At 43.4% G+C, this 408,086-nt stretch carries 362 protein-coding genes, 1 tRNA gene, 7 pseudogenes, 1 riboswitch and 1 other annotated feature (1 of these 372 running past the window's edge); of the genes and pseudogenes, 155 read left to right on the plus strand and 215 right to left on the minus strand.

Going from position 1 to position 408,086, the window contains the following annotated elements; translation table 11 throughout:
• The 10 genes and pseudogenes from L3V33_RS12630 to L3V33_RS12675 form a co-directional block, all read right to left on the minus strand.
• Nucleotides 1-1,075, minus strand: partial view of an STY4851/ECs_5259 family protein gene (locus L3V33_RS12630; protein ID WP_237290521.1) — the 5' end (the start) only. 2,234 nt of this gene lie to the left of the window's left edge; only the first 1,075 of its 3,309 coding nucleotides appear in the window; it begins with the start codon at nt 1,073-1,075; its stop codon lies off the left edge, out of view.
• Between the two features lie 373 nt (nt 1,076-1,448).
• On the minus strand, nt 1,449-2,630 hold the full coding sequence (locus L3V33_RS12635; protein WP_237290522.1) for a restriction endonuclease subunit S: 1,182 nt from the start codon (nt 2,628-2,630) through the stop codon (nt 1,449-1,451).
• The gene (locus tag L3V33_RS12640) at nt 2,627-4,222 is read right to left on the minus strand and encodes a class I SAM-dependent DNA methyltransferase (RefSeq protein WP_237290523.1); all 1,596 of its coding nucleotides are present in this window, start codon (nt 4,220-4,222) and stop codon (nt 2,627-2,629) included. Before L3V33_RS12640 ends, L3V33_RS12635 begins: the two co-directional genes overlap by 4 nt.
• A gap of 170 nt (nt 4,223-4,392) precedes the next feature.
• Nucleotides 4,393-7,830 carry a DEAD/DEAH box helicase family protein gene (locus tag L3V33_RS12645; protein WP_237290524.1) on the minus strand — a complete coding sequence of 1,146 codons (3,438 nt, stop codon included), beginning with the start codon at nt 7,828-7,830 and terminating at the stop codon, nt 4,393-4,395.
• 76 nt (nt 7,831-7,906) lie between these two features.
• The gene (locus tag L3V33_RS12650) at nt 7,907-9,391 is read right to left on the minus strand and encodes a sigma-54 dependent transcriptional regulator (RefSeq protein ID WP_237290525.1); all 1,485 of its coding nucleotides are present in this window, start codon (nt 9,389-9,391) and stop codon (nt 7,907-7,909) included.
• A gap of 55 nt (nt 9,392-9,446) precedes the next feature.
• A complete protein-coding gene (locus L3V33_RS12655; protein ID WP_237290526.1) occupies nt 9,447-12,338 on the minus strand; it encodes a UvrD-helicase domain-containing protein in 2,892 nt (963 codons plus the stop codon).
• A gap of 153 nt (nt 12,339-12,491) precedes the next feature.
• Nucleotides 12,492-12,647 (minus strand): annotated as a pseudogene (locus tag L3V33_RS12660) (HNH endonuclease); the annotation flags it as partial.
• A 250-nt stretch (nt 12,648-12,897) separates the two neighbouring features.
• The gene (locus L3V33_RS23250; protein WP_346730225.1) at nt 12,898-13,041 is read right to left on the minus strand and encodes an AlpA family phage regulatory protein; all 144 of its coding nucleotides are present in this window, start codon (nt 13,039-13,041) and stop codon (nt 12,898-12,900) included.
• Nucleotides 12,983-13,189, minus strand: coding sequence for a hypothetical protein (locus L3V33_RS12670; RefSeq protein WP_237290528.1), 207 nt, complete (start codon nt 13,187-13,189; stop codon nt 12,983-12,985). The genes L3V33_RS23250 and L3V33_RS12670 overlap by 59 nt, the downstream gene beginning before the upstream one ends.
• A 218-nt stretch (nt 13,190-13,407) precedes the next feature.
• Nucleotides 13,408-13,596 (minus strand): AlpA family transcriptional regulator, encoded by a 189-nt coding sequence (locus tag L3V33_RS12675; RefSeq protein WP_237290529.1) that lies wholly within the window; start codon nt 13,594-13,596, stop codon nt 13,408-13,410.
• 1,325 nt (nt 13,597-14,921) lie between these two features.
• Here L3V33_RS12675 and L3V33_RS12680 point away from each other — a divergent pair.
• Nucleotides 14,922-15,086 (plus strand): hypothetical protein, encoded by a 165-nt coding sequence (locus tag L3V33_RS12680; protein WP_237290530.1) that lies wholly within the window; start codon nt 14,922-14,924, stop codon nt 15,084-15,086.
• 379 nt (nt 15,087-15,465) lie between these two features.
• Here L3V33_RS12680 and L3V33_RS12685 read toward each other — a convergent pair whose 3' ends face one another.
• From L3V33_RS12685 to L3V33_RS12705, 5 genes are all read right to left on the minus strand, one after another.
• Nucleotides 15,466-17,100, minus strand: a complete 1,635-nt coding sequence (locus tag L3V33_RS12685; RefSeq protein WP_017065553.1) for an FGGY-family carbohydrate kinase — start codon at nt 17,098-17,100, stop codon at nt 15,466-15,468.
• A gap of 11 nt (nt 17,101-17,111) precedes the next feature.
• On the minus strand, nt 17,112-18,071 hold the full coding sequence (locus tag L3V33_RS12690; RefSeq protein WP_102436239.1) for an ABC transporter permease: 960 nt from the start codon (nt 18,069-18,071) through the stop codon (nt 17,112-17,114).
• A complete protein-coding gene (locus L3V33_RS12695) occupies nt 18,071-19,069 on the minus strand; it encodes an ABC transporter permease (RefSeq protein ID WP_237290531.1) in 999 nt (332 codons plus the stop codon). The genes L3V33_RS12690 and L3V33_RS12695 overlap by 1 nt, the downstream gene beginning before the upstream one ends.
• Complete coding sequence (locus L3V33_RS12700; protein ID WP_016800862.1) at nt 19,062-20,555, minus strand: sugar ABC transporter ATP-binding protein; 1,494 nt, start codon at nt 20,553-20,555, stop codon at nt 19,062-19,064. Before L3V33_RS12700 ends, L3V33_RS12695 begins: the two co-directional genes overlap by 8 nt.
• A 93-nt stretch (nt 20,556-20,648) precedes the next feature.
• The gene (locus L3V33_RS12705) at nt 20,649-21,623 is read right to left on the minus strand and encodes an autoinducer 2 ABC transporter substrate-binding protein (RefSeq protein WP_016790618.1); all 975 of its coding nucleotides are present in this window, start codon (nt 21,621-21,623) and stop codon (nt 20,649-20,651) included.
• 581 nt (nt 21,624-22,204) lie between these two features.
• Between L3V33_RS12705 and L3V33_RS12710 the strand changes: the two are divergent.
• The 4 genes and pseudogenes from L3V33_RS12710 to L3V33_RS12725 all read left to right on the plus strand — a co-directional run bounded on the left by L3V33_RS12710 (nt 22,205) and on the right by L3V33_RS12725 (nt 24,353).
• Nucleotides 22,205-23,212 (plus strand): annotated as a pseudogene (locus L3V33_RS12710) (transposase).
• Between the two features lie 176 nt (nt 23,213-23,388).
• Nucleotides 23,389-23,652, plus strand: a complete 264-nt coding sequence (locus L3V33_RS12715; RefSeq protein WP_016790616.1) for a hypothetical protein — start codon at nt 23,389-23,391, stop codon at nt 23,650-23,652.
• A 12-nt stretch (nt 23,653-23,664) separates the two neighbouring features.
• Nucleotides 23,665-23,883 (plus strand): hypothetical protein, encoded by a 219-nt coding sequence (locus tag L3V33_RS12720; protein WP_237290532.1) that lies wholly within the window; start codon nt 23,665-23,667, stop codon nt 23,881-23,883.
• 29 nt (nt 23,884-23,912) lie between these two features.
• Complete coding sequence (locus L3V33_RS12725; RefSeq protein WP_237290533.1) at nt 23,913-24,353, plus strand: hypothetical protein; 441 nt, start codon at nt 23,913-23,915, stop codon at nt 24,351-24,353.
• Between the two features lie 735 nt (nt 24,354-25,088).
• Here the strand turns inward: L3V33_RS12725 and L3V33_RS12730 are convergent.
• The 3 genes from L3V33_RS12730 to L3V33_RS12740 form a co-directional block, all read right to left on the minus strand.
• On the minus strand, nt 25,089-26,330 hold the full coding sequence (locus L3V33_RS12730) for an integrase domain-containing protein (protein ID WP_123322082.1): 1,242 nt from the start codon (nt 26,328-26,330) through the stop codon (nt 25,089-25,091).
• A gap of 173 nt (nt 26,331-26,503) precedes the next feature.
• Nucleotides 26,504-26,580, minus strand: a tRNA-Val gene (locus L3V33_RS12735).
• Nucleotides 26,581-26,844: 264 nt separating this feature from the next.
• Nucleotides 26,845-27,513, minus strand: coding sequence for a DUF2726 domain-containing protein (locus L3V33_RS12740; protein ID WP_004734944.1), 669 nt, complete (start codon nt 27,511-27,513; stop codon nt 26,845-26,847).
• 272 nt (nt 27,514-27,785) lie between these two features.
• On the opposite strand from L3V33_RS12740, the gene L3V33_RS12745 reads away from it, so the two are divergent.
• Nucleotides 27,786-27,971 (plus strand): hypothetical protein, encoded by a 186-nt coding sequence (locus L3V33_RS12745; protein WP_004734943.1) that lies wholly within the window; start codon nt 27,786-27,788, stop codon nt 27,969-27,971.
• 153 nt (nt 27,972-28,124) lie between these two features.
• On the opposite strand, the gene L3V33_RS12750 is transcribed toward L3V33_RS12745, so the two are convergent.
• Nucleotides 28,125-30,089: a GGDEF domain-containing protein gene (locus tag L3V33_RS12750; RefSeq protein WP_237290534.1), complete on the minus strand. Its 1,965-nt coding sequence runs from the start codon at nt 30,087-30,089 to the stop codon at nt 28,125-28,127.
• Between the two features lie 259 nt (nt 30,090-30,348).
• Here L3V33_RS12750 and L3V33_RS12755 point away from each other — a divergent pair, with 259 nt between their 5' ends.
• Nucleotides 30,349-31,455 carry a M20/M25/M40 family metallo-hydrolase gene (locus L3V33_RS12755; RefSeq protein WP_237290535.1) on the plus strand — a complete coding sequence of 369 codons (1,107 nt, stop codon included), beginning with the start codon at nt 30,349-30,351 and terminating at the stop codon, nt 31,453-31,455.
• 130 nt (nt 31,456-31,585) lie between these two features.
• Here the strand turns inward: L3V33_RS12755 and L3V33_RS12760 are convergent, their stop codons facing one another.
• Nucleotides 31,586-32,008 carry a DUF3859 domain-containing protein gene (locus tag L3V33_RS12760; protein ID WP_237290536.1) on the minus strand — a complete coding sequence of 141 codons (423 nt, stop codon included), beginning with the start codon at nt 32,006-32,008 and terminating at the stop codon, nt 31,586-31,588.
• Nucleotides 32,009-32,082: 74 nt separating this feature from the next.
• A complete protein-coding gene (locus tag L3V33_RS12765; RefSeq protein ID WP_237290537.1) occupies nt 32,083-32,451 on the minus strand; it encodes an ATP-binding protein in 369 nt (122 codons plus the stop codon).
• A gap of 273 nt (nt 32,452-32,724) precedes the next feature.
• On the opposite strand from L3V33_RS12765, the gene metA reads away from it, so the two are divergent.
• Nucleotides 32,725-33,666 (plus strand): homoserine O-succinyltransferase, encoded by a 942-nt coding sequence (gene metA / locus L3V33_RS12770; RefSeq protein ID WP_004734938.1) that lies wholly within the window; start codon nt 32,725-32,727, stop codon nt 33,664-33,666.
• Nucleotides 33,667-33,835: 169 nt separating this feature from the next.
• Entirely contained in the window at nt 33,836-34,603 is a 768-nt protein-coding gene (gene pilW / locus L3V33_RS12775) for a type IV pilus biogenesis/stability protein PilW (protein WP_017089281.1), read from the plus strand.
• Nucleotides 34,604-34,710: 107 nt separating this feature from the next.
• On the opposite strand, the gene rlmF is transcribed toward pilW, so the two are convergent.
• Nucleotides 34,711-36,051 carry a 23S rRNA (adenine(1618)-N(6))-methyltransferase RlmF gene (rlmF, locus tag L3V33_RS12780; RefSeq protein ID WP_237290538.1) on the minus strand — a complete coding sequence of 447 codons (1,341 nt, stop codon included), beginning with the start codon at nt 36,049-36,051 and terminating at the stop codon, nt 34,711-34,713.
• A 4-nt stretch (nt 36,052-36,055) separates the two neighbouring features.
• Nucleotides 36,056-36,553 carry a M48 family metallopeptidase gene (locus L3V33_RS12785; protein ID WP_004734935.1) on the minus strand — a complete coding sequence of 166 codons (498 nt, stop codon included), beginning with the start codon at nt 36,551-36,553 and terminating at the stop codon, nt 36,056-36,058.
• 153 nt (nt 36,554-36,706) lie between these two features.
• Here L3V33_RS12785 and L3V33_RS12790 point away from each other — a divergent pair, with 153 nt between their 5' ends.
• Entirely contained in the window at nt 36,707-36,943 is a 237-nt protein-coding gene (locus L3V33_RS12790) for a glutaredoxin family protein (RefSeq protein ID WP_004734934.1), read from the plus strand.
• Between the two features lie 89 nt (nt 36,944-37,032).
• Here L3V33_RS12790 and L3V33_RS12795 read toward each other — a convergent pair whose 3' ends face one another.
• Nucleotides 37,033-37,905, minus strand: a complete 873-nt coding sequence (locus L3V33_RS12795) for a LysR family transcriptional regulator (RefSeq protein ID WP_054546429.1) — start codon at nt 37,903-37,905, stop codon at nt 37,033-37,035.
• A gap of 110 nt (nt 37,906-38,015) precedes the next feature.
• Between L3V33_RS12795 and L3V33_RS12800 the strand changes: the two genes are divergently transcribed.
• Complete coding sequence (locus L3V33_RS12800) at nt 38,016-39,215, plus strand: MFS transporter (protein WP_237290539.1); 1,200 nt, start codon at nt 38,016-38,018, stop codon at nt 39,213-39,215.
• Between the two features lie 85 nt (nt 39,216-39,300).
• Entirely contained in the window at nt 39,301-39,867 is a 567-nt protein-coding gene (locus tag L3V33_RS12805; RefSeq protein ID WP_102350833.1) for a DUF1415 domain-containing protein, read from the plus strand.
• Between the two features lie 28 nt (nt 39,868-39,895).
• Here the strand turns inward: L3V33_RS12805 and L3V33_RS12810 are convergent, their stop codons facing one another.
• On the minus strand, nt 39,896-40,966 hold the full coding sequence (locus L3V33_RS12810) for a diguanylate cyclase (protein WP_054546432.1): 1,071 nt from the start codon (nt 40,964-40,966) through the stop codon (nt 39,896-39,898).
• Nucleotides 40,967-41,179: 213 nt separating this feature from the next.
• Here L3V33_RS12810 and L3V33_RS12815 point away from each other — a divergent pair, with 213 nt between their 5' ends.
• Entirely contained in the window at nt 41,180-41,755 is a 576-nt protein-coding gene (locus L3V33_RS12815; protein WP_065605306.1) for a nucleoside triphosphate pyrophosphohydrolase family protein, read from the plus strand.
• 115 nt (nt 41,756-41,870) lie between these two features.
• On the opposite strand, the gene L3V33_RS12820 is transcribed toward L3V33_RS12815, so the two are convergent.
• From L3V33_RS12820 to L3V33_RS12860, 9 genes are all read right to left on the minus strand, one after another.
• A complete protein-coding gene (locus tag L3V33_RS12820; RefSeq protein ID WP_017068284.1) occupies nt 41,871-42,359 on the minus strand; it encodes a GNAT family N-acetyltransferase in 489 nt (162 codons plus the stop codon).
• 310 nt (nt 42,360-42,669) lie between these two features.
• Complete coding sequence (locus tag L3V33_RS12825) at nt 42,670-42,849, minus strand: hypothetical protein (RefSeq protein WP_054546434.1); 180 nt, start codon at nt 42,847-42,849, stop codon at nt 42,670-42,672.
• Nucleotides 42,850-43,073: 224 nt separating this feature from the next.
• Entirely contained in the window at nt 43,074-43,175 is a 102-nt protein-coding gene (gene cydX, locus L3V33_RS12830; protein ID WP_017109819.1) for a cytochrome bd-I oxidase subunit CydX, read from the minus strand.
• Between the two features lie 10 nt (nt 43,176-43,185).
• Nucleotides 43,186-44,322 carry a cytochrome d ubiquinol oxidase subunit II gene (gene cydB / locus L3V33_RS12835; protein WP_237290540.1) on the minus strand — a complete coding sequence of 379 codons (1,137 nt, stop codon included), beginning with the start codon at nt 44,320-44,322 and terminating at the stop codon, nt 43,186-43,188.
• A gap of 12 nt (nt 44,323-44,334) precedes the next feature.
• Nucleotides 44,335-45,921, minus strand: coding sequence for a cytochrome ubiquinol oxidase subunit I (locus L3V33_RS12840; protein WP_237290541.1), 1,587 nt, complete (start codon nt 45,919-45,921; stop codon nt 44,335-44,337).
• 142 nt (nt 45,922-46,063) lie between these two features.
• Complete coding sequence (locus L3V33_RS12845; RefSeq protein ID WP_237290542.1) at nt 46,064-47,494, minus strand: PLP-dependent aminotransferase family protein; 1,431 nt, start codon at nt 47,492-47,494, stop codon at nt 46,064-46,066.
• Nucleotides 47,495-47,712: 218 nt separating this feature from the next.
• Entirely contained in the window at nt 47,713-49,167 is a 1,455-nt protein-coding gene (locus L3V33_RS12850) for a lytic polysaccharide monooxygenase (protein ID WP_237290689.1), read from the minus strand.
• Nucleotides 49,168-49,542: 375 nt separating this feature from the next.
• Nucleotides 49,543-49,902, minus strand: coding sequence for a DUF6559 family protein (locus L3V33_RS12855; protein WP_017092613.1), 360 nt, complete (start codon nt 49,900-49,902; stop codon nt 49,543-49,545).
• A gap of 168 nt (nt 49,903-50,070) precedes the next feature.
• A complete protein-coding gene (locus L3V33_RS12860) occupies nt 50,071-50,994 on the minus strand; it encodes a LysR family transcriptional regulator (protein WP_237290543.1) in 924 nt (307 codons plus the stop codon).
• 184 nt (nt 50,995-51,178) lie between these two features.
• Between L3V33_RS12860 and L3V33_RS12865 the strand changes: the two genes are divergently transcribed.
• Together L3V33_RS12865 and L3V33_RS12870 are read left to right on the plus strand one after the other, a co-directional pair.
• Nucleotides 51,179-52,114, plus strand: coding sequence for an NADP-dependent oxidoreductase (locus L3V33_RS12865; RefSeq protein WP_237290544.1), 936 nt, complete (start codon nt 51,179-51,181; stop codon nt 52,112-52,114).
• Between the two features lie 26 nt (nt 52,115-52,140).
• Nucleotides 52,141-52,554 (plus strand): RidA family protein, encoded by a 414-nt coding sequence (locus L3V33_RS12870; protein ID WP_237290545.1) that lies wholly within the window; start codon nt 52,141-52,143, stop codon nt 52,552-52,554.
• Nucleotides 52,555-52,607: 53 nt separating this feature from the next.
• Here the strand turns inward: L3V33_RS12870 and btuD are convergent, their stop codons facing one another.
• The 9 genes from btuD to L3V33_RS12915 all read right to left on the minus strand — a co-directional run bounded on the left by btuD (nt 52,608) and on the right by L3V33_RS12915 (nt 61,482).
• Complete coding sequence (btuD, locus tag L3V33_RS12875) at nt 52,608-53,366, minus strand: vitamin B12 ABC transporter ATP-binding protein BtuD (protein WP_237290546.1); 759 nt, start codon at nt 53,364-53,366, stop codon at nt 52,608-52,610.
• Nucleotides 53,353-54,348, minus strand: a complete 996-nt coding sequence (gene btuC, locus L3V33_RS12880) for a vitamin B12 ABC transporter permease BtuC (protein WP_102427811.1) — start codon at nt 54,346-54,348, stop codon at nt 53,353-53,355. The genes btuD and btuC overlap by 14 nt, the downstream gene beginning before the upstream one ends.
• Nucleotides 54,349-54,481: 133 nt before the next feature.
• Nucleotides 54,482-55,510, minus strand: a complete 1,029-nt coding sequence (locus L3V33_RS12885; RefSeq protein WP_237290547.1) for a succinylglutamate desuccinylase — start codon at nt 55,508-55,510, stop codon at nt 54,482-54,484.
• 278 nt (nt 55,511-55,788) lie between these two features.
• On the minus strand, nt 55,789-57,585 hold the full coding sequence (locus tag L3V33_RS12890) for a M3 family oligoendopeptidase (RefSeq protein WP_237290548.1): 1,797 nt from the start codon (nt 57,583-57,585) through the stop codon (nt 55,789-55,791).
• A gap of 140 nt (nt 57,586-57,725) precedes the next feature.
• Entirely contained in the window at nt 57,726-58,343 is a 618-nt protein-coding gene (gene cobC, locus L3V33_RS12895; RefSeq protein WP_237290549.1) for an alpha-ribazole phosphatase family protein, read from the minus strand.
• 9 nt (nt 58,344-58,352) lie between these two features.
• Complete coding sequence (gene cobU / locus L3V33_RS12900; RefSeq protein ID WP_237290550.1) at nt 58,353-58,955, minus strand: bifunctional adenosylcobinamide kinase/adenosylcobinamide-phosphate guanylyltransferase; 603 nt, start codon at nt 58,953-58,955, stop codon at nt 58,353-58,355.
• Between the two features lie 9 nt (nt 58,956-58,964).
• Nucleotides 58,965-59,771 carry an adenosylcobinamide-GDP ribazoletransferase gene (locus L3V33_RS12905; RefSeq protein ID WP_237290551.1) on the minus strand — a complete coding sequence of 269 codons (807 nt, stop codon included), beginning with the start codon at nt 59,769-59,771 and terminating at the stop codon, nt 58,965-58,967.
• Complete coding sequence (cobT, locus tag L3V33_RS12910) at nt 59,771-60,826, minus strand: nicotinate-nucleotide--dimethylbenzimidazole phosphoribosyltransferase (protein ID WP_237290552.1); 1,056 nt, start codon at nt 60,824-60,826, stop codon at nt 59,771-59,773. The genes L3V33_RS12905 and cobT overlap by 1 nt, the downstream gene beginning before the upstream one ends.
• A gap of 44 nt (nt 60,827-60,870) precedes the next feature.
• Entirely contained in the window at nt 60,871-61,482 is a 612-nt protein-coding gene (locus L3V33_RS12915) for a flavin reductase family protein (RefSeq protein WP_237290553.1), read from the minus strand.
• A 736-nt stretch (nt 61,483-62,218) separates the two neighbouring features.
• Here L3V33_RS12915 and L3V33_RS12920 point away from each other — a divergent pair.
• Nucleotides 62,219-62,914 (plus strand): NAD-dependent epimerase/dehydratase family protein, encoded by a 696-nt coding sequence (locus L3V33_RS12920; RefSeq protein WP_065205370.1) that lies wholly within the window; start codon nt 62,219-62,221, stop codon nt 62,912-62,914.
• A 184-nt stretch (nt 62,915-63,098) separates the two neighbouring features.
• A complete protein-coding gene (locus tag L3V33_RS12925) occupies nt 63,099-64,472 on the plus strand; it encodes an L-cystine transporter (RefSeq protein ID WP_017077997.1) in 1,374 nt (457 codons plus the stop codon).
• 114 nt (nt 64,473-64,586) lie between these two features.
• Here the strand turns inward: L3V33_RS12925 and L3V33_RS12930 are convergent, their stop codons facing one another.
• Together L3V33_RS12930 and L3V33_RS12935 are read right to left on the minus strand one after the other, a co-directional pair.
• Nucleotides 64,587-64,979, minus strand: coding sequence for a heme-binding protein (locus L3V33_RS12930; protein WP_237290554.1), 393 nt, complete (start codon nt 64,977-64,979; stop codon nt 64,587-64,589).
• A gap of 9 nt (nt 64,980-64,988) precedes the next feature.
• Nucleotides 64,989-65,999, minus strand: coding sequence for an aldo/keto reductase (locus L3V33_RS12935; RefSeq protein WP_065205372.1), 1,011 nt, complete (start codon nt 65,997-65,999; stop codon nt 64,989-64,991).
• Between the two features lie 132 nt (nt 66,000-66,131).
• Between L3V33_RS12935 and L3V33_RS12940 the strand changes: the two genes are divergently transcribed.
• From L3V33_RS12940 to L3V33_RS12965, 6 genes are all read left to right on the plus strand, one after another.
• Nucleotides 66,132-67,016: a LysR family transcriptional regulator gene (locus tag L3V33_RS12940; protein WP_237290555.1), complete on the plus strand. Its 885-nt coding sequence runs from the start codon at nt 66,132-66,134 to the stop codon at nt 67,014-67,016.
• Nucleotides 67,017-67,376: 360 nt separating this feature from the next.
• Complete coding sequence (locus L3V33_RS12945; RefSeq protein WP_237290556.1) at nt 67,377-68,138, plus strand: YdcF family protein; 762 nt, start codon at nt 67,377-67,379, stop codon at nt 68,136-68,138.
• Between the two features lie 464 nt (nt 68,139-68,602).
• Nucleotides 68,603-70,072, plus strand: a complete 1,470-nt coding sequence (locus L3V33_RS12950) for an aerolysin family beta-barrel pore-forming toxin (RefSeq protein ID WP_171312867.1) — start codon at nt 68,603-68,605, stop codon at nt 70,070-70,072.
• Nucleotides 70,073-70,248: 176 nt separating this feature from the next.
• A complete protein-coding gene (locus tag L3V33_RS12955) occupies nt 70,249-72,528 on the plus strand; it encodes a hypothetical protein (protein ID WP_237290557.1) in 2,280 nt (759 codons plus the stop codon).
• A 4-nt stretch (nt 72,529-72,532) separates the two neighbouring features.
• Entirely contained in the window at nt 72,533-74,152 is a 1,620-nt protein-coding gene (locus L3V33_RS12960) for a M91 family zinc metallopeptidase (RefSeq protein ID WP_237290558.1), read from the plus strand.
• Between the two features lie 179 nt (nt 74,153-74,331).
• Nucleotides 74,332-74,514 carry a hypothetical protein gene (locus L3V33_RS12965; RefSeq protein ID WP_017077989.1) on the plus strand — a complete coding sequence of 61 codons (183 nt, stop codon included), beginning with the start codon at nt 74,332-74,334 and terminating at the stop codon, nt 74,512-74,514.
• Between the two features lie 265 nt (nt 74,515-74,779).
• Here the strand turns inward: L3V33_RS12965 and L3V33_RS12970 are convergent, their stop codons facing one another.
• Nucleotides 74,780-75,301 carry a DUF2058 domain-containing protein gene (locus L3V33_RS12970; RefSeq protein ID WP_004734880.1) on the minus strand — a complete coding sequence of 174 codons (522 nt, stop codon included), beginning with the start codon at nt 75,299-75,301 and terminating at the stop codon, nt 74,780-74,782.
• Between the two features lie 402 nt (nt 75,302-75,703).
• Between L3V33_RS12970 and L3V33_RS12975 the strand changes: the two genes are divergently transcribed.
• Together L3V33_RS12975 and L3V33_RS12980 are read left to right on the plus strand one after the other, a co-directional pair.
• The gene (locus L3V33_RS12975; protein WP_237290559.1) at nt 75,704-77,038 is read left to right on the plus strand and encodes a sphingomyelin phosphodiesterase; all 1,335 of its coding nucleotides are present in this window, start codon (nt 75,704-75,706) and stop codon (nt 77,036-77,038) included.
• Nucleotides 77,039-77,077: 39 nt separating this feature from the next.
• Nucleotides 77,078-78,028, plus strand: a complete 951-nt coding sequence (locus L3V33_RS12980; protein ID WP_237290690.1) for a chromosome partitioning protein ParA — start codon at nt 77,078-77,080, stop codon at nt 78,026-78,028.
• A gap of 4 nt (nt 78,029-78,032) precedes the next feature.
• On the opposite strand, the gene L3V33_RS12985 is transcribed toward L3V33_RS12980, so the two are convergent.
• Nucleotides 78,033-79,067 (minus strand): AraC family transcriptional regulator, encoded by a 1,035-nt coding sequence (locus L3V33_RS12985; RefSeq protein WP_237290560.1) that lies wholly within the window; start codon nt 79,065-79,067, stop codon nt 78,033-78,035.
• Between the two features lie 169 nt (nt 79,068-79,236).
• On the opposite strand from L3V33_RS12985, the gene L3V33_RS12990 reads away from it, so the two are divergent.
• The gene (locus tag L3V33_RS12990; protein ID WP_237290561.1) at nt 79,237-80,250 is read left to right on the plus strand and encodes a DUF2804 domain-containing protein; all 1,014 of its coding nucleotides are present in this window, start codon (nt 79,237-79,239) and stop codon (nt 80,248-80,250) included.
• An 87-nt stretch (nt 80,251-80,337) separates the two neighbouring features.
• The gene (locus tag L3V33_RS12995; protein WP_237290562.1) at nt 80,338-81,186 is read left to right on the plus strand and encodes a sterol desaturase family protein; all 849 of its coding nucleotides are present in this window, start codon (nt 80,338-80,340) and stop codon (nt 81,184-81,186) included.
• 15 nt (nt 81,187-81,201) lie between these two features.
• Here the strand turns inward: L3V33_RS12995 and L3V33_RS13000 are convergent, their stop codons facing one another.
• The 4 genes from L3V33_RS13000 to L3V33_RS13015 are packed head-to-tail and all read right to left on the minus strand — an operon-like array spanning nt 81,202 to nt 85,319.
• A complete protein-coding gene (locus tag L3V33_RS13000; protein ID WP_237290563.1) occupies nt 81,202-83,640 on the minus strand; it encodes a carboxypeptidase-like regulatory domain-containing protein in 2,439 nt (812 codons plus the stop codon).
• Between the two features lie 47 nt (nt 83,641-83,687).
• On the minus strand, nt 83,688-84,398 hold the full coding sequence (locus tag L3V33_RS13005; protein WP_237290564.1) for a DUF4832 domain-containing protein: 711 nt from the start codon (nt 84,396-84,398) through the stop codon (nt 83,688-83,690).
• Nucleotides 84,395-84,832 carry a DUF4402 domain-containing protein gene (locus tag L3V33_RS13010; RefSeq protein WP_004734872.1) on the minus strand — a complete coding sequence of 146 codons (438 nt, stop codon included), beginning with the start codon at nt 84,830-84,832 and terminating at the stop codon, nt 84,395-84,397. Before L3V33_RS13010 ends, L3V33_RS13005 begins: the two co-directional genes overlap by 4 nt.
• Nucleotides 84,833-84,884: 52 nt before the next feature.
• On the minus strand, nt 84,885-85,319 hold the full coding sequence (locus L3V33_RS13015) for a DUF4402 domain-containing protein (RefSeq protein ID WP_004734871.1): 435 nt from the start codon (nt 85,317-85,319) through the stop codon (nt 84,885-84,887).
• Between the two features lie 1,037 nt (nt 85,320-86,356).
• Between L3V33_RS13015 and sbcB the strand changes: the two genes are divergently transcribed.
• From sbcB to purT, 5 genes are all read left to right on the plus strand, one after another.
• On the plus strand, nt 86,357-87,781 hold the full coding sequence (gene sbcB / locus L3V33_RS13020; RefSeq protein WP_237290565.1) for an exodeoxyribonuclease I: 1,425 nt from the start codon (nt 86,357-86,359) through the stop codon (nt 87,779-87,781).
• A 25-nt stretch (nt 87,782-87,806) separates the two neighbouring features.
• Nucleotides 87,807-88,178 (plus strand): CidA/LrgA family protein, encoded by a 372-nt coding sequence (locus L3V33_RS13025; RefSeq protein ID WP_004734867.1) that lies wholly within the window; start codon nt 87,807-87,809, stop codon nt 88,176-88,178.
• Between the two features lie 2 nt (nt 88,179-88,180).
• Nucleotides 88,181-88,858: an LrgB family protein gene (locus L3V33_RS13030; RefSeq protein WP_004734865.1), complete on the plus strand. Its 678-nt coding sequence runs from the start codon at nt 88,181-88,183 to the stop codon at nt 88,856-88,858.
• Nucleotides 88,859-89,215: 357 nt separating this feature from the next.
• Nucleotides 89,216-90,103 (plus strand): cytidine deaminase, encoded by an 888-nt coding sequence (gene cdd / locus L3V33_RS13035; protein ID WP_017086319.1) that lies wholly within the window; start codon nt 89,216-89,218, stop codon nt 90,101-90,103.
• Nucleotides 90,104-90,270: 167 nt separating this feature from the next.
• The gene (purT, locus tag L3V33_RS13040; protein WP_237290566.1) at nt 90,271-91,446 is read left to right on the plus strand and encodes a formate-dependent phosphoribosylglycinamide formyltransferase; all 1,176 of its coding nucleotides are present in this window, start codon (nt 90,271-90,273) and stop codon (nt 91,444-91,446) included.
• 194 nt (nt 91,447-91,640) lie between these two features.
• On the opposite strand, the gene L3V33_RS13045 is transcribed toward purT, so the two are convergent.
• A complete protein-coding gene (locus tag L3V33_RS13045) occupies nt 91,641-92,294 on the minus strand; it encodes a thiopurine S-methyltransferase (protein ID WP_114633382.1) in 654 nt (217 codons plus the stop codon).
• A 323-nt stretch (nt 92,295-92,617) separates the two neighbouring features.
• Between L3V33_RS13045 and L3V33_RS13050 the strand changes: the two genes are divergently transcribed.
• The gene (locus tag L3V33_RS13050; protein WP_017077978.1) at nt 92,618-93,394 is read left to right on the plus strand and encodes a RelA/SpoT domain-containing protein; all 777 of its coding nucleotides are present in this window, start codon (nt 92,618-92,620) and stop codon (nt 93,392-93,394) included.
• Between the two features lie 152 nt (nt 93,395-93,546).
• On the opposite strand, the gene L3V33_RS13055 is transcribed toward L3V33_RS13050, so the two are convergent.
• The 9 genes and pseudogenes from L3V33_RS13055 to L3V33_RS13095 form a co-directional block, all read right to left on the minus strand.
• Nucleotides 93,547-94,131, minus strand: coding sequence for a c-type cytochrome (locus tag L3V33_RS13055; RefSeq protein WP_237290567.1), 585 nt, complete (start codon nt 94,129-94,131; stop codon nt 93,547-93,549).
• Nucleotides 94,128-94,631 (minus strand): cytochrome C, encoded by a 504-nt coding sequence (locus L3V33_RS13060; RefSeq protein WP_237290568.1) that lies wholly within the window; start codon nt 94,629-94,631, stop codon nt 94,128-94,130. The genes L3V33_RS13055 and L3V33_RS13060 overlap by 4 nt, the downstream gene beginning before the upstream one ends.
• Complete coding sequence (locus tag L3V33_RS13065; protein WP_237290569.1) at nt 94,631-95,857, minus strand: molybdopterin-dependent oxidoreductase; 1,227 nt, start codon at nt 95,855-95,857, stop codon at nt 94,631-94,633. The genes L3V33_RS13060 and L3V33_RS13065 overlap by 1 nt, the downstream gene beginning before the upstream one ends.
• Nucleotides 95,854-96,159: a c-type cytochrome gene (locus L3V33_RS13070; RefSeq protein WP_004734857.1), complete on the minus strand. Its 306-nt coding sequence runs from the start codon at nt 96,157-96,159 to the stop codon at nt 95,854-95,856. The genes L3V33_RS13065 and L3V33_RS13070 overlap by 4 nt, the downstream gene beginning before the upstream one ends.
• Nucleotides 96,160-96,591: 432 nt before the next feature.
• Nucleotides 96,592-97,458: a DUF302 domain-containing protein gene (locus L3V33_RS13075; RefSeq protein ID WP_054546472.1), complete on the minus strand. Its 867-nt coding sequence runs from the start codon at nt 97,456-97,458 to the stop codon at nt 96,592-96,594.
• Between the two features lie 157 nt (nt 97,459-97,615).
• Nucleotides 97,616-98,281, minus strand: a complete 666-nt coding sequence (locus tag L3V33_RS13080; RefSeq protein ID WP_076646570.1) for an NAD(P)H-binding protein — start codon at nt 98,279-98,281, stop codon at nt 97,616-97,618.
• A 39-nt stretch (nt 98,282-98,320) separates the two neighbouring features.
• Nucleotides 98,321-98,812: a hypothetical protein gene (locus L3V33_RS13085; RefSeq protein ID WP_146454699.1), complete on the minus strand. Its 492-nt coding sequence runs from the start codon at nt 98,810-98,812 to the stop codon at nt 98,321-98,323.
• A 422-nt stretch (nt 98,813-99,234) separates the two neighbouring features.
• Nucleotides 99,235-99,531: an integration host factor subunit alpha gene (gene ihfA, locus L3V33_RS13090; protein WP_004734853.1), complete on the minus strand. Its 297-nt coding sequence runs from the start codon at nt 99,529-99,531 to the stop codon at nt 99,235-99,237.
• A 523-nt stretch (nt 99,532-100,054) separates the two neighbouring features.
• A pseudogene (locus L3V33_RS13095) lies at nt 100,055-100,786 on the minus strand (SDR family oxidoreductase).
• A gap of 128 nt (nt 100,787-100,914) precedes the next feature.
• Here L3V33_RS13095 and L3V33_RS13100 point away from each other — a divergent pair.
• The 4 genes from L3V33_RS13100 to L3V33_RS13115 all read left to right on the plus strand — a co-directional run bounded on the left by L3V33_RS13100 (nt 100,915) and on the right by L3V33_RS13115 (nt 103,943).
• Entirely contained in the window at nt 100,915-101,673 is a 759-nt protein-coding gene (locus L3V33_RS13100; RefSeq protein ID WP_054546475.1) for a helix-turn-helix transcriptional regulator, read from the plus strand.
• Between the two features lie 194 nt (nt 101,674-101,867).
• Nucleotides 101,868-102,323 carry a transcriptional repressor gene (locus tag L3V33_RS13105; RefSeq protein ID WP_237290571.1) on the plus strand — a complete coding sequence of 152 codons (456 nt, stop codon included), beginning with the start codon at nt 101,868-101,870 and terminating at the stop codon, nt 102,321-102,323.
• Nucleotides 102,324-102,385: 62 nt separating this feature from the next.
• Complete coding sequence (locus L3V33_RS13110; protein ID WP_065205393.1) at nt 102,386-102,946, plus strand: carbonate dehydratase; 561 nt, start codon at nt 102,386-102,388, stop codon at nt 102,944-102,946.
• Nucleotides 102,936-103,943, plus strand: coding sequence for a CobW family GTP-binding protein (locus L3V33_RS13115; protein ID WP_237290572.1), 1,008 nt, complete (start codon nt 102,936-102,938; stop codon nt 103,941-103,943). Before L3V33_RS13110 ends, L3V33_RS13115 begins: the two co-directional genes overlap by 11 nt.
• Nucleotides 103,944-104,038: 95 nt before the next feature.
• Here the strand turns inward: L3V33_RS13115 and L3V33_RS13120 are convergent, their stop codons facing one another.
• Together L3V33_RS13120 and L3V33_RS13125 are read right to left on the minus strand one after the other, a co-directional pair.
• Nucleotides 104,039-104,911 (minus strand): aspartoacylase, encoded by an 873-nt coding sequence (locus tag L3V33_RS13120; protein ID WP_237290573.1) that lies wholly within the window; start codon nt 104,909-104,911, stop codon nt 104,039-104,041.
• A gap of 244 nt (nt 104,912-105,155) precedes the next feature.
• Nucleotides 105,156-106,070: an EamA family transporter gene (locus L3V33_RS13125; RefSeq protein WP_065205396.1), complete on the minus strand. Its 915-nt coding sequence runs from the start codon at nt 106,068-106,070 to the stop codon at nt 105,156-105,158.
• 103 nt (nt 106,071-106,173) lie between these two features.
• Here L3V33_RS13125 and L3V33_RS13130 point away from each other — a divergent pair, with 103 nt between their 5' ends.
• Nucleotides 106,174-107,556, plus strand: coding sequence for a PLP-dependent aminotransferase family protein (locus L3V33_RS13130; RefSeq protein ID WP_237290574.1), 1,383 nt, complete (start codon nt 106,174-106,176; stop codon nt 107,554-107,556).
• Between the two features lie 295 nt (nt 107,557-107,851).
• On the plus strand, nt 107,852-109,033 hold the full coding sequence (gene cqsA, locus L3V33_RS13135; protein ID WP_237290575.1) for an alpha-hydroxyketone-type quorum-sensing autoinducer synthase: 1,182 nt from the start codon (nt 107,852-107,854) through the stop codon (nt 109,031-109,033).
• Nucleotides 109,034-109,220: 187 nt separating this feature from the next.
• Here cqsA and L3V33_RS13140 read toward each other — a convergent pair whose 3' ends face one another.
• The 3 genes from L3V33_RS13140 to L3V33_RS13150 form a co-directional block, all read right to left on the minus strand.
• Nucleotides 109,221-111,269 carry a hybrid sensor histidine kinase/response regulator gene (locus tag L3V33_RS13140; RefSeq protein WP_237290576.1) on the minus strand — a complete coding sequence of 683 codons (2,049 nt, stop codon included), beginning with the start codon at nt 111,267-111,269 and terminating at the stop codon, nt 109,221-109,223.
• Between the two features lie 255 nt (nt 111,270-111,524).
• Nucleotides 111,525-112,340 (minus strand): TauD/TfdA family dioxygenase, encoded by an 816-nt coding sequence (locus tag L3V33_RS13145; RefSeq protein WP_237290577.1) that lies wholly within the window; start codon nt 112,338-112,340, stop codon nt 111,525-111,527.
• Between the two features lie 280 nt (nt 112,341-112,620).
• Entirely contained in the window at nt 112,621-113,523 is a 903-nt protein-coding gene (locus tag L3V33_RS13150; protein ID WP_114633366.1) for a Vmh family MBL fold metallo-hydrolase, read from the minus strand.
• A 176-nt stretch (nt 113,524-113,699) separates the two neighbouring features.
• On the opposite strand from L3V33_RS13150, the gene L3V33_RS13155 reads away from it, so the two are divergent.
• Both L3V33_RS13155 and L3V33_RS13160 read left to right on the plus strand, forming a co-directional pair.
• The gene (locus L3V33_RS13155; RefSeq protein WP_237290578.1) at nt 113,700-114,593 is read left to right on the plus strand and encodes a LysR family transcriptional regulator; all 894 of its coding nucleotides are present in this window, start codon (nt 113,700-113,702) and stop codon (nt 114,591-114,593) included.
• A 128-nt stretch (nt 114,594-114,721) separates the two neighbouring features.
• Entirely contained in the window at nt 114,722-115,123 is a 402-nt protein-coding gene (locus L3V33_RS13160) for an ACT domain-containing protein (RefSeq protein WP_171312593.1), read from the plus strand.
• A gap of 106 nt (nt 115,124-115,229) precedes the next feature.
• On the opposite strand, the gene L3V33_RS13165 is transcribed toward L3V33_RS13160, so the two are convergent.
• The 4 genes from L3V33_RS13165 to L3V33_RS13180 all read right to left on the minus strand — a co-directional run bounded on the left by L3V33_RS13165 (nt 115,230) and on the right by L3V33_RS13180 (nt 119,435).
• Nucleotides 115,230-117,116 (minus strand): methyl-accepting chemotaxis protein, encoded by a 1,887-nt coding sequence (locus tag L3V33_RS13165; protein ID WP_237290579.1) that lies wholly within the window; start codon nt 117,114-117,116, stop codon nt 115,230-115,232.
• A gap of 438 nt (nt 117,117-117,554) precedes the next feature.
• Nucleotides 117,555-118,037, minus strand: a complete 483-nt coding sequence (locus L3V33_RS13170; protein ID WP_054546489.1) for a hypothetical protein — start codon at nt 118,035-118,037, stop codon at nt 117,555-117,557.
• A 127-nt stretch (nt 118,038-118,164) separates the two neighbouring features.
• Nucleotides 118,165-118,836, minus strand: a complete 672-nt coding sequence (locus L3V33_RS13175) for a hypothetical protein (RefSeq protein ID WP_054546490.1) — start codon at nt 118,834-118,836, stop codon at nt 118,165-118,167.
• A 92-nt stretch (nt 118,837-118,928) separates the two neighbouring features.
• Complete coding sequence (locus tag L3V33_RS13180) at nt 118,929-119,435, minus strand: cytochrome c (protein ID WP_081008966.1); 507 nt, start codon at nt 119,433-119,435, stop codon at nt 118,929-118,931.
• 193 nt (nt 119,436-119,628) lie between these two features.
• On the opposite strand from L3V33_RS13180, the gene L3V33_RS13185 reads away from it, so the two are divergent.
• The 4 genes from L3V33_RS13185 to L3V33_RS13200 all read left to right on the plus strand — a co-directional run bounded on the left by L3V33_RS13185 (nt 119,629) and on the right by L3V33_RS13200 (nt 122,016).
• Nucleotides 119,629-120,252 (plus strand): cytochrome b/b6 domain-containing protein, encoded by a 624-nt coding sequence (locus tag L3V33_RS13185; RefSeq protein ID WP_054546491.1) that lies wholly within the window; start codon nt 119,629-119,631, stop codon nt 120,250-120,252.
• Between the two features lie 37 nt (nt 120,253-120,289).
• Nucleotides 120,290-120,718, plus strand: coding sequence for a MarR family transcriptional regulator (locus L3V33_RS13190; protein ID WP_054546492.1), 429 nt, complete (start codon nt 120,290-120,292; stop codon nt 120,716-120,718).
• Nucleotides 120,719-120,839: 121 nt separating this feature from the next.
• Nucleotides 120,840-121,541 carry a YafY family protein gene (locus tag L3V33_RS13195; RefSeq protein ID WP_171312597.1) on the plus strand — a complete coding sequence of 234 codons (702 nt, stop codon included), beginning with the start codon at nt 120,840-120,842 and terminating at the stop codon, nt 121,539-121,541.
• Between the two features lie 115 nt (nt 121,542-121,656).
• Complete coding sequence (locus L3V33_RS13200; protein WP_171312599.1) at nt 121,657-122,016, plus strand: VOC family protein; 360 nt, start codon at nt 121,657-121,659, stop codon at nt 122,014-122,016.
• 53 nt (nt 122,017-122,069) lie between these two features.
• Here L3V33_RS13200 and L3V33_RS13205 read toward each other — a convergent pair whose 3' ends face one another.
• Entirely contained in the window at nt 122,070-122,786 is a 717-nt protein-coding gene (locus tag L3V33_RS13205; protein WP_146454815.1) for a DUF1826 domain-containing protein, read from the minus strand.
• Nucleotides 122,787-123,077: 291 nt separating this feature from the next.
• Between L3V33_RS13205 and L3V33_RS13210 the strand changes: the two genes are divergently transcribed.
• The 6 genes from L3V33_RS13210 (at nt 123,078) to L3V33_RS13235 (ending at nt 127,655) form a co-directional block, all read left to right on the plus strand.
• Nucleotides 123,078-123,650: a YceI family protein gene (locus L3V33_RS13210; RefSeq protein ID WP_146454729.1), complete on the plus strand. Its 573-nt coding sequence runs from the start codon at nt 123,078-123,080 to the stop codon at nt 123,648-123,650.
• A gap of 405 nt (nt 123,651-124,055) precedes the next feature.
• The gene (locus tag L3V33_RS13215; RefSeq protein WP_146454731.1) at nt 124,056-125,234 is read left to right on the plus strand and encodes a YbfB/YjiJ family MFS transporter; all 1,179 of its coding nucleotides are present in this window, start codon (nt 124,056-124,058) and stop codon (nt 125,232-125,234) included.
• A 62-nt stretch (nt 125,235-125,296) separates the two neighbouring features.
• The gene (locus L3V33_RS13220; protein ID WP_146454733.1) at nt 125,297-125,953 is read left to right on the plus strand and encodes a glutathione S-transferase family protein; all 657 of its coding nucleotides are present in this window, start codon (nt 125,297-125,299) and stop codon (nt 125,951-125,953) included.
• Between the two features lie 171 nt (nt 125,954-126,124).
• Nucleotides 126,125-126,820 (plus strand): VC0807 family protein, encoded by a 696-nt coding sequence (locus tag L3V33_RS13225; protein WP_017075154.1) that lies wholly within the window; start codon nt 126,125-126,127, stop codon nt 126,818-126,820.
• Nucleotides 126,821-127,192: 372 nt separating this feature from the next.
• Nucleotides 127,193-127,468 (plus strand): HU family DNA-binding protein, encoded by a 276-nt coding sequence (locus L3V33_RS13230; RefSeq protein WP_004734824.1) that lies wholly within the window; start codon nt 127,193-127,195, stop codon nt 127,466-127,468.
• Nucleotides 127,469-127,508: 40 nt separating this feature from the next.
• A complete protein-coding gene (locus L3V33_RS13235; RefSeq protein WP_004734823.1) occupies nt 127,509-127,655 on the plus strand; it encodes a hypothetical protein in 147 nt (48 codons plus the stop codon).
• Nucleotides 127,656-127,829: 174 nt separating this feature from the next.
• On the opposite strand, the gene L3V33_RS13240 is transcribed toward L3V33_RS13235, so the two are convergent.
• The 3 genes from L3V33_RS13240 to pnuC form a co-directional block, all read right to left on the minus strand.
• Nucleotides 127,830-128,510, minus strand: a complete 681-nt coding sequence (locus L3V33_RS13240) for a Crp/Fnr family transcriptional regulator (protein WP_146454735.1) — start codon at nt 128,508-128,510, stop codon at nt 127,830-127,832.
• Nucleotides 128,511-128,635: 125 nt separating this feature from the next.
• Nucleotides 128,636-129,364 carry a nucleoside phosphorylase gene (locus L3V33_RS13245; protein ID WP_146454737.1) on the minus strand — a complete coding sequence of 243 codons (729 nt, stop codon included), beginning with the start codon at nt 129,362-129,364 and terminating at the stop codon, nt 128,636-128,638.
• A gap of 8 nt (nt 129,365-129,372) precedes the next feature.
• A complete protein-coding gene (pnuC, locus tag L3V33_RS13250) occupies nt 129,373-130,107 on the minus strand; it encodes a nicotinamide riboside transporter PnuC (protein WP_054546503.1) in 735 nt (244 codons plus the stop codon).
• Between the two features lie 371 nt (nt 130,108-130,478).
• On the opposite strand from pnuC, the gene L3V33_RS13255 reads away from it, so the two are divergent.
• The gene (locus L3V33_RS13255; protein WP_237290580.1) at nt 130,479-130,679 is read left to right on the plus strand and encodes a hypothetical protein; all 201 of its coding nucleotides are present in this window, start codon (nt 130,479-130,481) and stop codon (nt 130,677-130,679) included.
• Nucleotides 130,680-130,722: 43 nt separating this feature from the next.
• Here the strand turns inward: L3V33_RS13255 and L3V33_RS13260 are convergent, their stop codons facing one another.
• Nucleotides 130,723-131,811 (minus strand): transporter substrate-binding domain-containing protein, encoded by a 1,089-nt coding sequence (locus L3V33_RS13260; RefSeq protein ID WP_237290581.1) that lies wholly within the window; start codon nt 131,809-131,811, stop codon nt 130,723-130,725.
• A 212-nt stretch (nt 131,812-132,023) separates the two neighbouring features.
• A complete protein-coding gene (locus tag L3V33_RS13265; RefSeq protein ID WP_237290582.1) occupies nt 132,024-132,443 on the minus strand; it encodes a PaaI family thioesterase in 420 nt (139 codons plus the stop codon).
• 35 nt (nt 132,444-132,478) lie between these two features.
• On the opposite strand from L3V33_RS13265, the gene L3V33_RS13270 reads away from it, so the two are divergent.
• Nucleotides 132,479-132,757, plus strand: coding sequence for a DUF134 domain-containing protein (locus tag L3V33_RS13270; protein ID WP_237290583.1), 279 nt, complete (start codon nt 132,479-132,481; stop codon nt 132,755-132,757).
• 41 nt (nt 132,758-132,798) lie between these two features.
• On the opposite strand, the gene nqrM is transcribed toward L3V33_RS13270, so the two are convergent.
• Both nqrM and L3V33_RS13280 read right to left on the minus strand, forming a co-directional pair.
• Complete coding sequence (gene nqrM / locus L3V33_RS13275) at nt 132,799-132,996, minus strand: (Na+)-NQR maturation NqrM (RefSeq protein ID WP_237290584.1); 198 nt, start codon at nt 132,994-132,996, stop codon at nt 132,799-132,801.
• Nucleotides 132,993-133,454 carry a NifB/NifX family molybdenum-iron cluster-binding protein gene (locus L3V33_RS13280; RefSeq protein WP_237290585.1) on the minus strand — a complete coding sequence of 154 codons (462 nt, stop codon included), beginning with the start codon at nt 133,452-133,454 and terminating at the stop codon, nt 132,993-132,995. Before L3V33_RS13280 ends, nqrM begins: the two co-directional genes overlap by 4 nt.
• Before the next feature lie 338 nt (nt 133,455-133,792).
• On the opposite strand from L3V33_RS13280, the gene L3V33_RS13285 reads away from it, so the two are divergent.
• Nucleotides 133,793-134,701 carry a LysR family transcriptional regulator gene (locus L3V33_RS13285; RefSeq protein ID WP_237290586.1) on the plus strand — a complete coding sequence of 303 codons (909 nt, stop codon included), beginning with the start codon at nt 133,793-133,795 and terminating at the stop codon, nt 134,699-134,701.
• A gap of 58 nt (nt 134,702-134,759) precedes the next feature.
• On the opposite strand, the gene L3V33_RS13290 is transcribed toward L3V33_RS13285, so the two are convergent.
• Both L3V33_RS13290 and L3V33_RS13295 read right to left on the minus strand, forming a co-directional pair.
• Nucleotides 134,760-135,266, minus strand: a complete 507-nt coding sequence (locus tag L3V33_RS13290) for a hypothetical protein (protein WP_237290587.1) — start codon at nt 135,264-135,266, stop codon at nt 134,760-134,762.
• Nucleotides 135,267-135,420: 154 nt separating this feature from the next.
• Nucleotides 135,421-137,094, minus strand: coding sequence for an amidohydrolase (locus L3V33_RS13295; RefSeq protein ID WP_237290588.1), 1,674 nt, complete (start codon nt 137,092-137,094; stop codon nt 135,421-135,423).
• A gap of 302 nt (nt 137,095-137,396) precedes the next feature.
• Here L3V33_RS13295 and L3V33_RS13300 point away from each other — a divergent pair, with 302 nt between their 5' ends.
• From L3V33_RS13300 to L3V33_RS13320, 5 genes are all read left to right on the plus strand, one after another.
• Nucleotides 137,397-138,119 (plus strand): DUF1007 family protein, encoded by a 723-nt coding sequence (locus L3V33_RS13300; protein WP_237290589.1) that lies wholly within the window; start codon nt 137,397-137,399, stop codon nt 138,117-138,119.
• Between the two features lie 94 nt (nt 138,120-138,213).
• Entirely contained in the window at nt 138,214-139,329 is a 1,116-nt protein-coding gene (locus tag L3V33_RS13305) for a nickel/cobalt transporter (RefSeq protein WP_237290590.1), read from the plus strand.
• A 298-nt stretch (nt 139,330-139,627) separates the two neighbouring features.
• The gene (locus tag L3V33_RS13310) at nt 139,628-140,149 is read left to right on the plus strand and encodes a YcxB family protein (RefSeq protein WP_237290591.1); all 522 of its coding nucleotides are present in this window, start codon (nt 139,628-139,630) and stop codon (nt 140,147-140,149) included.
• A 79-nt stretch (nt 140,150-140,228) separates the two neighbouring features.
• A complete protein-coding gene (locus L3V33_RS13315; RefSeq protein ID WP_237290592.1) occupies nt 140,229-140,954 on the plus strand; it encodes a metallophosphoesterase in 726 nt (241 codons plus the stop codon).
• Between the two features lie 185 nt (nt 140,955-141,139).
• On the plus strand, nt 141,140-143,182 hold the full coding sequence (locus L3V33_RS13320) for an FUSC family protein (protein ID WP_237290593.1): 2,043 nt from the start codon (nt 141,140-141,142) through the stop codon (nt 143,180-143,182).
• Nucleotides 143,183-143,287: 105 nt separating this feature from the next.
• Here L3V33_RS13320 and L3V33_RS13325 read toward each other — a convergent pair whose 3' ends face one another.
• Complete coding sequence (locus L3V33_RS13325) at nt 143,288-143,554, minus strand: hypothetical protein (protein WP_237290594.1); 267 nt, start codon at nt 143,552-143,554, stop codon at nt 143,288-143,290.
• Nucleotides 143,555-143,825: 271 nt separating this feature from the next.
• On the opposite strand from L3V33_RS13325, the gene L3V33_RS13330 reads away from it, so the two are divergent.
• Nucleotides 143,826-144,794 (plus strand): nucleoside hydrolase, encoded by a 969-nt coding sequence (locus L3V33_RS13330; protein ID WP_237290595.1) that lies wholly within the window; start codon nt 143,826-143,828, stop codon nt 144,792-144,794.
• 297 nt (nt 144,795-145,091) lie between these two features.
• Here L3V33_RS13330 and L3V33_RS13335 read toward each other — a convergent pair whose 3' ends face one another.
• Both L3V33_RS13335 and L3V33_RS13340 read right to left on the minus strand, forming a co-directional pair.
• Nucleotides 145,092-145,826, minus strand: a complete 735-nt coding sequence (locus tag L3V33_RS13335; RefSeq protein WP_171327394.1) for a helix-turn-helix domain-containing protein — start codon at nt 145,824-145,826, stop codon at nt 145,092-145,094.
• A 113-nt stretch (nt 145,827-145,939) separates the two neighbouring features.
• A complete protein-coding gene (locus tag L3V33_RS13340; protein ID WP_237290596.1) occupies nt 145,940-146,401 on the minus strand; it encodes a carboxymuconolactone decarboxylase family protein in 462 nt (153 codons plus the stop codon).
• Nucleotides 146,402-146,468: 67 nt separating this feature from the next.
• Between L3V33_RS13340 and L3V33_RS13345 the strand changes: the two are divergent.
• The 5 genes and pseudogenes from L3V33_RS13345 to L3V33_RS13365 all read left to right on the plus strand — a co-directional run.
• A pseudogene (locus L3V33_RS13345) lies at nt 146,469-146,696 on the plus strand (acetyl-CoA carboxylase carboxyl transferase subunit beta); the annotation flags it as partial.
• 332 nt (nt 146,697-147,028) lie between these two features.
• Nucleotides 147,029-148,837 carry a hypothetical protein gene (locus L3V33_RS13350; RefSeq protein WP_237290597.1) on the plus strand — a complete coding sequence of 603 codons (1,809 nt, stop codon included), beginning with the start codon at nt 147,029-147,031 and terminating at the stop codon, nt 148,835-148,837.
• Nucleotides 148,838-149,541: 704 nt separating this feature from the next.
• Nucleotides 149,542-151,197 (plus strand): DUF1800 domain-containing protein, encoded by a 1,656-nt coding sequence (locus L3V33_RS13355; RefSeq protein ID WP_145564733.1) that lies wholly within the window; start codon nt 149,542-149,544, stop codon nt 151,195-151,197.
• The gene (locus L3V33_RS13360) at nt 151,194-152,507 is read left to right on the plus strand and encodes a DUF1501 domain-containing protein (RefSeq protein WP_146454763.1); all 1,314 of its coding nucleotides are present in this window, start codon (nt 151,194-151,196) and stop codon (nt 152,505-152,507) included. Before L3V33_RS13355 ends, L3V33_RS13360 begins: the two co-directional genes overlap by 4 nt.
• A 493-nt stretch (nt 152,508-153,000) precedes the next feature.
• The gene (locus L3V33_RS13365; RefSeq protein WP_065205428.1) at nt 153,001-153,243 is read left to right on the plus strand and encodes a hypothetical protein; all 243 of its coding nucleotides are present in this window, start codon (nt 153,001-153,003) and stop codon (nt 153,241-153,243) included.
• A 428-nt stretch (nt 153,244-153,671) separates the two neighbouring features.
• On the opposite strand, the gene L3V33_RS13370 is transcribed toward L3V33_RS13365, so the two are convergent.
• Entirely contained in the window at nt 153,672-154,034 is a 363-nt protein-coding gene (locus tag L3V33_RS13370) for a NirD/YgiW/YdeI family stress tolerance protein (protein WP_017075181.1), read from the minus strand.
• 444 nt (nt 154,035-154,478) lie between these two features.
• A complete protein-coding gene (locus tag L3V33_RS13375; RefSeq protein ID WP_237290598.1) occupies nt 154,479-156,290 on the minus strand; it encodes a PLP-dependent transferase in 1,812 nt (603 codons plus the stop codon).
• A gap of 132 nt (nt 156,291-156,422) precedes the next feature.
• Between L3V33_RS13375 and L3V33_RS13380 the strand changes: the two genes are divergently transcribed.
• The 7 genes from L3V33_RS13380 (at nt 156,423) to folM (ending at nt 163,611) form a co-directional block, all read left to right on the plus strand.
• Complete coding sequence (locus tag L3V33_RS13380; protein ID WP_237290599.1) at nt 156,423-156,878, plus strand: Lrp/AsnC family transcriptional regulator; 456 nt, start codon at nt 156,423-156,425, stop codon at nt 156,876-156,878.
• A 445-nt stretch (nt 156,879-157,323) separates the two neighbouring features.
• On the plus strand, nt 157,324-158,376 hold the full coding sequence (locus L3V33_RS13385) for a spermidine/putrescine ABC transporter substrate-binding protein (RefSeq protein ID WP_237290600.1): 1,053 nt from the start codon (nt 157,324-157,326) through the stop codon (nt 158,374-158,376).
• Complete coding sequence (locus tag L3V33_RS13390; protein ID WP_237290601.1) at nt 158,373-160,763, plus strand: GGDEF domain-containing phosphodiesterase; 2,391 nt, start codon at nt 158,373-158,375, stop codon at nt 160,761-160,763. Before L3V33_RS13385 ends, L3V33_RS13390 begins: the two co-directional genes overlap by 4 nt.
• A gap of 453 nt (nt 160,764-161,216) precedes the next feature.
• Nucleotides 161,217-161,714 (plus strand): 2-amino-4-hydroxy-6-hydroxymethyldihydropteridine diphosphokinase, encoded by a 498-nt coding sequence (folK, locus tag L3V33_RS13395; RefSeq protein ID WP_237290602.1) that lies wholly within the window; start codon nt 161,217-161,219, stop codon nt 161,712-161,714.
• 157 nt (nt 161,715-161,871) lie between these two features.
• On the plus strand, nt 161,872-162,249 hold the full coding sequence (folX, locus tag L3V33_RS13400; protein WP_054546529.1) for a dihydroneopterin triphosphate 2'-epimerase: 378 nt from the start codon (nt 161,872-161,874) through the stop codon (nt 162,247-162,249).
• 10 nt (nt 162,250-162,259) lie between these two features.
• Nucleotides 162,260-162,898, plus strand: a complete 639-nt coding sequence (folE, locus tag L3V33_RS13405; RefSeq protein ID WP_017080608.1) for a GTP cyclohydrolase I FolE — start codon at nt 162,260-162,262, stop codon at nt 162,896-162,898.
• Nucleotides 162,895-163,611, plus strand: coding sequence for a dihydromonapterin reductase (folM, locus tag L3V33_RS13410; protein WP_237290603.1), 717 nt, complete (start codon nt 162,895-162,897; stop codon nt 163,609-163,611). The genes folE and folM overlap by 4 nt, the downstream gene beginning before the upstream one ends.
• Nucleotides 163,612-163,720: 109 nt before the next feature.
• Here the strand turns inward: folM and L3V33_RS13415 are convergent, their stop codons facing one another.
• From L3V33_RS13415 to L3V33_RS13425, 3 genes are all read right to left on the minus strand, one after another.
• The gene (locus L3V33_RS13415) at nt 163,721-164,089 is read right to left on the minus strand and encodes a hypothetical protein (RefSeq protein ID WP_237290604.1); all 369 of its coding nucleotides are present in this window, start codon (nt 164,087-164,089) and stop codon (nt 163,721-163,723) included.
• Between the two features lie 15 nt (nt 164,090-164,104).
• Nucleotides 164,105-164,977, minus strand: coding sequence for a patatin-like phospholipase family protein (locus L3V33_RS13420; protein ID WP_102491360.1), 873 nt, complete (start codon nt 164,975-164,977; stop codon nt 164,105-164,107).
• An 83-nt stretch (nt 164,978-165,060) separates the two neighbouring features.
• Complete coding sequence (locus L3V33_RS13425) at nt 165,061-165,399, minus strand: cytosolic protein (RefSeq protein WP_237290605.1); 339 nt, start codon at nt 165,397-165,399, stop codon at nt 165,061-165,063.
• A 507-nt stretch (nt 165,400-165,906) separates the two neighbouring features.
• Here L3V33_RS13425 and L3V33_RS13430 point away from each other — a divergent pair.
• Both L3V33_RS13430 and L3V33_RS13435 read left to right on the plus strand, forming a co-directional pair.
• Entirely contained in the window at nt 165,907-167,415 is a 1,509-nt protein-coding gene (locus tag L3V33_RS13430) for a DUF3360 domain-containing protein (protein ID WP_237290606.1), read from the plus strand.
• Nucleotides 167,416-168,114: 699 nt separating this feature from the next.
• Nucleotides 168,115-169,197: an MBL fold metallo-hydrolase gene (locus L3V33_RS13435; protein ID WP_237290607.1), complete on the plus strand. Its 1,083-nt coding sequence runs from the start codon at nt 168,115-168,117 to the stop codon at nt 169,195-169,197.
• Between the two features lie 227 nt (nt 169,198-169,424).
• Here the strand turns inward: L3V33_RS13435 and L3V33_RS13440 are convergent.
• From L3V33_RS13440 to L3V33_RS13510, 15 genes and pseudogenes are all read right to left on the minus strand, one after another.
• Nucleotides 169,425-169,532, minus strand: a pseudogene (locus L3V33_RS13440) (alpha/beta hydrolase); the annotation flags it as partial.
• Nucleotides 169,533-169,542: 10 nt separating this feature from the next.
• Nucleotides 169,543-170,685, minus strand: coding sequence for an MFS transporter (locus L3V33_RS13445; RefSeq protein ID WP_237290608.1), 1,143 nt, complete (start codon nt 170,683-170,685; stop codon nt 169,543-169,545).
• Between the two features lie 45 nt (nt 170,686-170,730).
• Complete coding sequence (locus L3V33_RS13450; protein ID WP_102551805.1) at nt 170,731-171,462, minus strand: GTPase; 732 nt, start codon at nt 171,460-171,462, stop codon at nt 170,731-170,733.
• A gap of 75 nt (nt 171,463-171,537) precedes the next feature.
• On the minus strand, nt 171,538-171,681 hold the full coding sequence (locus L3V33_RS13455) for a hypothetical protein (protein WP_157938716.1): 144 nt from the start codon (nt 171,679-171,681) through the stop codon (nt 171,538-171,540).
• A 519-nt stretch (nt 171,682-172,200) separates the two neighbouring features.
• A complete protein-coding gene (locus L3V33_RS13460; RefSeq protein ID WP_237290609.1) occupies nt 172,201-173,073 on the minus strand; it encodes an alpha/beta hydrolase in 873 nt (290 codons plus the stop codon).
• Between the two features lie 530 nt (nt 173,074-173,603).
• The gene (locus tag L3V33_RS13465) at nt 173,604-174,368 is read right to left on the minus strand and encodes a hypothetical protein (protein WP_237290610.1); all 765 of its coding nucleotides are present in this window, start codon (nt 174,366-174,368) and stop codon (nt 173,604-173,606) included.
• 2 nt (nt 174,369-174,370) lie between these two features.
• On the minus strand, nt 174,371-175,420 hold the full coding sequence (locus tag L3V33_RS13470; protein WP_157939779.1) for an AAA family ATPase: 1,050 nt from the start codon (nt 175,418-175,420) through the stop codon (nt 174,371-174,373).
• Nucleotides 175,413-176,537 (minus strand): DUF262 domain-containing protein, encoded by a 1,125-nt coding sequence (locus L3V33_RS13475; protein WP_237290611.1) that lies wholly within the window; start codon nt 176,535-176,537, stop codon nt 175,413-175,415. The genes L3V33_RS13470 and L3V33_RS13475 overlap by 8 nt, the downstream gene beginning before the upstream one ends.
• A gap of 409 nt (nt 176,538-176,946) precedes the next feature.
• Nucleotides 176,947-179,370: a phenylalanine--tRNA ligase subunit beta gene (pheT, locus tag L3V33_RS13480; RefSeq protein ID WP_237290612.1), complete on the minus strand. Its 2,424-nt coding sequence runs from the start codon at nt 179,368-179,370 to the stop codon at nt 176,947-176,949.
• Between the two features lie 18 nt (nt 179,371-179,388).
• On the minus strand, nt 179,389-180,372 hold the full coding sequence (pheS, locus tag L3V33_RS13485) for a phenylalanine--tRNA ligase subunit alpha (RefSeq protein WP_004734764.1): 984 nt from the start codon (nt 180,370-180,372) through the stop codon (nt 179,389-179,391).
• A 419-nt stretch (nt 180,373-180,791) separates the two neighbouring features.
• Nucleotides 180,792-181,964 (minus strand): GGDEF domain-containing protein, encoded by a 1,173-nt coding sequence (locus L3V33_RS13490; RefSeq protein WP_237290613.1) that lies wholly within the window; start codon nt 181,962-181,964, stop codon nt 180,792-180,794.
• A 271-nt stretch (nt 181,965-182,235) separates the two neighbouring features.
• Nucleotides 182,236-183,468, minus strand: a complete 1,233-nt coding sequence (locus L3V33_RS13495; protein ID WP_237290614.1) for a hypothetical protein — start codon at nt 183,466-183,468, stop codon at nt 182,236-182,238.
• 9 nt (nt 183,469-183,477) lie between these two features.
• Nucleotides 183,478-184,233 carry an outer membrane lipoprotein-sorting protein gene (locus L3V33_RS13500; protein WP_237290691.1) on the minus strand — a complete coding sequence of 252 codons (756 nt, stop codon included), beginning with the start codon at nt 184,231-184,233 and terminating at the stop codon, nt 183,478-183,480.
• A 95-nt stretch (nt 184,234-184,328) separates the two neighbouring features.
• A complete protein-coding gene (locus L3V33_RS13505) occupies nt 184,329-186,836 on the minus strand; it encodes an MMPL family transporter (RefSeq protein WP_237290615.1) in 2,508 nt (835 codons plus the stop codon).
• 120 nt (nt 186,837-186,956) lie between these two features.
• On the minus strand, nt 186,957-187,742 hold the full coding sequence (locus tag L3V33_RS13510) for a TetR/AcrR family transcriptional regulator (RefSeq protein WP_017074568.1): 786 nt from the start codon (nt 187,740-187,742) through the stop codon (nt 186,957-186,959).
• A gap of 554 nt (nt 187,743-188,296) precedes the next feature.
• On the opposite strand from L3V33_RS13510, the gene L3V33_RS13515 reads away from it, so the two are divergent.
• Both L3V33_RS13515 and L3V33_RS13520 read left to right on the plus strand, forming a co-directional pair.
• Nucleotides 188,297-189,094: a hypothetical protein gene (locus L3V33_RS13515; protein ID WP_054543217.1), complete on the plus strand. Its 798-nt coding sequence runs from the start codon at nt 188,297-188,299 to the stop codon at nt 189,092-189,094.
• Nucleotides 189,015-189,788 carry a hypothetical protein gene (locus L3V33_RS13520; RefSeq protein ID WP_237290692.1) on the plus strand — a complete coding sequence of 258 codons (774 nt, stop codon included), beginning with the start codon at nt 189,015-189,017 and terminating at the stop codon, nt 189,786-189,788. The genes L3V33_RS13515 and L3V33_RS13520 overlap by 80 nt, the downstream gene beginning before the upstream one ends.
• A 150-nt stretch (nt 189,789-189,938) precedes the next feature.
• On the opposite strand, the gene L3V33_RS13525 is transcribed toward L3V33_RS13520, so the two are convergent.
• The 3 genes from L3V33_RS13525 to L3V33_RS13535 form a co-directional block, all read right to left on the minus strand.
• Nucleotides 189,939-190,433, minus strand: coding sequence for an outer membrane beta-barrel protein (locus L3V33_RS13525; RefSeq protein ID WP_114633312.1), 495 nt, complete (start codon nt 190,431-190,433; stop codon nt 189,939-189,941).
• A gap of 142 nt (nt 190,434-190,575) precedes the next feature.
• The gene (gene hrpA / locus L3V33_RS13530) at nt 190,576-194,676 is read right to left on the minus strand and encodes an ATP-dependent RNA helicase HrpA (RefSeq protein WP_237290616.1); all 4,101 of its coding nucleotides are present in this window, start codon (nt 194,674-194,676) and stop codon (nt 190,576-190,578) included.
• A gap of 251 nt (nt 194,677-194,927) precedes the next feature.
• Nucleotides 194,928-196,241, minus strand: a complete 1,314-nt coding sequence (locus L3V33_RS13535) for a MipA/OmpV family protein (RefSeq protein WP_237290617.1) — start codon at nt 196,239-196,241, stop codon at nt 194,928-194,930.
• 135 nt (nt 196,242-196,376) lie between these two features.
• Between L3V33_RS13535 and L3V33_RS13540 the strand changes: the two genes are divergently transcribed.
• The 3 genes from L3V33_RS13540 to L3V33_RS13550 all read left to right on the plus strand — a co-directional run bounded on the left by L3V33_RS13540 (nt 196,377) and on the right by L3V33_RS13550 (nt 199,561).
• Nucleotides 196,377-196,892: a hypothetical protein gene (locus L3V33_RS13540; RefSeq protein WP_237290618.1), complete on the plus strand. Its 516-nt coding sequence runs from the start codon at nt 196,377-196,379 to the stop codon at nt 196,890-196,892.
• A gap of 26 nt (nt 196,893-196,918) precedes the next feature.
• A complete protein-coding gene (locus L3V33_RS13545; RefSeq protein WP_237290619.1) occupies nt 196,919-198,964 on the plus strand; it encodes an alkaline phosphatase family protein in 2,046 nt (681 codons plus the stop codon).
• A 147-nt stretch (nt 198,965-199,111) separates the two neighbouring features.
• Nucleotides 199,112-199,561, plus strand: coding sequence for a TerB family tellurite resistance protein (locus L3V33_RS13550; protein ID WP_146458138.1), 450 nt, complete (start codon nt 199,112-199,114; stop codon nt 199,559-199,561).
• A 117-nt stretch (nt 199,562-199,678) separates the two neighbouring features.
• On the opposite strand, the gene L3V33_RS13555 is transcribed toward L3V33_RS13550, so the two are convergent.
• The 6 genes from L3V33_RS13555 to L3V33_RS13580 all read right to left on the minus strand — a co-directional run bounded on the left by L3V33_RS13555 (nt 199,679) and on the right by L3V33_RS13580 (nt 204,799).
• Nucleotides 199,679-200,116 carry a hypothetical protein gene (locus L3V33_RS13555; RefSeq protein WP_171307716.1) on the minus strand — a complete coding sequence of 146 codons (438 nt, stop codon included), beginning with the start codon at nt 200,114-200,116 and terminating at the stop codon, nt 199,679-199,681.
• Between the two features lie 2 nt (nt 200,117-200,118).
• Nucleotides 200,119-201,054 (minus strand): helix-turn-helix domain-containing protein, encoded by a 936-nt coding sequence (locus L3V33_RS13560; protein ID WP_114633306.1) that lies wholly within the window; start codon nt 201,052-201,054, stop codon nt 200,119-200,121.
• 209 nt (nt 201,055-201,263) lie between these two features.
• Nucleotides 201,264-201,959, minus strand: coding sequence for a hypothetical protein (locus L3V33_RS13565; protein ID WP_004734745.1), 696 nt, complete (start codon nt 201,957-201,959; stop codon nt 201,264-201,266).
• Between the two features lie 16 nt (nt 201,960-201,975).
• Nucleotides 201,976-202,332 carry an antibiotic biosynthesis monooxygenase family protein gene (locus tag L3V33_RS13570; RefSeq protein WP_237290620.1) on the minus strand — a complete coding sequence of 119 codons (357 nt, stop codon included), beginning with the start codon at nt 202,330-202,332 and terminating at the stop codon, nt 201,976-201,978.
• A 310-nt stretch (nt 202,333-202,642) separates the two neighbouring features.
• A complete protein-coding gene (locus L3V33_RS13575; RefSeq protein WP_004734743.1) occupies nt 202,643-203,173 on the minus strand; it encodes a 3'-5' exonuclease in 531 nt (176 codons plus the stop codon).
• A gap of 87 nt (nt 203,174-203,260) precedes the next feature.
• Nucleotides 203,261-204,799 carry a sensor domain-containing diguanylate cyclase gene (locus L3V33_RS13580; protein WP_114633305.1) on the minus strand — a complete coding sequence of 513 codons (1,539 nt, stop codon included), beginning with the start codon at nt 204,797-204,799 and terminating at the stop codon, nt 203,261-203,263.
• Between the two features lie 350 nt (nt 204,800-205,149).
• On the opposite strand from L3V33_RS13580, the gene L3V33_RS13585 reads away from it, so the two are divergent.
• From L3V33_RS13585 to L3V33_RS13595, 3 genes are all read left to right on the plus strand, one after another.
• Nucleotides 205,150-205,782, plus strand: a complete 633-nt coding sequence (locus L3V33_RS13585) for a DUF2760 domain-containing protein (protein ID WP_017091262.1) — start codon at nt 205,150-205,152, stop codon at nt 205,780-205,782.
• Nucleotides 205,782-207,776: an Hsp70 family protein gene (locus L3V33_RS13590; RefSeq protein ID WP_237290621.1), complete on the plus strand. Its 1,995-nt coding sequence runs from the start codon at nt 205,782-205,784 to the stop codon at nt 207,774-207,776. The genes L3V33_RS13585 and L3V33_RS13590 overlap by 1 nt, the downstream gene beginning before the upstream one ends.
• A 138-nt stretch (nt 207,777-207,914) precedes the next feature.
• Nucleotides 207,915-210,755, plus strand: coding sequence for an Hsp70 family protein (locus tag L3V33_RS13595; RefSeq protein WP_237290622.1), 2,841 nt, complete (start codon nt 207,915-207,917; stop codon nt 210,753-210,755).
• Nucleotides 210,756-210,910: 155 nt separating this feature from the next.
• Here L3V33_RS13595 and L3V33_RS13600 read toward each other — a convergent pair whose 3' ends face one another.
• From L3V33_RS13600 to L3V33_RS13635, 8 genes are all read right to left on the minus strand, one after another.
• Complete coding sequence (locus L3V33_RS13600; RefSeq protein WP_054546551.1) at nt 210,911-211,126, minus strand: hypothetical protein; 216 nt, start codon at nt 211,124-211,126, stop codon at nt 210,911-210,913.
• A gap of 256 nt (nt 211,127-211,382) precedes the next feature.
• Nucleotides 211,383-211,856 carry a DUF2947 domain-containing protein gene (locus L3V33_RS13605; protein ID WP_004734736.1) on the minus strand — a complete coding sequence of 158 codons (474 nt, stop codon included), beginning with the start codon at nt 211,854-211,856 and terminating at the stop codon, nt 211,383-211,385.
• Nucleotides 211,857-211,995: 139 nt separating this feature from the next.
• Nucleotides 211,996-212,583 (minus strand): ribosomal protein S5-alanine N-acetyltransferase, encoded by a 588-nt coding sequence (gene rimJ, locus L3V33_RS13610; RefSeq protein ID WP_146458127.1) that lies wholly within the window; start codon nt 212,581-212,583, stop codon nt 211,996-211,998.
• An 18-nt stretch (nt 212,584-212,601) separates the two neighbouring features.
• Nucleotides 212,602-214,146 (minus strand): transcriptional regulator TyrR, encoded by a 1,545-nt coding sequence (gene tyrR, locus L3V33_RS13615; RefSeq protein WP_017077872.1) that lies wholly within the window; start codon nt 214,144-214,146, stop codon nt 212,602-212,604.
• Between the two features lie 184 nt (nt 214,147-214,330).
• A complete protein-coding gene (locus L3V33_RS13620) occupies nt 214,331-215,383 on the minus strand; it encodes a TIGR01620 family protein (RefSeq protein ID WP_146458125.1) in 1,053 nt (350 codons plus the stop codon).
• A gap of 14 nt (nt 215,384-215,397) precedes the next feature.
• Nucleotides 215,398-216,771, minus strand: a complete 1,374-nt coding sequence (locus L3V33_RS13625) for a YcjX family protein (RefSeq protein ID WP_237290623.1) — start codon at nt 216,769-216,771, stop codon at nt 215,398-215,400.
• 204 nt (nt 216,772-216,975) lie between these two features.
• Entirely contained in the window at nt 216,976-217,161 is a 186-nt protein-coding gene (locus L3V33_RS13630; protein WP_004734731.1) for a hypothetical protein, read from the minus strand.
• 163 nt (nt 217,162-217,324) lie between these two features.
• Nucleotides 217,325-218,842 (minus strand): fumarate hydratase, encoded by a 1,518-nt coding sequence (locus tag L3V33_RS13635; RefSeq protein WP_004734730.1) that lies wholly within the window; start codon nt 218,840-218,842, stop codon nt 217,325-217,327.
• A 254-nt stretch (nt 218,843-219,096) separates the two neighbouring features.
• Between L3V33_RS13635 and pabB the strand changes: the two genes are divergently transcribed.
• Entirely contained in the window at nt 219,097-220,476 is a 1,380-nt protein-coding gene (gene pabB / locus L3V33_RS13640; RefSeq protein WP_171312037.1) for an aminodeoxychorismate synthase component I, read from the plus strand.
• Between the two features lie 222 nt (nt 220,477-220,698).
• On the opposite strand, the gene L3V33_RS13645 is transcribed toward pabB, so the two are convergent.
• Entirely contained in the window at nt 220,699-222,417 is a 1,719-nt protein-coding gene (locus L3V33_RS13645; protein WP_237290624.1) for an ATP-binding protein, read from the minus strand.
• A gap of 1 nt (nt 222,418) precedes the next feature.
• Complete coding sequence (locus L3V33_RS13650; protein WP_017080579.1) at nt 222,419-222,961, minus strand: heme NO-binding domain-containing protein; 543 nt, start codon at nt 222,959-222,961, stop codon at nt 222,419-222,421.
• A 305-nt stretch (nt 222,962-223,266) separates the two neighbouring features.
• On the opposite strand from L3V33_RS13650, the gene L3V33_RS13655 reads away from it, so the two are divergent.
• The 3 genes from L3V33_RS13655 (at nt 223,267) to L3V33_RS13665 (ending at nt 226,911) form a co-directional block, all read left to right on the plus strand.
• Nucleotides 223,267-223,866: a CoA pyrophosphatase gene (locus tag L3V33_RS13655; RefSeq protein WP_017080578.1), complete on the plus strand. Its 600-nt coding sequence runs from the start codon at nt 223,267-223,269 to the stop codon at nt 223,864-223,866.
• Nucleotides 223,867-224,175: 309 nt separating this feature from the next.
• Nucleotides 224,176-225,429, plus strand: coding sequence for an aromatic amino acid transport family protein (locus L3V33_RS13660; RefSeq protein WP_004734718.1), 1,254 nt, complete (start codon nt 224,176-224,178; stop codon nt 225,427-225,429).
• Between the two features lie 120 nt (nt 225,430-225,549).
• Complete coding sequence (locus tag L3V33_RS13665; protein WP_054546558.1) at nt 225,550-226,911, plus strand: L-serine ammonia-lyase; 1,362 nt, start codon at nt 225,550-225,552, stop codon at nt 226,909-226,911.
• Nucleotides 226,912-227,044: 133 nt separating this feature from the next.
• Here the strand turns inward: L3V33_RS13665 and L3V33_RS13670 are convergent, their stop codons facing one another.
• From L3V33_RS13670 to L3V33_RS13685, 4 genes are all read right to left on the minus strand, one after another.
• The gene (locus L3V33_RS13670) at nt 227,045-228,187 is read right to left on the minus strand and encodes an aromatic amino acid transport family protein (protein WP_237290693.1); all 1,143 of its coding nucleotides are present in this window, start codon (nt 228,185-228,187) and stop codon (nt 227,045-227,047) included.
• Nucleotides 228,188-228,268: 81 nt separating this feature from the next.
• Complete coding sequence (locus L3V33_RS13675) at nt 228,269-228,466, minus strand: hypothetical protein (protein ID WP_146162642.1); 198 nt, start codon at nt 228,464-228,466, stop codon at nt 228,269-228,271.
• Between the two features lie 265 nt (nt 228,467-228,731).
• A complete protein-coding gene (fdhD, locus tag L3V33_RS13680) occupies nt 228,732-229,562 on the minus strand; it encodes a formate dehydrogenase accessory sulfurtransferase FdhD (protein ID WP_102446893.1) in 831 nt (276 codons plus the stop codon).
• A 107-nt stretch (nt 229,563-229,669) separates the two neighbouring features.
• Nucleotides 229,670-230,554, minus strand: a complete 885-nt coding sequence (locus L3V33_RS13685; protein WP_237290625.1) for a LysR family transcriptional regulator — start codon at nt 230,552-230,554, stop codon at nt 229,670-229,672.
• A 600-nt stretch (nt 230,555-231,154) separates the two neighbouring features.
• On the opposite strand from L3V33_RS13685, the gene L3V33_RS13690 reads away from it, so the two are divergent.
• Both L3V33_RS13690 and L3V33_RS13695 read left to right on the plus strand, forming a co-directional pair.
• Entirely contained in the window at nt 231,155-233,479 is a 2,325-nt protein-coding gene (locus L3V33_RS13690) for an FdhF/YdeP family oxidoreductase (protein WP_237290626.1), read from the plus strand.
• A gap of 328 nt (nt 233,480-233,807) precedes the next feature.
• Complete coding sequence (locus L3V33_RS13695) at nt 233,808-235,442, plus strand: methyl-accepting chemotaxis protein (RefSeq protein WP_114634298.1); 1,635 nt, start codon at nt 233,808-233,810, stop codon at nt 235,440-235,442.
• Nucleotides 235,443-235,549: 107 nt separating this feature from the next.
• Here the strand turns inward: L3V33_RS13695 and L3V33_RS13700 are convergent, their stop codons facing one another.
• Nucleotides 235,550-237,040 carry a SulP family inorganic anion transporter gene (locus L3V33_RS13700; RefSeq protein ID WP_237290627.1) on the minus strand — a complete coding sequence of 497 codons (1,491 nt, stop codon included), beginning with the start codon at nt 237,038-237,040 and terminating at the stop codon, nt 235,550-235,552.
• A gap of 737 nt (nt 237,041-237,777) precedes the next feature.
• On the opposite strand from L3V33_RS13700, the gene asnS reads away from it, so the two are divergent.
• Complete coding sequence (asnS, locus tag L3V33_RS13705; RefSeq protein ID WP_017074603.1) at nt 237,778-239,178, plus strand: asparagine--tRNA ligase; 1,401 nt, start codon at nt 237,778-237,780, stop codon at nt 239,176-239,178.
• A gap of 158 nt (nt 239,179-239,336) precedes the next feature.
• Here the strand turns inward: asnS and L3V33_RS13710 are convergent, their stop codons facing one another.
• The 4 genes from L3V33_RS13710 to L3V33_RS13725 all read right to left on the minus strand — a co-directional run bounded on the left by L3V33_RS13710 (nt 239,337) and on the right by L3V33_RS13725 (nt 243,321).
• The gene (locus tag L3V33_RS13710) at nt 239,337-240,497 is read right to left on the minus strand and encodes a trypsin-like serine protease (RefSeq protein WP_146458110.1); all 1,161 of its coding nucleotides are present in this window, start codon (nt 240,495-240,497) and stop codon (nt 239,337-239,339) included.
• 1 nt (nt 240,498) lies between these two features.
• Nucleotides 240,499-241,176 (minus strand): hypothetical protein, encoded by a 678-nt coding sequence (locus L3V33_RS13715; RefSeq protein ID WP_237290694.1) that lies wholly within the window; start codon nt 241,174-241,176, stop codon nt 240,499-240,501.
• Between the two features lie 407 nt (nt 241,177-241,583).
• Nucleotides 241,584-241,790: a hypothetical protein gene (locus tag L3V33_RS13720; protein WP_004734707.1), complete on the minus strand. Its 207-nt coding sequence runs from the start codon at nt 241,788-241,790 to the stop codon at nt 241,584-241,586.
• Nucleotides 241,791-241,917: 127 nt separating this feature from the next.
• The gene (locus L3V33_RS13725) at nt 241,918-243,321 is read right to left on the minus strand and encodes a PLP-dependent aminotransferase family protein (protein WP_237290628.1); all 1,404 of its coding nucleotides are present in this window, start codon (nt 243,319-243,321) and stop codon (nt 241,918-241,920) included.
• 220 nt (nt 243,322-243,541) lie between these two features.
• Between L3V33_RS13725 and L3V33_RS13730 the strand changes: the two genes are divergently transcribed.
• The 3 genes from L3V33_RS13730 (at nt 243,542) to L3V33_RS13740 (ending at nt 247,071) form a co-directional block, all read left to right on the plus strand.
• On the plus strand, nt 243,542-243,841 hold the full coding sequence (locus L3V33_RS13730; protein ID WP_004734705.1) for a hypothetical protein: 300 nt from the start codon (nt 243,542-243,544) through the stop codon (nt 243,839-243,841).
• 334 nt (nt 243,842-244,175) lie between these two features.
• Nucleotides 244,176-245,678, plus strand: coding sequence for an HD domain-containing phosphohydrolase (locus tag L3V33_RS13735; protein WP_237290629.1), 1,503 nt, complete (start codon nt 244,176-244,178; stop codon nt 245,676-245,678).
• Between the two features lie 202 nt (nt 245,679-245,880).
• A complete protein-coding gene (locus tag L3V33_RS13740; protein WP_237290630.1) occupies nt 245,881-247,071 on the plus strand; it encodes an amino acid aminotransferase in 1,191 nt (396 codons plus the stop codon).
• A 137-nt stretch (nt 247,072-247,208) separates the two neighbouring features.
• On the opposite strand, the gene L3V33_RS13745 is transcribed toward L3V33_RS13740, so the two are convergent.
• Nucleotides 247,209-247,850 (minus strand): outer membrane beta-barrel protein, encoded by a 642-nt coding sequence (locus tag L3V33_RS13745; RefSeq protein ID WP_171312056.1) that lies wholly within the window; start codon nt 247,848-247,850, stop codon nt 247,209-247,211.
• A 150-nt stretch (nt 247,851-248,000) separates the two neighbouring features.
• Here L3V33_RS13745 and L3V33_RS13750 point away from each other — a divergent pair, with 150 nt between their 5' ends.
• Entirely contained in the window at nt 248,001-249,890 is a 1,890-nt protein-coding gene (locus L3V33_RS13750) for a DUF294 nucleotidyltransferase-like domain-containing protein (RefSeq protein WP_004734701.1), read from the plus strand.
• 5 nt (nt 249,891-249,895) lie between these two features.
• A complete protein-coding gene (locus L3V33_RS13755; RefSeq protein WP_237290631.1) occupies nt 249,896-250,612 on the plus strand; it encodes a 3'-5' exonuclease in 717 nt (238 codons plus the stop codon).
• 125 nt (nt 250,613-250,737) lie between these two features.
• Here the strand turns inward: L3V33_RS13755 and L3V33_RS13760 are convergent, their stop codons facing one another.
• Entirely contained in the window at nt 250,738-251,430 is a 693-nt protein-coding gene (locus L3V33_RS13760; protein WP_237290632.1) for an MOSC domain-containing protein, read from the minus strand.
• 134 nt (nt 251,431-251,564) lie between these two features.
• Between L3V33_RS13760 and L3V33_RS13765 the strand changes: the two genes are divergently transcribed.
• Entirely contained in the window at nt 251,565-252,377 is an 813-nt protein-coding gene (locus tag L3V33_RS13765) for a helix-turn-helix transcriptional regulator (RefSeq protein ID WP_237290633.1), read from the plus strand.
• An 86-nt stretch (nt 252,378-252,463) separates the two neighbouring features.
• Here the strand turns inward: L3V33_RS13765 and serC are convergent, their stop codons facing one another.
• The gene (serC, locus tag L3V33_RS13770; protein WP_171307729.1) at nt 252,464-253,558 is read right to left on the minus strand and encodes a 3-phosphoserine/phosphohydroxythreonine transaminase; all 1,095 of its coding nucleotides are present in this window, start codon (nt 253,556-253,558) and stop codon (nt 252,464-252,466) included.
• A gap of 162 nt (nt 253,559-253,720) precedes the next feature.
• Nucleotides 253,721-254,983 (minus strand): DUF945 family protein, encoded by a 1,263-nt coding sequence (locus tag L3V33_RS13775; protein ID WP_237290634.1) that lies wholly within the window; start codon nt 254,981-254,983, stop codon nt 253,721-253,723.
• A gap of 183 nt (nt 254,984-255,166) precedes the next feature.
• On the opposite strand from L3V33_RS13775, the gene L3V33_RS13780 reads away from it, so the two are divergent.
• The 3 genes from L3V33_RS13780 (at nt 255,167) to L3V33_RS13790 (ending at nt 258,392) form a co-directional block, all read left to right on the plus strand.
• Nucleotides 255,167-257,110 carry an ATP-binding protein gene (locus L3V33_RS13780; protein WP_237290635.1) on the plus strand — a complete coding sequence of 648 codons (1,944 nt, stop codon included), beginning with the start codon at nt 255,167-255,169 and terminating at the stop codon, nt 257,108-257,110.
• Nucleotides 257,103-257,600, plus strand: coding sequence for a response regulator (locus L3V33_RS13785; RefSeq protein WP_237290636.1), 498 nt, complete (start codon nt 257,103-257,105; stop codon nt 257,598-257,600). Before L3V33_RS13780 ends, L3V33_RS13785 begins: the two co-directional genes overlap by 8 nt.
• 249 nt (nt 257,601-257,849) lie before the next feature.
• Entirely contained in the window at nt 257,850-258,392 is a 543-nt protein-coding gene (locus L3V33_RS13790) for a hypothetical protein (protein WP_004734692.1), read from the plus strand.
• Nucleotides 258,393-258,552: 160 nt separating this feature from the next.
• Here the strand turns inward: L3V33_RS13790 and L3V33_RS13795 are convergent, their stop codons facing one another.
• Nucleotides 258,553-259,134, minus strand: coding sequence for a TfoX/Sxy family DNA transformation protein (locus L3V33_RS13795; protein WP_004734691.1), 582 nt, complete (start codon nt 259,132-259,134; stop codon nt 258,553-258,555).
• Between the two features lie 358 nt (nt 259,135-259,492).
• On the opposite strand from L3V33_RS13795, the gene L3V33_RS13800 reads away from it, so the two are divergent.
• From L3V33_RS13800 to L3V33_RS13820, 5 genes are all read left to right on the plus strand, one after another.
• On the plus strand, nt 259,493-260,413 hold the full coding sequence (locus L3V33_RS13800; protein ID WP_004734690.1) for an HDOD domain-containing protein: 921 nt from the start codon (nt 259,493-259,495) through the stop codon (nt 260,411-260,413).
• A gap of 54 nt (nt 260,414-260,467) precedes the next feature.
• Nucleotides 260,468-261,373, plus strand: coding sequence for a lysine exporter LysO family protein (locus tag L3V33_RS13805; protein WP_054546575.1), 906 nt, complete (start codon nt 260,468-260,470; stop codon nt 261,371-261,373).
• 174 nt (nt 261,374-261,547) lie between these two features.
• On the plus strand, nt 261,548-262,075 hold the full coding sequence (locus tag L3V33_RS13810) for a hypothetical protein (RefSeq protein ID WP_004734688.1): 528 nt from the start codon (nt 261,548-261,550) through the stop codon (nt 262,073-262,075).
• Between the two features lie 119 nt (nt 262,076-262,194).
• Complete coding sequence (gene panP / locus L3V33_RS13815) at nt 262,195-263,838, plus strand: pyridoxal-dependent aspartate 1-decarboxylase PanP (protein WP_054546576.1); 1,644 nt, start codon at nt 262,195-262,197, stop codon at nt 263,836-263,838.
• A gap of 359 nt (nt 263,839-264,197) precedes the next feature.
• On the plus strand, nt 264,198-265,052 hold the full coding sequence (locus L3V33_RS13820; protein WP_004734686.1) for a MurR/RpiR family transcriptional regulator: 855 nt from the start codon (nt 264,198-264,200) through the stop codon (nt 265,050-265,052).
• Nucleotides 265,053-265,160: 108 nt separating this feature from the next.
• Here L3V33_RS13820 and L3V33_RS13825 read toward each other — a convergent pair whose 3' ends face one another.
• Complete coding sequence (locus L3V33_RS13825; protein WP_237290637.1) at nt 265,161-266,453, minus strand: iron-containing alcohol dehydrogenase; 1,293 nt, start codon at nt 266,451-266,453, stop codon at nt 265,161-265,163.
• Nucleotides 266,454-266,981: 528 nt separating this feature from the next.
• Here L3V33_RS13825 and L3V33_RS13830 point away from each other — a divergent pair.
• The gene (locus L3V33_RS13830) at nt 266,982-267,245 is read left to right on the plus strand and encodes a GrxA family glutaredoxin (RefSeq protein ID WP_009847069.1); all 264 of its coding nucleotides are present in this window, start codon (nt 266,982-266,984) and stop codon (nt 267,243-267,245) included.
• A 250-nt stretch (nt 267,246-267,495) separates the two neighbouring features.
• On the plus strand, nt 267,496-269,178 hold the full coding sequence (locus L3V33_RS13835) for an aspartate:alanine antiporter (protein ID WP_017077841.1): 1,683 nt from the start codon (nt 267,496-267,498) through the stop codon (nt 269,176-269,178).
• Between the two features lie 292 nt (nt 269,179-269,470).
• On the opposite strand, the gene fabV is transcribed toward L3V33_RS13835, so the two are convergent.
• The 4 genes from fabV to L3V33_RS13855 all read right to left on the minus strand — a co-directional run bounded on the left by fabV (nt 269,471) and on the right by L3V33_RS13855 (nt 278,102).
• The gene (fabV, locus tag L3V33_RS13840) at nt 269,471-270,673 is read right to left on the minus strand and encodes an enoyl-ACP reductase FabV (protein WP_029222146.1); all 1,203 of its coding nucleotides are present in this window, start codon (nt 270,671-270,673) and stop codon (nt 269,471-269,473) included.
• A 209-nt stretch (nt 270,674-270,882) separates the two neighbouring features.
• On the minus strand, nt 270,883-273,165 hold the full coding sequence (locus L3V33_RS13845) for an acyl-CoA dehydrogenase (protein WP_004734682.1): 2,283 nt from the start codon (nt 273,163-273,165) through the stop codon (nt 270,883-270,885).
• Between the two features lie 55 nt (nt 273,166-273,220).
• On the minus strand, nt 273,221-273,850 hold the full coding sequence (locus L3V33_RS13850; protein WP_054546579.1) for a TetR/AcrR family transcriptional regulator: 630 nt from the start codon (nt 273,848-273,850) through the stop codon (nt 273,221-273,223).
• A 442-nt stretch (nt 273,851-274,292) separates the two neighbouring features.
• Nucleotides 274,293-278,102 carry a VCBS domain-containing protein gene (locus L3V33_RS13855; protein ID WP_237290638.1) on the minus strand — a complete coding sequence of 1,270 codons (3,810 nt, stop codon included), beginning with the start codon at nt 278,100-278,102 and terminating at the stop codon, nt 274,293-274,295.
• Nucleotides 278,103-278,403: 301 nt separating this feature from the next.
• Here L3V33_RS13855 and L3V33_RS13860 point away from each other — a divergent pair, with 301 nt between their 5' ends.
• Together L3V33_RS13860 and L3V33_RS13865 are read left to right on the plus strand one after the other, a co-directional pair.
• Nucleotides 278,404-279,711, plus strand: coding sequence for a TolC family outer membrane protein (locus L3V33_RS13860; RefSeq protein ID WP_237290639.1), 1,308 nt, complete (start codon nt 278,404-278,406; stop codon nt 279,709-279,711).
• A complete protein-coding gene (locus tag L3V33_RS13865; RefSeq protein ID WP_114633276.1) occupies nt 279,711-280,322 on the plus strand; it encodes an OmpA family protein in 612 nt (203 codons plus the stop codon). The genes L3V33_RS13860 and L3V33_RS13865 overlap by 1 nt, the downstream gene beginning before the upstream one ends.
• A gap of 230 nt (nt 280,323-280,552) precedes the next feature.
• On the opposite strand, the gene nhaA is transcribed toward L3V33_RS13865, so the two are convergent.
• The 5 genes from nhaA to L3V33_RS13890 all read right to left on the minus strand — a co-directional run bounded on the left by nhaA (nt 280,553) and on the right by L3V33_RS13890 (nt 287,729).
• A complete protein-coding gene (gene nhaA / locus L3V33_RS13870) occupies nt 280,553-281,716 on the minus strand; it encodes a Na+/H+ antiporter NhaA (protein WP_054546583.1) in 1,164 nt (387 codons plus the stop codon).
• 273 nt (nt 281,717-281,989) lie between these two features.
• A complete protein-coding gene (locus L3V33_RS13875; protein WP_017079058.1) occupies nt 281,990-283,138 on the minus strand; it encodes a lipocalin-like domain-containing protein in 1,149 nt (382 codons plus the stop codon).
• A complete protein-coding gene (locus tag L3V33_RS13880) occupies nt 283,128-285,581 on the minus strand; it encodes an ABC transporter permease (protein WP_065205488.1) in 2,454 nt (817 codons plus the stop codon). Before L3V33_RS13880 ends, L3V33_RS13875 begins: the two co-directional genes overlap by 11 nt.
• Nucleotides 285,562-286,233: an ABC transporter ATP-binding protein gene (locus L3V33_RS13885; protein ID WP_004734674.1), complete on the minus strand. Its 672-nt coding sequence runs from the start codon at nt 286,231-286,233 to the stop codon at nt 285,562-285,564. The genes L3V33_RS13880 and L3V33_RS13885 overlap by 20 nt, the downstream gene beginning before the upstream one ends.
• Before the next feature lie 122 nt (nt 286,234-286,355).
• Nucleotides 286,356-287,729 carry an MATE family efflux transporter gene (locus L3V33_RS13890; protein WP_146458087.1) on the minus strand — a complete coding sequence of 458 codons (1,374 nt, stop codon included), beginning with the start codon at nt 287,727-287,729 and terminating at the stop codon, nt 286,356-286,358.
• A gap of 96 nt (nt 287,730-287,825) precedes the next feature.
• Here L3V33_RS13890 and L3V33_RS13895 point away from each other — a divergent pair, with 96 nt between their 5' ends.
• Complete coding sequence (locus tag L3V33_RS13895) at nt 287,826-289,256, plus strand: DUF2867 domain-containing protein (protein WP_237290640.1); 1,431 nt, start codon at nt 287,826-287,828, stop codon at nt 289,254-289,256.
• 288 nt (nt 289,257-289,544) lie between these two features.
• Here the strand turns inward: L3V33_RS13895 and L3V33_RS13900 are convergent, their stop codons facing one another.
• From L3V33_RS13900 to rsuA, 3 genes are all read right to left on the minus strand, one after another.
• Nucleotides 289,545-290,204, minus strand: coding sequence for a DUF2913 family protein (locus L3V33_RS13900; protein ID WP_004734671.1), 660 nt, complete (start codon nt 290,202-290,204; stop codon nt 289,545-289,547).
• Entirely contained in the window at nt 290,204-291,421 is a 1,218-nt protein-coding gene (locus tag L3V33_RS13905) for a Bcr/CflA family multidrug efflux MFS transporter (protein WP_017079054.1), read from the minus strand. The genes L3V33_RS13900 and L3V33_RS13905 overlap by 1 nt, the downstream gene beginning before the upstream one ends.
• 213 nt (nt 291,422-291,634) lie before the next feature.
• Nucleotides 291,635-292,330 carry a 16S rRNA pseudouridine(516) synthase RsuA gene (rsuA, locus tag L3V33_RS13910; protein ID WP_004734669.1) on the minus strand — a complete coding sequence of 232 codons (696 nt, stop codon included), beginning with the start codon at nt 292,328-292,330 and terminating at the stop codon, nt 291,635-291,637.
• Between the two features lie 97 nt (nt 292,331-292,427).
• On the opposite strand from rsuA, the gene L3V33_RS13915 reads away from it, so the two are divergent.
• The 4 genes from L3V33_RS13915 to L3V33_RS13930 all read left to right on the plus strand — a co-directional run bounded on the left by L3V33_RS13915 (nt 292,428) and on the right by L3V33_RS13930 (nt 296,891).
• Complete coding sequence (locus L3V33_RS13915; protein WP_004734668.1) at nt 292,428-294,170, plus strand: DEAD/DEAH box helicase; 1,743 nt, start codon at nt 292,428-292,430, stop codon at nt 294,168-294,170.
• Nucleotides 294,171-294,274: 104 nt separating this feature from the next.
• Nucleotides 294,275-294,673: a membrane protein gene (locus L3V33_RS13920; RefSeq protein ID WP_004734667.1), complete on the plus strand. Its 399-nt coding sequence runs from the start codon at nt 294,275-294,277 to the stop codon at nt 294,671-294,673.
• A gap of 88 nt (nt 294,674-294,761) precedes the next feature.
• A complete protein-coding gene (locus tag L3V33_RS13925; protein WP_004734666.1) occupies nt 294,762-295,421 on the plus strand; it encodes a response regulator transcription factor in 660 nt (219 codons plus the stop codon).
• 123 nt (nt 295,422-295,544) lie between these two features.
• Entirely contained in the window at nt 295,545-296,891 is a 1,347-nt protein-coding gene (locus L3V33_RS13930; RefSeq protein ID WP_237290641.1) for an ATP-binding protein, read from the plus strand.
• A gap of 85 nt (nt 296,892-296,976) precedes the next feature.
• Here L3V33_RS13930 and L3V33_RS13935 read toward each other — a convergent pair whose 3' ends face one another.
• The 4 genes from L3V33_RS13935 to L3V33_RS13950 form a co-directional block, all read right to left on the minus strand.
• Entirely contained in the window at nt 296,977-297,453 is a 477-nt protein-coding gene (locus L3V33_RS13935; protein WP_171313499.1) for a hypothetical protein, read from the minus strand.
• 114 nt (nt 297,454-297,567) lie between these two features.
• Nucleotides 297,568-300,384, minus strand: a complete 2,817-nt coding sequence (locus L3V33_RS13940) for an insulinase family protein (protein WP_237290642.1) — start codon at nt 300,382-300,384, stop codon at nt 297,568-297,570.
• Entirely contained in the window at nt 300,381-302,084 is a 1,704-nt protein-coding gene (locus tag L3V33_RS13945; protein WP_237290643.1) for an ABC transporter ATP-binding protein/permease, read from the minus strand. The genes L3V33_RS13940 and L3V33_RS13945 overlap by 4 nt, the downstream gene beginning before the upstream one ends.
• 78 nt (nt 302,085-302,162) lie before the next feature.
• Nucleotides 302,163-304,514, minus strand: a complete 2,352-nt coding sequence (locus L3V33_RS13950) for a TonB-dependent receptor plug domain-containing protein (RefSeq protein WP_237290644.1) — start codon at nt 304,512-304,514, stop codon at nt 302,163-302,165.
• Nucleotides 304,515-305,030: 516 nt separating this feature from the next.
• Between L3V33_RS13950 and L3V33_RS13955 the strand changes: the two genes are divergently transcribed.
• The 6 genes from L3V33_RS13955 (at nt 305,031) to L3V33_RS13980 (ending at nt 309,856) form a co-directional block, all read left to right on the plus strand.
• On the plus strand, nt 305,031-305,774 hold the full coding sequence (locus L3V33_RS13955) for a DUF3450 domain-containing protein (protein WP_146458217.1): 744 nt from the start codon (nt 305,031-305,033) through the stop codon (nt 305,772-305,774).
• Nucleotides 305,775-305,848: 74 nt separating this feature from the next.
• Nucleotides 305,849-307,138, plus strand: a complete 1,290-nt coding sequence (locus tag L3V33_RS13960) for a MotA/TolQ/ExbB proton channel family protein (RefSeq protein ID WP_237290695.1) — start codon at nt 305,849-305,851, stop codon at nt 307,136-307,138.
• Nucleotides 307,132-307,644, plus strand: a complete 513-nt coding sequence (locus L3V33_RS13965; protein WP_171327487.1) for a MotA/TolQ/ExbB proton channel family protein — start codon at nt 307,132-307,134, stop codon at nt 307,642-307,644. The genes L3V33_RS13960 and L3V33_RS13965 overlap by 7 nt, the downstream gene beginning before the upstream one ends.
• Nucleotides 307,634-308,041 (plus strand): biopolymer transporter ExbD, encoded by a 408-nt coding sequence (locus L3V33_RS13970; RefSeq protein ID WP_146458223.1) that lies wholly within the window; start codon nt 307,634-307,636, stop codon nt 308,039-308,041. Before L3V33_RS13965 ends, L3V33_RS13970 begins: the two co-directional genes overlap by 11 nt.
• The gene (locus L3V33_RS13975; RefSeq protein ID WP_146458225.1) at nt 308,013-308,672 is read left to right on the plus strand and encodes an energy transducer TonB; all 660 of its coding nucleotides are present in this window, start codon (nt 308,013-308,015) and stop codon (nt 308,670-308,672) included. Before L3V33_RS13970 ends, L3V33_RS13975 begins: the two co-directional genes overlap by 29 nt.
• 5 nt (nt 308,673-308,677) lie before the next feature.
• Nucleotides 308,678-309,856 (plus strand): hypothetical protein, encoded by a 1,179-nt coding sequence (locus L3V33_RS13980; RefSeq protein ID WP_237290645.1) that lies wholly within the window; start codon nt 308,678-308,680, stop codon nt 309,854-309,856.
• A gap of 34 nt (nt 309,857-309,890) precedes the next feature.
• Here the strand turns inward: L3V33_RS13980 and L3V33_RS13985 are convergent, their stop codons facing one another.
• On the minus strand, nt 309,891-311,153 hold the full coding sequence (locus L3V33_RS13985) for an LssY C-terminal domain-containing protein (protein WP_237290646.1): 1,263 nt from the start codon (nt 311,151-311,153) through the stop codon (nt 309,891-309,893).
• A 14-nt stretch (nt 311,154-311,167) separates the two neighbouring features.
• Nucleotides 311,168-311,896: a glycosyltransferase gene (locus L3V33_RS13990; RefSeq protein ID WP_065205493.1), complete on the minus strand. Its 729-nt coding sequence runs from the start codon at nt 311,894-311,896 to the stop codon at nt 311,168-311,170.
• Between the two features lie 369 nt (nt 311,897-312,265).
• Here L3V33_RS13990 and rplY point away from each other — a divergent pair, with 369 nt between their 5' ends.
• A complete protein-coding gene (gene rplY / locus L3V33_RS13995; protein ID WP_017079048.1) occupies nt 312,266-312,544 on the plus strand; it encodes a 50S ribosomal protein L25 in 279 nt (92 codons plus the stop codon).
• 1,080 nt (nt 312,545-313,624) lie between these two features.
• Here the strand turns inward: rplY and L3V33_RS14000 are convergent.
• The 9 genes from L3V33_RS14000 to L3V33_RS14045 all read right to left on the minus strand — a co-directional run bounded on the left by L3V33_RS14000 (nt 313,625) and on the right by L3V33_RS14045 (nt 321,047).
• Entirely contained in the window at nt 313,625-313,951 is a 327-nt protein-coding gene (locus L3V33_RS14000; protein WP_237290647.1) for a hypothetical protein, read from the minus strand.
• A gap of 143 nt (nt 313,952-314,094) precedes the next feature.
• Nucleotides 314,095-314,325, minus strand: a complete 231-nt coding sequence (locus L3V33_RS14005) for a GNAT family N-acetyltransferase (protein WP_237290648.1) — start codon at nt 314,323-314,325, stop codon at nt 314,095-314,097.
• Entirely contained in the window at nt 314,309-314,497 is a 189-nt protein-coding gene (locus L3V33_RS14010; protein WP_237290649.1) for a hypothetical protein, read from the minus strand. The genes L3V33_RS14005 and L3V33_RS14010 overlap by 17 nt, the downstream gene beginning before the upstream one ends.
• Before the next feature lie 82 nt (nt 314,498-314,579).
• Nucleotides 314,580-315,760, minus strand: a protein-coding gene (locus L3V33_RS14015; protein WP_237290650.1) for an IS3 family transposase whose coding sequence is annotated in 2 segments (ribosomal slippage) — nt 314,580-315,475 and nt 315,475-315,760 — 1,182 coding nt in all. Because the reading frame shifts where the segments join, the coding sequence is not laid out codon by codon here.
• A 638-nt stretch (nt 315,761-316,398) separates the two neighbouring features.
• Nucleotides 316,399-316,602, minus strand: a complete 204-nt coding sequence (locus L3V33_RS14020) for a hypothetical protein (RefSeq protein ID WP_237290651.1) — start codon at nt 316,600-316,602, stop codon at nt 316,399-316,401.
• A 303-nt stretch (nt 316,603-316,905) separates the two neighbouring features.
• A complete protein-coding gene (locus L3V33_RS14030; RefSeq protein ID WP_237290652.1) occupies nt 316,906-317,340 on the minus strand; it encodes a hypothetical protein in 435 nt (144 codons plus the stop codon).
• A gap of 738 nt (nt 317,341-318,078) precedes the next feature.
• A complete protein-coding gene (locus L3V33_RS14035; protein ID WP_237290653.1) occupies nt 318,079-318,648 on the minus strand; it encodes a hypothetical protein in 570 nt (189 codons plus the stop codon).
• A gap of 114 nt (nt 318,649-318,762) precedes the next feature.
• Nucleotides 318,763-319,395, minus strand: coding sequence for an AbiV family abortive infection protein (locus L3V33_RS14040; protein WP_237290654.1), 633 nt, complete (start codon nt 319,393-319,395; stop codon nt 318,763-318,765).
• 536 nt (nt 319,396-319,931) lie between these two features.
• Nucleotides 319,932-321,047, minus strand: coding sequence for a hypothetical protein (locus tag L3V33_RS14045; RefSeq protein WP_237290655.1), 1,116 nt, complete (start codon nt 321,045-321,047; stop codon nt 319,932-319,934).
• Nucleotides 321,048-321,302: 255 nt separating this feature from the next.
• On the opposite strand from L3V33_RS14045, the gene L3V33_RS14050 reads away from it, so the two are divergent.
• On the plus strand, nt 321,303-322,277 hold the full coding sequence (locus L3V33_RS14050; RefSeq protein WP_237290656.1) for an integron integrase: 975 nt from the start codon (nt 321,303-321,305) through the stop codon (nt 322,275-322,277).
• 427 nt (nt 322,278-322,704) lie between these two features.
• Nucleotides 322,705-323,664, plus strand: a pseudogene (locus L3V33_RS14055) (nuclease-related domain-containing protein).
• A gap of 96 nt (nt 323,665-323,760) precedes the next feature.
• On the opposite strand, the pseudogene L3V33_RS14060 reads toward L3V33_RS14055, so the two are convergent.
• The 8 genes and pseudogenes from L3V33_RS14060 to L3V33_RS14095 form a co-directional block, all read right to left on the minus strand.
• Nucleotides 323,761-325,023: pseudogene (locus L3V33_RS14060) on the minus strand (integrase).
• Nucleotides 325,024-325,233 (minus strand): hypothetical protein, encoded by a 210-nt coding sequence (locus tag L3V33_RS14065; RefSeq protein WP_010434910.1) that lies wholly within the window; start codon nt 325,231-325,233, stop codon nt 325,024-325,026.
• Between the two features lie 670 nt (nt 325,234-325,903).
• Nucleotides 325,904-326,437, minus strand: coding sequence for a GNAT family N-acetyltransferase (locus L3V33_RS14070; protein WP_237290697.1), 534 nt, complete (start codon nt 326,435-326,437; stop codon nt 325,904-325,906).
• Nucleotides 326,427-326,975, minus strand: coding sequence for a GNAT family protein (locus tag L3V33_RS14075; protein ID WP_237290657.1), 549 nt, complete (start codon nt 326,973-326,975; stop codon nt 326,427-326,429). Before L3V33_RS14075 ends, L3V33_RS14070 begins: the two co-directional genes overlap by 11 nt.
• Before the next feature lie 50 nt (nt 326,976-327,025).
• Nucleotides 327,026-327,421, minus strand: coding sequence for a DUF3465 domain-containing protein (locus L3V33_RS14080; protein ID WP_054546616.1), 396 nt, complete (start codon nt 327,419-327,421; stop codon nt 327,026-327,028).
• Nucleotides 327,422-327,478: 57 nt separating this feature from the next.
• A complete protein-coding gene (locus L3V33_RS14085) occupies nt 327,479-327,727 on the minus strand; it encodes a TIGR03643 family protein (RefSeq protein ID WP_114633264.1) in 249 nt (82 codons plus the stop codon).
• Nucleotides 327,728-327,853: 126 nt separating this feature from the next.
• A complete protein-coding gene (locus L3V33_RS14090) occupies nt 327,854-328,666 on the minus strand; it encodes a hypothetical protein (protein ID WP_237290658.1) in 813 nt (270 codons plus the stop codon).
• A gap of 236 nt (nt 328,667-328,902) precedes the next feature.
• Nucleotides 328,903-329,328: a hypothetical protein gene (locus L3V33_RS14095; protein WP_237290659.1), complete on the minus strand. Its 426-nt coding sequence runs from the start codon at nt 329,326-329,328 to the stop codon at nt 328,903-328,905.
• A gap of 527 nt (nt 329,329-329,855) precedes the next feature.
• Here L3V33_RS14095 and L3V33_RS14100 point away from each other — a divergent pair.
• From L3V33_RS14100 to L3V33_RS14110, 3 genes are all read left to right on the plus strand, one after another.
• On the plus strand, nt 329,856-330,047 hold the full coding sequence (locus L3V33_RS14100; RefSeq protein WP_237290660.1) for a hypothetical protein: 192 nt from the start codon (nt 329,856-329,858) through the stop codon (nt 330,045-330,047).
• A gap of 268 nt (nt 330,048-330,315) precedes the next feature.
• The gene (locus tag L3V33_RS14105) at nt 330,316-331,056 is read left to right on the plus strand and encodes a lipoprotein (protein WP_237290661.1); all 741 of its coding nucleotides are present in this window, start codon (nt 330,316-330,318) and stop codon (nt 331,054-331,056) included.
• A 266-nt stretch (nt 331,057-331,322) separates the two neighbouring features.
• Nucleotides 331,323-331,742: a BLUF domain-containing protein gene (locus L3V33_RS14110; RefSeq protein ID WP_065205509.1), complete on the plus strand. Its 420-nt coding sequence runs from the start codon at nt 331,323-331,325 to the stop codon at nt 331,740-331,742.
• A gap of 121 nt (nt 331,743-331,863) precedes the next feature.
• Here L3V33_RS14110 and L3V33_RS14115 read toward each other — a convergent pair whose 3' ends face one another.
• The 4 genes from L3V33_RS14115 to L3V33_RS14130 form a co-directional block, all read right to left on the minus strand.
• The gene (locus L3V33_RS14115; protein WP_065205510.1) at nt 331,864-332,367 is read right to left on the minus strand and encodes an ABC-type transport auxiliary lipoprotein family protein; all 504 of its coding nucleotides are present in this window, start codon (nt 332,365-332,367) and stop codon (nt 331,864-331,866) included.
• Complete coding sequence (pqiB, locus tag L3V33_RS14120; RefSeq protein ID WP_237290662.1) at nt 332,367-333,992, minus strand: intermembrane transport protein PqiB; 1,626 nt, start codon at nt 333,990-333,992, stop codon at nt 332,367-332,369. Before pqiB ends, L3V33_RS14115 begins: the two co-directional genes overlap by 1 nt.
• A 24-nt stretch (nt 333,993-334,016) precedes the next feature.
• A complete protein-coding gene (locus tag L3V33_RS14125; RefSeq protein WP_171327499.1) occupies nt 334,017-335,273 on the minus strand; it encodes a paraquat-inducible protein A in 1,257 nt (418 codons plus the stop codon).
• Nucleotides 335,274-335,451: 178 nt separating this feature from the next.
• Nucleotides 335,452-336,318: a LysR family transcriptional regulator gene (locus L3V33_RS14130; RefSeq protein WP_171313328.1), complete on the minus strand. Its 867-nt coding sequence runs from the start codon at nt 336,316-336,318 to the stop codon at nt 335,452-335,454.
• Nucleotides 336,319-336,460: 142 nt separating this feature from the next.
• Between L3V33_RS14130 and L3V33_RS14135 the strand changes: the two genes are divergently transcribed.
• Nucleotides 336,461-336,835: a nuclear transport factor 2 family protein gene (locus L3V33_RS14135; protein ID WP_237290663.1), complete on the plus strand. Its 375-nt coding sequence runs from the start codon at nt 336,461-336,463 to the stop codon at nt 336,833-336,835.
• A gap of 211 nt (nt 336,836-337,046) precedes the next feature.
• On the opposite strand, the gene proX is transcribed toward L3V33_RS14135, so the two are convergent.
• Genes proX through proV form a run of 3 tightly spaced genes read right to left on the minus strand, consistent with a single transcriptional unit; the run spans nt 337,047 to nt 340,332 of the window.
• Nucleotides 337,047-338,054, minus strand: coding sequence for a glycine betaine/L-proline ABC transporter substrate-binding protein ProX (proX, locus tag L3V33_RS14140; RefSeq protein ID WP_004734648.1), 1,008 nt, complete (start codon nt 338,052-338,054; stop codon nt 337,047-337,049).
• Nucleotides 338,047-339,141, minus strand: a complete 1,095-nt coding sequence (proW, locus tag L3V33_RS14145) for a glycine betaine/L-proline ABC transporter permease ProW (protein ID WP_065205516.1) — start codon at nt 339,139-339,141, stop codon at nt 338,047-338,049. The genes proX and proW overlap by 8 nt, the downstream gene beginning before the upstream one ends.
• Nucleotides 339,142-339,144: 3 nt before the next feature.
• Nucleotides 339,145-340,332, minus strand: a complete 1,188-nt coding sequence (proV, locus tag L3V33_RS14150; protein ID WP_017079026.1) for a glycine betaine/L-proline ABC transporter ATP-binding protein ProV — start codon at nt 340,330-340,332, stop codon at nt 339,145-339,147.
• Between the two features lie 745 nt (nt 340,333-341,077).
• On the opposite strand from proV, the gene L3V33_RS14155 reads away from it, so the two are divergent.
• Nucleotides 341,078-341,815, plus strand: a complete 738-nt coding sequence (locus L3V33_RS14155; RefSeq protein ID WP_237290664.1) for an HAD-IIB family hydrolase — start codon at nt 341,078-341,080, stop codon at nt 341,813-341,815.
• Nucleotides 341,816-341,854: 39 nt separating this feature from the next.
• Here the strand turns inward: L3V33_RS14155 and L3V33_RS14160 are convergent, their stop codons facing one another.
• Nucleotides 341,855-342,067 carry a TIGR02450 family Trp-rich protein gene (locus tag L3V33_RS14160; protein ID WP_237290665.1) on the minus strand — a complete coding sequence of 71 codons (213 nt, stop codon included), beginning with the start codon at nt 342,065-342,067 and terminating at the stop codon, nt 341,855-341,857.
• A gap of 173 nt (nt 342,068-342,240) precedes the next feature.
• Between L3V33_RS14160 and L3V33_RS14165 the strand changes: the two genes are divergently transcribed.
• The gene (locus L3V33_RS14165; protein ID WP_136979680.1) at nt 342,241-342,516 is read left to right on the plus strand and encodes a nitrogenase-stabilizing/protective protein NifW; all 276 of its coding nucleotides are present in this window, start codon (nt 342,241-342,243) and stop codon (nt 342,514-342,516) included.
• A gap of 137 nt (nt 342,517-342,653) precedes the next feature.
• On the plus strand, nt 342,654-343,778 hold the full coding sequence (locus L3V33_RS14170) for a M14-type cytosolic carboxypeptidase (RefSeq protein ID WP_065681224.1): 1,125 nt from the start codon (nt 342,654-342,656) through the stop codon (nt 343,776-343,778).
• 155 nt (nt 343,779-343,933) lie between these two features.
• Here the strand turns inward: L3V33_RS14170 and L3V33_RS14175 are convergent, their stop codons facing one another.
• Entirely contained in the window at nt 343,934-344,290 is a 357-nt protein-coding gene (locus L3V33_RS14175; protein ID WP_004734656.1) for a hypothetical protein, read from the minus strand.
• A 218-nt stretch (nt 344,291-344,508) separates the two neighbouring features.
• On the minus strand, nt 344,509-345,135 hold the full coding sequence (locus L3V33_RS14180) for a LysE family translocator (RefSeq protein ID WP_237290666.1): 627 nt from the start codon (nt 345,133-345,135) through the stop codon (nt 344,509-344,511).
• Nucleotides 345,136-345,393: 258 nt separating this feature from the next.
• Here L3V33_RS14180 and L3V33_RS14185 point away from each other — a divergent pair, with 258 nt between their 5' ends.
• The 3 genes from L3V33_RS14185 (at nt 345,394) to L3V33_RS14195 (ending at nt 347,549) form a co-directional block, all read left to right on the plus strand.
• The gene (locus tag L3V33_RS14185; protein WP_237290667.1) at nt 345,394-346,632 is read left to right on the plus strand and encodes a DEAD/DEAH box helicase; all 1,239 of its coding nucleotides are present in this window, start codon (nt 345,394-345,396) and stop codon (nt 346,630-346,632) included.
• 250 nt (nt 346,633-346,882) lie between these two features.
• Nucleotides 346,883-347,104 carry a hypothetical protein gene (locus L3V33_RS14190; protein ID WP_004734659.1) on the plus strand — a complete coding sequence of 74 codons (222 nt, stop codon included), beginning with the start codon at nt 346,883-346,885 and terminating at the stop codon, nt 347,102-347,104.
• A 142-nt stretch (nt 347,105-347,246) separates the two neighbouring features.
• A complete protein-coding gene (locus tag L3V33_RS14195) occupies nt 347,247-347,549 on the plus strand; it encodes a thiamine-binding protein (RefSeq protein WP_171313347.1) in 303 nt (100 codons plus the stop codon).
• Between the two features lie 74 nt (nt 347,550-347,623).
• Here the strand turns inward: L3V33_RS14195 and L3V33_RS14200 are convergent, their stop codons facing one another.
• Nucleotides 347,624-347,791, minus strand: coding sequence for a hypothetical protein (locus L3V33_RS14200; protein ID WP_017079018.1), 168 nt, complete (start codon nt 347,789-347,791; stop codon nt 347,624-347,626).
• 109 nt (nt 347,792-347,900) lie between these two features.
• On the minus strand, nt 347,901-348,164 hold the full coding sequence (locus tag L3V33_RS14205) for a DUF1289 domain-containing protein (protein WP_017079017.1): 264 nt from the start codon (nt 348,162-348,164) through the stop codon (nt 347,901-347,903).
• Nucleotides 348,165-348,351: 187 nt separating this feature from the next.
• Between L3V33_RS14205 and L3V33_RS14210 the strand changes: the two genes are divergently transcribed.
• The 5 genes from L3V33_RS14210 to L3V33_RS14230 all read left to right on the plus strand — a co-directional run bounded on the left by L3V33_RS14210 (nt 348,352) and on the right by L3V33_RS14230 (nt 353,289).
• On the plus strand, nt 348,352-348,798 hold the full coding sequence (locus L3V33_RS14210; RefSeq protein WP_029224504.1) for an META domain-containing protein: 447 nt from the start codon (nt 348,352-348,354) through the stop codon (nt 348,796-348,798).
• A gap of 395 nt (nt 348,799-349,193) precedes the next feature.
• Nucleotides 349,194-350,360 carry an ABC transporter substrate-binding protein gene (locus L3V33_RS14215; RefSeq protein ID WP_237290668.1) on the plus strand — a complete coding sequence of 389 codons (1,167 nt, stop codon included), beginning with the start codon at nt 349,194-349,196 and terminating at the stop codon, nt 350,358-350,360.
• 5 nt (nt 350,361-350,365) lie between these two features.
• Nucleotides 350,366-352,066 carry a thiamine ABC transporter permease gene (locus L3V33_RS14220; protein ID WP_237290669.1) on the plus strand — a complete coding sequence of 567 codons (1,701 nt, stop codon included), beginning with the start codon at nt 350,366-350,368 and terminating at the stop codon, nt 352,064-352,066.
• Complete coding sequence (locus L3V33_RS14225; protein ID WP_054541029.1) at nt 352,032-352,682, plus strand: ATP-binding cassette domain-containing protein; 651 nt, start codon at nt 352,032-352,034, stop codon at nt 352,680-352,682. Before L3V33_RS14220 ends, L3V33_RS14225 begins: the two co-directional genes overlap by 35 nt.
• Nucleotides 352,672-353,289: a CDP-alcohol phosphatidyltransferase family protein gene (locus L3V33_RS14230; RefSeq protein ID WP_237290670.1), complete on the plus strand. Its 618-nt coding sequence runs from the start codon at nt 352,672-352,674 to the stop codon at nt 353,287-353,289. The genes L3V33_RS14225 and L3V33_RS14230 overlap by 11 nt, the downstream gene beginning before the upstream one ends.
• 76 nt (nt 353,290-353,365) lie before the next feature.
• Here the strand turns inward: L3V33_RS14230 and L3V33_RS14235 are convergent, their stop codons facing one another.
• From L3V33_RS14235 to L3V33_RS14250, 4 genes are all read right to left on the minus strand, one after another.
• Complete coding sequence (locus L3V33_RS14235; RefSeq protein WP_237290671.1) at nt 353,366-354,319, minus strand: class I SAM-dependent methyltransferase; 954 nt, start codon at nt 354,317-354,319, stop codon at nt 353,366-353,368.
• A gap of 8 nt (nt 354,320-354,327) precedes the next feature.
• Complete coding sequence (locus L3V33_RS14240; protein ID WP_004734618.1) at nt 354,328-355,026, minus strand: TIGR01621 family pseudouridine synthase; 699 nt, start codon at nt 355,024-355,026, stop codon at nt 354,328-354,330.
• 179 nt (nt 355,027-355,205) lie between these two features.
• A complete protein-coding gene (locus L3V33_RS14245; RefSeq protein ID WP_054546635.1) occupies nt 355,206-356,822 on the minus strand; it encodes a methyl-accepting chemotaxis protein in 1,617 nt (538 codons plus the stop codon).
• Nucleotides 356,823-357,035: 213 nt separating this feature from the next.
• A complete protein-coding gene (locus L3V33_RS14250) occupies nt 357,036-358,469 on the minus strand; it encodes a sodium-dependent transporter (protein WP_012604350.1) in 1,434 nt (477 codons plus the stop codon).
• Between the two features lie 367 nt (nt 358,470-358,836).
• Here L3V33_RS14250 and cls point away from each other — a divergent pair, with 367 nt between their 5' ends.
• Nucleotides 358,837-360,291: a cardiolipin synthase gene (cls, locus tag L3V33_RS14255; RefSeq protein WP_004734615.1), complete on the plus strand. Its 1,455-nt coding sequence runs from the start codon at nt 358,837-358,839 to the stop codon at nt 360,289-360,291.
• 183 nt (nt 360,292-360,474) lie between these two features.
• Nucleotides 360,475-361,659 carry a cystathionine beta-lyase gene (locus L3V33_RS14260; protein WP_171314779.1) on the plus strand — a complete coding sequence of 395 codons (1,185 nt, stop codon included), beginning with the start codon at nt 360,475-360,477 and terminating at the stop codon, nt 361,657-361,659.
• Between the two features lie 86 nt (nt 361,660-361,745).
• Here the strand turns inward: L3V33_RS14260 and L3V33_RS14265 are convergent, their stop codons facing one another.
• The 9 genes from L3V33_RS14265 to pspA form a co-directional block, all read right to left on the minus strand.
• On the minus strand, nt 361,746-362,216 hold the full coding sequence (locus L3V33_RS14265; protein ID WP_171314777.1) for a hypothetical protein: 471 nt from the start codon (nt 362,214-362,216) through the stop codon (nt 361,746-361,748).
• A complete protein-coding gene (locus tag L3V33_RS14270) occupies nt 362,207-363,199 on the minus strand; it encodes a winged helix-turn-helix domain-containing protein (protein WP_237290672.1) in 993 nt (330 codons plus the stop codon). The genes L3V33_RS14265 and L3V33_RS14270 overlap by 10 nt, the downstream gene beginning before the upstream one ends.
• 109 nt (nt 363,200-363,308) lie before the next feature.
• Nucleotides 363,309-363,875: a DNA-3-methyladenine glycosylase I gene (locus L3V33_RS14275; RefSeq protein ID WP_017093177.1), complete on the minus strand. Its 567-nt coding sequence runs from the start codon at nt 363,873-363,875 to the stop codon at nt 363,309-363,311.
• Nucleotides 363,876-363,951: 76 nt separating this feature from the next.
• Nucleotides 363,952-367,062, minus strand: a complete 3,111-nt coding sequence (locus L3V33_RS14280) for an efflux RND transporter permease subunit (RefSeq protein WP_237290673.1) — start codon at nt 367,060-367,062, stop codon at nt 363,952-363,954.
• The gene (locus L3V33_RS14285) at nt 367,055-368,140 is read right to left on the minus strand and encodes an efflux RND transporter periplasmic adaptor subunit (protein WP_114633243.1); all 1,086 of its coding nucleotides are present in this window, start codon (nt 368,138-368,140) and stop codon (nt 367,055-367,057) included. The genes L3V33_RS14280 and L3V33_RS14285 overlap by 8 nt, the downstream gene beginning before the upstream one ends.
• A 1-nt stretch (nt 368,141) precedes the next feature.
• Complete coding sequence (locus tag L3V33_RS14290) at nt 368,142-369,176, minus strand: efflux RND transporter periplasmic adaptor subunit (RefSeq protein WP_017086192.1); 1,035 nt, start codon at nt 369,174-369,176, stop codon at nt 368,142-368,144.
• 157 nt (nt 369,177-369,333) lie between these two features.
• Nucleotides 369,334-369,720, minus strand: coding sequence for an envelope stress response membrane protein PspC (pspC, locus tag L3V33_RS14295; RefSeq protein ID WP_029405178.1), 387 nt, complete (start codon nt 369,718-369,720; stop codon nt 369,334-369,336).
• Nucleotides 369,713-369,946: an envelope stress response membrane protein PspB gene (gene pspB, locus L3V33_RS14300; RefSeq protein WP_004734605.1), complete on the minus strand. Its 234-nt coding sequence runs from the start codon at nt 369,944-369,946 to the stop codon at nt 369,713-369,715. The genes pspC and pspB overlap by 8 nt, the downstream gene beginning before the upstream one ends.
• 14 nt (nt 369,947-369,960) lie before the next feature.
• Nucleotides 369,961-370,632, minus strand: a complete 672-nt coding sequence (gene pspA, locus L3V33_RS14305; protein ID WP_076676587.1) for a phage shock protein PspA — start codon at nt 370,630-370,632, stop codon at nt 369,961-369,963.
• Nucleotides 370,633-370,948: 316 nt separating this feature from the next.
• Here pspA and pspF point away from each other — a divergent pair, with 316 nt between their 5' ends.
• The 7 genes from pspF to L3V33_RS14340 all read left to right on the plus strand — a co-directional run bounded on the left by pspF (nt 370,949) and on the right by L3V33_RS14340 (nt 378,128).
• Nucleotides 370,949-371,971, plus strand: a complete 1,023-nt coding sequence (gene pspF / locus L3V33_RS14310; RefSeq protein ID WP_237290674.1) for a phage shock protein operon transcriptional activator — start codon at nt 370,949-370,951, stop codon at nt 371,969-371,971.
• A gap of 102 nt (nt 371,972-372,073) precedes the next feature.
• Entirely contained in the window at nt 372,074-373,696 is a 1,623-nt protein-coding gene (sapA, locus tag L3V33_RS14315) for an ABC transporter substrate-binding protein SapA (RefSeq protein WP_237290675.1), read from the plus strand.
• Nucleotides 373,696-374,658: an ABC transporter permease subunit gene (locus L3V33_RS14320; RefSeq protein ID WP_171307773.1), complete on the plus strand. Its 963-nt coding sequence runs from the start codon at nt 373,696-373,698 to the stop codon at nt 374,656-374,658. Before sapA ends, L3V33_RS14320 begins: the two co-directional genes overlap by 1 nt.
• Nucleotides 374,645-375,532, plus strand: coding sequence for a putrescine export ABC transporter permease SapC (gene sapC, locus L3V33_RS14325; protein ID WP_237290676.1), 888 nt, complete (start codon nt 374,645-374,647; stop codon nt 375,530-375,532). The genes L3V33_RS14320 and sapC overlap by 14 nt, the downstream gene beginning before the upstream one ends.
• Complete coding sequence (locus L3V33_RS14330) at nt 375,532-376,533, plus strand: oligopeptide/dipeptide ABC transporter ATP-binding protein (RefSeq protein WP_017078997.1); 1,002 nt, start codon at nt 375,532-375,534, stop codon at nt 376,531-376,533. The genes sapC and L3V33_RS14330 overlap by 1 nt, the downstream gene beginning before the upstream one ends.
• Nucleotides 376,530-377,312 (plus strand): ATP-binding cassette domain-containing protein, encoded by a 783-nt coding sequence (locus L3V33_RS14335; protein WP_004734598.1) that lies wholly within the window; start codon nt 376,530-376,532, stop codon nt 377,310-377,312. The genes L3V33_RS14330 and L3V33_RS14335 overlap by 4 nt, the downstream gene beginning before the upstream one ends.
• 36 nt (nt 377,313-377,348) lie before the next feature.
• Nucleotides 377,349-378,128, plus strand: a complete 780-nt coding sequence (locus L3V33_RS14340; RefSeq protein ID WP_237290677.1) for a DUF2927 domain-containing protein — start codon at nt 377,349-377,351, stop codon at nt 378,126-378,128.
• Nucleotides 378,129-378,222: 94 nt separating this feature from the next.
• On the opposite strand, the gene L3V33_RS14345 is transcribed toward L3V33_RS14340, so the two are convergent.
• On the minus strand, nt 378,223-378,612 hold the full coding sequence (locus L3V33_RS14345) for a DUF2750 domain-containing protein (RefSeq protein ID WP_004734596.1): 390 nt from the start codon (nt 378,610-378,612) through the stop codon (nt 378,223-378,225).
• A 149-nt stretch (nt 378,613-378,761) separates the two neighbouring features.
• Complete coding sequence (locus tag L3V33_RS14350; RefSeq protein WP_114633238.1) at nt 378,762-379,667, minus strand: manganese-dependent inorganic pyrophosphatase; 906 nt, start codon at nt 379,665-379,667, stop codon at nt 378,762-378,764.
• 201 nt (nt 379,668-379,868) lie between these two features.
• On the opposite strand from L3V33_RS14350, the gene L3V33_RS14355 reads away from it, so the two are divergent.
• Nucleotides 379,869-381,083 (plus strand): putative manganese transporter, encoded by a 1,215-nt coding sequence (locus L3V33_RS14355; RefSeq protein WP_237290678.1) that lies wholly within the window; start codon nt 379,869-379,871, stop codon nt 381,081-381,083.
• A gap of 380 nt (nt 381,084-381,463) precedes the next feature.
• Here the strand turns inward: L3V33_RS14355 and torA are convergent, their stop codons facing one another.
• From torA to torE, 3 genes are read right to left on the minus strand one after another with little or no spacing between them, the layout of a single operon-like run.
• Entirely contained in the window at nt 381,464-383,926 is a 2,463-nt protein-coding gene (torA, locus tag L3V33_RS14360; RefSeq protein ID WP_237290679.1) for a trimethylamine-N-oxide reductase TorA, read from the minus strand.
• A 24-nt stretch (nt 383,927-383,950) separates the two neighbouring features.
• Nucleotides 383,951-385,132: a pentaheme c-type cytochrome TorC gene (gene torC / locus L3V33_RS14365; RefSeq protein WP_004734592.1), complete on the minus strand. Its 1,182-nt coding sequence runs from the start codon at nt 385,130-385,132 to the stop codon at nt 383,951-383,953.
• 52 nt (nt 385,133-385,184) lie between these two features.
• Nucleotides 385,185-385,367, minus strand: a complete 183-nt coding sequence (torE, locus tag L3V33_RS14370; RefSeq protein WP_004734591.1) for a trimethylamine N-oxide reductase system protein TorE — start codon at nt 385,365-385,367, stop codon at nt 385,185-385,187.
• A gap of 438 nt (nt 385,368-385,805) precedes the next feature.
• Here torE and L3V33_RS14375 point away from each other — a divergent pair, with 438 nt between their 5' ends.
• Nucleotides 385,806-386,600, plus strand: a complete 795-nt coding sequence (locus tag L3V33_RS14375; RefSeq protein ID WP_054546649.1) for an ABC transporter permease — start codon at nt 385,806-385,808, stop codon at nt 386,598-386,600.
• A 352-nt stretch (nt 386,601-386,952) separates the two neighbouring features.
• On the opposite strand, the gene focA is transcribed toward L3V33_RS14375, so the two are convergent.
• Together focA and L3V33_RS14385 are read right to left on the minus strand one after the other, a co-directional pair.
• Nucleotides 386,953-387,795 carry a formate transporter FocA gene (gene focA, locus L3V33_RS14380; RefSeq protein ID WP_171307776.1) on the minus strand — a complete coding sequence of 281 codons (843 nt, stop codon included), beginning with the start codon at nt 387,793-387,795 and terminating at the stop codon, nt 386,953-386,955.
• Between the two features lie 363 nt (nt 387,796-388,158).
• Nucleotides 388,159-389,466, minus strand: a complete 1,308-nt coding sequence (locus L3V33_RS14385; RefSeq protein WP_114633233.1) for an ATPase — start codon at nt 389,464-389,466, stop codon at nt 388,159-388,161.
• A gap of 257 nt (nt 389,467-389,723) precedes the next feature.
• Between L3V33_RS14385 and L3V33_RS14390 the strand changes: the two genes are divergently transcribed.
• The 3 genes from L3V33_RS14390 (at nt 389,724) to L3V33_RS14400 (ending at nt 391,608) form a co-directional block, all read left to right on the plus strand.
• On the plus strand, nt 389,724-389,954 hold the full coding sequence (locus L3V33_RS14390; RefSeq protein ID WP_004734587.1) for a TIGR02647 family protein: 231 nt from the start codon (nt 389,724-389,726) through the stop codon (nt 389,952-389,954).
• A gap of 114 nt (nt 389,955-390,068) precedes the next feature.
• On the plus strand, nt 390,069-390,923 hold the full coding sequence (locus L3V33_RS14395) for an NAD(P)H-binding protein (protein WP_054546651.1): 855 nt from the start codon (nt 390,069-390,071) through the stop codon (nt 390,921-390,923).
• Nucleotides 390,916-391,608: a YdcF family protein gene (locus L3V33_RS14400; protein ID WP_237290680.1), complete on the plus strand. Its 693-nt coding sequence runs from the start codon at nt 390,916-390,918 to the stop codon at nt 391,606-391,608. Before L3V33_RS14395 ends, L3V33_RS14400 begins: the two co-directional genes overlap by 8 nt.
• 135 nt (nt 391,609-391,743) lie before the next feature.
• Here the strand turns inward: L3V33_RS14400 and L3V33_RS14405 are convergent, their stop codons facing one another.
• Complete coding sequence (locus L3V33_RS14405) at nt 391,744-392,322, minus strand: thymidine kinase (RefSeq protein ID WP_004734584.1); 579 nt, start codon at nt 392,320-392,322, stop codon at nt 391,744-391,746.
• 97 nt (nt 392,323-392,419) lie between these two features.
• Complete coding sequence (gene cysS / locus L3V33_RS14410) at nt 392,420-393,805, minus strand: cysteine--tRNA ligase (protein ID WP_004734583.1); 1,386 nt, start codon at nt 393,803-393,805, stop codon at nt 392,420-392,422.
• 191 nt (nt 393,806-393,996) lie between these two features.
• Between cysS and L3V33_RS14415 the strand changes: the two genes are divergently transcribed.
• The 4 genes from L3V33_RS14415 to L3V33_RS14430 all read left to right on the plus strand — a co-directional run bounded on the left by L3V33_RS14415 (nt 393,997) and on the right by L3V33_RS14430 (nt 397,294).
• Complete coding sequence (locus L3V33_RS14415) at nt 393,997-394,491, plus strand: peptidylprolyl isomerase (protein ID WP_004734582.1); 495 nt, start codon at nt 393,997-393,999, stop codon at nt 394,489-394,491.
• An 84-nt stretch (nt 394,492-394,575) separates the two neighbouring features.
• Nucleotides 394,576-395,310, plus strand: coding sequence for a UDP-2,3-diacylglucosamine diphosphatase (gene lpxH / locus L3V33_RS14420; protein ID WP_017078987.1), 735 nt, complete (start codon nt 394,576-394,578; stop codon nt 395,308-395,310).
• Between the two features lie 123 nt (nt 395,311-395,433).
• Entirely contained in the window at nt 395,434-396,651 is a 1,218-nt protein-coding gene (locus tag L3V33_RS14425; RefSeq protein ID WP_017093549.1) for an EAL domain-containing protein, read from the plus strand.
• Nucleotides 396,652-396,769: 118 nt separating this feature from the next.
• Entirely contained in the window at nt 396,770-397,294 is a 525-nt protein-coding gene (locus tag L3V33_RS14430; protein WP_237290681.1) for a YchJ family protein, read from the plus strand.
• Between the two features lie 184 nt (nt 397,295-397,478).
• Here L3V33_RS14430 and hisIE read toward each other — a convergent pair whose 3' ends face one another.
• The 9 genes from hisIE to L3V33_RS14475 all read right to left on the minus strand — a co-directional run bounded on the left by hisIE (nt 397,479) and on the right by L3V33_RS14475 (nt 406,757).
• The gene (hisIE, locus tag L3V33_RS14435) at nt 397,479-398,129 is read right to left on the minus strand and encodes a bifunctional phosphoribosyl-AMP cyclohydrolase/phosphoribosyl-ATP diphosphatase HisIE (protein WP_004734578.1); all 651 of its coding nucleotides are present in this window, start codon (nt 398,127-398,129) and stop codon (nt 397,479-397,481) included.
• Entirely contained in the window at nt 398,126-398,899 is a 774-nt protein-coding gene (hisF, locus tag L3V33_RS14440; protein WP_004734577.1) for an imidazole glycerol phosphate synthase subunit HisF, read from the minus strand. The genes hisIE and hisF overlap by 4 nt, the downstream gene beginning before the upstream one ends.
• Nucleotides 398,881-399,618 (minus strand): 1-(5-phosphoribosyl)-5-[(5-phosphoribosylamino)methylideneamino]imidazole-4-carboxamide isomerase, encoded by a 738-nt coding sequence (gene hisA, locus L3V33_RS14445; protein ID WP_012604374.1) that lies wholly within the window; start codon nt 399,616-399,618, stop codon nt 398,881-398,883. The genes hisF and hisA overlap by 19 nt, the downstream gene beginning before the upstream one ends.
• Before the next feature lie 43 nt (nt 399,619-399,661).
• A complete protein-coding gene (hisH, locus tag L3V33_RS14450; protein WP_171314753.1) occupies nt 399,662-400,276 on the minus strand; it encodes an imidazole glycerol phosphate synthase subunit HisH in 615 nt (204 codons plus the stop codon).
• A gap of 24 nt (nt 400,277-400,300) precedes the next feature.
• Nucleotides 400,301-401,389: a bifunctional histidinol-phosphatase/imidazoleglycerol-phosphate dehydratase HisB gene (hisB, locus tag L3V33_RS14455; protein WP_065205545.1), complete on the minus strand. Its 1,089-nt coding sequence runs from the start codon at nt 401,387-401,389 to the stop codon at nt 400,301-400,303.
• Nucleotides 401,390-401,520: 131 nt separating this feature from the next.
• Complete coding sequence (gene hisC, locus L3V33_RS14460; protein ID WP_171314751.1) at nt 401,521-402,561, minus strand: histidinol-phosphate transaminase; 1,041 nt, start codon at nt 402,559-402,561, stop codon at nt 401,521-401,523.
• A gap of 9 nt (nt 402,562-402,570) precedes the next feature.
• The gene (gene hisD / locus L3V33_RS14465) at nt 402,571-403,890 is read right to left on the minus strand and encodes a histidinol dehydrogenase (RefSeq protein WP_017094422.1); all 1,320 of its coding nucleotides are present in this window, start codon (nt 403,888-403,890) and stop codon (nt 402,571-402,573) included.
• Entirely contained in the window at nt 403,890-404,786 is an 897-nt protein-coding gene (hisG, locus tag L3V33_RS14470) for an ATP phosphoribosyltransferase (RefSeq protein WP_029224816.1), read from the minus strand. The genes hisD and hisG overlap by 1 nt, the downstream gene beginning before the upstream one ends.
• A gap of 53 nt (nt 404,787-404,839) precedes the next feature.
• Nucleotides 404,840-404,975 (minus strand) — a sequence feature (His leader region).
• Nucleotides 404,976-405,164: 189 nt separating this feature from the next.
• A complete protein-coding gene (locus tag L3V33_RS14475) occupies nt 405,165-406,757 on the minus strand; it encodes a Na+/H+ antiporter NhaC family protein (protein ID WP_102557357.1) in 1,593 nt (530 codons plus the stop codon).
• Nucleotides 406,758-406,869: 112 nt separating this feature from the next.
• Nucleotides 406,870-407,047: riboswitch (Lysine riboswitch) on the minus strand.
• Nucleotides 407,048-407,411: 364 nt separating this feature from the next.
• Here L3V33_RS14475 and L3V33_RS14480 point away from each other — a divergent pair.
• Nucleotides 407,412-407,822 carry an H-NS family nucleoid-associated regulatory protein gene (locus tag L3V33_RS14480; RefSeq protein ID WP_004734569.1) on the plus strand — a complete coding sequence of 137 codons (411 nt, stop codon included), beginning with the start codon at nt 407,412-407,414 and terminating at the stop codon, nt 407,820-407,822.
• Nucleotides 407,823-408,086 lie beyond the last annotated feature (264 nt).

Below are 408,086 nucleotides of genomic sequence, written 5' to 3' on the forward strand. Positions count from 1 at the left end.
GATCTTGCTCTGTGGCTTGGCGACGAAATTCACAAGCAGGGGTTCGTAAAATAACCTTCGTCGTTTCTCCTTCAAAGGTTGTATGACCAATGCCTAGCTCTGCAATTACTCTATTGCCTTCTTGTATAAATAACTCAACTCGACTGTTAATCAATGCTTCGCGTTTAAAAGGCATAGGTATCGCCTTCATCAATTTAATTTGAGCAACAAAGCCCAAATCATCATTGTTCGAAAGCCTTTGTCTGCAAATAATTCGTTTTGTTTGTTGTGATTTGTCTTTTCGCTGAACGGAGGCTGAAGTCAATAAACCGGTGAGAAATTCACTTCCGGTGTCTACATCAAGTGGAATTGGAAATAGATCTCTCCAATTGGGTAATTGGGTGTCTAGATGATTGGCTGGTCGCTCTTGTTGTTGCAGGTTGTATTCATCGGTTAAACGCAGCAATAGCTCCGCCATATTAGTGATAAGATCAACCGTCGTTTCTTGTCTAAATGCCTCAGGTAAATGTTCAAGGCCCTCCGACACTAACTGAAAAGGCGATTGACCAAATTCCTGAGCGTCGTCAAAAACCCTAAGAATACGTTTAAAGATTGTTTGGAAACGGCCGCCTTCACTCGCTAGCAGCCCATAGGGTAAACCGCCTTCTCGAAACACTGAACCAAGAAAACTATGCCTTTCATCGTTATATTGGCTAACCGTACGCTGCCAATATTTAAAACCTGTTTTTATTACCTTACTACGTTGGTTAGCATCTAACTCAAACTCTAAGCTGCTTGATATACCACTCCAGCTCCATCCACCTTGATATTGACGTCGATACCATTCAGCACTAAAAAGGCAAAAAGCGGCACACCAGCTACTATCTCCGTGCAACCTTGTTGGCAATTTTTGTTTTTTTAAACTGGTTCGTAAGTGATGATATTCGGATTCTGATAGCTGATAGGTAAAGAGCGGCTGACCTGTTGGCTGAGATAGTTCTCGCTTCGTCAAAATGGCTCGTAGGCAACCATTAACCGAAGTAGAGCCGAGTATCGCACTTGTAGGTTCAAGTGCGCTGGGGGACGTAGTATCCATTAATAACCTAACCTTATTTACTTAACCTTAACTGTAAGCTGGCCAAATACTTCGCACTTAGCCATTTTTATACAAGCCAATGCATTGCAACAAACATTCCGATTAGTAACAAGTTGATTTATCAAGGAATAAGTCGGTAATCACACTTTAACTTTGGAAGTTAAATTACCAAGGTGTAATTATTTTTACGGTTAAGTTTAGGGAGAAGAAGTTATTTCAATAGGCATGAATGTGATGGTTGCTAACGGAGTCTAGGCTTTATTTTTAATTCCTCTAAAACCACCAACGATAAGTGATGTTATTTCCCGTTGTTTAAAATAGAAAGGACCTAACCTTTGATCAAAAAAGAGGTATCCGAAGATACCTCTTAAGTTTATAGTTGGCCTGAGAAAGCTTTTTGGGAAAGAGAGTTAAACAAAGTAGAATTCAATTCTTCACTCCCTGCCATTGAGTTCAAGGAAATCTGGCACTTATCATAGATCGCCGCAAATCTATTCTGCAAATCAACTGGCGGAAATCCAACTAATATATTCTGTAGCTTAGCGGGTGATGTGTGTTTCACTTTAGTTCCTGTTGAACTTAGCTGAATCTCAGCTCTAACTGAGTTATTATTAAAAAGGCACATCAAAAACGTTTTGTTAACGTACGAGTCGTTGAATTCCAACAGCCCAAGTCGCTGATTATGCAAGTATCTACCACCCTCACGAACTTCTAGGCAACTGCCCAATAGACCGGGAGCTTGCTCTGTCATAGCGACTAAAAGTGCCCCTTTTGAAAGAACGTACTCTTCGGGTATAGGGCCATCATAGTATTTTTGCTTATCTCCACGCTCACGAAAACCACCTTTTTCATGAAAATTACCTGGAGTCATAAGCACGTGTTCAGCACTTTCAACAAAAAACTGACTCTTGAACGCAAATCCGTGCTTTATTGCAGTGAAATCACCTATATTGTTCTGTTTCCATTCTTTATTATTTATGATCGGATCACCAAACATGTCCAAAAACACGCTGCGCAAAAACTCATCGGCAAGTTCAATGGCTTGCTTTCGTTTCTGGCGAATCGCATCGGCTTTATCCAAAATTTCAGCTATGCGTTTTTGTTCGTCTAGTGGGGGGAGTGGGATCTGAAGCTCTCGAAGCTGATCAGTTGTAAGATTCTTAAATATTGCCCCAACAGCACTCGAGCTCAACTTTTGCTTTGTATAAAGCATAAACTGGTATAAGTAATCTTTATCTATTTTACTTAAATCCAAATCACGAAGCCCAGCGAATCCATCGTGTATACATGCATCAACAGCTAATATACATGGCTGTCCAGGTTGTCCGCTCACCGCGACAATAAAGTCACCACTCTTCATTGGACGACTCTTCGTAGCCCCTTCTTCGGTCAGAGAATCAATTCTAGGGGTAACTATTTTTCCATCACGAGTTACATCTCCCACCATCAATCTAGGTACTGTTCCACCATAGTATCTAGGATCTCCTTTGGGACGAGGGCTACTTCCCCTAACAATTTTACAAAGTGAACCTAACTTCACCATTGGCCAACTCATAGCATCGACTCCAATTCATTTAAGTCGGCCAAAATCTCGTTTTCTAGAGTTTTGAGTTTGCTCAGAATCACTTTCGGTTCTTCATAGCTTTCTTGCTCGTACACTACGTCTTTGTAGCGGTTGATGGATAGATCATATTTGTTCGACTTAATATCATCTTTCGCTACCAAGAAAGCTTTTTGTTTTTTGTCTGACCATTGCTCTGTTGACTCTCCCGCCATCACTGCTGCCTGATACGCTTTGTACTGCTTAACGAGGTCTGGTAAATCGTTATCTTTGATTGGGGTACGCTTATCATCTAACGAACGACCGTCGGCTTCCACATCATAGAACCAAACGTTATCGGTACTGCCACCTTTGGTAAAAATCAGGATTGCGGTAGACACACCTGCGTATGGCTTAAACACGCCACTTGGTAGTGAAATAACCGCTTCTAACTGGTTATCTTCAATTAGGTGTGCACGAAGCGCTTGGTGCGCTTTAGAACTACCGAATAGCACGCCGTCAGGGACAACTGTTGCGCTACGTCCACCAACCTTCAGCATGCGTTGGATCAGTGCAACAAACAGCAACTCGGTCTTTTTAGTTTTCACGACTTTTAAAATGGCAGGATCGACGTCCTCTTCATCTAGGCTACCCTTAAACGGCGGGTTGGCTAGGATGATATCGAAGCCATTTTTCGCCTCATCGGGGAAGCGTTCAATAAAGCTTTGGCTTAATGTGTCTTGGTAGTGAATATCCGGCTGTTTTACACCGTGCATCACAAGGTTCATTGCAGCAACGCGCAGCATGGTTGAGTCAAAGTCAAAACCGTGGAACATGTCGTAATCGATATGGGCGCGATTTTCAAGCTTGTCACCTGCGTACAAACAATTAAATACCGGATTACCGTCAATATCTAATACTGGCTTGCCTTCTTCGTCAAACGCTTGCTCTTTCTCGGTGCCTTCTGGTGAAGAATATTTCTCTAACAGGTATTCGTACGTCGATGAAAGAAAGCCGCCAGTACCACAAGCAGGGTCACAAATGCGGTGTGTTTCTTCAACATCGAGCATTTCGATCATGGCTCGGATGATATGGCGCGGTGTACGGAACTGACCGTTAATACCAGCGGTGGTCAATTTTGAGAGCAGGTACTCGTATAAGTCACCTTTTACGTCTTTGTTTTCTAAAGGAAGGTCACTGACCAATTCAACGGCTTTAACTAGCAAGGATTGCTTTTGAATCATTAACTGAGCATCTTTCATAAACTCAGCAAACAAGGTGTCATCGCTGGTCAGCTCTTTAAAGAATGGAAATAGCTCGTCTTTAACCAATGGGTAAAGCTTTTCCGCACCTAAGTGACGGAAGTTTTCCCAGCGGATATGTTGCTTGTCCACCTCTTTATCTTCGCTCATAGGGAAACGACGTGCGAATGGCTTACCTGTTCGAGCGCTACGTTTTTCATCGTTACGCTCATTCATGTCTAGCATACGGGCGTACATCAAGTAAGTGATTTGCTCAACGACGGTTAAAGGGTTGGTGATACCACCGGTCCAAAACTCTTCCCATAGCTTATCGATTTGGCTTTTTAGTGCACCTGATGTAATCATTATTCATTCTCTTAGTTTTTCGCTTGACTGCTTGTTTAATTCTTCGGCAAAGCTAGTTCGGGAGCAACCAACGGCGTATTCAGAGCCTTAATTCAAGGCCTTCATTCAAGGTAGTAGCCGCTGGTTTTTAGTGGTTGTAGTGTAATCAGCTTGCTGGCTTAACCAAAGGGCTAATTCACGGCTTTCTCGACGCTTGATTGTTTATTACCCAAATGCACGCTAAAGCGACGCACAAATTGCTCAACTACATCTGCTTGAGCTGGGTTCGGGAACACACCGTCTAATCCCGCATCGTCAATTTGATTAAATGGTGCGTCATAAAGAGCTTCAATATCAACGCTGCCATAACGACATAAGTGATTCTTGAGCATGCCGATAAAACGCTGCTGTCTTGCGTTCAAGTGAGTATGAACTTGTTGAACGAATGCGGTAAATTCATGCTCAATTTGTTGTTCATCCATCCCTACAATCGTTCGTAAAATTTGGTCCAACTCTGCTGTTGATTCAGGGAAGAACTCTTTGAGTGTATGTAAATCCACATTTGGGTTTTGTGTATGCACCAGTGCATTCAGTGTTGATAAATCAGCTTCTGTCACCGCTTGCCCGCCACGTATTTTCCGTAGCACAGTGTTAGATTCAAACAGTGGCGTAAGTGTCTTTTCAACTTCTTGACGATAGATCTCGTAATCTACAGTGATGATGTCGGTTTTAATTTCTTGCGTTTCATACAGCCCTGAATCTTCTTGCAAGTCAATAATGGGCGTTTTCGGTGCAGGAGGCGCTACGCCTTTATCGCGCAAATGAATAACCGTGCGTAAGTTATGACGACATGCTTCTACCGCAAAATAATCGGCATCACTCAAATAGTTGGGTTGTTGAATCTGCTTGATCGTTGCCGCTTTACTACGCACTTCATTTAGATGCATCGACAGACTGATGACCTTGTCTAAGATCGGCGGCGCCTCTAACTCAACTTTACTTGGCTGCTGCAGTTTGGCGAGTTGCAATTGTAAGAATTGCAGGTCTAAACGCAGCGCTTCACTTTCACCAGTAGTCTTCTTCCACTGCATCAGAGACGCCATTTCATCAAAGAGTAACGCTTTAGTATCTGGCGCCATCTGCATTAACCGTTTTTCTTCACTCAGCTGTGCTTTTAGTTTCCATTTCTCGCGTACCGCGATGGTTTTATCGTTTAGAGAGTCAATGTCTGCCTTAATCTGCGGTATAACGTCGGCAAAGATTTCCATCTCCGCTTTCTTAAGCGCTTCGACGGCAAGCACTAATTTGGCTTCAAATACTTTTTGCGCCAAAGATTTACTTTGCGTTCCTTCATCCTCATCTGGGTTCATTTTGAAATGCTCAAAGTTGCCCCAGTGGTCGAAGATGAGAAAGTGCTTTTTATCTAACCCTGGCCCGTACAAGTTTTCACATAAACGCGTACCACGCCCTACCATTTGCCAAAATTTCACTTTTGATTTGATAGGCTTAGCAAAGACCAAGTTAACACATTCAGGTACATCTATACCGGTGTCTAACATATCAACCGAGACGGCAATGGTAACTTCATCATCGTTACCTTCAGTACTTTTGAAGTTGTCGATAAGTTCTTCTGCTCTCTCATATTTTGAGTGGATAACTCGGCAGAAATTTCCACCCATATCTGGGTACATTTCACTAAACAACTCAGCTAGCAGTTCGGCGTGAGCTATGTTTCTTGCAAAGATAATCGATTTACCAGGAAGTTGGTCATCCACATCTTTTAAACCCTTTTCCATTAGGTTGCGGATGATTGCTCGGTTGGTATCTTTATTGAATATGGCTTTATCAACCTGCTTCGCATCGAAATCCAGAGTGTTTGGATCAATACCTTGGTCTTCTAGTTCTGCAATCTGCTCATCCGTCAGTTCGCTTGCCTTAATGCCATCACGTAAGAATTGAGTTGTGTGAGTGACGACTTTAAATGGAACTAAGTTTTTCTCTTCAATCGCTTGCTCAAGTGGGTAGTTCGCCGTGGGCATTTTGTAGTCACAGCCGAACAACTGACTGGTTGAGCGCGAAATCATCTCAACAGGTGTCGCGGTTAAACCTACTTGTAATGCATCGAAATATTTGAATAGCTCGCCGTACTTGTTGTAAATCGAACGATGCGATTCATCAGCAACAATTAGGTCAAAGTGACCAACATCATACTCTTCATAATTTTGGATCATGCCCGGATAGGTCGCGATAACAATACGCGCCTTTGAAGCTAGTTCTTTCTTGCTTTTACCTTTGATGAAAAGCGGCTCTTTAGTGTGCTCATTAAACGCATTACCTGCCTGTTTACGTAGCTCTTTTCGGTCACATAAGAACAGAATACGTTTCGCCCAACCTGCATCTAACAAGCGCTTGGCTAAAGCAATAGAGACTCGCGTTTTACCCGTCCCGGTTGCCTGTACAATAAGTGCCTTTCGATGCTTGTCTGAAAACCGCTCGCAAATGCGGCTGATGCTTTCCATTTGATATAAACGACCCGCAACTTTTGTATCAATGGGTGTGCTGTTTAGATCTTTCTTTAACTCTCGTTGAAGAATTAGATATTGAAGGCTGTCTTTTGAGTAATAGCCAAAAATCAGTCTAGGTGCGTAACCCTGAGCATCATCCCAAATATAGATTTCGTAGCCGTTAGTGTAGAAAATGACTGGGCGCTGGCCGGTACTTGCTTCTAGAGCGTCTGCATATAATTTTGCTTGCTCACGACCTGCATTAGCATCTTTTCGAGTTCGTTTAGCTTCAATGACAGCCAGTGGCTTTCCATTGTCATCCCACAGAACATAGTCGCAAAAACCTTTACCTGTTGTAGTAGGCTGCCCATCGACTTCATACTCTTTTGACACCTGTTCCGTGCTTTCATTATCAAGAGCGACATCCCAACCTTCACTGCGTAATTCAGCATCAATGAGACGCTTACGAGTTTCGGCTTCATTAAAGTCAAAACTGCTTTTTAGTGACAGGGTATTAGTGCGAATTTTATCGGCTTTAACGTGGTCAGTTTGCTGCTTCAGCTGAGCGGCTTGTTTCTGAGCTTCTAACTGCGCTTGCTTTACTTCTTCTAATTCTTTTAGCGCTTTCTTAAGAAGATCGTCATTTTGGTTAAGCTTCTGCTGTAACAGTTTGTTCTTTCTCTTGAACTCAGCTTTAGACTCTTCACCCGTTGGTGCATTGTCTGGAACAGTAAATTTAGGGCAACCTTCTATATCACCGTCGCCATAGGCCATATAGAGCCAACAACCAATAAAGTAAGACTCTTTCAACAACCAAATCGAATCATGTTGTGAGACTTTCCCTTCATGGGCAGCCTTGTTACCCCCCTTGCGAACAGCGTGAAACTTATCAGCAATGGTTTTGTCAACAACCGAAGTAAAAGCGCCACTGACAAGTTTGTCGTGCATTGAAGCATTGGGAGCAACAGGTAGGTGAAGTTCTTGGTATAGGTAACCAACAATTTTTTCAACATAACAACGTAGCTTAACGAGAGCACTTTGCGGATCAACAACGGCGTACGTTTCAGCAAAAGCACCAAGCTCAGCTAACTCGGGCCACTGTTCTCTTAAATGTTCAAAATTCATAGACTTCTTCACCTTTCTGTCTCCTAAGATGAGTGATACTTTGCAACGTTTACGCCAATTTCAAACTTGGTTGTTTTTATGATTCTAAATTGAGCGTTTTCAGCCAGTTATTCAGCGTTTGATGATTATTTAGACCTAACGATTTTGCAGCTTTAGATTTGTTTCCAGCAGCATAATCCATCGCAGAATCAATTGCACTTTTCTTTATATTATCAATATGTTGCTGAAGGTCACCAGGAACCCTAAATTCACCATTGTTCGCCGAAGTCAGGTCACGACTTATTATCGCGACCTCCAAATCTTGTTTAGTGATCTCTTTACCTTCCGACCATAATACGGCTCGGTTTAATGTGTTCCATAGCTCACGAATATTACCCGGCCAGCTGTATGCTTCTGCAAATTCTATTGCAGACTTGGAAATATTCTTACTCTCAAATAAAGGATGAGTCTTCATCTGCTGGTTTATCTCGATCATCAACTCTTCGATCAGGAAAGGGATCTCTTCTGAACGCGCCCTTAACGAAGGCAACTCAATCACTCCAACGGCTAGCCGATAGAAAAGATCTTCACGAAAAGACTCGTCAGAAACCATTTTAAAAAGGTCACGGTGTGTCGCAGCGATAATCCTCACATCAACACTTTTCGTGGCAACGTCTCCCACCTTTGTAATTTCCTGCTGCTGCAATGCCCTAAGTAATTTAACTTGAACGGCTAAAGGGAGTTCACCAACTTCATCAAGAAATAATGTTCCACCATTTGCTTGCTCAAATAGACCTGCATGATCTTGGTGTGCCCCTGTAAACGCACCTTTTACATGACCAAACAAAATGGAATCAACCAAATTTTCAGGTAAAGCACCACAGTTAACAGCTTTAAATGGCTTATCAGCACGAGGACTGGCTTTATGAATACCTTTTGCCATCACTTCTTTACCGGTACCACTTTCTCCGAGTAGCAAAGCTGGTAGATCAGCATAAGCCAATCGTTGCGCTTTCTTGATGACGTTCTGCATGACAGTAGATTTGGCCGTAATCGAATCAAAAGCACTATTGAGAGACGGTGTTTTTGAAGCAAGTTGAGCAATAGCTGTTGACGAAGATTTTTGATACTCAGCAGAAAAGTCTACAGGTACATCAACTTCGATTAACTGACCTTGTGGGGTAGTTTGAACTAACTGACATTTCGCAATACTCTTTCCAAGTAGAACAGAAACGACTGTCATTGCAGGCGTACCAGAGGTCAGGTTTAGAAAAATACCATCAGCCTGATCAGAGACATAAGCCAGTTGCTTGTGCATGACTTTGGTAATTGCAGTGTAATCAATTGGAGATGACAACCTGATACGTTGAATCTTTACTGAAGTATTGGAACGCCCGGCACAAGCAAGTTTTTTTTCAAGCCACTCTTTGTAATCATGCCATTCATCTTCCCATGTACTAGCCAGAATCACGACATCATCAATTGCTGGCGCTTTTAACGCAATAGTCGCAATTGAAGCTGTTTTATCTAGCTTCATCTGATCAAGGTCTGTTCTTCCAAGCCAACTAAGCAAGGTTGCCATTCTATCTTCCGTAATTATCTTTACTTATTGATAAATACTTTACAGCAATAGTCTCTTAGTTGATATTCAACTGCTCTAGTTTCCGCGTATAACCACAATTTTTATCTGCATTTTTTCTATATGTCGAACAACTCCAGAACTGACCGTACTTGCCATTTCTTAGCTTCATCTCACTTCCACAACGCTTGCAGAGAGGGCGAATGTCGCCACACTCTTCGTTGATGCACTTCTGAAAGCCAGGCTTAGTTGTACTGCTCATCGGGCTGCCACAGTGGCTACAAGGAGTTTCTTTGTGTTTGCAGCGAGGATAAAACGAACAAGACAAGAACTTACCGTAACGACTAACACGCTCTTTCAAAACGCCGGTCTTGCAACTGTTACAGGAAATTTTTTCAAACAGTTTCTGTACAAACGATGCATCAAATTCATCGGTATCTACGAAATATTTGTTCTTTATGAGTTCGACAACAAAATCACTGACATCAGTCATATCAGCTAATAGGTACGCTCTATGTTTTGCTCTGGTTAAAGCAACATAAAAAAGACGTCTCTCTTCAGCAAATTCGTAATCATCACCTTTAGGTAATAACGCGTCCACCAGCGGAGGGGTTACTTTTTGAGACGGAAAGCCGTGCTTACCCGTTGTTAATCCCGTAATGATTACATAGTCAGCTTCTTTACCCTTAGAGGCATGGAATGACTGACAGGTAATTTGTAGTGATGGGTATTGTCTATTAATTTCTTGAAGCTGAGTATAATCAGGCATTTGATGCCAAAACCTGGCTAGGAGATACACCTTATTCTGCGCTGGTTTACCTGAGGTATGAACGCAAGCCAAAACAGCATTAAGCGCTTTTTCTAGGGGAGATACACCTTGTTCATTTCTGCCTTGTCTGAGGATCGATACAGCAGGCTTGTTAACCTTAATAAGGGACTGAATGTCTTTTTTAATTTGTACTGGGTTTCTGGTGACAAATTGCGTTGCCACATCTCCAATCGCACTATTAAAACGAAACGTTAAGTCCAATTTTGTTTCCGAAGTCGCACCGAAATACTCAACAAAATTAGTAGTCAGCTTAACGTCTGCGCCACTAAAGCGATAGATAGCCTGCCAATCATCCCCAACGCAAAATAGTGACGTACCAGGCAGTGAATCACGCAACGCTTTGACTAGCCTAGCTCTGGGCTCTGAGATGTCTTGAAACTCATCTACTAAAATGTATTTCCAGGACGAAACAAACTGTCCGGTTTGGACATACATCAATGCTTTACTGATCATGTCATTGAAATCTATCCACTGCTTTTTACGAAGAAACAGCTCATACCGATTGTGTAATGGATACAACAGCTCTAATGCTTTCTCTGTTTGCTTAGGATCGATTGAATTTCTAATGACGTTCTCTATCGCAACATCATCAAGACAAGCTGCTTTGTACATATCCACCAAAGCACTAAACAATTTAGCCAATTCTGTTACTTGGCCTAACTGGCGTAGATTATTAAGTAAATCCTGGGGCGGGATGGGGTTGAATTCGACTTCACGCTCCAACAATTTATGTTCAAGCACCTGAAGAAGCTTTCCAACTTTATGTTGGTGGTAGAACACCTCAACATAACCAGTCTGGTATTGCTTGTGCGTTTGGCGTTTCCATTCAATCGACTCTTGATAGCGATCTTTATCAATCCACGGGGCTGTATTACCGTGCTCATCAGTACCGTAGTATTCAATGTAAATATCGTGGTCTGGTAAATAAAAGTCTGGGTGATATTGACGATATTGATCTGTACTTACGTTAAATCGATAGCTCGCCTCATACTCATAATTAATTCCGTTTCTAAATAACCAGTTAGCAATGACAACCTCACCGTAACTCTTTACCTGATCCCCTTTCAACGAACGGATGTCATTATCAGTTAAGTACTGTAAATACTCACCTTCACTTTGAAACTCAAAAGGATTCTTATCAACAAAATAATACGAGCTGAAGTACTCAAGTAAAGACTCACGGTAGCCATCATCAAGCATGAGTTGCTCTAGGTTATCGTTCATCCATTTTGATTTAGCTTTAATGTCGTCTTCAAATGGGGATAGGTTTGGTTTTGAACCTTCGACTTCGGCGATAATTTTCATACCTAAGCTATGGAAGGTGCTGGCTCTCACGTCATCAAAACCCAGTTTGTCTTTGATGCGCTCGTCCATTTCCTTAGCTGCAATACGCCCGTAAGCCAGTAGCAAGATATCATTTGCAGTCGCTTGATCACTATTAATCAGATACCCAGTTCTACCAACCATAACACTCGTTTTACCGGTACCCGCCCCGGCTAAAAGCAGATTGTTGTCGTTATCCGTAATACAAGCGATTCGCTGCTTCTCTGTTAACGGATTAGATTCGACGTTGTCGAAAAACATTCCGTATTCTGTTAGCTGATTTTTAACGTAGGCATCGCGTATATTCTCAATATCTGACGGCTTCCAGGCACAAATTACATCGAGTGTGTGAGCGACCTGTTGGGCTAGTTCGCTTAACCCTAAAGCTGACCGCCATCCCTTCCACCTTTTCGCTTCTTTATTTGCGATGGTTTGAAAGCTTCGAGTTTCAGACGTTCTAATAAAACTTGCGGCAGAGGCATTTTCCACTTGGTCCAAAAATGGAATCAGTTTCTGAGCGTTACTGTTGGCCCAAAAAGGAAAGAAAGTGTGTTTGTGTCGATGTGTAAATAGGTAGCTCAACATCGGAACGGACAAACCGGCGTTATTTGTTTCAAACGACAAAACGCCACCTGAAAAGCCTAATTTGGCTACTGGAGGAGCAACTATCGTATCCCACTTGTACAACGTTTTTATATTGTCTTTGAAGATGGTAATACCGTCTTCGTTAACGTTTACCTGTTGTCGCTTGCCAAGAAGGTGTGCCAAAAAGTTGGTTTTGAGGAGAAGTTTCGTCATTAAAAATACAATCGCAAAGTTGGAATGATAACGTTATATGCAACTGTAGTTTACATGACAAAGTATGAACTATAGTGATCTACATCGGTATTGAAGGGAATAGAGCTCTGACTTTTATCCAGAGCCCTCTGAAGGTATTGAGCAAGTATTCAATTAGCGTCCTTTAAATAACTCGCCTCGATGATAACGAAGGTATGGTCTGTGATCCGGCATGATTCTAAATGCCATATCTTCCTTCAAACCGATCACATCCGGGGACTCCAAGTAGCTTGAAATGAGTACCTTTCCGTGATCATCAAAGGAGATAAAACGCTTTATCTACAACAGCGTTTCGTTGTAATAGGAGGTATTTTCAGACGTAAACTGACCCATATATCAATCTCATTCGTTGATACATGAGTCGGTTGGATATGATGATTTGACTGGGGTTGCTGCGCGTCATTACGTGAGCAAACTAGGGTTCTGCCTTTGAACGTAACACCGCATTAATCTAATCAAACCTATGGGGTCAAGCAAACGCCAAATGAGACAGTATCTAGTTCCTGACCTCAATTCGGCTTTAAACCCTATCAGATATGTCAGAGCTTAACCATCCAACACTTATCTGTCTTAACGAAACACTTGCAGGGAAATGTCCGTCTCGTTTACTCATCTTTATTAATATCCAACTTTTTATCACACCAAGCCATGATTTTCTCTGCATAGATAATAACAACACCAACACCTAGCATAAGAAAAATATAGAGCCATCCAAGCCAGTAAAAAGGCTTTGGCACATTCGGAGCTATAATTGCAGCTATGCTACCGAACGACAGTAGCGAAAAAACAACTTTCCAGAATAATTCCTGCATAGTGAACCTTTAACTCAGTTAATAGAACACCCAAGCTAGCATGTCTTATTTATTTCCAAAATCAGCATGTAGCACCACTTAACCCCACTCAAACGCTCAAAGTCATTGCATACGAAGGTATGCGTAAAGGAGAAATGACTTTTCATAACTGTAAATGTTATCTGCTCTAGAATTAGCTCCTTCGCACGTCGGTCACAAGTGCGAAGAAGCTCAACATTTTAGTCGTTACAACCAACACGATGCTGAATCCAAGCAGATATATCAGAGCTTAACCACCCTACACTTCTTGGTCCTAGTGAAACACTTTCAGGGAAATGCCCGTCTTTCATCCAACTGTAAATTGTACTTCTGCTAACTCCGACAATTTGCTTAACTTCTTCTAAGCGCAATACTCTTAAATCTTCCATATCAATCACCTGTACACCGTAGTGCTTTCCAATAATTAAGTACTGTTTACAGTATTTAACTGCCGGTATTCTTCGCACAACTGACTTAAGGAACAAACTAACTGGCGTTTAATCTGTACATTTAGCATCGTGATGGTTTCCTTTTAACTTCCAAATAAAACCAGCATAAAACTATGTGCAAAATTTCCTAAATGCGTGATACAAATATCAGGAATACTAAAATCACGATATAACCAATTGTTTTAAAAGAAATTTAAAATTGATCACGGGAAAATTAGATGAAGCTATGGCATTTAGCAATGCAATAATTAGTCACATATGAGATGTGCATCACAAAATAAATCAAAAATTTAAACCGAGGAGAACGTTATTAAATGAAGCGTAGGTTCGACGAACCACGAACCGAAGTGTTAAATGAATTTTTATGTTTGCTTGTTCCAAGCCCTAATTAAACATTATATTTCCCAACAAATAAACGAACAAAGTATTTTACTAAGCAACGAAATTAATTGTTGCTAGTAAGTCGACCTAGTATTATTCCTGGTAAAAAATCACCCATAAAACCAACACAAGTACTTATAATCAATCAGTTAAAAATACAGAATTGACTTCAACTATTTCATTACATGTTCAATTAAAACAATGTCGGTATATAGAACTAAACACACATCGTATATCAAAGAGATAGATATATCGCTCTCGACTGATTTAAATGATAATTTTGGTGATTACCTTATTGCGGTGCGCGCTGACAGCAAACAATACATTACTTGAGTAACTATCTAATTTAATGTCGTCAACTCAACCACCTCAGTATAGGTGACTTACTTTCTCACTTAAATGCAGTCAGAAATTTGGGCAACATCACTCACATCATAGGTGCGACCTTTGTGCTGTGCTACCCAAAGCCGTTAGAAAAGCATTGTCATTTTTGCCTACAAAAAAGCAGTAAAGTTAATTTCATTAAATCTACTACTTAACGAATGTAGTAACAAAAAAGCATGCTTTTTTGTACTATATAGATACTAGTACAAAAAGACTTGCTATTTAGTTCTATAGACTCATTCTTTATCTACTGAAAACTTTATTAGCGACATTTAGATTTAAGTTGATGAACTAGTCGTGCCTCACTGCTGTTGTGAAAATTGCCAATAGCAAGATATCTATGGTAGGTCACTCCATAGTATCAAAGCGTGTAAACCATTTTTCTATAGAGCCCCAACGCCCCTAGTGCTGAAACAAGACCTAACAAGAAGTCGCAATGGATTTTGGAACTACAGTTTTAATGCTATTTTAATTATTGTTAGGTTAATTAAGGAAAGGACATGCTTGACGGTTTGAAAGAACTTACTTTATTCATATTAGCTATCATACTTTTGTTTTTAGGATGGGCTTTTTCTGGTGGTTTCACACCACTTGACATATTAGTACCATTGGCAATCGTGGTTCATTACATCTGGGATTTTAAATTTAAAAATAACAATCAATGAGACTTAACACACTAATTAAGGGGATATTATGTGGTTTTCAGTAATTATAATTTACTCTGTATTTCTCTATTCTAAATATAGGAAAGGCTATTTCTACTTATCGAAACCCAAAAGGAGTTTACCCAATGACGACTCCATATCAGAAGATGATCGTAGACATTCACTCAATCACACATTATCACTAGGTAATATTTACTATAAAAAGGACTAATAGTTTTAAAGTTCTCTGGGATGACCTACTTGTGACTGAAGCACGCAAAACCAATATTAAAAATTGTAGCTATTACCCACAGATGAAACCCATGCGTTAACGGTCTAGTTATTGAACTAGACCGTTAACAGAGCCATGAATTACATTTTGAAATATATGAGGGCTTGTCTAAAACTCCCCCATTAAGCGTTTGTACTCCACGTCATCTTCATACATCTTGTGGAATACTTTATATTTTGCGTCATAGAATCGCTTAATCTTTTCAGTTTGTGGCATTACGCTCTTACTGATGCGGCTCATGGCATTCATAGCGTCTGGGATATCACTGTAGAAGTCAGCGGCTACAGAGCCGAGCATTGCAGAGCCCAGCAATACGGCTTCGCTTTCTTCAGGCAACAAAATCATACAGCCAGTGGCGTTAGCATGTTCCTGTAAGAAGACACTATTCTTAGTACCACCGCCGCAAGCCATAATGGTATCAATCTCGTATCCAGCTTCGTTCATCACTTCAATGATATGACGTGTACCTAAAGCAATACCTTGTAACGTTGCAAGATATTGCATCGCCATATCATCAATAGTTTTCGACATTTTAAGGCCAGTAATAGTGCCAGTTAAATGAGGATTAGCACGTGGCGAACGGTTGCCATGAAAGTAAGGCAACACATGAATATCTTTCGTCAAAAAAGCTATATCTTCTTTGCTACCAGCAAGTTCTAACAAACGGTTATTAAGCAATTGATAGATGGTTTGACCCAATTTATCAGCCTGCTCTTTAGCTCTGTCATAGATTGGATGTGAAGTAATAATGTGGTCAATCAAAGCACCCGTTGCTGATTGCCCACCCTCATTAAGCCAGTAACCAGGTATCATTGCACCGTAGTATGCCCCCCAAACCCCATCGATAAAACGTGCCGTTTTTGATGCCGCCATATGGCAAGAAGAGGTTCCACCAATCAAAGCCAAACGTTTATTGAAATCCGCTTTTTCACCCGTCATCCCCGCAGCACCTAATACTCCTATACCACCAGCATGTGCATCGATGATTGAGGTACCAACAGCTGTTCCGGCTACCAGGCCCAGATCATCCGCCGCATGAACCGTTAGGCCATCCCCGACAGGCTGACCCATTGGTAAAATACGATCGCCAATTGATTGGGCGTTATCTTCAAGTAAGTCTTCTAAACCTATCAGTTCAAAGAAACTCTTATCCCACTTACTTTCGTGACCAAGGTAAGTCCATTTACATACAGTTGAACAAAGCGATCGACTAGCATCAAAGGTAGCTTTCCAAGTCAGGAAATCTGGTAAGTCAAAGAAATAGCCTGCTTTAGACCATGTATTGGGCATATTTTGTTTTAGCCATAATAGCTTTGGTGTTTGCATTTCTGGCGAAATACGGTTGCCAACATATGCCAACACTGGGTGTTCAGTAGTGTTGATGCGGTCTGCTTGCGTGATAGCACGGTGATCCATCCACATCACAATATTTTGTTCACTACGACCTGTTGGGCTAACTGTTAAAGGTTCGCCTTTGTTGTCCAATACAACAAGCGAGCATGTAGCATCAAAACCAATGCCTTTTACTTGAATAGGATCGATATTCGCTTGTGAAACGGCGTCTTTTACTGCCAAACATACACACTGCCAAATGTTTTCTGAAGATTGCTCAACGAAGTCTGCTTGTGGCTTAAACATTTGGGTATCACGCTTCGCTTCACCGACTTTACGCCCATGAGCATCGAATACGCCAGCTCGTGCACTACCACTGCCTACGTCAACACCGATAAAATAAATACTCATATCCTTCCCCGTTAAGCCTTATTTTTTTGTAAGAAGATAAATAGGATCAAGATGCCGCCCCACAGCGCCATAGTGAGATAACTGCTCACTCCCAGTAAATTAAGACCGCTTTCTAACGTTTGCAGTACAATCAGTGCTAAGCCAATACCAATAATGCGTCCAAAACCACCATCTGGATTGATGCCACCGAGCACTGAGGCCAAAATCGCAATTAATAGATAAGACTCTCCATAACCAGCTTTCGCTGAGTTGAATTTTGCCATCATTACAATTGCGGCCGCCCAACATAGAATTGAAGAGAGCGCATATACATACAGTGTGGCTTTTTGAGTATTGATGCCTGAGAATCGTGTGGCTTTCTCGTTAGAGCCCATCAAATAAATCGTACGACCAAGACTTGTATGCTCAAGTAAAGCCCACAATCCCATCGCAAAACCGACAAACAAGATAAGTGGCATAGGGATGCCCATTAACGAGCCATTACCTAGAACCAATAGTGCTTCAGGGAATCCTGAAATTACGCTGCCACCCGAGATAAGGACATTAAGGCCATTGATCAACGTCATCATGCCCAAAGTAGCAAGAATTGGAGAGACTCCAACGTAAGCGATTAATGCTCCGTTAAGAAGGCCAATTACTACTGCTGTAATCAGACCACCCGCCAGTGCTAATACCAACATCGCAGAGCTATCTGGTGCTTGGGTTATGATGCTCGCCATAACCAAGCCACATGCATTTGTAGTAGCGATGATCGATAGGTTAATACCACCAGTCAACATACATACGGCCATTGCCAGTGCCAGCAAACCCAATAGCGGCATTTGCGATGACATCGATTGTAAGTTGCCAATTGAGAAAAATGCTTGACCGCTGGTAAAGCCCATCACCACCAAAATACCAACTAAAATAACCAACAAGTAACGAATGTTCTTATCCGTTGGCAGCTTTAAACTATTTAGAACCTGTTCCATTATGCCCCCTGCGCTGCTTGTTTTTTCTCATTAATCGAGGTCATGCTAATACTGCAAACAATAATCAAACCCGTCACAACGGTGTGCCAGTAAGAAGGCACGCTCAATAGTGTTAAGCCGTTTTTCACTACCGCTAACAAAATCACACCTAAAATCACACCGAATAAGGTTCCTTTGCCTCCCGTCATACTCGTTCCACCAAGTACTACAGCCGCAAGCACAGTAAGCTCAAAACCCATTAAAGAGTTTGGCGCCACCGATTGAGTAATTTGTGTTTGAACTACTGACGCAATACCCGCTAGCGCTCCCATGTAACCATACACAAACAAATTGATGCCAAAGAGGTTTATACCGATACGGCTCGCGGCATCAGCATTTCCACCCACAGCGTATATTTGACGGCCTAAACGCGTTTTCGACATTAAAAACGACGTCAGCGCAATCATGGCAATTAAAGTCAGAATTGGCAGTGACAAGCCATAGTCATAACCATCGCTTCCAGTGAAGCTAAATAACTCAACACCATCCATAAACCAATCAGGGAAACCATATAGCCACTCGCCATTGCTAAAATAAATCAGTAGGCCGAAGAACAGGTTCAACGTGGAAATGGTTATGATGATCGCCGGTACTTTAAGCTTATAAACCAATGTTGCGTTAATCATACCCAATAGCACACCAACCAATGCGGCAATACCAAAGGCAATCATAAAGTTACCACCAATACTTAGAATGTATGTGGCCGCAACATATTGAGCAATTGCTGCCGTGGCGGGAAATGAAATATCAATCCCACCAGCAATAAGTACTACAAATAGACCGCAAGCCATGATGCCAAGTAACGCCGAGCTTACTGACATATCGAAGATATTACCTAACGTAAGAAAGTCTTCTGATGTCGCGGTCAGTACCGCTACAATCAGTACGATCATTACGGAGAGATAGAATTCGTGACGCTTACTAAACGAAGCCAATTGGCGCTTAAATTGATTATGCATTGACAGCCTCCATGATTTGTTGCTCTGAGCAATTAGTCGGTTGGAAGTCATGGGTAAAACGTCCTTCTTTCATCACAATCACTCGGTGACTGTTGTAAAACACTTCAGGGATTTCATCACTCACCATAATGATCGCCATACCACTTGCAGCAAGGTCTTTGGCAATGTTGTAGATGGCTTCTTTGTTAGCGACATCAACACCGACTGTCGGTGAGTCAAGAATCAGAACTTCGGGCTCTGCCGCGATCCACTTGGCAATCGATATGCGCTGCGCGTTACCACCAGAAAGGCTAGTGACAGGTAATTTTGGATCTGCAACTTTGATTGATAGTGATGAGATAAGCTTTGCCACTAGCTTATTGGCTTTAAGATGGTCCAGTACACCAGAAGGCTTTTGTAAACGCTTTAATACCGAAGCAGTAATGTTGTCTTGAATCGACTGGTCCATGACTAATCCAGTTGACATGCGGTCTTCTGATACATAACCAATCCCTTGTGCGATCGCATCACGATTGGAGCTAAACGACGTCGGTTGACCATTAATTAGGATCTCGCCGCTGTCAGGCTTATTCATTCCAAATAATGCCATGCAAAGCTCGGTACGGCCCGCACCAAGTAATCCAGTAATGGAGACGATTTCACCAGCACGAACCGACAGCGATACATCATGATATTGACCTTGTTTAGTCAGGTTTTTTACTTCTAGCTTCACATCACCTTGTTGTTGGTATGGCGCTAAAGGCGAAAATTCAAAACGTTGACCTGTCATTAAAAATGCCAACTCGTCGCTATCCACTTCATCGGCTTGATAGGTACCAATGGTACGGCCATCACGGATAACGGTAATGCGATCAGAGATCTCCATCACTTCGTCGAGCTTGTGGCTAACAAAAACAACGGTAACTCCTTTCGATTTTAGATCCGCCACAACTTCGATCAGGTGATTGACCTCAGTACGAGTTAACGATGCGGTCGGCTCATCCATGATCATTAGCTTGGCGTCAGACGCCATCGCTCGACAAATTGCTACCAATTGACACTCTGCAATCGAAAGTTGCTCTACACGCTTATCCAATGGTAGCTTCACGCCTACTTTCGCCATTGCTTTAATCGCAATCTCTTCGATACGCTTTTGCTGAACTAATCCCTTTGTCCACTCAACATGATCTTGAATAGCTATGTTTTCTGCGACGGTAAGGTTAGGGAAAAGCGATAAGTCTTGATAAATAACTTGAATGCCATGTTCAATTGATTGTTGCGGATTTAAGCGTGGGTATTTTTTACCTTCAAGTAGAATTTCGGCACCTTTTTCCGGCGCATGGACACCTGAAATAACTTTGAACAATGTGCTTTTACCACAGCCATTCTTTCCAGCTAAACAGTGTACTTCGCCTTGGTTGAAGGTTAGGTTAATACCATCCAAGGCTTTAACAGAGCCAAAATGTTTTGACACCTTCTTGAGGGTAATGAAAGGAGTAACAGACATATGAATTTCCATAAATCATGGGGTAGAATTGCACTACCCCGAAGTTATTACTTGTTATAAGTAAAACATTAACGAACTTGTCAAAGTTAACGCTTAGAAACCAAGTTGACGTGCGTTTGTTTTATCGACTTCAAGGATCTTATTAAATTTCACTACACGTTTTTCAGTATCGATTTCAGCATCACCCAAACCTTTAACGTTTACGCCATCTGTTACTGCTTTGCCATCCAGCATTTGTTTTGCAACAGCAACCATCGCATAGCCAGCATCGGCAGGGTTCCACAAGTATCCTTTATCAATCTCGCCGCGCATCAAGTAAGGTGCAGCTTGGCTTGGCATTAAGATACCTACAACACTGATCTTATCTTTAGCTCGTTTCTTCTTAATCGCTTCCCCAGCACCAATGCCACCTAGAGAACCATAAGAAACAATACCTGCCATATCAGGGTGAGCCTTCATCAAGTCGTTGGTCGCTGCGTATGATTGATCGATACTTTCAGCAACAGGCATGCGGCTGGTCACTTCATACATTTCTGGGTAAGTTTGCTTTTGGTAATCTATTGCTAAATTTGCCCAGTTATTATGTAACGGCACAGTAAGTGAACCTACGTAAACAGCATATCCACCTTTCTCACCCATATTTTTTGCAAGCTCATCCATCGTCACTTTCGCATAGGATTGGTTATCAATAGTTTCGATATCCCAATCAGCTCCGTGCCCGTCCGGAGATTCGTGAGTTAAAACGATAATGCCCTTCTCACGTGCCTTCTTGAATACCGGCTCAAGAACCGTTACATCATTTGGCACAACCGTAATTGCATCGACACCTTTAGCAATCAAGTCTTCAATAATTTTTACTTGTTGTGCTGGATCTGGTGTAGAAGGACCAAGTTGGCGTGCGTTAACACCAAAGTCATTTGCTGCTTGTTCAATACCTTTGTTCATTTGGTTAAACCAAGGAATACCAGATACTTTAACGACGTTTACAATTTCATAGTCTTTAGCGTGTACACCTGCAGCAGCAAGAGCAAGAGTTAGTGCAGCAGCTTTTAGTAATACCTTTTTCATGTCCATCAATCCTTTTTATTATGTGTAGGGTTCAATAAAATTGACGAATACATGCTATCTCATAGTTCAATACAAAAATTACCGCTCACAACCAAACCGTGACACAGACACAGTAATGTTAATTTCGGCGATCGATAATGTTAAATGGTGGTTAAAATCACACGTCGAGGTATTTAAAAAACGGAAAAATACGATAATCACAACAACTGCGCAACGTTACGGTAACCTTGCATTTTCATATTTTGCCGTGGAGAATGTTAGGTGGAGAGTCAGATTTCAGTGGCTAATATTAATGAGTGTTTTATTGGTAAAAACCAGACAATGGTCACTATGTATGAGGCGGAAATTCAATATTTCTTGTATAGGGACGTAACGATTGCGGGAACAATGTTATTGAGAATTGATAAATACATTTAGGGGGTGTAATTAAATAACGAATAGTAGTTAAGTTCGCATGGCACTCAACATGATTAGAACCTGCGTAACCATTTCTAACTACGTTGAGCGTATTACAGGTTCAAAATTCGGTAAACTTCTATTGGAATATAGTTGTCGTTAAAGTGGATTAGTCAGGACGCAATCTGTCACTTTTCAATCAAGGTTTAATCAGATCTCACAGATTACTCTATCTCATTTATACCCCTTTCCCTACAACCCGGCATGGGAATAAGGAATTGCTAACGTGGATGTCTTCATTTGGCAAAATATCACGAGTAGGCATTAAGTGCTCAGGAACGTATGGTCTAGGCTTGCTTCGCTACATGCAAAGCAGCGGCATCGAAATATTGGAAGTGACAGAACCATATAAGGTTGACCGAAGAAAGCGAGGCAAGGATGACACGATAGACGCAGAAGATGCTGCATATAGTCAATTGCGTACAGTGACACCAAAAGCACGAGACGGAATGGTTTGAATCATTAAGAATAATTAAAGTTGCCGTAAACAGCTGTAGCGGCTCGCACTGTTGCCCTTCAAATGATTAGGACGAGTATTATCTCTGTCCCTGATGAACTACGAGATGCATTAAGACATATGACTCGTATGACCTTAATTCGTACCCTCGCATCAACAAGGCCTGATTTAACTGCCTACAGAAACATCTCTAGCGCATACCGAATCGTATTTAAATCATTAGCTCGAAGATACCTTTAGCTGCATGACGAGATTGAGGACTTAGATACGATGATTTCTTCTATCATTGACACGCTTGCACCTGAATTAATTGAACAAAAAGCGGTTGGATATGAATCTGGGACACAATTACTAATAACGTTAGGTGACAATCCTGAACGTTTAAAGTCGGAATCTAGTTTTTCCGCTTTGTGTGGTGTTAGCCCTATCCCTGCATCCTCAAGAAAAACCAATCGACACAGGCTTAACCGAGGTGGAGATAGAGCAGCTAATAACGCGCTTCATATTATTGCGATAGGAAGGCTTAGGATCGAACTGCATCCGAAAAATCATGTAAAAAAAGCGAACTGCTGACGGGTTGTCAAAAATGGAAGCGAATCGGTGCTTGAAGAGGTACATCGCACGTGAGCTTTATTATCTCTTAAAGAATAGAAACGCCTTGATCAACGGTACGTAAATAACCACTTAACTATTAGAACTGCATCCGTAATAACTGATATTCCTATATAGCCAAATAAAGTTGGGTATAGTGAGGATAATTTTTTTGGAAATTTTCACCTGGCGCAAAATGGTAAATTTGGTACCAGCCTGTATGCTAGATTCCAGTAAACACGGTGGAATATTGGAGGTTTTATGGGCTCGGTTGGTAGACGTGATCCAAGTGAATACATAGATGTGGTTTGTGAGGTGTTCTATGACTATTCAAGACGTAAAAACGGCGTTAGACCTATAGTTGGTGAGGTTTTCCCTCAATCGATGAAAGTAGAGTGTGCAAAAGAGATTCGCAAACTTGCTTTGGGTACTCATGTACGACTTTCATGTGTAGAAACCAAAAAAGAAGGTAGTCGACCATTTTTATATAGTAGCTACAAGTGGAGTTACGAAGTAGTCAGTTAAGCGAGGTTAAATATGGCAAAGAAAAAGCGCTCATCCCCTAAGAATTCTCGAAAAAAGTTCGCTGGCAAAAACGAGAACAGTATTAATAAAGGCTCTGCTTACGGCGAATTAAAGGCGGGCAAACTATTGCTTCACACCTCCGGTGATTATAACCGTAACCCAATTGAGGTTAGAAAGGCTCGAAATGCAGCAAAGAAGCGAGCCGAAGACTTTGGCAGCTTGTTTGATTAACTTTCTTACTAATAAAGGAAAATGTATTAATGTCTTATTCAGAATTTTTAGAACGTTGCTATGAAAACGAGAATAATCGTTCAGAGGATCTATTGTTTCAATTTGCAGCGGTAAGATTTATTGAAGAAGTCAAAGGAACTGAGCACCGTTATTGTTACTACAAAAATGCCACTGAATTTTTAATGCTTTGTGCTACGACAGCCCATGAAATCAATGATTTAATAGAAGATGAATGTGAAAGGCAGGGGCTAATTAAACTCATCGAACAGTCATTTAAAGAGACAAGCGACCTAACGAAATCAGCAATAGAGTTGATTGAAAAGGAATTTAGTAGCTGTTTTCTAGCAGAGTTTGAATACGCTGATGATATTCTAAAAGAAGAGTTAATCGAATATTTTGAAAAGATTGCAAGAGCGCACAGACAGCAGGAAGTCATTAGGAGTGTAGAGCCAGTATCAGCTGCTGGATAGTTTAGGCTTCAATAAACGTTAATGATAATAGAGTGAATTCGATGAGAAGACATGGTGCAAGTAAGAAAGTACTTAAGGCTATTTCACAAGCGGAAAAACTGGGTCGTTCAAAACGTCTTAATCCCAATTCAATGTCTGCACGTAAAATTCAATTGCATGTCCGTAAAGGGGTCACAGTAAAGGGGGACGTCAGCTGCACCGTATGTAGTCAGTCATATGGGATCATGACGAGGTATAGAGAATCTAACATTGGGCCTGTAATCCTATGTACAACATGTAAAGTAAAAGTCTTTGAGGCTAATTTTGGTCATGCTGATGCGATGCCCCTAAAAATCGACCATGCACACGCATGGAGGGATTAATCGTTTTAGCAGAGTTTGTGATTAGCTGAGGCCAGAACAGATGTTCCTTTAATGCCAAACTAGCTGACCACTATTTTCAACAATAATCTGCGCTCTATTATTAAAGACAGTAATGATCTGCTCCAGTGAGACTGGACACTAGGCTAAGCGACTTTTTCCATACTTTTGGTTATTGATGATTCACTAATTTAGTAATTTAGTAATTTAGTAATTTAGTAAAGTCACTGAAACAGAATTGTTCAGTTTTGAGTCACAATGTCAACAGAACGTGTGTACGATTTCATCGTGACTTGTCAGCAAAGTTGTAAGAACAAGTATGAGCTAGTGCAGTTAAAGTATGTGACTTATACGTTGCATTTGCACTCCCATGCAACTAACCCACAACCTTAAGGCTCTTTTTACCACTCATCGACAAGCTTCCTGTTGCAGCTTCTTCAATATGATCACTCCACCACGCCATTAGAACTTTACGACGTTCAAGGTAGTCAGTGCGGTTGTATGCGCTTCTCACCTTATCTCTATCAACATGAGAGAGCGCAGCTTCAATAATATCTGGATCGAAGTTTTGCTCATTTAGAGTGGTACTGGCTAATGCGCGTAAACCGTGAGAAGTTTGCCTGCCCTTCATACCCATTCGTACTAATGCTTTATTTGCTGTCTCTTTATTGATGTGGTTGTGGTTGCTTTTATCTGCTGGGAAAATGTATTCACTTTCACCCGTTATGAGATCAATTGTTTCTAATAGGTCTAAAGTTTGTTTTGTTAAAGGAACAGTGTGTACTCTTCCCTTTTTCATTCGTTCAGCAGGAATGATCCAAAGCATCTTTTCTCTATCAATTTCATCCCAACGTGCCCCGGCCGTTTCAGCCGGTCTTGTCATGGTGTGAAGTTGCCACTCTAGCAAGCAGCGAGTGATAGGTTTAATTGACGCGTAGTTGATTGTTTTGAGAAGTTCAGGAAGTTCATCAGGAGTTAACGAAGCTTGATTGGTCACCTTAGCTGTTTCAAAGGCTTTACCAATACCTGCGAGCTTGTTGTGCTCAATAACACCTGTGTTTACTGCAAAGGTCATTATCTCATTGAGATTGCGACACAAGCGCCCTACTGTTTCTAATTTACCTTGATTCGCAATAGGTTTAATTGTTTTAATCGCTTGAGGGGCTGTAATATCGCTAAGTGGACACTTACCTAGATCCGGCAAGAGGTACTTTTCTATTCGTTGTTTTAACTTTTTAGCCGTTTGCTCTTTGACGCTTGTTCTCTTCACTTCAATCCAATCATCAAATACCGACTGTAACGTATTCGACAATTCTAACTGTTTTTCTCTAAGAGTAGTGTCACGGTGCTCTTTAGGGTCAATACCATCAGCAAGTAGTTCTCTCGCTTCAATAGCTTTGGTTCGAGCTTTAGCAAGCGATACAGATGGGTATTTACCAATACTGAGGTTTGCTCGCTTACGAGTAATTGGACGGTAATAGTTAAAGAGCCATAATTTGGAACCATTGGGCTTTATTCTCAATGCAAGACCATCACCATCGAGCAGGCTATATTCCTTTTCTTTTGGTTTTGCTTGTAAGATCTGAGTCGCTGTTAATGGGGTTGTTTTCCTAGCCATAGTAACATCACCAATCCGTATTTCCTGTAGTGTTACTAACAGTGTTACTTTAAACGGTGGATTTTACAACACATCATCGGTTCTCTTAGGATTATGAAATAGCTAAGAGACTGATAAAAAAAGGAATTACAGGCACAAAAAAGCCCACGCTAGGTGGGCTCTTTCGTATAATGTGGTGCCCGCTACTGGACTCGAACCAGTGACACCTTGCATGTCATGCAAGTACTCTAACCAACTGAGCTAAGCGGGCAATGCTTTGAAACTTAACTAACCGCTTTACTAAGTGGCTAACGCTTCAGAACGAGATGGATAATAACGAGTGAATGGGTAGCGTGCAAGGATAAATTTGCACAAAACGGTTCGTTTGCTTTTAAAAACAACAATCAGAATAAATTTTAAACACAAAGCAGATCAATGGCTTGAAGTAGATCACATTTCGCCTCTAGTTCAATAGCTATATACATCTGCCTGTTTCGTGTCTTACCCCTCTAATAAAGCATTTTAACTCAAGATATTAGTTAGAATCTTCATCCACATCGAATACAACGTTGTAGTTCTCTGTATACGTACAGTTTGGTTGACGGCTACAAGTGAAGAATCGTCGGCCTTTGTAATCGCCTTGGCTGGCCAGTTTGATGATCATCGGGCTGCCGCACTTCTTACAGAATCGAACTTCTTTTGATGGCTCGATTAAATCGATGTGTGCTGCCAGTAACCTCTTCAAACGGCTCACTTGGTAGCTGTGTTTAATAGATGCACCAATCAGTGGCAATCCTGCCGATTTACACACGTGGATCAGTAGCTTTTCTCGATCGGCCTTTCCCTTGTTGAGCTCTTTGCCGTTATCAAGTTCGATGATCACGCGGGGCTCTAACGTTCGCGGGTCGCACACGACAAAATCAAAATAGCTACGTGAGATTTTGTTGTTAGCGATAAACCAATTCTTCTTGTTGTTCGCCTTAGCAGGAACAAGAACGTTCGACATGCTGACCTTGGCAAACACTTCGCCATGGTTACCCACTGCAGATTTAAGTGCGTTATAAAATGTCGCCTGTTGCGCCGACATCAACGACCCTTTTTTCTGATAAGCATGATCTTTGGTGTCGTCATGCTTCACTAGATACTTTTGGATAAAGTAAAAGAACACAACCAGAACAATTACAACGATAAAGATATTAGTCATTTTCCAACACAATCACGTCTGTATAGGGATTAAGAGAGTAGCTAGCGTATGTAGAAAAGCCTCACGTGGCAAGCAAAAGAGCGAGAGTTGCCAACCAGAATCACGACCTTTGAATGCTGTAATCAACAAGAGGCCGCTCATACGCTAGACACGCCTCTCCTATTTGATAATCAAATCATCAATTACACTCTAGATTGATTTAGATCAATTTACCTAAATTTGTGATCAACTAGTCTGAAAAACGTTAGGCAAATGTTAATAAGGAAATTGATATGGAACTCAAACAAGACCCAAGATGTTATACGGACGTATGTGTAGACGGTAAATGGTTCCACTATGACCACTGCGGAACTCGAGCTTATATGTTAAAAGGCGGTGCTTCCGCGGTGATTGAACTGGCAAGAGAACCGGCTACAGAGGGCGAACTGGTTGAAATGCTGCAAGGTGCCGCTAAATAACTCATTTAGAAAATGTTGATATAAATAAACTCGACATATCGCTAAGTAAACCCCACTTCTCACTCAAATTTTGATATTAGCGATCTCAGACTGTTCCAGAAGCCATTCTTATCTCACGAAGATCAGAATGGCTTTTTGTTTCCTGATTAGCGATTAACTTTCAGCGATGATGACTTGATTCCTACCCGACTCCTTCGCTTGATATAATGCATCATCCGCGGCTTTGAGGTACTTCTTGTAAGTATCTTGATTGAGTTCCTCATGAGCAATACCAATCGACGCCCCTATCGATGTGGTGAGGTCTAAAGAACCGGAGTGCGTATCAATTGGCATTTCAGCAATGCCTAAACGGATAACGTTCAATTGTTGTTCAGGATCGACGGATCCAGATAGCAACAGGACAAATTCTTCACCACCCCAGCGAGCCACTACGTCATTAGGAAGCAAATGTTGTTTAACTCGCCTTGCGACTTCCACTAATACCTCATCACCAACATCATGTCCAAAGGTGTCATTAACGCGCTTAAAGTGGTCAAGATCTAAAATAACTAAACTGATTCCAAACCGTGAAGTATTAAATGTCATTGGCTGAGTTAACAACTGCTCTAGATAGCGTCGGTTGTATAAACCCGTTAGCGCACACGTTGTAGATTGGGTAACCAACGCTTTATTTTTACTTTGAATGCTGCGAAGCCTTATCAACAACAATGCGACACTGATCATCACCATTATTCCCAACGCGACAACAATTCGATTTCGTAACTGCTGCTTATCTAACGTCAGCTCACCAAGCTCTTTTTCTGCGTTAAGCAGTTCATTTTCTTGGGCTAATGATGCCGTGGTGAAATCTTGCTCTAGTAAAAAGATATCGCTCTGACGCTTATCAAACAACAGCGCTTTGTTACCTTTGTAGTAGAGTTTAAAGTAACGAAGTGCGTTTTCGCTGTCGCCTCTCGAATCGTAATATTCAGCAAGTGTTCTTAAACCGAGGACTTTCCAACTGCGAGTACCCACAACGTCGAACATTGCAGACGATCGCTTAAGATCAGCGAAGACAAAATTATCTTGGTTCAAACCGATATTTGCTAAGGCTCTGTTTAAGTAACACTGACCCAGTTGAAGTGTGTATTTGTCCACTCCCGGATATCTGAGACACAAATTTGCGACCTGCCGTGCTAACTCAAAGTTCTTTTCCGCCAACAACACATCACTCTCTGCTTTCAACAAGATGATTTTGTATCGCTCACTCACATTATCGCCATTGAGCTTAGCCGCACTTTGATACGCCTCTCGGCCTTTAACCAAATCACCACTGCGCAGATAAGCAAAAGACTCATTTACATGCAGCACACCGATGGTAGAAGCTTCGAGTAGTCCACTCTTGTAATAGAGTCTTTTAGCTCTTTTAATCAACTTGAGCGCTTTAGGCCAGTCTTCTAAATAGATATAAAGCAGTGCCATATTTGACACTAACTTACTATTATAGATGTGTTGAGGGTACTTCTTGCCAAGCTCTAAGCCTTTATGGAAAAAATATTGAGCTTCAGGAAAGTCATTGCGGATATTATTGATGACACCAGCCGTGTTATAGGCCTTAATCAACAACTCTTCATAGTGGAGTGATTCCGCGATATCTATCGCTGCTCTGATTTGGATTTCAGATTCCGCTAGCTCGCCCTTACTGATGTATTCGATCGCCAGTTCAACAAGAGATTGGGCCTTTAGCCAACCCATATGTTCGTGTTGTGCGAGTGTTTTAATCTGTCTGACGTATTCTGAAACCGCTTTGGTATCCAGCTTGTGTTGGGCGAGGTTCGACAAAATCATCAATTCATAGGCACGATAGATGGCTTTATCTTGATGGGGGAACTTAGCTCGCAGAGCCTCTAGTTGTTGGGCAGCTAGATTAGGATCACCACGAGACACATCGAGAATATCAATCAATGTAGCTCCGTATTGAGAGAGTAATAACTCTTTCTCTGGACTATAAACACTCGGATTTTCAGGGCGAATGTGCTTTAAATCATCGTCATAAGTTGGATAGAGCAAATACAGCCCCAGCACAACACTCATTAGCACCACTAAAAGGAATGAACCTAACACATTGTTTCTATTCATTTATCAGTGCCATTATTGATTACATTCCAATTTCATCGACGTTTTTTCAAAGCGGTTAAACATTATACCCGACAGATATACAGATTAAAATCCTGCGCATTGGAGAATCTGAGTTGGCTTTTTCTCATCAATTAGAATAATCAGGCAACTTTCTTGATTTAACTCAGATAATCATCTACCTCATTGGCGTTATAGTAATTTTCCTGTTCCTAACTCCGCGGCTTCTTTAGAACAAGCGGAAGCATAATGAGAATTAACAATGACCCAAATTAATGAACAACGTCTTGTAGAACATTTCTGCAATCTAGTGAAAATTGATAGTGAATCTCGTAATGAAAAAGCGATTGCTGAAGCTTTGGCTGAACAACTTGGTGAACTAGGCTTTGAAGTTCACAAACTGGCTGTCCCTACAGAAGTGTCTAACGGTTTCAACATCTACGCTCGTCTAGATGGCACTCTTCCAGGAAGCACAGTGTTCAGTTGCCACATGGACACAGTAACGCCAGGCATCGGTATTGAGCCAATCATCGAAGACGGCATCATCCGTTCAAAAGGCAACACGATTCTAGGTGGCGACGACAAGTCTGGTATCGCAGCTATCATGGAAGCGGTTCGTTGCATCAAAGCTGAAGGCAAAGAGCACAAAACTATCGAGATTGCGTTTACTGTCTTCGAAGAAGGTGGTCTGTTCGGCTCTTTGAACTTCGATATGTCTTACATTCAATCTGAGCACGCTATCGTACTTGATACAGGTGGCCCAATTGGCACCATCGTAAACGCAGCTCCAGGTCAGCAAAAGATTGTTGCTAAAATCAAAGGCCGCCCAGCTCACGCTGGTTTAGCGCCAGAAGAAGGCATCAGCGCAATTCAAGTTGCTGCAGACGCTATCACTAAGATGAACCTACTTCGTATCGATGAAGAAACGACGGCAAACGTGGGTATTGTTGAAGGCGGTCAAGCGACCAACATCGTAATGCCAGAGCTTAAAGTCGTAGCAGAAGCGCGTTCACTGAACGGTGAGAAGCTAACAGCGCAAGTTGAACACATGATCTCGACATTCGAAGCAAGCGCGAAGCAATTCGGTGCTGAAGTAGAAATCGAATCTACTCGTGCTTACGATGCATTCGTGATTGCAGACGATCACCCGCATATTCTTTCTATCAAATCAGCATTCGAAAAGCTTGGCGTAACGGCGAATACCAAACGCACTGGCGGCGGTAGTGATGCAAACAACTTCAACGCGAAAGGCCTAACAACGGTTAACCTATCGACTGGTATGGCGAAAGTTCACACCACTGAAGAGTACATTGCAGTGAAAGATATGGTCGCTATCACTGAGTTTGTTGTAGCTTACGTAACACAATAATCTAATCCATTAGTTAGGTAGTCACTTCTATCTAGCACTATGAAAAAAAGCCGAGCCCACATACGACGTGTGACTCGGCTTTTTTGTTGTCTGCGTTTAGCCTAAAGCTTACGTCTACCAGAAATTTCGTCTAAAAACCCCTACGCTTCCAGAACTGTCTTTCGTCTTTTGCTACGAGGTCGAATGTCTTATCGGCAATGATGTTGCCTTTTAACTCCACGGTCATGCGCCACTTGCCTAGCTTGTTCGAGACTGGCGCCCAGATGGTGTCACCTAAGTAGAAATCCCAGTCGTTGTTACCGACATGCTCTTCACCATCGAACGGTTCGAGCACTTCGCCCTTATCTGTGGTGATATCCGGGTGATAGATGCAGTAGCGGATCTTTTCACCTTTGGCTTTCTTGATATTCAAGATATAGCCAAATTCCACATCGATTTCGGCATCAACGGTAGTGGTGAACTCTTGGATTTTTGGAAGGTCTTTAGATTTTGAATCCCACGTTGTGTAGATCCCGTAAGATGTCATGTCGACCACAACTGAGCGCTTTGCCATTTCAATCTTTACCTTGGAGTTATTCTATTAATTTAATTCTATTTGCCATTCAGCCAAGATGGATAAGCACGAGACTATTCTTGCCAATCTTTTGCCATGCGCTTAATCACAGACGGTTCGATGTCGTGAATACTGCCATATTGCTCTCGGCATACCACGATGATCAATTCTGCTTTGTATTTTCTTGCAAGTTGGCGGTAAGCCTTCATTTCCCAATGCTTAATAAAGGTATTCGAAACAACAACATCTAACCCTTGCTTCAAGCCGTTTTCCGCCGTGTTTTGACACCACTCATGAGCTTGCTGTAACTGCCTAGGATCAAAATGGTAGTCACCTTGCTCATTCACGTAATACATATCCGCTTCGACATGTAATGCATCGTAGGTTTTCGCTTTTGTTGACTTGCCAGAACCGGGCAACCCTCGAATGAGTATTAACTTCATCTGTCACTTTACAGGCTAATTCGAAAACATGAGTTTATCGTAAATGCTAGCCGCTTGCTCTGATAACTGCCTAGTTCTACATAACAGAACCAAGCACTTATGCCTTACTCGGGTAGTCGTAAAACATTATAAGACTCCCCCGACGTCGGAAGATGGCTTCTGATAGAAAACACAAATAATTTACATCTATCCATTTTGTATATCGACAAGCGTACCAAACTACTATAGATTTAGATGTATAGACGTCTACATATCTAGCTTAGGGAGAAAGCTTTGCCTATTCGCATTCCAGACCAATTGCCAGCATCTGATGTTCTTCGTGAAGAAAACATCTTCGTGATGCCGTTATCAAGAGCATCGACGCAGGAAATTCGTCCACTTCGAGTCTTGATCCTCAACCTAATGCCGAAGAAGATTGAAACTGAAACTCAATTCTTACGCCTACTATCGAACAGCCCATTGCAAGTCGATGTAGAGCTGCTGCGCATTGATGACCGACCAAGCAAAAACACACCGACCGAACACCTTGATAACTTCTACCGACAATTTGAAATGGTCAAAGGGAGAAACTTTGATGGATTGATCATCACTGGTGCACCGCTTGGCTTGGTTCAATTTGAAGATGTGATCTACTGGGATCACCTAAAAACCATCATGGAATGGGCAAACAAGCACGTGACCTCAACCTTGTATGTGTGTTGGGCGGCTCAGGCGGGTTTGAAATTACTGTATGATTTGCCAAAGCGCACTCGTAAAGAGAAGCTTTCTGGTGTTTATAATCACGAGATTCATCACCCTTACCACCCGCTTCTGCGTGGCTTTGACGATACCTTCTTAGCACCGCACTCTCGCTATGCAGATTTCTCTCAGGAATACTTAGCCGAGCATACCGACCTTGATGTTCTTGCGACTTCTGATGTGGCTGGCGTATACCTAGCGGCAACCAAAGATAAGCGAAACGTGTTTGTAACGGGTCATCCTGAATACGATGCGCATACATTGCACGGTGAGTACGTTCGTGATTTAGGCGAAGGTATGGAACCCGTGATTCCAATCAACTACTACCCGAACAACAATCCAGATAATAAGCCTGTCGCAAGTTGGCGTAGTCATGGGCACTTGCTATTCTCGAACTGGTTGAACTACTGCGTTTACCAACAAACGCCTTACGATTTGGATCACTTCAGCGAAGACAACTTTACCAAAGACGATTAAGTTCTTTCTTCCGATTCACAATCACATAAAGCCGTGTTCAGTAGGTTGTTGATAAAACACCAAATTGGACACGGTTTTTTTATGGTGTTTGAGTCGCATTCCATAATAGATTTACCACTTCAATAGGTTTGATTTCATATGATAGGTTGGTGTTCATAAGGAGCTTCACATGCCCGCCAAGCCGTTATTATCTAAACCTATTTCGTTATCCCGCCCCCTTTCGTTATCGAGCCTGATACTACTCGCCTCTCTTTCGTTGGTCGGTTGCGTTTCTGTCACTGAAGGACCGCCAAAGATCGAAAGCGACCCTATTGCGATGTCTGAATCTCGTATTGAATTAGGTTTGGGTTATATGGGACAAGGGAATATGGTGAGAGCACGTGAGAACCTAGAACTCGCCATCAAACACGCACCTAGCTACTATCGAGCTCGCCTTTCCATTGCGCACTATTACGAACAAGTTGGGGAAGTTGACGAAGCAAGAGACGCCTATAAGAAAGCGCTGAGGTTAGACGCAAGAAACGGCAATGTATTGAACAACTACGGTACATTCTTGTGTAAACAAGGCGAATACGAGCAAGCCGATAAATACTTTAACCGTGCCATCGACCAACCCTATTATTATCTCGTCTCTGCAAGTTATGAAAATGCGGCATTCTGCGCGTTTAAGGCCGGAGAGGTCGAGCAAGCAAAATACTACTTCTCTCGTGCGATTGACCACGACCCAAATCGAGCTAGATCCGTACTACAGCTTTCTAAAATTGAAGTCAGTGAGGCCGAATACAATGACGCTAGGCTCCGCTTATTCAAATTCCACCAACGTTATGGCTATCAAATTCCATCGCTTCAAATCTTGGTCGAACTCGAAAAGAAAGCGGGTAACCGTGCACTTCAACAGAAATACCAAAGTAAATTAGACGAACTGCTCTCCGTTTAAGACTAACTAAGCTTAGAGTCGTTGCGATAGATATAAAAACGGGCTTGTTGCGTTAACAACAAGCCCGTTCGTAATTTCAGCTTAATATCTTAACTAAGTACAGTCTGTTATTTAAGCGCAATCCACTCTTGTCTTTGTTCGTCGTCCATAAAGGTCCATGCGATAAAGCGACTCACCTTCTGGCCTTGTGACATCTCTACTACTTTTACTTGTTTAGCTCTCAGCTTGCCAAGCTCTGAACGAACCATATCAACGTTGTCTTTCTTAGAGATCAATGTCGTAAACCACAATACTTGAGTAGAAAAAAGCTGGCTCTCTCTCGCCATCTTCATGATGAAAGCTGCTTCACCACCCGGACACCAAAGTTCAGACTTTTGGCCACCAAAGTTTAAGGTTGGTTTCTCTTGCTTAGTTGATTTGTCTAACTTAACTGGCTTCTTGTTCGTTTCTGGCTTGAACGACTGACCGGCTTTCTTAGCACGGTTTGCCGCTAGGTTATCCAGTTTACGTTGTGATCCCTTTTCCGCCTCTTCTAGAGAGCTATGGAATGGAGGGTTACAAATTGTGACATCGTAACGTTCATTATCCTTAATCACGCCCTTAAAGATAGATTCTGAGTCGGCTTGCAGGCGAGCTCGAATCTTACCTTTTAGATTAGGGTTACTTTCCGCAATGAAGTTCGCTGTTTTGATGGATACTGAATCGACATCAGTACCTGTCCAGCGCCACTTATACTCTGTCGCACCAATGATTGGGTAAATACAGTTTGCACCAACACCAATATCTAGTGCTTTCACAGAAGCATGATTATAAGGTTCACCTTGGCCATCGCTATTAAGAATATCTGCCACTCTGTGAATGTAGTCTGCACGGCCAGGAATTGGCGGGCACAAGTAGCCAGCAGGAATATCCCAATGCTTAACGCCATAGTGATGCGCCAGTAAAGCCTTGTTAAGTAGCTTAACGGCTAATGGATCAGAGAAATTAATGGTGTCTTCACCCACCGGGTTCTTGATCAGGTGTTCTTTTAGCTCAGGCAATGCTGCAACCAATAACTCGAAGTCATAACGACCTGTATGTTGGTTTCTTGGGTGTAATCCACCTTGGGGCTTTTCAGTCGAGCGTCTTTTCTGGGCTGCGTTTTTGTTAAAAGCAGTTTTATTGAAAGAACCCTTATTCGATGATCCTTTATTCGCACCCGGTTTACCTTTGCTATCTTTTGCAAAAGGTCGCTTTGCTTTGTTGTTGTCAGCACCTTTGGGAGCACTGTTTTTGCGGTCTGATGTGTTCTTTGTAGAAATACGCTTGTCGCTGCTTGGCTTGCCGGCATTTGGCTTAATATCACCGTGCTTACGGTTACCTTGATCAGCTTGGTTGTCTTTTGTTTTTGTTGATGAGGTACTGTTTTTCGACAGGCTTAGCGTAGTTCTATTTTGTGATTGGCTCATTGGGCTACTTCTTTAAGTCTAAATACATCATGAATAAACGGGCATCTAACTCAAGTTGATGATATTCCGGCTCCATGTGACAGCATAGTTGGTAAAAGGCTTTGTCGTGTTCTTTCTCTTTGATGTGCGCCAGTTCATGCACCACCAGCATTCTCAGCAAAGGTTCTGGTGCATTTTTAAAAACACTGGCGATACGAATCTCGTTCTTCGATTTGATCTTTCCACCGTGATTCTTCGCGACGTAAGAGTGCAGACCTAATGCATTATTAATTAGGTGTATCTTGCCGTCGTAAATCACTTTACTGATCGGTGGCGTTTTTTTCATGTAGCGATTTTTAATCTCAATCGCATAGTCAAACAGGGCTTTCTCGCTTTTGATTTCATGATTCTTTGGGTAGCGAGCTTCAAACCACGGCACCAATTTACCTGATTCAACAAGTTGAGTTACCGGGTCGAGAATGTGCTTCGGGTAGCCTTGAATATAGCGTAAAGAAGGATGCATGCTGAAAGACCGTACAAGTTACACCACGACAATATGTTGTGGTCTTGAAAATTGAGCCGCATAGTGTAACTGATCACACTTTTCTAATCACCTAGGATTCGTTACACTTTAGCGAGATTCACCAAGAGCTACACTCAAAAAGAGATTGTAAAAATGAAACGTGTTGTATTGTACGTCGCAGACAAATGCCCGCACTGTAAAGATGCACAACGCTATTTGGATTCGAAGAAAATTGAATATCGCCTAACGAATGCAAAAATGCAGCGTGGCCGTAAAGAATTACAGGCGATGGGTGCTCGCTCTATCCCTGTGCTGAAAATCGGTGACCAAGTGATGGTCGGCTGGAATCAGAAAAACTTCGATAAGATGTATAACTCAAAGAACACCTAACGTGTTTTGAGCCAGTCATACTTCTATACAACAAAGCCCGCAGATCCAACCAAGGATGTGCGGGCTTTGTTTATTTAAATCTTACTCAATCACACATACCGCTTAACGAAATCAATAAAGGTTCTGTCGGCTTTCGACAAATACCCTTCCTTTCTCCAGGCCAACGATAGATTCAGTTTTACAGGGTCTTCAAATGGCACGCCTATCACGTCTTTTTCATATTCTGTCACTAAGCTCAACAGCGCGGTGATCGCAAACTCTTGTTTAACGATAGAAAGAATCATCGGGAGCAAGTTGGTTTCAAACGCAATGGTCATATCGAGGTTGTATTTTTTACAAGTCGCATCGATAAAATCACGGTGAAAATAGCCCGATTTGAACATGATCAACTCTTGAGCAAAGAATTCTTCAAAGGTGATTGATGGTTGCGAAGCCAATGGGTGATCTTTACCTACAACGGCGACCATCTCAGAACTTAACAGATGATCCGTTTCCAAATCATCAGGGACGTTCTCATGATTAATTACACCAATATCGAGTTCGCCGTTTAACAGCATTTCACGAATCGATGCGGTGCCAGCATCAATCAAGGTCAACTTTAGGTTTGGGTATTGGCTTTTAAATGCCATCACGACTTGGGGGAAAAAGTAACTGCCCATCATACTTGGAGCGCCTAATCGAACCTCGCCTTTTTCTAGTCCCTTTAGTTCATTCATCGCGAGCTGAGCATCATCAAACTGCTGGGCGATTCGCTTCGCATGCTCAAACAGTACTTTGCCCTCCTCCGTTAAAGTGACGGATTTATCGCCTCGACGGAATAGAATCAACTCAAGCGTCTGTTCTAGTTTTTTAATGGAGATACTCAATGCAGGCTGTGCAATATACAACGCTTTGGCAGCCTGAGTGAAGTTACCAAACTGAGCAACAGCCAGAAAATGTCGAAGTGGTTTTGATTCAAGCATGGCGATATATTTTATATATGGAGGTGATATCTTTAATATATTTCTTTAATCACACCTGTACTGATAACTTGTTCACAAATAGCTTACTAACTTGCGCAGGCACAACGTCAATGTTTGATAAAGGCAGTCCTCAATACAAACGTATCACCCAATCATTGGCGATTGGTTCATTTATCATTTTCTGTAACCTTTACCTCTTTCAGCCTATCTTGCCGCACATGGCGGAGCACTTCCAAGTATCTGAAACTCAAATCAACTGGCTGTTTGCCGCGACAACACTTGGCCTTTCGATTAGCTTGGTGCCTTGGGCAATCGCTTCTGAAACCTTTGGTCGAAAACCCATTATTCTGTTCAGTCTGTTCGCTATTCCTTTGATTGGAGTGAGCATGGTGTTCACAACCACTCTACTACAACTTGTTATTGCCAGAGCATTCATGGGAATCGCAGTCGCTGCTTTTGCGGGCGTGGCGGTTGCCTATATGGTCGAAGAGTTATCACCCAAAGCATTCGCAGTCGCGATCGGCGGTTATATTGCAGCCAACTCATTGGGTGGAATTTTCGGACGTGTCCTTGGAGGTTTAATCACGGATTACTTTGACTGGCACGCTACGGTATTGTTTTTCGTGGTCGGCTCCTTAATCGGCGCTCTCTATATTGCGTATAGTCTGCCTGACCAACAAAACTTCAAACCTCAAAAAGGGTTGTTCTTTCATCATAACCGCTCGGTTGTGATGCACTTAAGAAACCGTACCTTGTGGCTCGCGATGTTGATTGGTGGTGCTAACTTCGCCCTATTCGTTAACCTGTATTCAGTAATGGGCTTTAGGCTTGTATCTGCGCCTCACTCAGTGCCTGTTGGCTTAGCTTCACTGATATTCCTATGTTACTTAGCCGGTACGGTAAGCTCTAAGCTCTCCAACAAATGGACACTTCGTTTTGACCCGTTAAGCGGAATATTGATGGGCGTGTGTATTAGCTTAATCGGAATGCTAATTTCTGCCGTCGACAAAGTCCCGTTCATGTTAGCAGGCTTGTTATTGATTAGTGGCGGCGCGTTCTTCGCCCATACCCTTGCCTATTCTTGGGTAAGTCAAAAAGCACCAAGCGCTAAGGCGACGGCAACAGCACTTTACTTAGTTCACTACTACATTGGCGGGAGCTTAGGTGGTTTCTTACTCTTGTATTGCTGGCAACTGTTCGGTTGGAATGGCGTGATTGCGGGCGGTTCAATCTTCTATGTCGCGATATTTGCATGGGTCTATCAGTTAAAACAACTTCAAGTATCGGCCTCTAAACTCGCACAAGCATAAGTACGACTGAGGTTGTAACTCAATTATTGCTTTTGATTGACGTCCGTTCTGATATCCTACGCAAAATTTCATTTCGGAACCTGTTATGTCGAACACTCAAAGCACAGATCTTCAAACCATCCACGACCAAGTAAAACAGTGGTTAGACGATGTCGTTATTGGCCTAAACCTGTGTCCATTCGCAGCCAAGCCACAACGTAATAAACAGATTAAGATCTTTGTGAGTGAAGCGAATACGGAAGAAGCGTTGTTGGAAGACATCATGACGCATTTCGTAGAGTTAGATAACACGCCAGTCGCAGAATTAGAGACGACGTTGGTGGTTGTACCTAACATGCTGCAAGATTTCTTCGACTACAACATGTTCATTGATTGGATTGAAGCGTTGATCAAGCAAGAAGATTGGGAAGGCGTTTACCAAGTGGCCACCTTCCACCCAGACTATTGCTTTGGTGGTGCGGATCCAGAAGACGATGAAAATCTGACTAACCGCTCTCCGTATCCGGTTTACCATTTGATTCGTGAAGCGAGTATGGAAAAAGTGTTGAAGCACTACCCTAACCCTGAAGCGATTCCTGATACCAACATAGCAAGAGTTGAATCCTTAACACCAGCGGAACGTCGTCAACTGTTCCCCTACCTGTTCAGTTAATCGTCCAGTTAATCGCTAACAAGATGGCTCATATTCCTGAGCGTTCTTGATGATATGGACGAGAAATGAACTGATCTCGTCCATTTTGTTTCGCTATGTACAGGCATTCATCGGCCACTTTGATTAGCTTATCTAACGCCGACATCCTTTCCCCTTTGGTATCCCCTGTACTCAACTCAAAATGACACGCACCGATTGATATAGTGACTGGCTTTCTATCAAGCGTGATTTTCTTCATCTCTTTTAAAAGAGTCATGAACTTATCTTCAACACAACTTGGTGTTTTATTGGGGTACCAAAGAATGAACTCCTCGCCACCAAAGCGCGCCACAAACTCACCCTCTTGAGTGTTATTGCTCAGCACGTTCGCCACTTTCTTTAATACAACATCACCCATTTGATGACCATAAGTGTCATTAACCTGTTTAAAGAAATCGATGTCGACAACCGCTAAGGTTCCCTTTCCTAAAGATCCTTTTAACTGCTCCACTTCTGCGTTCAACGTTTTGAACAAGCAACGTCTATTCGGCAAGTGTGTCAAAGGATCGTACATAGCTTGGTACTCTAACTTCTCATTCAGCTCTTTGAGTTTTCGCTCTTGCTGTCTTCTAACCAGTTCCACTTCGATCCATGAGGCCATTAACCTCATAACGTCGATATCGAACTCCTTGAATTCACGATGATAAGGAGCCGGGCTTGAAAAATTTAAGGTGCCATAAAGCTCGTCATTAACGAAAATCGGGATGCCAATATAAGACTCTAAACCAAAAGACTGGTAAGCGGGATGCGTCGCATACTTATCGTGTTTGCCACAATGCTCAATGCAAATAGGACCAATCGATTTACAGGTAATCTCGCAATAGGTCGAACGATAATCGAAGGTGTCGCCAGTGTTGAGTTCAACCCCTTCTGGCGTAACACAGTGCTCGACTAAATAAGAATTACCATCGACTTTAGATAAAATACCAATATCCAAATTAAAGCGTTCGAGCCCCATGATAAGCAGCTGAGCGATCTGACTCTCGAAGCCCTTTCGATAATCATTGGTGATTTGATACAAGCGGCGTATAACAATTTCGCTTTCACTAGCTTGGTTCATAACAGGGATTCCACTACTGCAGAAGTTAATGGCAACATCAACATTTGGTATATTAAAAAGAGTAAAGGGTAAAAAAACATAATAATCAATTGGTTTGTATGCAAAATACCTCATTGGTCCAATGAATAAAAGTCGACTTCTTCGACTTTGCGTTAGCACCCTATTCCTAGCTTTGGTAAAATAATCCATTAACGAAACAGAATGGATAGGAAAATGAACCTTTCTCAACTAAGCCAAGAAATCTACGACCACCTTTACCGCGATATTGAAGAGTTCCGCAGTACTTTTGATCTGCCTGTTGCTGCTCCTGAAACAATGGACGAAAAAGGCGATACGCTACATACCTCTCTAGCGATCGAAGAACTAACAGAACTTGCAGAAGCTGACTCAAAAATCGAACAAGCGGACGCTATTGTAGACAGCGTTTATGTTTTGATGGGGCGTCTGGTTCACCTTGGCCAAGCTAAGGTTGAAGACAACCTAGCAATCAGCTACCTGATCGACCTGCTATTGAATGTTTCTAAAAACCGCTCAATTGACTTCTTACCTTGCTGGGACGAAGTACACTCAAGCAACATGAGCAAAGTATGTCGCAACGAAAAAGAATACGCTGAAACAGAAGCTTTCTATGCTGAGCAGAACATCAAGCTTATGGCTGTTCAAAAAGGCGAATACATCATCGCTAAGTGTGCGGAAGATTTCGTATCTGAAGGCAAGACAGTTCGCCAAGGTAAAGTACTAAAATCTGTACACTACCGTCCTGCGAACCTTGAGCCACTAACGGCTTAAGTAAGGTTACGACTGAAGCTGCTTAAAGCATCGGCGAACTAAAATAGCAAACGCCACGTTTAAATAACGTGGCGTTTTATTATCTGTCAGTCAATTCTAACTGTGTAGCCAAGTGTTATACCAGTCGAGCCATATGATAAGCCGCCACATATTCGCCATTTCTGAAAGCAAACCCTGCGGACTCTCCTTCAATCACGAAACCAAACTTCTTATACAAACTGATCGCTCTTTCGTTATCGGTGTACACCGTTAACTCCATTCGCTTGATGTTAATCCAGTTATCACACAGATCGATTGCTGTTGCGAGCAATTGACTACCCACACCTTTGCCTAACACATCGTCTTTAACACCCATACCAAATGAAGCCACATGTCGTCTTCTTGGATTCACACACACTTCCATTCCCAAGTTGCCAACAATCTCATCGTCTATCATCGCGACATACGAGTACACGTTGTCAGGCATATTAGAGATTCGTTTTTGCCAGCTTTCCAGAGATGGATTTGGGAGTTGCAGCGTACCGGTATAAGCATTAGTGCATTCGTAAACTTCTTTGATTCCCTTTGCATCTGACGGTTCAGACCGTCTCACTATAATACTCATCGCAACTCCTACTATTTTCATCGCTCAATATGAAACACATCCTTAATGTGCACCTAGACACACTATCAAATAGTAAATATTTAACAATAGGTTAGATGAAATTGTTTTTATTGGACTGATGTGGGGAATGTATGTGGATGATCTGAAGAAGTACATTTGAGGAATCAAGGTTAGTTAAACTGGAGGTAATTCGATATGGGCACCTCGGGTGTGCCCACGCCTCCAAATCTATGGAGTTAGTTAGCTTTGGTTCATCATGATCTAACTAGTTCTGTTCTGGTTAATCATGAACTAGTTCATCTTGATCTAGTTAATCACGCTGACATTGAACTTGCATGACTTTAAGATCTGTTGCATTTAGCTTCTCAGCTAGCGCTGCGCCTTCTTCATTACATTGCTCAAGAGTCGTAAATTGGGTGTTAACTTCCATTTCTGCTGTGCTATCAGCTCCACCCATCATAAGGCTTAGAATCAGTGTGAGTTCGTACATAAAATAATCCTCTTTCGAGCTTTCAAAGCATCCATTCGAATAAGATAAAGTGACTAGAATCCGCCCTAATTCACTTGTTTCGTTTGAGATAATTCTAGTCATTCACTCGATTCGAGTCTTACCATTTTGTGCCACTAACTAATAAAGCAGCATAACCATGATTTAAAGGTATAAAAAAGACCAGAGCATCATGCTTCTGGTCTTTTTATGAATTAAAGCGTCAATCATAACTCCGTTTCTGAGTCACTTTTCTCTAAGCTGATGACATTCAAAACCGCAAAAGCAGAGGCTAGAAATAAGCCCAATATCCAAACAAAATACCACATGAAAAACTCCTTAATACAGTGAATGGCCATTACGTTCGACATACTCGCTATCAAGTCGCCCAAACATGGTTCGATAACTGAACGCGGTATAACACAGAATGATTGGCACCATCACGAATGCTACGCCTGTCATGATGTTCAAGGTCAGTTCGCTAGAGGTTGAATCCCACAGCGTTAGGCTATTACTCGGGTTAACGCTAGACGGGATAATGAACGGGAACATTGAGAAACCAGCCGTTAAGATGATGCAAGCGTTAGTCAGACTTGAGCTGATGAAAGCCAGCGCATCGCACTTTAATCTCGCACTCACTAGCGCCAACAGCGGAATGAGAACACTGCCGAACGGCGCCAACCACATCCAAGAATAAGTATCGAAGTTGGTTAACCAAGCACCTGTTTCTGCTATCGCTTGTTTGTTTAACGGGTTTGAAACAGCGCTATGGTTCAACTCACTGACAATCAAATAACCATCAATTTGGCTTATCGCTAAACCGCCAATGACCATCAAGCTAGCTACAAGTATCGCGCTCACCTGCGCAACCAATCTTGCCTTGTTGTATAGCGCATCTGTGGTTTTCATCATCAGCCACGCACTGCCTTGTAACAACGCCATCAACAACCCAACCAGACCACACAAAAGCGCGAATGGGTTAATCAAATCGATAAACGACCCATGGTAATCGACCATAAGCAAACTATTGAGCGAGAAAGAAAGCCCCTGCATCAAGTTGCCAAATGCGACACCAAATAAAATGGGAGGAAAGAAGCCTGAGAACGAGATGGCTAAATCACACACTTTGCGCCATTGGTCGCTATCTATTTTAGCTCTGTATTCCAAAGCTAAAGGACGTAACCACAAAGAAATAAGAACCAAATACATCGCCACATAAAGACTTGAAAAAGATGTCGCATAAACCAGAGGCCAAGCCGCAAACAAAGCACCACCTGCGGTAATGAGCCAAACTTGGTTGCCATCCCAATGGGGTGCGATGGAGTTAATCATTACTCGTCTTTCAGCGTTCGTTTTACCAATAAACGGTAACAACGCCCCCACCCCCATATCAAAACCATCGGTGATCATAAAACCAATCAGCAGTACACCAATCAGAACCCACCAAATTAAACGCAATGTGTCATATTCGCACATGAGTCAGTCACCTTATTGTTGAACTTGTTGTGCCAATTTGGCTTCAAGTGAAGTTGTATTTTGTTCATAGTGATAGCGACCCGTTTTTAAACTGCTTGGGCCTTTTTTAGCAACGGTAATCATCAAGTAACTTTCAACAATGATAAATACGGAATATAGGCTGATAATGAGAGCAAGAGACGTAAGTAGGTTTTCAACGGTTTGAGAAGAAGCCGCCACCGTCACAGGAAGAATTTCACCCACAGCCCAAGGCTGACGACCGTATTCCGCAACAAACCAGCCAGCTTCAATCGCAATCCAAGGTAATGGAATTGACCATAGCGCCGCTTTCAGTAACCAAGGTTTTTGAGTGATGTTTTTCCGGTAGGTTTGTAAGAAAGCCGCGCCAAAGACAAACAACATAATGAAGCCACAACCCACCATGATTCTGAATGACCAGAACAGAGGCCAGACAGTTGGAATTGAATCATCTGCCGCTTGTTGGATTTGCTGTTCAGTCGCATCGGTTACGGTATCGGTGTAACGCTTAAGTAATAAGCCATAGCCGAGATCGTGCTTGGTTTGATCGAATGCTTGTTCTGTCTCATAAGAGGTATCACCAGATCGCAAACGCTCTAGCAATTCATAAGCGATGATTCCGTTGCGAATACGGACGAGGTGCTGGTCGCGTAGGTCATGAAGACCCGTTACTTGCTCATCCAAAGATCGCGTTGCAATAATTCCCATCACATAAGGGATTTTTACCGCGAAGTCGGTTTTGCCTTCTTCTTGGTTTGGTAATCCAAACAAGGTAAACGCCGCAGGTGCAGGTTCTGTGTGCCATTCCGCTTCAATCGCCGCTAACTTCACTTTTTGAACATCACCCAGTTCATAGCCCGACTCATCACCTAATACGATCACCGAGATAATAGAAGCAATACCAAACGAAGCTGCGACAGCAAACGAACGTTTTGCAAAAGCAACGTCTCGCCCTTTAAGCAAATAGTAAGAGCTCACGCCAAGGATAAACATTGAGCCACAGGTATACGCTGAGGCCACGGTATGCAGGAATTTAACTTGAGCGACAGGGTTGAGCACCACTTCTGCAAAGCTGGTCATTTCCATACGCATAGTTTGGTAATTGAACTCTGATCCAATTGGGTTTTGCATCCAACCATTGGCAACCAAAATCCATAGTGCAGAAAAGCTCGAACCCAGAGCCACCAGCCAAGTCACCACAAGGTGTTGGCGTTTCGATAATCTTTCCCAGCCGAAGAAGAACAACCCAACAAAGGTGGATTCTAAGAAGAACGCGACAAGCGCTTCGATGGCTAAAGGTGCGCCGAAAATATCGCCGACATAGTGAGAATAATAAGACCAGTTGGTGCCGAACTGGAACTCCATGGTTAAACCGGTCGTGACACCCAAGGCAAAGTTGATACCGAACAGTTTGCCCCAGAAGCGAGTCATGTCTTGATAAATTTGTTTACCGGTGAGTACATAGATCGACTCCATGATCGCCAGTAAGCACGACATACCGATAGTCAGAGGGACGAAAAGAAAGTGGAACATAGCGGTTAGCGCAAACTGTAAACGCGACAATTCAACTACATCAAACATTTAAGCTCCAAACATCATAATGATGGCTTTCATATTAAGAATTGGAGCGTATTTCAGCACAGTTCTCACGAACCAAACTAGAACAGATTGATTATTAAAAAACAGAACAGATTTGCTTATTAGACGAACAACTGGTAAGAGCTTAACTGCAACTATTGGCTTGCAGTTCCATTGTCTGAATCAAGCCGCCTAGCGTTCGAATGGCTTCTGCTATTTTGTCGTCACAAGCGTACGAACAGTTGATACGAATGTGATGAGAGAACTTTTTATCACTGCTGAATATGATTCCCGGAGCGACAGAGATGTTTTGTTCAAGGGCTAGTTCATACAACTTCTCAACACAAACAGAGTGAGGCAGTTCTATCCAAATGAAGTAGCCACCTTGGCTTTTATGCACCATCGCACTTGAAGGTAAGCTAGATTCTAACAATGCAATATGCGCCTTCTTCCTTTCATTCAGTAATTTACGAAGCTTTTTAAGATGATTGTCATAGCTGTAAAACGTTAGGTAGTGAGACAAACCAAGCTGAATAGGAATGCTGCTGGAGAGCGTCGAAAGGTGCTGCAATCTCTGAATCTTTAACGCTTGTTTCCTTGCAACTACCCAACCGATTCGAAAGCCGGGCGACAATGATTTGGAAAACGAACCACACAACATGATTTGCTCGCCAGTGTCATAGGCTTTAGCAGGCAATGAGCTTTGATTACCGACGTGCAGTTCTCGATACACATCGTCTTCAATCATCGGGATCTTATGTTGATTCACCAACTTTGCCAGTCGTTGCTTGTTGCTGTCACTCATCGAATAGCCAACTGGGTTTTGCGATTCCGTCATAAACCAGCACGCTTTGATGTCCATTGAAGCGAACACCGACTCCAACACATCTAAATCAATCCCTGTTGTCGGGTCTGTTGGAATCTCTACGGCGGTGAGGTTTAGTCTTTCAATAGTCTGTAACACACCGTAAAACGCTGGGTACTCAATCGCGACTAAGTCACCCGGTTCGGTACAGGATTGCAGGCATAAATTAAGTGCCTCCATCGCCCCAGACGTGATCACAATATCGTCAGGCAGTACGTTCAAGCCTTGAACTTGATAGCGTTGGGCGATTTGCCTGCGTAACGTTTCACTGCCTGGCGGTAAATTAGTGAGCATACTGTTGTCGGGCATTTGACGACTAGCATTAGCTAAACTGCGCGACAATGCTTGATGCGGAAACAAGGCAGGATCAGGGAATGCCGAGCTAAGTGGAATGATGCTAGGGTCTTTGGCTCGTTGAAGTACATCGTAAAGCAGATCGCTGATTTTAACGGGATACGGCTTAATGACTTTTTGTTGCGCGTGTTCTGAGGTGAATACATTTCTACGCGGTAACACGAAATAGCCGGACTTGGGCTTTGAGCGCACATAGCCTTGGTCTTCGAGCTGTTGATACGCCTGCAGCACCGTCTCGATACTGAGTTTATAGCGCTTACATGCGTCTCTAATTGATGGGATCTTCTCACCACTCAGCCAGATGTTTTGTTCTATCTGATTCTTGATTGTATTGGCGAGTATCTGAGATTTTTTCATCAAAAAGTCTTTTCTATCTAATGTGTAAAAGATTACTAAACCGTGGATATTCGAAGTGCTCGGACATTCAGGTATAACAAAGCCCTACCCTAAACCCAATTACCTTTAGCGTCGACTTGTTTATTTCCCCCATAAGAAAAGGCACCACACTCATCAATCGAGTGTGGTGCCTTAGTTACATAGATACTTAGCTACTTTAGTTTAGTTTAACTAGCTGACTAGTTAGCTGGACGCCACACGCCCCACTGATCATTTTCGTAGGTAGCTTTAGGGTTTGTACCACCTTGGATCCACCACTGTGCTTTCCACGACTGATTTGAGTAAGTCACGACTTCACCGCCTAGGTAAGTCGCTGAAGAGTCCCAAGTGCCATTGTCTGGGTCAGGAGTCGGATCTGGATCCGGCGTTGGATCTGGGTCTGGTGTTACACCACCGTCATCAGCAATTACTTCAAAAGTGAAGGTTTCAACACTGTCGCTTTCAATCGAGCTAGCCATAAACGATAGAGTTTCGTTTGCAGTGATGCCAGTGGTATCAACTACGATAGAAGCCGTGCCGTTATTTTGAATGCTTACTGAAGAGCCTTGTGTCTGAGTTAGATTTGCCGCTTCGCTTGTTGCAATCACAACTTTGTCGCCAGCATTCACTACGTTGTCACTCTTCACTAGCTCGTAGATGTCGCCTTTCAATGGTTCAACACCGCCGTCGCCACCATCAATCAGCGTTAACTGACCAGAAGCACGGCTATCTTTTGAGTTAAAAAAGTTACGTGAAGGATCGTTTTGGAAGTACATGTAGTGCTGCATTTCAGCGTGCCAGTCACCAATGAAGATCGCGCCATCTTTGAACTCTTCATGCCAGCCGTTAATTTCTGAAGCCAACAAACGAGCCCAATCGTTAACGTTTGAAGCGTCGATAACGATATCGAAGCTACGCGCTACTTCACCGTACTTGTTGATGATGTCGTATTTAACCGTATCACCAATTTCTGGCGTACCAAACTGGTCAGAAACAAACAGGTCGCCACGGACTAGATCAGGCTCAGGACCCGGCTCTGGTGGAGGAGTTGTTCCCCCCGCGATTGTGATGTCTGAACAGTTGTAGAAGCCTTCTCCTGCTGCATCGTCACGTTGCCAACGAACGTATAAGATTGCGTCGCCAGATCGGTCTGAAGGAATCGTCACGTTGATACGGTATTTGCCACCGCTTACAGGAACATTCCCCACTTCTTGGATAAGATCTAAGTCCCCCCACGCTAGGCCTTTGCTCAGGTCTGCGTTTGGTTTTGTTAGATAGAACTCCCAAAATGACGGGTTGTGTGGTGCAGTCGCGTTGAATACATATTCAAATGTACCAGTATTTAGCTCGGTTCGAGTCCAACCAGTATGAGGTGCACCCATGCCGCGTTTTTGCGAATCATTGGCGTAACATAACGTGCCGTCAGGAATCGCCGCTTTTACAGCGTTGATGTTGTTGAAATCTTGGATATTTTTCGCATACTCGTTACGTTGAACGAACGGGTATGATCCAGAAATATCTTTCGCTTGAGCACATGCAGCATTTGGTGGTGTACCCGACCAAACCCCGCCTTGCTCGTAACACGTGTTCTGACGTGCACTTGGAAATTCAGACCAGCCATGAGCATTTGCCACTGACGGCACACTCGATAGCATAGCCATACCCACTGCTATTTTTAGAATATTATTATTTATTGTTGTCACTTTCCCACTCTCTATTATTTTACCCTAAACACAAAACCAATTGGTTACTAACCAACCAGCACTGTCATTCGAAGGTTTATAGTTTCTGACTTAAAGAACAACGAAAAATATATACGTCAATTTTATCAATAACAGCGGGTTTTATATTGATAGGAATCAGCATCACACAACTCAAACAAATGCGTTGTAGATAGATGATGTTGCTTCGAATTATGACATTTCAGTATTCTGTGTTGATTGAGGGAACATTATTCAGAATGAATAAAAAAGCGGCTTAATGATTAAGCCGCTTTGGGGATATAAAGGCGTTAGGTAATAAGAAGATATTTAATAACGGCTATGCATACCCATACGATGTGACATGTCATCGTCCATACGACCGCCTTTCCAACCGCCGCCACCCAAAAGATTGAGCACATCACGCGCGGTGTAATTCTCGCCGCCGAAGAAATCATTAGACACATCATTACGTAACAGCTGGATAGTGGGAACCAATTCAACATCTAAATCTTGTGGATCAGCAAACAAAGCCAATGCGATTTGTTGTTGGCGCTTACTCAATTCACGAGAACTCGTTTCTACCTGACCAATCGAGAAAAAGTCACGGCTTCCATAGCTCTTTACCAACCTTGCAGACAGTAGCTTAATAACCTTTTTGATCCTTCGTCGCTGAATATATCTAAACACTCTAATTCCCCTTCCAATTTACAAATATCACATCAAGTGTTGTTCAGATTTGAGCAACACTTAGAATGTCACTCTTTATGACGATGCTCAATATATAACGTCAGTAATATACTGATTAACAATGCGAAAAAGCAATTTCGAGACGAATACTCTTTGCACCGCTTCTCATTAAAACGGACCAAAAAGTAAATTCTTAGGTAAACCATGGTTCAGAACACTAAGCACTTTCTCACGCAACCATAACGTACCTTGGTCACGTTGATGGCGCACATGCCAAGACATCGAGATGGGCCCCGGCGGCATTGTGAATGGCGTTTTCTTAATCACCAGATCTCCTTTGCTCACGCTCTCCAATATTATCGGTAATGGAATCGTCGTGATCATGTCAGTATTGATTAACAACCTAGGTATGGAGTAACAGTGGTTCACCGTCATGGCGATGCGCCGTTTCATTCCCTTCTGTCCTAGTAGCATGTCTACCCCGCCTGTCGCCTCACCTGATAACGAGAGCAACAAATGATCAGCACTAGCAAAAGCACTTAGCGATAGCTCTTCACTAGCCAACGGGTGATCGGCACGCATTGCGCACACAAAGTGATTATCAAATAGATGCTGAGTTTGTACTTGAGCTGAGTTGCCTTCGAAGTAATCCAAGACCATATCGACATCGGCACTGAGCAATAACTTTTCTCCATTGACGTTGTAAGGTACGGCGTGAATATTAACGTCAGGCGCTTCACGCTCTATTCGTTGCTTTAACGGCAGCCAAAACAGATCTGCCATCCAATCTGTGGTTGCGATTCTAAACGTGCGCTTTAACGTCGCAGGATTAAACTCATCACGCTCAGTTGCAATCCGTATTGCCTCTAACGGCTCACCAATCGTTTTCCACAACTCGACGGCGTAAGGGGTTGGGCGAATCCCTCTTCCTTGTTTCACGAATAAAGGATCTTTCCAAGCATGGCGCATTCGAGAGACTGCGTTCGATACCGACGGTTGCGTCATCGACAATCGTTCTGCGGCCACGGTAATCGAGCTTTCCTGCATGATTGCATCAAAAATAACCATTAAATTCAGATCGACATTCGCCATCTTACTTGCCTAATTACACAGGGAGTTAGTGAATGAGTATCGACAAACTCATCATATTAATCAATGAATATTATACCAATCATCAATTAGACGATAAGTAACAAGTTGGGCAAAGTAAGTTCCACAAGCAGATTAACCCGCTGTTAGAAAAACAAATCAGATGACTCACTTATAAGGAAATACGATGAAAGCCGTGTATTTAGAAGAGTATGGAAGTGCGCAGAACTTAACGTTCGGCGATATAGCTAAACCCACCATCACCCCAAATCAAGTGCTGATCAAAGTACAAGGCGCGGGGGTAAACCCTGTCGACTGGATGGTAAGAGAGGGATTCTTAGAGTCTACTGGTCAACATGAAATGCCACTCATTGTTGGCTGGGACGCAGCAGGACAAGTTGTCGAAAAAGGCAACAATGTAAGCAACCTCAAACTTGGGGAGCAGGTCTATGTATATGCGCCCATTTCTGAACAAGGCGCCTACGCCGAATATCTTGCTGTCGATAGTGATTTAGTAGCAAGAGCGCCCAAGTCTCTCGACATCGTGACCGCTGCAGCAGTGCCATTGGCCGCAACAACAGCATGGCAAGCAATTGTTGAAGGCTGCCAACTCAAAGCTGGTCAACGTGTCCTTATTCACAATGCATCCGGAGGTGTAGGCAGCTTTGCGGTTCAAATAGCGAAAGCGCTCGGTGCTTATGTTATCGGAACAGCATCAGCCAGCAACAAAGCCTACTTAACGGCTTTAGGGGTCGATCAATTCATTGATTACCAAACTCAACGCTTTGAAGACGAGGTTGATGAGTTAGATGCTGTACTCGTCGCTGTTGGGGGTGATGGCATCGCGGAGCGTTCACTCGAAGTCGTACGAAAAGGTGGCAACGTAGTTTCACTATTAGATGACATTGAAAGCGCATTACCACTGCAACTAGGCGTAAATTTTCAACGTTGGTGGGTTTCACCCAATGCCAGAGATCTACAACGTATTGCCGCTTTAATTGATGATGGCGTAATTAAAGTGAACATCGATAAGGTGTTCCCACTATCTAAAGCCGCTCAAGCACACGAGTTAAGTCAATCGAAACGTGCTCGTGGCAAAATCGTATTGGAAGTTTCGCTGTAAACACTATCAAGTAGAGAGGATATAAAATGGCCATTAAACAAGCTTTTCGTAATAAGAACCTACCCGATATGAGCAATGCGTTTAGTTGGGGACTGAAACTAAGTGAATTCAGCGAAGTATTCTTTGTGACAGGACATGCTGACTGTAACCCGGACTTTGTCACTCAACACCCTAATGATCCTGTTGCTCAAACACGATTGATTTTAGACCAAATGAAGGAATTCTTAGAAGAAGCTGGCTTTAGTGTTAACGACATTGTCAGGACGGATTGGACATTTACCAACGAAGTAAACTCTGCACAATTCGAAGGCATTGCTCATGTCTGGGAAGAGTTTTTAGGTGATGTTGAAGTAAAACCAGCGACAGGCACGTTGCGCTATGTTCAACGTTTAGGGATGCCAGATATGATGGTTGAATATGAGATGATGTTAGCCCGATAACTGCCGAGCTTTCCAATCCTAAGATTCAACCGTCTTACCCAAACGATAAAGGCTTAACCAAACAACAGATATGTTTGATTATCGACTGAAATACTTTTGACTTCAGTGTTGAACACGGACTCTAGCTGTTCAGGCGTAAGAACTTGTTCTGCACGACCTGATGCTTGAAGTACACCTTTGTCGAGCAACAACACTTGGTCTGCATGTCTTAAGGTCCGGTTCAGGTCGTGGTTAGCCATAATCACGGCGATGCCCTTCTCTGCAACTCGTTCAATGAGCTTATATAACAGGGCTTCTTGAGCAATATCCAGCGGAGCTGCGGGTTCATCGAGGATCAACAGCTTTGCGTAAGGATTAAGCGTCGGCCAAATTTGCAGGCACATTCCCGCCAAACGAACGCGTTGCCATTCACCACCAGACAGTGTTTGGATTGAACGATGAAGTTTGTCTGTGATGTCCAACATCTGGCTGATTTCGTCCAAAGCTGCGTTGATTTCAGTATCGAGGCCGTGTGAGGAGCTTGGCAGTGACAATGCAAGGTATTGGAACACTTCTAAGTTGAAGGCTGGCCTTGCACTTTGACAAAGATAAGCACGATGCAATGACAAGTCTTGCAGTGATAATACTGACAAGTCTTGTCCGTCGAGGTTTATATCACCTTTGTAGCCATCACCAACGCCAGATATCGCTTCGAGTAAGGTACTTTTGCCACTGCCATTTGGACCGATGACATGAGTCACCTGCCCTTGCTTGAGATCAAATGATAGTGGTAATAGACGAGCGCCGACGCTCAAGCTCTTAATTTGAATCATGATTTTTAATTAACATCCAAATGAAGATAGGCGCACCGATACTGGTGGTCATCACACCCAAGGGTAGTTCTGCTGAATCTAGTAAAGTTCTTGCACAAATATCAGCAAATACAAGCAATGCTGCACCGGCAACGGCAGACAAAGGAAGAAGGTATCGGTTGTCAGTACCAATCGCTAAGCGCAACAAGTGTGGCACAACCAAGCCAACAAAGCTGATCACGCCGCCTAAGGCAACCGCGCAGCCGACTAAAATAGACACAGCGAAGATCAAGCGCCAGCGTAATCTCGGAACGTTCACGCCTAACTGTGCAGCATGAGTCTCGCCAATCATTAACTTATCTAGCTTACTACCTTGCAGGCACAACCAAATAATCACGGGGATCATCACTAAAGTGAGCGAGTGTTGATACCAAGTAACGCCACCTAAGCTGCCCATCAGCCAATACATCAGTAAACGAAGACTAAGGTCATCACTAAAGTAGAAAGCCCATGTCACCATCGCGCCAGAAAGAATACCTAGCGCCACGCCCACCAGCAATAATTTGGCCGTAGTCAGTCGCATCGTTTTGACCATGCTCACCAGAATAACGGTAAAACAGAGTGAGCCTAAAACGGCGGCAATCATGAACAGTTCTGGAGTAGGAGCAAACGGCAAGAAGAACAGTACAATAACCATCGCCAAACTTGCGCCACCAGAAATGCCGAGCACACCTGGCTCTGCTAATACATTACCCAATAAGACTTGTAGGCTTGCGCCAGATACGGCTAACCCTGCCCCGATAGCAATCGCTGCTAATAATCGAGGTAAGCGTAAATCAATCAGTAGTTTTTGTTCTAACGTGGACAATGTGTCCAGAGGGGAAATGAAGAGATCGCCAACCATTAGGTAAATCGCACTCAGCGCGACAAGCAGTGCTGCCATCAGATAAATGGCTCGGGTCCATTTGCGCTGTTTTTGGTGAAGAAGTTGTTGGAAATCCATATCAAGCTACTTTGAAATTGTTCGCGTAACCTTACCTGTATCCCTAAATAAACTCAAGGCTCACACCGTAATGTGAACCTTGATATTTCAACCAGTTGAGCGGTTGTTTTCGTCTCTTTAACTCGACTAGGTATTAATCGTACACAAGCTGACCATGGTCGAATCGCGTTTCAACTTCGCACACCATTAAGGCAGCTCGTTGACCGATAGCCACGTTGCGATTTGGGAATACCACGGCTTCGTTTTCATTCTTCGCCATCAATGGCTTATCACCATCATGACCAAACACTTCACCGTGCTTGAATGCCGTAAAGTTTTCTACGTCATCAGAGAACATGAAATCAAAGTCATCGTGCAAACGAACAATAGTGCGGCTCACACGATACATGATAGTTCGCTTAGGCAGATGTTCAGGCTCAGCTTCAGCAATCAAGTTACGCATTGCCAAATCAAAAGCAGTGAGCTTATCAAGTTGGTTCTCACCAATTTTTGCGACCTGACCCAATTCCATTGTCAGTGCTTGCGCTTCAAAGTTTTCAGCGCTGTACCAACTGAAGGTGCTCGTTGGTGCATTCGACAGCAACACAGCTTCAACGTGGGCACTGTTGATGAAATCGAAAAGCTCTTTATTACGTACTTCGTGGCGAACCTTAGGGCTCACCGCGAACGAGTAATGCTTAGATAAACGGATTGCGCAGTGCAGATCTAAGTGCCAACGAGTGGCAGGTACCGTTTCCTTGTAAAACTCAGTAACCAAGTACTTAAGGTTCTTCGCGATATCCACTTCTCGATTACTCTCGTGCTGTTTTTCATCAAACAGACGGTTCATATTCACATCAAGAAAACGAGTATGCGCATTGGTTGCTTCTGGGTGAGCAATGATGAACAAACATCTTGCTGTCACTACTTGGAAGCCTGTTTCAATATCCTCAATGAGCTTATCAATCAGCTCCATTGGTGAAGTTTCGTCGCCATGAACACCAGTTGAAAAGATGATGTTCTTGGTTTCAGAATTATATTCCGCGGGAATCACTTCCAATACACCGCGTTGATGAAGCTTAATTTGAACACCGTTACTCAGTACGGTCTGTCCTGCAACCACTTCTTGCTCAAGATCTAGGCTGTCAAAAAGAAATGATTGGCGAAAGAGGGTCTTCGTCATGCGTTACTCCTTAATTGCACGGCCGTATGTTAATAAATTGTACATAGAAATTGTGTTGCTAGGATCGCACTTATCAATAGAAACTCCGTTATCACTCACAAATACTACCCATATATTTTTATATTACCTGCTGACTTTACTAACCGACATCTGTTCCAAATAACTTTCTCTATTTAAAGCTACTTTTGGCTGTCTCAGCTTTTCTCAAGTCATGTCAGCAAGATAAGAGCTACGTAAGCTAACACAGCTCTTACCTGCCATGAACAGATTGAGATCAATTAATCTTCCTGATCGAGCAATCTTTCAAATTCATCGATTTGAACTTTGACCATGTCGATACTTTGTTGCCAAAAATCAGCTTGAGTCAGGTCCATTCCTAAGTGCTTCTGAACGACTTCTTCCGCCATCATGCTGCCCGTATCACGAAGCAACGACACGTAATCGCCGTAGAATTGCTCACCTTTCGCATCACGCTGAGCGTAAACACCTTTACTGAACAGATAACCGAACAGGTATGGATAGTTATAAAAGCTCACTTGAGAGATGCTGAAGTGCAACTTGCTCGCCCAGAAGTAAGGGTCAGCTTCTGTCATTGCCTCGCCGTACCACTCTTTCCAAGTGGTTTCCATCAAGTCACACAGTTGCTGAGCCGTGAGCTCGCCTTTTTCGCGCTGCTCGTAGAAGGCTTTCTCAAACTCAAAACGAACGGGAATGTTCACCATTAATGCCAAAGAAGAAGAAAGCTCTTCCCACAGCATTTCAAGTTTCTCATTACGTGTTTGTGCTTGCTTCAATAGATGGTCACGAACGATGTTTTCAGCAAAGATCGAAGCGGTTTCTGCTAGCGTCATTGGGTAGCGTGTTTGACACAACGGCATGTCTTTCATTACCCAGTTATGGAATGCGTGGCCCAACTCGTGTGCCAGTGTCATTAAGTCAGAGCGACTGCCACTCCATGTCATGAACACAAGTGGCGTGCGTGTCGCGGCAAACTTAGTGCAGTACGCGCCTAAACGTTTGTTGGCTGCTGGTGCGGCATCAATCCAACCGTTCTCAACCATTAAGGCGACAAAATCAGCCATCTCTGGATTGACTTCAGCGAAAGCGGTTTTAATCACTTCGATCGCTTCATCAAATGGATAAACCTTAGATTCGCTGTCACCCAGCGGTGGCATCGCTGCTAAATGGTTCCAAGGCTTCATTTCATCGAGCCCGTGAACTCTTGCCATTAACAGGCCTGCTTTCTGGCCTACTGCTCGATTTGCCTTTGCTACCGACATCATGGTGTCTAGCGTTTCTGGCACAATGCGGCTGCCGTGTAGGCTTGGATCTAGGAAATGTACGTCGCTTATCTTCGAGCGCTTCTTGTTTTCAGTCAGTCGCCAACCCGCCAATGCATTTAGGATCGAAGCAAAAGACTCTTGATGCGTCTTCATTGCGCCTTGAACGGCACGCCAAGCCGGTTCTTGTTTGTCGAATTCGCTGCCATACAACAAGCTCGCCGCTTGAGAAAAGCCTAGAGCTTCGTCTTCGCCGTCTAGCTTTAGCGACAGCTTCAAAGAACCGGTTAGGTTATCGTATAAACGACCCCATCCATCACGGCCATCAACCTTCATCGCAGCTAATAACTGCTCTTCAGCAACACTAAGGCGGCTGCTCGATAGTTTGCGTGAGCTTTCAATAGCAAAACGTTGCCCTGCAACATCGGCACTATCATGCTCTAATACTGCATCAATAAATTCTGGTTCTGCGTGAATTAGCGTGTCTTCGTAAGGGCTGAACGCTTGAGACATTTCAGAGTTCAGCTTAGCTACACGACCAAGTAGTGCTTTGGCTTCTGTGTGCGTCGCGTCTACCGATGCGTGGCAATTAGCGAAGGTGTTGATCGTGCTCAGTAACGTGCCTGCCGCTTCAGAAGTTTGAATGGCGTTTTGCATCGCTAGGATAATATGACGCTTTTCAACATGCAGGTACAACAGTTCAATACACTGTTGAATCAGTTCGATGTCTTGTTCGATTTTTGCATCATCAAGATCGCGATAAGCAATGCTTAAATCCCAACTTGGAGTTGTCATGACTAAATTCCTTTCACGTAGGTAGTAATACCAATCTGGTATAGAGACTGTAAACGCCGCTTTATACTTCTATTTATATTTCTATTTCTATCTACAGTTCTAATAGATTGTTAATTCTTAAAACTGTGTATTTTTAACACTCAGAGAACAGGCAACCCTATCGACTTTACACTGATAAAACTCTGTGCGAACTGAGTGACTTGAATATGAGTTATCGACGCGTTTTCTATCGATAGCTTCGAATAGAGACTCGGATTTTTCCAATCAATATCAAGGCAATGCGCCAATAACATTCGAATTACGCCACCATGAGTAACCAGCAGTAGATTGTCACTTGGATCATTCAAAAGTTGCGACCAAGCTTGAGTTACCCTGTCATGGAAGCTCTGTAAACTTTCCGCACCAGTCAGTTGATGATTTGCGGGATCTTGCCAGAAAGTGTCTAGCATCGCCCACTTGTCTTCAAGTTCATCAAATGCGACCCCGTCAACTTCACCAAAGTTCATTTCTTGGAAATCTGGTGCAACAGACAGAGGCACCGACATGCGTTGTGCATATAGGTTTGCCAAGTCACTGCATCGTCTTAATGGTGAGGTAATAACACCATCGAAAGCGACATCGTTCTGAGCCAACGCATCATAAATCCGCTGTTGAATATTTGGATTAACCAACACGTCAGATAAACCATTCAGTGCTGCTTTCCCTTCAACCTTGCCGTGTCTCAGCAAATAGATGTTTTTGGTTGTTCCATTGACCATGTGTGCGACCTAGCCTTGAGTATCAAGCAAGTGATTAGATGTTTTTAAGCTCAGTGGTAACCCTGCAGCGACCAGTGTGACGCGTTCAACTGCGCGAGCCAATGCTTGGTTCATTCGCCCCGCATTGTCGACAAACAAGCGCGACACTTTACCCAGAGGTACCACACCTAAACCGACTTCGTTAGAGACCATGATAATTTGCGCTGGGCTTTGCTCTACGCTTTTGACCAAGGCTTCAACCACTGCTTCCACTTGTTCATTAGTCGCGTCATCACCCAGTTCAAAGATGATGTTGTTCAACCACAATGTTAGGCAGTCGATCAGCACCACATCATCTTGATCAAAAGACTGCAGTTTCGAGGCTAACTCGACGGGTACTTCATGCTCAATCCACTGCTCGCCACGACGTTGTTGATGGTGCGTGATTCGTTCTCGCATTTCATCATCAAGATATGTCGCTGTCGCAATATAGTTGAGGCGTCCATTTGAACATGCTTCAAACGCACATAATGCTTGTTGCTCTGCAAAACTCGACTTGCCAGAACGAGCTCCGCCCAATACCAGATGGCTGTTTCGCTGGCTTGATTGAATAGTTTGATTTGTGTTTGTCATAGGAAACCGTTATAGAAAGCCATTGTAAAATACAGTAATGAATACAAGGTAAATCAGTAACTCCATCAACTGTTGAGCGGCCCCCAAGCAGTCGCCGGTAAAGCCGCCAATTCGAGCCGTTAACCACTTTTTGAAACCAGTTCTGAACAGATAAGCGACGACAGATAAAACCAAAGCGAATTCAACACCAAACCACAGGCTTGGCAGAACGCCAACAAGCAATAGAAAGACAAGTTCGCCCCTAGTTTGCTTATTGGCCAATGGCTTACTTTTACTGGTATCTAAATCGCTGACATAGGGCATGTCATAGATAAGTGACGCAGCAATTGCACGGCTAAAGGTATAACTGGTAACGATAACCATAAACAGAGCTGTCATGTTGACCAACTCGTTCAACAGCACCCACTTGCCAAGCAGAGCCATAACCAGAGCAGACGCGCCATAGGTACCAATTCGGCTGTCTTTCATAATGGTCAAACGGCGTTCTAAGGTCATGCCGCCGCCAATACCATCCGCCATATCGGTTAAGCCGTCTTCATGAAAAGCACCAGTGAGCATCAAGCTAAAACTCATCATTAAAAAGATCGCCACCGCACTCGGCAATATGGTATCAAGTAGCAAGAACACACCGCCACACAGAACACCAAGTAACAAACCAACCGTTGAAAAGTAGCGCCCAGAACTGTTCATTCGCTCTGATGAATAGGGCGTATTCTTCGGCATTGGCAAGCGAGAAAAGAAGCCCATCGCCAGTGCAAACAGCTCCCATTGATAAGTGACTCGATCTTTCAACGATCTTTCTGGCGTATCACTCATTAAACCGTGACTCCAGCGCTTTCGAAGCTCGCCATGTTGTTATAGAACTCGGCTGCCGCACGAATAATGGGAATAGCTAGAGCAGCACCCGTTCCCTCACCTAATCTCAATCCAAGATCGAGCAGAGGCTCAGCGTCTAGCAGTTCTAATAGAATTTTGTGCCCCGACTCTTCAGACCGATGAGCGAAGATCATGTAATCGCGGCAATTCGGTTCAATTAAGGTCGCGACATACGCCGCAACCGACACGATAAAGCCATCGACTAATATTGGTGTTCTGTTCTGGTAAGAGCCAAGAAAACCACCTACCATCTGAACGATCTCATAGCCACCGACTTGTGCCAGTACCTCTTTAATATCTTTAAGCTTTTTCACTTCTTTAAGCTCTAAACCTTTGCAACGTGCGACACCTTGCTCAACCACAGCCACTTTACGTGCAAGCTGTTCATTGTTGATGCCAGTGCCTAGGCCGACACACTCCGCTGCAGCACGATTCGATAATGCACTTAAGATCGCTGATGCGCTGCTGGTATTACCGATGCCCATTTCACCAAACATGATGATATTGGTGCCATTCGAAATGGTTCTAGATACAAGCTCTGTACCCAGTTCAATGCCACGTTCAACCGTTTCTAAACTCATTGCCGCTTCATTGGCAAAGTTATTGGTTCGCGTACCCAAGCGCTGAGAGATCAACATGTCACTGTCAGATTCCACAGGCAACAATATCCCCGTGTCGACTACCGTGATATCGATATTATTCACCGCACAGAAGCAATTGATCGCCGCGCCACCGGTTAAGAAGTTCAGCACCATCTGCTGTGTCACGGCACTTGGAGCAATACTCACACCTTCATCTGCTATGCCATGGTCGCCAGCAAAAATGATGATACTTGGCTTATTCAATTCGATGCGTTCAACCGCAGCTTCTTTGCCTTGGCTCTGAATCAATGCCAATTGATGAGCGACTTTTTCTAGTAAGCCAAGCGCACCGAGCGGCTTAGTTTTTTGGTCAATTCGGTGTTGGATGTACTGCGAGTATTGGGTATCTAACATAGTTTTTAAAAACGCTTATTCTGGGTACGTTAATTTAGGATTGGCTATTTTGGGCGAGCAACAGAGAACACATTAGAAAGCGTCGCGTATTCACCGCCACCAAGTCGAGACAGTGGGTTCAATGCCAACGCATCAACCTTAAGACGTTCACTCTCTTTATCGATCACATCTTCGGAAATATACACGGTTTCGACTTGAGCAAAGATAAGGCTTTGTGGCACCTCTCCAACCTCTTTTACTTCGTACAAGGTGCAGCCAAAAGCGACCGCGCACTCTTTTACTCTCGGTAAAGAAAAGCCCTCAAATTCAACCAGCTCAATATCATTCGCGGTGACTTCAGAATCACCATGATCGAGAGTGGCTGCTGTTGCTGTCATTGTTTCGGCAGAACTTGAAGAAGCAATGTGAATCACTAGCTTACCCGTTTCTAGGGCATTACGGGTGGTATCTTTGATTTCGCCCGATGGCTTCTTTCCGACCGACAACATCAGTAGCGGCGGATTGCTAGAAACAGGCGTGAAATAAGAGAAAGGCGCTAGGTTGTACTCTTGTTCAGAAGATTCCGTCAATGCCCATGCAATAGGCCTAGGCACAACAGTTTGTGTCATCAGGTGATAAATCTGAGTAGGAGCAAGAGTATCAAGCTTGAGGTTCATAGCACGTCCTTGGTCTATGTGAATTACGACTCAGTTTACGTGTTAAGCAAAGCCGTATCTATGCCTAATCAATAGAAACCGTAGAGAGTGTTCTTAATTTAAACAGATCTCGCTGAGTTTTTCTCAAATTGACAATCAAATTGACGAACCCTAGAACACAAACAACACTGATAATAGATTTATCAATAACTTACATTTTGGCATCGTTTATGCTTTATCTAAAGTACTTATTAATCTCTCCATTGATAAGTACCCATACAGTGAATGCCCACAACACTGACGCTACACAAAGAAAGACAATCGATTGAAAGACAAAACAGAACAACGATTTAGGAGGTGTAATGATTCCAAACTCTAGTAAAAGAAAACCAAATAAATCAAGTAAGAAAACCAGCAAAAAGGTAAGGAAAATCCCACTATCCTTCACCTAGAAAGCAGTACAGTAAGTAACAAAGCCCGTCGCCCAGCGGGCTTTGTTATGTTTAACGCGTTAGTTATTTTTAACACCGTACTTATGTTTCAGACCGCATTTATATTCCACACCACAATTATGTTTCAGACCGTACTTATGCTTCAGACCATACTCATGCGTCAAGCCAAACTAAATCATCGCTTTTTCCATAAACAGGTGACTCCCCACACACTACTGACCACTCGTTTAACAAACTTTTATTCGCTTAAAATTCAAACACTGTTTATATTAAACAAGCACTTGTGGAGTGAATAAGGGATTAGAATGAGCATTGCTGGAGACAAAACATCGGTTGTTGTGGCTGGTGCAACAGGGCTAATTGGTCATCATGTGATGAGGCAGCTCATTGATGAGCCCGCGGTCGACAATATCTATGCGTTATCCCGAAGATCACTCCATGCACAATTTGACTCCAATAAACTCCACACACTCATTCATAATGACCTGCAAGTCACGAGTTGGGATGATACGAATGCGACGCCTAAACTTGGCGTTATCTGCTTAGGTACGACTAAGAAAAAGGCAGGATCAAAAGAAGCACTTCGCAAAGTCGATGTTGAATTGGTTAGCCAAGTTGCACAGTCGATGAAGTTTCTTGGAGTACAACGCGTTGCCGTTGTTTCGAGCTATGGCGCTTCACCAGATTCTTATTCACACTACCTTCGTTGCAAAGGGCAAATGGAGCAAAACTTAAAACGTATTGGCTTCAAGCAGCTTTTCATCGCACGTCCGGGGCCGCTGGTTGGTGAACGTGATGAACCAAGAGCCGATGAAAAACTCCTGCAAAGCATCTTTCCTTTAGTCTCTCCCTTTATGCTTGGTCAGTTCAAAAACCTACGCCCTATTCAAGCGGAAGACGTCGCGAAGGCAATGTTGTTCCGATTATTCGAAAATAATTTTAAAAATACCGAAATTTACTCGTCAAGTGACATGCTCAATTTATTGGCAAAATATCGCTAAAAAGCTCACCTATTCATCACAATGTTGAATATCCACCCATCCCATTGAGTGGATATTACTAATCGTTCTAATAAATTACTTTTCCTTATTTTACGTTTTGTAACAGAACGTTATTTTAGCAGAAGTACTGACACCTATACATCTAGGTGCTTAATTGATTTAGAGTTATTCATAAGGAAAACAAATGTCATTTTCAGCTATCGCTGCCTTAGCGGTATTCACTGGTATCCTCTTTTTTCTCTACGGACAGCAGAAAAAAGAAAACACACTTTCTCGCCTCGTTTTACTTGGTTTAGTTTTTGGTAGTGCATTTGGTCTTGGTCTACAGCTGCTATTTGGTGAAGGCAATCCCATCATCAAAGAGACGCTAGACTGGGTAAACATCGTTGGTCGTGGTTACGTTGGATTGCTTAAAATGGTAATCATGCCATTAGTCTTGGTTTCAATGATTGCGGCTGTAGTGAAGCTTGAAAAAGGCGGTTCACTGGGCAAGATTTCTGGTATCACTATTTCAGTATTACTCGCCACAACAGCGATCTCTGCGATTGTTGGTATTGCAGTGGCGCAAGCATTCGGCCTTTCTGCTGAAGGCTTAACAGAGGGCGCTCGTGAAACAGCTCGTATTGCAACACTAGAAAGCCGCATGGGAAGTGTTTCAGACCTAACCATTCCACAAATGCTGGTTAGTTTCATTCCGACCAACCCGTTTGCAGATCTAACGGGCGCTCGCTCTACGTCTATCATTGCGGTTGTTATCTTCGGCGTTCTAACAGGTATTGCTGCTCGTAAAGTAATGGCTGAGAAAGAAGAGCTAGAATCACCGATCCGTACTTTCGTTGACGCTGCGCAATCTATCGTTATGCGCTTAGTTAAGATGATTATGGCACTCACGCCATACGGCATCGCTGCTTTAATGGCGAAAGTTGTAGCAACATCAAGTGCTTCTGACATCCTAAGCTTACTGGGTTTCATCGTTGCTTCTTACGTCGCAATCATCCTGATGTTTGTTGTCCACGGTGTGTTGGTCTCTTTTGTTGGTGTAAACCCGAAAGAGTACTTCCAAAAAATCTGGCCGGTCCTAACGTTCGCTTTCACTTCACGTAGTTCTGCTGCAACGATTCCACTGAACGTTGAAGCTCAAATCACTAAGCTAAATGTGCCACCAGCGATTGCTAACCTGTCTGCTACTTTCGGTGCGACGATTGGTCAGAATGGTTGTGCGGGTATCTACCCTGCAATGCTAGCAGTCATGGTTGCGCCTACGGTTGGTATCGACCCAATGGACATCAACTTCATTCTGTCTCTAATTGCTATCATTACAGTGAGCTCATTCGGTATCGCGGGTGTGGGTGGCGGTGCAACATTCGCGGCACTTATCGTGCTACCCGCTATGGGGCTTCCAGTAACGATTGCAGCACTGCTTATCTCTATCGAACCACTTATCGATATGGCACGTACAGCGCTTAACGTATCTGGTGCAATGACAGCCGGTACGATCACAAGTCGCCTATTGGGTAAGAAAGACAAGCAACAGGATCTAGAACAAGCGAACGCTTAATGGATTCAATTGATTCATTAACTTGAGTCTCTTTAAACAAAAAAACCGATGCACATGCATCGGTTTTTTATTATTTGTCGTTTCTAGCTTCAGTTACTTCACAAGCAACAGCGCTTAGAGCACTCGTTGGATCACTTTTTCGGCGAGCGATTCATCGTCATCTTCACTCAATCCGCTGATGCCAATTGCGCCAATCACCTGCCCCTTTATCTCAATGGGAACACCGCCTTTAAAGCCAGTGATCTTTGAGTCGGTCCAGTAACTTAAGTCTTGACCAGTTTCTCTCGCCCAAACACCTAAGTTACCACTTGGCTGCCTGTCTCTTGCAGACGTATAAGCTTTGTTCTGTGCTAACAACCCGGCTTGTACGCTCACATTATCCATGCGAATAAACGCCAATAACTCTCCGTGCGTATCACACACGCTCACCGCAATTGCTTGTTGATGATGCTCAGCAATATCGAGAGCGTTAGACACCAACTGTTGTGCGATCTTTTGATTCAACATGTTCATTCCTTATGGCAGTGCTTGACCACGTGAGTACACGTATAAGTTGTACCACTCTTCACGAGACAGACTTATCTGAGTCGCTACTGATGAAGCTTTGATTCGCTCTAGGTTTGTGGTGCCAATAACAGGTTGGATACGAGCAGGGTGACGAAGCAAAAATGCCAACACAATCGCTTCACTTTCTACCCCATATTGGTTCGCTAACTGAGCCACGTAGTGCGCCGTCTTTTTCACGTTTTCATGTTCTGAATACAAACCTTGCTCAGCAAATCGACCTTGTGCCAAACAGCCCCAAGCTTGCAGTTGGATGTTATTCATTTGGCAATGTTCTAGTGTGCCTGCGGCGAAATCTGATTGATGATGCCCTTGCGAGTTAATCATCACCCCATCATTCAACCAATCCAGCTTGGTTAAGCTCATCTCAATTTGATTCGCGACAATGGGCTGCCCGAGCGCAGATTGTAGGTACTGAATTTGGTGGCTGTTCATGTTCGACACACCAAAGAAATCGACCTTACCTTGCGCTTTTAAGTGCTCTAACACTCTTGCCAGCTCATCAAGTTCCATCAGAGGATCAGGACGATGTAATAGCAGCACATCGAGTTTTTCAGTATTCAATCGGTTGAGAATACCGTCTACCGATTGGCTTACCCAATCAGCCGAGAAATCATAACGACCAACATTGCCCTCACCTTCAAAACGAATCCCACACTTAGATTGAATGAACATCTGCTCTCTCAGTTCAGGCGCTTGTTGTAATGCTTGACCAAAGGCTTGCTCGGCTTTGCTGAAGGTATAGATGTCCGCATGGTCGAATAAATTAATACCCGATTCTAATGCTGTGTCGATTACGCTTCGTGTTTGAGCAACATCCGCACTTGTCACTAGATTATCATTCCAGCCACCACCTAACCCCATGCAGCCATAGGCAACTTGGCCGACATTCGGCAAATAATTTGATAACGGGATACTCTTTTTCTCATTCGTTTTGTTTGTAGATTCAATGCTGTTCGTCATATCGATTCTCGCTTAGAAGATTTGCTGACCAGAAATATGCCTCTATCATATTGTTCTTTTTAAAAAACAGAATATGCTAGTTACGAAATAATTGTTTGATATGACGAACAATAGATAGGTAGGAACGCGCAAATGAACGAACACAAAAGAATAGAACGACTGATCCTGTTTGTAGAACTTGCTCAGCAACTCAACTTTACCAAGGCAGCCGAAAAGCTCGGTATCTCTAAGAGCTACCTTTCTGAGCAGATCAAACGTTTAGAGAACGACTTACAGTGCCCGCTTTTGGTCAGAACCACGCGCAGTGTTCGTTTAACCCAAGAAGGCGACCGCGCGTTACAACAAGGCTTAACGATTCGCTCGCAAGTCTTACAGCTTGAACGCAGCGTTTCAGAGCAACATGATATCGTAAAAGGTCTATTACGCCTCACTGCTCCAAAGATGTTTACTGAGGTATATCTATTCGATATCTGCCAACGGTTTAGGCAGCAATACCCTGAGATCCGTTTCGAGATAAACAGTAGCTACACCAACTTTAATCTCAACCAAGATGATATCGATATCGCGTTTCGCGCCACCAATACGCCACCTGACAACATGGTGGCGAAACACTTAATTAGCTATCAGCATGATTTAGTCGCGACTTCCGGCTATCTTGATAAATTTGGCCGCCCCAACAATGCCAACGACTTAAATGACCATCAATGCTTAGCAACGCTGCACCAAACCGAGTGGCCTTTAAAATCGGCAAATATTGATGTGTCCGGCTGGCTTTCAAGTAATGACAACCACTTACTTAAGCAACAAGCTATGGCGGGCAGTGGCATCATCCGTATCGCAAGTTATTACGTCGCAAAAGAGGTCGAGCTTGGAGAATTAGAGCGAGTGCTGCCTGATGAATGCCTGCAACAAGGCAACAGTATTTATCTTTTCTATCCGCAAGTTATTTATCCTGCAAAGAAACACCAAGTGTTCGTTAAATTTGTTCAGCATTACTTTGAGAGCTTGATAATTTAAGAGCTTGAAAACTGGAGAGCTAGATCATTTAAGATCTTGAAGATTTGGTAGTTTAAGAATATGAAAGCTGAGTTAACGAGTTGAAAAAACGGAAACCGATGAACAGATAGATCAAATAACACGAAATAAGGTTTAAATAACTTTCTTGATTTATATACCTATATTTAGAATGGGATTATCGAACAATAATAAAGCGATTTTTTTCGAATGCTCTCATCGATGATTGTTCTTGATAGAAAGAAATCGTGCATTTGTTCAATAATACAATGAGTTATCTATGAATGATTAACATAACTGATATATGATGCACCGCTTCAGTATGTCACATCATCTTGGCACCAGTTCGATAACAGGATCCTCATGAGCTTTATTATATTATTACTTCTTCTGCTATTCGTAGGCTTTACACGTTTACTTCAGTGGCGAAAAACCTCTCTGTTTTTATCTCTTGTTCTTATATCGTCATTTGTGTTGATTGGTTCAGGCTTAATTCCTCGTTACTTACTGAACGACCTACAAGCCGATTACGAAAGTAAGCCTGATATCCAATGGTCTGACAATAACGCTATTGTTCTTCTGGGTGCGGGAACGCAGTTAATTAAAAGCACGCAAGAGTTCGAGCCAGCCTTTTTCTCTTTCGGCAGAATCAACGAAGCGGCAAGCCAATATAAAGATTGCGCCAAAACCCAAACCACATGCGCAGTTATCATCAGTGGTGGCGATGCACAAAATAATGGTGTAACTGAAGCAGAAGTTTATCAACAACAATTGCTGAGACTTGGCGTTCCAATACGTGACATCATTCAAGAGCCAAATAGCGTAAACACTTGGAAGAATGCACAGCTCACTAGTGACCTAATGAAGCATCATAAATTCGATAACATTGTGTTAGTTTCGTCTGGCCTGCATATTCGTCGCAGCGAGCTCTACTTCAACCACTTCGGCTTAAATGTTATTCCAGTAAGAGCCGATTATATGGCAGCTCAAGTTTCGTGGTTGCCACTATGGTACAACTTTGCGGTCACAGATTTTGCTTTGCATGAACAGATAGGCTTTGCTCGTTACAACATCTACAACTTTATGGGTTGGAACAGTAAACGCGAACAGCCAGGTGATGCTTAAACACGTTCAATTGAGTTAACTAGAGCCATATAAAACAAAGATGCAGCAACAACCGAAAGGTTATTGGCTGCATTTTTTGATCCTGCCTATCACAACACCATTTCTTATTCTCATTTACGTCTGTTCTTGCCGTTCGGCAACCATTCCTGCTAGCTAATCACTCAGCCAATTTTCCAAATAGCAGGCTACGAAAATATAAACGTTCAACAATCAACCACCTAATATTTTGATAGTTGAAACTAATTGAAAACAATCGCAATAACCCTTTATAAAACAACAATCCAATCAACATAACTAGCTGATAATTATAAGTATTTATTTTCAATTCATTTCAGTATTTTTGGCATTGTTTTATATGACAGAGTACACCCCGCTAGTAACCCTCGGCTTTAAATAATATCAATAAAATCTAATAACTCGATTCTAATAAAAATAGCCAAATAATGGCATTTAGGAACTTATTAATGATTAACGTCAGTAGAACCATTCTATTTAGCACTGCCCTATCGGTAATCTCTTTTACTGCTCATGCGAAGATATACTCAGACCAAATCGTCTTAGATAAACTTGGAGAAGATATCTGTCGTTTCGACTATCGCGCTCTCAACAATTCAGAAGCTCAAGAACATAAAACAGCACTGATATCCCGTATGAATGTTTGGGACGTTGTTGGCCTTCAGCATGATTGGGTGATCATGGGCTCCGGCTATCATGGCCTCATTAAACCAGGTCAACCAAGCGACAAAACCTGGTGCTACCCCAATACACCAGAAGCGGGCTTGCCATACTACGAAGCACAAGCTATTCAAGAGAACAGTAACCTTGAAGTTCAACGAGCTTTAGTCAATGACGACACGAACTTTATCAGGCCGCTAAGTTACTTAGCTCACAGTCTTGGGTACGCTTGGGTTAGCGGTAATAACGGGCGTTACGTCGGTCAAGATATGGCAATAAAACCGCTTAACAATGGTTGGGAGATTAAAGGGAATAACAATGGAAGCTGTACCGGTGAGCGTTGTAATGAGAAGACAACCATCACTGTCGATAACTTCTCTTACGTACTCGATAACACTGCGTTTTGGCACGGCTCGGTAGAAGAAACTAACCAAGAGCTGGTCAACACCCTTACAGCTTATGCTATTAACAAGACTGATCAGCCGAAACAAATCGTCGTTGACCTTCATTTTAAGCAATCAACACAATGGAGTAAAACACAGCGCTTCGACCTTGCTGATTCAGTCGTCATTGATGAGACCTTTCATTGGCCGCAAGTTCGAAAAACAGAGGTAAGAGTCGTGCTAGAAGAAGGCCAGCGCTTCTCTGATACCAACAGTGGCTCTCGCTTTGAGCCGACTGACCTACAAGCCATCATCACTGTACCAGCGAACTCAGTACTTCCCTTTCAGGTTGAGTTCTTGCGCTCTACCATTTCATACCCATACCGTATCAAAACGAGCATGAGTTACGACGTGAACTTCACAGGTTTCCTCCGTTATAGCGGCAATGCGCTAAGCTCCCACCCAACAAACCGCCCTACTGTCTCGCACACCTTTACGATGGGCACCAACAGCGAAAAGCAAGCCAATATTCGCTACCAATGGGACCATCGCTATATACCTGGTGAAATGAAATGGTGGGACTGGAGTTGGGCAATCAACACAAATGGGCTGAGTAGCATGCAATATGCCGCAGGTGCCAGTGTGCGTCCGTTCTACTCTCACGTGTCTGGTCAATTCAGTGCTGAATCTCAATATTCAGGGATGATAGATATCGGCGCTGAGCATTCTGTTGATTCATTCGATACAACGACGTTCAACAATCACGAAACCTACTACGCGGGTGATATTAAAATAGTGACTGATTTCAACCCTGACACTTTCGCTCAACTTGGGTATCTAGATGCTCAACTTGTGATTAACCCTGTGCAGCAGTAAGCAAACTCATATTCCCAAATCTAGGTTCACCACACTGGTGGTGAGCTTTTTGCAACCCCTCAATCAAAAAAGCCAAAACACTCCTGCGTATCGGCACCCAAACGAGGCTCTTGTTTATGGGTGAACCTTTATCTCGATAAATACGGCCAGCTATTCACTCCAAGAAAAAGTTAACTATGAAAAACAAAAACACGTTATGGCGGTTTGTCGCCATACTATACAGCCCCATGTCAGCCGCGCTTTGCTTAAGCAATGGAGTTCAGGATACCCAATCACTAGACACAATAAACAATGATCGTGCCTCTTTATGGTCTCGAAATGAGCTTTATTTGGAACCACAGTTTGGTACTACGTTAGGCGAACTTGAACACGATGCGCACACGCAATCTTTCACATCAGCATGGCCACAAACAGAAAAAGCGTTGGCTAACGTCCCACAAACATTCGAAAGCTCGTTGAGCCAAGAAAGCCTAATCAATCGGTTGGGTCAGGCCGGTTCTTCTACTTTGGAAGTCTTAGGGCCAATCGGAGATGCTGTTGCGGTGGGCTTTTGGGTCGACAACATGGTCCAAACATTCTCTCAAGAATCTTCGACTCAACTCGACAAAACGGCTTCTATTTTTTCTCTCATTCCTCTAGTTGGTGATGAGCTAAACCTATTATCGAATGACATTAAGTACTTCTCAGCCAAAGAAAAAATCACCGAATTTGAAAACCAATCGCATTACGTGTTTACCAACCACTCATCAGAATTTTCTCGTTTCCATCATTCAAAACAAGATGCCATCGAACTCATCAATAAATACGACGATCATGTCAAGCTCACTGCCTCTATGTATATAGATAACCTACTTCTTGAAGCAGACACTGAGTATCGCCGGTTAGCTTCAGCGTATGACAGGCAGTTATCTAAACAAATGGCACGAATTGATTTAGAACTGTTGAAGTCAATCGGGCATGTTTCCCCTAATTCAAATCTACACCAGCCGCTATGCCAAAATGCTCAAGACTCTTTAACAAAGCTCGAACGCTGCATTCGCATTGAAGGACCAGCACGCATCGAGGATCTGATTAATAAACTGAACGCAGATGACTATAACGAGCTCGCTTTGAATATACATAGCAAGAAAAGAGAACTTGTTGAAATTGCTTTGCGCCGACTATCCACACATAGAGAGAACACAATTAAACGGCTCATAGAAAGGTCAAAGCCTCACGTGGTATCGATCCTTACACACAGCAAAATCAACCGAAGTATATTGGAATTTCAAGTAAGGCAAAGTGGATTGAGAGAGTATGCGAAAGAAATGTGGGATATCGATTACCTGAGCGAGGAACAACTCAGTACAGCAACTGTAGAAGTCCGCCCCGCAAGAACTTGCTGGGGTGTTCCTTCCATTGCCCCAGGCGGTATTCAAGCTTCTCTAGATGCATGTAAAGACTCTGGTCCATTGTACGATACTTACCACCCTAAAAAGGATCCTGAGTTATCCGAATTGTTGCTAAAAAAGGTAGAATTTAATGTCGAACAGCATATTGCATCGAGGGTTGTTAATGGTTCGCCAGCAGGCTTATTTAGAACTCAGCTAATCAACACCGCTAGCGCTTATATATCTGGCCAGTCATCAAACAAACTATTTGAAGAGCTAGTGTCCGAGTTAGCGAACATCCAGATTCTTAGCTACCAAACGCCTTTCAGCGAATACTTAGATAGCAAAGGAATTGACAGCTCTGATCCAAATGTTCGTAAAAGTTGGTATGAGATTAGCCGTTGGTATGAACTGCTGCTAACAGAGCGACCGAGCGGCGGAGTGTTAGATCAAATCAAACAATATGAAATTTTTAAACATTTTATTCAACCTCAATTCAAGCTCGCTATTTCAATGTCTTACATCCGCTCTCTCAATTACTCGTTACCGTATCCAAGTGTATACTCTGCAGCAAATCTTAGGTTTTATGCCCCTAAAATGGCAGACATACTCGATGACGTGATGTCGCAGCCAAGTACTAACTTTGATCAAAACTTTCAAAGCGCTATTGAAAGCATCATTGAAAAGGCAATGATGACGACGAATGCCAACCAACTTCAATATTTATTAGGCGATCTTTCGCTCTATCTACAAATCGCGCAACATCAGCTGTCAGAATTCAATGTATCTCCTAACAGTCAACATCAACTGTTCAACAGCACGCTTTCTCCTCTGCACCTGAGCTACCTTTCCGATGAGCATCAAGATGAACTGGAACAACAAGTAGGCTATGTATCTTCACATGCCCTCTGGGCCCAACTCGCGAATATCAAAATAGCGTTGAGCCAAGGAGATCTCGAGTCTGCAACTAGGCAGCTTGGGTTAATCATTAAACAAGAAGAATTCACCATGCTCCCACATCTCAACCATCTGCTCCTCAAAGAACTCGAAGATTGGATTGAATTACAAATCGCATTAGAGGAATAAGCCATTGAAAACTAAGATTTTCTTAACGCTTTCAGTACTTTTAATACTTGTTGACCCAATGAATGTATATGCTGGAAAAGGCTCAGAATTCGGCCTCTTTTATGACGCTCCGGATGGCGTAAAAGTGATTGCTGGGTACAACTCAAACACCCACGGTAAACTTTATCGCATGTCTAGAAACCTCTACGTACAAACAAAGAGTGACGCATACCTTGCAGATATAAGCGTGTTAATACGCAAGCTACAGTTGTCACAAACTGGACGAGAAATTTTACGACAAATCGCTACCTACGTTCCGGTCAATGCGCCTCACGACGATGTTGAACCATTAATTGAACATACAATGGGGATCGACCACTCTAATGCTGCGGTTGTCACTGTGATAAGAGAACCAGAAGGACCAGGAAGACTCTTTGAGACGATACCCTCTAAATTTGAAGATCAACAAAAGGCCTCGCTAGCTTGGCAGCGACAGTTTAATGGTAAGGGGGTCTCGAATACGGTTTACTTCTCCACCACGGAGATGGTCAATATTCCAGGAACAGAGACAGCGTTTGATCAAACCGTCGCATTAGGCCATGAACTCATACACGCGAGAGACTTCTCTTCCGGTGCCGTACCTCAAGGTAATGCGCCTCTGTCTCACCGACACCCAGACACCAATAAAGCGACAGAGTATGTGATTCCAAATTATGAATATCAGACCACAGGAATTACTCACTACAACAATGCTGAACACGGTCGAGATCCCGTTACGGAAATCAGTAGTGCCAGGCAGTCAATCATCAACCTTCGTGAAGAGATGTACTTCCAATGGAAAGCGCTAGGACAAGAAAAACCTAAGGCGTATTTAAAAAATGAAAAGATCGTGAGTGAATTTCATTTGGCTGACGATTTGGGAAAAGCAAAAAGAAATACTTATTGGCCGAAAGAGCACTACGACTACAAGCCATATACGCTTGAAACAAGACCATCCGCAACACCTCAGCATGCACCGAACTGGGATACTGTAGAAGGGAAAATGGCACATATCGAAGTTAGACAAGTACTAAAGAAATCGATAAGTGAAGGTAACAAACCTGCGATTGTTATCGTTGATGCTACCGAACAACGCTTATCTCAAAGCTTGCAAAATTCACCAGCGCTGACACGCCGAGGACTCGGAAACCAAAGTTCAATTCTGAAATACGCTGCTCAAAACGATATTAAAGTGGTCAATATTTATAGCAAGCAGAATGAGACCCCACTTACCTCCTTAATGAAACGTAAAAAGAGCCTTCTTTATCGTTCAATTTCAGGCAAACAGACAGACGCAGACCAAGGTTACAATGATGTTCAATACAGCAAAGACAATGAAAGCACGTTAGTCTCAGCGCTTGAGGAAAATGATGAAGTTTTGGTCATGGCCTACTCCGATGGGAAAGTAACAACTAATGTAATCGATAGCCTATCTGAAAGCATGGATAAACAAGTGGTTGTATCCAGATACGCTAACTTAGATTATCAACCTTCAAATCTCAGTGCGGAAGAAAGTACCGCCTGGAAGGCACTTAGCAACAAAGAGAATGTGAAAATGCTAGGTGGCGGTAGTCGCTCTCGCTTCAATATATGTAGCATCCAATAAACAGCATTGTCGAACACGAAGCACCTTATATCGCTGCTCCTTTCTGTGGCCAAGCACAGCAACAAGTAGCGAGGTTATGACAAATAAACCCGCTACTTGACTTAAAAATGAAATCACAACGAAACAAAAGTTTGAGTTAATGGAGTCGGTTATACACTGGGATTCCATCAGGAGGATCTATGAAACATTGCCCATCTTGTTCAACTGAACTGGTCGCAAGAGACGATGTACAAATTTGCCCACGCAATGAAATCGGCGACTGCTATTTTGATGGCTATGAGCAATATCAGCTCGAATATCATCAACTTAAAAACAACCAACAAGACTCAACTTTCGACATCGCAGACATTGTTGCCGATTAGCTGGCCAAAGCCTTAGTAGGTAACCTACCTACTTACCTACTTGGCTACTTGGCTACTTGGCTACTTACCAGTAAAGCGGTCGTAAGTGAGACACCGGCAATGAATTATTTCTCAAATATAGAGACATGACCGGTTCAGATGAGCCCGTAAATAATTCTATGCAGTTGCCAACATTGAAAAAGCCCCGATGTAAGACACATCGGGGCTTTTAATACTTCTTCACGCCACAAGTAATTGACGAATTAGATAGTGGTTTAGTCGAGGACTACCACATTAGATCATCTGGGATCACGAAGTCTTTGTACGGATCATCTTCGTCTACTTCATCAGAGCTTGAAGCTTGAGTATCAACGATAGATTCTTCGTCACGCATCGCGATCTTGTTCGCTACCGCAGTAGGAATAACAACATAGCTTTCGCCTTGACGCGCGATACTTAGAATACCTTTACTTAGTTGCTTTTGAGTCAAGTCTTCTACGTAAAGGTATTTAACTAGCGTACCATCGGTGAAGTTGTATTTGATCTCACCGTTCTTCTGTTCGATCTTGTTCATCTCAATCAGTTGCTTCACTTGAGCTTTAATTTCTTTGCTCAACTGCTGTTCTTTCAACTGTTGGTTTAACTCTTTGTCTTTCGCTTGCTGCGCCAGTTTAGTTTCTTCTGCTGCCGCTTTTGCTTCACGAGACTGAACGCGAGACTTTTTAGAGCCTTTTTTCGCCTTCTTTAATTTTTTCTCATTTACCAAGCCAGCTTTAAGCATTTGCTCTTGGAGTGTTAACTTTGCCATGACTTTCCCAGTTCAGGATTAAAAACGACACTATCATACCTGTTTTTGAGGAATCTGTTTACTGAACAATGGCAAAATTTTTGCTGATAGAGCAAGGCGGTTAGCGTTATTCCTTATCGTGATTCACAGCATCCATTTCTGGTTATTTCCCGACCTATGATTTCCACGAAAACACACCGCTAGTGACTTACCCTCAAATCCAAATCGTTCCTCTATTTGTTAGCGTGCGCGCGTATCACTTATCATTCCGACAAAGCAATATGTTAATTATCAATGAGTAATCGAATTTATAAAACCATGGCATATATCTAATATTTGGATAATTCTGATAGAGTTATAACTCCAATGTCATAACTCTTTACTACGTTATTCTTTAAACCAATCAGTAAGGATAACGTGAAAATGAAAACTCAATGGACTTGCCTGAGTGCATTACTTGCATCAGCTTCATTCATTTCAACCTCGGCTATTGCAGATACCGATGTGTACCTGACCAATAACACTAGCCAAGTAATGACGATTCAAACCAATCACACAGGTACTGACCAGCTTCAATTCGGTGATGAGTGGCAACAGCATGTTGAACAGATTGGCCCTTGGGAGACGAAGAAGCTGATCAGTTTCAATCGCTGGACTGGTGTGAAATCTGGGAAGACCTACGAGTTTGACACTGTAGTATCGAACGCTGTGGGAGAGAGTGTCACGCTCAATCAAACCATGAAAGGTCATTGGTACAACTCGACACTGCAACATGGTTTAAGTGCCGCAGACGTCAACCTAACGCTGCATGACGATCGTAATATTCATCGCAGCACAACCGATGCATTCGGGGTCAATGCAGAGCTTGCACTTAAAGCCGATTCTACGGCGCGCTACGATGATATTTATTACACCATCACCCCACCCAAAGTGGATGAGCAACCAGACCCGGATGCCAATACACTCAAAGTCATGACCTACAACATCTGGGCGCTGCCTGCCATCGCTTCGCATATTGGTGACCGCTACGATCTTCTCCCTCAATATGTAAAAGGCTACGACGTGTTGGCGCTACAAGAGGTGTTTGCTAACGGCAGAGATGAATTCTTGCGTGAACTTGCAAAAGAGTACCCGTACCAAACCAAAATGCTCGATAAAGATGGGATTAACATCTATGACGGTGGCGTGGTCATTGTGAGCCGCTACCCTATTGTCAACGAAGCGCAATACGTGTTCCCTGATTGTACAGGCACAGATTGTTTCGCTGATAAGGGCGTGAATTACGCTGAGGTCATCAAAAATGGTCAGGCTTACCATGTGTTTGGCACTCACACCGCGTCGTTCGATACGGACACCGCTCGTGACTACCGACAACGTCAATTTAAACAGATGCGTCAGCTTGCTCAATCACTGGAAATACCAACTTCAGAGACGGTTATTTACAGCGGTGACTTCAACGTGAACAAGCTGAAGTTCCCAGGCGACTACCAACAGATGTTCGCTAACCTGCAAGCCGCTGAGCCTGAGTATTCAGGTTATACCGCTTCCACCTTTGATCCTCGCATCAACAACTTTGCAGGCGAACCTATGTCGGGTGGTGAGAATGTTGAGTATCTCGATTATGTGGTAGTAAGCTCGGAATATGCAGCCAAAACGCATAACGACAATCGCGTGGATGTTCCAAGATCAACAAACAGTGAGTTATGGAAGCACTACAACCTTTCAGACCACTTCCCTGTCAGTGCTGTCATCAAGTAGCGCGGTGAACCCATAATGCATCGAGTTATATTAATCCTAATGCTCGTCGCGGTGACGAGCATTGTTGGCTACTCATGGTCATCAAAATCGATTGAAACAGCGCTATCTTCTGCTCAACACACAGAAGCTAAGCCGCGTGTTTCTACGACAACTGATGACGATAATTTCACACCAACTGCAACCGCCAGTTCGGAAGATGCAGCATCGCAGAACAAACAAGCCGAAGCAGAATCATCGGGCGGAGAAACGCATGTTGAAAACTTAAGCGAACTTGAAGGTAAAGCTCTATTCGATGAACTCGATGGGTTCTGGGCGCTTTGCAAACAACGCGATGACTGCACTGAGCAACTCGCACGATTGAAATCAGAGTTGCCGAGTATATGGTTTGAGTTACTGAGCGACTATCCGCAGCTATCAGTCGACTGGCAATTAACCCAAAGCACTATCCCACTAGAATCCATAGAAACTCTTGAAGAGCGTGTTGCCCTATTCAAACAATCTGCACAGCAAGTATGGGGAGAGTTGGCCCACCAGCTATTCGCAGACCAGTTTGCGCATCTAGATTTTACGCTCGACGCAAACACCCTTAAAGAAAACGAAGCGAGCCAGTTTTTGGCCAACTATCAAGGTTTGCTTAGTGAATGGCAAAACAATACGGACACGTTAAACGCCGAAACACAGCTTCAAAAATATGAATTGGCAGTCTCTTTGATACCCAGCAGCTATAGCCCTGCTGAGATAGTATCAGTCAAAGCGGACCTTCAAGAGACCTACTTAGATGAAACTGAAGCCAAAAACATTGCCGCACGAGAACAACAAGTCACGCAACAGCAACAAACAGTGATGACTTACCACAAACAACTGGATCAGCTCAAAGCGACCTTAGGCTCTCAGCGTTCCTCAAGTTATGCCACTTGGACTCAACAAGATTGGGACAGTTACTATCAGCAGCAAGTATCCGATTTCAGGGAGCAGTTTTTTAGCAAGTAACGCTTTAACTTAAACCGTTACGGAACTGCGCAGGCGTTTTATTGAGCCACCCTTTAAACGCCCTTCTGAAATTTGCTGGGTCGCTATAACCGAGCCTTTCACCGATGTCATCAATGCTCATGTTTGTGCCGAGTAACAGCTCTTTGGCCAGTTCCACTCGAACTTCGGTAAGCAATATTTGATAACTGGAATCATGGATCACTAGCTGTCGCCTGAGTGTACGAGAGCTACAACCAAACTCATCCGCGAGCTGTTCGATATTCGGAAAGTTGCCTGCGGTTTGGTAAAAGATCGTTTTGATCTGATTAGTCAACAGATGCTCAGAGTCCAACGTCTCCACTATCGACTGACAAGAAGTTAGATAGCGCTTCAGTGTCGCGGCATCATGAGTCAATAAGGTTTGTGACAAAACAGAAGCATCAAAACGCAGTTCACAATGGTTTTGTTCAAAAATCACCGGGCACTGGAAGCGGTTGTCATAAAGCTTGGCGCAATTGGGACGAGCATAAGGAAAAGCCAGAGTGTTAATAGCTAAATCATAACCAGTCAGTTCTTTGAACAAAGAGACAATTGAACTCAAGAAATACTCACTGCAGAAAGGAAGCAGTTCTCCCACTTCCAAGGTGTTCTCAATCTGAATCACCGCTTGCTCGGAATCTAGAAACAATTTAACCGAGAAGATAGGACCATTAAGGCGCAGATATTTAAAGCCCGACTTGATGGCCTCCCCGACATTTTGACTGGTAGATAGCGCATAACCCAACACACCAAAATGGCTCAAGCTAGCGTGTTCACCCAACCAAAGCCCTAAGCCATCGTGAGGAAAACTCTGATTAGCCGCGCTAAACAACGCAAGTTTATCAGCGTAAGTCAGCTTTCCATTCGGGTCTCGCCAATCCATAGTTTCTAAACCCACGTCCATGAGTAGCCTTTCAATATCGAGACCTCGTTGCTCTAAGGTATTCAACAGCAGCGCGATATCTAATGTCCCCAACTGATGCCGATGTCCGGTTGGCTTATACTCCGCGATAATCTCCAAGCGTCTCTCCTTATATCTAACCCATTCCCATAAACATGACTACTCAGCTTTAACAACACTGCTGACAAAATCGTGATTGGTAACGCGCTCTTGTCCGAATATGACCTCCCAATTCTACGCTACTCATCGCACAATGGCTTTAATTGTTAAAATAATGTGAACCATCGCAATGATAAAAACAAATCCAGCCCCACACAGTTTGATTGATTCTAATGGTCAGCCGTTCATTGGGCATTTCGATGGCATCCCAAAGCACCTGAACATCGAGAACTTTGACTACCGAAACTCGATGGATTCAAAAGCAAACCCTTGGCAGAAACACTTCCACTACAAGCAATTCCAGTTTGTCAGCATCGTCACCGACACGCACATTATCGGCGTGGCCATCGCGGATATTCGCTACTTAGGATCGGCATTTTGTTATCTGTACGACGTAGAAAACAACCATCTAGAAGAGTCATCTTGGTTGAGGCCATTAGGCTTTGATAAGCATGTAACGCCTTCACCATTCGAAGGAAAGACAAGCATTGCAGATCAAAGCATCACCTTTGATATTGAAGACGGACAATGGCGAGTTCGCTTGAATACCAAACTCATAACGGCCGATATCGCTTTAGAGCCTGAAACCGACAGCTTGCCCTTGGCGATGTGCAGCCCAACGGGCTATTCAGGTTGGACTTACACCCAAAAGCACAATGCTTTGCGCATCAGCGGCGACATCCAAATCAAAGGAGAATCACTCGATCTCACTCAAGCTCGTGCCGGTTATGACTTTTCAGCGGGTTACATGAGGCGTGAGACCAGTTGGCGCTGGGCAAGTATCAACACGCAATCCAATGGCACAGATATTGGCCTAAACCTCGCGGCGGGCGTGAATGAAACCGGAGGCTGCGAAAACGTGTTATGGGTCAATGGAACCAGACACTTGCTTAACCCGGTACAGTTTACGTTCAGTCGCCAAGACACGAACTTGCCTTGGCAGATAACATCACAAGATGGACGTATAAACCTGACCTTTACGCCCTTGAATAACCGCAGCGAAAAGCTCAATTTATGGCTGTTAAAGAGTAATTTTCGTCAGTTCATTGGTCACTTTTCTGGCTCGATTGAAGACAACAATGGAGTGACACATCGACTCGATGGCGCTCTTGGTCTAACAGAAGATCACTTTGCACGCTGGTAGCGAAATTCTGCTGACTGAATCACAAACGATCAAGTCTAAGCAAATTTGAGACTAAGAACGCGTATGGCGACTCAACAAGGATAAAACATGAATATCGACGCATTAATCAATCACCCAGAATGGCTACTGCTGGTATTAGCGCCCTTGTTCGTGGTGTGCATGTTGGCTGAGTTTTTTATCGGCCAGAAGCAAGGTCGACTACCAGATAATTCCAGCTATAAACTTTCAGAAGTGATGTGTAACTTCACGCTTGCGGGAATGCATCAACTCTCCGATTTACTCACCGGGTTATTGGTCGTGCAGCTGTATCTTTGGATGTTCGGTTGGCACTTAATGGACATCGACATGGGCGTGCTGAGTTTTGTCGTATTGATGGTGTTACAAGACTTTTGCTATTACTGGTTCCATAGAGCAAGCCATCGTATTCGCTGGATGTGGGCCGCGCACGTCGCGCACCACAGTTCAGAACAGATGAACTTCAGTACGGCTTTCCGTCAGAGTTTGATGTACCCATTCGCAGGCATGTGGTTATTTTGGGTACCGCTAGTCATCATAGGCTTCGACCCTAAATGGGTCATCTTTGTGGTGCTTCTCAACCTTGGTTTGCAATTCTTTGTCCATACACAATGGATACGAAGCTTGGGACCACTTGAATACATCTTTAACACCCCATCACACCACCGTGTGCATCACGGCAAAAACCCGCAATACATCGATAAGAACTACGCCGGTGTTTTGATCATTTGGGATAAGTTGTTTGGTACGTTCGAACCGGAAGTTGAAACCGTACGTTACGGCGTCACCAAGCCAGTAAACAGTTTTAACCCGATAGTGGTCACCTTTCAAGAATGGAAGGCCATATTCAAAGATTTGAAGAACCGAGAGCTAACCATGAAACAAAAAGTGCGATTGATACTGTCGCCTCCTTCAGACTAATCAAAACGATCGGATTTAGTACACCTTATGAAAATCAATGAGGTTGAATGTGAGGTCGCTTACCCAGAAATCGCCGTTCAAGTCGGCACCCTGCACGTATCGCTTGTCGCCCATTTCTAAAGTCACAATGTATTTACCCGCGATGAGCCCTTCAACCATATAGAAGCCATCTCTTTCGATTTCACTCGAATACTCGGTGCCTTTTTGTATGTGCTTAAAGTGCAAATAGGCATTGTCTTCTAATGTGCCTTCAAGCGTACCATCGACACCAAATGACACCACCATTTCGATGTGAGCATGAGTTAACCCGACTTGCTTAGTGTTTACAAACACAGGGTTTTGAATCGGCGTGAGGTTAAGGTCGAGTGCCCCTTCATCAATATAGATAGGTAGATTATCTCGAGCCGGAACACTTGAGAATTCAAATCGGCCTTTTGCATCACTGACCGCTCGTTGGTCCAAGATTTGTAGGCTTACGCCTGGTATGGGTTGTTTGTGGTGATCGTAGACAACGCCCGTCAACTTAGAATGGTTGTATCGATTCCACTCAACAAACTCACCAATGCTTTCATCAAAGTAAGTTTTAGCACCGAATTCGGTCGTCATCTCGACACCGTATCGGTCTTCAGTTCCTTCTATCTTAAAGAGTAAATAAGGGTTCACTCGAGCTTCTAAAGAGGCGGAAAACGAAACTTCCTGTTTCTGATAGCGAGCCGATACGTTCGTCGTGAGCTCTTGAAAAACCTCTAGAGGATCTAGCAGGCACTCTTTACAGGCATTCCTTAGGGATAATTCTGTTCGTTCATGATGACCAGAGCCATCAACAGTTCCAGAAATATTCCACGACGTATCCGAAAAACCGCTTTTAGCCAAGCCAATCGTATGGAGGTAATCGTCTTGATGAGAAGCTTTGATGTATCGATAGTCACCAGCGTATGAGACAAACAGATTACGAGCCACTTTCGAGTTCAACTTAGGTTCAACGCTCAACTCATCTTCATCATCCCTTACCGTCAAAAAGGCCGTTAGATTGGCAAGCGACAGGTTGTATTTGAACACATCGTACTCCATCGACTCTAAGTCCAATTCATCGGTTTTATTAAGCTCTATCGATGCCGACTGATCACCATTGATCAAAATATCAAATTCCATTGGAAAGCGATTGAACTCAGGTAACCAACCGATATGACCCGCGAACCAATGCGCCGGTAAGTATCGTCCTTGAACACCAATCAAGTCTTTACCATTTTGCCTCATAAAGGCACTACCCACGGTGAAGTAATCGGCAAGCCCATATTCGAGCGACACAGCGCCAGCTCGGTCTGAACCTTCATTGCCCACCACTTGCACACCCCACTCGTTGCTTGGCAGAAATGCATCTTCTAAACCGGCGACGGTGATCTCTTCTTCCTGCCAGACACCTTTCGATAAGTAGTAGCGAAACTTGATGGTGTCACCTGGGGAAATGTTATCTTCTTCAACCACGAAGCGTCCAAACTCATCAGAGCGATAAGTGGTTTGATAAATGCCATTGACTAAAACATCGATGCTGATATTAGGTTGAGTAGTTCGTTCGAGTTGAAGGTTGCCGAACTCTGTCTGTCGCTTTCGGTTGGTGTAATAGAGCCCATCTTCGAGGGTTTGATTCACGGTAAATACGCTGCCATCTAATAACACATGGCCGACTTCCAAAAAGCCTTCACCGTCATGAGCTTCTACCGCAATGTTGTAATAAACGATGGGGTTATCTTCTCGTGAATCAATCGACAAGCGAGACAAAGAGTGTTCAGTGCTTAATATGGTGTCTGAGATTGCGTAAACATCACCGCCAGTTTCACTGTCGTGATAAACCGAAGTCGCTAAGCGAGTCGCCAAACCCACAGCGGCAACAGGTTCGAAAGCTGGCGTGCTTTCAGCTCGCTTGAGATCCTCGGCCTTCTTACGTGATTCATTTTTCATCTTAGAAATAGCGGCTTCCAGTTCAGTCAATGAACTGAATTCTGGAGTAACGGTGAGCCGATAATCATCAATATCCCAACGCACTTTTGCCGGGATACAAACTTGTAAGCTGTACCAGTGAATGTAAGTTTCTGAGTCGATGACTTGATATTTGATCGACTGGATATTGTTGTCATCGCGATAACAAATGGCTTGTTCGGTATCTAAAATGTACGGAGGAGATTCTCTTCCCACATCTTGAGGCAAATACAGTTCGCAATATCCGCTTTCATCACACTGACCATTCATTTCGAGCAGATAAAAAGCGGCATTGGATATCGAAATGAAGGGTTCTTCGTAGTCATCCATCATGACACGATAAAAGCTATCCCCCACTTTCCCGACTCGAACTTCAACATGGGCTGGATAGAGTTCACTCGCCTCACTTTCTGCTTTAGATTGCGAATACGCACCAAAAGGAAACAGTGAAGCGAACAACAAAAGTCGCCAAACCATGCAATTGAACACTGGCTTTTACAGAGTCAGCGACAATGAAACGAGCACTACAGAACACATTCGTACAGAGGCTGTTCGTTCTGAACCAGTGAGATCTTTGAGCCTTTTGGGAAAGGCTTGGTTAATTCAGCATTACGAAGTAGCACCACTTTTTCGTTATGTTCATCAACATTCAATTTCGCAGTAAATTGAAAGTTACCATCGTTGCGAATCTTGATGCTTTGGTTGTCACACGCAAACTTAACATCTTGCACCTGCTCACCTTTCTGAACATAAACGGGTACATAACTGTTGATGTGAAAGTTCAGTTGAAAGGCTGAACCATCACTGTTGGTTTTACTTGAAGATAACGCAATGTCTGATAGCTCTGCAGCTTTTGCTATTGGAGAAAACCACAAGTAAGCACGATATTCACCATCAGCCATGTCAGCAGGTAAAGCATTCATACGTAAGCGAACCGTGCGTCTTTGATTGGGTTTAAGTTCACGAATTATTGGTGGTGACACTTTAATCCAACTCGCGATATCTTCTGATTGCGCGATATTAGCGTCAGTTCGAACTAAGCCACTCGCCTTTACCGGGCGATAAATCGGTTTTATCTCCAAGCGAATCGGTTGATCTGAATTGTTTTCGACGACGATTTTTTCAGTCACCGAAGTGTCGGCATCCAGCACAAAACGAGTCGGTGCGATGAGTAACTGAGCATAGGCTTGTGTTGTGAAGATTAAGCCGAGAACACATGAGATAAACAACTTCATTTATAATTAACCTCAAAAGGGATTGTACTGGTGTAAAGGCCTGCTGGGTGGTTAGCGCCGATTTTCACTTTGGCACCAATACACAATAATTTGCTTCTTCCATTCCCTTTGATTTTGGCTCTACCACGCTTTGATAAGCCACAACCAAAATAGAACTTTCTAATACGCAGGCGTTTGGATTTACGAGAATGGTTTAGATATTGCTTGGAAGGGAGAGAAACCACGATTTTTTTACCAGGCTCACCTTCAACATAAAAACGAACCACATAAACCTGACTATTGGATGGGTTTGAATCCGCATTCTGGCCCGACCCAGAGATATACATACCCGGAAATTTCACTTCCATATTCTCAGGAATGATTTCAAGTGCATGAAAAGGGCTGGAGTAAATCATCAGACCAATATAAATCGCGTATTTGAATAGAACACTCATAGTAAAAGCGGCTGCTTTATAGCAGCCACAATATTACACTGGTTTCATTTAATTACTGGTAAGTAACATCTACCGCAACGTTAGCAGTATATGTACCAGCAACTAATGTCGCACTTGAAGTACGTGCAGTACCACCAATATTAAGAGCCGCAGTACCACCGGTAAGAGTAATAGCGTTATTAAAGTCAAATTCAGCTGCAATCGTATTTACGCCGTTAACCAAGTTAGTATCAGAAATACTTACTGTTACTGCATCACCAGATTCTCCAGAAAGAGTAAATGCCGCAGCTCCAGCATCACCTTGAGCGATAACAACGTCCGTTGTGTTGTCTGAAGTGATGATACCAAAGTCAAGATCACTTGTTTTTGTCATTGTAATTGCTTGTTTTACTTCTAGTGTTGCATCAAAAGTGTCACTCACAGCGAAAACGTTCGCTGAAGAGATAGAAAGTGCAGATACAGCAACAACCTTAAAGACTTTGTTCATTTTTTTAATCCTTTATATAAAATCGGCTTTATTATTAGGGTTACCTAACAGTCAATCAAAGTTAACAATTAAGTAACAACAATCCTATTTAGAAAATATATACATTGACACTTATTTATAAAGAAATGAGGCGCAGTGAGAATAAGATCACGCAAATTGATATAAATAACACTAACAATAATGATGGTATTGGTTCATTTTCACCAATTATATATAAAACTGGTTTTACACTTAACTCCTTTATTTTTGTACGTAATTATTTCTATAAAAAGACCTTAATTAAAGTAACCCCCTATAAAGAACAATAATAAAGGACAAGGATAAACCCTTATTATATTCAGGTTAACTACTATATAGCTCACCGTGTTGCAATGCAGTCTCAAAAATGAAACATACTGACAATTAAAATAAACTGTAATGAAAATGAAATATTAGAGCTTTCTTTTTATCCAATTCAAACACGGATTATAGAAAGTATTAAAAATGAGACAAACATAACACTCCAGTAAAATTAACTCCGACAATCATAAATACCGAAAAATTAATTAAATCTAAGAGGATTGTATTGCGAAAAACACCTTGATTGGACAGAGCCAAGACAGGCAAGTGAAGCAGTTTAAACATCTGTGCTACGGATTAGACATCTGCGCTGCGGTTTAGACACAAGCACAGCGGATTAGCTACAGGTACAGCCGATTAGCCACCAGTCAAAAAACAACGAGATGTTTCTAATCACACAGCTTTAGAGTAAAAGACAAACAAACTCATTCGCGGTAAACCTCAAACCCGACTCTTCGCCTTACAACAGCTAAGGTGAAAAGATAGGGAAAACAGAGGTACACAGGCAGAATTGTGACCATAGAAAAGCCACAATTGGATTCAAAACCTTCCCCACCGACTCGATTGAATAGTAAAGCACCGTTTTCCGGCAATTTATTTGTGATCTGGGTTGCACGCGTACCGCATACTATCAGATACTGAACAAAACTAACCTTCAGCCACAGTAAACGTTCCGCGCTTGCTGTTCAGGAAATTCAATGAGTTCAGATAATCAGCCGACCTACTTCTTTTTCGATTACGAAACGTGGGGCGTTAGCCCAGCAAAAGACCGTCCGAGTCAGTTTGCGGGTGTTCGTACCGATCAAGATTTCAATGTTATTGGAGAGCCTCTGGTTATCTATTGCCAACCTCCCGCTGATTATCTCCCTGCGCCTGAAGCTGCACTGATCACCCGTATCACACCACAAAAAGCGGCTTCACAAGGTCTTCCTGAACCAGAGTTTATCGCTAAGATCCATGCTGAGTTGGCGAAACCAAATACCACAAGCCTTGGCTACAACAGTATTCGATTCGATGACGAGGTAACGCGTTACACCTGCTACCGAAACTTCATCGACCCATATGCGTGGAGCTGGCAGAACGGCAACTCACGTTGGGATCTATTAGATGTAATGCGCGCTGTTCACGCACTGCGTCCTGAAGGCATTGTTTGGCCAGAGAACGAAGAAGGTTATCCAAGCTTCAAACTAGAACACCTATCTGTGGCAAACGGCATTGAACATGAGAACGCGCACGATGCGATGGCCGATGTTATTGCGACCATCGAGTTAGCGAAGAAGCTGAAAGCTGCACAACCTAAGATGTTCGATTACCTTTACAACATGCGTCATAAGCGTAAGCTGAATGACCTGGTTGATATTGTAAACATGACACCATTGATGCACGTTTCGGGCATGTTTGGCCGTGACTGCAACTACACAAGTTGGATTGTGCCTATGGCTTGGCACCCAACCAATCAAAATGCCGTTATCGTGGTTGATTTAGCCAAAGATCCAAGCCCACTGTTAGAACTGGACGCTGATGAACTCAGAGACAGACTCTACACCAAACGCAGTGAACTGGGTGAAGACGAGCTACCCGTACCAATTAAATTGGTTCAACTGAACAAGTGCCCTATTCTTGCTCCAGCCAAAACACTGACGGCTGAAAATGCCGAAACCATCGGTATCGATCGTCAACAATGCTTGAAGAACTTGGCACTGCTGCGCGAACACCCAGAGATCCGCGAAAAACTGATCGGCCTGTACTCACAAGAACGAGAGTACGAAAAGAGTGATGATGTTGATACACACCTTTACGACGGTTTCTTTTCACCTGCTGATAAAACAGCGATGAACATCATTCGCGAAACTGACCCAAATAACTTGGCAGCTTTAGACATCACCTTCGGTGATGAACGTATTAAATCGTTACTGTTCCGTTACCGTGCTCGTCATTTCCCATGGACGCTCGACGAAGCTGAGCAATTGAAATGGGCGAACCATTGTCGTGAGTTTTATGAGAGCCGTTTAGAAGAGTACATGCTCAACCTTGAAAACCTCGCGCATGAACATGAAAGCGACGAGAAGAAAATGGCTATCTTGAAGTCGGTTTATCAATACGTAGAAAAGTTAGCTAGCTAATTCCATTATCAAGAGACGTAACACTTTGAAAGAAAGATTGATCCAGCTGGTTTACTGCTTAATCTCCTTCACCTTAATCATAGGTGCACTTACAGCAGGTAACGCGTTACAGCACTTTTTGGATACCTCAATCCCAGGCAGTATTTTTGGCATGTTGATTCTGTTTGCCGCCATGGTGATTGGTATTGTTCCTTCGCACTGGGTACAACCCGGTGCAAGCTTGATTATCCGCCTAATGATCTTACTGTTTGTTCCGATCAGTGTTGGGTTGATGGATCACTTCGACATGCTCATCGCGAACGCATTGCCAATTATGGCGAGCGCCGTTGGTGGCACGTTGCTGGTGTTGGTGTCCTTATCATGGTTTTTAGACCGCTTGCTTTCGAGAGGTAACTGATCATGTGGATTCTACTCACCATCGTGGTATTCCTGTTTGCTCGCTGGGTAAGTCAAAAAGTAAACTCACCGCTGTGTAATCCCCTGCTGATCAGCATTGGTATCATCATTCCGATACTCACGTTCTTCAAAGTACCGTTTGAGACTTACTATGCAGACAACACCTGGATTACCTACATGCTGCAGCCTGCGGTTGTTGCCCTTGCTTATCCGCTTTACGAACAGCTACCTCAAATCAGAGCCAACTGGCGCATCATCACCTTTGCTTGCACGCTAGGTAGTGTGATGTCGATGACAACGACAGCATTAATCGCAGTGGCTTTTAAAGCGGACTTAACTTTGATTGCGAGTTTATTAGGTAAGTCAGTCACCACGCCAATTGCTATGGAAGTGTCGAGCCATTTAGGTGGTGAAGCAGCAATTGCGGCAATACTGGTATTGATTGTTGGTCTGTTTGGGGCAATTTTTGCTTACCCAATCTACAATCTCATTGGCATTAAGAGCCCTATCGCGCGTGGTTTAACCATGGGTACCGTGTCTCACGCTTTAGGTACTGCGACCTGTGCTGAAAAGAATCAGGAAGATGCTGCATTCAGTTCGTTGGCATTGGTTCTTTGTGGGGTTATCACCTCAATCATTGCACCGAGTATATTTTCGCTCGTGGTTTGGTTCTATTCTTAACCACTTTGATTACAGTTTATACGCGCTCTAATCGATGAGTTGGTAAATAGCTAAACTCACTGGTTCGCGACTTTTAAGCGTTACAGATATCAATAAGCCCAAGCATAACCTGATTATTTCAGTGATAGCTTGGGCTTTTTTCTCTCATTTATTCATCAATACGTGACAAACCGAACTCAATTTCAAGCAATAAGTGCGATATCAATGGTAGTTTTTACTCTTGCAATCGATTTCATCTGTGACCTCACTCTAATTATGCAAACCAATGTAACAACAACAACGCAGTAGTGATCAAAGTCACAGAAAATTCCTGAGCATTGCATAGAATTAAAGCCTAAGGTCAATTAAGGATTCAACATGAACAGTCGTATTACCCTGGCGCTGGAAAGTGCTCCAACAGCAATCAAAGCACTTTTGAGTGACATCGTATTAGCAGACAACTTTGACGCGACATTGTCTCCAGAACAATTTGCTAGCCTACTGCAAGCGAGTGGTTTAGCGGATGACGAGCTACGTATTGCGCTACTTCCTTTTGCCGCAGCCTATTCTTACGCTCCGCTATCTGACTTTTATGTTGGTGCAATCGTGCGTGGTTTGTCTGGCACTCTGTATTTTGGTGCAAACCTTGAAATTGCTGGTGCTCAACTTGGCCAAACAGTACACGCTGAGCAATCTGCAATCAGCCACGCTTGGATGAAAGGCGAGCAAGGTATCTCTGATATCACAATCAATTTCAGCCCTTGTGGTCACTGTCGTCAATTCATGAACGAACTGACCACAGCGAAAGAGCTTAAGGTTCAGCTTCCACAACGTGATGAAATGTCTCTGCAAGAATACCTGCCAGACTCATTCGGCCCTGCTGACTTAGGTGTGACGACTGGCCTAATGACCAAGCTTGATCATAAGCACACGACTGAAGAAACAACGCCTATTGTTGTAGAAGCGCTAGCAGCACTAAACCGCAGCCATGCTCCTTACACCAAAAACCTAAGTGGTGTTTCACTGCAATTGACGTCGGGTGAGGTTTTCACCGGTGCTTACGCTGAAAATGCAGCGTTCAACCCGAGCTTACCTCCTCTACAAGTGGCGTTGATTCAACTTAAACTGGCTGGCTTCGATTTTGAACAGATTGAAAGTGCAGCGTTGGTTGAAATTGCCGAAGGTAGCATCAGTCACCTAGCGGATACGCAATCTACATTAGAAGCGATTAATCCCGACATTCCAGTGACTTACTTAGCAATCTAAGTACATCTAATTAACAAAATTTTAAATAAGCAGCCCTATTTAACGAGGCTGCTTTTTTTATACCTGTAATTAACGCAACAACTTGCGCAAACGTTTGCTTTTATCATTGAAATAAGTATGATCACCCCGTTTTCAATCAATCGCTCAAAAGATCGGAAGGAATTTCTATGTTTGGTACTGCTACTCGTGAAAATGCTACTCGTGTACTTCTATTAGGTTCAGGTGAACTCGGCAAAGAAGTTGCTATCGAGTGCCAACGTTTAGGCTTGGAAGTTATTGCATGTGACCGTTACGCAGACGCACCCGCAATGCAAGTTGCACATCGTAGTCATGTATTAGACATGTTAGACGGCAATGCACTGCAAGCAGTCATTGAACTTGAAAAACCAGATTATGTGGTTCCTGAAATTGAAGCTATTGCCACTAGCAAGTTGGTAGAGCTGGAAGCGCAAGGCTTAAATGTCGTTCCCACTGCAAATGCGACGAAGCTAACGATGAACCGCGAAGGTATCCGTCGCCTAGCTGCAGAAGAGCTAAAGCTGAGCACTTCTCCTTACCGCTTTGCAGACACCTTTGAAGACTTCGCTGCCGCTGTTGAATTCGTGGGCATGCCTTGTGTTGTTAAGCCAGTAATGAGCTCTTCAGGTAAAGGCCAAAGCGTTATCAAAACAGAAGAAGACATTCAAAAGTCTTGGGACTACGCACAAGAAGGCGGTCGTACTGGCGCGGGTCGCGTAATCGTTGAAGGCTTCATCGACTTTGATTACGAAATTACGCTTCTAACCGTTCGCGCTGTTGATGGCGTTCATTTCTGTGCGCCTATCGGTCACCGCCAAGAAGATGGTGATTACCGTGAGTCATGGCAGCCACAAGTCATGTCAGACAATGCACTTAAAACCGCGCAATACACCGCTGAACAAGTGGTTAATGCACTAGGTGGTCACGGTATCTTCGGCGTCGAGCTGTTTGTTAAAGGCGACCACGTGATCTTCAACGAAGTGTCCCCTCGCCCACACGATACTGGCTTAGTGACTCTGATGTCTCAAGACTCATCGGAATTCGCACTGCACGTACGCGCCTTTACTGGTATGCCGATCAAATCAATCACGCAATACGGTCCATGTGCATCAGCGGTTATCCTTGGTCAAGGCACTTCAACCAATATTCGTTTTGAAGGTCTTACAGAAGCTCTAGACGCACCACAAACGCAAGTTCGCTTGTTTGGTAAGCCTGATATCGATGGTCGCCGTCGTCTAGGTGTGGCGCTTACTCGTCGTAACAGCACTGAGACAGCGATTGAAGATGCAATTGAGAGCGCGTCTAAAGTAAAAGTGATTTACTAGCTGTTAATTACCATTTTCTAGCTAATGACTACTAATTAGTAACGACTAACTCAGATCTGAACCATTACGTTCTCGCATCTGAACAATCACGACTTCAAATCTGAACAATAAAAAAGACGGGCTATCGAGCCCGTCTTTTTGTTGGTGTTATCTTTTTTATTGAAGCGGTTTTTTCGCTAGAGAGTTCACTGCGCTTAAGCGTCTGACTCAATCAAGTACACTTCTTCACTAAATCGAGACAAGCCTTTTTTGGCAATCTTCGGATGTTCATCGTCTGCAATATCTTGATTCAACAATGTGATTTTGTATCCCGCGAACAACTGATCAATCTCTAGTTTAGGTACGCTAAACGGAGGCCCTGCCATCTCGTTTTGGTCGTAATCCAGAGTTACTAGAAGGATCTTACCACCCGGTTTCAGTCGTTGTTTCAAACGCTCTACATACTGCACTCGCATCTCTTCAGGCAATGCGACTAAAGACGCGCGATCATAAATGGTATCGACAGGCTGGATTGGCGCTGAGAAGTAATCACCCGTGTAGATGTTCAGTTCATCAAATTGATACAGCTCGTGCTGACCACTGATTTGAGTCACAGTCGGGGTGTAAAGGTGCTCTGCAAAAAATGCGCGAACCGCTATCTGGCTTAACTCGACACCTTGAACATCTTCATGCTTTGAAGCTAGCCAAATCAGATCTTCACTTTTGCCACAAAGTGGAACAAACACACTCTTCTCGTAGCTAGGCTCAGTCTTTTCCCAAAATTTAATCAGAAGTGGGTTTACATCTTCGAGGTGGAAACCAATTTGGTTGGCTGCCCATTTATTGTGCCAAAATTCAGGATTATTCATCTTTCGTTCATGTTAAACAGTCATAATACAAGGGTACAGTATAGAGAGGTAAGAGCAACCTTAGCTTGGTTTAAAGTACCACATTGGTTTCGATAAAATCAGAAACTGGCTAAGTTCAAAGTTCTGATAATTGCGGAACTAACGGTTGGATTATTTGTCTATATCTTCACATTTTAAAGCAATATTAAACGTTAGAGTTGGTTTCTGTCTTAGCTAGCCCCATTTAATATGTAGTGAGTTTAGTTAAGCTGTTTTTACTCTTATGCGTTACTGGTTACCCCTTTTGACTACCCGTTTTTGTAACCTTGTATTTTGGAGTTTGAATGAGTGTATTTCTCCGTACGACGGCCCTAATGCTATTGGTATTGAGCCGAGCGCCTGCATTCGCAGCAGCACCTGTTTCAACAAGTTCGACTGATCAAACGCGCACCCCTGCGCAAAACCAAGTTTCATCAAACGTATTCCGTCATAGTTTGAGCGGCCTTTACGGCATCAAAGCCTTCGACTCACGCCCGACTCAGCCTTACACCGACTTCGATATTCTGTACAGCAAAGCGCATCAAGGCCAAGCTGAACTAGAAACTATCTGTAAAAGTACTGCCCTACTCACCAATTCTGAAGCGTTATTTGCTGGCGTTAAATCTCAAGCTCGTGCAGAAGAAAAAATCGCCCTTGAGCTTGATGGTGATGTGACAAAAATTACGGACTTAGCCCGTGCAACTATCATCGCGAACGATGTAGAGAGCTTGGTTGAAGTTTACGAAGCGCTAAGCCGTGAAGCAGACGTTGTTAAGCTGAAAAACAAGTTTAAATCACCAGCCGACTCTGGTTACCGTGACCTTAACTTGTTGGTTCGTTTGCCAAAGACCAACATCATTGCAGAGGTTCAACTTCACTTAAAAGCGATTGCTGATGTGAAAAGTGGCCCTGAGCACGAGCTTTACGAAATCATCCAAGGCATTGAGCGTCACGCAATTGCAGAACAACGCCCTATCAATGACATTGAAGCGGCACAAATTAATAGCTTAAGACGCCAATCTTTAGAGCTTTATCAACAAGCATGGCAACCATACATTACCACGCACATCAAAGCGGCTTAACCACTGGCATAAACGCTTATCACAAACAACAACGACAAAGGGCCGCATAATCGCAGCCCTTTGTTTTATTTACTTTTTCACCTATCGCTATCTACTGTTTTACCTATCGAATCTCATAAAACCTACTTAACCAACTTCCCAGAAAGCCTCACCTATTGGTGATAATACTCTTTAGTGCGATTGTATAAATCCAATGGCTTCAACGTGCTATAAAACGCCGCCGCATCTTGTAAGTCTTCATCCGAAAGGTGTTTCACCACCGACTGCATGTACAAATCTTGGCGCTCATCGCTTTTAAAATTGCGCAGCTGCTTAAGAATATACCCTGCTTTCTGACCTTTGATGTTTGGATAAGATTGTACGAAGGGAATGATCTTGTCACCATGACACTGACTACATAGATTCTGAACCAACTTTTCACCTGCAACTAAGCTCGGAATGTAATCCTCAGTGATTACCTTGCTATCGACAAGAGTTTCAACCTCAGTTTTAGCTTCCGCTTTAAGCTTCGGCGCTGGTTCTGACTCCATGCCCAATGATTCGACTCGCGAGGCAACTTTATCTTCAGTGCTCGGCTGTTCGTCAGTACACGCCGACAACGACAAAACTACTGCTGCAGCAGCTATCGCAATAGCTCTATTAACAACAGCTCTATTAACTACAGCTCTAATAACAACAGCTCCATTCGCAACAATTCCATTTACAAGAGAGGTCCGCTTTAATCGATTGAAGATCATTGGCTGTCTCCCGGCATAGGTGGCATCAAGGCGCTATCAATAGGCTTACGACGATACTTGTTCATATCGATGCCTTTGTCTTGATAGTAAGTACTGAGGTAATCCAATACCGGATCCCAAGTATCAGATAGATCCCACAGCCCTTGAGTGTCCACCATCCACTGAATGGTTTCACGCCATTGCTCTCGGTTACCGCTATTCTGAGCAACGATTAAGCTGGTATGGCAGGCGTTACATTGCCCTTTCACTGTCTCCCAACCGGGTGCCATAATTAGACCCGACGTTTTGTCTACGCCGTAATACTCTTTCGGATTCTCCGGAATGTCTTCAGCATGAACAAGCATCGACGTTAACAAGCTGCACACCAATGCCGCTCTCATTATGCCTTTACGGTAACCGAGCTTGCTGACAGGAGTTGAGTCTGCATGAAATGAGAGGCCATCAATCAAATTGACTTGTTTCGAACGGCCATAATTAGGCTTATTGGAAATAGACGGCATCACGACACTCTTACAGCAATACGGTGACAACCATTGAACAGATAACCTTTAGGGTTCCATTGCGGTTGTACGACTGGCTGGCTATCGCCTTCACTGTCGGTTGCCTTTGCCCAAATCTCGTAATAACCGGTCGTAGGAAGGTCTAAATCGGCTTCCCACTGTTGCCACGCGCCCTTATTTACTGGCTTGTTCAGCTTCGCATCATGCCAAGTAGTACCGTAATCGAAACTCACTTGCAGCTTCTCAACGGTTCTCAAGCCAGCCCAAGCATGACCACTGACTTTGACCTTCTTACCTAACGTAAACTCAGTGCCACTCTTTGGCGAAGTAATTAACGATTTAACGATCATCTCTTCAATGATTCGGAAATCTTTGTTATCCACTTTCTCACCCGGAGCGATTGGGTTCTTAGGCACTTGATAAGCAGGAGCCGCCATCTTGTGCCCATCATGGATCTTATTTCGAATACTGATGCCAGTCGTGCATTTCTGAGAAACAGAAGCCGGTCGGCCGCCAAATACCGTTCGTAGCGGGTAACCATGAAGATAAGGGATCGGCTCGCCATTCATTTCCCATGCGATTAACGCGTTATCGTTCATCGCAGCTGCAATGGGAACGCCACGTGAAATCGCCTCACCTTTACCACTCAAGTGTTTATCAAAGCCATGGTTACCGACGTAAACCGCATCATCTTTAATTCCACAGTCTTTAAGCACATCACTCAGCAACACACCTGTCCACTGTGAACAATAAACGCCAGCATTGCTCCATTGATTGCCTTTAGTGCTTGGATAGAAGTTATTACGGCTGTTACCACCACACTCCAACACAAGGCTTTGTGTGTGATGTTTAAACTTAGATTTCAACTCTGCGATCGTATAGGTTTTGCTTTGCTTTACCGATTCACCTTTCACCTCGAAGGTCCAAGTATCTGGGTCCATCTCCGTAAAATCTGGCATCAAGCCATTCCAACGAACAAAAGGAACATCTGCAGGAGTCACAGCAGGCGCAAGCATACTTTCTGGCGGATACGCATTCAAAGGGTTGGTATTTAAAACGGTGTAGTAATCCGGTAGATCTTCTGCTTTTGCCCACGTTAATGCATTGATGTCCAGTGCAGCTAAACCTTCAGGTCGATTCGCGGCAAATACCCACGACACCGGCAATGCAGATACTGCGGTTGCTGAAAGCGCGGCTTTAAGGAACTGTCTTCTATCTAAACTCATTGCGGTGACCCTGTGTTATTTAGTTGGTAAAAGTAATTGGCTAGCTTCTTGATGTCTTCTTCTGACAATAGCTGTGCGACTTTGGACATCGTTTTGTCCTCACGCTTACCACTTTTAAAGTCAGTCAGTTGCTCAGTAAGGTAGACTTGGTTTTGCCACTTAAGGTTAGGGATAGAGGGAAACGAGGTGTCGTTGTTACTGCCATGACAAGCAATGCACATATTGGCGAGTTGCTGGTACTCCGCTGCCGAAGCGACAGTCGATAAAAAGAGTAACATCAAAGCTAAAGCGGACTTACGCAAAGCTTCTCCTTAGATTTAGATCAACAAAATAGATTAACTGGCTGTTTATTGAGCGCATTACAGCAAATCATTCGGGTGATTTAAATTCAATTAGATTTAACCTCTGTTCAATTTCACTGAACGGATTTGAAAAACAAATAAGGTGCGTTGAATACATACTGCCTAGCTGTCCATTTTAAATGTACGGGTAATAAATGAAGACGGGCGTCGATGTATGGAGACAAGATAAGGTGCTGGGAACAAAGTTGTATGACTAAGCTGAAATGGCAGGTATTGATCGACTGTGGAGAATAACTAGACATAAGAGCTCTGCTTGACGGGCGTAAACAGAGCTCATGCGATGGTAATTGGTAAACTATAGATATAGATATAGATATACAGACTTACTGAAACCGCTTAGCAAACAAATAGCGCTTCTAGTAAAAACACCCCCTACTTCGATACTGCTCCGCCAAGGGTTTTGCTTAATCGAAAGTTAATGATCTTGTGAGATATTGCGTTATCGCCGTAATGCAGTTCCGACATATCGACAATGTCGTTATAGAGCACAATAACCTTGCCTTCTTGCTCGATAACAAGAACCTTTTGACCAAAAGCATCTAAACCAATGCTAGGAAAATCAGTCATCGCGGTCGCGCCAGGAGCTGGCCCTCCAAACACCAACAAAGTTGCTTTAGGAATCGATTGTCCAATCGATTCGGCCCGAGCCTTGTAGTCCCAATTCATAAACCAAACCGTGTCATCTTGTTCAAGAACATCTCGCTTAATGTTCTTTAACGTCGTCTCAAAGTCATAATCAGATTCAAGCGCTTCAATGCCATACCCTTGCTCTAAGGTGGCACTATTAACTGCAGAAGCATTATCTAGCCCAAGAACAAGCTGTTCAACCTGTAGTTGGTATTGTGTAAGCGTGGCGTCATCTGTGATCCCATGTCTTTTTCGAATAAACTCCGCGTCTGTGTAGACCGTTTTTTGAATCCCGCCTTCCATGTAGTTTAAAACTCGAAAAGGCAGATCGAGTCCTACTTCCGGGTTGCGTTTTAATAATGCGGTATTAAGAGCGTCATTGGTGTAGAAATCCACACGACTTGGAGCCAAATACTCTCCTGCTTGTTCCGCTAAACGAGAATGGTCGATAGTCAGCACATGATCCAAATTTTGCCCTTGGGCATTAGCTTCGACGGTCAAAGCATTCTGATCGACGGCTTGTAGCTCAGAGACATAAGCAATGGGATCAACTGTTGACTCACATCCCATCAAAGGTAACGCCAGCAACATCATTAAAGAACGATTTTTCATTGATAACCTCTTAATTTTTAATCACATGCCCAACAAAGCTATGCCTATACCTATACCTATACCTATACCTATACCTATACCTATACAGTATCAGTATCAGTATCAGTATCAGTATCAGTATCAGTATCAGTATCAGTAGAGTGAACGCTGATTCACGCTAAGAAATGAGCTGATTCATCGCAACCGAGTTCAATCTTTCAACCTGATTGGAATGGGGCATCATCGATATTGTCAAAATGCTTTGAGCAATAACAGACGACTCAATCGGGACATATTTACTTAGATTGCCGATCATTAGCGGCTTAACAATTTTCAATAAACCTTGCAGAAATTTTTCATCCGTTCTTTTCTCATCACGGTCGCCCGCTAAAGGCCCGGGATGTAAAAAAGTCGTTTGTTCAAAACCCAGAGATTCGACCTTTGCTTCCATTTCACCTTTGCAACGAAGGTAATGGGAACGAGCGTTAATATCCGCTCCAAGGCATGACACAACAATGATGTGACCTACGCCAAGCTGCTGCATTTTCTCAGCGGTAGCTGTGACTAAATTGACATCAATTTCGCGCAGTTTTTCTTTCGTGCCAGCTTTCTTAATCGTGCTACCCAAAGCAATGATGCCAATCTCTGGCGGTTGATCCATTGTGATGTCTGGAGAGACTGACAGCGCTTCGTCAATCACTTGAGTCAACTTAGAACCTTCAACAGCCAATCGATGTCGAGACAATGCATAAACGCGATTTACCTCATCACTTTTAAGCAGTGCAGCAAGCGTTTCTTTACCGACTAGGCCACTCGCACCAGCAATAATTATTGATTTGTTCATATTAGTTTCACCATTTAGTCGATTAACACTTACTGTGTACTATTTAATTTCTTCAAGCATTGCGTTAGGTATGATGCTTTCGATGGCAATGTACTGCTCAACATCGAGTAACAAGAAACAGCCATAAGCCAAACCACTCCAACTTAAGATCGACAACGTCAGCATGGCGAACGTCTTTCTCCCACCTTGATTAAGCCGCTTCGAAACAAAGGTGTAGCTTGGAATTCCCACCAGAACAGGGGCTAAAACAGCCATCGTAAGTTGACCATATTTATTCCATTGCTTCATAAAGCGTCTCAGCTTGGGCTTAAAAGCAACGGTTTTGTGGCGATTAAAAATGCTCGAATAAACTGGCGCGACCTTCCACCCAACATAAGCTGCCAGCAATGCGGGAAGTAGATTAAATAATAGCATTTCAGGGTATGAATATGACATGAGCGCTGCCAGAGCAGGCCCTGAATACGTTTTCCAAAGACTCAATAGCGCCATTGAAAACCCAATGAATAGATAACTTTCCAATGCTAGTGTCATAGATGCGATTCTCTCTTTGAACTGCCTGTTTGAAAGGCTCTGTGCAGAAATTTTCTGACTTTCAGCCACCCTTTCACTCTGTATTGATGACACAATAAACAAAGCAAACCGATCGGTCTAGTGTTTTTTGTATCTGTTTACACTGAGTTCCTAGTACAAACATAAGAAGTAAACTAGACAATTGGGTGAACTTTAAAAGTATATGGTGCAGATAAAGTTATGACAGGCTCGGAAATACATCAGTCTTAAGCTGTGGGGTTGAGAACCAACCGTGAAATCAACGAATCTAAAGAGATGGGCATAATGATGGTGAATGGTGAATCTAGGATTGGGTTTGGAATTTAAAGCCGTTAGAGATTGAATGGGTGTTTTTCCTTGGGATAGATACAAAAAGACCACGCTAGGCGTGGTCTATTGCTTGGCTACTTCTCGATTTTAATATTCTCGACTCGGGCCTTTAATTTTTGTCCCGGTCTAAAAGTAACAACACGTCGAGCAGAAATTGGAATGTCTTCACCAGTTTTCGGGTTACGACCAGGTCGCTCGTTTTTCTCACGAAGATCAAAGTTACCAAAACCAGACAGTTTTACCTGTTCGCCATTTTCAAGTGCCTTACGAACTTCTTCGAAAAACACTTCAACCGTTTCCTTGGCATCCCGCTTGCTGTATCCGAGTGTTTCAAACAGGTTCTCAGCCAAATCGGCTTTAGTGAGTGCCATAAAACTTTCCTCAAAGCTATGTTATACATTGCTACCATCGCCAGTAGCGCCAAAGCATTTACCCTATTCAATCAATGAGATAAGGTCGTTTACAAGGAAAGTGTATGCCAAGCTTCTGATTTTCGCCAACTTTTTTATCTCAACTATTTAATTATTCTTTCAAATCAGAAAGATAAGTCGCTTGTAAATTCACATATATGGCTAAAAAACATCTACTTAACCACCATCAAATAGAACAACACACCCATTAATTAACTAAAAACAGAATTTAATACTTTAGAGACCTAAATGATAATTTTTGAGACTTTTATCCTATACCCAATAAAATCAGCGACTTGATTTGATATCGAACTCAACAGAGGTTATTAAATAAGCGTTATTAAATATGAGATTTGTATCATTTCAGCATTTAATTCGAATTAGCCTGAATAAAACCTTACTGAGTTACGCTTCCCACGGAGTTACTTGTTTAGAAGTTAACATAATAAAGCTCACCTTTGCATAAACAACCTAGCCGATACAGCTAGTATTGAACATGGCTGGTCGATGCTCCATCTACGTACCAATTTGCCCCAGAAACAAAACTCGCAGCAGGACTAGAAATAAAGGTCACCACGTTGGCTACTTCTTCAGGGGTAGCTAAGCGACCCATTGGATTTCTATCGATAACTTTCTAGAAAGTGTCCGGCTCTTCACGCTTACACCGCCCCCATAAACCATCAGCAATATATGTGTCTCCAGGCGAAACAGTATTGACTCTCACCTTACGAACGTAGGTCAAAGACAAGGATTTCATATAATGGGCAAGCGCGGCCTTCCCTGCTCCATAAGCATTGGCGTTACAAACTGTATATCCACTCGCTTTCGACCCAATATAGGTGATTGCTGCGCAACGCGAATCAAGCAATTTAGGTAAAACTAACGCAATGCCCTGTTGCGTGGCTGCAATGTCTTTTTGCAGAACATCTTCCCATTCATCAGAGAGTGCACTTACATTGGGTACAAAAATATCGATATTCGGAATTGACTCGATCCAAGCTTTCATTTGTGCCAAATCATGGACATCGACCACTTTTCCGACAACTTGCTTTGACGCTTTTCCAAGTTGTTTAAGCAGCTTATCTATCCGATGTTGAGAACGGCCACAGAACCAAACATTCGCTCCTTCGTTAGCAAAGCCTTCAACTATTTTCGCCCCAATTCCGCTAGAACCTCCAGTGACAACAACATTGATATTCCCTAACCTTAAATTCATCGTAACCTCTCAAATAGTATTGACTACCGAAAGGAAGTATCAAAAAAGATCGCTTATATTTCAAAGAGAATAATAAAAGTGACACTTTATGCTACCTTAGGTGTATGAAATAGCGATGGTATAGAGTAATGGACGCACTTGACGACGAAATTTGCACAACAATCAAACGCCATTTAAAAAAGGCGGGTATCTCTTATAAAGAAGTTTCAGAGTTCACAGAAGTTTCCGAAATAAGCATTAAACGATTGCTGAACGGCCATCAATCGCTCTCTATTTTGAAGTTACAAAAGATATGTCAACTAATTCAGCTTCCTCTATCAGCCATTATCACAGAAGCAGAAGAAGCATTAGCCTCGGTATCACTATTTACGGATGAGCAAGATGCAGCCTTCTGCAAAGAGCCGCCGTTATTTACTATTTTCCAAGATATTGTAAATGAAGGAGCAAACGCTCAACAGTTAATGGCCAGTTATGATTTAAACGAACCATCACTGCATATCTACCTCAGGAAACTTGAACAGTTAAAACTAATAACGATGTTATCTGGCTTAAAATTCCACGTCATTGTGCCCACAAATACAGCTTTCTCTGAACAAGCGCAATTTAGCGTCACGTTTAAAAATCAAGTCATAGATGCATTAAAACAGGCCGTGCAATATATCGATGCACGTAACAAACAGGCTTACTTTATTACTGCCAGGCTTAGGTTGACCGAAGACGAATTTAAAGAATATAACGCTAAGCTTGAGGAGTTAATGTTAAAAACACTAAAGATTAGTCAGTCGCACAACCGAATGACTGAAGGAGTCAACGACTATGCCATTGTCGACATGGGCGCCAAGGGTATTTTCCACCCAACACTCAAAGCGCCAGTAAATTTGGTTTAAAAATTTCAGCATGCTCATTATTCCGTAAACCCTCGCCATGATTGCTTGGCGAGTCTTTTCATTACCTACCTCAGCCAAAACTAATATTCATCACCCTGAGTATTTATCCTCGACACCACAAAGAAAAAGTACGTTTCACACCCCAACTTGATATGTTATAACATATCAATACTATCATTAATTATGTAGATTGAATGAGAGACATTGAAGCGATCATTGAGCACGTAAAACAAGGCTGCAAAGCCAATGGCCAACAATTTACGGCAACAAGACGATTGATATTGCGGGCATTGGTTCACACCGACAAAGCGTTGTCTGCGTATGAACTCGTTGATTATTGTAAAGAGCATTTTGACCAAAATGTTCAAGCGATGTCGGTTTATCGAGTGTTGGATTTTCTTGAACAGCAACACTTAGCGCACAAGCTGCAAGTGTCCAACAAGTACATACTTTGCGACCATATTCTTTGCGAACATGAGCACGGGATCCCTCAATTTTTAATTTGCTCAAAGTGCGACAAAATCAGCGAGCAAACCATCGACCCTGCCATGATTCACGGGCTTCAATCCCATGCAAAACAGGAAGGTTTTACCGTGGTCACGCCTCAACTAGAGATCAGTTGCGTGTGCGATGAATGCGTCGATACATAAATGCCCAGCGCCATCAATGGTGGTATGCCCAGTGGCATTACGAAAAAATAAAAGAGCTCAATATGTTAAGAAGAAACCCAAACGGCCATATGCCAGAAGTATCGGAGACCGCTTTCATTGACCCAACGGCCATCATATGTGGCAAGGTCATCATTGAAGATAACGTGTTCATTGGCCCTTACGCCGTGATTCGTGCTGACGAAGTCAATGAACAAGGCGATATGGAAGCCATCGTGATTAAGCGTGATACCAATATTCAAGACGGTGTGGTTATTCACTCAAAAGCCGGTGCTGCCGTCACTATTGGTGAACGCTCATCCATCGCCCATCGCTCGATTATTCATGGCCCTTGCGAGGTCTGTGACGACGTATTTATTGGCTTCAACTCAGTAGTCTTTAATGCGGTAATTGGCAAAGGCTGCGTAATTCGCCACAACTGTGTGGTAGACGGGCACGACTTACCTGAAAGCTTCCACGTACCACCAATGACCAACATCGGCTCAGGGTTTGATTTGAACAATATCTCCAAAGTCCCACCTGAGTATTCTGCGTTTTCAGAGTCAGTTGTTTCGGCAAACCATACCCTTGTGCAAGGTTATCGGAGAATTGCCAATGAGCTCTGATAAAACACCTATCTTAGGTATTCCAACCAACATTATTACTGGCTTTCTCGGCGTGGGTAAGACCACTGCGATTCTCAACCTAATGAAGAACAAGCCCGCAGATGAAAACTGGGCTATTTTGGTGAACGAATTTGGAGAAATTGGCGTTGATGGCAGTTTGATCCAAGGGAACGACAGCAAACAACAAGTGTTTATTCGTGAAGTACCTGGCGGCTGTATGTGCTGCGCGGCAGGTTTACCGATGCAGATCGCGCTGAATCAACTGTTGTCTGAAGCAAAACCTGATCGCTTATTGATCGAGCCAACCGGGCTTGGTCACCCTAAAGAAGTACTAGAAGTCTTGTCTTCAGAGCACTATCGTAAAGTGTTGTCACTGCAGAAAAACTTTACTTTGGTTGATGCCCGCAAGCTTTCTGACACACGCTATTCTGAACACGATACCTTCAATCAACAAATCACCATTGCCGACACCATCGTGGGTAATAAAGTCGATCTCTACAAAAGTGGCGATGCAGAAAAACTGGCTGAGTACGTCGCACAGGTTTGTCACCCAGACACCAAGCTAATATTTGCTCATCACGGTAAGATCCCTTCAGACGAGTTTGATGGAAACACCAGCTTTTACCATCATCAAGCTCATGGGCACCATCACCACCATGATCATAAACAAGATAAGCCACTCGCTTCTGAATTACCGATGCCAGAAAGCGGCATGATAAAGGCGAGCAACCAAGGTGAAGGATTTGAAAGTATTGGTTGGCGATTCGCAGCTGACAAACTGTTCGACCGTCAGCAATTGCTTAATGTATTAGTTGGACTCAAAGCCGAACGAATGAAAGCGGTGTTCATCACTCAAAGCGGCATCTTTGGTTACAACCTAACGGAAGATGGTCTAACAGAGTGTGAACTTGATGAATGCAATGAAACCAGAATTGAGGTTATAGGCCAAAGCCTAGATAGTGACCTAGAGAACCAATTGTTGGCGTGTCAGATTTAGCCAGAACTGGTTAACCCTTATCCCGCCCTAAAATCAAAGCCCTATGGATTGATACATTCATAGGGCTTTTTAACCAATCAGCTATGTGTAAATCACTAACTCACCGAAACCAAACGCTTTTCTGCCAGTGCCATTGCAATGTTGGCTTTAGCGTAAGCACTTTCATTAATGAAATGGGGATAGATATCTTGTTCGCGCTCCCAATAGATATCATAACCAAAGAAAGTCGCGAGCAAAGGCTCCCCTTGCTTCACTACCTCGAAATCTCGACCACAGATCGCTGGGTGTACTGTGGCTACTCGCATACCATCGGGACCAAGTGGAACATTGACCTCTTCAACATAGAAGAAGGCGCTGTAGTCTTCTAACGCTTGTACTTGGTTAAGGTTATGCTTCTCAACGTAATCAAGAACCATGGTCAGCATCTGCTTCATCAGTTTGAGAGTATCGAACTTGAGTGAGCCATGTGCCTGAGCGCCAACTTCAATCATCACTCCACAATTACCTGTTGTGCAAAGGTAAGGCTGCTCATCCCAAGGCTTTCTATCTTCAAACAGAATATTGGCTTCTGGCATTCGCTGTTTCACGTAAGCGCCCATTTTTTGGTAGAAAGCATCATTGGAAAGCAAGATTAATGTCGCTCCCATATTGCTGGTCGTGTTGTGCAAATCCACGATCAATTGCTGCTCTTTGCTTGCGTGTCTATCTATAAACTGTCGTGCGACTGTGTACTCAGCTAAACCTGAAGTATCGTCGTTGTTAGCATTAGAAAACTGACGATTTAGGTCGGTATCAACATATCGAATGTTCTGCTCTACCGCTTTAGGATTTGCGATAACAGAAGTAGTCGAAAACGTTGAGCGATCGGCGGCATACAAACGCTCTTTGATGAGTTTGTTTAAATAGATTCCTGAGAGCTCGTTACCGTGTGTTCCAGCAACCAGTAAGACTTGATTAATGTTGTCCATGTCATTGATTTCCAAATATCGAAAGTGCAAGTCACCCTTGCTTTATTGTTATAATATAACATAACAACAATGAGTTCATTTCTCCAGAACACTTCATAATCAGGCACCAAATAATTCTCAGTAGAAACGGGAATTCATTGTGAAACATACACACAAAGGCCCCACAATTGCGAGGCCTTCGTTTTTATTCAACACTGTAGTTTCGATGATTAATCTACATCATACTTCTTTGCAGCGAATCAAATCACGACTGCTTAACAAGCTTTCCATTATCGTCTGCGCTATCTGATGTTTTAACGCTCGGTGTCTTCGCAGGTTTCACGATTAAGCCTATCCCGACTAAGAACAGCACCGATGCGACAACTTGGGCGACTGACAGTACTTCGTCATACATAAAGTAGCCACTGATCAATGCGAAGATAGGCACTAACAAGGTTAGCGGCGCGGTCGTACTTAACGGGTATTGGATTAACAACTTATTCCACACCCAGTAACCAAATAGCGTGGTTGGGTAAGCCTGAAACAGCACCGCAATCGTCGTGTTCCAATCCCACTGTTCAATACCCTGCCAGATAATTTGGTCACCGTGTAACATCACGGCAAATAACACCAGTGGCAGCGGAGCAAACAGCATCCCCCACACATTAAATGCAAAAGCCTGAGTGGTTTTAGATGCCTTAACAATCACGCCCATCAAGGTCCAGCTGCATGCCGCTATCATAATCAAGATGACACCATTGAGTGTCACGTTGCCCGTTGCTGCCGAAACCAACACTGCTAACGCACACATGGCTAGCATCGCACCCATTAGTTTGCGAACGGAAGCACTCTCCTTGAACACCCACACGCCAACCGCCATGCCGATTAATACGTTGGTTGAAAGCAATACCGATGAAAGCCCGGAAGACAAACCCGCAGTAATCGACCATGAAGCCATACCCCAAATTCCCACACCGAACACAAAGCCATAACTGACTAAGTAACGCCAAGCAACATTAGGTCTCGCCACGAAAAATATCACCGGAATCACCGCTAGCGAAAAACGCGCAGCAGTGGCCAATAATGGATGAACGTTGGTCACACCCATTTTGATCATCGAGAAATTGAACCCCCAAATTGCCATAACGAATACCGCTAACAACAAATCATTTCTTTTCATACTCACCCCTCCTTTGTTTTGAATGAGTATCCCTTGAACAATAAAACCAGTACAGATACAATTTTTATAATAAAAACCAGTACAGTTAATAACGGTCGTGACAATGAGCATCTACAGAAAGCTAGCCAATCAGTTTATCGATGAGATAGAAACCGGCAAAAGACCGGAAGGCGGACGCATGCCTTCGCTGCGTCAATTGGCCAAGCAACAGGCCATCAGCATGTCGACCGTGGTGAGCTGTTACCAAGAACTGGAATCACAAGGCTGGATACATTCTCGACCTCAAGCTGGGTATTTTGTTTCGCCACATAAACCTTCTCATTCAACCCCTGAGTGGGCACAGTTTGAAAGCAAAATATCCATCGTTAAACCAACCTCTTCGACACATAACACCACCAATGGTCCTTTGGGTGTATCCAGTACCACCAACGATGAGCAAACAACCATTGAGTTGGAACGCAGCTTTCGTCGCTCAATCAAACGGATGGGCGGCAGGCTCAACCATTACCCTGATACACAGGGCGATCCGATGCTAAGACAGGCTTTATCTACCCACTTCGCCAAGCTCGATGTGCACTTTTCACCAGAAGAAATGGTGATCACTGCTGGCTGCATGTCGGCGATTAAAGCTGCTCTTGAATCGTGTACCAAAGAAGGTGATACCATCGCTATTAGCTCGCCATGTTTCAACGGTATTCTGGAATTGCTCGGACAAATGTCGCGAAAAATCATCGAGATCCCGTCTCTAGATGATGGTGTCGACTTGCAACAACTGGAAGCGCATTTGAAGAATAAACGAGTGGATGCCGCGATCTTTTGTACCTCTCATATGAACCCTCAAGGGATCAATATGTCAGCCACTCAAAAGCAGATACTGGCTGAATTAGCGAATCACTATCGAGTGCCGATCATTGAAGATGATGTGTATCTGGAGCTTTCTTATTCCTCACACACGCCACTGCCAGCAAAATACTATGACAAAGGCGGCTATGTATTATGGTGTGGATCAGTATCGAAAAGCCTGTCACCGAGCTACCGATTAGGATGGTGCTTGCCAGGAAGGTACATAGACGAGTACAAGGCTCAGTTTTCTGCTGCGAGTTATGGCGTTGCCCTGCCCACTCAGCTTGCGGTTGCTGACTTTATCGAATCAGGCCAATACGCTAAACACATTCGAAGAAGGTGTGCTCAAATCCTTTCATTACGCCAGCAATATCTAAGCTATTTGGCTCAGCATCTTCCTCAAGATGTGAAGATAAGTAACCCACAAGGTGGCATGGTGCTTTGGTTACAAATACACAACTTGAACCAATCAACCTTTGCTCAGGCAGTTGCCGACCAGAACATTGATATCAGACTTGGACACCTGTTCAGCACTCTCGACCTTTACAGCAATTGCTTACGCATCAATATTGGTTACTCGTTAGAGGGGAAAGCCAAGCAGCAATTAGACGACTTAATAGAACTGATTCACATTCATAGGTAATACGTGCTAGTTAATAAACAAAGCTAGCACACCGTAGCTTTTCATAATCGACCTTTTCATAGCCATTCGAGCACCGAATTTTAATAGCCTTTCATCATAAAAAAGAAGGCTATTATTCCCATCTAAACTAGGTTAAAGCCCCGAACCGTAAGGAAATTCACTCGCCTCAAAACCCTTAAATACTGAGTTTGCAAGCACGCACAAAATTATGCAACTTGGCTAATGACACCTCACTTTTAATCGTCAATATACAACCGTCAGCGCTGGCGTTATCCTGTATTTGAAGAGAACTATTATGAGTGATAAAACCAAAAAAAAACCATTACCTTCCTTTATTGAAGAACGCTTGAACTTCTATATTCAAGACCTGATTACCCAGAACCAAAGTCAGAAACACTTGGTGTTGGGTAAACGTCCACCGTGCAACGCCGTTGTCATGCAGAGCAATGATTACCTAGCCCTGTCGCACAACAAGCAGATCCAACAAGCTCACCAAGCGGCGATCAGTGAAAACGATGACAACGTGGTGATGTCGGCCATTTTCCTACAAGATGAAGAGTCTAAACCTGCGTTTGAAACCGAACTCGCAAGCTATGTGGGTATGGAAAGTTGTTTGCTTTCTCAATCTGGCTGGGCGGCCAACATTGGGTTACTTCAAACTATCTGTCCGCCAGCTACGCCTGTGTATATCGACTTTTTTGCACACATGTCGCTGTGGGAAGGTATTCGCGCGGCTGGTGCAAAAGCCCATCCATTTATGCATAACAATATGAATCACCTGCGCAAACAGCTAGAGCGCCACGGCTCAGGCGTTATTGTGGTCGATTCGATTTACAGCACAATCGGCACCATCGCCCCACTACGCGACATCTACGAAATGGCGCAAGAGTTTGATTGTGCCGTTGTCGTTGATGAATCGCATTCACTGGGTACGCATGGAGAAAATGGTGCTGGCTTAGTTCACGCATTGGGCCTCACTAACCAAGTCGACTTTATTACCGTTAGCTTGGCTAAAACCTTTGCCTATCGTGCAGGTGCTATCCTTGGGCCAAAGCAGCTTTCAGAAACCTTACCTTTTGTCGCGTATCCAGCTATTTTCAGCTCGACCGTGTTACCACAAGAGGTGGTTCGTTTAGAGAAAACATTAGAGGTAATAAAAGGTTCAGAAGACAAACGAGAAGCCTTATTCAAAAGCGCTAAATCGCTTACTACTGGCCTCAAACGGATTGGCTTTAACATCCGCAGCGAGTCTCAAATCGTAGCACTAGAGTGTGGTAGTGAAACAAACACCGAGCGTGTTCGTGATTTCCTCGAAGAACGTGATGTATTCGGTGCGGTTTTCTGCCGCCCCGCGACGGGCAAGAACAAAAACATCATCCGCTTTTCGGTCAATGCCGACATGACACCAAGAGATATTGACCATGTGCTCACGGTTTGTCATGAAGCGTACAATCATCCGGAATTAGAGTTCGTGTGATTGTAAGGGCAATTCACACAACAGGATTCTTTGAAAGATAAGACCCCTTCCGATAATCAATATAAACGGCAGGACTGAATGGACGCTATCATGTCGCTATACAAAAAGAGCCCAGCGAATAGCTGAGCTCTATCTTGTGTCTTTGTTCGCTGACAAAATGGTCGTGTGCTTCAACCTATGGCATTCACTAAATCCAGTGAGCAATCTTATCGAACAGGCGGTTTTTATCTGCCGGTTTGACGATAAAATCTGACATGCCTGATGATTCCATTTTTTCCAATGTCACAGGAGAACTGTCACCCGTGTGAGCAATAATTGGCACTGAAGAGTATGCTTTGTTAGCGCTTCGAATTCGACGAGAAGCTTCAACACCGTCCATGATTGGCATCTCGATATCCATCAGAATTAAATCAATATCATCGCTGTCCAACGCGTCTAAGGCTTGTTGCCCATCTTCTTTCTGCACGACATCAAAACCCTGCTTTTCCAATAACATTGCGGTAAATCGGCGCAGAGATTCGTTATCATCGACCACCATAATCGTGCGCTTATTGGTAACCTCTAACGGTTTTACAGAAACTGATGGCATCACATAGTTGGAGTCGAAAAGTAAGCGTTCGATGGTCGCCTTGGTATTCAGTAACCAAACTTGTGTTTCCACCCAAATAGGTTCAAAAGCAACGTTTCGGACACGTTTAATTGGGTGACGTTCATACAAATAGATGATTCGAGCTTCAGTGAATGAAAGTAAAGATTCAATTCTATCGAGGCAACTTGCTCTTAAATCCAAGCTCTCCATGTCAACGAATATCAAATCGAATTCGAACTGGTATTCCTTCTTTTTAAGCGCTGATGCTACATCCAACACCGTGAGCTCAAACCCCATAAAACGGGCTACCTCAGTCATTTTATTGGTGAGAACTTTCTGGTCACTCACCATTAGCACAGTCTTAAGTTTAGTCAGTTCATTCTTGATTTCTTTCACCGAATGGGAAGACAAAGATGGAAAAGTCATCGTGAACTGTGTCCATTGACCCACTTCAGACTGACATTTAATTTCACCACCAAACGAGCGCATTACCTTCTGACAAAATGGCAAACCTAAGCCGTAATTACCCGATTGGCCAGTAGTATAAAAGTCCTGGAAAATGCGTCGAATCACATCATTTGAGATGCCTGACCCGTTATCGGTAACCATTATTTGATTGGCCACTTCATCACTACACATGGTGACATGAATATGAAAATCTTCAGGGCTGCGATGGTGGAATGCGTTCTTGAACAAGTTATACATCACGTACTTCAACAGAGTGTCGCTACCCAAGAAATCAAAGTTACTCTGTACGTCTAAAGAGATTGCTGATTTATCGGCTGAACGCTTGTAGTTAAAGCTGTCTATCGCACCCTCAATCACCGCTTGAGCTGAATGCTTCTTGAAGGTAGATCGAGATACTCGGTTTTCATCAATTGAAGTCAGTAACAGGTCAATCGTCTCGTTACCTGAGTGAATGATCTCCATCGCTTCATCGCCCACTTCACGTAACTGTATGACTTCTTCGTTGCTTAAAGCATATTGCCCTTTGTGCTCACCACTTTTAGGGTTCGGTAATATGGACTGCATAACATCAATAGAGGTCAACAAACCGCTCAGGGGGTTTCGCATCTCGTGCGCGATACCGGCTCCAAAAGATTTCGCCAACGACACCTTATTCTCGTGTTCCATCTGATTGCGGAAGTAGAACAAGTTACCAAATAAGTAGATAAACAAAAAGATTGGCACATGCGTCCAATCCATTGTGAGTTCTAGGTAGAAGCCTTGTGCAATCCAAGCGCACAAGGTCGCCATCCCAATACCGGCAAAAGTTTGTGCAAACATCACTCTCGTCACGTGCACTAATAAAATATGGAGGAAAATGGCAGACATGAATGACATAACCCAAACATTGGACCAATTATTCATTAGTAACATGTAGAAGAAGAAAAACGGCAAGCAGAGGGTTACGGCGACTTGATAATAAACCGGAAGGTATTTTCGCCATTCAAATGGGACACGATTGCGATAGATAATGCCGAAAAACAACACTGAGCAAAACAAGCGCAGCATTAAGTTTTCATAAGGTTGAGGGAACAAGAACTCCCACACTATGTAGTAAATTGGGAAGCCGACAAAGCCCATCCAACCCACGAGAGTAAGGTTTGGTTCTGCGTACTGATAAACTTTACGAATAGCGTTCATACGAAATTCTTTATTCTCTAAGCCCTAACGTTTACTAATTCTATGGTTTGATTTTTATTCTTATATTTTGGCGTCGATTATATTACAAATCACCTCCGATCAGTGAGGTTTCAATCAAATATGTATCAACGCTTTTGTTTTAATTATTGACTTAGATGAATGAAGTCTCAGTTTTATACTTTAATTCAGACACTAAACCTGAGTTCCTAAGGTTTGTCCGCTAGCGCTTACACCAATTACCCCTCTTACTTACCATTATGTCACTGTAACGCGATGCATCTTTCTTGGGGTATCGCCGTAATCAATCACCGCGTAATGCTGCGTTACCCTGTTATCCCAAATAGCCATTGTTCCCTTGTCCCATTTGAAACGAACGTGAAACTCAGGGCGTCTCGCAATTTCGAACAGTTGGTTAAGTAAAACATCACTCTCTTGTCGGTCGAGCTCATTGATATAACGAGTAAACTGTTCATTGATATAGAGCGTCTCTTTACCCGTTTCAGGGTGAACTTGAACAACCGAGTGAATCACTGGTGGATTTTCTTGAGCCGTTTTGATTAACGACTTGTGCCAATCAAGCTCAATCTGATCCGACTCTATACCTTCAAAAGCCACCAGCGAATGAGTCGCAGATAAGCTCCTCAGCTTTGCTTTCATGTCTTCATCTAATGAATCAAATACAGCAGTCATCGAACACCAAATCGTGTCTCCTCCCACATTTGGGACATGCTGAGCATGCAACAGAGAAGCTTTCGACGGCAATTCGCGCCATGTTAGATCCGTATGCCAATAACTTTCCATCGGAGCATTGCCACGCGTTGTTTCTATCACGCTCACCTGAGGTACATGCTCGACGCGAGGAAAAAACGGGTGCGCCGGTTCAAGCTTTCCAAATCGCTCTGCAATCATCAAATGCTGTTCTGACGAAAGGGTTTGATAATCCAGAAAAATCACTTGATGGGTTAGAAGCGCCTGATAAACCTCATCAAGTTCAGTCGCACTGCATGTCGCGAGATTGACTCCATGAATACGAGCACCGATGTGAGGGGTAATGGGGTCTATTTTCAACATAAATTCGCTTATTGATGATGTGACATTTCAGAGTCAATTTAGATACTGACTATTAAACCGGACAATGGTGAATTTTCTTTCCACATACTTCTAATACATCAAAAAAAAGAGCCCCTAAGCTGGAGCTCTTTTCGTTTTTTGATACTTCCTGTATCCATAGACAAGTCCAATCTGTAGTACTTTCACCGAAAGCCAGATCATCGATATCTCCAGTTGTGTATCAACTTAAATCTAGCACACAATCTTCAAGCTTTTCTGAGACACAACCGAGAGAATGAACTTAGTGCCACTCCATCTCACCACTTAGCACTTTGGCACCCAGTTCTAGGTCGCCTTCTGTTGCCTTAAATTGTGGGTATGCTTTCTTCATGTAATCACTGATATCAACAGACGTTGGATTGCTTATACTTACCAGTGCCTTTTCAATATCTGCCACGTAATCCATCGTAAATTGAACGCCGTTAGCACCTGTTGGCATTTCACCTAAATAGTGACCCGGAATTACAACCTCTGGCTCAAGTGCTTTCATGCGATCCAATGATTGTGACCACTGGCTACGAATCTCTTTCGATGCAGTATCTGCCATCCATACATGTACACCGCTATACACCGACACGCCACCAAACACCGTTTTCTCAGACGGCACCCACAGGTACGCTTGATGCGTGTTAATTTCTCTCACCTCGATGGTTTCACCTTCGAGGTTCAACGTGGTGTCATTAAGAACGGTTGGGACAATTACTTTAGATGGTGCGTTATCTTCTAAGATTGGCCCCCAGTACTCTAGCTTTGCATCTTTTGTACGCTTGATGTGAGTAACGATCGCTTCACTGGCAACGACCTCAACGTTTGGAAATGCCGCAACAATCGGTTCTAAGCCAAAGTAGAAATCTGGGTCGCCGCTGCTGATGTAAACCATCGACAACTCTTTGCCAGTCGCTTTGATTTGATCCACCAGCTTTTGCCCATCTGCGACGCTAAATTGCGCATCAAACAAAATCACTTCTTTCTCTCCCGAAACCAGCACAGAGCTTGCGGGGAATATCGCGTTTTCACCCGGATTGTAATGAGTGATGTTTAGTTCAGCAGCAGAGACAACACTCGATGCTGCCAACATTGCTCCTAGGCTCATCGTTCCTAAAAGCGCGGTTCTCGATAGAAGGATTTTAGATAACTTTTTCATAGCTTGATTCCGTTATTTCGAGCTGAACGCATGTCAACTCATTGAGTGTGCAAACATCTTATTTAATTGGATTTAGATGAAATAGACATCAAATTAACTTTCACTGTTGCGATTTTCGGACATATACTAATTTTCCGGTAACTATTAGATTCGAAAATCGTTGGGTAATTAGAACAATGGATAAACTCGAGGCAATGAACGTCTTTGTCACCATCGTTGAACGTGGCAGTTTGAGTGCAGCAGCAGAGCACCTTGAGCTATCTCGAACCAAAGTCACTCGCTATTTGGGGGAACTCGAAAGCTGGATGGACACACGCTTGCTTCATAGAACCACTCGAAGCTTGAGCTTAACCAACGCAGGAAAAGAGACACTTGAAGTGGCGCGAGAACTGCTTGCGCTTGAAGAGTCCTTGAGCGGTATCAGAAATCAAAACCGCCAGCAGTTAAAGGGGCAACTGCGTATTACCGCAAGCTACTCTATTGTCGATAGCTTCTTGATTGATGCAATCAGTCACTTCATCGCTCAATGGCCAGAGGTGTCTATCGATATCATCACCACAGATGAAACCGTCAACCTGGTCGAATCTCGAATTGACCTCGCCCTGAGAATTACCAATGAACTGACTTCAAATATCGTCGCCAGACAACTCGGCGAATGTCGCTCGGTGATTTGCGCATCTCCTCAATATCTAAAAGAGAAAGGTACGCCATCAAACGCACAAGATTTAGCGCACCACAACTGTTTGTCATTCAGTTACTTTGGTAAAACCGCGTGGACGTTTAAAGGCCCGAATGGACTGGAATCAGTGCCAATCAAAGGGAATTTCAGCGCCAACACCTCCGAGGTATTGTTGTCTGCCACACTCAAAGGCAACGGTATCTGCTTACTGCCCTTTCCTTCAGTCGAAGGCTTAATTGAAAACGGGCTATTGGTTCCTCTACTCTCTGAATGGAAACCTAAAACGTTGGGTGTACACGCGGTTTATGGGACGCGTAAACAAATCACACCGCTGTTAAGAGCCTTTATCGATCACCTGTCTAACGAGATGGAACAGTCGACAAGCTGGTAGATAAACTCTCTCATTAACGATACTGATGTGGAATAAGTATTATTAATTTTACTTATGCAAAGCTAAATTCTATCTTGGCTGCATTATCCAACACCATAAACAAACGCGATTACGCAGGGAAAAAGACGATGACCGCCATTACCGATTTAAACATTCTGCTAAAGTCCATGTCACCAGAGCTCATTGAAGGTGATTACGTTTTTTGTACTGTAGACGGGGGATTGGCAGATTATGTTCAACTCGACCCAGTAGCGACCTTTCGTGAAAAAGAAGGCTTAACACTGGTTCTGAAAGAAGAAGTTGCGACCAAAGCTCAGCTAGACTTCGACGGTGTGTTTAGCCTGATTACATTGTCGGTACATTCGAGCCTCGAAGCAGTTGGATTAACGGCTGCTTTTGCGACAAAGCTTGGTTCTTACGGCATTAGTGCTAACGTCATTGCAGGCTATTATCACGACCATATCTTCGTTCAGAAAGACAAAGCTGAAGCCGCAATAAGTGCGCTAAGAGAATTTTCAGAAGTAGATTAGTAAAGAATTCTATTGTTCACAGACACAAAAAAAGCGACGTAATCTACGTCGCTTTGGCTTATTGCTTACTGTTCATTCACTGATCAGGCATCAGCTAATGAAACAGTTAAGCAAGCTTAAAAGTCGCCACTTTATCACTTAAACCAGCGGCTTGGCTCTTAAGTTCGTTCGACTCAGTTAAGCTGTCCTGTGCGCCCACAACTAGGTGGTCGGTAACATCTTTAATTGTCGTCACGTTCTGGGTAATTTCACCCGTCACATGTGTTTGCTCTTCAGCAGCCGTCGCGATTTGAGTCGCCATATCGCTGATCAAAGCAACCGCCGTGTTGATCTCTTCAAGCGCATGCGAAGCTCTGTCTGCATCTTCTACTGAGTGTATCGCCAGTTTAGAACTGCTCTCCATCAGCTCAACGGCTTGGCCTGTTGTTTTCTGTAGAATATCAATCGTCGATTTGATCTCTTCCGTTGAAGAGTGGGTACGCTGTGAAAGCACACGTACTTCATCCGCTACCACAGCAAAGCCACGACCTTGTTCACCAGCACGAGCCGCTTCAATTGCAGCATTCAAAGCAAGCAAGTTTGTTTGTTCTGCAATGCCTTGAATCGTTGCGAGTACAGTCGAGATCTCTTGAGCATGCTTGTTTAGCTCGCTGATCACATTACCTGCTTCGTTCACTTCATTGGCTAGGTTATTGATAGAACCTTTAGTGTCGACGACCAGAGCGTGACCACTGTTAGTGCTTGTCGCTGAGTCTTGTGCTGCTTTTGCTGTTTGCTCGGCATGCGATGCAATCTCTTGAGTTGCACAGGCCATTTCCGTTACAGCCGTTGCCACCATTGTGATTTCTTGCTGTTGATGGTTAAGCTCATCCACAGAACGGTTCGCACGTTGAGTACTTTGCTCTGACTGGCTATTTAACTGTTCTGACTGCCCACGGATATGGCCAATTAACTGCTGTAAGCTTCCAACAAAGGTATTGAAGTTATGAGCCAACTCGCCCACTTCATCTTGGTTTTCTACATGAATGCGTTGAGTCAAATCACCGCTACCATTCGCGATTTGCGCCAATGCTTGAGATACGTGGTTCAACGGACGGAATAGAATAGTACACAAAAGGTTAAACAGTATGGTACATACAATGACGACCAGCAGTGTCACTAAAACTTGACCAATCACTGCATCAAATAACGGTGCAACCAGAGAGTCATGATTAACAACACTCACTGTAATCAGGCTCGTTCCGTCAATAGCACGTGCGTACAGAACATAGTCGCTGCCATTCAGATCGATAGAAGTGTCTTTACCGCTAGTCAGAGCCTTTTGTACATCGGAGAAATTTAACCCAAGTGAACTGATATTCTTGTTCAGTAACTTAGTGTCAGGGTGCGTGTAAACCGTGCCTTTGTTGGTCGCGATGAACATGTAACCTTCACCAGGAAGAATCACCTGCTCTAGACTGTTTAAGATGTCTGTAATTTCTACATCAGCACCCAACACAACCTGTTGCCCATGCAGTTGCATTGCTGTTCCTAATGAAACAACGTTCGCCCCAGTTGCTGCAGCAACCGTTGGGTTATCCATGAACACCTTACTTGGGTTCGCTACCGCATTGGTGTACCAACCCCATAAACGGGGATCATCATTACCCGGCGGCAGTACTACTCCGTTCGCGTTCTTTTGCGAACCATCAGGAAATGCCAAGAAGACATTATCAAAAGAGGCTGAGTCACGAACCTGTTTTAGATGAGTCACCAAGCTGTCTTGCTTGGACTCTTTCGAAAGAGAAGTAAGCGCACGCTCTTTGGATAAGATCCAATCCGATACATATTGATTGTACGAAGCCGATGCGCCCTCTAAGCGCTGTTCAACTTCAATATCCAACCTTTGCAGTGAAGCACGAAAAGAAAGGGCCTCAACCAAAATCCCCCCCAGGATGATGGCCATACTAGCTGATATCGCTAGCTTATTTTTAAGCGAGAGTTTCTTGAACATAGGAAACCTATAATTTGGAAGTAAAAAACCGTGGCGACAAATTTGTTACCAAGACGGTTGCAAGCTGAATATATTTTACGCTTTAAAATAAATAATAGAACCAATCAGAGGATTGAATTATTGATATGTGTGAACGAGGGCACGTACAGTGGCATATTCATGGAGTAAATAGCCCGCCACTCCTCAATAAATCATTTCTGACAATCTCTCGTGGGGATGACTTATCGAATGCGTTCTATTTTCTCAGTACGCTTGATACATCAAATAAAAAAGGACCCAACGTATGACGTTCAGTCCTCTTTATTCCTACTGACATTGACTAAATATAATTTCTTGTCTAGTCAATATTAATATCCGAACACTTAGATTACTTATTGAAAACTAATAACCTCTACAAATTGAGACTTTAAATAGGTGAGGTGTTGAAAAATTCACTTTCTAGCTTTTGATTTTTCTTTCACCAAATAGCTTCGGTTTGAATGAACCTAGTACTAACTCTGCAAGCAGCGGAAGCGCATTAGACATACCGATCAGCTCTTCAATTTTAGCTTTGTCTAGGTACGCTTGGCTTACCTTTCCTTGAGGTATTGATGCTTTAGCAAGCTCTACCATTTCAGGCATCATCGGCACCAAGAACACGAATGCATTGACGCTCAAAAACGCTAACATCACAAGTTTCATTTTTAACCAGTTAGGCTTCTGTTTTGTAGAAAAGTAACAATATAAATCAGCAAACAACTTTAATGCTAACCCTGGTAAAATCAGAATATATGCACTCAACTCTTTATAAGTACCAACATGGTAAGCCGTTTCGGCAGTTTCGTGGCCTAGCGTAGCGCCGATTACAATGTGAGAAAAAATACCGCCCACATACATGATGGTGCCGATTTCGTTTAGAAAATTGATCAATCGATTATTCATACTGTCCGCTTTTATATTTGTTTGCTTGTCTGTCTATTTATCTGAGTATCTGAGTATCTGAGTAAGTTTGGTGCTGTTATCAATAATTAGGGTTATTCGTTAATAATCAGCACTCAATCAGCAACTATTATTTGTTATTCGTCAAAGAAAGCTTGTAACCCAAATATTGAACATTCACATCAGCATACCCCAACGTAACAGCTTCAAATTGGTGACTTAGCTCTTTTGCATGCTGCGCATCCTTAGCAATAAAAGAAACCGAATACACAGGTCGAACAACATTGTTCTCAAGTTTTTGCGTATCAAGATATGAGGATGTCACAAGCCCAGCTTGGTTGAGACTGATCACTCTTTGTAAATCAATGCTAAGCACACGATCTATTTCAAGGGCTTCAATTCCCTGCTTCCATGTAATTGTGACGCCGTAGTTATTGTAGTCTGGCGTATTGTCTAACCACTTTGAGCCTAGCGGAATAATTTTGGCAATTTTAACCAAATCTTTCTTATAAAGAGGTAGGTGAGCCAATTTGGCTTGGACCTGTTGTGAGTCATTCGCTTCAATAACAAAACGCAGTAACTGCACCGAACGGCTATCAATCTCACTATGCGATACATACATATCTTTTATCTCGCCTTGGTCAATCAGCTTACTGAATTCAGCTTTTTGTTCCGGCATATTGTCGAAGACTTGTTCTAAGTTGTTTGTATTCCACTCCAGTTCAACGGCATAGTCTGCTGCGCTGGTAAAGGTAGAAAATAAGATTGAAGCTGCAAATGCGGTAAATGTAATAGTTTTCATGTTTTGTTCCTTTTTGGCTGATTAGGTTTGGCTGATAAAGATGTAATTAATTAAATTTAACTGGTCGAGTTGGTTGAATTGTTAAAACAACGCTACCAACGAGAGCGGTATGAGCGATGGCAACTTTTGCAAGTATCTTGCGCTGCTTCTAATCCTGATTCCGCTAGTGATGCATCACCTTGTTGACTACCTTGGTAAAGTTCCTGAAAACCCTGATCCATTTGCGTTAGGAGACGATTGAATTTTTCAGGGTCACTCCAAACACTCTCTTTTGCTTTACTCCCCTCTTGGCTGCCCAACGGAAATGACGTCAATAACGCCTGACTGTGAGTTGTCAGCTCAAAGCTCGTGTCTTCGAGCGTCTGCCAATGAGTATCATCGCCATCCAAAGTGTCATTGGCCTTCTCGACTAAGGTTTCAACTTGTGTAAATGTGTGTTGGCGCTGCTCAATTTGGTTTGAATGATCTTGTGAAGAATTACTTTCACTTGCATGGCCTTGACTAGCATCGCCTTGTGAGGCCAAAGCGTGGGTACTCAGTAAAACGGTTGTAGTACACAGTAGGCTCACCAATCTCTTGTGCAGCATTCTCTTGTTCATATTGCTCTCTCTTCGCTTCGTATAGCTTTTCTATTTGGTTTCGATACAGAAATCGATGATTCGTTTCGATGTTCCGTTTTGCTCTGACGGGATTAATTTACACAACAATAGTTGCAGTTGCAACTATTGTTGTGTAAATTAATGCAAATGGAATATATATTAAATAAGCAAACACAGTAGAGAGAATGAAGTTATGAAAATTTGGGATCTATCAACTCGCCTATATCACTGGGCTCAAGCCGCGCTTTTTATAGGTTTAATGGCATCGGGTATTTCTGGTAATGGACCCCATATTCAACTGGGGTTGGCACTCATGACATTGATCATTTGGCGATTGATTTGGGGTTGGGTTGGCAGTGAAACAAGCCGATTCAGACAATTTCTACGTTCACCAAGATCGGTTATTCACTATCTACAAGGCAAAGAAAAAACAAAGCCGGGTCATAACCCTGCAGGTGGTTGGATGGTTGTAACACTGCTACTGGCTTTAGTTCTTCAGTGTGTCTCAGGTTTAGCCTTAGCTGGATTTCTTGACCACTTGCCCTATGCAAATATTTGGTTGAATGACTCCGTGTTTTCGGTATTAGAAAACGTTCACCTTGCCATGATAAAAGTTCTTCCTACTCTGGTTGGTGTACACGTCTTTGCCGTTCTTTTCTATAAATTACGTTCAAAACCATTAACTTGGGCGATGATCACAGGCTTTCAAACACAAATCCAATTTAATGGAAGCGTAGCGTTTGTATCGCAATGGCGTGCGTTGTTTGTACTTGCTTTAGCTGCAATGTTTACCGTTATTCTGGTTGCATTGGCATAAATTAAACCGATTTAATTTGGAGCATAGGAACGAATCAATGAATGAAGTGTTTAATAGACAGCAAACTGCTAGTTGGTTGATCCATGTAATTGCACACGATGCAGCGAAGACATTCGACTCGGAACTTAGAAAACACGGATTAACGAACGCTCTCTGGCCTACCTTAATGTGTTTGTGGGAAAAAGAAGGAATAACTCAACGAGCAATCGCTAGGAAATCTAAAGTAGAAAATTCGACCACGACTCGAACCTTGGATAAGCTCGAACGTCTTGGTTTGATTGAACGACGACTCGACCCAAATAGTCGTCGTTCGTTCAATATTTATTTAACAGAGAACGGGCGCGCTATCCAAAGAGAGCTTTTGCCAATTCCCGTTCATATCAATCAAGAATATTTAGGTATATTGGAGCCAGATGAACGAAAAGAGATGAGCCGCCTACTTAAAAAAATAGTTTCGCAAATATAATGCGACGAAACATTGGCTCAAATTCCAGATGAAAACACCCGTTAAATTATAATGGATTATGGATAGAGTTATATTTTTCGATGTATTAATCTAAATTGTCTTTATGCAATCCGAGTTTTCCATGTCCCGAAGCCAACGTCTCTTTGACCTACTCCAATTACTGCGTTGTCATAAATACCCAGTTTCAGCTGGTCACCTGGCTTCCAAGCTGAACGTAAGTACTCGCACCATTTATCGCGATATCGTGACGCTGCAAGCACAAGGTGCTGAAATTGATGGTGAAGCAGGAGTTGGCTATCAGTTGAAACCGACCTTCACTCTCCCTCCGATGATGTTTTCAACGGAAGAATTGGAAGCATTAAGGCTTGGCGCTGAATGGGTAGCCAAGCAAGCCCATGGGGAATTCAGTGAATCGGCTAGAAATGCCATTGCCAAAATTTCTGCGGTGTTACCTGCTGACCATCAGATCAAACGCAGTGAAGACATTGTGCGTGTTGCTTCAATCATTGACGTTGCAAAGTTAACCATCGAACTGTCAGATATCAAGCTAGCAATTAAGCAGCAGAGTAAAGCTGAGATTCATTACACAGACGCAAAAGCTAATGTGAGTTCAAGAATCGTTTGGCCAATGTTGATTGGCTTATTCGAACAGCACTACGTTTTGGTCGCTTGGTGTGAAACGCGAAGTGCATATCGTAATTTCAGGCTCGATAGAATGGCTGAATGGAAAATCCTAGAAGAAAAGTATCAGCGCCCACGTCATGACTTGCTCAAAGATTGGCAGGACATAGAAGGCATTACAGATAAAGTGATTCACTACTGACAAAAACTGTCACAGGGGTTCGATACATTGCCGTGGTCCCAAATCGGGCTCAAGACAAAAGCTGAGTTAACTGAAACCAACACGGCAAATCCAATTGAACATTTCAGGAGCTATTATGTTTACCATCGATTCATTTGTTCTTTATGTCACTGACATTCACCGCAGCATGGGCTTTTATGCAAAAGCATTTGATTGCGAACCAAAGCTTCTATCACCGACCTTTGCTGTTCTAGACTTTGCAAACAACGTTAAAATAACACTCAAGCAGGCTGACGTTCTAACACCAGCAAGTAACATCAAGGGTGGCGGTACTGAGCTTTCTATGCCTCTTGCTGACAAAGAGACACTGGAAAACCTCTATAAAGCATGGAAAGAAAAAGGTATCCAGTTTGAGCAAGCGCCAGAAGAGTCCGTTTACGGCATTAACTTCCTCGCAGTTGACCCAGACAACCACCGCATCCGCGTATTCGCTTAAATGAATAAGAGCAAGCCGTATTTAAGCCGCTTGCTCATCTCATAAAAAGCTTACTAACCGAAATCTAGAGTCAGCAACAGTCGTGTCTCATTTGATGACGTAACTGGTGAACGGTGAACAAGGCCTCTATTTTCATTGCCACTCCAACGCTCCCCTTTTAATAACGCAACATCACCACTGGCCATTTTCTGTATGTCAGACTCATCACTGTACAGGCCAGAAACAGAATCAGGCTGTCCGTTACTTCCACGGCCAAGCTTAGAACGGTCGACCGATTCGTTTGGCAGCCATTGAGTCGCAACGCCGTGATAGGTTGTCACTAAGCGGCAAGGAACTTGGTCAAAATGAAAACGAGGACACATCGCTTTATTCAGAACCGCCAAACGGAGCCCTACTTCTTCAAGCTCGAACAAACAACAGAACATATCCACCAGCTCTGTCATGTTTTCTAATAACGCTTTAGAAGCGGTTCCGTCGGTAGCAAATTCCAATTTATCGTAAGCGTTGTCTGGTGACAGGCTAATAGACTTACTGAAGCTAGGATTCGAGGCGATGAATTCACTAATTGCCATAGTTAAACCTTCATCAAACTGTCGCTGCCATACCGCTATATTAATATCGCTTTGGTAGATATCCGCTAATACCGTTGGCTGCTCAGAAGCGCTAAGTCCTGGATTATGATTCGCCTGATCCTTGATACTCACAACGGAACTAATGTTAAGTGGCTGATTACTATTCGTTATCAAAGGCTTGGTTAACACGGCATTCATTACGTCATCTCCTTGATGCATGCTTATCGTTTCTCTTTTAATACTGCAAACGTCGTTCACAGCAGTAGCGATTTTTAGTTATGTTATAACATAACTAAATTTGCACAAGTAACTTTGCCGATCATGGTTCCAATAATATGGCGATGCTCTACCTTCGTCAGGTAATTTGATGAATGCTGAACTAAGCTTCTATCTATCTTTTTCTAATTTATCTTTAGTTCAAATAAAGACTCCAAACGTGCACGACTCGAGAACGTTAAACTTGTGAATTCATCAATGTGGTGACAACTTATGAAAAAACTAATCTCTACACTCGGCCTCCTATGCATCGTTATCTCAGCTCAATCTTTAGCGGAAACGGGCTACACGTTAGACCCCAATTTATCGAATATTACGTTCGCAACTATCAAGAAGCAGTTTGTTGTTGAGCCCGCATCCATCAAGCCTTTATCTGGTGGTCTTACCGAAGAGGGTCAATTTGCCATATTGTTGGACGTGAAAAGTGTGAGTACTGGCGTCGCTATTCGCGATCAGAGGCTCAATGAGCTCTACTTTGAATCGATGACTTTCCCTGAAGCAAAAATCTCTGGAAAAGTTGAACCGTCAATGTTGTCTGGTGACCCCAAAAGAACAACCATTGCAGCGGAGGTTACCTTGCACGGCGTAACAAAAACGATTGATTTTCCCGTTTTAATCGTTCCTTCAGAAGCGTTAGTGATGGTCAGTTCAGCCTCGACAATCATCGTCAATGGCGCTGATTTTGGAATATCGACAGACAACTTGAACAAGCTATCAGCTACCGTTGGTGGGTTAGCGATTTCCGACAAAATCCCTTTAAGCTTCAATCTGCTCTTCGATAAATAATGGGTTCACACCTACCCAGTTAGATCTTTCTTAATTCACATTCATCTATCGTTTAAGGTGGGTGAATGTGAGTTAGAGCCGGCAAGTCAGTACACAGATCTAGATAAACAAATCACTCATGTTCAATTAAGTCGGTCGGTCGTCCAACTTTAGTCTAACAATTGATCACTCAAATCTGCGGTGATTAAAACAATCGCTTATTGCCTTATCCTCGGCAGAACAACACATCCACCTAAGTGTTTAAACACACTCGCTATTTACCTATCTCAAACCGGTTTTAGATGAGCAAATTATATGACTAACCGCCTAGTGATATTGATGGCGAATGATGTCAGTATGCAAAACTAAACAAAGATCTTGTCCTAGTGCTAAAACATCTAGCTGAACCTAAAAAGAGCCCTTTTCATGCTGAATAAACACATCGTTAATCGAGACAGCTTGGCTGGAATGGGGGCGACTCTAATAGGCAACGGGATCGGTAGGTTTGCCTATATAGCATTAATGCCGGCTCTCATTCAAAGTGGTTGGTTTAGCGAAAGTGATGCATCTTACCTTGGTGTCGCAACCCTTCTTGGATACATATTGGGTGCACCTGCTGCCAACATACTGCTGCGTTACTTTAGTGCTGGGCAGTTAATTCGATTCGCTATGTTGATAAGCAGTTTTAGTTACTTAGGCTGTGCGCTACAAGAAGCGCCCTTAACATGGTTCTATGTTTGGCGAACTTTGGCTGGAATTGCGGGTGCCTTATTAATGGTTGTCGCCCCACCAGTGATTGTCCGAAAGTTTAATCCCGATGTGAAGGCGCGTGTCAGCGGTATCATATTTTCAGGCATTGGACTTGGATTAATGTTATCAGGCACATTAATCCCAGTACTGATCTATTTTAGTGTGGCGTCGGCTTGGGTTGGCATGGGAGTCATCGCATTAGTCACAACGATACTGACTTGGAATGCATGGCAAACCCAACCTAACACGTCTAAAGCGCCTTATATAAAATCCTCATTCTCTCAGCTCTCAAAGCCAAAACTAATCAGCGTTGCGCTTATTCTGGCAGCGTATACCTTCGACGCTATTGGCTACTTACCCCATACCTTGTTTTGGGTAGATTACATCGTGCGCGAACTGGGTATGCCGTTCAGCAGCGGTGGTTTGTTCTGGGCAACCTTTGGTATTGGCGCCGCTATTGGACCATTGATTACCGGTGTCTTGGGAGACAAGTTAGGGCTTAAAAAATCCCTCTGTATTGCATTTAGCCTCAAGGCTTTAGGCGTCGCATTCCCGCTTGTTAGTACACACCCTATCGCGCTGTTAATTTCTTCATTACTGGTTGGTATTTTCACGCCGGGAACGGTAACTCTAGTGTCGACTTACACGTTGGAGATTGTAGGCTATGAACTGCATACCAAAGCGTGGGCAGGAATGACACTCTCTTTTGCTGTATCACAAGGTGTGGTTGGGCTTTTGATGGCGTACTACTTAAATCATATGGCTTCATACGACGTGTTGTTCACCGTTAGTACTGCTGCTTTGATGCTGTCTGCGGTGTGTACCTTAATGACTGTCACTCACTCTAAAGCCTGAACATTGACCTAGACCTAAGCTAACTTCCTCAGTTCATCTGACGAATACAATAAAGGATTATCATGCAACTCTACTTAAATGAAACCTCCCCGTTTTCACGCGTGGTCGCAGCAACTGCGCTTCTATCACGCTGCTCTCCTTTGTCTTTTGTTTGGGTTGATCCATGGAGCTCCCCGGCCAACCTAAAAAGCGTCAATCCGTTTTGTTTAATTCCAGCACTCAAACTTGAAGACGAAACAGCACTGACGGAAAGCTTGTGCATTTGCCAATACCTAATTGAAACGTACCAACCTCAAACGCTACGTCAGGTAACGTTAAGTCGTGCCAATGAAATGCAAACGTTAGGAACAGCAAAGACGTTAATGGAGATCGCGTTTAGAACCGCGGCATTGATGCGCTATGCAGACAGTGACAATGCGCTTATCCATAGAGGGCAAGAAGGTATCGTTGCCGCCCTAGAGCAACTTGACCAAGAGATAAAAGAACAAGGACTAGAATCCCTTTTAAGCGACAACTTGGCCACCTTGTATCTCCATGTCGCTTTAGATTACGTCCAGTTTCGACATACTGAATTGTTTGATGAAGTGGACAGCCGCAACATCATCGATTTTTTACGCCTTTCTCCGTTCGCAGACGTACTGACACTTATAAGCATTGAGAGTTTGGCAAACAAGCCTGATTATGAAACGTTGCTTGATTCGTTAAGTCGAGATACCTAAGAGCATCCAAAACTAGAATGCGTAAAGTCTTGAATTCAACGTGAGACAGGCTCAGAGATGTCGTTGATGTCACATGTCGTTACACAGCATGACGTGTTAAGGCTTTACATCTTGGGCGAGGTAAACAACAATCCCTGAGAATAAATCCATAACATAATGTATTTAGAAATTATGAGTAACACAGAAAACAAAAAATCGAACCCTCTTTTCGAAATCGTTTTTAACGTATTTCTTCCGTCATTCATCTTAATGAAGTTCAGTGGAGAGGAGCACCTAGGAACCGGTCTAGCACTGCTTGTCGCCCTTGCTTTCCCTATCGCTTACGGTGGTATGGAGCTAATCCGCAACAAGAAGTTTAACTTCATCGCTGCGCTTGGCTTCGTCAGCGTGCTATTAACGGGTGGCATTGGTTTCTTCGAACTAGATACTCGTTGGTTAGCACTAAAAGAAGCATTAATACCTGGCCTAATTGGTTTAGCGGTCCTTGGCTCGACCTTCACTCGCTACCCGTTTATCCAAAAAGTTATCTTTACGCCAGCTCTGTTAAACATCTCTCTTATTGAAGAGCGTTTAAGACAGTTCGGTAACCAAGCAAAGTTTGATCGTTGTCTAATGACATCGAACTACATGTTCGCAAGTACCTTTGCTTTCTCTTCTGCGATGAACTATTTCCTAGCGACTTGGATTGTGACAAGCCCTGCCGGCACTGCAGCCTTTAATGAAGAGTTGGGTAAGCTCACGCTATACAGCTACCCAGCCATAGCTATCCCTAGCATGCTGATGATGTTAGGTATTTTCTATTACATTTGGCGCCAAGTTCGCGCTATGACGTCACTAGAAACCGAGAAAATCTTTATTACTAAGTAGATCTTACCGAACTAACTTAGTGTCTCGTCTTAAAATAGAAACACACACAAAAAGCTCAGCACATTCGCTGGGCTTTTTTGTTTCTGTTCTCTCATTTATCCGACAAGTGATATGCTGAATTATGATCAGCTTTCTCAAAAAATGAGAGCTTACTTTCACCTTTCTCATACTAGCTTGATAGCTAGCATTTAAATTACCAATAGCTAAAGAACTGCATTCGGTTATACTGAAAGATGATTTAACGCTCAATCTTGTTGATTACTTTACAAAACCCTGCCTAGGTGTTAACACTATTTCAGCCCTTATTGCTAAGATAGAACAAGCTTGGCCTTAAAGTTAAGCGCCAGTCGTACTCAATAAGGAATATAGAATATGAACAAATCTCAGTTGGTTGAACACATCGCAACTTCAGCAGACATCTCAAAAGATCAAGCAGGTTCAGCGTTAAACGCACTTGTTGAAGGTATCTCTAATACATTGGCTAAGGGTGATGATGTTGCCATCCTTGGTTTCGGTAGTTTCAAAGTTAATTCTCGTGCTGCTCGCACTGGTCGTAACCCACGAACCGGAGAAGAGATTCAAATCTCAGCATCAAAAACGCCTGCGTTTAAAGCAGGTAAAGCACTAAAAGAGTCATGTAACGCTTAGAGTAAATACGATCTCAAAGCAGAATCCAAGGAAGATTACTATGTCTATAACCAAAGAAAAAGTTAAAGCTAGCCGCAGTAAAAAAGCAGGCAAGTCAACCAAAGCACAAGCCGAAACGCCCAAAACTCGTCAACGCATTGAAGAGCTTATGGAAGAGCGTGAATTGGCAAAACTGTTAGAGTTATAGTTTGTTATTCTTCTAATGCCACTGCAGCCTTGTAGTGGCATTTTTGATTTAAGAAACAGCGCTTCACTAATACAAGTGCTTATACCGATTAACCCTTTCAAGCGACCTCTTTCTGCAATTCAGTCACTCCATTAATACGTTGATGCAATTTGGTATCGATAGTCATTCTTTTTATTACTCATACGAATCAATAAAGGCTCGGAGCGCTTGCTGGTCGACAATTTCCAACCCTTGGTCTCCTTTTCTAATGAAACCTTTGTCTAATAGGTCTTTAACCGCTCTTCGATACACTCTGCTCGATGTACCAAACCGTTCCGCTTCTTGATTCACTTTATCGAAACCGCCTAACACAGTATTTGTCTGGCTTTGAACCAATAAGTCGTAGGCAATGTTGTAGGTAATTGAGTGTAGAAGACGGTTAGTGTAAATGCCCATAGAGTCTTGATAATCTTCTGCTAGTGCTGAGGCGAAAAAGAACATCATCTCCGGATTTTCATGCAGAGCTTCTGATAGTTTTTGGATACAAATGACATCAACCTGCATGTGTTCGTCAGCCACTACGTTCCATTGGCAGGGTGTCTGAGTGAAGAACTCCATCTCACCGAAGATATGATAATCACAATTCACCTCACCCAATTGAAAGCGTCGCCCATTAGCCGCAGAAATACTCATAGAGACTCTCCCAGCGGGCACTACATAAAGATACTGAAGTTGCTCACCTTGACGCAGAATTTCATCATTTTGATTAAAGTAACGAGAGTTAACTTGGTGTTGGTAGATGAGATCTCTAAATTCAGAGCTTTTTTGTTCTAAGTAGCTTTTAAAGCGTCCGCTTGAGTATGGTGCAATCTTCATACTTACTCTCTCATTGCATTACTGCTGTTTATATTCAAACGATTGTAACCACTTAAACCACAGGAGAGAACCCAATAAAAAAGCGACGGTCTCCCATCGCTTTCGTCTTGCATTTATTCAGGCTCTTATTGAGTAATTAATGCTTCCAGTGCCGCTAATGATGCTAGCCGCTCTCCTTGCATCATTGCCTCTGCCTCATCGACATATTGCCCAACGCCCTCCTTTACATCTTGTTCGTACAAGACAACATTGTTCAAGATAGAAGCTACATTAAGCCCTCTCAAGCGTCCCACGGTAAACAGCGCGGATGTTTCCATGTCTGCACCTAAAATGCCCTTACCATTCCAGTACTGACAAAGCGCCTGTTCGTCATCGGTATAAAAACTGTCGTGTGAGCGTACCGTGCCCAAATAGTAAGGTGTTGTTTGCTGCTGCAAGAACTTGTCTAGCTCTTTAAGCAGAGAGAAGCTTGCATAAGCGGGATACGACGGCTTAACGTAAGCGGTAGAACCACCCTCATCGCGAACCGCACCCTCTGCAATAATTAGCTCACCAAGCCCAATCTGTGACTGCATCGCACCTGCAGACCCTACTCGAACGATATGAGTGACACCACAAAACTTAAGTTCTTCTACGGCAATGATCATTGAAGGTGCGCCAATACCAGTGCTGCAAACTGATATCGCTTTCCCTTGATAAGTTCCAGTGAAGATTCGATACTCTCGATTCTCAGAAACCATCTCTGCATCTTCTAGCAAGCTCGCGATTCGATTCGCTCTATCAGGCTCACCACAAACAATGACTAACGGAGCAATTTGCGTTTCATCAACGCCAATATGAGGTTGCTTTGCCATCTTCACTCCTAAGAAGCCGTTGCTTGAGTTAACGATTTATCACTGTTTCGTTTAGCTGTGCGTGCCCACTCGCGAGTACCGTTTGCCGCAATGAACATTAAGATTGCATATTGAACAGACATTGCGTACACGCCCTGTGTCGCATAAATACCAACACTGATAATGTTAATCACAATCCAAAGTATCCAGTTTTCAACATACTTACGTGTCATAAGAACTTGAGCAACAATAGATAGAATGGTCATCGTTGCATCCCAGAATGGGAACGCATCAGGTTCAAGTACTGGTTCCGTTAAATCAGCACCAAATAGATTCAGGCTATCAACCGCGATGTTCGCCAACGCAAAGAAGAATGGGTCGATATACATTGTGAGCAGTGCAATCGAAACCGCACACGCTGCAGCTGTTGCCACCAGCTTATTTTGACTCAACCAGCGAACTTCTAACGTTTCACCTTGCTCATTAGGGCGTGTCCATGCGTACCAACCGTAAATATTGGCGCAGAAGAAAAAGAGTTGAAGAAGTAACAATCCGTATAACTGAATTTGGAAAAAGATAACCGCAAATAAGGTGACATTCAGTAATCCGAACAGGTAGTTAATGGTTTTTTCTTGGCTTGCAAACCAAATACACAACAGGCCAAATACAGTGCCAAAAGCTTCAATCCAGCTCATGGCATAGCCATCCCCTATTGGGATGTTGACTAAGGTATTATTGATATCAAGTAGGGCGAATAGGTCCATAAAAGTGTCCTTTATTATTTGTTTTTTAGTAGCACTTATCTTATTGCGCCTTCAGAAACAAATAGGAGGACATTTGTCCCCCCTAGATTGCATGCGATCATAAATCAGAATAATAATTGGCGAAATTGAAATTCATCGTAATAAGTTCAACTGTTCCTCACACATTCAATCCTTTACGTATATCTCCATTAATGAAAAGAACTACTTCCAAAAACGAAACTTTAGCTTACTGGTTTTAGGCGGATATCGCGTTGACGGGCGCGTTTGAGAAGCGCATTCTTTAATTTCGAACAGAACAAACTTTAACCTCACGAGAGTGTGATTAACCTATCCCTTGTTCTGGTAACGCATCTAATTGAATGGCAGGTCACATGAATAAGATTGTTATGTTAGTAATGGGGCTGTTTTTCACCAGTCGATTGTTTGCCAGTATTGTTCCGCATGCTAGTCAACTGGAGCACGATGCGCCTATCCTAATTCGCTCAGCATTGATTGTTGGTGTTGTGGCTTATGCCGTCTGGACAGCAGTTAAATACTTCAAAAAGAACAAAGCCTCTAGTTCCGAAATGTAGCAGTAAGAACCCAGAAAGCTTTGTAGTATTCCGCTGTTGTTGATTATTGATCCGCAAAATAATCAACCAAGATTTTACGCCACTTTCGCGACTCACGAATCTTCAATAACGCACGGTTTATCTCTTCTTCGTACGCGTTGTTTTCCGTAATGATAAAGCCATAATTTTGCTTTTCTAGTTGGTAAGGCAACACTTCCAGATCTTCAAATTGCCCGCTTATTCTGCCATTACCGATCATATATTTGAGAACCACATCATCAGCGACAATCGCTTCCACTTCGCCTTCTTCTAAAGCCGCCAACAGTCTTGGCATATCAATATAACTCTTGTGTCGAATACCAAAACTGGTGAGCATCAAAGAAGACGTCGTGGCGACTTTTGCCCCAACTTCCACGTTCGCAAGATCATTGATGCCTTTAATCTGCGAAGACCCTTGGCTAAGCGTGAGCTTGCTGGCTAACACGGCGGTAATGCTGGCGATGAACAACATACTCAACACGCCAATGAACACCGTGGCAATTCGCCCAGTTAAGCTCTTAAACTCAAAATAATTGAATGGACCTCGGGTGATGAACAGCAATCCCAGTATGAAGCTTTCTAACCAACGACCCGTTCTGCTTTTCATTGAGTAGAGTTTTTCATTTTCTCCGTGTTCCAATAGGTAAAAAAACGCACCTATTAAGCCGGAGATAAAGATGATGACACCAATGATTATCCATAAGGCGGGGTTTAAGAATATGGAATGTAGGGAGTGAAGATAACCTTGCTTCTTAACGGCGATCGCGAGATGAGTTTCGTAAAAGGAGTGGGAAAAGTCAGCGAACAACTCACGTTCTGGAGTGATTGAAATGCAGGATACACCGATGTCGATTTGCTCTGTTTCAATGGAATTGAGTAAGTCATCCAAGCGATGAGTCTCTATCGTAAACTCAACCTCCATTTCCTTCGCTATCTGCTCCCAAAGCTCGATACTCAGGCCATTCCATTCACCTTCCATAGAACTAATTACAAAAGGCGGACAAGGGTATACACCGACTTTAAGGGGAGAAGAAGCAAAAGCACTGAAGAATAGAAAAAGAGAAACGATTGAAGTGACACTGTATCGGAGTGTCACTTTGAAGAATTTGTGCATCAGCAGCCCTCCGGAAGAAGACAGCAATGAATTGAATACGAAGGCTCGACTAATGAACACACATCAGCACGTTCAGAAGTGAAGAAAGTTTATGATAAATTCAATACTGCCCTAGCTTTAATAGTTATTACCTTAACTATAGAAAACCTCTATTTATTGTGCAAAAGAATGGGCATAACAAACTAACGGCATAGGAAACCTCGGTTCGATAACTACTGGGATGCCATAAACTGGCTTTGTGCCGATGAACACAATTTTCCGCACTGCGTAATTTGGCTTTCTAAGAAATAGATATTTCGTCTGCTTTTGACCCATCGTGCGCGAACTTCCAGTTCTTGACCAATCGAAATTGGATGATGGAAACGAGACGTTAAGCTGACCGTCATGGCAGTGATGTTATTTTGGAACAAGCAATGCAGCATCGCGCTGTCATGTAACGCGGTGACAATACCCCCCTGCATGATGCCATCGTAGCCCTCAGCTTTATCTGTTGGTACAATCTTGGCCCTGGTTTTATATTTAGCTAAAGTCTCGTGCTCGCTATCGGCTTCAAAGCAAATCGGGCTGTCTGAAAAGAAGTCTTGGCTGCATACTTGGCAGCGCCGATGATTGTGTGGAATGAAAGCCTTCATACTTACCTTTTAACCTTTAATACTTAGAGATTGATATGGCTCGACCAAAAAAACATCGCCAGTTATGCACCCGAGCGGCTTACTCTTGTTTTAAGCCTAATGGCGTTCCTATGGACGAGCTTCATAAAGAAGAACTGCTATTGGAAGAATTGGAAGCACTGCGATTGGCTGATCAAGAAGGACTGAGCCAACTTGAAGCCGCTGAACAAATGCAGGTGTCTCGCCAAACGTTCGGCAACATCATTAAACGTGCACGAACCAAAGTCGCCAAGTGCGTCGTCAACGGCCACGCGTTAATGATTCAAGGCTCATAGTTCGAAGCTTTAACGTTACTTGTCGACAGACTCCTATAGCCTTAACTTGATGGTTCAGAGATCTGATATAGCTTTCGACTCTGCCCTTCACATACGTCTTTGCAATTACATTCACGCTCAATATTTATCTGCGCCAACCCTCCACAACTGCCTTTAATTGGTTGGCGTGAGAAAATCACACCGATCGCCATCAGCGCAACGATTCCAATGAAGCCTAATAGTGTTAGTAGGAATGTCATTTACGACACCCTCGTATAACGCCTAGTTGATTCGGTTGTGACGTAAAAATCGCGCTATCTTTCTTGTGTTCTTTGTTGCCACACCTTTTCTTACTTTGCCCTTTTTTATTGTGACAAACGTTGCGAGGCTCTCGACCGTAATCTAAATCGGTCACTTCTTGCAGATTATCAAAATCCAAAGCACCGATTTCCACCTTCCCTGTTGTTGCCAACACTCTAATATCGTTATTGAACAAGTGCGCCAGCATCCTCTTTCCTATGTGACGGACAACGACAGCCTGCACGTCGTAAGAACGGAGGACTGAAATCCATTGCTTCTTTTTATTGCAAGACGAGTCGGGCTCAACCAAAGGAACCATCTGCTTTATTTGTCGTTGGTCATCCACAATCGCTATCTGTGGTGAACGAGCAAAATGGTTGCCGACATGAAGATTAAGACAAGGTACTGCGTATAACATGGTAACTTCCTGTTATTGATGATCAGAAGTTCAGCATACGCCTCATTATTGGCATATGCCAATAACTATCATGTGAAAAATTAGATTTACAGATTAGAGTGGTAGCGGGAAGCCAAAACTAAAAGCCAATCTCCCCTTCACCAAAATGATGTTTCCCAATACGTAGGCACTTCACAATCACGTGAATTTTTTGATCATAGGAACGATAAATTTGGTCGCTAAGTAGGCTTGGAAATGTCGGTCTTACGTGATCAACTCAAGATAAGTACGTATAGTGGCGTAACTACTGGAATCAAAATTAGACCCTAATTTTGTACGTGTTGGAATAATGTAAGCCTATGAACTCACTACACTTGAAAGCACTGTTGTTGGCCGCTGAAACAGGTTCAATATCTGCTGCTGCCCGTAAGTTAGGAAAAAAACAACCCCAAGTTAGCCAATGGATCTCTGATCTAGAAATTGACCTTGGCGTTAACTTTTTTGACCGAACTGGCAATAAAATGTCATTAAGCAAAGATGGAGAACGTTTGCTGCCTTATCTCACACATACCATGAGCCAACTTACCAAGTTAGTTCAAAGTGCTGAGATAATTTCGCAAGGTGAATCTACCGTGCTTAGAATTGGGATTGAAAACTATATTCCCGATCTCGCCTTCACTCAGCCTTTAGCGCTAACGTTAGAGCTGTCCCATTTATGTATCGAAGTGTATCGCGAAGAACAGCACCAACTCATGCGAGATCTAAGCGAAGGCAACGTAGACATCATCATTACTCATGAGTCCGATACTCTTCATCATCAACATTTTGAGTACTGCCGGTTAGGTCATTACAAAGAAGTGTTGGCGTGCAGCCCTGATCATCCCCTCACTAAATTACCCATTGTGACAAGTAATGACTTAAGCCAATACCGAGAGTTAATTTGGGGAGAAACGACGAACAACAATGAACAATATAGAGATAATAACAGTGATGGATTTAGCCCTAGCTATGGTGTTTTCTCTGATATTCAACTACTCATCGCTATGTTAAAACACAACAAAGGCTTTGCGTTTTTGCCCGCAGAGTTCGTAAACACACACATTGAAAGTGGCCAATTGGTCACCCTATACTGCGATTTTGAACCTGCCGGTATCGACCGAAGAATTGAGTTGTGTTGGCGCAATGGATTAACCCTGTCTCCATATGGCAACCAAATTGTAGAAGCGTTCAAAACCCATCATCAACTCTCAGACAAACCTATATCTTGAGTTCATTTTTGGGCTTGATTCTAGTTTTCAGGCTTAGCTCGAATTAACAAGCTCAGCTTTAATTAGCAGACTTAGAGTTATTTTTAACCTCAAGATCACCTTGGGGTTGGGTTTCAGGTTCAGGTTCAGATTTAGATTTAGGTTTAGGTTTAGGTTTAGATATGTTTTCTGAATCAACTTGAGATCCATCTTCTGACTTGAGCTCTCGAGCAGAAAGAGAAGTTGTTGCAGTTGTTGATTTAGAAGTAAAAGTAGAAGACGAAACTGAAGCGGCGATGAGAGCATCCCACCAGTCGTACACGTACAAAGATGCGTAAATTGGGAAGATTGCCCAAAGTAAAGGGTCGTCCCACACCGTCGACGTAATTCCAACAGCCGCGATGGCCAAAATGATGAGTTCAGAAATACCAATAAACAGTAGTAGTTTTGTTAGATGGGCAAGCGTGCGCTGAAGCCGGCTAGTCAGTTGTGTTTTCTGATAGGTCGCCTCAAAAATGCCAATAATACCCGCTGCCATCAACAGACCGATTACCGTGAGTATGGCTGCTTGGTTACTCTGATCCATCTGGCGCATGCTAGCAAAAGTACAGCGAAACAATATCGGTACAATCAATATAATTAAAACCAACTGCCTTACTGCCACCTCAATATAAAAACGCTTTATTTGCACATGGATCTCCATTAAAAATGGTGCAGAGCAAGCCCTACACCTAGTTTTGTTATTCTTCTGCGTCGAAAACGATATCACCTTGTAATATGGTCATTAGGATTTCTGTGTTTGCTATATCGTCAAGTGGCAAGCGGGTGATATCTCGCTCTAAGATAGCAAAATCAGCTGATTTACCCACATCAATAGAACCTGTAACGTTTTCTATTCCAAGGCTTGTCGCTGCATTAATGGTGTACGCATCGATTGCTGCCTCAATATTCGGCAGCCCCGTATTCCCCATTCTTATACTGTTAGCGATACCAACAAGCGGATTTAACTCATGAACGTTCCAGTCACTGCTCAATGTCAAGTTCGCACCTGTATCAAAGATAGCTTTGAGATTCATCAATGCGTGAGTTCTCTTCGCCCCTAGAAAGAGTTTAGCCCATGAATGGTCGTGCTCAACCACATACTCAGAGCCGACTTGAAAATCTGCTGTGACATCCAGTTGAGCAAAACGAGTGACATCCTCTGGGTCGACAAGCTCAACATGGGTCAGTGTATAAGGTTTTACCGAACCATTTTGGCGAGCATGTTCAATTGCATTAAGTGACTCACGAACTGCCCCATCACCAATTGCATGTATGTGTGCGCTGTAACCAACTTTGTCCAATGCATCCAACCACGTTTTCATTTGGTTAGGTGGGATATAATTAATGCCGAACGGCTCATCTGGAATGTAAGTGTTTAGATAGGGTGCTAGCGTTTTCGCTGTACCGTTGATCGTAATTCCATCGCTGTACATTTTCACCTGATCAACCAATAGCAAGTTCGAAGCATCACTTGATTGAATTGTCTTTAGAAAAGCCAACTGTGGTTCCATTGAATCAGTTGGATAAATCCATGGGCGAAGCGATACTCGAGCGGTTAAATTGCCGTCTTTTTCTGCTTGCTTCCACACTTCATACCAACCACGTTTCCAATACAATCGACCATCACCAATCGTTGTAATGCCATTGGCCGCTGATTCTTCAAGGCCAGCCATTAATCCGTCATAGCTTTGATTAAACTGACCTTCTAGGCTGTTCCAAGCCATCTCCATCACAAGATCGCCAGCATTATCAAATAAAATACCGTTAAGCTCACCGCTCTCTGGATCTTTAAGAATCTTGCCACCTTGAGGTTCAGGTGTATCTTTCGTGATGCTCGCAAGTTTAAGCGCTGCAGAATTGACCCACATAGAGTGCGAGGTCTGCTCCATGATCACAACAGGACGAACAGGGAAAATTCGGTCTATTACTTCAAGCGGTGTCTGGCGATTGTCTTCATTAAGAATGGCATCTAATGAAAAACCATAGCCCATTAACCAACCTTTAGATTTGTCATTTCTACTGCAAGCCTCTAAATAGGGAATTTGGCCTTCAAGCGAAGCATCCATACTCAATTCGCAGTTGCCACCCGCTTCAGAAGCTGCCTCAAACACATGGTTATGGTTATCAATAAAACCGGGCATTACATAGGCCTGTTCTAGATCGATAATTTCGGTATTTTTAGCTCGATATTTACGAGCATCATCTTCTTTACCAACAAACATAATATTTCCATCACTAATGACGATCGTATCGGCATTGTCGTGACCATAAATCGTCGCGTTGGTTAACATCATGTCGGCTCTTTCGCTAGCCAGCGTAGTTGAACTCATAATTAGGCTCGCGATTAGTGTCAAAGGGGAAAGTCGTTTCATTATTCATTCCTTTCATGCCCCACAATCTTTAAGAACATGTGGGGAGTTTTGTTGCGTTGAGTAAAGACTACGGCAACACGAAAATAAAAGAAAAATAGTGAGTATAAGAATACTGGGATAGCTGTGAACGCTTTGCACCTGCCATCCCCAACCAATCTCCTTTCTCTTCTCTTCTCTTCTAATTGCAAATAATGAATTGTGGTCACCAATGTTGTTTTTAATGTGCTTCTTATTCTCTTTCGAAGTGAATAAATACACAAATTGTTATATTATAACATTACACTAAATAACCATTCGTTCTCATGAAACAGCTATTTGTTCTAACCAACGCACTCAATCAGCTCTCTTCGCGCTATGCAAGCCGCGTCTCGACAGGCTTGCGTTCTATTAAGCGTCTGCCTCTTTGGTTGGCATTATTGTCTTTTGCTCCGACCCTGCAAGCCCATCCTCACTCTTGGATAGAGATGAAAACTCATATTGAGGGAGATAATGGCATGATCACTGGCCTTTCAATGGAGTGGTCTTTTGATGCAATGACCTCGATGTACATGTTGGATGGAGAAGACGTCTCTGCCGATACAGAAGCTGAAACATTCAAAAAGCTCGCTGCGTCTGTTATTGAAAACATGAAGTATGAGCACTACTTCACGTACTTTTATGATGGTGAAGAGCCCATCAAATATCAAGTTGCTGAACACGCCAAGTTTGAGCGTGACAAAGCCAAAATGGTTCTAACATTTGACCTACCACTTTCTAAGCCTAAACCCGTGACACGAGACTCGCTCCGCGTACTCATTTTTGACCCTAGTTACTTCGTCGACATGTCGTGGCTATCGAATAGCGACGTGACCTTGTCACCTGAACTAGCGAGACAATGTCAGTTGGAATTAATCGAGCCCAACCCAACGCCAGAACAGATGAGTTATGCGATGTCTTTACCAGCCGATGCTGACCCAGATAACACGTTAGGCCAACTGTTTACTCAATCGGTTGAGCTTCATTGTGCTGCGGTTCCAGCGTCTTAATCATTGCGGCTCGTTTCAGTCAGTAAACGTCTTAACTCAAACTCATTAAACCTCTCACTCAATGAGAAAGGTCTCTGATACAGGTTCTTGTTAAATGCAGAAAAATCATTTCAAAACAAACTATTACCTCATTGGTCTCGGCGCTTTATTTCTGGTTGCTGTCGGCGCATATCAATTATGGTCTATGTGGCCTTCATTGGTTATCTCTAGCATCCAATGGCAAAGAGAAGTTAACTCAGAGCTAGCCGACCTACTCTATGAAGCCAAATCCAATCCTTGGGGCGCAGGCAGCTACCTCATCGGATTCAGCTTCGTCTACGGTATGCTTCACTCTTTAGGCCCAGGACACGGCAAGGTTATCGTGTCTACTTATTTAGCGACTCACCCGACTAAGGCGAAAGCCAGTTTAGTGCTGACGGTTGTGTCTGCGTTTTTACAAGCACTGGTCGCAATCTTATTAGTAAGCGTGTTGCTATGGGGATTTAGTGCTTCAATGCGAGTGGTGAATGACAAAGCGAATATGTTTGTTTCATTAAGCTTTGCATTGGTGGCCGTGGTAGGTACTTTGATCTGCTGGAAGGCTTTAAAAAACATATACACCACAATGTGTAAGCCAAAGTTGAAAGTGAAAGCCATCACCACATTAGCAGCCGATGCACCTTCAACAATGGCCGCTCGTCCACCAGGCACAGTCCAATCGCCAATAGCGCTTCGCTCATCTGTATCTGTTGGTTCAGCTATGTTGAACCCGACTAACGCATTACAAGCCGTTGACCACACTCATGCAGATCATTCTCATACCGACTGTGGATGCGGCCACCAACACGTCGCTGATCCAGAAGCCATCAATAAAGCTTCAACATTTCGAGAGTACGCGGGAATCATCGTGACGATTGGCATCAGACCCTGCACCGGAGCAATCATGGTTCTGCTTTTCGCAAACATGGTTGGCCTATATTGGATGGGTGTTCTGAGTGCCTTTGCTATGGCAATAGGTACCGCATTAACGACCTCATTAATCGCTATGATGACGCTAACGGGCAAACATCTAGTGAAACGCTATTTGGCTGCAGGTAACAAGAACAATAACGCTTCATTGAAAGTCGCAGGTCATTACTTACAACTCTTTGGTGGCATTCTACTTGTATTGATTGGCCTACTACTAATAAACGGACAAGAGAGTGGTATGTCACCTGTTTTCACCATGTAGAGCTTTAATACGTAGCCATAAATCGGAGGTTCTTTTCACCCGTATCTCACACATCAAGGCCTCGCAAATGCGAGGCCTTAGTTTTAGTCATCATTTAATATCAATTTTTAATATAAATTCAGGTAAACAAGTGAGCAACGCCGAGAGCAAACCCCGTCGGTATTATTGATTTACAAAAGAGCATCAAAACCGTTAAAGAAAAGTACCGACAAGCGATACAATGCTGGAATTGCGAGATTGCAGCGCAGCAGCCCCTTTATAGAAATCTCATTCACAGAAAACATTAAAGTAGCCAGACATGTCTAAAGATCCCGGTTTCACCACAGAGTACATCCTCGACAAGACGTTTTTCACAGAGTGTTATGATCAAACTAGCCTTCCGACTCAATTTCCAAAAGCCTATTTAAAAGGAATACTGTTTCTTATTTTTGGTGTGGTTTTATTAGAGTTTGAACTACTACCTAACGGTTACGTTGGCTGGTTCTTTATCGTTTTGAGTGTGATTGAAGCGTTCAGTGTGTACTGCAAGAGAACCTGGTGGATATGGCGACAAAAAATTAGCTCCGGTGCTGGCAGCAAAGTGATCTTTCAAGGTGACGTTAACGGTGTGAGTTATAAAAACGCTAAAAACACCAATACTATCGCTTGGACTGATATCTCCCAGCTGCAACAAACCGATTTAGGTTTTATCCTTCATATTGGAAAACAGCGCCAATATGTCAGTAAATCTTGTTTAAGCGATGAAGCCATTGCATTCATGGTTGAACAACACGAAGCTTCCAAAGCACCTAAAGCACCTAAAGCACCTAAAGCAAATTAGCATCAATAAATGCCTGCCAATTTGGCGGGCATTTTTCTATCACCTTTGATAATGCGTATGGCACAACCGGACAACAACAATGAATACCATTTACCAAATCAGTGATTGTCATCTTTCAGATGAATCCAGCTATGAAAACCTGCGTAGAGCATTGGAATACGTCAGCAAAGACACAGCATGCAAGACCATTTTTCTGACTGGTGATATTTGTTGTAATCCAAAATCGGGAGACTACGTTCGATTAGAAGCGTTCATTAGAGAACACATTAACGAACAATCTATTTACGCGATTGCTGGCAACCATGACGACTCTTGCTTAATGCGCAAAGAGCTAAAAGGATCGACGATTTTCGTCACCAATAAAGCCACTGTCTGTAAACGAGAGTTTGTATTTCTGGACTCTAGCTTCAAGCCGTTGGATACGCGTCACCCACTTGGTTCAGGTCGTATTGATAACCGCGGCATGGCTCAGCTAAAACAACAGTTAAGAAAAGCCAATGACCCTATCGTGGTTGTTCACCACCCTGTCATTCCAGTCGGTTCAGATTGGATGAAAGCGATCCGTCTAGAGAACGATGCTGATGTGATGAGCGTGCTTCGAAAATATCGCGTTCGTGACGTGATCTGCGGTCATGGCCATGATGGAATAACGGCGACACAACAAGGCATAACTCAATATATGGCCCCGTCGACAGCCTATGGTTTTGACCACTCGATCAATGAATACAATCGCAGCGAGAATGTAGGATTGAGTCGAATCTCGTTCTCTCCTGATTCAATCGACTACCAAACTGTCTATTTTTGAACCCTCTATCTTGAATCTTGCTGTCTTAAACCTTGTGGATTCGCTTTCGAATAAATCAAACTATATAGCGTTCTATGCCAATAGAAGAGGCTTGCAGCGATTCAATTTATCAATCTGTGATTGAAGACAGCACGCGAAGAGGTTTGGCGTTACACTCATTAAGATCAAAAAAATAACGAGGGTCTATGACGTTTTCTCCTGCCATTTTGCGTAAAGTCTGGTACTCCCCTTCTATTAACCTTGGGCTTCGCGCCACCAGTGCCATTGTGCTATTTCTCGGTTTAGGGGTGCTGTCGAATCAAACCACTATCGCCATGACCGCGCTGATGACCATGCCAGCCGCTCTGATTAGTGGCCTCGACGCAGCAGGGCCAAGGAGGTGGACACGTTTTGCGATTACCGCAACCGCTTGGGGCATGACTCTAATCGTCAGTTACGCTCTGCTGAAAAGCGGACTGCCTTTATGGGTGACTTATGGTGCAATGGGTGCTTTGCTTGCCAGTGCGGCAGTCAATGGTCCATTCTGGGCGAGGCTCGGCATGTCCAGCCTATTGATAGCCGTCGTCACTCTCTCACTCCACAATTCCAACACCGCGCTAAGCTTGTACCCTTTGTTGGTACTCGGGCCTCTTACTTTTGCACTGTTTAGCTGGCTTTGGTTTGCATTATGGAAGCACTATGCACTGCGCGTGTGTCTGTCCGCGATTTACGAAACCTTGGCAGACTACATCCAATATCGACAAGCCTTCTTGTTAGGTAGCGAAAGTGATGCACCGAAAAGACGCATCAAATACCAACTCATCGAGTTGTTCCAACAGGCACTTCAATCCGAATCCTTTCGCTCTAAGCACGAAGATGCTGACTCGCTCCGACAAGCCTTATTTCTCGCACTCGATACGTTTGAAGTGATAATCAGCAGTCACACAACAAATCCAGACCTATTAAGCCAATTTCAGTCAAGTAAGCCAAAGAGAGACTTGTTATTGGTTTGGAGCCAACATTGTCAGCAAAGGCTAAGACACAAAGCCAAACAGCTTCTACACAACACAAACGAAGAGATGAAGCACTTAAGCTCATTAGAGCAAGAAGCTAATGACTTGATTGAAGCGGTCAAACTCGAAGACCAACCCCGCTTTCGTTATTGGGCATACGCAGTGAAGCACATTTCCCGTCGTATTGAGCTTAATGAACCCGCTTATGAACGTTCTTTTGAAGTGCAGCCGTTCGAGTTATCTTTTCGTTTGCCAAACCGAGGCAATCCGATTTGGCGTCATGTTACTCGTGTCGGTTTGATGTTCGCACTTGGTGCTGGAATAGCGGAATACTTTGAATTGATTCGCCCTGATTGGGTGTTGATTTCAATGTTAATGGTGATTCAACCAAGCTTCTTGGCGACACGCAGTAAAACGTGGCAACGCTGTTTGGGTACGGCGCTTGGCGTGCTCTTTGCGACTTCCTTGATTCATATTGGCGTACCAACGACCGCGATGTATACGCTAATGGTCATCCTCTTGCCCGTCGCAATGCTTAATATCATGCGCAATTACTCGCTAGCCATTGGTTGTATTACCGCGCTATTGATTTTGATTTATCAGACCATGGCACATCAAGGGCTCGATTTTGCCGCGCCACGTTTGATCGACAACATCGTCGGGGGCGCGATTGTCCTGCTCGGATACAGCTTGTTATGGCCGCAATGGCGAGGCAAAGAGATCCACACTCAAGCGTTAAAAGCGCTTAATAGTTCAAAAAGCTTATTTGTGTATTGCTACGAACAGCTGCAAATTGGCACCGAACAACATGACCATACTGTGCTAACCAAGCAACGTGCCGCTATGCTAACCGCCGAAAGCGACCTTGAGCTGATTTACAACGAGATGCAGCAAGAGCCAAAACATACTCGCGCCGATCCTCACTATTATGAAGATATGCTGAGTCACTATCGATTATTAAGCCATTACCTCTGCTTGCTGATTCCGTTAGTCAGAAAAGGCACGCAATACCAAGGCTCTCAACAAGTCGAACGCTTAATTCATGATGCGATGGATGCGTTAATCAATACCATTCGTGATAACCGCGTCCATGAACTGCCCGCGCTCACCAATCAAACTGAAGCCCAACACCCAACTTCCACAACGGGTCAACGTTCGGTAGAAGAAATCATCTGGTTAGCACTGATGACAGTAAAACAAATGCACGATTTAGTTAGGCGTAATCTAGAAGGCTAAATCAGGGCTTAACTATCAAAGGACTTAAACACCAATAGCCACTCAGATTTTGACCTGTATTTTTAGAGCGAAGCGTTTGGCGCACCTTTAGGAAAAAGAGAGTATCTAAAACTTGTTATTTGACTCATTCCAATACTTACGTTCTTTTTCAGTTATTGAATATATATGGTCATAACGACCTAATTGCCTTAAGTGACCATGCAAAACCAATTCATTTAGAGAATTTATAACGTTTACAACATCATTATTTGTAGATGGTATCCATTCCAAATTAAGACCTACTTCGCTGTTGATCTTGGAATCTTTAAAATGAAAAACTCCATCATAAGCAACTAATTTACAAGTCATTATTAAACTCACCACATACATCATGAGAACTTTCTTTAGTATCGAATATTCTATTCTACTGGTGGTCCATCACTGTCGAAAAACTTGTAGTGGCATGGTGAATTTTCCAATATTTCTAAGGTACTAATACCTTAGAAAAGGCAGAAACAAAATGACCGGAGTACAATATTCATACGAGCAATTCAAACCTTGAGAGTTTAAGTTAAATTGCTCTCATCATGAGATTCAAGTCACGTTCATCAGTGTTTTTTCTAGGTATCGTCTACTCCTCTCAACTGTTTAATTAGAAGCTGATATGACAAAGAAAATCATCCTAGATACAGATCCGGGCATCGATGATGCAATGGCAATCCTATTTGCAGAAGCACATCCAGATATTGAGCTGATGGGGATCACGACCGTTTATGGAAATGCGACGATAGACAATGGCACTCAAAATGCTCTCTATCTGAAGCAAAAATTCGCTATGAAGGCACTCGTTGCTAAAGGTTCGGATAAGCCCTTATTAAGAGATCCTGTTGGAGCAACGGTTGTTGTGCATGGTGAAACGGGGTTGGGTGATGTGACGGCACCAAGTTCGCTAGATTATGAAGCGATTAAAAAGCCAGCTTATCAGTTCATTATCGACAGTGTTCGAGCTGAACCAAGAGAGATCACTCTTGTGGCTGTCGGTCCTCTGACTAATCTTGCACTTGCACTGGAAGCTGCTCCTGACATCGTCGACTTGGTAAAAGAAGTGGTCGTTATGGGTGGTGCATTCGGTGAAAACGGCCACAGAGGGAATGTAACACCATTTGCCGAAGCGAATATTCATGATGACCCTCATGCTGCCGATAAGGTGTTTACGGCATCATGGCCAGTAGTCATTATCGGGCTCGATGTTACAGAGGAGAGTTTTTTTACCAGTCAATACCTTGATGAGTTGCGAGATGACGCTGGAGAAGTTGGGCAGTTCATCTGGGACATTAGCCGTTACTACTTAAAGTTTTATTCTGACAAAGTAGGAATGGATGGTTGTCATGTTCATGACCCATCAGCCATTGCTTATGTTATCCAACCGTCTCTTTTTACAAGTCGTAATGGCCCGGTCAGGGTTGTCACAGATGGGCCAGCAGAAGGGATGACCATTCAGAAAGCTGATCAACGTAACTATATGAATGATGAATGGGGTTTATTTCCTGCACAACAAGTTGGCGTTCAAGTAGATAGCGATACTTTACTCTCACTCTACAGAGAGACATTGATAAACTATTCACAGCAGTAAAGTGGGCCTGTCGTAAATATTGAGAAATGCGCGACAGGCTAATGCTCTAGATACAATAATGCTACAATTGCGTAGAAACGCTCAAAGGCACTGTCAGCTTCATCTGGTTCAGATGAAACTGATCTTCAATATCAATACACGATCTAAGTGTCTATCCATATTAAAAAGTAATTTTCATTGACTAAGTTCGAGAATTGACTAGCTCACTTATGCCCCATTGTCAGTTAGAGTAAATGCTTGTCCAACTGTTGTAGGTCAGTTCATAGCTGGCGATTTTATATTCAAAGCTAATTCCTTCTAAAGGTTTCTCTTCCGCACAAACTGTTTCGGCGTCATGCACGCAATCTGCTTACATTCACGCGTCATGTGTGCCTGATCGGCAAAGCCCTGCTCCAGCGCAAGATCCGCCAAAGATATATCTGGTTGCGCTCGAAGCTGCTCTAAAGTTTGTTTCACCCGTGCGATACGCTGGTAATGTTTAGGCGTAATCCCCAGCCATTTCTGAAATTTGCGCTCTCTCTGGCGTTGACTGATCGTCCCTATCTGCTGGTGAATAATGTGACCGACATCCTGAGGTTCACATTCTGCAATCAGAGCTTGGGTCCAGCGGTATAACGTAGAAATTCTCGCCGTCGGCGAACGTGCTGCTTGCAGAGATGCAAATATCGGCAACGCCGAAGAGGCCAGAGGATGATCGCCCTCAATCCGCAACGACCGCTCTAAGCGTTTACCAAACAACTGATAACCGACTGCCGGATGAAAACGCACACCGGCCATTACTGAGCCAGGCGGTAGGCTGACCTGATGCGCCAGCGTGCTGACTGGCAGTAGGATAACCCCCGGTACCTGCCACTCGCCGTCCATGTGCACATCATTTTTCAAAATAAACGTCACTCCTGTACCGGCGTCGCTGAGTAATTGCCTACGCACGGTTTGCGCTGTATCAGCAGGTTCTACGGAAACCGACCAGATTGCCTGAATATGGCCGCCTAACATCCCCTGTGGTTTGAAAATATCAAAGTCTAAATTCAAACGTATTATCCTATTTAAACTCAACTTAGATAAAAAAGTCGTATAAATTTACTTTTCATAGTCTAAGTAGAAGTGTAAGTCGTGAAGTACGGCTTAAGTTAGCCCGAGTTGAGCTATTTGGGCTGGTACACTCCCACCGGTGGCTTAAATGCTTTCACTATTCGGTTCCAACTGTTGATGGCATTGATCGCAATCGTCAGATTGACCATAGCTTTATCTCCAAAGGTATTCAAGGTGAGCTGATAGGTCTCATCATCTACCGGCAGACCAGCCGTCAGTAATTCAGCCCAACCCAGCGCAACGTGTTCTGCATCACTGTAGAACTGCATGTCTTTCCACGCACTAAGCCCCCAGATACGTTCAGGCCTTTCACCCAGTTTAAGTGCATCTTTACTGTGCATGTCGATACAAAAAGCACACTGGTTGATTTGCGAAACACGCAACTTTACCAGTTCCCACATGGTAATATTCATCGTGTCTGACTGGCGAAATTGCTCATGGAAGTAAGCTTCCTGAGTATACAGAATGTTTATTGCCTTTGGCGCTATGTCAATGTAGCTGAGTCGTTTTTGCATGGTCTTTCTCCTGTTTTTTTCACATGATAAAAAACGCACTTAGCAATAGATTGAAGATTTTCGACACATGCTTGGTGACATCAACATTGGCGAGCCCAAAGCGCGAATTGGCTTTGCTGGACGCAGAGTGATTGAACAAACGGTACGAGAAAAGTTACCTGAAGACTTTCAGCAGAGTGAGTTCCTATTAGAACATGGCGCATTAGACATGATTGCTGATAGACGTGACATGCGTAAACGAGTGGTTAAACTAATCGCGATGATGACCAATACTCAGATTCAAGTTGAGCATTAGACCACTACACCTCGCACTATAGCTCCCCCCTAAAATGAAGTTCAACGATCTCTTTAGATTAACGACCGAGGGGGAGAACGTTCTTTGTCACTAAACTGAAGCCGCACTTGTCTTGTACTTATCACGATCGGTATTCAGTTCCTTTTCTTCAAGTCCTACGCACAAAATCAAACTCTATTCTAGAGTGAACTAAGAACGCAAAAATGGTCGCGCAGATCTTAAGAGTTATGCTTGAAATGCGACGAATACCACTAGCAAACATATTGCATACGATTATGTTGGTATGATTAAATATATCAATGATTTAGGCATTATGGATTGAATTAAATTATATGACATGGAATAAGTTTTATCAGGTATCATCCGCTTTATCTGTATTGGCTCTAACTGGCTGTGGTGGTAGTGATAGTAGTCCATCATCTAGTGCCGTCAATGTTGCACAAACCAGCTATCAAATGGAGTCTGGCGCGTTTGAACAAACCTATGTAAATATCCCTTTCAGTGTAAACTATAACGCAGGAGACAATCTCTATTATGGCATCATGAATGACAGCGGAAATTTGATATCTCGTGTTGAATACAACATTAATAACAATGGCACGGGTCACGTAAGCGTATACTTGAAACCTGGTTATGAAGTTGGCAATGGGACAAAATCCACAACGGCTCAGTTCGCCGTTTGTTACGATGAGTATTGTAGCCAACACTATTCTGGCTCGCCAGTCGCCATCAGTTTAACCAACAAAGTGACACTTGATCATAAAGTAGAGCTAGCCGTTCCGAACATTGAAACAGTAGCAGAACTCACTGATGTGAACGTATACCAGAACGTATCTGATGCCATCAATCTTTCTGGTTCTGATCTGCACAACCTTCGCGTAGAAGCTCGAGCCAATAGCTCATTTGTTACATCCGTTACGCCTTTTATTAGTCCCTCTAACATCGGGCTAAATATGAGTTTAGAAACGCCATCCGTCGTTGGTTTTGGATCATTTAGCTCAACTCTCAATGTGGACGTCTGTTACGACTATAACTGTAGTTATCCGATCGAAGGCAGTCCACTAACCGTTCCCGTCAGCTACAAGATCAATAACACTTCACCAAACCCTGATCCAAGCCCAGATCCAGATGGAGGATCTCCAACAACACCAAGTATTTCTGTTATCGATTTTGATAGCGCACCGACCCACAACACTGTCGATGCGATTTATTCCGATGCATTAAATGTAATTGCTGTTGTATCTGATAGCCCAAAGAACGCGATCTACTTTTATAGCCTGAACGATGCTACAGCTTATGAGATAGACCTTTATAGATCGCCATCAGCTGTCACTGTCGATAACATTAGTGGTACTAATCGCTTTGTGGTCGGCCACGATGCAATGATAACGACACTTGAATACAACGCCTCTTCTCCAATAGATACCCAAGTATCGAATATCTACCATTCCCATGATATTTTTGATTTAACCACCAATGGTAACTACGCTTGGACTTTACCTAAAACGGATCAATGGGTTGACCTACAAGTCATTAATCTTGAAAGCGGTTCTGTAGAGTCTAAAAGTGACTGGGGGTACTACGAAAAAACGGTACTCAAAATCAGCCCTAGCAGCCAAGCTTTCTACAGTTTAGATACAAATATTAGCCCTGAAGATGTCGCTAAGACGGACATTTCGGATCCGGAAAACCCAGCAAGACCTGTCGATTCCCCTTACCATGGCGACTACAGTTTCTGCGATAATTTCTGGTTCAACCATAATGGCACATTCATCTACACGCAGTGTGGAGTGAGATTGAATACGTCAAGTGACGCTGGGCTTGACATGACTTACGCAGGAAGAATCACTTTACCTGAACTCAATTCGTGGCCTTACTCTTCTACAATTCAAACACTGGATGAGTCTCACGATACCACCAAAATCGCTTACTCTCTCGAAGGGCAAAGCAACAAGGTAATGGTGTTGACTTCAAACCATTTGAACCTGTCAGAAACGATTATTCTCCCTAATACCACAATAGGAAATAGCACTTACACCACTGTGCCTAAATTTGTATTTTATGGCGCTGACGGTAAGCTAAATATCGTAGCTAATGCTACGGTAAACGGCATAACACGCACATCGATATTGCAACACTAAATATATAACCAGTAATAATAAAAGGCCTCGCAAACTCGAGGCCTCATTTTTATCTCTCCATTGATTGCTACTGAACAACTACACACTTCATCCCTACTTCACGGTCTTAAATTCTTACATCAGGGGGGCGTTGAAATGTTCTGATACTCTAGCATTGGGATATACCCTAGGTCTCATTGTAGTAAATTCATAGACTCCGTTAAAACTCCTTTATTTTCAAAGTTATATTGTTATATTCATGTGAAAATCTACTAATATGAAAATTGGCTTAAATGATAAAAAAAGTTGTGCTTTATTAACGTCAATATCGCTGCTGTTGTCAGTTAGTGCTTTTACGTTAGACCTTTAACTCAATCGAATTTTGTTAATATGTATCTGTGCTGCTATAAGTTATCTGCACCCTGTAAATATCAAATTTATGTGTCACAAAGTAATATAAATTCGTAGTCTGCCTTATGACCTATAGATTAATAATTGACTGAGAAAGACTGCCTTTAGAAGAGATAGATCGCACGACCTTTTTCTTTTTTAAGGCTAGATAGATATGCGTATATCGTATTCAACGATATGGTTTGAGTTATTTTGCGGCCTCATTGTCAAATATGAACCCGTCGCACAGTTTATATTGGGTTAGATTGCTGTAAATGATGATCTTCGTTAGTGTGCGGAAAATCACCTGCAGTAATAAGATCTCTGAGTTTTTTATGTTAAAGCGTTTTGGCTTCAAATTATGTATATGCTTCGTTAGCCTCTCGTTGCTTTCGGCATGTGGCGGAGAAGATAGCAGTTCGGGAAATGGTGGTACTCCTGAACCTACTTCCCTGACTCAAGATCAGCGTTACGACCTTCTCTATCGTTCGACATTTGGCCCACAGCCAAACTCCTATCAAGAATTAGAAAACTTAGGCTATATCAATTGGCTAGATAAGCAGTTTTCTGCGGCCCCAAGTTTGCACTCAACACGCCTGAAATCTTACCCACTGGAAGCTGATAAAGACACTTACAACCAAGCAGATCGCGTGGCAGTTTGGTGGGATATCAGCATTAATGCAGCAGACCAATTACGACAGCGAGTCGCATTTGCATTGAGTGAAATTTTTGTGATTTCACGGTATGGCGCTAGCTTGGGTGGTCGCACGCTAGAGATGACCGACTACTACGACATGCTCATCAAGCATGCTTTTGGCAATTATCGTGATCTGATTGAATCAGTGACGCTTCATGCAGCGATGGGCGATTATTTGTCAATGATGGCTAATCAAAAAGCTGATCCAGAGAGTAATCGCTTCCCTGATGAAAACTATGCACGTGAAGTTATGCAATTGTTTAGCATCGGGCTTTATGAATTAAATTTCGATGGTACAGAGAAACTTGATAGTCAGGGGCAATTGATTCCAACTTACTCGCAGGATGACATAGAAAACCTTGCACGGGTATTTACTGGTTGGCACATAGCGGAGAAAGCTAGACCATCGTGGGGTTCTAAAGACGGGAATTGGTTCCTGCCAATGGTCGCTTATCCTGAGCGCCATGATGATGAAGAAAAGGTGGTGATAGGCGAGGTATTTGTACAAGGACAAACCGCTGAGCAAGATATGGCACAGGCGATGGATATGTTGCTTAATCACCCCAATACGGCTCCGTTAATCAGTAAACACCTTATCCAAAGACTGGTGACCTCGAACCCTTCCCCTGCTTATATTGCTCGAATTAGTGCACTATTCGCCGACAATGGTGAGGGGGTTAGAGGTGATCTTAAAGCGGTAATTCGCGGGATTCTAACTGATCGTGAAGCGCTTAGCGGCAGTGTTCGATCGCCCGCCAAGATGAAAGAGCCTTTAATCGCGATGACCAATTTTTTCCGCGCATTTGAAGCAAAATCAGCCGATCCTTCGGGGCGATTCCATAACTCTATCGACATGTTCGGGTCATATGGGCAGTCCCCACTAGGTTCGCCCAGTGTGTTCAATTTCTTTTCTCCTGACTACGCCCCAAATGGTGAGATCGCTGCCGCAAATGATGTTGCACCAGAGTTCGAGATACTGAGCTGGAATAATTTCATTCTCACCAATAATCAGTTTTGGAATGCAACGGGCAGAACAAATTACGAGGGTGAAGATAATCCTAAACGCATTGTCATAAATACAGCACCTTTAGAAGCGGTCGCTAATGACCACATAGCATTGATCGAAGAAGTTGAGAGGCGTTTACTGTCTCAGAGAATGAGTGAGCCACTCAGAGCCGTGGTATTGGAGTCTTTAGAAAGCCTTCGCGATACGCAGCAAAGTTTAAAGGTCCGCAATGCACTGTATATTGTTGTGACTAGCCAAGAGTTTCATATTGAGGAATTAGCCCAATGATTTCACGTCGTCAACTATTAGCGGCTATGGCCTCGACACCAGTTGTCTCAATGATGGGAACTGGCTCTGCACATGCGCTGCCAAATAATGATTATCAAGCGCTAGTTTGTGTGTTTTTGTTCGGCGGAAATGATGGCTTTAACATGTTGGTGCCCAACGATAATGCACACTATGATGAATACGCAGCAGCTCGTCCAGATATTGCCATCTCACAAGCATCATTATTGCCTTTATCATTGAATACAGGCTCAGGTCTGACATTAAGTTTACACCCATCAATGATTGATGCTCAAGGTCTGTTCAATAGCGGAAAAATGGTCGCCATTTCAAACAGCGGAGTGTTGATTGAGCCTTCAACAAAAACGGGTTTAAAGGACGGAACGCATGCGATGCCACCGTTTTTATTCTCTCATAATTCGCAGCAAACTGAATGGCAACGCGGTTGGTCTGGAAGTACAACAACGTTAGGCTGGGCAGGTAGAATGATGGACGTACTCAGTAGCGATACAGATACAATTAGCCCAACATTTAGCCTTAATGGATACGCTCAGCTATTAAATGGCAGCGACTATAGTGCCAATCTTATTAATGCCTCGTCGTTGCCTAAAGTGAATGCTATAAACAACGCTCAGCGCCGTAAAAGCTTTGATCAGGTGATGAACCTATCTCCTCTGACGGCGTTTGGAAGAGAGTTTGATCGTGTGAAGAGTGATTCAATTTCAATACGAGATACACTAGCTTCAGCGATTGATTCAATACCTGAAGAAGGGCATTTCCCTGACATTTCTTTAAGTCATCAGTTACATACGGTCGCGCGATTGATTAAGTCGAGCGATCAACTAGGGCATCAGAAGCAAGTTTATTTTGTCGGCTTAGGTGGCTTTGATACACATGCCAACCAGTTGAATGACCATGCGGAATTGATGAGTGCTTTGAGTCAGTCGCTTGCAGCGTTCAATCAGTCAATGGAAGCCGCGGGGCTGAGCGATAAAGTAACAACAATGACAATGTCTGACTTTGGTCGACGCTTAGCGAGCAACGGCACCGGGACAGACCATGGCTGGGCAAGCAATCATCTTGTGATGGGCGGAGCATTAAATAGTGGGCAGCTATACGGACAGTGGCCATCATTAATCTTGGATGGGGAGAATGATTTCAATAAAGGGAGAATGATTCCGACGACTTCTGTGGAGCAAATTGGTGCGACAATCGCAAAATGGATGGGAGTGACAAGTGATAGTGCAATGGATTATATCTTTCCAAACTTAGCCAATTTCACGGTACAAGATTTAGGGTTCTTAAGAGTATAAAAATTGAATGTTTATTAGAACCACCAGTACCCTTTGGCCAACATGTTATTGAATTTCAGGCATAGTTAAATAATACATATGTTTTAGGAAACTTTGCTGATTGACTTATCATTAAAACGACGACTAGTGATAACGATTTTAAAGTCCATTGTCAGAATCTTACCAAGACAAAAGATGTACTACTCCATTAGGACAGGCTCGATATTTTCCCCTCAAATGAAGTTCAACGATCTCTTTAGATTAACGACTGAGGGGGAGAACATTCTTGATCGCTGAATATACAGCAACACTTGTAACGTTCGCATTCAGTTACTCCCCTTTCCGACTATCAATAAGAGGTTGAAGAAGTAAACCGTACCCAGCTACATTCCTTTGGATTACTGTATTTACACTAGCTTCTTATGGTTAAAATGCCGTATTGTACAAACAATCAAATTATAAATACTCGCGGCCTTGCCACAGAGACTCTCCATTCTAAACGAAAAGACTTACTATGAATTTTGATATCAATGCACTAAAACACCACCAACTGGTCGAAGACGGTCAACTCGAGGGGTGTTACATTCATCAGCCAGTACAGGGCAGTCAGCCAGATGATAAAGCTGTTTTAGCAGAGCGCCAAGCGCTGGAAAATCTGGGGTATAAGGTGGTACAGGTTAAAGCTAAAGGCGGGACAACAACGTTTGCCGAGGCTATGCAAGAACTTGCGAAGAAGACTGGCCACCAGCCTAAATAGTAAACGAGTGAGCAGAGAGAGTTACAACGTTCTCTAACGACCGTTTTTTGAGTCTCTCTGCCGAGTAATCTCAACATGAGACATTTCATGCTGACAACCAATGGAGCAGACACTTTTCGCGTCAGTGAGTTAGCTCCTGTTCTCACGTTTTCCCCAGAATGAGCCACCGCTATATTTGGTCCCAAACACAAAAATGGGTTGGTACAGCCGAAATTCAGTCTATTACCTAAGAATCTAGCTTTATTAGAGACGTAGACTGTTTACTGAATTAATGTTGGACGGGTATGGCACTTAGCTATGAGTTATGAGCAATAACACAAAGTAAATACATGTTCTCTATTTGTCATAGTTCTAAAACTTTAAAGGAGCCACAATGAGCTCCTTTGAGGTTTAAGTTATCGCTTCAGTTACTACTGCATTCACTCGATTTAGCTACCAATCGCAATTCTATCAACTTCAATTGTTGCCTCTTCCCAGCTATCTTTTTCAACGTTGCCAACAATCGTTATCTTGTCATTTGGAGCAATCGTCAAACCAGCCCAAGCTTCATCCTCTACTTCGATCACAATTGTGTTTTTACCATCAGTAAACTTGTACTCGTCATCTCCCAAAGAGTGCACAATGTTACCCGTCACCTGAACTTGGGTATCGTCTCTTGCTTCTAGGACTTGAGCAACCGTAACAGGAGCGCTAGCCGTCGGGCCATTAAATCCGCCCGTTGCTGGTAAAGTGTTTGCTGTTGCTAAGCCTGAAGCCAGAACCAGTGTAGTAGCAATAAGTACGTTTTTCATAAGAACCTCTAAGGAGTCATAGTTTGTTTTGATGGGTGTACTATGCAGGAGGTGGTATTAATCGCGGATGAAAGTAGCGTTCATAATTCATTCATGTTGAAAATACGTAGAATGACAATACCCAAAAAACCATAACCATATGATCTTAATGGTGATCTTAATCGAATAGTTTTACTTTTTACGAAAATCATTCCTTTCTTAGAGCTCTTGCTCTTTGCTATTCAGTATTAGCCCAGTAATAAGTCATCAACAGAGTCGCTTTCCAAGAACCAATTGAATAGCACTCGATGAAGCTACACAGTGAGAGCTTTCTAAACTAAGGCCTCGCGCGCGGCCTTAGTTTTGCTATTTAGCGATTATGACTGTCCTTTAACGGTTACAGTTACCCTACTTCACTGACTTCTCTTGTTAACCTTTATTGCCAGCTTAGCTTACTGACCCAACTTACTGACTAAGCTGACTGAACTTCGGCAAGCTCTTCACAAACCTCTGGTGCACATCCATATAGGTTTGCATATAGATTTCATCGATACTGTCACCACTCGGGAAACTCGATGAGAAGTCTGCGTGTTTGCGGTCAATCGACAATTTAGCGGCCTCGACAATATGAGCGATGAACATTCGAGGATCTTCCAAGCCGATAGAGATACGCATTGTGGTCGGTTTGATGCCAGCCTCACTGAGCGCCTCATCGCTGAGTTCAGAGTGCGTAGTCAGTGCCGGACACAGCGCCACCGTGTTGGTTTGCCCTAAGCTCACTTGCATGCCGATTGCTGGCTCAAGCATGTCGAAGAACTGTTTAAAGCCATCACGATTGATTGGTGCACGGTCGCCGTTGCCTTCCATATCGATAGTAAAAAGAGCTGCTGGTAGCCCCAAGTACATGTTGTTCTGGCAGTGTTCATAGTTATCGCTGTCTGGCAAAGCTGGACACGAAACATTGATGTCTGGATGAGCATCAAAGATCTTCGCGAGCGTCAGTGTGTTAATGGTTTTCTGTACCACACGCATCTCATACGTTTTCATGCCGTTAAGCACTTCAAACGCTTTGTCTGCATCTAAGAATGCGCCCTTAATGTAATACACATTCCAAAACAGCGTTTCGTTCCATGGAATGGTGACCTCATCGCCGTTAGGTTTGTTACAGGTGACCTCTTCTCCTTTTGGAACAAACATGGTCTCGTTACGCCCTATCACGACCCCAGCAGTGGTGGTGCCTGAACCCGCCAGTTCTTTGGTATAGGAATGAACGACATAATCTGGCCTTTCCATCACATCATCACGTTTTAGTACTGGGTGCAGCAGTGGCGTACCTACGGTTGAGTCAACAATCACATCCCAACCACGAGAGTGACCAGCTTTGCTGATGCTAGCAACATCCAACACGTAGCCATGTGGGTTACACGGTGATTCTAGATAAACGTAGATTTTCTTACCCGCGGCGAGACGATCGGCGTATTTATCGGCAACCTCATCTAGGCGCGATGCAAACTCATCACCAGAGTAACCATCCACCCACTCAACTGCGACATTCAGGTTCGAAGGCTTGCCAAACCAATCTTCCAACAGCTGATAAGAACCGCCGTAAATGTTACGTGAGGCCAAGACTATATCTTCATGGCCGAGTAAATGACTTAACAACCCATCAATAGCCGCCATCCCCGAGTTAAAGTTCCATGCGAGATACTCGTTGGCTCTAGAACCTGCCTCAATATCAACCATGTGATTAGCCAGTGAAATCGATGTAGGATTGAGAAGACGAGAGTAAATATCGTGCAGCGGCTCTTTACCGTTGAATGCATCTTCAATCCACTCGGTACAGGCAAACAAGTAGGTCGCAGTGCGTGTAATCACAGGGCTGGCAGAGAATATAGCAGCGACATTATCGAAGATAGGATACGCGCCTTTAGACGCAAAATTACCATTATTGGTGGCAATAGATTGGTAAGTCGCGCGCATTGGGTTTTGCAGATTGTCGAGGATCTTAGCGATCTGGAATGACAGAAAGCGTTTAGCGTTAAACCAAGCGATTCGGTCACTCTTATCGAGTTCTGAGAGGCCGTCAACCGTCAATGCCCAAAGGTCGTGAGTCTTGGTATTGGCTTTGTACAGTGTCGTCGCCAGTTCAATCAACGTGACGCCGTAATCACTGTTTGGGTCGATACCAAAATGCTTTGCTTGCTCAATGGCAAGGGCTTCTGCTTGTTCGTGTTTGGTGGTTTTACGCAGTGGGCTAAGTTGAGTTGACGTGTTCATAGTTCAGTCCTTTGTTATACCTCCTTTAATTTTAGTTTTTCGCGGGTGCTAAAAATTGCTATTTGAGAAGCAAGGCATACACTTTGAGCAATAATATTGCCGAATAAACTCTAATATTGATGGGATATGCCAATGGACGAGATCGATAAGAAAATACTGGCTGAACTGCAAAGCAACGCTCGACTGACTAATCAAGAGTTGGCCGATCGAGTGGCACTTTCACCCTCCCCTTGTTTACGCCGAGTTCGAGCACTGGAGAAACAAGGGATTATTCGCGGCTATCACGCCAGCGTTGACCAAGAAGCGTGTGGCCTGCCTGTGAATGTGTTTGTGTTGGTGAAACTCGAAAAGCCGACAGAAGAGAACATGCGCGACTTTGAGCAACACATTGAAGTGATTGATGAAGTGTTAGAGTGCTTTCTGATGACAGGTAATCACGACTACCTTTTGCATGTAGTGAGCGAATCGCTCAAAAGCTACGAGCAGTTTATCCGCAAGCAACTAACTCGCCTACCCAATATAGCTTCTATCGAATCCAGATTCGCCTTCGGTCAGGTAAAAACAAAGACCAAATTGCCAGTGAGATAGATGAAGTTCGCTTTTGCTCGGGGTTTATGGGGCGCTAGAGGCTGCTCTTCAAAATTCCTGAACTGCACCAACAAATATTTTGCCCCATTCCGCATTAATGTAATGACTCCGTGGAAGATCGAGCTACTGGAATTTCAGTACTTTTTCTCATGGCAAACTGTCGACGTGGAGTTGCAAGTTGGTGATGTTGGAGTTTGAGTTTGAGTTTGTAGTAAAGAACATGCTCTGATTTGATCCAATATGAAAAATAACGTTTAACGATGTTTTACACTTTCAATTCTCTATGTCTACTCTAGTCCCACAAATCAACTATTTGCACGATATCTAATATACATCTCACTAATATATTGGATGATGAGGCACAATTACGCCTATGTTTGATAAATAAGGCCAAAACCAACGTCATGGTTAAACACCATCGAAAACAATTAGTAATAGGTATCTGATGCGTTTTTTAACTTGTTTTACTCTAACGTGTACTATTTTTTTATCCGCTAGGTGTTTTGCCGAAGAGCTAAAAATTTTCACTTGGGAAGACTATATCTCTGACATTCTGATAGAAGAGTTTGAAGAACAGTACGGTCATACTGTTTCTCAAGTTTATTTTGAAAATGAAATGTTGCGTGATGCTGTGGTGTATTCAGGTAAAGCCCTAGCCTATGATTTGTTTATCATTGATGGGCAAACCATTGGCGAACTGGGCAAAGCAGGCACCTTAGGGGATTTGTCTAATACTTTGAAGGAAGGTAATTCAAACTTTACAGAGGTGTCTCGCAGAGCTTGCGGGGTGCATGGCATTCCGTACGCTAATGGTACCATGGGGGTCGCATTTCGGTCTTCAAGAGCTACCGAAGGTATAACCTCTTGGATGGACGTTTTCGACTACGCATTAGAGCACCCTCAAACTGTTGTGATTCCTGATGACGATGTAGATACCATTGCAATCGCATTATTGGCGTTAGGGTTCGATCCTATGACCGAAAATGAAGTCGAATTGGCACAAGCGTACAAACTGTTAATGAAGGTCCGTGAACAGCTATTAGTAATAAGAGCGGCTATTGGCTACGCTCTAGATAAAAAATCTGGCTCTAAAATGGAAGTTGCCGTTATCTATTCAGGAGAAAAAGAACAAATAGCGTCGTATACAGAGCAAGATGATTGGATCTATACCATTCCTCAAGAAGGTACTTTGATGTGGCATGAATGCTTTAGTGTCCATAAAGACAGGCCTATTAGTAAAGCGTCGATAGAGTTCCTTAACTTTATTAACACACCTGAAAGATCGGCATTAAATGCAGAAGAGATGTGGTTCGCAAGCTCGAACAGACACGTCTTGGGCTTAGCATCTGATGATTATCTGTTAGATGAAGAGTTGTTCCCAACGGGATTAGACAGCGGTTCATCGTTTACCTATAAGACACTAAGCAAAGAAGCTTCAGACCTGAGAAGCCAAATACTCTTTGTTATTCATAACCAAAGATATAAAACAAAAAAATGAAACTGTCGCTAAAGATCAATTATATTCTGCTCCCTGTTATGGTGGTAATTTTCTCCATCGCCGGAGTGTTTTCGTATACCAGTCAAAAAATGCAACTGAACTCGTCGCTATCGGAACAATTACAAAGTGAACTTACTCATATCTCTCATGAGCTTAATGAAGCGCTTAGAGAGCTCGATTCTGCGATTAGAATGAGTCTAGAGAACTACTACATTCAAAAGTATCTTATTGAAATATATGATGACACTGCTCAATATTACACGGAGAAAGAGCTAACGGCTTATATCAATCAATTAAAGCTCAATCACAGTACGATCGAGAGCTTTGCTCTAGTGGATATTAATGGCAAAGAGCTTATCTACTTTAATACGTCGGATCCATTTGCAAAATACTCTGCTGATACGGTTGTGACGGATCACCTTGCTACGATTCAACAAGCATTAGATTTGAAAGGTGTGGCTCACGTTAACGCTTCTACCTACAAACTGAACGATGGTGTTGAAGGCCCTGAATTTTTAGTTGTAAAAACATTTACACCTGAGCAGAGTTTTACTGTCCCAACCTTTTCTTATGGGCAGACATTACTTACTGCAGTGGTTCGCTCAAAAATCAGGCACTACGATGAATTTCAAGCATCTGTGAAAAGTAGGCTCGGTCCTGACGCTCAACTGATACTTAGACCTAATGCCACCTCGTATTCGCTGGGTAACGAAGAACAGATAAAAGATATTACCCTGCCAGACTATGAATTAGGTTTTCAGTTAATACATGACTTATGGTCTATCAAAATTTGCCTATCTCAAATACACCTCAATAAGTTGTATAAACCCTTTCAACTTCTTTACGCTGTTATTGTTTTGTTAGTAACGGCTGTCACTTTCTTACTACTAAAGTGGCTTATCGTAAAACAAATCATTAAGCCAGTGGAGAGACTGACTAAGAAAGTGGAGTCCGTAAATCATGATGGCTTAGTCTACATAGAGCGTTCCAAAAGTAACGACGAAGTCTCCATCCTTACCAATAAGTACATTAATTTGATTACTGATCTCGATGATCTGGCAAAAAGAGACTCTCTGACGGGCTTACCAAATAGGAAAAAATTCAATTTAGATATCACGCGTATAATGAATAACTGCACCGAAACAGATACAAAGTGCGCCGTTATCTACTTTGATATTGATAACTTTAAACACGTAAATGACAAGTACGGACATCATGTTGGTGACCACTTATTCGTAGTGTTTTCAGAACGCCTTGTCGACAGCTTTGTTGATTTTGAGTGGGGAAATCTAACTATCTCTGAGCTTGAGTTCGCCAGGCTATCTGGGGATGAGTTTGCCATCATAGTTGGTGGATTGGACGACTTAGATATACTTACCGAATTTGCCCATCGAATTCTCTCTCTCTTTGAGGACGGCTTCGAGGTGGATGGTACTCAATTTGATATTGGGGTCAGTGTCGGTATTTCCGTTTACCCTGATGATGCTAACTCTGTCACCGAACTGGTTAACAATGCTGATTCAGCGATGTATGCCTGCAAAAATGTCGCGGGAAGAAACCATTATCAATTCTACTCAAAAGAGATGGATAGAGAAATAAAGCGTCATACTCAAATTAATGAAGACTTGAAAGATGCGATTAAATCTAACGAGTTCTATCTAACCTATATGCCAGTTTATGATATCGAAAAAGGTAAGATAAAAGGTGCAGAAGTTCTAATCCGTACAAGCCACGAGGCTCTACTCTCCTACGGGCCAGCGGATTTTATACCTGTAGCAGAATCGTCAGGCTTAATTAAACATATTGATTATTGGGTTTTTGAAAATGCTCTGCAGACGCTGTCCGTCTGGATAGAAGAGCTGAATTTTGATGGTACATTAGCGATTAACTTCTCATCTTGGCAGCTCTCTAATTCCGACTTTGTCAATGTACTTTCTGGGTTACTGACGCGCTATAAGATTCCAGCCCACATGATTGAAATGGAAATCACTGAAACCTGCTTTATACCCGGAGACAAACAGAATATTGAGAGACTTAAGGCGTTGAAACAACTCGGAGTGAAGGTTTCTCTTGACGATTTTGGTACCGGCTATACGGCCTTTAGCCAACTGATAAATTATCCTATCGATACGCTTAAGATCGACCGTATGTTTGTCAACGCAATTGACTCTGAATCAACAGACAAACAGCTTATTGAAGTGATCATTGAAATGGCCAAAATTTATGATCTCAATATCATTGCAGAAGGCGTAGAAACAGTGAGTCAATTAGATTACGTTCGAAACAAAGGATGCCAGGAAGTACAGGGGTTCTTACTATCTAAGCCTTTAAAAGAAGATGATTTTATCGCGGCATGGAAGAGAGGGAGTTTGCCGGAATACAGTTAAAATATGTGACACCATAGAATATGGTCTAGTTCTGCGCCTTGGAATGACACATCGCTTTGCCCGTTCGATTGATGGCTGTATGTTGTGGCCTGATTAATCTAACCTCCTGATTAGAATTGTTGTCATGAGCTTTGACATGGGTAACGATAAAAAGCCAGATGCACCTCTATTTGAGGCGAGCCAACTTCAGTAAAGCGGTGTTTTCGATGCTATAACTAATCCGTATTCTATTAACTTAGCAAAACCACTGACAAAATAGTTATCCAATACCTTCATAGGCTGAGCTTTGACTCGTGGCACTTTCTAGCTCACAGGTGCCCTTTTTCGGGGCTCAAAACGGAAAAAACTTGTAATAGAATCGTATTTTTCTTTCGCCGTCCTGCCATTAAAAGGACGCATAGCTGATCTTCATAGCAAGTCGGACGTATAGGCTCCTTAAAAGGAAGGAAAACTATGGCCAACGTCTACGTCAGCATCGGAAGCAACATCAACCGCGAACATCACGTCACAGAATCTCTCAAAGCATTGAATGACCACTTTGCACCGCTGCACATTTCTAATTTCTACGATTGCGAGCCTGTCGGCTTCGAAGGGGACAACTTCCTAAACCTTGTCGTTGGGTTTGAATGTGACCTCCCTGTCGCCGAACTGGTTCAGGTTCTGCATCAAATCGAATCAGAGAACGATCGCAAGCGCCAGACCAAAGCCTATGCTTCACGGACGATGGATATCGACATCCTTCTTTATGGTAATCAAGTGGGCGTTATCGATGGCGTAGAGCTGCCTAGAGGCGAAATCACCGAGTACGCTTTTGTGCTCAGGCCATTAGTCGATATTGCTGCGCAAGAACGCCACCCCACTCTAGACATCTCATATCAGCAGCTCTGGGAAAACTTCGATAAGTTAAATCAGAAAACCGAACCCATCCCTTTCGATATCAGTTTCACCTAGCGTTTACATGACTGAAAAAAGAACGGCTGCAACAGGAACAATTGCGAAAAGAACAACTGCCAACGGAACAACTGAACTCTTAATCGCGTGAGCTTTACTGATCTTTTCTTAAAACAAGCACGTACCTGACTTCACTCTCTAAGGATTGGACACTGTTATGAATCACAACGCCATTATCACCATTACAAACCTGAGACTAAGAACCTTCATCGGCTTCAACGAGGAAGAAAAGTCTAAGCAACAAGACATCGTTATCAATGCAGAAATCCACTACCCCGCCAATAACCTTTGCCTCTCTGATGATGTGGAGAACGCGCTCAACTACAAAAACATATGCAAGAAGGTCATTCAACACGTCGAATCCGGAAGGTTTCTGCTTTTAGAAAAATTGACCAGCGACGTACTCGGCATTTGTATCGATCATCCATGGGTGAAATATGCTCAAGTGAGAATCGACAAGCCTCATGCGCTACGCTTTGCCGACTCTGTTTCGCTCACCCTGAGTTATGAAGCAGACAACGACAATAATTCATAAGGAGAGAGTCATGCTGAATACAGAAGCCGAAAAAGTAAGAGAAGCTTTGCTCGCAAAAGGACTTGAAACCCCAATGACTCCGAGCGAAATGAACCCTAGTCAGAAGTACAACCGCATCAAAGGGCTTTTAACGGAAGTGGTAAGTACGCTTGGACTGGATTTAACCGACGACAGCCTCGCTGAAACCCCTCATCGCATTGCGAAGATGTACGTCCATGAGATTTTTTCAGGGCTCGATTACGATAACTTTCCAAAAATCAGTGTTATAGAAAATAAAATGTCCGTTGATGAAATGGTTAAGGTATCGAACATAGATTTAACGTCGACGTGTGAACATCACTTCATCACCATTGATGGTTTAGCAGAAGTGGCCTACATCCCTGAAAACAAGATTCTTGGGCTGTCTAAAATAAACCGTATTGTTCGATTCTTTGCTCAGCGCCCTCAGGTACAAGAACGCCTTACTCAGCAAATCTTGGTCGCGATACAGACTCTAGTCGAAACAGAAAACGTGGCCGTGACTATTAAAGCAACCCACTATTGCGTTAAATCCAGAGGTGTCATGGATGCCAACTCTGAAACTTCAACAACCGCTCTCGGTGGTATTTTCAAAACTAACCCTCAAACTAGAGCTGAGTTTTTGCGATGAGTGAAACGATACTAATAACTGGTGTGGGAAAGCGACTAGGCTTCGCACTGGCGCAGCAACTTTTAGCGGATGGATACAAAGTGGTTGGCACTTACCGAAGCGACTACCCTCAACTGCAATTACTGCGCGACAGTGGAGCCGACTTACAGCAGGTAGATTTTTATCAACAAAGCAGCTTAGAGGGCTTTCTTCATTACGTGGGTCAAGAATATAAGACACTTCGAGCCGTCATACATAATGCTTCTGACTGGAAGCCGGAGAACAAGACAAACCCCAGTGAAAATGCATCACAAATCATGCATCAGATGATGACGATTCACGCTACCGTGCCTTATCTGTTCAATTTAACACTCAAAGACCAACTGATGTCTGGCGATAAAACGTCAGACATCATCCACATCAGTGATTACGTTGCGGAAAAAGGCAGTAAAAAGCACATCGCTTACGCGGCCAGTAAAGCTGCGCTCAACAACCTGACTCTGTCGTTCTCAGCAATGCTGGCTCCCAAGGTCAAAGTAAATACCCTCTCTCCAGCCATGATTAAGTTCAATGAACATGACGATGAGGCATACAAAACCAAAGCGCTGCAGAAAGCTCTGATCCCTACAGAAGCGGGCTTTGAGGAAATAATAGATGGCATCAAGTATGTTTTGGCCAGTCACTACATGACAGGAAGAACCTTACACTTAGATGGCGGTAGGCATTTGAAGTGAAGTCCATATCTTGTGGGCTTACGTCAACATAGAAACGCTAAAGACTAGCGACTACTGTTACCAAGAAACCGCTAGAAGCTAGAAGCTAGAAGCTAGAAGCTACTATGACCTAGAAACTGCTAAAAGAGTGAGGAAGACGTTTTTCTTCGTCCCAGCCGGATAACTCAATATTGATCAACGATTTGCGCTTCTCGTTACACAGTGAAGCGATATTGATGATCGGCAGTTGGCTACGAAACTGCGCGGTAAGTATCACCTTTTTACTTTCACTAAGGCTTTTTCGACATTGCGCCAAAATCGCTTCAGTATCGAGTTGACGTGCGTTCTCGATAATGTCGATATCAGTATTATCTTGATAGCAATCTATCAGCCAAGATACTGCAGGCTCTTCTAAACTGGTGAGCAAGATGACATCTTTTGTTGCCATAAGTTCGTGGAGTTCAAGCTCTTTTAGTTCAGTTTCCATAATTACTCTCATTCAGCAGCAAATACATTAAAGTCGATTGCCCAGTTTAGCCTGTGCCAAATGATAGCCTCTGTCTATCATCTCTTGTGAGCGATCAAACTCTAAAGTGCCACAGGCATTACGTGGGATCTCAAGCGTAATATCGGCGGGGTAAGCGGCCAGTTTTTGGCGAGCAATGGTCGATTGCATCGCATCAAACGCTTGGTTGGCAATGTCGTAGGCAGCAAAATTGAAGCTCATTTTACTTTTTACACTGCTACCTAGATTATCGATAAAGTGAACAACCTTCTCATGCAGATTGCTCTCTTTTGTAGGTAGGGAAACCGGTATCACTTCCTGTTGAAGCATCTCAGGTTCACCACCTAAGTTCACAGCCAGCGTAAAGTCAGTCTTATCACTAAAGGTAGGCGCAATCGGTACGGGATTGAGTACTCCGCCATCAATCAGCACTTCGCCATTAATGACATGAGGTGTAAAGAACAGTGGCAAAGAGATGGAGGCGCGAATGGCATCAAACAGAGAACCTGATTGCAGCCACACCTCTTTTTCATCGGCGACGTTGGCAGCAACTGCGGTATAAGGGATAGGCAGATCTTCAATTGAAATCTCGCCGATCAATCCACGCAGTGTGTCGATGATCTTGTCCCCTTTGAAGATACCACTCGATTGCCATGAAAAGTCCAACATCATAGCCATATCCGATTGGTCGATACTGGTGACCCACTCTTCAAATTCATCCAACTTACCCGCCGCGTAGACACCACCGATAAGTGCGCCAATTGAACAGCCAGAGATGGATTTTATCTGATAGCCATGCTCAATTAACCAACGGATGATTCCAACGTGAACCAAGCCTCTTGCGCCACCACTGCCAAGTACCAATGAGATCGTTTTTGCCATCGTATTAATCCTTTAGTTTCTAATTCTAGGGGAGCTAACTCGCTGATTTACCAATTCGCAGATCTCAACTCACCGAACCACTCTCAGTCCATACGGGTAATGAAGGTTTGATCGTCATCCACAAAAGCCACATAGTCGCCGTGATAGATAAACACCCGACCACGCCCTTCCACTATACACGCTAGCTGTGGGTTCAAATCTTCTTCAAGATTTTCACTTTGATACGTGCCGGTATCGGTGATCACACCGCGGAGTTTAGGCAAAAATCCATAGCTGCGCTTGGCTTGATCAATCAGGCTTAGTTCACTGGTGGTAGAGAAGTAAGCTGGGATGGGACCAGCATCTTCGATAAACATCGGTTTCAGTTCTTCAAAAGCTGTAATCACCAGCCAGTCGATGCCGTTTACGTGATGGATAAACATTGTTTATAAATACCTAGTTTCTCGATAGTTCTGATGCGGAGATTCTAACACTATCAGGGGCCAAACGTAGGAGAAATTGAGTTACTAGAGACAATCCCTACCCCTGTTTATCGCCCCATTATATCAAGTATAAAACCGGACCAGATGTCACTATCAAATCACACCAGAACGCAACCAAGCATGCAACCAAACGTAAGTTGTTAGACTTTTTTCTGGGTCTTTAGAGTCGAACTATTTGTTGTTGAAAGTGACTTTGTTATTCCTGAAATTAAGGGCCTACAAATAACCAGACACACACTATCTACAGAGTCTAATACTAGTCGACCTACTCTACGACTAATGTCTAACTAACTGAGTCTATTTGTTTTTTTTGGTTTGGTATAAGGTAATAACAACTAAATGTTAATGAGTCTTTAATTATAAGTTGACATGTTGTTTGCGCTTCTGCGTGAGTAAATTACGTTTGTTGGAACAACACACCTCAGAGTGTGAAAGAAAGGAATCAAAATGAGCAGCACTTTAGAGTCGGTACATATACGAACAGATAAGCCTCAAGCCAACGAGGACGAACTCTCCTATGAACAACAACACAAACCAAGCTCAGAGTTTGACTCCCGAGAACAGTATTTAGAACACGAATTACAAATCATGTCGCCTAAGCGCTGGCGTCCAAACTTACCGTTTAAAGATTACCGATTTGAAATAGAAGACACCATCCCAGCGATGGCCGCGACTATTGGTAAAGTGGTAATGGTGGGCGCTATCGCAGCAACCTTTGCTGGAGCGCTCGGGTTAAATGAAGACTTCATTCTAGAAAACGTTCGTTACGAACTCCTTATCGCCTCAGTTTTCATCATCCTTTTCTCTGGCTTTTTATTGCCGACCGCGAACCTTGCTGGTACGCATGGCCCACTCATTCCTTTAATCCCTATTGTTGTTGCAGCTGGCGGACACCCAATGGCATTTGGCTTGCTGATAGGCGCTTTTGGCTTACTCTTGGCCATCAGTAAAGGTGGCAGCATGTTGGCCAACCTCACCAGTAAAGGCGTATGTGGTGGCTTATTGCTCTACCTCGGCTTTGTAGGAACCGCTTCCCAAGTTAAAAAGCTATTTGCTTGGGCTGAGGGAATTGGCATGAGTCATATTGCTTTTGTCGTGATCTTTTGTACCATCATTTTGTACGCGTTATTGGAACATTTCCGTAAACGTTGGTTAGCCGTGCCTCTTAGCTGCTTGCTGGGTGGTACGATTGCATTTGCCATGGGTGCGCCATTTGCTTTCCACACTGAGCCAGGCTTGCCTAACATGAACCCTATGTATTGGTGGGGAGAAGATACAGGTTGGATGCTAGGCCTACCAACGATTGAACACTTCATGGTGGTATTGCCGTTTGCAATTTTGGCTGTCGCTATGTGGTCTCCAGATTTCTTAGGACATCAAGTATTCCAAAAGATCAGCTATCCAGAACGTACCGAAAAAGTACACATGAACATCGACGACACCATGACCACGGCTTCAATTCGTCAAACGTTCGGTTCTCTGCTCGGCGGTACTAACTTTACGTCTTCATGGGGGACTTATATCGTACCGGCGGCGATTGCTAAACGCCCTATTCCTGCCGGCGCTTTGCTCACAGCTCTGTTCTGTATCATCGCCGCTGTTTGGGGTTACCCGATGGATCTAGCTATCTGGCAACCTGTACTGTGTGTGGCGCTAATTGTTGGGGTATTTGTGCCATTGCTAGAAGCTGGAATGGAAATGACTCGTGAAGGAAAAACCACACAATCAGCAGCGATTGTTGTATTTTCTTCAGCGCTCGTTAACCCAGCATTTGGTTGGGCTCTCACCATGCTGTTGGATAACTTAGGCTTAGTCGGTTGTAAAGAACGTAGTAGTGAACTGAGTAAAATGAGCCGTTGGGTGTTACCTGGCACTATGTTTATTGTGCTAAGTGGTGTAATGGCGTTGGTTGGTCTTCTACCGGGTATTCCGGCGATTATCCCGAGTTTTCGCTAGGCTCTAGATTAGAATGATTGAGTGGTTGCTTCTTTCTGTTGTTAACTTTCAAACTGGATTCGTTATCTGCACTAAAAATTTAAGCTATCGTTGATAATCTTTTTTGACAAAAAAAAGCCACTTAATGTAAAAAGTGGCTTTTCTATTTTTCTACAATGTACATATCTTTTCTTTCTTTTACAGTGTTACGGTTTACGTTGAAACTTGTTCATTTTCCACTGACGATGTTCCATCAGTTATTAAAGCGTAGTCTAATTGCTAGCCTTGTCAATAAACACGTCGACTCAGATTAACCAATCTTTTCTAATATCATTTTCTCCAGCCAGATTGGATTCTGGGCAGTCCAACTCCGTTAAGTCAGTGCCCAAAACTATTGATGCGGATCACTCACGAGCACTATGAACTTGGCTATGACAAATGAGATAACGTGCAAAACCATCGAGGCATGGTAATTCATTGAAATATTGATACTTAATAAAAGGCTGTAGAGACCTTACGTAAAGGCATTCACTTTTGGTTTTTGCGGGCTTGAAGTTGATAGAATCGGTTTTGAGCTATACGCTCGTTGTTAACGATACGTTCGCTGTTAACAATACGCTCGCTGTTAACAAACAGTTGGTTAACTTAGTGTGGTTATAGCTAAGTTTATTTTAAACTGGCACATTATCGAATCACCATATAAAGAGTTTTAGAGAGTCAATGATGAACGATACGAAAATTTTCATTAGTGCCATTTTAGTCTTAGTTACTTTATCTGCATGTTCTTCACTCTCGCCTGAATCCTCCCAAAAACCTTCATTGGTGGATGAGCCAAACCATCATACAAGTAACGGTTATCAGAACCACCCATTTGTAGAAACTGCCGCACCTAAAGGGGGCTTATTCTATATGCAAAGAGCATGGGACTCGGTGTTTGTCCCTGATATCCCCGATGGACATCAGCTAACAGAGAAGAAGTCTCTTCAACTTTTAAACTCTATTGAAAGCGATAGTGTTACTTGGTTAGGGCATGCAAGTTTTTTGATTACGACCTCTGGAGTGACGATCCTGACTGACCCTTTTTTGTCAAAATTCGCCAGCCCCGTCTCATGGGCCGGCCCAAAAAGGTTTGTTGATTTACCCATACCTATAAATAAATTGCCTCCTATTGATATGGTGATTGTTTTACATAATCATTATGACCACCTGGATGATCAAACAGTTAGGAAGTTAGAAAACAAAAACAATATTCATGTCGTTGTTCCTTTAGGACTTAAGTCTTTTTTTACCGAACGAGGGTATAACAAGGTTACTGAGTTAGATTGGGGAAAGTCAGTGTCAGTTTCAGGAATAGAGATAACAGCGGAGCCTTCTGTTCATGATTCAGCAAGAAGTACATCTGATCATAATGAAACGCTATGGGCCTCTTGGGTTATTGAAAGTTTACAAAATCGTCTCCTTTTTGTTGGCGATACAGGTTACTCAGAAACAATATTCAATAATGTCGGTGAGAAATATGGCTCCTTTGATTTTGCTATTTTGCCTATTGGAGCATATAAACCTAGGGAATTATTGTGGATGTCGCATGCCACACCTGAAGAGGCTGTTTCTATCGGCATAGATGTTCGCGCAAAAACATTGATTGCTTCTCACTGGGGAACCATTAGCGGTTTATCGGATGAGCCAGCATTTGAACCTCCGATACGTTTTAAGAAGGCGGGAAGAGATAATGGATTTTCTGACAAAAATCTATGGACAATGAAAATTGGTGAAACAAGAGGGATCGCGCCAACAACTAACTAACTAACTAACTAACTAACTAACTAACTAACTAACTAACTAACTAACTAACTACATTGCCCTACCAAAGATAATCCGTCATTTACTAAGTTAGAAAATTCACTGACTCACTTTGTTCAATTCCTCCCCTTTCTCGTTACCAACAAGAGATTAGAGATGTCAATCAAGGGGAGCTCCGTAGGGGATTGTTAGTCGAACCATTACAACTATCGTTTAACAACTACAACGCCCTACTTCACTGACTTAAACGCTTTCATCAACGTTGTGTTGAACTGTTCTGGTTGCTTGAGCATTGGGAAGTTGCCTGAGTCTTCAACGTAGTAAATACTGTAGTTTCGATGAGTGTCGCTATTGTTTCTGTAGCTTATCGAATCCATTAATTCGCTGATGAAGCTGCGTTCCCATAGTCAACGAAACCAACAGGCTAATCAAAGCAATCACTGCCCCAGATACAAACACCCATTGATAACCAGACATCCAGATGATTCCCAACAAAAAGGGGAGGAACACCGCTGCAATATGGTTGATAGTGAATGACAAACTCGCCGTTGAAGCCACTTCATCTTCCCTAATTGTCTTTTTAAAGTAGGTGTTTAAAGCTATGGCAAAACTAAAAATGATACTGTCGATAACATACAACCCCGCAGCCGCATAATGATCATCCACAAATGCGTAAGATAGGAACACCAACACTAACGCGGCATACTCAATGATCAAAGCCAGCCTCTCTCCTACTCGATCGATAAGTCTCCCAACATAAGGTAGAGCAAGAGTCGCTGCTAAGCTGGATACCATAAATAAAGCGGCCATCATCGCAATCGTATATTGAAATTTGGTCACCATCAGTAAGCCAGCAAAGGCCACAAAGATCTGTCTTCTTGCCCCACTCAAAAAGGTAAGAATGTAATAGGTCGTGTATTCACGTCGGACAATGAGTTTAGTGTGTTGTTTAACCTCTGTTTGAGTATTTTTAAATGTGACTAAGTAAACCGCTAGCCAGAAACATATTGCTCCACAAGTAAAGAAAATGACCTTATCTGAAACGTCAAAAAGATAACTCGCGACCATAATGCACAGAAAAGTCACCATCGAGAAAAACGAGGCAGCAGAGCGAATCTTTCCCATTGATTCACTAAAGTTCTCGGTCGCTAACAATTGTGTTGAGAGTGATTTGTTCACCGCTTCTAAATAATGAAAGCCAATAGACATGATCGTTGTGCTGAAATAGAAGCCATAAATCGAAGGCAAATACCCAGTCACGGCAACACCTAGCCCTAATATTGCAACCGACAATACCGCGACTCTTTGTTCTGAAGCGATGAACAACAGAAACAAAACAGTAAATGAAAGCAAGCCTGGGATTTCCCTAACACTCTGCAATACACCCACATCAGCCCCGGTCATAGCAACAGTGTCGACAGCGAAGTTATTCATCACGACTCGCCATCCAGTATTCGCTATCACTGACGAGATAGCGATGATAACCAACATCGCGAATGAGCTCCGCGATGTTAAAACCCTAAGCCAGAGAGTCATTTAAGCCGCCGATTCTAAAAGAAAGTCTTGAATATGATCGCGCATGAATAAAGCCATCGAAGAAAGGTCTTCCCATGTTTCTTTATTCGTGTGAGTAATGCACTCAACAAAAACTTTGCTTAAATGTGGTTCAGCATGTAACCAACGACTGACATATTGTCCGGTGTAACACACGTGCTGCATTTCATCTTCTAAGATTTTTTGAATCGTTGGACGCATTTGTTTCATGTAATCATCGTCAGACTCATCAATGATCGCCAAATGCAGTAACAGTAAACGCCACGAACGTATTTCAATAGAATGAACCCTAAAGAGGAATGTCTTGAGCTCATCGTCAAAGTTCATGACTTTATCTAACTCATATTGAACTTCATGTTCATGCGTTTCTGTCTCGTACCCAGTAAAAGGGATAAGGCTGGCAAACAACGTAGAATGATTCATTTCATCGTTATAGTGACGCAACATAAGCGGCCTTAATTCATCATCTGCATACCGCTCTGCGATCATTCGTAACCTTGCCGCACCTTTAGCTTCATCGATTGCATTGTGCAAAAGGTAGTAAGCCATCATCTTTTTATTTTGAAAAATAGTTCGAGCCAAACCATTCATCATCTCAGAAGTGAAAGACAAATCAGATACTAAATATTTCTCGATGCAATCCTTGTACTCTTTTGAAAGACTCACACCTTGAGTATCGAATAAACCATAGAGACTGTTTTGTATATTATTCATAAACCATTCCTTTCCTCAGCATACATCTTCAATAAAGCACTCTCTCGAGTGCCTTATCGAGAGGGAGCAAGCTAGTTAGCGAGACTCTTTCTTGTGGTGTTCTGACGGGGCTGGATTCGGTTCAAAGGCAGCATTTGATCGCACCAGTCTTGGAGGTTGGTTAGAGATATCTTGCTTCTTAAGTTTTAACGATAAAGCCGTTCTTAGTTTTCCGTTCATATTCAGATCCTCAAAATAATGGAATGTTCTGGGCTTGGTAACGATATGCAACAAAGACAAAGAACACTGAGACAATACAGCTCGTTAACAAATTGTTACACGATCATTTTTAGAATGTTATTTTTTGGGATTAATAAGTATTCAGAGAGCTTTTACTTCTTTGAGAAATTCATTGGAGATTATTATTTGTCGCTGACGATGATGTACAAATCAGGTCTGTACCAGTTGGATTGAATAACAAGTAAAACGAAGCCGCGGACTTATCGCTGTTAATGAAATCCCGTGGAACGATTCTAGTAAACCAAATCCTCCCCCCTCTAGCTCCCCCTCAAATGCAGTTCACCGATCTCATTAGATTAACGTTCGAGGGGGAGAACATTCTTTGGCGCTGAACATATAACTGTACTTGTCACGATCGCTATTCAGTTCCTCCCCTTTCCCATTACCAACAAGAGATTGGAGATGTAAACCAAGGGGAGGTTAGGAGGGGATTATCAGTCTATTCTCATGCACAACCACCTACTTCACTGCCTTCACCGCTTCCATCAACGTTGTGTTGAACTGCTGTGGTTGCTCAAGCATTGGGAAGTGGCCTGAGTCTTCAATGTAGTAAATGCTGTAATCCTTGATGTGTTTCTTGTTCGCTTCTGAATCGGTTGGCCATAGGCGAGCGTTGACCAATATTACTGGCACGTTCACGTTCTCATACACACGGTGTGCTTCGCCTGTTACATATTGGTCTAGATAATAGCGGAACTGGTTTATCGCGATTGCTGGCGGTGCTGAGGCCATGTCTTGCGTTACCCAATAAAGTAAATCTGCGTCTACGTCTTTTGGTAGCGAGTCTTTCACGAACATAGTAATGCCAGATTGGAAGTCTGCTTCAAACGGTTTGGTCATTGCATCTAGGTCGCTTTGTGAAACCGCTAGTGCGACGTTTTGCGATGTATCGACACCAATAATGCCCTTCACTCTTTTCGGCATCAGTTTAGCGGCTTCTGCAATAACACCACCCGCCATGGAATGGCCGACTAAGATGACGGATTCGAGTTGTTCTTTCTTGATTACGGCTTTGATATCTTCAGCGAATGCGACCATGGTGTACTCTTCGCGATTAAACGATGAGTTACCGTGCCCTGCTAAGTCCATGGTGATCACTTGGTACTGCTTTGAAAACTCGCTCACTTGGTTTTGCCAAAGCCTGCTGTCTAAGCTCCAACCGTGAATGAAGATCAGTGCCGTGTCTCCACTCCCACTTTTGCCATACGCAATTTGCTCACCATCGTGAGATATCGTAATACCATACTTAACTGTTGAATCGTGAGCTATGGCATTCATGCTACCAAGCGCCATGAATACCAAGAATGTGATGTTTAGAATTAAACGTTTCATAGTGTCTCTCTACTTACTTTGGAGGGAACACAGAAAACGCCCCTCTCAATCAATATAGCCACTATAAAGAGTGAAGTTGTAGACAGGTCAATAGTGATTTATGTAGAAATTTTCTATGTGGTAAGTAGCTAGTTTCCGCCCGAAATTAGTTGTACTGGATAAGTGATAATTACAGAGGTCTGATTTTGAAATGCAGAAGCTGATAATAGGTAAATAGTATGAACTTCGCTTTATCATGATTGCAGCTAGCGAGTCGAAAGTATGCAAAACAAAGGGAGAAAATAAAGTTAGCACTAAAGAATTAGTGGTAGAACAAAGAGTAAACTAGTTTTAGAGGTTTTGTATAAACTGCCAAACACAATTAAAATTGATTGCATATGGTATCGATAGACGTAGTGAACTGTGTTTTCAAGATTTTAAGTGACGTGATATTTTTAACAATACCTCCCCGCATGATACATTTTTAGCCCATACGGAGAGGCTCAATTTAGAAATAGATAACATGAGCCCTAATGAAAGAACTAATCTACTTAAAGCTCTCGAAATACACAGTTTATCTCTTTATCTAACTTCCACAGGTATAAGAATCCGCTAGATAACATGACCTCTATGCTATGGTTAGGCTTTTCTATTACTAAATACCGATCATGGTTATTTTCTGTTGAATACCTTCCCCCAGTATATCTTTTCACAGTCCATTCGGCATGTTTCGCTTCTATAGCACTTTTCCTAGCTCTTGTTTTTCTTCCATAAGAGACAAACTCAATATCTAGACGTTTCTTGGGTAAGATAGTATCGAACAAAAGTTCAGTTGTTATAGCACCACTTATATTCCAATCACTAAAGAAGTAGTTATCACAAATAACAACTTTGCTAGCATCATTACACAATGACTTTATATGATCGAGAAGATCGTTTCTTAGAACACTAGATGTACAACTTTTTGAATAATTCAACTCTACATTAGGTGTGTTCACGTTCAAGTAAGGAAAGCTATGTTTGCTAGTATCTGATGTAAGTATGATTCGATACTTTGATAACTTCGATAATTCCTCTAAGGATTTCGTTGGGTAGCCACCAGATAAAAACCTTGTTAGTAATGCAGGAGAAAATATTGACTCTGCTCCTTCGGCTATCATCGACTGATGGCACCTATGCATCTGACAAGGAGATTCGACAAAAGGCATTTTCAGATGTGAAAACAGATTATGAACCAAACCATGATCCTCGCTTTTGCCATTTTTAAATTTGAAATACTCAATGAATAAGTCATCATCAAGGGTAACCTTAGGCATAGTTATCCCCCCATTTCAATTAGTTCATTAAGTGTTCCATCAAAGAAGCCTGAAGGAAATGAAACCAAGCTATTATTTTTATCTATGTAATGACCATTTCCGTTCAAAAATAGCTGTTGAAACTCTGTTGCAATATGTGCTTTGTAATGAATAACCACTTGATTTTTATCCAAAACCTTCTCAAAAACTTGGTGACGAATTTTGTTAATCAAATGCTCACAGTGCGTTTCGACTACCAACTGAATTCCACTACTCGCGATAAATGAGAAAAATACACCCAACTCTGCTTGAGCTTTCGGGTGAAGATGAATTTCAGGGTTTTCAATTATTACCAAGTCACCTTTTTTCGCAACTAAACACAAAATAATTACTTTGGCGACATAGCTCATCCCTGCACCTAAGTTAAACGGTGATACATGCCCTAGTGTTGCATCTTCAAAATAAACTTGGACTTGCGACGAAGACAAACTTTCTGTTTTTAGTTCTGTTTTAGTATCAGTGACCAGGCTCAACCATCGACTAACTTGATACGCCAGTGTTTTTGATTCTTTAAAACGACAAAGATCTTCAGAAAGAGCTTTATCTTTTACACTATCAAAATATCCAAAAATATATTGACCTGAAGCACCAACTTTACTTGAACTTGTCGCTGAAATCTCTTCAGGTCCTTGTCTATTAGCAGTTAAATAGAATAATTCAGGCGACATATCCTCACTTGACAAGTCAATACCAAAACTTAATTCGCCATCAACTTTAATCCCTTCATTTGTTATGCCAAGCTCATAATTTCCGTCACTACTAATCAAATCTATTCTGATTTCTTTTGCATTGTTATTTTTGTTTCTGATCTGCTTAAAATCATCCAAATACCTAACTAGAGGCTCCATTTTATATTTATTTTCTAATCGAGCATGTCTAATAGATAAGAGTATTGCTTGTATTACAGTAGACTTACCGGATGAGTTCATTCCAGTAATTATTGTAAGTGGTTCAAAATTTAACCGTTCTTTCGTTAAACTCTTAAAATCTTTCAACCCAATATTATTAAGCAAACTTAATATCCTCTATAATTTTATTAGCCAACTGAATTCTACTTGCTAATGCTGACACTGTTTTATAATCAGAATACAACCCTTTATCTTCTCTAATTACATTTTTGTAACCGCTAATTATATCGATAGCAATATTAGATTTTTCATTCGCCAACTTTAAGCGAACATCGTTGTTACTAAAAACCAACATAAGAACCTCGAATAAAGAAATAACGGTCCTATTGTTTGATTCTATGTATTTAAATGCATTCTCACCTAAAGTTCTTAGTACATGATAAAGAGCCCAAACAGTATTATTATGTAGGAAGTCTATAAAATTACTATCACATCTATTTAAAAATTTCATAGAAATAGAATGGAGCTCATTTATATCATTAGTATAAACTGGGTTAGGTATATAGCCATAAGCATATAGATAGAAAGTTAGGTATCTAAGCACCATGTACTCTTTTTGCATTCTACTTGAGTCTGATTTGGCTATTCCAAAAAATAGAAATCGATCATCATTAGAAATTGAGTACAATAAACGAGTTGAAGCTCCCTGGTGTAAGGCATGTCGCATTTCTTGTTGATTTAGTTGAGTTCCGCCACGATTTATCCTATCGAATATATAGAACTTGACCACGTCAGGAGTTGGTGGTTGTACGATATAAGTCTGCAATTGACAATCTTCAAACTTAGCTTGAAGAATTGGGGGTAATTGTTGAAAGCTGAGCCCATTGTAGTGCGGCAACATTTTCAATTTAGACAACAAAAAATTTCCGTCAATGAAATCACAGATAGCTGTCAGCCGTTGTTTACCATCAATAACTTGTTTTAATCCCTCTTCATTTTCAAACAAGTACAACATAGGGATTGGAATCCCCATCAGAACAGACTCAACCAATTCTGATCGTTGTAAATCACTCCAAACGCTGTAGCGTTGAAAGTCCGGAGTGATATCAATTCTGTTCTGTTTTATGTGCCGAACAATTTCGAATATACTAGACTGTTCCTTAGCTATACGAATTGACGTATCGGGTGCCATTTCATATGACGTATCACAACTCTCTATAGCGTCGGCAATCTCGATATCATCGTACACTTCTTGAGGAGGCATCAATTCGATTCTAGACATGCTGAGTCCGTGTAGTTGAAAATAATTTTAATAATAAAGAATTATCGCATATCGCGTATTCTCAGTCAGCTTTTGTTTTTATTGACGTTTTCACATTATCATTAAGAGTGATTAAAAAAAACACTAGCCCACAGTTTCCTAACTCTTTTTAAGCGGTCGTAGTAATCTTGAATGAATCACATTGTTCAATCAAATTTTTGTCAAAGCGAACGTAAGTATAGCCTATTAACTTGCCTAAAATTTTTAGTATAGTAACGAATCAGGTTCCACAATTTGTTTGAGTACATTTGTTCTATTTAACATGAACCGTGCTTTACCAAATTACATTTCTCCCACGATCAATTAATAACCTATTACAAAAAAGGCCTCGCAATGCGAGGCCTTTGGTTTTTCTATCTATCAGAAGAGATTAGTCGCGAAGTGCTGCGCCGAATTTCTCTGAGATTGAAGCTACGATAGCATCTACTGAACCAGCGATGTCTGCATCTTCTAGTGTGCGCTCTACAGACTGTAGGCTAAGTGCGATTGCTAGGCTCTTCTTACCTTCTTCAACGCCTTGACCAACGTATACGTCGAACAGTTTAGCGCCTGTTAGGAATTCACCACCAGCAGCGATACACGCTTCTACGATGTCGCCAGAAGCAACTGCTTCGTCAACAACTACTGCGATATCACGACGGTTTGCAGGGAACTTAGATACAGCTACTGCTTCTGGAAGCACGCGAGTATTGATAGCTGCCCATTCGATTTCGAATACGATAGTACGGCCGTTAAGACCAAACTTACGCTCTAGTTCTGGGTGAACAGTACCAATGATACCCACTTCTTTGCCGTTAGCCATAATCGTAGCCGATTGACCTGGGTGAAGTGCTGGGTTGCGCTCTTTTGCTTCTGAAGAAAGAGATTTGAAGCTATATGCGATTTCGTTTGCAGAAAGCTCAAGAACGGCTTCTAGGTCACCTTTAAGATCGAAGAAATCTACAGTGTTAGTTGCAATGTCCCAGTGCTCTTCGCCACGAGTACCAGAGATAACGCCCGCAAGCATCATTTCTTGGCGCATGCCGTTTTCAGCAGTAGCTTCAGGGATGAAACGTAGGCCTGATTCGAATAGACGAACGCGAGACTGTTGACGCTTCTGGTTGTGAACAACTGTGTTTAGAAGACCTTGGATTAGGCCAAGACGCATTGCTGACATGTCCGCAGAGATTGGGAATGGCAGGATTAGCGGCTCAACACCAGGTACAACAAGCTTTTGCTGTTCTGGTTCTACGAAGCTGTATGTGATTGCTTCGTGGTAGCCACGGTCTACAAGAAGGTCACGAACGCGCTTAAGCGGTTGGTTAGCTTCTTTGTGGTCATTCATTTTAAGTGCCGCTTTAGGCGCTTGGTTTGGAATGTTATCGTAACCGTAGATACGACCTACTTCTTCAATTAGGTCTTGCTCGATTGCGATATCAAAACGCCAAGATGGAGACGTTGCCGTCCAACCAGCATCAGTGCTTTCAACTTCACAACCTAGGCGAGTTAGAATTTCCACTACGTCTGTAGATGGGATTTCGTGACCTAGTAGGCTGTCTAGTTTAGCGCGACGTAGAGCAACTACGTTTGCTTTAGGAAGATCAGCTTCAGATTCGCTGCCGTTTACTGGCGCAACTTCACCACCACAGATTTCAACTAGAAGCTGTGTTGCACGCTCCATTGCTGCTGCTTGTAGCGTTGAATCAACACCACGTTCGAAACGTAGAGAAGAATCTGTGTGAAGGCCGTAAGCACGTGCGCGACCACGGATGTGATCCGGTGCGAAGAATGCTGCTTCAAGAAGTACGTCTGTTGTTTCAGTAGTAACACCAGAATCTTGACCGCCAAAGATACCAGCGATTGCTAGTGCTTTGTTTTGGTCTGCGATAACAAGTGTGTTGCTGTTTAGTTCAGCTTCGTTGCCATCTAGAAGTGTTAGCTTTTCGCCCTGCTCTGCTAGACGAACCACGATACCGCCTTCGATCTTAGCTAGATCAAATGCGTGCATTGGTTGGCCTTGCTCTAGCATCACGTAGTTTGTGATGTCTACAACTGGGTCGATTGAACGGATACCACAACGGCGCAGTTTTTCTTGCATCCAGATTGGAGATTCCGCTTTCACGTTTACGTTCTTAACCACACGGCCAAGGTAACGTGGACAAGCATCAGTTGCTTTGATTTCAACAGATACTGTGTCTTCAATGCTTGTTGCAACAGCGTCAACTGTTGGCTCTGTAACGTCTGCGCGGTTTAGTACGCCAACTTCACGAGCAAGGCCACGGATGCTGAAGCAGTCTGCGCGGTTTGCTGTTAGGTCTACGTCGATAGTTACGTCGTTAAGCTCAAGAAGCTCACGTACGTCCATACCTAGCGTTGTGCCTTCTGGCAGCTCAAGGATGCCGTCAGACTCTACGTCGATACCTAGCTCAGAGAAAGAACAAAGCATGCCGTGCGATGGAACGCCACGTAGTTTTGCTTTCTTGATTTTGAAGTCACCAGGAAGTACTGCGCCAACTGTTGCTACTGCTACAGTTAGACCAAGACGACAGTTAGATGCACCACATACGATGTCTAACAGCTCTTTATTACCTTCTGCATCAACAGCGCCGATATCAATTTTTGTAACTTGTAGTTTGTCTGCGTCTGGGTGCTGACCGCACTCAACAACTTTACCTACTTTAACGCCGGTGAAAACACCCGCAACAGGTTCTACATCGTCAACTTCCAAACCAGCCATAGTGATTTGGTGAGCTAGCTCTTCGCTGTTAATTGCAGGTTTAACCCACTCGCGTAGCCAAGATTCACTGAATTTCATAGTTTTGACTGCCCCGGATTACTTGAATTGTTTAAGGAAACGAAGGTCGTTCTCGAAGAACGCACGAAGGTCATTTACGCCGTAACGAAGCATCGTTAGACGCTCTACACCCATACCGAATGCAAAACCAGAGTATTTCTCAGGGTCGATGCCAACAGAGCGAAGTACGTTAGGGTGAACCATGCCACAACCTAGAACTTCTAGCCATTTGCCATCTTTACGTTTCACGTCAACTTCAGCTGAAGGCTCTGTGAACGGGAAGAATGAAGGACGGAAACGCACTTCAACTTCTTCTTCAAAGAAGTTACAAAGGAAATCGTTAAGAATGCCTTTAAGTTGTGCGAAGTTTACGTTCTCATCAACTAACATACCTTCCACTTGGTGGAACATTGGCGTGTGAGTTTGATCGTAGTCGTTACGGTAAACACGACCCGGAGCAATGAAGCGGAATGGCGGTTTGCCGTTTTCCATCGTACGGATTTGAACACCAGAAGTGTGCGTACGTAGCATTAGATCAGGGTTGAAGAAGAAAGTATCGTGATCAGTACGAGCTGGGTGATCGTCTGCGATGTTTAGTGCATCAAAGTTGTGGAATGCATCTTCGATCTCAGGGCCAGACTCAGTGCTAAAGCCAAGCTCACCAAAGAACTGTTCGATACGCTCAACTGTGCGTGTAACTGGGTGAAGACCACCGTTCTCAATGCGACGACCTGGTAGGCTCACATCGATAGTTTCTTCAGCTAGTTTCGCTTCAAGCTCTGCACGTTGAAGTGCGTCTTTGCGAGCTGCGATCGCTTGTTGAACAGCACCTTTCGCTTTGTTGATCTCTTGACCAGCAGTGCGACGCTCTTCAGGTGGAAGTTTACCTAGGCTTTGTAGTTGAAGAGTTAATTCACCCTTCTTACCTAAATACTGAACTCGCACTTCATCAAGTGCGACTAACGAATCTGCTGTATCAATAGCAGTCGTTGCATTAGCAATGATCTCTTCTAGATGTTGCATCATTTCCTCATCTACCAGTTGGTAGTGTCCGTATCGGATGATTAGTTTTTTTAGATAGCTACACATACTAATCAAACACGCTAACAATGCCAAATTGAATCGTTAAAAGAGCAAGTTATTGACTAAAAACACGGCAAATTTAACAGGATATTAATGAGGAGTAAGAAGAAGTGGAACAATTACTGGTTCCACTTCTTTATTTGGAGGCGAGCTAGGTTTTAGATTTAACGCGGCTAGACTCTAGATTTAAAGTCGCTAGGTTCTAGATTTGAAGCGAGCGGAGCTCTAAAACTAAAGTGAATTGTGTTCTAAATCTGACGTGAGTTATGTTCTAAATTAAAAGCGAGGTACGTTCTGGATCTGAGGTGAACTAAACTCTAACTCTAACTCTAAGTCTAAGTCTAAGTCTAAGTCTAAGTCTAAAGTGAACCGTGCTCTAAATCTGAATGGAACTGCGCTCTAGATTTTAAATGAACTGAGTTCGATATCTGAATCGAGCAAACACTGTTTTTACCTGCGTTTTTCGCTAAATAAACGGACTCATCGGCAGCTTTAACCAACTCATGCATGGACCCAAATTCTTGGGTTATTTCAGCTACACCGACACTAATACTGCCAATCCAAACTTGATTACTGGTTTCAACCTCTAATTCAGACACTTTCTGTCGCGTCGTTTCCGCGATGTGCATGCCGCCTTTAAGATCAGTATCTGGGCAAATCACCAAGAACTCATCACCCCCTAATCGACACACAATATCGTCATTGCGAAACGCATTTTTCAGTTCACGCGCGAGGGTTTGTAACACCAAGTCACCTGCATCGTGGCCACTGGTGTCGTTAATGCGCTTGAAGTGGTCGGCATCAATCATAATGCACACTAAAGGCATGCCAAGTTCTTTGGAGTCTTGCCAATGTACCGCTAACTGTTTAAAAGCACTGCGACGGTTAGGTAATTTAGTGAGTGAATCTGTTAACGACAGTTCTTCAAGTTTCTTGTTCGCTTGTTTTAACTCTGCCGTACGTTCCTCGACTTTTTCTTCGAGTAACTGGTTGAAACGTAACAACTGCTTGTTGCGCTCAGAGACTTGTTCAAATAAGCCGTTAAGAGCAGCGAGTAAAGGGATGGTTGACGAGTCTTTCTGCTTTTCTTCTGCTTCAAACGCTTGTTGAGGTGTTGCCCCCTTTTCTATCGCGGCCACTTGTCGAGCCATGTTTTGGTCGATACCGAGGATGTGGTATGCCAGCCAATGGATTAGGAAATCAAGTAACTGCCGTGCTGACGACTGATCTTCTTCCAAGATGAATGCTTGCATGCTGTAGATATCTCGCATAAACATGCGATGAACTTTGATGTGTTCTTCAATGTGTAAATCGTATACACCGCAATCTCTCATTAAAGATTCTTCTTCTGTAAAATGAAATTCGGCATAGCGTGTGAGATCGAGTAAAGCGACACTCATGTCGTCTATAGAGATAGTATTCTCTGACAACAGGTTTCCGTAGTGGTTGATAAAACCAACAAGGTATTGATGTTGTTCGTCTACGACACCAATGCCTGTTTCAAAGTTATTATCCCAATTGAATGAATTCATATATCCCTTAGGGCCGATACCACCAGCACATTTCACATGCATATTCGGAGGTTATAGATGCTCGAAAAATATAACCATTTTACCTGTGGGACTATTCGATTGTTTGATCCATTTTATAAAAATACGACTTTGAACATTCTAAATATGGCTCATCTTAAATTTGAGACGTTCCCTTTAACAAGAACGCCTCACGAAACCAATGCTAGCTTTTCGGGAAATGCTAACTTGTTGGAAATGCTAAATGGTTGGAAATACTAACTTTTTGTAAAGACTAAAAATAATATTCCAACGCCAGTTCAACAAAATCATCCTTCCGCGCGAAGAACAACAAGTCTTCTGGGGTTTCGTTCTCAAACAACCACGCGTTTAATCGCCACTTGAGGTTGTTGTTAATACGGCTAGATGCTTCGAGCTTTGCACTGTAGACATCGCTGTTATCTAAGTCTTGAGTGATGCCCGTTAACACCTCAGTTCCGTCTTCATCGTTCAAGGCGAAGCGCGCTCCAAGAAACACATCGTTTTGACCGACACTTTGGGCATTGTTGCCTCGGCTGTCGTACAGGTATTCAGCAATAAAGCCAATATCCCAATACGACTCTAGCGCACCAACCCATGTGTATTCAAAGCCTGTCGCAACACCTGTGTGGTTGTCGTAACTGTCGCGATAAATGCTTTCAAGCTTCCATAACCAGTCGCCTATAATGCCTTGCACATCGAGCCCGAAATGCTGCATTTGCGCGTAATACGGCTTGAGTTCATTGCCTTCTACACGATAATAAGGGTCACGATTTGTGCCGCCTAAGTAACTTAAACCGACATCCCAATCGCCGTACATTTGGCTATAGCGCAGTGCTACATCGACGTGCTTTTCTTCTTTCGATGATTCGTAAAGCGCATCGTCTGAAACGGGTACGGGCGTTCTTAACCGACCGTCTTCCCCTGCAAAGGTACGTTCACGAAAATACGGCAGTAACATAGCATCGATGGTTCCCCAGTCTTTGATTGACGTGAAGTGCACCATAGGCTGACCCAATTTTGATTCACCATCGACCGATTCAATGGCATCGGTTTGGTTTACTACGTCCACTAAGTGCGCTGATTCGGTTACACCCCAAAACACCTTACCGACACCGGCTCGCAGTTCGTAATCGTCCCAATAATTGAGATACAGAGCTTCACGAACATCGCCATGGGTTCGTTCATCATCTTCGCTGTCTAGGCGGTAAAAGGGCGTGAAGGTAAAGCTGCCGTTGCCCTCTTGTTGCTCCCAGTAAAACTCCGGTTGCAACACCAATGAGCTTTGCCCTTTATCCTGCCCTTGTAAGCCGTCGCTAAAGAACTGCCTGTGTTCAAGGTTTACCTGCCCTGCAAGTTCTGGGGTGACCTGTTCTACGAACTCAGAACTAAAGCCTGCTGCCACACATGGCAACGACACCTGCATAAGCCCAACGGTCGCCGCCAAGGTTAAAGATAACTGCGTTCCTGTTAACACAATCCTTTTCATATTCTTGCCTTACTTTGCACGTTTAAGTGTGTTTTTTTGGAAATCCTTGTCCTTAAGACCGGTCTGGAACGCTAAATCTGTCGTGGTTAATACCGTACTTTTACCTGTTTGGTGGTTTTGCATCGACATGGTGTGTGCGCGCCAGTATTGGTTTAGGTATTGTTTGTAATCTTGGAACGACAGGGTTTTCAGCAATGCGCCTTTACGGTCGTAAAACTCCACTTGAACTGGGCGGTAATATTGTTGGTCTAACCATACTTTTTGCATGGTGTAGCCAGAGTTTTTATCGGTCGGTACTTGCTCTAAGACAAAGGTATCCACGCCTTCGATTTCGGCGTCTTCAATGTAGTTGAAGGTGTATTTTCCTAGCTCGAACGAGCTCAAGTCTTCGTAAGCAAATTCACTTCCCATAAACGGGCCCGATTTGTTACGTGAAGAGATGCGTTTTACTCGTTTCAATGCTGGTAGATACAGCCATTGATCATCTGATTTCGCTATGTGTGAGTGATTCAAAAAAGCCGTGCCTTTTACGTCACGAGGCTCATCAAAAATGGTCAACCCTTTATCGCCGTCGTCATCAACCTCTAACGACTTCAATCGCATTAGGCGCGAGCTGCTTTCGCCTTGTTTGTTGCGAAGTAGCATTTCCATGGTCGCAACAGAATCGCCCCACCCTATATCGACGGCTTTACGCTGTTCGGCGATCTCTAAGCCTTTCGCAGGATCGGCTAACGCAGGGAAAGCCACGAACGCGCCAATAGTCATCAATGACGTTATTAGTGTTTTCTTTGTAATAGAGTGTTTAAAGCTTTTCATAATGATCTCCTTGAGTCAGCCCACCGCAGCAGGCTGACGATTCCTTACTTGGTTGAAGTAGTCAGTTCGCCAGTTGGGTTAGACGGGCTGGGTTGAGCTTTAGCGGATGACTTTGGTTCGTAATGAGTCTGCTTGTCGAAGATCATCAGTAAGCTAGGTAGCAAGATGAAATCGACCACCAGCGCAATGAAAATCACAATCGCACTGAGTAAACCCATGTCTGAGTTGAGTCTGAAGCTCGACATCGCTAGCACAGAGAAACCCGCCACTAACACAACCGTGGTGATCCACAATGCACGACCAACAGTGTGGAAAGCGTAACGCACCGCTTCTTCCGCTGATTTCCCTTCCATTCTGGCGCGTTGGTATTTACTCAAAAAGTGCACCGCATCATCGACCACGATACCTAGAGTGAGCGTGACTACGACCGATAAACCTAGGTTGATTTCACCGGAGATAAGCGCCCACAAACCAAAGCCGATAATCGCCGGGGCAATGTTTGGCACTAGGCTGATTAGACCTAAGCGAACCGAGCGCAGTGCAAATATCATCAGGCCAGAGATAAGCACTAAGGTGATTGGCAGAGTCGATAGCATGCTCGCCATATTGGTTTCACCGATGTGAGCAAACATCAATGACGGGCTAGATGCGACCACTTCATATTGCGGCGCATTAGCGGCAAACCATGAGTAGATGCGCTCTTCGAGTTCCACCAATTCCACACTGCCTAGGTTGTCGACCGTGAGTACCATTTTGATCGATGATTTATCGACATTGATTTGGTTATTCAAGTCCAAGCCGTAAGGCAGAGACATCTCGTAAAGCAGTAAGTATTGCGCGGCGAGTTCACGGTTAAGTGGCAGTTGGTAGTAGCTGTCGTCATCGCCATGCATGTTCTTGTTCAAACGCATGTAGACATCGGAAAGCGTGGCCACATGATCGGTTTCTGGTTGAACACGCAGCCAATCGGTAAAGTCACCAATCGCTTGCAAGAACACAGGATCGGCAATTGCTTGAGATTCGTTAGTTTTGACCGCGATGCTGATGGTGGTCATGCCGCTTACAGTCTGTTCCATGAAGTCGGCCGCTTGTCTGAACTCGCTTGAGGTATCGAAATACTTCACCGATTCATCATTCACTTTGTTCAATGGAATTAACGCGGCAGCGCCAACAATCACTAAGGTAGAAATCGGCAGCAGTGCTTTGCGGTTGGTCACCACAAAGTCGCCCAACTTATCCATGAAGGTGACTTTGTTTTGTGCAGCTTCATTCGCTGGCAAGGTCTTCACTGGCAAGAGCTTTAGCAGCGCAGGAAGCATAGTCACGGATAGGAAACACGCGATGATAACGCCCAATGCCGATAAGTTACCGAAGTCTCGCAATACTGGAGAATCCGACATGTTCATCATCAAGAAGCCAATCGCGGTGGTGACAGAAGTAATCAAAATCGGCATCGCATTAAGCTTGATACTGTATTGAATGGCTTGGGCTTTCTCCATCCCGCGTTGCATGGCTTGTCTCATGGTCACAATCACGTGAACACAATCGGCAACAGCAAGGGTTAAAACCAAGGTTGGCACGTTAACCGTTGCGGTGCTGAGGAACATCCCTGCCCAGCCAGATAAACCCATGGTCGCGACAATCGAAGAGATAATCACAACTAAGGTAGCAAGCACGCTAAAGAACGAGCGCAGCATAAAGGTTAGGAACACCAACACCACTAACAGCATTAACGGCACCAGTGTGGAGCTGTCTTCTTGAGCCGAGGTCATAAAGGCGTTATTCATGGCAATGATGCCCGCCTTGTGGAATTCGACATTAGGATATTGTGCCTCGTAGCGGTCAATCATGGCGTTGATGGCCGCAATGACTTCTTGCACTTCCGCCGTTTTGTCCACTTCGGGCAATTGCACCGTCACGTTGACAATGGTCACGTCACCAGAAGCCGATACCAATGCATTCTTAAGCAGTGGTTCGTTGAGGGCGATCTGTTTTACTTTAGCGATCCGCTCTGGTGTGTGCTCGTATTCTTCGTACAGCAAATCTTCCACTAACAAGTCGTCTTCAACGGCTTCGGTATGCTGATAATTGGCCAGCGAATCGACACGGCTTGAGTACGGGATCTGCCACGCATCGACCGTGAGGTTTTGAATTAAGGTGAGGGTTTCTGGAGTGAAGACATTGCCGCCTTCAGGTGCGACAACAATCGCAAGGTTGTCGGTTTTCGCAAAGGTAGTTTGAATTTCATCGAACGCCATCAACTGTTTGTTGGTGCCTTCGAAGAATATGTTGTAATCCCCTCTAAAGTAGAGGTTCTTCGCCCCTAATGCAGAGAGCATGATGATTGAAAAAACCACCAGCAGAACGATAAACGAACGCTTGGTCGGTATTGAGTGCCAACTGTTATTTAGATCCCCGTTTACGCTATCGACATTACGGTTATCTCGATTTTGGTGATCGAGAGCGGGCTTCTGGCTGTCATGTTCCATCACAGTCTCCATTTGTGACGATTCGTCATAGTTGTGTCTTAAAAAGCCAGCCGAAGCTGACAAAAGACACAATTCTTAGTCATACACTCAAGAAAACCAAAACAACACTAGGCAAACTTAAGTTTATGACGAATCGTCACTAATGGTTATTAATAAACCCACATAGGTGGGTTTAGTTGAAGCTTATCGACCTACTGACTCTAAGTAAGCGACTTCTTCACTGAACAGTTCTTGTTCTACACGGCGCCAGGTTTTACGGTAATCCCAATCACTCGAAAGGGGCTGCCAGTTGAGGCCGTCTAAAATCATGTTCGCGTTATGTAATACTGAATACGGATCTTGTAACCGCTTGATACAATGACTGTTTGAAGCATTCTGAGACAAAGCATTTGAACCAAATGCGATTGACCAGTTGGCGAATACGATGGCATCTGAACCCACGCCAGAAGAAAACTTTAGGTCACCGGCTTCTACTGCTTGATTGACGAGCAGATCCGCTTGTTCGATAACGATTTCTTCTAATTGATTCATCTCGGCCACGCGTGCACTGGAGGCTTTCTCTAGTACCCATGGGCTTTTCGCCATAATCGCGCAAGTTGATAATACCGGTTCCATACGAGCATAAACTCGGTACGCAACGTGCAATGCGACAATCTTTTCGCGTGAGTTGCCTTCAAACTCTCCAGAACGAGCAAACAACAGTGCCTCAGACTTAAGAGAATGAATACATAACGCTAAAACCACGTCTTCTTTGCTGCAAAAGTGATTGTATATCGTACCTTTAGAATAAGAGCTTGCCGCCGTTAGCCTATCCATCGTGAGGTTTCCGAACCCTTGTTCTCGAACCAGATCTTTTGCTAACAACATCAATTCTACTTCTCGGTCTGCGATGGATTGCTGCTTCTTAGACAGCACCGCTTTGCAACCAAAGATACTTTGTTTATCGCCTTTACAACCAAAGCCAAACATAATTTTTCAGTCCGTATTTGAGCTTAGCTATTACCTAAGCTTAATCAGCATTTAAAACGCTCCTGTCCAATATATTAACACGAATAGTAAATTCATGTGGTTAACCATTTTATGACGCTTCGTCATTTCTGACTTATCGTCATAATAGCGCAAATATTGATCATATCAAGGTGTTTTATAAATTAAATACAACTTATGAATGTATGGATAAATAGGTCAATAAGTAGATAAAGAAATCATCAACAGTCACTAGAGAGAGAAGATAGGCGCTTTCATGAAGACAACACGAAAGTTTAGAAGCTCATTCTTAACGTTAATAGACCACGTTATTTTAAGCCTTGGTGCAGAATCGGCCCCGAAAAAGACGCCCGTAAACCCCATCTTTAGCCACCTTCTGACCTAGAATGAATGAGTGTAGGCTTACTTTTTGGGGCAGACCTCTCCTTATGGTCAATATTTGGCTTACTAATGTCGTTTTCTGTTAAGTTGCTATAAATTCGGTAAGGGGTGACTTACAATAGTGACAACGACTTACCTTTTTTGAGAACACGATATTGAGCGCCAAATATTCTTATTTAGCTTGGCAAGTGAATACTTCTAGCCCAGCGGAAAAGCTGGTTTTATTGATGCTTGCAGATGGTGCTGATGAATTCGGTTACACCAATGTGTGCCTGCAAACGGCAGGTCAGCTTTGTGCTCTCTCTACGTTTGGTTTAGCCGACTGCCTTAAGTGTTTAGTCGACCAAGGTTTCCTCGATAAGGTGAAAGTAGACTATCGAGATAAGAAAGAGATTCACGTTTTCAAAATGCTCATTGAGCAAGAGCAAGCTACGGCGCACGTTGAGGTTCAACCGACCAATAGTATTCCGGTCTACTCTACTGCACCTGCACCTGCACCTGCACCTGCACCTGCACCTGCACCTGCACCCAAGTTTCAGCCTGCTCCGGCACCAATGCAACACATGCAGCAGGCCCCTCGCCCACAAGGTCGAGGCTCAATGAACAGCAACACCGTCTCTACTCATGATCTCAACGAAGAAGAGATACCATCATGGGCAGAACGTGCGTTTAAATTCTCCGGTTTGACCGGTGACCATAGTTTAGTATGGAAGAAATTTGTCCTCTGGTATAAAGCCAAAGCCAATGAATTAATGCCATTATCTCGGATTGAATCCAAGCTGCAGTACTGGCTAGTTAACGAGAAGCAAAATGAAAGACAACAACAGCAGAAGACCTCTCAATATTCAGGAAATGCAGGACAAGCTCAAGGAAATGGGTATAGACAAAAGCTTAGCCCATCTGAACGCTTCAGGCAGCAGCTCATTCAAAAAGGCAAAAAGCCAACCTTCTGAGCCAGCTTCACCTGTTGTACCTGATGCTACCGTACCTGAAGTGATTGAAGCACAAAGTACAGAAGTAAAAGTAGCGACACCAAACGCTGCGGGCTCTGGTGCGTCTCAACAAGTGCCTGTTGTTGATCAAGATCCAGCAGAGCTTGAGCTAACCGATTGGTGTATCCATGTGTTCGGTTCTTTCTTGAGCGTGTACGAAACTCAGTGGGAATACCAATACGGAAGTGAACCGAGCGGTAAGTTTCTTGAGTTTGCCCACTCTGTTGACTCAGACGGCCTTAACCGCGTACTAATGCACTGCCATGAGCGTATTCAACTTGGAAACAGTTGGCCGCCGCAAATGGGTGAGCTTTGGATCCTTAAAGATTCTTTGACTGAAGAAGAGCTGCTTGATAGCCGTATTCGTGTATTGTCGCGCACTGCTGTGAACAAGATTGAGAAGTGGTTAATCCAAAACAAACTGTACGACTTAAAGCGTACGGCTGAAAACAAGCTCGATGGCCTGTTTAAGAAATACTACTTGGAAGCAAAGCGTTTAGATGAGAAAGGCATGCTGGAAACAGAATTGCCGCAGTTCCTGCTTGCCGCTAACTCAGTGAAGAACTTGAACGACTTGAAACGCGAAGAGTATGAAAGCCAACACGGCAAAGCGATGAACCCAAGAATTCAGAAGATTCTAAACAGTAAGAAATAGCGCTCCTCGCTTAACTTATACCACTTAAGTCAGCGACATTACTATTCTACAGATACAAAAATGCCAGCTATCAAGCTGGCATTTTTTATGAATTCTTACGAACTCTTTAACGACTATCCGACCGTTATTTACGATCGCCTTACTGATTAATTACAGTAGGTGGATAGTTGCGTTTAGCGTAAATACGCCAGAGTCGTCATCTTTCATTTTGAAGTTTTGGTAGCTAGCGCCGACAGATAGTGGACCAAAGATGAAGTATTCTGCGCCTACACCGTACATGATATCAACGTCGTCTTGTTTGAAGCTATCGCCTTTCACTTCGTAAGAGTGAAGACCACCCTTCGCATATACGTGAAGAGGACCGAAGTCGATACTTGGTTTGATTGCTAGGTAAGCAGTACTTACGTCAACACCTTGTTTAGCACGGTTACCGTAGCTAACGTTGTCGAAAGAACCAAGATCCCAGTAACCCGCTTCAACACCGATTAGTGGAAGGATACCTGTACCTACGTGGATGCCCATCGCCGTTTCATCTTCACCAGCAAATGAGTTTTGACCACCCATAACACCACCGTATAACCATGAATCAGCCATTGCTGTTGAAGATGCACCTAGCAATACTAGTGCTAATAACGTTTTTTTCATATTCGACCTTTTTCGTCCTAGTGGCAGGCCTTGAGTGGTAATAAATTGCCACCAAGTCGCCCTGTATGTAATAACTATTCAATTAGTAATGCAATAAGCAAGATTTATACCTAAACCTTGCTATTGCGTCTAGCTTTATTCCTTAGCAAGCATCAATCGCGTTTTTAACACGCTTATCTGATACTGGGTAAGGCGTTCCGAGCTGCTGTGCGAAGAAGCTTACACGAAGCTCTTCTACCATCCAACGCACCTCTTTTACATTTTCTGGAACCTCGATCCCTTTTGGGATTTTATTCAGCAACTCTTTGTAATCATTCATTACTGACTCAACTTTGATCATATGCAAGCGATCTTTGTTCGGGTCAATCGGCAGTTTTTCCATGCGGCGTTCAATCGCTCTCATATAGCGTAGAATATCCGGCAGGCGTTTCCACCCACATTCTGTGGCAAACCCCTTAAAAATCAAACCTTCTACCTGAGCTTTTATGTCAGAAAGTGCGAATGCCATTGAAAGATCGACACGTCCTTTGAGCTTCTTACTGATGCTGAATGCGGTCGTTAGGATGGTTTCAACCTGTTGAGCAATCTCAACAACGCTATCGCCCAGCTCTGCACGTACGTGTTCTTTCAGTGCTTCAAACTGCTCTGGTTCCCAAACCAAACCGCCCTTCTCTTCAATCAGCTTATCAATACCACAAGCGATACAGTCATCGATAAGATCGAGCACCTGTCCGTATGGGTTGAAATACAAGCCAAGCTTAGATTTGTTCGGCAAGTTAGAGTGCAAGTATTTGATCGGCGATGGCACGTTCAACAGGATTAAACGACGCTGACCCGATTTCATTGCAGAGATCTGTTCTTGCTCGGTTTCGAACAATTTGATCTCTACGCTGTCTTTAGAATCCACCAGCGCTGGGAAGGCTTTAACATCGTAGCCGCCGCGTTTCTGCTGGTAGACTTTTGGTAACTCACCAAAGCTCCACGTATGCAGGTTTTGCTGTTCGATGTCATCGTCTGCCACTTTAGAAAGCGTTTCTTGAACCTTGTCTTTCAGGCTTTCTTTTAGCTCATGCAAGTCTTTCTGTTCTTTCAGCTTACGCTTGCGATGATCTACGGCGCGGAATGTTACCTTTAAGTGCTCTGGGATCTGGTCTAACTTCCAGTCGTCACGCACCACTTCTACACCTGTCATGCGGCGCAGCTCTTTTTCAAGAGAATCCAACAACGGTGCTTCAAGTGGTGTAACACGAGCCAAGAACGCATCGGCGTAGTTTGGCGCAGGCACAAAGTTACGGCGTAGCGTTTTAGGTAGCGACTTGATTAGGCTAATTACCAGTTCCTGACGTAGGCCTGGGATCTGCCAATCAAAACCGTTTTGGTCAATCTGGTTCAAGATAGGCAGTGGAATGTGTACCGTTACACCATCGTTGTCGTCGCCCGGCTCAAATTGGTAGCTCAGCTTCAGCTTGATACCATTTTGGTGCCAGAAGTTCGGATAATCCAAGTCAGTAACGTGGCTTGCATCACCGCGGAACAGCATCGACTTTTCGAAGTTAAGCAGCTCTGGTGTTTTCTGGCTGGTTTGCTTCCACCATGTATCGAAGTGACGGCCTGAAACAGCCTCTTCGCCAACACGTTGGTCATAAAAGTCGAACAGTTCATCATCATCGATCAAGATGTCACGACGACGCGATTTATGTTCTAGCTCTTCTACTTCTTGCAGTAGCTTACGGTTCTGCTTGAAGAAGGCATGTTTGGTTTCCCACTCACCTTCAACCAAAGCGCTGCGCACGAACAATTCACGGCTGACAGTGGCATCAATCGCACCGTAGTTCACTAAACGTTTCGGGATGATTGGGATTCCGTAAAGCATCACTTTTTCGTGTGCCATTACTGCCGCTTGCTTCTTCGACCAATGTGGTTCGCTGTAGCTGCGCTTAATCAGGTGTTTTGCTAGTGGTTCAATCCATTCAGGCTGAATCTTGGCGATAACACGACCCCAAAGTTTTGAGGTTTCCACCAGCTCAGCAGACATAATCCACTTAGGCTGTTTCTTAAATAAGCCAGACGCAGGGAAGATATGGAAGCGCGCATTACGAGAACCTTGATATTCATTCTTCTCTTGGTCTTTCATACCGATGTGCGAAAGCAAGCCAGATAACAAAGACATGTGAATGCCGTCGTAACTGCCCGGTTCTGTATTCAGCTTGGTATCCAATTCACGCATCGCTTGGTGAATTTGGAAATACACATCTTGCCATTCACGGATACGTAAATAGTTCAGGTAATCTTGCTTACACTGTTTGCGGAACTGGTTACTCGACAGCTCTTTTTGTTGCTGCTTAACGTAATCCCAAAGGTTCACAAACGTGATGAAATCTGACTCTTTATCGAAGAAGCGTTTGTGCTTATCGTCAGACGATTGTTGTTTGTCTGATGGGCGCTCACGCGGATCCTGAATAGACAACGCAGAAGCAATTACCATCACTTCGTGCAGGCATCTATTACTTGGCGCTTCAATCACCATACGAGCTAAACGTGGATCAATCGGCAGCTTAGCGAGCTTGCGACCAATCGCGGTTAGCTTCTTCTTGTCGTCGCCATGATTCTTGTTTTTGTTCGCAGACGGTTCGACTGTCGCGATCGCACCCAACTCTTCAAGCAGCCTTACACCATCTTGAATATTACGTTTATCTGGCGCTTCAACAAATGGGAATGCTTGAATGTCGCCCAAGCCTAGCGCAGTCATCTGAAGGATAACCGATGCTAGGTTAGTACGAAGGATCTCTGGGTCAGTAAACTCTGGGCGTGATTCGAAATCTTCCTCAGAATACAGACGAATACAGATACCTTCCGCGACACGACCACAACGACCTTTACGCTGGTTCGCACTCGCTTGAGATACTGGTTCAATCGGTAGGCGTTGTACCTTGGTACGATAGCTGTATCGGCTGATACGCGCCGTACCCGGGTCGATGACATACTTGATGCCCGGAACGGTTAACGAGGTTTCTGCCACGTTGGTCGCCAGAACGATGCGTCGACCAGTATGAGACTGGAAGATACGGTTCTGTTCACCCGCCGATAGACGTGCGTACAGCGGAACAATTTCGGTATCACGCAAGTTACGTTTACTTAAAGAGTCGGCAGTATCACGAATCTCACGCTCACCGTTCATGAAGATCAAGATATCGCCTTGCCCTTCATCACACAGCTCATCTACCGCTTCAAAGATACCTTCGATTTGGTCACGGTCTGAATCACTTTCATCACCACCTAATGGGCGGTAACGCGTATCAACTGGGTAAGTACGACCTGATACTTCAATGATCGGCGCATTGTTAAAGTGCTTCGAGAAACGCTCAGGATCGATGGTCGCTGATGTAATGATAACTTTAAGATCAGGACGCTTTGGCAGAAGCTCTCTTAGGTAACCCATGATGAAGTCAATGTTCAGGCTACGTTCGTGGGCTTCATCGATAATGATGGTGTCGTATTGGCTTAAGAAACGGTCGTGCTGAATTTCCGCCAGTAAGATACCGTCGGTCATCAATTTGATTTGCGTGTTATCAGATATTTGGTCGTTAAAACGAACCTTATAACCAACAAAATCACCCAACTGTGTTTCCATCTCTTCCGCAATGCGGTTGGCAACTGAACGTGCCGCAAGACGACGAGGCTGAGTGTGGCCAATTAAGCCCATGCGGCCACGGCCAAGCTCAGAACAAATCTTTGGTAACTGAGTGGTTTTACCCGAACCCGTTTCACCCGCCACGATAACCACTTGGTTTTCAGAAATGGCTTTCGCAATATCATCGCGTTTTTGGCTAACAGGGAGAATCTCTGGGTATTCGATGGTTGGTTTGTGCGAGGCACGCTGATTTGCCGTCATCATTGACTTGGCAATGTCTAACGCTATCTCATCGAAGACAACGTTCTTGGATTGTTCGTTTTTAATTCTACTCGCACCAGCAATTCGCTTACTCAGACGGAAGCGATCGCGCATCATACATTCGTTGAGCGCTTTACGAAGAGAAGCTGGGCTATTTTGAGATGCTTTTGTATTGGCTGCTGCTGAATGATCGGCAGGTTTAGCTTTTGGTTGATTAGTTTTTGGTTGTTTAGCTTTTAAATGCTTAGCAGGTCGGTTCGATGCAGGCTTATTCGATTTCGCTTCGTTCTGTGGAGAACTTGGCTGTGCTGCATTCTTGTTGTTGTCTGCTTTTTCCGGAGACGAAGTCAAAGCGTGTCCTATTCTTGTACTTATTAAACTCGCGCGATTGTACCACAAGTCTCAAACAAAAAAGCCTGACAACAAAGGGAAAACCTTTTGCTATCAGGCTGATTCTTTAAGCTAACACTAGCGAAGGCTATGAAAGCAAGGTCAAATGTAAGTCGTACTTAGTAAACTCTGGCTTAAAGCTAACGTTAAAACTGTCTCTACGAAAATGACAGTCAAAAACCACGATTAAAAAGAACAGCTAAAAACTACGCTTAGAACTCGTATTGGAAATAAACCGTGTTGTAGTTACTGCCGCCTTTGATTCGTCCGAACTGGGATGCGTTTTCAAAGATTGCAGAACGGTGATGCAATGAGTAACCGAACCACAAGTTGTTCAAGTCATTCTTACCAATCAAGTCGCCGACGTTTACATCGAATGAGAAGTCTAAGTAATTCAACAGATGGCTTGCTGTGTAACCTTTACGGTCCATCTCAGAGCCTTCGATATAGGTAATCGAATCGATGTAAGACATACCTTCTGCCACACCTACACGCCACTGGGTTGGCCAATCAAAGGTGTAATACGCTTTGATCGCAATAATATACTCGGTGCTACTCGATTGAACCTCTGAACTCCAGTGGTGCGCGATACCTGGCGTTAGGTAGATGTCCAATGGGAAGCCGAAGATCTCATCGGTTAACGGGTGGCCATAGAAGAACGAGGTCAACTGGTTGTTGTATTCGTCTTTCTCTCTATTGAACTTCATGATGTCGCCAATATTGGATGGCGTAGCCCAGCCGTGTGCGACACGTAAATACGGCGCATTGCTCAGCTTAGGTTTCGGCGCTTTCTCTTTGTCGTTAAAGAAACCAAAGCCAAGGTACAATTCACCTTGATAACGGTCTTCAACTATCGACGAATCATAGGCATTATCATCTAATCGAGTCACACCGGTTGAACCCAATAAGTACAAGTTTGAAGCCACATGGTAACGCGCTTCAACGCCGACATTCAGATCTACACCCGCACCAATCGACTCGCCTGCCGCAGAATAGTACTCGCTATTGAAGTCAGCACTTTTGTAACGAAGTGTCGCACTTGGGTAAAACTCCCAATCTCCAGTTTCATACTTGGCTTTCGCACGTAAGTTACCATGGAGGTTGAATTCACTGTCGCTCATTAATTCCGTCTCGACAGACCAAGAACCATCAAGTTGGTAGGTCAGTTGAGCACCGAAGTCCGCAGTATCGCCTTCAATTGCGTTCTGCTCAGAAGCTGGGATATCAATAAAACGCATGCGAGAAATAGCATTAAAAGACCATTTCTCGTCATCTGTTTGATAAAGATAAGCACCCATCTCGGTACCATCAATGAACACATAGTCGTTCTTGAAAAACAGCATCGGTACGAATGAGTTAACCGATTGGTCACCACCAGACGTGTCATAAGGGATGCTTGCAGTACGGAACATTGCAGCGATGCCCCACTCTTGTTCTTCAGCAGCCCACGCATTAGCACTTAGGAAAGCGCTACTTAGTAAAGCCACTCCAGTTGAAGTGAGAGTCGGTAAATATTTGAGCTTCATTCTTATGTAATTACTCTTTGTAATAAATATTGTGTAACTGAATAGACATTTATTAACCATGATGGCTAACTATTTTTAGGTTTGATCGGCATTGACCGTTACAATGTAGAATATTCTCGGTTAAATGAAAGTATTGTGAAAGTCTCCGAATTACAAAACATTATAGATCAGTTACCCAAAGATTCCGATCCAGATATTGTTGTGGGTGAGGCATGGCTGCCCGAGCGTTTGGTGGATACCAACCTAGACGGCGACATGCTATTTCTTGAATTCGATAATGCCCCTGAAGACAATCAAGGGGATGAAGAAGGCCGTGGCTTTGTTGAGCACGAGATTGCTATGATTCGAGAAAAGCTCGAACTGTTGTTAGACGAGCCTTCCGATACCAAGACCAAAGCCGATGCCCTATTGGCAATATTTCTAATGGGCCATGAACTTTCTAGCTCGGAAGTTATCGAAGTTCTTGAATCAACAGAATCTGAATCAACAGAGCTTGAATCAACAGAATCTGAAATGACGGAGCTTGAGGCTACTGAGTCTGAAATGAGAGAACTCAAGATCATAAAGCCAGAAGCAACCGAGCCTGGAATGACAGAACTCAAGATCACAAAGCCAGAAGCAACCGAATCTGAATTGCAGAACACGAAATAAAAGAACTCCACGACGACTAGCCACCAATGATTTTAGGTACCGTATTGAAACCCTCTACGACTTCATCTCTTCCCCTATTACTCGCCGGACCCATTTTAAGAAAAACCACCGCTACTGAAGTGGTACTTTGGTTAGCCACCAGCTCGCCCCTTGTTGGCCGGGCTGATCTTTATATTCGAGAAACAGGCTTTTCGAACGAAAAAGAGCATTCTGAACCAAAACAAGACCAACCGTTTTATACCTCATCGCTTGAAGAGCATGATTCGATTCAAATCGGTACACATGCGTGGATAACGCTAATTCGCTTACAAGGTGAGTTTCCGACTAATACGCTTCTTGAATATGACATTCACACAGAGTCAGGTTCACTAAAAGAGTTCGCCCCTCACCTTGTTTACAACGGTAAATCTCGCGTTGAGTTTAAAATATCTACATCGGCTGATTACATTCTTCATGGCTCTTGCCGTAACCCTCATCATCCCAGCAAAGACAGCCTAGTCGCGGCCGATAACAAGATAGCCGAGCAAACCGTCGCTGAAAGACCCGACATGCTGATGATGAGCGGCGATCAGATCTACGCCGACCATGTGGCGGGGCCAACACTTGATGCTATTCAACAAGTGATTCAATTACTTGGTCTTGTTGGCGAGAGCTTACCGACTGACTCGCAAATTAAGCAAATCAACAGCAGTGACGCGCTGTATAACAGTGAGTATCACTTATATCAGCGTCATCAGTACTTGCCGCACCACACCGCTTCAGAATCCATGCTCGATAAGTTCTTCCCGAATCGTGGCGTGCCGATTTTTAGCTCTACCGATTGTGAAAACCACTTGGTCACGCTGTCTGAGTTTATCGCGATGTACTTGTTGGTTTGGTCTCCAACATTGTGGCAATGTGTCAATCGAGAGCGTTTGATTGAGAATAACTTCACGCAAGGTGGACGCCAATTAACACCGACTGAGCAGCAACAGTGGCGTGATGAAAGCGTCATCATGGATGATTTCATTGCTGGCTTGCCGCAAGTGCAACGTCTGTTCGCGCATATTCCAACGTACATGATCTTCGACGATCACGATGTGACTGATGATTGGAATCTCACTGTAGGTTGGGAGCATGCTGTCGACCAAAACCAGTTCGCCACTCAAGTGATAGGTAACGGCCTCGCTGCCTACTGGATGTGTCAGGGTTGGGGTAATAAACCGGAGAGCTTCGACGAAACGTTTATCGAGCAAGCAAAACAGCTTTTTGTCGATCAACCGCGCATTACTAAACAAACGCATGATGAAGCCGGTGATAGCAATACTACTCACTCTATTGGCAATATCGAGCCAGACAAGCATCAAGCCTTCATTGAAATGCTGAGTCGCTTTGAAGAGTGGCATTACACGATAGATACCTCACCAAAAGTCATTGTATTGGATACTCGAACGCGTCGCTGGCGCTCAGAGTCTCGTATGAATAAGCCTTCTGGTTTGATGGATTGGGAAGCTTTGATTGAGTTTCAGCATCAATTGCTGCATCAAGAAAAAGTAGTGATCGTTTCTGCTGCACCGATGTTTGGCGTGAAGTTTATTGAAACACTGCAAAAGATGGCGACCACAGTAGGTAAGCCGTTAGTCATTGATGCTGAAAACTGGATGGCGCATCCGGGCAGCGCCAATACCTTGATTAGTATCTTTACTCACACCAAAACACCAACGAACTTTGTGGTGCTTTCTGGTGACGTTCACTACTCTTTTGCTTACGACATTAAGCTTAGGTATCGCAGAAACAGCCCGAACATCTATCAAATCACATGTAGTGGCATTAAAAATCAGTTCCCTGCTTCGCTGCTTAAATTCTGTGACGTGTGGGATCGCCTGTTGTACAGCCCACGCTCAATACTCAACTATTTCACTAAGCGTAAACGTTTAAAAATAGAGAAGCGTAGCCCTGATAACCAAACTTTCTATCGCCTTTCAAACCGCAGTGCAATTGGTGAGCTCAGGTTAGATAACGACGGGAAACCGCAATCGATCACGACACTCAGTGGTGATGGTAAAATTACCCGTTTCCCAGAGCCAGATTGATAAAGTGCTCCTTATCGCTCGCCTATCCGTAATGTCAGTTTTTAGTAAAGACGCTTGCGATCACACTCTGTAGACCCAATAGTTGTAGTTATAGTTGATAGCTATCAGCGTTACGGAACCCGATACAAATTTTAACTGGAGCTCGTTATGTTCAATTCTCTCACATCAATGTTTAAACAATTGATTGAAGGCCAGGACCTAAGCAAAAACCAAGGCGCATCACCTAATGTCGCCATTGCGAGTTTATTGTGTGAAGTCGCGGGAGCCGACCATCAGATCAATGAATCAGAAAGAGTCGCTAAGCTACAGCTTCTGCAACGTTTGCTGGATTTAGATGAAGAACAAGCAAAGGTTCTGCTAGCGCAAGCAGAACCGAAAGTAGAGCAATCAGTATCGCTGTATGACTTTACATCACAACTCAGAGACCTATCTCAGCCAGTGCGAATCGACTTAATCAAAGCGATGTGGGAAGTGGCGCATGCCGACGGAGAAATTGACCCTATCGAAGATTCTGTGATCCGTAAAACAGCGGAACTGCTCTACGTTGACCACAGTGACTTTATCAAGACTAAGCTGAACGTCCTCGGTAAAAGCTAACCAAAGGCTCTTTAATCGTGTTAATGGTCGCTAATCGCGCCACTAGCGTTAATGGCCGTCAATAGAGCAAACGAGCTCTACTAGGCAGTTAACTAGCGATTAAACTGACGGTATCTATCAGCGTAATCGATCGCCATGCATGATGCCTTTGAGCTCTAACGGCGTGCCCTTCTTAGTGACATAAAGGCCGCGCTGATTTGATACCAACACACTGCGTTTGCCTTCCGTTTGTTGAATGTATAAGTGCTTGATATTGAATGTCTGCTTATCTTGGGCCTGATCCTGGTCCAATTGATAAAGGTAGTAATGATTCCCCCAGCGCAAGAACACACCAAACATCTGCTTAGTTTGAGCGACATTCCCATCCATGTCATAGCCAATGTACTGCATTTTGACTCGACCATTTTCCAATCGGAGCGAGATTCTCTCCCACCCGACCATCGGGTATTCCGCAGAAAATCGATAGGTACTTTTGGTTGCGAGCCCAGAGATTAAGCCTACATTTAGAATCACAAAAAGCGTCAATAAGATAGGCATCCAAAACTTACGATTCATACTTATTGCCCTCGCTCATTGTTATTGTCGCCTTCGCAAGAGACAGTTTTAAACTGATGGCTTATCTCTTTCCAATGTCCATTTATCAAGGCGACGGCTTGGATATTTTGACACCCAACGCCAATGCGATGCAGATAGAGCGAATCAACACCGAGCTCTGACACGGTATCCAACTCTTTTATGACGGCTTCATCAAAATTCAAACTGTCGTGATAAACATCCATACCTCGGTAGGCACTCTTATCTATAAAAAATGCAAACTGATAAAACAGCATGAGAAGAAGCGCGCTGACTACAATTCCGGCAATACGAGATTGGTGACGAGCGATAAAGTGCTTCGCCTTAAACTGACGTGATAGTGAACCCTGTTGCTTTGATTGCCCAGCTTGTTGGTTCATGCCAGAAGGCTTAAACGGTGTCGCTGATGTTAACTCATCGACGATGGTGGTTTTCTCTGAAACGATGGCGGCTTTCTCTGAAAACGCAGCTTCAACATGCGCTTCAGCGGTAGATGTTGGCATCGATAAATAACTACCTACCTGTTTCAAACCATTGAAGCTGTACCCTTCCTTTTGAACCGTTAAGATTTTGCAATCACACTCAAACGAATTTAATGCAGTGCGAATGTTCTTAACCGCGACATTAAGTGAACTGCCCGTCACAACCCTGCCCGGCCAGCAATGCTCAAGTAAAAAGTCTCGACCAACGGCTTTTGGGCTGTTCTTCACTAGATGCTCAAGGATCAGACCTTCTGAGGGGGATAAGGTGACCCGCTTACCAGATTCCGAATCAATGAGTGTGTTATTAATCAACTCGATGCCCGAAGCGTCTAAGGTGATTTTTTCATGGCTATTGGCGTTCATTTCGGCGAGGTGTTCATAAATAAAAAGGTCATCAAAAAAGTGTTTGTTTGGTCGAACTAATAGCAAACCATACATAGAAAAGAGTAGTGACAAGTTTAGCCAATAATTAAGCTAAATATAAGCTCAGCGAGTAACAATATAAAATAACAACAAGGTGAGTCAGTCACGTAAACTAACTCACCTTTGAACATAGCCAAGGTTTAACTCTAAACTGGTCATGCCCTATATTAAAGCCTCGTCGTTACGCAATCTAAAAACGAGGTCACAATTCTGTTCTAGCGAAATTAGAGTTCCAGTTTGAATCCAAGTTCACTTACCATAACTTCAGCGAAGCCTAACTTTACTGCATTCAACTGATTGGCAACTTCGCGCGCTTGCTCTTCGTTTTTAGCCAATATTGCCATTGAATAGACTGGCCTGATCATCGCTTTTTGGTTTGGCTTCTCTTCTGCTATTTCTTGATGTTTTAAATAAGCAGACGTAATCACACCTTGAGCACTCCAATCGACAACCATTTGTAAATCTTTGCTAATAACCTCATCGACAATGAATTGATTCTCAGGCTCTTTCCAAGCGAGTTCTACTGCGTAGTTTGTGAAAGCGACGTCCGTGTTTAACCACTTATTACCGATGTCTCTGATTTCAGTCACCTCTACAAGCTCTTTAAATTGGAATGGCAAGTTACCAATCAAGTCTCTAACGTGCTGCTCACTGTCCGCTTCAATCACAAACTTAATCATCGGAAACTTTTTATCCCCAATAAAGCTTTGTGATACGAACATATCATGGACCAAGCCCGCATCAATCAGGTTGGCAAATGCTTTTTTCTGATGAGGCATTGCTTCAAATACGGCTTGGGCGTCATCGGTTTTCCAAGCCACTGACACGCCGTATGCCGCTGCATGGGCATGGGTTGAAAAAAGAATAGCTGAAAATAGAAAGCTAAAAATAGCTAAAAAGGTTCCTAGAGTTGTTTTCATTGTGGTGGCTTCCTAATTAGTCGCGAATAATTTCATACAAGTTAGGGTCAGCAGAAACCCCTTCAATTGTTAAAGGTGGTAATTCTTTTCTCATCGCCTGTATCGCATCATGGAAATGCTTTTTGCTTTCCCACTCTGCAACATTAATAAAACGGTATGTCGCATCCGAGCTTAAAGAGCGGTGCAATTTGGTAGAGATATATCCTGGTTGCTTCACCAATACGTCTCGCGCATCTTCCCAATACGTTAACGTAGCGGCTTCATGGGCTGGCTCGACTGAAAAAGTGTTTATCAATACAACGGTTTGTGCCGAAACCAACGCACTTACGCTTAGCGCCCCCAGTGCCAATCCATACTTAATAATGTTCTTCATCCTATTCTCCTTGTTTTGGGTGAGCTAACGCTACCACCTAGCCCTACCCAATCAAGGTCGAAACCTACGATTTAATATTAATTAAAAAGCTAAATTTCAAACGAATATTATTCACTCGTAAAATAAGCGATGTAGCCATTCACTATTGATAAACCACTTGTTGAAATTAGGTTTTTGAGGATCGTCATTACCCTCAAATAACAGGCACAAAAAAACCACCTAATAAGTAGGTGGCTCTTCATTTTAATAACTCACAAGATTCAGGCTAACTTTAAGTGTTTAACCAAGCGCCTCTCTGAAATACAAACGATCACAACATCGTCAGCGCAAGCTTTGCCAAGTTATAAGCGTCAACATAACCAGAGTGCTGACGACCTTCCCACTCAATGTTTTTCGCTTCTTGAGCAGCACGGTGACCAATACGTTTCTCTTTCAATCGATTCTGAACTCGATAAAGTGTGGCGATGTTCAAGAACTCGCTAAATGGCGGTTCGATGCCTTTCTCAATACACTCTTTGTGTAAGATAAGGTCGTCACGTCCCCACGCTGCATAGATTTTCTTTGGGCCACCGAAGTTCTTAATCATCGACTTGATAACAGACTCTAATGGGCGACCCTGTTTTTCGATTTTACGAGGTGTAATACCCGTTAACTCGGCGCAGAATAGAGAGACTTCGTCTTTTTCGGGCTTAACGTAATATTGCGCGCGCTTCACGATGGTTCCAGATACAAGATCGATCTCAGCAAGACCAATTTCAATGATCTCCCCTGTTGTTCCTACACCGTCTTCGCTCCAACAGCACATTTCCAAATCGAAACACACCACTCGATTGTGATTCATACGTCGCCTAATTCTCTCGTCAAAAATTTCGTGAAATTGTACATGAGCCTAATAAAGAACTCGACCCCAGTTGCATCAAGTGCTCATTTAGCCTGCAATTGTGACTCGATTTCGGCCATTTGACTTACTTAGGTATAACATGCTGTCAGTTTTTTGAAGGAGCGCTTCAATGTCTTCATTAGTGCGGATGGTAGCCCCGATGCTTAGAGTACAACTCAATAGCTGGCCAGAATGCTCGCAATGAGACTCACTCACCGTCTCCAAAATACATTCTAAATAGCGAGACAATGAGTCATGTTCAGTGATGCTCGAAATGATACCGAACTCATCCCCTCCCATCCGGAATAGGTTATCTCCAGACTTCAAGCTCACTGAGATAACCTTAATCACATGGATAAGTAACGCATCACCGGCTGGGTGCCCAAACTTATCATTGATCTCTTTAAACTTATCAACATCAAACACTATTAAGCTAAACGGCTTATCGCTTTGTATCGATTGACCAAGCATCTTATTAAAAGCTCGGCGATTATAAATTTCCGTTAAACTGTCATGATTGGCAAGAAAGCGAAGTTCTTCTGTTCTTTCATCAATCATTCGATACAAGCGCTCTTTCTCTCGAATTTGCAGGTTCACAATATAAGCAAGCAGTAACGAGATAGTAGTACCAACTATGCCGATTCCCGCCAACACTAAGTAACCATTAAATGAAATACATGCATCTATCTTGAAGTCGATGATCCATTCACGATTAGTTAATGTAATCGTCTTTGTAATGTGCTGCCCAGTTACCGCTTCATAACCATTGGTTTCGAACATTATCGGGGCATCTTCAGCTTCAAAACCGCTATCGGTAACACGCACATAAACGTCCATATCGCCGACAGTAGATGCCAGAAGTTTCTCAAAATAGTATGTGGTACGAACAACACCAATCACAACCCCTAACAAATTGTCAGTTTGACCATCAAACACAGGGTGGTAAACCAACATTCCGCTCTTAGGTGTATTGCTGTCTAAACCATCTTGCAATAGACGAACTTTGTCTGAAATATTCGCTTCACGTGTTTTTTTAATGTTATCAATGATCAGATTAAACCGCTCACGAGAAGAATAAAAACCCAAAACACCGTTGTTCACTGGATCATTCGGATATATATCTGTCGCGATAAATACGGGCTCACCATCCAAGATATAACCATAAGTTTTTGGCCCATGTTTAGGGATAGTAAACATTCTATAGGATGGGTATTGAGCTTTCATTTTGGCGGTGTGCTCGGCAAGATCTTCTACCGCTACTTTTTGCATCCACTGCAATCCGATCAGGCTTTTCGAACCGTTAATCGTTTGCTGAGCAAAACGATCAAATCGATCCCGACTATCGACATCATTAGAATAGAAAAAATTTGCACCGGAACCGATATAAGCGACATCGTTATCAATAAACGCTTTTAAACTGAGCGTTTGATGCTGTGCAAAGCTATCCAGATTCTCATTCAAAGACCTATTTTGATTCAACGCAACTAAAACAAAACACAACACCGTCATCAAAAATGTGGCAAAAAAGACAACTAACGGCAAAGTTCGTTTCTTCAACCCTGTTATAGGGTCGGTAGTGTGGGGCATACAGCTTCCCATATGATGTTATTTTGAGTCGAAAGTATACACTGCCGGAATGCTAGGCTCTATTTATCTTTGACTCTCACAATGGGATAAAACTAACACTATTTACAACCCATGGACATTTACGGCTAATAAACCAACAAATCTCGATTAACTTTCAAGCTAAGTCACCAAAAAGCCAGTTTATTGAAAACATTAAATAAAGCCCTTAAGCCTTGAATATGCTAGTATCCACCCATATTTATAGCTTGAAAGTGACCATTTCTGCCTTATGCCACTGAGTTTCTTTCCAACCTGTATATTCCTTTAAACCGACGAATATACCGTTAAATCAATTTTAAAGAGAAATCACTATGATCGTTGATTTGAACCTAATCCCACAAACGTTTGATATGCTTCACGCAGGCCTAACGGCATCAAGCGTTTTACTACTGCTAATTGCCGTTTCTCGTAAAACCAAAGTGGTTGAGAAAGTCGTAGAAAAACCAGTAGAAAAGATCGTTGAAGTTGAAAAGCCAGTTGAGAAAATTGTCGAAGTAGAGAAAGTTGTTGAAGTTGAACGTGTGATCGAAAAAGTAGTAGAAGTTGAATCTAAGCTGGCAACAGCACCAACAGATTCTGCAATGCAGCTACTGTCTATCATGCAGCAAGAAGCTCGTTTAATTGACTTCCTAAAAGAAGACCTAACATCATTCTCTGATGAAGAAGTTGGCGCGGCGGCTCGTGTTATTCACACTGGCGGTCAAAAAGTATTAGCTGATTACGTAACGCTTTCTCACATCCGCACTGAAGATGAAGAAACACGTATCACTATTGCTGAAGGTTTCAACCCTCAAGAAATTCGCCTAACAGGCAACGTAACGGGTAACGCACCGTTCAATGGCACATTGGTTCACAAAGGTTGGAAAGCAACTGACATGAACCTGCCTAAGCTTGCTGAGAACTACGATGCATCTGTGATTGCACCGGCAGAGGTGGAGCTATAATGGAACACCAAACTCAGCCATCATCGCACGAGTCGTCTGCACAGACGCATTCACAAGAGCTATCTTCTCAAGAGCAACATCAAGCGCCTAAGTTCAGTGTTGGTATCGATTTAGGTACCACACACTGCGTTTTGTCTTACATCGACACAACCAATGAAGATGCTCGTGTAGAGGTGATGCAAATCCCTCAGCTAACGGCACCTGGTACAGTAGAAACTCGCAGCCAACTTGGCTCGTTCCTATACCAGCCACACGAACATGAAATGAATGCGGGTTCTCGCGTTCTACCTTGGTCTTCTGAGCCTAAAGCACTGGTTGGTGCTATTGCTCGTAACCTTGGTTCGAAGACCCCTATTCGCTTAGTCGCTAGCGCGAAATCTTGGTTATGCCACAGTGGTGTAAATCGTCGCGACGCATTTCTTCCAGCAGGTAGCCCTGAAGAAATTGAAAAAGTATCTCCGCTTAAAACAACTGAGTTGTACCTTGAGCACCTTAAAGATGCTTGGAATCACGCGAATCCAGAACACAAACTGGCAGACCAAGATGTAACGATCACGGTTCCAGCTTCGTTTGATCCTGCGGCTCGTGACCTTACAGCAGAAGCTGCGCGTAATGTGGGCTTCACTCACCTAACGCTTCTAGAAGAACCACAAGCGGCTCTTTACAGCTGGATTGATAACAGCAACGACACATGGCGTGATGAAGTGAACGTTGGTGACATCGTTCTTGTTGTCGATATCGGTGGTGGTACGACTGACCTTTCGTTGGTTGAAGTAACACAAGATGAAGGCAACCTAAGCCTGAACCGTATCGCTGTAGGTGAACATATCCTACTGGGCGGCGACAACATGGACTTGGCTCTCGCTTACCGTCTGAAAATGAAACTTGCTCAAGAAGGTAAAGAACTGGCTCCTTGGCAGGTTCAAGCGATGACTCACGCGTGTCGCGATGCAAAAGAAGCACTGCTCAACGATACCGAACTGCAATCAGTGCCAATCGTTGTACCTAGCCGCGGTTCTAAACTACTGGGCGCAACACTGAAAACAGATCTGACTCAGCAAGAAGTACAACAAACATTGGTTGATGGCTTCTTCCCGAAAGTAGCGGTGACTGATCACCCAGTACAAAAGACGCGTGGCGCACTGACTCAAATGGGTCTGCCTTACGCTCAAGACGCAGGTATTACTCGTCACATTGCTGCATTCCTTTCTAAGCAAGCGAACGCGCTTTCTGGAAATAGTGAAACCGCTCAACAAGATTTTAACCCGTTTGCAAACATGCCCGGTATGCCCGGTACAGAAGCGCAAGGGTCAGAAGCGCCAGCGGCAGACTTCATCAAACCAACAGCGGTACTGTTCAATGGTGGTGTTCTAAAATCTAATCTACTTGCTGATCGTCTTTCAGACACGATCAATGAATGGCTAATTAATGCAGACGCTGAATTTGCTAAACAACTTTCAGGTTTAGACTTAGACCTAGCGGTTGCGAGTGGCGCTTCTTACTACGGCGCAGTTCGTCGTGGCCAAGGCGTTCGTATCCGTGGTGGTATCGCATCTTCTTACTACGTTGGAATTGAAAGCGCGATGCCAGCCATCCCAGGTATGGCGCCTCCAATGGAAGCACTGTGTGTTGCGCCATTTGGTATGGAAGAAGGCTCAAGCGTTCAAGTGCCTAGCCAAGAGTTCGGTCTAGTGATTGGTCAGCCAGTACACTTCCAATTCTTCGGTTCAACAACACGTCGTGAAGATGAAGCTGGTACGCACCTTGACCACTGGGCTCCAGAAGATCTTGATGAGCTTCCTGAAATCCAAGTGACACTGCCTGTTTCTGAAGGTCGTCGCGAAGGTGAAGTGGTTCCCGTGACTTTGGCTTCTCGCGTTACTGAACTAGGCACGTTATATCTAGAAGCCATTGCGACTGACAATGGTCAGAAGTGGCACGTTGAGTTCGATGTTCGTGAAGACTCGAATAACGACTCAAACGAACAAGCATAATGAATCAACGGCACCTTAACGGGTGCCGTTATTTTATCAATGCGATTCCCTATCCCTGTATTAAAAGCATTCCAAAGACAATAATAAGACCAAGACTATCCATTAACTGGTCATCACTTTGGCAGAATAAGGTTTTGTATGGCATCTCCTCGTTTTTTAGTCGGCATTGACTTAGGCACAACCAATACCGTTGTTGCTTACTGTGAAATCAACGACGACCTACAACATGCTCCCGTTTCTCTTTTCGATATTGACCAACTCATCGGCCCCGGTGAAGTGGTTCGCAAACCGCTACTTCCATCCTTTCGTTACCATCCTGCACAAGGTCAGATCTCCCCTTCCGATCTCACTATGCCTTGGGAACCGAGCTTGGTTGAAGGCGATATTCAAAACGTCATCGTAGGTGAATGGGCACGCGAACTGGGCACAAAAGTTGAAGGCCGCCAAGTATCCAGTGCTAAGAGCTGGTTATCTCACCAAGCGGTTGATCGTAACTCCGACATTCTGCCTTGGGCAGGCGCAACTGACGTCGATAAGGTGTCTCCTGTTGTCGCAAGCGCAAGCTACTTAAACCACATCCGCCAAGCATGGAACTACCGTAACCCAAGCAACAAGCTTGAAGACCAAGATGTTGTAGTCACCGTTCCCGCTTCATTCGATGAGACAGCACGCAAGCTGACACTCGAAGCGGCAGAACTGGCGGGCTTAGGTAAGATTCTGTTACTCGAAGAGCCGCAAGCCGTTTGTTATGACTGGTATGCACGTCATCAACAAACCGCTGCCGATGAACTTCAGCAAATCCCGCTGATTCTAGTGTGTGATGTCGGCGGTGGTACCACCGATTTAAGTTTGATCGAAGCAAGCTTCAACTCAAACAATGGCGATGACCAAGAACTCGCACTCGACCGTATCGGCGTTGGTGAACACTTAATGCTCGGTGGTGATAACCTAGATTTAGCCCTTGCCCACCTTGCAGAGCAACGCTTCAATCAAAACAAAAAGCTGAATGCCTCAAGCTTAACCAAACTGATTCAACAGACTCGCGCCGCAAAAGAGAGCCTGCTTTCTGCTAACGCGCCAGACGATGTGAAGATCACCATGCTGGGCAGCGGTTCAAAACTACTTGGCGGTACCAAAAGTATTGGTTTAACGAAACAAGAAGTTCATCAGATTGCACTGGAAGGTTTCTTCCCACTTTCTGAGTTTACGGAAGTACCCGACAAACGACGTAGCGCGGTGGTTGAGTTCGGCCTACCCTACGCTGCAGATCCTGCGGTAAGTAAGCACGTTGCCGAATTCCTAGCGACACATCAGCAAGTATCTAAAGCCGCATTGGAAAAGTCAGACTCTGTCCAGTTTGATGATACCAAACCTGCAATTCCTGTTGGTGTGCTACTCAATGGTGGTGTGTTCAACAGTGAGCTGGTAACAGAGCGAATTACTCAGCTACTGGGCAACTGGAACGGTTCTCCAATCACATTGCTTGATAACCCTCATCCAGATTGGTCTGTTGCACTTGGGGCAGTAGCCTTTGGTAAAGCACGCCGTGGTGCACAACTAAAAATCGGTGGCGGTGCTGCTCGTTCTTACTTCTTGCATCTACAAGAGAAGAACAAGATGGGCAAAGCGCTTTGTCTGCTTGCCAAAGGGACTGAAGAAGGCCAAGAGATACGCTTAAACAGCCGTCGTTTCTCGCTAACTTTAGGCGAACCGGTACGATTTAATCTTCTGACTTCAACACACGATCAAATTGCTCATGACACTGCCATTCAAAATGGCGTGATGGTCAATGTCGACGCTGACTTGTTCTCCCCTCTTCCACCGTATATTTCTACGCTAGAAGGTTCAGGTACTGCAGAGCTCCAAGCCAACCAAAAAGAACGCGTCGAAGTATTGCTCGCGTGTCAATTAACAGAAGTCGGCACACTGAAAATGGAGTGTGTGAGCACGGAAGATGACACTAAGCGTTGGTTGCTTGAGTTTGAAGTAAGAAACAAGCAAGGCGATGAGTCTGATACCGCTAAACTTCACCCAAGACTGGATGAATGTAAGGAATTGATTTCTCGTCTGTACAGCGGCAACAAGAAGAGTGCTGAATCGAAAGAGATCAAAACACTGGCCAAAGATCTTGAGAAGCGACTTGGTAAGCGTGATGAATGGGACTTCACGACCCTTCGCCATCTGTTTGATACCTTTTCATTAGGTCGTAAACGCCGCCGTCGCTCTGAAGCACACGAGAAGAACTGGCTGCGTTTGGCGGGTTACTCGCTGCGTCCCGGCTTTGGCGATCCGACTGACTCATGGCGTATCGAACAAATTTGGGGGCTTTACCAACAAAACATTCAGTTCCAGAACCACCAAGGTTGGACAGATTGGTGGGTATTCTGGCGTCGTGTTGCGGGTGGCCTGAATCAAGAGCAGCAAGAGACCATCTTGGCTGATATCGCGAAGTACCTTCACCCAGGTGCAATGAAGAACCCTAAAACGGCTAAAGATGCGCAAGACAATGGCTATGAAGCCATGGTTCGTTTAGCGGCGTCACTTGAGCAACTTGAAGTGGAAGACAAAGTGCTGCTGGCAAGCTGGTTCTTGAGCAAAGCGATTAACCATAACCAATTTGAACAAGCTCACTGGTGGGCGCTAGGTCGATTAGCATCAAGAACGCCTTTGTATGGCAGCCAACACAGCGTAATTCCTAGAGAGCAAGCTGAACAGTGGTTACCAAAACTGCTTGAACAGAACTGGCAGAAAGAGCAGATGATCGCCTTCGCTGCTGTGATGATTTGCCGTAAAACCGGTGACCGTCAATTTGATATCTCTGACGACTATCGTAATCAAGTGATTGAGAAGCTAAAGCAAAGCAAGGTACCTGAATCATGGCTAACGCTAGTGAGTGAAGTGACTGAACTTTCTGAGAGTGAGTCTAAGCGCGTATTTGGTGATGCATTACCAAGCGGCTTAAGCCTGATTAATAACTAGTTTTAGGGCTCATTATTTTGAGTGCTCACTAGTAAAGAAAAAGCCACTTTCGATTCGTTGAAAGTGGCTTTTTTATTGGTGGCTTAAGGCTGGTATGTTTAGTCGACTTATCGCATCTTGGTTAAGAGCCTTAGCCGTATTGCAGTTCATCATTGTTAATGTTTCGTTCCTGTTGGGTTGATAGGAAAATCCGTATTTTCATAAATATCAGATAACTTTTTCGGTTTCTTCTCTTTAGCTCCTTTGTTGGATTGATTATGAGTTTCGCTTAAAAGCCATTGCTCATGCATTTTTGCTGAATCCAAAAACTCTGGATCTTCCATTGCTTCCTTGCGAAGTTTATTTACACGTTCGAGAGTATCCCAAATCATAATACTTCACCTCCACTAAGGCAGTACTATAAAGATAACCCAAACCCACAAAACTTCAACCAAGCCAATGAGATAGCGATCTCAATTTCGAAAATTACTAGATCTAAGCTAATGGAAACCCTCATCAGAAATCGGCTTCAAATGGCGTGTATTTAACGATGATCCTCGACGATCTTTAGCCACAAAAAAAGCGAGCTCAGAGCTCGCTTTTTATCAATCTTTTGTTCAACATTCGCTTGATTAAGTAGTGTCTTACTTAAGCTCGGTTGCCAATTTTAACGGTACCATTTGTTGCAAACCAAAGTGCTTCTGAACGGCGACGACCTAGTAAAATTGGGCCATCATCGTAGAACAAAAAGTTCTTCCAATGTTTCTTAAATACTGACCATTTAGTTTCAAGGACGTTGTATTTTTCGTAACAAAAATAAACAGTTACGTCATCTTGCCAATCAATGAAGTTTAGGATTTCTTCTGGCATTTCTGGTTCGTCGGCTTCCCAATTCGCCATCCAGCTGATCTCTTCATTCCAGTTCGATGCTTTGCTTGGCCAGTCTTGCGAACTTAGTCTTTCCGCATCAGGGCTTTGAGGGCTCACGTTCTCTTTCCAAAACTGAGATGCTCTCGCCTGTGTCATTGGTTTAATCTTTTCCAAATCCTCTGCCGGCAGCGGCATTGACTGGTGAGTGAAAATCCATTTTCTTTGGTATTCGTCCAAAGTTGTGTATGACATCAAATTTCCTCAAATATCTTCTCAGGCTGATGGATTTACCATGCCTATATGTTCTTTCGATACAGCGGCGACTAGAGGTCGCTTGATATTCGCTGCCTTTAAATTCATTACCTGTTCTTACGCCTAGATACTATTTAGTCTAGACATTGCGTTTGTCTTCCCAGTTAGGGTTAACTAACGCGGTCAGTATATGGTCTTCCCATTTACCGTTAATCTGTAAGTATTCTTTGGCGAAGCCTTCTCGAACAAAGCCAAGATGTTTCAATACACCCGCACTGCGTTCATTGTGAGGCATGTAGCCCGCCATTAAGCGGTGCATGTTCTGCACATCAAACATGTAGTCTTTTGCCATGCTCAAGCCTCTGCGCATGTAACCGTGGCCCTGTGCACTTTGACTCAATGAGTAACCCACATTACAGGCGTAGAACGGGAAACGAGACAAATTACTGAACGATATTGTGCCTAACATTTCATTAGAGTCAGCATTAATCAGTAAACAGTAATAGCCTAGTCCCATTTTATGAAGCTCGTTTAACTTGATCAGTCGCTGCGCCCAACTCGCTCTATCAAAGAACGCGTCTTCTCGAATCGGTTCCCAAGGTTTCAGGTACTCTCTGTTAACCTGAAAGTACTCACTGATCATCGCTGCGTCGTCGATTTCAGCCGTTCTCAGAATCAGGTTACCGTCCCGCTTATAAATGCGCTCCGGTGTACTCAAATCTTCCATAATCTTGTTCTTATTCGATCAGTTCTTTCTAATACCGTAATCACGAAGCTTATTCGCAATTGAGGTGTGAGATACATTCAAACGTTTTGCAAGCTTACGGCTTGATGGGAAAGACTGGTAGAGCTTCTCTAGAATCTGAGATTCATAGTCTTTCATGATCTCGTCAAGCGAGCCGTCTAAGCTCAAGTTCGCCATTCCAGCCGTCATGGTTTCAAGCTGTGGCAGGTGGAATTGCTCAACCGTTAACGTATCTGAATCCAACTCTGTTAGTGCACGTAAAACCATATTGTCTAACTGACGGATGTTGCCCGGCCATTGGTAATTACCTAATTGGTCGATTAGTTCTTGAGTCAGCTTTGGTTTCAACATGCCTAATTGCTGTGCGTACTTTGCAACGAATAGCTCGAGTAATGGGGCAACATCGTTTGAACGTTCACGCAAAGCAGGAATCGATAAAGTCAGCACGTTCAAGCGGTAGAACAGATCTTCACGGAACGAACCTGAGTCGGCTAATTCAGAAAGACGATGGCGCGTTGATGCGATAATACGAACATCCGCGTGCATCTCTTCTTCTTCACCAACACGACGGAATGAACCATCTTGTAGGAAACGCAGCAGTTTGATTTGTAGATGTGGGCTCATCTCGCCAATTTCATCTAAAAATACAGTACCGCCATTCGCTTGTTCGAAAATGCCTTTATGACCTTGTTCATGATTGAATGAACCCGGAGCATGACCAAACAATTCCGTTTCCGCTACGTCATCAGGCATCGATGCACAGCTTAGAATCAAGAATGGGAATGACGCTCGGTTCGAACGGTTATGACACGCTTTAGCCAGCATCTCTTTGCCCGTACCAGTGTCCCCTTCAATAAGCAGAGGTTGATCCAGCATAGCCAGTTTCTTAGCTTGGCTGATCAAGGCTTTATGGCGATTAGAGACACCAACAAAGTGTTCAAAACCTAGGTTATTCTGTTCAGGGATTGCGTCTGGCGTGTTCATCTCTTGGTTGCAAGAACGAATTGTCATTACCGCGCTAGCCAGTACCGCTTCGTTCACATCACCACCGAGGTAAATCGGCAGGATCTCAATAGAGAAATCTAAACCATCTAACACCACAACTTCACGATGACGTGTTACATCGCCTTCAATCCAACGAGCGAAGTTAAAGCTAGGAACGAACGTCGCTAGCGGCTCACCGATCACTTCGTCTTCTTGCTTATTAAAGAGGTTCAATGCAGCGTGGTTTGCCATATCGATTGAGCCTTTAAGGTCAATCGCTATCACAGGGTCAGGTAGGTTTGCCAGCAGAGCAATCAACTCTGTGTTATGCCTTTCGCTTGGCATAAATTGGATTTTACGTACATCCTTCACACCTGAAATTCGGCGAATTTCAGCCATAAGTTCACTAAAAGCATCAAAATTGATATCAGGACAGTTTAAGTAAATAATGCCTTTAACATCAATTTCGATTCCTCTTAAATCAATGCTTTTTGAGGCCAAGATATCGAGCAACTCACGCGTTAAGCCGAGTCTGTCTTCACACAATACTTCAAGACGCACAAATAGTCCTATTATAGGTGTCAGGATAAGTTGACAGTAGTGTGGATTAAGCTCTGAGTTCAGTCAAGAAGAAGAGTAAACATATGTTTACTCTTCACTCGCAAACGACTCAATGTCATACACTTTGTTGGTCAGTAGCTCGCTTTATTACTAAGTAGCTAGCTTTATTGATAAGCAACTCACTCTATTTAAGCGTAATGCGCTTTATTTCAGAAAGGACGGCTTTACGAAGATCTGATATTTTTACTTTTCGCTCATTATGCCAAGGCATAGGACGCAGCAATGTCATGGCTTTTAAACCCAGTCTCGCGGTGAGAATACCGACACCGAGCCCCTGTCCTGCTCGAGCTGAAACCTTGCCTGCAAGATCCATCGAGACGAGGTCCATACTCGCGTCTATCGCGAGTTCACTGGCACCCGCAGCTGCCATGTTGATCAACACCAACTTGAACAACTTAATACGCGACCAGTAGCCAAGCTCAATGCCATACACATCAGCAAGCTTGTCTATCATGGTGAAATTGCGCCACGCCACCAGCAACATATCGGCAGCCGCCAATGGGCTCACAGCCACCAAAGCGGCCGATTCGGTCGAGAACTTAGTGACAATTTGAGTCGCCACTTTATCTTGTTGGGCAACAACGAGTGCATCATACATATCCAAGACTTCAGCATCGCTGTGCGCAGGGTTAATGCTGTTTCGCCATTTATCATAAGCGGGTGATTCAGCGACAATACCGCCCTGCTTCGCAATGTGTTCACAGAACGCTTTACCCTTGCCGACACTTTGGCTCTGAAGTAGCTCTTCACTCTGCTCTTGAACGCTGAAATGATCTTTCAATGAGCGTAACTTCCACAGCTCTTTGCCTATTGCACCCAAGCCTAATGAAGCAATGGCAGCAATAAAGCCGGCCCAACCTAACGCGAGCCAGTCTGCTGTTTGAATCGCGGTAATGACAGAGTCAATTGCTTGCCAACCGACTAAACCGGAGAAAGCGACTAACAAGCCAGTTCCAAACCACTTCTTCTTTTTGCTCGGTCGAATCACTTGTTCCAATTGTTGCTCCGCGTCACCATCAAGATCGGTTTCTACTTGTGGTGTAACGGGCACAAACTTTTCTTGTTCGGTAAACAGTTTTTGAGCACCCAAGTCTGGGTTAACTTCATTCTTATCCGGCTCATCGAATGAGGTCTTCAAAGGTTCATCAAAGACCTGTTTTGTTTTTAATTCACTCATTTTGATTGCCTCAATTACTTCAACTTGTCGCCAATGAGATACTCTAAAACCTTGTCGACTCTCAGATGCTGACAAGGCTCGTCAGAGTGCTGTTCAATCGGCCTAAAGCTTGTGAAATCAAACTGGTTGGTTTCCCAATACTGTTTGTTTGGCAGTTTACGCGGTACCTCTCCCGGATACATGGTCTGAGGTACGTTATCTAAAGTCACACCTTGCAATGCGGGGACATTGTCTGAACCTGACGAGATATAACCCGCACTCGTCGCTTGAATAGACGCGATACTCATGCAGCTCATGTCGATGTGTTCAAACGCCGCCTGTTGCCAAGCAGGATGCACCATCTGTTGTAACAGCGACACCAAGTTCGGATGTTGATCCGGTGTCACGTGGTCAGCCTTGGTGGCTGCGAACAAGATCTTGTCGATCTTCGGCGCGAATAAGCGTCTTAAGATATTGCTTCGCCCGTACTTAAAGCTCTTTAATAGCTGCTCTAATGCGCCACGCATATCCATGAAAGAGTCATAGCCCGCATTGAGCGGCTGTAAGCAATCCACCAGCACGATTTGTCTGTCGAACGTCGCGAAGTGATTCTTGTAAAACGCTTTTACGACCTTTTGTTGATACTCTTCATAACGCGCTTTTAAAACCGCATAGTTACTGGTTTTTGAAAACTTATCTTCTGGTGCTATGCACGGGAAGAATTGCAGTACAGGCGCACCTTCAAGTTCTCCAGGTAACACGAACCTACCGGGTTGTACCCAATGCAGTCCGTTATTCTTACAAGTATGAAGGTACTGAGTGTAGCTATCGGCAATCGCGACCAGTTTCTTTTCGTCAGCATCTGCTAATAAATCGATGTCACCGCGGATTGCGTTCCAGTCTTGTGAATAGGTTTCCCTGTCGCCTTTCAACGCTGCGAATTGAGACTGACTCCACGTATCGAAGTCCATATCCAACAAGGGTAAATCAAGTAGCCACTCTCCCGGATAATCAACAATATCGAGATAAAGGGTGCTGTTTTTGCTCAGCAGCTTCTTTGCGCCTTTGGCTGGCTTATATTTGATTGCTAGACGAATCTCACTGACATCGCGCGTCGGCACTGGCCATTCTGGTGGCTGCGCATTCAAAGATTCCATCGCTTCATCATAAGAGAAGCGTGGGATCATCATGTTGTGTTGAGGAATGCGCTTAGCGCCAATAATTCTTCCGTCTCTCGCTGATGCAAGTAGAGGCAGATTTTTGTGGGTAGACGTATGAAGAAGCTGATTAACCAGCGAAGTAATGAATGCTGTCTTACCCGCACGAGAAAGCCCCGTGACCGCGACTCGAATGTGAGAATCCGTTCCTCTGCTTATAAAGTCACTCATTTCTTGAGTTAGGTGTTTCATTTGAACGACTCCGTGATAGTTAGGCTAGCTGATTATGATAATAGAGAGGCAGCCTATGTTCTTTCCCTGTTGGGATAGTATGTATGCTTTTTCTTTTTCTAATAGTAGTGAGTATGCAATACACATTCTTAATGCTAGATGAATAAAAGCCCCTGACTACATTCATAATCAGGGGCTTTAGAATTTTTCTGCGGTATCCGACGTTTAATCGTCTTCAATCAACTTGTAGATAACAAACAGTGCAATCTCTGCAATTAGCCAAAGCGCACAAGTAATTGTCACGTATTTATTATCAAAGATACTGATCCCTTTCAAGATCAGGTCATATCCAACAAAAGCACCAATCACCACTGCCAAGATAATCTGTAGGATCTGAATAAAACGAGGCATTCCTCTCTCCTATATTCTTATATCAAACGATGTGTTTATCACTATATCATTGATAATAAGACAAAAGTGCAAATAATGCTGCACTTTTGTCTTCAACTTTCTGTCAAGAATTGCAATTCAAACGCTGAAGCTAGCGCCTGTTACGACTTTTGACTTCGGTAAATTATGCTTTTTCAGCTTCAGCAATTTTCACTTTCCACGTATCAGGGCCGATCTGGTGCGCGTTCACGCCGTTAGAGTCAACCGCGACCGTTACCGGCATGTCTTCAACTTCAAACTCGTAAATCGCTTCCATACCGAGATCTTCAAACGCAACCACGCGTGCTTTTTTAATTGCTTTCGCGACTAAATAAGCTGCACCGCCAACCGCCATCAGGTAAACCGATTTATGTTGTTTGATTGACTCTACCGTTGCAGGGCCACGTTCTGCTTTACCAATCATGCCCATAATGCCTGTTTCTTCTAGCATCATGTCAGTGAACTTATCCATACGAGTAGAGGTTGTTGGGCCAGCAGGACCAACCGCTTCATCGCGTACCGCATCAACAGGGCCTACGTAATAAATGAACTTACCTTTCAGGTCAACGCCTTCTGGTAAACCTTCACCACTTTCAAGCATGCCTTGAATACGCTTATGAGCAGCATCACGACCGGTTAATATCTTGCCTGATAGAAGAACCGTTTCGCCAGTCTTCCACTCTTGAACGTCTTCTTTGGTAATTTCATCAAGGTTAACACGGCGTGTATTCGCGCCAGCTTCCCAAGTAATGTCTGGCCACTCTTCTAACTTAGGTGGTGTTAGCTCTGCAGGGCCGCTGCCGTCTAGCGTGAAGTGAACGTGACGCGTTGCTGCACAGTTCGGGATCAAGCAAACAGGCTTTGAAGCTGCATGCGTTGGTGCTGTTTTGATTTTTACGTCCACGACAGTGGTTAGACCGCCAAGACCTTGTGCACCAATACCAAGCTTGTTTACACGGTTGAAGATGTCTAAACGAAGCTCTTCTTCTGCGTTCTCTGGACCTTTGTCGATAAGGTCTTGAATATCGATGTGTTCCATCAGAGATTCTTTAGCGAGTACCGCGGCTTTCTCAGCCGTACCGCCAATACCTATACCTAGCATGCCCGGTGGACACCAACCAGCACCCATCGTCGGCAGCGTTTTCTCTACCCACTCTGCAATGTCATCAGAAGGGTTTAGCATGACCATCTTGGTTTTGTTCTCAGAACCACCGCCTTTAGCCGCGATTTGAATTTCAACTTTATTACCTGGAACCATATTAATGTGAACAACCGCTGGTGTGTTGTCTTTTGTATTAATACGCTTACCTGCAGGGTCCATTAGGACAGATGCACGCAATGGGTTATCCGGATTGTTGTAAGCTTGACGAACGCCTTCATCAACCATCTGCTGTACTGTTTGATCCGTTTCCCACCTAACATCCATACCGATGTTCACGAAACAAGTAACAATACCTGTATCCTGACAAATTGGACGATGACCTTCCGCAGACATGCGTGAGTTAATCAGAATCTGAGCGATAGCATCTTTTGCTGCTTGGCTCTCTTCTTTCTCATACGCTTTTTCTAGGGCTTGGACAAAATCTAAAGGGTGATAATAAGAAATGTACTGAAGTGCGTCAGCGACACTGCTGATCACATCTTGCTTACGAATAACCGTCATTGCATGCCTCTTTATTGTTCTGGTTCCATGTGGGGTCTTGGTTTGACTGTTTTTGTCTAACCGGGTTAGTTGGCTTAGCTTTTTATTATGTTGAGCTGTATTTAGTTGCTTTAGCAATCGCTTGCATAGCTTTAAACTAAACCATTTGGTTTGCACCGTTCTAATCAAGAACCCATTTTATTTTCAATTTATGATACTCTTGCTTCCTCTCACACGCCATGCAGTGATCGAACTCTTTGTCACAAATTAAACAAATGAATAACAACGAATTTCGCTCTATCCAAATCAAGCCGCTTGAATATCAATCAACTTTAGCTAAACAGCTGTTTTCTCATATTGAAAGTATGCCGTGGGCAATGCTATTACGCTCTGCTTCAGAAAGCCACGTTGATAGTCGATACGACATTTTAGTTGCTCAACCCATCGCCACCTTTGAGACAGTCGGTGCAAAAACGACCGTTAATGTTAATGAGACGTGCGAGGTTTCAGACTCCGATCCTTTCGAACTACTCGACCAATATCAGCAAAAGTTATTGCCTGTAACGAAAGAGCACGTTGAGTTGCCATTCGTTGGCGGTGCATTGGGCTACTTTAGTTATGATTTGGGGCGCAGAGTTGAAACACTTCCTTCACTCGCAAAGCGAGACATTGAAGCGCCAGACATGGCGGTTGGTTTGTATGAGTGGGCCATTGTCGTTGATCACAAACTGAAGACGGCATGTATTGTCGGCCAAAATATTGATTCACATCTCGATTGGTTAACCTCGCAGTCAAAGCACAATGCAGTAATCCAACCTGCCTTTGGATTAACGACACCATGGCAATCCAACATGAGTCAAGATAGCTATGCGAACAAGTTCGATAGTGTTCAAGAGTACCTGTTATCCGGCGATTGCTATCAGATTAACTTGGCTCAGCGTTTCAATGCCCAATATCAAGGCAGTGAATGGCTAGCCTATGACAAATTAGAGCAGTACAACTCGGCACCCTTTTCTGGCTTCATCCGTTTGGCCGACTGCGCAATCATCAGTGTATCGCCTGAACGATTCTTAGAACTCAATAGTGGCACCATTGAAACAAAACCGATCAAAGGCACACGCCCTCGTTCTGAAAACCCTATGATTGATGATGCCAACGCACAAGACCTGGTCAACGCCGATAAAGATCAGGCAGAAAACTTGATGATCGTCGACCTGCTTCGTAATGATATTGGCCGAGTCGCAAAGCCGGGATCAGTTCATGTACCAAAGCTCTTCGATATTGAAAGCTTCCCTGCCGTGCACCACTTAGTGAGCACGATACGAGCAGACCTTGATAACCAATATTCTGCAACTGACCTTCTGAGAGCCTGTTTCCCTGGAGGGTCGATTACCGGAGCACCAAAAGTGCGAGCAATGCAGATCATTGAAGAGTTAGAACCCCATCGACGCTCCGCCTATTGTGGCAGTATCGGCTACATCAGTCGAAATGGCAGAATGGATACCAGCATTACCATTCGTACGTTAGTTGCTGAAAACAACACGCTCTATGCGTGGGCTGGCGGCGGTGTGGTGTTCGATAGTGACTGTGCCTCTGAATACCAAGAGACGCTCGATAAGCTGAGTCGCATTCTGCCTGTGCTTGAAGAATGCTAAGCATAACGTCATTAACTGACAGTTTCGCTGCTTAACGGCCAGTAAAAGCTCTATATAAGAAGAAACCGAAATAAAAAGAAACCGAAGGATCGTAAGATCACTTCGGTTTTTTTAGTCTCTGAGCCAGAGCGTGTGAATGACCACTTCTGACTAGCGATGCTTAATTAACAACCTTTAGGTTACCTTAGTTAAAAAGCTCTAAGCTACTTTAGTTAACAAGCGCTAAGTTACTTTCGCAGGCGTAACACCCCACTTCTTGAGCATCTCTTTAAGGTCGTTGGCCGTATAAGGCTTACTAAGAATGTCATCCATTCCACATTGAATACAGTGTTCCCGCTCTTCAAGCGTCGTTCCGGCAGTCAGTGCAACTATAGACTTCGAATACCCTTTCTTTCTTAGCTTCTCTGTCGCTTCAAAGCCGTCCATAACTGGCATTCTGCAATCCATGAACACAATGTCGTAGTCATTATTTGAGGCTAGCTCGAGTCCTTCTACACCGTTACTTGCAATAACAGGTTCAATCTCATGTTTACGTAACATTTGTTGGATGATGATCTGGTTCATCTTAATATCATCAACTACGAGCACTTCAAGCAGTGACAATTCGACTTCAGATTCAAAGCCTTTGGCGACACTATCGCTCTCTGCTGGTACGTCGACAACCTGAAGAGGAATCGAAATGGTAAACGTAGTACCTGAGCCAACAATACTGGTCACCCCAATATCGCCATTCATTAAAGCCACCAGCTTACGACAAATCGCTAACCCAAGCCCGGTACCCTCGTAGTTTCGGCTACTTGAGTTATCCGCCTGAGTAAAAGGTTCAAACAGCGTCTTATGTGCAGATTCGGCAATGCCTACCCCAGTATCTTCCACTGAGAAAACAAACTGGTTTTTGTCCCACTCAATATCGACATTGACGTGCCCCTCTTCTGTAAATTTGATCGCATTACCGATTAAGTTAACAAACAGTTGCGTGATACGTTCTAAATCGCCTTGGAAATGAGAAGGTACGTTAGATGCGACACTGATATTAAATTCGATCTGCTTCTCAATCGCGCGATTGACGAAGATACTTTCAATCGTATTTCTCAAATCATGCAACGCAAATTTCTTGGGAATAAGATCCAACATCCCTGCATTGATTTTGCTGAAATCAAGCAAATCATTAATGATGGTTCTGAGAAACTCTCCAGATTGGCTCAGGTTATTCACTATTTCACGCTGAGAACTGCTGAGTTCGGTATCGCTGATCAATTCTGCACTACCTAGCAAACCATTAAGCGGAGTTCTTAATTCATGGTTAATCATGGCCACAAAGTCGCGCGTTGCCCTCTCGGACTCTTCCGCTCGTTTACGTGACTCAACATTTCGATTGATAGCAAGCTGATGAGTTAATGCACTGCAGATAAGGTCAGTCACTAACAACAGTTGGCTTTGAATGAATTCGTAGTCTTGGTCTAACAACCTGACCTTCACGATTAACGCACCGACTATGACCTTTTCGACCTCTAATGGCACCGTTAGCAAGTTGCCTTGCCAATGAGGTTCTTGAATGTATTGCTCTATCACCTCGACGGCTTCGTCACCATAGTCATAGGTATGTAACTGAGGAATCAGCTTGGGAGGCAAAATCAAACGACTGGCTTCGATCAAGTAACTGTTGGTCACATTCATCGTCAATTGTGACAACATGACGTCATCGAGATCATTTCTAAGGAACGCGCGCCCGAAATCAATCAACAAGTTGTCGATTTGTTCTTGGAATTCAATACGACGTATATTCGCATTGGAGCGCTTTTCTAACTGACGCAGAGCAAGTTCAAGCTGTTGGTTAGCCTCAAACAGTTCGAGGCTCTTTTGTTCCAACAACACTTCAGCCGCTTTCCTGGCCGCGATTTGACGCTTAAGTTTCTTCTCTATGGCAGATGCCGGATCCATATCACTTTTCTACTTTGAGATTAAACCTAACCACGCTTTGGTCATCATTTTGCGGCGTCATTTCAACCGCGATAGATTCACCGTGGTATTCAGCACACCCTTCAATAAGCCCTAAGCAAACGTGAGACATGCACCTTGCGCTTTTATAGTCAAAAACAAGCTGTGCTTCAGTCGTGGTAATAAAGCTGAATTCAGGCGGCTCCGCATCCGGATAGAGCTTCTTCACTTCAACGTGAATATAGCGCTCTACGTGCTGGATAAATTGAAAGGTGGTCGTGCTATGAGCAAGGCTCGCTTTATTAGGCAATGAAGCCAATAAGTTCTTAAAGACTGACTGCCCAAAAACACGCTGTAAACTGGCTGCATCAATATCGGTTTTCTTACTCAAGTTGATAATCAACCTGACAAGGTCTTTGTGGTCATAGCTTCCGACCGACGTGTAGATCCCTTCGTCTTCTGACATCTCTAAAACTTCTTCCAAAAGCTCCAGCCCAAACTTGTCTTCAACAAGCTCTAAAAATTCGGTGAATATGATTCCTTTCATCTCATACCTTTTCTTCTATTTCTTTTTAGAATGGTCTACTAAGTTATTGTTATCAAATTCTTAAACAAAAAAACTACGTTTCATCACCTAATTTTATGACATGGGTAACGCTTACTTGGAAATGTACAAATATTGAATATAGCAAAACCCCTCGTTTTGAGGCGATGGGTGACAGCCACTCCCCTTTATTATGCTTAGTTAATGACTGAACTAAGGGTAAGTAAATGAAGACACACTCAAAATTGGTAATCAGCCCACGGTTATGCCTATACTTAAAATCATAATAATCAATATATTGGCTTGATATGAATAAAGAAAACTTCCTTCAACAATTCCAGCTTAACCCTACGGTTGGCTATCATCCTGAATCTGTAGAGCGTGTTTCGCATATCAGTGGCGATCAATTGCGCAAAGCGGCAGTGGTGGTCGGTTTAGTAGAACGAGAAGATGGTTTACATGTCATTTTTACTAAAAGAGCCGCTCATTTAAAGCATCATCCAGGCCAAGTCAGCTTTCCTGGGGGTAAACACGAACTTTCCGACCCTTCTATGCAATTTACTGCACTTAGAGAACTCCACGAAGAGGTGGGAATTCGATCGGATCAAGTTAAAATTGTTGGCCAATTACCTGCATTGAGTACTATTAGTAAATTTTCTGTGACACCGATTGTTGCAATGGTCGATCCTGACTATGAAGCCATCATCGATGAGAACGAAGTGGCCTCGATTTTTGAGGTGCCTGCCACCTATGTTTTAGACCAAGCTAAGTTACACAGCCACACTGTTAACGTTAAACAAATCAAGCATCGTGTTTTTGCGATGCCCTTCGAAGAGCACCTAATTTGGGGCGTTACAGCTCAAATCATCCAATCTCTGCAGCGACATGTAGTGCAACAAATTACATAGCAACTACGTTTTGTTTAATCTCTGTTAACAAAATCCAGCCTTTCTATAGAACAGATTTATTAATGCAATTTTACGCAAACGTTTTCTTGGTATAAATCTGAACAACCCCACCTTTCGCATAATAAAAATTAATACCTAGCATGAGCATAAATCACCTGTAGCACGCCAATTTCGTGATCAAAAATCCGTTTTTCGCATATCATGTGACACGCCGTTTCATTACATGATTTAGATCTATTTTTTGCAGAAGAAAATTCTGCAGAATTAGCCCCAACTTATTTCCTGTTCCCAAAAAATGAGTAATTTAACATGAACACAACAACTTCTTCGGCAAATGCCGTTAAAGATTCAAGCAAGTTTAACTATAAAGATTTTACCTGGTGTTTATCACTATTCGGTACAGCAGTTGGTGCTGGCGTACTATTCCTTCCAATCAAAGCTGGTGCGGGTGGTTTTTGGCCATTAGTTATCCTAGCTCTAATCGCGGCACCAATGACTTGGTTCGCACACAAATCTCTAGCTCGTTTCGTACTGTCTGCTAAAAACCCTGAAGCTGATATTACAGACACAGTTGAAGAGCACTTCGGTAAGACTGGCGCAAACATTATTACTTTTGCTTACTTTTTCGCTATCTACCCAATCGTTCTTATCTACGGTGTTGGTATCACAAACACGGTTGATTCTTTCCTAGTAAACCAAATGGGTATGGAATCTATTCCACGTCCTCTTCTTTCTGGTGCACTGATCCTTGCTATGACAGCAGGTGTTGTATTCGGTAAAGAACTGATGCTTAAAGCAACTTCAGCAATGGTTTACCCACTAGTATTCGTCCTACTAGCGCTGTCTTTCTACCTAGTTCCTGAATGGAACACTTCAATGATGGAAACAAGCCCAGAATGGTCTTCAATGCCTTCTATTATCTGGCTTGCGATTCCAATCATCGTGTTCTCTTTCAACCACAGCCCAATCATTTCACAGTTCTCTAAAGAGCAACGTCGTGTATACGGTGAAGACGCAGTTAAGAAAACTGACGCGATCACTGGCGGCGCAGCAATGATGCTGATGGGTTTTGTAATGTTCTTCGTATTCTCTGTAGTGCTTTCTCTATCTCCAGAGCAACTAGCTACAGCACAAGCGCAAAACATCTCTGTACTTTCTTACCTAGCTAACGTTCACGAGTCTCCACTTATCTCTTACATGGGTCCTCTAGTAGCGTTCGCAGCGATTACTTCTAGCTACTTCGGTCACTTCCTAGGTGCTCATGAAGGTCTTGTTGGTCTAATCAAGTCTCGCTCTGGTTCTTCAATCAGCACGATTGAGAAAGCATCTCTAGCGTTCATCGTTGTTACAACTTGGATTGTTGCGGTAGTTAACCCAAGCATCCTAGGTATGATTGAAACAATGGGTGCTCCAATGATTGCAGCTATCCTGTTCCTGATGCCTGTATTCGCGATGCAGAAAGTACCAGCAATGGCTAAGTACAAAACTTCAGCACCTGTGCAAATCTTTACAGCTTTATGTGGTCTAGCGGCTATTAGTTCTGTAATCTACGGCGCTCTTTAATCTCAAGCCTTTTTTATAAGATGGCATCCATCTTATATCGCGAGATTAGACAAAAAATATAATGATAATAAATGAGCCTCCCTACTCCCCTTGGGAGGCTCTCTTTTTGAGGTAATCGCTATGATTAGTGTATTTGATATCTATAAAATCGGTGTTGGTCCATCGAGCTCACACACAGTTGGACCAATGAAAGCGGGTAAAGAGTTTATTGATGACCTACGTTCAATGGGAAAATTGCGCGACATCACTAAAATCACCGTGGACGTATATGGATCACTATCACTGACAGGGAAAGGTCACCACACAGATATCGCAATCATCATGGGTCTTGCTGGCAATACTCCTGAGAAAGTGGATATCGACTCTATCGCAGGTTTCATTGCTCGCGTAGAAGAAACTGAACGTCTACCTGTTGGTATGCACTGTCATACTGTTTCGTTCCCGAAAGATGGCGGAATGAATTTCCATACTTCGAACCTTTCTCTACACGAGAATGGCATGAGCATTCATGCTTGGGTTGATGACGAAGTAGCTTACTCAAAAACGTACTACTCAATTGGTGGCGGTTTCATCGTTGACGAAGAGAGCTTCGGCAAAGAAGAAGAAAACCCAATTAAAGCACCATACGAATTCACAACAGCTGAAGAGCTGGTTAATCAGTGTAAAGAAAGCGGTCTTTCTATTAGTACACTGGTTATGAAAAACCAAGCAGCTTTCCACTCAGACGAAGAGTCTCGCACTTACTTCGCTAACATCTGGAGAACGATGCGTGAGTGTATGGATCGCGGTATGAATACTGAAGGTATCTTGCCTGGTCCACTGCGTGTTCCTCGTCGTGCAGCTTCACTTCGCCAACTTCTGATTACTTCAGAAAAAACAACCAACGATCCAATGACGGTTGTTGATTGGGTGAACATGTTTGCATTCGCAGTAAACGAAGAAAACGCAGCGGGCGGTCGTGTAGTAACAGCACCGACAAACGGCGCGTGTGGCATTATCCCTGCGGTATTGGCTTACTACGATAAGTTCATTCAAACAGTAACTGAGAAAGACTACATCCGTTACTTCGCAGCTTCTGGTGCGATCGGTGGTCTTTACAAGCGTAACGCTTCTATCTCTGGCGCTGAAGTTGGCTGTCAGGGTGAAGTTGGCGTAGCATGTTCTATGGCTGCAGCTGGTCTTGCTGAGCTTATGGGTGGTAGCCCTGAGCAAGTATGTATGGCTGCAGAAATCGGCATGGAGCACAACCTAGGTCTAACGTGTGACCCAGTTGCTGGCCAAGTACAAGTACCATGTATCGAGCGTAACGGTATTGCTGCAGTGAAAGCAATCAACTCAACTCGTATGGCACTTCGTCGCTCTTCTGCTCCGACTGTTTCTCTCGATAAAGTTATCGAAACAATGCTAGAAACCGGCAAAGACATGAACGCTAAATACCGTGAGACATCTCAAGGTGGTTTGGCAGTTAAAGTGGTTTGTTAATTAGCATTAGTTTGTTAATAGCTTTTGAATCAATCTGCTTTTCTTGAGCAGATAATAAAAAGGAACGCCGAGGCGTTCCTTTTTTGTATCTGAAATTTGGCGAGCTATTTACTCAACTCACCAAATAGCCAGATTAAATCACTTGCGAGATAAGCAGAAAGCAACCAAACAACAATGAGAAAAGCAACATTGGTCGGCCACCTTCAGCGCTGTATCTGTCTTCCGCTACTTTCATAAAGCGTTGCTTATGAACCATAACCAGAGGAACAAAGACCGCCAAGAACACTAAGATGATGCCTGCATAGTTCAACACTTGTAGGAACTTGTCCGCAGCAAACAGTGAGCCCGCCAGCGGCAAGATGAAACTAATGCAGTACGTTACCGCGGTGTTTTGATTGAACATGTCTTTGTTCTGGTTGAACAACGCCATTGCTACACCAAAGAAAGAGGTCAACAACGCCAAGCCAGTGAAGGTAGACAGAACGTTACCCACCCAAGGAGACTGAGCCTCAAACGCCGCCATCAAATCTGATACGTTCTTGAAGCTTCTGAATTGCTCTTCGCTCAAGTTACCGACTACCGCAAACAACCAACACAAGTAGCACACTAATGGGATCAGAGAACCGACGATCACCATGTTACGCAGCTGTTTGTCTGTCGCTTCGTGGTTGTAAGAAACCAAGGTTGGAATCACAACCATAAAGCCAAAGCTCGTAAACAGGATGGCACTGGTTTTGATTAGATCAACGTTGTCATGGCTGGTTACCTGCATCAAGTTTTCTTGAGTCATGCTCGGCGCTAAGAACACCATGGTTGCAAACAAGCTAGCAAGCATCACGAAGAACAGTGCACGGTTGAGTTTATCAATCACACTGGTGCCACTTGCGACAACGGCACCTGCAAGCAAGGTAAACACGATTTGGCTCGTGGTCGCGGTGATCTCAACGCCAAAGTTAGACAGTAACTTGCTCAGCAAATCACCCGCACCCAGAATGTAGGCCATTAATAGGCAAATCAATAACGCGTAAAGCAGGCCGTTGGTAATCAACTGCCCTTGTTTGCCCAGAGTTTTTCGAGCAATAGAGTTCAACCCTAGACCGCCACCGGCTTTGATGGTCGCTTCTAGAAGTAATAGTGCTGCGTAAGTAGTACCGAAACAGATCAGAACCATCAACAGTGTGCCGTTAAGCAATCCAAATTGAGCTAATACCATTGGGATCGCAAGCATACCAGCACCGAGAGCGGTACCAGCGATAATTAGGGAGCTACCCATCATTTTAATATTCATTGTTTTTAACTTATTTGTTTAGTTTTTATAGATGTGAGTCTTCGTACATCAAGCCGATGACAAAGGAATTCAGATAGAAATAGAGTTATAAAACGAATAACAATAGGAGCGATAAGCGGTAAAGAAGCGTGCAGAGACGTGGTCGAACAAGGTGTTCAAAGGGGAGCTTGTCTTAAAAGAGGTAAAACGAGAAACGTGAGTTTGCGTTAACTGATGTGGTGAGCCTTCCGTAGGTTCAATAATCGGTGATGTAATCTTGAATTTCATGTATGTGTCCAATAATTAAGTCACATTCCATAGTAATTGAAGCAGCGTATCCATTGCTGCCCTACCTCTGTCATTAGAGGTGTTTTCATCTTATCGAATGAGCTTTGAAACACAACGCTATAACCACATTTTTTGCTATTAAATTGAACAAAACAGCCATTTGGATATAAATTAACCACCAAACCGCGTAAAACAATAATCATTTATCATAAAAACCAAAGAGAGGCACAATGGTCTCTCTTTTTATCCAAACAAAAACATGACATTAAGGCGCAGGGCTATATAAACGAGGTGGACTGCTGTTGGGTAAGTGAATCAGATTTAAGCGATTACGTCTTGCCCATTCGACCGTCAATGAGGTAGGAGCCGACAAACAAACCAAGGTTGCGATTTCAGCACGCACGGCTTTATGGATAAGCTCTAAACTGCAACGACTCGTCATAATGGCGAAACCCGACTTAGGGTTGATCTCGTTCACGGCCATCGCCCCTATTAGTTTATCCAGTGCGTTGTGGCGACCGATGTCTTCACGACAAAGTGAAATTTCACCTTTCGAATTCGCAAACAAAGCGGCATGTAAAGCACCGGATATTTTGGCTGCTTTTTGATGTTCAGCAATTCGCCCTCTCAACCCCTGAAAAACCAGTGGACTGGGTGGTAATGACGATGGCAATGGAACCAGATCCGGAAGTGCTTGTTCAAGCGCCTCAACACCACACAAACCACAGCCTGTCGTTCCAGCCAAGTTACGCCGCTGAGTTTTCATGTCCCAAAAAGCACGGTTGCTGATTTCTACTTGCGCGAAATGAGATTCACCATTGCCACCAATCTCAATATCACGAATCTCACTGAATTTTTTTACAATACCGGTGCTTAAACTAAAACCGCGCACAAAGTCTTCCATGTGACCGGGTGTCACCATCATAACCGCCTGACTGATCCCGTTATAACTGATCGCCAATGCAGATTCGTTTGCCAGAGGTGCATCCACCACCATGCTATAGCCCGTAAGTTCTCGATAGCTCATGGCATTGGGCTGTGGAGGCGCTTGATTAAAATCAGGCAGTTCAATATAGGATTGAGTTATACATCTCATAAAATCACCCGGAAAGACAGTCAGCTTGACGATATCGACTCAGACTGAAAACGTTACTTATTAAACCAGTATTACTGATTAAATAGACATCACTGGTTAAACAAACATCACTGATTAAACAAGTGTTTTGCTTCAGCAAAGCACTGATCAGTGAGTGCCGAATAAGGTTCTTGTTTACGCTTAAGTAGACCGAGAGGCGAATGCACCACGGCTTTTTCTATCGGTACGATACGCAATTGTTCATTGAGCTCTTCCAATCCAGAGTTAAGCGGCATAACAGCACAGCACAGGCCACTGGTAACGGCTTGGATCAGGTGAAACGTAGAGTTACTTTCAATCAAAGTCTGCGGAACTAGGCCTTTACTACCAAAGCTCAAATCAATCGAATGACGATAATGCATGCCTTTAGACAAAAGCCCCAAAGGAATGCTATTGAGTGATTCCCATAAGACTTCCGACTCAGCAAAATCAAAGAATCGGCTGTCATACAGAATGCCTAAATCCGTCGAGTTCATTTCTATAACGTCAAAATAAGCCGTATTGATCTGGTCGGTGTAACACATGCCTAAATCAAGTTGGTTACGATTGAGCTGGTCTATGATCTGCTCAGATGTCATCGACAAAATTTGAAAGCGAAGTTCAGGGAATTTTTCTGCTAAAGGCTTAATCAACTGCATCGGGTTTTGACTGGCTAAAGGCACCATGCCAACTCTTAGCGAGCCGACCAGTTGGCCACGGCAGTTAGCCGCTTCGGCTTGTAAACCGTCATGAGCCGCTAAGACGGTCTTTGCCCAAGCCAATATACGTTCACCCGCTTCGGTAAACCCTTCAAAACGTTGACTTCTTGAAATCAACTCGAGGCCTAACTCTTCTTCTAAACGCCTTATCCTCATCGACAACGTAGGCTGAGTAATATGACAAAGTGTCGCAGCCTGACCAAAGTGTTTCGTTTGATCTAAAGCGATTAAATACTTAAGTTGTTTTATATCCATGAATGATTAGTAAAACCTTGAAATGAAGCGTCTTCTTCGCGTTCGTCGTACATTAACGGTTCTCTGTGATTGAAAATACCTATCACGGGAAATGGCTCAATCTGTAAAGCAACAGCTAAAATAACAACGGTATTTTTGATTTAAATCAAAGTATGCCCAATTTAAATATAGGTCAAATCTAAATTATCTATAGCGTGATAGACAGCAACTATCATGGGAGACTCAGCTATATCAAGGCTGATTAACAAATCTCTCGTAAAATAGAGCTCACATCGCACTGGCTAATAAATTTTATTTATCACTATGAAAAATCTATTTATCACTGTGACAAAAGCGACACTTTCCATATTTACTCGCCATGATAGATTCTATTTATCACTTAGTCGGCAATATCAATTGGACGCACCGCCCCTTAACGGCATAACCTTTGATTTAGATCATGGCAAACAATTAGCCAGTCTATTTCTAAATATTCAAAGCAGTAAACAGGTATCGATACCAAATAATCAAAACCGTTTTACTCCCGCCTTATTTTTATAACGCGCCTGTTTTTACCGGTTCCCTTGTTTACTGCCGTTCCCGTGTGTGAGGAGTGCAGTTGTGAGCCAAAAAGAACAGATAAAAAAATATAAAGGTCCTGCTGGTGGTTGGGGTGCGTTAAAAGCCGTCACTAAGAGTTGGTGGGGCAGCGAAAACGCAATCAAAAACATTCGAACAATGCTTAAAACGAATCAAAACGGTGGTTTTGATTGTCCGGGATGCGCATGGGGGGAATCCCCACACAGCAGTAAAGTGAACTTCTGTGAGAACGGTGCAAAAGCCGTGAACTGGGAAGCCACAAATCGATTTGTGGATCCTGAGTTTTTCGCTGAACACAGCGTAACATCCTTGTCATCACAAACAGACTACTGGCTGGAATACCAAGGCCGAATAACCCATCCGATGAAGTACGACGCAGCATCCGACCACTATATTCCTATCGAGTGGGACGAAGCCTTTTCGCTCGTAGCCAAGCATTTGAAGCAACTCGACTCGCCACATCAAGCCGAATTTTACACTTCGGGTCGAGCCAGTAATGAAGCGGCGTTTTTGTACCAACTCTTCGTCCGTGCGTTTGGAACAAATAACTTCCCTGACTGTTCAAACATGTGCCACGAAGCCAGTGCAATTGGCATGAAAGATACGGTCGGTGTGGGCAAAGGAACCGTGATTTTTGACGACTTTGAACAAGCAGACGCGATCTTTGTGCTCGGGCAAAACCCAGGTACTAATCACCCCCGCATGCTTGAACCATTGCGTGAAGCGGTAAAACGCGGCGCTCAGGTGATCTGTTTCAATCCATTGAAAGAACGTGGACTTGAACGTTTCCAAAATCCTCAAGTTCCAGTTGAAATGTTAAGCAATGGTTCAAAACCAACCAATACCGCTTATTTAAGACCAGCATTAGGTGGCGATATGGCGGTCTTTCGTGGGATGGCTAAATATTTGCTGCAATGGGAACGTGATGCGCTCGCAACCGAAGGAAAAGCCATATTTGATCGTCAATTCATCAGCGAACACACCATAGGTATTGATGAATACTTAGCAGAAGTTGATGCGACAACATGGGAGCATATCGCTGAACAATCAGGGTTAGCTTTAAGCGAAATAGAAATGGTCGCAGACATGTACCGCCGTTCAGAAAAGGTGATCATGTGTTGGGCTATGGGGCTAACACAACATCGTCATTCAGTACAAACCATCAAAGAAGTAGCCAATGTGCAATTGTTGCGCGGCAACGTCGGTAAGCCAGGTGCTGGGCTATCACCAGTTAGGGGGCATAGTAATGTCCAAGGCGATCGTACAATGGGCATCGATGAAAAACCGTCAAACCAATTTCTTGATAGCATAGAACGCCGCTTTAACTTCAATGCCCCGCGAGATGTAGGCCACAACACCATACAAGCGATTAAAGCGATGGAGGAAAAACGCTCGAAAGTCTTTATTGGTTTAGGTGGTAATTTTGCGCAAGCCACACCCGATACTCCTCGCACGCATCTGGCGATGAAAAATTGTGACCTAACCGTTCATATCTCAACCAAACTCAATCGCTCTCACCTTGTTACCGGTCAAGATGCCCTGATTCTGCCATGTTTGGGACGTACGGAAATCGATACACAAGCTAATGGGCCACAAGGCATCACCGTCGAAGATACCTTCAGCATGGTTCACATCTCTTACGGACAGCTCGAACCTCGATCAGAGCATTTACGTTCTGAACCAGCCATTGTCGCGGGTATTGCCAATGCCACACTGGGCAGCCATCCAATCGATTGGAATTGGGTCATTCAAGATTATGGACATATTCGAGACCTCATTGCAGATACGATTCCGGGCTTTACTGACTTCAATCAGAAACTGGAAAATCCGGGTGGATTTCATTTAGTCAATCCTGCCGCAAATCGTCAATGGAACACCCTCAGCGGCAAAGCGCAATTTGGCTCCAATGAACTACCAAAACAACTGATTAATGAAGCGGTGTTGCAAGGTGGTAATAAACCCGATCTGATCTTGCAAACCATGCGTTCCCATGACCAATACAACACCACGTTATATGGCTTGAATGATCGTTACCGCGGTGTCTTTGGTATGCGCGAAGTTTTGTTTATCAATGAAGCCGATATATTGAAGCTCGGTTTTAAACCGGGTGACAAGGTCGATATGGTGTCGCTTTGGGAAGATGGTGTAACGAGAAAAGTGAAAGGGTTTACCCTGGTAGCTTATGACGTTCCACAGGGTCAGGCGGCGGCTTACTATCCTGAAACCAACCCTTTGGTTCCTCTAGACAGCTATGGTGAACGAACCTTTACCCCTACCTCGAAATTTATCGCCATCAGATTAGAAAAATCAATCTCTGACGCCATTCCTCTTTCAACCGTCAGTTAACTGGCAGTCGGCAATTGAAAGTAAAAGTAAAAGTAAAAATCCACCTGTTTTAACAGGTGGATTTTAATAGTGACGCTTGGCCAGTATCAATACAGTCCGCTGAACATGTTTATTTAAGTCATGTACGTTTATTGGGCTTTTCATACCCTTAAAATTTAACGATAAACTCCCTTTCATTCGCCCAAAGAACATCATCACAAACTCGCTACATCACAGAAACATAACCACAACCGGAGTGTGGTCACACAATCGGTTATACCTCATAGGTGGTAGAGTCTCTTACACGTAAAGTATGCGCGTCATTATAATTAATAAAAACAAACACCTTATGCGCTCAACAATCACCTTTAAAATCCTAGTGGCCCTCGCCATTGTGTTCACTTTTCTATTAGCAATATCGACCTACTTTCAATATTCGCAGCAAAAGCAACTTGTAAACTCAGTGTTAAGTGAGCAGCTTCACGATAAAGCGAGCAACTATTTCGATAGCCTCAATATGATGATGCTCACTGGCACTATGGCACAAAAAGAGACCCTTCGTCAGAAAGCGTTAGCTCAAGAAGGCATTGAAAATGTTCGTGTATTGCGTGCTGATGCGGTGAGTAAGTTATACGGGCCTGGCAATGACAACCAAACACCTGTGGATGATATTGATAAACGAGCGCTAGCGGGTGAAACCGTTATCGAACCCTTTTCTGCCGATTGGGGAAAAGGCTTGGTTATTGCTCTGCCAATGAAGTCGAGCGAGAACTATCGCGGCACCAATTGTGTGGCATGTCATATGGCGCCAGAAGGGGAAGTATTAGGTGCAATTCGACTTGAATATAACCTTAGCCATGTCAACTCGCTGATCAATACTCAAACGATGACAGCGATCGGTATCATGGCGGTGATCTCCTTTGCCGGATTCGTTCTTACTATGGGATTGATTCGTAAGATAATCGTTCGCCCGCTTCAACAAACCTCTCGCTTTATGACCCAAGTCAGCAGCGATAAAAACTTATCCACTCGGCTGCCAGAGCAAAGCAAAGATGAAATTGGTACGCTTGCTAACTCCATCAACTCGTTCATGGGCACTGTTTCCAACAGCTTAGAGAGGGTACAAGACACCTCACACAAACTGAATGCTTCAGCCAACCAACTGACCAGTGTTGCACAAATTACCGAGCAAGCCGCCAGCGATCAACAAAACGAAACCGCTGAAGTACAAAACAATATAGAAGGGATACAGGCGCAGCAAGTCAATGTAGAACAAGCCACTTTAACCGCCTCAGAACTCATCAATCATACCGCTGATGTGGCCTGTAAAAGTGCTAACCAAGCACATGATGCAAGCAGTGAGATAAAGAACCTAGTCAGCAGCATAGAAGAAGTGAAACACAAGATACTGACACTCAATGAGCAAACCGGAGAGGTCTCTTCAATATTGAGCGTTATTCGAGGCATTGCCGATCAAACTAACCTGCTCGCCTTGAATGCAGCGATTGAAGCTGCTCGCGCGGGAGAACAAGGTCGGGGCTTTGCGGTAGTGGCAGATGAAGTTCGTAATCTTGCATCACGAACGGCTGAAGCGACAGGCAGTATTGAATCGATTATCCATCAGTTCCAACAAGGTAGCGAAGAGTCGTTAACTTCGGCCGACCGTGTTTGCGAACAAGCACATCAAAGCTCAACAGATATCGACGCTCTGTCCGTTGAAATGAATGGTGTCGTTGAAGAAATGAAACAAGTGCTGGCTCATGCGAAAAATATTCAACAACAGACGCAATCCACTACACACGCAACTGAAGATGTTCAACAAAAAGTTGAAACCATCACTTCTCACGCCGACAACACATCGCAGTCTGCGGCTGAGACTCGTGGAATCAGTAATGATTTAGAAGAGCTGTCTGATCACCTTGAATCTCTTATCAACCAATTCACCTTATCGAACTCAAACACCAACGATAAAGGTCAGTCATAGGTCGTTAGAACTCCCCGACCGACATCAACAAAAAAAGCGCTCAAAGATGAGCGCTTTATCTTCATAACAATGCCTATTTCAGGCTTTCAAAGTACCTTAAACCACGATTAGTGCGTAATGGAAACCGCAGTTAAATCTTTATGCTTGTGGTACATCGCGTGTTTGAATATCAGATTCGCACTCACGGTATCCATTCCTGCGACTTCTACATAAGCGCCCTTTTTACGGAACTTAAATACGACCTTATCAAGCGCCTCAACCGACGTGTTATCTAGGAAAGACGCATCCGAAATATCGATGGTCACTAAAGACGTGGCATTGTCATAATCAAATAGATCGACAAACGCATCTGAAGAAGCAAAGAAGACATGACCTTTTACTCGGTGGGTAGTGTGCATTTCGTTAGTCACCACTTCATCGGATATAAATACCATCGACTTGCTAGCATGTGCATAAAATAGAGCCGATAGCACCACGCCAACCGCAACACCTATTGCGAGATTGTGAGTAAACACCACCACCGCCACGGTTGCTAGCATGGTTACGTTAGTTGGGAGTGTGTGGTCTTTAAGCTCAACAACAGAACGCCATGAAAACGTGCCGATTGAAACCATGATCATCACAGACACTAAAGCGGCCATCGGTATCAGCTTCAACCAATCAGAAACAAACACCACCATCAACAACAAGACAACACCTGCAATTAAGCTTGATAACCTCGTCAAACCGCCAGATTTGATATTGATTATCGACTGGCCGATCATCGCACATCCCGCCATGCCACCAAATAAAGAGGCCACGATGTTCGCTACGCCCTGCCCTTTGCATTCATTGTTTTTATTACTTTCTGTATCAGTCAGATCATCGACGATCGTCGCTGTCATTAAGGACTCTAATAAGCCTACGAGGGACAGAGCAATAGAATAAGGAAGTATGGTCGCCAACGTATCAAACGTGAATGGAATATTAGGAATCAAAAATACCGGGAGTGAATCGGGAAGCTTACCCATATCGCCAATTGTTCTGACATCCAAACCAAAGAGCAGACTGACGATGGTAAGTACTACAATGGCAATCAATGGAGACGGTATCGCACTGCCTAATTTAGGGAAATAAGGAAGCAGATAAATGATCGCTAAACCAAGAGCGACTAACAGGTAAACGCTTGATGGCACATTGATGAGTTCGGGGAGTTGCGCCATGAAGATAAGAATCGCGAGTGCATTAACAAAACCCGTTATGACTGATTTTGAAACAAAGTTCATTAAGTTACCCAGCTTGAGATAACCCGCGGCAATTTGAATCACGCCTGCAAGAAATGAAGCGGCGAGCAGATACTCTAACCCGTGCTCTCTCACTAAGGTGACCATCAACAGCGCCATTGCGCCCGTTGCCCCAGAGATCATCCCCGGACGACTGCCAACCAAAGCGGTTACAACACAGATACAGAAAGAAGCATAAAGCCCTACTTTAGGGTCGACGCCTGCGATAATTGAAAATGCGATAGCTTCAGGGATTAATGCGAGTGCAACCACAATCCCAGATAATGAATCTCCTTTAACGTTTGATAACCAGTGTTTTTTTAAATAATTAAGCATGTAATTCTCTTTTACTTGTACAGCCAGTCCTGCCTTGTTCAGACATAATTTGATCGACTGTTTTTCTTGAATGAGCGAGCGCTCGAAAAGTGCGGGTGTAGAGAGAATGCAGGGGCTAAGGCGGCGTAATTAACACGTGAATATTAAACTCCTCTGGTTTGTGATTGATTTGCTATTGAATAAGTAAGCTCAAGCCGATTGATAATAGGTACTAAGGTAAACAGTACAAATTAAGCTAGCGAGTAAGCATTAGACTAGATCGTAAGTATTAAATTGGATCGTAAGCATTGAGCTAGCTTGAGCCGCGCCAATATAAAGTGAGTCTTGATGCAATCACACATTCATTATTGCAAACAAAGATTCCAAACCTATACCACCTCGTCAACGGTTACTGCTATTCATTAAAACCGTTACTGCTATTCACTAAAACCGTTACTAACCTAGTTTAATAACCTAACTTCGGCATGACGTTTATAAACGTCTAACGGCAATTAAACCGCATGAAATCGAACAAAAAAACAACCCTTAGTGGTTTTTCTTGTCTGTAGACACAATATTTCTTTCGTCGAGCAAGAATAAAGGTTGAAGCTGTCTGTATGACAGGTAATATGTTCAATCGATTTAAAAAGTTTATACAACTCAATGTTTCGGCTAATTATTATGCAAATGTCTATTTGTTTGTATTAATGCCAGTACCTTTGAGTTGAATTTGTCCCTCAATGGAGAATGAAATCAACATGACTTACGCGCCTGTAACAGACGTACTTGGCGGCAAGCTAGCGGTAGACAGTGAAGTAACTGTTCGCGGCTGGATCCGTTCACGTCGTGATTCCAAAGCTGGAATCTCTTTCCTTGCCATTTATGACGGCTCTTGTTTCGACCCGATTCAGGCCGTGGTTCCTAATAATCTTAATAATTACGAAGACGAAGTATTAAAGCTAACAACTGGCTGCTCTGTTGAAGTAACGGGTAAGATTGTTGAGTCTCCTGCGAAAGGTCAAGACTTCGAACTAGCAGCAACTGACGTTAAAGTTGTAGGCTGGGTTGAAGACGCTGACACTTATCCAATGGCTAAGACACGTCACTCTATCGAATACCTTCGTGAAGTTGCTCACCTACGCCCACGTACAAACGTGATCGGCGCAGTAGCACGTGTACGTAACTGTTTATCGCAAGCGATTCACCGTTTCTACCACGAGCAAGGTTTTTTCTGGACTTCAGCTCCGCTTATCACTGCATCTGATGCAGAAGGTGCTGGTGAAATGTTCCGCGTATCTACGCTAGACATGGAAAACCTACCTCGCACTGACGAAGGCAAAGTTGATTTCAACGAAGATTTCTTCGGTAAAGAGACTTTCCTAACTGTATCTGGCCAACTTAATGCTGAAGCTTACGCTTGTGCACTAAGCAAGGTTTACACGTTCGGTCCTACGTTCCGTGCTGAAAACTCAAACACAAGCCGCCACCTAGCTGAGTTCTGGATGGTTGAGCCTGAAGTTGCGTTTGCAGACCTTGACGATGTAGCGAAACTGGCTGAAGACATGCTTAAGTACGTTTTTGCTGCTGTTCTTGAAGAGCGCCGCGACGACCTTGAGTTCTTCGCTTCTCGCATCGACAAAGAAGCAATCACTCGTCTAGAGCAATTTGTAGACGCTGATTTCGCACAAGTCGACTACACTGACGCAATCCAAATCCTACTAGATTCTGGTAAGAAGTTTGAATTTGACGTTGAGTGGGGCATCGACATGTCTTCTGAGCATGAGCGTTACCTAGCTGAAGAACACTTCAAAGCGCCGGTTATCGTTAAGAACTACCCGAAAGACATCAAAGCTTTCTACATGCGCTTAAACGACGACGGCAAAACAGTTGCAGCAATGGACGTACTTGCACCAGGCATCGGTGAAATCATCGGTGGTGCACAACGTGAAGAGCGTCTAGACGTTCTTGACGAGCGTATGATTGGCATGGGTATCGACCCAGAACACATGAGCTGGTACCGCGACCTACGTAAATACGGCACCGTGCCACACGCAGGCTTCGGTCTTGGCTTCGAGCGTCTAGTATCTTACGTAACAGGTATGGGCAACGTTCGTGACGTGATTCCATTCCCACGTACGCCACGCTCTGCTAACTTCTAATCTCAGCTTTCTTCTTTCAGAAAAGTCAGTATAGATAGATAATTAAATAGATAAAAACCTCCGTATATACGGAGGTTTTTTTATACGCGCTCATTTATAAGGGCATGTTCATAAGCGCCATTGATAAGCGCCTACTGATAAAAGCTTCACAGCTCAATCTACTCGACAGTACGAACCAAAAAGTGATCTAAAAGTATCTTCTCGCCCGTCTGTTCTAGCGGCTTAAATTCAATCACCATCTGATCACCCTTTTGCTCAAAAGCATTCACTTTAAAGAATAAACTATCCTTATCCGCCCTAATGTTATGAGCAACCTGACGACCATTTACAAACACATCAAAAGCGGGCGCTTTTGGGTTTGCAGGAATGACAGTTTCAAAAGTGTACGTTTCACCTTCTTGCGCATAAGCGGTGTTGTAAATACCGCCATCCTTCGTCCAATAAGTACCATTAAAGTCCATACTTCCAGCTTTCCAGTAGCTGTAAAAGGCATGAAGATCTTCGATACTGTTCTGGGTCGTTGGCGTCCATCTTACGTCACCAAGATTTACTGGCTTCGAGTAACTAAACCCATGCGTTCTCATATCCTTGTTTAAGGAATCTAATCTCCCCAAAACATCATCAAAGGTATCTTGCCAACCAAGCTCGCCATAATATTGAAGGCCAATTTCTCCAATAATGTAAAACTCGTCGTCTCGTTCAATCGTAATGCCTGAACCTGAGTCGCCATGGATGATCAGCCACTGCAAATCACTTTGAGGCATGATCACCGGGTTATATTTATATTCAGCTAACCATTTCTTATCTGTGTCATTGTACTTAACAAATTTCTTTCCGCCATTACGGCCGTTGTAGTTGCCAAAGCCAACGCTATTTACTTCATAAACCTCTGAATGATCGAACATCCCTTTCTCTGGTAACTTCGCAGGTTTAATACCGGTTATTGGCGTGTCTAAGCGCACCAGAGCGAAATCATAAATGCCATCGGTAAATTCATACTCCCCCCACTCACCATCAGGGTCAGTAGTCGCACGTGATGTATGAATAACGTTGTACTTACCGTTCTCATCTTTTTCATAAGAAGAACAAGTTACTGCATTTTCATACCCTTCACTTTTAGAGCCTGATACGTGATTTGCCGTTATCACCCAGTAAGGGTCAATCAACGTTGCCGAGCCTGCATTCATATGACATGCAAAATCGAACTGAGTTTGTAGAGCGAACGTTTTGTGTTGAGTGACCGAACGATCCATTTTCCCGAGACCAGAGTGAGCAGAAAAAGTCGCTACAATTGCTGATGCTAGAATGATTCTTTTCATGTTACTCAACCTCTCTCAACTGGATAGCCTCAATAGCGTGATAGCCTTGTCTCGATTCAAAATCAAACTGCCTATATTGGCGTGAATATGAGATTTCTACGATGTCATCTGGCGATTGAGATTCGAAAACAATCGTATTTTTGACACTGGTCATGTGAAATGAAATGTCATTTTTAATTGTGATGCATTGCTTGTTAATACATGCCGTCACATCAGCAGAAGACAGCCAATTATGTGTATAAAGCTCTACAGAAAATCGCCCTTCTTTACTCGGCTGAACGTCAAAAGAAAAACCACTAGAACCAACAAGCAAACCTGAAAAAGCCAGCTCTTGGTTATAATCCGTAGAGTCGCCGTCTTGCCAGTAGTAACGATTGCCAACTGCATTTTTAGTCTCTGAATTAGCGACTTGTTTTAAATCACCAATAACCTTCACATCACCAATTAAGGCGCTATTGGGTTTATCTTTTCTTTGATGCTCTCCATAAAGAAAAACCCAATCTAAGCCGTTTAAGTCAACATCTCTTGCGTAACGATACTTTCCCTCATCAAGCTCATAGCCGATAAATTCACTGGTAATAGACAATCTATTAGTACCAACTTCCGAAAAATTGGTTAGTCGATTCAAATCAACATGGAGTTCGCTTGCTGAAGCATTGGTGGCTAACAAAGCCAACATGCACAGGTTTGTTTTTGTATATTTCAATCTGATAATCCCGCATCTCAATTAGTCATAACCAATTGTAATAAATGGGAAATTTAAACCTGTAAGGTACTGTAAGCCTTTACTCTGGTCACTTTTATCGCATAGCGACCAATAATTGACGTGAATATATAACGACGAAAGGTAGGCTCTGGTTATTTCCTAGCACAACCAATAAGCCAAGTTTTTGACTAAAGGTGATGCATATTCCAAATAATCACCATTTCTCGCTTACACAGACTTACAAAGCCTGTGGCATTAAAGTATGAGATAGCCTTCAGAGCTCAGGTTTAATGCAATTATTCAAAAGTTCAGGTCATTTAAAACGAAAAAGCCCTGCCAAATTCTGGCAGGGCTTAAAATAATTCGACTGAATAATCGGCTTAATCGACATCTTGGTCGATAGCGTATTTTATCGCGAGACCGCAGATTGCCATCATAACGAACGGGATAGCCGCTGTTGTATATTCAGCCCAAGCCATATCAGCGAAGGCTTTTGCCAGCAATACGTGGCCGAGAATAAGCAGAAGTGCACACACAATCGCGACAATAATCAGCTTAACTTCATTTCCCATAGTCATTTTCAACATAACGGTATCTCCAATATTTGGTCTAACTGTATTGAATCACAACTCTTTGTTGTACAAGGCGTACAGTTGTGCCAGAAACAATCCGTACAGTTGAAATCATGGTCTGTTTTATGAGTGACTTAAGGTTTTACGAATGCGTAAGTTGATGTGCCAGTTTGCCAAGCAAGATTAGTGCTTGTTCTTTCTCTTCTGTGAGTTCATAAGAGAAGTTCAATCTGATCGCGTTATCTACTCTGCCCTGCTCACTAAACAGATCGCCTGAAGCGACACTGATCCCCTGAGCAATCGCTAGTTGGTAAAATTGTTGACTGTCGAATTTGGTGGAAAGACGAATCCATATGAAGTATCCACCAGCCGGTTCTTCAATCTCGACGGAATGCGGGAAGTACTGCTTGATGACCTCAATGAATCGCTCTTTTCTCACTAGAAGATTTTTACGTAATTTACGAAGGTGATTGTCGTAGCTTTCATGTGTTAAGAAGTGTGCGACGCCAAGTTGAACAGGCGCACTACTCGACAGTGTAGAAAGAAGTTGCAGCTTTTGAATGGCATCATTGAAACGCGTGTTCACAACCCAGCCGACCCGATAACCCGGACACAGACTTTTTGAGTACGAACCACAAAGCAGAACAGAATCGGTCTTATCGAAGGCTTTTAGTGGCTTGGGTTTATGCCCTTCGAAGTAGAGGTCACCATATACGTCATCTTCAATAATGTAGGTTTCGTGTTGTTCTGCAATCTCAACCACACGGCGCTTCGCTTCTTCAGACAAACTTGTCCCTGTCGGGTTTTGAAACGTCGTCATCAACCAACACGCTTTTACATCTTGGTTTTGTAGTGCGCTTTCAAACTGCTCAATATTCAATCCATTGATTGGACAAACATCCACTTCGATAGGATTGAGTCCTAACCTCTCTACGGCCTGTAAAGCACCATAGAAAGCAGGAGATTCAATCACAACATTATCACCCGACTTAGTAACCGTTTGCAGGCTTAAGTTAAGCGCTTCCATTGCGCCAGAGGTAATCACGATATCTTGATGGTTAACCGTAATGCCTTGTTGCAGGTAACGCTGCGCGATTTGTCTTCTTAAGGACTCACTGCCCGGTGGCAGATTATTAATGACACTCGCGCCAGTCATTTTTCTGCCAGCACTCGCGAGATTTCGGGTCAAGGTAGGTAAAGGAAACAGATCAGGGTCTGGGAATGCTGAGCCAAAAGGAATCACACCTTCTGCGGAACTCGACTTCAAAAAGTCGAATAAGCGATCATTAATGGCTTTCTTTTGGTGTACTAACGGCAGTTCATAATCAACGCCGTCCACACGTGGTGCAACAAAGTAGCCCGACTGAGGCTTAGCGATGATCCACCCTTCGCTTTCTAACAATTGGTAGGCTTGTAAGACAGTACTATTACTGACGTTGTAATTTCGACAACTCATGCGTACCGAAGGGATCTTCTCTCCGGATCGCCAAGTGTTATTAGCGATCTGAGTTCGAATATCCTTTGCAAGCTCTTCATAACGCGCCATCTAATTGTACTACCTAGATAAATTCTAATAAGCCGGAGATTTTATCACTAACGTTAACAACTATTGCTGCTATCCATATGATTGGACCTAATTTCTATAATAGTGTGAATTGGTTCACAGATAACTTTGTATGCTTTGCTAAGTTTGTAACCAAGGCGGGAGCCAAGTTCGCTCTACGCCTCTATAATTTGATGTAACCCAAAAAACATGCGAGATAACAATGAAAAAAATAGAAGCAGACCAGTTAAGTTATAAAGGAGAGTCAAACGGTGTTCATAGTTGGACAACACCGAGTGGCCAGCCATATTACTGGCACCCAGATTGGCTACATATCGCTGAAGATGCAACAGGCTCACATCCAAAGCAGAAGATCGACGTCGATCAAGACCAAGCACCAACTGAGAAACACGCGGTGTCTGCTATTCTGAAACACCTAAACCAATGGGCATCAGACAAACTAGCATCTCACCCTGAGATTGAAACAGGTTCTATCGAAGCTGAAATCAACCTGAAAAAGTAATTGTTTTAAAGTAGATAGCGAACTCAATCACTCGTGATTCCACTCAAGTATACCGACTGAATAGCCTCTAATCTCAACGAGGCTATTCAAGTATCTTCATAATAATGCTGCAATAACCCCCACCTAGCTAACAAATCACTAACACAAACCAGTTTCTTGTATCATTCAGCGAAAGCTATCGATAGAATTTCTGGTCCTATTTACGCAAGTCATTCAAGTTATGTATATTTCAAAGCAAGCAATGCGTCTTGCAAAGTAAAATATGCGTACTTAAAACTCGTGAATCTAGTAAGAATTATACAGACCAGAAACGAAACTGAACAAAGGCTTATCGATGGATACATCAAACTATAATCAATCGCTAACAACCCAGCTATATGCCATCGCTGGTGTGCTTTTTGGCACCTATGGCAGTCGGGTATGCCCTATGCTCGACACCTTAACGACGTTAGAAATTTTCACTCAAGTGAGTGTCGTTTTTGCCTTAGTCTGGTTTGTGCGCCATTATCTATTAGCCCGCCATGCTTTAGTTAAACAAGGTCGGTTTGCGCAGCTCGACACCTTGTTGTTTTTTGCTGCTAGTGTCCCTTTTGCGCTTTATTACAACTTAAGTTATGACTTCACCATCGATAGCAATTTAAAAGTGCTCTTTGGAATGACGTTATTTGGCTTCTTTACTGGAAGCATTCTTCAGTTGAAAGCGAAACTTACGCAAATGGACAAAATGGAACATTCTGGGCAGTTTGACTTCCAACTGATTGGCGAACGAAGTTCATTAGTTAAACAAATGGTCGGTTTAGTCATCGTACTTCTGATCACGCTGACCACCATGCTGACGATGGTTGCCGTTAAAGATATCTTTTGGTTAGAACATAACCCAGGTCGCTTACTGGACGGCACAGGTAAAGTCAGCGTGATTAAAGAGTTCATCTACCTTGCGTTGGTGCTTGGTGGATACGCAATAACCATCATGACATTGTGGAGCAAGTTGATTAAACGCATTCTCTTGAGCCAAGAACACGCGTTGAACAAGGTAACTAAAGGCGAGCACGGCGTTCGTTTGCCTATTTTTGGCTATAACGAACTGGGTTCTATGGCGTCAATGACCAACACCATGCTTGATAGCCTCGAAACCGCACAAAACGAAGTCAAAACTACCCGTGATGTTGCAATTGTAAGCCTGTCTGCACTCGCAGAATCTCGAGACAATGAAACTGGCGCCCATATTCTAAGAACCCAAGAATACGTTAAGGTACTCGCACAAGAACTCAGCAAATCTGAAACGCACTCTACTTTGTTAACACCAAATTATATCGAGTTGCTTTATAAGTCGGCTCCCCTGCATGACGTCGGCAAGGTGGGTATCCCTGACAATGTTTTACTAAAGCCGGGGAAATTAACCGACGAAGAATTTGAAATAATGAAGGGCCACCCTGCAATTGGCGCTGAAGCCTTGTCTATCGCAGAAAAGCAGTTGGGAAGCTGCTCTTTCTTAAAAGTCGCAAAAGAAATATCACTGACTCACCATGAAAAATGGAATGGCAGCGGTTATCCAAATCAGCTGTCTGGTGAGGACATTCCATTATCCGGTCGCTTAATGGCATTAGCCGATGTTTATGACGCGTTAATATCAAAACGAGTCTACAAGCCAGCCTTTACTCATGAACAAGCTAAGCAGATTATCTTAGAGGGCAATGGGACGCATTTTGATCCGCAAGTTGTCCAAGCTTTTCTGGCTGTCGAACAAGAGTTTGTTTCGATTGCCGCGACCTACAAAGATGGCAAAAATGTACCAAGTGAACTCGAGCGTGAAAGCTTTATTGCTCAACCAGCCTAATCTATATTAAAACCACTAACTTCTTGCACCCTATAGGTTAATCCGTAGGGTGTTTTGTTATCAAATACCCTCTTTAGTCAATAAATCTGATTGAAATGGATTTTTTTTGGCCTTTCTGTTCACTTCGTATTGTCTTAAAAATTCCATACAGGTATAACTACCCATAGATACTATCCCCTCTCAATTGACATGGATGAAGATTATGTTTGAAAAAGTGTTAGCTGCTCCCGCCGATCCTATCCTCGGCCTTACTGAAGAGTTTAAAAAAGACTCTCGTGCAGAGAAAATTAACCTTGGTGTTGGCATCTACAAAAATGAAGCTGGCCAAACGCCTGTACTTAAAACAGTAAAGAAAGCAGAAGCGGCACTTCTTGCAAGCGAAAAAACCAAATCTTATCTGACAATTGAAGGTACAGCTGAATACGGCCTAGCTGTTCAGAAGCTTCTTTTCGGTTCAGACGCAGAGATCGTAACGTCTCAACGCGCGAAAACTGCACAAGCTCCTGGTGGTACTGGTGCACTTCGCGTTGCTGGCGAATTCATCAAGCGCCAACTAGGCGATGCTAAAATCTGGATCAGTAACCCAACTTGGGCAAACCACAACGGCGTTTTCGCTGCCGCGGGTATCGAGACAGCTCAATACAGCTACTACAATGCTGAAACAAAAGACAAAGACTTCGCAGGCATGGTTGCTGACCTAGAGAAAGCTTCTGAAGGTGATATCGTTCTTCTTCACGGCTGCTGTCACAACCCAACAGGTATCGACCCAACAACTGACGAGTGGGAAGTGCTGGCTAAACTGGTTGCTGAAAAGAAACTGCTTCCTTTATTCGATTTTGCTTACCAAGGTTTTGCAAAAGGCGTTGAAGAAGATGCAGCTGGTCTACGTATTTTTGCTCAATACAACAAAGAGATCCTTGTTGCTAGCTCATTCTCTAAGAACTTCGGCTTGTACAACGAGCGTGTGGGCGCATTCACTCTAGTTGCAGAATCTGCAGACGTAGCTACGACAGCGTTCTCTCAAGTTAAGAGCATCATCCGCTCTATCTACTCTAACCCACCAGCGCACGGTAGTGCTGTAGTAACTCACATCCTTGGTGATGCTGATCTACGTGCTGAATGGGAAGCGGAAGTGGCAGAAATGCGTGACCGTATCCAAGAGATGCGTGAGCTATTCGTAACAACATTGAAATCTGAAGGTGTTGATGCAGACTTTACATTCATCGAGCGCCAAAACGGCATGTTCTCGTTCTCTGGCCTAAGCAAAGAGCAAGTAACTCGCCTGAAAGACGAATTCGCTATCTACATTGTTGGTTCTGGCCGTATCAGTGTTGCTGGCATGACTAAGTCAAACATGGGTCCTCTATGTAAAGGTCTTGCTGCGGTTCTTTAATCGAAAAGCGAAACCTGTATCTGTCGACCTATAGATATGCAAAAGCCAGCGATTAAGCTGGCTTTTTTGTGTCTGTCTCTTTGTATATAAGAGCTATATATAAAAGCTATTAAGGCACTTAGTCTCTGCGTTACTGGTTAGTACTCTAAGAAGAACTCTACACCTAGCTCGTTAGTACGCTCACTACGAATCTTACCTTCGCCATCTCGGTGTTGATAAGAGCCACCAATCGCAAACTTGTTGGTCACCAGATAGCGTAAACCTAGGTGATAGATCTCTTCATCAAACAGGTCACTGCGATTTACTTGCACACTACCGTTCGCAATCCAGCGTTTGGCGAAGCCATAGTTAAGTTCGGCTTTAATCCCTTGGATAAACTCGGTATCTGAAGACTCAGTTCGGTTGGTATCGTTATCTTCCACCTCCCCCTTAGTGATACCAAGCAGGTAGTAAGCCACTATATCTAAATCTTTCTTAATGCTGTAACGGTAACCAACACCTGGCATAAGCGTATCAATTCGAGTTGTCGTGTCATCCGGGTGAATAAAGCGCGCACTGTAGTCGCCCAACAACAACCAATCATCCGTCATCACGTAACTGACGCCTAATCCATACGATGAGGCATTATTATTGCCACCTGCATCTTCATTTAAACTGCCCGAATGCGCGGTGGCATAAACATGGTCATAATCAAGAATATCCACCGCGTTAGTGTCCGCCCACGAACTTGGAGAAAAAATAAAAACTGCAGATACCAAACTAAGCTTCCACTTCGACATTCCTATCATCCTTCAACTGTCACTCCATTAACTGAAAGATTAGTCTATCCATAAGACTTTAAAAAGGTTTTAGCTCACAGATTGATTTGTGCCGGAAAATTATTATCAAATGTTGTACCATGAAATCATACAAACCAATGGATGATCATTATGGATGCTGAGTTATTAGAGATTCAAAACTTTCTGGCACAATACCCCCCTTTCTCTGAACTTCCTGAAGAGATATTGGTGAAAGTGACCAGTAGTGTGGAAATTTCTTATTACCGCCAAGATACCCCTATCATTCACTTTGGTGATCAAATTCATGACCTCTATATCGTTCGAAGTGGTGAAGTTGAAGTCTATCGTCGTAAGGGCGAACTCTATAATCGCCTTGATGAAGGGCATGTGTTTGGACAAATGGGACTGCTGACCAACAACAAAGTTCGCTTCCCAGTTAAAGCGACCGAAGATACCCTTCTCTATTGCATCCCTGAGCCGATTTTCCAAGAGCTCTACGACAACTATGATTCATTCGCCGACTTTGTCGAGGTGGAAGATAACGCGCGACTTCGCCAAGCAAACTCAGACAGCAACGACGCCAACGATTTATCGACATCTAAGGTCAAAACGCTATTGACCAGCGAAGCACCGATGATCGAGAAAACGCGCACCATCCAACAAGCTGCAACCATGATGGCAGAAGACAATGTCTCTTCTCTACTGATCATCGACCCTGATATTGTTGAAGATGATGAAGACGATTCAACACCAGTTATCGGCATCATTACCGATCGAGACTTATGTACTCGCGTTCTAGCCGAAGGCCTTGACCCGTCGGATGAAGTATCCAGTGTGATGACACCAGAGGTTATCTCACTCGACCACAATGCCTATGTATATGAAGCAATGATGACTATGCTTCGCTACAACGTGCACCACTTGCCAGTGCTTAAAGATAAGAAACCTATCGGTATTATCGAAGCGACCGATATTGTTCGCTACGAGTCTCAAAACTCGCTGTTATTGGTAAGCAGCATCTTCCAGCAACAAAGCATTGAAGATCTTAAAGTACTTTCTGAACAAGTAAAAGACAGCTTCGTTCGCCTAGTAAACGAAGATGCCAACGCCCACATGGTTGGCACAGCTATGTCGGTAATTGGCCGTAGCTTTAAACAGCGTATTATCGAGCTTGGTGAAGAAAAATTGGGTAAAGCACCCATTCCCTATTGTTTCCTTGCGCTCGGTTCAATGGGGCGCGATGAGCAATTGCTCGTAACAGACCAAGATAATGCCATCATTCTCGACGATACCTACGACGAAAAAAAGCACGGTAAGTACTTTGAAGAGTTATCAACCTTCATTTGTGATGGTTTGGACCAGTGTGGCTACGTTTACTGTACTGGCGACATCATGGCCACCAACCCAACGTGGCGTATGACTCGTCGCCAATGGGAAGAGTGCTTTGCCGATTGGATTGATGATCCAAACCCGAAAGCGCTATTGAACGCTTCTATCTTCTTTGATTTAGACGGTGTCTACGGCCGCTTGAAATGGGCGGAACAACTGAACAGTTTTATTGTTCGCCGAGCACGTAAGAACAACCGTTTCTTAGCATGTCTTGCTCGTAATGCGCTTAACCGCACACCGCCACTCGGGTTCTTCAAAGATTTCGTTATGGAAAAAGATGGTCGTCATAACAACTCGATCAACCTTAAACGTCGTGGTACCGCACCACTTGCCGATCTAATTCGAGTTCACTCTTTGGCGGTAGCCTCTCGTTCGAAGAACTCATTCGAACGTTTGGATGACATTATCGACGCAGGTATTCTGCCAAAAGGCCGAGCTCAAGATTTGAAAGATGCGATGGAGTTTATCTCCTTAGTTCGTATTCGCCACCAGGCACACGATGTCGACAACAACATAGAACCGGATAACAACATTGAGCCAGAGAACCTATCTGACTTCGAGCGACGCAACCTAAAGGACGCATTCCAAATATTAAGTAATGCGCAGAACTTCCTTAAGTTCCGTTATCAAGCCAGCAATAAGTTTAAGTAGGGCCTATGAACAAACTATTCAGATCACCTGCGGTCGACTGGCCATTTAAGTTTGCTCAAAAGCTGGAACGAGCGAGAGACGAGCGTTTAAAGCAATTTTATAGCCAACCTCTTCCTGTACCTGATACGCCATTATCAGAAGTAACCTTCTTAGCTGTCGACTTTGAGACTACGGGTTTAAACCCAAACAAAGATGGCATCATTACCATTGGCCTTGTCCCGTTTACGCTAAATCGTATTTACTTACGACAAGCCAAACACTGGACACTGAGACCAAAGCAGAAATTAGAAGAAGACTCTGTGGTTATTCATGGCATCACTCACAACGACATCATTGACGCGCCAGACCTTAGCGAGGTGTTAGATGAGATATTAGAATCACTGGCGGGTCACATCCCAGTGGTTCATTACCGTCGTATCGAACGTGATTTCTTGGATAACGCACTGAAAGTGAGATTAGGTGAAGGGATCGAATTTCCAGTCCTCGACACACTCGAGATTGAATCTCAAATCCAGAACAAACTGGCTGGCGGCTTATGGAATAAGCTCAAAGGAAAGAAACCAGCATCAGTAAGGCTTGGTCAGAGTCGCCGTCGATACCACTTGCCGGACTACACGCCGCATCATGCATTAACGGATGCAATTGCAACCGCAGAGTTACTACAAGCGCAGATTGCGCATCATTTTAGCCCTGACATGCCGGTTAAAGATTTCTGGTTATAGCTAGATTTAAATACTGTTTAAATCGTACGTGAAGCGACTAGCCATTAGCCGTTTTACACCTTAATACTCATAACGCTCACATTATCTAAATAGTGAGCGTTTTGTTTTTGCGTATTAGGAAAAGCTTACTTCGCTGTCGGACCAACTAATCGCATTTCCCAATCTTCGACTTTGCCAGTTTCAAGGCGACGATCTATAAGTGCTCCCCAAGATTCGACTAAAGGTAGCTCCGCCAATTCTTTGAGCTCTTGTTTATCCAAACAACCTGTAAACACCGCCCCCATGATGCGAGTTAACGGCCATTCTGGATAAGGTCTTTCACATAGAATGATCTCATCTCCAGCGCCGATATCACCCTCTTCCAATACACGGAAATACCAGCCAGTTCTTAGCGTATCTTGCAGCCTTCTTGCCATATCATTTTGATCGAATCTCACGTTCAGCTTCCAGCACGGCATACGCCCTTGCGAGACTTCCAACAATGTTGAACCAATACGAATCTTATCTTTCAAGCAAATGGAATGCTCCGTGACGCCGCTTGAGCTTAGGTTCTCGCCAAATGCGCCTGCAGATTGAAAGATGATTTTGTCACCTAACTCTTCCTGCCAAACTGGGTAGTGCTCGCTTGGGTAGATATGAAGGGCTTTTTGAATACCACCGTGAAAGCGAGGGTCGCCTTGTTCATCATTGGTAAAACCAAGTTCTGTGGCATGCTGACGCTCAGGTGAAACCTGCTTGTTGATGGCACTATTTGCACCGTGTGCAAAGGCAACGGTTTTGCCTACCAATACGCTATTAACTAAGCCTAACTTCTTCATATCTTTTCCTTTTACCTAAACTTATTTTCTGAACTGCGTGAGACAAACGACACGATAACTCGATTTCATTCACTACGCCAAGCATGATAATCTAACAAACCAATGTCACAATAGGGACATAAAGACACTTAACCATGCTAACCCGCCAAATAGATTCTCACTCCGGAATCATCAACTCAAATGAGATGATGGTCGCTAATCCTAATTCACCAGCGTTAGTGAAGACCATCGATATGCCCAAGGGCTACGTCGATGTAATGCACCAACATACGTGGCATCAAGTGATCTTCCCGCTCAAAGGCCTATTGCAAACGAAAACCGATCACTACCAGCATCTTGTGCCCCATACTTCTGCTTTGTTTGTGCCTGCAGGGATTCAACATGAATCTATCGCATTGAGCCATACGACGTTTGTCGGTATTTACCTTAATCCTGCCTTTGGGATCAAGTATGAGCCTCAAGTACGAACCATTACCCTGACGCCGTTTTTAAATGAGCTCTTGCAGGAAATTTGCAGACAGTGCGAAGGATTAGTGAGTAATGAAGAGGTATCTCGATTGCTTTCGGTATTGCACGATCAGATCATGAAAGACAACGTTCAGACCTATCAATTGTTGCTACCCGAAGACAGGCGTTTGAAGCTTATATTTGAAGCGCTGACAGAGACGCCAACGTTGGATTTGTCGCTAAAGAGATGGGGAGAGAAAGTCGGTGCATCAGAGCGAACCTTATCGCGCTTATTCTCAAAAGAGTTCAATACGTCATTTCAGTTATGGCGACAACAAATCCGCCTGATTTATTCGCTGCCTTTGTTGGACGAAGAACTCTCAATCCAAAGCATTGCCGACCAAGTCGGTTATCAAAACGACTCGTCCTACATCAAAGCATTCAAGGCTTCCTTCAATGTCACCCCGCAGCAGTTTCGCTTTAGTGGTCGAAGAAGGTAATTAGGCCTCTATATTTTCACCTTCTATAGGAAACAAAAAGAGGAGACTAAGCTCCTCTTTTCACTGGTAAACATCTAGGTCGCTTATTAAGCGTATTTCTCTTCGAAGTCTTTCATAAAGCTAACTAGTGCCTGAACGCCTTCCAGAGACATCGCATTGTAAAGTGACGCTCTCATTCCACCCACCGCTCGGTGACCTTTTAACGATTTCAGACCTGCAGTATCAGCCAGCTCTAAGAACTTGCTGTCTAGCTCGGGTTTCGCCAACTGGAAAGGTACGTTCATTCTTGAACGGTTTGCGGTGTGAACATCGTTTTTGTAGAAAGCAGAGCTATCAATCGCATTATAAAGCAACGCCGCTTTCTCTTTGTTCACCAACTCCATCGCTTCAACGCCACCTTGAGCTTTAAGCCACTTGAATACAAGGCCTGATAGGTACCAAGCGTACGTTGGCGGTGTGTTGAACATTGAGTCTTTTTCAGCAAGTACTTTGTAGTTCAGAATACTCGGCAATACTTCGTTTGCTAGTTCTAGTAGATCATCACGTACGATAGCAATGCAGATACCCGCTGGGCCGATATTCTTTTGAGCACCCGCGTAGATAACACCGTACTGAGACACATCGATCTTACGAGACAGAATGTTAGATGACATATCCGCGACGATTGGCTTATCCGTTTGAGGAAGCTCACTGATTTCAATGCCATCGATGGTTTCGTTTGGACAGAAATGTACGTACGCCGCTTCTGGGTCGATTTTCCAATCTTTAGCCGGAACAACCGCCGCTTTGCCATCAAGAGATGTCTTCGCGTTAAATACATCGATTTCGCAATATTTGCTCGCTTCAGTCACTGCGCTTTCTGCCCAGTAACCCGCATCAATGTAAGTTGCTTTCGTCGCGTCACCTAGAAGGTTTAGAGGAACAGCAGCGAATTGAGCACGAGCTCCCCCCTGACAGAAAAGAACTTTATAGTTGTCTGGGATGTTCAGAAGATCACGTAGGTCTTGCTCAGACTCATCGGCAACTTGAATAAACTCTTTGCTGCGATGGCTGATTTCCATAACGGAAGTGCCTAAACCATTCCAATCAATGAAGTCTGCTTGCGCTTGTTTCATTACCGGTTTAGGCAGTGCCGCTGGGCCAGCACTAAAGTTGAATACGTTATCTAATGTAAGTTCCATGGGGATAATTGCTCCTGCTAAATAATAACTATGAAAGTAATACCATGTTTTACCCAACATAAAAACAACAAAAGAGGTCTTAAGACCTCTTTTGTTTCGTACCGTACAAAATGTTTAACTTAACCCGTTAGATCGCCCTATCAGTATTAAGCCCGACTCTTTTTATTGAACAAAAGCCGGCATAAGCAGTGCAATTAATGGAATTTCTTGTCCATTTTCAAACACTAGATTTCCATTCTCTAGGTCAGCCGTGATTTCATAACCACTTTCTGTTTGCTTGATCATTTCCATCACGATCAATTCGTCGATACCTTCACGGATAAAAGGGTATTCTTCAACAAGCTCATTTGAGAAGCTAGATTGAACATTACCTGTTAATGCAGGAACAATCATTGAAGGGTTACTGCTGATGTTTTCTGTGCCTTCCGGTACGCTCACCAACCATTTAGATTCAAACTGACCTTTACCTAATTCTAACGACATATTGTTCATTGAAAGGTCGAAGCCTTTAGCAAACAGTACGTCGATGAACGGAATGATCTCAGCCACATCTTCTTGTGTCAGAACAGGGTTCGCCTGGTAAATTTCAAAGATTTTCTCAAACGACTGGCTGTCCAGTTTCGACATTTCAAAATCGACGTTTAGATTGTTCAACTGGCCTTCGTTGGTCTCAATATTGGCGACATCCAACTTAAGACTGCTGCTCAAGCGCTTAGTCGCTTCATCTAGATGCGATTCAAAATCGTACTTAGAGTTTTCGATGGTCATGAATGGCTGCCTTGCAGAATCTGAAATCAAGAAGCTATCAATAGTAAAATTCTGCGTGCCTAACCAGTAACCTTTTGCTTGCTGGCCTGAACCAATACCTTTTAGGTTTGAGAGTGTCACCTCTTCACCCGTTTCAAAATCAATTTGAACAGATGGGATAGAAAGCTGGTAATCAACCTGCCCTAATACAGTGGCATGGCCAGACAGATTCGACTTCGTGATAGATACCGAGGTACCATTTTCTTCTGAGCCTTGGTGATTGAACTGGCTTAACTCGAAGTTGAAATCCGTGTTGCCGTTTAGTTCAGTGCTGGTAGTCAGAGTAAGAGGCAGAATGTCAGTATTCTCAAACGTCGATAGCGCGTTTAAGCTCACTAAGCCATGGTTCACCGCACTATTAATGACAAACTCACTTGGTAAGCCATCGAGCGCAAGCTGCTCTTTCAAGCTCTCATCCGTCACAGTTACGCGAGTGGTTACAGTAGAAGAAAGGTAACCTCTATCGTATTCCACGATCTCAGCTTGAATGCTTGAATTGTTAAGCTTTGCAACGCCATCAGTAATCGCATTTTGTCCAATTTGCCCAACCGCTAATGGCCAACAAAGTGCCAATGAGATTGCTCCGCCAATTGCACCAATTTTTCTTAACTGTTCCATGAGTTCTCTTTCTACACTAGTCTGTTTTTTTTAGTCTAACCCATCAGTAGCAAACAAGAAACATTGAGTTAAATCAGTCTATTGCTCGATACTTCGATTGCCTCAATAAATTAACGGCTAGCTCTCATCCTTATTCAGTGGTTCTTGCTAGGCTAGAGACGTCGCTACTATTAAGGTTGAGCTGTGAATCAATACGCTGTTATCTGTTTGGACAATAATCCGGTTAGCATTGAAAGAATACGTTCGGAGCTGGCTCCGTTAGCTTCTGTATTCGATATTTATACTGCCGAGAACATAGAAGACGCGCATCACGCATTAGAAGATATCAATGATCACCACCAAACCGTTGCTTTAGTGATCACTCATCATCATTCTGGATTTAATGGTGTGCAATTTCTTATTGAACTGGAACAGCTGGCCCATAGTAATACCGCAAGAACGATATTAGTCAGCGCTTCGTCAGACATTCAATCCATTCTGACCGCGGTGAATGAAGGCCGGCTCAATCACTGCCTAACCAAACCCGTTCAAGATCAAGTTCTATTCAAATCGGCGCAAAAAGAGCTGACCTCTTTTGTTATCCAATACGACTCAGAAAACCTGTTATCTTACAGTGATGCGTTGGATCAACAGCGCTTATTCAGAGCGCACATCGAGCAAAAGATTCATTCTTTTCAATCGGGTTTCATTCACGACTACCACCAGCTTTCTGACAATGCCCTTGCAGAGCGTGTCGTCAGTGCATTACAAGATGTGTTTTCAAAAGATGACAAAACCAAGGCCATTCGAGACTACTCACCCGAACATCTCCTCACTGTAGAAGGTGAAGACAATCGCTTTTTATGGCTGATCATTGAAGGTGAAGCCGCTCTCTATAAAAAAGATGAGTTGGGGCAACAACGGGAAGTGGTACGACACTCTAAGGGCAACATTGTCGGCGGGATGTCATTTGTGACGGGTGAACCTTCATTCTCAACCGCGATAACCCTAACGCAAACACGAGTCATCAAACTGGATAAAGATAGCTTTGCTCAAGTGATGCACTCAAACAACACCCTGCTGCCGTTATTCACCAACCTATTGCTCCGTCACTTTAACCGCCGCTTGCAAAGAAGTATCACCAACAAAATCAAGCTGCAACAAACGTTGGAGTCACTAGAGTCTGCACATCAACAATTGATCGAGAAAGAGAAGATGGCGATGCTCGGGCAACTTGTCGCGGGGGTTGCTCATGAGTTGAACAACCCTATTGCTGCGATTTTACGAAGTATTGAAACCTTGTCTGAACATCTCGACCAGATACTCGTAAACTCGTCACTCCCAGAATCGAATAAAGGGACTGACGTGCTGGCGCATTCAAAATTAGCCAAGCCACTATCAACGGCTCAAGAGAGACAACTCGTAAAGCACCTCACCTCTACTATCGATGATCGTGCGCTAGCCAAAAAAGCCGTGAGACTAAACCTAAGCCAAGACTCTGCGGTTATAGACACCTTGAAAGACTCCCCTGTCGCAGGCAAAGAGCTGCTCAATGACTTAGAGCATTACCACTATGTGGGAAACTCTATCCGCTCAATTCAGGTATGCAGCAAGCGTATTGCCGATATGGTTAAAAGCCTAAAAAGCTATGCCCGAGAAGATGAAGAGGTTCGCCACTACGCAGACATTCACGAAGGGCTTGAAGATACCTTAGTGATCTTTGAAAACAGACTCAAACATCACCAACTCGAAAAACATTACGACACCGAATTACCGCCTTTATTGTGCCAGTCGCTCTCGCTACAACAAGTATGGACAAACCTGATCTCTAACGCACTCGATGCCCTTTCTGAACGAGGAAAAGTGTCAATCACTACCTCTCAACAGACGCAAGGTGACGACACATTTCTTGTAGTGGAAATCACCGACACCGGCCATGGCATTGCGAAAGAAGACATCAGCACCATTTTCAACCCAAATTTCACGACCAAAAAAGAAGGGAACTTTGGTTTAGGAATTGGTTTATCTATTTCTCAACAAATCGTTTCGGCTCATCAAGGGTTTATTTTGGTGGAGTCTGAGGTAGGTAGCCATACACATATGCAAGTGTGGCTTCCATTCAAACAAGAAGGAGCACCTCATGAATAAGTACCTAATTTTATGTGTCGATGATGAGCCTGAAGTCCTCAACAGTGTCCTTCAAGACTTAGCACCATTTGAAGAAAACTTTATTGTTGAAGGGGCCGAATCGGTCGATGAAGCCAAGCAGGTAATCAAAGAAATGGGACAAGATGGCATTAAACTCGCCTTAATCTTGTGCGACCACATCATGCCTGACAAAACCGGTATCGACTTTCTCATAGAACTCAATCAGAACGATTACACTAAGCCGACACGCAAACTACTGCTCACAGGGCAAGCTGGCCTGGAAGATACGGTTACCGCGATTAATAACGCAGCGCTCGATTTCTATATTTCTAAGCCTTGGCAAGGTGATCAGCTCAGAGAGACGATTACTCAACAACTGACCGACTATGTCATTGTAAACGACAAGCAATTGCTAAACTGGACTTCCATTTTAGATACCGAGCGCATCCTCACGTCAATGGCAAACAAGCGAACAAGCTTTGGTGAATAAGCTAATGCATTGTGAATCGACCTTAAGTTTTGGTGAATCGACCTTAAATTTTGGTGAGTAGTCCCATAAACATGAGATCTCAGTTGCAGAGCAGCGCCTAAATTGTATATTTTTTAGCTAAATGGCAAAGGATTGGCATTTTTATGGATTACTTTTCCACGAGTTAGATTAAACTGTCTCAATGTTTATGGTTTGCCTGATTTTTCTCAAGCCAAAGGAATTAACACTAAATAAAGGTTTACGGTCGTTATGCGCAAAATTCTACTTACTACCGCTATGCTATTGGCTTCTAGCCAAGCACTAGCTGTTGATGAACAACCACAAGTAATGAGCAACTTTAACTACGATTACTTTGAAGCACGTATCGGTGCTAGCCCAGTAACATTTGGTGGCGCGTTCAGTAAGTCAATTCACCCGAATGCTCACGCTATAGCACGTATCGATTCAGAATTTGAAGGCGATTACGACTCAGCTGTAGGTCTTGGTTTCCACGCTCCATTAAACAACTGGGCAGACCTAACAGGTGAAATGCTAGCTCGTATCGTTCAGCCTGAAAACTCAAGCTCTACTGATATCGGTATGGAAATCAACGTTGGTGTTCGCCAATGGCTTGGTCCACAACTAGAAGTTGGTGGTAAAGGTGGTTACGTTTCTATCGATGACAACGATGATTGGACGGGTTCTGTTTACGCGCGTTTCCACTCTACAGAGCTTTTCTCTTTAGGTGCTGAAGCTCGTATTAACGACTTCTACGGTGACCAGCTAATGTTCACGGCTCGTTTCAAGTACTAATACTTAACGCTCAAGCCCTAGCAAATAAGCTCTCCATGAGCACTTAGCCTTTTGATACTTAGTCTTTTAAGAAATCCGGCTAGACAGAAACAAAAAAACCGAGGACATTCCTCGGTTTTTATTTATTAGTAATAATCTTAAGCATATAAGGCAAACTTCTTTAGTGGCAGCCCTTTAATAATTGCTGCTTGCGTGGCTCTTGTAATAGTTTCCAGTGAATACCATCAATTGCACCCGCAAATTTCCAAAGTAGTTTTAGGTCAACATCGTTTCCGTACGCTTTGCGAACCTTATTAAACACTTCAGGCGCGCCCAACTGCATAAACATTGAAACATCGTCCACACCCGCCTTTTTAACCATGCGCTCTAACGTAAGTTGCATGTTTGGTAGATCTCTCAATCGACGGCTAGCGGATGATTTCTTAAAGCTACGTTGCTGAATTGAATTATCGATTGAAGTACGAATAATACTATCCAATTCAGGATGTTCGCATGTAAACAGATCAGTAATATCGTAATAATTTACGGTAGCTGTTGTCTGTTTTTTTACATGACGATACTTTTCACAGTCAAGATCCGTCAGTTTTTTATCTAATGACTTTCCACCTCTGATGAATAAACAACCTTCACTCAATAAAGCGAACATAGCGTCATTTTGAAAGAGGCCGATACCTCCAAACATAGAACGTTTTTGATGCTCACCAAATTGATTCACGTAATTAATAAATGCTGTCTCGGTCATATCCGTTGATCCTTAATCAAATTACCCCGATTAGGTTCATTACCAGACAAGCAGCTTTTTATGCGAAAAATTTTTAATCTATTTTTTTATTCTTTAGGTGAATATTATGATTTCGTTTTCCACCTTTAAATAAATGATACTTCGAAAAGAAAAATAAGTCTGGGCTTAGTTCACATCAATCAATTGAGTATTATGATTTTTCATGATTGACATCACAGTAAACTATCAAACCATGCTTAAATTTCGACACCCAGTGATACACCCGTTCAAATTATTCAAGGTTATGTCGTCGGATGAGTATTGCTTCACAGCATCGCGGCTTGTAAAATGGCAGAACATACATGTTGTTACTTTTTTTATGAATCATTTATCGTTTTTCTGGCTACCACAAAATAAGGCTCTTCTCTTAAAGGGTCTAGAATCAGAGTTTGCCCAACTTGTTGGCCATTCTATTTCAGCGGGAAAAATAACACTTCCTCCGATCCCTAACGTTGTACTGAAAATTCAAAAGCTTTGCACTCTCGAATCAACCGGGATTGCCGAAGTTGCCGAATGCTTACTTGAAGACCCAGGCCTCACTGCTGTCGTCATTCGAGTGGCTAACTCTGTCGTATTCAACAGACGCAACATTACTTGCGTCGATATGATGACGGCTGTGTCACGCCTTGGCATATTAAGAGTGCGTGACATCGTTACGGCTCAGGCTATTGAACAACTCAAGCATTCAGTCAACCTGAGCAAAGAGTGTAATGAGTTACTGGTTCAGAGCGCTTCTGTCTCCAAAGAACTCGGCGCCACTATGGTACTGGTGACCAACGGCTTCAAAGAACTCTCCCCTATTGAATACCGCTACCTTGAACATGAGAAATCACTGCTTGTCGGATTACTGGCTGACATTGGTTTGTTCTGTTTGGTTAGCGAATACCACCTCTACCTCGAAAATGGCAATTACCTAGACCACGATATCGCCCTACAAATATTCCAAGGCCAATGTTCTGCAACCAGTAAACTGGTGCTTAATCGTTGGGGCTTCGACAGCGACTTTATTGATGTGTGCAGTAATACCATTAATAGCCACGAAGAACGCGAAGTGTCTTACTTGGATATTGCACGAATCGCTAATCACCTGCTGATGTTCAGAAATAAGGATGAGAACATCGATGATCACGAAGTTGAACTTAACGTGACAGGTGCAGAGGTGCTTTATAAATTAAGCAACTTGAGCAAACATGATTTTAATGCAAAGCTAAGCGACGTGATCAATACTAGTGGCTTCTAAGTCACTGTTAAGTGACAAGTAAATGTAATATGAAGTAAATGCAGTGGGGAAAGCATGTTTACAGGGATGATCTTTATATTTGCACCACTCGTCGTGGGGTATCTTTTTTCTATTTCGAACGATCAGACGCTAGAATTTATCAACCGCTCGACATCGCGGTTGATCTACGTGATTCTCGCGTTAATGGGGCTAAGCTTAGCCGCCCTCGATAACCTAGGCAGTAATCTGCAGACAATCCTTCTTTACACCGTCACTTTCTTTGTCTGCTTAAGTGTTTGTAACCTAATGGCACTGCCCGCTATTGATAAGTTATTGCCACTCAAAACCGATAGTAGCAAGAAGAAGCTTCCCCTCTCTTCGATGGCAATGGAGTCTGCTAAACTGATCCTAGTTGTGGGTTCAGGCCTTATCGCTGGCTTAGTGCTCCCTATTGGCCTTGATTGGGTTGATACCGCCAGTGAATGGATTTTGTTTGTACTTCTCTTCTTTATTGGCATTCAACTGCGTAATAGCGGTTTAACACTTCGACAAATCTTGCTGAACAAACACGGCATGGTCATCGCAATCACGATTATCGTCACCTCAATGCTAGGTGGCGTTATCGCGGCTTACATTCTGGATATCCCTCTGTTCAAAGCCTTGGCTATGTCTTCTGGATTTGGTTGGTATTCTCTGGCTGGTATCTTGATGGGTGACGCCTTTGGTCCTGTTTATGGCGGCGCTTCTTTCATGCTTGAGCTGTTAAGAGAGTTGGTTGCCTTAGTACTGATTCCAGTGCTGATTCGCAGCTATCCGTGTACCTCTATAGGCTATGCAGGTGCTACGGCGATGGACTTTACTCTACCTGTCATTCAAACAACAGGCGGTGTGCGATGTGTGCCTATCGCTATCGTCAGTGGCTTTATCCTAAGCTTGCTTGTCCCGATTTTGATGTTGTTCTTTGTATCTCTTGCTAACTAGATCGCAGGAATAGCGTTTGTTTTAGATTAGAATGCAACTCGAATACCCATGCCCAAGACACCGATACAGTTACCGAAATAAAAAGACACTAAGTGTCATTGCTCAACAAATAACGATCACGGTAACCTGTAACGACAAAGTTATAAAAAGAATAAACTTACAAAAGGAACCACTATGAAACGCCTTTGCGTCGCATTACTGCTAGCTTCAACTTCTACTTTCTCTTTTGCAGCAGATTCAATGTCTGAAACAAACCAGTGCCAAGCAAAAAAATATGATGCGTACATCGACGCCTCTTTGAATTGGTATGCCGACCTTGCTGCATTGACCTCTGAGCAATACCCAGAGCTAACAGAAGTCAGTGAGTGGTTCCTAGAAGGTCGTAAGCACCACTTTGAGCTTAATCGTGCTGCAGTAAACTACTACCTTGTGAACGACTCTAGCAAAGTGGCTACAGAACAACCTGTCGAAGGTTGGCTACAACTAGAGCAACACGACATTAAAACGCTATCAACACGTGATGATGAGCTAGGTAAAATCGCGAAAACAACGTTCGACGACCGCCAGTCAACGCCTCATGCTCAAAACTACGAGCTACGCTCAGCCTTTGCAGAATTGCTTAGCCACCCTAAGCAAATCGATACGGCACTGCAACGCTACAATCAGTCAATTACTAAACTTGAAGCGATTAAGTGTAAATAACCCCTCATTTAATATGCTTTTTTGAGAAGTTGGATTTCATAATTAAGACGGGACATTGTTCCCGTTTTCGTTTAGATTGTCCCGCTCGCGTCAATATAAAAAAAAATAAATCGCTTGCTATGGTTACGGAACAAAAAACAGCAGATGTTAGCTTCGACAGTCTTTTACGTATCTTCACGGTACCTGAAGGCCCAGATTCAACACTCACTCAAATTGAAGACAAACTTTCACGAAACCTGAATCAATTCTTACGTGAACACATTGTGGCTGAAGAAAAGCCGCTGCGTGAAATTGAGAAAGATTTTTCAAATGCTCATATCCCTGAGCAGCCTGAGTTTGTTTCTGAACATACTGAGCATCTCCTCGATTCTCTCGTGTCTCACTCGGTTCATACGTCTTCGCCAAGTTTTATTGGCCACATGACGTCTGCTCTGCCGTACTTTCTGATGCCGCTGTCTAAGATCATGATTGCGTTGAATCAGAATCTAGTAAAAATTGAGACCTCCAAAGCTTTCACGCCCCTAGAGCGTCAAGTTCTGGGTATGCTACATCGCTTGATCTACCAAGATGACGATCAGTTTTATTCACGCTGGATGCACAGTGCGAACCACTCTTTGGGTGCGTTTTGTTCTGGTGGTACCATCGCGAACATTACTGCGCTTTGGGTTGCACGCAACAATGCGCTGAAGGCACAAGGCTCATTCAAAGGTGTAGAAAAAGAAGGCTTGTTTAAAGCCATGAAACACTACGACTACGAAGGCCTAGCCATCTTAGTTTCTGAACGCGGTCACTACTCTCTGAAAAAAGCCGCAGATGTCCTTGGTATTGGTCAAGAAGGTCTAGTGTCTGTTAAGACGGATAACGACAACCGCATTTGCACTGACGATCTAAGACTCAAGATCGAGCAACTCAAGCAGAACAAGATCAAACCTTTCGCCGTCATTGGTGTGGCTGGTACAACCGAAACTGGTAATATCGACCCGCTAAGAGACATTGCTGAGGTGTGTGCCGAAACAGATTGTCACTTCCACGTAGATGCAGCTTGGGGCGGTGCGACTCTGATGTCGAACAATCATCGTCACCTGCTTGATGGCATCGAGCTAGCAGATTCAGTCACGATTGACGCTCATAAACAACTTTATATCCCTATGGGTGCGGGTATGGTGCTGTTTAAGAAACCAGATGCGATGACAGCGATCGAACATCATGCTCAATACATATTGCGTAAGGGTTCGAAAGACCTAGGTAGCCATACGTTAGAAGGCTCTCGTTCCGGTATGGCAATGCTTGTTTATGCGTCGATGCACATCATCAGCCGACCTGGCTACGAACTGCTAATCGACCAAAGCATCAACAAAGCGCGCTACTTTGCCGACCTGATTAAAAATCAAAGCGATTTCGAACTGGTTTCAGAGCCTGAGCTGTGCCTACTGACTTATCGCTACGTGCCTGAACCAGTTAAAGCGGCGCTGCTTAAAGCTGACGCAACAAAACGCGTTGAACTGAATGAGCTACTGAATGAACTGACCAAGTTTATTCAAAAGAAGCAGCGTGAAACAGGCAAGTCTTTCGTATCGCGAACGCGCTTAAATCCCGAAGCATGGGCGCATCAACCAATCATCGTTTTCCGGGTGGTGTTAGCAAATCCACTGACAGGTAATGATATTCTTTCTTCAGTGCTTGAAGAACAGCGTGAAATCTCTAAACTAGCACCTAACTTGATGAGTAAAATCACTAAACTGGTTACGCAAATCAACGCATAGTCATTCAATTTTAGTTGCATCAAATTGAAAATTTCTTTCTTTTTGATGTAACTAAGCTGTCAGTTCATACTCAATTTGCATTCTTTTTGCTCAAACTCTCTTCCAATTCTGTAGTTTTCTAAAATTTTGTTGAGGTTTGTCATATTCTTAAGCATTCATGCCGTGTTTTTGTATTAGTAAATAGTATGTTGGGTTTATACTGACTCTATGGTGCTAGTTAGCTTGATATCTATTTGATGCAGCAGTATTTACAAGACCGAATATAACTTTGGCTTTGTGTTTACTGATATTTGCTTCAGCCATACCCCCTGGTAAAAGATATTAACTAGCAAGTTGTTCTCTATACCCTTGTGAACACTATGAATACATTAGAAAAAATACAAAAAAACCTGGAAAATTTCAGCAAGTCTGAGCGTAAGGTAGCCGAAGTAATCATGGCTTCCCCTCAAACTGCAATTCATTCTAGCATTGCTACCTTAGCTAAAATGGCTGACGTGAGTGAGCCTACAGTTAACCGCTTCTGTCGTCGTTTAGACACAAAGGGCTTTCCTGACTTCAAACTTCACCTAGCTCAAAGCTTGGCGAACGGTACACCTTACGTGAACCGTAATGTTGAAGAAGATGATGGTCCAGATGCTTACACGCATAAGATTTTCGAATCAACTATGGCTTGTCTAGACGTAGCTAAAAACAGTCTAGACGCGATGCAAGTTAACCGTGCGGTTGACCTGCTGACTCAAGCAAAACGCATTTCATTCTTCGGACTGGGTGCCTCTTCTGCTGTAGCCAAAGATGCTCAAAACAAGTTCATTCGTTTCAATATCCCAATCACTTGCTTTGAAGACATCGTGATGCAACGCATGAGCTGCATTAACTGCAGTGACAACGACGTTATTGTTCTGATCTCTCACACTGGCCGCACAAAAAGCCAAGTTGAGATTGCGAACTTAGCTCGCGAGAACGGCGCAACAGTTATCGCTATCACAGCGAAAGACTCTCCATTAGATAAAGCGAGCTCGCTGTCTATCTCATTGGATGTACCGGAAGACACTGACGTTTACATGCCAATGGCAAGTCGCGTTGTTCAGATGACGGTTATTGATGTGCTAGCGACAGGCTTTACGCTTCGTCGTGGTTCTGGTTTCAGAGAGAACCTAAAGCGAGTGAAAGAGTCACTTCGTGATTCACGTTACGAGAAGTATTCTCAGTTTTAATCTGTTAAGGCATAAACTGAGAACAAGTTGAATTAAAAAACGGAGCCTAGTGCTCCGTTTTTATTTATCTGTTTATAATGGTTTATGCCGTGAACTGTTCGAAGACCGTTAGATCGTCCAGCTATTGCCTTTCTCTACAACATTATTCTCAGACGCATAAGAGTTAATAATGGTAAAACTCGACTCGGCAGCCTGTTCTTGCACAACTTGATTCATTGAAGCTCCCTCATGATCCCCCTCTCCACAACTGCACTCCTCGCAAACCTGCTTCAGAATATGTACAAGCCTCTCTTGATTCAACGGTAAAGGGTTTCCTTTAATCGCCACTGATTTGAGCGCATCGGCAGACACCTCATCAAACTGAGCTTCGCAGACACCAAATTCAAGTAAGCTTGGTAGCTTGAGTGTATCCAACACTTCAGATAACCAAGCAATCGCCTCTTCTTCTTTTGCTTCTACGTTACCCGTCACTATCTGAGCGATTCGCTGATAACGCGCTAATATGTCGTTTCTTTGCTGCTCTTTCACTACTGCTATGTTTTCTAACATCACAAATGGCGCCAAGCGCGCTGTAATCACACTGTGCGGCGCAGAAATTTTACCTCCTAACGCAGAAGCTAACCCGTGCGCAGCGCCGAGCTTAGCATTGGTTATCGCCATTCCTCCTAGCATAGAAGCGAAGGCAAGATCAGAACGCGCTTGAGGTTCATCATAGATACACGCCTGAATGACAGAGTGACTCAGCTTACGCAACCCTTCCTCGCAGATCATATCGGTGAGCGAATTAGGCTCACCACACACATAGGCTTCCATGAGATGCGTAAAGGCATCCATCGCTCCACGTCCTGACAAATACAAATTGGTGCCGTACGTTAAGGTCGGGTCGACAATCGCCACGTCGGCTAACATATCGGGGCTTCGAAGGCTGATTTTGACTTGATCTTGTCCAGACTTAAGCACCGCATTTTTAGTGACTTCGGCACCTGTACTGGCCGTTGTAGGAATCGCAATGAACGGTAGTGGTTTAGTTTTAAGAGGAACATTACGCCCAACCACTTCAACATAGTCGTATAAATTACCTTGATTAGGTAAAACCGCAGCTAACGCTTTCCCCATATCAATCGCACTGCCTCCACCCATTGCCACCACCATATCAGGTTTAAATCGCCGAGCAGACGTGGCAGCCTCTTCAACCATTTTGATATTGGGTTCACCGGAAACGGCAATGTGCTGGTAACGCATACTCTGCGCATCTAGATAGTCAGTAACAAGTGAGGTGCGTTCTAATGTATTACCAGTAACCAATAACACGCTGTAGCCGTATTGATTAAATAGAGACAATGAAGCGGGAAGTGCCCCATCACCAAAGATGATCTTTGTAGATGTCATAAATTGAAACATGGAGCCTCCTGCGCCTATGACTAAACAAAACTACGAACTCTTGGTTTTTTTGAAATTCTTGGTTTTTAGCATTTAATCTTCGGAATACAACCTTCGAAATGTAACCTTTGCACTTGTAACACAATGCCTACACGTAAAATACGAGCATACTAAAATGGGGTTACATCAGGTAGCTTACCGAATATGGTTCTATACCCAATGATAAGATGCCTCGTTCTGTGTTTGATTTTTTTGACGAGGTGCAACTTGTCACACTAAAGATGGATTAAAGTCGCAATCTTAGGGGTAATTCACACTCTGATATTAAGGGTACTTAACAATGGTAGAGGCCTGCGAACGCGACCCTCCGTTTTTATGATTAATATTTGCGCTGATAGGCAAAACCTATCGTATTAAGAGGCAATTCCATCTTTATTTCCCCATGGCATTGAGGCATAGTTGGTTTTAAGAAATTTTGAGTGGCATTCATTAAAGAATAGTTAACATAATTGAGTTAACGAGCCTCATCCCGTATTTAGGAGAAATTAAATGTTTGTAGTTATTTTTGGTCGCCCTGCTTGCCCATTCTGTGTTCGTGCAAAAGAGCATGCTGAAACTCTTAAAGCTAAACGCGATGACTTCAACTACCGTTACGTTGACATCCACGCTGAAGGCATCAGCAAAGCTGACCTAGAGAAGACTGTTGGTAAGCCTGTAGACACAGTGCCACAAATCTTCATCGACCAAGACCACATCGGCGGCTGCACAGAATTTGAAGCATACGCAAAAGAAAACCTAGGTCTTTTCGACTAAGCTAGGATTTCTCATACGAGAATCGAGGCTATGGCCTTAAACAGCTGACTAATTTACGCGTTAGACTGTACGATTTATATCAAGCCCGCTCACTGTAGCGGGCTTTTTTTATGACCAGTTTTCGTACGGAATAATAATAAAGTCAAAATCAAGTAAAATAGCAAAATATCGCTTATATTTTATTTATATTTAGATACAATTCACCTCTCAAACTTACCCTGTGTTTCACGCCAATTATTGAGCGACCACTGTGAATATCGACGTTGTTTTTCTGTTAGAACAAAACCCCATTCTCCTCATCTTTGTTGTTTTATCGATTGGATTAGCCATTGGTAAAATTCGTTTCGGTAGCCTCCAACTTGGCAATTCAATCGGTGTTCTGATTACTTCCCTTATCATGGGACATCTTGGTTTTTCATTTAACGCTGATGCGCTCACGATTGGCTTCATGCTTTTCATCTACTGTGTGGGTATTGAAGCTGGACCAAACTTCTTCGGTATCTTCTTCAGAGACGGTAAGCATTATCTCATTCTGAGCCTTGTGGTTCTCTCTACTGCAATTGCTTTAACGTATTTCAGTAGCCACTACCTTGGGTTAGGCTTTGGTTTATCCGCAGGCATGATGGCGGGGGCCTTAACAGCAACGCCTATATTAGTAGGTGCTCAAGATGCTCTGAATTCTGGGCTTGCAGAATTACCAAGAAACATGGATATAGGCCTGATCATCGAGAACCTATCAGTTGGTTATGCGATGGCTTACTTAGTTGGCTTAATCAGTATGATTATGTTTGCTCGCCTTATTCCAAAGCTTCAGAAAGTTAACCTACACGATTCAGCTGAGCAAATCGCCCAAGAGCGTGGCTTAGGTGCTTCAGGGCAACGTAAGGTTTACCTTCCAATCATACGAGCTTACCGCGTAGGACAAGAGCTTATATCTTGGACAGACGGTAAGAACCTTCGTGAACTGGGTATTTATCGCCAAACGGGCTGTTACATCGAACGTATTCGCCGTAATGGTATTCTTGCCCACCCAGATGGCGACGCGATCCTGCAAGAAGGTGATGAGATCGCATTGGTAGGCTTCCCTGATAGCCACGCGCGTCTCGACCCGAGCTTCCGTAATGGTAAAGAGGTTTTCGACCGTAACCTTCTCGACCTTCGTATCGTTGAAGAAGAGATCGTCGTTAAGAGTGACAGCATCGCAGGTAAGCGCCTGTCAGACTTAAACCTGTCTGAATACGGCTGTTTCCTTAACCGCGTAGTACGTGCTCAGATTGAAATGCCGATGGACTTAAACATCGTGCTTTCTAAAGGTGATGTACTGCAGGTGAGTGGTGAAAAGAGTCGTGTTCACGGCCTAGCTGAGAAAATTGGTTTCATCTCAATCCACAGCCAAATGGCGGATTTGATGGCCTTCTGTAGCTTCTTCATTCTGGGTATTTTGTTTGGTTTGATTACCATGACATTCGGTCAGGTGTCGTTTGGGTTAGGTAATGCGGTTGGCCTGCTTTTATCCGGCATCATGCTTGGCTTCTTAAGAGCAAACCACCCTACTTTCGGTTATGTGCCTCAGGGAGCATTGAACATGGTCAAAGACCTAGGTTTGATGTTTTTTATGGTCGGTATCGGCTTGAGCGCTGGTGGTAAGATGTTTGAACACTTAACGCAAGTAGGCCCTCAGGTCATCGGTATTGCTCTAGTAGTGAGTGTGCTACCGGTATTCTTCGCTTACTTGGTGGGTGCTTACGTATTGAAGATGAACCGAGCTCTACTATTTGGAGCCATCATTGGCGCGCGAACCTGTGCTCCGGCGATGGACATCGTAAATGACCACGCTCGCTCAACTATCCCTGCTCTGGGTTACGCGGGTACGTACGCTATAGCCAATATATTGATGACCTTAGCAGGTACTTTCATCATTATTATTAGCTAACCTCTTAGGCGTTAAGAGCGCCTTAGCTTAGGAATTTTTAATGCACTAATTCATCTTGGGGTTAGTGCATTTTTATTACTTCTTCTCAGCTTTTAACGTATCCCAAGTCTGCTGTTAGAGCTTTTGCATCCTGCTATTCGTATCTGCTCTTGAAATCTCTTCGCATCTCGCAACTCGTATCCCGCATCTGCTTTTATTTTTCCATGTCTGCTTTTAATCTCTTTCCTCAAACGACAGACAAAAAAATAGGCGCTCAATGAGCGCCTATTTCGTTTTAATTCGATTGTTTGAATTAGATGTCAGCTACATCAAATTCAACAGCAGTATCAACGTCAGCTTCGTAATCAACGCCTTCAACACCAAAACCGAACAGCTTCAAGAACTCTTCTTTGTACTCAACGTAGTCAGTCAGTTCTTTTAGGTTTTCAGTTGTGATTTGAGGCCATAGGTTACGACAATGCTCTTGAATGTCGTCACGAAGTTCTAAGTCATCTAGACGTAGACGGTTCACTTCATCAACTTCTGCTGCGCTGCCATCTGCTTTGTATAGACGCTGGCTGAACATACGGAAGATCTGTTCCATACAACCTTCGTGAATACCTTCTTCACGCATCTTCTTGAACACCATAGCAATGTAAAGAGGCATAACAGGAATCGCAGAGCTTGCTTGAGTCACAACAGACTTAAGAACAGCAACGTTTGCAGTACCACCAGTTTGGCCTAGTTTTTCGTTCAGCGCTGATGCTGCACGATCTAGATCCATCTTAGCTTTACCTAGCGCGCCATCCCAGTAGATTGGCCACGTTAGTTCAGTACCGATGTAGCTGTAAGCAACAGTCTTACAACCGTCAGCGAGAACACCCGCTTCAGAAAGTGCGTTGATCCAAAGTTCCCAATCTTCACCGCCCATTACAGTAACAGTGTCTTTGATCTCTTCTTCAGTAGCAGGCTCAACGCTTGCTTCGATGATCGCATCTTTGTTTGTATCTACCGCTGTAGATGTGTACGTTTCGCCGATAGGCTTAAGAGCTGAACGAATCACTTCGCCAGTCTCTGGCATTTTACGCACTGGAGATGCCAGTGAGTAAACAACCATATCTATTTGGCCTAGATCTTCTTTGATCAGGTCAATTGTTTTCTGTTTCGCTTCGTTAGAGAAAGCATCGCCATTAAGGCTTTTTGAATACAGGCCTTCTTCTTTAGCTAGCTTGTCGAACGCTGCTGAGTTGTAGAAACCAGCTGTGCCAGTTTTTTTCTCAGTACCGGCTTTCTCGAAGAAAACACCGATAGTAGAAGCGCCGCCACCAAATGCTGCCGCAATACGTGAAGACAAGCCGTAGCCACTTGAAGAGCCAACAACGAGTACACGTTTAGGTGCGTTTGCGATTGGGCCTTGAGCTTTTGTGTAAGCAATTTGTTCTTTTACATTAGCTTCACAACCGACTGGATGTGTTGTAGTACAGATGAATCCGCGAATTCGAGGTTTGATGATCATATTCAACTTCCTTAAAAAATCAGGTTAAGGATAAGAGTTTCGTGCGCAAATGGCATCTAATTTCTGTAAAAATGTGGTGAAAATGCAAGTGGTTGGAGCACTCAACTGATATTTGCTGACTAAGTCGCCATTTGTTAACGCTTCTATTGAGACTTCTACGACAAAAACAAAAAAGGCACCTTAATAGGTGCCTTTTATCATTTCGTTATCTAAGCAACGCTATTTAGCTTAGGTTTTAACTCTTTTCGCGTCAAAGTTTCACTAAAGTCATGACTGAAGTGGTCAACTTGAATCGCTGTGTAACGTAGTTTATCAGCAGCAACAATTTGGTCGACTTCTTCTTGCGTTAGAACATCGGCAGCAAGTGCCTGAGCCAATTTGTCTGCCAGCAAGCCTTTACGAGCCACTTTGCCTTCTTTCACTGCTTTGAAGATCTTACGCTCCAGAGGCTTGATGCTGTACATCGCATTGAAAGCGTTCTCCATAAGACCAACACTATCATCCTCTTCCTTGCCGATGTAGCAAAGGTGAGTCAGACGTTCACGGTGTGCGCCCGGAGTCATCAAGCTTTCTGCTAGTTGAACTGTTAGGTTATCACTTGGTTTTTCGAAGTGGTTACCTACAGGGAAAACTAGACCTTTAAGTACTTTCCCAACCATCTTGTTCGGGAAGTTACGGTACGCTTCTTGTAGCGATTTAGCCGCGTTGTGGAAACAGTGTTGAACCGCGTAATGTACGTAGTCTAAGTCAGCTTGTTGACGACCTTCGTCTTCATACTTCTTAAGTGCAGCAGAAGCCATGTATAGGTAACTTAGACCATCACCCAAACGTGCAGAGATAAGCTCTTTACGTTTCAGTTCGCCACCTAATGTCAACATTGCGAAATCCGCACTGACTGCAAGCGCACGGCTTAAACGAGTCAAATCTTGGTAGTAAGGTTTCGTTGGGCCGCTCATGTCGGCTTTAATGAACTTAGAGCCCGTTAGTGCCGCACCAAAAGCACCGAAGGTGTTTTTAGTGGCGTGTGAGATGTGCTTGAACAACAAGCTATCAAAATCTTTTGCACCTTGCTTCTCGTCTGGGTTCGCTGCCGCTTCCATTTCGCTCAATACGTATGGGTGACAACGTGTCGCACCTTGACCGAAGATCATAAGGTTACGAGTTAGGATGTTCGCACCTTCTACTGTGATAGCAACTGGAATACCTAGGTAAGGCGCAGCCAAGTAGTTCATTGGGCCATCTTGAATTGCACGACCTGAGTGGATATCCATTGAGTCATTCAGGATAGTACGAGCCATTTCTGTCATGTGATACTTCGCGATTGCCGTTACGATACCCGGCTTCTCTTTCATATCCAGTGAAGTGGTTGTCAGTGTACGAGTCGCTTCTAATAGATACGTTAAACCACCAATACGGCCTAAGCTCTCTGCAACACCTTCAAATTTACCAATCGACATACCGAACTGCTTACGAACATAAGCGTATGCGCCAGTCGTTTTCGCAGTTAGGTGACCCATCGCCGTGCCCAGTGCTGGTAATGAGATACCACGACCTGCAGACAGACATTCCACCAGCATACGCCAGCCTTTACCTGCGTAATCTGCGCCACCGATTAGCCACTCCATAGGAATAAATACATCGTGACCGCGAGTTGGACCATTCATGAACGCAAGACCAAGAGGGTCATGACGCTCACCAATCACAACGCCTTCGTGGTCAGCTGGGATAAGCGCACAAGTGATACCAATGTCTTCTTTGTCACCCAGTAGCTTTTCTGGATCGTGCAGTTTGAAAGCCAGACCAAGTACCGTTGCCACTGGTGCTAGCGTAATGTAACGCTTGTTCCAGTTAAGTTTGATACCTAGTGTCTCTTTACCTTCGTGCATGCCCATACACACAGTGCCGACATCAGGGATACCACCCGCATCAGAACCCGCTTCAGGGCCTGTTAGTGCGAAACAAGGGATATCTGTACCGTCAGCAAGACGTGGTAGCCAGTAGTCTTTTTGATCTTGAGTACCGTAGTGAGAAAGTAGCTCACCAGGGCCAAGAGAGTTTGGAACCATTACCGAAACCGCAGTACTGATACTACGAGTTGCAATCTTGGTTACGATTGTAGAGTTGGCGTGCGCCGAAAACTCACGACCGCCGTACCCTTTCGCGATAATTAGCGAGAAGAAACGCTCTTTGCGTAAGAAGTTCCAAACTTCCTCTGGAAGGTCTCGGTCTTCTTTCACAATTTTGTGGTCGTCAAGCATAGCGAGCAAAGTTTCAAGTTCATTATCCATGAACGATTGCTCTTCTGCTGTCAGCTGAGGTTTTGGGTACTGGTGAAGCTTAGTGAAATCTGGTTTACCAGAAAACAGCTCTCCGTCCCACCACACGCTACCCGCTTCCATCGCTTCTTTCTCGGTGCTAGATAGTGGTGGTAGTACTTTTTTAAAGAGTTTAAAAGCTGGGTCACTTACCCATTTTTGTCTTAGAGAGCTCATAGTTCAGATCCTTTTGTTCACTATATTGTTTGTGAATATTTTGCTTTTTATTGTTTTATTCTTTTGCTGACATGCCAGCGGCTAAATATGGAATGAGAATATCGACCACTGCCTTAGCATCTATCTTTCTGTCATAGTCATTCTCTGCAATTTCTATCAGAGCCTGGCTAGATGCCATGGTGAATACACAAGTCCCTAGGGTGAAGTGCAATCGCCAAAATAACTGTTCTTGAGTGAGGTTCGGGTTGGCTTTCATCACTGAGCTGGTAAACAGAGTCAGTACTTCGCTGTAGCGAGTGGTAATGAACCAACGCAAGTGACCTTGCACATCCGTATAACCTCGACCGATGAGTAACATAAATCGACTCGTACCATTTGGCCTTACATCATTCAGTGCTCTTAGCGGCTGCCTTAAAGACTCAAACACATCACTCATAGAATACGTTTCGTTCAAGTTTAAGTTCACTAAAGCGTCTTGCAGTGCAGGCATAAATGCTTCTAAGTATCGATTTAATACGGCACGAACCAGAGTCTTCTTATCGCCAAAGTGGTAGTTCACTGAAGCAAGATTGACATTGGCTTTACCCGTAATGGTGCGTAAAGAGGTGTCATTAAAACCGTGCTCAGCAAATAAGCCTTCAGCCACATCTAAGATTTTGTCTTTGGTTGTACTTCTTGGTGCCATTTCAATCACTCGTATTAAACAACTGTTTGAAATATACGCTTAGTACATTTATTTAACAAGCAAGCAACATCACATTTTCACAAATTGGTCGTACCAGTTAATCGCTTTATTCACTAAGCGATTGAATCGATGCATGTTTACAAAAAAAGGAAAAATTAATGAATTTTCTTGGAACTGAAATAGAAATGGAGGGTCATAAATTAAGTAGAAAACAGAGTATTTAGAAGTTTAACAGGCCGTCAAACTTGTCTCTCCCCTGCTTTCTTAATTACTGCATTTTCCTTATTAACTCCTATACTTGTATCCGCCCAAACCGTGTTGGTTTGGGCTTTTTTTTGCTTATGATTCAGGCAATTTTTCTTCGGCTAATGCTGGGTACAAAAAAGCCCCCGAAACCGAGGGCTTTCATTACGTTAAGCCATAGAACACTTCACGATACCGACTAAGCTGCATCGTTTTTGATAAGTTCTCCCAATATTGCGAGATCACTACCAAGATCAACCGAAGCGCCCATTTCCGTAGCAATCCCTTCTACCACGATTGTTTGAACGTCGACTCCACCATTGATTGGAATAGACAAAGCGATGTCTTCGCCATCGACCGACACTTCGATCATATCAAGAAGCTCGGCCATTTGCGTTTCGTCTTGTGGATCTTCAATTAGATCATTGAGGTCAATTAAATCACCAGAGCCGTTAGTATGAAGCTCAAAGTCTTTAATGATGTCTGTACCGTTGTCGAGCGCTGAGTCTAACCAAGTAAAGATATTGTCCTCACTATCACCAATCAATAAATCATTGCCAGCAGCAGCAAACAGCGGTTCGTTACTCGCAGCACTGGTCACGTTGTATAGCTGTGGTTCTTCAGTATCAACTGTCACCGTTTCGACTGTACTTTCAGCGCCACTTGAATCTACTGCGACATAGTCAAACTGAGGATCATCGGTTACTGCCTCGTTGCCTTGGACATAACGCAGCTCCCAATTACCACCAGAAGATGAAAGCTCCATACCAACAATCGGATTACTTGGTGACGAGTAGCTGAACTCGTACAGAATCTGCTGGTTGCCTGTATCGCCTTCGTCTTTTTGGTATTGCTCGCTAGCTGTAGTCCCGTCAGCAAAGGTGTAAGTAACTTCAATATGTACACTGCTATTGGTATTGAACTCTCCTCCCATACCATCTAATCCAAAATGAACAACTTCAAGTGGGTTGTTGGTAAAGTCAATGATCAAGGTCTCCTGCATGTTCATACCTTTACCATCAGTATCACCAATCCCATAACCAACATGAGGCTGCTCACCTTGATACTGTTGTAGGGGTTTGTCATTATTGTCATCAATCGATATCGTAATGGTATTGCCGTTAGCTAAGGTGATCAGCCTTTCCGTTGGAGATACCGCCACTCCCCAGTTATAGAAGCCATCAACAAGGTCAGGCATGTCCTCAGGATCGCCACTGAAGCCCATTTCAAACAGATCTCCAGGCCCAGCAACAAAGCTAATATTGTTTGGAACAAACAGCACACCACTATCCACATCGGACTGCACTATTTCCCTGGTGTCTCCATTTTCATCGGTATAAAGAAGGGTGCCACTGGTTGGCAAGGTGTTAATGCGAACATTTAGAGGTATCTCATTGTGATCATCTTCTATATCTGAGATGTAATCAGGCATGCCACCATCTTCAGAGTCGAACAGAATTGGGATCACGGCATCGTCATCATTAACCACCACAAAGCTTGTTGCTTCAGGGGCATCGTTGACACCATTGATCGTTATTTCGATGACATGTTCAACACCATCAATTGCAGTGACCACATAGTTCTCAATAACGGTATCGTCGTCACCGAGATATTGAACGGCATCATTATCAACGACATAACTCCATGCCCCCTCGGGAGTAATCGTTAACATCCCCAAAGCAAGTGCATAAGTAGACCCAATAGGGCTAAACACACCATTAGGTTTAAAGGCCGGCATATCACTGGTATCGACATCAGTAATCGTTAAAGTACCAGAAACCGAGAGTTCGTTGGTATCAGGATTGACATTAACATCTTCCGTCACCTCACCTATGTCTGAGTCACCTTCCCCGACAGTAATTTCGGATGGATCATCGGCACCGTTGATAGTAATAGTCACTTCACTGGTGGTTCCGTCAATCGCAGTAACAGTGTAAACCTCGGTGACGAATTCATCGTCATCAAGATATTGCACATCGTCGTTGTCTACGACGTAAGTCCATTCGCCATCGTCGGTAATCGTCAACATACCCAACGCGGTATCATTGGTCGAACCTTCAGGATTAAACGTTCCGTTAGGTTGAAAAGCCGCGACATCGTTAGCATCAACATCGGTAATCGTCAGTGTTCCCGTCGCCATCAAGTCGTTGCTTTCTGGATCGACATCGACATCTTCCGTCACCTCACCCATGTCAGAGTCACCTTCACCAACGGTGATCTCGGATGGATCATCGGCACCGTTGATAGTAATAGTCACTTCACTGGTGGTTCCGTCAATCGCAGTAACAGTGTAAACCTCGGTGACGAATTCATCGTCATCAAGATATTGCACATCGTCGTTGTCTACAACATAAGTCCATTCACCATCGTCGGTAATCGTCAACATACCCAACCCGGTATCATTGGTCGAACCTTCAGGGTTAAACGCTCCGTTAGGTTGAAAAGCCGCGACATCGTTAGCATCAACATCGGTAATCATCAGTGTTCCCGTCGCCATCAAGTCGTTGCTTTCTGGATCGACATCGACATCTTCCGTCACCTCACCCATGTCAGAGTCACCTTCACCAACGGTGATCTCGGATGGATCATCGGCACCGTTGATGGTGATGGTTACTTCACTGGTGGTCCCATCAATCGCAGTAACAGTGTAAACCTCGGTGACGAATTCATCGTCATCAAGATATTGCACATCGTCGTTGTCTACGACGTAAGTCCATTCGCCATCGTCGGTAATCGTCAACATACCCAACGCGGTATCATTGGTCGAACCTTCTGGATTAAACGTACCATTTGGTTCAAAAGCAGCAACGTCGTTGTCGTCTACATCGGTGATGGTGAGCGTTCCGGAGGTTGTTAAGTTGTTGCTCTCTTGGTCAACATCCACATCCTCAGTCACTTCACCTATGTCTGAATCACCTTCGCCAACGGTTATATCAGATGGGTCATCGGCACCGTTGATAATGATGGTTACTTCGCTCGTGGTACCGTCACTGGCTGTAACGGTATAAACCTCTGTCACGAATTCATCGTCGTCTAGGTACTGCACGTCATCGTTATTGACTACGTAAGTCCAAGCGCCATCAGGTTCGATGCTCAATACGCCAAGTTGTGAGTCGTTTGTTGAACCTACGAGGTTAAACTCACCATCAGCTGAAAAGGTAGGAGTGTCGCTATCTACGTCTGTAATCACGATCTGACCAGACGTCACTAATTGGTTGGTGATGTCATCGACATCAATGTCCTCAGTCACACTGCCTGAATCATCAGTGGCTACAGCCGCATCATCAGTACCAATAATTGTGACTGTAATGACTTGCTCACCTCCATCAGAAGTTTGTACTGTGGTTGTATCTTGAATTTGCTCTCCGTCAGCAAGTTCATCATAAGGACTGTTGGCTACGAAGGTCCAAGTACCATCCTCATTGACGACAAAGGTACCGAGGTCATTGTCTCCAGCGACCTCTTTGCCAATAAAGGTAACGTCCGGGTCGTCGCTGGTTAAAGCGCCACCGGTTTCAATTGGTTCATCCTGCTCAAACTCAATAACGTTAGTTTCACCTGAAATAAGCGCAAAAGCGATGATATCAAAAAGAGCAATACTTTGAGTTTCTGACAATCCTTGAGACTCAAACCCGTCAGTTTCAAAATTCGTGGCAGCTTGAGTTTCAGCCCCAGTACGTTCAATCCTACCGCTGTTGGTCAAACTCGAGCCTTCCTCACCAGCTGCAGTGTCAAACTCATCTCCTAGTTCCGTTGGATCAAATCCTTCTTCAATAGCACGCTGAACTTGAGCGATCGCATCATCAGTATCTAGTGCATTTTGTTGGCCCTGGTTATCTACAAAACGTGCAGAAACACTTGGCACATTTTCTTCACTAGTATCAAAACTGATAATTACGTCGCTAGCCGCTGGTTGTTCGCCCGGAGACAAACGTCTAACTTGGCCTTGAGCGTCGAGCACAACACTCCCGCTAGCAAGACCTAGTATATTTAGGTTGATGTTTCCCATATCCATATTCCCACTTCTGCCCAGAACATGCCAAACGCGGATTCAATCCCACTCTGCGCTGTGGCTATTTCCTACACTAAATTTAGTAGTGCCACTATTGATAATCAACTCATTAGAAGCGTGTAAATCTGGCGATTTTCAAATTAGTCAATAGCAATAGCGACTTACATTCAAAAAAAAACCAACAAACTTCGCATTTTTTTGCAAATGTCCTAAGCTTCGTTTAATACCCTTCTCTCAATCTAACGGGAAACGTAGGTTGGGAAACGGATGAGACATTGAAAGTAGAAGGAGAGCTACTTTGAAATTGTTTAAATTATCCATCATGTGTTGCTTAGTTGCTGCACCACCACTCACCGCTCAAACTCTAGAACAGTCTGTCGCTATTACCTTGGCAACGAATCCAGAGATAAAAAGCATCTTCAACGAATATGCGAGCGTGAAAAAACGTAAAGATGCATCTGGAGGAGCGTACAAGCCGAGTATCGACCTTGATGCTGGTATTGGTTACGAAGGCATAAATCCTGCACCAAATAACGGCCCCGATACCGATCTAACAAGAAAGGAAGCGACGATTTCCCTCACGCAGTTGCTGTGGGATGGTTCCGCGACTCTATACGACATTGATCGTACCGCCGCAGAAGCCGAGTCGGTTCGTCTACAATTGATCGCAGATGCCGAAGACAAAGCGCTGGAGGTGACACAAATCTATCTAGACGCGGTGAAAGCCACTGAGGTGTTGGCACTGTCAGAAAGCAACCTTTCAATACACAAAAAAATCTATAAAGATATTAAGAAACGAGCTAATTCTGGTATAGGTTCAACAGCGGATGTGTCGCAAGTAGAAGCTAGGATTGCAAAAGCTCATGGTAACTTATTGGCTGCACAGAATAATTTGATCGATACACATACCCAATTTAGACGTGTGGTAGGTCAAGAACCCCTAGGTTTAATTTACCCAAGAGCTGATATTTCTAGAATTCCTTTGTCGTTAACGGACGCCATTGTTGATGCCTTAGACAAACACCCCGTGATCAAAATCGCGGCAGCTGATGTTGACGCTGCGCACTTCCAATACAAACAATCGAAAGGCGTGAACTACCCTACCTTCTCCATTGAAGCATCACAGTCATGGCGTGACGATGCAGGTGGCGATGAAGGCTCAAGTCAAGAAACGCTCGCGATGCTGAGAATGCGATATAACTTGTACAACGGTGGAACTGACAGTGCTAATTCTGAAGCTGCTGCTTACCAATTAAACAAGGCAAAAGATCTGAGAGATCGTGCTTATCGCCAAGTGGAAGAAGGCCTTCGCCTTTCATGGAGCGCCTTAGATCTCACGCTACAACAAAAGAACTTCCTATCTGATCATGTTGATTCAGCTTCGGAAACCGTTATCGCATATGAAAAACAATACCGAATAGGCAAACGAACTCTGCTTGACTTGCTCAACACTGAGAACGAACTATTTGAAGCCCGCAAAGATTATCTAGATGCCCATTACTCTGAACAGTACGCTAAATACCGTGTAATGAACGCAACAGGTTCTTTATTGAATGCTCTACTGGTTGATATCCCAGAAGAGTGGACAACGGCTATGGAGTATTAATGATGAAAGTAACTTACTTATTACTTCCCGTATTAACGATGACTTTATTTGCCTGTTCTAGCCAACAGGAAGAGGCTTACATCGAGACACCTGAAGCAGAACAGATTGCAGACCTGCAAGACGACGACAATGATGGTGTGGTAAACGCTCGAGACACCTGCCCAGGAACGCCTGAAGCGTCACAAGTCGACAATGACGGCTGTGGTGAAACGATTCGAGCAGAAGAAGTCAGACAGTTAAAAATACTCTTTGCTCATGACTCATTTGAAGTGAACCCAATATTTTCTGATCAAATCAGCACGATGGCTGAATTCCTTGAGACTTACAAAAGTGCGTCGATTGAAATACAAGGTTACGCGAGTAAAGTGGGTTCCAACGAATACAACTTAGATTTATCAAAAAAACGAGCGAACAATGTTCAAGATGAGTTACTGTCGAATGGTGTAGAGCCAGATCGAGTGAGAATTGTCGGTTATGGTGAAGAACGCCTAGAAAACGAGGGGGATGATGCTACTTCTCATGCACTAAACCGTAAGGTAACGGCAACCGTGGTTGGGTTAAGTGAACAAATCGTTGAAGAGTGGACCATTTTTACCACGCTAGAAAAATAACGTGACATCGTCACTAAAGCTATAAGACGGGTTATCTTACAAAGACAGCTTAACAGCAAGATCAAGAAAGCCGTGATGGGGTTGCCCATCACGGCTTTTTTGTTCTTTGTTGTCACATGAGTCAAGGGATGACTCTGTGACTCTTCTTGCTACTCAGGAGTTGACTTGTTACTCAGTGAGTAGGCTCGCTATCAAGTGAACCTACTACCGAATATAGTTTTACTTACCAATTATAGCTTTACTTCTTGTTGCTTAGTCTTCGGTAGAGAAATACTTAGCAGGCAGTAACCTAAGATAGCTGCAGTCGTTGATCCCATCAGGATACCTAATCGAGCGAGCGTATCAAAGTCTGCGTTCGTTGGACCAAATGCTAGTGATGAAATAAAGATAGACATCGTAAAGCCAATACCACACAACACAGATACCGCGAAGATGTTCATGAAATTCACACCTTCAGGAAGTTTAGCTACACCCGTTTTCACTGCGCCCCAGCTGAATAGGAAGATACCCAGCGGCTTACCAACCAATAGACCCATAGCGATACCAAGCGGTAACATGCCTGTAAGGTTTGAAATTGAGATGCCTTCAAGTGAGATACCTGCGTTTGCAAATGCGAAGATTGGCAAAATTGCAAAAGCGACGTATGGGTGCAGAGCATGTTCTAGATGTTTCAGTGGAGAACGCTCCCCTTTATTGCCTTTCAGTGGGATAGCAAAACCTATAACTACACCAGCCAATGTTGCATGAACACCAGACTTCAATACTGCGAACCACAGAATTGCACCGACAATGAGGTAAATACTTAGCTTAGTCACATGCTTGTTGTTTAGCATGAACAACACACCCGTTGCGATGAAGCCAACCGTTAGTGCAAGCGTAGATAGATCGCCTGAGTAGAACAATGCAATGATAACAACAACACCTAAGTCATCGATAATTGCTAATGCTAGTAAGAATACCTTCAAGCTTACCGGCACTCGGTTACCAAGAAGAGCCATGATACCCAATGCGAATGCGATATCTGTTGCTGCTGGAATAGCCCAGCCCTGAAGCGCTTCAGGGTTACTTGAATTGAATAGCACGTAAATAAGTGCAGGAGCTAGCATACCACCCACAGCTGCAATAGCTGGGAAGATTGCTGTCTCTTTAGACTTTAATGCGCCTTCTAAAAGTTCACGCTTAACTTCTAAGCCGATTAGAAGGAAGAAGACAGCCATTAAGCCATCGTTAATCCAGTGAGACACAGACATACCAAGAACGTAACTATGCAATACGCCTTGGTACATTTCGTTCAGTGGTGAGTTTGCTACAAACATTGCGATCGCCGCAGCGATGACTAGTATGATGCCGCCAGCAGATTCCATTTTAAAGAAGTCACGGATGACGTCGGTCATGATTTCGCCCTTATATTTATTATTTAAATAAACGAATAACAAAGAATAACCATGAGTTTATATCCAAGCGTAATCGATAGATAATCACTTCTTCGGATGTTTAACTTCGGTTTTTCCTACAAATACTAAACAATACGTCGTATATTCCATAATGTTGTTATGCACCATAAAATAAGTATAGATGAGATCACAAAGGCTGTATGCACAATTAATCAGGGGCTCACAAGAATCATGAGCACAAAAAAGGCTATCAAATGATAGCCTTAGGTGTTTTTAGTAACCAGTTAACTGCATAAAGCCTGTCGCTTCATGACTTCCGCTCGCCATAATTGGCCCTTCCCAATATGGTATGACAAATGGCAACCACATATCTCGGCGTTTAATGCGTGTCGTGAGGTTAATATTGTGCTGTGGCACGTTAATAATCCATTGGAGCGGCATTCTTCTACCATTCTGTAGCGTCGTATTCTGTAAAGGCTTGATAGAAATATCGGAGTCCGTTAACTGATACACCTTGCCCGAACGAGTGGCCAATGTTCCAAAAACATAAGGCAGTTGTTGATTATGGCGGTAACGGTTAATGCTCAACGCTGTACCATCATCGAGATTAAACACGAACCAATCCCAGCCTTGTTGACCCACTCCGAGCAAGCCACTGCCCCACTCTTTATGCACCCAAGCAGTGCCTTCTACTTCCTTGGTAACGCCGTCCAGATTCAATACACCGCTTAGGGATAAAAATGGAGCGCTGAAGTTATAAGACGCGACAGGTAATAAATCGTGCTTTTTCTGGTAACCATTATCACCGTTGAGCACATAGGGCCCTTTCGCAATGGTGTCGAGTTCAAGACCAAACGTATCCGTTTTCACTTGAAGGCGACCAGGAAATGGTGTGTTGCCAAGGGCGCGCCAGTTCCAGTTATCAATCCAAATTCTAAATGGACGACTGGTCATTCCCGCTTGGCCAATACCGCCACGCGCTAAGCGTTGCTCTTTCCAAACCTTAGAATCAGAAGAGATCACGACATTTGAGATATAGACCTGTGGGCTTTGCCACCCCGGCGTCTCGCGTTCATCAGTCGCTATTCGGAAGAAGCTCCATTGAACCGAGTACTTTTTGCCATCATCCCCTTTTAGAGAAGCAAAGTAATGCCACCACTCGTGTTGAAATTCTGGGTGGAATTGGAAGTCTCGAGGTAACGAAACGCTGCGGTCAGGTAACACAGGCTCGAATACATTAAAGTGCTCGCTTACAAGCACTGAGTTGACCTCGTTCACGCCTTTCTCGCCAACATCAACAAAGTAAGAGTAGTATGCCCAGACACCTAAAATGGTGCCAAAGAAACCTATCAATAATAGAGAGGAGACAAATCGGTGTCTGAATTTCGTTGAGCCATTTCGTTGAAGCATATTAAAGCGCATCCCTCAGTGATTTCATCGGGGTGTTCCGAATCATTCTCATCACTGGCAGAGCACCAGCTAACATCAATGCTGCCATAGCCCACGCAAATGTCTGTAAATAGTCCCAGGGAATCACTTGCAACTCGAGTGACCACCCAAAAGACTGCTTGATCACGATATCGACGATCAAACTAGCCAACGCTAAGCCGAGCGGAATCGCAATTAAGGAGGAAATAAGCCCGAACACAAACAGTTGTAAGCTACCGGTCAGAATCAGTTCTTTCGCTGAGACACCTAAACAGCGCTGTAACGAAATATGCCTTTGTCGAGACACTTCACCAGCAACCGTTGCAAAGAAGATGCCGAAGACTGCAATGACTAATGTGATGTTGCCCAATGTATCTGCAATCGCGAACGTTCTATCGAACACACGCATCGCTTGGCTGTGAATATTGTTGTTATCGAAAATACGCTCCGAGCCAAGCCTGAATACGCTTTCTAAGCGGCTTCGAAGCCCTACTGAATTCACATCATCTTTGAGTATTACGCCAAGGCCCACATTGCCCCGCCCTGCAAATCCATACAGCCAGTTTCGATGCGACATCATGACTTGATGGTAAGGGTTACCGTAATCGTAATACACACCGACAACCTGCCAACCAGAGCCAAGATTGTCATAGAGATCAATGTAGTCACCAGGGCGAATACCCAACTTGAGAGACATCGATTCGCTGATCAACACACCTTTAGAATGATGTAAGTGGTACCAGTAATTAGGAATACCTAATTTGATCGTCAGCGCTTCTAGCTCACCTTCAGAAGGCCCAGTACTGACTACTTGAATACTGCCAACTGGAGATGCAACATCTTTCTCCCAACGCCACCAAACAGAATCCACTTCAGGCTGTTCTGACAGCCAGTTACTCATACGAGCAGCACCATTGTTGGTTGGGTAGATGTAAAGGTCTGCCGCCAAGCGCTGTGTTAACCATTTATCTGTGGTATCTCTAAAGCTACCGACCATGGTTTCTACACCAATATTCGCGGTTAGCGCCAACATAAACGCCATTGTCGCCACACCACGGTAACTCATGCTTGAAGCGGCATCCGCGAAGAACCAACGAGCACGAACCCAGCGTAATGAATAAGACAGGCTGTTAAATAACTTCCACATCAAGAACGGCGTAAAAAGAGCCACACTAACAAGCATCAGCGCGATAATCGCAAAACCCGTTTCTTGAGTCTGAGGCGCTTGATACACAGCGACAGCTGCAACCAAGAAACCACAACCAATCAAAGCCTGCCAAGTGAATTCAGTACCAGCAAAGCGCATCAAAGATAAACGAGAGGTCAAACGAATCGGTTGTGAACGAAGCAGACGAACCAATGGCCAAGCACACGCTAGGAATGCACCAAGCAATGCCATTAATAAGCTGTAACCGCTCCATCGCCAATTCCAGTCGATAGTTAATCCAACGTTGGCGTCATATAAGTCACCTAAACTTGAAGATACCGCTGGTAACAGTTGGTTTGCCAACATGACACCGAATACATTGCCGCAGATCCAGCTCAATACCACCAATAACAGTAATTCTAAACAAAGCGCTTTAGCCAGTTGCCAACCCGACACACCCGTCTGCCTTAAGATTCCAACTAACGGTTGTCGCTGAATAAACGACAGCGACATCGCTTGATAGAAAATGAATAAGCCAACCACAAACGACAGCATACCCATCGCTTTTAGATTTAAGTGAAACGCGCTGGTCAGCGACTCAAGCTCAGCTTTAGAGCTACGAGAGATCGTCAAACCATTAGGCAGCATGTTTTTAAGACGCTCAAACTTCTCAGGCGACATATCTGAACACGCAATCACAGACAACCCAGCACTGCGTTTGAGCATTCTGAGCAAAGAGATATCTGCAATCAGCCTTGTACCATCAATCAGGTTTTTTTGATCAACAGCGATAGGACCAAGCTCAGAGCCATCCATGAGAGGAATGTAGTCCCCGTTATTCCATTCCATGTGTTCTGCGAGATCATCACTCACAAGGATTGGGTATGGCGGCTTCATGAGGTTTAAGGTAGTGAGATCTTTTAACGCAACACCCGGCTGAAGCTGAAGCATAGACACAGGGTCGATGCCAATAAGCATAAAGTTCGCGCCATTTTCATCAGTGATACGATGGTGGTCAAAAGGAGAACACTGTTGAAAGCCTTCACGGCGAAGCTGGATATAAAAACCTTGCGGGATTTTATTGGCGTTGTGTTTTGGTCGAATACGATAAGGAAGAGGATTCGAAAAGAGTTTTTCGCCATGCGCATAGCTTTGCTTGGCGTGTTGGTTGATAGCAGTAACACCAACCAAAAGTGATACGCCAAGGGTTAAACCAAGCCATACCAAAATAATCTGAAGTGGGTAGCGTCGATAGTGACCGAGTAGTGCCTTAACTACGGGCCATAACATGCAGTTGCCCTCCTTGTAGGCGGATTCTGCCGTCCATGTGCTGTGCTACTTTTTCACTGTGTGTCACCAACAACAAAGTGCATTCTAATTGGCGAGCCAAAGAGGTCAGCAAACGCATTACCGCTTCTGCATTACGCTCATCTAAACTTCCCGTCGGTTCATCGGCTAACAGAATTTTAGGTTCCATGTACAGAGCACGAGCAATCGCTGCGCGTTGTTGTTGACCACCAGACGCTTCTTCAGGGTAACGTCCAAGTAAAGGCATAAGGTCTAAAGCAGAAAGAATCTGTCTCCAGAGGCCTTTGTCTTCAGGCAAGCCTTTTAACTGGCGACAAAAACGAATATTGTCAGCAATATTAAGCGTTGGAAGTAGGTTGAATTGCTGGAAGATGTGACCAATATTATTTCGGCGATATGCGGTGCGATTACGTTCTGTCGAATCGTGCATATTGAAGTTTGGGAAAGCAATTTCGCCAGAGTCTACTAGGTCTAAACCCGCGATAAGATTCAGTAATGTACTTTTACCTGAGCCACTTTCGCCCATTAGTGCAAGCTGGTCACCTTGGTTTAATGTTAGTTCAGCACCTTGCAAAACAGGGTGAAATTCCCCCCCGTCGACATAGCCTTTACATAGGTCTGACAGCTTTAACATTAAACAGCTCACATTAGTTAGAATTTGGAAGGAGAATCTACACTAATTCCCTGTTAGGAGGAAGTATTTTGAAAGATAGATCACACACCAACGATAAAGTGATGTGATCGATGCGCCCTACTTCAACTTCCTATCAAGTTTTTGATCCATTTTCTTGTTTTCATGCGATAGAGCGACCCACCCCACTTAATCACTTCTTCGGTGAGGAAAAGCAGATACACCCACTCAGGTGGAAACTTTAAATAGATAGCCGCAATCGCAGCCAGTGGAATACCAATCACCCACTGAGCAATCAAATCTTGATAGAGACAGAACTTCACATCACCACCCGCTCTCAACACACCAACGATCACAGTCAACGGTACCGAGCGAATAATAATACCCACGCTGAGAATTAGAATGAATTTCTCTGAGAGGGCTCTGGTCTCTTCAGTCAACGCACTGAACGCATTCAATATTGGCATTTGGACGAAATAGAGAAAAATCGCCACAACAATACTGGTTAAGAAACACAGAATCGTTAAGCCTAATGCTTGATAATAAACCGCTTCATTGTTCTTCGCGCCAAGTTGGTTACCCACCAAAACAGCTGCTGCATTAGATAGACCAATCAATAAACTCAATGAGATAGATTCAACCGGCGTCATGACTGAAAGCGCTGCCAAACCTTGAACACCCGATTGTCCCATGATCGCGTGGTAAGCAAACAAGCCACCCGCCCACGCTAAGAAATTAAACGTGGTTGGCAAAGACAACTTCAAGAAGCGAACGACTTTCTCAACGGTTGCAGCCGCTTTGATATCACAAAGTTTAAAAGCTAATAAGTGTTTAGAGAAATAGAGGTAGCCATATAAGGTCGCCACTTCAATGGCACCGCTCGATACCGTGGCAATCGCTGCGCCTTTAATTCCAAGCGATGGAAAGCCTAAGTTACCGAAGATCAGCACCCAGTTTAAGAACACATTAGACAGAATGCCGATACCGCTGAAGAAAGTGCTTAACCCAGGTTTGTGCATCGCTCTTAAACCTACCGCCATACTGCTGACGCACGACACCGCCAGCATACTGAATGAGGTGATGACGATGTATTCAACGCCGAGGCTGATGACTTCTTGAGAGTCGGTCGTCACACCCATGATTTGCGCAGGGAAAGAAACAAAGAAAACAATGGTCAGCAACGCAAACAGGGTCGAAACCAGCCACGTCAGTGCGGTACTTTCTCTGACACCTTGTTTGTTACCCGCGCCCCAATATTGAGCCGTTAGCAAAGCGCCACCCGTAGTGACACCCACCAGCATAATGGTCGTCACAAACATTGCACGGCTCGCAACCCCCACCGCCGCAATGTCTGCTTCCCCAAGCTGACCCAACATCAACACATCGACTAAGCCTCGGCTTGAAAACATAATGCTCTGCAAAGCAATAGGCAAAGCAATCGCAATAAGCCTACGAACAAAATCACCTCGAGTGTGATGAATAATTGAAGAGAGCAACATAGAGATACCTAAACGGAACGTATTGATGGATAAAGATAAATATCGCGCTATTATATCAATGTTCGGTTTTTAACCACAGATATAAATGGAGTAACAATGAAGAAAGTACTGGTTTTAGGCGCTTCTGGATATGTTGGTTCGCAGCTCCTCCCTCTCCTGCTTGAGCAAGGCTATCAAGTCACTGCTGCAGCAAGGCATATCGACTATTTAAAGGCACGAACCGAACCTCATGACCACTTGTCACTAGAGTATCTTGATCTTGCAGATCAAGCCGCAACACAAGCATTAGTCCCCGACTTTGATCTTGTCTTCTTTCTCGTACATGGGATGGCAGAAGGCCACGACTTTATTGATTATGAACTGAATTTGGCACGTAACTTTGTTTCAGCTCTTGGGCCAAAGAATCAACACGTCATCTACCTGAGTTCGCTTCAACCGCAAACGGGTGATTCAGAACACCTTCAAGCGAGAAAGAAAACCGGAGAACTGCTTCGTAAAGGACCAGTCCCCATCACTGAACTGCAAGCAGGCGTGATCATTGGTCCAGGCTCTGCAGCGTTCGAGATCATGCGAGACTTCGTGTACAACTTGCCTATCATGATTGCGCCCAAATGGGTCGACTCTAAAGCCAACCCTATTGCCTTGCAGAACCTGAATCACTATCTGCTAAAACTCGCACAGGACACGCCTAGCGAAAGCCAAACCTTCGAAGTTGGCGGGCCAGACATTGTCTCTTATCGAAATCAATTTGCTCACATTGCCAAAACAGCCGATCGCCCACTCAGGCTTTGGGCGACGTCACTCCTCACGCCCTCAATTGCGTCATATTGGCTAGGTGTTGTGACTTCTGTTCCGTCCAACATAGGCAGAGCGCTTCTTGCGGGCTTAAAGCATGACTTTATTGCCAGTTCGACCATCATTAGAGAAAAGTACCCTCAGAAGCTTATCTCGTTCGAAAATATGGTTGAGCAAGCGATTCACGCTGAAGGCAACTTCGTGAAAAGTAATGTTTGGGGCTTTGATAAGACCGCCTTCAAACGCTGGCAAGCTGGGTACGGCTATTATCCTAAGAAAACTGGCGCAAGTATTACCTCAAGCGCATCTTTAGAATCCCTTTGGCAGGTCGCTCAGCAAATAGGAAGCCCGAAGCAAGGTTACTTCTTTGCTAATGCTCTATGGCGCACACGCGAATGGTTAGATCTTCTCTTTGGCGGTGGTGTACCGGTTCGACAAATGCCTGAAGGACCGACCCTAAAAGTCGGTGACAAGATAGACTCTTGGAAGGTTATTCGCTGTGAAGAGAATCAGTTTTTATCCCTGCTTTTCGGTATGAAAGGCCCGGGGTTGGGGCGACTCGAGATTACCGTCTCTGACCACGGTGATTCACGTGAACTGAACATATCAGCTTGGTGGCATCCAAAAGGCTTTCTAGGGTTACTGTATTGGTTTGCGATGATGCCAGCCCACCTGTTTATCTTTAAAGGCATGGTTAAAGCGATTGAGAAGCAGGCTAAAGAACAGATGTAGATTCGAGTGTCGAGATGCGAAAAGATTAAAAGCAGATACGGGATTCGAGTAGCGGGATGCCAAAAGACTAAAAGCTGATACGGGATTCGAGTGGCGGGATGCGGAAAGACTAAAAGCAGATACGGGATTCGAGTGGCGGGATGCGAAAAGACTAAAAGCAGATACGGGATTCGAGTGGCGGGATGCGAAAAGACTTAACAGCAAATTTGCGACACGCGCTATGAGAGGCAAAAAAAGAGCGGATAATTCCGCTCTTCGTATCTCTCATCTCGTATCCAGAATCCGCTACTAGCCAATAACGCTAATTGGGATCTCTGCAAGTTGGTTGCCTTGGTTAGCAGGGTAAACAATGTATTCACCGTGATACTTCACCGCAGACTTGTAGTCCGTTACTTTGTGAAGCATGAAACCCGCTTCCATCGCCGCTTGAATGAACTCGGCGTGGTTACCACGAACAAACCAGTTCATTGGCTTAACCATCAACTCACCGTCGAAAGAGTCGTCGCACTGTTTGCCACACAAAGCAAAAGAGTGCTCACCATCGGTGAAGAATTGAATCTTACCGCCAGTCGTTAGCTCATCTTCACTCGATACGCTCCAACCCATCTCGTACATTTTGTCCATGAACGCTTCAACATCGCTGTCTTTAAGCGCTTTAGGATCTTCGCCTTCAGGGAAAAAACGCCCGTAAAACGCAGAAATACGTTTAAAGGTAAAAGTTAAATCAGAGTTATTGCCTTTTGAGCGACCCTGTTTCTGCCAACGAACCAAGTCAGGCACAATCACGCGATCATAGGCTTGAGATTTAATCGCCTTTGTTACCCATCGAACAAGGTAAAGGTTGTTCGCGATAGGTGCATCAATGGCCTTGCCAGACTTATGTAGAGCGTATAGCTCGCCTAGCGCATCATTCACTAACTTCTGAATTTCAATATAGTATTTTGACATTATGCCTTCTTTCCTAATGTCCAATATAGTAATGCTGACATTACTGCACATGCAGCCATTACCATAGCCATAGACCCAGCACTGTCACTTGGCAGCATCGCAACGATAGCCCCAACGACAGAACCAGTACCAAATCTTAATGTTCCCGCAAGCGATGAAGCCGTGCCTGCCATGTTTGGATAACCACTGAGCAATAGACCCATAGAGTTACTGCCAATAGTAGAGATGGTGCCAATAAATAGCATCACAAACGGCACAATTCCCCAAAGCCCGAGATCCAACGCCCAACCGACAAGTAAACCCACGCCAGCCAGTAATTGGATGACCAGCGCTGCCCTCAACATTGTATGAGAACCGACCTTCTTAACGATTCGACCATTGATTGTCGTCATCAGAATCATCGCAACAATGTTCAGACCAAATAGGTAACCAAACAGGTCAGGACGTACGCCATAGACATCAATGTAGACAAAAGAGCCTGCAGTTAAGAATGCAAACATCCCAGAGAACGAGAACGCACCCGAGAAAATCAGGCCCATAGCGGTTGGGTTTTTACATAAACGAGCGTAATTACGAATCGTGGTTTTAAAGCGCAATGGTTGACGATTATCGACAGGCAATGTCTCAGGAATTTTGATTATCACCGCGAGAATGACAATCACCGCAAAAATAGCCAATACCCAAAAGATTGAACGCCAACCGAACCACAATGCTAAGTAACCACCAATCATCGGCGCGATAAGTGGTGCAACCGTCATCACTAAGGTAACGAACGACATGGTCCGTGCGAAATCTTCACGGTCGAACATATCACGCACAACCGCTTGGATAATAACCGCTGCCGCAGCACCTGCAAAACCTTGAGCCGTACGAACTAACGTTAACGCTTCAATGCCATGAGTCGTCGCACTCACAACAGACGCGACCGCAAAAAAGAATACACCAATCAGTAGAACAGGCTTGCGACCATAACTGTCGGCTAACGGACCATGTAACAACTGACCTAATGCAAAACCTGCGGTGTACGCTGTGAGTGTGATTTGAACTTCACCCGCTGTAACGCCTAGATCTTTGGCGATCGTTGGCATAGCAGGCAGATACATATCGATGGCGAGTGGTGTCAGTGCACCAATCGCACCCAGAACCAAAAATAGCATCCAACCTAACTGAGGAGTTTGTGGTTGTGAGCTTGGGGTCTGTTGGGTAGACGTTTGCATAACTCTCCGACTAAGTACTAAGTTCTATGTGAGCACGAGCATGCACGCACAATATACGAATATACACATAGCAATATACGAATACGCACAGTGATACACGAATATGCGCACACATACATGAACATATAGTAATAATGGCTGAAACTGTCCTAGTACCAGTCAAAATAATCAGCCGACGCTATCCTTGGTCGGCCACATCTAAGGCAGAAAAGATTACTTCCAGATAGAGTCGACTTCTTCTTGTGTGAGGTAACGGTATTCACCCAACTCCAAAGATTCATCCATCTCGATTTCACCGATACGTTCACGGTGTAACCCTTCAACTTTATTACCAAGTGCCGCAAACATACGTTTTACTTGGTGGTATTTGCCTTCGTGAATCGTTAATAATACTTCACGCTCAGCACGAACTTCTAGGTGTGCTGGAAGTGTTAGGCCATCTTCGCTCTTAAGCTGGATGCCCTCTTTGAATTTTTCAACGTAATCGTCTTCAACAGGTTCAACCAACCACACACGGTACGTCTTCTCGCACTTGTGCTTTGGTGATGTGATGCGGTGAGACCACTTACCATCATCGGTAATCAACACAAGACCCGTCGTATCAATATCTAGACGACCAGCAAAGTGCAGCTTGTCCATTTTGATTTCATCGAGTAATTCAAAGGCGATACGATTTGCGCCATCTTCATGCGAACAAACAAAGCCTTCTGGCTTATAAAGCATGATGTAACGTGGGCCGTGAACATTCAGTTCATTGCCTTGCCATTCCACAACGCACTCTTCAGTTACCTTGAGTGAACCGCTTTTTTGAATGACATCATTTACTGTCACTGCCTTGGATTTTAATAAGTGTGTTGCTTCTCTTCGAGTGACGCCTAATGCATCGCACAGAAATTTATCTAAACGCATGAATACCTCAACTAATCTAAGTCGGGTATTATAGTCACCTTTGCTCAATTAGTTGAGCTATTTCACACTATTTGTTTTCTACCCTACAAGACGCGATATGTATACACTCCGCCCGTACCAAGCTGATTCCGTAAAATCAGTGATTCATTACTTCAGAAAACACCAAACACCGGCTGTTCTTGTGTTGCCTACAGGCGCAGGGAAAAGCCTCGTGATTGCTGAACTAGCAAGGCTTGCGAAAGGTCGAGTGCTGGTGCTTGCTCACGTTAAAGAATTGGTCGAACAAAACCATGAAAAGTATGAAGGTTATGGGCTGAAAGGCTCAATTTTCTCTGCGGGTTTAGGGCGAAAAGAGACAGACCAACAAGTGGTGTTCGCTTCGGTTCAATCTGTGGTTCGCAACCTCGATTCATTCTCTAACCAATTTTCACTGTTGGTTATCGACGAATGCCACCGTGTTCCCGATGAAAAGACCAGTAGCTATCAAAAAGTGATCACTCACTTACGCGAGAATAATTCGGGGATCAAGGTGCTTGGGCTAACCGCGACCCCCTATCGTCTTGGTATGGGTTGGCTTTATCAGTATCACACGCGTGGACAAGTACGATCTGAAGAGCCTAGGTTTTTCAGAGATTGTATTTTCGAGTTGCCGATTCGCTACTTGTTGGACGAAGGCTTTCTAACACCAGCACGCATGATCGATGCGCCAGTATTGAGCTATGACTTCTCACAGCTAAAACCTGCAAGTACAGGCCGCTACAAAGAAGCCGAACTCGATATGGTGATTGAGCAATCTAAACGTGCGACCCCACAAATTGTCGACCAGATCATTGAACTGGCCAAAGACAAGTTAGGGATCATGGTATTTGCTGCCACTGTTAGACACGCACAAGAGATCCTTGGCTTACTGCCTGAAGGTGAATCGTCAATCGTAATCGGCGACACACCAACTCTCGAACGTGACCAAATCATCAGTGACTTCAAAGAACGTAAAATCAAGTTCTTGGTTAACGTATCGGTATTAACCACAGGTTTTGATGCCCCTCATGTCGATTTAATCGCGATTTTACGCCCGACAGAGTCCATCAGTTTGTATCAACAAATCGTTGGCCGTGGCTTACGCTTATCGCCGGGTAAAAAAGAGTGTTTGGTGCTCGACTATGCTGGCAACAGTTACGATCTTTACCAACCTGAAGTGGGCGACCCTAAACCCGACTCAGACAGTGAAATCATCACCATCCCCTGCCCTGCATGCGGCTTCAACAATAACTTCTGGGGCAAGCTAGACAGCAATGGCTTCTTGCTAGAGCACTTTGGCCGTAAATGCCAAGGCTACTTTACCGATGAAGACACGGGAGAACGCGAACACTGTAATTATCGCTTCCGAGCCAAATACTGCGGTGAATGCGGCGCTGACAACGACATTGCCGCGCGCATTTGCCATGAGTGCGATGCCACCTTGGTCGACCCAGATAAAAAGCTTAAGGAAGCGTTAAACCTAAAAGATGCGTTGGTGTTTGAGTGTTTAGAGATGGATCTTAACGTTCTCAAGGACGACAAAGGTAAGTCGCAACTTAAAGTCACTTACCGTGGCGAAAACCAAGCACAAGTGCATGAATTTTGGTCATTAACCACCAAGAAACAGAAGCAGAACTTTAAAGACCAGTTTGTTCGCCCTCATCTTGCTGACAGACACCGCCCTTTTGAGGAAGCTTCACCAACGAAAGTGGTTGCTCACCAACATAGATTCCGCCCACCTCAATTCGTGATTGCACGTAAAGTCGGGCGTTTTTGGAAAATGAGAGACAAGATATTCGAAGACGAGCTTCAGCAACGTTAACATCTCATTTTTTGAGAACCTAAATCTCATTATTCATCAGGTTCACTTTCTGTTCAGAATTACTTTTTTATACTGAACGCTATCAACCTTCTCTAGGATTCGCTATGTTTAGTAAAGTTATGATTTCTATGTTTTCTTTAAGCTTAGGCTTATGTGTCGCCGCTAGTGCGTGGGCTGACTCAGATCATAACGGTCATGATCTTGTACAAGATGTCCATAAAGCGGGAACCCGTATCGAATTTGAAGAAGATCAAGACGAAGTCTACGAAGCCGTACGCGAAGGCTATATTCGCCCGTTCTCAGAAATGTATGCGGCCGTTGAGAACGATCTTCATGGTCGAATCATTAAAGTAGAACTAGAAGAAGACGATGATATTTGGGTGTATGAACTAAAAATCAATTACCAAAACAACATCATCAAAGTCGAATACAACGCTGAGACGTTAGAAATGCTCATGATTAAAGGCCGAAACTTTAAAGACGCAATTAAACACGGTGAATAAGTAAGATCCGCAACTTTAAAAACACCATTAATCACGACGAGCAATTAAGCACAACGAACAGTCATTACAAGAATTAAGAAGAACAATTATGAAAATTTTAGTCGTTGAAGACGAACCTCGCTTGGGCCAACAAATTCTAGAAACACTTGAGGGAGCTGACTGGGTACCTGAGCTTTCTCAAGATGGTATTGACGCACTCTACCGTGCAACATCAGAAGAGTGGGATGCCATCGTTCTCGATTTAGGTCTACCTAAGCTGGATGGCCTAACCGTATTAAAAGGCATTCGAGACGAAAACATTAACACGCCAGTGATTATCTTAAGTGCGCGTGACACGCTTACTCAGCGTGTAGAAGGCTTGAATGCAGGCGCTGATGACTACCTAACTAAACCATTCGAAATGGTCGAGCTGATAGCCCGCATTCGAGCTCAACTGCGCCGAGCGTCAGGCAGTGCTGCTCCTATACTTCAAATTGGTGATCTAAGCCTAGACACACGCAGTTCTAAAGTGTTGTGGCAAGGTCAGGCAGTTAGCCTCACGGCGCTAGAATATAAAGTTGTTGCGTACTTCATGCATAACCAAAACAAAGTTATCTCGCGCACTGAGTTGGTTGAGCATATCTACAAGCAAGACTTCGACCGCGACTCGAACACGGTTGAAGTTTTCATCGGTCGTATTCGTAAGAAAATCGCACCTAAGATTATCAAAACCGTTCGTGGCCTTGGCTACCAACTGAATGCTGAATAATGCTGTATTTAATTAAGCTAAGAGCAGTCGTCAATTTAAGCACAAGAGAATCAATTAAGTGGACAGCCTGTGATTATCGTTGTTGTTCTCATAGCAAGATGAGCAAAGACAGGCTGGTAACGTATGAATCTAAAAAAACGAACACTTAAAAACGTCAGTCTAAAAAGCCGCTTGCTCCTCGCCGCGGCTTTTTGGCTAGGTGCGATGATATTAGCGGCAGGCGTTGGAATACCTAAGTTGGTTAACGATTATTTGGTCGATGACGTCAAGCAACAGCTCAGCCTAACCATGGACGAGTTAACCGCCAACATAGAAACCAACGACAGTGGTAACCTCATCATGGCAGAGCGTCTGTCTGACCCTAGGTTTAACCAACCCTACAGTGGTATTTATTGGCGAGCTGCTACCCAAGACCAGATTATTCGATCTCGATCTCTATGGGACAAAGACCTCACCATCAAGCGTTCTCCTATCCACACATCGGTCAAAGGGCCACAAGATGAGAAGCTGATTTACATTGAGCAAGACATCTACTTACCTGAACTAAATGAGCCCGTTACCATCACCATAGGTATTGATGAAGACCCACTAGAATCCACATTGACCGAGCTTACTAGTCAAGTCTGGTTGATTCTGATGCTGTTGTTTGTGGGCGTGCTGATGTTGATTGGTATTCAAGTCAGTTGGTCGCTATTGCCACTCAGTAAGATGCAACGTGAATTGGTGATGTTAAGAAACGGCGAGCAACAAGGGTTAAGCGACAACTACCCGAAAGAGGTTTCTCCATTAGTTTCTGACCTCAATGCCCTACTCTTCCACTATCAAGAGTTATTGGAGCGAGCTCGTAACCACGCGGGTAACTTATCTCACGCGTTGAAAACACCGCTTTCAGTTCTGAAAAATGAGATAGAGCGACTTCCAGACGATGACAAAACATTGTTACAACAACCCATTCATCAGATTCAGAACCAAATAGATTATCATCTTGGCCGTGCTCGTATGGCTGGCGCAATGAACATCCTTTCGGTGAAGTCATCGCCTTGTGAACGTGTCGAAGCTATCGCGATGGCTTTTGATAAAGTCTACGCCGCTAACGACGTCACCATGATCAATGAGCTGGACTCTGAGCTTGAAGTTGCCGTAGAAAAAACCGACCTTGATGAAATGGTCGGCAACCTACTCGAGAACAGTTACAAATGGGCGAGCAGCATTATCCGAGTCCATTCGAATCAGCTAAATGAGGGACGAATCGAGCTTATAGTAGAAGATGATGGTCCGGGTATCCCTCAAAAGAAACTCAGCCAAGCAGTTAAGCGGGGAGTCCGTTTAGATGAAACGACTCCGGGTACGGGGTTGGGGTTGAACATAGTTAACGAAATGGCACATAGCTACCGAGGAGAGCTCAACTTAGAAAAAAGCTCAATGGGCGGATTAAAAGCCACGCTTATTTTACAGCTGGCCCAAAGCTAGCCTTCATCGAACTTGAGTTGATAACATTGAATTTTGAATAGGCATGCCAAGCGTATTGATATGCCTATTTATCTGAAATGATTGGCTATTTGCAACTTTGAACCAATGTCATATACATGGTTTTAAATCCTTTCAGTGATACATTGATCTTTTCTACCTCTTGCTCATCCCCTTGTAGTTCAACACTTAAAGAGTCAGCACTGTAAAAAGATTCAAGTTGGCCTATCGGTACCGTCGCCCAGTGTGTTGTACCTTTAATCCAGACATCCATATCGAATACTGAACCATTGTTTAGTGAAGCTTTTGCTGAATAGCCAGGTTCTTGCCTTGAAACTCCATTAAAAAACAATAGATTCACGCCTTCTGTGGTACATCGCAACGCGACCGTTTCTGCATTACCATCACTTTTAACACTCGATACTCCAAGAATCACAGCCTCTCCAGAATCAAAACTCTTAGACTCGTAATGTTCCCAATCTTGATAGGTCTTCGCTAACTCCAAACCAGCTGCTACGTTAAAAGTGCAAATGGATAGCAATCCGAATAATACGTATTTTTTCATATTTCTGATCCAATTAAGAAGCCGCGCTTTATCACTTATCATTATCAATTCCCACTAAGTTCAAGTGAGTGACAAGTGTGCGCAGCTTAAATGATTGTTGAATGATTAGTTAATCTAATTGGTCACAGACTCTGGCAGCAACACAGCTTCAAAGCGGTCTGCACGAGCTAAAAACTGACGCATAATTCCATCAACTTTCGACTTGTTTGCTTCACTATTCGCTCGGCGCTGTGCTTGAATCAAGCGTGGGCTATCAGTCAGTACATAGGATTGTTCCATCGCATTTAACATGCCTAAATCTGAGTGCAGATAACGATCAATTTGGTCGTCGCGTTGAACTAATTTATTCTCAAGCACTTGTTCATCGGCTCCTTGCATTGCGACTGAACTCAACACCGAATGTGTCAGTGATATCAATTCATCCACTCGCTCAGGAGCACAAGTAAACAGGATTCTTCCTTCTGCTTGCGGGCTGTAATTGTCTTGCCAAAACCAACTTGCCACACCATAAACTCCCGAGGCCTGCTCTCGAAGCTTCAAGCGTAATTGCTCTTGAACCAACTCGCCGCTCAGTTCCAAGTAATAAGCATTATCTGGTCGCCACTGAGAGTCTTGAACTAAGTAAATTTCGACCTCTGCTCTCGGCTCTTTGGAATCAGCTTTGCTGTAACGTACTTCTGGCGACGACGCTCTAAGCTCGTAGTAATTTCTCGCAGACTCTTTCACCTCGACCGAGGACAAATAGCGCGCGGCAAGTTGCTCAAGTTGATGAGCAGATATATCACCCACAACAAAATAGGTGTAATCTGTTTTACCCGCGATGTATTCTTGATAAATATCGCTAAGCCCTTGTGCTGTATAGAGTGTCGCTTGTTCACCATTATCACTATACACTGTTGGGACGTCTGGGAAGCGTAACTCAGAGACCTTTCTAACAAAGCGGTCTGCACCGTCAAATTGGTTGCCACTTAAACGCTGCTCCATCTCAACTTGATATTCTTTTAGTGACTTTTCCGATACTGGACTTACCGCCAATTTTAAATGAAATAGCTTTAACATCCTTTCAAAACTGTCGGTCTTAGCCCAACCAGAGAAGCCTTGTTGGTAATCTCCTACCAATGTCGACATCACAACAGGGTTGCCACGGAAGATAGTTTGAATATCAGCCTGTGGGACTACACCTACACCCGTATCATCCACCAGACTGACCGCCGTTTTTAGGGCTTGATAATCTTGTTGAGGAACTGAGCGTAAACCGCCTTCAGTTAACGCCTTAAAGTGGACTTGGCCAGGGTTGCTGTCGCTATAGCGATATACAAGTTTACTTCCATTGCTCAAGCGATATTCAGTAATTCGATGTTCCGCCCACTTTTTCTCTTGTTTGAGTGTCCCCAATTTTGGTTCAACAACTGGCAACACAGCTTGGCTATCATCGATAGCCCATCGTGGCTGTTTGCTAAGCATATTCGAATGCCATTCACTCTCAATCCACTCAGTCTCCAGTTTAGGTTGTCGCTTATTGGTTGGCTGCGTTAACAAAACTAAACGCGATTTAGGTTCTATAACTCGTCGGAAAGCCTCATTCACTTGATCAACGTTGATGCGGTCTAAAAAGTATTTATTAAGTTGATAAGCTTGCTCTTTATCTATCAATATTTGTTTGCTGGCTGCTGATACCATAAGATCCCCAGCAAGGTCGATGCTGTAATTTTTTTTGTCTTGGTTTCGGTCAATAACGCCTTTTAGACGACGGATTTCTCCATGTACTTCCTGTTTAGAAAAGCCGTGCTGGGTAAGCTGTGCAACAAACTGAAACAATGCTTGTGTTGCTTGCTCATATTGCCCTTCAACAAGTTGTAGAGAGAAGACCGCCTGTGATGTTTCTCTACCTACATTTGACGAGTAAAAGTTAGCTGCGTTGACCACGTTACCTTCATCTTGCTCCCAACGTTGAAGACGAACATTGAGCAGACGCGTCGCTATTTGATGGGCAAGATCCTTTTGATAGCGAGCGTAGCTAAGATCTGGTTGGAAAGTTGAGAAAAAGCTGACCTCCACAGATGGTGATGAGTACCCCTCCTCTGATACCACTTCACTACGCCAGCCTTCCACTAGTGGGATGCTGTAATCAACTGTCTCTAACGGTGAATCAGGCGCTTTGGCATCACCTAATTTACGAGTAATTAGCTGTTTGATTTGTTCAGTTTGAACATCTCCAACGACCACAACCGACATATTGTCTGGGCGATACCATTTTGTATAAAAGTCCGCAACTCGATACTTTGATACATTTTTAATGGTGTGAGGGTCACCAATTGGGTCACGCATAACATAGCGTGATCCAGCCATTTCAATCGCACTTTTCTTATCACCCAACCTTAACATTGGACCTAATCGAGCACGCCACTCCTCCAAAACAATGCCACGTTCTGCATCTAAATCCCCTTTAAGCATCGTCACATTGCTTGCCCAATCAGAAAGTACATCCATCACCAATTCAAGAGTTTCAGGATCGTTACTCGGTAAGTTAAGGGTGTAAACCGTATTTTCAAAGTCGGTAAACGCATTGATGTCGACACCAAATTTCATTCCCGCTTCTTCCAGCACTTTAATGACTTCATTCCCGGGATAATGTTTTGTGCCATTAAATGCCATATGTTCAACGATATGAGCGACACCTCTTTGATCATCGTCTTCGCTCATTGAACCTGCATTAACGACCAAGCGGACATAAACTCGCGATTCAGGATTGGTGTTTTCAGCAATGTAATAGCTCAAGCCATTTTCAAGCTCGCCGACTTCTACATTACTGTCAAAATTCAACGTCTGTGATAGGTCCAAAGGCGCATCTACATTTTTGGTCGGTGTAATCACCTGACAAGCACCCAAAAGTGCCGCGCTTGCCAGTATCAGTATTTTGTTAATCTTCATAAATATTTAAACGATTGTGTTTGTGTGCATAAAATAAGTTGGTTTTGCTCTTCTTCGTGACTCTCGCGATGTGATACTTCGACGATATAGCAACCCGGGAGTTGCACCTTCAATACTTCTCGAATTGAACGATAACTTTCAGGATCGAGTGCCGACATAGCTTCATCCAAGAAAAGCCATTGAGGTTTTTGAACCAAACTGCGTGCCAGCATGATTTTCTGAAGCTCACCGCCTGACACACTCTGTTGCCAGTTGCTATTGAAATCGAGCTTATCGCCAAACTTGCATACTCCAGCAAGCGTTAATGCATCCACTAGATCTGAATCAGACGTCGATTCGCTGTTTGGATACAACAAGATGTCGCGCAAACTAGCATTCGGCAGATAAGGCTTCTGAGGAATGAACATGCATTCTCTGTCATCTGGCATACTGACTTCACCATTTTGATAAGGCCATAACCCTGCCAAAGAACGAATGAAAGTACTCTTACCCCCACCAGATAAGCCTTTAATGGTAATACTCTGCGAAATATTTCCGCTTTGCTCTGTAAGTAGTGGCTGCTGTTCCGGTGAATACAAATTGAGATCGCGCCACTCAGGTTGGTGCGAATGCGGCATAACATTCGCTGCCGGCAGTGCTTCTAATTGAGTGTGAAACGTGATTAAACGGTCAGTCACTGCGCGCCAATCGGCAAGTGATTCATAAGAGTCGACGAACCAACTGAAGGCTTCTTGAACGCGATAAAAACCGGTCGCAGTTTGCATCATATCGCCAAGTTGTAACGCACCACTCATCAATCTCGGTGAGGCAACCAAGTAAGGGAAAATTCGCGCAACCTCGTTATAACCACTGGTAAAAGCGCCATATTTTAGCTTCATGCCAGTAAGTTGCTGCCAGTTATCCCATACCTTACCAAACAGATTTTGGGTGCGGTGGTTTTCAGCGGATTCGCCACGCTGCAGCGCAATAGATTCGGCATGCTCTCGTACTCGCATTAAATGGAAACGAAAGTCGGCTTCACTTTTTTCTTGTTCAAAGTTCAGTGGTACCAAACGTTTGGCAATTTTGTGTGTCAACCAAGTGCCAATGATGGAATAAACAATCGCAACCCATACCATGTACCCAGGAATAACCCATTCACTGCCTGCAAACTCGAGAGTTAGGCTGCCTGAGAGGTTCCAAAGAATGACCACAAATGAAAATAAACTGGTGACAGTGCGAAGTAAACCTAGCCCCATGGATAGTGTCTTGTCACAGAAGTCTTTCACATCCTGAGAGATACGCTGATCTGGGTTGTCACTATCGGGATAGCTAAGTTGGTGGCGGTATAAACGTTTACCACCCAACCACTCTTGCAAAAACGTATGGGTAAGCCAACGGCGCCAGCGGATACGCAGTGCTCTTCTCAAGTATTCCTCAGCCAAGTCAACCACTGTGTAAACCATCATGATCAACACAAACTGACCGAGCATATTCCAGAAGTTATTCCACTCTTCATTTTGCATTAGGTTAAAAAAATCACGGTTCCAGTTGCTGTATAGAACCGCGACTTCAACAATCAAATAGTTCAGGCCAACAACAAGGCTGAGCAGCAACCAAGCAATACGTTTCTCGTCGCTGCGCCAGTATGGATGTGCTAGCGACCATACTTGAGAAAGGAAGGATTTGCCTTTTAGAGACAAGGGTGATGGGTTAGACATATTTCACCAAAAATGACAAGGCAACCAGTAGCTGAAAACCACTGGTCACTTATTATCAAAAAAATTAAAAAGAAGTGATTAGAATTCGTAACCTAACTCAAGCCAGAACTCACGACCTGGGGAGTACATGCCGTAATCGCCCTGTCGATTCGCTTTTATTTCATCTTTACGAACTTGGTTAAGTACATTTAGTACGTCCACTTGCACGTACGCAGAGTGTGTACCAAATAGGCTTGGTTGGTAGCGTAGTCGGGTATCCCATTGAGTATGAGTGCCATATTCATAGTGACGATACGCATCAATATTGTTGCTATCAGTAGACATATACTCATATTTATCAACAGGTGCTTTTATGTAGACTTTGTTCGCCCAAGTCACATCATAGCTAGGGATCCTCATATCAAGACCAAAACGGGCAACCCACTCTTCTGTGTTGCTATTTACCTCTTTTTCCATTTGAGCTTTGGTCGTTAACTTGCCATCAAAGATAACCGTTTGGTTAGGATCCTCGATGTCAGATCTATCTGTAACCAAATAATCAATGCCCACGGTTGTGGACCATTGGGTAGGACCAAGTACCCATGGAAGGATATTGGTGGCTTGAAGTGTATACGTATCGGTTGCGAAGCTTGAGCCGTTGTAATAAGAATAAATTCTCTTATTACCGTCCCTAGTTTCATTATGTTCTATCGTGTTTCTAAAGTTTCGATACACATAGCCTGCTGACACAAGGAAATTCCCGGCCACCTGATCAACACTAAAGCTGATTTCATCTGAATACTGAGTATCTAGATTTTTAATCGACTCGTAATCTCGCGTTTCATCGCCATTCAACTTTAAGATTTCGCCAGCAAGTTTCATCATTGCAAACGAGCGGCCATAGTAACGGTTAGCTCCCAAATTCACCGTTGTATCCTTTGTTGCAGTCCAAGAGCTGCTGAAGCGATAGGCAATATTGGTATTTTCAAGGTAGTCATCTTGATCTACACGAATACCAGGTCGGAATGTAAAGTCATTCCATTTAATAATATCTTGAGCATAAAATGCGTAATCTTGATAGTCGGTAGAGACAGTACCTTTACTCGCAGTACTCGTGCGATCGTCGATTACCATACCGTAGAAGTAAGTCACAATTCTCTGAGTTGCATCCTCATCACGGTTAAAATCAAAGTCCGTTTTTCGATAGCTAGCACCAATAGAAGGCAAGTGAGAAGTACCAGCTAACTCCATACGATCGAAATCGTAATCCAGTTTCAACTCGACATTCTGTTGAGTCAGTTGACTATCTCCATAGCCACCTTCCTCGTAGTCCATTTCATTATCTAAGTCACTTGTTACAACAGCATAAGTAGAATTTGATTCGCGCTCATCTTGAAACTTATCGTAGATAACCGTCGCTGATATTGCCCCAGAATCAAGACGTTGATTCCACTTGATAGTTGAACCATAAGCCAAATGCGTATCTTTTACGTTTCCGTCCAAGTTAGTTGCATAGTATTTCCCTTCTTCATAATCAGATAGACGAAATCCAACTTCAAGGCTGCGGTCAACACTTGGTATCCAATTAAAATTAGCGAGGAAGTTATCTGACTGACGAGTATGATCCCTAAAATCAGTTTCTCCGGCTTTGTTAATTAAACGCTTCTGATTAATGTCTGACTCACGACGACTAAAACCAACAACCATGCCGATATCGTCTGTTAGAGACTGTTCAGCCATAACGCTGAAGAAGTCTTTCTTGTAATCAGGTTGATAATCTGCGCCATATCCATTTGGAGCCGCATTTTCTAAATCAGATTTAATATTGCTATCAACTTGCATTTCAGCCCAATCTGATTGAGTAGTGCGATAGCTCAACCTTACACGATCTTCACCGCTATACTTGCGCGTTTGAGCATCAATAGCACCACCCGTAAAGCCTCCTAAATGTGCTGGAACATTAGATGTGTAAACCTCTACGCCACCTAATAAATTCGCATCAAAGTAATACGCCTGCCCAGAACTAACGCTAGGAATAGTGCCAGCCGTTCCATCAAACAAACCAGATAAAATACCGCTTGGATCAAGATCATTATTGACGTTTACGCCATCAACAAGATAAGCCGTTTGTGATGGATCTGCGCCATGAATAGACACAGAAGCAGGTTTAATTTCTCCACCTTGGAAACCATCCAAATCACCGCCAGCAAATCGTACATTTGGATTGTCTTTAAGATAATCGGCCAAGTTCCCGTTTGATGACGGTGTATCTTTAATATCATCAGCATCAAGCGTCTGTTTAGTTGAAAGATCATCATCTCTTGTATCAGTGACATTAACGGTAAGATCAGCTTGAGTATTCGATGTTTGTTCTGTTTCCGCATAAACGCTGGACACAGAACAGAGTGACGCAATGGTCGCGGCAAGTATGGTTTTATTAAAAGGGTGCATTTCAAAAGTTCTAAGTGATAATAATTATCATTAATACTAACAATAAGTTATTCAGTAAGTAAATCCCACTACACATACCTATAAGCAAAGAAGAATTCACTGCTACACGTTTTTTGTTAGCAAAACATTAACATTCACCAAGCTTATAAAACCTGCCGAACCTTTCTGAAACCTTTATATGACCAAACGAAGATGATAATTAATACCATTTAGAATAAAACTCTACTAAATCTCTAATGGCATACAATTTTTTAACATAATTATTTTTATAGAAATCTAATTTTGTTAAGGCAATCGATAAAATAGAAAAGATTAAAACTTAGTACCTCTTCTATCAGACATTCCGATTTATCTAATAAAATAAAATTTATTTTCATTTAAAATCAAATATTTAAATTAAAAAACCAAGGGAACAAGGAAAAATAACCCTTCCCTTATAAATAAAAACAATTATCATTCCCCTCGTTTAAACATCGTTATTTTAAATAACAGCAACCAAAGACAATAAGAATACTGATGATTCAAATCCGATTTACGCCATTAGCAATCTGCTTAATATTTCTACAAAACACATCTTTTGCAGCATCAATCACTAATCAAAACCTTCAAAAGCAAATTGATTATATTGAATCATCTTCCACTACTCAGAAGCATATTGAAGCCATCGACGATCAAACTCAGCTTCAGCGCGAAATAACGAGAAACTTAGATCACGAGATACGATTACAAATACGATATGAGCAGCAACTGCGCAAACAGTTGCTGCAGCTAAAGGATGTTGTCGATGAGTTAGACCAAGAAATGGATAATATTCGTCAAACAAAGGTCAACCTATACCCCCTATTGGAGCGAATGACCAACACACTCCAAGCGCTTGTAAAGGCGGACCTTCCTTTCGATAAACAACGAAGACTTGAGCGAATTACACAAATCAACTCTGATTTAGATAACCCGCAATTGAGCGACGCCGAAAAACTTGAGCGTATTCTGATCGCGTATCAAACAGAGATCCAATACGGCACTCAAGTAAAATCATGGTTTGGCCGATTATCCCCTATTCAAGAGGTTCAATACCTAAGAGTAGGACGTTTGGGGTACTACTATCTGTCTCTCGATGCTTCAAAAGCAGGCGTATGGCACTCGAAAGAGCACCGATGGGTAATTTTAACAAACAACGAAACTGAGCAACTTCGCCAAGCAATCACTGCCCTTAATGGTGGTAGTGCATATCCACTCCTAACACTTCCAAAGGCGCTATAGTCATGAAAAATGAACGAATCATGAAACAAAGCAGCTGGAAAACTCATTGTTATGTGATGTTAATAGTCAGCTTAATGACAGTGTTGGGTATTGAACCAGCGGCGGGAGCGACTACATCAGATAAGCCAGCTCAGTATGATACACTCCAAGCTATCTTTGAACGTGTCGAACGCGATAACAAAAATGATGTGCAACGCTATCAACAGCTAAAGTCACGTAAACAAAGCAAGTTGTCTGAAGTTAGTGACCAAGTCAACGCGCAGCGGTATCAGCTTAAAATGCTCAATCAGAGCAATGGACAACTTGAAGAAGAACTTCTTAAACTTCAACAAAAACTACGCGACAAACAAAAACAAGTTGAAGCAGCACGAGCAGGTATTGTTGAAGTCATCGACCTCACCGCAGCTCAACAAAGGAACTTTGTTGCAAACAACACCCCCCTAGCGACTTGGTTTGATGTTAAGGAACCAAAGCCGATACAAGAAAGTCAATTCAATATCACGAACATCAAAACGCTTTGGCTCATCATGGTTCAACAATTCTCAGAGGCCAGTCAACCTAGAGAATATGTTGGCGAACTATTAATGCCTAGCGGTAAAGTAGAACGTGTAAACATTCAGCAAACAGGAGCGTTTAGTCAATATTCTGTGGAGTATGGTTGGCTGACCTTTGATGGCGCCCGTAAGCAATGGCGACAAATTACTCCCCCGCCCCAAATTGACTTAACCCCGAATCAGTGGATCATCGACCCAAACTTTGGTTTAGGCTTTGAGGCTATCGCAAAACAACCTAGGTGGTATGAGTCCTATATGGCTGCTGGGATTATTGGCTTACTCATCGCTTTGCTTGCTTTGGTTGGTTTTACAATCGGTTTCACTCGTTTAGTCACACTGACCAAAGAAAAAAGAGCCGTTACTCACCAAACCGCCAAGCTAAATAATCTTTCTGATCAGAATATTTTAGGTCGTGTCCTCATTCAACTTAAAGAATGCGCTACCGACCAAGAAATGGAAGATGTGGTAGATGCAAACATTAGTCGCGAGATGCCTTGGCTACATAAAGGGGTGGGAACAATCGCCGTATTAGCTGCAATTGCGCCTCTCATGGGTTTACTAGGTACCGTTGGCGGCATGATTGAAACATTTTCAGTGATCACAGCTCAAGGTGTAACAAATGGTGACTTACTCTCTGGTGGAATTGCAGAGGCGCTACTCACAACCAAGCTTGGGCTCCTTGTTGCTATTCCTTTATTGATAATTCATTGCTTAGTTAAAAATCAAGCAATGCAACTTGCCGAGATTTTAGAGCATCAAGTCATCAGTTTAGTTGTCGATATACGCTATGGAAAACGCAAAGCATGTTAGAACAATTATTGAGTGCTCGCCTACCAATAGACCATCCTATTATGTGGTCTATCGGTTTGATATCGCTGATCATGTGGGGGCTAATCATTCAATGCTACTCACGCTTCCATGTACTTAGACGTATGGACTTAGCCTCAAAAATTGAACTAATGTTGGCTCATTACACCAACATTAGTTCGACGCAGCGCCGCTACTTGAAGCAAGGATGGACAAGTCAAATTAGACTCCACCTAAATACAGGGCTAAGTCAAATCCATCTATTTGTCCGTATTCTTCCTATGCTTGGGCTGCTTGGTACCGTCGACGGCATGATGGACTGTTTCAAACAACTTAATAGTGACGACGTATTAAGCGCAGTATCTAATGGTATTAGCCAGGCGATGTTAACAACGTTGGCAGGCTTACTCGCGGCGCTCTCAGGTATGTACCTAGCTTACAATCTAAAAAGACAACAACAAAAACTCATTGACCACTACACACATCAATGGAAATTTTATGAAAATTAAACCCTTCACAGACAGAGAAGAATCACCTCAAGTAGACTTGACTCCGTTGATTGACGTGGTGTTTATTCTTCTTATCTTTTTCATTTTGTCCGCCAATTTTCAAAAAGAGTCTACCATAGAAGTGGATAGACCCAGCGCATCCAGCTCTACACTAAAATCCGAGTCAAAAATTCTGACCGTAAGTGTCGATCGTGACCAAAATATTTGGTTTAACGGACAAAACATCAGCCTAAGTCAATTGCAGTTCCAGGTGAAAGCACAAGTAACGAATAGCCAAACAATCAATGCAATAGTTAATGCCGACCGAAGTTTAGATACCGGTACACTTATCTCTATTATTGACACACTGCGCTTATCAGGAATCACCAATGTTGCTATCGCTACCCAAGACCAGTAAACCTAAGTGGGTTGGTATCTTGCTGGCGGCTATGATCATCAATCTTTTGCTGGTTGCACTTTTACACTTGCTGATCTCAACACATGATGTGAGTCCAGCTCGGATCAAACACCCAACGTATATTCAAACGATTTCCGCTCATAAAAAACAAGAGGACCTAGAGGTGAGCAAGCCAATTGTTGCCGCCTCAGCACCCACATCAGCTCCTAGCCGCCCAGCTTTGGTGGACTTCTCTATACCCGATATGGAGAGCTTAGTGACGCTACCAGAAGTAACGTTTAAGCCGAGTGATGAGCTAGATGTCCACTTGACGTTTGATTTTTCGTACTCCGGACAAGGTGTGCAACAAGGAAGCGACTTTCAAACAAAAGTGGTCGTAGCTAAGCCAACTTACCAAATCTCACCGACATACCCAGCCAAAGCAAAACGCAACGGCATAGAAGGCCACATCATCTTCTCCTTATTAATAAATCAACAAGGCGAACCAACCCAGTATGAGATTGTTGAAGAAACCCCGAAAGGCGTCTTCCTGCGTTCATCACTACGCTCTGTCATGCGTTGGAAGTTTGTGCCTCCAAAGTCTGGAGAGCAATGGCAGCAAGTCACTGTAAATTACAGCCTAGAGGATTAAACATCATGAAAAAAGTCGCTCTGCTCTGCTTGGCTTTATTTAGCTGCATGACACACGCTCAAGTAAGCGTAGAAACTTTTGAACGCTATCAAAAACTCAGCCGTTTTCTGGAGCGCAATGACATCAGCATTGATAGTTTTGCTCGATTTCACGACAATCATCAAGCTGCCAATTCAGAAACTAAAGTGCTCACCAAGAGTCTTTATTTACAAGCTTGTTTGAAGCTTGAAATGGTCAAGTGTGCGCTTGATAGAACTAATGAGCTATTGATGCTCACAGAAAACCTTGCTAACAAAGAACAACTTTTACGCCTCGCGGTACAGCTCAACTATCAAAACCAGCGTCACCTTAGTGCGTTAAATAAATTCAATGAATGGCGAGACTTACATTTATCTGAGAACTTTATAAAAAAAAGCAAACTCACAGCCTCACAAACCTCTGAGGTTTACACCATTGCCGGACACAGTGCTTATCAAATTGAGCAATGGCAACAAACTGCATCGATTATAAAAGAGGCGATAGCATTGGATGGAACAGAGCAACGTTATCAGCTTCTACTTGCTAGTTATCAACGCTTGGAAGATTTTGACAAAGAACACGCATTATTGCTTAAAGTTACCGAATTTTTTCCCAGCAGAGATATCTATTGGTCCCGCTTGGCTCAAGCAAGTGTGCAGCACGGAGAAAAGCAACAGGCGATCACTGCACTTTCTGTCGTAAAAAGGTTAGGAAAACTTACGGAGCAACAGCGTATTCTTTTAGCACAATTGCAGATCGGTTCAGAGACGCCAGCACTCGCATACCAAACACTCAATAACTTCATACCCTCACCTGAATACCGAGATAAGGTTGATCAATTAAGGCTTCATGCTTTACTGCAATCACGACAGCGAAATAAAGCAATGCTGCTTCTGAAATCACTTTCTAACACAAATGTATTGGCGACAAGAGCTCAGTTAGCCTATTCAGAGCAGAAATGGGAACGTGCGATTTCACTGATAGCAGAACTGATCACTCAGCAACCGGAAAATCAACGATGGCAACTATTAAAAGCCATCGCTCACTTTGAACTACACGAATATAACGAAGCCAAACCGTTGCTGACGTCTTTAGTCGGTGGGGAGTTTGATAGTTCAGCAAAACAATGGCTCGGACAAATCGCATACTTAAACGATGCTAGTTAATATATTGTTTTAAACTTGCACGCATTATTAAAACCTAACTCTGCCAACCAATCGCAAGAATATTGCCGTCTGTATAGTAATCATGATCTTCATCGATCACTTCCACCGTTGCTAATGGGTGTTTAACTAACTCGATGTCTGGCAGTGACGTTCGTATCTGATTAGCGAGCCTATCTCGTTCTTCATCAACATTAGGGTCGATGTTATGAAGTATGGTAACAATACCCGAGTAAGGGGTGACTTTAAGGCCATCATCATAGCTAATTGCGCCTAACCACTGAGGCTGGTTGGTTTTAATATCAACACCAGCACGCCACCAGCGAATATGGCTGCGCTTCATCAAGTTACCCGGCAATTGAAACGCCATATCTTGTGGCTTGTCTCGCCAATACAAATCAGACACTGGTGGCGTTTTGTCTCTAAGCAATGCGAGGTAACCTGCCCATTCAATCTCGTTTCGAGAGAACGTTTGATTCTCTATCCAGCCTAATTGCTTCATTAAATCTCTGGGAGTGACTCCAACATAAATTACGTTGATCGCTTGTGCCGAGTAGAATGAAGATTTGCCTGGGAATGCTTTATAGGTCACCGAATTCCAGTCGACTTTTTCAATTTGAACCGTCTCTTGCTGATTCTGAAAATCATCGGCCTTCCAGAAAAAGTGAGCGTAGTTTGCAAACAATATCCACGCCAACAACAGCGCACTGGATTTAAGCACCAAGCGTCGCCACTTCATTCGATAACCAATAATGGTGAAGACCAATACCGTGAACACACCGGCGATCAAGCTATTATGCTCAGAGATAAATATATTAAGACGATTAAGCCACGGAAAGTTTTCAACGCCGTGCGCCAGTAACATGCCCCAAGCAATGAACTGTCCACCACCAAGAGCCAAGCCGAACAACGCCAACACACTAAAATTACGCCACGGTACACGATGCGAGCCAGCTATAAATGGCACAACCCAAGCGATAGGCCCTAATAAGCGAGCAAAAAGAATGATGTATGTGCCTTTGCGAGCAACCAGATAGCGGCAGCGCGCAATTAATCTTTTGGTTTTAGGACGAAACTTAATGAGCCTTCGTTGCGCCTTAGCACCGCATTTATAACCAATTAAATAACTGAGTTGGTCACCAAGAAAACCACCTAGCATCACCAAAACCAATGCCATCCATGCACCTGAATACAGTTGAAAGCCCGCAGCGATAAAGAAGGGTTCTCCCGGTACAAATAGGTTTGGACCAATGAGAGCATCACCCAATGCCCCCAGAAACAGCCCTAGTCCATCAAACATAACAACCTCAATACTTACTGTTCTTTGTAGTGACCAAACTTGTAGTTCATCTCGTTGTTACGCATTTCGCCTTTAAAGAAACGTCTTATATTCGCCTTAAGGTAAGTTGAGCCTGTCTTCACAACGCCATCTTGATCTAATCGGCGTGGGTCAAAGCCAAAGGTCATATTCAGAAATCTAAATCGCCATGTCTTGCTCGCACGTTTTACGTAGTCACAGTCTTCACACAGGACGATATCTTCATCGAAACCGCCGATTTCATCATGCGCGCGTTTAGTCGAGAAAATACAGGCACCAATCGCCGTCGGGAAAAAGAACTGTGTAGTGAACAAGCCTGCGTTAAATAAGCCGTAACCAAACTTGTGTACAAGCGGCAGACCTTTCGAACTCATGTACACACCCGCAACTTCAAGCTTCTTCTCTTCTAGTTCATAAAGTGCTTTCGCAAGGAAGTTTCGAGGCAAGCTCACGTCAGCATCTAAGAAAAGGATTCTGTTGTATTGCGCCAATGAAGCACCCGTGTTTCGGCCAAGGCTCACACCACGGTTTTCCATATGATGAACAGTTAATTTTGGTAACGCGTTTTCATAAGCTTGTGCCACTTCCCTTGTGTTGTCTTCACTGTTGGAGTCGACGACAATCACTTCAAACTCTTGGTGGGTTTGCACACTCAACTCTTCCATTAAGCGGCTAATGCGTTTCTCTTCGTTTAGCGTAATTACGACAATGCTTACCGGTTCCATATTTTTACCTATTCATTCTGCTGTTTAATTAACACTAAGATTAACCAACCAAGCCTTAACCAAGTCTTAGGCAAACATTCATTTTCCGTTCATTAACTTGATGATTTAGCAGCGCTATAAATAGATGACATTGGCAATGTAAAAGACGATAAAATGGAGTAAATAAGAGTTAGTGAACGTTTTATCTTCAAACGAATCATTTATCGAAGGAAATTCACTTTGAGTGGGGCTTCTGACTTGCTCAGATTTGAATGTGATGTTAGTATCCGCGCTCGCTTAAGCATGAACTCGTTTATGCATAAGCTTTACCACATACTCAAGGTCGCATTGAGGTGTGAAGTTAATTTTTACTAATTTGAGAGTAAAACTATGAAATTTGAAGCAGTAGTACGTACTGAACTAGGTAAAGGTGCGAGCCGCCGCCTACGTCACGCTGGTAAATTCCCAGCAGTAATCTACGGTGGCGAAGCAGCAGCTGTAGCTATCGAACTTGTTCACGCTGAAGTGATCAACCAAATGGATAAGCCTGAATTCTACGAAGCAATCACTCTACTGATTGACGGCGCAGAAGTTAAGGTTAAGCCGCAAGACGTTCAACGTCACGCGTTCAAGCCTAAAGTTGAGCACATGGACTTCATCCGTATCTAATTCCCTACCAAGGAATAAGATTGGATAATTCCAAGCCTTCTGCATAGAAAAGATAATCGATCTTACCAGTCGAGAAATCTAGAAATTCGAAACCCCGATGCTACCAACATCGGGGTTTCACCGTTTTTGAGCCCTCAAAAACGTCGTAAATCTCGCGCAATATACTGAAAATAATTAACTTTCCTCTTCCCCACTTTATCCCAGTCTTGCTTGGGTGGATTAAGGGTGGACGAAAGGTGGACTTATACAGTAGTTTTTCTAACAGTAAGACTAGACCGCTTTTTCGCTAGGTTCAACACACTACTCAAACAAAAAGACAAACCCGACTAGCATCTAGAATGTTACTTGTATGGTCTTGTACGCACTTCTAAACGAATAGAGTAATCAAGAATAAGAACTACTCCTTTGGCATAACTCGCTAGCGCTGAGAGCCGCCTACTTACATTCATGTATATTGGATTGGGCGCTACCACTACGTAATACACTCCAGGCTAATCTAACTACAGTGAAAGGCGATCAAGAAAACACCTCTGGCCTTTCGTTCATTCTGAACACCATCTTCCATCCTAATCCTTCAGCTCTCATTTAATGACATAACACTCGGCTTCCCTGACCAAAAATCATGGATTCGGAATCCGAATAATTAATAGAACGTCTATGCAAACCAAAAATATTCAAGTATTTGGGTCCAAGAATTTGTGATGGTGGGGCTCTGGTCGCATCACAAGCATAAACTCCCGCAACCCCCACCCTCGCGCACTCTAGGTGACCCTTTCAGTTCACCTAGAGCGCACGGATTTAAAGGGCTAGCGAGAGATTTTATTGACCAAGTAATGTTGACACTTTTTTGGAAGAAATCTCAATCCAGATTCTAGTGCTAATTCTTAAAAAACAACGGCGTTTTGAAGGAGAAAAAAACGAGTAACTCTCAAGTTTTCAATACAACTCGTATAATAAAACTCGTAAAAGTGAGGTTGCCGAAGCAGAACTGTAGCGGACATCCGAATTCGCGAATAAAAAGGAGTAATATTGAGATGGTTGCAGCTATAAAAAAGAAGCGGCCTGATTAGCCAACTGTCCTTAGACTCTTCTTTCTAGAATACTCGTAATGTCTTTTTTGAGTTCCTCTGAAAGGCGTTCAAATTGTTCTGGTGCAACCAAGCCTTCCGCACACATCTGCATGAGTTGGATAAATGTATTGCTTCGAGAATGGCCATCAAAAATCAACTTCATTTGCTTTTGAGATTCTTTGGAGTGCTGGCACATAAAGTTAAACCTTTCCCCTACAGGTACTGATTCATCAGTAATCGTTTTGATTGCTTCATCTAGCTGTCGAGTACAAAACCGTTGCGCAGCTTCACTCTTTATCTCGCAAAAGATTTTCCAATCAGACTCTTTGATATTCATACCGACCTCCATAAAGTGTTACTTTTTAGGGTAGAACATTACTGCACATATAGGACTAGAGCGACACTACTAACCAAAGTAAACCAAATCGCTGTAGGGAGGAAATCCAATTTTGAACTGAAAATGCCAAACATCGGACTGCTTTAAGCACCTGTAGGGATATTTCCAAGGTCTAGTTTTATATTAATTCCACTAATTTCGAAACCAAATGATCGATAAAACCTTTCTAACCTAACTTTATCGCCGTGCATCCAACCTTTCATTTGAGTACAACCGTTAGCTTTTGAGTGTTCAATAGCGGTAACTAGTAGCCGGCTTCCAATACCCTTGTTCTGGTAATTTCGATTTCGCTTGATGCTAAGAAATACAGGCATAAAATTTGGCCAGATACATATAAGAATCTTTCACGCATAAGTCGCAAAGATCTGCGATCGTTCCTTTGAGAGAGATATTGATATAGCCGACAGAGTGACCGTTTGGGAGGACAGCATCTACACGAAAGGCGTTAAAGTCTGGTAATTCTGTCACTTTGATTTCAGTATCCATATATACTCCGGTTGCATAACGCCAAATTAAGGTGTGAACAACGCTATGATCTTCACCCGATAAAATGGACACCCTATCTTCTTTAACCCGTCATGACTTCATATTCATGCGGGCTTCGATATCCAAGACTTGAGTGCAGTCTATAACGGTTATAAAAATGCTGGATATAACCGACAAGTTTATCTCTAAGCTGCTTCTCACTTTTAAAGCTATTTTTCCTAATTATGTCGCCTTTGAGCGTATGGAAGAACGACTCCACCTCTGCATTATCAGTACAATGACCTGGGCGATTCATGCTTGGGACAATTCCATTTTTTGATAGTAAAGCTTGAACTTCATGGGCTCGATATTCAGAGCCTCTGTCAGTATGAAATAACAGGCGCTCTTGTGGCTTTCGATTTCTAATGGCCATTCTCAGCGAACTCATCGTTAGTTGTGTACTCTTCTTACTACCAAGCGACCAACCGACGACTTTACGCGAGTAAAGATCAAGAACGACCGCTAGATACATCCAACGTTTGCCTTGCCTGATATACGTCAGATCTCCAGACCACTGTTGATTAACTGCCGTTGGTTTTGGTGTGTCTTTCTTAATATTCTTAATCGATTGATAGAACCGATGTAGCTTGGCCATTTTCATGTAAATACGATAACTTCGCGCTCTTAGCCCTTGCTCTCTCATGATCCGAGCCACACGCTTGCGGCTAACCAAAACTCCTTGGCGCCTCAATTCTGCATGAACTCGTGGGCTGCCGTAAGTCTCTCGACTCTGGGTAAACACTTTAATTATCCGCTTCTTCAAAGCCTGCTCTTCTTGATCGTAGCGGCTTGGTTCTCTATCAAGCCATGCGTAGTAACCCGACTTAGAAACAGATAGAAAACGGCACATCAATACAATGGAATAACGCGTTTTGTAATGGGCTATGAATCGGAATTTTGTCGATTTTCTTGGGCAACGAATCGTTGCCACTTTTTTAGCAAGTCATTCTCGAGCTTAAGTTGTTCGTTCTGACGTTCGAGCTCTGCAATCCGACTAGACTCAGTTTTCTGGCTCGGGATCTGAGTCCTTTTCTTACGTTTATCTTCCATAATAACCCCTTCTCTATAGTCCTTTCGCCATTTAGAAAGCATATAAGGGTGGATATCTAATGATAGCGCCACGCTTTTAACTGTAGCTCCTTCTCGAAGCGAAAGTCGGACGGCAGTTACCTTAAATTCCGTAAGATATTGTTGAGTTTTTTTACCTGATTTATAAGCTGGCATAATCACCTCCAATTACAATTGAAGGCGTCCATTAGATCGGGTCAACTACAGAATCCGTCTTGAATGCTTTGTTAGTTTACCTGTTTTATGCAGCAAAAATGGTGTGACAAGGTGCTGAATTGACATCAAAACTACTGGCTTCGAACTCAAAAGTAAAACGGAAAACTGCGATTTCAAATCCAACCAACAAAATAAACTTGGCTAAGAAGCGACATGCGCTAAACAACCACAGTTTTAATCACTATAACTAGCAAAGGATTCTATTGATGAACCTAGCAATAAAGTGCGCTTAAAACCCGTTTATCGAAAGAATCACCACAACAAAGAAGAAGCGCAAAAATACGTTAAGAAGAGAAACTTACTAACGCCGAAGAATTGAATAACGCGGAATTCACTTAACCGCAAAACTGACTACGCGAGACACCAGTATTGATGATAAATATCGGAAAACTCACAGGTGAATAGCAACGAATCCGAACAAAGCTCTCGACCAAAAACGTCTTTCTTACCTTAGGAAACTAACGCCGCATTAAGTGGTGAACAACGCGACCACCCAAGCTTAAACCTTGCCACATTTAGCACTAAAGCCGACCTAAGCTGAAATTGCCAAGCGTTGAGAATCCGCCTTAAATGCTTTGTTAACTGTTTGTTTCCCGCTTTCTTCTAGCAAACACCTTAAAGCCAAAATCAGCCAATACCCAGAGCACAACGAATACACCAATATCAACAACAAGGCTCATTAAATCAAAAGGGTCTGAAATGAAGTTGTAGTTAAAGTTGAAAAAGCCAAAAATCAACTTTGAACCGATATAGGCAAATAAGAATTGAACGATGTATTTCATGTTTAACCTCATGAAGCACTTTAGATACTTCCCGCTACTTTCTGCGAGATTTGACTGTCGATAGAATAGATTACTTTCCTGACAAATTCGGTATTTTTAAAGTTTGCTCTCCAAGTTTTCGATGCGCTACGCAAACTTCAAACAATACCCAAGTAGCCCCACATGAAATAGTTAGCGAAGAACAGTTAACGCCCAATTAAGGTGTGAGCCACGCTACCACGACACTCAACTGGAACACCGTAATCACTAAATTTAACCCAAACCAAAAATGCCAAGCGTGGGGAATCACTCTTAAATTGTTTGTTATGTTTGTTTTTCTGAAGAGTCAACTTTTGAGCAAACAGCCCTAAGCATAGAAAGAGACTTTTCATAGTCTTGTATTTGAACAGTTATATCGTCTCTTACTCGCTTAGCGGCATCTCGATATCCATTACTATAGACATAGTTATTCTTGTCTGCCGCATCCAATTCTAGTTGCATCAATTGCGTCTGTAATAGACTAAGTCTATTATGATGATTCTTCTCCAAAGTTTCGAAGCCAACAACTTCACAACCAATATATTCACGAACTTTTTCGACTTTCACGATAGGCTCTAGCTTTTCCTGCTCACTTATCGGATGTAATTCTGGGTAAACCTTATAGCCAGCGCTAAAGCCAACAATAAGTAAAAAGCCTCCAAATATAACTGGATGATTTTCAAATTTTTCTTTAATAGATGTCATTTTCAATATGGCCATTAAAACACTTTAAACTCAGTATGTTACCACAACTATAACTATATATTCCGTCTAACTGCGCACAAACATAACGCCGCATTAAGTAGTGAGCAACACTACCACCTTACTAAACCATTGCACCGTAAACACAAAACTCAACTTGAATTGAAAACGCCGAGTGTTGCGAATCTGTCTTAAATGCCTTGTTAGGTTACCTACATGATGCAGCCAAAGTTTAGCAACAAGGTGCTGAATTGGTTACAAAACTACTGGCTTTGAACACCAATGTAAAACTGAAAACTGCGAAACTCAAACCCAACTAACAAAACGAACTTGGCTATGAAGCGACATACGCTAAACAACCAAAATTGAAGCCCTCAAACTGACAAAGGATTCGTTCGACTAACCTGACAACCAAGTGCGACAAACCATTTTATGAGCACTATAGCCACCAAGAAAAAGAAGCCGCGCCAAAGAACTATCACGAAAAAGTTAGATCCAGTAAGTAACAACCCAACCGCGAACGCTTCCCTTATAGTGCCACCGGAAAGTTCGTGAGATTAGCAAACCAACAGGTGCAAATCACAATCACCGGACAAGCTCTCGGAATAAAAACCCTTTTTCAACTCTTGTAAACTAACGCCGCATTAAGTAGTGAGCAACACTACCACCTTACTAAACCATTACACCGTAATCACGAAACTCAACTTGAATTGAAAACGCCGAGTGTTGCGAATCTGTCTTAAATGCCTTGTTAGGCTACTTGTCGAAGTTAAAATCTCCACTAAAGAAGCCCCTATTCCAGTCACAACTACAATTTTCATTAACTTCATTATTTAGAGCTTCAGATATTGTAAATTTCATACCATCGTTAGTTTTACACCACAAGCAATCTTTATCACCATTACTTGAGTTGTATGTTGCAGTACTAATACCAATATCAAGCATTTTATTAAAGCCTTCGATTCGACTAGCCTCAAATGAAGCACGATAATAAACTTGGTTAAGGGCATTTTTCGGGTCTGGAAGTTTAAGTCCACTAGAAGACAACACAGATACCAGTTCTGAAGTAATTGATAAGCGTGCATTTAGCCCTAGCTCTTTTTTCTCTGAGGCTGTAAGTTTTTTTCCGGACTTATTTAGATCGATCTCATGTTTAAAATGCTTTACCACTTTATCGTATGAATCACTCTTAAAGTATTTTGACTCTGTAAAGTGCTTGAAGAACAGAGCATCAATACTTGGCAGTTTAATCAAGCGAATTGGCGCTTCACTACATTTACCATCCGCAACTCTTTTACCGAGTACTTTTTTTAAAAATTTAAGCATATTAAAACCTTACTTCTGTAGCCTAACGCCCGCTTAAGCGGACAAAAATTGTTGGCTATAATGTGTAGCGGAGCGAAACGTAGCCAACTGTTTTTGTTCCGTTTAAAGCGCTTGTTAAGTTGCTAGCTTCAGGTTTCTTATGAATTTTTCTCTTTCTTCTTCAACGTTATCCAAAGGAAAGATACCTTTAATTTCGTCAGCTGAGAGCTTATCTAACGATTCTAGAGACAGAATAATATCAGTTACAAATACAGCTTTATAAAACGCTATTTCCAAATTTCTTTTGGAAAGGCTTTCTGAAATTTTGTCGTCTGGAGAAACAAACTTCCCATCCTCCCAATCTACATACAAACTCTGATTCTTTCTCTTATTACTAAACTCAATACTTCCGCTGTTAAATAAAGCACTAAAATTCAACTTAATACTATTGTCTTTGATTGTTTTGGCAATTAAAAGAGTAAGTCCATTATCATTGATTATTTTTGCTTTATGACATCGAAACTTTCTATCAAAGTCTTTCCAGTTAACTTTCTTCTTTCCTTTTACTTTTATAATTACATCATAAATTATCATGCTTTTTGCTATTTCTTCTCTTGCTAGATGAGATAAAGCATAAGAACGCGCAAACATCTTATTGTTATGTAACAGTTCAGCTTCTTCACAAAGAAGCTGTCCATTTCTCAATGTTCTACAGGCACCATTAATTAATTCAGCCGATTTGACGTTGTTAATTCTAGATTTTGGCAATTTGGGCTCCAGGAAAGCTCATAAGTAAAAACTGCAACTTAACGCCTCATTAAGCGGACAAAAATGGTTGGCTATTATCGCGAAGCGATGGCCAACTGTTTTTGTTCCGTTTAAATGACTTGTTAGGTTTAAACCCACAATAGCGGGCGTAAACCTTTAATTTATTGTTAATTTAAGTAACCCGCTGACTGACGAATTTGCTATAAAAACTGAACAAATCAGTTAATGAGTTACTAGCTAATACTATGAATTTTAAAGTTAAACGATGAACTAAGCCACAACATAAAATTGATTTAGACGTAACTTGTGATTCAATGCAGAAATTAAAATATCAATCTCAGTTATCCATTTTTCCAATCAAAGCTTCAGTTTAAAGCGATGGAGAAATCCCTCATCAGTTAAACGGCTAAAACAACCATCAAAATTGCGGATTCTCAAGTAAACCTAACGCCTTGCTAAGCGGATAAAAATGGTTGGTTAAAATCGCGTAGCGATAACCAACTGTTTTTATTCCGTTTAAGCAACTTGTTAGGCATTTAACTTTCTTTGATAACGACAAAATCTATAAATTTACTTAGAGCAAGTTCTGCACTTACATCTAAAATTATTTCATCTTCATCAGACTTTGTTAATGCACCAATCTGTTTGATTAACTTTTCTGATTGAAACATTGAATATGGAGAGCTTCTTTCAGCTTTCTCAATAACATTCATTTCGGCTGAATTAAATGAGTTTTCATCATTTTCCATTGAACGAGATGAGCCTCGTTTGAAGGTTTTTTGCCAACTATCTTTATCGGTTAACATTTCTTTGGCTTCTGCTAAAGGTGATAAACCGTCACTGATATAAGTGTCAAAAATAATATCTTGAAATTTAATAGGTTCGCTCTCGCTATAATCTTTGTATTGCATGACAACTTTTTTCCTTTTTCTTTTTGTTATTGTGTCGGATGCAAAAGCAATCGGAAAAATGACAACGAATAAGCTTAATATAAAACCGAAAAAATATATTGGTAAACGAGCTAGTTGAATAGACCAATCACCATAAAAAACAGAATTCCAAAATGACAATTTTGTTTTTTCAGCGTTTAAAGGCGCTAACTGTATTTTTTTAATACCAGCAATTTTACCTATAACATCAATTTCAATATTAGAACTTGCACTATGTAGAGCTAATATTTTTATTGTGTAGCTTTCTTCTGGCTCTAAAATAACCTCTGGCAAAGAAATACTTTTATCTTTTTTTATTTCAGATAGAGCCGCTGATTTAAGATAGTCATTTGTTGCGTTAAGTAGCTCGACTTTGAGGAACTTTCCTTCGGACAAGGTTATATTAAATGGATAATTATTATCATAATAACCGTTAAGGATAGGTGCTCCACCATTATTTCTAACTCTTAGAAATAATACTGATAAAGTTTGGTTTAGACTTTTTATATCAACGTCACCATAAAAAACTTTTAGCTCATTAATATCTTCTTTTACATCTAAAACGTTAGCATCGCTTATTACTTCTACAACGATAGAAGGTGTATCGACACGAAAGAATTCAGTGTAGATCGTAATGCTCCCAAAAACAGCGGCCAACATAAATCCAAGGAAAGACCAAGCAAACCTTTTATCTAAACTATTGAAAGATGAAATAACACTCATTTATTTAACATTCCCCGTGTATCAATGACATATAGATGCCTAACAGCTATATTAGACAGAATAATTCTGCACTTAAATACAGAATTATTCTGTCTAGTATCTCAATGACGTAAACGATACCCCGTTTTTATGAAAACTAACAGTAACTTAAGCACTACAGCTCCCTTCCTACATCCCAAAATACAGAATTTTTCTACATAGCATGAATTGATGTGCCAAACTGAAACTCATGTATGCATAACCAGTTAAAGTTTAATGAAAAAATCACCATTTCTATCGTATATACAAGAATATATGCTTGGACGGCACTATGCCCTTCGTACAACGGAGGCGTACATTTATTGGATTCACCAATACATTCTTTATCATGATAAAAAGCACCCAAAGGGCTTAACTTCCAGGCATGTAGAGGATTTCCTAACGCACCTAGTTGTTAACAAAAAGTCAGCGAGGAAAACGCAAAGTCTAGCTCTCAATGCATTAGTCTTTTTATACAAAGAAATTATTCAAGAACCCATAGAACTTGATATGCAGTTTCGGCGCTCAGATAAATCAAGAAAATTGCCAACAGTCATGACTCCAGAAGAGATTGGAAGGCTATTCAATCACTGTTCACCTAACTACAAATTACCTTATCAATTAATGTATGGATCAGGGTTGCGTTTAATGGAGTGTCTACGTTTACGCATACAAGATATCGATTATGCATATAAATCTGTACGAGTATGGCAAGGGAAAGGAGGTAAAAACCGCATAGTGACAATAGCTCCAGAGCTTTTCCCCGCTATCAAACAACAGCAACAGAAATCCGCGAGTTACTATCATCAAGACATGAATGACACAGTTTTTTCTGGTGTATACATACCTGAAGCTCTCGCTAGAAAATACCCAAGCGCAGAAAGGAGCCTAAATTGGCAATTCCTCTTTCCTTCCGGTCGTTTGTCGCCAGATTTACAAACAGGCGAGCTACGTAGACACCATATTCACCCAACAGCGCTTCAAAAACACATTAAGGTAGCAGGCCAAAAAGCCAACATTGAGAAAAACATCTCGTGTCATACTTTAAGGCACTCATTCGCTACGCACCTTCTTCAAAGCGGAGCTGATATCAGAACCGTTCAAGAACAACTTGGGCACACCGATTTGAAGACAACGCAAATCTATACTCACATCATTGATAGAGGCGCCAATGGCGTTGTTAGCCCACTATCAAGAATATTCGCGAAATAACGATAAATGAAATTCGGATTCCGAATTCTGAAATGACTTCATAATCACGAAACAGGGCACTATCACCTGCTCTTAGGGCTGAGGCCTCTAGTCACTCCAAAAGCTCAATAACAATTTATGTGTGTGTTTTTCTCTGCAGCAATGGCTGCGTATCACCTCTTATTGTTGCGCCACCATTACCTATTTACAACTTTCATGGCGCTCACAACGCCTTACCACACTCAATAACTTGATACCTAACAAACACATTATTAAACAGTGGGTTGCAGGTTTCCTACTCTCGACTTTGAGCTTTCGAAAAGAGATATTTCACAATTTTCATCAATAACAGTGTTCGAAAAAGAACATATGTCTCAAAAACATACACACCATCAATATGAACAAGACTGCATTGTAAACTGCTTTTATAAAAAAGCAGGAATAAAGAATGATTACTAAGGATAGAGATTCAAAAATCAACAACAGTCTTCAACAGAAAGCTGGCGCAAAAGTAGAGCAAGATGTCGCGTTTTACTTACGCAGAGAGTTTGGAGATGCAAATGACGTTTTCATTATCAATGACCTACGCATACAGTTTAAAAATGAAACTGCTCAGATCGATCACTTAGTCCTTTATAACAAAGGATTTATCATTATTGAGTCAAAATAGATTCGTGGTGAGGTTAAGGTCAACAATCAACTCGAATGGAGTCGAACCGTAAGAGGGAAATGGACAGGAATGCCTTCGCCTATCGAACAAGCTAAGTTGCAAACCAAACTATTGAAAGCACTTTTAAATGACAACGCTAAGTCGTTGCTAGACCGAATTGCGTTTGTACAGGCGTACTTTGGTGGTCGCTGTTGGGATCAACTCTGTGCCGCGTCCAATGACGCTCTAATCGATCGAACTTCTATCCCTAAAGATATATCGAAGAAGCTCATTAAAGCCGAGTCTATTGGTAGCTGCGTTAAGAGTCTCATCAAAAAGCACCGCGTAGGTTCAATACTAAATCCGAATCCTACGTTTAATCGTGATGAACTGTACCGCCTAGTTCACTTTTTAAACGAACAACATGTGCCTACGTCTTCTCCGGTTCACAAAGTACATATCGCAGAATTGAGCGAAACTGAAAAGGTAGACTTGGTTCCAGCTCAAGAAACAATTGAAGAGGCCAAAGTTCCACAAATAAGGCATGGTTTTAATTGTAAGAAGTGTCAAAGCCCGCAGACCGAGCCGAGGTATGGAAAGTATGGGTATTACGTCTACTGCCCACAATGTAAGGTGAATACTGCAATGCGTATTAGTTGCCATTCTTGCCAATCTAATTCAGCTAAAGTCAGTAAGAAAAAGAACACATACTCCATTGCATGCTCTTGTGGTGAAGGGACTCAAGTCGTATTTCCTTAATCTAATAATTCGGAATCCGAATTACAACGCAATTTAAAGCGATGCGGATTCAAATTCGGATTCCGAATTCCTCCAAAACTAAACAACTAACACAAATCACTTCAGGCCACTTTTCGGCATAACCTCAACAGGTGGTACTTGGTGCCAAACAATGTCACTTGTGCCTGTATAGATTTTTGTCGTTTTAGCGTTCGCGTGCGCCATTCGTTCGGTAGCACTCTGCCCTTGCTGTTCAATCATTCGGGCAGCTAGTCCTCGAATTTCATGATAGGTCGGCCTGAACGATTTCTTTAGGTGACTATAAAGCCCTAAAGAGTCTCGAACCTTACTGAACTCTTTACTTATATTGTGGTGATGCACTTGGTAAAGATGGTCCGTCTCTTTTGAAATGCCACGTTGCTGCTGTTTGGGTTTACGGTGAACGATATAAGGACAAATCAATCTCGATGTTTTAGAAAGGTCGACAATGTCTTTAATCGTCTGGGTGACAGGAATGGCCACCGTGGAAGCATCGGACTTTTTCACCTTCTCTCGGTGAACATAAAGCATTCCATACACAGCATGCCCATCAACATACTCCACCTCTTTATCAGGGTTCCAAAGAATCCCACACACGCCTTCCCGTGGTTTGTATATCCGATAACGAAGCCTATATATCTCCCTCACAGCATGAGTCGTCTCAAGAGTTAGGCTCATTGCGACCTTAAGAAACAGTGGCGCTGCATCGTAGACCTTTTGGTAGTTTTCGATATCTAGGTCGTGGCGAGCTTTGGTGTAATCCTCTCTGGTTAATCGACGCTATTTTTTATTGAGAACAAAATTACTCTCAATAGCGCTTTCATCGGCAAGGTAGGAAAATACCGTTTTAAGGTTACTGATCTTATTGTTGAGCTGACGATTACTTAACTCTGAATAGTATTTCGAAAGGAACTCATTGATGTGCTGTAACTTGATCGATTTGGTTGGCAACCGCCCCATAAACTCATCAAGGCGGTAACAGTCCCTCTCCAAATTTCGATAAACGTCTTTGGAAAGCCGTTCTTCTTTCTTCACACGAGACAACACTAATGGAAGCCACTCTTTTAAAGGCCTATTAAATTTGTCCTTACGGCCTTTGGAGACAGCTTTGCGAAATGGGGTCATCTCAGAAAGGGAAAACGCGCTTCCTAACTCAGGACGATATTGCAAGTTGTAAACATGCGCAGCTTGTATCGCTTCTTGCTCTACAGTCCCGATAGGAAATAGCTTCTTCACACCATCCACGGTCGTAAACCGAAATCGAGATTGCCCCCTATGGCTCATTTTCACCAAGAATGGAGGGTAATGAGCCGTTTCTTTGCTTCTAGCTCTACCAACCATTTATGACTCCAAGAATCTTAGAAGTTCACTCACCCTGTCTGCAGGGTTCCCTATCTCGTCGTCAACACAGACTAAATATCGGCCCGTTGGCGTTCTAGTGCCCTCGAGCTTGCCATGTTTAATCCAGTTTATGATGGTGGTATTGCATATCCCTGAATCAGGGTAAAACTCATCAATAAATTGTCTAGGTCTGATTTTACGCGTCGCCATGTCGTTCTCCTTACCTTTCTCACTACATGAAAATTAAGATTTTTCATCTACTGGTAGAAAAACTATGCCCGATTTTTTCAGTGACATTCTATTTGCGCAGCAATTAACGAAAAGGATTCCCGAAGCGTAAAACGATTCAACGAATCGATTTCAAGCCCACTTTAGGGTGGACTAATACAGTAGTACCAAGTTGCTAATCTATTGATTTTATTTGACTATTTCATTGGCCTTTTTAACCGTTTTTTAGGCCAATTAGAGCTTAACCACCAATTCTAAATACATGAAATGCATATAAATCAATACCATACAGCTAAGATTACTACCAACATCGGGGTTTCACCGTTTTTGAGCCCTCAAAAACGTCGTAAATATGTGTTCGAATACGAACTAAACATACCTACCCGCTCTACTCCTTGATCCACCAAGTGTTTCTAGCTTTAACTCGCCTACAGATACAGACTACATCGCTGAATACATTCAAACCGATCAATGTATCTATCATTATCGAGTCGTACCGGGAGTTTCCATTAACTACAACTCAATGAATGGTGACGTCACTGTAGACGATGAGCCAGATAACTAAGCGCTAAATGTTGGTCTTTCAGAGTACTTGGGAATTTACGGTTTCTCTCAATAAAAGTGTCACACATTAAGAATCAACAGCACACATTTAAGACTGGCTTATTTTGGCGTAAACGAGAGTGCTGTCCGGATCTCCTGATGGCAAACGTCGATCATTAGCGAAACACGCCTCTTGTTGGTAGCTACATCGCTTCGCCACGGCCTTACTTTTTAGATTAGATCCTGCCATTCTTATTTCGACTCGTTTCGCACCTTTTTGAATGAATGCATACTCTTCAATAATTCGGACGGCTTCACTCACGTAGCCTAAACCCGTTTTTGATGTTTGCAACCAGTAGCCGATTTCAAAGTAAGGGACAGTATCGTCTCTGATCATAAAGCCAATAGCCCCGATAAATGCCCCTGTTTGCTTTTCAATAATATTGAACCAGAACTCGCCAGTAAAGTTGGCGAAATTATTGGTAGCATCTTGAATGTTAAGTTCTAGCTGCTCTTTAGTTAGAGAATCAGAAACCCAAGGCAAGAATGGGGAAAACTCGGCCTTACACTCATTTATCACCTCAAACATCTCTTCGCTGTATTTTAATGATGGAGGGGTTAATTTGAGCCTTTCACTTTCCATCACCAAGCCTTTCCCAATCAGAACGTAGAACCGCCAACACAACTGTATCCCACCATTGACCTTTGAAGAATCGATGATCTTTAAAACACGCTTCTTGTTTCATTCCTAGTGACTTACATAATTTAATCGCAGCCAAGTTCTTGCTGATGGTTTCGGCGTAGATACGGTGTATGCCTAACTCTGAGAAACCAAAATCAGCGAGGGCTTCAGATGCTTCTATAGAAAGTCCTTTCCCCTGAATTTCCCTTGAGAAAGCACAGCCCATCGAAGCTTGTCGCTCGCCCTCAAGGCGCAAACAAACGGTTCCAATAAACTTCCCCGAGTCTTTGCTTTCAACCACTAATTGAAAAGACCGGCGCGGAACTTCCAAAGCCTGCGCAACAAACAACTGAGTTAGCTCTCGATATTTGTTAGGTTCACAATCACTTTCGTCATAGAAACGCTGATACTTCACGTCTTGAGACATCGCAACAAACGCACACTCGTCTTCGAGACTCATATCTCGAAGAATCAACCTGTCAGTTTCCAGCTTAAACATCAAAGTTCCTTTTTATCTTATAGCCTTGAAGGGAAAAGTCTCGAAGGTGTTTACTCGTATACTTTCCCGTTATGCTTTAACCAACCATGAGTATGATGATTACGAGGGTCTTTGTGTGTCCAGTGCATTACGCCACCTTTCTTGTTCCACTCATATTCACCATAAAATTCAATTCGATCGCCCTTTGCCAGTCCCTGAACACGAGGCGCTAAGTCAATATTATGTGCGACTAACAAGGTTTGTCCGCTATCGAGTCGCAAAATGAATTTCTGATGTCGAGATCCTTTATTATCATCAGGAAGTACTCGATACACCGTACCCGAGCCGCGCACCTGAACGTCGCTTTGGTGATTTTCGTAAGCTTGCTTAAGTCGCGTATCATTCGCTTGAACATGACTGATACCGAAGCTAAGCAGCACCAAAAGTAGAGCGCAAAATTGTTTCATTCCTTTCATTTCCCATATCTGTATGTTGATTTGGGATACTGACTGGGCATCCCCTCTTTAACGATGCTTGTACTGAGTTGGACAATAACCTCTCGAAACGCCCGAACTGCGCAACTTTACGTGTTTGGTTGAGCGCCCAGAAACACGTGAACGCCACAGCTTAAAACTGCCAAGCTTGAGATGGCTACGCATAAAACGAATCACTTGTGATTCATTTAAACCAAATTGGTGCTCTATTGCTTCAAACGGTGTTCGGTCTTCCCACGCCATTTCAATAATTCTTGATTCGTTCTCTTTAGATAACATCGTGCATACTCTTCCTTAATAAACTGGGAGAAATACGCTCGTTCTAAATTTAAAGATCACAGGACAAACACTTTGAATTGAACGCGTTATAACGTTCGATAAAACAGCAGGCTAGCAGCGAGGCAATCATGGGGTTAAATAAGCTTGTGCGAACCCCCTAAGCACTCTCGCATTATTGTGATGTGCGTTATCTCCGCATTGCTGTCCGTTCACTCTAATTTCAGGGCTAGAGTAGACAGGAATAATATCACGCTCATAAGACATTACCGTGCCTCTCTCTGAACAAGTAGCACCGAATGAATATGCAGGAGCTTTCGGATACCTGCCAGCGATAAAATGATCGATACTCTCGTGATCTTTTAACACCTTTTTATAGTCGTGGTTAGCGCCACTCAAGTGACCAATTTCATGTTCCATTGTCGAGTCTGGGCAATTTATCGCCAAAGAGAAAAAACGAGATACCTGAGATGCGACACCACAATATCGAGACTCGAACGCAGAATGATAATTAGAAAACACAACCCCTGAAAAAACAGGACGGCCGTCTTCTGTGATTTCTTTAATTGGCTCTTCCATCGATAATTTGAGTAGCCTCTCTGCTGCGCCCAAATCTTGAAACCAAAGGCTGTCGATTTCTGGCGTATAAGTCACCTTGGTAACTTTTCTCGTCATAGGGATGCAGGAGTTCTTCAATACCAGATTCGAATAGCTTTCCCATGTCGCTATTTTAGAGGCAACAAATGCTTTGGAATATTCGGCTAATACAGATTCATCAACATAAAGATGGATCTCTGTATTCAAAACCTCACTCTTCGCACAAGTAGGAAACTCGATGCTTTGAGCATTGGAGAGTCGACTATTGCTCAACACTATAATCAAAACACAACCAACTAACTGGATGAGCCTTTTAAAAGAACTCTCACTGACTCGTGTATTCATTTCCACCCTCTCCCTATATTCAAAACCACAAAGAGCATCACAAATGCCGTGACTTAAGATTCATATCAGTCACCATTACACATATAAGCATTGGCCTCTCAAAGTAACCTGCACTATCTGTGTTTTTCAGAAAACAAAAAGCTCGCCATGCAATGACGAGCTTTATTGATTATGGGAGTTCAACGGTTATAAGACCCTGGCACTAACAAGGCCCAAATACGAAGAAATCTAAAGTATTAAGACACCTGATCGCGCAAAGCCAATTCAACGTTTTTCAACACTTTGAACTCTTCGCGAGTACAACCGCGTGCCACGGAAACCCAATGGTCGCCAGTTTCATCGGCTCCTTTAAACTCTGCACGCAATTCATATCTTCGCCATGTAACAAACGCCAAGATAAAGGTCAGTGCAAGCATCGATAAACCGAACTGAGGAACAAATGCCCAAGTCGCAGCCGAGAGAACTAAAGCCAACGAAACAATATTGATTGCGTTTTCTTTAAGACCCAATTGACGAATTTCTAACTGTTTGATTTTACGTAAGCTATACACATCTTTCTTCACTCGGAGTTCGTTAGAGCTCACCAGAAAATCTGATGCTTTGTATGACCTACGAAGTCGCACTAAATTCGCTAACCTGTTGCGTGTTTGATTCTTTTTCATCTCCTTTCTCCATGTTATTAAAGGTTAGTAAAAACTAATATAATCATGAAGTTAATGAACGAGTGCTTATTTTATAAATCAAACTAATATTAAAATCAAGCTTATGCAATTAATAACACTTATAACAACACCATCTTACATTTTAAATTTCAATATAAAGAAGGCTCATTAAGGAATCTACTCATCATAAATCGGTGTACTTTAGTTAAGTTAGATATAGGCCGATAGTGATTCCGATAATCGACCGAACATACTAAACGGCGGGCATGGTTCACCCTGCTTTGTAACTACTTATTTCAAAGAGATTTTTGCAATGAATCTCACGCTCTAGGAATGCTGAACCACGGTCACATAACGCTCCATCTTCCATAATCAGAACAACCACCCTCCCTCTTGATCATTGATTTTTTGAATACCAAAATCATTCAATTGAACATATCAACATAGCTTATCGATTAAGCAATTGATCTCATAGCAAAGAGACTGTACGCTTACGTTATGCACACGGTTACCTAATGAAGATCACGATGAATGAACTACTGACATGCGCTATGGAACAGAAACAACGAACAACAGTGACGAGTTTATTCGCAAGAAATGGATTCAAGATCGCGGCTACTGACTTTGATGATGTGACTTTCGAACGAGAGAGTGTGTTGGTCAATGTTCGTTTTGATGCGTCTTCAAACGTTGAGTCAATCTCGGTAGTAAAAAACTAGATATTAGATTCAATTACTTAAATGGTGAGCTATAACAATATGACTCACCGTTTACTTATTAAATCGAGCAGTAAATACTCCGCGATTAACCTCCTCCTCTAATGATAAGCAATACTTATTATTGATATTCGAACCACTAGTTAGTCAGTTACCCACATCACAAATACTATGCCTCTATAAACGGAAAGTTATCGATAAGCCATCATTGAAAAATAAAGCTTGTCACATAGTTAGGATACTTTTTTCTAAAGTAGAGAGTAAATTCAGAATGAAAAAATCAGCCTTATTTGTCGCCTTAATCGCAGTATTGCTTACCGGATGCAACAGTTCAGATAGTTCAGATTCGACCGGTGGTACAGCGCCTCATAATCCGGGCACCCCAATATTGCCACCTGGGGACGGTGATGGTTCAACAGGTGATCAAACAGACCCTGATGAGGATACTGACTTCAATCCTTCAAAAGATCCTTTAATCATTGAAGCAGCCCAACGTTGGGGCACAACTTATGACGAAATGTATAATGCATGTCAACTTTGGACCTGCAACCTTGCAGAGGTACAAGAAAGAATCACATTTACTATAGAGCGTGAAACGCAATTATTAGAAGGCTCAGCTAAAGTGACCTTCACTCTTTCTCATAACAACGCTGACTTATGGCCTACTTACGTATTTTACAGTGATTTAATTGGAAATACCGAAATCGAAATTGAACACTCTTCATCAAGTTTTCATTATATAGATGACGATAAAATCGTAAGTGAAGGCTCTACACTATTAGGTTGGAAGACTGGATTTGGCAGTTGGGCCACTCAAAACCCACGAAATTGTATCGACGCTTATTGTGCTGAATTCAAGATCTCTTGGTTAGAAACAGGCACCTACTCAAGCGCAATGGCTGTATACCGAGAAAATGGAGAAGTCATCAAGACTCAACGTGGCTACCTTAGCCAAGATGAGCTAAGAGCGCTCCACCCTGTTTTTAGTCCGACATTCCCTGACCACTATTAACGTTAGTCTATCCATCGCAATAAATCCCCCTTCGCAATAAGTGTATCTATTACAATAAATACAGTCTAAATATCGTGAAAAGTGAACAAGGAGTATTGTTATAATGCTCCTTGCTCATAAAATTCCGCAGTAACATGCCAATTAGATTTTCATAATTACTGACTAATCAATCATCAGAACGCTCAATATTTTGGGTTAGATTAGCAATTCCATCAACTTGGCTTATATTTGTAAGTAACCTTTAAACAAAAAGTGAAGTGGTGTTTATGTTCCTAACTCGGTTGATTTATGTCAGCACGCTTTGTGAAAGTTGCGATTCTAAAGCTTTGGACGATATTTTGGATATTTCCCGTGACCACAATAAGCAAAGCCATCTAACGGGGCTCCTGAGCCATAATCAAAAGTACTTTCTTCAGTGTATTGAAGGTTCAAGAGATGCGGTCAATAATACCTATAATCACATTCTCAATGACCCACGCCACAGCAACGTGACGATTCTTTATTACAAAGAGATTGATAGCCGACAGTTTGGTGATTGGTCAATGGGTGACATTCCACAATCTAGTTTGACAGCATTGTTAAATTTACAGTTTTCAACCTCTGATCAATTTAATCCATATGAAATGTCTGGGGAAAGTGCGTATCAAATGTTGTTAGAACTGAAACAGAATCTGCCTTCTGAGTGATCCTTCTTAATATGGGCTTACTAATAATCAAGCCCATATTTTACGGGACCCGCTATAAATCAATGCGGAGTAGCTGGTAAGGTTCATGTTCTTCTTACGCACCTCAAACAAACATGGTCCATTAAGGAAGCTTAGACTGAATCTCAGACAAAACCTCATCTAACCCCTCACCTAGGGCTTCAACAAGTGCTTCATAACCTGCTTCTTTCAAGGGTACTTTGGATTCGAAGTCGGCACGCGCAAGTACTGTATCTTGGTCGCTCAATACCCACGTTCCTTTCACTTCTGCGTTTCCGGTATAAGAACCATTAAACTGTTCAAAAGTGAGTGTTAATTCTTTATCTTCCGCGCCAGCAGCATTAGAACTGTTTACCCGCTCTTCAAGCAACCCTTCAAGGTTCTCAGCCCAAACGTGTTTACGCGCAGATACCAATTCATTTTCAGACTTGCGATAAGCTATTCCTATCGTGTCGAGGTAATCCGGCAAATCAACACTAGTTTTGACCTTAAAGATGGGCTTATCCAATGCACTTTCAGGCAAGAGGTACGCGTTAGTACCATCAGTAGGCGCAGCGCACCCCAAAAGCCCGAATGACACAACCAGTGATATAAATAGCTTTCTCATTATTCCACTCCCTTAACTGGAATCGGGTCTTCTTCTACTTCGCTACCGAACACTAACGCATTCGGTTTGTCATTCAGCACTTTAATCAGTGGGCGAAGCTCTTTTAACACATGTTCTAACTCTTCAGATGCACTGATCAATTGCTTGTAAGCGTCGGAGTCATCATCGTAACTGTCTAATGTCGCCTCAAGTTGCTTCATGGTGTCACTCAGATCTTGTGGTAACGCTTTTGCGCCCTCACTACCCATCAGTTGATCGACACTCTTCAGGGTAGTGTCTAATGATACAAGCGACCCGTTTAAATTGGCGATAGTCGCGTCTAACGGTAGCTCGTTAATCTTGGTTAGGAAATCGGTGATTTGATTTTGAATCTCGGTTAGACCACCCGCGACAACCGGGAACACAGGGTAACCATCAAATTCTCTGGGTTCATAAGTCTCCTCATCTTCATAAAAATTAATGTCGACAAACAGTGCTCCTGTAAGCAAGTTACCCGTTTTCAAGGTCGCTCTTAACCCTTCGCCCATTTGCAGCTTGACGCGTTCAGCAAAGGCTTCGGCATTCACGGCTCTAAAGACTTCAGAAACTCGTTCTATTTCCAGTTTGATTAAGATAGGAATACGGTTCGAGACCTTACCATCTTTATCCATGCGAATTTGTAACGGCACCGTACCCACAGTGCCAATCCTGACACCACGATACTCCACTGGAGCCCCTTTCCTTAAACCTCGAACCGATTCTTCAAATAGCAACACATACTCGATCGATGTCGTGTACTTACCTTGTAAAACCGCGTCGTAATTGTCGTACAGTGTATACTCTTGAAGGTTCTCTTTTATCTGCAATCCAGGCTTAATACTCTCGGCTACATCAAAGCTAACACCACCAGTCAGGATGCTTTCTATTGATGCAAAGTTAACGTCTAAACCATTCGCACCAAACTTCACATCGATTCCAGAAGATAGCCAAAACTGCGTTTTTTCGAAAATCAGTCCATCATAAGGCGCAAAGATAAACAGTTGGTATTTGCCCTCTTTCTTTTGATAATCGAAACTCGTTTTTTCAACACGACCTACAACAAAACCATGGTGCAACACAGGCTCACCAACATTGAGTTGATTAGCCTTGTTGTGTGAAACAACCACCCGAATTCCTTTGGTATCTGGTCCCGCGACAGGTGGTGTGTCTAATACATCGAACTTCAATTGAGACTCACTCGATTTACCCGGCTTCAACTCAATGTACGACCCCGACAAAATGGTCTCAAGCCCACTAATGCCATCGGTGCCGACATGGGGCTCAACCACCCAAAATTGAGTTTCTTTATTGATCATGCGTGAGGCTTTCTTGTCTATCTGAGCTTTCGCTATGATGTATTCATAGTTTTCACTTAGCGCCACATCGGTGATGGTTCCGACATGGACATTTTTAGACTTAATCGCTGTTTTTCCCGCTTCAATACCCGAGGCATCAGGTAAGATCAGGGTTATCTCCGGGCCACGATTATTGAAGTACTGAAACAACATCCAGCACCCAACCAAAACTGCGATAATCGGCACTATCCAAACAGGTGAAATCTCACTCTTTTTCAATACTTCTGCATCTGAAGCGTTTTGTTTATCCATATGTCCCACACCTCTTAGGGCAGATTACTTCCATATAATTCGAGAATCGAAAATCATCGCTGACAACATAGTGAAGATGACGACCGACGCGAAAGACAACGCGGCTGGACCAGGGTAAATGGCCATGATCCCGTCGAGTTGAACCAAGGCAACCAAAATAGCGACAACGAAAATATCTATCATCGACCACCGACCAATAAACTCAGTAACACGGTATATTTTGAGAAATCGAGTCGCTTCATCAACAGGTAAACCCTGAACCCTTTTTGCATTCCAATACAAGTATGCGAGCGCAATCATTTTTGCCATCGGTATAAACACACTGGCAAGCAAGATGATAAAAGCGACTGGGTATGACCCCATATTCCACAGGATGATGACACCTTCGATGATGGTTGAACCTTCACTCGTCCCGAATGCAGACGTATACATCATTGGGTATAGGTTTGCCGGGATGTAAAAAATAATGGATGTAAGTAATAGAGCCCACGCTATCTGAAGGTTTTTGGTTGGATTAAATCGGTGTAGGTGAACATGACAACGAGAGCACTGACTAAGTTGGTCATCATACAAGTGGACCTGCCCACAAACATGACAAACCAAATGCTCATGCTTTTGGAAAAGGCTACCCGTTACCGATTCATGCAACGGCTTGGGAGGGATCAATCGGTCCCAGATCCAATCAAAATCAACCAACGAAATGGTTTTGACCACCAGCATAGCGTAGATACCAAATGCCCAAAACGATATACCCATAGAGACATCGGCTAGTGCTGCTATTTTAATCAAACTAACCAACACACCAATCAAAAATACATCCACCATGAGCCACGGTTTAACCCAGCTCAAAGTCTTTAAAATGAAGATCGCTAAACGACTTAGGTTCGGCGAGTGGGTGCGCCTTTTTTCAGTCAACGAATAGAACCACATCGCGCTAATCAGAAAATAAGCAGGCAAGAAAATAACGGCAAGAAATAAGAGTGCGGCAATCAGAGAATTATCTAACCTATTCATCATATCCACGGCTTGATAAAGGGTTATTTGTTGACTGATACCTTGGACGCTAAATGACATGTAGGGAAAAGCAAGACTCATCACGAGTGTGATCAAACTGGCCACTGCGTAGGCCATCACTCCTTGCCCCTTACTCGCGCCGATGCTGCACAAAGTATGATGACAACGAGGGCACGACGCCTCACAGCCCGAAGGTAATTCCCGAAACTGGCTGACTAACCCACATTCGATGCATGACTTGGTACAAAGATCAGACAATAACGGCACCTCTTAGCGGTTGATAAGCAACTAGACACTAAGACTAACTATAAGTAAGGGTTGGATTTTTTGCCAATATGCACACAATTAAACAAATACAGTATGGTAGAAATGAGAGGTAGAAAGATAAAAGAAGAGATGACCAATTGGCCACCTCCTCGCAACCCTAGAGCAGTGTCTAGAAAGCTTATACTAAATTCTTCTTAAGCTTCTCTTCCAACGCTTGGATACACAGCTTGATAGCGATAGGCGTATTTGAAGCGAATGGGTTTAGCGCATAAACCGTGTTGGTCGGTAGTTGGAATGCTGGCATCATGTCGACCACCTCACCGGATAGCTGATGAAGGTAAAAGTCTGGAATAGCCCCGATACCAACGCCAGATTTGATCAAGGCGAGACAACTGTGAAAGGAGTTCGTAATGCAACTGGCTGGCTGTTGATAAATAAAGTCTTGTTCATTTTGCGAACTAAAGTGATGAGTGACCTGTTTTCCCTGCCAAGAATTTGCGATGTAAGGAATAGATTCAAGCTCACGACTTCGCATGCTTTCAACACCACATAACACGTCTTTAAACTCACCTAAACGCTTTTGCTTTAGGTTGCTATCACGAGAACTGCCCACTCGTACCGCGAGATCAATATCGTGTTCCATGAAGTCTAGGTGCTGATCGTCGCTTATCAGTTCTGGTTTTAGCTTCGGATATTGCTTCATCAGATCTGCAATGACGGGTACGACGAGCAAGTCCATCAGAGCATTTGACGCCGTAATACGAATCCGACCTTGTGGCTCTTCTAGCTCAGCTTTTGCCATATCCCAAGCCGATTCAGCGATCACGTTGATGTCTTTGCAACTCAAATAAAAACGCTCACCCATACTGGTCAGCGATTGCCTGCGTGTTGTGCGCTTAAGAAGAGAAGCGCCTAGCTCTTGTTCTAAGATTTTGAGGTGCTGACTGACGACAGATTTAGACAACTCAAGCTTTTCAGCCGCAGCTGATACTGAACCCTGCTCTACGATATGAGCGAAAATCGACATCTGCTTTAACTTACTCATCTTATTGTTCTCTTTTTACAAACAGTATTTTCTATTATCTCTGTTTTTAGAATCAATTTCCAAGACTAAACTCTATTCAACTTATCGAGATACCCAAATCAAAGACACAGTGTTTGAAAGAATACTGCTATGGAGAAAAACAATGTTAAACAACCAAGTATTAGAAGCATGTAAGCAGGGCATTAACGCGTGGCAAAGAGCTTTCAACAGCCAAGATGCGAAAGGCTGTGCCGATCAGTATACTGAAAGCTGTGTAATGGAAGCGCGTCCGTTTGGTACTTTTGAAGGTCGTGAAGCGATTCAAGCGTTTTGGCAAAATATCATCGACCAAGGCTTCAAAGACGTTGATTACACCGATGTTAAGTGGGAAGAGCACCCAGAAGGCGGCTACATTCTTACCGCTAGCTGGACAATGAACAAAGCGTTTGGTGTTGTACATCGTGAGCACTGGGCACTTGAAGCCGATGGCTGCGCTCGCTTAGTCAGCGATGATTTTGAGGTTCAAGGCGAACGCTAGAGCTGCAATTAAAAGCTAGAAGCTCACAGCTCAAAAATAGAAACAGAAAACAAAAAGCCAGCAATCCAAATGGACTGCTGGCTTTTTAATGTTCACTTTTGTCGCCTTATCACTTGATTTGAAGGTGATTCAGTGACTCTACACAATCACTCAACACGCTCATCATTTCAAATCAAAATGTCTGGCAAGACAGAGCAAATACAAGTCAAAGTTACAGTGCTGCTTTCTTCGCTTCTGTAATCCAACCATCGAACGTGCTTTGGTTCGCTTTGATCCAACCGTTTACGTGCGCTTCGATATCCGCAGAGCTGTTCTTGCCTTTACTCATCATCATGTTCTGAGCACTTACATCATTGATGTTAAGTTTGATGATCTCGAAAAGCTTCGCTGCTGATGGGTTGTTCTTAGCAAACTCTTTGTTCGCAATAATGCGCATTGAGTTCATTTCGAAGCCGTAGTTTTTGCCGTTAGATAACGTCGTGTCCACATTCGAACGCTCGCCAGGAAGTGCTGAGAAAGGTACTTCTAACCAAACTACATCTTCGTTAGGAACCAATACGCCACTTACCCAGTAAGGTGTCCACGTGTAATAAAGGATTGATTCACCCTTTTGGTAACGAGAAATTGTATCTGCGATGATCGCCGCATAGTTACCTTGGTTGTGAGTTACCGTATCGTCCAGTTTGAACGCTGAAAGTTGATGTTCAATCACCATCTCACAACCCCAACCTGGGTTACAGCCTGTAAGGTCTGCTTTGCCATCACCGTCAGCATCAAACAGCTTCGCGATTTTCGGATCCGTCAGTTGACCAATGTTAGTGATGTTGTATTTTTCAGCCGTTTTCTTATCAATTAGGTAACCTTGAGCGGCACCGCTTACATATTGGCCTTCACGGTAGAATTTGTCATCGCCGCCCGCCATTTTGTATTTATCAGCATGAAGCGGGAACCAACCTACGGTTAGGAACGTCGCGTCACCTTTTGCGATAGAGGTGTAACCTACGTTGTAGTCCACTTCTTGCGTAGATTTCACGTCGTAGCCAAGCTCTTCAAGGGCGCGGTTAACAATCAACGTTTGGAATGTTTCTTCCGCTACAGACGATTGAACTGGCTGAACTGATACACCTTCACCCGGTAAGCTTGCTGCCCACACGTTCGTTGATACTGCTAATGTAGAAACGATGCTAACTGCAAGTTTGCTCTTCCATGAATTATTCATTGGTGTTTTTCCTTAATTGTAGTTCTGATTTGTTACCGCGATTTATCGCATTGAGCACAAGAGAAACAGGGCCCATGTGGTACCAGCGTAATTTTGTATTACCTGCATTTACCCCGAGAACTTGGGTAATGCGGTCAAGCAGAATTGCTAGAATAACGATGCCGAGACCACCAACAGCAGCCAGTCCCATATCTAGACGGCCGATACCTCTCAGTACCATTTGACCTAAACCACCTACCGCGATCATTGATGCGATAACCACCATAGATAGCGACAACATCAGTGTTTGGTTCACGCCCGCCATAATGGTTGGTAATGCAAGTGGCAGTTGAATTCGGTAAAGCATCTGCTTTTTGCTTGCACCGAATGAATGACCCGCTTCGATTAAATCTTCCGGTACTTGCTGAATACCTAGGATGGTTAAACGTACCACCGGTGGCAGTGCGAATATAATGGTCACCACCACACCCGGAACGTTACCGATACCAAACAACATTACGATGGGTACTAAGTAAACAAAGGCTGGCGTTGTTTGCATAGCGTCCAGAATTGGGCGAACGAATTTAGCCGCCGTGTTACTTCGGGCGAGCCATATCCCCATGGGTAAACCGATCAACAGGCAGAAGAATACAGATGTCATCACCAGTGAAAGCGTGGTCATCGCTTCAGACCAAGCGCCGATCAAACCAATCATAGTAAGAGATACTGCCGTAGCAACACCCAGTTTCAGGTTTGAAAACTGCCATGCCACCAAGAACAAAATGATGAGCATAAATGGGGCTGGCGTAGACACCAATGCCGTTTCAAATGAACTTAGAATGAAATCGATAGGTACACGAATTGCTTGAAACAATGGTCGTCCGTGTTCAACTAGCCAATTCAATCCAGACTCAACCCAAGTATCAACAGGTAGCACGGCTTCTGCAAAAGGATTAAGAGGATCAAAAGGAATGGTTTCTACGGTTTCACTGCTTAGCCAATCTGCCGATGGTGAAGAGTCAGCGGCTTGACCCCAAGGATCACTTGATGGCTGAGCGGCAGGAGCAGACTGTGACCATGGGTCATTATTTGTTTGTTCAGACGACATGATCTACCCCTTATCCAATGTTTGTAGCAAACGTGACTTAGTTACCACGCCAAAGTAATTGCCTTGCTCATCCACAACAGGAACTGAGTAAGGCACACCACCAACAAGGCCAAGCACGTCATTGATTGGTAAATCAGGGTTCAGCGTTAATCCATCATCGAGCTGCGCGCTCACTAATGATTTGTTCTCTTTGTGAGCTTTGCGAAGGGAGTCAATGGAAACAATGCCGGAGTAAAGACTGCTCTTCTCAACAACGATGCCGTATTCACGGTCGTTATCCATTAGGATTTGCAGAGCAGAAGCTGGGCCGTCGTGTTCTGACTTTTTAAATACCGCAGCCGGTTTCTTACGCGCAATATCTTTCACAGTAAGTACGCTTGCGACATTTACACCACGGAAAAAGGCTTCGACATAGTCGTTCGCTGGGTTGTTAAGGATTTCGTCTGGTGTGCCCACTTGAACCACTTCACCGTTTTGCATAATGGCAATACGGTCACCGATTCTCATCGCTTCATCCAAATCATGGGAGATGAATACAATCGTTCGTTTATCGTCATTTTGAAGACGAATCAGTTCATCTTGCATTTCAGTACGAATCAAAGGATCGAGTGCCGAGAACGCTTCGTCCATTAACAGGATATCTGGGTCACATGCCAAGGCTCGCGCTAGACCAACACGTTGTTTCATACCGCCAGACAATTCATCTGGGTACGATTCTGAGTATGCGCCAAGGCCTACGCGCTCTAACGCTTCAAATGCTGACTGTTTTCGTTTATCTACTTCAACACCTGCCAGCTCAAGGCCAAATGCAGCATTTTCGATAACTGTCATATGCGGCATCAGTGCGAAATTTTGGAAAACCATGGAGATGTTGTTGCGGCGGACTTCACGCAGTTCATCTTCTGAGATGTGGGCAATGTCTTTGCCTCGAAGAAGCACATTACCTTTGGTAGGTTCGATTAAGCGGTTAAGAAGGCGTACTAGGGTTGATTTGCCAGATCCTGACAATCCCATAATCACGAAAATCTCGCCTTCTTGAATACTAAGAGAAACATCGTTAACACCGATCGTTAACCCTGTTTCTTCGAAAATTTTGTCTTTATCCGCGCCTTCATTAATCATCGAAAAAGCACGGTCGGTATCTTCACCAAACACCTTGTACAGTCCCTTAACTTCCAGTATGGGATCCATATAATCTAATCCTTTCTTAGCTATTTTAACTTAAAAATGGTTATTTAAGCTCGAAAAACGATTAGCACTCTAAGCAATGTAGAGCTGTAAATCAAGGGGTTGCGTTCGGTAACTCTTATCAAAAACAATCATTTCGCCAACCAAAATCAAGTTTCAATATCCAGATAAAAACCACCAAAACACTGATAACAAAGGATATTAAAACAATATAAATGCGTTCGAGATTATCTATTACTTACTGATAGATTATTGAATATTTATTTCACATTAAAACAATTAATGGGTGAAACAGACTAGGATTCAACGTAAATACTTCGTGTACAAATAATTCGAATACAAACTATTTATTGTGGTTTTAACGATATCTAAAAACTGGAAATTTGCGCTTTACGGAGAGCTAAACCTCCCCCCGTCTTCTTTATCGATGTAACAAGAAGATCGGTATAGCTTCGGCAAGAACGCAGAGGTATTCACAACCGCTCATTAAAACCAATAGAGGGCCAGAAGGTCACTATATGAAAATAGAAATAGCCGATGGAATAAACCAAGTTTGGCACTGGTCAAATTGATAGAATTATCTTCAGTATCCAAAACATAACGCCAAGTGTGATGCTTACTGCAAACTAATGAGTGTCGATTATCTAAGCCGAAAGACAACTTGTAGAGTCCTCATTGCTGAGCCATTATTTATAGAAGAAATCGACATACTTTCCGCGATGATTAAAGAAAAGGACAAGGCGCTCGAATGATAAAAATGCTGGTGTGTGACTTTGACGGTACGCTTGATGGGGGTTCATCTCATGGGGTTAATCAGTTATTTGACTACTTAGCGGAGCAACCTGATATCCGCTTTATCATCGCGACGGGTAGAACTCTGCCCTCAATTCGGGTGGGCTTGGCATCAGATAACTACCCGAAACCACACAGTATTATCAGCGATGTGGGCACCAGAATTCATCACGTTCACTCCCAAAAGCCTGATCATATTTGGCACAACCAATTAGAAGCTTCTTGGAACAAATCAAAGGTAGAGTCAGCACTGGCGCCACTCGATTTCATGGGCGAACGCTTAGAGAGCCATCAGGGTGATTACAAAATCACTTTTGAAGGAAAGCTCTCACAGCCTCAGCATGAACTTATCGAATCGAGCTTAGAATTGCACGGATTAGATGTACACCTCACCTACTCTCACGATTGGTACCTAGATATCACGCCTAAAGGTGTCAATAAGGCCACAGCGATTCATCATCTACTTAAACAACATGAGTTGAGCGTTGAAGAAGTGTGCGTTGCCGGTGACTCTGCCAACGACACCTCTATGCTGACAATAAAGGGCGTAAACTCAATATTGGTGGCTAACCATTATCCAGAGGTCGCTCACTTGTCTGATCGAGACAATGTGTATACTAGCAGAGCAACACACGCTGAAGGTGTGTTAGAAGGACTCAAATACTGGCAATTGCAAACGGTAGCGGGCAGTTAAAACTGGCGTAGTTGAGATACTCTTCGTTACTTCACGTCCTTACTTCCAACCTGGAAGCCAATACTCCTTATCAGTTAGATCCCGCCAATTAATAGCTTCCTCTCGTTTGGTCATCACTGCTTCTATCAAGCAACGAATCACCTCCCCTTCTTCAAACTCAACCTCAGTGACCATAAAATGCTTTTCTTTCTTTACTGGACTAACAGCAGTCCATTTACTGCGGAGCAGTTTCTTTGGGTTGATTCGATTCATGATTCTTTCCTGAACAGTTCATTGATGTTTTATCTATAAGCTTCAAAGAGTTAAAAAGATCATTTTAAGTTGAGAAAGCCCACGACTAAAATCCAGATAAGTCATAACTAAAGTCAATAAAACAAGTCGTAGACTCGGTACAATAGCTGCCACCAGTTCAGATACTAATCCCCATGAACCAAACAGAATTCCAGCAAAAAATAGCGAGTTTCACCGCCATAGAACAAGCGCTTGATTACTTTGAGATTGGCTTTGATAGCAAGTTTATCGACCAAAATAGAATAGAGCTTGTGAAGCGCTTTAATGGTTATCTGATCCTGTCGAAACCCGATGATTGGTTTTCTGGAAGAAGAGCACTGAAAAACGCGTACTGTAAGGTTCAACGCAGTAAACTGGATCGCCACACACGCTCAGCCTGTCGTGGCTGTACTACTTGCCAACGCCGCTAGTTCAAAATCAGAAAGCTTAAACGTAGATAACAAAAAATAGAGAATTGAAATAACATCTCATTACGATTTAGTTAGTGGTTTGCTCGAAAAAAAGTGTGCTAGTCTTACGGCAACTCAACTACGAGATAAAAACTACAATGAAAATTTTCAGCAATTTCGAAAGCGGCAACATTCACGTCGTTTCAGCAGATTCACCACAAAACATTCAACTGACGATCCCAGCAGACAACCAGACTGAAATCTCTCAGTGGTTTCATTTCCGTTTAGAAAGTGAAGCTCAACAAGCTCACCACTTTGAAATCGGCCAATTGGCAACATCTGCTTACCCTGATGGGTGGAAAGATTATGATGTTGTAGCATCTTATGACCGTGAAGAGTGGTTCCGTATTCCATCTCAGTTCGATGGCGATACATTAAGCTTTGATATCATCCCTGAACACGATTCAATGTACTTCGCCTACTTTGCGCCGTACTCATACGATCGTCACCAAGATCTTCTGCACAGTGCTCAAACGCACCCGGCTTGTAAGCTTGAAACTCTAGGTCACACGCTAGACAACAACGACATCACCTTGCTAACCATTGGTGAGCCAAGTGAAGAGAAGAAAAACATCTGGGTTATTGGTCGCCAACACCCAGGCGAGACTATGGCTGAATGGCTAATCGAAGGTCTGCTGCAACGCCTGCTTGATGAGACAGACACAGTCGGTCGCTCTCTTCTAGACAGCGTTGTGTTCCGCGTTGTACCGAACATGAACCCAGATGGCAGCATCCGTGGTCACCTGCGCACTAATGCGATTGGTGTAAACCTTAACCGCGAATGGCAATCACCTTCTCTAGAACGCAGCCCTGAAGTTTTCCTTGTGCGCGAGCGCATGCTAGAAACTGGCGCTGATCTGTGCCTAGACATTCATGGCGACGAAGCGATTCCATATAACTTTGTTGCAGGTAGCGAAGGCACACCTTCATACAACGAGCGCATTGCAAAATTGGAGAATCACTTCAAGCAAGCGCTTCTGACTATCACGCCAGAATTCCAAGATGAATTTGGTTACGATAAAGACGAACCGGGCAAAGCAAATATGACCGTCGGCACAAACTGGATCGGCGAGCAGTTCAAATGTCTGGCTTACACTGTCGAGATGCCGTTTAAAGATCACATCAGCCACGCTGACGAACTTTACGGCTGGTCTCCAGAGCGCAGTGTTGCATTTGGTCACGACATGCTAGCCGCGGTTTGGGCAACAGTAGACGAGCTATAAAACGAACCATAGACAGGCTAAGCGCCTTAGTTTGTCCGTATAGTTAGTTTGCTTGCATATATAGCAAAGCCCAGCACTTGTGAAAGTGCTGGGCTTTTTAATATCGGATCTGAATGAATGATTTGGGCTTTAAGGCATCTAACTTTAAAAGCTTTTTATGCCACTCTGAGGCTAGCAAAAAATACTGGGTATCTTTGTCTAATGTGTCTTTGTTCTGACACCATATCTTTGAAGCTTGGTCCTTCTAACAACTGAACGATCACTTCATCGCCTTCTTGTCGCAGCACTGCACCACTAATATCAATGGTGTTGTTATCGTGCAGTCTTAAACTGCCCGCCATTGAGAAGCCTCGATAAACAGGAATGATGTTACGCATCATCAAGCGCACACCCTTTTCAGACACTTCGCTGACATGAAAAAGCTCATCCTTAATTCGCATCACTGGACGTGCCTTTTTTGGGTACTTCAAGCGGTAATATTTGCGTTTCTGGGTGAATAACTCTTCACTCATCTGTGACTCCCTGTCTCTGTTTATTCAGTAAAGCAATAGCCTTTAGCTTCAATTGGATTTCGAACGAACACATTCACCGAATTGATAGCTGACCATTATATCGACTTTACGAGCTAATGCTTTAGAGATTTATGCACAGAAACAAGGATTGCTGAGCATTCAGTAAAAAGTGAGATATGAGTCGTATATGCTAGGGGTGCGATTGTTAGCTATGAACCCTAAAGCTGAAACAGCGCCAACTGAATACTGAAGCCAACAAACAACAACCCGCACACAATGTTCATCCATTGAGACGTGCGCTTTTTCGTCAATAATCTCTTAAACGTATCAGCCATCAAAATGACAACCAAAAACCATGTAGCAACCACTGTCGCCTGTATCGCGCCCAGCATTAAACTGTCGGACACAATGTGATCCTTAGAAACAAACTGAGGGAATATCGAAAGGTAGAACAGAACGATTTTAGGGTTCAGTAGATTAGTGAGGAGTCCTTTGAAAAACTGATTATAGAGCTTACTGCCCGATGCGCTCACTATAGCAAGCACACCCTCTTGAGCTCGCAGTGCCGCTCGAAAGTGATTATAACCAAGCCAGACTAAGTACAAGACACCCGCCCACTTCAGTCCCTCAAAGGCCATTGGAGTCTGAGATAACAGTAAGCTCATGCCATTCGCAGAAACAAACGCATGGAAAAAGAACCCGAACGACACACCCAACACGTTAATAAACGCAAACAACTTTCTTTGAGTTAAAGCCGTGCTCAATACCAACAAAGCATTTGGGCCTGGAATGATGGCAATAAAAAACACGATGATAATAAACAGCCAGATACTTTCCCAACTCATTTCGCTCTCATTTCCTTAAAGCTTCCTAATCATACTTGATCGTTTTAGGGCGGGTATTGTACGTCCATTCAATACCATTACAATATGCCCAACGTTTAATTAGCTTGGCTTAGCTCGCTTGCCTTAGTTCAGTTGTATGGATAACGCTTAAATTTAACGTGTATAATTCACCCGTTTATCCTGTAACGCAGCAAAACTCATTTTCTAACATTTATAGCCCTGTTAGACTCCACCTCCATTTTGATACTTGGTTCATTTATGTCATTTGATAACCTCACCCTTAACGCAAAAACCGTCACAGCGATCCCTTCTCAATTCGACAAACCGACTGAGATACAACAAGCGGTAATTCCATCAATTATTGCGGGTAAAGACGTACTTGCGTTGGCTCAAACGGGTAGCGGAAAAACATTGGCGTTCGGCTTACCCTTGCTGAACAACATCAACCATGATGTGAATGGACTGCAAGCGCTTATCATCGTCCCGACACGTGAACTCGCGTCTCAAGTGACTGAATCTTTAGAGCCGATCGCGACAGCGCTCGATATCAAATTGGTAACCTTAACCGGTGGCGTGAATACTGATGATCAGCAGCAACAATTACTAACCCAACCGCAATTAGCAATCGCTACTCCGGGGCGTCTACTTGCTTTAATCAAAAGTAGCGAACTGGATGTAACTCAGTGCGTATCATTGGTTCTTGATGAAGCCGACCGCCTGATCGACATGGGCTTTTGGCCAGATATTCAAGCGATTACTGCAGCACTACCGAGCAAACGTCAGTCACTGTTGTTCTCTGCGACACTTCCGCCAGAGTTGGTTAGTCAGGCTGAGCTGCTTCTTTCAAACCCAGTTAAAGTCACGACACACCAAGAAAACAGCGTGGTCGCGACTATTGAAGAAACTCTGTACTTAGTGAACAAAGGCAGTAAAGCACAGGCGCTCATTGCCCTACTCAATCAACACACATGGCCGCAAGTATTGGTATTTATTGGCGCAAAAGATAATGCAGATGCATTAACCAAGCGACTGAATAAAGCCAAAATCAGTGTGAGTGCGTTACATGGAAATAAGAGCCAAGAAGAACGAGAGCAAGCATTAGAAAGTTTCAAAAATGGCGAGACTCGTGTGCTTATCGCCACCGACGTGATGTCTCGCGGCATCCATATTGATCAGCTGCCTGTCGTGATTAATTTTGATTTGCCGACACACTCCGCAACTTACGTACACCGAGTTGGTCGCACAGCAAGAGCAGGAAGCACTGGTTGCGCTATCTCTCTGGTTAGTCACAGCGAAACTGATTACCTGAATGCGATTCGTACTCTGACCAATAAGCCTCTTGTGCTACAAGCATTAGAAGGTTTCCCTGTTACAGACAAACCTGCATCGGAAGCGACAGCTCGCAAACGTCCACCTAAAGACAAAATGGCTAACCGAAGAACCGCAAAGAAGAAAAGTGCTAAGCAATTTAAGAGCAAGCCAAGTCCTTCGAAATAGCCAGTTCATCAGAATAGCCATAGAAAATCGATTAGCCCAGTTTGTACTGGGCTTTTTATATGCAATCAGATGTAAAATCACAACCTGTCGACTCAGACAAAATGCAACTTTAAATGACACTTTTGTGAATTATGGTGCCAAGGTATTGATTCTTGGTTGCTCAAAAAAAATACTTTCTGATCACGTTGACGCCCCTATATCTGGCAACTAGATTTTTCTATTAGTGTCTAAAAACCGGGAGGTCATTGAAATGAAACGTGCAAGCTCTACATATCGATTACAACTGATTAAGGAAGTGGCTACTCGCCGAGATCGTCAGAGTTCCAATGACCCAATGGCAAACTACATACAAAACCTAATCGACAACAAAGACGACTGTGATACCTCGGTGGAACGCAATCAGAGGTTCAGTGGTAGTCATTTTGATGAGCATATTGGTGGTTGGGTTAGCGACCACTGGGGTAGTAAGTAGTCCGATATCTCCAGTCACTCGTGTCATAAATAAAGCAGCGTAACCGCTGTAGAATTTATCTCCGCATTAACCTATCATCTGCAACAAATCCCTATCATTGAGTAAGCAGAAAGTGTCTGAGTTAAAAAGAGAAAAAGAAGTGATGGTTGCCTTCCAAGTGATCCCTCGCGTTAAAGAAGGCAACAACTTCGAAGTAGTTGATAAAGCCATTGAAGTTGTGAAAGCAGCCGATGTCCCTTTCCAAGTTGGTGCGATGGAAACCACAATGAAAGGTGAGCTCAATCAATTACTCGATATCGTTAAAAAGGCAGAGCAAGCTTGTTACAATGCAGGGGCTGTAGAAGTGATAACCAACATAAAGATTCATAGTAAAACCACCGAGGCCGATGATACATTTTGTACATACCATCGTGGTGTAACGAAAGCGAATCACATGTTTGTTTAGTAATATGTTTATTTCAGAAAGCTGTTTATTTAAGAAAACAGAGGTTGAAGAAAGACTCTGAAGAACCAGTGATGTTATTGAAAAGGCATGTCTGAAAGGTGAGAAAGGATTTCCATTCGTTCTTCTTCTGACATCGAATGCCAATCACGCGGGCTCTCTTCAGGGTCATTTTTCGCCCCAATGTTTTTTCGATCCAGTGCTTTAACCGGTTCTTTTTTGAGTTTTACGTTCTTTTTATTCATACCGACATCACTCCTTCTGGTACAAAGGTACCTACCTTAATATTACACCCCAACCATTATGTAAAGTAATAGTTACTTCGGAGTTAAATAAAATCTTGATACTTCCTCTTTAACCGAAAAGATCTCTTTGGGGACTTGTATTCCCCTCTTCGTCGACCGACTTACCAACCAAGTTTTTTTGCTTCATTATCTTCCTTCGATAGCGCTGACGACACAGCTTAATCACGTGCAATTGTTCTGACGGAGTCATCGACATCCAATTAAAGCGCTCTTCTCTTTTGCGCATACAACCATTGCAATAGCCTTTATCATCGCTTGAGCAAACCCCAACGCAAGGGCTTGGAACCTGGAAAAACTCTAACTGCTCCACCATGCCTCCTTACACATCAAAATCGAGCTTACTAATTAAAAAATAAGCGATTAATTTGTCGCCCAGCTCGTGAAATTCATACTAAACTATGACCTTATACTGACACATATAGTGTTTTGTAAACTATACTTTGAACCCATCAAGTTACACTTATTCGGTAACTTCGTTCTTTCCTTTGGAGCCTTATAATATGAAGTTTAGTTCAAAAAAATTACTAGCAGTAGCCGCTTTACCTATGATGCTAGCAGCATGCACAACAACAGGTGACAACGCGATGCAAGTAACACCAACCGATCTACAGCACCATAATTGGGAACTTGCGCAAATTGATGGCAAGGACATTGCGAAAAGCGAAGACCAAGCAGCTCCTCGTCTAGAGATCGGCGAAAAGATGACTGCAAACGGCATGGCTGGTTGTAACAACTTCTTCGGTCAAGGCGAGCTGAAAGACGGTCAATTCCGTATCAAGCAAATGGGCATGACAATGAAAATGTGTCACGGTTCAGCAATGGAAATCGAACAATCGGTTTCAGCTACTCTAAGCGAGTGGAGCGACGTAACCCTAACAAACGATACGTTAGTACTGAAAAACGATGTACACACGCTAACGTACACAATTCGTGATTGGGTAAACTAATCCGTTCTCGAAATAGATATTGATTAAAGGAGCCTTCATGGCTCCTTTTTTATTGCCTGCTTACCCTCACAACACCTTCAAAATTAACACTCATCGCCTACTTTTCGTACCAACCTCCAATAAACCTCAAATATCTCTCATTTAGATGCAATAAATTCACTGGTTTATCGGTCTATTGCTAGGATGGTAAGAGCCTAGAATCTGTCGAGCTTTCGAGACGATCGTATATAGAACAAAGTTCAACCAAAAAAGACCAGCACGCCCTCCCTGCTTGTTCTCAAGTAATTGATTGAATTTACTGTTGAATTAGAATTTATTTCAGAAACAGATAGAATAACTGTAGGGAGTTCTAAATAACAATGCTCTTACCCGTTCACTACCAAATGGAAAAGTTTATGAACAAGATAGTAAGTACGTTAGGAATCATGGCAACCGTTGCATACAGCGCAACCATTTATGCTGATGAAGCAACATCAACCAATAACTGGAACCAAATCGAACAGCAGGCAGAAGGACAAACTGTCTACTTTCACGCTTGGGGCGGTAGCCAAGAAATCAATCGTTACCTACAGTGGGCGGGCAAGAAATTACAAAGCGAGTACGGTGTTACCTTAAAACATGTGAAAGTAACCGATATTGCAGAAACTACCACTCGCTTACTCGCAGAAAAGGCGGCAGGAAAGAACACTGAAGGCAGTGTCGATATCGTCTGGATTAACGGCGAGAATTTCCGTTCAATGAAAGAAAATGCCTTGTTGTTTGGACCATTCACTCAAACACTTCCAAACTGGCAGTACGTGGATAAGTCTTTGCCGATCGATGTCGATTTCTCGGAGCCAACAGAAGGCTTGGAGGCACCTTGGGGCGTTGGGCAACTTGTCTTCATCCACGACCAAGAAACACTGCACAATCCGCCACAATCGTTTTCAGAGATGTTGAGCTACGCTCAGGTTTTCCCGAATCGCTTAAGCTACCCGCGCCCACCAGAGTTTCACGGTACGAGCTTCATTAAGTCTCTACTGATTGAGCTGACAAACAACAGTCCTGCGCTTGCTAAACCCGTTTCAGAAGATACCTTCCAAGAAGTTACGGAACCACTGTGGGCTTACTTAGATAAATTCCATAAAGTGGCATGGAGAGGCGGAAAGCAATTTCCTGCAGGTACATCTGAAAGCATTCAACTTCTGGATGACGGACAGCTCGACCTCGCGATTACGTTCAATCCAAACTCTGTATATTCAGCACAATCAAGTGGCCGCCTAGCGGAAACTACCAAGGCTTATGCGTTAGAAAGCGGCGCTCTGTCTAACATTCACTTCCTTGCGATTCCTTGGAATGCCAATGCAACCGCGGGTGCTCAAGTGACCATCAACTTCTTGTTGAGCCCAGAAGCACAATCTCGCAAAGGTGACCTCAATGTTTGGGGTGACCCTTCTGTATTGAGCAGTAAGTACTTAACCGGCAGCGCTAAAAATACTCAGCAATTTAAATCGATTGATGAACCGCATCCTAGTTGGCAAAACGCGCTCGAAAAAGAGTGGCTTAAGCGATACGGTAACTAGTCTTCATGCTACGCGCTCTATATTTTGTTGTTATAGCGGTATGCATTATCCCAACCATTCCTGGGGTAGCGGGAGTCGTGGCTTCGTCACTGAGTTTCATCCCGCCTCTAGGTTTAGAGGAGCCGACACTCAACGGTTTTAGCCAAGTCTTTCAATGGGAAGGGGCTTGGCACTCTATTGGCTTAAGCCTAGGTTCAGCGGTCGCCAGCAGCTACATTGCCTGCTTCCTGACCTTTTGTATTCTTCAGGCTTCTTGGGGAAACAAGTTTTGGAGAAAGATTGAGCTAACGCTATCGCCAATGCTTGCCATTCCGCATGTGGCTTTCGCTATCGGCTTTGCTTTTCTGTTTAGCCCAACAGGGCTTGGCGCAAGAGCCGTGCATCACTTACTTGGTGAATCGGCTACAAGCTCTGAATTGGCTTTGCTGATCAAAGATCCTTACGCGTTTGGCCTAATCATTATGCTCGCACTCAAAGAAGTTCCTTTCTTGTTGCTGATGAGCATATCGATACTTCAACAAATCGATGTAGAACGTATCACTAAGGTGAGTGCATCACTCGGTTACAGCCGCACTCAGATCTGGTGGAAGTGTATTTTCCCGCAATGGTTTACTAAGCTTCGCTTCCCAATACTGGCTGTGCTCGCCTATAGCGTATCGGTTGTCGACATCGCTCTGATCATTGGCCCAACCAACCCACCGACTTTTGCCGTTTTGGTATGGCAATGGTTCAACGACCCAGATCTTAATCTACTACCACGAGCTGCTGCTGGTGCGATCGTTTTGTTTGGCTTGGCTTCGTTGATCATCGCCTTGGCGCGTTTAGTTGAATGGGCAATTCTTAAGTACTTTCGAACTTGGCAATATTCAGGCAGAACAGGGGTTAACTTGCCGGGGAAAACCGTATTCACAGCTCTTGCAGCTTTGTCACTGATGATCATTCCATTGATGATTATCTGGAGTTTTGCGCAGCGCTGGCGCTTCCCTGATTTACTGCCTAGTCGCTACAGCATGCGCTTCTGGGAGTTCGAGTGGGATGGCATCATGAGCACCGTTGGTCAAAGCTTATGGATTGGTCTTATTGCTGCTTCAATCGCTTTGTTGCTTGCGCTGGTTGCTCACGAATACAGAATCAAATACAAGTGGCAAGTCCCAGGCTTTATTATCGCTATTCCAATGTTGATACCTCAACTGTCGGTGTTATTCGGTATGCAAATCACCACCCTATACATTGGCAGCAGTGCCTATGAGCTTTGGGTTATTTGGGCGCATGTTTTCTTCGCCTTTCCATTTGTGTACTTGTCTTTGGACGGCCCATGGAAAAGCTTCAACGATGGGCTGATAAAAGCTTCACTGAGCTTGGGTAAATCGCCATTTCAAAGCTGGTATTCGATCAAGCTGCCTATATTACTGCCCGCCATCGCCTTCGCTTGGGCGGTTGGGATCAGTGTGAGTTTGGCTCAGTACTTGCCGACATTGATGCTCGGTGCTGGTCGTATTAGCACCATCACCACAGAAGCCGTTGCCCTAACCAGTGGTTTCGACCGCAGGGTAACCGCAATTTATGCCATTTGGCAGGCCTTGTTGCCTCTGTTCTTTTTCTCTTTAGCGATATTAGTCAGCCGACTTCAACTTAGATATCGCCGTCTTACTTTTAAAGGTTTTCTTACTAATGAGTCTGCACCTCAACGACCTCGCCATCCATAAAAACGGTGGCGAATCGCTGTTTTCAGCGCTAAACGTAACATTAGAATCAGGCCAAATATTGGCGTTGATGGGGCCAAGCGGCTGCGGAAAATCGACTTTGTTAGATGCCATCGCGGGTCACCTAAATGACGAGTTCTCATACTCTGGCACCGTTATTTTGAACGATATTCAACTAGACGACCTCCCATCACATCAGCGTGAAGTTGGTATTCTGTTTCAAGACGACTTGTTGTTTCCACACCTAAAAGTATGGGAGAACTTGGCCTTTTCGTTACCAAACTCGGTTAAGGGTTCAGATCGCCAGCAACAAGCAATGGAAGCATTAAAAGACATTGAACTGACCCGCTTGGCTGAGTCGTTTCCCGACCAAATATCTGGCGGCCAGCGAGCGAGAATTAGCTTAACTCGTATGCTATTGGCGAAACCGAAATTGGCGTTGCTTGATGAGCCGTTTAGTAAGCTCGACCAAGAACTCAGAGCCCAGTTTCGCGACTGGGTATTTGAGCAACTCACTAAAGCGAATATTCCGACATTAATGGTGACGCACGACCAAACCGATGTGCCTCAAGGGGCAAAAGTTCTGTCTTGGCCATGGAGAAGTAACCATGCTGGATAAGTACTCTATTAAGGTCATTAAGTGGCCATTAAATCAGTCGGCTAAGTTACTGAACCAATTTGATATCACGGCCAATCAAACCACGTTATTCGGATTTGTGGTGGGATGTTTAGCGTTTCCAGCATTGGCATTTCAACAATACGAATGGGCGTTGGGGTTTATTGTATTTAACAGGGTTTGTGACGGGCTTGATGGAGCCTTAGCTCGAATCCAAGGCATTAGTGATGCGGGCGGTTTCCTAGACATCAGCCTCGATTTTCTTTTCTACTCGTTAATCCCTTTTGGCTTTGTTATCGCCAACCCAGAACACAACGCCATTGCCGGTGCATTTTTGATTTTCTCTTTTATCGGCACAGGCAGCAGCTTTCTAGCGTTTGCGGTTATGGCTGGTAAGCGAGGCATTGAAAACCCAGTCTATAAACATAAGTCTCTCTATTACATGTCTGGACTAACCGAAGGCACAGAAACCATCGCTTGTTTCATTGCTTTCTGTATTTGGCCTCAACACTTTGCGGTTATCGCTTATACCTTTGGTGCTGCGTGTTGGCTAACTACGTTCATGCGTATTTATTTTGGGTTTCAGACACTCAAGAATCAAACCAACTAATGTGAATTTCTGCATTCCTCATAAACAAAAACGCAGCTCATATGAGCTGCGTTTTTTAGCTGATTCTGAAATTCAATTAAGCGTCAGTAGAGGCTTTAATTTGAAATCTCAATACCTTTAGGCTTGAATCAAGGTCGACATCGACAAACTCAGGTGGGTTGTCTAGACGTTCGATAAACTCAACACTAGGTGCTTCTTCTGCCATCGTCTCAATTAGGAAGTTTGGCGATACTGCTGGTGAGTTAACACAAGCAATCACTTCTCCGCCTTCTGTTAGAAGATCAGGCAAGCGACGTAAGATCTTTTTATAATCTTTAGTTAAAGCAAAGCTGCCTTTTTGGAACGAAGGCGGGTCGATGATAACCAACTCGTAAAGGCCACCCTTTTTGATTTTTCCCCAAGACTTAAAGATATCGTAACCAAGGAAGTTCACCGAACGCATATCGTGATCATTCAAGCGGTGGTTATCACGGCCTTTGTTTAGCGAGCCACGTGACATGTCCACGTTCATGCATTGGCGAGCACCACCAGCGATAGCCGCTACTGAGAAACCACAAGTGTATGCGAACAGGTTAAGGACATTCTTATCCTTAGCATTGTCTTGTACCCACTGGCGACCATTACGCATGTCGAGGAACAAACCAAAGTTCTGGTTACGGCCAATGTCTAGTTGGTACTTAAGACCGTGCTCAACCACGATGGGTGAGTCATTAAGTTCACCCCATAAAACCTCTGACGGCGCACCATCGGCATAACGATGTTGCAGAACAATACTGGTGCCCTGCTTTACTTGCCAGATATCTTTATTAGTGAGATCGACCAGTCCTGCTTTAAGAGATGATAAGAACTCGTCATCTACTTCTTTGAATACGTTAACCAATAACTGCCCATCAACCCAATCACATGTTAGTTGATCTAGGCCTGGCCAAAACTTACCGCGACCGTGAAAAATACGGCGTAGTTCATTCGGCACTTCATTAAGTTTCTGTTCAATATGACTAAAAAACAGAGGTAAAGCTGATGCTTCCATTATTTCACTCACTTAGTGTTTAGCTTTGGCCAAGTTAATGACCAAGGTTCAAGCCAGTTGTCTAAACCATTAGACACGATCTCTTGATGCCACTTCTCACCCAAGGAGTTTAGGCTTCTTGGATCGCAGACATATTCGTAGGCTTGTGATTGATAGGTAAATCGAATCGCGAAGGCATGCAGATAACCTCTGTCCGCCTCACTCGATGGATTATAAATAGGGTCACCAACAATGGCTGAGCCGATCGACTTCATCGCAACACGGATCTGGTGAGTTCGCCCCGTATAGGGTTTACATAAAAATAGACGCTCACCGGGTTCAGCCGTTGCAGATAAAAACTGGGTAATCGCTGGATTTTCTTTGCTTGTCAGTAACTTCCAGCTTGAGCGTCGTGAACGCTCCATATCTCCTGAAATCAGCCCCTGCTTTTTCTTTGGTTTCTTCGAACCAATCGCAAGGTAGTACTTCTCGACTTCACGCTTTGCGAACAGCTGTGAAAGCTCACTCGCTGCCGAGGCATTCTTTGCTAACAGCAGAATACCTGAGGTCATTTTATCGAGGCGGTGAACGAGATATAACTTCGGCTCGTTGATTGCCTTAGCAACTTCTTGCAACAACATGGTATCGCCATCGTCTTTATGGACGCTGACGCCAGGATGTTTGTTTATGAGTAAAAAATCAGAGTGGTTCAGAAGAATGTCGAACATTTAAAGGCTAGCTCCATTGTAGAACGTGGAGTATACCGTGTCTGAATCCAGATTCCAGCTACGAAAAAGCCCAACTCACTCAATAAATATTGAATCATTGGGCTTCTTTTCAGCAAGTAGCGATCAGTGCTTGGTCTTTACTCGATTAGCATTCGGTAAATAGAACAAAGCCACACACACTAAGCAAGTTTGAACTTACCCACTAATGCTTCTAGCTCGGCAACCTTAGCGTTCAAGCCTGAGGTATTTTCAGAGCTGCGAGTCGCCAATTGCAAAGACTGCTCAGAAATATCACTGATCGCCGTAATATCCGCTGCAATTTCTTTGGTCACCGCTGTCTGTTCTTCTGCCGCAGTAGCGATAGAGTTGACCATGCTTTGTACATTGCCAGCACCACTTACAATCGCTTCTAGCGCCGAAACTGCGCCAGAGCTTTGCTCTACACCAATCTCAACTAAACGACAGTTATCTTGAGTGTAAGTCACCGCTTCTTGCGTACCAGATTGAATCGACTGAATGATACCAGACACTTCTTGAGTCGCTTTGGTCGTTCTCTCTGCCAGTGCTCGTACTTCATCAGCAACCACCGCAAAGCCACGTCCAAACTCACCAGCACGTGCCGCTTCAATCGCAGCATTCAGCGCCAGTAGGTTGGTTTGTCCAGCAATGTCTTCGATTACCTTAATAACACTGCCAATCTGTTCGCCATGTGAACCTAGCGTATTCATTTGTACCGACATGTCGCTCATTTGAGTCGACACTTGTTGGATACTTGCCACCATTTCAACAATCACGTTACGGCCATCTTCTGCTGACGTTTCTGAGCGACGCGCCTCTTCATAAGTAGAAGTACCTTGTTGCGCGACTTCAGAAATGGTCAAGCTTAGCTCTTCTGCGGCAGTCGCAATCAGGTTAGCTTTATCAGCTTGTGCAGAGGCACCAGAAACGATGTCTTGACTGATTGATGATAGCTCACCTGTCACCGATTGAACTTGGTTCGTCACAGAAGAGATTGAACCCAATAGGTTGACCAAAGATTTCTGCATCTGGTTAATCGACGTAGCAAGATCGGCCAGTTCATCGCCAGAATTATCAACAATATCTCCAGCGGTAAGGTCGCCATTTGCCACGCGTCGCGCAACTTGTTCAACACGAGTTAGACGGTTAGTAATAGAGCTAGACAATACATACGCAATCACACAACCAAACACAATCGCAATGGCAGACAACACCATGATAGTGCGTTCGATGGTGGTAAACGAATCGGTTAATACAAGCAGCGATTGTTCTGTATCGGCACGCTCACTTGCAGACGCTTGATCCAGTAAGTTTTCAACCGGGATTAGATTGCTCTCATATAAGGAGCGAAGCTGCTGGATATTCGATAACAGCGCAGACTCGTCGTTGATCATAGGTACAAGCTTAGATTCAAACTCTTGAGTAAAGCGCCCCATCAGGTCTTCAATTCGCTCAATACGGCGGTGGTCTTCTGAGCCTCGACTCTCTAAACGTTTTGCTTCTTTAATAGCCTGAGCAAATTCATTCTTGTTGGTTCGATAATCATTAAGCGCATTGTCGGCCTGAGTAATCGCACCAAGTGCATCGCGATAAACATCCCCCGCTTCATCTATCAATACAAGGTAGGTCACCGTTCCCGGTACATCATCCATTCTAATTTCATCAGCGCTCTTGTGAGCTCCAATGACTTCTATCCATACAATACCGACTAACGTGACAAGCACCGCCAATATAGAGCCAAACCCAGCGTACAACTTCTTCCTAACTGACAATTTCACACAACACCTACTTAAATAAAATACAGCTCAATCAGCTATTACTTTTCATTATATCGGCTACCAGACCAATAACTTTAAGTATTTATTTTTCTTTGATAATTAAGTTAGTAGCATAAAAAAACGGGAGCCAATGGCTCCCGTTTCTTAACTTACTTTAACTCACGATTGTAGCTTCTTAGAGCTATGGTTTCTTAGAGCTATAGCTTCTTAGAACTATAACTTCTTAGAGATAAGCGCAGAGCCAGCAATGATACCAATACCTAGTAGCATGATTGCACCTTTACCGCTGTCGAAGCCAGAAGAGATACCCATGAACGCTACGATAGCGATAGCTACTGGGATGATGTACTTAACAAGTGTGTACCATAGGCCGAATAGTGGGAAAGATACTTCACCGTCGTTAGTGATTTCTTTCTCTAGGTCAGCACGGTTTAGTCTCCAACCAGCGAAGATACATACCAACATACCGCCAACTGCTAGGAAGATTTTATCCGTTAGTAAGTCGAAGATATCGAATGCACCAGTACCAAACAATGTTGGACCGAAGCCGCCAAGTGATAGAGAAGCGAAGATACATAGAATCGCCATCACTACACTTGCAGACAGTACTGCAGTCACACGCTTCATGCCTTTCTCATCGATTAGGTACGAAACCACAACTTCAAGTAGAGATACTGAAGAAGTTAGTGCCGCAACACTTAGACCAACGAAGAACATTAGAGCAAATAGAAGACCAACTACGCCGCCCATTTCAGCGAATAGCTGAGGAACAACAACGAATACTAGACCAGGACCCGCTGCAGGTTCCATACCGAATGCGAACATTGCAGGGAACATAGCTACACCAGCTAGGATAGCAACGCCTGTATCCATCGCCGTAACCATAGCTGTAGTTTGAACTAGGTTCTCTTTCTTCTTAAGGTAAGAACCGTAAGTCAACATACAACCCATACCAAGAGATAGTGAGAAGAATGCTTGACCTAGTGCAGCTAGGATTACACCGCTGTCTACTTTAGAGAAGTCAGGGCTGAATAGGAATTCAAGACCAGCCATCGCGCCCGGAAGCATTAGGCCTTTGATTGATACCACGATAAGGATGATGAAAAGAAGTGGCATCAGAATCTTACCCGCTTTCTCAATACCGCCAGAAATACCTTTCATAACGATGACAACGTTAAGTAGTAGGTATAGGCCCATCCACATAAGTGGTTGAACTGGGTTTGAGATAAAGCCACCGAAGCTGTCACCAATTGCTTCAGGTGCGTCTAGTAGACCACCAGCAATCTTACCGATGTATGCGATAGACCAGCCACCTACTACAGGGTAGAAACCCATGATTAGTAGACCACTGACTACGCCGATAACACCAGCGAACGTCCAACGACGGTCAGTTGATTTAAATGCACCTACTGCTGATTTTTGCGTATGACGGCCAATCGCAAATTCAGTCAGCATGACACTGAAACCGATGAAGATTACAAAAAACAGGTAAATTGCAACGAATGCACCGCCGCCACTTTCGCCTGCTGTGTAAGGGAATTTCCAGATGTTACCTAGACCAACAGCAGAACCTGCTGCAGCCATTACGAATCCTAACTTCGAACCCCAGGTATCGCGGGGTGTTGTGGTTGTATTACTAGTAGCCACGTGTACTCCAAACTTTTGTGTTGTGTGATGTTGTGTTTTGCTTTGGGTGGCGTCTTTAAAAGATAAGGTGTATAAAAAAATTTACACACTTAAAAGATTTGATTGACGCTCGTTGTATGGCAAGTAAACCAGTTTAAGAATAAAATTGGAAGTCCGAACCGTACATATTTCGTTACCAATGTAAATTTTTATGGTTAAATGCCGTCTTTTTATACAAAACAATCGTTTTCGTCTTAAGTTAACCAAAACTTAACAACTATAACCTGTTTACAGCTTTTGCTCTATTTTGTAAATAGTTGATTCCTTAAATTCCCATATCCTCAAAATAGCATTACTATCTAAGTGTCTCTTTTTTCGAGTATTCAATGTGGAAAAGCTCTACCATTTTTTAACTTTAGCTTCCGTTGCTTTGTACTGGGTTCTCGTCGCCGGTGTGACCTTTCGTGTCGTACTAAAACGACGCTCTGTCAGCGTTTCTCTCGCGTGGTTGATGGTTATCTACATTATCCCGATTGTTGGCGTGGCCTGTTACTTCCTTTTCGGCGAGCTAAACCTAGGTAGAAAGCGGGCTGAGCGCGCACATCGCATGTTTACTCCGTTCGGTGATTGGTTCCGCCAATTAAATGATTGTCAGGTTCACCTTCCAGGTAAAGTTGGATCCCCAATCCACAAGATTGATGAGCTTTGTAATAATCGAATGGGTATACCTGCACTTAGTGGAAACACACTTTCACTGCAAGCTTCACCCAATGAGATCCTACACGCAATTATCGAAGATATAGAAAACGCACAAACCAGTATCAAAATGGTTTTCTACATTTGGCATCCTGGTGGTCTAACCGACTCCGTAGCCTCTGCACTGATTCGAGCGGCCAAACGTGGCGTCGATGTTAAGGTTTTACTCGATTCAGCAGGTAGTCCACGCTTTTTCAAAAGCCATTGGCGTTCAATGATGAAAGACGCTGGTGTGCAAGTTGTGCAAGCATTAGAAGTAAGCCCATGGCGTATTTTCTTACGTCGCCTTGATTTAAGACAGCACCGTAAGATCATCGTCATTGATGAATCCATCGCCTATACCGGTTCAATGAACATGGTGGATCCGGCGCATTTCAAACAGAGTTCAGGCGTTGGTCAATGGATCGACGTAATGGTCCGAGTCACTGGGCCAACCGTTAACGTACTTTCGGCTATTCATGGTTGGGATTGGGAAGTAGAAACAGGCGAACGCATTCTTCCTGATTTACCTGAATGCCCGATTGAAGAAATAATGACGCACCATCCGGTTCAGGTCGTTCCGTCAGGTCCTGGTATGCCGGAATATTTGATCCTACAAGTTCTGACTATTGCCATTAATCAAGCCAATCGTTCTGTGCGCATCACTACACCTTATTTTGTACCGAGTGCCGACTTGTTAGAAACGCTAAAAATGACAGCACAAAGGGGCGTAAACGTCGAACTGATCATTCCACACAACAACGATTCATTGATGGTTAAATGGGCTTCTCGTGCTTTCTATACAGAGTTACTTGAAGCTGGCGTTAAGATTTACGAATTTTACGGTGGCCTTCTTCACACCAAATCGGTAGTGATTGATGAAGAGTTTTGCTTAATCGGAACGGTCAATATCGACATGCGCAGCCTTTGGCTAAACTTCGAAGTGACACTAGCCGTTGATGACGTGCACTTCACCAAGCAACTGTTTGATTTGCAGCAATCCTATATTGAATCATCTCATCCAGTGGAATTGGAGCAATGGGAGCAGAGAAATTTACGTAACCGCTTCTTCGAACGATTGTTCTATTTGTTCAATCCACTGCTGTAATCCAATCAATGGACCCACTGCGACTCATATCTCTCTGCTTATCAGATTTTTGACCTTTCACGATAAACGACGTGAAAGGTTAAAAAGCGAAAGAAAAGCATAAAAACTCCCCCTCTGCTCTTGCTTTGAATGCTATTGGCATGTTTTAAATAGGACATAACCGATTGATAAGGAATTCACAGCATGTCCGAGAACAAAACCACTAAACTGATCACTGCAGGTCGTGATAAGAAGTGGACCAATGGTGTCGTTAACCCACCAGTACAGCGCGCTTCTACTGTCGTGTTCAACTCAGTAGAAGAAAAGCGTAAAGCTACGATTAATCGCGCTAATAAAACGCTTTTTTACGGACGCCGTGGAACCAACACTCACTTCGCTTTCCAAGATGCCATGGTTGAAGTCGAGGGCGGCGCAGGCTGTGCACTTTACCCTTGTGGTACTGCGGCCATTTCAAATGCCATTCTTTCTTTTGTAGAAACAGGCGATCATATTCTGATGGTCGACACCTGCTACGAACCGACGCGTGATTTCTGTGACACCATCATGAAGAAGATGGGTGTAGAGACGACCTACTACGAGCCAACGATCGGTGAAGGCATCCAAGACCTTATTAAGCCAAACACTAAGGTGCTGTTTACCGAATCTCCTGGGTCAGTCACCATGGAAGTGCAAGACATTCCAACGCTAGCGCGTATTGCTCATGAACACGACATCATCGTGATGCTCGATAACACATGGGCTGCTGGTGTGAACTTCTCACCGTTTGATTTTGGCGTTGATATCTCGATTCAAGCTGCGACCAAATACATTGTTGGTCACTCTGATGTGATGTTAGGTACGGCTGTTGCCAACGAGAAGTGTTGGGATCAACTAAGAGAACAGAGCTATTTGATGGGGCAATGTGTATCACCAGATGACGCTTACCTTGCCCTTCGTGGTATTCGTACTCTTGACGTTCGACTACGCCAACATGCAGAGAGCAGCTTGAAAGTCGCAAAATGGCTGGAGACTCGACCTGAGGTTGATCATGTTCGTCACCCTGCCATAGAGTCTTGCCCAGGCCATGAATTCTTCAAACGAGACTTCACTGGTGGTAATGGCTTGTTCTCTTTCGTGCTGAAGAACTCAAATACAAAAGCGACCACAGCGCTGCTTGATGGTATGACGCACTTTAGTATGGGTTACTCATGGGGTGGTTTTGAAAGCTTGATTTTAGCGAACGAACCGAACAGCTTTGATAGCCTAAGAACAGTAGCGAACCCTAACTTCGCTGGAACCTTGGTACGTGTTCATATCGGCTTAGAAGACGTTGACGATCTGATTGCGGACCTAGAGGCAGGATTGGAGCGTTACAACGCGCTCGTTTAATTTAAAGCGTTAGCAGACTCAGACCAAAAAGGCAGGATATTCCTGCCTTTTTTAGATTAGCGCATTAGACACATCGCTTTAAAAAGCTACTGAACGTCAAAGCACGCCCAATTGAAAATTTCAGAGCGGTGTTCATTGAACAAGTACAAAGACTGCTCCTTAACTGCAATAGCGTAATCAATCGTCACCCCTTTATACTCACTATATTCATTGTTAATAATTGGATCATGGAAAGGGGTCGCCGTTCTCACATCTATAATGCTCATCGACAAATTATTCCCATCAAGCTCATAGTGCCCGAAATACAGATTTTCCATAGTACTCTCCTTACCGTCTTGCTCTGTAATCGTCACAAACTCTCTCATGCTAAAGGTATGGTCAGATTGAAAAGTAAGGCTTATACGCTCATAAAGCGATTGATATGGTTGGAATGCCTGAGATAAAAAATCAGTTTTAATCGTTTTGCAATGCCATCGAGTGCCCGCTAATACGTTCTGTTCTGGCAAAAAACTTGCAGCAGTAATTACCACCAAAATGAGTAAACCAATTAGTCGCAAAAGTAACTCCTCTTCTTCATATACTGAGCAAAGGAATCAAAAGACGACTCTATATTGAAAACCGAAGCACTATAATTCAGAGCCTCACCATCTTTCCTTTGAATCAACATGTATAACGCGTCATCTTCGGGTTGGTCGACTGATGGGTAAATACGGACAAAAACATCAACGTTACAGTGGCTCGGTATCACAGCTGTAAGCTTTTGAGTGACCGCAGGCAACGAATAGGAGTCATTATGAGCAATATGGAAGAAGTAGTGGTTGGTATTGTCGGTGTAACTGTCACGGTATTCCGCTTTATCAATAAAATAAGGCAGAGGCGTGTAGTAGGTTTGGAAAAGGTTGAACGCCGTTACTGCGACACAAACCAAAGCGAGCAAATAACCGGCTTTAGCGAGGTGTCTATTAGACACAACATTTTCCTGTTCTTGCTTAACTGCACTCTGATCTAGATGTGAGTCACTAGGTAGCTCGGAAGAAACAACTTTCGCAGAATCTGCATCAATCAATACTTCATTTATTGTTAACGGGTCTTGGGTTATTTCTTGGGACATTTCTTGGGACAAAGGTACGTTTTGCTTCAACGTAGAATCGGCAAGCGAGACATCTAGTTCGTAGACTTCTTTACTCGCTTGAGAAGGCACCTCTTCAGTTACTGTGGACCGGCTCAACTCGTCGATTTCAAGAGAATAACCGGTCTTACTAACGGTACGAATCGTCGCGCAACCACAAGTTACCCTAGACAGTGTTTTTCGAATCTTTGAGATAACGTTAGTCAGCGCTTGCTCTGAAACAATTACATTACCCCAACACCTATCAAATATCAGACCTCGCTCGATGCACTCACCAGCATTTTCAAGCAAGAATAGAAACACCTTACCTTCTAACGGCGCAATTGTTTCTACGTGGCCATCTTCACGCACAAACTGCCTAAGCAAGGGATCATAACTAGCATCACATATTTGGTAGATTTGTTGTTTCACTATCGTCTTCTAGGTTTGAATTCGGTCGCATATGATATTGAATAGTTTACAAATGACCAGTAAATTTTCCAATTCTCACGCAATTATTTCGCGACGAGAAATAACACTTTTATTTGTGTGGACAACCTTCTAGATGATCATTAACCATACCTGTCGCTTGCATAAACGCGTAACAGATTGTTTCCCCTACAAACTTAAAGCCTCTCTTCTTCAAAAACTTACTCATCGCTTTAGATTGCTCGGTAGAAGCGGGAACTTGAGACATCTCAGTCCAGTTGTTCTCTATCACCTTGTTATCGACAAATTGCCATAAAGCATTTGATAAAGAGCCAAACTCTTTCTGGAGTTCAAGCGTTGCTCGAGCATTACCGTATACAGAGGCGATCTTGCCCTTATGCTTAACCACATCGAAGTTTTCAATGATATGAGGCACGTTGTCTTCGTTCATCGCTGCAAGCTTATTGAGATCATAGTTATCAAACGCAGCACGATAGCCTTCGCGCTTTTTAAGGATAGTAATCCAGCTAAGACCAGCCTGAGCGCCTTCTAAAGTAATGAACTCAAAAAGAACTTGGTCATCATAAACAGGCACGCCCCACTCTGCATCGTGGTACTCCCTTTCAAGCTCATGTTTAAGCGCCCATGCACACGTTCTATCCACTGTATTCGCTTCCATTTCGATAGTCTCTTTTAGTAATCGTACATAAAAATAATGCCCCAAATAGGGGCATTATTTCAAAGGTTAGTTGACGTTAAGCCACTTCAATTTTATGGAATAAACGATACAGTACAGGTACTACGATTAGCGTGAGTACAGTCGCAAAGCCTAAACCAAACATAATGGTTACTGCCATCGGCTTGAAGAAGATGTCAGGCAGTAACGGGATCATACCTAGAATCGTTGTAATCGCTGCCATGCATACTGGGCGAACACGACTCAATGCAGCATCAACTACCGCAACATAAGGGTCTTTACCTGATTTCATTTCAATCTCAATTTGATCAAGTAATACGATACCGTTCTTAAGTAGCATCCCGGATAAACTCAAGAAGCCTAGCAATGCCATAAAGCCAAATGGTGTATTCAAGGCTAATAAGCCCGTCGTTACCCCGATTAGCGCTAATGGAACCGTTAGCCAAACAATCAGCGGCTCTTTGACCGAGTTGAACAAGAACACGGTAATCAAGAACATGAACAGGTAACCCATCGGCATAGTGGTAAACAGTGACGCTTGTGCATCAGCAGATGACTCATATTCACCACCCCACTCCAACGAATAACCCGGAGGCATCTCAATCGCTTCAATTTGTGGCTGTAAGCGTTTCTGTAACGTCGAAGCCGTTTCTTCACCCAATAGGTCGTTGTCGGCCATTACCGTCAGCATGCGCTTACGGTTCTTACGGATGATAAGTGGATCTTCCCATTCCAATTCGTAGCCAAGCGTCACTTGCTGCAACGGAATATATTCGCTTAATGCCGGGCTCCAAATCTTCATACCTTCGATGTTGCGAATATCAACTCGCTCATCTTCAGGTAAACGAGCCATAATAGGCATCAGCGTAGTACCATCACGATACACACCAATCGACTTACCAGAGAAAGACATCGCTAGGAAATCATCAACGTCAGACTTGGTAATACCATAACGACGCGCTTGGCTTTCATTGAACTGAGGCTCTAAGACCTTAGTTCTTTCACGCCAATCATGACGAACGTTAAACGCTCCGTCATCGGCACGCATGATGTCCATAACTTGAGCTGCGATTGAACGTAGCACGGTTGGATCTGAACCGACGATTCGAGCCTCAATTTTCGCACCACCACCAGGGCCTAATTCAATTTGCTTAAGTTTGTAATCAATTTCAGGGAACTGACTGTCAACGTGTTCACGGAAGCGACGCATCAGCCCTTCAAGTACCTGATAATCTGTCACACGAACCGTGATTTCGCCATACGCGCTATAACTCTTCTCGGGTGAGTAGGTCAACATGAAACGCTGCAGACCTTTACCGGCCGTGGTCGTGATATGTTCAACTTCACTTTGTTCCGACAACCAACTCTCAAGCACTCTCAACTTGGTATTAGTTGCTCGAATATCCGTACCTTCCGGCATCCAAACATCCACTTGGAACATCGGAGTAGTTGAAGATGGGAAGAATGCTTGTTTCACAAAGCCAAAACCGTACACACTCGCACCTAAACCAATCACCAGAACGATCATGGTTAGCCACGCGCGTTTCATACAGAACTCAAGGAAGTTTTTATAGATAACAAAAACCATCCCGTTGTATGGGTCTTTACCTTCGTTATCGGGATCAACTTTCTGTCCTCTGAAGAAGATATCGGCAAAAAACGGCGTGATCGAGATGGCGGTAAACCAACTCAGCATCAGTGAAATCAATAGCACCGTAAACAAGGTGCCACAGTATTCGCCCGTTGAATCTTCAGACAAACCAATTGGAGCAAACGCGGTGACCGCAATCACCGTTGCGCCAAGCAGTGGCCATTTGGTTTGGGTCACGATATCAGTGGCGGCCTGCATCCGGGTTCGCCCCTTCTGCGTGCCGATCAATATCCCTTCCACCACCACAATGGCATTATCCACCAGCATCCCCAAGGCAATAACCAACGCGCCCAGTGAAATACGTTGAAGATCGATTTTGAAGTACTGCATGAAAATAAAGGTGCCGAATACGGTCAATAGCAGTATCAAGCCAATCAACAGGCCCGATCGTACTCCCATGAAGAACAGTAACACCACGATTACGATCGCAACCGCCTGCCCTAAACTCACCACAAATCCGCTTACCGACTTGTTCACTTCTTTAGGTTGGTTATAAACCTCGGAGATGTCGATACCGACGGGTTGTTGATATTTAAGCTCGGCGAGTCTTCGATCAAAGTCTTCACCCACTGCGACCACGTTCACGCCTTGCGCAAAAGAGACACCAAGGTTAAGCGCGAGTTCGCCGTTATAACCAATGATGTTACTCGGTACCTCAACGTAACCACGAGTTACATTCGCCACATCTTTTAAATAGATAAGCCCTTGAGCGCCACCTTCCGTAAGAATCAAATCACCAAGCTGTTCAACGTTTTGGAACTCACCGGTTGGATGGATTCGAATATATTCATCACCAATCCTTACCGCTCCTGCACTTGATACAATATTTTGAGTCGATAAAAGGTTAAATACCGTGCTTGGAGACAGACCCAGAGAGCTTATCCGTTTCATCGATATCTCAATGAACACTTGCTCTTGTTGTTGGCCGGAAACGGAGACTTTACTGACCCCATCAACCAACTCTAGCTCTCGCCTTAGGTAATCAATGTAATCCAGCAACTCTTTGTAGCTATAGCCATCCCCCGTCACCGCCAGCAAAATACCGTAAACATCACCGAAGTCATCGATGACTTGAGGATCATTGACGCCGGGTGGCAGTTCAACCTTGAGATCATTCACTTTTCGGCGAAGTTCATCCCATATTTGCGGAAGATCATCTGGGCCGTAGTTGTTCTTCATCGTCACCGTTACCTGTGATAGGCCGCGGCTAGAGATAGAGTTCACTTCGTCCACATAGGTAAGTTGTTGAATCGCTTTTTCTAGTGGGTAAGTAACTTCTTCTTCAACTTGTTGAGGTGTGGCTCCTGGGTAAGAGGTCACAACCATCGCATCTTTGATCGTAAAGGCAGGATCTTCTAAACGACCCAAGCCGAAAAAGGCAGAGACACCACCAATAAGAAAGATCAGAGATAGCATCCAGCTAATGACTTTGTTACGTATAAAGTAAGAAGCAACACCTGTGATCTGATCATCACCTTGTTGATCGTCATTTTGGGGCTTGTTATTTACTTCACTCATTGTTCGTCTCCTGAGACAATACTTCCACTGTCATCCCATCTCGCAATCGCGATATGCCTGCAACAACGACATGCTGCCCCATTTCCAATCCTTTCATGACCTGCAATGTTTTCTGATTTGCTTTTCCTAATACGACTTGCTGTTTCGAGACGGTACTGTCGTCATTAAGCACCCATACATAAGAGTTCTGACGCGTTAAATCATCGCCATCCGCATTAAACACAGCTTCGATTGGGATAAGTACCCCAGCTTTTAACTCCAAGCCGATATCTCGCCCATTTGACGTCACCTCAACGGCCATACCATCCAGAATCAAATCATCTTCCGGCATAGGTAGAGCAAGCGTCACCGTGAACGTGCCCGTGCTTGGGTCAGGTTCAGTGGTGAACTCCTTAATAGCCGCTGTGTATTCATTGCCACTGGGCACTCTTACTACAGCCTCAACATTCGATAACAGCTGTTCGCTCGGTTGGTTGACGTAGATTTGGTCAGGCAGCTGAATAACAACCTCAACATCTTCGACACTGTGGATATTTACCACTTGTTGGCCTACCTGAATATTTTCATATTGGTCGACACTGACACGAGAAATGATCCCATCAACAGGGGCGCGAAGCTTAGTGAACGACAAGCGCAGTTTTGCGAGTTCCAGCTCGGCATAAGCGATCTGGCGTTGAGCAGCAATTTCATCAAACTGTGACTTCGCCAATAAACCTTTCTTCACTAGAGGACTTGAACGTCTGTATTGACTGTTAATTACCGTGTAACGCGCCTGAGCATTGTCGACATCCAGTTGATAATCGGTAGGGTCAAGCTCTGCAATGATGTCTCCTTGTGAAACACGCTCACCTTCTTTCACATCAAGCTTATTGATTTCACCAGCGACTCGAAAGCTGAGATGAGCCTTCTCGGCAGCGTTTGCAACCGCAGGGAAATAGAGTTTGTCGCTAAAGTCGATGACTGAAATCTCGATAGCTTTAACCAAGGGTGTGTTATTCACTTCTACAACTTGTTTATCTTCACAAGCCGTAAGTAAAACCAAACACGACAGTCCAGCGGCCACTTTAAGTGTTTTCATGTTATAGCCCCCTTTCCTTGATCCACTCTCGAACTTTAACGCCCGGTTCAAGACCATTAACACCAGAAGTTACGATGCGATCACCATCGTTCAACCCTGAAACAATATGGCGTTTTTCATCGATGATGATTGCGACATTTTCAACAATACCGTCGCTATTCACGCGCCACACAGAGACATCATCCCCATCAGTCATCATTGCTGATGTGGGAATTTTTGTGGCGGCCGCTAACGCTGAAACTAAATGAACTGTGCCTGACATACCCGGCAAAATACCAACATCGGTTGGTCTTTCCATTACCATGGTGACTTTGTACGACCCGGTTTTGGGATCCGCTTCAGTATCAACCTCTTGGAATGCTAAAGCGTAGGAGCTACCAGGGAAAGCATCAAAAACCATGGTTGCATCCGTCTCAAACCCTGAAGAAAAGCGCGTGATAAGTTGGTCGGGTAATAAGAATACGACTTTGAGGATTTGATTCGTTTGAATATTCATCACGCCTTGTTTGGCAGCGATATATTCATGGTTTTCAGCAGGAATGATGGAGATAGTACCATCGTAAGGCGCAACCAAAGTGGTATAACGTAGGTTGGCTTTTGCTTGGTTAAGCACCGCTTTAGCAGAATTATGATTAGCTTTCGCTTGGTCGAAGTCTTGCTCAGATACGACGCGATCTTTGCGCAACTTAATTGAACGTTGGTATTGAACATCAGCAAGTTTAAAGTTGGCTCTCGCTTGCTTCTCTAACAACTGATATTCGTCAGGATTAAGCGTTGCAAGCCCATCACCTTTGGTAACCTGTTGACCAGATGTGACATCGATAGTCTGAAGTAGCCCTGGAACACGAAATGCCAGTACTGCTTTGTCACCTGCTTCTGTAGTGGCAGGAAAGCTACGTTCAAAGGCATTACTACCGACGGAGACAGTGAAGAGTTTGGCGGGTCTAGAATCAGGTTCAGGTACGGGAGGAAGCTCCTTACCACACCCAGACAACCCAGCTAAGGCTGTCAATAGGACAACGGAGGCTCTATACATTAGTGATCATCCATAACTATAAATATTTTTATAACATAGATTAATCACATGTAACTTACCAGTTATCGTAAGATTTATTGAGACAAAATTATTAAAAAAAATAACGGCTTGGAATAAATTTTCCTAAACCGTTATCTAATGTTTTTCAGGTTTACCACTACATGTTCTTAAATGCGCGATCGACTTTGAAAGTATCCGAAGTCACATAAGCTTCCATATTGCGGACACTGGTCTCTAATTTCTGGAAATCACCCTCTAAAGTGCCCAATAACGACTCTGCGGTTTGCCCTTTTTCCCAAGGTTTTTGCTTCAGCGTATGCTCTTGTTTGGCTTTCATCTGATCGACATACTGAGGTGGTTGTTTTTCAAGCATAAATGTCAAAGCTAAATACGCTAATAACACCAAAAAGCTACCACCAAGCAGTGCCGCCGAGATAACCAAGATGCGAACCAACCACACTTCCAAGCCAAAATAGTTCGCTAACCCTGCGCAGACGCCAGACAGCTTACCGTTAATAGGATCGCGATACAGTTCTCTACTCATAGTTTCGTCTCCAGTTAGGTGACTCCGCATCCAGTATTTTTTCTAGCGTTTTCACTCGGTCTTGCATCGATTCAGCTTGAGCAGAAAGCTTGTGCAAACGCTGAAGATCTGTTTCTGAAAGACCATTACTGGATTTCTTCTTGCTGCGGTAATGTAAGAACAACCATAGCGGTGCCACGAAGATTAAAAAGACAATCAGTGGGCCTGCAATTAGAAATGTTGACATAGACAACTCCTAAATTATTTATCGCGGTTTTCAACTTGTTGCTTCAGTTTCGCCAGCTCTTTTTCAATTTCATCTTGAGCTTGTAACTCTGCAAACTCTTGGTCTAACGATTTTGCGTTACCTGTTTTCGCGTAAACGTCCGCTTCGGCTTCTAATTCATCCACTTTACGCGAGAACTGCTCAAACTTCGCCATTGCTTCGTTGGTTTTGCTTGAATGCAGATGTTTTTGAACATCACGACGATTGCTCGCAGCATTATTACGAATCATCAATGCTTGCTGCTTTGCGCGAGTTTCTACAATTTTAGTTTCGAGCTTACCAATTTCACTGGTCAGCTTTTCGATGGTTTCGTGAACCAAGGTTTGCTCTGTGTGAAGGCTTTTGATGATATCTTCAAGTTTTTGCTTTTCGATTAGCGCCGCTCTAGCTAAATCTTCACGTTGTTTAGTCAGTGCTAGTGTCGCTTTGTTTTGCCAATCTAGAATCTGAGTTTCGATAGCTTCAACTTTACGTGCTAACTCTTTTTTATCTGCGATAGCTTTAGCGGAGTTAGTGCGAACCTCAACCAGCGTATCTTCCATTTCTTGGATAATCAGGCGAATCATCTTTTCAGGATCTTCAGCCTTGTCTAAAAGTGCACTGATGTTCGAATTTACAATGTCTGCAAAGCGAGAAAAAATACCCATGAGGAACTCCTTAATTACAATGATGGCAAATGTGCTTTAAAGCGTTATTCGATTTCTCAATCCACTTGCTCAAAAATTTACGTTTGTTGTTAAACCTACCATAAGTAATCCAAGTAGCGTGCCAACTTTTAAGTCATTTATTATCAGGCACTTACAATAGAATGGTGATTAACCCGAACCATGCTATGATGAATTTAGCCAAGTATTGGTATTTTTCACCACTACGACTCTTATACTTAAGCTATTTACATGACGTGACTTAAATAAAGCTCTCTAAATCACATCCATCGGCGCTCAAATCGCACAAGGACCCGCTATGCAGCAGAACCTCATTGGTGAATCACCCAGTTTTCTCTCCGTTTTAGATAAAGTATCTCAACTCGCACCAATCGAAAGACCGATCCTGATCATTGGAGAGCGTGGTACGGGTAAAGAGCTCATAGCTCAAAGGCTGCATTACCTTTCAAGGCGATGGGATCAGCCGTTGATCTCACTTAATTGCTCAACGCTCAGTGAAGGTTTGATTGATTCTGAGTTGTTTGGTCATGAGTCTGGTTCCTTTACTGGTTCAAAAGGTCGTCATCAGGGTCGATTTGAAAGAGCGGAAGGTGGAACACTGTTTCTTGATGAGCTCGCAACCACGCCCCTAGCCGTTCAAGAGAAGCTATTGCGCGTTATTGAATACGGGCAGTATGAACGTGTCGGAGGACAAAAAGCTTTAAGTGCCAACGTAAGACTGGTTTGCGCCACCAACGCTGACTTGCCAGACATGGCATTAAGGGGCGAATTCAGAGCCGACTTATTGGACAGGCTAGCGTTTGACGTGATTACTATTCCCCCTCTTCGAGAGCGAAAAGAAGACATCACGCTGCTGGCAGAATACTACGCCATTAAGATGTGCCGTGAATTAGAATTGGAGTTGTTTGTTGGCTTTGCTCCGTCTGCCTTAGAGGCGCTGCTAGATTATTCATGGCCAGGGAATGTGCGAGAACTCAAGAACGTTATTGAGCGCGCAGTCTACCAGCACGGTAAAGACCCATATCCTATTGAATCTTTAGTGTTTAACCCATTCAAACCCGCATGGAAAATAGATCAAGATTCCACGCATGGAATTGGCAATGCGCCGTCCAACAGCCATACTTCATCAGAGAGCTCGTTTTCTTTGCCACTTGATTACAAAGCATGGCAAGAACAACAAGACATCAAGCTGCTCAATCAAGCCCTAAAACAAAGCAAGTACAACCAGAAACAAGCAGCAGAATTACTTGGATTAACCTACAACCAATTACGTGGAATGGTGAGGAAGTACGCGATTGTCGGACAAGCTAACGATAAATAGTTGTCCGCACTTGATTATTATTTGGAGCCGAATAAATAAAATGTTAAATTGTCCGGATCTTGAGGCTCCTCTAACGCCTCGTTTCGAAAAGTATTTCTTTTTATGAAAGCACTAATAAGACTATCACTGAGCATCTGCACGCTGAGCTTTTTAGCTGGATGTGGTGAGAGTGTGAATCACGAGCAAATCCGTGAAAAAGGCTTCATTTATTGCGGCCAAGGTAATCCTAGTACTTTCAACCCACAACTGGTTGATAGTGGCATTACCTCAGAATCGCTGAGCCCTCAAATTTTCGATACACTGCTTACTCTTGATCCAATGACTTATCGACCAAAACAGAACTTGGCAACAAGCTGGTCTGTCGATGAATCGGGTACAGGGTACACTTTCAAACTGCGCCCTAATGTTGCGTTTCAAACCACAGACTGGTTTACCCCAACTCGCAGTATGAATGCACAAGATGTGGTCTTTAGTTTTGAGCGAATCATTGATAGCTCAAACCCATTTCATTATGTGGGCGGCGGCCTATACCCATGGTTTGCTGGTATCGACTTCCAAAACCTGATCGTCGATATCACTGCGGTTGATGACCTGACAGTGAAATTCCAATTAAGTCGCCCAGACAATTCATTCCTCAACAATATCGCCACCAGCTATGCGGTCATTCACTCTAAAGAATATGCCAATAAACTCATTGCTACGGATGAAAAGAATGAAATAGACTCCAAGCCCGTTGGCACAGGTCCTTTCTACTTGGATGAATATCAAATAAACGACCTAGTACGCTTGAAAAAGAACAAGCACTATTGGAAGGGTGACGTAGAAATGGACCAAGTTGTGTTTGATACTTCACAACGTGGGACAGGGACTCTTGCCAAGCTACTTCGTAGTGAGTGTGATGTATTGAACTCACCGATTTCTAGTCAGATTCCTATTATTCAAGCACATGAAGAGTTGAAGATTTCCGCCACGCCTGCGGTTAATGTCTCTTTCATCGCACTGAACACCGAGCACCCTGCACTGCGTGACTCACGAGTGCGCAAAGCGCTGAACTTAGCTATCAATCGTCAGAACATTCTTGATTCTGTGTACTACGGTACAGGTACAAAAGCCTACACCTTACTTCCCCCTACTTCTTGGGCTTATCAAAAAGACAGTGTTCAAGTTCGCTATGACCGCAACTACGCAGTTGCGCTTCTTAAAGAAGCCGGGGTAGAACCTGGGCTAGAACTTTCAATGTGGGTGCCATTAGAGCCAAGAGCCTACAATCCGAGCCCAAGGAAAACGGCAGAATTAATCCAAGCAAATTTAGCTGATATTGGTATCGAACTTAAGCTCTATACCGACGACCGATTTGATCGTACGCAGCTGTCATCCATTTCCTCAACAGACTTGTTGCTCACAGGTTGGATCGGCAATACGGGCGACCCAGACAACTTCTTGCGTCCGCTTCTTTCATGTAGCTCAGAACGAGCAGGATTAAACGTCTCTATGTGGTGTAATTCAGACTTTGATTTCCTTCTCGACTTAGCATTAGAGATCAATCAACAAAGGCACCGTGTGAACTTGTATCGACAAGCCCAAAACATTCTCAATGAAGAAGTTCCTGTGATTCCTCTCGCTCATGGCGTGCAATTCCGCGTGCACGATCGTTCGCTAAGTGGCTTTAAGCAGAGCCCGTTCAATGCTCAACCTTTTGATCAAGTCAGAAGAGAGGTGCAGTGATGTTTTGGTATACATTAAGACGTGTAAACTTATTCATTATTACACTGGGGATCCTGACGTTAGTGGGGTTCGCTCTGCTTCGACTAGACCAAACCTCACCTTGGGCGATTCAAGATTTTTGGCCCGGTTGGCTTAGCTATATCACAGAATTATCGACACTGAACTTTGGCTTGAGCAAGCACGGAGCGCCTATCATCGATGAGCTTGTCGTGGTATTCCCTGCAACGTTAGAACTGTGTTTCTTTGCTTTTGTGCTTGCGTTGTTTATCGGCATCCCTTTCGGCACTATTGCTGGCATGAGACAGGGCAAGTTTGTCGATACCACCATATCGTTTACTTCAATGGCTGGTTACTCTGCACCTATATTTTGGGTCGCACTACTGATGATCATGGTGTTCTCTTTACACTTTGAAATGTTTCCAGTGGGCGGCAGATACGATCTACTTTACGAAATTGAACACGTGACTGGTTTCGCCATCATTGATGCCTTTTTCGCTGAAGGTAAATACCGAGCACACGCACTGCAAAGTGTCATCGAGCATATGGCGTTGCCTTGTCTAGTTTTGGCACTGGCCCCAACGACTCAAGTTATCCGGTTGATGAGAGCATCCGTTGCTGAAGTGATGACGCAAAACTACATCCGCGCGGCGCGAATTAAAGGTCTATCTACCAGAGAGATCGTGATGCAACACGTGTTAAGAAATGCGATACCACCGATTATTCCTAAGGTCGGCGTTCAACTATCAAGTATGTTAACGCTCGCTATTATTACCGAGTCTATCTTTAACTGGCCGGGTATTGGCCGCTGGTTATTGGATGCTTTATCTAATCAAGATTACGTTTCAATTCAAGCGGGCGTGATCGTGGTAGCAACCTTGGTTTTGACCGCAAACATTCTGTCCGATCTATTGGGCGCGATGGTCAATCCACTGGTAAGGAAGGAATGGTATGCTAACAAATAACGTCTACCAAGAAGAGCAGATTCCAACCCAGTTCGAGCGTTTCTGGCGCAGCTTCCGTGGCAATAATCTCGCTATGTTTGGACTGTGGTGTTTGGCCTTAATCATTCTAATCACCGTCACTTCACCATGGCTAGCTCCGCATGATGCTCAAGAACAAACGGGACACCTGTTAACCCCACCCTCTTGGGATCCCTCAGGAACAGTTGAGTATTTCTTAGGTACCGATGACTTAGGCCGAGATATTCTTTCTCGTCTGATTATCGGCTCTCAGCTGACGTTTGGTGCCGCGGTTGTGATTACCTTTATCGCAGCAGTCATTGGTTGCCTGATTGGCGTACTTGCGGGGATGACTCGTGGATTACTATCAAGCACGCTAAACCACCTGCTTGATACCGTTATGTCGATTCCGTCTCTGTTACTGGCCATTATCTTCGTGGCGTTTCTTGGTTTTGGCGAGTTTAATATCTTGCTTGCCTTATGTTTAGCATTGATTCCACGCTTTATTCGTTCGGTATACATTGCCGTGCACGCTGAGGTAGAAAAAGACTATATTTTGGCTTCTCGCCTCGATGGTGCGAACGACTTCTACCTGTTATGGAATTCAATCCTTCCTAATATTCTTACCGTGGTGGCACTTGAAATTACTCTGGCATTGTCAGTCGCCATTCTTGATATCACGGCTTTGGGTTTCTTAGGGCTTGGCGCTCAAGCACCAAGTACCGAATGGGGCTCAATCTTGGGTGACTCTGTAGAGCTGATTTACCTCGCACCATGGACAGTAACCCTACCCGGTTTAGCCATTATGTTTACCGTTATCGTTGTTAACCTCGTAGGTGAAGGTGTTCGCCAAGCGCTAAATGCAGGAATCGAATAATGCCTTTACTTGATATTCGACATCTAACCATCGAGATTGAGACCCCTCAAGGGATGGTTAAAGCCGTTGACAGAATGAGTCTTACCCTCAATGAAGGGGAAATTCGCGGCTTAGTAGGTGAATCAGGCTCAGGCAAGAGCTTGGTTGCAAAAGCGATCGTTGGGGTTTGTAAAGAAAACTGGAAAGTATCTGCCGACCGAATGCGCCTTGGCAATATCGACCTCCTGCAACTGACACCCAAAGAACGACGCCGAGTTATTGCTCGTGATATCGCGATGATCTTTCAAGAGCCATCCTCCTGTCTTGATCCATCTGAAAAAGTGGGCCATCAACTGATTGAAGCGATTCCTTCCTATTCGTTTGAAGGTCGGTGGTGGCAGAGATTCAAATGGCGTAAGAAGCAGGCCATCGCTCTACTGCACAAAGTCGGTATTAAAGATCACTCTCGTCTTATGGACAGTTACTCTTATGAGTTGACCGATGGTGAGTGTCAAAAAGTTATGATCGCCATGGCGATCGCAGCTAAACCAAAAGTCTTGATCGCTGATGAACCAACCAACGATCTAGATCCGATTACACAGTCTCAAATATTGCGTCTGTTGAGTCGTATGAATCAGATCAATAACACGACCATCGTGCTGATCGGCCATGACTTAACCACCATTACCCAATGGGCAACTCGCATTACCGTTATGTACTGTGGTCAGTCTGTGGAATCAGCGGATACGCAGAAGCTGTTAGATGCACCTAAACACCCATATACCGTCGCTCTATTGAAAGCGATGCCAGACTTTAACGACTGGATTCCTCATAAAGAGAAACTACAGTCTTTACCAGGTTCAATCCCTCCGTTGCAGCACCTTCCTATTGGTTGTCGACTAGGACCACGTTGCCCGTATGCGCAAAGGCAATGTGTTGAGATTCCTTATACCAAACGAATCAAAAACCATAAGTTCAATTGTCACTTCCCTCTTAATATGGAGAAGAAAAAGAAATCATGAGTGCATTATTAGAAGTCATTGATTTATCTAAAGACTTTACGACTCGCTCTGGTCTTTTCCGTAAAAAAATTCATCAGGCAGTTAAACCCGTAAGCTTTTCGCTTGAGGCGGGACAGACGATTGGTTTTATCGGTCAGAATGGTTCAGGAAAGTCGACATTAGCAAGGATGCTAGCGGGCATGGTAGAGCCAACTGCAGGCGAGATTCGTGTGAACGGTGAAAAGCTAGAGCACAAGGACTACTCGACTCGCTGTAAGCTGATTCGAATGATCTTCCAAGATCCGAACACCTCGCTTAACCCGCGCATTCAGATTGGTCGAATTCTTGAAGGTCCATTAAAGCGAAACACCAATATGCCACCAGAAGCCCGTATGCGTCGTGTGAAAGACACCCTATTACGTGTGGGTCTTCTACCGGAACATGCTTACTTCTACCCGCAGATGCTGGCTGCTGGCCAGAAACAAAGAGTTTGTTTGGCTCGTGCCTTGATTCTTCAACCATCGATCATCGTTGCTGATGAAGCGTTGAATGGTTTGGACATGGCAATGCGCTCGCAAATCATCAATTTGTTCTTAGAGCTACAAGAAGAGATGGGTGTGTCCTTCGTCTACGTATCTCAACACCTTGGTATTGTTAAGCACATCACCGACAAAATCATCGTCATGCACGAAGGTAATGTGGTTGAGAGTGGGGAAACGGATCAAGTGCTAACCAATCCAACTCACCAAATCACCCAAAGATTGGTTGAGAGCCATTTCTCCAAAGCGCCGAACCACTAACCTCGAATCACGCTACGTTTAACAAAGGGGAAAGGTATGTTATTAAGAGCTTCAATGCTTCCCCTTTTGTTGGCGCTGTTTTCCTTTAACGCAGCAAGCACACCGCTCACTTGGTTAGATAGAAGCTTCGTCGAAACTGCCTTTTATAACGTCGCACTTCAACACGAATATTCCCAAGGCAACAAGCCACTCGCCAAATGGAAACAACCGATCAAGATTTGGATCGATCATCGAGTGGGTGATGAAGAACTGCATCAAGAGCTCACAGAGCTTCATATCCGACACTTATCCGAAGTCACTCAGCACCCGATAACAATCGTCAACAAAGAGTCTGAAGCGAACGTAAAATGGATATACACGAGGCAAAGTCAGTGGGTATCTGAGGCAAAATCGGTGCTCAAACTCAAATCAACTCAGCATCTAAACAACGCTATTTGCACGGCGGGCTATCGAACTAATTCTAAAGGTGAGATTGTTTACGCTGGGATTGTTATTCCCGTTGATCAAGCAAGATCTCGAGGTAAGCTCGTCGCCTGTATCGTGGAAGAAATCACACAGGTTCTAGGCCTGCCGAATGATTCAGATAAAGCCTACCCTTCTATTTTTAATGACCATACGCCAGAAGACTTGTTATCACCACTAGATGTGGTACTACTAAAGCTGTTGTATGAACCAGAATTGAAAGCTGGAATGACAAAATCTGAAGTAAAACCTGTCGTTCGAAAGATACTCAAGAGGTACAGTAAAACAGGTGTGCTTCAACAAGCTTCAAAAGCCGCACAGCAAGCGCCGTTGTATCAGTTGATTGGGTACTAACAAAAATGCGTTGTAAATAGCTTAGATGGGATAATTGAATGATAGCGCTGCCTAAAAAAGGCAACGCTGACTTAAGAACTGTATTGCGGCAGAATTAGCGCTTAGCAGCTTGCTTCTTTAATTCGAAATCGAACTCATCAGGGAACAAGATTACGCCTTCTTCTTGCTCGTTCGGGAACACAACCACTGCAAGCTCGTCGTCTTCTAGACCGTTAGTCCAACGGCTGTGCCATTTGTTCAACGAGATAGACTCAGCTTTACACTCAGACCAATCACCCGTAGCCCAAGATTCAGCAAACTCTTGATTTGGCCATACTGGAACACAGTCTTCATCTTCTGTGTTCAGCATTACACAACCGTGTTCATCGGTTAAGATCCATACTTCACGGTTCGCTACGATTTCTTTCACACAGTACTTTAGGCGTTGCTCACCCGTATACTTATTGATTTCAGCGATTTTTTTATCGTCTAGCTGTGTAGTCATCTTAATTTCCTACTTTAGTCAGTAACTTTGCTCTTAAAGCTATTTTATGCCGAGAGCTTTTAACTTCAAACATTTTCGATGAAGAAGAAAATCCACTTCAAAGAAAAACGCCTGCTAAATTAGCAGGCGTTTATAATTAAGCGACTTGATTAAACAAGCTCACCCTGTAACCAAGGCCAGCCTTGCTTCTTACGGCTTAATGTATTTTCCATCATTAATACGCCGTCTTTCTCGTGCTTAACCAGTTTATCAGCCCACTCGCCTTTGTATAGAAGGTGAGTTTGCGCAGTAGTGATGTCTGTTAGCATTACCGCAGCAAATGCTAGACCGTCTTTCTCACAACGTTCTTCAAGATCCGCTTCTAGCGCTTCAATCATGCCATCTACTTGCTCAAGAGTCGCAAGCTCAACTTGACCAACAACAACATCACGACCGTTGAATGGGTAGCCTTTAAGGTCTTTTTCTACTAGTTGTGCAGCAGATAGGCCTTCGATGTTTGTCTTAGCGATTAGAAGCGCTTTGATGAATGCATCAATGTCAGTCACGCCAGCGATTTCAGCAAGCTCAGCAACCGCGTCTTTGTCTTTTTGAGTACATGTTGGAGAAGCAAAACCAACCGTGTCTGAAAGAATTGCAGACATCATCAGTTTAGCGATTTGTTGAGAGATAGCGTGACCTTCAATCTTGAACATGTTGAAAAGTACAGTATTTGTACAACCAACAGGCCAGATCCAAGCTTCCATAGGGTTAACTGTCATCGCGTCACCTAAACGGTGGTGATCGACAATACCTACGATCTCAGCTTCAGCAACATCGTCCGGTGCTTGTGCTAGATCTGAGTAGTCTACTAGCCAGATTTTTTCACCAGCAACAGAAGTACGAAGTTCTGGTTTTTCAGCACCAGCGACTTCTAGAATGTGTTGAGTTTCGCGGTTGATCTCGCCTTGGCGAATTGGTGTCGCTTCCTCGCCACGAGCTTTAAGAAGCTCTGTTGCAACTAACGCACTACAAATACTGTCACTATCAGGGTTTTTGTGACCAACAACTAAAATCATGTTTCTTCCTATTACACTAACAATTATGACTCTACCTTTAGAGTCTCTCTTTATTAGCCATACTTTACCTCATTTTTTCAGGTTGGTCATGTTTCGTAGGTTTAGCCAATGGTAACAATAGATAAAAAAACAACAAATGCAATTGATAATTATTATCATTCGTATATATTTATCTTAAGCCACTAATTTTGAGTAACACCTATGGATCGACTAATCTCTTTTTTGCCAAGCAGTAGCGCTGCGAAAACAACTCAGTTTTCACTGTCATTTAAGCGCCTGCTTTTACCTATCTCACTTGCAGCTTTAGTTATGGCGCCTGCCACGCGAGAATTGACGGTCACTACCTTGTCAGACGCCTTTTGGGCCGTGTCTTGTTATGTTGCTTTGACCTTAGCGATTTACCACGGGTTAAGCCTGTATATCAACAAAGATAACGTCTTCAACAAGCTCGTCCATCAATCCCGTTCAAACCAAGTTGTATTCGCTGCACTTATGGGGGCGCTACCCGGCTGTGGCGGTGCGATCGTGGTTACCACACAATTTATCTCGGGCAAACTTGGATTCGGCGCAGTTGTTGCAGTGCTCGTCTCAACCATGGGCGATGCAGCCTTCCTGCTCATTGCAAGCGAGCCCAAGACTGGTTTAGCCATGATGGCGATGGGCGTGATTGTCGGAACTGCGTCAGGTCGAATCATTAACTTGTTTCACGCAGACGACTTCTTACGCCCAAAAAAATCAGAGAAAAATCAAGCGGTGAGCAGCTGTGCTTCTCAATCTCAAGACAAAGAAGCAGTATCGAAAAAAGCGATCAACCTGCAAGGCTATCTATGGTCTGTACTCATTATTCCAGGTGCTGCGGTTGCCCTACTTGGCTCTTTTCAAGTGGATGTGAATGAGTTGCTCGCTTTTCCCGAAATGTCGATGGAATGGGCAGGCACTATTTTGCTGATTAGCTCGATGTTTCTATGGGGTCTCACCCGTGAAATTGAAGATTACAAATCAGCCGTCAGTGAAGACGAGAAATGTGTAGGCTCTCATCCATTACAAAAAACGGCTCAAGATACTAACTTCGTTACTGCATGGGTGGTGGTTGCTTTTCTTTTCTTCGAATTTGGCTCTGTGATAGCAAATGTCGATTTTGCGACGCTATTCTCAAGCTGGGGCATGATGCTCCCCCTGGCGGGAGTGTTGATGGGTTTGCTACCGGGGTGTGGTCCGCAATTGCTGGTCACTAGCCTATACCTTTCTGGTGCTCTGCCACTGTCAGCTCAGGTAGGTAACGCAATTTCGAATGACGGTGATGCGCTATTCCCTGCGATTGCGATGGCTCCCAAAGCGGCACTGGTCGCGACCTTGTATTCCAGTGTTCCCGCTTTGATTTGTGCATACGGTTACTGGTTTATGTTCGAACTTTAGGTTTATAATTGAAGCTTAGGTTTACAATTGAAGTTTTAGTTTATATCCGAGGCTTAAGCTTTTATTCAAGGCTCAGGTTTATCTTCAAGGTTTTAGCTTTACTCCATAGGTTTCTATTAGGTCGGTACTTTGTATCGGCCTTTTTGTTTCCATCTGCCTAAGCCCTTACAACAGGTTCTTTGTACATTCCCTTCATGCACATGCTTCTACAGCCTACCTCAAACAGCACGTTACAGCTGGTCTCAAAAACGCACCTCTTGGCGCTATTACAATGCTTAGTTAGAAATCCCAACACGTACACTAGAAAAACAAAAAGCCCCTGTAAGAGTACTTACAGGGGCTTTAATTCAAGCTTTAGTCTTGGTTCTTAAGTACAAGACTTAAGAAACTTCGATTGGGCCGCCGAATGAAGTTACTGGAGGCAGTTTGCCTTGGAACTTCTCGAAGTTAACCAAACATGTGTTTGCTGACGTTGCTTGAGCAAGTTCAGACGTACCGATGTCTTGAGTTAGTGTGTTTGGATCGCCGTATGTATCTAGCGCACCCACTTTCTCGTTGATCGGGCCGTACCAAGCACCTTCTTCGATACGAACAACACCAGGAGCGTAGCTATCCATTAGAACAGCACCTGCTAGTAGTTGACCACGGTCATTGAACACACGTACTACATCGCCATCTTTGATGCCTTTCTTCTTAGCATCGACTGGGTTGATGTAGATAGGCTCACGGCCTTGTACCGCGTAAGTCGCACGCCACTCTTCAGATTCACACATCTGAGAGTGAAGACGCTTGTCTGGGTGACAAGATTGTAGCCAGTACGGGTGTTTGTCAGAGCCTGGACCACCATGTGAACGTTCAGATTTCTCAAACCACATTGGGTGTTCTTGACAGTGCTCGTAACCCATGTTGCCAACAGTACGGCTTGTGATTTCGATGAAACCAGAAGGTGTACCTAGTGCGTTGATCTCTGGATCTTCACGGAATGAAGCGTGACGAGTCCATGGCTTACCTTTGCCGAAGTCTAAGAAACCTTTCTCCCAGAACTCAGCAAACTCAGGCATTTCGAAGCTGCCTTCGTTTGATGCACGACATTCGTCATACAGAGATTTAACCCACTGCATTTCGTCCATACCACGCGTGTAATCGTTGTAACGACCCCAACGCTTAGTTAGGTTAGACATGATCTCGAAGTCCGTCTTAGACTGGAACAGAGGATCCACTAGCTTGTGCATTGCGATCAAACCACGGCCAGAGTACGCGCCATAGCCATCAATATCGTTACGTTCCCACTGAGTACATGCTGGAAGCACGATATCAGAGTGACGACAAGTTGCAGTCCAAGCGAAATCAACAGCCACTACAGTTTGTAGACTCTTGAATGCTTTACGCATCTTGTTGCGATCTTGGTGGTGGTGCCACGGGTTGTTACCACTGAATACCATCATCTTAATGTCTGGTAGCGTTACAGTAGAACCGTTCGCTTTGATCTTCTTACCTGGTTCAAGCAAGCTATCAACCCAACGAGCTACTGGAATTACGCGGCTATAACCGTTGTAATCTGTATTCGTGTGTTTAGGTGATTGACCTTGGTCGATGTTCAACGGGAAAGAACCCGGAGCAGCGAAGCCAGTTGAAGATACACCGATACCTGAGTAGTGGTGACCGTAAGAGATACCACCGCCCGGAAGACCAATTTGGCCAACCATTGCTGCGATAACTGCACACATCCAGTAAGGCTGCTCACCGTGCTCTTGACGTTGGATACTCCAACCAACAAGAATTTGCGTACGACCGTTAACCAGCATCTTAGCGAATTCACGGATAGAGTCCGCGCTTGCGCCACAGATAGCCGAAGCCCACTCTGGTGTCTTCTCAACTTTATCTTTCGTTTCACCTTGAACGTACTTGATGAAGTCTTCAAAACCTAGACAGTAAGTTTCGATGAACTTCTTGTCGTACAGGCCTTCGTTGTAAAGAACGTGAGCAACACCAAGCATGAACGCCACATCAGTTTGTGGGTTGATGTACATCTGCTCGTTTTCTAGGTAACGGCCTGTTTTGTTTTGAACAGGGTCAACAGAAACAACGTTGATCTCTTTCTTAGCAACTTTCTCTTTCAGCTGTTCTAGGTATGCGAACGACTCGTGAGTCTCACATGTCCAACCTACTTGAAGGTTTTTAACTGGATCGTTACCCCAAAGAACAATGTTGTCACTGTTTTCTAGGATAAGTTCCCAAGATGTACCTTGTGCGTAAACTTCAGTCGAACCTAGCACGTAAGGCATGATCGTTTGACCAGCACCTGTTGAGTAGTCACCGATTTTCTTCACAGAGTAACCGTGAAGTGCCATTGCACGTTGCATATGGTTAGTACAGCTGTGGAACTGACCCGTTTGTCTCCAACCAGTTTGACCGGTGTGAAGTGCCCATGGACCGTAATCTTTCTGTACGCGCTCTAGTTCGCGGTAAACAAGGTCTAGTGCCTCATCCCAAGTCACACGAATAAAGCGGTTGTTACCACGCGTGTCTGCGCTGTATTTATGCTTCTTCAACCAATCTAGGCGAACCATAGGGTAACGCACACGTGAAGGGCTGTAGATAATACCTTTAATACCTTTCAACATCTCAGTTGGGTGTTGATCGATTTCTAAAGGTTTAATTTCTTGCACTTTACCCGCGTAAACGCGAGCTCGGAAGGCACCCCAGTGAGAACCAGAGACTTTCCACGCGCCGTCTGTTTCTGCAGCAGACGCTGATGCCGACGCCAATAAGCTTGGACCGATAACCGATGCCGCACTTGTAGTAGCGACACCTTTCAGGAAACTTCTTCTTGTAATTGCCATTGTGTTACTCCAATTGACGTCTTATTAGTGATGGCCTTCAGAAAAATCTGATGAGTGCTTCTGTAGATACTTAAGAACAAGTGCTTCTGTATCTGTATCGAAGTTAACGAACGCAATCATACCATCTAGCATGCCTACCCAACCGTTGGCGCTGAAGTGAGCTTCATCTGGCTGTGAGTGACACGTTGAACAGTTAGATTGGTACGCTTGACCCGCTGCGTTCCAAATTGGATCGAAGTTATCAACCATAGACTCTTTCTTCATCCAAAGTGCTAGGTTAACTTCTTCCCATGGAAGGCCAGTAAGCTCATCTTCTTTCTTCTCACCAACAGTGATAACGTCACTTTGAGATACTTCTTTCGTCAAGATTGCAGTCGAGATGTTCATACCGAAGTCTTCTTGGATTACACGTCCGAAGCCTTTCGCTTTACGCCAACCGTCGATTTGAATCTTGATCATGTCGCCTTTTTCGTCGATAACCGCAACTTTACTTGCAGGGCTTAGTAGACCCGCTTCAACTGTTGCTGTTTCATCTGTGTACATTGGTAGGTGACGAATAGAAATCACGTCAGAACCATTTGCGTAAGATGTGCTGCTTGCTACATTTTCTAGCTCGCCAACAATGCCGCTCGCTGATGCCATATCTAATGGAAGGTTGTGAGCAATACCTTTGTGACAGTCAACACAGCTTTGATCACGCTCTGCCGCATTCTTCATCTGGATACGCGCTGTTGGGCGCATGTTTTCGAAATCCATTGAATCGTAGTTGTGGCAGTTTTTACACTCTAGAGATTTGTTCGAAGAGAAACGATCCCATTCGTGTTTAGCCAGCTCGATACGACGAGCTTCGAATTTCTCAGGCGTATCTAGGTCACCAAATACTTGAGCGAAGACTTCTTTAGATGCTTGCATCTTACGAGCAATTTTTGCTGTCCATTCATGTGGAACGTGACAGTCAGGGCAAGTAGCACGTACACCAGAAGTGTTTTTCCAGTGAACCGTTTCTTGTAGTTCTACGTATACGTTGTCACGCATGGTGTGACAGCTTACACAGAACTCTTCTGTGTTTGTATGTTCTAGCGCTGTATTAAAACCGCCCCAGAAAATAACACCGGCGATAAAGCCACCCATAGTTAATACACCAAGACTGATGTGTACTGCTGGGCGAGTCATTGTGCGCCATAATTTAACTAAAAATGATTTCATGTTTAGCTCTCTTAAAAATTAGTTCTAATAAAAATGTGATAGCAAGAGGGCATTACATGCCGCCGTGTGCACCTGGAGGACCTAATACAAACACTTGCAGTGCCCAAACTAGAAAGCCGTAGCCTCCTACAAAAGCCACACTTAATATTGGAAAGAGAACCACTGCGATGAAGAGGAATGACTTCCACTCCAACGAGCGTTTTTCGCCAGTTTCAATTTTATTAACATCACTCATACATTTTGCCTATTTTGTATTTAGTAATTTCGAGTAGCTCATTCTAAGGAGCTAAAGTTCTTGAGTATCTAACAACAAATTTTAGACCATACACAAAGTAGGGTTCAATCAAATCTCCTGTTATATCCCTTGCTAATCAATACTTTTTTGAGGTCATCCAAACTTGTTTTTAGTTAAACAAAGTTATTAAAAAGTATTAACAAATGTGAAGAATTAAGTATATTTCACAAATGTTAAAAACCAACATTTGCGCAACCACATTGTAACCAATTTTAACGTTTTACCTACTAAGTAGTAGCCAAAAAACCCTCAAATAACCATTATTTTGTACTTTGAATGTTAAATAATTGAGCCTTTTTTGAGTTCGACAGGTATGACGCTGAAATGCATCATTTGGCACTTTCAGATATGATAGAAGCCTTATTAAAAGGAAGCATTATGCAAGACGTTATTGATATATCTTGGTGGCAATTATTGTTTTTCAGTTCACTTCTCTTGCTGCCAATTGTAATCAACCACAAGCTAAAACTTGGCCTTGGAAAAGAGGCTTCTATCAGCATCATTCGCATGACTGTTCAGCTATTTCTGGTTGGCCTCTACCTAGAATACCTGTTCACTTTGAATAGCTTGTGGGTCAATTTACTGTGGTTATTTACGATGATTATCGTTGGGGCAAGCTCGATTGTTGAAAAGTCCAAGTTACCCCGAAACCTCTTGTTAGTCCCTGTAGCTGTGAGCCTAGCGGTAACCTGTGTACCCATTGTCTTGTTCATCTGCTTATTTATCATTAAACCAACACCGGTTTTTAACGCTCAGTACCTTATCCCGATCGCAGGGATGTTATTGGGTAATAGCTTAAGCAGTAATATAGTGGCATTGCAGAACCTGTTTGGTGCTTTTGAAACACAGAAATCAGAATATGAAGCAGCAATCGCGTTAGGCGCGTCTCCTTCCTATGCTGCAGCGCCTTTTGTGCGTAATGCTATACAGAAAGCGATGTCTCCTATTATGGCCTCAATGGCAACCACAGGCTTAGTAACGCTACCGGGGATGATGACAGGACAAATCTTAGGGGGAGCTTCACCAATGATCGCAATTAAGTATCAACTGATGATCATGTTGGCTATTTTCGTGATGATGAGCTGCTCCTTAGCGCTTGTACTTCATCTATCGTTAAAGACTTCCTTAACCAAAGAAGGGCGAGTTCTCGCTCAAATACAGCCTTCAAAATAACCTCCCGTCTCCTCTTAGATCTGGTTACTCACTGAATTTGATACAGGTTATCCACAGAAATTGTGGATAACCAAATCAATATAGATCCTTTTTTGTCCATTTCGGCTCGAGCAAAGATCATTGCCATTGATCCTTGGGTGATTTCAAAGACATATACACACGTGTAGAACTGCGTTGCTAAGCGTTCAGATGATAATTTAAGAAATCAACGAGTAAGTTTTCCACAAATAAAAAACGGCCTGCAATGCAGGCCGTCTTGTAAATGTCATAAGTCAGTTCAATGTTTTCACTGAGCTTTAACTAATCTTGTCACTGAGCTAGTCACGCAAGCTTTGTTGATCCGCCATCTTTATCAATCGCGTAAATAAATCAACCAATACCACATGCCAACAAAGATACCGCCGCCAATGATGTTACCGATAGTAACGGGCAGCAAGTTGTTCATCAGAAAGTCCATCATGTTTAGGTCAACATAGTCTGCCGGATTAGCCCCTGTCATTGTCCAGAATTTAGCTGGAGCAAATGTTTTGATACCGATAGCTAAAGGGACTTGGAACATATTCGCAATACAGTGCTCAAAGCCCGATGATACAAACATCGCGACAGGTAAAATCAGTACTGCAATTTTGTCAGTCAATGTTCGTCCACTAAACGTCATCCATACCGCGATACAAACCAATACGTTACACATGATGCCAAGCGCGATAGCTTGGATAAAACCATGGTGCATTTTGTGCTGAGAAATGGCCATCGCATTCAAACCCACTTGCCCATGGTCGAACATGTACTGTTTAGTCAGAAGCATGCATGCCACTAGCAATAAAGCACCAATAAGGTTACCGATATAAACGGTCGCCCAGTTCTTTACTAGGGTTCCCCAGCTAATCTTGCCACTTGCGCGAGCAACAAGAGTGAGCACCGAACTGGTAAACAGTTCGCCGCCAGTAACAACAACGAGGATTAAGCCCAAGCTAAATGCAAGGCCACCTAGGACGCGAGTAATACCCCAAGGTAAATCACCAGCGCCAGTGGTTACAATTGTGTAGAACACAAACGCAATACCGATATGTATGCCAGCTGAAATCGCTAGGAGAAAAGATTTGGTTGGATCTTTGGTTGCTTTACCTACGCCAATATCTGCAGCGCGCTCAGCCATTTGTGGCGGTAATAATGAGTCAAATTGGTTCAGATTCATGATGATTTACATTTTGAAACATGTTGTCGGGAGCGAGATAATCCTCTCTTTCATTTCTGAATTCAAGAGCTATTTGGGACTCAAAATACCTCCCACAACCTTGTGGAAAGGAAATAGCCCAAGTTATTCAAAATTCATACAACTTTAGTAGTAAAAAGAAAACTATGCTGAATGAAAGGTTATCAACTTAAAAAATGGCACACTTATAAATATCAATAAGTTACGAAAGAAAGCAAAGGAATAACGTACACTATAATGACTCACAGATCGCTGTTGCCTCTAGATTTTGATATAGATCAACAGAACGTAAAAAAGCGCCCTTAGGCGCTTTTAACTGAATCACAAATAAAGAAATTAGTGATGCTAAACCGAAGGTTCAATCACTTCTTCTGATGATTGTTCTAGAGCAGAGCCCTCTAGATTCGATCCAGTACTCAAAGGGATTACATCAGAATCACTTTCATTGGCAACTTTACCACCTAGATTTCTCAAACTGTCCACTAGCTCTTCTAAACTCTTAATATGCGCATCACTCTTGGTAATCTGCTCATCTAGAAGATTGCTATGCTTAGTCGCCTCAGACAATTGTTGCGCCTGCTTCTGATTGTCACTCTCTAGCTTAGCGAGTTGTTCAGTCAAAGTTTCAATTTCTGACTTTAATGACGCTGTCATATCTAAGCTTTTTAACGCTTTCACACTCGATACAATTTTCTGAGATTGCTGACGCAACCCAACATCTCGGTAATCTTCATCATTAACCACTTGTGAAATGCTCAACAACTGATTCTCTGCATTCAAAACCGACTGTTCGAATTTGTCGCCTTTTACGCTCGCTAGCACTTTGACTTCATGAGCGACACTGCGCACGTGGTTCAACTCAAACTCCGCAGCGTGGACCGCATCTTCAATGATCGACTTTTCACGGGGACTGGCTTTGACTTGGCTTTCTGCCAAAGCAATTTGAGATGCTGCTTTAGCAAACGTCAGTGGAGCAACGTCATCAAAATCTTCATCTTCCAAGAACTCTAACTCGTCCTTCAATGGTTCGATGTATTTCTTATGTGCCACTTTAACTTCCAATAAGCGAGCATTATTAAGAAACTCCACCTGTGCTTCTTGAGCGTCTTCAAGCTCATCGACCAGCACATACTCAAACAACTCGCTGTATTCTGAATACAAGCGTTTGTAGCTCGAGGTAAACATGGTATCTGCGCCAAGGAACTTGAGGTAATCCATTTGCACAATCGAATCCGCTAGTACTCGGTCAGCCTTCTTCTTTAGCACTAATATCGAGTCATAGTTTGATTTGATCAACGCAATTTTTTCATCAAAAGCTTCAGCGTAAGTCAGGCTCGAAAAAATTGAATAACTCTTGGTGAGCCGAGTTTCGTCTTTCAGTAAATCTGCATAAATGCTTTCAGCGTCGTCCCAAGCGTCTAATAGTTCATTGTAATTCTCTGGAGCATAGAGAGACAACTGAGCGTGGTCTGCGAGCTTAGCCTCCCATTCGGAGTAAACGCTTTGGACAGACTGAAATGAACGGACCTCGATTGTAGATTGGTTATTGTTGTTTGTGGTTTGGTTCGCGTCTGTCTGCTCTGAAGGTGTACTCTGACACCCTGCGATAGCAAATAGCATACTGATCATTAATGCTACTTTGTTCGCTCTCACTTATGCATATCCTTTTTATACAATATTCGCTCAATGCAAATTATTTCTAGTCACAATATATTACAACCACTTAGCAATAAACATCACTGATGATTTAAGTGGATGCAAATCACCCAATATAACCCAAATAAACTCATCACTAGATGATTAATCAATCAATTTGGTATCACTTATCAATTCTCTTTATTTGCTATTGCCTGAGCCGTGAATGCGCACTAAGGTGAAGGTAGAGAACGTTATGAATATATAGGTTAATTATGAAGTACAACGCTGAAAACATTGCTGATTTAAACCTCCTTCTTCAATTTGATGTAAGTAGTGCCGCTACTGGAATTAAAGTTCATCAAGAGGCAGCTCAAGAAACTCAAGACGCTGTTAAGCGCCTATTCGAAAAGAACCTTTGTACTCAGCCAGACGGCGGTTACCTAACAGATGAAGGTATACAGATGGCAGAGCGCGCAGACAAACTACTTCGCGTACTAAACTAAAGCTCCATTGTTCTAGTAAAAACTCCACTCGCCTCGGCCGTGGAGTTTTTTCATTTTTGGCCAAAGGTTTGTTAGGCTTATTGTAAATTCGTCATTTGCAGTTGTGAGGAACACATGGCTTCTATATTTATTGTTGGTGCAGGATGGGTCGGTGCACCTTTATCTAAACATCTAGAAAAACATGGTAACCAAGTAGTGGTCACAAAAACGACCCGAGCGGGTGCAGACGCCATTGGTAACAAACGTATCCCATGTGAAGTTTTCAGCTTTGACTCATCGGAGCCTGAGCATACTATAGGCCAACTCTATTCACTGTTACTCGAAAATAATGCAGAGATCGTCATTGGTAGCTTCCCTCCCGGCTTTAGAAAAGGTGCGGGACAAGAATATGCCGAATACTGGCAACAGCTAACCAATGCTTGTCAGAAAGCCAATGTCAAAAAGCTGATCATGGTTAGCTCGACTACGGTCTACCCGACCAAGCCAGGGATTTTATACGAGCAAGATGCCTCATTAGCGATTTCTACGTCGAGTGATGAACAAGCCAACTCATTTTCGGACAATGCACGCGTGATGCTACAAGCAGAACAGTACATCATTGATTCCGGTATCGACTACACCATCCTTCGCTTCAGTGGGTTAATCGGCCCTAGCCGCCACCCCTCTAGGTTTGCAAGTAAATTGAAACAGGTCAGCACTCAAGCTCCTGCCAACATGCTTCATCTTGACGACGCGATTGGCGCGGTCAACTTCGCTATCAACCAACTGCATAACGAAGTGGTTAATGTTACGACCCCGAACACGGTGAGTAAGGCGGAATTTTATGCCGCTGCACTGAAAAGCGCCAACAGCAGTGAGCCGCTGCCCCTCGTGGTCGATACACCAGACAAGCTGATCTCTTCGAAAAAGATTCTCGACTTGGGTTACTCGTTTAAATTTGAATCCACGCTGGACGCTCTTTATGACTAATCAATCCATAGCTAACCAAGACATAGCTAAGCAATCTGTAACAAATAACTCAAGGATTAAGCTACATCGTTCGATCGACATCCTTTGGAACTTCATGTCTATGGGCCACAAGGTTACGCCTTCAGATTGCATCTTTGTGCTGTGCAGTAATGATACTCGTGTCGCTGAATACGCTGCCGAGCTCTATCACCAAGGTGTGGCGCCTTATATCGTATTTTCTGGCGGTGTGGGGCGCTTTACAGAAGGGAGCTTTGAACGTTCAGAAGCCGAAACATTCGCGGCTATTGCACGAGATGCTGACGTGCCAGACTCTGACATTATCATTGAGAAACACGCAACCAATACTGGGGAAAATGTACGATTCACCCACGAATTGCTGACTGAGCAAGGGTTGTCACCGAAAAAACTAACCTTAGTACAGAAGCCCTTTATGGAGAAACGCACCTATGCCACGTTTAGTAAACAATGGCCTGAAGAAAGTGTAGAAATTACCGTGACTTCGCAATGGCAAAATTGGGATGATTACTTTAATGAAGAGTTGCCGTTAGACATGGTTTTGGGCGCATTGATTGCTGATTATGAACGAATCAAATTCTACCCAGCCCAAGGCTTTCAAATTGAGATGCCAATCCCCGATGACGTTGATCATGCCTATCAAGCATTGAAGCAACTGGGTTTCGAATAAAACTTTAAGTCACGCAATACACCTTTTCAAAAAACAAAAACGGTGGCACTTGGCCACCGTTTCTTATTTTTAGCTATTACTTGAGCTTGTTGATTTCAGCTTTGTTCACTTAAGAAGAAGCAACCAAAAAGCCGATTATTTGCCTAACGCTTCTTTGTAGTGCAAACGGCAAGCTGAAACATACTGATCATTCCCGCCAATAGCCACTTGGTCACCTTCAGCAATCGCCACACCGTGCTCGTCGGTACGGATTACCATATTAGCTTTACGGCCACAGTGACAAATGGTTTTAAGCTCAACCAGTTTATCTGCCCAAGATAATAAGTAACGGCTACCTTCAAACAGTTCACCCAAGAAATCAGTACGTAAACCGTAGCAAAGTACAGGGATATGCAGTTTATCGACCACTTCTGTTAACTGGTACACCTGCTCTTTCGACAAGAACTGACACTCATCAATCAAAACGCAATGACGCTTTTCTTCTTCATTGAGTTTTTGGATTGCGTCAAACATATTGGTGTCATTTTTAAAAAGTTGAGCTTCAGATTGCAAACCAATTCGAGAGCTAACTTTACCGATACCATAACGATCATCCAATGCAGCCGTGAAGATCACTGGCGTCATGCCACGCTCTTGGTAGTTGAATGAAGACTGAAGAAGCGTTGTTGATTTACCCGCATTCATTGCCGAGTAATAAAAATACATCTGAGCCACAGAAATATTCCTGTTAATTAAAAGTTGAAGATAAAAAGGTGAAATTAGAGAATTTTTGCTAGAAAAAAGGGCTGAAAATCAGCCCTTTTTATAATATTTACTTACGACGCCAAGTCGTACCTTCTGGACCATCTTCCAGAACAATACCCAACTCGTTTAGCTTGTCACGTGCAAGGTCGGCATTCGCCCAATCTTTCGAAGCACGAGAGTCGTTTCGCAGTTTGATCAACGCTTCGATTTCAGCTACTTCGTCATCGTTGCCTGCCGCATCACCTTGCAAGAAAGCCTCTGGATCTTGATGAAGAATACCGATGATGTCTGCCAGTTCACGCATCAATGCACCTAGTGCACTTGCTTTTTCGACACTTTCAGTTTTGATGCGGTTGATTTCACGAGCCATTTCAAACAGTACTGAATAAGCTTCTGGAGTGTTGAAATCATCGTTCATCGCTGTAGAGAAACGAGTCACGTACTCTTCACCACCAGCCGGAGCTGCTGTAACGTCTAGGCCACGAAGTGATGTGTAGAGACGCTCAAGTGATGCACGAGCTTGGTTTAGATTATCTTCGCTGTAGTTCAGTTGGCTACGGTAGTGACCAGACATTAGGAAGTAACGTACTGTTTCTGCATCGTAATGCTGAAGTACGTCACGGATAGTGAAGAAGTTACCCAGTGACTTAGACATTTTTTCTCTGTCTACCATCACCATGCCACTGTGCATCCAAGTATTCACATACTGTGTGCCGTGTGCGCAGCAAGATTGTGCGATTTCGTTCTCGTGATGCGGGAACTGTAGATCTGAACCGCCACCGTGGATATCGAAGTGATTGCCAAGAATAGAAGAGTTCATCGCTGAACACTCAATGTGCCAACCCGGACGACCTGGACCCCATGGTGATTCCCACGTAGGTTCACCTGGCTTAGACATCTTCCAAAGCACGAAATCTAACGGGCTACGTTTTGCAGAATCGACATCAACACGAGCACCCGCTTGAAGCTGATCAAGGTCTTGCTTTGAAAGCTTACCGTATTCGTCAAATTTCTTAACTTCGAACATCACGTCGCCGTTGCTTGCAACATAAGCAAAACCACGTTCAATTAACTTTTCAACAAGTTCAACGATTTCAGTGATGAATTCAGTCGCACGAGGCTCAACATCAGGGCGCTTCATGTTCAATGCATCGAAGTCCGCGTGCATTTCCCCGATCAGGCGCTCAGTCAGAGAATCACAAGACTCACCGTTTTCATTAGCGCGCTTGATGATTTTATCATCGATATCAGTGATGTTACGAACGAAGTTCAAATCGTAACCAAGGTAACGAAGGTAACGAGTTACTACATCGAAAGAAACAAACGTGCGGCCATGACCAATGTGACAGAGATCGTATATGGTTACCCCACAGACATACATGCCGACTTTGCCAGCTGTAATTGGTTTGAATTCCTCTTTCTGTCTTGTGAGTGTGTTATAAATTTTCAGCATGATCTCTATCTATATTTGTGTATTAATCAAAATAAGAGGTCAAGTATATCAATTCATGCGTTATTAGGTAATCCCCCAAAGCAGTAATTACCTCAAACAACCAAGTTAAGTTAATGATTTGGTGATTTGAAAGTCCGCCAACATGCGCTAGAATTCGAACTTCATATTAAAAAAACAGTAAGGTAACAATCATGATCATCCTTCACACAAATTTTGGTGACATCAAAGTTCAACTTAACGAAGAAAAAGCACCAGAAACAAGCGCAAACTTCCTACAGTATTGCCGTGACGGTTTTTACGACAACACGCTATTCCACCGTGTTATCGATGGTTTCATGGTTCAAGGCGGCGGCATGACTTCTGGCCTTAAAGAAAAAACAACTCGTGCAACTATCAAGAACGAAGCAAACAACGGCCTAGCGAACAAAGTTGGTACGCTAGCAATGGCTCGTACTATGGAACCGCATTCAGCGAGCTCCCAGTTCTTCATCAACGTTAACGACAACTCTTTCCTAAACTTCCGTAGCGAAAGCCTAGACGGTTGGGGCTACTGTGTATTCGCAGAAGTTGTTGAAGGCATGGACATCGTAAACAAGATCAAAGGTGTTAGCACTGGTTCTATGGGTATGCACCAAGATGTACCTCTAGAAGAAGTGATCATCACTGGTACTACAATCGAAGCTTAATTACTTGCTTTCGGTTAGTATTAATAATTGATGAGCCGATAAAATCAGGATATAGGGAGCGAATCGCTCCCTTTTTTTAGACCTATGAAAACATATTTTATATCAGACCTGCACCTTACTCCGTCACGACAAGATATCACTGACTGCTTCTTAACCTTTATGAAGAAAGAAGCCGTAGAAGCTGATGCACTTTACGTGTTAGGCGACCTTTTCGAATTCTGGATTGGTGACGACGATAAGAGTGAGTTCGCGACTTCTATCCGCCAAGCGTTTATCGACTTAGTGAAAACGGGCGTACCTTGCTACTTCACACAAGGTAACCGCGACTTTTTAGTTGGTAAAAAATTTGCCAAGCAAACGGGCGTGCAACTTCTAGATGAAGTATCAACAATCGATATCTACGGACAAAAAGCGGTGGTGTTGCATGGTGATACCCTGTGTACCGAAGATGTAAAATACCTCGCCTTCCGTGAAAAAGTGCATCAACCCTGGCTGCAATGGGTCTTCAACAGAATTCCATTTTTCATCAAGAAGAAAATTGTCTCGAAGGTTCAATCTGACATCAAAGATGACAAGCAGACCAAATCTCTCGACATCATGGATGTGACACAACAAGAAGTGGAAGATGTGATGGAACGAAACAGCGTCGATCTTATGATCCACGGCCATACTCATCGTCCTGACATCCACACCTTTAACGTCAATGATTGCACTAAAACTCGTATCGTATTGGGTGATTGGTATACGCAAGGTTCAGTGCTGGTGTTCACTCCGCAAAGTTTTGAACTACAGAATCGAGAGTTTAGCAACCGCTTTTAACATCACTCTTAAACTTTCACTTTGATTATTATTATCGGTCAGACTTTCATAGAAAGTGTATGGTAATTTCTACTGAATTAGCTATTATCTCTCTACCAGAAATAAACCGAACACAGTACCAAGTTGAAATATTCATACGTAGCGCGTCAACCCATACTCGATACAGACAAGAAAACCATAGGTTACGAGTTGCTATTCAGGGATGGTCCTAAGAACACTTTCCCTGAAGTAGAGCCGGAGCTCGCTACTAGCCGTTTGCTTTCCGATCACTTTTTATCAACTCACTATAATACGTTGGGTGATAAATTGGGGTTCGTGAACTTCCCTTATGCAAGCCTAATCAACTTAGTCCCGACTCTGTTCCCCAAAGAAAGCCTCGTTGTTGAGGTTCTTGAAGACTGCGAACCAACAGACGAACTACTTGAAGCAATAAAAGCTATCTATGACGCGGGTTACACCATCGCGTTAGACGACTTTGTACCAAGCAAAGCATGGAAGCGCTTTTTACCGTACGTTTCAATTATCAAGTTTGATATCCGTTTGATCTCAATCGCGAAAGCTTCGATGTTCATGAACTCTCTCAAAGGGTTGGATATTAAGTTCCTCGCAGAAAAGGTCGAGACTTACGATGAATATCAAGAAGCAAATCGAGCAGGCTTCACCTACTTCCAAGGTTATTTCTTCAGCAAGCCGGAAATGATTCAAACTCGTGCTCTCAACCCTGCGTTTTTGACGATTGTTCAGCTGTTAAAAGAGATTGCGCACGACCCTATCGACTTTGGCGAAGTAGAACGTTTAATTACGCTAGATGTCACGCTGTCTTACAAGTTACTTGCCTACGTGAACTCCGCAGGCGGCTCAGCAACGACCATTCGTTCATTCCGCCAAGCACTTATTTTTCTTGGCGAGCAAAAGCTGCGTAAGTTCGTTTCACTGGTAGCGATTGCCTCAGCGAAAGAAGATAAACCGGATTCACTCTATGGTTTAGCCGTGTTACGAGCACGTGAGTGTGAACTCTTAGTAGAAAAAATGAATGTAAAGGTAGAACCCGGACAAGCCTTTTTGACCGGTATGTTCTCTCTACTTGATTCACTCTTTGACCAACCGTTACAGCAAGTCTTGGACTCAGTACCAATCGATGAAGAGATCAAGCAAGCTCTGATTCAACGAAAAGGTGTGCTGGGTGCAATTTTGGCGATGGTTATCGCTTATGAGCAAGCTCGATGGGACGAAGCAACGCGCATCCGTAAACTTCTCAAGCTAAGTGAAGCGGAACTCGGTCAAGCTTATGATGAAGCGACTACTTGGGCTCAAGAGCTGTTATCACCTTCGTTGAAATAGTTCACTTCACATTGCTGCTTCAATAGAAACTAAGCTTTGGTGAGCAATCGTTTCTTGGTAAACTCCAACGCATTCATATATGGCCTCTTAATAGAGGCCATTTTTACAGGATCTGACTATGTCTTTATGCCCATGCGGTAGCAAAAATACTTACCAACAATGTTGCGAATCAGCACACCTTAACCACAGTGCAGTTGAAACACCCGAGCAATTAATGCGCTCACGTTATTCTGCACATGTACTTGGTTTGGTTGATTATGTGGTTGCTACTTACCACCCGACTTGTAATGCAGAAGCGCAGAGAGAAGGTATTGCTGAGTCCATAGATAGTGATTGGGCGGGTTTAGAAGTCATCGATACTGCCGCAGGTTCACATGAGAACGAAGGCTTTGTTGAGTTTAAAGCTTACTTCAACGACGGAGCTGAGCATTTCTGTATGCAAGAACGTTCGCGCTTTGTTCGTGAAGACGGTTTTTGGTATTACATTGATGGCACCTTCCCTGAGCAAGAAGATGAACAAGAAGAACAATCAGAGCCAGAGATTGACCCGCGTCTAAATCAAACGGTTGAGAGCTTTAAGATCGGCCGCAATGATCCGTGTATTTGTGGTAGCGGTAAAAAATATAAGAAGTGCTGCGGCTAACTCATATGTCTAGGAAGTTAGATTAAGAGGATAGATTCCAGCTCTCGCCTAGGCTCTTCGGAATAAAAAACTCATAAATTCAAAGAGTAACTGAGGAAGTTCAAGCATTAAAAAGCCCCGAAAACGTTAGTGTTTTCGGGGCTTTTATTTGTCTTTTACATGGTTCTATTTATCTAAAAAGAGCTTACTTATGACGCTCTTTAAGCTTATTCACCACATCGTTCATCGATAAGCCTTGGTCTTGTAAAAGAACCATCAAGTGATAAATCAAGTCTGCTGATTCACACACTAATTCCGCCTTATCGCCCGACGTCGCCGCAAGCGCGACTTCAACGCCTTCTTCGCCCACTTTTTGCGAAATACGCTTGGTGCCACGGGCATATAGACTGGCAGTATAAGAAGACTCAGGGTCTGCGTCCTTGCGGGCAGCCAGTAGCTGCTCAAGCTGATGAAGCCACACCATCTGTGTTTCTTCTTGCTTGTCGCCATCCCAACACGTTGTTGTACCTGTGTGGCACGTTGGGCCAATGGGATTAACCTTAACCAGCAAGGTATCGTTGTCACAATCCAATGACATGTTTTGCAGTTGCAATACGTTACCCGACGTTTCACCTTTGGTCCAAAGGCGCTCTTTAGTGCGAGAGAAAAACGTCACTTGGCCAGTTTCACCTGTTTTCTCGAGCGCTGCTGGGTTCATGTATCCCATCATCAGCACTTGGCTCGATTGGTAATCTTGAACAATAGCCGGCACTAAGCCATCTACTTTTTCCCAATCAATACGCTCTGACAATGCGCCTACTTCTGTTTTTGATAAGCTTACGGGTTCAAAACTCATAGTCGCACCTCTACATCTTGTTGTTTCAAATACTGTTTAAGTTCACCAATATTGATGACTTGCTTGTGGAATACCGAAGCCGCAAGTGCTCCGTCCACGTTGGTTTTTTTATAGGCTTCAGCAAAGTGCTCCATCGCACCAGCGCCACCTGATGCAATCAGGGGTACATTACACACTGAACGTACCATGTTTAACTGGTCGATATCATAGCCGTTGCGAACGCCATCTTGGTTCATCATGTTTAACACAATCTCACCTGCACCACGTTTTTGTACTTCCTGCACCCAATCTTTGGTTTCCCACTTGGTTGCTTTGGTACGCGCTTCATCGCCTGTGAATTGGTAAACCTGATATTTACCCGTCTCTTTATCGAAGTATGAATCGATACCGACAACGATACACTGCACGCCAAACTTATCAGCTAGGTCAGTGATCAGCTGTGGGTTAGCCAATGCAGGCGAGTTGATGGATACTTTATCTGCACCAAACTCAAGAATACGCGCTGCATCTTCCGCGGACTTAATACCACCAGCCACACAGAAAGGAATATCAATCACTTCTGCTACGCGTTTTACCCAGCTTTTATCGACCACACGGCCATCACTTGATGCGGTAATATCGTAAAATACTAATTCATCAGCGCCCTCTTCTGCGTAGCGTTGTGCTAGCGGTACGATGTCACCAATAATTTCGTGGTTGCGGAATTGAACGCCCTTAACCACTTGCCCATCACGGACATCCAAACAGGGGATTATTCGCTTTGCCAACATGCAAATGCCTCCTCTGCTGTGAACTTGCCATCAAGCAGTGCGCGACCAACAATCACACCCGCAACGCCGCTGCCTTTCAGTGCTTCGATATCAGCTAGACTGCCAATGCCACCTGATGATTGGAATTGCACTTGTGGGTACTGCTTACAAAGATCAACATAGAGCTCTACGTTTGACCCTTCTAGCGTGCCATCACGTGAAATATCAGTACACAGAACGTGTTTCAGGCCAACCGTGAGGTAATCTTCAATTAGCGCTTCAATGGTCACGCCTGAATCTTCTTGCCAACCTGAAATCGCCACTTTACGAGTGCCGCTTTCGTCAATGTTGATGTCCAGAGCCAGCACGATTTTTTCCGCGCCGTACTTCTCCATCCAACCTTTAACCAACTCAGGTTGCTTAACTGCTGTAGAACCAACCACAACGCGCTGTGCGCCAGCTTCTAGCAGATCAACGACATCTTGTTCGTTACGCACGCCACCACCAATCTGGATGTTCGCAGGTGTGCTAGCAAGTAGCTTAGCAATTAAATCTAACTGGCGAGCAGTAGTATCTTTTGCACCTGTTAAGTCAACAAGGTGCAGCCAACCAGCGCCAGCTTGGTGATACAGGTTGAACTGCTCTGCTGGATCGACTTTGTATTCTGTTACTTGCCCGTAGTCCCCTTGAAATAAGCGAACAACTTGGCCTTCAATTAAATCTAACGCGGGAATAATCATTTACATTCCTTATCTGGCAACGGTAGCCGCTGCCTAATCCTTATTACAATTCCAAGAAGTTCTGAATCAGCTTAGAGCCAGCTTTTGACGAACGTTCTGGGTGGAATTGAACACCATAATAGTTGCCACTTTGCACTGCGGCAGTGAACGGATTGCCGTAATCACATTGTGCGATTGTGTAGTCACCCACTGGCATTGCGAAGCTGTGTACAAAGTAGAAGTACTCGCCCTCTTCAATATCTTTGAATAGAGGGTGGTTAGGTGTCGCGGTTACTGTGTTCCAACCCATGTGTGGTAATGGCAAATCACCCGTTTCAAGTAAACGAACTTCGCCATCACACAATCCTAGGCATTCAACCAGCGCGTCAGCCTTTTGGCCTTTCTCTTGAGACAGTTTACCTAACAGTTGCATACCTAAACAGATACCAAGCAGAGGCTTCTCCACTTGCTTCACAAGAGAAACAAGGTCACGCTCTTGCAAGTTCTTCATTGCCTCACTTGCTGTACCTACACCGGGTAGGAACAGCTTGTCCGCAGCTAGAACAACTTTTGGTTCTTTCGAAATTTCAACGGCATAGTCCAAACGTTCAATCGCAAACTTCACAGAGGAAACGTTGGCACAACCAGTATCAATAATAACGACTTTTTGATCTTTCATTGTTTTTCCTTGCTAACGTTAGCCTTACAGAACGCCTTTGCTGCTTGGTAACTCATTACCTTCAACTTTGATTGCTTGACGAAGAGTACGACCAAACGCTTTGAACAGGCTCTCAATAATGTGGTGATCATTATTGCCAGCTGAAGAAAGGTGCAATGTACAAGCCAGTGTATCGGTTAAAGAACGGAAGAAGTGAACCACCATCTCCGTAGAAAGGTCACCCACTTGCTCGCGGCTAAACTTAGCATCAAATTTTAGGTACGGACGACCAGATAGGTCTAGAGCACACTGAGCTAAGCACTCATCCATAGGCAGGCTGAAACCGAAACGGCCGATACCACGTTTATCACCTAATGCATCTTTAAGTGCTTGGCCTAAAGCGAGAGCGGTGTCTTCGATTGTGTGGTGATCATCAATGTGTAGGTCGCCCTTCACAGTCAGGTTCATTTGGAAACCGCCGTGTGTCGCGATTTGATCAAGCATGTGATCGAAGAAACCCATGCCAGTATCGATCTTGTTGCCACCGGTTTCATCAAGGTTTACGGCTACCTTAATATCGGTTTCTTTGGTCGTACGAACCACTTCAGCAACACGAGCATTAACCGTTAGATCTTTAACGATCTGTGGCCAGTTGAGTGTGCCTTCCGTTTCTGCATCCGGGCCGTATTGGATACCACGAATTGCCATGTTCTCAGCAAGTTGAAGATCCGTCATTCGATCGCCAATGACAACAGAGTGTTGGAAGTCGACTTTGCCGCCTTGTAAGTATTCTTTAACCATACCCAGTTTAGGCTTACGGCAAGAGCAGTTGTCTTCGTCAAAGTGAGGGCAAATAAGCACATCGTCAAACTTAACGCCTTGAGACTCAAAGAACTCCATCATCATATTGTGTGGAGCATCGAACTCTTCTTGTGGGTAGCTATCTGTGCCTAGACCATCTTGGTTAGTCACCATCACTAAACGGTAACCCGCATCTTGCAATGTCAGTAGGCTAGGGATCACTAGCGGTTCGAATTTTAGTTTGTCTAAACGGTCTACTTGAAAGTCGACTGGTGGCTCAACAATTAAGGTGCCATCGCGGTCTATAAAAAGTATTTTCTGTTGTTTACTCACTTGAACTTCCTTTTAATTTTAAATCTGCTGGCCTAGCTAAAATCAAACGCTAACCCAAAATATTGGTTTCATTTGCCAGTCTGTTTTTAATCAACTAAGACTGACAAATGTTATTAATGGTAAGCCTTTCGTTACTGAAAAAAGTTACGAATGAATCCAAGTGTCTTTTCGCACTCTTCGCGGTTACCAATACTAATACGAACACAGTTTTCAATTGGCGAATTACGCAAGATGATGCCCGTGTCCCATGCCGCTTTAAACAACTCATCGCCGTTCGGGAATTTAACCAGCAGGTAGTTACCCCAACCATCAAATACCGTCACTTGAGGCATACCCAACAAACCAGCTTGCAAATACGCTCGGTTAGCACTTAAATCCAAAACTTGGAACTTCGCTCGCGCAAGCCCTTGTTCAGAAAGCGCTTGAACGGCAATATCAGCAACTGGAATTGGAACTGGGTAAGGCGCAATCACTTTCAACAGTACATCGATAAGCGCTTTGTTCGCCAGCGTAAAGCCACAACGTAAACCCGCCAGAGCAAAAGCTTTCGACAAGGTACGCAGAATCGCAAGGTTCGGGTATTGCTCAAGCAAGTCAACGGTTGACGCTTCTGGACAGAAATCGATATACGCTTCATCCATCACCACAATCGCTTTGTCTTGCGTCATTTCAAGCAGTTTGATGATGTCTTTGCGATCAACCAAGTTACCCGTTGGGTTGTTTGGGCTACAAACAAACACTACTTTCACGTTGTCTAGTTGAGCTTCAATAGCAGGAAGATCCAATTGCCATTCAGCCGTTAAAGGCACAACCTTACGCTCAACACCAATGGTTTCCGCACTGATTGCGTACATACCGTAAGTTGGTGGACAATAAAGAATCGCATCTTCGTTTGGCTCACAGAAAGCACGAATCAGTAACTCAATGCCTTCATCAGCACCACGAGTCGTCAGCGTTTGCTCTGGTGTTACACCTGCATATTGCGCGTAAGCATCAATCAACTCTTTCGGCTGGCATTCGCTGTAACGGTTTAGACGAGACAAGTTTAGGTTATACTCGTTATCAAACGGAGACTCGTTAGCGTTTAACCACACATCTCCGCTGCCACCAATGCGTCTTGCAGACAAGTAAGGTGTAAGAGCCTGAACTTGTTTTCTTGCTAACTTTTCCATGCCCTACCCTTATTTCGCTTTATTTAACTGTTCAAATCGATTTAATTTTTCAACTCGGATAGTCACAGCACGTTTGTGCGCATCCAAACCTTCGGCTTCCGCCATTGTGACTACCGTTGGCGCGAGACCTTTCAAGCCATCAGCCGTTAACTCTTGTACCGTCATGCGCTTAGAGAAATCAGCCAAACCTAGACTTGAATAGGTTTTGGTATAGCCGTAAGTAGGAAGAACGTGGTTTGTACCTGATGCGTAGTCACCTGCAGACTCTGGAGACCAGTCACCAAGGAAGATTGAACCTGCATTGTCTAGCAACGGCAGTAATTCACGCGGGTTCTTAGTCTGAACAATCAAGTGCTCTGGACCGTAGAAGTTAGAAATCGCAATCGCTTGAGTGATCGATTCAGCAATGATGATTAGGCTTGAAGCCAATGCTTGCTGAGCGATGTTCGCACGAGACAGTTCTTTCAGTTGCTTCTGAACCGCATCGGTTACTTGGTCGGCAATCACTGGCGATGGTGTTACTAATACAACCTGTGAATCTGGGCCATGTTCTGCTTGGCTCAGTAGATCAGCAGCAATGAAGTCAGCATCCGCAGTTTCGTCCGCAATCACCATCACCTCCGATGGGCCTGCCGGCATATCAATCGCAGAACCACGGAAGTCGTTACTCACTTGGCGCTTAGCTTCCGTTACGTACGCATTACCAGGACCGAAAATTTTATCTACTTTAGAGACACTCTCCGTACCGTAAGCCATGGCAGCAACAGCTTGACCACCACCTACATTGTAAACCTCATCGATTTTACAAAGATTAGCGACATACAAGATTTCATCCGCGATTGGCGGAGGTGAACAAAGCACAACCTTGCGGCAACCCGCGATTTGAGCAGGTACACCTAACATAAGAACCGTTGACGGAAGTGGCGCGCTGCCACCCGGAATATAAAGGCCAACAGTATTAATCGCGCGTGTCACTTGCTCACACACAACGCCTGGTTGTGTTTCAACCTTAATTGGTTGCGGCTTCTGAGCTTCGTGAAACTTAGCAATATTGCTATAAGCTTGCTCTAACGCTTGCTTCATTTCTGGTGTTAAACGAGCACATGCCTCTTCAATCTCAGTCGAGCTGACTCGAATGGATTCTGGAGTCACACGATCGAACTTTTCAGTCAGCTCTTTAAGTGCGGCATCGCCTTCATTTCGTACTTTTGCAATAACATCAGAAACAGTCGCAGTGATGTTTGCACCTTCAGTAATAGCTGGACGCTCTAGTACCGAGTCTTGCTGTGATTCACTTAAAGATTGCCAAACAACGGTTCTCATCGTCACTACCCCATCATTTTTTCGATTGGTAATACTAGAATCGAGCTTGCACCCAACTCCTTCAGCTGTTCCATAGTTTCCCAGAACAAGTTCTCAGTACTTACTAGGTGAACGGCAACTTTGTCTTTGTCTGTAGATAGAGGAAGAACAGTAGGATCTTCAGCTCCAGGTAATAGCGCTTTGATTTGCTCTAGCTGAGACGTTGGCGCGTGAAGCATGATGTACTTAGACTCTTTCGCTTGTTGAACACCCTGCATACGAGTCAGTAGTTTTTCAATCAATGCTATTTTGTCTGCATCAAATTCGCCAGTGCGTTGAATCAGAGTTGCTTTAGATTGGAAGATAACTTCCGTTTCTTTCAGGCCGTTCGCTTCTAGCGTAGCGCCTGTAGAAACCAAATCTGCGATAGCGTCAGCTAGACCTGCACGAGGAGCAACTTCAACCGAACCTGTTAGCATACAAGTGCTGAACTCAACACCCTGCTCGTCCATGTAGGCTTTAAGTAGTTGCGGGTAGGTTGTCGCAATACGTTTACCCGCAAGATCTTGTGGGCCGTTGTATTCTTCATCTTTGTTGATAGCGATAGAAAGGCGGCAACCACCGAAATCTAAGCGGCGTAGAGTGCTGAATTGCGATGGCTCGTTTAGAGCGATACGGTCTAGGCGAACTTCTTCTAGTTCATTCTCGCCAATGAAACCTAGGTCAACTACACCGTCCATGATAAGACCTGGGATGTCATCATCACGAACCAGTAACAAGTCGATTGGCATATTTAGTGAATGAACAACTAACTGCTCACCCATGATGTTAAATTTAACACCACATTTTTTAAGTAGATCTTGGCACTCTTTACTTAAGCGACCTTTCTTTTGAATTGCGATTCTTAGGCGTTGTGTCTGCATTGCTGTATCCCTGTGCAAATATTTGAATTTATTGATTATTTAAAAGTGCTAAAACTAAAAAACCCTCGGAAGACTTTGTCGTCCCGAGGGTTTAAATCTAAATTCTTTGACTTAACCTCCGGGAGAATTCTTGCTCCCGGGTATACGTAAATCTCCCCGAAAGACTAGATAGGGTGATGATGGTGATGAATGTTCATTACTAATTTACGCATACTTATCGGCTCTTAGGTTGTTTGCTGTCTTGTCTCCACACTAACTAAGCTGACACCCTTTTTCAACCATTTATTCGAACTTTTTTCACGAAATTTAAAATTAAATTAACGAGCACAAAAAAAGGGAGGCAAACGCCTCCCTTTTCATTATTCAATCAAGTGATGATTAGCTTTTGCACGTCGACATTTTACAACGTGAGAAATAAGCCAATGCAAAACATACTGCCACAAACGTTAGAGACGCTGCCCCGAATGCGATGCCAGTTGATGATGTCATACCTAGAGTGATGAAGCCGATACACGATACGAACGCCACAGACAGCGCATAAGGAAGCTGAGTCGACACGTGGTCAATGTGGTTACAACGAGCACCGGTAGAAGACAGAATTGTTGTGTCTGAGATTGGAGAACAGTGGTCACCAAATACAGAACCAGCAAGAACCGCACTTAACATAGGCAGAATTAGCGCGATGTCAGAGGCTGCAGCCATGTCACCCGCGATAGGTAGCATGATACCGAACGTACCCCATGATGTACCTGTCGAGAACGCCATTAGGCCAGCAAGAAGGAACAAAATAACGGGTAGCCAGTGGTAATCAATGTTGCCAGTTGCTAGAGATGATAGGTACGAACCTGTTTTCATGTCACCGATGACAGAACCGATAGTCCAAGCGAACACAAGAATCAGGATAGCGCCAAACATAGAGCTAGCACCGATCCACATTGTTCTTGCGATATCAGACATTGGTAGCTTTTGCTTAAACACTGTCGCTAGCGCAACAAGCAGACCTAGAACGCCACCGTAAACAAGAGACTTACCTACATCTGTATTTTCGAACGCACCAAGCAGGTTAAATGCTTGACCGTCAGCAGTCAGCGCTTGGCCGCCTGTGTAAAGCATAGCAGCAACTGTTGCTACGATTAGCGATACGATTGGCATAACAAGATCAGAGACAGAACCGTTTTCGCTCTCTTGAATGTCTAGCTCTTCGTTTAGATCGTGAGCTTGCTTTTGATCGTTGTCGCCTTCAAAGCCACGGCCTTGAGAGGCTTCAATCTCATGCTCGCGCATTTTACCAACATCTAAACCAAACCACGCAACAGCAAACACCATTAATAGTGCGAACACAGCGTAGAAGTTCATTGGGATAAGACGAACGTAAGCACCCAGTGCAGAATACTCAGTCACACCGTGTGTCACTAAGATGCCACCAATAATAGTGATGATGTAAGCGCCCCAACTAGAAGCCGGCATAATCACACACATTGGAGCAGCGGTAGAATCTAGAATATAAGCTAGCTTAGCGCGAGATACGTAGAAGCGGTCTGTTACAGGACGAGAGATAGCACCTACCGCTAAGCTGTTGAAGTAATCATCGACAAAGATGAATACGCCTAAGAAGGCAGCAAGTAGTTTTGAACCACGTTTGCTCTTCACACGAGACTGTGCCCACTCAGCGAATGCGCGAGTACCACCAGATAGTGTGAGTAATGCCGTTGTCATTCCGAGAATAATTAGGAATGCGATGATGCTCATGTTCCAAGTGTTAATGCCACCATCTTCGATGAAAACACCAGATGCTTTAGTGAACACGTAACTAGCTGCGTTACCTACTGAGTAGTCAGCAAGTAGAATCGCACCCATAACGATACCAACACCCAAGGAAACCAATACACGGCGGGTAACAATAGCTAGAGTCAATGCAACCAAAGGAGGAAGCAGCGATAAAGGCGATGTTGCAAAATCTATTAAATTCATGATCTTCAAAAACCAGTTTTTTATTTGGCTAGAGATCTACTGCAGACAAACTTGATACGGTTTATCAAGCTCATGTTGAACTAAGCGAAAGGGAAGTGAACACTTCACCCAACCCTACAGTAGCGCTCCATAGTTTAAAATTAAGACTATGGCAGTGTTGTACCTATTGAGCACAACCCCAGCAAATTGTTTAGATATACAATTTACTTCGGCAATTACACCTTTCATTCCCGTTCATTGGCATCACCCCAACGAAAACTACTTTTTATAATTGCGCCTCTACGTGCGATAACATTATTAACTGTGTAAACCAGAGTTTAACAACAAATTAACCAAAGCATCGCATCAGGTAGCCGCAATTGTACCCATCAAGAGCAACAATGCAACATATCATTCCGACAAAAATGTCTTTTTGTTAATGAACTAATCAATAAAAAAATAGTCTACATATAGCAATTACTCCACCAGTCACATATCGATTTTTAAGATAATCTTAATAATTATTATAAATTCATCAAAAGTGAGTCGTTTCTTTTTCAACTATTCATCTCACTTTTATATTTAAATAACCAATACAAGAAATACTATTTGTTTTATTCCTAGGCACTGTTTATTATTAGGAGGATTATTTAGTTTACCTTGATGGGAAATATCATGTCTGAATTAACAAAAACACTATTAAATATCCGCAGCCTTCGTGCGTTCTCACGTGAATTAACTCTTGAGCAACTTGAAGAAGCGCTAGACAAGCTGACTATTGTTGTACAAGAGCGTCAAGAGTCTGAAGCTGAAGAACGCGCTGCTAAAGCAGAGCAAGAAGCTAAGCTTTCTGCTATTGCTGAACAAATTGCAAAAGACGGAATTGATGTTGCAGATCTTATTGCTGCACTTTCTGGTGAAGCAAAATCTAAAACAACTAAAGCTAAACGTGCTCCTCGTCCAGCGAAATACAAATACGTAGACGCAAACGGCGACGAGAAAACTTGGACAGGTCAAGGCCGTACGCCTTCAGCTATCCAAGAACAACTAGATGCTGGTAAATCTCTAGAAGAGTTTGCTCTTTAAGGCATCGTGTCTGCTAAGTGAATAATCAATAAAACACTAAGCAATAGAATTAATATTAAGTCGACTAAAGTATTATTTACGGCTTCAATATATTCAGAAACAAAAAAGGCTCCTTTCGGAGCCTTTTTTTATATTTCTGTACCGTCCTAAATATGGTTGACACATTTCCAACATGAAATTGGAGAGTGTCATGAAAACAACAAGTAGACGTACTCAACGAGATTATTCTCTTGCCTTTAAATTGGCAGTCGTAAGCCAAGTTGA

Origin of the sequence: Vibrio sp. A2-1 (assembly GCF_021728355.1) — a bacterium.
Taxonomy (GTDB): Bacteria; Pseudomonadota; Gammaproteobacteria; order Enterobacterales; family Vibrionaceae; genus Vibrio; species Vibrio splendidus_K.

Coding starts and splice junctions, on each gene's coding strand:
- L3V33_RS12930 (WP_237290554.1), bottom strand. CDS start 64,979: ATGTTGAATCAAAAGATCGCACAACAGTTGGTGTCTAACGCTCTCGAT.
- cobT (WP_237290552.1), bottom strand. CDS start 60,826: ATGTTAGATACCCAATACTCGCAGTACATCCAACACCGAATTGACCAA.
- L3V33_RS14095 (WP_237290659.1), bottom strand. CDS start 329,328: ATGAAAAAGAATCAAACACGCAACAGGTTAGCGAATTTAGTGCGACTT.
- L3V33_RS13325 (WP_237290594.1), bottom strand. CDS start 143,554: ATGATGTATGTGGTGAGTTTAATAATGACTTGTAAATTAGTTGCTTAT.
- L3V33_RS14210 (WP_029224504.1), top strand. CDS start 348,352: ATGAAGTTTAGTTCAAAAAAATTACTAGCAGTAGCCGCTTTACCTATG.
- L3V33_RS12640 (WP_237290523.1), bottom strand. CDS start 4,222: ATGATTACATCAGGTGCACTAAAAAGCCAAATCGATAAGCTATGGGAA.
- hisG (WP_029224816.1), bottom strand. CDS start 404,786: ATGCAGACACAACGCCTAAGAATCGCAATTCAAAAGAAAGGTCGCTTA.
- L3V33_RS13500 (WP_237290691.1), bottom strand. CDS start 184,233: ATGACTATTGGCGCGTTCGTGGCTTTCCCTGCGTTAGCCGATCCTGCG.
- L3V33_RS13045 (WP_114633382.1), bottom strand. CDS start 92,294: ATGAATAATCCTGAATTTTGGCACAATAAATGGGCAGCCAACCAAATT.
- L3V33_RS13550 (WP_146458138.1), top strand. CDS start 199,112: ATGTTCAATTCTCTCACATCAATGTTTAAACAATTGATTGAAGGCCAG.
- L3V33_RS13460 (WP_237290609.1), bottom strand. CDS start 173,073: ATGAAACGTTTAATTCTAAACATCACATTCTTGGTATTCATGGCGCTT.
- pilW (WP_017089281.1), top strand. CDS start 33,836: ATGCCCGCCAAGCCGTTATTATCTAAACCTATTTCGTTATCCCGCCCC.
- L3V33_RS13360 (WP_146454763.1), top strand. CDS start 151,194: ATGATTTCACGTCGTCAACTATTAGCGGCTATGGCCTCGACACCAGTT.
- L3V33_RS12850 (WP_237290689.1), bottom strand. CDS start 49,167: ATGCTATCGAGTGTGCCGTCAGTGGCAAATGCTCATGGCTGGTCTGAA.
- L3V33_RS14280 (WP_237290673.1), bottom strand. CDS start 367,062: ATGAGTGAAGTAAATAACAAGCCCCAAAATGACGATCAACAAGGTGAT.
- fdhD (WP_102446893.1), bottom strand. CDS start 229,562: ATGAGATGTATAACTCAATCCTATATTGAACTGCCTGATTTTAATCAA.
- L3V33_RS13665 (WP_054546558.1), top strand. CDS start 225,550: ATGATTAGTGTATTTGATATCTATAAAATCGGTGTTGGTCCATCGAGC.
- L3V33_RS13435 (WP_237290607.1), top strand. CDS start 168,115: ATGATGAACGATACGAAAATTTTCATTAGTGCCATTTTAGTCTTAGTT.
- L3V33_RS13185 (WP_054546491.1), top strand. CDS start 119,629: ATGAAAATTTGGGATCTATCAACTCGCCTATATCACTGGGCTCAAGCC.
- L3V33_RS13450 (WP_102551805.1), bottom strand. CDS start 171,462: ATGAATAATATACAAAACAGTCTCTATGGTTTATTCGATACTCAAGGT.
- L3V33_RS13420 (WP_102491360.1), bottom strand. CDS start 164,977: ATGGCAAAAACGATCTCATTGGTACTTGGCAGTGGTGGCGCAAGAGGC.
- L3V33_RS13745 (WP_171312056.1), bottom strand. CDS start 247,850: ATGTCGAAGTGGAAGCTTAGTTTGGTATCTGCAGTTTTTATTTTTTCT.
- L3V33_RS13525 (WP_114633312.1), bottom strand. CDS start 190,433: ATGAAAAAAACGTTATTAGCACTAGTATTGCTAGGTGCATCTTCAACA.
- L3V33_RS13205 (WP_146454815.1), bottom strand. CDS start 122,786: ATGAATGCCGTGTTAACCAAGCCTTTGATAACGAATAGTAATCAGCCA.
- L3V33_RS12655 (WP_237290526.1), bottom strand. CDS start 12,338: ATGACGAAACTTCTCCTCAAAACCAACTTTTTGGCACACCTTCTTGGC.
- L3V33_RS12700 (WP_016800862.1), bottom strand. CDS start 20,555: ATGTCTGTTACTCCTTTCATTACCCTCAAGAAGGTGTCAAAACATTTT.
- L3V33_RS14030 (WP_237290652.1), bottom strand. CDS start 317,340: ATGGCCATATTGAAAATGACATCTATTAAAGAAAAATTTGAAAATCAT.
- L3V33_RS14355 (WP_237290678.1), top strand. CDS start 379,869: ATGGATCGACTAATCTCTTTTTTGCCAAGCAGTAGCGCTGCGAAAACA.
- L3V33_RS13985 (WP_237290646.1), bottom strand. CDS start 311,153: ATGTTTGATGGACTAGGGCTGTTTCTGGGGGCATTGGGTGATGCTCTC.
- pabB (WP_171312037.1), top strand. CDS start 219,097: ATGAATAACAACGAATTTCGCTCTATCCAAATCAAGCCGCTTGAATAT.
- L3V33_RS12920 (WP_065205370.1), top strand. CDS start 62,219: ATGAGCATTGCTGGAGACAAAACATCGGTTGTTGTGGCTGGTGCAACA.
- L3V33_RS12935 (WP_065205372.1), bottom strand. CDS start 65,999: ATGACGAACAGCATTGAATCTACAAACAAAACGAATGAGAAAAAGAGT.
- L3V33_RS13935 (WP_171313499.1), bottom strand. CDS start 297,453: ATGAAAAAATACGTATTATTCGGATTGCTATCCATTTGCACTTTTAAC.
- L3V33_RS12685 (WP_017065553.1), bottom strand. CDS start 17,100: ATGAGTATTTATTTTATCGGTGTTGACGTAGGCAGTGGTAGTGCACGA.
- folE (WP_017080608.1), top strand. CDS start 162,260: ATGCTGAATACAGAAGCCGAAAAAGTAAGAGAAGCTTTGCTCGCAAAA.
- cobU (WP_237290550.1), bottom strand. CDS start 58,955: ATGACAAACACAAATCAAACTATTCAATCAAGCCAGCGAAACAGCCAT.
- L3V33_RS14215 (WP_237290668.1), top strand. CDS start 349,194: ATGAACAAGATAGTAAGTACGTTAGGAATCATGGCAACCGTTGCATAC.
- L3V33_RS14220 (WP_237290669.1), top strand. CDS start 350,366: ATGCTACGCGCTCTATATTTTGTTGTTATAGCGGTATGCATTATCCCA.
- L3V33_RS13855 (WP_237290638.1), bottom strand. CDS start 278,102: ATGGGAAACATCAACCTAAATATACTAGGTCTTGCTAGCGGGAGTGTT.
- cqsA (WP_237290575.1), top strand. CDS start 107,852: ATGAGTGATAAAACCAAAAAAAAACCATTACCTTCCTTTATTGAAGAA.
- L3V33_RS12840 (WP_237290541.1), bottom strand. CDS start 45,921: ATGTTTGATGTAGTTGAATTGTCGCGTTTACAGTTTGCGCTAACCGCT.
- L3V33_RS13965 (WP_171327487.1), top strand. CDS start 307,132: ATGTTAGAACAATTATTGAGTGCTCGCCTACCAATAGACCATCCTATT.
- L3V33_RS12730 (WP_123322082.1), bottom strand. CDS start 26,330: ATGGCTAGGAAAACAACCCCATTAACAGCGACTCAGATCTTACAAGCA.
- L3V33_RS14045 (WP_237290655.1), bottom strand. CDS start 321,047: ATGAGTGTTATTTCATCTTTCAATAGTTTAGATAAAAGGTTTGCTTGG.
- L3V33_RS14085 (WP_114633264.1), bottom strand. CDS start 327,727: ATGTTATCTAAAGAGAACGAATCAAGAATTATTGAAATGGCGTGGGAA.
- L3V33_RS13060 (WP_237290568.1), bottom strand. CDS start 94,631: ATGCCGTCTATTTCCAATAAGCCTAATTATGGCCGTTCGAAACAAGTC.
- L3V33_RS13510 (WP_017074568.1), bottom strand. CDS start 187,742: ATGTTTGGCTTTGGTTGTAAAGGCGATAAACAAAGTATCTTTGGTTGC.
- nhaA (WP_054546583.1), bottom strand. CDS start 281,716: ATGACCGACGTCATCCGTGACTTCTTTAAAATGGAATCTGCTGGCGGC.
- L3V33_RS14090 (WP_237290658.1), bottom strand. CDS start 328,666: ATGAATACACGAGTCAGTGAGAGTTCTTTTAAAAGGCTCATCCAGTTA.
- L3V33_RS12690 (WP_102436239.1), bottom strand. CDS start 18,071: ATGGAACAGGTTCTAAATAGTTTAAAGCTGCCAACGGATAAGAACATT.
- L3V33_RS13155 (WP_237290578.1), top strand. CDS start 113,700: ATGGATAAACTCGAGGCAATGAACGTCTTTGTCACCATCGTTGAACGT.
- L3V33_RS13305 (WP_237290590.1), top strand. CDS start 138,214: ATGCAGAAAAATCATTTCAAAACAAACTATTACCTCATTGGTCTCGGC.
- L3V33_RS13175 (WP_054546490.1), bottom strand. CDS start 118,836: ATGAAAACTATTACATTTACCGCATTTGCAGCTTCAATCTTATTTTCT.
- L3V33_RS12945 (WP_237290556.1), top strand. CDS start 67,377: ATGAGCTTTATTATATTATTACTTCTTCTGCTATTCGTAGGCTTTACA.
- L3V33_RS12965 (WP_017077989.1), top strand. CDS start 74,332: ATGAAACATTGCCCATCTTGTTCAACTGAACTGGTCGCAAGAGACGAT.
- L3V33_RS13455 (WP_157938716.1), bottom strand. CDS start 171,681: ATGAACGGAAAACTAAGAACGGCTTTATCGTTAAAACTTAAGAAGCAA.
- L3V33_RS14415 (WP_004734582.1), top strand. CDS start 393,997: ATGATCATCCTTCACACAAATTTTGGTGACATCAAAGTTCAACTTAAC.
- L3V33_RS13100 (WP_054546475.1), top strand. CDS start 100,915: ATGGACGCACTTGACGACGAAATTTGCACAACAATCAAACGCCATTTA.
- btuD (WP_237290546.1), bottom strand. CDS start 53,366: ATGATTCAAATTAAGAGCTTGAGCGTCGGCGCTCGTCTATTACCACTA.
- L3V33_RS13850 (WP_054546579.1), bottom strand. CDS start 273,850: ATGGCACCAAGAAGTACAACCAAAGACAAAATCTTAGATGTGGCTGAA.
- L3V33_RS12925 (WP_017077997.1), top strand. CDS start 63,099: ATGTCATTTTCAGCTATCGCTGCCTTAGCGGTATTCACTGGTATCCTC.
- torA (WP_237290679.1), bottom strand. CDS start 383,926: ATGGCAATTACAAGAAGAAGTTTCCTGAAAGGTGTCGCTACTACAAGT.
- L3V33_RS14195 (WP_171313347.1), top strand. CDS start 347,247: ATGGTTGCCTTCCAAGTGATCCCTCGCGTTAAAGAAGGCAACAACTTC.
- L3V33_RS13290 (WP_237290587.1), bottom strand. CDS start 135,266: ATGGATCAGAGTAACCAAGCAGCCATACTCACGGTAATCGGTCTGTTG.
- L3V33_RS12940 (WP_237290555.1), top strand. CDS start 66,132: ATGAACGAACACAAAAGAATAGAACGACTGATCCTGTTTGTAGAACTT.
- sapA (WP_237290675.1), top strand. CDS start 372,074: ATGAAAGCACTAATAAGACTATCACTGAGCATCTGCACGCTGAGCTTT.
- L3V33_RS14000 (WP_237290647.1), bottom strand. CDS start 313,951: ATGAATATCAAAGAGTCTGATTGGAAAATCTTTTGCGAGATAAAGAGT.
- L3V33_RS13755 (WP_237290631.1), top strand. CDS start 249,896: ATGAACAAACTATTCAGATCACCTGCGGTCGACTGGCCATTTAAGTTT.
- L3V33_RS13580 (WP_114633305.1), bottom strand. CDS start 204,799: ATGCCCCACACTACCGACCCTATAACAGGGTTGAAGAAACGAACTTTG.
- L3V33_RS14200 (WP_017079018.1), bottom strand. CDS start 347,791: ATGAATAAAAAGAACGTAAAACTCAAAAAAGAACCGGTTAAAGCACTG.
- L3V33_RS14165 (WP_136979680.1), top strand. CDS start 342,241: ATGAACCAAACAGAATTCCAGCAAAAAATAGCGAGTTTCACCGCCATA.
- pqiB (WP_237290662.1), bottom strand. CDS start 333,992: ATGGATAAACAAAACGCTTCAGATGCAGAAGTATTGAAAAAGAGTGAG.
- pspF (WP_237290674.1), top strand. CDS start 370,949: ATGCAGCAGAACCTCATTGGTGAATCACCCAGTTTTCTCTCCGTTTTA.
- L3V33_RS12800 (WP_237290539.1), top strand. CDS start 38,016: ATGTTTGATAAAGGCAGTCCTCAATACAAACGTATCACCCAATCATTG.
- L3V33_RS13670 (WP_237290693.1), bottom strand. CDS start 228,187: ATGATGGGTAGCTCCCTAATTATCGCTGGTACCGCTCTCGGTGCTGGT.
- L3V33_RS13075 (WP_054546472.1), bottom strand. CDS start 97,458: ATGAAAAATCGTTCTTTAATGATGTTGCTGGCGTTACCTTTGATGGGA.
- L3V33_RS13340 (WP_237290596.1), bottom strand. CDS start 146,401: ATGCAAAAACGACTCAGCTACATTGACATAGCGCCAAAGGCAATAAAC.
- L3V33_RS14190 (WP_004734659.1), top strand. CDS start 346,883: ATGAAACGTGCAAGCTCTACATATCGATTACAACTGATTAAGGAAGTG.
- pspB (WP_004734605.1), bottom strand. CDS start 369,946: ATGTCAACATTTCTAATTGCAGGCCCACTGATTGTCTTTTTAATCTTC.
- L3V33_RS14020 (WP_237290651.1), bottom strand. CDS start 316,602: ATGAAATACATCGTTCAATTCTTATTTGCCTATATCGGTTCAAAGTTG.
- L3V33_RS13215 (WP_146454731.1), top strand. CDS start 124,056: ATGCTGAATAAACACATCGTTAATCGAGACAGCTTGGCTGGAATGGGG.
- L3V33_RS14260 (WP_171314779.1), top strand. CDS start 360,475: ATGTCCGAGAACAAAACCACTAAACTGATCACTGCAGGTCGTGATAAG.
- L3V33_RS13990 (WP_065205493.1), bottom strand. CDS start 311,896: ATGGAACCGGTAAGCATTGTCGTAATTACGCTAAACGAAGAGAAACGC.
- L3V33_RS13625 (WP_237290623.1), bottom strand. CDS start 216,771: ATGAAACACCTAACTCAAGAAATGAGTGACTTTATAAGCAGAGGAACG.
- L3V33_RS12795 (WP_054546429.1), bottom strand. CDS start 37,905: ATGCTTGAATCAAAACCACTTCGACATTTTCTGGCTGTTGCTCAGTTT.
- cdd (WP_017086319.1), top strand. CDS start 89,216: ATGAACAGTCGTATTACCCTGGCGCTGGAAAGTGCTCCAACAGCAATC.
- L3V33_RS13765 (WP_237290633.1), top strand. CDS start 251,565: ATGCTAACCCGCCAAATAGATTCTCACTCCGGAATCATCAACTCAAAT.
- L3V33_RS13255 (WP_237290580.1), top strand. CDS start 130,479: ATGAATAAGATTGTTATGTTAGTAATGGGGCTGTTTTTCACCAGTCGA.
- L3V33_RS14005 (WP_237290648.1), bottom strand. CDS start 314,325: ATGCCTGTATTTCTTAGCATCAAGCGAAATCGAAATTACCAGAACAAG.
- L3V33_RS13710 (WP_146458110.1), bottom strand. CDS start 240,497: ATGAAAAGAATCATTCTAGCATCAGCAATTGTAGCGACTTTTTCTGCT.
- L3V33_RS12905 (WP_237290551.1), bottom strand. CDS start 59,771: ATGAGTGATACGCCAGAAAGATCGTTGAAAGATCGAGTCACTTATCAA.
- L3V33_RS13675 (WP_146162642.1), bottom strand. CDS start 228,466: ATGAAATTCAAGATTACATCACCGATTATTGAACCTACGGAAGGCTCA.
- proV (WP_017079026.1), bottom strand. CDS start 340,332: ATGGATCCCATACTGGAAGTTAAGGGACTGTACAAGGTGTTTGGTGAA.
- L3V33_RS13375 (WP_237290598.1), bottom strand. CDS start 156,290: ATGAACACGTCAACTCAACTTAGCCCACTGCGTAAAACCACCAAACAC.
- L3V33_RS13925 (WP_004734666.1), top strand. CDS start 294,762: ATGAAAATTTTAGTCGTTGAAGACGAACCTCGCTTGGGCCAACAAATT.
- L3V33_RS14395 (WP_054546651.1), top strand. CDS start 390,069: ATGGCTTCTATATTTATTGTTGGTGCAGGATGGGTCGGTGCACCTTTA.
- pheS (WP_004734764.1), bottom strand. CDS start 180,372: ATGCAACATCTAGAAGAGATCATTGCTAATGCAACGACTGCTATTGAT.
- L3V33_RS12995 (WP_237290562.1), top strand. CDS start 80,338: ATGAATATCGACGCATTAATCAATCACCCAGAATGGCTACTGCTGGTA.
- nqrM (WP_237290584.1), bottom strand. CDS start 132,996: ATGACATTCCTACTAACACTATTAGGCTTCATTGGAATCGTTGCGCTG.
- L3V33_RS13385 (WP_237290600.1), top strand. CDS start 157,324: ATGCGTTTTTTAACTTGTTTTACTCTAACGTGTACTATTTTTTTATCC.
- L3V33_RS13145 (WP_237290577.1), bottom strand. CDS start 112,340: ATGTTGAAAATAGACCCCATTACCCCTCACATCGGTGCTCGTATTCAT.
- L3V33_RS13750 (WP_004734701.1), top strand. CDS start 248,001: ATGGATGCTGAGTTATTAGAGATTCAAAACTTTCTGGCACAATACCCC.
- L3V33_RS12845 (WP_237290542.1), bottom strand. CDS start 47,494: ATGAAAAAATCTCAGATACTCGCCAATACAATCAAGAATCAGATAGAA.
- L3V33_RS14430 (WP_237290681.1), top strand. CDS start 396,770: ATGTCTTTATGCCCATGCGGTAGCAAAAATACTTACCAACAATGTTGC.
- hisH (WP_171314753.1), bottom strand. CDS start 400,276: ATGAAAGATCAAAAAGTCGTTATTATTGATACTGGTTGTGCCAACGTT.
- L3V33_RS13900 (WP_004734671.1), bottom strand. CDS start 290,204: ATGTCAAAATACTATATTGAAATTCAGAAGTTAGTGAATGATGCGCTA.
- L3V33_RS13945 (WP_237290643.1), bottom strand. CDS start 302,084: ATGTCTAACCCATCACCCTTGTCTCTAAAAGGCAAATCCTTCCTTTCT.
- L3V33_RS14290 (WP_017086192.1), bottom strand. CDS start 369,176: ATGTATAGAGCCTCCGTTGTCCTATTGACAGCCTTAGCTGGGTTGTCT.
- L3V33_RS12755 (WP_237290535.1), top strand. CDS start 30,349: ATGACCCAAATTAATGAACAACGTCTTGTAGAACATTTCTGCAATCTA.
- L3V33_RS13380 (WP_237290599.1), top strand. CDS start 156,423: ATGGACGAGATCGATAAGAAAATACTGGCTGAACTGCAAAGCAACGCT.
- L3V33_RS13150 (WP_114633366.1), bottom strand. CDS start 113,523: ATGAAAAAGTTATCTAAAATCCTTCTATCGAGAACCGCGCTTTTAGGA.
- L3V33_RS13285 (WP_237290586.1), top strand. CDS start 133,793: ATGAACTCACTACACTTGAAAGCACTGTTGTTGGCCGCTGAAACAGGT.
- lpxH (WP_017078987.1), top strand. CDS start 394,576: ATGAAAACATATTTTATATCAGACCTGCACCTTACTCCGTCACGACAA.
- L3V33_RS13265 (WP_237290582.1), bottom strand. CDS start 132,443: ATGAAGGCTTTCATTCCACACAATCATCGGCGCTGCCAAGTATGCAGC.
- L3V33_RS13475 (WP_237290611.1), bottom strand. CDS start 176,537: ATGTCTAGAATCGAATTGATGCCTCCTCAAGAAGTGTACGATGATATC.
- L3V33_RS13940 (WP_237290642.1), bottom strand. CDS start 300,384: ATGAAGATTAACAAAATACTGATACTGGCAAGCGCGGCACTTTTGGGT.
- cobC (WP_237290549.1), bottom strand. CDS start 58,343: ATGGTCAATGGAACAACCAAAAACATCTATTTGCTGAGACACGGCAAG.
- folK (WP_237290602.1), top strand. CDS start 161,217: ATGGCCAACGTCTACGTCAGCATCGGAAGCAACATCAACCGCGAACAT.
- L3V33_RS13240 (WP_146454735.1), bottom strand. CDS start 128,510: ATGAAGATTGCACCATACTCAAGCGGACGCTTTAAAAGCTACTTAGAA.
- L3V33_RS14475 (WP_102557357.1), bottom strand. CDS start 406,757: ATGAATTTAATAGATTTTGCAACATCGCCTTTATCGCTGCTTCCTCCT.
- L3V33_RS13740 (WP_237290630.1), top strand. CDS start 245,881: ATGTTTGAAAAAGTGTTAGCTGCTCCCGCCGATCCTATCCTCGGCCTT.
- L3V33_RS13445 (WP_237290608.1), bottom strand. CDS start 170,685: ATGTTGGTTATCATCGCTATCTCGTCAGTGATAGCGAATACTGGATGG.
- fabV (WP_029222146.1), bottom strand. CDS start 270,673: ATGATCATCAAACCTCGAATTCGCGGATTCATCTGTACTACAACACAT.
- L3V33_RS13650 (WP_017080579.1), bottom strand. CDS start 222,961: ATGAAAGGAATCATATTCACCGAATTTTTAGAGCTTGTTGAAGACAAG.
- L3V33_RS13800 (WP_004734690.1), top strand. CDS start 259,493: ATGAATCATTTATCGTTTTTCTGGCTACCACAAAATAAGGCTCTTCTC.
- L3V33_RS14170 (WP_065681224.1), top strand. CDS start 342,654: ATGAAAATTTTCAGCAATTTCGAAAGCGGCAACATTCACGTCGTTTCA.
- L3V33_RS13220 (WP_146454733.1), top strand. CDS start 125,297: ATGCAACTCTACTTAAATGAAACCTCCCCGTTTTCACGCGTGGTCGCA.
- L3V33_RS14225 (WP_054541029.1), top strand. CDS start 352,032: ATGAGTCTGCACCTCAACGACCTCGCCATCCATAAAAACGGTGGCGAA.
- L3V33_RS12645 (WP_237290524.1), bottom strand. CDS start 7,830: ATGAATTTTGAACATTTAAGAGAACAGTGGCCCGAGTTAGCTGAGCTT.
- L3V33_RS13970 (WP_146458223.1), top strand. CDS start 307,634: ATGAAAATTAAACCCTTCACAGACAGAGAAGAATCACCTCAAGTAGAC.
- L3V33_RS13535 (WP_237290617.1), bottom strand. CDS start 196,241: ATGAAGCTCAAATATTTACCGACTCTCACTTCAACTGGAGTGGCTTTA.
- L3V33_RS13390 (WP_237290601.1), top strand. CDS start 158,373: ATGAAACTGTCGCTAAAGATCAATTATATTCTGCTCCCTGTTATGGTG.
- L3V33_RS13110 (WP_065205393.1), top strand. CDS start 102,386: ATGTTAAGAAGAAACCCAAACGGCCATATGCCAGAAGTATCGGAGACC.
- pheT (WP_237290612.1), bottom strand. CDS start 179,370: ATGAAATTCAGTGAATCTTGGCTACGCGAGTGGGTTAAACCTGCAATT.
- ihfA (WP_004734853.1), bottom strand. CDS start 99,531: ATGGCACTCACTAAAGCCGATTTGGCTGAGAACCTGTTTGAAACACTC.
- L3V33_RS13115 (WP_237290572.1), top strand. CDS start 102,936: ATGAGCTCTGATAAAACACCTATCTTAGGTATTCCAACCAACATTATT.
- L3V33_RS12650 (WP_237290525.1), bottom strand. CDS start 9,391: ATGGCAACCTTGCTTAGTTGGCTTGGAAGAACAGACCTTGATCAGATG.
- serC (WP_171307729.1), bottom strand. CDS start 253,558: ATGGAACTTACATTAGATAACGTATTCAACTTTAGTGCTGGCCCAGCG.
- L3V33_RS14240 (WP_004734618.1), bottom strand. CDS start 355,026: ATGTTCGACATTCTTCTGAACCACTCTGATTTTTTACTCATAAACAAA.
- L3V33_RS14050 (WP_237290656.1), top strand. CDS start 321,303: ATGAAAAAATCACCATTTCTATCGTATATACAAGAATATATGCTTGGA.
- L3V33_RS14230 (WP_237290670.1), top strand. CDS start 352,672: ATGCTGGATAAGTACTCTATTAAGGTCATTAAGTGGCCATTAAATCAG.
- sapC (WP_237290676.1), top strand. CDS start 374,645: ATGCTAACAAATAACGTCTACCAAGAAGAGCAGATTCCAACCCAGTTC.
- L3V33_RS13300 (WP_237290589.1), top strand. CDS start 137,397: ATGAAACAGCTATTTGTTCTAACCAACGCACTCAATCAGCTCTCTTCG.
- L3V33_RS14100 (WP_237290660.1), top strand. CDS start 329,856: ATGAATGAACTACTGACATGCGCTATGGAACAGAAACAACGAACAACA.
- L3V33_RS13695 (WP_114634298.1), top strand. CDS start 233,808: ATGCGCTCAACAATCACCTTTAAAATCCTAGTGGCCCTCGCCATTGTG.
- L3V33_RS13805 (WP_054546575.1), top strand. CDS start 260,468: ATGTTTACAGGGATGATCTTTATATTTGCACCACTCGTCGTGGGGTAT.
- L3V33_RS14115 (WP_065205510.1), bottom strand. CDS start 332,367: ATGAGAAAGCTATTTATATCACTGGTTGTGTCATTCGGGCTTTTGGGG.
- L3V33_RS13635 (WP_004734730.1), bottom strand. CDS start 218,842: ATGACGGTTATTCGTAAGCAAGATGTGATCAGCAGTGTCGCTGACGCA.
- L3V33_RS14275 (WP_017093177.1), bottom strand. CDS start 363,875: ATGGAAGCGAATACAGTGGATAGAACGTGTGCATGGGCGCTTAAACAT.
- hisIE (WP_004734578.1), bottom strand. CDS start 398,129: ATGAGTTTTGAACCCGTAAGCTTATCAAAAACAGAAGTAGGCGCATTG.
- L3V33_RS12785 (WP_004734935.1), bottom strand. CDS start 36,553: ATGCATCCTTCTTTACGCTATATTCAAGGCTACCCGAAGCACATTCTC.
- L3V33_RS13190 (WP_054546492.1), top strand. CDS start 120,290: ATGAATGAAGTGTTTAATAGACAGCAAACTGCTAGTTGGTTGATCCAT.
- L3V33_RS13170 (WP_054546489.1), bottom strand. CDS start 118,037: ATGAATAATCGATTGATCAATTTTCTAAACGAAATCGGCACCATCATG.
- L3V33_RS13890 (WP_146458087.1), bottom strand. CDS start 287,729: ATGTTGCTCTCTTCAATTATTCATCACACTCGAGGTGATTTTGTTCGT.
- L3V33_RS13555 (WP_171307716.1), bottom strand. CDS start 200,116: ATGAATCGTAAGTTTTGGATGCCTATCTTATTGACGCTTTTTGTGATT.
- L3V33_RS13130 (WP_237290574.1), top strand. CDS start 106,174: ATGAGCATCTACAGAAAGCTAGCCAATCAGTTTATCGATGAGATAGAA.
- L3V33_RS13235 (WP_004734823.1), top strand. CDS start 127,509: ATGTCTATAACCAAAGAAAAAGTTAAAGCTAGCCGCAGTAAAAAAGCA.
- L3V33_RS13425 (WP_237290605.1), bottom strand. CDS start 165,399: ATGTTTATCCATCACGTAAACGGCATCGACTGGCTGGTGATTACAGCT.
- L3V33_RS12810 (WP_054546432.1), bottom strand. CDS start 40,966: ATGAACCAAGCTAGTGAAAGCGAAATTGTTATACGCCGCTTGTATCAA.
- L3V33_RS12885 (WP_237290547.1), bottom strand. CDS start 55,510: ATGACGAAGACCCTCTTTCGCCAATCATTTCTTTTTGACAGCCTAGAT.
- L3V33_RS13520 (WP_237290692.1), top strand. CDS start 189,015: ATGGGTATAGACAAAAGCTTAGCCCATCTGAACGCTTCAGGCAGCAGC.
- L3V33_RS12745 (WP_004734943.1), top strand. CDS start 27,786: ATGGAACTCAAACAAGACCCAAGATGTTATACGGACGTATGTGTAGAC.
- L3V33_RS13885 (WP_004734674.1), bottom strand. CDS start 286,233: ATGTTAAAGCTGTCAGACCTATGTAAAGGCTATGTCGACGGGGGGGAA.
- L3V33_RS13280 (WP_237290585.1), bottom strand. CDS start 133,454: ATGTTATACGCAGTACCTTGTCTTAATCTTCATGTCGGCAACCATTTT.
- L3V33_RS12760 (WP_237290536.1), bottom strand. CDS start 32,008: ATGGCAAAGCGCTCAGTTGTGGTCGACATGACATCTTACGGGATCTAC.
- L3V33_RS14390 (WP_004734587.1), top strand. CDS start 389,724: ATGAAGTACAACGCTGAAAACATTGCTGATTTAAACCTCCTTCTTCAA.
- L3V33_RS13210 (WP_146454729.1), top strand. CDS start 123,078: ATGAAAAAACTAATCTCTACACTCGGCCTCCTATGCATCGTTATCTCA.
- L3V33_RS13105 (WP_237290571.1), top strand. CDS start 101,868: ATGAGAGACATTGAAGCGATCATTGAGCACGTAAAACAAGGCTGCAAA.
- L3V33_RS12695 (WP_237290531.1), bottom strand. CDS start 19,069: ATGCATAATCAATTTAAGCGCCAATTGGCTTCGTTTAGTAAGCGTCAC.
- L3V33_RS14180 (WP_237290666.1), bottom strand. CDS start 345,135: ATGAGTTGGGAAAGTATCTGGCTGTTTATTATCATCGTGTTTTTTATT.
- L3V33_RS14070 (WP_237290697.1), bottom strand. CDS start 326,437: ATGGAAAGTGAAAGGCTCAAATTAACCCCTCCATCATTAAAATACAGC.
- L3V33_RS13365 (WP_065205428.1), top strand. CDS start 153,001: ATGAATTTTGATATCAATGCACTAAAACACCACCAACTGGTCGAAGAC.
- L3V33_RS13660 (WP_004734718.1), top strand. CDS start 224,176: ATGAACACAACAACTTCTTCGGCAAATGCCGTTAAAGATTCAAGCAAG.
- L3V33_RS14110 (WP_065205509.1), top strand. CDS start 331,323: ATGTTCCTAACTCGGTTGATTTATGTCAGCACGCTTTGTGAAAGTTGC.
- L3V33_RS13595 (WP_237290622.1), top strand. CDS start 207,915: ATGGCATCTCCTCGTTTTTTAGTCGGCATTGACTTAGGCACAACCAAT.
- L3V33_RS13120 (WP_237290573.1), bottom strand. CDS start 104,911: ATGGACAACATTAATCAAGTCTTACTGGTTGCTGGAACACACGGTAAC.
- rlmF (WP_237290538.1), bottom strand. CDS start 36,051: ATGAGCCAATCACAAAATAGAACTACGCTAAGCCTGTCGAAAAACAGT.
- L3V33_RS12950 (WP_171312867.1), top strand. CDS start 68,603: ATGATTAACGTCAGTAGAACCATTCTATTTAGCACTGCCCTATCGGTA.
- cydB (WP_237290540.1), bottom strand. CDS start 44,322: ATGTGCGAATATGACACATTGCGTTTAATTTGGTGGGTTCTGATTGGT.
- proW (WP_065205516.1), bottom strand. CDS start 339,141: ATGTCGTCTGAACAAACAAATAATGACCCATGGTCACAGTCTGCTCCT.
- L3V33_RS13295 (WP_237290588.1), bottom strand. CDS start 137,094: ATGAAACGACTTTCCCCTTTGACACTAATCGCGAGCCTAATTATGAGT.
- L3V33_RS13230 (WP_004734824.1), top strand. CDS start 127,193: ATGAACAAATCTCAGTTGGTTGAACACATCGCAACTTCAGCAGACATC.
- L3V33_RS13350 (WP_237290597.1), top strand. CDS start 147,029: ATGACATGGAATAAGTTTTATCAGGTATCATCCGCTTTATCTGTATTG.
- L3V33_RS13330 (WP_237290595.1), top strand. CDS start 143,826: ATGACAAAGAAAATCATCCTAGATACAGATCCGGGCATCGATGATGCA.
- L3V33_RS14105 (WP_237290661.1), top strand. CDS start 330,316: ATGAAAAAATCAGCCTTATTTGTCGCCTTAATCGCAGTATTGCTTACC.
- L3V33_RS13370 (WP_017075181.1), bottom strand. CDS start 154,034: ATGAAAAACGTACTTATTGCTACTACACTGGTTCTGGCTTCAGGCTTA.
- L3V33_RS13975 (WP_146458225.1), top strand. CDS start 308,013: ATGTTGCTATCGCTACCCAAGACCAGTAAACCTAAGTGGGTTGGTATC.
- L3V33_RS13575 (WP_004734743.1), bottom strand. CDS start 203,173: ATGAATCACAATCGAGTGGTGTGTTTCGATTTGGAAATGTGCTGTTGG.
- L3V33_RS13795 (WP_004734691.1), bottom strand. CDS start 259,134: ATGACCGAGACAGCATTTATTAATTACGTGAATCAATTTGGTGAGCAT.
- L3V33_RS13140 (WP_237290576.1), bottom strand. CDS start 111,269: ATGAACGCTATTCGTAAAGTTTATCAGTACGCAGAACCAAACCTTACT.
- L3V33_RS13570 (WP_237290620.1), bottom strand. CDS start 202,332: ATGAAGAACATTATTAAGTATGGATTGGCACTGGGGGCGCTAAGCGTA.
- L3V33_RS13195 (WP_171312597.1), top strand. CDS start 120,840: ATGTCCCGAAGCCAACGTCTCTTTGACCTACTCCAATTACTGCGTTGT.
- L3V33_RS13725 (WP_237290628.1), bottom strand. CDS start 243,321: ATGGCGCGTTATGAAGAGCTTGCAAAGGATATTCGAACTCAGATCGCT.
- L3V33_RS13715 (WP_237290694.1), bottom strand. CDS start 241,176: ATGTTGGCTTTGTTAGCCACCAATGCTTCAGCAAGCGAACTCCATGTT.
- asnS (WP_017074603.1), top strand. CDS start 237,778: ATGACTTACGCGCCTGTAACAGACGTACTTGGCGGCAAGCTAGCGGTA.
- L3V33_RS13160 (WP_171312593.1), top strand. CDS start 114,722: ATGACCGCCATTACCGATTTAAACATTCTGCTAAAGTCCATGTCACCA.
- btuC (WP_102427811.1), bottom strand. CDS start 54,348: ATGGATTTCCAACAACTTCTTCACCAAAAACAGCGCAAATGGACCCGA.
- L3V33_RS13315 (WP_237290592.1), top strand. CDS start 140,229: ATGAATACCATTTACCAAATCAGTGATTGTCATCTTTCAGATGAATCC.
- L3V33_RS14345 (WP_004734596.1), bottom strand. CDS start 378,612: ATGACTACACAGCTAGACGATAAAAAAATCGCTGAAATCAATAAGTAT.
- L3V33_RS13915 (WP_004734668.1), top strand. CDS start 292,428: ATGTATACACTCCGCCCGTACCAAGCTGATTCCGTAAAATCAGTGATT.
- L3V33_RS12890 (WP_237290548.1), bottom strand. CDS start 57,585: ATGACAACTCCAAGTTGGGATTTAAGCATTGCTTATCGCGATCTTGAT.
- L3V33_RS12980 (WP_237290690.1), top strand. CDS start 77,078: ATGCTCGTCGCGGTGACGAGCATTGTTGGCTACTCATGGTCATCAAAA.
- L3V33_RS13865 (WP_114633276.1), top strand. CDS start 279,711: ATGATGAAAGTAACTTACTTATTACTTCCCGTATTAACGATGACTTTA.
- L3V33_RS13560 (WP_114633306.1), bottom strand. CDS start 201,054: ATGTATGGTTTGCTATTAGTTCGACCAAACAAACACTTTTTTGATGAC.
- L3V33_RS13245 (WP_146454737.1), bottom strand. CDS start 129,364: ATGGCAAAGCAACCTCATATTGGCGTTGATGAAACGCAAATTGCTCCG.
- L3V33_RS13015 (WP_004734871.1), bottom strand. CDS start 85,319: ATGAACAAAGTCTTTAAGGTTGTTGCTGTATCTGCACTTTCTATCTCT.
- L3V33_RS13050 (WP_017077978.1), top strand. CDS start 92,618: ATGAGTGTATTTCTCCGTACGACGGCCCTAATGCTATTGGTATTGAGC.
- L3V33_RS13355 (WP_145564733.1), top strand. CDS start 149,542: ATGTTAAAGCGTTTTGGCTTCAAATTATGTATATGCTTCGTTAGCCTC.
- L3V33_RS13180 (WP_081008966.1), bottom strand. CDS start 119,435: ATGAACAAGAGAATGCTGCACAAGAGATTGGTGAGCCTACTGTGTACT.
- L3V33_RS12675 (WP_237290529.1), bottom strand. CDS start 13,596: ATGGAAGATTTAAGAGTATTGCGCTTAGAAGAAGTTAAGCAAATTGTC.
- L3V33_RS13000 (WP_237290563.1), bottom strand. CDS start 83,640: ATGGTTTGGCGACTTTTGTTGTTCGCTTCACTGTTTCCTTTTGGTGCG.
- L3V33_RS13495 (WP_237290614.1), bottom strand. CDS start 183,468: ATGAAAAGGATTGTGTTAACAGGAACGCAGTTATCTTTAACCTTGGCG.
- L3V33_RS13620 (WP_146458125.1), bottom strand. CDS start 215,383: ATGAGTGAATTAAAAACAAAACAGGTCTTTGATGAACCTTTGAAGACC.
- L3V33_RS12975 (WP_237290559.1), top strand. CDS start 75,704: ATGAAAACTCAATGGACTTGCCTGAGTGCATTACTTGCATCAGCTTCA.
- L3V33_RS14285 (WP_114633243.1), bottom strand. CDS start 368,140: ATGAAAACACTTAAAGTGGCCGCTGGACTGTCGTGTTTGGTTTTACTT.
- L3V33_RS14010 (WP_237290649.1), bottom strand. CDS start 314,497: ATGGATACTGAAATCAAAGTGACAGAATTACCAGACTTTAACGCCTTT.
- L3V33_RS13490 (WP_237290613.1), bottom strand. CDS start 181,964: ATGAATTCATTCAATTGGGATAATAACTTTGAAACAGGCATTGGTGTC.
- L3V33_RS12635 (WP_237290522.1), bottom strand. CDS start 2,630: ATGAGTTGGCCAATGGTGAAGTTAGGTTCACTTTGTAAAATTGTTAGG.
- L3V33_RS13825 (WP_237290637.1), bottom strand. CDS start 266,453: ATGTTTCAATTTATGACATCTACAAAGATCATCTTTGGTGATGGGGCA.
- L3V33_RS12705 (WP_016790618.1), bottom strand. CDS start 21,623: ATGAAAAAGGTATTACTAAAAGCTGCTGCACTAACTCTTGCTCTTGCT.
- L3V33_RS13735 (WP_237290629.1), top strand. CDS start 244,176: ATGGATACATCAAACTATAATCAATCGCTAACAACCCAGCTATATGCC.
- L3V33_RS13720 (WP_004734707.1), bottom strand. CDS start 241,790: ATGTTGAAAATGACTATGGGAAATGAAGTTAAGCTGATTATTGTCGCG.
- panP (WP_054546576.1), top strand. CDS start 262,195: ATGGTTACGGAACAAAAAACAGCAGATGTTAGCTTCGACAGTCTTTTA.
- L3V33_RS14080 (WP_054546616.1), bottom strand. CDS start 327,421: ATGAAACAATTTTGCGCTCTACTTTTGGTGCTGCTTAGCTTCGGTATC.
- L3V33_RS13880 (WP_065205488.1), bottom strand. CDS start 285,581: ATGTTATGGCCCGTAGTTAAGGCACTACTCGGTCACTATCGACGCTAC.
- L3V33_RS14350 (WP_114633238.1), bottom strand. CDS start 379,667: ATGATTTTAGTTGTTGGTCACAAAAACCCTGATAGTGACAGTATTTGT.
- L3V33_RS13320 (WP_237290593.1), top strand. CDS start 141,140: ATGACGTTTTCTCCTGCCATTTTGCGTAAAGTCTGGTACTCCCCTTCT.
- L3V33_RS14185 (WP_237290667.1), top strand. CDS start 345,394: ATGTCATTTGATAACCTCACCCTTAACGCAAAAACCGTCACAGCGATC.
- L3V33_RS13125 (WP_065205396.1), bottom strand. CDS start 106,070: ATGAAAAGAAATGATTTGTTGTTAGCGGTATTCGTTATGGCAATTTGG.
- L3V33_RS23250 (WP_346730225.1), bottom strand. CDS start 13,041: ATGCAGAGAAAATCATGGCTTGGTGTGATAAAAAGTTGGATATTAATA.
- L3V33_RS12765 (WP_237290537.1), bottom strand. CDS start 32,451: ATGAAGTTAATACTCATTCGAGGGTTGCCCGGTTCTGGCAAGTCAACA.
- L3V33_RS12820 (WP_017068284.1), bottom strand. CDS start 42,359: ATGAGTATTATAGTGAGACGGTCTGAACCGTCAGATGCAAAGGGAATC.
- folX (WP_054546529.1), top strand. CDS start 161,872: ATGAATCACAACGCCATTATCACCATTACAAACCTGAGACTAAGAACC.
- L3V33_RS13565 (WP_004734745.1), bottom strand. CDS start 201,959: ATGAAAACAACTCTAGGAACCTTTTTAGCTATTTTTAGCTTTCTATTT.
- L3V33_RS12825 (WP_054546434.1), bottom strand. CDS start 42,849: ATGTACGAACTCACACTGATTCTAAGCCTTATGATGGGTGGAGCTGAT.
- L3V33_RS13960 (WP_237290695.1), top strand. CDS start 305,849: ATGACAGTGTTGGGTATTGAACCAGCGGCGGGAGCGACTACATCAGAT.
- L3V33_RS13080 (WP_076646570.1), bottom strand. CDS start 98,281: ATGAACAAATCAATAATTATTGCTGGTGCGAGTGGCCTAGTCGGTAAA.
- L3V33_RS13260 (WP_237290581.1), bottom strand. CDS start 131,811: ATGCACAAATTCTTCAAAGTGACACTCCGATACAGTGTCACTTCAATC.
- L3V33_RS13895 (WP_237290640.1), top strand. CDS start 287,826: ATGAAGAAAGTACTGGTTTTAGGCGCTTCTGGATATGTTGGTTCGCAG.
- L3V33_RS13980 (WP_237290645.1), top strand. CDS start 308,678: ATGAAAAAAGTCGCTCTGCTCTGCTTGGCTTTATTTAGCTGCATGACA.
- L3V33_RS13645 (WP_237290624.1), bottom strand. CDS start 222,417: ATGGATCCGGCATCTGCCATAGAGAAGAAACTTAAGCGTCAAATCGCG.
- hisA (WP_012604374.1), bottom strand. CDS start 399,618: ATGATTATTCCCGCGTTAGATTTAATTGAAGGCCAAGTTGTTCGCTTA.
- rplY (WP_017079048.1), top strand. CDS start 312,266: ATGAAATTTGAAGCAGTAGTACGTACTGAACTAGGTAAAGGTGCGAGC.
- L3V33_RS13830 (WP_009847069.1), top strand. CDS start 266,982: ATGTTTGTAGTTATTTTTGGTCGCCCTGCTTGCCCATTCTGTGTTCGT.
- L3V33_RS13875 (WP_017079058.1), bottom strand. CDS start 283,138: ATGCGCTTTAATATGCTTCAACGAAATGGCTCAACGAAATTCAGACAC.
- L3V33_RS12680 (WP_237290530.1), top strand. CDS start 14,922: ATGCTTGACGGTTTGAAAGAACTTACTTTATTCATATTAGCTATCATA.
- L3V33_RS14160 (WP_237290665.1), bottom strand. CDS start 342,067: ATGAATCGAATCAACCCAAAGAAACTGCTCCGCAGTAAATGGACTGCT.
- L3V33_RS12670 (WP_237290528.1), bottom strand. CDS start 13,189: ATGCAGGAATTATTCTGGAAAGTTGTTTTTTCGCTACTGTCGTTCGGT.
- L3V33_RS14320 (WP_171307773.1), top strand. CDS start 373,696: ATGTTTTGGTATACATTAAGACGTGTAAACTTATTCATTATTACACTG.
- rsuA (WP_004734669.1), bottom strand. CDS start 292,330: ATGCGTTTAGATAAATTTCTGTGCGATGCATTAGGCGTCACTCGAAGA.
- L3V33_RS13930 (WP_237290641.1), top strand. CDS start 295,545: ATGAATCTAAAAAAACGAACACTTAAAAACGTCAGTCTAAAAAGCCGC.
- L3V33_RS13085 (WP_146454699.1), bottom strand. CDS start 98,812: ATGACACTAGCATTGGAAAGTTATCTATTCATTGGGTTTTCAATGGCG.
- L3V33_RS14330 (WP_017078997.1), top strand. CDS start 375,532: ATGCCTTTACTTGATATTCGACATCTAACCATCGAGATTGAGACCCCT.
- hisC (WP_171314751.1), bottom strand. CDS start 402,561: ATGGAAAAGTTAGCAAGAAAACAAGTTCAGGCTCTTACACCTTACTTG.
- L3V33_RS13465 (WP_237290610.1), bottom strand. CDS start 174,368: ATGCCTAAGGTTACCCTTGATGATGACTTATTCATTGAGTATTTCAAA.
- L3V33_RS13545 (WP_237290619.1), top strand. CDS start 196,919: ATGATTTTAGGTACCGTATTGAAACCCTCTACGACTTCATCTCTTCCC.
- focA (WP_171307776.1), bottom strand. CDS start 387,795: ATGAATCTGAACCAATTTGACTCATTATTACCGCCACAAATGGCTGAG.
- L3V33_RS12865 (WP_237290544.1), top strand. CDS start 51,179: ATGAAAGCCGTGTATTTAGAAGAGTATGGAAGTGCGCAGAACTTAACG.
- L3V33_RS14335 (WP_004734598.1), top strand. CDS start 376,530: ATGAGTGCATTATTAGAAGTCATTGATTTATCTAAAGACTTTACGACT.
- torE (WP_004734591.1), bottom strand. CDS start 385,367: ATGAGTGATGTTAATAAAATTGAAACTGGCGAAAAACGCTCGTTGGAG.
- L3V33_RS12970 (WP_004734880.1), bottom strand. CDS start 75,301: ATGGCAAAGTTAACACTCCAAGAGCAAATGCTTAAAGCTGGCTTGGTA.
- sbcB (WP_237290565.1), top strand. CDS start 86,357: ATGAGTTCAGATAATCAGCCGACCTACTTCTTTTTCGATTACGAAACG.
- L3V33_RS13065 (WP_237290569.1), bottom strand. CDS start 95,857: ATGAGTTTAGATAGAAGACAGTTCCTTAAAGCCGCGCTTTCAGCAACC.
- L3V33_RS12990 (WP_237290561.1), top strand. CDS start 79,237: ATGATAAAAACAAATCCAGCCCCACACAGTTTGATTGATTCTAATGGT.
- L3V33_RS12860 (WP_237290543.1), bottom strand. CDS start 50,994: ATGGCGAATGTCGATCTGAATTTAATGGTTATTTTTGATGCAATCATG.
- L3V33_RS13730 (WP_004734705.1), top strand. CDS start 243,542: ATGAAAAAAATAGAAGCAGACCAGTTAAGTTATAAAGGAGAGTCAAAC.
- rimJ (WP_146458127.1), bottom strand. CDS start 212,583: ATGGAAGATTTGAGTACACCGGAGCGCATTTATAAGCGGGACGGTAAC.
- L3V33_RS14135 (WP_237290663.1), top strand. CDS start 336,461: ATGTTAAACAACCAAGTATTAGAAGCATGTAAGCAGGGCATTAACGCG.
- L3V33_RS13810 (WP_004734688.1), top strand. CDS start 261,548: ATGAAACGCCTTTGCGTCGCATTACTGCTAGCTTCAACTTCTACTTTC.
- L3V33_RS13760 (WP_237290632.1), bottom strand. CDS start 251,430: ATGAAGAAGTTAGGCTTAGTTAATAGCGTATTGGTAGGCAAAACCGTT.
- L3V33_RS14375 (WP_054546649.1), top strand. CDS start 385,806: ATGCAAGACGTTATTGATATATCTTGGTGGCAATTATTGTTTTTCAGT.
- L3V33_RS13775 (WP_237290634.1), bottom strand. CDS start 254,983: ATGGAACAGTTAAGAAAAATTGGTGCAATTGGCGGAGCAATCTCATTG.
- L3V33_RS13430 (WP_237290606.1), top strand. CDS start 165,907: ATGAGCAGCACTTTAGAGTCGGTACATATACGAACAGATAAGCCTCAA.
- L3V33_RS12870 (WP_237290545.1), top strand. CDS start 52,141: ATGGCCATTAAACAAGCTTTTCGTAATAAGAACCTACCCGATATGAGC.
- L3V33_RS13630 (WP_004734731.1), bottom strand. CDS start 217,161: ATGCCTCGTTTTATTCAGATCCTACAGATTATCTTGGCAGTGGTGATT.
- L3V33_RS14075 (WP_237290657.1), bottom strand. CDS start 326,975: ATGTTTAAGCTGGAAACTGACAGGTTGATTCTTCGAGATATGAGTCTC.
- L3V33_RS13005 (WP_237290564.1), bottom strand. CDS start 84,398: ATGAAGTTGTTTATCTCATGTGTTCTCGGCTTAATCTTCACAACACAA.
- L3V33_RS13010 (WP_004734872.1), bottom strand. CDS start 84,832: ATGAGTGTTCTATTCAAATACGCGATTTATATTGGTCTGATGATTTAC.
- L3V33_RS13030 (WP_004734865.1), top strand. CDS start 88,181: ATGTGGATTCTACTCACCATCGTGGTATTCCTGTTTGCTCGCTGGGTA.
- L3V33_RS13585 (WP_017091262.1), top strand. CDS start 205,150: ATGATCGTTGATTTGAACCTAATCCCACAAACGTTTGATATGCTTCAC.
- L3V33_RS13270 (WP_237290583.1), top strand. CDS start 132,479: ATGGCTCGACCAAAAAAACATCGCCAGTTATGCACCCGAGCGGCTTAC.
- L3V33_RS14480 (WP_004734569.1), top strand. CDS start 407,412: ATGTCTGAATTAACAAAAACACTATTAAATATCCGCAGCCTTCGTGCG.
- L3V33_RS13785 (WP_237290636.1), top strand. CDS start 257,103: ATGAATAAGTACCTAATTTTATGTGTCGATGATGAGCCTGAAGTCCTC.
- cydX (WP_017109819.1), bottom strand. CDS start 43,175: ATGTGGTATTTTGTTTGGATATTGGGCTTATTTCTAGCCTCTGCTTTT.
- L3V33_RS12725 (WP_237290533.1), top strand. CDS start 23,913: ATGTCTTATTCAGAATTTTTAGAACGTTGCTATGAAAACGAGAATAAT.
- L3V33_RS12915 (WP_237290553.1), bottom strand. CDS start 61,482: ATGAACCTCAAGCTTGATACTCTTGCTCCTACTCAGATTTATCACCTG.
- L3V33_RS12955 (WP_237290557.1), top strand. CDS start 70,249: ATGAAAAACAAAAACACGTTATGGCGGTTTGTCGCCATACTATACAGC.
- L3V33_RS12715 (WP_016790616.1), top strand. CDS start 23,389: ATGGGCTCGGTTGGTAGACGTGATCCAAGTGAATACATAGATGTGGTT.
- L3V33_RS14155 (WP_237290664.1), top strand. CDS start 341,078: ATGATAAAAATGCTGGTGTGTGACTTTGACGGTACGCTTGATGGGGGT.
- L3V33_RS14235 (WP_237290671.1), bottom strand. CDS start 354,319: ATGGAAGCATCAGCTTTACCTCTGTTTTTTAGTCATATTGAACAGAAA.
- L3V33_RS14205 (WP_017079017.1), bottom strand. CDS start 348,164: ATGGTGGAGCAGTTAGAGTTTTTCCAGGTTCCAAGCCCTTGCGTTGGG.
- L3V33_RS13920 (WP_004734667.1), top strand. CDS start 294,275: ATGTTTAGTAAAGTTATGATTTCTATGTTTTCTTTAAGCTTAGGCTTA.
- L3V33_RS13845 (WP_004734682.1), bottom strand. CDS start 273,165: ATGAGCTCTCTAAGACAAAAATGGGTAAGTGACCCAGCTTTTAAACTC.
- pspC (WP_029405178.1), bottom strand. CDS start 369,720: ATGAGTAGAGAACTGTATCGCGATCCTATTAACGGTAAGCTGTCTGGC.
- L3V33_RS13590 (WP_237290621.1), top strand. CDS start 205,782: ATGGAACACCAAACTCAGCCATCATCGCACGAGTCGTCTGCACAGACG.
- L3V33_RS13700 (WP_237290627.1), bottom strand. CDS start 237,040: ATGCTTAATTATTTAAAAAAACACTGGTTATCAAACGTTAAAGGAGAT.
- proX (WP_004734648.1), bottom strand. CDS start 338,054: ATGAATAATTCATGGAAGAGCAAACTTGCAGTTAGCATCGTTTCTACA.
- L3V33_RS13950 (WP_237290644.1), bottom strand. CDS start 304,514: ATGCACCCTTTTAATAAAACCATACTTGCCGCGACCATTGCGTCACTC.
- L3V33_RS13055 (WP_237290567.1), bottom strand. CDS start 94,131: ATGATCTTCAATCGATTAAAGCGGACCTCTCTTGTAAATGGAATTGTT.
- folM (WP_237290603.1), top strand. CDS start 162,895: ATGAGTGAAACGATACTAATAACTGGTGTGGGAAAGCGACTAGGCTTC.
- pnuC (WP_054546503.1), bottom strand. CDS start 130,107: ATGGACCTATTCGCCCTACTTGATATCAATAATACCTTAGTCAACATC.
- hisF (WP_004734577.1), bottom strand. CDS start 398,899: ATGTTGGCAAAGCGAATAATCCCCTGTTTGGATGTCCGTGATGGGCAA.
- L3V33_RS13415 (WP_237290604.1), bottom strand. CDS start 164,089: ATGAGAGTAATTATGGAAACTGAACTAAAAGAGCTTGAACTCCACGAA.
- L3V33_RS13655 (WP_017080578.1), top strand. CDS start 223,267: ATGAATAAAGAAAACTTCCTTCAACAATTCCAGCTTAACCCTACGGTT.
- L3V33_RS12740 (WP_004734944.1), bottom strand. CDS start 27,513: ATGACTAATATCTTTATCGTTGTAATTGTTCTGGTTGTGTTCTTTTAC.
- cysS (WP_004734583.1), bottom strand. CDS start 393,805: ATGCTGAAAATTTATAACACACTCACAAGACAGAAAGAGGAATTCAAA.
- L3V33_RS13790 (WP_004734692.1), top strand. CDS start 257,850: ATGCGCAAAATTCTACTTACTACCGCTATGCTATTGGCTTCTAGCCAA.
- purT (WP_237290566.1), top strand. CDS start 90,271: ATGTTTGGTACTGCTACTCGTGAAAATGCTACTCGTGTACTTCTATTA.
- L3V33_RS14340 (WP_237290677.1), top strand. CDS start 377,349: ATGTTATTAAGAGCTTCAATGCTTCCCCTTTTGTTGGCGCTGTTTTCC.
- L3V33_RS13605 (WP_004734736.1), bottom strand. CDS start 211,856: ATGTCATACACAACTTTGGACGAATACCAAAGAAAATGGATTTTCACT.
- L3V33_RS12720 (WP_237290532.1), top strand. CDS start 23,665: ATGGCAAAGAAAAAGCGCTCATCCCCTAAGAATTCTCGAAAAAAGTTC.
- pspA (WP_076676587.1), bottom strand. CDS start 370,632: ATGGGTATTTTTTCTCGCTTTGCAGACATTGTAAATTCGAACATCAGT.
- L3V33_RS13820 (WP_004734686.1), top strand. CDS start 264,198: ATGAATACATTAGAAAAAATACAAAAAAACCTGGAAAATTTCAGCAAG.
- L3V33_RS13200 (WP_171312599.1), top strand. CDS start 121,657: ATGTTTACCATCGATTCATTTGTTCTTTATGTCACTGACATTCACCGC.
- L3V33_RS14400 (WP_237290680.1), top strand. CDS start 390,916: ATGACTAATCAATCCATAGCTAACCAAGACATAGCTAAGCAATCTGTA.
- L3V33_RS13905 (WP_017079054.1), bottom strand. CDS start 291,421: ATGCAAACGTCTACCCAACAGACCCCAAGCTCACAACCACAAACTCCT.
- L3V33_RS13165 (WP_237290579.1), bottom strand. CDS start 117,116: ATGTTCAAGAAACTCTCGCTTAAAAATAAGCTAGCGATATCAGCTAGT.
- L3V33_RS14035 (WP_237290653.1), bottom strand. CDS start 318,648: ATGCTTAAATTTTTAAAAAAAGTACTCGGTAAAAGAGTTGCGGATGGT.
- L3V33_RS13600 (WP_054546551.1), bottom strand. CDS start 211,126: ATGATTTGGGATACTCTCGAACGTGTAAATAAACTTCGCAAGGAAGCA.
- L3V33_RS12815 (WP_065605306.1), top strand. CDS start 41,180: ATGAACCTTTCTCAACTAAGCCAAGAAATCTACGACCACCTTTACCGC.
- L3V33_RS13310 (WP_237290591.1), top strand. CDS start 139,628: ATGTCTAAAGATCCCGGTTTCACCACAGAGTACATCCTCGACAAGACG.
- torC (WP_004734592.1), bottom strand. CDS start 385,132: ATGAAATCATTTTTAGTTAAATTATGGCGCACAATGACTCGCCCAGCA.
- L3V33_RS14065 (WP_010434910.1), bottom strand. CDS start 325,233: ATGGCGACGCGTAAAATCAGACCTAGACAATTTATTGATGAGTTTTAC.
- L3V33_RS12790 (WP_004734934.1), top strand. CDS start 36,707: ATGAAACGTGTTGTATTGTACGTCGCAGACAAATGCCCGCACTGTAAA.
- L3V33_RS13225 (WP_017075154.1), top strand. CDS start 126,125: ATGAGTAACACAGAAAACAAAAAATCGAACCCTCTTTTCGAAATCGTT.
- L3V33_RS12805 (WP_102350833.1), top strand. CDS start 39,301: ATGTCGAACACTCAAAGCACAGATCTTCAAACCATCCACGACCAAGTA.
- L3V33_RS13955 (WP_146458217.1), top strand. CDS start 305,031: ATGATTCAAATCCGATTTACGCCATTAGCAATCTGCTTAATATTTCTA.
- L3V33_RS13685 (WP_237290625.1), bottom strand. CDS start 230,554: ATGGATATAAAACAACTTAAGTATTTAATCGCTTTAGATCAAACGAAA.
- L3V33_RS14175 (WP_004734656.1), bottom strand. CDS start 344,290: ATGAGTGAAGAGTTATTCACCCAGAAACGCAAATATTACCGCTTGAAG.
- L3V33_RS14130 (WP_171313328.1), bottom strand. CDS start 336,318: ATGAGTAAGTTAAAGCAGATGTCGATTTTCGCTCATATCGTAGAGCAG.
- L3V33_RS12750 (WP_237290534.1), bottom strand. CDS start 30,089: ATGAATAGAAACAATGTGTTAGGTTCATTCCTTTTAGTGGTGCTAATG.